At 44.1% G+C, this 461,373-nt stretch carries 423 protein-coding genes, 14 tRNA genes, 3 rRNA genes, 3 pseudogenes, 6 riboswitches and 1 other annotated feature (2 of these 450 only partly in view); of the genes and pseudogenes, 338 read left to right on the forward strand and 105 right to left on the reverse strand.

Annotated elements, in window-relative coordinates; all coding sequences use genetic code 11:
- The 13 genes and pseudogenes from ACXADE_RS01850 to ACXADE_RS01910 all read left to right on the forward strand — a co-directional run.
- Positions 1-533 carry the 3' portion of a LolA family protein gene (locus tag ACXADE_RS01850; RefSeq protein WP_474978826.1) on the forward strand. The gene continues 490 nt to the left of window position 1, outside the view, so the window shows 533 of its 1,023 coding nt (coding positions 491-1,023); its start codon lies beyond the left edge, outside the window; the stop codon is at positions 531-533.
- Between the two features lie 124 nt (positions 534-657).
- Positions 658-1,818: an alanine racemase gene (alr, locus tag ACXADE_RS01855; protein ID WP_474978827.1), complete on the forward strand. Its 1,161-nt coding sequence runs from the start codon at positions 658-660 to the stop codon at positions 1,816-1,818.
- Positions 1,819-1,976: 158 nt separating this feature from the next.
- Positions 1,977-2,258, forward strand: a complete 282-nt coding sequence (locus ACXADE_RS01860) for a CopG family ribbon-helix-helix protein (RefSeq protein ID WP_027956786.1) — start codon at positions 1,977-1,979, stop codon at positions 2,256-2,258.
- Between the two features lie 5 nt (positions 2,259-2,263).
- Positions 2,264-2,614: a type II toxin-antitoxin system PemK/MazF family toxin gene (locus ACXADE_RS01865; RefSeq protein ID WP_035511328.1), complete on the forward strand. Its 351-nt coding sequence runs from the start codon at positions 2,264-2,266 to the stop codon at positions 2,612-2,614.
- A 315-nt stretch (positions 2,615-2,929) separates the two neighbouring features.
- A complete protein-coding gene (locus tag ACXADE_RS01870) occupies positions 2,930-3,799 on the forward strand; it encodes an RsbT co-antagonist protein RsbRA (RefSeq protein WP_474978828.1) in 870 nt (289 codons plus the stop codon).
- 4 nt (positions 3,800-3,803) lie between these two features.
- Positions 3,804-4,160 (forward strand): STAS domain-containing protein, encoded by a 357-nt coding sequence (locus ACXADE_RS01875; protein ID WP_027956783.1) that lies wholly within the window; start codon positions 3,804-3,806, stop codon positions 4,158-4,160.
- A 2-nt stretch (positions 4,161-4,162) separates the two neighbouring features.
- Positions 4,163-4,564: an anti-sigma regulatory factor gene (locus tag ACXADE_RS01880; RefSeq protein WP_474978829.1), complete on the forward strand. Its 402-nt coding sequence runs from the start codon at positions 4,163-4,165 to the stop codon at positions 4,562-4,564.
- Positions 4,565-4,581: 17 nt separating this feature from the next.
- Positions 4,582-5,593, forward strand: a pseudogene (locus tag ACXADE_RS01885) (SpoIIE family protein phosphatase).
- Between the two features lie 65 nt (positions 5,594-5,658).
- Complete coding sequence (locus ACXADE_RS01890) at positions 5,659-5,988, forward strand: STAS domain-containing protein (protein ID WP_474978830.1); 330 nt, start codon at positions 5,659-5,661, stop codon at positions 5,986-5,988.
- Between the two features lie 2 nt (positions 5,989-5,990).
- Complete coding sequence (rsbW, locus tag ACXADE_RS01895; protein WP_474978831.1) at positions 5,991-6,467, forward strand: anti-sigma B factor RsbW; 477 nt, start codon at positions 5,991-5,993, stop codon at positions 6,465-6,467.
- Entirely contained in the window at positions 6,439-7,218 is a 780-nt protein-coding gene (gene sigB, locus ACXADE_RS01900) for an RNA polymerase sigma factor SigB (protein WP_474978832.1), read from the forward strand. Before rsbW ends, sigB begins: the two co-directional genes overlap by 29 nt.
- Before the next feature lie 20 nt (positions 7,219-7,238).
- Positions 7,239-7,814 (forward strand): PP2C family serine/threonine-protein phosphatase, encoded by a 576-nt coding sequence (locus tag ACXADE_RS01905; RefSeq protein WP_474978833.1) that lies wholly within the window; start codon positions 7,239-7,241, stop codon positions 7,812-7,814.
- Between the two features lie 306 nt (positions 7,815-8,120).
- A complete protein-coding gene (locus ACXADE_RS01910) occupies positions 8,121-10,325 on the forward strand; it encodes a Tex family protein (RefSeq protein WP_474978834.1) in 2,205 nt (734 codons plus the stop codon).
- Positions 10,326-10,369: 44 nt separating this feature from the next.
- On the opposite strand, the gene cmpA is transcribed toward ACXADE_RS01910, so the two are convergent.
- A complete protein-coding gene (gene cmpA / locus ACXADE_RS01915) occupies positions 10,370-10,480 on the reverse strand; it encodes a cortex morphogenetic protein CmpA (RefSeq protein WP_474978835.1) in 111 nt (36 codons plus the stop codon).
- Positions 10,481-10,550: 70 nt separating this feature from the next.
- Here cmpA and ACXADE_RS01920 point away from each other — a divergent pair, with 70 nt between their 5' ends.
- The 23 genes from ACXADE_RS01920 to tsaD all read left to right on the forward strand — a co-directional run bounded on the left by ACXADE_RS01920 (position 10,551) and on the right by tsaD (position 21,502).
- Positions 10,551-10,994 (forward strand): SprT family protein, encoded by a 444-nt coding sequence (locus ACXADE_RS01920; protein WP_474978836.1) that lies wholly within the window; start codon positions 10,551-10,553, stop codon positions 10,992-10,994.
- Positions 10,995-11,169: 175 nt separating this feature from the next.
- Positions 11,170-11,244, forward strand: a tRNA-Asn gene (locus ACXADE_RS01925).
- Positions 11,245-11,248: 4 nt separating this feature from the next.
- Positions 11,249-11,339 (forward strand) — tRNA-Ser (locus tag ACXADE_RS01930).
- An 11-nt stretch (positions 11,340-11,350) separates the two neighbouring features.
- Positions 11,351-11,422: transfer RNA gene (locus ACXADE_RS01935), tRNA-Glu, on the forward strand.
- Between the two features lie 14 nt (positions 11,423-11,436).
- A tRNA-Asp gene (locus ACXADE_RS01940) sits at positions 11,437-11,514 on the forward strand.
- Between the two features lie 7 nt (positions 11,515-11,521).
- A tRNA-Gln gene (locus tag ACXADE_RS01945) sits at positions 11,522-11,596 on the forward strand.
- Between the two features lie 105 nt (positions 11,597-11,701).
- A tRNA-Lys gene (locus tag ACXADE_RS01950) sits at positions 11,702-11,777 on the forward strand.
- An 8-nt stretch (positions 11,778-11,785) separates the two neighbouring features.
- A tRNA-Leu gene (locus tag ACXADE_RS01955) sits at positions 11,786-11,867 on the forward strand.
- Between the two features lie 46 nt (positions 11,868-11,913).
- Positions 11,914-12,001, forward strand: a tRNA-Leu gene (locus ACXADE_RS01960).
- Between the two features lie 69 nt (positions 12,002-12,070).
- Positions 12,071-12,147: transfer RNA gene (locus ACXADE_RS01965), tRNA-Arg, on the forward strand.
- Between the two features lie 4 nt (positions 12,148-12,151).
- A tRNA-Pro gene (locus ACXADE_RS01970) sits at positions 12,152-12,228 on the forward strand.
- Between the two features lie 29 nt (positions 12,229-12,257).
- Positions 12,258-12,331: transfer RNA gene (locus ACXADE_RS01975), tRNA-Gly, on the forward strand.
- An 18-nt stretch (positions 12,332-12,349) separates the two neighbouring features.
- Positions 12,350-12,426 (forward strand) — tRNA-Ile (locus tag ACXADE_RS01980).
- Positions 12,427-12,549: 123 nt separating this feature from the next.
- Positions 12,550-14,114: ribosomal RNA gene (locus ACXADE_RS01985) — 16S ribosomal RNA — on the forward strand.
- Between the two features lie 170 nt (positions 14,115-14,284).
- Positions 14,285-17,200: ribosomal RNA gene (locus ACXADE_RS01990) — 23S ribosomal RNA — on the forward strand.
- An 85-nt stretch (positions 17,201-17,285) separates the two neighbouring features.
- Positions 17,286-17,399 (forward strand): 5S ribosomal RNA (gene rrf, locus ACXADE_RS01995).
- Together the 16S, 23S and 5S rRNA genes with 14 tRNA genes alongside form the textbook arrangement of a ribosomal RNA operon.
- Positions 17,400-17,440: 41 nt before the next feature.
- Positions 17,441-17,517, forward strand: a tRNA-Met gene (locus ACXADE_RS02000).
- A 167-nt stretch (positions 17,518-17,684) separates the two neighbouring features.
- Positions 17,685-17,761 (forward strand) — tRNA-Asp (locus ACXADE_RS02005).
- Positions 17,762-17,901: 140 nt separating this feature from the next.
- On the forward strand, positions 17,902-18,894 hold the full coding sequence (thiL, locus tag ACXADE_RS02010) for a thiamine-phosphate kinase (RefSeq protein ID WP_474978837.1): 993 nt from the start codon (positions 17,902-17,904) through the stop codon (positions 18,892-18,894).
- Positions 18,891-19,346, forward strand: coding sequence for a tRNA (adenosine(37)-N6)-threonylcarbamoyltransferase complex ATPase subunit type 1 TsaE (gene tsaE, locus ACXADE_RS02015; RefSeq protein WP_474978838.1), 456 nt, complete (start codon positions 18,891-18,893; stop codon positions 19,344-19,346). The genes thiL and tsaE overlap by 4 nt, the downstream gene beginning before the upstream one ends.
- Positions 19,343-20,029, forward strand: a complete 687-nt coding sequence (gene tsaB, locus ACXADE_RS02020) for a tRNA (adenosine(37)-N6)-threonylcarbamoyltransferase complex dimerization subunit type 1 TsaB (protein ID WP_474978839.1) — start codon at positions 19,343-19,345, stop codon at positions 20,027-20,029. The genes tsaE and tsaB overlap by 4 nt, the downstream gene beginning before the upstream one ends.
- A 1-nt stretch (position 20,030) precedes the next feature.
- Positions 20,031-20,474 carry a ribosomal protein S18-alanine N-acetyltransferase gene (rimI, locus tag ACXADE_RS02025; protein ID WP_474978840.1) on the forward strand — a complete coding sequence of 148 codons (444 nt, stop codon included), beginning with the start codon at positions 20,031-20,033 and terminating at the stop codon, positions 20,472-20,474.
- Positions 20,471-21,502: a tRNA (adenosine(37)-N6)-threonylcarbamoyltransferase complex transferase subunit TsaD gene (gene tsaD, locus ACXADE_RS02030; RefSeq protein ID WP_474978841.1), complete on the forward strand. Its 1,032-nt coding sequence runs from the start codon at positions 20,471-20,473 to the stop codon at positions 21,500-21,502. Before rimI ends, tsaD begins: the two co-directional genes overlap by 4 nt.
- A gap of 372 nt (positions 21,503-21,874) precedes the next feature.
- Here the strand turns inward: tsaD and ACXADE_RS02035 are convergent, their stop codons facing one another.
- Positions 21,875-23,812 (reverse strand): ABC-F family ATP-binding cassette domain-containing protein, encoded by a 1,938-nt coding sequence (locus tag ACXADE_RS02035; RefSeq protein ID WP_474978842.1) that lies wholly within the window; start codon positions 23,810-23,812, stop codon positions 21,875-21,877.
- A 171-nt stretch (positions 23,813-23,983) separates the two neighbouring features.
- Here ACXADE_RS02035 and moaC point away from each other — a divergent pair, with 171 nt between their 5' ends.
- The 4 genes from moaC to ACXADE_RS02055 all read left to right on the forward strand — a co-directional run bounded on the left by moaC (position 23,984) and on the right by ACXADE_RS02055 (position 27,331).
- Positions 23,984-24,466 carry a cyclic pyranopterin monophosphate synthase MoaC gene (gene moaC / locus ACXADE_RS02040; RefSeq protein ID WP_474978843.1) on the forward strand — a complete coding sequence of 161 codons (483 nt, stop codon included), beginning with the start codon at positions 23,984-23,986 and terminating at the stop codon, positions 24,464-24,466.
- A gap of 15 nt (positions 24,467-24,481) precedes the next feature.
- On the forward strand, positions 24,482-25,138 hold the full coding sequence (locus ACXADE_RS02045; protein ID WP_474978844.1) for a redox-sensing transcriptional repressor Rex: 657 nt from the start codon (positions 24,482-24,484) through the stop codon (positions 25,136-25,138).
- Between the two features lie 58 nt (positions 25,139-25,196).
- Positions 25,197-25,751 carry a GNAT family N-acetyltransferase gene (locus ACXADE_RS02050; RefSeq protein ID WP_474978845.1) on the forward strand — a complete coding sequence of 185 codons (555 nt, stop codon included), beginning with the start codon at positions 25,197-25,199 and terminating at the stop codon, positions 25,749-25,751.
- Positions 25,752-25,918: 167 nt separating this feature from the next.
- Positions 25,919-27,331 carry an MDR family MFS transporter gene (locus ACXADE_RS02055; protein ID WP_474978846.1) on the forward strand — a complete coding sequence of 471 codons (1,413 nt, stop codon included), beginning with the start codon at positions 25,919-25,921 and terminating at the stop codon, positions 27,329-27,331.
- A gap of 38 nt (positions 27,332-27,369) precedes the next feature.
- On the opposite strand, the gene ACXADE_RS02060 is transcribed toward ACXADE_RS02055, so the two are convergent.
- The gene (locus tag ACXADE_RS02060) at positions 27,370-27,570 is read right to left on the reverse strand and encodes a YdiK family protein (RefSeq protein ID WP_089654970.1); all 201 of its coding nucleotides are present in this window, start codon (positions 27,568-27,570) and stop codon (positions 27,370-27,372) included.
- Position 27,571: 1 nt separating this feature from the next.
- Complete coding sequence (locus tag ACXADE_RS02065) at positions 27,572-28,288, reverse strand: lysostaphin resistance A-like protein (protein ID WP_474978847.1); 717 nt, start codon at positions 28,286-28,288, stop codon at positions 27,572-27,574.
- A gap of 263 nt (positions 28,289-28,551) precedes the next feature.
- Here ACXADE_RS02065 and groES point away from each other — a divergent pair, with 263 nt between their 5' ends.
- The 3 genes from groES to ACXADE_RS02080 all read left to right on the forward strand — a co-directional run bounded on the left by groES (position 28,552) and on the right by ACXADE_RS02080 (position 31,355).
- Positions 28,552-28,836: a co-chaperone GroES gene (gene groES / locus ACXADE_RS02070; RefSeq protein ID WP_474978848.1), complete on the forward strand. Its 285-nt coding sequence runs from the start codon at positions 28,552-28,554 to the stop codon at positions 28,834-28,836.
- A gap of 50 nt (positions 28,837-28,886) precedes the next feature.
- Positions 28,887-30,521 carry a chaperonin GroEL gene (gene groL, locus ACXADE_RS02075; protein WP_474978849.1) on the forward strand — a complete coding sequence of 545 codons (1,635 nt, stop codon included), beginning with the start codon at positions 28,887-28,889 and terminating at the stop codon, positions 30,519-30,521.
- Between the two features lie 240 nt (positions 30,522-30,761).
- Positions 30,762-31,355: a hypothetical protein gene (locus tag ACXADE_RS02080; protein ID WP_474978850.1), complete on the forward strand. Its 594-nt coding sequence runs from the start codon at positions 30,762-30,764 to the stop codon at positions 31,353-31,355.
- A 35-nt stretch (positions 31,356-31,390) separates the two neighbouring features.
- Here the strand turns inward: ACXADE_RS02080 and ACXADE_RS02085 are convergent, their stop codons facing one another.
- Complete coding sequence (locus ACXADE_RS02085; RefSeq protein WP_474978851.1) at positions 31,391-32,563, reverse strand: tyrosine-type recombinase/integrase; 1,173 nt, start codon at positions 32,561-32,563, stop codon at positions 31,391-31,393.
- A gap of 27 nt (positions 32,564-32,590) precedes the next feature.
- Positions 32,591-33,091: an ImmA/IrrE family metallo-endopeptidase gene (locus tag ACXADE_RS02090; RefSeq protein WP_474978852.1), complete on the reverse strand. Its 501-nt coding sequence runs from the start codon at positions 33,089-33,091 to the stop codon at positions 32,591-32,593.
- 205 nt (positions 33,092-33,296) lie between these two features.
- On the opposite strand from ACXADE_RS02090, the gene ACXADE_RS02095 reads away from it, so the two are divergent.
- Together ACXADE_RS02095 and ACXADE_RS02100 are read left to right on the forward strand one after the other, a co-directional pair.
- Positions 33,297-35,306, forward strand: coding sequence for a DEAD/DEAH box helicase (locus ACXADE_RS02095; protein WP_474978853.1), 2,010 nt, complete (start codon positions 33,297-33,299; stop codon positions 35,304-35,306).
- An 11-nt stretch (positions 35,307-35,317) separates the two neighbouring features.
- Positions 35,318-35,971 (forward strand): hypothetical protein, encoded by a 654-nt coding sequence (locus tag ACXADE_RS02100; RefSeq protein ID WP_474978854.1) that lies wholly within the window; start codon positions 35,318-35,320, stop codon positions 35,969-35,971.
- 149 nt (positions 35,972-36,120) lie between these two features.
- On the opposite strand, the gene ACXADE_RS02105 is transcribed toward ACXADE_RS02100, so the two are convergent.
- Positions 36,121-36,543, reverse strand: a complete 423-nt coding sequence (locus ACXADE_RS02105; protein ID WP_474978855.1) for a helix-turn-helix domain-containing protein — start codon at positions 36,541-36,543, stop codon at positions 36,121-36,123.
- Positions 36,544-36,732: 189 nt separating this feature from the next.
- On the opposite strand from ACXADE_RS02105, the gene ACXADE_RS02110 reads away from it, so the two are divergent.
- The 27 genes from ACXADE_RS02110 to ACXADE_RS02240 all read left to right on the forward strand — a co-directional run bounded on the left by ACXADE_RS02110 (position 36,733) and on the right by ACXADE_RS02240 (position 58,748).
- Complete coding sequence (locus ACXADE_RS02110) at positions 36,733-36,963, forward strand: helix-turn-helix transcriptional regulator (protein WP_474978856.1); 231 nt, start codon at positions 36,733-36,735, stop codon at positions 36,961-36,963.
- Entirely contained in the window at positions 36,964-37,287 is a 324-nt protein-coding gene (locus ACXADE_RS02115; protein ID WP_008590613.1) for a hypothetical protein, read from the forward strand.
- A 99-nt stretch (positions 37,288-37,386) separates the two neighbouring features.
- Complete coding sequence (locus ACXADE_RS02120) at positions 37,387-37,878, forward strand: helix-turn-helix domain-containing protein (RefSeq protein WP_474978857.1); 492 nt, start codon at positions 37,387-37,389, stop codon at positions 37,876-37,878.
- An 11-nt stretch (positions 37,879-37,889) separates the two neighbouring features.
- The gene (locus ACXADE_RS02125; RefSeq protein WP_474978859.1) at positions 37,890-38,912 is read left to right on the forward strand and encodes a DnaD domain-containing protein; all 1,023 of its coding nucleotides are present in this window, start codon (positions 37,890-37,892) and stop codon (positions 38,910-38,912) included.
- 17 nt (positions 38,913-38,929) lie between these two features.
- The gene (locus tag ACXADE_RS02130; RefSeq protein ID WP_474978860.1) at positions 38,930-39,163 is read left to right on the forward strand and encodes a hypothetical protein; all 234 of its coding nucleotides are present in this window, start codon (positions 38,930-38,932) and stop codon (positions 39,161-39,163) included.
- Positions 39,164-39,573: 410 nt separating this feature from the next.
- Positions 39,574-40,014, forward strand: a complete 441-nt coding sequence (locus ACXADE_RS02135) for a hypothetical protein (RefSeq protein ID WP_474978861.1) — start codon at positions 39,574-39,576, stop codon at positions 40,012-40,014.
- Positions 40,015-40,083: 69 nt separating this feature from the next.
- A complete protein-coding gene (locus tag ACXADE_RS02140; RefSeq protein ID WP_160841183.1) occupies positions 40,084-40,278 on the forward strand; it encodes a hypothetical protein in 195 nt (64 codons plus the stop codon).
- A 15-nt stretch (positions 40,279-40,293) separates the two neighbouring features.
- Positions 40,294-40,557 (forward strand): hypothetical protein, encoded by a 264-nt coding sequence (locus ACXADE_RS02145; protein WP_035541924.1) that lies wholly within the window; start codon positions 40,294-40,296, stop codon positions 40,555-40,557.
- 14 nt (positions 40,558-40,571) lie between these two features.
- Positions 40,572-41,681 carry a hypothetical protein gene (locus tag ACXADE_RS02150; RefSeq protein ID WP_474978862.1) on the forward strand — a complete coding sequence of 370 codons (1,110 nt, stop codon included), beginning with the start codon at positions 40,572-40,574 and terminating at the stop codon, positions 41,679-41,681.
- A 13-nt stretch (positions 41,682-41,694) separates the two neighbouring features.
- On the forward strand, positions 41,695-44,184 hold the full coding sequence (locus tag ACXADE_RS02155; RefSeq protein ID WP_474978863.1) for a VirD4-like conjugal transfer protein, CD1115 family: 2,490 nt from the start codon (positions 41,695-41,697) through the stop codon (positions 44,182-44,184).
- Between the two features lie 31 nt (positions 44,185-44,215).
- The gene (locus tag ACXADE_RS02160) at positions 44,216-46,117 is read left to right on the forward strand and encodes a pLS20_p028 family conjugation system transmembrane protein (protein WP_474978864.1); all 1,902 of its coding nucleotides are present in this window, start codon (positions 44,216-44,218) and stop codon (positions 46,115-46,117) included.
- 35 nt (positions 46,118-46,152) lie between these two features.
- A complete protein-coding gene (locus ACXADE_RS02165) occupies positions 46,153-46,467 on the forward strand; it encodes a DUF5592 family protein (RefSeq protein ID WP_474978865.1) in 315 nt (104 codons plus the stop codon).
- Positions 46,451-46,657, forward strand: coding sequence for a hypothetical protein (locus tag ACXADE_RS02170; protein WP_474978866.1), 207 nt, complete (start codon positions 46,451-46,453; stop codon positions 46,655-46,657). The genes ACXADE_RS02165 and ACXADE_RS02170 overlap by 17 nt, the downstream gene beginning before the upstream one ends.
- Positions 46,658-47,317, forward strand: a complete 660-nt coding sequence (locus ACXADE_RS02175; RefSeq protein ID WP_474978868.1) for a hypothetical protein — start codon at positions 46,658-46,660, stop codon at positions 47,315-47,317.
- A 3-nt stretch (positions 47,318-47,320) separates the two neighbouring features.
- Positions 47,321-49,243, forward strand: coding sequence for a VirB4 family type IV secretion system protein (locus ACXADE_RS02180; RefSeq protein WP_474978869.1), 1,923 nt, complete (start codon positions 47,321-47,323; stop codon positions 49,241-49,243).
- A 2-nt stretch (positions 49,244-49,245) separates the two neighbouring features.
- Positions 49,246-50,346 (forward strand): lysozyme family protein, encoded by a 1,101-nt coding sequence (locus ACXADE_RS02185; RefSeq protein ID WP_474978870.1) that lies wholly within the window; start codon positions 49,246-49,248, stop codon positions 50,344-50,346.
- A gap of 15 nt (positions 50,347-50,361) precedes the next feature.
- A complete protein-coding gene (locus tag ACXADE_RS02190; RefSeq protein WP_474978871.1) occupies positions 50,362-50,937 on the forward strand; it encodes a hypothetical protein in 576 nt (191 codons plus the stop codon).
- The gene (locus tag ACXADE_RS02195) at positions 50,934-51,797 is read left to right on the forward strand and encodes a hypothetical protein (RefSeq protein WP_474978873.1); all 864 of its coding nucleotides are present in this window, start codon (positions 50,934-50,936) and stop codon (positions 51,795-51,797) included. The genes ACXADE_RS02190 and ACXADE_RS02195 overlap by 4 nt, the downstream gene beginning before the upstream one ends.
- Before the next feature lie 251 nt (positions 51,798-52,048).
- Positions 52,049-52,306: a hypothetical protein gene (locus ACXADE_RS02200; protein WP_474978874.1), complete on the forward strand. Its 258-nt coding sequence runs from the start codon at positions 52,049-52,051 to the stop codon at positions 52,304-52,306.
- On the forward strand, positions 52,303-53,466 hold the full coding sequence (mobP2, locus tag ACXADE_RS02205; protein WP_474978875.1) for a MobP2 family relaxase: 1,164 nt from the start codon (positions 52,303-52,305) through the stop codon (positions 53,464-53,466). Before ACXADE_RS02200 ends, mobP2 begins: the two co-directional genes overlap by 4 nt.
- Positions 53,467-53,476: 10 nt before the next feature.
- Positions 53,477-53,905 carry a hypothetical protein gene (locus tag ACXADE_RS02210; RefSeq protein WP_474978876.1) on the forward strand — a complete coding sequence of 143 codons (429 nt, stop codon included), beginning with the start codon at positions 53,477-53,479 and terminating at the stop codon, positions 53,903-53,905.
- A 40-nt stretch (positions 53,906-53,945) separates the two neighbouring features.
- Entirely contained in the window at positions 53,946-54,227 is a 282-nt protein-coding gene (locus ACXADE_RS02215) for a hypothetical protein (protein WP_474978877.1), read from the forward strand.
- Entirely contained in the window at positions 54,214-55,704 is a 1,491-nt protein-coding gene (locus tag ACXADE_RS02220; RefSeq protein WP_474978878.1) for an ImmA/IrrE family metallo-endopeptidase, read from the forward strand. The genes ACXADE_RS02215 and ACXADE_RS02220 overlap by 14 nt, the downstream gene beginning before the upstream one ends.
- A gap of 59 nt (positions 55,705-55,763) precedes the next feature.
- Positions 55,764-56,702, forward strand: coding sequence for a toprim domain-containing protein (locus ACXADE_RS02225; RefSeq protein WP_474978879.1), 939 nt, complete (start codon positions 55,764-55,766; stop codon positions 56,700-56,702).
- 152 nt (positions 56,703-56,854) lie between these two features.
- Positions 56,855-57,073 carry a plasmid partition protein ParG gene (locus ACXADE_RS02230; protein ID WP_474982176.1) on the forward strand — a complete coding sequence of 73 codons (219 nt, stop codon included), beginning with the start codon at positions 56,855-56,857 and terminating at the stop codon, positions 57,071-57,073.
- A complete protein-coding gene (locus tag ACXADE_RS02235) occupies positions 57,066-57,905 on the forward strand; it encodes a DNA-methyltransferase (protein ID WP_474978880.1) in 840 nt (279 codons plus the stop codon). The genes ACXADE_RS02230 and ACXADE_RS02235 overlap by 8 nt, the downstream gene beginning before the upstream one ends.
- Before the next feature lie 12 nt (positions 57,906-57,917).
- Entirely contained in the window at positions 57,918-58,748 is an 831-nt protein-coding gene (locus tag ACXADE_RS02240) for a DNA adenine methylase (RefSeq protein WP_474978881.1), read from the forward strand.
- On the opposite strand, the gene ACXADE_RS02245 is transcribed toward ACXADE_RS02240, so the two are convergent.
- The gene (locus ACXADE_RS02245) at positions 58,742-60,745 is read right to left on the reverse strand and encodes a hypothetical protein (RefSeq protein WP_474978882.1); all 2,004 of its coding nucleotides are present in this window, start codon (positions 60,743-60,745) and stop codon (positions 58,742-58,744) included. The genes ACXADE_RS02240 and ACXADE_RS02245 overlap by 7 nt on opposite strands.
- A 474-nt stretch (positions 60,746-61,219) precedes the next feature.
- Here ACXADE_RS02245 and ACXADE_RS02250 point away from each other — a divergent pair, with 474 nt between their 5' ends.
- On the forward strand, positions 61,220-61,834 hold the full coding sequence (locus ACXADE_RS02250) for a hypothetical protein (RefSeq protein WP_474978883.1): 615 nt from the start codon (positions 61,220-61,222) through the stop codon (positions 61,832-61,834).
- Between the two features lie 581 nt (positions 61,835-62,415).
- On the opposite strand, the gene ACXADE_RS02255 is transcribed toward ACXADE_RS02250, so the two are convergent.
- Positions 62,416-62,646, reverse strand: a complete 231-nt coding sequence (locus ACXADE_RS02255) for a hypothetical protein (protein WP_474978884.1) — start codon at positions 62,644-62,646, stop codon at positions 62,416-62,418.
- A gap of 401 nt (positions 62,647-63,047) precedes the next feature.
- Between ACXADE_RS02255 and ACXADE_RS02260 the strand changes: the two genes are divergently transcribed.
- The 4 genes from ACXADE_RS02260 to ACXADE_RS02275 all read left to right on the forward strand — a co-directional run bounded on the left by ACXADE_RS02260 (position 63,048) and on the right by ACXADE_RS02275 (position 66,802).
- Positions 63,048-63,275 carry a hypothetical protein gene (locus ACXADE_RS02260; RefSeq protein ID WP_474978885.1) on the forward strand — a complete coding sequence of 76 codons (228 nt, stop codon included), beginning with the start codon at positions 63,048-63,050 and terminating at the stop codon, positions 63,273-63,275.
- Complete coding sequence (locus tag ACXADE_RS02265) at positions 63,268-63,609, forward strand: YolD-like family protein (protein ID WP_474978886.1); 342 nt, start codon at positions 63,268-63,270, stop codon at positions 63,607-63,609. Before ACXADE_RS02260 ends, ACXADE_RS02265 begins: the two co-directional genes overlap by 8 nt.
- 74 nt (positions 63,610-63,683) lie before the next feature.
- On the forward strand, positions 63,684-65,285 hold the full coding sequence (locus ACXADE_RS02270) for an SIR2 family protein (RefSeq protein WP_474978887.1): 1,602 nt from the start codon (positions 63,684-63,686) through the stop codon (positions 65,283-65,285).
- Between the two features lie 317 nt (positions 65,286-65,602).
- Positions 65,603-66,802: a hypothetical protein gene (locus ACXADE_RS02275; protein ID WP_474978888.1), complete on the forward strand. Its 1,200-nt coding sequence runs from the start codon at positions 65,603-65,605 to the stop codon at positions 66,800-66,802.
- A gap of 698 nt (positions 66,803-67,500) precedes the next feature.
- On the opposite strand, the gene ACXADE_RS02280 is transcribed toward ACXADE_RS02275, so the two are convergent.
- Positions 67,501-67,731 carry a hypothetical protein gene (locus tag ACXADE_RS02280; RefSeq protein ID WP_474978889.1) on the reverse strand — a complete coding sequence of 77 codons (231 nt, stop codon included), beginning with the start codon at positions 67,729-67,731 and terminating at the stop codon, positions 67,501-67,503.
- 93 nt (positions 67,732-67,824) lie between these two features.
- A complete protein-coding gene (locus ACXADE_RS02285) occupies positions 67,825-68,037 on the reverse strand; it encodes a hypothetical protein (protein WP_474978891.1) in 213 nt (70 codons plus the stop codon).
- Positions 68,038-68,125: 88 nt separating this feature from the next.
- Between ACXADE_RS02285 and ACXADE_RS02290 the strand changes: the two genes are divergently transcribed.
- Entirely contained in the window at positions 68,126-68,350 is a 225-nt protein-coding gene (locus ACXADE_RS02290; protein WP_474978892.1) for a hypothetical protein, read from the forward strand.
- Positions 68,351-68,359: 9 nt separating this feature from the next.
- Here the strand turns inward: ACXADE_RS02290 and ACXADE_RS02295 are convergent, their stop codons facing one another.
- Entirely contained in the window at positions 68,360-68,752 is a 393-nt protein-coding gene (locus tag ACXADE_RS02295) for a (deoxy)nucleoside triphosphate pyrophosphohydrolase (protein WP_474978893.1), read from the reverse strand.
- Between the two features lie 52 nt (positions 68,753-68,804).
- The gene (locus ACXADE_RS02300; protein ID WP_474978894.1) at positions 68,805-69,683 is read right to left on the reverse strand and encodes an HNH endonuclease; all 879 of its coding nucleotides are present in this window, start codon (positions 69,681-69,683) and stop codon (positions 68,805-68,807) included.
- A 660-nt stretch (positions 69,684-70,343) separates the two neighbouring features.
- On the opposite strand from ACXADE_RS02300, the gene ACXADE_RS02305 reads away from it, so the two are divergent.
- Both ACXADE_RS02305 and ACXADE_RS02310 read left to right on the forward strand, forming a co-directional pair.
- Positions 70,344-70,523 (forward strand): carbon storage regulator, encoded by a 180-nt coding sequence (locus ACXADE_RS02305; RefSeq protein ID WP_474978895.1) that lies wholly within the window; start codon positions 70,344-70,346, stop codon positions 70,521-70,523.
- 70 nt (positions 70,524-70,593) lie between these two features.
- Entirely contained in the window at positions 70,594-71,796 is a 1,203-nt protein-coding gene (locus ACXADE_RS02310) for a flagellin N-terminal helical domain-containing protein (protein WP_474978896.1), read from the forward strand.
- An 851-nt stretch (positions 71,797-72,647) separates the two neighbouring features.
- On the opposite strand, the gene ACXADE_RS02315 is transcribed toward ACXADE_RS02310, so the two are convergent.
- The 6 genes from ACXADE_RS02315 to ACXADE_RS02340 form a co-directional block, all read right to left on the reverse strand.
- A complete protein-coding gene (locus ACXADE_RS02315; RefSeq protein ID WP_474978897.1) occupies positions 72,648-72,989 on the reverse strand; it encodes a hypothetical protein in 342 nt (113 codons plus the stop codon).
- Positions 72,990-73,206: 217 nt separating this feature from the next.
- Positions 73,207-74,139 carry a CobW family GTP-binding protein gene (locus ACXADE_RS02320; RefSeq protein WP_474978899.1) on the reverse strand — a complete coding sequence of 311 codons (933 nt, stop codon included), beginning with the start codon at positions 74,137-74,139 and terminating at the stop codon, positions 73,207-73,209.
- Between the two features lie 300 nt (positions 74,140-74,439).
- On the reverse strand, positions 74,440-75,219 hold the full coding sequence (locus ACXADE_RS02325) for an MBL fold metallo-hydrolase (protein ID WP_474978900.1): 780 nt from the start codon (positions 75,217-75,219) through the stop codon (positions 74,440-74,442).
- A 136-nt stretch (positions 75,220-75,355) separates the two neighbouring features.
- Complete coding sequence (locus ACXADE_RS02330) at positions 75,356-76,189, reverse strand: metal ABC transporter permease (RefSeq protein ID WP_474978902.1); 834 nt, start codon at positions 76,187-76,189, stop codon at positions 75,356-75,358.
- Positions 76,189-76,962 carry a metal ABC transporter ATP-binding protein gene (locus ACXADE_RS02335; protein WP_474978903.1) on the reverse strand — a complete coding sequence of 258 codons (774 nt, stop codon included), beginning with the start codon at positions 76,960-76,962 and terminating at the stop codon, positions 76,189-76,191. The genes ACXADE_RS02330 and ACXADE_RS02335 overlap by 1 nt, the downstream gene beginning before the upstream one ends.
- Entirely contained in the window at positions 76,959-77,906 is a 948-nt protein-coding gene (locus tag ACXADE_RS02340; RefSeq protein WP_474978904.1) for a metal ABC transporter solute-binding protein, Zn/Mn family, read from the reverse strand. The genes ACXADE_RS02335 and ACXADE_RS02340 overlap by 4 nt, the downstream gene beginning before the upstream one ends.
- A 517-nt stretch (positions 77,907-78,423) precedes the next feature.
- On the opposite strand from ACXADE_RS02340, the gene ACXADE_RS02345 reads away from it, so the two are divergent.
- From ACXADE_RS02345 to ACXADE_RS02410, 14 genes are all read left to right on the forward strand, one after another.
- Positions 78,424-79,395, forward strand: a complete 972-nt coding sequence (locus ACXADE_RS02345; RefSeq protein ID WP_474978905.1) for a CobW family GTP-binding protein — start codon at positions 78,424-78,426, stop codon at positions 79,393-79,395.
- 88 nt (positions 79,396-79,483) lie between these two features.
- Positions 79,484-80,497, forward strand: a complete 1,014-nt coding sequence (locus tag ACXADE_RS02350; protein WP_474978907.1) for a permease — start codon at positions 79,484-79,486, stop codon at positions 80,495-80,497.
- Between the two features lie 7 nt (positions 80,498-80,504).
- Complete coding sequence (locus ACXADE_RS02355) at positions 80,505-81,377, forward strand: TIGR03943 family putative permease subunit (RefSeq protein ID WP_474978908.1); 873 nt, start codon at positions 80,505-80,507, stop codon at positions 81,375-81,377.
- A gap of 479 nt (positions 81,378-81,856) precedes the next feature.
- Positions 81,857-82,234, forward strand: coding sequence for a hypothetical protein (locus ACXADE_RS02360; protein WP_474978909.1), 378 nt, complete (start codon positions 81,857-81,859; stop codon positions 82,232-82,234).
- Between the two features lie 109 nt (positions 82,235-82,343).
- Positions 82,344-82,784, forward strand: a complete 441-nt coding sequence (gene sufU / locus ACXADE_RS02365) for a Fe-S cluster assembly sulfur transfer protein SufU (protein WP_474978910.1) — start codon at positions 82,344-82,346, stop codon at positions 82,782-82,784.
- Positions 82,771-83,748 carry a CobW family GTP-binding protein gene (locus ACXADE_RS02370; protein ID WP_474978911.1) on the forward strand — a complete coding sequence of 326 codons (978 nt, stop codon included), beginning with the start codon at positions 82,771-82,773 and terminating at the stop codon, positions 83,746-83,748. Before sufU ends, ACXADE_RS02370 begins: the two co-directional genes overlap by 14 nt.
- Before the next feature lie 58 nt (positions 83,749-83,806).
- Entirely contained in the window at positions 83,807-84,919 is a 1,113-nt protein-coding gene (locus tag ACXADE_RS02375; protein WP_474978912.1) for an NAD(P)/FAD-dependent oxidoreductase, read from the forward strand.
- Positions 84,913-86,586 (forward strand): nucleoside recognition domain-containing protein, encoded by a 1,674-nt coding sequence (locus tag ACXADE_RS02380; RefSeq protein ID WP_474978913.1) that lies wholly within the window; start codon positions 84,913-84,915, stop codon positions 86,584-86,586. Before ACXADE_RS02375 ends, ACXADE_RS02380 begins: the two co-directional genes overlap by 7 nt.
- Positions 86,587-86,603: 17 nt before the next feature.
- Entirely contained in the window at positions 86,604-87,803 is a 1,200-nt protein-coding gene (locus tag ACXADE_RS02385; protein ID WP_474978915.1) for a GTP-binding protein, read from the forward strand.
- Positions 87,804-87,824: 21 nt separating this feature from the next.
- Positions 87,825-88,388: a dCTP deaminase gene (gene dcd, locus ACXADE_RS02390; protein ID WP_474978916.1), complete on the forward strand. Its 564-nt coding sequence runs from the start codon at positions 87,825-87,827 to the stop codon at positions 88,386-88,388.
- A gap of 30 nt (positions 88,389-88,418) precedes the next feature.
- Positions 88,419-88,688: a 30S ribosomal protein S14 gene (rpsN, locus tag ACXADE_RS02395; protein ID WP_474978917.1), complete on the forward strand. Its 270-nt coding sequence runs from the start codon at positions 88,419-88,421 to the stop codon at positions 88,686-88,688.
- Positions 88,689-88,709: 21 nt separating this feature from the next.
- Complete coding sequence (locus tag ACXADE_RS02400) at positions 88,710-89,591, forward strand: FAD/NAD(P)-binding protein (RefSeq protein ID WP_474978919.1); 882 nt, start codon at positions 88,710-88,712, stop codon at positions 89,589-89,591.
- On the forward strand, positions 89,588-89,857 hold the full coding sequence (locus ACXADE_RS02405; protein WP_474978920.1) for a hypothetical protein: 270 nt from the start codon (positions 89,588-89,590) through the stop codon (positions 89,855-89,857). Before ACXADE_RS02400 ends, ACXADE_RS02405 begins: the two co-directional genes overlap by 4 nt.
- 11 nt (positions 89,858-89,868) lie before the next feature.
- The gene (locus ACXADE_RS02410; protein ID WP_474978921.1) at positions 89,869-91,047 is read left to right on the forward strand and encodes a GTP-binding protein; all 1,179 of its coding nucleotides are present in this window, start codon (positions 89,869-89,871) and stop codon (positions 91,045-91,047) included.
- Between the two features lie 45 nt (positions 91,048-91,092).
- Here the strand turns inward: ACXADE_RS02410 and ACXADE_RS02415 are convergent, their stop codons facing one another.
- On the reverse strand, positions 91,093-92,019 hold the full coding sequence (locus ACXADE_RS02415; RefSeq protein WP_474978922.1) for a TIGR03943 family putative permease subunit: 927 nt from the start codon (positions 92,017-92,019) through the stop codon (positions 91,093-91,095).
- A gap of 15 nt (positions 92,020-92,034) precedes the next feature.
- On the reverse strand, positions 92,035-93,039 hold the full coding sequence (locus ACXADE_RS02420) for a permease (protein ID WP_474978923.1): 1,005 nt from the start codon (positions 93,037-93,039) through the stop codon (positions 92,035-92,037).
- 158 nt (positions 93,040-93,197) lie between these two features.
- Here ACXADE_RS02420 and ACXADE_RS02425 point away from each other — a divergent pair, with 158 nt between their 5' ends.
- The 8 genes from ACXADE_RS02425 to ACXADE_RS02460 all read left to right on the forward strand — a co-directional run bounded on the left by ACXADE_RS02425 (position 93,198) and on the right by ACXADE_RS02460 (position 100,464).
- Positions 93,198-93,971 (forward strand): metal ABC transporter ATP-binding protein, encoded by a 774-nt coding sequence (locus ACXADE_RS02425; protein WP_474978924.1) that lies wholly within the window; start codon positions 93,198-93,200, stop codon positions 93,969-93,971.
- Positions 93,971-94,828: a metal ABC transporter permease gene (locus tag ACXADE_RS02430; protein WP_474978925.1), complete on the forward strand. Its 858-nt coding sequence runs from the start codon at positions 93,971-93,973 to the stop codon at positions 94,826-94,828. The genes ACXADE_RS02425 and ACXADE_RS02430 overlap by 1 nt, the downstream gene beginning before the upstream one ends.
- The gene (locus ACXADE_RS02435; RefSeq protein ID WP_474978926.1) at positions 94,825-95,235 is read left to right on the forward strand and encodes a Fur family transcriptional regulator; all 411 of its coding nucleotides are present in this window, start codon (positions 94,825-94,827) and stop codon (positions 95,233-95,235) included. Before ACXADE_RS02430 ends, ACXADE_RS02435 begins: the two co-directional genes overlap by 4 nt.
- Before the next feature lie 110 nt (positions 95,236-95,345).
- Positions 95,346-97,136, forward strand: coding sequence for a metal ABC transporter solute-binding protein, Zn/Mn family (locus ACXADE_RS02440; protein WP_474978927.1), 1,791 nt, complete (start codon positions 95,346-95,348; stop codon positions 97,134-97,136).
- A 124-nt stretch (positions 97,137-97,260) separates the two neighbouring features.
- Entirely contained in the window at positions 97,261-97,560 is a 300-nt protein-coding gene (locus tag ACXADE_RS02445) for a hypothetical protein (protein ID WP_474978928.1), read from the forward strand.
- A 252-nt stretch (positions 97,561-97,812) separates the two neighbouring features.
- Positions 97,813-98,430 carry a dihydroxyacetone kinase subunit DhaL gene (dhaL, locus tag ACXADE_RS02450; RefSeq protein ID WP_474978929.1) on the forward strand — a complete coding sequence of 206 codons (618 nt, stop codon included), beginning with the start codon at positions 97,813-97,815 and terminating at the stop codon, positions 98,428-98,430.
- On the forward strand, positions 98,411-99,205 hold the full coding sequence (locus ACXADE_RS02455) for a triose-phosphate isomerase (protein WP_474978930.1): 795 nt from the start codon (positions 98,411-98,413) through the stop codon (positions 99,203-99,205). Before dhaL ends, ACXADE_RS02455 begins: the two co-directional genes overlap by 20 nt.
- Positions 99,206-99,546: 341 nt before the next feature.
- Positions 99,547-100,464 (forward strand): endonuclease I family protein, encoded by a 918-nt coding sequence (locus ACXADE_RS02460; protein WP_474978931.1) that lies wholly within the window; start codon positions 99,547-99,549, stop codon positions 100,462-100,464.
- Between the two features lie 53 nt (positions 100,465-100,517).
- Here ACXADE_RS02460 and ACXADE_RS02465 read toward each other — a convergent pair whose 3' ends face one another.
- Positions 100,518-102,032, reverse strand: coding sequence for a glycine betaine uptake BCCT transporter (locus ACXADE_RS02465; RefSeq protein WP_474978932.1), 1,515 nt, complete (start codon positions 102,030-102,032; stop codon positions 100,518-100,520).
- A 357-nt stretch (positions 102,033-102,389) separates the two neighbouring features.
- On the opposite strand from ACXADE_RS02465, the gene ACXADE_RS02470 reads away from it, so the two are divergent.
- From ACXADE_RS02470 to ACXADE_RS02480, 3 genes are all read left to right on the forward strand, one after another.
- Complete coding sequence (locus ACXADE_RS02470; protein ID WP_474978933.1) at positions 102,390-103,241, forward strand: DegV family protein; 852 nt, start codon at positions 102,390-102,392, stop codon at positions 103,239-103,241.
- A 39-nt stretch (positions 103,242-103,280) separates the two neighbouring features.
- Positions 103,281-103,940: a carboxylesterase family protein gene (locus ACXADE_RS02475; RefSeq protein WP_474978934.1), complete on the forward strand. Its 660-nt coding sequence runs from the start codon at positions 103,281-103,283 to the stop codon at positions 103,938-103,940.
- A 106-nt stretch (positions 103,941-104,046) separates the two neighbouring features.
- Positions 104,047-105,099, forward strand: a complete 1,053-nt coding sequence (locus ACXADE_RS02480; protein WP_474978935.1) for a bifunctional transcriptional activator/DNA repair enzyme AdaA — start codon at positions 104,047-104,049, stop codon at positions 105,097-105,099.
- 62 nt (positions 105,100-105,161) lie between these two features.
- Here the strand turns inward: ACXADE_RS02480 and ACXADE_RS02485 are convergent, their stop codons facing one another.
- From ACXADE_RS02485 to ACXADE_RS02495, 3 genes are read right to left on the reverse strand one after another with little or no spacing between them, the layout of a single operon-like run.
- Positions 105,162-106,679, reverse strand: coding sequence for a multicopper oxidase family protein (locus ACXADE_RS02485; RefSeq protein WP_474978936.1), 1,518 nt, complete (start codon positions 106,677-106,679; stop codon positions 105,162-105,164).
- A gap of 29 nt (positions 106,680-106,708) precedes the next feature.
- Positions 106,709-107,197, reverse strand: coding sequence for a CBO0543 family protein (locus ACXADE_RS02490; RefSeq protein ID WP_474978937.1), 489 nt, complete (start codon positions 107,195-107,197; stop codon positions 106,709-106,711).
- Positions 107,121-108,260, reverse strand: coding sequence for a DUF2515 family protein (locus ACXADE_RS02495; protein WP_474982177.1), 1,140 nt, complete (start codon positions 108,258-108,260; stop codon positions 107,121-107,123). The genes ACXADE_RS02490 and ACXADE_RS02495 overlap by 77 nt, the downstream gene beginning before the upstream one ends.
- 262 nt (positions 108,261-108,522) lie before the next feature.
- Between ACXADE_RS02495 and xylE the strand changes: the two genes are divergently transcribed.
- The 8 genes from xylE to betA all read left to right on the forward strand — a co-directional run bounded on the left by xylE (position 108,523) and on the right by betA (position 118,066).
- Positions 108,523-109,947: a D-xylose transporter XylE gene (xylE, locus tag ACXADE_RS02500; protein WP_474982178.1), complete on the forward strand. Its 1,425-nt coding sequence runs from the start codon at positions 108,523-108,525 to the stop codon at positions 109,945-109,947.
- A gap of 206 nt (positions 109,948-110,153) precedes the next feature.
- On the forward strand, positions 110,154-110,567 hold the full coding sequence (locus ACXADE_RS02505) for an RrF2 family transcriptional regulator (protein ID WP_474978938.1): 414 nt from the start codon (positions 110,154-110,156) through the stop codon (positions 110,565-110,567).
- A gap of 113 nt (positions 110,568-110,680) precedes the next feature.
- Positions 110,681-111,391: a nitroreductase family protein gene (locus ACXADE_RS02510; protein ID WP_474978939.1), complete on the forward strand. Its 711-nt coding sequence runs from the start codon at positions 110,681-110,683 to the stop codon at positions 111,389-111,391.
- 286 nt (positions 111,392-111,677) lie between these two features.
- Positions 111,678-111,923 carry a biotin/lipoyl-containing protein gene (locus ACXADE_RS02515; protein ID WP_474978940.1) on the forward strand — a complete coding sequence of 82 codons (246 nt, stop codon included), beginning with the start codon at positions 111,678-111,680 and terminating at the stop codon, positions 111,921-111,923.
- 186 nt (positions 111,924-112,109) lie between these two features.
- Positions 112,110-113,255: an MFS transporter gene (locus tag ACXADE_RS02520; protein ID WP_474978941.1), complete on the forward strand. Its 1,146-nt coding sequence runs from the start codon at positions 112,110-112,112 to the stop codon at positions 113,253-113,255.
- A gap of 187 nt (positions 113,256-113,442) precedes the next feature.
- Positions 113,443-114,549 (forward strand): GGDEF domain-containing protein, encoded by a 1,107-nt coding sequence (locus ACXADE_RS02525; RefSeq protein WP_474978942.1) that lies wholly within the window; start codon positions 113,443-113,445, stop codon positions 114,547-114,549.
- A gap of 232 nt (positions 114,550-114,781) precedes the next feature.
- Complete coding sequence (betB, locus tag ACXADE_RS02530) at positions 114,782-116,260, forward strand: betaine-aldehyde dehydrogenase (RefSeq protein ID WP_474978943.1); 1,479 nt, start codon at positions 114,782-114,784, stop codon at positions 116,258-116,260.
- A gap of 99 nt (positions 116,261-116,359) precedes the next feature.
- Positions 116,360-118,066 carry a choline dehydrogenase gene (gene betA, locus ACXADE_RS02535; protein ID WP_474982179.1) on the forward strand — a complete coding sequence of 569 codons (1,707 nt, stop codon included), beginning with the start codon at positions 116,360-116,362 and terminating at the stop codon, positions 118,064-118,066.
- 129 nt (positions 118,067-118,195) lie between these two features.
- On the opposite strand, the gene ppdK is transcribed toward betA, so the two are convergent.
- Positions 118,196-120,871, reverse strand: coding sequence for a pyruvate, phosphate dikinase (ppdK, locus tag ACXADE_RS02540; protein ID WP_474978944.1), 2,676 nt, complete (start codon positions 120,869-120,871; stop codon positions 118,196-118,198).
- A complete protein-coding gene (locus ACXADE_RS02545) occupies positions 120,871-121,689 on the reverse strand; it encodes a pyruvate, water dikinase regulatory protein (RefSeq protein WP_474978946.1) in 819 nt (272 codons plus the stop codon). The genes ppdK and ACXADE_RS02545 overlap by 1 nt, the downstream gene beginning before the upstream one ends.
- Before the next feature lie 499 nt (positions 121,690-122,188).
- Between ACXADE_RS02545 and ACXADE_RS02550 the strand changes: the two genes are divergently transcribed.
- Both ACXADE_RS02550 and rlmD (ACXADE_RS02555) read left to right on the forward strand, forming a co-directional pair.
- Positions 122,189-123,373, forward strand: a complete 1,185-nt coding sequence (locus tag ACXADE_RS02550) for an MFS transporter (protein WP_474978947.1) — start codon at positions 122,189-122,191, stop codon at positions 123,371-123,373.
- Between the two features lie 104 nt (positions 123,374-123,477).
- Positions 123,478-124,935, forward strand: a complete 1,458-nt coding sequence (gene rlmD / locus ACXADE_RS02555; RefSeq protein ID WP_474978949.1) for a 23S rRNA (uracil(1939)-C(5))-methyltransferase RlmD — start codon at positions 123,478-123,480, stop codon at positions 124,933-124,935.
- Positions 124,936-125,555: 620 nt separating this feature from the next.
- Here rlmD (ACXADE_RS02555) and ACXADE_RS02560 read toward each other — a convergent pair.
- Both ACXADE_RS02560 and ACXADE_RS02565 read right to left on the reverse strand, forming a co-directional pair.
- Entirely contained in the window at positions 125,556-126,386 is an 831-nt protein-coding gene (locus tag ACXADE_RS02560) for an alpha/beta fold hydrolase (RefSeq protein ID WP_474978950.1), read from the reverse strand.
- 188 nt (positions 126,387-126,574) lie between these two features.
- Complete coding sequence (locus ACXADE_RS02565) at positions 126,575-127,990, reverse strand: hypothetical protein (RefSeq protein WP_474978951.1); 1,416 nt, start codon at positions 127,988-127,990, stop codon at positions 126,575-126,577.
- A gap of 201 nt (positions 127,991-128,191) precedes the next feature.
- On the opposite strand from ACXADE_RS02565, the gene ACXADE_RS02570 reads away from it, so the two are divergent.
- From ACXADE_RS02570 to ACXADE_RS02590, 5 genes are all read left to right on the forward strand, one after another.
- A complete protein-coding gene (locus tag ACXADE_RS02570; protein ID WP_474978952.1) occupies positions 128,192-129,358 on the forward strand; it encodes an iron-containing alcohol dehydrogenase in 1,167 nt (388 codons plus the stop codon).
- 182 nt (positions 129,359-129,540) lie between these two features.
- Entirely contained in the window at positions 129,541-129,924 is a 384-nt protein-coding gene (locus tag ACXADE_RS02575; RefSeq protein ID WP_474982180.1) for a nuclease-related domain-containing protein, read from the forward strand.
- Between the two features lie 375 nt (positions 129,925-130,299).
- Positions 130,300-132,447 carry a type IA DNA topoisomerase gene (locus ACXADE_RS02580; RefSeq protein WP_474978953.1) on the forward strand — a complete coding sequence of 716 codons (2,148 nt, stop codon included), beginning with the start codon at positions 130,300-130,302 and terminating at the stop codon, positions 132,445-132,447.
- 234 nt (positions 132,448-132,681) lie between these two features.
- A complete protein-coding gene (locus ACXADE_RS02585) occupies positions 132,682-133,317 on the forward strand; it encodes a 2OG-Fe(II) oxygenase (protein ID WP_474978955.1) in 636 nt (211 codons plus the stop codon).
- Positions 133,318-133,444: 127 nt separating this feature from the next.
- Positions 133,445-134,407 carry an ATP-dependent 6-phosphofructokinase gene (locus tag ACXADE_RS02590; RefSeq protein ID WP_474982181.1) on the forward strand — a complete coding sequence of 321 codons (963 nt, stop codon included), beginning with the start codon at positions 133,445-133,447 and terminating at the stop codon, positions 134,405-134,407.
- A 56-nt stretch (positions 134,408-134,463) separates the two neighbouring features.
- Here the strand turns inward: ACXADE_RS02590 and ACXADE_RS02595 are convergent, their stop codons facing one another.
- Both ACXADE_RS02595 and ACXADE_RS02600 read right to left on the reverse strand, forming a co-directional pair.
- Positions 134,464-134,829, reverse strand: coding sequence for a hypothetical protein (locus ACXADE_RS02595; protein ID WP_474978956.1), 366 nt, complete (start codon positions 134,827-134,829; stop codon positions 134,464-134,466).
- Between the two features lie 155 nt (positions 134,830-134,984).
- Positions 134,985-136,499, reverse strand: a complete 1,515-nt coding sequence (locus ACXADE_RS02600) for a BCCT family transporter (RefSeq protein ID WP_474978957.1) — start codon at positions 136,497-136,499, stop codon at positions 134,985-134,987.
- A gap of 268 nt (positions 136,500-136,767) precedes the next feature.
- On the opposite strand from ACXADE_RS02600, the gene ACXADE_RS02605 reads away from it, so the two are divergent.
- Together ACXADE_RS02605 and ACXADE_RS02610 are read left to right on the forward strand one after the other, a co-directional pair.
- Positions 136,768-137,028 (forward strand): alanine--tRNA ligase-related protein, encoded by a 261-nt coding sequence (locus ACXADE_RS02605; protein ID WP_474978958.1) that lies wholly within the window; start codon positions 136,768-136,770, stop codon positions 137,026-137,028.
- Between the two features lie 19 nt (positions 137,029-137,047).
- Entirely contained in the window at positions 137,048-137,950 is a 903-nt protein-coding gene (locus ACXADE_RS02610) for an alanyl-tRNA editing protein (protein ID WP_474978959.1), read from the forward strand.
- A gap of 871 nt (positions 137,951-138,821) precedes the next feature.
- On the opposite strand, the gene ACXADE_RS02615 is transcribed toward ACXADE_RS02610, so the two are convergent.
- A complete protein-coding gene (locus ACXADE_RS02615; protein ID WP_474978960.1) occupies positions 138,822-140,012 on the reverse strand; it encodes an IS110 family RNA-guided transposase in 1,191 nt (396 codons plus the stop codon).
- Positions 140,013-140,560: 548 nt separating this feature from the next.
- Here ACXADE_RS02615 and ACXADE_RS02620 point away from each other — a divergent pair.
- From ACXADE_RS02620 to ACXADE_RS02665, 10 genes are all read left to right on the forward strand, one after another.
- The gene (locus ACXADE_RS02620; protein WP_474978961.1) at positions 140,561-142,615 is read left to right on the forward strand and encodes a BglG family transcription antiterminator; all 2,055 of its coding nucleotides are present in this window, start codon (positions 140,561-140,563) and stop codon (positions 142,613-142,615) included.
- Positions 142,612-143,130, forward strand: a complete 519-nt coding sequence (locus ACXADE_RS02625; protein ID WP_474978962.1) for a PTS sugar transporter subunit IIA — start codon at positions 142,612-142,614, stop codon at positions 143,128-143,130. Before ACXADE_RS02620 ends, ACXADE_RS02625 begins: the two co-directional genes overlap by 4 nt.
- A 2-nt stretch (positions 143,131-143,132) precedes the next feature.
- Positions 143,133-143,417, forward strand: a complete 285-nt coding sequence (locus ACXADE_RS02630) for a PTS sugar transporter subunit IIB (protein ID WP_474978963.1) — start codon at positions 143,133-143,135, stop codon at positions 143,415-143,417.
- Positions 143,418-143,447: 30 nt separating this feature from the next.
- Positions 143,448-143,732 (forward strand): PTS sugar transporter subunit IIB, encoded by a 285-nt coding sequence (locus tag ACXADE_RS02635; protein WP_474978964.1) that lies wholly within the window; start codon positions 143,448-143,450, stop codon positions 143,730-143,732.
- A 42-nt stretch (positions 143,733-143,774) separates the two neighbouring features.
- A complete protein-coding gene (locus tag ACXADE_RS02640; RefSeq protein WP_474978965.1) occupies positions 143,775-145,034 on the forward strand; it encodes a galactitol-specific PTS transporter subunit IIC in 1,260 nt (419 codons plus the stop codon).
- Positions 145,035-145,048: 14 nt separating this feature from the next.
- Complete coding sequence (locus ACXADE_RS02645) at positions 145,049-146,080, forward strand: zinc-binding dehydrogenase (RefSeq protein WP_474978966.1); 1,032 nt, start codon at positions 145,049-145,051, stop codon at positions 146,078-146,080.
- 24 nt (positions 146,081-146,104) lie between these two features.
- Positions 146,105-146,275, forward strand: a complete 171-nt coding sequence (locus ACXADE_RS02650; protein ID WP_474978967.1) for a hypothetical protein — start codon at positions 146,105-146,107, stop codon at positions 146,273-146,275.
- An 18-nt stretch (positions 146,276-146,293) separates the two neighbouring features.
- Positions 146,294-147,349: a galactitol-1-phosphate 5-dehydrogenase gene (locus tag ACXADE_RS02655; protein WP_474978968.1), complete on the forward strand. Its 1,056-nt coding sequence runs from the start codon at positions 146,294-146,296 to the stop codon at positions 147,347-147,349.
- Positions 147,350-147,515: 166 nt separating this feature from the next.
- Positions 147,516-149,084: a metal ABC transporter solute-binding protein, Zn/Mn family gene (locus ACXADE_RS02660; RefSeq protein WP_474978969.1), complete on the forward strand. Its 1,569-nt coding sequence runs from the start codon at positions 147,516-147,518 to the stop codon at positions 149,082-149,084.
- 135 nt (positions 149,085-149,219) lie between these two features.
- The gene (locus ACXADE_RS02665) at positions 149,220-149,735 is read left to right on the forward strand and encodes a YehS family protein (protein WP_474978970.1); all 516 of its coding nucleotides are present in this window, start codon (positions 149,220-149,222) and stop codon (positions 149,733-149,735) included.
- 160 nt (positions 149,736-149,895) lie between these two features.
- Here the strand turns inward: ACXADE_RS02665 and ACXADE_RS02670 are convergent, their stop codons facing one another.
- From ACXADE_RS02670 to mmgD, 4 genes and pseudogenes are all read right to left on the reverse strand, one after another.
- A complete protein-coding gene (locus ACXADE_RS02670) occupies positions 149,896-150,093 on the reverse strand; it encodes a hypothetical protein (protein ID WP_474978971.1) in 198 nt (65 codons plus the stop codon).
- A 261-nt stretch (positions 150,094-150,354) separates the two neighbouring features.
- A complete protein-coding gene (gene prpB / locus ACXADE_RS02675; RefSeq protein WP_474978972.1) occupies positions 150,355-151,275 on the reverse strand; it encodes a methylisocitrate lyase in 921 nt (306 codons plus the stop codon).
- Positions 151,276-151,300: 25 nt separating this feature from the next.
- Positions 151,301-152,744: pseudogene (locus ACXADE_RS02680) on the reverse strand (bifunctional 2-methylcitrate dehydratase/aconitate hydratase).
- 75 nt (positions 152,745-152,819) lie between these two features.
- Positions 152,820-153,935: a citrate synthase gene (gene mmgD, locus ACXADE_RS02685; protein ID WP_474978973.1), complete on the reverse strand. Its 1,116-nt coding sequence runs from the start codon at positions 153,933-153,935 to the stop codon at positions 152,820-152,822.
- 420 nt (positions 153,936-154,355) lie between these two features.
- Positions 154,356-154,556, reverse strand: a riboswitch (cobalamin riboswitch).
- A 210-nt stretch (positions 154,557-154,766) separates the two neighbouring features.
- Between mmgD and ACXADE_RS02690 the strand changes: the two genes are divergently transcribed.
- On the forward strand, positions 154,767-155,156 hold the full coding sequence (locus tag ACXADE_RS02690; RefSeq protein WP_474978974.1) for a YbaN family protein: 390 nt from the start codon (positions 154,767-154,769) through the stop codon (positions 155,154-155,156).
- Positions 155,157-156,104: 948 nt separating this feature from the next.
- On the opposite strand, the gene ACXADE_RS02695 is transcribed toward ACXADE_RS02690, so the two are convergent.
- On the reverse strand, positions 156,105-156,866 hold the full coding sequence (locus ACXADE_RS02695) for a sporulation protein (RefSeq protein WP_474978975.1): 762 nt from the start codon (positions 156,864-156,866) through the stop codon (positions 156,105-156,107).
- A 190-nt stretch (positions 156,867-157,056) separates the two neighbouring features.
- Here ACXADE_RS02695 and ACXADE_RS02700 point away from each other — a divergent pair, with 190 nt between their 5' ends.
- The 4 genes from ACXADE_RS02700 to ACXADE_RS02715 all read left to right on the forward strand — a co-directional run bounded on the left by ACXADE_RS02700 (position 157,057) and on the right by ACXADE_RS02715 (position 162,392).
- A complete protein-coding gene (locus ACXADE_RS02700) occupies positions 157,057-157,707 on the forward strand; it encodes an SDR family oxidoreductase (RefSeq protein WP_474978976.1) in 651 nt (216 codons plus the stop codon).
- 188 nt (positions 157,708-157,895) lie between these two features.
- Positions 157,896-159,515: an FAD-dependent monooxygenase gene (locus ACXADE_RS02705; RefSeq protein WP_474978977.1), complete on the forward strand. Its 1,620-nt coding sequence runs from the start codon at positions 157,896-157,898 to the stop codon at positions 159,513-159,515.
- Between the two features lie 294 nt (positions 159,516-159,809).
- Positions 159,810-161,726 carry an LTA synthase family protein gene (locus ACXADE_RS02710; protein WP_474978978.1) on the forward strand — a complete coding sequence of 639 codons (1,917 nt, stop codon included), beginning with the start codon at positions 159,810-159,812 and terminating at the stop codon, positions 161,724-161,726.
- 270 nt (positions 161,727-161,996) lie between these two features.
- Positions 161,997-162,392, forward strand: coding sequence for a VOC family protein (locus ACXADE_RS02715; protein WP_474978979.1), 396 nt, complete (start codon positions 161,997-161,999; stop codon positions 162,390-162,392).
- A 52-nt stretch (positions 162,393-162,444) separates the two neighbouring features.
- On the opposite strand, the gene ACXADE_RS02720 is transcribed toward ACXADE_RS02715, so the two are convergent.
- Complete coding sequence (locus ACXADE_RS02720; RefSeq protein ID WP_474978980.1) at positions 162,445-162,906, reverse strand: GNAT family N-acetyltransferase; 462 nt, start codon at positions 162,904-162,906, stop codon at positions 162,445-162,447.
- A gap of 139 nt (positions 162,907-163,045) precedes the next feature.
- Here ACXADE_RS02720 and ACXADE_RS02725 point away from each other — a divergent pair, with 139 nt between their 5' ends.
- The 3 genes from ACXADE_RS02725 (at position 163,046) to ACXADE_RS02735 (ending at position 165,930) form a co-directional block, all read left to right on the forward strand.
- Positions 163,046-163,396, forward strand: a complete 351-nt coding sequence (locus tag ACXADE_RS02725) for a hypothetical protein (protein ID WP_474978981.1) — start codon at positions 163,046-163,048, stop codon at positions 163,394-163,396.
- Between the two features lie 158 nt (positions 163,397-163,554).
- Positions 163,555-164,886: a copper amine oxidase gene (locus ACXADE_RS02730; protein WP_474978983.1), complete on the forward strand. Its 1,332-nt coding sequence runs from the start codon at positions 163,555-163,557 to the stop codon at positions 164,884-164,886.
- 60 nt (positions 164,887-164,946) lie between these two features.
- The gene (locus ACXADE_RS02735; RefSeq protein ID WP_474978984.1) at positions 164,947-165,930 is read left to right on the forward strand and encodes a class F sortase; all 984 of its coding nucleotides are present in this window, start codon (positions 164,947-164,949) and stop codon (positions 165,928-165,930) included.
- A gap of 59 nt (positions 165,931-165,989) precedes the next feature.
- On the opposite strand, the gene ACXADE_RS02740 is transcribed toward ACXADE_RS02735, so the two are convergent.
- The 6 genes from ACXADE_RS02740 to ACXADE_RS02765 form a co-directional block, all read right to left on the reverse strand.
- Complete coding sequence (locus ACXADE_RS02740) at positions 165,990-166,748, reverse strand: DUF1129 family protein (RefSeq protein ID WP_474978985.1); 759 nt, start codon at positions 166,746-166,748, stop codon at positions 165,990-165,992.
- A complete protein-coding gene (locus ACXADE_RS02745) occupies positions 166,741-167,073 on the reverse strand; it encodes a PadR family transcriptional regulator (RefSeq protein WP_474978986.1) in 333 nt (110 codons plus the stop codon). The genes ACXADE_RS02740 and ACXADE_RS02745 overlap by 8 nt, the downstream gene beginning before the upstream one ends.
- 1,193 nt (positions 167,074-168,266) lie before the next feature.
- On the reverse strand, positions 168,267-169,202 hold the full coding sequence (locus ACXADE_RS02750) for a metal ABC transporter substrate-binding protein (RefSeq protein ID WP_474978987.1): 936 nt from the start codon (positions 169,200-169,202) through the stop codon (positions 168,267-168,269).
- Between the two features lie 36 nt (positions 169,203-169,238).
- On the reverse strand, positions 169,239-170,096 hold the full coding sequence (locus ACXADE_RS02755) for a metal ABC transporter permease (RefSeq protein ID WP_474978988.1): 858 nt from the start codon (positions 170,094-170,096) through the stop codon (positions 169,239-169,241).
- A 3-nt stretch (positions 170,097-170,099) separates the two neighbouring features.
- Positions 170,100-170,840 carry a metal ABC transporter ATP-binding protein gene (locus tag ACXADE_RS02760; RefSeq protein ID WP_474978989.1) on the reverse strand — a complete coding sequence of 247 codons (741 nt, stop codon included), beginning with the start codon at positions 170,838-170,840 and terminating at the stop codon, positions 170,100-170,102.
- Between the two features lie 319 nt (positions 170,841-171,159).
- A complete protein-coding gene (locus ACXADE_RS02765) occupies positions 171,160-171,726 on the reverse strand; it encodes a TetR/AcrR family transcriptional regulator (protein ID WP_474978990.1) in 567 nt (188 codons plus the stop codon).
- A gap of 272 nt (positions 171,727-171,998) precedes the next feature.
- On the opposite strand from ACXADE_RS02765, the gene ACXADE_RS02770 reads away from it, so the two are divergent.
- The 4 genes from ACXADE_RS02770 to ACXADE_RS02785 all read left to right on the forward strand — a co-directional run bounded on the left by ACXADE_RS02770 (position 171,999) and on the right by ACXADE_RS02785 (position 178,907).
- Entirely contained in the window at positions 171,999-173,942 is a 1,944-nt protein-coding gene (locus tag ACXADE_RS02770) for an efflux RND transporter permease subunit (protein ID WP_474982182.1), read from the forward strand.
- Between the two features lie 2 nt (positions 173,943-173,944).
- The gene (locus ACXADE_RS02775) at positions 173,945-175,750 is read left to right on the forward strand and encodes a YhgE/Pip domain-containing protein (protein WP_474978991.1); all 1,806 of its coding nucleotides are present in this window, start codon (positions 173,945-173,947) and stop codon (positions 175,748-175,750) included.
- A gap of 196 nt (positions 175,751-175,946) precedes the next feature.
- The gene (locus ACXADE_RS02780) at positions 175,947-176,318 is read left to right on the forward strand and encodes an ArsR/SmtB family transcription factor (RefSeq protein ID WP_474978992.1); all 372 of its coding nucleotides are present in this window, start codon (positions 175,947-175,949) and stop codon (positions 176,316-176,318) included.
- 27 nt (positions 176,319-176,345) lie between these two features.
- Positions 176,346-178,907, forward strand: coding sequence for a heavy metal translocating P-type ATPase (locus ACXADE_RS02785; protein WP_474982183.1), 2,562 nt, complete (start codon positions 176,346-176,348; stop codon positions 178,905-178,907).
- A gap of 40 nt (positions 178,908-178,947) precedes the next feature.
- Here the strand turns inward: ACXADE_RS02785 and ACXADE_RS02790 are convergent, their stop codons facing one another.
- Positions 178,948-179,838 (reverse strand): fructose bisphosphate aldolase, encoded by an 891-nt coding sequence (locus ACXADE_RS02790; protein WP_474978993.1) that lies wholly within the window; start codon positions 179,836-179,838, stop codon positions 178,948-178,950.
- 147 nt (positions 179,839-179,985) lie between these two features.
- Between ACXADE_RS02790 and ACXADE_RS02795 the strand changes: the two genes are divergently transcribed.
- Positions 179,986-180,723, forward strand: coding sequence for a TspO/MBR family protein (locus ACXADE_RS02795; RefSeq protein ID WP_474978994.1), 738 nt, complete (start codon positions 179,986-179,988; stop codon positions 180,721-180,723).
- A gap of 25 nt (positions 180,724-180,748) precedes the next feature.
- Here the strand turns inward: ACXADE_RS02795 and ACXADE_RS02800 are convergent, their stop codons facing one another.
- The gene (locus ACXADE_RS02800; protein ID WP_474978995.1) at positions 180,749-181,945 is read right to left on the reverse strand and encodes a cytochrome P450 family protein; all 1,197 of its coding nucleotides are present in this window, start codon (positions 181,943-181,945) and stop codon (positions 180,749-180,751) included.
- Between the two features lie 204 nt (positions 181,946-182,149).
- Here ACXADE_RS02800 and ACXADE_RS02805 point away from each other — a divergent pair, with 204 nt between their 5' ends.
- The 4 genes from ACXADE_RS02805 (at position 182,150) to ACXADE_RS02820 (ending at position 185,737) form a co-directional block, all read left to right on the forward strand.
- Positions 182,150-183,067 carry an aldo/keto reductase gene (locus tag ACXADE_RS02805; RefSeq protein ID WP_474978996.1) on the forward strand — a complete coding sequence of 306 codons (918 nt, stop codon included), beginning with the start codon at positions 182,150-182,152 and terminating at the stop codon, positions 183,065-183,067.
- Positions 183,068-183,386: 319 nt separating this feature from the next.
- Positions 183,387-183,815: a helical membrane plugin domain-containing protein gene (locus ACXADE_RS02810; RefSeq protein WP_474978997.1), complete on the forward strand. Its 429-nt coding sequence runs from the start codon at positions 183,387-183,389 to the stop codon at positions 183,813-183,815.
- 18 nt (positions 183,816-183,833) lie between these two features.
- The gene (locus ACXADE_RS02815) at positions 183,834-185,015 is read left to right on the forward strand and encodes an NAD(P)/FAD-dependent oxidoreductase (protein ID WP_474978998.1); all 1,182 of its coding nucleotides are present in this window, start codon (positions 183,834-183,836) and stop codon (positions 185,013-185,015) included.
- A gap of 206 nt (positions 185,016-185,221) precedes the next feature.
- Positions 185,222-185,737 (forward strand): CBO0543 family protein, encoded by a 516-nt coding sequence (locus ACXADE_RS02820; protein WP_474978999.1) that lies wholly within the window; start codon positions 185,222-185,224, stop codon positions 185,735-185,737.
- 161 nt (positions 185,738-185,898) lie between these two features.
- On the opposite strand, the gene ACXADE_RS02825 is transcribed toward ACXADE_RS02820, so the two are convergent.
- Both ACXADE_RS02825 and ACXADE_RS02830 read right to left on the reverse strand, forming a co-directional pair.
- Complete coding sequence (locus ACXADE_RS02825) at positions 185,899-186,396, reverse strand: hypothetical protein (RefSeq protein ID WP_474979000.1); 498 nt, start codon at positions 186,394-186,396, stop codon at positions 185,899-185,901.
- A 114-nt stretch (positions 186,397-186,510) separates the two neighbouring features.
- Positions 186,511-186,936: a hypothetical protein gene (locus tag ACXADE_RS02830; protein WP_474979001.1), complete on the reverse strand. Its 426-nt coding sequence runs from the start codon at positions 186,934-186,936 to the stop codon at positions 186,511-186,513.
- Positions 186,937-187,156: 220 nt separating this feature from the next.
- Between ACXADE_RS02830 and ACXADE_RS02835 the strand changes: the two genes are divergently transcribed.
- Complete coding sequence (locus ACXADE_RS02835) at positions 187,157-187,714, forward strand: CotY/CotZ family spore coat protein (protein ID WP_474979002.1); 558 nt, start codon at positions 187,157-187,159, stop codon at positions 187,712-187,714.
- A 75-nt stretch (positions 187,715-187,789) separates the two neighbouring features.
- Here ACXADE_RS02835 and ACXADE_RS02840 read toward each other — a convergent pair whose 3' ends face one another.
- Entirely contained in the window at positions 187,790-188,158 is a 369-nt protein-coding gene (locus tag ACXADE_RS02840) for a hypothetical protein (protein ID WP_474979003.1), read from the reverse strand.
- Between the two features lie 12 nt (positions 188,159-188,170).
- A complete protein-coding gene (locus tag ACXADE_RS02845; RefSeq protein ID WP_474979004.1) occupies positions 188,171-189,361 on the reverse strand; it encodes a ParM/StbA family protein in 1,191 nt (396 codons plus the stop codon).
- A gap of 278 nt (positions 189,362-189,639) precedes the next feature.
- Here ACXADE_RS02845 and ACXADE_RS02850 point away from each other — a divergent pair, with 278 nt between their 5' ends.
- The 3 genes from ACXADE_RS02850 (at position 189,640) to ACXADE_RS02860 (ending at position 192,712) form a co-directional block, all read left to right on the forward strand.
- Positions 189,640-190,401, forward strand: coding sequence for a CsxC family protein (locus ACXADE_RS02850; protein ID WP_474979005.1), 762 nt, complete (start codon positions 189,640-189,642; stop codon positions 190,399-190,401).
- 168 nt (positions 190,402-190,569) lie between these two features.
- The gene (locus ACXADE_RS02855; RefSeq protein WP_474979006.1) at positions 190,570-191,304 is read left to right on the forward strand and encodes a CsxC family protein; all 735 of its coding nucleotides are present in this window, start codon (positions 190,570-190,572) and stop codon (positions 191,302-191,304) included.
- Between the two features lie 67 nt (positions 191,305-191,371).
- Complete coding sequence (locus ACXADE_RS02860) at positions 191,372-192,712, forward strand: hypothetical protein (protein WP_474979007.1); 1,341 nt, start codon at positions 191,372-191,374, stop codon at positions 192,710-192,712.
- 44 nt (positions 192,713-192,756) lie between these two features.
- On the opposite strand, the gene ACXADE_RS02865 is transcribed toward ACXADE_RS02860, so the two are convergent.
- Entirely contained in the window at positions 192,757-193,527 is a 771-nt protein-coding gene (locus ACXADE_RS02865) for a CsxC family protein (protein ID WP_474979008.1), read from the reverse strand.
- A 286-nt stretch (positions 193,528-193,813) separates the two neighbouring features.
- Between ACXADE_RS02865 and ACXADE_RS02870 the strand changes: the two genes are divergently transcribed.
- From ACXADE_RS02870 to ACXADE_RS02975, 22 genes are all read left to right on the forward strand, one after another.
- Entirely contained in the window at positions 193,814-194,545 is a 732-nt protein-coding gene (locus ACXADE_RS02870; protein WP_474979009.1) for a ZIP family metal transporter, read from the forward strand.
- A gap of 54 nt (positions 194,546-194,599) precedes the next feature.
- A complete protein-coding gene (locus ACXADE_RS02875) occupies positions 194,600-194,971 on the forward strand; it encodes a VOC family protein (protein ID WP_474979010.1) in 372 nt (123 codons plus the stop codon).
- A gap of 127 nt (positions 194,972-195,098) precedes the next feature.
- Positions 195,099-196,631, forward strand: a complete 1,533-nt coding sequence (locus ACXADE_RS02880) for a BCCT family transporter (protein ID WP_474979011.1) — start codon at positions 195,099-195,101, stop codon at positions 196,629-196,631.
- A gap of 135 nt (positions 196,632-196,766) precedes the next feature.
- Positions 196,767-198,131 (forward strand): NTF2-like N-terminal transpeptidase domain-containing protein, encoded by a 1,365-nt coding sequence (locus ACXADE_RS02885; protein ID WP_474979012.1) that lies wholly within the window; start codon positions 196,767-196,769, stop codon positions 198,129-198,131.
- A gap of 4 nt (positions 198,132-198,135) precedes the next feature.
- Complete coding sequence (locus ACXADE_RS02890) at positions 198,136-198,759, forward strand: penicillin-binding transpeptidase domain-containing protein (protein ID WP_474979013.1); 624 nt, start codon at positions 198,136-198,138, stop codon at positions 198,757-198,759.
- Positions 198,760-198,972: 213 nt separating this feature from the next.
- On the forward strand, positions 198,973-200,481 hold the full coding sequence (locus tag ACXADE_RS02895) for a tagaturonate reductase (RefSeq protein ID WP_474979014.1): 1,509 nt from the start codon (positions 198,973-198,975) through the stop codon (positions 200,479-200,481).
- An 18-nt stretch (positions 200,482-200,499) separates the two neighbouring features.
- Positions 200,500-201,924 (forward strand): glucuronate isomerase, encoded by a 1,425-nt coding sequence (gene uxaC, locus ACXADE_RS02900; protein WP_474979015.1) that lies wholly within the window; start codon positions 200,500-200,502, stop codon positions 201,922-201,924.
- A 3-nt stretch (positions 201,925-201,927) separates the two neighbouring features.
- Positions 201,928-203,433: a UxaA family hydrolase gene (locus tag ACXADE_RS02905; RefSeq protein WP_474979016.1), complete on the forward strand. Its 1,506-nt coding sequence runs from the start codon at positions 201,928-201,930 to the stop codon at positions 203,431-203,433.
- A gap of 16 nt (positions 203,434-203,449) precedes the next feature.
- The gene (locus tag ACXADE_RS02910) at positions 203,450-204,097 is read left to right on the forward strand and encodes a bifunctional 4-hydroxy-2-oxoglutarate aldolase/2-dehydro-3-deoxy-phosphogluconate aldolase (protein WP_474979017.1); all 648 of its coding nucleotides are present in this window, start codon (positions 203,450-203,452) and stop codon (positions 204,095-204,097) included.
- Entirely contained in the window at positions 204,090-205,070 is a 981-nt protein-coding gene (locus tag ACXADE_RS02915) for a sugar kinase (protein WP_474979018.1), read from the forward strand. The genes ACXADE_RS02910 and ACXADE_RS02915 overlap by 8 nt, the downstream gene beginning before the upstream one ends.
- A gap of 12 nt (positions 205,071-205,082) precedes the next feature.
- A complete protein-coding gene (locus tag ACXADE_RS02920; RefSeq protein ID WP_474979019.1) occupies positions 205,083-205,934 on the forward strand; it encodes a sugar phosphate isomerase/epimerase family protein in 852 nt (283 codons plus the stop codon).
- 100 nt (positions 205,935-206,034) lie between these two features.
- Positions 206,035-207,039: a hypothetical protein gene (locus ACXADE_RS02925; RefSeq protein WP_474979020.1), complete on the forward strand. Its 1,005-nt coding sequence runs from the start codon at positions 206,035-206,037 to the stop codon at positions 207,037-207,039.
- Positions 207,017-207,358 carry a hypothetical protein gene (locus ACXADE_RS02930; protein WP_474979021.1) on the forward strand — a complete coding sequence of 114 codons (342 nt, stop codon included), beginning with the start codon at positions 207,017-207,019 and terminating at the stop codon, positions 207,356-207,358. Before ACXADE_RS02925 ends, ACXADE_RS02930 begins: the two co-directional genes overlap by 23 nt.
- Before the next feature lie 78 nt (positions 207,359-207,436).
- On the forward strand, positions 207,437-209,152 hold the full coding sequence (locus tag ACXADE_RS02935; RefSeq protein WP_474979022.1) for a cache domain-containing sensor histidine kinase: 1,716 nt from the start codon (positions 207,437-207,439) through the stop codon (positions 209,150-209,152).
- A gap of 6 nt (positions 209,153-209,158) precedes the next feature.
- The gene (locus ACXADE_RS02940) at positions 209,159-210,712 is read left to right on the forward strand and encodes a response regulator transcription factor (RefSeq protein ID WP_474979023.1); all 1,554 of its coding nucleotides are present in this window, start codon (positions 209,159-209,161) and stop codon (positions 210,710-210,712) included.
- A gap of 237 nt (positions 210,713-210,949) precedes the next feature.
- Positions 210,950-212,242, forward strand: coding sequence for an ABC transporter substrate-binding protein (locus tag ACXADE_RS02945; RefSeq protein WP_474979024.1), 1,293 nt, complete (start codon positions 210,950-210,952; stop codon positions 212,240-212,242).
- Positions 212,243-212,440: 198 nt separating this feature from the next.
- Positions 212,441-213,352, forward strand: a complete 912-nt coding sequence (locus ACXADE_RS02950) for a carbohydrate ABC transporter permease (protein WP_474982184.1) — start codon at positions 212,441-212,443, stop codon at positions 213,350-213,352.
- 17 nt (positions 213,353-213,369) lie between these two features.
- Complete coding sequence (locus tag ACXADE_RS02955; RefSeq protein WP_474979025.1) at positions 213,370-214,212, forward strand: carbohydrate ABC transporter permease; 843 nt, start codon at positions 213,370-213,372, stop codon at positions 214,210-214,212.
- 25 nt (positions 214,213-214,237) lie between these two features.
- The gene (locus ACXADE_RS02960; protein ID WP_474979026.1) at positions 214,238-215,368 is read left to right on the forward strand and encodes a glycoside hydrolase family 88/105 protein; all 1,131 of its coding nucleotides are present in this window, start codon (positions 214,238-214,240) and stop codon (positions 215,366-215,368) included.
- Between the two features lie 29 nt (positions 215,369-215,397).
- On the forward strand, positions 215,398-216,690 hold the full coding sequence (locus tag ACXADE_RS02965; RefSeq protein ID WP_474979027.1) for a Gfo/Idh/MocA family protein: 1,293 nt from the start codon (positions 215,398-215,400) through the stop codon (positions 216,688-216,690).
- Between the two features lie 55 nt (positions 216,691-216,745).
- Positions 216,746-217,381: a YesL family protein gene (locus ACXADE_RS02970; protein ID WP_474979028.1), complete on the forward strand. Its 636-nt coding sequence runs from the start codon at positions 216,746-216,748 to the stop codon at positions 217,379-217,381.
- Between the two features lie 66 nt (positions 217,382-217,447).
- Positions 217,448-218,368, forward strand: a complete 921-nt coding sequence (locus ACXADE_RS02975; protein WP_474979029.1) for an AEC family transporter — start codon at positions 217,448-217,450, stop codon at positions 218,366-218,368.
- Between the two features lies 1 nt (position 218,369).
- Here the strand turns inward: ACXADE_RS02975 and ACXADE_RS02980 are convergent, their stop codons facing one another.
- Entirely contained in the window at positions 218,370-219,050 is a 681-nt protein-coding gene (locus tag ACXADE_RS02980; protein WP_474979030.1) for a rhamnogalacturonan acetylesterase, read from the reverse strand.
- Positions 219,051-220,034 carry a LacI family DNA-binding transcriptional regulator gene (locus ACXADE_RS02985; protein ID WP_474979031.1) on the reverse strand — a complete coding sequence of 328 codons (984 nt, stop codon included), beginning with the start codon at positions 220,032-220,034 and terminating at the stop codon, positions 219,051-219,053.
- 204 nt (positions 220,035-220,238) lie between these two features.
- On the opposite strand from ACXADE_RS02985, the gene kduD reads away from it, so the two are divergent.
- From kduD to ACXADE_RS03020, 7 genes are all read left to right on the forward strand, one after another.
- The gene (kduD, locus tag ACXADE_RS02990; RefSeq protein WP_474979032.1) at positions 220,239-220,994 is read left to right on the forward strand and encodes a 2-dehydro-3-deoxy-D-gluconate 5-dehydrogenase KduD; all 756 of its coding nucleotides are present in this window, start codon (positions 220,239-220,241) and stop codon (positions 220,992-220,994) included.
- 50 nt (positions 220,995-221,044) lie between these two features.
- Complete coding sequence (kduI, locus tag ACXADE_RS02995) at positions 221,045-221,878, forward strand: 5-dehydro-4-deoxy-D-glucuronate isomerase (protein ID WP_474979033.1); 834 nt, start codon at positions 221,045-221,047, stop codon at positions 221,876-221,878.
- 92 nt (positions 221,879-221,970) lie between these two features.
- Complete coding sequence (locus tag ACXADE_RS03000; protein WP_474979034.1) at positions 221,971-222,939, forward strand: dienelactone hydrolase family protein; 969 nt, start codon at positions 221,971-221,973, stop codon at positions 222,937-222,939.
- 280 nt (positions 222,940-223,219) lie between these two features.
- Positions 223,220-224,461: a poly-gamma-glutamate synthase PgsB gene (pgsB, locus tag ACXADE_RS03005; protein WP_474982185.1), complete on the forward strand. Its 1,242-nt coding sequence runs from the start codon at positions 223,220-223,222 to the stop codon at positions 224,459-224,461.
- Between the two features lie 21 nt (positions 224,462-224,482).
- On the forward strand, positions 224,483-224,932 hold the full coding sequence (pgsC, locus tag ACXADE_RS03010; protein WP_474979035.1) for a poly-gamma-glutamate biosynthesis protein PgsC: 450 nt from the start codon (positions 224,483-224,485) through the stop codon (positions 224,930-224,932).
- 13 nt (positions 224,933-224,945) lie between these two features.
- Positions 224,946-226,202: a CapA family protein gene (locus tag ACXADE_RS03015; protein ID WP_474979036.1), complete on the forward strand. Its 1,257-nt coding sequence runs from the start codon at positions 224,946-224,948 to the stop codon at positions 226,200-226,202.
- A gap of 13 nt (positions 226,203-226,215) precedes the next feature.
- Positions 226,216-228,063 (forward strand): gamma-glutamyltransferase family protein, encoded by a 1,848-nt coding sequence (locus ACXADE_RS03020; protein ID WP_474979037.1) that lies wholly within the window; start codon positions 226,216-226,218, stop codon positions 228,061-228,063.
- A 40-nt stretch (positions 228,064-228,103) separates the two neighbouring features.
- On the opposite strand, the gene ACXADE_RS03025 is transcribed toward ACXADE_RS03020, so the two are convergent.
- Complete coding sequence (locus ACXADE_RS03025) at positions 228,104-229,498, reverse strand: L-cystine transporter (protein WP_474979038.1); 1,395 nt, start codon at positions 229,496-229,498, stop codon at positions 228,104-228,106.
- Positions 229,499-229,683: 185 nt separating this feature from the next.
- Here ACXADE_RS03025 and ACXADE_RS03030 point away from each other — a divergent pair, with 185 nt between their 5' ends.
- The 19 genes from ACXADE_RS03030 to ACXADE_RS03120 all read left to right on the forward strand — a co-directional run bounded on the left by ACXADE_RS03030 (position 229,684) and on the right by ACXADE_RS03120 (position 254,015).
- Positions 229,684-230,667, forward strand: coding sequence for a ring-cleaving dioxygenase (locus ACXADE_RS03030; RefSeq protein ID WP_474979039.1), 984 nt, complete (start codon positions 229,684-229,686; stop codon positions 230,665-230,667).
- Positions 230,668-231,629: 962 nt separating this feature from the next.
- Positions 231,630-233,015: a hypothetical protein gene (locus ACXADE_RS03035; protein ID WP_474979040.1), complete on the forward strand. Its 1,386-nt coding sequence runs from the start codon at positions 231,630-231,632 to the stop codon at positions 233,013-233,015.
- Positions 233,016-233,025: 10 nt separating this feature from the next.
- Positions 233,026-234,465: a CDP-glycerol glycerophosphotransferase family protein gene (locus ACXADE_RS03040; protein WP_474979041.1), complete on the forward strand. Its 1,440-nt coding sequence runs from the start codon at positions 233,026-233,028 to the stop codon at positions 234,463-234,465.
- 18 nt (positions 234,466-234,483) lie between these two features.
- Positions 234,484-235,734 carry a surface carbohydrate biosynthesis protein gene (locus ACXADE_RS03045; protein WP_474979042.1) on the forward strand — a complete coding sequence of 417 codons (1,251 nt, stop codon included), beginning with the start codon at positions 234,484-234,486 and terminating at the stop codon, positions 235,732-235,734.
- Positions 235,735-236,275: 541 nt separating this feature from the next.
- The gene (locus tag ACXADE_RS03050; RefSeq protein WP_474979043.1) at positions 236,276-237,067 is read left to right on the forward strand and encodes a hypothetical protein; all 792 of its coding nucleotides are present in this window, start codon (positions 236,276-236,278) and stop codon (positions 237,065-237,067) included.
- Between the two features lie 184 nt (positions 237,068-237,251).
- Positions 237,252-238,256: a UDP-N-acetylglucosamine 4,6-dehydratase family protein gene (locus tag ACXADE_RS03055; RefSeq protein ID WP_474982186.1), complete on the forward strand. Its 1,005-nt coding sequence runs from the start codon at positions 237,252-237,254 to the stop codon at positions 238,254-238,256.
- A 238-nt stretch (positions 238,257-238,494) separates the two neighbouring features.
- Positions 238,495-239,439: a dTDP-glucose 4,6-dehydratase gene (locus tag ACXADE_RS03060; protein ID WP_474979044.1), complete on the forward strand. Its 945-nt coding sequence runs from the start codon at positions 238,495-238,497 to the stop codon at positions 239,437-239,439.
- Positions 239,440-239,453: 14 nt separating this feature from the next.
- Positions 239,454-240,662: a UDP-4-amino-4,6-dideoxy-N-acetyl-beta-L-altrosamine transaminase gene (gene pseC / locus ACXADE_RS03065; RefSeq protein WP_474979045.1), complete on the forward strand. Its 1,209-nt coding sequence runs from the start codon at positions 239,454-239,456 to the stop codon at positions 240,660-240,662.
- Positions 240,659-241,702, forward strand: coding sequence for a UDP-2,4-diacetamido-2,4,6-trideoxy-beta-L-altropyranose hydrolase (pseG, locus tag ACXADE_RS03070; RefSeq protein WP_474979046.1), 1,044 nt, complete (start codon positions 240,659-240,661; stop codon positions 241,700-241,702). Before pseC ends, pseG begins: the two co-directional genes overlap by 4 nt.
- Complete coding sequence (gene pseH, locus ACXADE_RS03075; RefSeq protein WP_474979047.1) at positions 241,695-242,255, forward strand: UDP-4-amino-4,6-dideoxy-N-acetyl-beta-L-altrosamine N-acetyltransferase; 561 nt, start codon at positions 241,695-241,697, stop codon at positions 242,253-242,255. Before pseG ends, pseH begins: the two co-directional genes overlap by 8 nt.
- A complete protein-coding gene (gene pseI / locus ACXADE_RS03080) occupies positions 242,230-243,279 on the forward strand; it encodes a pseudaminic acid synthase (protein WP_474979048.1) in 1,050 nt (349 codons plus the stop codon). The genes pseH and pseI overlap by 26 nt, the downstream gene beginning before the upstream one ends.
- A gap of 16 nt (positions 243,280-243,295) precedes the next feature.
- Complete coding sequence (locus tag ACXADE_RS03085) at positions 243,296-244,030, forward strand: cytidylyltransferase domain-containing protein (protein ID WP_474979049.1); 735 nt, start codon at positions 243,296-243,298, stop codon at positions 244,028-244,030.
- A gap of 44 nt (positions 244,031-244,074) precedes the next feature.
- On the forward strand, positions 244,075-244,818 hold the full coding sequence (locus tag ACXADE_RS03090; RefSeq protein WP_474979050.1) for a hypothetical protein: 744 nt from the start codon (positions 244,075-244,077) through the stop codon (positions 244,816-244,818).
- A gap of 65 nt (positions 244,819-244,883) precedes the next feature.
- Positions 244,884-245,450, forward strand: coding sequence for a methyltransferase domain-containing protein (locus ACXADE_RS03095; RefSeq protein ID WP_474979051.1), 567 nt, complete (start codon positions 244,884-244,886; stop codon positions 245,448-245,450).
- A 517-nt stretch (positions 245,451-245,967) separates the two neighbouring features.
- A complete protein-coding gene (locus ACXADE_RS03100) occupies positions 245,968-246,933 on the forward strand; it encodes an AAA family ATPase (RefSeq protein ID WP_474979052.1) in 966 nt (321 codons plus the stop codon).
- Complete coding sequence (locus ACXADE_RS03105) at positions 246,930-248,195, forward strand: DUF58 domain-containing protein (protein ID WP_474979053.1); 1,266 nt, start codon at positions 246,930-246,932, stop codon at positions 248,193-248,195. The genes ACXADE_RS03100 and ACXADE_RS03105 overlap by 4 nt, the downstream gene beginning before the upstream one ends.
- Entirely contained in the window at positions 248,195-250,393 is a 2,199-nt protein-coding gene (locus tag ACXADE_RS03110) for a transglutaminase TgpA family protein (protein WP_474979054.1), read from the forward strand. The genes ACXADE_RS03105 and ACXADE_RS03110 overlap by 1 nt, the downstream gene beginning before the upstream one ends.
- A 34-nt stretch (positions 250,394-250,427) precedes the next feature.
- Positions 250,428-250,529: riboswitch (purine riboswitch) on the forward strand.
- 107 nt (positions 250,530-250,636) lie between these two features.
- Positions 250,637-252,175, forward strand: coding sequence for a glutamine-hydrolyzing GMP synthase (gene guaA, locus ACXADE_RS03115; protein WP_474979055.1), 1,539 nt, complete (start codon positions 250,637-250,639; stop codon positions 252,173-252,175).
- Between the two features lie 79 nt (positions 252,176-252,254).
- Positions 252,255-252,357: riboswitch (purine riboswitch) on the forward strand.
- A gap of 323 nt (positions 252,358-252,680) precedes the next feature.
- Positions 252,681-254,015: an NCS2 family permease gene (locus ACXADE_RS03120; RefSeq protein ID WP_474979056.1), complete on the forward strand. Its 1,335-nt coding sequence runs from the start codon at positions 252,681-252,683 to the stop codon at positions 254,013-254,015.
- A 176-nt stretch (positions 254,016-254,191) separates the two neighbouring features.
- Here the strand turns inward: ACXADE_RS03120 and ACXADE_RS03125 are convergent, their stop codons facing one another.
- Positions 254,192-254,617, reverse strand: a complete 426-nt coding sequence (locus tag ACXADE_RS03125; RefSeq protein ID WP_474979057.1) for an Hsp20/alpha crystallin family protein — start codon at positions 254,615-254,617, stop codon at positions 254,192-254,194.
- 142 nt (positions 254,618-254,759) lie between these two features.
- Here ACXADE_RS03125 and ACXADE_RS03130 point away from each other — a divergent pair, with 142 nt between their 5' ends.
- The 14 genes from ACXADE_RS03130 (at position 254,760) to purD (ending at position 268,440) form a co-directional block, all read left to right on the forward strand.
- On the forward strand, positions 254,760-255,329 hold the full coding sequence (locus tag ACXADE_RS03130) for a DUF2179 domain-containing protein (protein WP_474979058.1): 570 nt from the start codon (positions 254,760-254,762) through the stop codon (positions 255,327-255,329).
- Positions 255,298-255,498, forward strand: a complete 201-nt coding sequence (locus tag ACXADE_RS03135; protein WP_474979059.1) for an NETI motif-containing protein — start codon at positions 255,298-255,300, stop codon at positions 255,496-255,498. The genes ACXADE_RS03130 and ACXADE_RS03135 overlap by 32 nt, the downstream gene beginning before the upstream one ends.
- Positions 255,499-255,579: 81 nt before the next feature.
- Positions 255,580-255,680: riboswitch (purine riboswitch) on the forward strand.
- A 103-nt stretch (positions 255,681-255,783) separates the two neighbouring features.
- Complete coding sequence (gene purE / locus ACXADE_RS03140) at positions 255,784-256,275, forward strand: 5-(carboxyamino)imidazole ribonucleotide mutase (protein WP_474979060.1); 492 nt, start codon at positions 255,784-255,786, stop codon at positions 256,273-256,275.
- Positions 256,265-257,392 (forward strand): 5-(carboxyamino)imidazole ribonucleotide synthase, encoded by a 1,128-nt coding sequence (gene purK / locus ACXADE_RS03145; RefSeq protein WP_474979061.1) that lies wholly within the window; start codon positions 256,265-256,267, stop codon positions 257,390-257,392. Before purE ends, purK begins: the two co-directional genes overlap by 11 nt.
- A 10-nt stretch (positions 257,393-257,402) precedes the next feature.
- Positions 257,403-258,695: an adenylosuccinate lyase gene (purB, locus tag ACXADE_RS03150; RefSeq protein WP_474979062.1), complete on the forward strand. Its 1,293-nt coding sequence runs from the start codon at positions 257,403-257,405 to the stop codon at positions 258,693-258,695.
- An 88-nt stretch (positions 258,696-258,783) separates the two neighbouring features.
- Positions 258,784-259,506 (forward strand): phosphoribosylaminoimidazolesuccinocarboxamide synthase, encoded by a 723-nt coding sequence (purC, locus tag ACXADE_RS03155; RefSeq protein WP_474979063.1) that lies wholly within the window; start codon positions 258,784-258,786, stop codon positions 259,504-259,506.
- Positions 259,494-259,739 (forward strand): phosphoribosylformylglycinamidine synthase subunit PurS, encoded by a 246-nt coding sequence (purS, locus tag ACXADE_RS03160; RefSeq protein WP_474979064.1) that lies wholly within the window; start codon positions 259,494-259,496, stop codon positions 259,737-259,739. Before purC ends, purS begins: the two co-directional genes overlap by 13 nt.
- A gap of 1 nt (position 259,740) precedes the next feature.
- Entirely contained in the window at positions 259,741-260,424 is a 684-nt protein-coding gene (gene purQ, locus ACXADE_RS03165; RefSeq protein WP_474979065.1) for a phosphoribosylformylglycinamidine synthase subunit PurQ, read from the forward strand.
- Positions 260,408-262,633: a phosphoribosylformylglycinamidine synthase subunit PurL gene (gene purL, locus ACXADE_RS03170; RefSeq protein WP_474979066.1), complete on the forward strand. Its 2,226-nt coding sequence runs from the start codon at positions 260,408-260,410 to the stop codon at positions 262,631-262,633. The genes purQ and purL overlap by 17 nt, the downstream gene beginning before the upstream one ends.
- On the forward strand, positions 262,609-264,021 hold the full coding sequence (gene purF / locus ACXADE_RS03175) for an amidophosphoribosyltransferase (protein WP_474979067.1): 1,413 nt from the start codon (positions 262,609-262,611) through the stop codon (positions 264,019-264,021). Before purL ends, purF begins: the two co-directional genes overlap by 25 nt.
- A gap of 12 nt (positions 264,022-264,033) precedes the next feature.
- Positions 264,034-265,038, forward strand: a complete 1,005-nt coding sequence (gene purM, locus ACXADE_RS03180) for a phosphoribosylformylglycinamidine cyclo-ligase (RefSeq protein WP_474979068.1) — start codon at positions 264,034-264,036, stop codon at positions 265,036-265,038.
- Positions 265,035-265,613: a phosphoribosylglycinamide formyltransferase gene (gene purN / locus ACXADE_RS03185; RefSeq protein ID WP_474979069.1), complete on the forward strand. Its 579-nt coding sequence runs from the start codon at positions 265,035-265,037 to the stop codon at positions 265,611-265,613. The genes purM and purN overlap by 4 nt, the downstream gene beginning before the upstream one ends.
- Positions 265,610-267,142, forward strand: coding sequence for a bifunctional phosphoribosylaminoimidazolecarboxamide formyltransferase/IMP cyclohydrolase (purH, locus tag ACXADE_RS03190; protein ID WP_474979070.1), 1,533 nt, complete (start codon positions 265,610-265,612; stop codon positions 267,140-267,142). The genes purN and purH overlap by 4 nt, the downstream gene beginning before the upstream one ends.
- Before the next feature lie 17 nt (positions 267,143-267,159).
- Positions 267,160-268,440, forward strand: a complete 1,281-nt coding sequence (purD, locus tag ACXADE_RS03195) for a phosphoribosylamine--glycine ligase (RefSeq protein ID WP_474979071.1) — start codon at positions 267,160-267,162, stop codon at positions 268,438-268,440.
- Here purD and ACXADE_RS03200 read toward each other — a convergent pair.
- Both ACXADE_RS03200 and ACXADE_RS03205 read right to left on the reverse strand, forming a co-directional pair.
- Positions 268,402-268,518 carry an EYxxD motif small membrane protein gene (locus tag ACXADE_RS03200; RefSeq protein ID WP_474979072.1) on the reverse strand — a complete coding sequence of 39 codons (117 nt, stop codon included), beginning with the start codon at positions 268,516-268,518 and terminating at the stop codon, positions 268,402-268,404. The genes purD and ACXADE_RS03200 overlap by 39 nt on opposite strands.
- Positions 268,519-268,668: 150 nt before the next feature.
- Positions 268,669-268,923 (reverse strand): YgaP family membrane protein, encoded by a 255-nt coding sequence (locus ACXADE_RS03205; protein ID WP_474979073.1) that lies wholly within the window; start codon positions 268,921-268,923, stop codon positions 268,669-268,671.
- Positions 268,924-268,995: 72 nt separating this feature from the next.
- On the opposite strand from ACXADE_RS03205, the gene ACXADE_RS03210 reads away from it, so the two are divergent.
- The 18 genes from ACXADE_RS03210 to ACXADE_RS03295 all read left to right on the forward strand — a co-directional run bounded on the left by ACXADE_RS03210 (position 268,996) and on the right by ACXADE_RS03295 (position 293,448).
- Positions 268,996-270,741 carry an adenine deaminase C-terminal domain-containing protein gene (locus ACXADE_RS03210; RefSeq protein WP_474979074.1) on the forward strand — a complete coding sequence of 582 codons (1,746 nt, stop codon included), beginning with the start codon at positions 268,996-268,998 and terminating at the stop codon, positions 270,739-270,741.
- Between the two features lie 37 nt (positions 270,742-270,778).
- Positions 270,779-271,828, forward strand: coding sequence for a DUF3048 domain-containing protein (locus ACXADE_RS03215; protein WP_474979075.1), 1,050 nt, complete (start codon positions 270,779-270,781; stop codon positions 271,826-271,828).
- A gap of 13 nt (positions 271,829-271,841) precedes the next feature.
- Positions 271,842-272,144, forward strand: a complete 303-nt coding sequence (locus ACXADE_RS03220; RefSeq protein WP_474979076.1) for a YerC/YecD family TrpR-related protein — start codon at positions 271,842-271,844, stop codon at positions 272,142-272,144.
- Positions 272,145-272,275: 131 nt separating this feature from the next.
- On the forward strand, positions 272,276-272,863 hold the full coding sequence (locus tag ACXADE_RS03225) for a YitT family protein (protein WP_474982187.1): 588 nt from the start codon (positions 272,276-272,278) through the stop codon (positions 272,861-272,863).
- A 275-nt stretch (positions 272,864-273,138) separates the two neighbouring features.
- Complete coding sequence (gene pcrB / locus ACXADE_RS03230) at positions 273,139-273,849, forward strand: heptaprenylglyceryl phosphate synthase (RefSeq protein ID WP_474979077.1); 711 nt, start codon at positions 273,139-273,141, stop codon at positions 273,847-273,849.
- Positions 273,846-276,083, forward strand: a complete 2,238-nt coding sequence (gene pcrA / locus ACXADE_RS03235) for a DNA helicase PcrA (RefSeq protein WP_474979078.1) — start codon at positions 273,846-273,848, stop codon at positions 276,081-276,083. The genes pcrB and pcrA overlap by 4 nt, the downstream gene beginning before the upstream one ends.
- 14 nt (positions 276,084-276,097) lie before the next feature.
- Complete coding sequence (ligA, locus tag ACXADE_RS03240; RefSeq protein ID WP_474979079.1) at positions 276,098-278,098, forward strand: NAD-dependent DNA ligase LigA; 2,001 nt, start codon at positions 276,098-276,100, stop codon at positions 278,096-278,098.
- A 74-nt stretch (positions 278,099-278,172) separates the two neighbouring features.
- Positions 278,173-279,318: a CamS family sex pheromone protein gene (locus ACXADE_RS03245; RefSeq protein WP_474979080.1), complete on the forward strand. Its 1,146-nt coding sequence runs from the start codon at positions 278,173-278,175 to the stop codon at positions 279,316-279,318.
- Between the two features lie 627 nt (positions 279,319-279,945).
- Complete coding sequence (gene pruA / locus ACXADE_RS03250) at positions 279,946-281,496, forward strand: L-glutamate gamma-semialdehyde dehydrogenase (RefSeq protein ID WP_474979081.1); 1,551 nt, start codon at positions 279,946-279,948, stop codon at positions 281,494-281,496.
- Positions 281,497-281,992: 496 nt separating this feature from the next.
- Entirely contained in the window at positions 281,993-283,504 is a 1,512-nt protein-coding gene (putP, locus tag ACXADE_RS03255; protein WP_474979082.1) for a sodium/proline symporter PutP, read from the forward strand.
- Positions 283,505-284,090: 586 nt separating this feature from the next.
- Positions 284,091-284,381: an Asp-tRNA(Asn)/Glu-tRNA(Gln) amidotransferase subunit GatC gene (gatC, locus tag ACXADE_RS03260; RefSeq protein ID WP_089651494.1), complete on the forward strand. Its 291-nt coding sequence runs from the start codon at positions 284,091-284,093 to the stop codon at positions 284,379-284,381.
- Positions 284,382-284,393: 12 nt separating this feature from the next.
- Positions 284,394-285,866, forward strand: coding sequence for an Asp-tRNA(Asn)/Glu-tRNA(Gln) amidotransferase subunit GatA (gatA, locus tag ACXADE_RS03265; protein ID WP_474979083.1), 1,473 nt, complete (start codon positions 284,394-284,396; stop codon positions 285,864-285,866).
- Positions 285,863-287,293 (forward strand): Asp-tRNA(Asn)/Glu-tRNA(Gln) amidotransferase subunit GatB, encoded by a 1,431-nt coding sequence (gatB, locus tag ACXADE_RS03270; protein WP_474979084.1) that lies wholly within the window; start codon positions 285,863-285,865, stop codon positions 287,291-287,293. Before gatA ends, gatB begins: the two co-directional genes overlap by 4 nt.
- 153 nt (positions 287,294-287,446) lie before the next feature.
- Positions 287,447-288,367, forward strand: a complete 921-nt coding sequence (locus ACXADE_RS03275; RefSeq protein WP_474979085.1) for a diacylglycerol kinase — start codon at positions 287,447-287,449, stop codon at positions 288,365-288,367.
- Between the two features lie 264 nt (positions 288,368-288,631).
- Positions 288,632-290,014 (forward strand): 23S rRNA (uracil(1939)-C(5))-methyltransferase RlmD, encoded by a 1,383-nt coding sequence (gene rlmD / locus ACXADE_RS03280; protein ID WP_474979086.1) that lies wholly within the window; start codon positions 288,632-288,634, stop codon positions 290,012-290,014.
- Positions 290,015-290,393: 379 nt separating this feature from the next.
- Positions 290,394-291,626: an IS21 family transposase gene (istA, locus tag ACXADE_RS03285; RefSeq protein ID WP_474982188.1), complete on the forward strand. Its 1,233-nt coding sequence runs from the start codon at positions 290,394-290,396 to the stop codon at positions 291,624-291,626.
- The gene (istB, locus tag ACXADE_RS03290) at positions 291,623-292,384 is read left to right on the forward strand and encodes an IS21-like element helper ATPase IstB (RefSeq protein ID WP_474979087.1); all 762 of its coding nucleotides are present in this window, start codon (positions 291,623-291,625) and stop codon (positions 292,382-292,384) included. The genes istA and istB overlap by 4 nt, the downstream gene beginning before the upstream one ends.
- 776 nt (positions 292,385-293,160) lie before the next feature.
- Complete coding sequence (locus ACXADE_RS03295; RefSeq protein ID WP_474979088.1) at positions 293,161-293,448, forward strand: YkvS family protein; 288 nt, start codon at positions 293,161-293,163, stop codon at positions 293,446-293,448.
- Positions 293,449-293,601: 153 nt separating this feature from the next.
- On the opposite strand, the gene ACXADE_RS03300 is transcribed toward ACXADE_RS03295, so the two are convergent.
- The 7 genes from ACXADE_RS03300 to ACXADE_RS03330 form a co-directional block, all read right to left on the reverse strand.
- A complete protein-coding gene (locus ACXADE_RS03300; RefSeq protein WP_474979089.1) occupies positions 293,602-293,901 on the reverse strand; it encodes a hypothetical protein in 300 nt (99 codons plus the stop codon).
- Positions 293,902-294,062: 161 nt separating this feature from the next.
- Complete coding sequence (locus tag ACXADE_RS03305) at positions 294,063-294,218, reverse strand: hypothetical protein (RefSeq protein WP_474979090.1); 156 nt, start codon at positions 294,216-294,218, stop codon at positions 294,063-294,065.
- A gap of 201 nt (positions 294,219-294,419) precedes the next feature.
- Positions 294,420-295,241: an alpha/beta hydrolase gene (locus tag ACXADE_RS03310; protein WP_474979091.1), complete on the reverse strand. Its 822-nt coding sequence runs from the start codon at positions 295,239-295,241 to the stop codon at positions 294,420-294,422.
- Between the two features lie 20 nt (positions 295,242-295,261).
- The gene (locus tag ACXADE_RS03315) at positions 295,262-296,077 is read right to left on the reverse strand and encodes an ABC transporter ATP-binding protein (protein WP_474979092.1); all 816 of its coding nucleotides are present in this window, start codon (positions 296,075-296,077) and stop codon (positions 295,262-295,264) included.
- Positions 296,078-296,115: 38 nt separating this feature from the next.
- Entirely contained in the window at positions 296,116-297,135 is a 1,020-nt protein-coding gene (locus ACXADE_RS03320; protein ID WP_474979093.1) for a FecCD family ABC transporter permease, read from the reverse strand.
- Positions 297,128-298,132 (reverse strand): FecCD family ABC transporter permease, encoded by a 1,005-nt coding sequence (locus ACXADE_RS03325; RefSeq protein WP_474979094.1) that lies wholly within the window; start codon positions 298,130-298,132, stop codon positions 297,128-297,130. Before ACXADE_RS03325 ends, ACXADE_RS03320 begins: the two co-directional genes overlap by 8 nt.
- A gap of 20 nt (positions 298,133-298,152) precedes the next feature.
- Positions 298,153-299,130, reverse strand: coding sequence for an iron-hydroxamate ABC transporter substrate-binding protein (locus ACXADE_RS03330; RefSeq protein ID WP_474979095.1), 978 nt, complete (start codon positions 299,128-299,130; stop codon positions 298,153-298,155).
- Between the two features lie 402 nt (positions 299,131-299,532).
- Here ACXADE_RS03330 and dhbA point away from each other — a divergent pair, with 402 nt between their 5' ends.
- The 9 genes from dhbA (at position 299,533) to ACXADE_RS03375 (ending at position 314,931) form a co-directional block, all read left to right on the forward strand.
- Positions 299,533-300,288, forward strand: coding sequence for a 2,3-dihydro-2,3-dihydroxybenzoate dehydrogenase (gene dhbA, locus ACXADE_RS03335; protein ID WP_474979096.1), 756 nt, complete (start codon positions 299,533-299,535; stop codon positions 300,286-300,288).
- Between the two features lie 22 nt (positions 300,289-300,310).
- Positions 300,311-301,471 (forward strand): isochorismate synthase DhbC, encoded by a 1,161-nt coding sequence (gene dhbC / locus ACXADE_RS03340; protein ID WP_474982189.1) that lies wholly within the window; start codon positions 300,311-300,313, stop codon positions 301,469-301,471.
- Between the two features lie 15 nt (positions 301,472-301,486).
- Positions 301,487-303,103 (forward strand): (2,3-dihydroxybenzoyl)adenylate synthase, encoded by a 1,617-nt coding sequence (locus ACXADE_RS03345; RefSeq protein ID WP_474979097.1) that lies wholly within the window; start codon positions 301,487-301,489, stop codon positions 303,101-303,103.
- Positions 303,104-303,130: 27 nt separating this feature from the next.
- Positions 303,131-304,000 (forward strand): isochorismatase, encoded by an 870-nt coding sequence (locus ACXADE_RS03350; RefSeq protein ID WP_474979098.1) that lies wholly within the window; start codon positions 303,131-303,133, stop codon positions 303,998-304,000.
- A gap of 23 nt (positions 304,001-304,023) precedes the next feature.
- Positions 304,024-311,166 carry an amino acid adenylation domain-containing protein gene (locus ACXADE_RS03355; protein WP_474979099.1) on the forward strand — a complete coding sequence of 2,381 codons (7,143 nt, stop codon included), beginning with the start codon at positions 304,024-304,026 and terminating at the stop codon, positions 311,164-311,166.
- A gap of 284 nt (positions 311,167-311,450) precedes the next feature.
- Complete coding sequence (locus tag ACXADE_RS03360) at positions 311,451-311,657, forward strand: MbtH family protein (protein WP_474979100.1); 207 nt, start codon at positions 311,451-311,453, stop codon at positions 311,655-311,657.
- Position 311,658: 1 nt separating this feature from the next.
- Complete coding sequence (locus ACXADE_RS03365) at positions 311,659-313,062, forward strand: DHA2 family efflux MFS transporter permease subunit (RefSeq protein WP_474979101.1); 1,404 nt, start codon at positions 311,659-311,661, stop codon at positions 313,060-313,062.
- A 4-nt stretch (positions 313,063-313,066) separates the two neighbouring features.
- On the forward strand, positions 313,067-313,789 hold the full coding sequence (locus ACXADE_RS03370; protein ID WP_474979102.1) for a 4'-phosphopantetheinyl transferase family protein: 723 nt from the start codon (positions 313,067-313,069) through the stop codon (positions 313,787-313,789).
- Complete coding sequence (locus tag ACXADE_RS03375; protein ID WP_474979103.1) at positions 313,774-314,931, forward strand: bifunctional 3-deoxy-7-phosphoheptulonate synthase/chorismate mutase; 1,158 nt, start codon at positions 313,774-313,776, stop codon at positions 314,929-314,931. Before ACXADE_RS03370 ends, ACXADE_RS03375 begins: the two co-directional genes overlap by 16 nt.
- Before the next feature lie 46 nt (positions 314,932-314,977).
- On the opposite strand, the gene katG is transcribed toward ACXADE_RS03375, so the two are convergent.
- Positions 314,978-317,215, reverse strand: a complete 2,238-nt coding sequence (gene katG / locus ACXADE_RS03380; protein ID WP_474979104.1) for a catalase/peroxidase HPI — start codon at positions 317,213-317,215, stop codon at positions 314,978-314,980.
- Positions 317,216-317,546: 331 nt separating this feature from the next.
- Between katG and ACXADE_RS03385 the strand changes: the two genes are divergently transcribed.
- On the forward strand, positions 317,547-318,920 hold the full coding sequence (locus tag ACXADE_RS03385; RefSeq protein ID WP_474979105.1) for a hypothetical protein: 1,374 nt from the start codon (positions 317,547-317,549) through the stop codon (positions 318,918-318,920).
- 109 nt (positions 318,921-319,029) lie between these two features.
- On the opposite strand, the gene ACXADE_RS03390 is transcribed toward ACXADE_RS03385, so the two are convergent.
- The 3 genes from ACXADE_RS03390 to ACXADE_RS03400 form a co-directional block, all read right to left on the reverse strand.
- On the reverse strand, positions 319,030-320,217 hold the full coding sequence (locus ACXADE_RS03390; protein ID WP_474979106.1) for a cation:proton antiporter: 1,188 nt from the start codon (positions 320,215-320,217) through the stop codon (positions 319,030-319,032).
- Positions 320,218-320,507: 290 nt separating this feature from the next.
- Positions 320,508-321,674, reverse strand: a complete 1,167-nt coding sequence (locus ACXADE_RS03395; RefSeq protein ID WP_474979107.1) for a DUF4317 domain-containing protein — start codon at positions 321,672-321,674, stop codon at positions 320,508-320,510.
- A gap of 197 nt (positions 321,675-321,871) precedes the next feature.
- Positions 321,872-322,048 (reverse strand): hypothetical protein, encoded by a 177-nt coding sequence (locus tag ACXADE_RS03400; protein ID WP_474979108.1) that lies wholly within the window; start codon positions 322,046-322,048, stop codon positions 321,872-321,874.
- A 201-nt stretch (positions 322,049-322,249) separates the two neighbouring features.
- Here ACXADE_RS03400 and ACXADE_RS03405 point away from each other — a divergent pair, with 201 nt between their 5' ends.
- The 3 genes from ACXADE_RS03405 to ACXADE_RS03415 all read left to right on the forward strand — a co-directional run bounded on the left by ACXADE_RS03405 (position 322,250) and on the right by ACXADE_RS03415 (position 326,770).
- Complete coding sequence (locus tag ACXADE_RS03405) at positions 322,250-324,454, forward strand: ATP-dependent helicase (protein ID WP_474979109.1); 2,205 nt, start codon at positions 322,250-322,252, stop codon at positions 324,452-324,454.
- A 177-nt stretch (positions 324,455-324,631) separates the two neighbouring features.
- Entirely contained in the window at positions 324,632-326,128 is a 1,497-nt protein-coding gene (locus tag ACXADE_RS03410; RefSeq protein WP_474982190.1) for an alkaline phosphatase, read from the forward strand.
- Positions 326,129-326,161: 33 nt separating this feature from the next.
- The gene (locus ACXADE_RS03415) at positions 326,162-326,770 is read left to right on the forward strand and encodes a sortase (RefSeq protein ID WP_474979110.1); all 609 of its coding nucleotides are present in this window, start codon (positions 326,162-326,164) and stop codon (positions 326,768-326,770) included.
- Between the two features lie 83 nt (positions 326,771-326,853).
- Here ACXADE_RS03415 and ACXADE_RS03420 read toward each other — a convergent pair whose 3' ends face one another.
- The gene (locus tag ACXADE_RS03420; protein WP_474979111.1) at positions 326,854-328,665 is read right to left on the reverse strand and encodes a S9 family peptidase; all 1,812 of its coding nucleotides are present in this window, start codon (positions 328,663-328,665) and stop codon (positions 326,854-326,856) included.
- Between the two features lie 195 nt (positions 328,666-328,860).
- Between ACXADE_RS03420 and ACXADE_RS03425 the strand changes: the two genes are divergently transcribed.
- Both ACXADE_RS03425 and ACXADE_RS03430 read left to right on the forward strand, forming a co-directional pair.
- On the forward strand, positions 328,861-329,256 hold the full coding sequence (locus ACXADE_RS03425; RefSeq protein WP_474979112.1) for a hypothetical protein: 396 nt from the start codon (positions 328,861-328,863) through the stop codon (positions 329,254-329,256).
- On the forward strand, positions 329,253-329,705 hold the full coding sequence (locus ACXADE_RS03430; protein WP_474979113.1) for a flavodoxin: 453 nt from the start codon (positions 329,253-329,255) through the stop codon (positions 329,703-329,705). Before ACXADE_RS03425 ends, ACXADE_RS03430 begins: the two co-directional genes overlap by 4 nt.
- Positions 329,706-329,750: 45 nt before the next feature.
- On the opposite strand, the gene ACXADE_RS03435 is transcribed toward ACXADE_RS03430, so the two are convergent.
- Complete coding sequence (locus tag ACXADE_RS03435; RefSeq protein ID WP_474979114.1) at positions 329,751-330,635, reverse strand: SDR family oxidoreductase; 885 nt, start codon at positions 330,633-330,635, stop codon at positions 329,751-329,753.
- Complete coding sequence (locus ACXADE_RS03440) at positions 330,580-330,804, reverse strand: SDR family NAD(P)-dependent oxidoreductase (protein ID WP_474979115.1); 225 nt, start codon at positions 330,802-330,804, stop codon at positions 330,580-330,582. Before ACXADE_RS03440 ends, ACXADE_RS03435 begins: the two co-directional genes overlap by 56 nt.
- Positions 330,805-331,093: 289 nt before the next feature.
- Between ACXADE_RS03440 and ACXADE_RS03445 the strand changes: the two genes are divergently transcribed.
- The 4 genes from ACXADE_RS03445 (at position 331,094) to ACXADE_RS03460 (ending at position 333,596) form a co-directional block, all read left to right on the forward strand.
- On the forward strand, positions 331,094-332,149 hold the full coding sequence (locus ACXADE_RS03445; RefSeq protein WP_474979116.1) for a M14 family metallopeptidase: 1,056 nt from the start codon (positions 331,094-331,096) through the stop codon (positions 332,147-332,149).
- A gap of 137 nt (positions 332,150-332,286) precedes the next feature.
- Positions 332,287-332,715: a cell wall hydrolase gene (locus ACXADE_RS03450; RefSeq protein ID WP_474979117.1), complete on the forward strand. Its 429-nt coding sequence runs from the start codon at positions 332,287-332,289 to the stop codon at positions 332,713-332,715.
- A gap of 233 nt (positions 332,716-332,948) precedes the next feature.
- Positions 332,949-333,413 carry a divergent PAP2 family protein gene (locus tag ACXADE_RS03455; RefSeq protein ID WP_474979118.1) on the forward strand — a complete coding sequence of 155 codons (465 nt, stop codon included), beginning with the start codon at positions 332,949-332,951 and terminating at the stop codon, positions 333,411-333,413.
- Positions 333,414-333,455: 42 nt separating this feature from the next.
- A complete protein-coding gene (locus tag ACXADE_RS03460; protein ID WP_474979119.1) occupies positions 333,456-333,596 on the forward strand; it encodes a hypothetical protein in 141 nt (46 codons plus the stop codon).
- Positions 333,597-333,629: 33 nt separating this feature from the next.
- Here the strand turns inward: ACXADE_RS03460 and ACXADE_RS03465 are convergent, their stop codons facing one another.
- Complete coding sequence (locus ACXADE_RS03465; RefSeq protein ID WP_474979120.1) at positions 333,630-333,800, reverse strand: hypothetical protein; 171 nt, start codon at positions 333,798-333,800, stop codon at positions 333,630-333,632.
- A gap of 171 nt (positions 333,801-333,971) precedes the next feature.
- On the opposite strand from ACXADE_RS03465, the gene ACXADE_RS03470 reads away from it, so the two are divergent.
- The 12 genes from ACXADE_RS03470 (at position 333,972) to ACXADE_RS03525 (ending at position 346,533) form a co-directional block, all read left to right on the forward strand.
- Entirely contained in the window at positions 333,972-334,958 is a 987-nt protein-coding gene (locus tag ACXADE_RS03470) for a DUF3231 family protein (RefSeq protein ID WP_474979121.1), read from the forward strand.
- Positions 334,959-335,096: 138 nt separating this feature from the next.
- Positions 335,097-335,924: an amino acid ABC transporter substrate-binding protein gene (locus ACXADE_RS03475; protein ID WP_474979122.1), complete on the forward strand. Its 828-nt coding sequence runs from the start codon at positions 335,097-335,099 to the stop codon at positions 335,922-335,924.
- A complete protein-coding gene (locus ACXADE_RS03480; RefSeq protein ID WP_474979123.1) occupies positions 335,911-336,609 on the forward strand; it encodes an amino acid ABC transporter permease in 699 nt (232 codons plus the stop codon). Before ACXADE_RS03475 ends, ACXADE_RS03480 begins: the two co-directional genes overlap by 14 nt.
- 9 nt (positions 336,610-336,618) lie before the next feature.
- Positions 336,619-337,356 (forward strand): amino acid ABC transporter ATP-binding protein, encoded by a 738-nt coding sequence (locus ACXADE_RS03485; RefSeq protein ID WP_474979124.1) that lies wholly within the window; start codon positions 336,619-336,621, stop codon positions 337,354-337,356.
- A gap of 128 nt (positions 337,357-337,484) precedes the next feature.
- The gene (locus ACXADE_RS03490; RefSeq protein ID WP_474979125.1) at positions 337,485-340,577 is read left to right on the forward strand and encodes a GNAT family N-acetyltransferase; all 3,093 of its coding nucleotides are present in this window, start codon (positions 337,485-337,487) and stop codon (positions 340,575-340,577) included.
- Positions 340,564-341,412 carry an amidohydrolase family protein gene (locus ACXADE_RS03495; protein WP_474979126.1) on the forward strand — a complete coding sequence of 283 codons (849 nt, stop codon included), beginning with the start codon at positions 340,564-340,566 and terminating at the stop codon, positions 341,410-341,412. The genes ACXADE_RS03490 and ACXADE_RS03495 overlap by 14 nt, the downstream gene beginning before the upstream one ends.
- Before the next feature lie 181 nt (positions 341,413-341,593).
- On the forward strand, positions 341,594-343,039 hold the full coding sequence (locus ACXADE_RS03500; protein ID WP_474979127.1) for a protein adenylyltransferase SelO: 1,446 nt from the start codon (positions 341,594-341,596) through the stop codon (positions 343,037-343,039).
- Positions 343,040-343,126: 87 nt separating this feature from the next.
- Complete coding sequence (locus ACXADE_RS03505; RefSeq protein WP_474979128.1) at positions 343,127-343,555, forward strand: MarR family winged helix-turn-helix transcriptional regulator; 429 nt, start codon at positions 343,127-343,129, stop codon at positions 343,553-343,555.
- A 47-nt stretch (positions 343,556-343,602) separates the two neighbouring features.
- Positions 343,603-344,466, forward strand: coding sequence for a pirin family protein (locus ACXADE_RS03510; RefSeq protein ID WP_474979129.1), 864 nt, complete (start codon positions 343,603-343,605; stop codon positions 344,464-344,466).
- A gap of 121 nt (positions 344,467-344,587) precedes the next feature.
- Complete coding sequence (locus tag ACXADE_RS03515) at positions 344,588-345,799, forward strand: GNAT family N-acetyltransferase (protein WP_474979130.1); 1,212 nt, start codon at positions 344,588-344,590, stop codon at positions 345,797-345,799.
- Between the two features lie 48 nt (positions 345,800-345,847).
- Positions 345,848-346,159 carry a hypothetical protein gene (locus ACXADE_RS03520; protein WP_474979131.1) on the forward strand — a complete coding sequence of 104 codons (312 nt, stop codon included), beginning with the start codon at positions 345,848-345,850 and terminating at the stop codon, positions 346,157-346,159.
- 176 nt (positions 346,160-346,335) lie between these two features.
- Complete coding sequence (locus tag ACXADE_RS03525) at positions 346,336-346,533, forward strand: cold-shock protein (protein WP_226584662.1); 198 nt, start codon at positions 346,336-346,338, stop codon at positions 346,531-346,533.
- A gap of 191 nt (positions 346,534-346,724) precedes the next feature.
- On the opposite strand, the gene ACXADE_RS03530 is transcribed toward ACXADE_RS03525, so the two are convergent.
- On the reverse strand, positions 346,725-348,686 hold the full coding sequence (locus ACXADE_RS03530) for a hypothetical protein (protein ID WP_474979132.1): 1,962 nt from the start codon (positions 348,684-348,686) through the stop codon (positions 346,725-346,727).
- Between the two features lie 29 nt (positions 348,687-348,715).
- A complete protein-coding gene (locus ACXADE_RS03535) occupies positions 348,716-349,975 on the reverse strand; it encodes an ATP-grasp domain-containing protein (RefSeq protein WP_474979133.1) in 1,260 nt (419 codons plus the stop codon).
- 254 nt (positions 349,976-350,229) lie between these two features.
- On the opposite strand from ACXADE_RS03535, the gene ACXADE_RS03540 reads away from it, so the two are divergent.
- The 3 genes from ACXADE_RS03540 (at position 350,230) to ACXADE_RS03550 (ending at position 355,492) form a co-directional block, all read left to right on the forward strand.
- A complete protein-coding gene (locus ACXADE_RS03540; RefSeq protein WP_474979134.1) occupies positions 350,230-350,667 on the forward strand; it encodes a YkvA family protein in 438 nt (145 codons plus the stop codon).
- A gap of 90 nt (positions 350,668-350,757) precedes the next feature.
- Complete coding sequence (locus ACXADE_RS03545; protein ID WP_474979135.1) at positions 350,758-352,950, forward strand: Z1 domain-containing protein; 2,193 nt, start codon at positions 350,758-350,760, stop codon at positions 352,948-352,950.
- A 103-nt stretch (positions 352,951-353,053) separates the two neighbouring features.
- Positions 353,054-355,492, forward strand: coding sequence for an EAL domain-containing protein (locus tag ACXADE_RS03550; RefSeq protein ID WP_474979136.1), 2,439 nt, complete (start codon positions 353,054-353,056; stop codon positions 355,490-355,492).
- An 86-nt stretch (positions 355,493-355,578) separates the two neighbouring features.
- Here the strand turns inward: ACXADE_RS03550 and ACXADE_RS03555 are convergent, their stop codons facing one another.
- The gene (locus tag ACXADE_RS03555; protein WP_474979137.1) at positions 355,579-355,836 is read right to left on the reverse strand and encodes a hypothetical protein; all 258 of its coding nucleotides are present in this window, start codon (positions 355,834-355,836) and stop codon (positions 355,579-355,581) included.
- A 308-nt stretch (positions 355,837-356,144) separates the two neighbouring features.
- Here ACXADE_RS03555 and ACXADE_RS03560 point away from each other — a divergent pair, with 308 nt between their 5' ends.
- Both ACXADE_RS03560 and ACXADE_RS03565 read left to right on the forward strand, forming a co-directional pair.
- Positions 356,145-357,182 (forward strand): MerR family transcriptional regulator, encoded by a 1,038-nt coding sequence (locus ACXADE_RS03560; RefSeq protein WP_474979138.1) that lies wholly within the window; start codon positions 356,145-356,147, stop codon positions 357,180-357,182.
- Positions 357,183-357,561: 379 nt separating this feature from the next.
- Entirely contained in the window at positions 357,562-358,335 is a 774-nt protein-coding gene (locus ACXADE_RS03565; RefSeq protein ID WP_474982191.1) for a SurA N-terminal domain-containing protein, read from the forward strand.
- A gap of 127 nt (positions 358,336-358,462) precedes the next feature.
- On the opposite strand, the gene ACXADE_RS03570 is transcribed toward ACXADE_RS03565, so the two are convergent.
- From ACXADE_RS03570 to ACXADE_RS03595, 6 genes are all read right to left on the reverse strand, one after another.
- Entirely contained in the window at positions 358,463-359,653 is a 1,191-nt protein-coding gene (locus ACXADE_RS03570) for a NupC/NupG family nucleoside CNT transporter (protein WP_474979139.1), read from the reverse strand.
- Between the two features lie 129 nt (positions 359,654-359,782).
- Positions 359,783-359,884: riboswitch (purine riboswitch) on the reverse strand.
- A gap of 168 nt (positions 359,885-360,052) precedes the next feature.
- Positions 360,053-361,702 carry a DUF2207 domain-containing protein gene (locus ACXADE_RS03575; protein WP_474979140.1) on the reverse strand — a complete coding sequence of 550 codons (1,650 nt, stop codon included), beginning with the start codon at positions 361,700-361,702 and terminating at the stop codon, positions 360,053-360,055.
- Between the two features lie 111 nt (positions 361,703-361,813).
- The gene (locus ACXADE_RS03580) at positions 361,814-362,914 is read right to left on the reverse strand and encodes an oxidoreductase (RefSeq protein WP_474979141.1); all 1,101 of its coding nucleotides are present in this window, start codon (positions 362,912-362,914) and stop codon (positions 361,814-361,816) included.
- A gap of 203 nt (positions 362,915-363,117) precedes the next feature.
- Positions 363,118-363,381 (reverse strand): hypothetical protein, encoded by a 264-nt coding sequence (locus ACXADE_RS03585; protein ID WP_474979142.1) that lies wholly within the window; start codon positions 363,379-363,381, stop codon positions 363,118-363,120.
- A 197-nt stretch (positions 363,382-363,578) separates the two neighbouring features.
- On the reverse strand, positions 363,579-364,379 hold the full coding sequence (locus ACXADE_RS03590) for a CAP domain-containing protein (protein ID WP_474979143.1): 801 nt from the start codon (positions 364,377-364,379) through the stop codon (positions 363,579-363,581).
- A 304-nt stretch (positions 364,380-364,683) separates the two neighbouring features.
- A complete protein-coding gene (locus ACXADE_RS03595) occupies positions 364,684-367,101 on the reverse strand; it encodes a putative bifunctional diguanylate cyclase/phosphodiesterase (RefSeq protein ID WP_474979144.1) in 2,418 nt (805 codons plus the stop codon).
- A gap of 126 nt (positions 367,102-367,227) precedes the next feature.
- On the opposite strand from ACXADE_RS03595, the gene ACXADE_RS03600 reads away from it, so the two are divergent.
- Positions 367,228-368,580: a hypothetical protein gene (locus ACXADE_RS03600; RefSeq protein WP_474979145.1), complete on the forward strand. Its 1,353-nt coding sequence runs from the start codon at positions 367,228-367,230 to the stop codon at positions 368,578-368,580.
- Between the two features lie 585 nt (positions 368,581-369,165).
- Here the strand turns inward: ACXADE_RS03600 and ACXADE_RS03605 are convergent.
- Positions 369,166-370,500, reverse strand: coding sequence for a short-chain fatty acid transporter (locus tag ACXADE_RS03605; RefSeq protein ID WP_474979146.1), 1,335 nt, complete (start codon positions 370,498-370,500; stop codon positions 369,166-369,168).
- Between the two features lie 169 nt (positions 370,501-370,669).
- Here ACXADE_RS03605 and ACXADE_RS03610 point away from each other — a divergent pair, with 169 nt between their 5' ends.
- From ACXADE_RS03610 to ACXADE_RS03680, 15 genes and pseudogenes are all read left to right on the forward strand, one after another.
- Positions 370,670-371,047: a GntR family transcriptional regulator gene (locus tag ACXADE_RS03610; protein WP_474979147.1), complete on the forward strand. Its 378-nt coding sequence runs from the start codon at positions 370,670-370,672 to the stop codon at positions 371,045-371,047.
- Positions 371,044-371,961, forward strand: a complete 918-nt coding sequence (locus ACXADE_RS03615; protein WP_474979148.1) for an ATP-binding cassette domain-containing protein — start codon at positions 371,044-371,046, stop codon at positions 371,959-371,961. The genes ACXADE_RS03610 and ACXADE_RS03615 overlap by 4 nt, the downstream gene beginning before the upstream one ends.
- Positions 371,933-372,679 carry a hypothetical protein gene (locus ACXADE_RS03620; protein WP_474979149.1) on the forward strand — a complete coding sequence of 249 codons (747 nt, stop codon included), beginning with the start codon at positions 371,933-371,935 and terminating at the stop codon, positions 372,677-372,679. The genes ACXADE_RS03615 and ACXADE_RS03620 overlap by 29 nt, the downstream gene beginning before the upstream one ends.
- The gene (locus ACXADE_RS03625; RefSeq protein ID WP_474979150.1) at positions 372,676-373,398 is read left to right on the forward strand and encodes a hypothetical protein; all 723 of its coding nucleotides are present in this window, start codon (positions 372,676-372,678) and stop codon (positions 373,396-373,398) included. Before ACXADE_RS03620 ends, ACXADE_RS03625 begins: the two co-directional genes overlap by 4 nt.
- A 172-nt stretch (positions 373,399-373,570) precedes the next feature.
- Positions 373,571-374,392: an ABC transporter permease gene (locus ACXADE_RS03630; protein ID WP_474979151.1), complete on the forward strand. Its 822-nt coding sequence runs from the start codon at positions 373,571-373,573 to the stop codon at positions 374,390-374,392.
- A gap of 21 nt (positions 374,393-374,413) precedes the next feature.
- Positions 374,414-375,190, forward strand: coding sequence for an ABC transporter ATP-binding protein (locus ACXADE_RS03635; RefSeq protein WP_474979152.1), 777 nt, complete (start codon positions 374,414-374,416; stop codon positions 375,188-375,190).
- A gap of 24 nt (positions 375,191-375,214) precedes the next feature.
- A pseudogene (locus ACXADE_RS03640) lies at positions 375,215-376,284 on the forward strand (ABC transporter substrate-binding protein).
- Between the two features lie 303 nt (positions 376,285-376,587).
- Positions 376,588-378,696, forward strand: coding sequence for a glycoside hydrolase family 3 protein (locus ACXADE_RS03645; RefSeq protein WP_474979153.1), 2,109 nt, complete (start codon positions 376,588-376,590; stop codon positions 378,694-378,696).
- Between the two features lie 64 nt (positions 378,697-378,760).
- Entirely contained in the window at positions 378,761-380,041 is a 1,281-nt protein-coding gene (locus ACXADE_RS03650; protein WP_474979154.1) for an exo-beta-N-acetylmuramidase NamZ family protein, read from the forward strand.
- A gap of 192 nt (positions 380,042-380,233) precedes the next feature.
- On the forward strand, positions 380,234-381,880 hold the full coding sequence (locus ACXADE_RS03655) for an SLC13 family permease (RefSeq protein WP_474979155.1): 1,647 nt from the start codon (positions 380,234-380,236) through the stop codon (positions 381,878-381,880).
- Positions 381,881-381,895: 15 nt separating this feature from the next.
- Positions 381,896-383,089, forward strand: a complete 1,194-nt coding sequence (locus ACXADE_RS03660; RefSeq protein ID WP_474979156.1) for an MFS transporter — start codon at positions 381,896-381,898, stop codon at positions 383,087-383,089.
- Positions 383,090-383,211: 122 nt separating this feature from the next.
- On the forward strand, positions 383,212-383,535 hold the full coding sequence (locus ACXADE_RS03665; protein ID WP_474979157.1) for a CHY zinc finger protein: 324 nt from the start codon (positions 383,212-383,214) through the stop codon (positions 383,533-383,535).
- Positions 383,536-383,708: 173 nt separating this feature from the next.
- The gene (locus tag ACXADE_RS03670; protein WP_474979158.1) at positions 383,709-383,987 is read left to right on the forward strand and encodes a sigma factor; all 279 of its coding nucleotides are present in this window, start codon (positions 383,709-383,711) and stop codon (positions 383,985-383,987) included.
- A complete protein-coding gene (locus ACXADE_RS03675) occupies positions 383,988-384,215 on the forward strand; it encodes an RNA polymerase sigma factor (RefSeq protein WP_474982192.1) in 228 nt (75 codons plus the stop codon).
- Positions 384,208-385,512, forward strand: a complete 1,305-nt coding sequence (locus ACXADE_RS03680; protein WP_474979159.1) for a DUF4179 domain-containing protein — start codon at positions 384,208-384,210, stop codon at positions 385,510-385,512. The genes ACXADE_RS03675 and ACXADE_RS03680 overlap by 8 nt, the downstream gene beginning before the upstream one ends.
- Before the next feature lie 60 nt (positions 385,513-385,572).
- Here ACXADE_RS03680 and ACXADE_RS03685 read toward each other — a convergent pair whose 3' ends face one another.
- From ACXADE_RS03685 to ACXADE_RS03695, 3 genes are all read right to left on the reverse strand, one after another.
- On the reverse strand, positions 385,573-386,103 hold the full coding sequence (locus ACXADE_RS03685) for a YceI family protein (protein WP_474979160.1): 531 nt from the start codon (positions 386,101-386,103) through the stop codon (positions 385,573-385,575).
- A 553-nt stretch (positions 386,104-386,656) separates the two neighbouring features.
- Positions 386,657-386,959, reverse strand: coding sequence for a MerR family transcriptional regulator (locus tag ACXADE_RS03690; RefSeq protein WP_474979161.1), 303 nt, complete (start codon positions 386,957-386,959; stop codon positions 386,657-386,659).
- Positions 386,960-386,987: 28 nt separating this feature from the next.
- Positions 386,988-387,143: a Fur-regulated basic protein FbpA gene (locus tag ACXADE_RS03695; RefSeq protein WP_474979162.1), complete on the reverse strand. Its 156-nt coding sequence runs from the start codon at positions 387,141-387,143 to the stop codon at positions 386,988-386,990.
- A gap of 274 nt (positions 387,144-387,417) precedes the next feature.
- Here ACXADE_RS03695 and ACXADE_RS03700 point away from each other — a divergent pair, with 274 nt between their 5' ends.
- The 3 genes from ACXADE_RS03700 (at position 387,418) to ACXADE_RS03710 (ending at position 389,400) form a co-directional block, all read left to right on the forward strand.
- Positions 387,418-387,837: a hypothetical protein gene (locus tag ACXADE_RS03700; protein ID WP_474979163.1), complete on the forward strand. Its 420-nt coding sequence runs from the start codon at positions 387,418-387,420 to the stop codon at positions 387,835-387,837.
- 2 nt (positions 387,838-387,839) lie between these two features.
- Positions 387,840-388,166 carry an STAS domain-containing protein gene (locus ACXADE_RS03705; RefSeq protein WP_474979164.1) on the forward strand — a complete coding sequence of 109 codons (327 nt, stop codon included), beginning with the start codon at positions 387,840-387,842 and terminating at the stop codon, positions 388,164-388,166.
- Between the two features lie 163 nt (positions 388,167-388,329).
- A complete protein-coding gene (locus ACXADE_RS03710; protein ID WP_474979165.1) occupies positions 388,330-389,400 on the forward strand; it encodes an AI-2E family transporter in 1,071 nt (356 codons plus the stop codon).
- A gap of 38 nt (positions 389,401-389,438) precedes the next feature.
- Here the strand turns inward: ACXADE_RS03710 and ACXADE_RS03715 are convergent, their stop codons facing one another.
- Positions 389,439-390,689 carry a cytochrome P450 gene (locus tag ACXADE_RS03715; protein ID WP_474979166.1) on the reverse strand — a complete coding sequence of 417 codons (1,251 nt, stop codon included), beginning with the start codon at positions 390,687-390,689 and terminating at the stop codon, positions 389,439-389,441.
- A 187-nt stretch (positions 390,690-390,876) separates the two neighbouring features.
- Here ACXADE_RS03715 and ACXADE_RS03720 point away from each other — a divergent pair, with 187 nt between their 5' ends.
- The 3 genes from ACXADE_RS03720 (at position 390,877) to ACXADE_RS03730 (ending at position 394,498) form a co-directional block, all read left to right on the forward strand.
- Entirely contained in the window at positions 390,877-392,259 is a 1,383-nt protein-coding gene (locus ACXADE_RS03720; RefSeq protein WP_474979167.1) for a YjiH family protein, read from the forward strand.
- Between the two features lie 354 nt (positions 392,260-392,613).
- Positions 392,614-393,915, forward strand: coding sequence for a Na+/H+ antiporter NhaC family protein (locus ACXADE_RS03725; protein ID WP_474979168.1), 1,302 nt, complete (start codon positions 392,614-392,616; stop codon positions 393,913-393,915).
- A gap of 100 nt (positions 393,916-394,015) precedes the next feature.
- Positions 394,016-394,498, forward strand: a complete 483-nt coding sequence (locus ACXADE_RS03730) for a GNAT family N-acetyltransferase (RefSeq protein WP_474979169.1) — start codon at positions 394,016-394,018, stop codon at positions 394,496-394,498.
- Positions 394,499-394,532: 34 nt separating this feature from the next.
- Here ACXADE_RS03730 and ACXADE_RS03735 read toward each other — a convergent pair whose 3' ends face one another.
- The 5 genes from ACXADE_RS03735 to ACXADE_RS03755 form a co-directional block, all read right to left on the reverse strand.
- Positions 394,533-395,525 (reverse strand): Gfo/Idh/MocA family protein, encoded by a 993-nt coding sequence (locus tag ACXADE_RS03735; RefSeq protein WP_474979170.1) that lies wholly within the window; start codon positions 395,523-395,525, stop codon positions 394,533-394,535.
- 12 nt (positions 395,526-395,537) lie between these two features.
- Positions 395,538-396,359 carry an STAS domain-containing protein gene (locus ACXADE_RS03740; protein ID WP_474979171.1) on the reverse strand — a complete coding sequence of 274 codons (822 nt, stop codon included), beginning with the start codon at positions 396,357-396,359 and terminating at the stop codon, positions 395,538-395,540.
- A 247-nt stretch (positions 396,360-396,606) separates the two neighbouring features.
- Positions 396,607-397,350: a VCBS repeat-containing protein gene (locus ACXADE_RS03745; protein ID WP_474979172.1), complete on the reverse strand. Its 744-nt coding sequence runs from the start codon at positions 397,348-397,350 to the stop codon at positions 396,607-396,609.
- Positions 397,351-397,447: 97 nt separating this feature from the next.
- Entirely contained in the window at positions 397,448-397,903 is a 456-nt protein-coding gene (locus ACXADE_RS03750) for a hypothetical protein (RefSeq protein WP_474979173.1), read from the reverse strand.
- A 224-nt stretch (positions 397,904-398,127) separates the two neighbouring features.
- On the reverse strand, positions 398,128-398,976 hold the full coding sequence (locus ACXADE_RS03755; RefSeq protein ID WP_474979174.1) for a DUF1206 domain-containing protein: 849 nt from the start codon (positions 398,974-398,976) through the stop codon (positions 398,128-398,130).
- A 123-nt stretch (positions 398,977-399,099) separates the two neighbouring features.
- Here ACXADE_RS03755 and ACXADE_RS03760 point away from each other — a divergent pair, with 123 nt between their 5' ends.
- Positions 399,100-399,330, forward strand: coding sequence for an excisionase family DNA-binding protein (locus ACXADE_RS03760; protein ID WP_474979175.1), 231 nt, complete (start codon positions 399,100-399,102; stop codon positions 399,328-399,330).
- A 94-nt stretch (positions 399,331-399,424) separates the two neighbouring features.
- Here the strand turns inward: ACXADE_RS03760 and ACXADE_RS03765 are convergent, their stop codons facing one another.
- Positions 399,425-399,805, reverse strand: a complete 381-nt coding sequence (locus ACXADE_RS03765; protein WP_474979176.1) for a RidA family protein — start codon at positions 399,803-399,805, stop codon at positions 399,425-399,427.
- Between the two features lie 266 nt (positions 399,806-400,071).
- On the opposite strand from ACXADE_RS03765, the gene ACXADE_RS03770 reads away from it, so the two are divergent.
- The 3 genes from ACXADE_RS03770 (at position 400,072) to ACXADE_RS03780 (ending at position 403,149) form a co-directional block, all read left to right on the forward strand.
- Positions 400,072-400,239, forward strand: a complete 168-nt coding sequence (locus ACXADE_RS03770) for a Spo0E family sporulation regulatory protein-aspartic acid phosphatase (RefSeq protein WP_474979177.1) — start codon at positions 400,072-400,074, stop codon at positions 400,237-400,239.
- Between the two features lie 309 nt (positions 400,240-400,548).
- Positions 400,549-401,994 (forward strand): carbon starvation CstA family protein, encoded by a 1,446-nt coding sequence (locus ACXADE_RS03775; protein ID WP_474979178.1) that lies wholly within the window; start codon positions 400,549-400,551, stop codon positions 401,992-401,994.
- Positions 401,995-402,216: 222 nt separating this feature from the next.
- Positions 402,217-403,149, forward strand: coding sequence for an ATP-grasp domain-containing protein (locus ACXADE_RS03780; RefSeq protein WP_474979179.1), 933 nt, complete (start codon positions 402,217-402,219; stop codon positions 403,147-403,149).
- A 39-nt stretch (positions 403,150-403,188) separates the two neighbouring features.
- Here the strand turns inward: ACXADE_RS03780 and ACXADE_RS03785 are convergent, their stop codons facing one another.
- Positions 403,189-404,247 carry an NAD(P)/FAD-dependent oxidoreductase gene (locus ACXADE_RS03785; RefSeq protein ID WP_474979180.1) on the reverse strand — a complete coding sequence of 353 codons (1,059 nt, stop codon included), beginning with the start codon at positions 404,245-404,247 and terminating at the stop codon, positions 403,189-403,191.
- Positions 404,248-404,560: 313 nt separating this feature from the next.
- On the opposite strand from ACXADE_RS03785, the gene ACXADE_RS03790 reads away from it, so the two are divergent.
- The 6 genes from ACXADE_RS03790 to ACXADE_RS03815 all read left to right on the forward strand — a co-directional run bounded on the left by ACXADE_RS03790 (position 404,561) and on the right by ACXADE_RS03815 (position 410,044).
- On the forward strand, positions 404,561-405,628 hold the full coding sequence (locus tag ACXADE_RS03790; protein WP_474979181.1) for a C45 family autoproteolytic acyltransferase/hydolase: 1,068 nt from the start codon (positions 404,561-404,563) through the stop codon (positions 405,626-405,628).
- The gene (locus ACXADE_RS03795) at positions 405,625-406,128 is read left to right on the forward strand and encodes an N-acetyltransferase family protein (protein WP_474979182.1); all 504 of its coding nucleotides are present in this window, start codon (positions 405,625-405,627) and stop codon (positions 406,126-406,128) included. The genes ACXADE_RS03790 and ACXADE_RS03795 overlap by 4 nt, the downstream gene beginning before the upstream one ends.
- A gap of 20 nt (positions 406,129-406,148) precedes the next feature.
- Positions 406,149-406,823 carry a Dph6-related ATP pyrophosphatase gene (locus ACXADE_RS03800; RefSeq protein ID WP_474979183.1) on the forward strand — a complete coding sequence of 225 codons (675 nt, stop codon included), beginning with the start codon at positions 406,149-406,151 and terminating at the stop codon, positions 406,821-406,823.
- A gap of 55 nt (positions 406,824-406,878) precedes the next feature.
- On the forward strand, positions 406,879-407,658 hold the full coding sequence (gene fabI / locus ACXADE_RS03805) for an enoyl-ACP reductase FabI (RefSeq protein WP_474979184.1): 780 nt from the start codon (positions 406,879-406,881) through the stop codon (positions 407,656-407,658).
- A 131-nt stretch (positions 407,659-407,789) separates the two neighbouring features.
- Positions 407,790-409,166 carry a Glu/Leu/Phe/Val family dehydrogenase gene (locus ACXADE_RS03810; protein WP_474979185.1) on the forward strand — a complete coding sequence of 459 codons (1,377 nt, stop codon included), beginning with the start codon at positions 407,790-407,792 and terminating at the stop codon, positions 409,164-409,166.
- 101 nt (positions 409,167-409,267) lie between these two features.
- Positions 409,268-410,044 carry a 3-hydroxybutyrate dehydrogenase gene (locus ACXADE_RS03815; protein WP_474979186.1) on the forward strand — a complete coding sequence of 259 codons (777 nt, stop codon included), beginning with the start codon at positions 409,268-409,270 and terminating at the stop codon, positions 410,042-410,044.
- A gap of 103 nt (positions 410,045-410,147) precedes the next feature.
- Here ACXADE_RS03815 and ACXADE_RS03820 read toward each other — a convergent pair whose 3' ends face one another.
- From ACXADE_RS03820 to ACXADE_RS03830, 3 genes are all read right to left on the reverse strand, one after another.
- Positions 410,148-411,434 carry a GntP family permease gene (locus tag ACXADE_RS03820; RefSeq protein WP_474979187.1) on the reverse strand — a complete coding sequence of 429 codons (1,287 nt, stop codon included), beginning with the start codon at positions 411,432-411,434 and terminating at the stop codon, positions 410,148-410,150.
- 416 nt (positions 411,435-411,850) lie between these two features.
- Entirely contained in the window at positions 411,851-414,607 is a 2,757-nt protein-coding gene (ppc, locus tag ACXADE_RS03825) for a phosphoenolpyruvate carboxylase (protein WP_474979188.1), read from the reverse strand.
- 389 nt (positions 414,608-414,996) lie between these two features.
- A complete protein-coding gene (locus ACXADE_RS03830; RefSeq protein ID WP_474979189.1) occupies positions 414,997-415,500 on the reverse strand; it encodes a GNAT family N-acetyltransferase in 504 nt (167 codons plus the stop codon).
- A 135-nt stretch (positions 415,501-415,635) separates the two neighbouring features.
- Between ACXADE_RS03830 and ACXADE_RS03835 the strand changes: the two genes are divergently transcribed.
- Positions 415,636-417,138: a Na+/H+ antiporter NhaC family protein gene (locus tag ACXADE_RS03835; protein WP_474979190.1), complete on the forward strand. Its 1,503-nt coding sequence runs from the start codon at positions 415,636-415,638 to the stop codon at positions 417,136-417,138.
- Positions 417,139-417,178: 40 nt separating this feature from the next.
- Here ACXADE_RS03835 and ACXADE_RS03840 read toward each other — a convergent pair whose 3' ends face one another.
- Positions 417,179-417,667, reverse strand: a complete 489-nt coding sequence (locus tag ACXADE_RS03840; RefSeq protein ID WP_474979191.1) for a DinB family protein — start codon at positions 417,665-417,667, stop codon at positions 417,179-417,181.
- A gap of 197 nt (positions 417,668-417,864) precedes the next feature.
- On the opposite strand from ACXADE_RS03840, the gene ACXADE_RS03845 reads away from it, so the two are divergent.
- Both ACXADE_RS03845 and msrA read left to right on the forward strand, forming a co-directional pair.
- On the forward strand, positions 417,865-418,557 hold the full coding sequence (locus tag ACXADE_RS03845; RefSeq protein ID WP_474979192.1) for an AIM24 family protein: 693 nt from the start codon (positions 417,865-417,867) through the stop codon (positions 418,555-418,557).
- A gap of 162 nt (positions 418,558-418,719) precedes the next feature.
- A riboswitch (SAM riboswitch) is annotated at positions 418,720-418,841 on the forward strand.
- Positions 418,842-418,961: 120 nt separating this feature from the next.
- Positions 418,962-419,435: a peptide-methionine (S)-S-oxide reductase MsrA gene (msrA, locus tag ACXADE_RS03850; protein WP_474979193.1), complete on the forward strand. Its 474-nt coding sequence runs from the start codon at positions 418,962-418,964 to the stop codon at positions 419,433-419,435.
- 73 nt (positions 419,436-419,508) lie between these two features.
- On the opposite strand, the gene ACXADE_RS03855 is transcribed toward msrA, so the two are convergent.
- Positions 419,509-419,913: an ion channel gene (locus ACXADE_RS03855; protein WP_474979194.1), complete on the reverse strand. Its 405-nt coding sequence runs from the start codon at positions 419,911-419,913 to the stop codon at positions 419,509-419,511.
- A gap of 129 nt (positions 419,914-420,042) precedes the next feature.
- On the opposite strand from ACXADE_RS03855, the gene eutH reads away from it, so the two are divergent.
- Positions 420,043-421,131, forward strand: coding sequence for an ethanolamine utilization protein EutH (gene eutH, locus ACXADE_RS03860; RefSeq protein ID WP_474979195.1), 1,089 nt, complete (start codon positions 420,043-420,045; stop codon positions 421,129-421,131).
- Between the two features lie 53 nt (positions 421,132-421,184).
- Positions 421,185-421,838 carry a peroxiredoxin-like family protein gene (locus tag ACXADE_RS03865; protein ID WP_474979196.1) on the forward strand — a complete coding sequence of 218 codons (654 nt, stop codon included), beginning with the start codon at positions 421,185-421,187 and terminating at the stop codon, positions 421,836-421,838.
- Between the two features lie 295 nt (positions 421,839-422,133).
- Here ACXADE_RS03865 and ACXADE_RS03870 read toward each other — a convergent pair whose 3' ends face one another.
- Positions 422,134-422,391 carry a DUF4190 domain-containing protein gene (locus ACXADE_RS03870; protein ID WP_474979197.1) on the reverse strand — a complete coding sequence of 86 codons (258 nt, stop codon included), beginning with the start codon at positions 422,389-422,391 and terminating at the stop codon, positions 422,134-422,136.
- A gap of 13 nt (positions 422,392-422,404) precedes the next feature.
- Positions 422,405-422,887, reverse strand: coding sequence for a ribonuclease H-like YkuK family protein (locus ACXADE_RS03875; protein WP_474982193.1), 483 nt, complete (start codon positions 422,885-422,887; stop codon positions 422,405-422,407).
- A 283-nt stretch (positions 422,888-423,170) separates the two neighbouring features.
- Between ACXADE_RS03875 and ACXADE_RS03880 the strand changes: the two genes are divergently transcribed.
- Positions 423,171-423,689, forward strand: a complete 519-nt coding sequence (locus ACXADE_RS03880; protein WP_474979198.1) for an AAA family ATPase — start codon at positions 423,171-423,173, stop codon at positions 423,687-423,689.
- A 43-nt stretch (positions 423,690-423,732) separates the two neighbouring features.
- Here ACXADE_RS03880 and ACXADE_RS03885 read toward each other — a convergent pair whose 3' ends face one another.
- Positions 423,733-423,963, reverse strand: a complete 231-nt coding sequence (locus ACXADE_RS03885) for a hypothetical protein (protein ID WP_474979199.1) — start codon at positions 423,961-423,963, stop codon at positions 423,733-423,735.
- A gap of 75 nt (positions 423,964-424,038) precedes the next feature.
- Positions 424,039-425,721 carry an arginine--tRNA ligase gene (argS, locus tag ACXADE_RS03890; protein WP_474979200.1) on the reverse strand — a complete coding sequence of 561 codons (1,683 nt, stop codon included), beginning with the start codon at positions 425,719-425,721 and terminating at the stop codon, positions 424,039-424,041.
- A gap of 37 nt (positions 425,722-425,758) precedes the next feature.
- Positions 425,759-425,973, reverse strand: a binding site (T-box leader).
- A 661-nt stretch (positions 425,974-426,634) separates the two neighbouring features.
- Between argS and ACXADE_RS03895 the strand changes: the two genes are divergently transcribed.
- The 4 genes from ACXADE_RS03895 (at position 426,635) to ACXADE_RS03910 (ending at position 430,847) form a co-directional block, all read left to right on the forward strand.
- On the forward strand, positions 426,635-427,573 hold the full coding sequence (locus ACXADE_RS03895; RefSeq protein WP_474979201.1) for a polyprenyl synthetase family protein: 939 nt from the start codon (positions 426,635-426,637) through the stop codon (positions 427,571-427,573).
- 32 nt (positions 427,574-427,605) lie between these two features.
- The gene (comX, locus tag ACXADE_RS03900) at positions 427,606-427,779 is read left to right on the forward strand and encodes a competence pheromone ComX (protein ID WP_474979202.1); all 174 of its coding nucleotides are present in this window, start codon (positions 427,606-427,608) and stop codon (positions 427,777-427,779) included.
- A gap of 220 nt (positions 427,780-427,999) precedes the next feature.
- Entirely contained in the window at positions 428,000-430,162 is a 2,163-nt protein-coding gene (locus ACXADE_RS03905) for an ATP-binding protein (RefSeq protein ID WP_474979203.1), read from the forward strand.
- Positions 430,163-430,187: 25 nt separating this feature from the next.
- Positions 430,188-430,847 (forward strand): response regulator, encoded by a 660-nt coding sequence (locus tag ACXADE_RS03910; protein ID WP_474979204.1) that lies wholly within the window; start codon positions 430,188-430,190, stop codon positions 430,845-430,847.
- A 102-nt stretch (positions 430,848-430,949) separates the two neighbouring features.
- On the opposite strand, the gene ACXADE_RS03915 is transcribed toward ACXADE_RS03910, so the two are convergent.
- Positions 430,950-432,629, reverse strand: coding sequence for a hypothetical protein (locus ACXADE_RS03915; protein ID WP_474979205.1), 1,680 nt, complete (start codon positions 432,627-432,629; stop codon positions 430,950-430,952).
- Between the two features lie 383 nt (positions 432,630-433,012).
- Between ACXADE_RS03915 and ACXADE_RS03920 the strand changes: the two genes are divergently transcribed.
- The 16 genes from ACXADE_RS03920 (at position 433,013) to ACXADE_RS03995 (ending at position 450,589) form a co-directional block, all read left to right on the forward strand.
- Positions 433,013-435,163, forward strand: coding sequence for a hypothetical protein (locus ACXADE_RS03920; protein ID WP_474979206.1), 2,151 nt, complete (start codon positions 433,013-433,015; stop codon positions 435,161-435,163).
- Between the two features lie 15 nt (positions 435,164-435,178).
- Positions 435,179-436,345 carry a HEAT repeat domain-containing protein gene (locus tag ACXADE_RS03925; RefSeq protein ID WP_474979207.1) on the forward strand — a complete coding sequence of 389 codons (1,167 nt, stop codon included), beginning with the start codon at positions 435,179-435,181 and terminating at the stop codon, positions 436,343-436,345.
- 18 nt (positions 436,346-436,363) lie between these two features.
- On the forward strand, positions 436,364-437,791 hold the full coding sequence (locus ACXADE_RS03930; protein WP_474979208.1) for a glycosyltransferase family 2 protein: 1,428 nt from the start codon (positions 436,364-436,366) through the stop codon (positions 437,789-437,791).
- A gap of 30 nt (positions 437,792-437,821) precedes the next feature.
- Entirely contained in the window at positions 437,822-438,640 is an 819-nt protein-coding gene (locus ACXADE_RS03935; protein ID WP_474979209.1) for a response regulator transcription factor, read from the forward strand.
- A 26-nt stretch (positions 438,641-438,666) separates the two neighbouring features.
- The gene (locus ACXADE_RS03940; RefSeq protein ID WP_474979210.1) at positions 438,667-440,025 is read left to right on the forward strand and encodes a nucleotide sugar dehydrogenase; all 1,359 of its coding nucleotides are present in this window, start codon (positions 438,667-438,669) and stop codon (positions 440,023-440,025) included.
- Positions 440,026-440,075: 50 nt separating this feature from the next.
- Complete coding sequence (gene glmS, locus ACXADE_RS03945; protein WP_474979211.1) at positions 440,076-441,908, forward strand: glutamine--fructose-6-phosphate transaminase (isomerizing); 1,833 nt, start codon at positions 440,076-440,078, stop codon at positions 441,906-441,908.
- Between the two features lie 10 nt (positions 441,909-441,918).
- The gene (locus tag ACXADE_RS03950) at positions 441,919-442,089 is read left to right on the forward strand and encodes a hypothetical protein (RefSeq protein WP_474979212.1); all 171 of its coding nucleotides are present in this window, start codon (positions 441,919-441,921) and stop codon (positions 442,087-442,089) included.
- Positions 442,090-442,109: 20 nt separating this feature from the next.
- The gene (gene glmU / locus ACXADE_RS03955; RefSeq protein WP_474979213.1) at positions 442,110-443,090 is read left to right on the forward strand and encodes a bifunctional UDP-N-acetylglucosamine diphosphorylase/glucosamine-1-phosphate N-acetyltransferase GlmU; all 981 of its coding nucleotides are present in this window, start codon (positions 442,110-442,112) and stop codon (positions 443,088-443,090) included.
- Between the two features lie 121 nt (positions 443,091-443,211).
- Positions 443,212-444,042, forward strand: a complete 831-nt coding sequence (locus ACXADE_RS03960) for a hypothetical protein (protein WP_474979214.1) — start codon at positions 443,212-443,214, stop codon at positions 444,040-444,042.
- A gap of 391 nt (positions 444,043-444,433) precedes the next feature.
- Positions 444,434-444,742, forward strand: coding sequence for a DUF421 domain-containing protein (locus ACXADE_RS03965; RefSeq protein WP_474979215.1), 309 nt, complete (start codon positions 444,434-444,436; stop codon positions 444,740-444,742).
- Between the two features lie 3 nt (positions 444,743-444,745).
- The gene (locus ACXADE_RS03970; RefSeq protein ID WP_474982194.1) at positions 444,746-445,048 is read left to right on the forward strand and encodes a YetF domain-containing protein; all 303 of its coding nucleotides are present in this window, start codon (positions 444,746-444,748) and stop codon (positions 445,046-445,048) included.
- Between the two features lie 57 nt (positions 445,049-445,105).
- The gene (locus tag ACXADE_RS03975; RefSeq protein WP_474979216.1) at positions 445,106-445,435 is read left to right on the forward strand and encodes a thioredoxin family protein; all 330 of its coding nucleotides are present in this window, start codon (positions 445,106-445,108) and stop codon (positions 445,433-445,435) included.
- A 316-nt stretch (positions 445,436-445,751) separates the two neighbouring features.
- Positions 445,752-446,594 carry a pyrroline-5-carboxylate reductase gene (gene proC, locus ACXADE_RS03980; protein WP_474979217.1) on the forward strand — a complete coding sequence of 281 codons (843 nt, stop codon included), beginning with the start codon at positions 445,752-445,754 and terminating at the stop codon, positions 446,592-446,594.
- Positions 446,595-446,633: 39 nt separating this feature from the next.
- The gene (gene proB, locus ACXADE_RS03985; RefSeq protein WP_474979218.1) at positions 446,634-447,764 is read left to right on the forward strand and encodes a glutamate 5-kinase; all 1,131 of its coding nucleotides are present in this window, start codon (positions 446,634-446,636) and stop codon (positions 447,762-447,764) included.
- 20 nt (positions 447,765-447,784) lie between these two features.
- Entirely contained in the window at positions 447,785-449,044 is a 1,260-nt protein-coding gene (locus ACXADE_RS03990; protein ID WP_474979219.1) for a glutamate-5-semialdehyde dehydrogenase, read from the forward strand.
- Positions 449,045-449,809: 765 nt separating this feature from the next.
- Complete coding sequence (locus ACXADE_RS03995; RefSeq protein WP_474979220.1) at positions 449,810-450,589, forward strand: nucleotidyltransferase domain-containing protein; 780 nt, start codon at positions 449,810-449,812, stop codon at positions 450,587-450,589.
- Positions 450,590-450,603: 14 nt separating this feature from the next.
- Here the strand turns inward: ACXADE_RS03995 and ACXADE_RS04000 are convergent, their stop codons facing one another.
- Complete coding sequence (locus tag ACXADE_RS04000) at positions 450,604-451,440, reverse strand: STAS domain-containing protein (protein WP_474979221.1); 837 nt, start codon at positions 451,438-451,440, stop codon at positions 450,604-450,606.
- A 152-nt stretch (positions 451,441-451,592) separates the two neighbouring features.
- Here ACXADE_RS04000 and ACXADE_RS04005 point away from each other — a divergent pair, with 152 nt between their 5' ends.
- On the forward strand, positions 451,593-452,054 hold the full coding sequence (locus tag ACXADE_RS04005) for a DinB family protein (protein ID WP_474979222.1): 462 nt from the start codon (positions 451,593-451,595) through the stop codon (positions 452,052-452,054).
- A 90-nt stretch (positions 452,055-452,144) separates the two neighbouring features.
- Here ACXADE_RS04005 and ACXADE_RS04010 read toward each other — a convergent pair whose 3' ends face one another.
- Positions 452,145-452,705: a CotY/CotZ family spore coat protein gene (locus ACXADE_RS04010; RefSeq protein ID WP_474979223.1), complete on the reverse strand. Its 561-nt coding sequence runs from the start codon at positions 452,703-452,705 to the stop codon at positions 452,145-452,147.
- Positions 452,706-453,112: 407 nt separating this feature from the next.
- On the opposite strand from ACXADE_RS04010, the gene ACXADE_RS04015 reads away from it, so the two are divergent.
- The 10 genes in view from ACXADE_RS04015 to ACXADE_RS04060 are tightly spaced (at most 30 nt apart) and all read left to right on the forward strand, a layout consistent with a single transcriptional unit that may run on beyond the window.
- Complete coding sequence (locus ACXADE_RS04015) at positions 453,113-454,324, forward strand: acyl-CoA dehydrogenase family protein (RefSeq protein WP_474979224.1); 1,212 nt, start codon at positions 453,113-453,115, stop codon at positions 454,322-454,324.
- A 4-nt stretch (positions 454,325-454,328) separates the two neighbouring features.
- On the forward strand, positions 454,329-455,108 hold the full coding sequence (locus ACXADE_RS04020) for an SDR family oxidoreductase (RefSeq protein ID WP_474979225.1): 780 nt from the start codon (positions 454,329-454,331) through the stop codon (positions 455,106-455,108).
- A 30-nt stretch (positions 455,109-455,138) separates the two neighbouring features.
- A complete protein-coding gene (locus tag ACXADE_RS04025; protein ID WP_474979226.1) occupies positions 455,139-455,717 on the forward strand; it encodes a TetR/AcrR family transcriptional regulator in 579 nt (192 codons plus the stop codon).
- On the forward strand, positions 455,714-456,586 hold the full coding sequence (locus tag ACXADE_RS04030; RefSeq protein WP_474979227.1) for a 3-hydroxyacyl-CoA dehydrogenase family protein: 873 nt from the start codon (positions 455,714-455,716) through the stop codon (positions 456,584-456,586). Before ACXADE_RS04025 ends, ACXADE_RS04030 begins: the two co-directional genes overlap by 4 nt.
- Positions 456,587-456,598: 12 nt before the next feature.
- Complete coding sequence (locus tag ACXADE_RS04035) at positions 456,599-456,997, forward strand: acyl-CoA thioesterase (RefSeq protein ID WP_474979228.1); 399 nt, start codon at positions 456,599-456,601, stop codon at positions 456,995-456,997.
- A gap of 11 nt (positions 456,998-457,008) precedes the next feature.
- Positions 457,009-458,067, forward strand: a complete 1,059-nt coding sequence (locus tag ACXADE_RS04040) for a phosphotransferase family protein (protein WP_474979229.1) — start codon at positions 457,009-457,011, stop codon at positions 458,065-458,067.
- Position 458,068: 1 nt separating this feature from the next.
- Complete coding sequence (locus ACXADE_RS04045) at positions 458,069-458,794, forward strand: 2-phosphosulfolactate phosphatase (RefSeq protein ID WP_474979230.1); 726 nt, start codon at positions 458,069-458,071, stop codon at positions 458,792-458,794.
- 1 nt (position 458,795) lies between these two features.
- Positions 458,796-460,553, forward strand: a complete 1,758-nt coding sequence (locus ACXADE_RS04050; protein WP_474979231.1) for an acyl-CoA dehydrogenase family protein — start codon at positions 458,796-458,798, stop codon at positions 460,551-460,553.
- A gap of 15 nt (positions 460,554-460,568) precedes the next feature.
- Complete coding sequence (locus tag ACXADE_RS04055; RefSeq protein ID WP_474979232.1) at positions 460,569-461,354, forward strand: enoyl-CoA hydratase/isomerase family protein; 786 nt, start codon at positions 460,569-460,571, stop codon at positions 461,352-461,354.
- A gap of 11 nt (positions 461,355-461,365) precedes the next feature.
- Positions 461,366-461,373, forward strand: the 5' portion of a protein-coding gene (locus ACXADE_RS04060; RefSeq protein ID WP_474979233.1) for a quinone oxidoreductase family protein. Its footprint extends 967 nt past the window's final position; 8 of the gene's 975 nt are visible here — the first part of the coding sequence; the start codon lies at positions 461,366-461,368; its stop codon lies off the right edge, out of view.

Genomic DNA, 461,373 nt, shown 5'->3' on the forward strand with positions numbered 1-461,373 from the left:
ATTTTGATAAGAAAACTTACCATCCAGTTATGGTAAAAGTGTTCGATCAGGATATGAACGCGCTTGTCGAAGTTCAATTCGCCAACTTCTCGAAAGATGATTCGATGAAGAAGGAAGACTTTGATGTCGATAAGAACATGGCGATGGCTCCAACAGAAGCGCCTGTTGCGAACATGGAAGGGGAAGAACTTGAAGAAGTCCTCTATCCTCAGGAAACGTTCGGTGCGGAACTCGCAGACGAGCGCGAAGTGAAAACAGAAGACGGCAAACGATTCATTATGACATATGCTGGAGACAAAGACTTTACTTTGGTCCAGGAAAAAGCGGAAATTCAAGCTGCTAGTGCCCAATATTCTGTTCAGGTGAATGGTGAACCTGTCCAGCTTTGGGACGGGGTGTTTGCAGCTTTTGAACACAACCGCCTGGAGTGGAACCATAATGGGACGACATATCAGCTTGCGAGTAATGAATTGACACAGGATGAAATGGTTGCTGTCGCAAGTTCGATCAACACCGCTTCCATGGTGAAATAAGATTGAAAGGAGCAGGCTTAACGGTCTGCTTTATTTTTTGTGTTTGACAATTTTCTGCAGTAGTTGACACTCCCATCTTAATCATTCAATAATAAAAAGATATAGATAGAGAGGAGCGGTCAAAGTGGTACGGAATACATATTACAGAGATTCAATCGCAGAGATTGATTTGTCGGCGATTGGGTATAATATAAAACAATTAAAACAGCGCTTGGACAGACGGACAGAGGTATGTGCAGTCGTGAAAGCGGATGCCTACGGCCATGGAGATGTACAAGTAGCGGAATCCGCTCTGAAGGCGGGAGCGAAGGGTCTCGCCGTCGCCCTTCTTGATGAAGCCTTGAAGTTGAGGGGAGCCGGGATTGATGCCCCTATTCTGGTTATGGGGTGGACACGCCCTTCAGATGCTAAAGTTGCAGCCGAGCATGATATTGCTTTGACAGTCTTCCAAAAAGAATGGCTGGAGGAAGCGGAAGGACTTTCGAATTCTTACCCATTGAAACTCCATTTGAAAATCGATACGGGGATGGGGCGGATCGGAGTCCGGTCACAAGGAGAGTTAGCAGAAGTTCTCTCTGTCCTGACTGAGAACCCTGCCTTTCAACTGCAGGCGCTGTTTACCCACTTTGCTACCGCTGATGATGACGACACCAAGTATTTTGATAGACAGCAGAAGCGTTGGGACGAAATGTTTTCCTATTTTAAAAGGAATTGGGCGGAAGATGTCGAAATTCATACGAGTAACAGTGCGACAAGTATGAGAGTACCGGAGCGGATGGATCACTTCGTTCGTTTTGGAATCAGCATGTACGGACTTTATCCATCTCCTGTTGTCAAAAAGGAGCGTCCGATCGACTTGAAACCTGCATTTTCTTTGTCGAGCCGTCTTGTTCATGTCAAAAAGGTAGAGGCTGGAGAGTCTATCAGCTACGGAGCGACCTATACGACGACGAAAGAGGAGTGGATCGGAACGATTCCTCTCGGGTATGCGGATGGTTGGATCCGTAAACTTCAAGGGGCTGACGTGCTTGTCGACGGGAAACGCCACCCGATTGTCGGAAGAATTTGCATGGATCAATTCATGATTCGGCTGGATCAGGAATATCCTATAGGGACAAAGGTTACCTTAATTGGTAAACAAGGGGATCAGGAAATTTCAGCCGATGAGACAGCAGAGCATCTTGAAACGATCAATTATGAGATTCCCTGCATGATCAGCCAGAGGGTGCCGAGAGTTTTTCAGGAAAATGGGAGGACCGTAGACGTGAGGAATTCCTTGTTGTAAGTGATTTCCCGGTTTAGGACAATTCTCCCGATCTAAGGATAAAAGCTTTCATAATTCACGAAAAAATTCCAACACTCCTTTGCAATGGACACTCCCGTTTGATAAGATTAGAGTGGACTAATTGACTGGTTTCTTTTGAGAGAAGATGGTGGAGGTGTATGGTTTTGTCCGATAGCATGCAGGAGATTGTCATCCGGATTCCGGATAACCTACTCAATGAAGTGGATGGCTTCATTCAACTCGATAACAGTGATCGGAGCGATTTCATGTGTCAAGCAACGAAAATGTATTTGCGTGAGAAGAAACAACGTCATATCAGGGAATCCATGCGTAGAGGCTACATGGAAATGGCGAAAATCAATTTAAATATCGCTTCAGAAGCGTTTCAAGCTGAAGAGGAGGCCGAACACACCCTGGAGCAACTAGTGAGCGGGGTGTGAAGCCAGTGATAGTCAAACGAGGTGACGTTTATTTCGCTGATTTGTCCCCGGTTGTGGGATCTGAACAAGGCGGGGTCCGTCCTGTACTCGTCCTTCAAAATGATATTGGTAATCGTTTTAGCCCTACCGTAATCGTTGCCGCGATTACAGCGCAAATACAAAAAGCCAAACTTCCAACACATGTCGAAATCAATGCAGAAAAATATGGGTTCGAGCGAAACTCTGTAATCCTACTGGAACAAATCAGAACGATTGACAAGCAGCGTTTGACCGATAAGATTACTCAACTTGATGAACCGATGATGCAGCAGGTCAACAAAGCCCTGCAGATCAGCCTCGGTTTGATCGACTTTTAATCGGAAATCACGTCGTAACCGGATCGTAAAGTTACCTTTTTAAGGTAACTTTATTTTTTTTGGTTTTTTTAGTTTATAATGAAGGCAAAGAGGGTATTGATGATGGCGTGTTTTTTATATTTTTTTATAAAGGCGATGCACTTTTCATTTTAATAAGGGGACAGAGAGAAAGCTGTCCGTATGAAAGAACGGCCTGAACTCCTCCAGTGCAGGGCTCAGTCCCCAATGGTGTAAATAAAAGCATTTTTTTGATAAAATTATATCTAAATAGTATGTGGACGACTAATAGAGGGTTAGAAGGCGGAGGTTTAGATAATGGATGAACGATTGAAAAATGTAGTGTTAGAGCATAGTGATGACATTGTCAAAATGTGGTTGGAGGAAGTCAATACACATAAGAAGAATGATTATACATCGACGATTTCTGACGAGATGTTCGAAAGCACCAACCGTGAATTTGTTAATGTGATATTCTCCAGCATTGAAAAGCAGGGGTTATCTTCGGATTTGGATGATTTCTCCGAACGCTTGATCAATCTGGGGTGGCCGTTGAGCTATTTGACGGACGGCATGCAGGTATTCCGCCGTGTAGTTACGGATTTCATCCTCAAACAATCGGACAAAATCGACTCGGACTATTTTTCTGAAGTTTTACGGAAAGTGGATGGCTGGGTTGACCCGATTATCAACCGACTTGTCAATGAGTATTCCGGAAGCTGGGAACATATTGTTTCCTTGCAGAGAGTAGCTTTGCAGGAGCTTTCCGCTCCGTTGATCCCTGTCATGGAAAACATTACGATTATGCCGCTGATCGGCACCATCGATACAGAGCGGGCTAAGCTCATTATGGAGAACCTGCTGGATGGAGTGATCAAGCACAATGCAGAGGTTGTCCTGATCGATATTACTGGTGTTCCTGTCGTTGATACGATGGTGGCTCATCATATCATCCAGGCTGCGGAAGCGGTCCGCCTGGTGGGGTCGAGGTGTATCCTCGTGGGAATTCGTCCTGAAATTGCTCAGACGATCGTGAATCTGGGAATCGATTTAGGAAAATTCCCAACGAAGAGTTCCTTGCGAAAAGGGTTCCAAACAGCATTGGAATTGACGAACCGTCGAATCGAAGAAACCCAGAACAACGATGAAGACATCGAAAAACTAATTGATTCACTAGATAGGGAGTGAAAACATGAGGATACCTATTTTAAAGCTTCATAACTATTTACTCATCTCCATACAAATCGATTTGGATGATCAGACAGCCATCCAATTCCAGGAAGATCTCTTGAAAAAAATTCACGAAAGCGGAGCTACAGGTGTCGTCATAGATTTGACATCCGTTGATATCATCGATTCTTTCATTGCCAAAGTACTTGGTGATGTAGTGACGATGTCGGATTTGATGGGGGCTAAGGTCGTTTTGACCGGTATACAGCCGGCGGTTGCTATGACTCTGATTGACTTAGGTATACACATGCAGGATGTCCCGACCGCGTTAGATCTAGAACAAGGGTTGATCAAACTTCGCCAGGAATTGGAGGAGTGAATATGGACTTCCAATCCTGTGTCAACATAAAGAAGGAGTGGGACATTGTCGGAGCCAGACAGCTTGGACGCGATATATCCAGAAAGATCGGCTTCGGGACCGTCGATCAAGCCAGGATAGCCACAGCCATTTCTGAATTGGCACGGAACATCTATTTGTATGCAGGAACAGGAAAAGTCTGTTTCGAAGCACTCGAAGATATGAATAAAAAGGGAATTCGGATCGTAGCTACAGATGAGGGCCCGGGCATTAAAGATATCAGCCAGGTCATGGAGGACGGATTCACTACATCCGGAGGGCTCGGAGCAGGGCTTCCAGGTGTGAAGCGGTTGATGGACGATTTTGATATCGTATCAGGAGAGGGTAAAGGTACGGAAATCACTGTTGTCAAATGGCTCCGTTAAAGGAGGTAGAAAAAGCGATGGATACATTGAAACTCGATTTGGAAAATTATAAAGAATTATTGCAGGAGTATATAAAGACGAAGGATGAGCAAGCTCTCTATCAGGCGGAACAATTCAGCAAACACTCGATGCAGCAGAATATATCCCCTGAAGAGATCATCAATGTTCACATCCAATCCTTACAGGAAATATACCCGGATATGCCTGAGTATATTCAGTCATCTATGAATTTCCTTTTGGAAACGATGATTTCCTATGGACTGGCCTATCAGGAGTATCAGACATTGCGTGAGAAACAGCTGGAACTCAAATCAGAAATATCCGTAGCTGCAAACATGCAGAAAACACTTCTGTCGACCGTTAAGCCTGATTTGGCTGATATCGATGTAGGGGCATTGAGTGTCCCGGCCAAACAGATGAACGGGGACTACCATCACTTTGTTCATGATGGAAAAGGGAGCCTTGGCATCGCTGTTGCCGATGTCATTGGTAAAGGTGTACCCGCCGCTCTTTGTATGTCCATGATCAAATATTCGATGGATAGCTTTTCAGGAAATGCGCACGGATTCAAGTGTCATTCTTGGCAGTCTGAACAGAGTGGTCGAACGTAATGTGGATGCAAGTATGTTCATAACGATGTTTTACGGCTTGTATAATTCGAACGAGCATACGTTCACGTTTTCTTCAGCAGGTCATGAACCAGGGTATTATTACCATAAAGATCGTGATGAATTTGAGGAAATTGATGTTCCAGGGCTTGTTCTCGGGGTATCTCCTGAAGTTACGTATAAGCAGTATGAGAAGAAAGTGGAAAAAGGGGACATGATTATTCTTCTTACAGACGGTGTCACCGAATGCAGACAGGGAGACCGTTTTATTGATCAGGAAGAAATTCTGCATGTCATCAAACAATATTCTCATCTGCCGGCACAAGGGATTGTGGATCAAGTGTACAAGCATTTCGAGCGATTGCAGGATTTCCAATTGAGAGACGACTTCACATTAATTATTTTACGAAGAAATGTTTAATGGATGTAAGAGAAGGGTAAATAAACCTGCGCTCTATTTTTCAACAATCATTAGGAGGGATTACGATGAATTTATCTATAGATGTTACGAACAATGATACGGTTTCGAATGTCGTCCTTACCGGTGAGGTCGATGCATTCACCGCCCCTAAATTAAAAGATACGTTATTACCGCTTACGAAAGAACAAGGCCATGTTGTAGAAGTGGACTTTCAGGATGTGAATTATATGGACTCCACGGGCCTCGGTGTTTTCATCAGTGCCTTGAAGTCTACGAAGGAACATGATTCCAAGATGCGCCTTGTCCATATGCAGGACCGCGTATATCGTCTCTTCAAAATTACCGGTTTGACAGAAATCATGAACATCGAGTCTACAGTACAAGGTGGAATGTAAAGATGGAACCATTTGATTTTGTTGAAGTGAAGGTACCTGCCAAAGCAGAATATATCGGGGTTGTACGTCTGAGTACATCAGGAATCGCCAATCGGATGGGATTCACTTACGAAGACATTGAAGATTTGAAAGTAGCGATATCAGAAGCGATCACCAATGCAGTGAAGCATGCGTATAAAGAAACAGGTGAGGGAGAGATCACCATCGGTTTTGGTGTGTATCAGGACAGGCTGGAAGTCATGGTCGCTGATCATGGAGGAAGCTTTAACCTTGGTGAAATCAAAGAAGACATTGGCCCCTACAAACAGGACGATGACATTGAAGAACTGCGAGAAGGAGGCTTTGGCCTGTTTCTTATCGACGCACTCATGGATAAAGTTGAAATCAACAGCAAATATGGAGTCATTGTCCTTATGACAAAATATCTCCATGAAACCGGGGTGGGGCAAGATGGCGACCAAATCACAACATCACAATGAGGAAGTTTACGAATGGATTGCCCACCTGCAAGAAAACCCTAGAGATGAAGCGGTACAGGAAAAAGTTGTGCTCGTTTATAAGGATCTTGTAGAATCCATTGCTCGTAAATATTCGAAAAACAGCACCATCCATGAGGACTTGGTTCAAGTCGGCATGCTTGGGCTGTTAGCGGCTATTCGGAGGTATGACGCTGAATTCGGCAAGTCTTTCGAATCGTTCGCAATTCCTACGATCATAGGGGAAATTAAACGCTTCATCCGTGACAAAACGTGGAGTGTCCATGTTCCCCGCAGAATTAAGGAACTCGGACCGAAAATCAAAAAAGTCTCTGAAGAACTGACGAACACTCTGCAACGTTCACCATCTGTCAAAGAAATTGCGGATGAGCTTGAGGTATCTGAGGAAGATGTTCTGGAGACGATGGAAATGGGTAAAAGCTATAAGGCGTTGTCGGTGGATCGTAAAATCGAAGCCGACTCGGACGGAAGCACCGTGACCATCCTTGATTTGATTGGAAATCAGGAAGACGGTTATTCCAATATCGACCAGCGGATGCTCCTTGAAAAAATCCTCCCGATTCTTAGCGAGAGGGAACAGGAAATTCTTCAGTGTACCTATTTTGAAAACATGAGTCAGAAAGATACGGGCGAACGCCTCGGGATTTCCCAAATGCATGTCTCCCGTTTACAGAGACGGGCGTTAAGAAAGCTGAGAGAAGCTCTGCAGTCGGAATCTGTTGAGGTATTCTAGTGAAAAAGGAGACCAAACGGGTGGATTTATCTATTTTCCAAAAAGCCAAAAAAGGGAACTATTTTTGCGGTGACAGCTATTTCTATAAGGAAACGGAAGGTGCGTTTTTATGTGCTTTAGCCGATGGACTCGGTAGTGGTGAAATGGCGATGGAATCATCCAAGGCAGTGATGGAAGTGATAGAGGAACATCCAGATTCGACTGTAGAAACGCTCGTTAAAAGATGCAATGAAGCGCTGGCAGGAAAGCGCGGGGTCGTTCTCGGGATTTTGAGAATCGATTATAACGCTCAAACTTATTCCTATTCATCCATCGGAAATATCGGGATCATTACGATCGACCCGGGTGGGGAGCGGAAACGGAACATTCCGTTAGCCGGTTATCTCTCAGGGTTCCCACGCTCACTTCGAGTGACCCATGGGACAGTACAAAAAGGGATGATATTCCTTATGTTCTCAGACGGGGTCAATGATCGACGCTTATCTTCAAAGCTTACCCAATCCAAAGATGTTGAGCAGATCACCCAGGATTACAAGCAAATGTACGGCGATACCCGTGATGATGATACGACATTAATTGCTATGGCCTATAATTAAAACCCTCCATTCAAGCCGTAAGGTGGAATGGGGGGTTTTATTGTTACTCGTACTTGGCCCCCTTTGATCGTATTCGGTACCACGTACCTTTTGTGAATTTCTCGTACCTGGTACCGCATTCCGGAAATCTGGTGTCAGGTTTAAAAAGGTTTGTTTATGGATCGCCCCTTATACCAGGTATTTAAGCATTAGGTAATGGTACCGGGTACAATACTTTTTTTACGTACCAGCTACCAAGCGGGACTATTTCTGTACCGGACGGGCAAGGGGAGAGGCCCCGAGTATTCTTGTCTATAATTTGATACAATGAACAAGACGTCATTGAAGGAGGTCATTTTTTTGAGTGAAACCAATCAAAAGAACGAGTTGATGAAACTCGTAGCTAAACAGACAAAAGTGAAAGATCAGACGGTCAAACAAGTGATCGACCTGCTTGAAGAAGGGAATACTGTTCCTTTTATCGCCCGTTATCGGAAAGAGATGACTGGCGGATTAGATGAAGTACAAATCAAAGATGTCGAAGACCAATGGAATTATGTCACAAACCTCGTGCAGCGGAAGGAAGAAGTCATCCGCCTCATCGAAGAACAAGGCAAACTGACAGACGACCTGCGTCGCGAGATTGAATCGGCAGAAAAACTGCAGCGGGTGGAGGACTTGTATCGTCCGTATAAACAAAAGCGGCGAACACGTGCGACAGTAGCCAAAGAAAAAGGTTTAGAACCTCTCGCCGTACAGGTTTGGGAACAGCGAAATATTAACTTCAGTAAGGAAGCGGAGCGTTACTTTTCCGAAGAATACGAGCTGAAGGCTGAGGAAGATGTAAAAGCTGGAGTCAATGATATTATCGCTGAATGGATATCCGATGATCCTACATACAGAGAGAAAATTAGGAAGCAGACCCATGACAAAGGGGTCATTGTCTCTTCAACAAAGAAAGCGGACCAAGACGAAAAAGGTATTTTCGAAATGTATTATGATTATCAGGAACCTGTCCGTTCAATCGCATCCCACCGGGTCCTGGCCTTGAACCGGGGTGAAAAAGAAGAGGTGCTTAAAGTCGGTGTACAGCCTCCTGAAGATGCTATCGTGCAATACTTGGAGCGGAGCGTGATCAACCGTCAAACGACAGGCAAGCTCCGTGCCATTCTTGAAGAGGCTATTCAGGATAGTTACAAACGATTGATCCAGCCTTCTGTGGAAAGAGAAATCCGTGGTTCCTTATCAGAACAGGCGGAGGAACAGGCCATTGAAGTGTTCTCCAGCAACCTCCGGAACCTCCTCCTGCAGCCCCCACTAAAAGGAAAAGTGGTGCTTGGGGTGGATCCCGCTTACCGTACGGGATGTAAACTTGCGGTAGTAGATGAAACGGGGAAGGTCCTTGATATCGGGGTCATATACCCAACGGCCCCTCGAAATGATACAGCGGGAGCCGAAAAGAAAATTCTTTCCTTTATGAAAAAGTATGACATTGAACTGATGGCGATCGGAAACGGGACGGCATCAAGAGAAACGGAACAATTTATAGCTGATATGATTCAAAAACATCAATTGGATGCTTCTTACATGATCGTCAATGAAGCGGGAGCCAGTGTTTACTCTGCTTCAAAATTAGCGCGTGAAGAGTTTCCTGATTTTCAAGTGGAAGAACGTAGTGCGGTTTCCATTGCCCGCCGGGTTCAAGATCCATTGGCAGAACTGGTGAAAATCGACCCTAAATCTATCGGAGTGGGGCAATACCAGCATGATGTCACGCAGAAAAAGCTGAACGGCTCCCTCTCCTTTGTCGTGGAGACTACTGTAAACCAAGTCGGTGTCAATGTGAACACAGCTTCGTCCTCACTGCTGCAATATGTATCGGGACTTAGCAAAACCGTTGCGAACAATGTGGTGAAAAAAAGGGAGGAGTTAGGGAAATTCACTAAACGAACTGAACTTAAAGACATCCCGCGACTGGGGGCGAAAACGTTCGAACAAAGTATCGGCTTCCTTCGGATTTTAGACGGGAAGGAGCCACTCGACCGGACTCCGATCCACCCGGAAACATATAAAGCAACCCGGGAGCTGTTGAAGATGCTTGGGTTTACGACTTCGGACATCGGGACGGAGCGTTTAGCTGAGGAACTGAAGACGAAGGATGTCTCTTCTGTAGCCGAACAATTGGGAATAGGAGAATTGACGCTTCAGGACATTATGAAATCATTGGCTCAGCCCGGAAGAGACCCAAGGGATGATTTGCCGAAGCCATTATTGAAAACCAATGTTCTTTCAATGGAAGATCTTGAACAGGGAATGGAGTTGGAAGGGACGGTTCGGAATGTTGTAGATTTTGGAGCGTTTGTAGATATTGGCGTGAAGCAGGATGGGCTTGTTCATATTTCGAAGCTTGCAAATAAATACGTGAAACATCCAATGGACGTAGTGTCTGTTGGGGATGTGGTGACCGTTTGGGTAGATCAAGTAGATGTACAGAAGCAGAGAATTGCCTTGACTATGGTTAACAATGGATAAGAAAAAAAGCAACTGCCTGGAGAGCCTATCTTTCCGGGTGGTTTTTATTTATGCAGGTGTTGATAATAGTACCAGCATTGGTTCAGCATTTTGATTTGATATTTGTCTTTGTTCAAGAATGCTCGTGTCATTTGTTTCATTAACCATGATGGCATGAAAGTTCAGCTCCTTTATATTCAAGTCATACTTGTGGTAGAGTATGCACAGGACAAGGGAGGTGTTCCTATGACAGATGAAGAATTGCAGCAATGGACTCATAAACTCTCAGAAGAATATTTTGACAAACCATTTGTACATGATGTATACTTCAACTCTCGTCTAAGGACGACAGGAGGCCGATACATTCCTTCTAAAAAAGTGATTGAAATCAATCCGAAATATAGTGTAGAATTAAATGGTGTCGAATTGGAAGGCATCATTAAACATGAGCTTTGCCACTATCACCTTCATATAGAAGGAAAAGGTTTTGGGCACCGCGATCCTGAATTCAAAGCACTAATGAAAAAGACAGGATCTCCGAGACATTGCTCACCACTTCCTTCCACCTCACAAGAAAAGTTTCACCATTATGTTTGTACAAAATGCGGGCAGACATACAAAAGGAAAAGGAAAGTGGATACTAGAAAATTCGGCTGTGGAAAATGTAAAGGGAAGATTAAAAAGAAGTAAATTTTCCATTGACGAAAGATTATGCACATGTTAAATTAGTTAAGTCCTCAAAAAAACAAGCCATTCACTCATGAATTACATTGAAATTTCATTGAAAAAAAGGTTTGACATTGAATGCAGGATGTTATAAGATATAAAACGTCGCTGATAAACAACAGCAGACAATATACATTATTCCAACGTAGCTCAGTGGTAGAGCAATCGGCTGTTAACCGATCGGTCGTAGGTTCGAATCCTACCGTTGGAGCCATTATGGAGAAGTACTCAAGTGGCTGAAGAGGCGCCCCTGCTAAGGGTGTAGGTCGCGTAAGCGGCGCGAGGGTTCAAATCCCTCCTTCTCCGCCATTCTCTTTATTGGCCCGTTGGTCAAGTGGTTAAGACACCGCCCTTTCACGGCGGTAACACGGGTTCGAATCCCGTACGGGTCACTTTTCAATACATAGGTCCGGTAGTTCAGTTGGTTAGAGATGCCTGCCTGTCACGCAGGAGGTCGCGGGTTCGAGTCCCGTCCGGACCGCCACTCTTTTTGGGCCATAGCCAAGCGGTAAGGCAACGGTTTTTGGTACCGTCATGCGCTGGTTCGAATCCAGCTGGCCCAGCCATTTTTCTTTGAAAAAAAGGTTGACAAAAAGATGAATACATTATATGATGTTTCTTGTGCTTTTAAAAAACATCACGATCATTGAGTGTTACAGATTCCTTTTAAGGAGCCATTAGCTCAGCTGGTAGAGCATCTGACTTTTAATCAGAGGGTCGAAGGTTCGAATCCTTCATGGCTCACCATTTATTATGCGGGTGTGGTGGAATTGGCAGACACGCTAGATTTAGGATCTAGTGCTTCACGGCGTGGGGGTTCAAGTCCCTCCACCCGCATTATCCAATTATCATGATCAGCATCCCATTGTTATTTAGCAATTTTGCGGTCGTGGCGGAATCGGCAGACGCGCTAGGTTGAGGGCCTAGTGGGAGGTAATCCCGTGGAGGTTCAAGTCCTCTCGGCCGCACCAAACTTTTTCAAAAAAGTTCTTGCGTCAAAACACAATAAATGATAAGATAATCAATGTCGCTTTTTTAATGCGCCCGTAGCTCAATTGGATAGAGCGTCTGACTACGGATCAGAAGGTTAGGGGTTCGACTCCTCTCGGGCGCGCCATCAACGGGAAGTAGCTCAGCTTGGTAGAGCACTTGGTTTGGGACCAAGGGGTCGCAGGTTCGAATCCTGTCTTCCCGACCATCGAAATGCTAAAACAACATGATACACTTGCGGGTGTAGTTTAGTGGTAAAACCTCAGCCTTCCAAGCTGATGATGAGGGTTCGATTCCCTTCACCCGCTCCATTTTATTGAATGTCATCGGGGCCTGTAGCTCAGTTGGTTAGAGCGCACGCCTGATAAGCGTGAGGTCGGTGGTTCAAGTCCACTCAGGCCCACCATGATTCACTTTTGATCTTTGAAAACTGAACGAACCAACCAGTACGTCAAAACATTTCTTCTTTTATAGAAGAGATTTGAAACAAAGCACATTCGGTGTGCAAATGAGCAAGTCAAACTTAACTTTTATGGAGAGTTTGATCCTGGCTCAGGACGAACGCTGGCGGCGTGCCTAATACATGCAAGTCGAGCGCGGGAAGCGAGCGGATCCCTCCGGGGTGAAGCTCGTGGAACGAGCGGCGGACGGGTGAGTAACACGTGGGCAACCTGCCTGTAAGATCGGAATAACCCCGGGAAACCGGGGCTAATGCCGGGTAATACTTTCTTTCGCATGAAGGAAAGTTGAAAGATGGCTTCTCGCTATCACTTACAGATGGGCCCGCGGCGCATTAGCTAGTTGGTGAGGTAACGGCTCACCAAGGCGACGATGCGTAGCCGACCTGAGAGGGTGATCGGCCACACTGGGACTGAGACACGGCCCAGACTCCTACGGGAGGCAGCAGTAGGGAATCTTCCGCAATGGACGAAAGTCTGACGGAGCAACGCCGCGTGAACGATGAAGGTCTTCGGATCGTAAAGTTCTGTTGTTAGGGAAGAACAAGTACCGTGCGAATAGAGCGGTACCTTGACGGTACCTAACGAGGAAGCCCCGGCTAACTACGTGCCAGCAGCCGCGGTAATACGTAGGGGGCAAGCGTTGTCCGGAATTATTGGGCGTAAAGCGCGCGCAGGCGGTTCCTTAAGTCTGATGTGAAAGCCCACGGCTCAACCGTGGAGGGTCATTGGAAACTGGGGAACTTGAGGACAGAAGAGGAGAGTGGAATTCCACGTGTAGCGGTGAAATGCGTAGATATGTGGAGGAACACCAGTGGCGAAGGCGACTCTCTGGTCTGTTTCTGACGCTGAGGTGCGAAAGCGTGGGTAGCAAACAGGATTAGATACCCTGGTAGTCCACGCCGTAAACGATGAGTGCTAGGTGTTAGGGGGCTTCCACCCCTTAGTGCTGAAGTTAACGCATTAAGCACTCCGCCTGGGGAGTACGGCCGCAAGGCTGAAACTCAAAGGAATTGACGGGGGCCCGCACAAGCGGTGGAGCATGTGGTTTAATTCGAAGCAACGCGAAGAACCTTACCAGGTCTTGACATCCTTGGACCTCCCTAGAGATAGGGATTTCCCTTCGGGGACCAAGTGACAGGTGGTGCATGGTTGTCGTCAGCTCGTGTCGTGAGATGTTGGGTTAAGTCCCGCAACGAGCGCAACCCCTAATCTTAGTTGCCAGCATTCAGTTGGGCACTCTAAGGTGACTGCCGGTGACAAACCGGAGGAAGGCGGGGATGACGTCAAATCATCATGCCCCTTATGACCTGGGCTACACACGTGCTACAATGGATGGTACAAAGGGCAGCGAAGCCGCGAGGTGTAGCAAATCCCATAAAACCATTCTCAGTTCGGATTGCAGGCTGCAACTCGCCTGCATGAAGCCGGAATCGCTAGTAATCGCGGATCAGCATGCCGCGGTGAATACGTTCCCGGGCCTTGTACACACCGCCCGTCACACCACGAGAGTTGGCAACACCCGAAGTCGGTGAGGTAACCTTTATGGAGCCAGCCGCCGAAGGTGGGGCCAATGATTGGGGTGAAGTCGTAACAAGGTAGCCGTATCGGAAGGTGCGGCTGGATCACCTCCTTTCTAAGGATATTACGGAAACGTACTGTGTTGGTTGTTCAGTTTTGAGAGATCAAACGATCTTTCAACTTGTGAACCTTGAAAACTGGATAAGGAATCATTGTTTCATCTAACGATGAGGCAATTGATGACAAGACATCTAATTGAAATTGTAAACGTCTTTTCACGAAGATAGTTAAGTGAATAAGGGCGCACGGTGGATGCCTTGGTACTAGGAGCCGATGAAGGACGGGACTAACACCGATATGCTCCGGCGAGCCGTAAGTAGGCTTTGACCCGGAGATTTCCGAATGGGGAAACCCGCTGTTCGTAATGGGACAGCATCCTATACTGAATACATAGGTATAGGAAGGCACACCCGGGGAACTGAAACATCTAAGTACCCGGAGGAAGAGAAAGCAAACGCGATTTCCCAAGTAGCGGCGAGCGAAACGGAATCAGCCCAAACCAGAAAGCTTGCTTTCTGGGGTTGTAGGACACTCCATTGGAGTTACCAAAGAGGAAGATAGATGAATCGATCTGGAACGATCAGCCAGAGCAGGTAACAGCCCTGTAGTCGAAATCTTTCTCTCTCCGGAGTGGATCCTGAGTACGGCGGAACACGAGGAATTCCGTCGGAATCCGGGAGGACCATCTCCCAAGGCTAAATACTCCCTAGTGACCGATAGTGAACCAGTACCGTGAGGGAAAGGTGAAAAGCACCCCGGAAGGGGAGTGAAAGAGAACCTGAAACCGTGTGCCTACAAGTAGTCGGAGCCCGTTAATGGGTGACGGCGTGCCTTTTGTAGAATGAACCGGCGAGTTACGACCGTATGCGAGGTTAAGCAGCAGAAGCGGAGCCGCAGCGAAAGCGAGTCTGAATAGGGCGAGTGAGTATGCGGTCGTAGACCCGAAACCGTGTGATCTACCCATGTCCAGGGTGAAGGTCAGGTAACACTGACTGGAGGCCCGAACCCACGTAAGTTGAAAATTACGGGGATGAGGTGTGGGTAGGGGTGAAATGCCAATCGAACACGGAGATAGCTGGTTCTCTCCGAAATAGCTTTAGGGCTAGCCTCAGAATAGAAAGTCATGGAGGTAGAGCACTGATTGGACGAGGGGCCCCTATCGGGTTACCGAATTCAGTCAAACTCCGAATGCCATCGACTTTGTTCTGGGAGTCAGACCGTGGGTGATAAGGTTCATGGTCGAGAGGGAAACAGCCCAGACCGCCAGCTAAGGTCCCAAAGTGTGTGTTAAGTGGAAAAGGATGTGGAGTTGCTTAGACAACCAGGATGTTGGCTTAGAAGCAGCCATCATTCAAAGAGTGCGTAATAGCTCACTGGTCGAGTGACTCTGCGCCGAAAATGTACCGGGGCTAAACACACCACCGAAGCTGCGGATTGATCTTATGATCAGTGGTAGGAGAGCGTTCTAAGGGCCGTGAAGTCAGACCGTAAGGACTGGTGGAGCGCTTAGAAGTGAGAATGCCGGTATGAGTAGCGAAAAAAGAGTGAGAATCTCTTTCACCGAATGCCTAAGGTTTCCTGAGGAAGGCTCGTCCTCTCAGGGTTAGTCGGGACCTAAGCCGAGGCCGAAAGGCGTAGGCGATGGACAACAGGTTGATATTCCTGTACCACCTCCTTTCCGTTTGAACGACGGGGGGACGCAGGAGGATAAGGAGAGCGCGCCACTGGATGTGCGCGTCCAAGCAGTGAGACGGTCGGATAGGCAAATCCGTCCGGCAACGTTGAGCTGTGATGGGGAGGGAAATAAAGTACCGAAGCTCCTGAGTTCACACTGCCAAGAAAATCCTCTAGTGAGGAAAGAGGTGCCCGTACCGCAAACCGACACAGGTAGGCGAGGAGAGGATCCTAAGGTGAGCGGGAGAACTCTCGTTAAGGAACTCGGCAAAATGACCCCGTAACTTCGGGAGAAGGGGTGCTCCTCTGCCGAGGAGCCGCAGTGAAAAGGCCCAAGCGACTGTTTACCAAAAACACAGGTCTCTGCGAAGCCGTAAGGCGAAGTATAGGGGCTGACACCTGCCCGGTGCTGGAAGGTTAAGGGGATGCGTTAGCTTATGCGAAGCGTTGAACCGAAGCCCCAGTAAACGGCGGCCGTAACTATAACGGTCCTAAGGTAGCGAAATTCCTTGTCGGGTAAGTTCCGACCCGCACGAAAGGTGCAACGACTTGGGCACTGTCTCAACGAGAGACCCGGTGAAATTATACTATGTGTGAAGATGCACATTACCCGCGACAGGACGGAAAGACCCCGTGGAGCTTTACTGTAGCCTGATATTGAATGTTGGTACAGCTTGTACAGGATAGGTAGGAGCCTTGGAAGCCGGAGCGCTAGCTTCGGTGGAGGCGCTGGTGGGATACTACCCTGGCTGTACGGACATTCTAACCCAGGACCGTGATCCGGTCCGGAGACAGTGTCAGGTGGGCAGTTTGACTGGGGCGGTCGCCTCCCAAAAGGTAACGGAGGCGCCCAAAGGTTCCCTCAGAATGGTTGGAAATCATTCGCAGAGTGTAAAGGCACAAGGGAGCTTGACTGCGAGACCTACAAGTCGAGCAGGGACGAAAGTCGGGCTTAGTGATCCGGCGGTTCCGCATGGAAGGGCCGTCGCTCAACGGATAAAAGCTACCCCGGGGATAACAGGCTTATCTCCCCCAAGAGTCCACATCGACGGGGAGGTTTGGCACCTCGATGTCGGCTCATCGCATCCTGGGGCTGTAGTCGGTCCCAAGGGTTGGGCTGTTCGCCCATTAAAGCGGTACGCGAGCTGGGTTCAGAACGTCGTGAGACAGTTCGGTCCCTATCCGTCGTGGGCGTTGGAAATTTGAAAGGAGCTGTCCTTAGTACGAGAGGACCGGGATGGACACACCGCTGGTGTACCAGTTGTTCCGCCAGGAGCATCGCTGGGTAGCTACGTGTGGTCGGGATAAGTGCTGAAAGCATCTAAGCATGAAGCCCCCCTTGAGATGAGATTTCCCTTTGCTTTAAGCAAATAAGATCCCTCAGAGACGATGAGGTTGATAGGTCCGAGGTGGAAGCGTGGTGACACGTGGAGCTGACGGATACTAATGGATCGATGACTTATCTATCGAAATGATAGCTTTCGTGAAAAGCGTTTCTTCAAAAGATGTTTCCTTATCCAGTTTTGAGGGTTCACCTCAAACTTTATATTGATGTGGTGGTGAAGGCGAAGAGGTCACACCTGTTCCCATGCCGAACACAGCAGTTAAGCTCTTCAGCGCCGATGGTAGTCGGGTTTACCCCCGTGAGAGTAGGACGCCGCCACATTGATATACCTATAATGGGATTCCAGTAAATTCCCACAATATCGCGGGGTAGAGCAGTCTGGTAGCTCGTCGGGCTCATAACCCGGAGGTCACAGGTTCAAATCCTGTCCCCGCAACCATTTTTCATTTAACTACGTTGAGTAATCACCATTGTAAAATGAAAATCGTAGTACTATAAAGTGCAACCATTTTTCATTTAACTACGTTGGGTAAATGAAGCGTAGTATAAATATGAGGAACATCTTCATTTAAGTCATTGTGACTTTCTTTTTTTATGAAAAATTTTGGTCCGGTAGTTCAGTTGGTTAAAATGCCTGCCTGTCACGCAGGAGGTCGCGGGTTCGAGTCCCGTCCGGACCGCCATTATCTAAAATTAAACGTTCAGCCTTAGGATGCTTTCCTAAGGCTTTTATTATGGATTTTTTTATATCTGTCTCTTCCTTGGTATAATAGGAATACTACGTTAATCATATCGAGGGTCCTGTAAAAGAAGGAGACATAGCATGGATGAGTTTTCATTTATAAAAACAATTAAACCTGATAAACATAACCAGTCCGCTTTGATCAAAGGAATTGATGATGATGCCGCCGTTTTTCGGCCTACCGGGGAGGATATCGTCACCGCGGTAGATACAATGGTAGAAGGTGTCCATTTTACGAAAAAGACAATGGCCCCCCATCAAATCGGCTATCGGGTGCTGGCTGCAAATATTAGCGACCTTGCTGCGATGGGAAGTGTCCCTGTCTTTTATATGGTGTCGATCTCTATCCCGTCCAGTTGGACACAAGAAGAATTGGAAGGGATTTATAAAGGAATGAAATCACTCGGGGATTCCTATAAGATGGACTTGATTGGAGGAGACACTGTTTCAGGAAGCGAGCTTTCCCTGACGGTTACGGTTCTTGGTATGGTGAAAAAGGGGAAAGCGAGATACCGCTCATCTGCGAAGCCCGGGGACGTTTTGTTCGTCACGGGTACGCTGGGAGATTCCAGGGCAGGACTGGAATGGTTGTTGAATCCTGTAGGAGAGAAAACAGAGGATCTTACATATCTGATTAACCGTCATCAGACTCCTGAACCGAGGGTAGCGTTCGCATCGGCTTTAATATCTTTGGAACGCATGGCCTTAAATGATGTGAGTGATGGTATTGCCAATGAAGCGAATGAAATAGCAGAAGCTTCTGATGTGGATCTGTGGATGGAGTTGAGTCGTCTACCTTTTTCCCAAGCGATCCAGCAGGCGTATCCTGATTCTTATTTGGAATGGGGATTAGCGGGTGGAGAAGATTTCGAACTGCTTGGAGCTGTTCCAGTAAGAGATTGGAAAGAAGTAAAAAAAGCGGCGACAAATTCAGGAATTTCTGTAACGAAAATTGGTGAGATACAGGAGAAAGAGGAAACAGTCCCTGTGGTTAATGTATACAGGGGAAACCAATGGGAACGGTTATCCTCTTCCGGATACACTCACTTGAAGGAAAAGGGTGATGAAGCATGACGACATTTGAGTGGAAAAGCTCTTCTACAGAGGAGACTCAGCAGATGGCAGAAAAACTCGGTTCCCGGCTGCAGCCGGGAGATCTCCTGACGCTTGAAGGAGATCTGGGGGCTGGGAAAACGACGTTCACAAAAGGTGTCGGAAAAGGGCTTGGAGTGAAACGTACGATCAACAGTCCGACGTTTACAATCATGAAAGAATATCAGGGGCGCATTCCTTTTTATCATATGGATGTGTATCGGCTTGAAGAGAGTGATGAGGATCTCGGTTTCGAAGAGTATTTTGAAGGGGATGGGGTAACTGTTGTCGAGTGGGCCCAGTTCATTGAGGAGTTCCTTCCTGCTGAGCGCCTTGATCTTACGATTCGTTATTTGGATGACTCTACACGATTGTTCACTTTAGAAGCCAAATCTGATCATTTTGAAGCGATATGTAAGGAGATATTAGAATGAATGTACTGGCGATAGATACTTCGAATTATGTCATGGGCGTAGCTGTTCTTAGGGATGGGGCTGTAGCTGGTGAATATGTAACGAATATAAAGAAAAACCATTCAGTCCGGCTGATGCCTGCCATTGATCAACTGATGAAAGAAACAGGGGTAGAGCCTGGAGAGCTGGATCGGATTGCAGTGGCTCATGGCCCAGGATCGTACACCGGTGTACGAATCGGCTTAACTACGGCCAAAACGATGGCCTGGTCTCTTAATATTCCGGTCGTGGGGATCTCAAGCCTTGAGGCTGTAGCAAGACAGGGAGCCTTTTTTGAAGGATATATCAGTCCCTTCTTTGATGCACGACGGGGACTTGTGTATACAGGTCTCTACCGTTCAGATTTTTCTCTGAAACAGGAAGAGACGAACGTGTTGATGGAAGACTGGCTTCATAATTTGAAGGATCTCGATCAAAAGGTTCTTTTTCTTAGTCAGGACCTGTCTGTACACCGTGAGAAAATCATAGAGATTTTAGGGGATCAGGCCGTACTGACGGGCGCTCCCTATCAATATGCACGTCCATCCATTATTGCTTCGATCGCTGAAGAGAAGGAACCTGGCCCATTGCACGAGCTTGTTCCAAACTATCTGCGTATTCCAGAGGCAGAAGCAAAATGGCTGGAGCAGCAGGGGAACAAGTAGGATGGCGTCGATCAGGAAAATGACAAAGTATGACGTGGCAGGTGTCATGGATGTTGAGCAGGCTTCTTTTGCCGTCCCGTGGTCCGAAGATACGTTTGCAAAAGAAGTGACTGATAACCCTTATGCTCACTATTATGTCGTGGAAGATAGGAAAGAAATCATCGGTTATTGTGGGTTATGGTTGATCATTGATGAGGCGCATATCACGAATATCGCTATACATCCGGACCATAGAGGAAAAAAGTATGGGGAGCAATTGTTCCGCCATACATGTAACGAAGCGATTGAGCATGGAGCCATCCAGCTGTCGCTTGAAGTGAGAGTTTCAAATACAGCCGCGCAGCACATGTACCGGAAGTTCGGAATGGTACCTGGAGGTATACGCAAAAGGTATTATTCGGACAATGGTGAAGATGCGTTAGTCATGTGGGTGGGATTAAAATGAAGGAAGACCAATACATTTTAGCAATTGAGACGAGCTGTGATGAAACGGCCGTCGCTATTGTGAAAAACGAAACAGAACTGATCACGAACATTGTCGCTTCACAAATTGAAAGTCATAAGCGTTTTGGCGGTGTTGTCCCCGAAATTGCTTCAAGACACCATATCGAGCAGATGACAATCACTCTGGAAGAAGCGCTGGAGGATGCAGGAATGACGATTGAGGAAATGGATGCCATTGCCGTAACAGAAGGACCGGGACTTGTAGGCGCGTTGCTTGTCGGCGTAAATGCAGCCAAGTCCATCGCTTTTGCGAAACAAAAGCCGCTCGTCGGTGTCCACCATATTGCGGGTCACATTTATGCGAACCGATTGGAAAAGGAATTTGAATTTCCACTGCTTTCCCTTGTCGTTTCAGGCGGACACACAGAGCTTGTGGTGATGCGTGAGCACGGATCGTATGAAATCATTGGAGAAACACGGGACGATGCTGCTGGGGAAGCGTATGACAAAGTCGCTCGTACTCTGAAGCTTCCATACCCTGGCGGACCCGAAATTGACCGCTTAGCACAGGAAGGGGAAGAGACGATCGATTTCCCTCGTGCCTGGCTTGAGGACCATTCGTATGATTTCAGTTTCAGCGGACTGAAATCAGCCGTCATCAATCGCCTTCATAAAGCGAAGCAGCGGGAAGAATACTTGAAACCGGAAGATGTGGCCGCAAGTTTTCAGGCAAGTGTTGTGGACGTGTTATCCACAAAGGCTTACCGTGCGGCGGAAGCATACGGTGTGAAACAGCTGATTGTCGCAGGTGGAGTAGCGGCCAATAAAGGGTTGCGTGCAGCTCTTGAGGAGAAGTTTCAGGATAGTAAAACCGAGTTGCTCATCCCTCCGCTTCATTTGTGTACAGATAATGCGGCGATGATCGCAGCAGCTGGCGCGGTAGCCTACAATCAAGGGCACCGTTCCGGCTGGGATTTGAACGCGAATCCAGGTCTGGATCTCGAACTATTCGGCTCCAGAAAAAAATAAGATCGCCTTAACAGCGATCAAAGCTCTCCTATTTGAAAGGGGAGCTTTTCTATTTTACAGGTTGTGAATAAGTGAATATTAAAATGGTTCGTGCACATTTATCCACATGTTTATAAATATACAGTGGACAAATTATTAGTGGATAAGTCTTTACAAGAAAGAAAACGGTACCAAAAATGTGGATAAAAGGGATTGTTTTTGTGGATAATGTGCATAAGTCTGTTGAAAACTGTTAATTAAGACATTCTTCTGTTGAAAACTATGTGGATAGTGAATCGCCATTCATACATTTCTATACAAGAATAACTGTGGAAAAAAATGGTGTACCAGGTCATCCAAAATATGGATGACCTGGTACACCTGATATTTCCATCATGAGTCATGGAGGGTTTCCCATTCTTCCATGAGCGCCTCAAGTTTGGTTTGGAGTTCTTTGTTGCTCTCCGTGAGCTCCAGGGACTTCTCGTGGTCCTGATAAATGTCAGGGTCACAGAGGAGTTCTTCATTTTCTTCAAGGTGTGCTTCCAACTGTTCAATTTCTTGTTCAATTTCAGCGATCCGCCTGTTTTTCTTCCGTTCTTCACGCTTCACAGCTTTATCTTCTTCAAAGCTGTTTTTCTGCTGAACTTCCTGCTGTTGAGGCTCGTTTTGAAGACGTTCAGCTTCCTCAATTTGCTGGAGTTCATACTCTTCCTGTTTTTTCCCTACATAGTAATCGTAATCTCCAAGGAACATTCGGGTCTCGTCCGGGTTCATTTCCACAACTTGTGTCGCAATCTTGTTGATGAAGTAACGATCGTGGGAGACGAATAACAACGTCCCTGGGTAATCCACAAGAGCGGCTTCGAGTACTTCTTTACTATCGAGGTCCAAGTGGTTGGTCGGTTCATCGAGAATGAGGAAGTTTGCTTCCTGCATCATCAGTTTCGCGAGGGAAAGTCTGGCTTTTTCTCCGCCGCTGAGCGCTGATACAGGCTTCAGAACATCTTCCCCTGAGAAAAGAAAATTGCCGAGGATGGTACGGATGTCCTTTTCATTCTTCATCGGGTAATCATCCCAAAGCTCGTTCAGAACGGCCTTCGTCGAGTTCAGCTTCGTCTGCTCCTGATCATAGTAACCGATTTGGACGTTTGTACCTAACAGCTTTTCACCTTTCGACTGTTCCAGATCCCCAATGAGCGTCTTCAATAACGTCGTTTTTCCGACGCCGTTCGGTCCGACCAGGGCTACAGAATCTCCGCGGTTCAAGTCGAGGGATACATGATCGAAAAGGTAGTCATCACTGTCTGGATAGCGGAAGGCGTAGTCCCTAAGTTTCAGCACATCATTGCCGCTACGCTTGGCGGTCTGAAAACTGAATTTCGCAGAATGGCTGTCCTCTTTCGGTTTTTCCAGCTTGTCCATCTTTTCCAGCTGTTTGCGACGGCTTTGTGCCCGCTTACTCGTCGTGGCACGAACGATATTCTTCTGAATAAAGTCTTCCATCCGTTTGATTTCTTCCTGCTGTTTTTCAAAGCGTTTCATTTCCTGCTCGTAGTCCGCTTCTTTCTTTTTCAAATAGTCGCTGTAATTGCCGTGATACCTTTTGGATGATTGAAAAGCGATTTCGTACACGGTATTGACGATTTTGTCCAAAAAGTAACGGTCGTGGGAGACGATGACTACGGCACCTTGATAGCCCTGAAGGTAATTTTCCAGCCAGCTGAGCGTATCAATGTCCAGGTGGTTCGTCGGTTCATCGAGAACAAGCACATCAGGGCTTGTGAGCAGCAGTTTGCCGAGCGCAAGCCGTGTTTTCTGACCGCCGCTTAAGGAATTGATCGGCGTGTCCCAGCTGAAGTTTTTGAAGTTCAATCCATTCAGCACGGCACGGATGTCGGCTTCATACTGATAGCCACCAGCCGTTTTGAAATATTCCTGTTTACGGTCATAGTCCGTTAACAGCTGTTGATAACGCTTCTGATCGTCGAGCAGGTCCGGGTCTGCCATTTGGACTTCCATGGAGCGGAGTTCCTTCTCCAAGTCCTTCAGATGAGTAAACACCTTTTCCATTTCATTCCAAATAGTCTCCTCAGACTGCAGGCCAGTATTCTGGGCCAGATAGCCCAGGGTCGTTTCTTTTGGTTTGAAAATGTCGCCTTCATCATGGCTCATTTCTCCTGCCATCATTTTGAGCAAGGTCGATTTCCCTGCCCCGTTTCGACCGACGATAGCAATCCGGTCGTTCATCTGCACTTCCAATTTGATATTCGATAAAATCAACTCGGCGCCGAAACGCTTCGTCAATTGGTTCAATTGCATGAGAATCATGTCGTTTCACCTCAATAAAATCAGTGTATCTCAACAGCAGGTCCCCTAGCAACACAAGGCTATCCAAGTTTGTGAAATCTTTAACGACTATCGTTTGATTTTTTGGTAGAATAAGAGTAATGTTTCAATCAGTACTGTTAACGATTTTTGGACAAAAAGGGGTAGGAGAAAATGACCGAATTCAGTCATTTCAACGACCAGGGCCGGGCCCGTATGGTGGATATCTCTGAGAAAGAGGATTCTGTACGGACGGCGGTCGCCGCAACGAGTATACAAGTGAACGAAGAGATTCATCATAAAATCACCAACCATGAAATTGGAAAAGGGGACGTTCTTTCCGTGGCACAGGTCGCAGGGATCATGGCCGCTAAAAATACGTCCGACTGGATTCCGATGTGTCATCCTCTTTCATTGAAAGGAATCGATGTGTCTTTCGAGTGGGAGACTGGATCACAGCCCGTCCTTCACATCGAAGTTTCTGTGAAGACGAAGGGGAGTACAGGGGTGGAAATGGAAGCGCTAACGGCAGCTTCAGCAACAGCCTTGACGGTTTACGATATGTGCAAAGCCCTAGATAAAGGGATGGTCATCGGCCCGACCTATCTGAAGGAAAAAACAGGCGGGAAAAACGGCGACTACACGAGAAACAGATAAAGGAGTCCGGTGCTAATGGATATCGAACAAACGAAGATTCCACAAGCGACAGCCAAGCGGCTGCCGCTCTATTATCGCTTTTTGAACAACCTTCATACCCAGGGCAAATTGCGGGTTTCTTCGAAAGAACTGAGTGATGCGGTCAAAGTCGATTCAGCGACGATCCGCCGCGATTTCTCCTATTTCGGAGCGCTCGGGAAGAAAGGGTACGGATACAATGTCGAGTATCTGCTTTCCTTTTTCAGAAAAACGCTCGACCAGGATGAAACGACGCGCGTCGCTCTGATCGGTGTCGGGAACCTGGGGACGGCCTTTTTGAACTATAATTTTACGAAGAACAACAATACGAAAATCGAAATCGCTTTTGACGCTAATGAGGAGCGGGTCGGTTCTGAGGTCGGCGGGGTGAGCGTCGAGCACATCGACGATTTGGAAAAGAATCTCGGCGATATTTCAGTGGCCATCCTTACGGTTCCATCATCTGCTGCTCAAGGGATTGCAGACAGGCTTGTTCAGGCAGGTATTTCCGGGATTCTGAACTTTACCCCTGCGAGGATCAGCGTGCCATCTGATGTGAGGGTTCATCATATCGACCTTGCGATTGAACTTCAGGCGCTAGTCTATTTCCTGAAGCATTACCCATTGAATGAAGAAGGAACTGAGGAAGAATAATAAAAGAGCGGAGTGTAAATCCTTTTGGTTTTACACTCTTTTTTTAGGAGGCAGAAGTTTGGGAACATCTACGATCGGTGCTAGAACAGAACGGTTGATCATTAAGCCTTTGGAAACCGGTGACTACGAAAGCTGGCTGCAAGGGTTCAAAAGCAGGCTTCCGTCCAGGCATCGCCACGACGAAGGCCGTGTGGATATGGGGGAGTGTACAGAAGAATGGTTTGCAGGCCTCATCGATAAACACCGCCAATTAGCAGCGGACGATACGGCTTACGTCTACGGAATCTTTTTAAAGGAAAACCATGAGAACGTGGGGATGATTGATTTTTCCACACTTGCACGCCATGATTTTCAATGGGGAAGGATCGGCTATACGATTCACAATCAACATTGGAAGAATGGATATGGGAAGGAATCTGTCTCCGAAGCGCTGAAAATTGGTGCTCAAGACTTGAATTACCACCGGATTGAGGCACACATCAACGTGGATAACCTTCCATCTCAAACGCTAGCGGAGCGTGTCGGGATGGAGTTTGAATGCACCCGTAAAGGGTTCATTTATGAATTTGGAGAGTGGACGGATAACATGATCTATTATAAGAATGACGAATAAACAAGAGCTCAGCCTAAGGCTGGGCCTTTTTTGTAACAGGTGAGCATGAAAATCGTTTACCGGCGATCTGTCGCATCCAGTCGAAACGTGCAGGATCATGGTTAAAGAACGGTACAGGTGGTATAGTATAAGATAGTTCGAGTATCGAAGGAAAGCGGGTGAGAGAATTGAGTAAACTGCCTCATAAATGGCTCGTGGTCGTGTCCGTCCTGTTCGGGACATTTACGGTCATACTTAACAACAGCATGCTGAACCCGATTCTGCCCCGGTTTATCGAGATCTTCGATTCCGATGCGGTCGCCGTCGGCTGGATTTTGACGATCTTCATGGTTTCCATGGGGATGACGATGCCGCTGACCGGCTATTTCGGAGACCGGTTTGGGAAAAAGAAAGTGTATCTGACGGGCCTTTGTATTTTCATCGCAGGGTCTATGCTCGGATTCTTTTCCTCCACGCTAGGAATGGTCATTCTATCCCGGGCTATCCAGGGAGCGGCAGGTGGATTGATGATGCCGATTGCCATGGCCCTTATCTTCAATTCGTTCCCGCGCTATGAGCGGGGGCTCGCCGTCGGGGTGTACGGAGTTGCCGCGATGGTTGCACCGGCAGTTGGTCCAACCATCGGCGGGTTTCTTATCCAATATGTCGATTGGCCGTGGCTGTTTGCTTTCAACATTCCATTTGGCTTGACGGGTCTGATCCTGTCTTCGAGATTTCTTGAGCGGACGGAAACAGATCCAGCGAAGCGTTTCGATCTGATCGGCTTTATCATAATCGCGACCGGAATCGGTTCTGTCCTGTTCGCCCTCGGCCGGGGGCGGACGCTTGAGACGTTGTTCGACCCGTTGAACATCGCCCTCATCGCGGGAGGACTAGCAGCGATCGTCCTGTTTGTCTTTTACGAAAACCGTCAGGAAGATCCCCTGTTGAACTTGTCTGTGTTCAAAGTGCCGACGTATTCGGTGTCGATCGTTGTTACATCGGCGGCTTCCATCGGGCTGTTCTCAGGTATTTTCCTGCTGCCATTATTGATCCAGAACGTTTATGGTTTGAATGAAGTCATGACCGGACTATTGTTCCTGCCGGCAGCGGCAGCGAGCGGAGTGTTCATGTCCATTGGTGGACGAATTCTAGATAAAAAAGGACCGAAGTATGTCGTCCCTCCTGGTCTGACCATCATGGCGCTTGCTACGCTCGGTTTGAGCTTCCTGCAACTGTCGACGCCGTATTGGCTGATTCTGTTACTGAATACGGTCAGGGGACTCGGGATGGGGATGGGGAACATGCCGGCGACGACGTCCGGGATGAACAGCATTCCCGAACACCTCGTGGCTCAAGGATCAGCGATGAACAACATCATCCGTCAGATTTCCTCGTCCCTCGGTATCGTCTTTTTCTCGATCTATTATGAAGTGAGACGTGCGCAGGTATCGGCGAATCCTGATATGGATATGCAGGCGGCGACCTTGCAGACTTTGAACGAAGCCTTTCTCGTGTCAGCGATTGTGCTGATCATCGCCATCCCGTTTTCTTTCATATTGAAAGGAGTACAGGATGACAAGGAAGAACAGCAGGCATAGAAAAAAAGCAGGTCCATCAGCGGGCCTGCTTTTTTGCATCATTTTTTCTTGGCATTCTTAATTTTGTTGTGAAGATTGAATAGGCGGATGGCTACCGCAATATTGAACGTCGCAACAATGGCAAGAATGATGGTCATCGCATTCCATACGGTTTCTTCTGCCGACTGGGCGGCGATGTAAGTGAATGCGACACCCATCATCATATAAAGAAAAGCCATGAATAAGGGAGATGTTCTCATATTATAAAAAGCCTCCAATAAAGATGGTCTCCAACTGTTCCTGCATGCGTCGGATATCCTCTTCAGTCAGGAAATACTGAGAAGCGACAACAAACGAGTTCATCGCCATATGAGCCACGATTGGTGTAATAATCCGTTTTGTTTTGACATAAAGGAAGGCGAAGACGACTCCCATGGAGAAGTACACTAACATGTGGCTGAAATCGAAATGGAACGCTCCGAACACGAGCGCGGAAACAAGGACAGCCAGCCAGAAATTCGTCCGTTTATAGATGGAACCGAAGATGATTTTCCTGAAAATGATTTCTTCCGTAATCGGTGCGAACACGACGGGAAGAAGGATGAACAATGGAGATTCACGAGCGATTTCCATCAACCCCATCGTATTTTCGGATCCTGGCGATACACCGAACAATTCACGTTCAATCGTTGCGGCAATGGCCTGGGCGAACAAAGCTAAGAAAACACCGGCAATTGACCAGAGGATGACTTTCCCGGGCCCCGCTTTTTCCTCGCTCCGGGCAAGCGCATCCATGTTGTCCTTGCGGAGCAGGAGAAGGATGATAATGGTCGCTATGGTGAAACTGAACACAGACCAAACGGCAATGGCGTCGAAGCGGGCCATACCCGCCGCCTGCACCATAACAGGGACAGCGATAATGGCTGACACCTGTGTAATGAGATAGGTTACGATAATGTACCAATAATGTTTCGGCATAAAGGCACGACTCCTTTTATAAATACCTTTTGATTAGCTTCAATATACATACTTTATGTATTCTATCACAGTTTCAAAACCAGACGTAAGGAATAAGGGTCACTGTAAGAATTTTGTCGATAAAGAAGTGCAAAATTTCTATAGTTTCTACTTGAAAAACGAGAGGGAATTGCTTATTATAATAATTGTGTTAGCACTCAACCACAACGAGTGCTAATAAACGACAAAAATTTGAAACAACCATATCAAGGAGGGTGTCCTAATTGTTAAAGCCACTTGGTGATCGTATTGTTATTGAACTAGTTGAAGAAGAACAGACTACTGCGAGCGGAATCGTACTTCCGGACTCTGCGAAAGAAAAGCCTCTTGAAGGTAAAGTTGTTGCCGTCGGCGCAGGCCGCGTAACAGACAACGGTGAAAAAGTAGCCCTGGAAGTCGCCCAAGGCGACCGCGTCATCTACTCTAAATTCGCAGGTACAGAAGTGAAGTATGAAGGCAGCGAGTACTTGATTCTGCGCGAATCTGATGTACTGGCCGTCATCCAGTAATGCTTCTATAAAAATACTTAGATACGATATTAATGAGGAGGGCATTTTAAATGGCTAAAGAAATCAAATTTAGTGAAGACGCACGCCGTTCTATGCTGCGTGGTGTAGATACATTAGCAAATGCTGTTAAAGTTACACTTGGACCAAAAGGACGTAACGTCGTATTAGATAAGAAATTCGGTTCTCCACTGATCACAAACGATGGTGTGACGATTGCGAAAGAAATCGAATTGGAAGACCACTTCGAAAACATGGGGGCACAACTCGTTTCTGAAGTTGCTTCCAAAACAAACGATGTTGCGGGTGACGGTACAACAACTGCAACAGTCCTTGCACAGGCAATGATCCGTGAAGGTCTTAAGAACGTAACGTCCGGTGCAAACCCAGTCGGTATTCGTAAAGGGATTGAGAAAGCGACAGCCGTAGCAACAGAAGAGCTTCGCAAAATCTCTAAACCTATCGAAGGCCGTGACTCTATCGCGCAGGTTGCTAGCATCTCTGCTGCTGACAATGAAGTCGGCCAATTGATCGCTGAAGCGATGGAACGCGTTGGTAACGACGGTGTTATTACTATTGAAGAATCCAAAGGTTTCAACACAGAACTAGAAGTGGTTGAAGGTATGCAGTTCGACCGCGGCTATGCTTCTCCTTACATGGTCACTGACCAGGATAAGATGGAAGCGGTTCTTGAAGATCCTTACATTCTCATTACAGATAAGAAGATCAACAACATTCAGGAAGTCCTTCCTGTACTTGAGCAAGTAGTCCAGCAGTCCAAGCCACTACTATTAATCTCTGAAGATGTTGAAGGCGAAGCGCTTGCCACTCTAGTGGTCAACAAACTTCGCGGTACATTCAACGCCGTAGCCGTTAAGGCTCCAGGATTCGGTGACCGTCGTAAATCAATGCTTGAAGATATCGCGACACTTACAGGCGGCCAAGTGATCACAGAAGATCTTGGACTGGAATTGAAGAATACAACAATCGACCAGCTTGGACGCGCGTCTAAAGCTGTCATCACAAAAGAAAACACAACCATCGTCGAAGGTGCCGGAAACCCTGAGCAGATCTCTTCCCGTGTCGCTCAAATCCGTGCACAGGCAGAAGAAACTACTTCTGAATTCGACAAAGAAAAACTACAAGAGCGCCTGGCTAAACTTTCCGGCGGTGTAGCTGTCATTAAAGTCGGTGCAGCAACAGAAACAGAATTGAAAGAGCGTAAACTACGCATCGAAGACGCCCTGAACTCTACTCGAGCAGCTGTAGAAGAAGGCATCGTTGCCGGTGGTGGTACAGCTCTAGTTAACATCATCAACTCTGTCGAAGGCCTTGGCCTTGTAGACGACGAAGCGACAGGTGCAAGCATCGTCCTGCGTGCGCTTGAAGAGCCGGTTCGCCAAATCGTTCACAACGCAGGTCTTGAAGGATCCATCATTGTTGAGCGTTTGAAAGCAGAAGAAGTCGGCGTAGGCTTCAACGCTGCAACAGGCGAGTGGGTAAACATGGTTGAACAAGGAATTGTTGACCCAACAAAAGTTACACGTTCTGCGCTTCAAAACGCAGCGTCCGTAGCCGCTATGTTCTTGACGACTGAAGCGGTAGTAGCCGATCACCCAGAAGAAGATAATGCTGCCGGCGGTATGCCAGATATGGGTGGCATGGGTGGAATGGGCGGCATGATGTAAGCTGTCCTCAAACCCTTTGCTGCGCAAGGATTTGAAACCCTATAATTAAATATTGACTGGATTTTGACTGGATTCCTTTGAAATTCATGTTTTAATCTAAAAAGCCTCTCATTAGTTCATTGAACTTTTGAGAGGTTTTTTTATATGAAAAGAAACAATATGAATTAAATGGTATTATTAAAAAAGAAAACAAAACTGTCGATTTCCAAGGACAAATATAAAAATTTAAGAAGGTGGATTATGGAGATCATTAATAAGGATAATTATCCCTATTTATACAGCGATTTAAAAATAATTAAAAAGAGAATGAATTTAAAGGATGTGCCTATCAAAATCTATAAAGATAAAACTAGATATAATGGGAAAGCAAAGATTGGAGGTATCTATCTTTCAGAAGCTTTGGTTTTAGATTATAAAAAGCATCCACATGTAGTGAAATTTCTAGCAGCACATGAATTAGTCCATTACAAAAACAAAGAATACGGAATTAATACGCTGCACCACCTACTTGGTTTAATCAGTAATCACTATAAAGCTGTGAGATTATTGGAAGAAATGAGAGCTAATTTAAATGGCTTTTATTATGCAGGTTTAACTACTTCTGAAAAAATTGAATCTCAAGAAATTATTCAAAATAAAAATGATAGTTCTCAGAGAACTTCTTCATATAAAGTAGGTTATCCAGACAGAGAATTAATTAAGCAAATGGGACAACAGTTCAATTGCTTTAACAAAACAGCAGCTGAAATTATAGTTGGTGATTTTTGTGAAGAAATGAAAATACAAGATCCAGAAAATTTCAACTATAATGTAGTAAGTAGGTTTTTTAAGTAGAATGTTATTTTAAGGCTGCCCCTTTTTAGAAGCATTCAATCTAATGCACCTTTCATAAGTTGACTGAACTTATCTGACGCCTTTTGTTCCATATTTTTGGTTATATGGGCATATATATTCATGGTAGTATTGATATCTCCATGGCCTAATCTTTGCTGAATCTCTTTGGCTCCTACTCCTGCTTCAATTAAGAGTGATGTGTGGGTATGCCTGAAGGAGTGAGGTGTCACATTCTTACCAAGGCCACTGATCTTCAATAAACGTCTCATCCGGTTCTCTACTGTTTTTATAAAATCAGGATATCCGGGGTTTTTCACTTCTTTGGCAAAGACAAATCCAAAATCATTGTACAGATTTCCAAGAGCCATTTTTATTTCTTTTTGGTAAGTTAAATGCTTCTTAAACTCACTCATCACTTGCTTGTCCATTTTTATTGTCCGTATCGACCCTTTTGTTTTAGGAGTGAGCAGCTGATAATCCTTTGTATTATTGTTCGGGTTGTAATAGGTTTTTGTAATGCGGATAGTGTCATTATTAAAGTTCACATCGTTCCATTTGAGTGCCAGCATTTCTCCTACCCGTAAGCCACTGTAAGCAAGGGTGAGGAACATAATGAAATCTCTATCTAATCCCTTTTCCTTAGCTGTTTTTAAAAAAGTTATTAGCTCATTCTTCTCTAAAAATTTTATTACCTCATCTTTCTGCTCAATTTCCTCTACCGTTTCAATTTTCTTTGGGATTTTTGCGAATTCACTTGGATTTGTTTTAAGTAGGTTATATTCTAGCGCCTTCTTAAATAACATTCGGCCAGTAGTATGGATCCCATCCATAGTATTATGGGCGTATCCTTTTTCGTGTAGGTCATCAAGAAATGTTTGATAGTGTTTTCTTGTAATATCAGATAGCTTCATTTTTGAAAAATATCTTCTGAAATGCTTTAATTCTTTAGTACGTCCACGATGCGAGCTAACCTTAGAATTTTTCGCGTAGAAATTTAGCCAATCATCTGCGAATTCGTTGAAAGTGATATTGTTTTCTTCCACAAAGGAACCTTCTCTTAACTCCCTTTCTATTTCCTCTGCTTCGACTCTTGCGTCTGATTTTCTTGTGAAACCACCCTTAGACTTTGTTCTTCTTGTTCCGGTGACTGGATCTAACCATTCTACTTGATAGGACCACTTGTTACCTCTTTTTCTTAGATATGCCATAGTATTACCTCCTATCTAAACTGTAAGTTATAAAATGGTTTTGACTGGTACAATAGGACGCCGCTTTATTTTTTCCAGTCGTTCCTGGCATACATCTAACGGAATATTAAAATCTTGAGACCATACATCAATGATTTCAGGATCATTCAACGTGTATTCTTTAATCATGTGGTAGGGTAGCGAGGCGTAAAGAGTGAAGTGCCTTGCATCTCTTTCCTGAAGTTCATAAAAATCTTTAGGCATTATTAACTGTCGGCCAGCATGCCTTAATGCATGGCAGAGCTCATGGAAGAATTGCTCACGTTGGTTTATATCGGGAAGGCGACTATCTAAAACAATTTCTTGAAATTTCCCTACTTTCATATAACTAGCTTGAGTTGGTCTAAAGTTGACAAATATTTGGTTTTTATATCCAATGTTATAAACACTTAAATCAGTTGGTTCTGTAAAATTGTGAGTTTTATACCACTCAGTTATAAGGTCTTCAAGAGTTGTGGTTGTGTAGCAAGGAAATTTCAAACTAATCACCATCCTTACAAGTATTATACGAACGCATGTTCTTATACGCAACAGCTAAGTTGAAAATAATGGAATTTGGATTGGCGGTGTTAATCGACAATAGTGAAATTCGTAATAGTAACTAATTTGTGCTTTATGAATGTAACGAAAGCATGGAACAATTTGTGATACAATTTATACAACTATATTTGTTTTTAGTAGAGGGTGAGAATGAATGGCTAATAGTTATTATTTTCAAAATTTAGATGAAGAAACGTTAAAGGATATAAGGGTTAGTGAGGTATTAGAAGAATTAGCAAGTTATGCTGAAGAAGAGAGGAAACAAGTCTATGTCATTGATAAACCAGTAAGTGAAAAAAAGTATCAATATTCGTATAATAAAGCGATTGTAGTTCTTGTACCAAAAGTAAAAATTTTAATTATCGATTTAGGGGAAGAATCAGAAGATTTCGAGGATTATTTTCACGATTTCATTGAAGACCTAGGATATATTTCTGATAAATACGAATATAAGAGCTTTTTAGGAAGACCAAGAAAATGGAAAGATGAGCTAATTGAATCAATTAACTTGTCAAACGATGATGACATTCGATCAATTATTGAGGAGAATGGAATATCTGGTATGGAGGCACGCAAAGGGGAACTTTTGATTTCCTTATTAACTGGAAGTATAAATGATATAGATCGGGTAGATGGTGATGTACCCACAAGCACATTAGAGCAAATCAAAAAAAACATCGTTTTATTTGATGGAGAACAAACTAGATTTATTTTCCAACATAAGAATAAAGAGAGGGTAACAATTCAAGGTTTAGCAGGGACAGGTAAAACTGAATTGCTCTTACATAAATTAAAAAACATTTATGTAAATGAAGAGGATACAAAAATCTTTTTCACCTGTTTTAATAAGATACTAGCACAAAATTTGAAGGACCGTATACCTGAGTTTTTTGATTTTATGAAAGTTGAAGAGCAAATTAAATGGAATGAAAGGCTATGGGTTGAAAGAAGTTGGGGATCACAGGCTAATAGAAATTCTGGAGTCTACAGCTTTATTTGCAACCATTATGGGATACCTTTCCAAAGATATAGATGGGGTTTGACATTCGAAGCTGTTTGTAAAAATGCACTAGAAAAACTCAATCAACTTGAAAAAGAGGGAAGTTTTGAACCTTTTTTTGACTATATGCTAATTGACGAAAGTCAAGATTTCAACGAGGCTTTTTTTCAACTTTGTGAAAAAGTGACTAAAAAGCAAGTCTATATAGCAGGAGATATATTTCAGAATATTTATGATTATAATTCCATTACTGAAAATAAACCCGATTTTCTTTTGAACAAAGTTTATAGGACTGATCCTAAAACTTTAATGTTTGCACATACAGTCGGTTTTGGACTGTTAGAGAGACCAGTGGTTAGATGGTTAAGCGATGAGGAATGGGAAGCATGTGGTTATAATATTGAAAAAGAAGGAGAACATTATACCTTTTCAAGGGAACCGCTAAAGAGGTTTGAGAATTTAGATGAAGACATTGTTAGTTTGAACCTTTCTACTGCTGAAAGTGATAAGTATTTAGATCAAGTACTCTGGTCTATTAGGGATATCCAAGATAAAAATCCTACTGTTGAAGCTGGAGATATTGGCATTGTTTTCCTGGAAAATCATGATAAAAACTATGCACTTGCAGAAGAACTAAGTATAAAAATAGACCAGGAGTTTGGTTGGTCATCTGTTAAGGGGTATGAGGTGAAAACAAAAGGTAAAGATTCCTTGTTTATTAGTAATAGAAACAATATAAAAGGCTTAGAGTTTCCTTTCATAATTTGTATAACAACAACGCCTCTAAATACTCATACTTCAATTAGAAATTCACTATACATGATGCTTACTCGATCGTTCATTACTAGTTACTTAATTCTTTCTGAAGGCAATGGTAATCTAAACTCAAAACTTGAGGGTGCAGTAGAAACAATTATGAGGACTGGAAAACTTGAGGTTAAAGAGCCAAAACCATCTGAAATAATGGATAAATCTAAGCTTATGTTGGAAGCAAGTGGAGATAAATCACAATATGAAATTGTAGAAGATATATTGCTCTCCTTTGATATACAAGATTCTAAAACTAAACAAAAAATGCACAGGATAGTCAATGTAATGTTAAAGGATAGTGTTGATCCAGATAAGATTTACACACTAATTAATCAAAATATTGATTTTGTTTAGGATGTTTTATTATGAAAGAGCTCAAAGTTGAAATGACCAAACGATTAGTTGAGTTAGCCTCAAATCCAATTAGAACTAAAAATGACCTTATAATGCTACTGCTTGAAGCTATTCCGTTACTTACATATGGTGAAGCTTCAAGCAGACCAGTAAAGGCACACGTAATTTTAAGAATTGATAAAATGCAGCGTCTATTCTTTGTATTAGACGATAAATATTTTTCTTTTAATTTCCCCTTTAATATTGATATTAGAGAAGAACCAATCAATCCTGTTATCTATGATCCTGTTACAGGACTTGAAATAACCGGGAAAAATATTGCTGCAATTAAATCAGCGTTCGAAGAAATTTTTGTGGAAACAGAAAACCAAGGGATTTTAGAGTTAGATTCAGAATTACTTCATATAATGGAAATATTTGAAATGAAGCCTAATAAGGATCATGTGTGGGTAATACTTAAGAATTTATTGAAATTTGAATCAGGTTACTTACGATATGATTATGATGAAAAACATGAGAATGGAAGACTTCATCCATTAAACCATCTAGATATAAATTATTCGTCCGGAAATACATTTAAAATAGGGGTTAATTATAGAATTAGTTCTGATATGTTTATTGATATTTTGAATATCAATACGAATAGTTATTACATTTCTGAATAATATAGACCTACTTAAAAATTATACTCTAAATAGTGAAAATAAATTTTTAGATGGCCACAGTCGTTCTGGGTTATGAATTCTCGAACATCATTTTATTTTCTTGAATAACCAAAAAAGCAGGGAATTCCTTTAAGTGAAATTTCCTGCTTTTATTTATTTTCTTTTTCTTCGAGTTGCTTAGATTTTTTTACTAAATATTGAAAGTAACTTTCCAATTCCCTTATTTGCTCTGGACTCATTGATTTCCACTTTTCCAAATCAAAAAAAGCTGCATCTTCGATTCCGTATTGGTCCATCAATTTATTCACTTCTTTTATTGAATCAAATTCATTGCTTTTATCCACTTGATAATCTGAAATATCTGATCGGCCTAAAAGGTAATCGGTGGATACATCAAAAAGGTCAGCGATCTTGTTCACAGTATCTAAAGTAGGAATTTTGGTACCTCTCTCGTATGCTGTGTAAGTTGTTCGAGCTACGCCGATTTGCCTCGCAATATAATCTTGGGTCCAATTTGGATTTTCCTCTTTTTTTATTTGTCGGCATCTTTTCAGCCTGTCTGAAAAATTCATGTTAATACCACCATGCTTTTCACTAGATTATAGTGTGTTATGTATCCATTATAAATGTTTCTCAAAGTAACTTAAAGAAAAGTTCCTAAAAGTGTAAAAAAATATATGGATATTGTTGACAATGTTACCTAAAGGAACTTATAATACATTGTAAGATGTTCCTTAAAGGAACTTTAGGAGGTGAATAAATTGAGGATGTGGTTAAAAGAGATTCGACTTCAGAAGGATTTAACGCAAGAACAAACAGCTATTAAATCAAACATATCGAGAAGCTATTATACCCATATTGAATCAGGAGTTAAAAATCCTACAGTAGAAACAGCGAAGGACATAGCTTTTGCCCTAGAGTTCAAGTGGACAAATTTTTTTGAAAACCAATGTTCCTTAAAGGAACAAAAAACTTATAAGGAGATGTTGTAGATGTTTGAAGCTAAACTGCAACCCGAATCTGATTTTAATAACAAGGTCTATGATATTTTTTATGATATTGCTAAAAAAGCACAAGAAGATGTTCAGAAAGAAATGGAATTACCCTATTTACTTGATCGAACAAAATTAGCTGAGCGTGTGTTTAATGTCAGTGTACAATCTCTTGATGCTCACGTATTAAAGCGCAAGGACTTTCCAAAAGTTCATGTAGGTGGCCGGACACTTTACCCCAAGGATTTAGTCATTACATGGATTAGAAATCATGTTGATGTATCTGATGATATTGCTCCGGAAAGAAACTTTGGTGTTGTTTGACTCTATGAATCTAGTATATACCTCTGAGAAAGCAATCAATGGTACAAATCCATATGTATGGAGGGGGAAACTATTAATAAAAGCAAATCAGCGCAGTTAATGAAGGATTTAAGGAAAAACAAAAATAAAACCCAGCAACAGTTAGCTGTAGATATGTTTCAGTCAAGAGAGTATATCTCTAAACAGGAAGGGGGAGAACGGAAGATTCCTCCTGTATCCACTAAATATTTTATTGAGAAGTATAACAATCCTTGGTTAGCACTTGAAGCTGTTAATGAATATGTTGGGTGGGGGATCTCTCGCTTAGAGGGATCGGAAGTAGAAGAGGATAATTTTCTCTTACAACTTCTATTAGAGGAAGAACTACAGAAGGCTATTAATGTATTAGCTAATGTAAATTTAACTGCAAAATTACACGATAAGCACTCTATTAAGATTCATGACATACGGAAATCAGCTGAAATTATGACTGGTGTTATTCATTTCTCTACCCTGTATTTAGCTACTGTTTGTGAAAGATATGAAATCAATTGGCTAAAGCTTTGGAAGGATCATCACCAAACTCTATATTCTAAGAGATTATTAAATTAGGAGGTGAGGTTGTGCAGGGGTGGTTAAAGCTGCATCGTAAAATTCTTCATAGTGAAATTTTCGAAAATGAGAAGTTGTTAAAAGTGTTCATTTATTGTCTGACGAAGGCAAGCCATAAAAGTACAGAATCGAGAGTAGGGAGGCAAAAGGTTACTCTTAAACCTGGACAATTTATATTTGGCCGTAAAAAAGCTGCTTCTGAATTAAGTATGAATGAATCCACCGTTCGTGACTATATAAAAATACTTCAGGATGACAGTGTCATTAGTATAAATACCACCAACAAATATAGTGTAATAACCGTTGAAAACTGGGGGATTTATCAATCTAACGATGAAGAATACGACAACAAATCAACAGCAGAAAAACAGCAAGACGACAACTCCTCGTCACCAGAGAGACAGCAGAAAGACACATACAAGAATGGCAGAGAACTTAAAGAAGTTAAGAATGTAAAAGAATTCATTACTACAACAACTTCTGAACGATTGGATTGTGACAGCATTCAATTTTACCAAAACAACTTTGGGATTATACGTCCTCAAATCTCAGAAGAAATAGTGAAATGGGTTGAAGATCTTGGGGATCCATTAATTGTGGAGGCTATGAAGCGTTCCTTGGACCGAAATAAACCGACATGGGGCTACGTTAAGAGCATCCTTCAATCCTGGATAAATAAAGGGATACGAACAGTAGAACAGGCGGATGCTGAAGAAATTGAATATAAGAACAAGCAGGCTAATAAAGCTCCGTATTCCAAACAATCACAAAGTCAGGAGGTATTACCGGAATGGTTTAAAAATCGTGAAGAACAAGAAAAGCATCATATAAATAAAAAACCTAGCATCGAAGATACAGCTCGAACCATTGAGTTATCGATAAAGCTAAAAAGATCGAGAGAGAACATTCTTGATTCTATTGATGATCGATATAACATTTCTGAAGAAGATATAGCTTCTATTCGGGAAGGGAAACGCTCAGCTATTGACGTTTTATTAGAACAATCGAATCTTAGTGTGGCGGGAGAACCATAATTGGGAGGTAAGAAAAGGTGAAATCAAATAAAAAGCACTTTGCTTATTATGACATTGCTTCACAAGCTGACAATGTAAAAACCTTTGAAGGAAAAAGATATGATGTGCTTGGTATTTGGGCGGTTGATCGTCATGGTACTACTGAAAAGCTGGCCAGTATCTATTATCGAATTCGAACCGTAAAAGATGATCAATTCAGAACCATTGCTAAACGCAAAAATCCTATGAGTGAGCTGAAACCTATCAAGTAAATATAACGATTTTAACACGTGCTTAAATAGCACACATTGAACATTGAAAACTATATATCTATGTTAGGAAATTGAAAGGTCATAAAACTTTCCTAACAGTCGATGACCGTTTGGTGCGTGTTACGTGAAACGCATCTTGTGACCGGGTAAGCGTTGTATCTATTATGGATTACTTATATAAAGTGAGGTATAAACTGATGAAGCTTTATGTAGTTTATCCTAGATACATAAAGTTCTTCGTATAGGCTAGAAACGATGTGCATTGTAGAAAAATAATCATTCTACATAGGGTTGATTGTATCTCGCCATAAACAATCATCAATAATAAAGATCTATCTTCCATAATGTGGATTTATATTTTAGTAGGTGTTAGAATCGTTATACAAATCACTTGAGAGGAGATTGATCTGATGGCAAAGCGTTGGGTCGGTGGTTTGGCTGGATTTGTTATAGTTTTAATCCTAGTTGGTTGCGGATTTCAAGGAGCCACAGGTCAAGTCAAGTCATTATCACCAGGTGACATGAAAGAAACTCTGCAAGACAGTGACAATGTTTATATTTTAGTAACTGATGCGTCTGAGGAAGAAAAAAGAGATGAATATATCAAGGTAGTGGAAGAAAATATTGAAGAAATTAATGTGAAAGAAATTAATGCTCAGAATCAAAAGATTCTTGATGGGGATATGGATCTGAATGATATAGGTTTGGAAGGTAGTGAACTGTTCCAATCTCTAAGTTATTATCAGGATGGAAAATTACAGGATCGTATCTCCTTAAAAACACAGAAATACAAAACCCTTGAAGATAGGGATAAAGCCATACAAAAATTCATCAACGAAACATCATCCTAATGGAAGTGATCCTTAATAGATCGCTTCTTTTTTTTATGGATAAAAAACCTTGAAAGGGGGTGAAGGTGAATGGGCGTTACTAATCGTGAACTTAAGCAATCAAAAGACTTAGTTCAAACACTGCTAACCATCCAAGACATTTCTTACAATGAGTGGCTTCATGATAAGCACCAAGACTACATTCAACAAAACCAAGATGTCGTTATGAAGTCATTGCTCCATTACAAAGGGGTGGATGAAGAAAACAACAACAAAAATATTTAATAAGGGGAGATATTAATGAAGTACTTTGCAGATCATTCCATGCTTGCTGCCATTAGTAATTTACAATCTACTGGGGCATCAATTTTAACCGCCATGCAGCTTTTGGGTATTATCTCGGCTGCCATTGCTTTTGGTATAGGAGCCTACCATCTTATATGGGGTGGAGTTAGAGGTCGCCAAAGCTCTATCGTGTGGTTCATTGGTGGTGCCGTTGGACTTGTCGTTCTAATGGGAGCTACAGCTATCGCTGAATACATTGACAGTCAGGTGATCTTTTAAAGGAGTGTAGGTTCATGAGGGTATTATTCACATCAAAAATGGATGGTGAAATTTCGAGCTTTCACCCTTATTCCTTCCAGGAAATTGTCGTTCTAACAGCAAAATTGGATGCTAAATTAAAGAAGAAAAATGCCAAGCCAATTCTGCTAGATTTCATGATATTTAATGAAGAAGGAGACAAGCTGTACAACGGCTCATATGAAATGGGAGCAGAAGGAACATCAAATATTTATGACCATGTTTGTCAAAAGCTTTTAGAGTTACCCATGCAAAATAAAAATGAAGAAACAAAAAGGGATGTCTTTCTTCAACAATTAACTTCTAATACACCAGCATCTTATCAAATTGATATGACAGGAGTATTGAAAGAAAAGGAAGAACAAAAATCGAGTTGGAAGCAACTTGGTAAGCGTGGCAAATTTTTTGTGAGTATGATCAGTACCACATTAGTGGTAGCCATAGTTACATCCATCACTCTTTTTATACTTCTAAGCAATCAAGGCAAAGATCTAAGAGCCACAACACAAGAGCTGGAAAAAACGGAGAATGTAAAAACGGCTTATGAAGGTTATTGGACAGGTCAGCAGAAAAAAGCTGTTGATCAGTTACAAGGAATGGAAACCTTAACGGAATCGGAGCGCAAAACATTGCTTCATTTTCTGGTGGAACTTAAAAAGTATGATCAAGCTTTGCAATATGTGGGCAAGAAAAACTCTTCTTCACTGGCTGAGCAAGTCATGAAAGTTCATGGTCTGGAAGAATTGATTTCCTTTCAAGAAGCTTATCCAAGTCCTTTGGGTGAATTTAAAATAGCTTTTCATAATGGGGAATACAAACAGGCGGTGGATATTCAAGATATGGCGATGTCTCCTGAGCTGTATAAACAAAAGGGGATCGCTTATTTGAGGCTTGGTCAATTGGAAGATGCAAAAAAGATGGCCAGTGAAGCGAAAAATGATGAACTGAATAAAAAGATTAATGAGTATCAAGAAATTGAGGAACAGTTGACGAAGATAAACAGCCAAATAGAAACAGAGAAAAAGTCGGAAGATCAAAATCAATCTAAAATCGATTCGCTTAAGGAACAACAAGATGAGCTGGAGGGCCAAAAGAACAATATATAAGAGGGTGATTCATTTGAAATCAGTCATTGCTAAAAAACAGGTGCTTATTCTCCTAAGCATCTGTTTTTTTATATCCACGATGCTGGTCAGTACTTTCGTATGGAATTTGGGATATGCCATGTGGTCAACCTTAAAGACTTTCCCAGAATTCAGTAAACCAATAGAAATTAAAGCTTCATTTTTGACAGATTTTCATATGCAAGAACAACCTCTCTACTATGGAATAGCGGCCTTAATCGGCTTAGTCGGTATAGCCCACATGATTTACAAACTTAGAAGTAACTTTAAACCCGTAGGCACGGACGAAAAAGGTTCCCAGAGATTTGCAACGAGAAAAGAAATTCAACAACAGTACAGGGCCATTCCTGATCGAAAACAACCATTTAAAGGTAAAGGAGGCCCTGTGTTATCTAGAAAAGGGGACAAAGCTTTTATTGATCCGTCACCTGTCAATAATCTAATTATAGGTACGACAAGGAGTGGTAAGGGCCAAACCTATGTTATTCCAACCATAGATGCCTACTCTCGTGCTGAATATCAGCCCTCTTTAGTCATCAATGACCCTAAAGGCGAGTTATTTGCTTCTAGCCGGGAGACGCTGGAGAGAAGAGGTTATGAGGTTGAGGTCTTAAACTTAATGAATCCCATGCAAAGCATGAGCTTCAATTTGCTAGAGTTGGTAAAACAATCTTATAAGGATGGGGATTATTCTACAGCTCAAACTCTTTGCGAAACCATTACTCATATGCTTTACCACAATCCGAATGCTAAAGAACCTATGTGGGATGATTCAGCTAAATCACTTGTGAATGCTATGATCCTTGCGGTTACAGAGAAAAGCATAACCGAAGGGATGGAAGAGAAAATTACGATGTACACGGTCGCCAACATGCTCTCAGAGTTAGGGACTAGAAATGAAATGGATGAAGATGGCCAAGAATACAATGCATTGGATCAATTCTTCCAAGAACTACCCCAATCCCATGTAGCGAAAGGTCAATATGCAACGAGTAATTTTTCCAAAGGAAATACTCGATCAAGCATTTTTACGACAGCGATGAATGGATTGACGAAATTCACAATGAGTGAAACAGCTAAAATGACAGCAAAAAACTCTTTAGATTTAAAAAGAGTGGGCTTCGGTCAAAGTATTAAGGGGCGAGGTCGCCCTTTTTCCAAAGTAATGGTTTCATTCCCGGATGGAACCACTGAAATCAATCAATCAGGAGAGAGTGGGACATGGACCATTAACTTTAAAACCTCATTAGAGGTCGGAGATTATTTAGTTATTTCTCAAGACTTGGCTCCTGGATCTTCAAAAGTTAAAGAAGTTCAAAAGGATAGCTCGACGATTCGGATTGACAAAGTAGAGAAGGAAACGGGCAAGGTTTCCTTCTCTTATATTTCTGCTAGTAGCACTATGGAAGTAAAAAAAATTATTAACTCCAATAAGCCTATTGCTGTGTTTATGGTTACACCCGATTATGATACGTCTACTCATGCTATACCGTCTATTTTCGTTAGCCAATTGTATTATGTGTTATCAAAAAATGCAGCCATTGCCAAAGGACAAAAATGCTTACGAGAAGTGGTCTTTATGTTAGATGAGTTCGGAAATATGCCTGCGATAGCAGATATGGAAAATAAAATCACAGTATGTTTGGGAAGAAACATTCGTTTTCACTTAGTTGTTCAATCCTATGCTCAATTAAAAGATCTGTATGGAGAAGATGGGCAAGCCACCATTCGTGGTAACTGTGGAAATGAAATTTATATATTGAGTGCTGACTATGATTCTGCTTCCTATTTTTCTTCCAAGTTAGGAAAGCAAACGTTAAATACTCAAACACGGTCTGGATCTACCTTTTCCCTGGATAAGTCGAAAACGGAAAGTACGGAAGGAAGAGACCTTCTAACGGCCAATGAACTGCAGGAATTGGAGGAAGGAGATACGGTAGTGCGACGTGTGCTATTACGTCGTAATAAGAAAGGAAGAAAGATTCGTGCCTTTCCTATTTATAATACAGGAAAATACAGTATGAAATATGCTCACACGTATCTTAGTTCAGAATTCCGTCCAGGTAGATCAATTACGGAAGAAGAGATTTCTACCCCACACCGCTATGTTCATCCAGCAGACTTAGTTATTGATTTTCAAACTGGCTATTCTAATAAAGCACAGACAGACGAGGCGGTAGAGGATATGGAAAATCACTCACAAAATGGACCATTCAGTGATTCAGAACAACCTATGGAATGGTGGAGGAAGGAAAAAGTCGGTGAGTTCTTTGATAAAAGCACATTCTCCCTGATCCACCAACAAATTGCTCCTCATTTAGAACACAGTGAGGAGGAAATGAATGATGAACCTATGGAAGCTTTTCTTTATAACTTAAAGCTTTTAGGCGATCACCAAGAAATTAACCGACAAGTGTATAGTCACATTCGCAAACAAATAGATAAGTTAATTGAAGAACAGGAAACACCAGTAGAGCAGGGATGAAAAAGGGAAAAATAATAAAGGTGGTGATGGAGTGTCCGATGAAGAACTGTTAGAGATATTGTTAAGGTTTTCCGAAGTCTTATCAACGAATAATATCTTTACATCTGGGTTAAGGATCGTAGGGTGGGGAACGATATTATTCTTGAAAATGATTGTTGATGGTCTGGAAGGAATGGTTGATCAGGTCTTAACCTTAACGGATTTCTTTTCGAGCGATCCCGTGACTAACTTTCTCGAAACCATCCAGCCTGCTCTCTACATTATGTTGGCCATCTCATTGGGAATGATCGGCTTTCGATTAATATTTAATAAAGAAAAGAATCGATCTGACATTCCAATGAACCTATTTATATCGATCATGACGATTACTCTGTTGTCTTTTGGAATCGGGAAAGTGAATGACTTTACTGGAGATGCGATGGACGTAGCGAAAGTACAAACAGATTCTTTTACCACCTCCGATCGAGTAATGGGAGACCATATTACAGACATAGTCATTTATGAAGAAACAGACTGGACAGATCCAGATGTAGAAGAACAACATCATATAAGCCCAGACTCAATTGATAAAATATCCATTAATGAAACGATTGACGATAGTTTTGAAAAATCTAATGGCGATAGCCTATCAAATAAAGGACAAAAGCTTGTAATGAACAAAGTAGGGTTGGAATCAAATGGCGAAGAAGGGCTTGTTGAGTTAGGAAAAAGTGGTCTGTTTGATTTCCTTCCAGAAAATTATTACAGGTGGCATGTGGATTGGTTTACTGCCATCGTAACTCTTTCCGTTATGGCTTTTACCATGATATTAATATCGATTAAAGTAGCCAAGCTCTGTTTTGAGCTTGGCTTTAATCATATCGTGGCCTTAATCATGGCCTATGCGGATATTTCGACGGGCCAGCGATTGAAAGCGATCATTAAGAATATTGGAAGCATTTTTGCTTCGCTTATCATGATTTTCTTAAGTCTACGTGTGTATATGTATTACACAACTTTTATAAATAATAATCTTGAAGGACTAGGGTATCTGATTGCTTTAATTGCAGGAAGTTTGGCTGTCATTGATGGTCCTAATATCGTGCAAAAACTCTTTGGAATTGATGCTGGATTGAAAAATGCCTGGCATGTGGCGATGGGTGGTTACCTAGCTTCTAAAACACTCGGACCTCCCGTGAAGAAAGCTGCAGGAGCTATTACAAGTGGTGGTGTATCAGCCTTGATGAATACAGGTGCCGGGACAGCTGGTGCGGTCGCTGGTATCTATGGACGCAAAGATGAGAGGAAATCTAAGACAAATGGAAAAAGTGATTCATCATCAACTGAAGGAAATAGAAGTCAAGGAAATAGAAGAAAACAAGAGCCAAGTCCAATGACATTCAATCAGGAAGGGCAAAAAGGTTCGTTGGGAGGAAAAGAAGTTAGAAGTCCGGAGGCAGGAAATCGTTCATCCAGCTATGAAACTCAGGGTCAGTCCCATCCTTCTTCTCAGAAAGGGCCCTCTATGAACACTACAAAAGAAGATTCCCCAGGAGGATTGGACGTACCGTCATCGAACCAAAGCAATGAGCAACCTATATATACTCAACCTAAGAAAGATAAAAAACAAGAGAAAGATATAGGTAGTAGTGAAAAAGGAAGCGCACGTTTAGATGCAAACAATAATGAACCTAAGGAAGAGACAAACCAAATAGCTGCAAGCGCCGAATTAGAAACACCAGACGTAAAATCTCCAAAAAGTACAGATGATATTCCTATGCCTAATCAATATAGAACAGAGCAGCGAACTGTAGGAGGATATATGAAAGATCGGTTGGGTGAGCGATTTACTAATAATCCTAAGGTTCAAAGTGCAAAACGGACGTATAACTTATCTCGAAACACTACGGAGAACTGGATAAATAAAATTAAGAAACGCGGGCCTGAGTCTTAACTTGGTTCGCGTTTTTTTATGAAGGAGGGTTTTTATTGCAATACAAGATACCATCCGAAATTGGAAGTGAGTTGAAGATCAACCGTCTATTTTATCTTACAGACTTACTTGTGGTACTCATCTTAGGCGGCATAGGCTTTACATTCCGATATGTCGTTCATTCTTCATTCGTTTGGTACTATGCGATTTTTTGGATACTATTGATGGTTGCTTGGTTGATCCGACCCAAAACGAACCCTAAACTTCGTATGGTCAAAGCCTTATTCTTAGCTGTCACAAGGGACCGAATTGCTTATTGTGCCATTGATAAAAAAGAAAGGGAGGATGGTAGGGATGGTGATCAAATTTGAAGAGTTAAATGATGAAGAATATGCGTTTCAAAAGTTTAAGGCACTTCTTGAAGAACAGCTTGTGCGAGACTTAACAAAAATAGAAGCACGGAAGATTCGTTGGTTGTCTGGATGGGAGCATGAGACGGTCGGCGTATTTTTTGACCTGATTCATGAAGTAGCAGGAAAGAAAAGTGAGGGAGGACTTTAAATGAAGAAGAATAAGAAAGGCCACCCTTTCTTTAAAGAAGACAGTTCCGAAAAAATGGCTCTTTTTGATGAACGAAAAACTACTGAGAAAAACAAGAAGCTGCAAAGGTCGAACGCTAAAAAGAAAAAGAGAGAGATGGCCATTCCATCCATAGCTGAGATTCTTCCCATTCAGGACATGACCGAAGAAGGATCCTTTCAATTAAAAGGAGAGACGGGCTATATGGACGTGATGCAACTTCAGAGTAAAGATATTTATTCTCCATCTACCCAGGAAACGGAGTACGACATCATGAAGATGGCTAAGTTCTTTCAATCATACGCGCCGGATATCAAGATCGTATCTATGAATTTTCCGGTTAATATGAAAAAACAACTGGATGCGATTAATTACAAGATTGCTCAAAACAAAGCGCCTCTCTATGAGCGCTTTTTAATTAGAAAAAGAGAGGAGCTGCATTTTTTAGAGACCTACCGGACGAATAGAGAATTTTATTTATATATTTACGCGACTAGCCTTAAGCAGCTTGCTGAGTATAGAAACAATTGTCGGCGTTATCTTGGACGAGTCGCTCCGGTCATTGAGTTAACCGATGAAAAGAAGATTGATTTGCTCTATAAGCTATACAATCAAAATTCTAAATTAGAAAAGAGGGGTTAAGGAATGTTTTCATTTCTAAAAAAGAAAAGTGATGCCGAAGAAACACAAGAAAAAGGATATAACCCTTTCTTACTGGCCCATATCCAACCGCAAGGAGGAATTAAATTTCACGAAACCTTTACCCGGAAAGGAGACGGTTATGAAGTTTGTGTCCATGTCTATTCCTTCCCTAAAAATGTTTCAGACTTTTGGTTAGAGCCTATTTTCAATATGGAGAATGTCATTACTACGATGGATATTGTCTCTGACGATCGTTACAAAGTCCGAGATGGATTAAACAAAGGGATGGCTGAACAGAGTTCCAGAATGATTAATGAAAAAGATAATGCAGGCATTATTGAAGCGCAAAATAACTACGATGATTTGCGGCAGCTATATAATCAGGTCTCTGAAGAAGGAGAAATCATAAAGCGTGTTCATCTTAGGCATTATGTAAGTGCACAAACAAAAGAAGAGCTGGAAGACAAAGTGAAAGTCGTCTTATCGACGTTACAGGACGAGAATTTTCGAGGGTCCATCTTCTTAAACGAACAGGAATTTGAGTGGAAATCAATCCTCACGAATTATACAGAACAATCCACTTATCGAAACAAGAGGGAAGGTCATCCGATACCCGCACTAGGGTTGGCAGGTGGCTTTCCTTTTCATTTTACTAGCTTAAACGATCCTTACGGTACATTCTATGGCACGACACTCACCGGAGGAAACGTCGTCTTTGATCTTTTTCATAGAGATCAGCAGCGTAAGAGTTATAACGGAGTCATGGTCGGAGCGATGGGGGCAGGAAAGTCTACGACACTTAAGAAAATTATGCTGGATAATGCTATTAAAGGATATAAGGTCCGGACGTTTGATGTCACAGGAGAATTTGTGGAGTTAACGGAAGCTTTAGGTGGGAAGCAGATTGCTCTCGATGGTTCAGATGGGGTCATCAACCCTTTGCAGGTGTATCGAACGGCAGAGGACGAATATACGTCCTTTACTCAGCATTTATCCAAATTGACGACATTCTATAAATTCTTAGCACCTGAAGCGAATGATAGTGAATTGAAAGAATATGAAAATCTATTAAGAAAGCTCTATGAAAAGCTTGGCTTATGGAACGATGATTCAAACTCAAATATAACCAAACTTTCTGTCCATGAGTACCCTATATTCACCGATTTTCTTGCCTTTATCGAAGAACAACTCTATGAAAATTCCAAGGAAGGGAAGCAAAAGGAGAAGTTGAGTCAGGAAAGGAAACGACGCCTGGAAAGCATCGAATTAAACATTCGTAACCTTGTAGAGACTTACGCGCATCTCTTCAATGGAGTATCAACCATCGAACACTTTGATGAGCAACAGGTCGTTACTTTTACCCTGAGGGGCCTATCGCAAATGAGGGCAGAGGTTTTCCAAGCGCAATTGTTTAATGTACTCAACCTCTTATGGGACTCCATGCTAACGAACGGCTCACCTCAGTTTGATGCTTATAATCGGGGAGAATTAGCTTTTGAAGACGCTGTACGATATCTCATTTTGATGGATGAAGCTCACCACATCATTAATACAAAGAAGAAAAGTGAGAGTGCTCTTGATTTTCTTACAAAGTTTAGCCGAGAGGCCAGGAAGTATTTTGGTGCTCTTCTCTATGCCAGTCACACCATTCGTGATTTTGTTCCTGAGGGTTCGGATCAGAGTATGGTAGAGGAAATAAAGAAGCTTTTTGAACTGACCCAATACAAAATTATTATGCAGCAGGATAGTAACAACTTAGAGATGATGCAGCAAATATTCATGGGACAATTAAGCCAAAGTGAATTAAAAGATATCCCTTACCTACAAACTGGGGAGACGATGTTAAGCATCCGTGCGGTTGAAAACATTCGTTTCAAGGTGGAGGTATCGGACGAAGAATTAGCCTTGTTTGGAGGAGGTGCATAAGGATGCCTTGGTCCCTTCTCCTGGGGTTAGTCCCTCGGAAAGTATGGCTATGGTTAATTGGTGTTCTGGTAGCTCTTTTCCTTCTACAAATGCTCTTATATGCTTCTGTCATTACAGGGCTGATCGGTTATCAAAAGTCTTCCTCCAGTGAGGATGTGAGGTCCGTTGATGTGGTAAATGGAACTGCGCAAGTTTCAGCTGCACTAGAAGAGTACCGCCCTCTGTTTGAAGAATATGCCGAAAAGTATGGGGTGTCCAAGTATGTGGAGCTTCTCTTGGCCAAAACGATGCAGGAATCTGGTGGACGTTTGGATGATGTGATGCAAGCAAGTGAGTCTCTCGGTCTACCTCCAAACACGATAGAGGACCCTGAAAGAAGTATTAATGTCGGAATCCGATACTTCTCTGAAATGCTGGAGAAAGCAGGGGGAGATATTAAGCTAACACTCCAAGCTTATAACTTCGGTGGAGGGTTCATTGATTACGCAAACGAACACAATAATGGAGAATACAGCAAAGAGTTAGCGATCGAATTTTCAATAATGAAGTACCAGGAATTGAAGCATACAGGCATGTATTCCTGCATTAGACCTGAGTCGGCAGAAACAGGAGCTTGTTATGGGGATATAGGTTATGTTGAGGCCGTTTTAAGTTACCTTAAAGGAGGAGTTATTGAAGCAGATTTACAACCAACGGGAGATTGGGTTATGCCCGTTGAAGGAGCACTCACACAAACATCTGATTACGGCATGCGCTCAGATCCTTTTGATGGAACACCGGACATGCATAGAGGTATTGATTTTGCTTGTACGAACGCCGTAACGCCTATTCAAAGCGTAGATAACGGTCAAGTGGTTGATGTGGTAAGAAAAAACTCTGGTTATGGAAATAACGTACTTGTGAAACATGAAGAGGGACTTTATAGTCACTATGCTCATTTGTACACGATAAGTGTACAAAACGGGGAGATGATTCAAAAAGGAACAAAAGTAGGCAAGTGTGGTTCGACAGGAAACTCTACAGGTCCCCATCTACATTTCGAAGTTCGGACCAAAAAACAGTATCGTTCTGATGTAAATCCTGCCCCATATCTTGGACTTTAAGAAAGGGGGAAGTTGATGAATAGACGTGTTCTTTTTGGCCTGTTTGTCGTTCTGTTAATCGTTCTCACATTGGTTAATATATATGCTGCACGCACAGCATCGAGTGATGATCTACAGGAAAGCTTGCATCAATTAAAAGTGAAAAACGAAAAGACTATGGAAGAAAAAACTGAATTAAAAGAGATGTTACAACAACAGGAACCTGCTGACATTCAAGCGAGATATGACGCTTTAGTGAAGCAGGTTTCTACGTTTATAGAGGTTGCTTTTAAACAGGATAAAGAGACCTATCAAGAAAGGAAAAAAGAAGCTCACAAGGTGATGAGCAACGATTTAGCTTCAACCTTCTTTCCTACAGAGACCTATAAAGGAGACAGGAAAACGGAGGTGGATGAAGTAGAAATATTCATCAAAACAGGTCATCTCACAAACAATCAAGCTAGCGTATTAGTTAAGTTTAAACACACGCTCTATTCTTTACAGAGCAAACAAAAACAGGTGTCTCCTGTGTTCCTCAGAATAAATGCTCATAGAGAAGAGCACTGGATAATAACAGATTTTCAAGACGTCGAAGAGGAGGGCTATTCATGAAGAAACAAACGAAACACATCACGGAAGGAACCTCAAAAAAATATCTTATTGGACTAAGCGTCATGGCTATGGCGCTTCTTTTTTTCTTGTTTTCTGGTTTTATATTTGGTGATGAAAATCAGAGTAAAGTTCAACAAACGCCTGTCAATGAACCTCTGAACTTACAAGGATCAGGTGAACTTACCATTAAGGACTGGGTTTATAATCCAACGAAAAAGCTGATGGTTGTCACCATAAACATCAAAAAATCAACAGCTTTATTAGATGTATCCTTGAGCTTTACGGCTCAGGAAAAAGAGCATCCAAAACGCGATCTTCCAACGCACGTAGAGTACAACGATGAAAGCAGATATGTCATTAGTATCCACCAGGTAAGTCCTTCCTTTGATGTCATGGCACTCGATGTTATTAAGGAAGAAAACGCCATGCTATTTCCTGAAAAGAATGATCAAAATTCCCTGAAAGGGGGTGAGGAAAAGAAAGAGCTGGCACGTATTTATACAGATCAACGTAAAGTGGAAATGGACAAACAATTAAACATTTTAACGGAGCAAGAATATGAAGTTGCTGCTGTATCTGAAGAGATCGAAGAGGCTAAAGAAACAATAAAAGAGAAGAAGGCAAGTATTCAAACCATCGATGAACGAATCAAAGAAGTTGATCAAAAAATCGTTGAATTAGAATCAGAGCTTCTTTACGAAACGGAGGAAGAGAAAAAGAATACAGAGGCTAGAATTAATCACCTAGAAAATGAAAAAGATCAGATCAATCAAGAGGCAGCTGAACATGAACTAACCATCCAAACCATCGTTGAAAAGATTGGGATGTTAGAAGAAAAACGAGAGATGATTTCGAACTAAAAAGGGGCGTAGGTTGTGGTAGAGGTCAACACAGGGTCCACACATCTCCTGTGCAGGGACCACACTCCAAGGTGAAAACACGAATGGATGTTCCTGCTTTAGCCGCACAGCGATCGCACATCTGGAGATTTTCTTGTTCCCTCGTTTTGCCCGGCTCTGCCGGGATTCACACGCCAAGTGGGAACAAAAACCCCTTATGCTCTTCTCTTTATTCACTAGTCTTAGGGACTTCATCAAAAGGAGTGATTGTAATGGAAGTAAGGATTCGTTATATGGATCCGAAAACGGTTCAACGAATTGACGAACTTGCGGAAGAAAAAGGTTTAAGTCGGCAAGAGTTTTTACATGCCCAGTTGCAACAGTTAGCTGTCTTTCGAGAAGAAAACAATCGTGAACAAAGACTCCAGCAATTAGTCGATCGCAACATTCAAACGATGGCTCATTGTTATACAGCGATTCGAGAAATGAATGATCTCTTGCGGATAGAAGAACCAGGTGAAGAATCATGAGTGAAACCGTAACGCCTGGCGTGGTTTTAAAAACAAAATTCGTGACAGCGAATAAGAAAGGATTTCAAGATTATGTGCAATACGTGGACCGTGAAGAAGCGAAAGGAAAAGGGGAAGCTCATCGGTCCATGTTTAGTTTATACAATCACTATATGGACGATCCAGATAAAACATCTGCTTTGTTTACTCAGCAATCGGATCGTTTATCAGTGGAAGGAAAGCAGGGCATTAAATCTTTGTTTGAACAGGCTCAAAAGAAGAACAGTATCATGTGGCAAGATGTCATTACATTTGATAATGATTGGCTTCAAAACCGAGACGTTTATGATTCAAAGACACACACCTTAGATGAAGATGCTTTGAAGCAAGTAACAAGGAAATCTATGCAATCGATGATGAAAAAAGAGGGATTACAAGAGAGTGCTGTTTGGTCGGCGGCCATTCACTATAACACCGATAACATTCATATTCATGTGGCCACAGTCGAACCAAACCCGACTCGTGAGCGAGGAAAGCGAAAGCCGAAAACTCTAGACGCGATGAAAAGTGAAGTCGTGAATGGATTAATGGATCGAACGCAACAACGGAATCAAATCAACTCATTGATCCGTGACCATATGGTGAATGCAAAGAAAGAGAACAGCAGCATGAAATGGAGCAATAGAGAGATGAAACCTTTGTTTCTTGAAGTATATAATCACTTACCAGAGGATAAGCGACAGTGGCACTATGGCTATCAAACGTTGAACCCAATTCGACCAAAAATTGATGAACTAACGACAAGGTATTTAGATAAGTATCATGGCAAAAATATGAAGCAGCTGCATGATAAATTGGATCAAGAAGTAAACGAATTAAAACAGGCCTACGGGGATGGCCCTAAGGATAAGAAGCGATACCAACATTACAAACAAAACAAGTTGGATGATCTCTATAAACGAATGGGGAATACTTTCTTACAAGAAATGAAACGGTACGATCACCAACAGTATCCTAGACAAACTATCAATACAAATGCCGCTTATAAGTCCATGCCCTCAGCGATTCAATTACAACGTTCCTTAAAAAGCATTCAACGATCATTGGGACAAACATATGATCAGTTTATCAATGATTTGGATCATCAGAAGTTAGAACGAGAAATCGAAAGAGAAAGGTAGGGGATTATGAATGGGAAGGCGTCAAAATGTCACGCTACACGAAGAGACGATAGCGTTAATCAAAGAATATCAGGAACAGCATCATATTCGTTACCCTGGTGAAGCTTTGGACCGTATGGTTAATGAATGGGAAGCGCAGAAGACAACCGACCACTCTCAGGAATATATACTGAGTTTGATGGCTCAACGTTTCCAAGAAGTGTTTTCTGAAGAGATGAAACGGTTGCGGTTAGCAGCCAATCGAAGCGATAAAAATACGCAGGTACTCCTTGAATTAATGAACGGTTTTGCGATGGATCAAAACTTAGAAAATTGTGTTACGACACCAATCTTTGAAAGTCCAGCGATGAAAGATGCGAGAGAAGCGGTCGATGAAAGAATCAGTCATCAGCGTCAGAAGAGAATAAGTGCCGGAGAGACTCAACCAGCATCAAGCTAATGGTATGAATGAGTAATTATCCAACAAAGGAGTGAAAGGAATGCTTTTGTTTAATAGCAATTATGAAGTAGGCGTGTTTAAGCGTTTAGATGAAAATAATGAGCTTGTGATGGACGTAGGACAGGAGGAATATACCTTAACGTTAAGTGATGAGGAAATGGATGATCTTGAGCAGCATTTAGTGAATCAAGAGAACCTACTCATTCCCTTTCATAAGAAAACAAAGGAACTAATATTAAATACAGAACCCAATTACGATGAGGAAGAAATGGAAGAACTCATGAACATGAGTGTGGGAGCTGGGGATCATGGCGAAGACTAAGCGATCCTATAAACAGAAATCACCGGAAAAGGTTAAAGAGGAGATCAATCGACTGACAGAGGGAATGGAAGAAAGTATTTCGAATCACTTTCATTCACCTGAACAAATGAAAGAATATCTAGACTTTATGGGAAAGTTTCACCGATATTCTCCGCGGAATACCGCACTCATTGATTCACAGTTTCCAGGAGCTGAAGCTGTAGGTTCCTACGCCTTCTGGAAAGACAAAGGTTTTTCAGTGAACAAAGGAGAGAAAAGTCTAAAGGTTCTCGTGCCCAATCGTTTAGGCCAGCAGTTCCAAGGTGAAGAGGGCGAATGGAAGCCTTTGAAATATGCGACGAAAACAGAAAAGCAACAAGTTAAAGACGGTCAACTCGACAAACGAGATGGCCGTCTTGTTTATTCTACCGGAAGTGTGTTCGATGTCTCGCAGACAACAGCCACTCAAAAAGATCTGCCTCAAATCTTTCCAAACAAATGGATCGATGGGGAGGTTCAAAATTACACTCAGCTTCGACAAGGGATGGAGGCTATAGCTGATAACAATAACATTCAAATTGTAGAGCCTTATGAAGAGTTAGGGGCAGCTAAAGGTGTAAGTTACACAGGAAGAGGAGAAGTCGCTCTGAATCCGCGTAACTCTGAACGACAAGATACAAAGACTCTTTTACATGAACTGACTCATGCCAAGCTTCATACTAAGGAAAACATGAATGACTATACCAAGCCGGAGAAAGAATTTCAGGCGGAAATGACAGCTTATACCGTTGCCTCTTATTTCAATATTGATACTAGTGACTACTCATTAGACTATTTGCATCACTGGACCAAAGATCATGAATTTAAAGAACACGAAAACTTGTTACAAGAAGTTCAGTCAACAGCTAAAGAATTTATTACGACTATTGAGAAATCTATGGGCCAAGAAAAGGAAGGGGAGAAAGATATGAGTGTTAAAGAACCAAAACATGAAATGGAAGAGGAGAAACAAGAAAGAGAGATATTACCTTCAGAAAAGCTTCGAGAGATGTACCGAAGCCAAGTGAGCAAGGGGGAGAAGGATAGCGGGCCTTTTGTTAAGGAAGAAAAGGCAGAAGAAGAATATTCACATCAAGACTTCAAAGATGCTTATAAAAAAGAGCTCATGAACTTTATTGAACCAACCGTCGGAAAAGAATTGGATAAAGAAGAAAACAATGACCGGCAAGAACGCTTAAAACAGATGCGTTCTTTTCAAGAGACCCACAGTAAAGAAGAGGTCTATCAAATAAAAAAGGAATCTCTTCAAGAATTAAAAGAGCTGCCTTTAACGGATCGTGGAGAGCAGCGACTATCTCAAATCGAAAACAAGCTGGACCGAGAATTCAATGAAGAGAAAGAAAAAGAAAGCACCACTTCAGAAATGAAAAATGGAGGGAATAAAGAGGCTTCTCAGCAAAATGAAAAGCAAAAAGAAAAAGTAGAGATTGAACGCTAGACAGGGAGTTATCTCCCTGTCTTTTTTTATATCTAATTTTAGAGAGGAGGAAGTGCTGCATGGCCAAACATGTAAGCGCGGACCAAGTGGAGGTTGCTCGTAATGTAGATCTCATAGACTATCTTGAGCGTAAAGGGGAGCCATTGAAGAAAGAGGGAAGATATTACCGACATCAAGTGCATGACAGCTTAGTGATTAAAGACCAAATGTATGCTTGGAACTCCAGGGATGAAAAAGGAGCTGGAGTCATTAACTTTGCCAAAATGTTTTATGGAATGAGCTTTCCGGAAGTTGTTCTGGATCTAAATGCACAAGGTTATAAAGTGAAAGACAATTCCCAAGAGCAAAAGTCTAAGGAGCCTTATCAATATCCTGCTCACTATGAAGTGAACGATAGGACCAAGGCTAGAGATTACCTTACGAATGAACGGAAGATTCATCCTAAGATTGTAGAGTGGTTAGACAGTAAAGACTTAATAGCTCAAGACAAGCTCGGGAATGTGGTGTTTAAGTGGAGTCAGCAAGGAAAAATTGTAGGAGCTGATCGGCAAGGAACTTCTCCAATGAAAGATGGTCGTATGTTTAAAGGCATTGATAGGAACAGCTATGGATCGGGTGGGTTTGCTGTAGATATTGGTAAGCCAAATTCTATTTATCTTTTTGAGAGCCCAATTGATGCACTTTCATATTGGAGTATTAAGAAAGAAAAGCTGCGGAATACTCGACTAGTTTCCATGTCTGGGCTTAAGCGACAGACCATGATTGATGAGATTAAAAGAATGGTGAAGGATGGCCATTCTTTTAATAAAATAATTTTCTGTACGGATAATGATATGGCTGGGAGAAAATTTGCGAACAAATATCAAAATTTATTGCCAAGAAATTTTTCAAGAGTTTATTTTTCGAAGGAAAAAGACTGGAATAAGGAACTTCAACAAAAATATGAGGGAAACATTAATATTAACCATAATACCGAAAATATAGAAAAGGATATCTAGGGGCAATATTTAAATGCTCTTGATTTGTAAACGACTATCCAATAACCTTGTTTGAGGTCGTTGATTATATACCTACACCATAAATAGAACTAAGAAGGGTTATATAGTTTGATTTTTTAGGTGTTACTATGTTATATTTATAACAATATAACATAGTAACAAAAAGCGTTTTTCATTGTAACACAAGGTTAAGGAGGATCCACATGGAGCCTGAATCTAAGAAAAAGAAAATGGTACATGTTCGTTTATCAGAAGAAGAGCATAAAAGAATTAGAGTACTCGTAGCTGAAAAAGGAACTACTATGCAAGAGTGGTTATATGACATTATCGTTGATAAAATAAAGGAAGAAGAGAGAGATACTCATGAGTAATACTTACAAGGATGAAGTCGGTGGATACCAATTAGATAAGATTTATAATAAGGATTGTATTGAAGGCATGAAAGGGATGCCGGATAACAGCATTGACTTAGCTATTGCTGATCCTCCATACAACCTTAGTAAGGGTGGAAATTGGAGCTGGGATAATTCAACTAAGTTACCTGGATTCGGTGGTAATTGGAACAAAGTGATGGCCGAATGGGATGACATGCCTTTATCTGAGTATCTAAACTTTACTATTCAGTGGATAGCTGAACTTAAGAGAGTAGTTAAACCAACAGGATCAATATGGATTCATGGTACGTATCATAATATAGGGATTATTAATTTTGCGCTTCAAATGTTGGAAACAGAGATAGTAAATGAGGTTATTTGGTATAAAAGAAATAGCTTTCCTAACCTTTCTGGAAGAAGACTAACTGCTAGTCATGAAACTATTATTTGGGCTCACACTGGAAACGAAAAAGGAAGAGAATATTATTTTAACTATGACTACTCAAAGGAATCTGAGTTCCCTGAAGATAATTTAAAAAAACAAGGTAAACAGATGAGAACCGTTTGGGATATACCTAATAATAAGAAAAAAGAAGAGTTGAAATTTGGTAAACATCCCACACAAAAGCCAATTAGGTTAATAGAAAGAATGATTAGGTTATCGGCTAAAGAGGGAGACATTTGTCTTTCCCCATTTAGCGGTTCGGGTACAGAATGTGTGGCATCCCAAAACTGCGGGTTGCATTTTATTGGTTTTGAAACAGATGAAAATTATGTAAACCTTAGTAATGAAAGACTTTCGGGTAATATGGATTTATTTAATATATAAGGGATGAGTTTAATGACAAAGGTAAGTATAGCACCAAGTATAAAAATACCTTCTTTAATGAAATGGACTGGGAGCAAAAGAGGACAGGCAAATGAAATTTACAAACACTTCCCTTCGTACAACAGGTATTATGAACCATTTTTAGGCGGTGGGTCTTTGCTTTATTTAGCTGCTAAAAACGGTTCGGTCGGAGGAGATATGTATCAGCCCCTGATAGATTTTTGGAAATTAGTTCAAAATGATGTGGATTTAGTTTTAGAGGATTACACTCGGCAATGGAATATGCTTCAAGAAAACTTACCAGAATATTATTATGAAGTAAGAGATAGATTTAATAATAACCCTAATGGATTAGACTTGTCCTTTTTAATGAGAACATGCGTAAATGGAATTGTAAGATTCAATAAGGATGGGAAGTTTAACAACTCTTTTCACTTATCTAGAAAAGGTATGACACCGGCTAACTTTGAAAAAATTGTTACCTCTTGGCATGAAAAAATTCAAGGAGTCGACTTTGTCTGTGGTGATTATAAGGATACTATTTCCACAGCTGTGAAAGGAGATTTTGTTTACTTAGACCCTCCTTACGCAGGAAGTAAAAATAGGTATATAAATAACTTAGATAAAGAAAAACTATTTACAGTTTTAGAAGACTTGAATGTTAAAGGGGTTAAGTGGGCTCTTTCATTTGATGGGTCTAGAGGAGATGAAAACCTTACCTACCCTGTTCCAGAGGAATTGTACAAACGTCAGTTAATGCAAACAAGTGGAAATTCAGCGGTAGGTAAAGTATTAAACAAATCTTTAAGTGATGTTAAAGAATCTTTATATTTAAATTATTGAGTAGTTTCACGTGAAATTACATTAATTCTAGGATCTTGGTCGGTAATCTGGATTATAAATTCTTCTATATGTTTTCCATGAATACTAGTAGAATTTATAAATAAATCCAACTTATCACCTTTAAAATCTAATCCAAACAAAATGTCACATTTTGTATTTGAGGAAATATCAATTAAAGAATCCAGATTTTTCACTTTGCATGCTGCAGCAGAGGTGAAATTATAATTTTCTATATCGATACTTTCTTGAGAATGGGACCAATCATTGGTCCCAATGCTTTTTTCAACACTTGCATTTTGTTGGACTAGGTTCTCTACATAGTTTTTAAGCCGGACCCCAATGTCTCCTTCCTTCTTAACAGAAGCTATAGTTTCTTTAGATTCTATAATTAATAGTGTATCCTTTTCTTCATTTGAAATTTGAAATAGATGATCTGGTCTTTTTGAATTCTCTCCACTAATCCTTGGAAGCGATAACCATCTTAACTCTTTATTTGTTTCTTTACTTAGAATAGAAATACCACTCCAGTCCCCGCCAGGTGGATTACACATACCTTCAAACACATTATCACTTCCTAGATGATAAAAAAGAAGGTGGAGAAATGTATCTACGTCATGTTCAGAATAATTTTTCGGTTTAGGTGTAACGTATATACTTTCTTTTTCTATTTGTGGTAGTTCTTCCTTCCAATGCTCTGAAAGAAACCCTTTGCTTGTGAACGAAGCTGTCCTTGAATCTACTAAAACTGCGTCACTTAAGCCTAATATTGATTGCCAGAGTCCATTGTTTTCAATTAATACACCAGGTTCTTCTTTTAATGTTTTCCAAGTATTTTTGTATGCAGGTCCATAAACCACTGTTAACATATCTACGGATTCACCTACTAACATTCTTAGCAAGGGAGGGAGTCCTCGATCTGGTCGAGAATCATCACCTTTTGGTTTAAAGCCTGTAATACAACAAATAACTAAATCCTCGTCTTTGGATAACCAACTTTTGAAATCCTCATCTAACTCTTGATAGATATTTATGATCTCCGAAGCGAGTTTCTTTCTGTTTTCTTTTGGTATTAAACAAAAGGGAAGGTTCTTGGCTGTAATTCCGAGAGCGTATTTTGAAGCAACGCGTAATAGGGTAGGTAATGTTTTTGGAACAGTTGGAATGCTAATTTTCTTTTTCCAATCAAGTTTTCTACTCGTGCTTATATAATCAACCACCTTATGTTTATTTATTAGGTAATCGTGTAATTTCTCCCATTCATCAGATGAGAGAGAATCTTTATTTTTCTTTTTTTCAGCTATTTTTTGAGTAGCAATCAATGCTTTTTGTTTTAATATTTCAACTTCATTGTCTATAGGCGTATTTATTAGGGTGTTTCTAATAATTGAGATCAGTTCATGTTCACCAAAAGCTCCGTCATATGCTTCACTTACCTCTTTACTAGTACCATAATTCTTTAAATAAATTGGTAGAGTGAGAGTAGAATTTTCTATAGAATTACTTAAATAACTGAAGGGTACTGCGGGATTCGGTAATCTTGGTGCTTTTCTGTTTCGGTGCTTATCTAATTCAAATCCTCCTAAGTCAGCTACATATAAGAAGGGAATCTTTGCTCTCCCATAAGAATATGCTCTACCACTGCGCTGCCAAGCTTGATTACCAGCTGGTAGTGCCCCGCAAAATTCAATTGCTAGAACTGGCTTTTCAGTTTTGCCTTCTACCTCTGTGATAATTACATCGGTAATCTCTCTAAGCATACCACCACTATATTTCACCAAAGATAAAATATCCTCATGCCATCTGTTAAAGCCTGGATAGAAAACGAATTTAAAGTCAACATCTGGAGATTTCATTCTAAATTCCGGGCAAGCAAAAGTTCCCAGAGGACCATCTACTTTAACCTTATCATCACCATCACTGAACCCTTGTTTTATTAAATCAAGAGTTCTTTCGCATTCGACTATATTATCACCGTGAATATGAAAAGTTTTCATCATTTACTTAAATTCCCTCCTATTACATATTATTTACATTCTACTATAAAAGTACTAATTAGTGGGCATATGTAATTGGATTACTCAAATTTAATAGTGTTAAATGGTAATAATATGATGAAAAAGTCCGTAATCTTCTATTCCTTCCAATGGAATTATATTCTTTTTCAAAGAGAAAATTTTGATTTTACGAGCTATTAATGTCATAAAAAATCATAACCAATAAGAGAGTTTATACTATGTCAAAATTAACTTTGGATATTAGTTAGCTTTAGCGATACAAATTTAAAGTATTGTGAACGTCAACATTTTTTTGTTTGTTGGTGTGGTCTAGATTTATGAACTCCATATAATATTTTTCATGGTCATTCGATTCGTTAGGATTCCTTACGGTTTTTGACGGTTGACATTTAGTTGAGAACGCTATATGATCTATTTATAAACGTCACGGATCGTGACGAATACGGAGGGATTAAGGTGGATATATTTCAAATCAAGACGAAACCCCATGGTAAAGAAAGGTTAAATGAATTTATTCAGGGAGAATTTATTGCAATTGGTTGGCCTGGCATTGGAGATTTTACATCGGTATCGAAAGAAGAAGTGAGAAAAAGGCTAGAAAAAAAGTATTCATATGATAACTCAAGAAGTTTAGGGAATGATTTAGGGAATGTGTGGTCATTTGCTCACACGATGCATGAAGGAGATATTGTCCTTTTCAACGGACATCAGGATACAGTATATATTGTAAAAGTTGGTCCATACAGATATGTGGAAAAGTATGATAATAAGGAAGGAATGGCTCACCAGCGTGACTTTGAATTATTGCAAGTTGCAGAAAAAGAAGATCTTAATCCTAAAATCCAAGAACTACTTCGTAACCGAAGTGCGGTAACAAAGTTTAAATACCCCGTCGAAGCAGCTGAACTAGAAGTATTAAATACTGACTTTTCACTGAAAAAAGTTTCATCTGGAAAAGTTGAAGAAAGTACTATCGAAGAAGCATTAGAAATAATGTATGCTGCTTTAAAATCTGATGATTTTGATTATCGTCTTAAAGCGGCAACTGAACTCCTCAGGTATGCAAAGTAAGATATAAAAGCAAAGAAGCTGACATGAAATTTTGATCAGTTTTTTGTGTGAATGACCTCAATAATATAGGGAGAAGACTTGAAGAAATTCACAAACATACAACATGTAAGTTTGTGAAGTGATTTTCTTGCAGTTCATATCGACTATACGTATTGTGCGGAAATGGTTTTTTATGAAATTACTATGGCTGTAAGGAGCTACTTGACTCTTAATCTATTTGCTATAACATTCGATTTCCACTGCTGAAAAACTACTATTATGACTGGATTCTGACTGGATATGGTTCATGAATACTTATATCTTATTTCACCTAATTAATATACTTTCGCCTTGAAAAACCTATGAAATATGCATCTTAATTCTTATAATAAGGTATTTGTTATGCTCAGGGAATATGGGCGGGATACCGTTTTACCATGAGCATTGGTCGTTAATGGAAGTAGGGAGCCAAATTCCTAAAAAGGTAAGGTTGTTAATCTATCTGGATAACGTATAGGAATGATCTTTGAAAGTTTATAATTAATTTGCTTGGTCTGAAAATACACCTGGCCCGACGGTCTGTTGGGACCAGGTGTATAAAATTAGTGTTTATCCTCTTCTAAATAAAGCTCATCCATTATTAAATCTCCTTGTCCCAAGCCTTCTAAGTAACCCTCGTAAGTAAGAGCTTTAACCTTCAAGCGATTAATTTCATAATCAAGATCCCCAAAATACATATGCATTTCTTTCAAAACTCGTCTTAACTCTTCGTTTAACTCCTGTTTCCCTAGCATTTCTTGCCACTGGTCAATTTTTCGCATAGTTTTATTCATTTATTTTCGCCTCCTTACTTTATTATCGTTAGTTAGGAGGCTTTTGGTGTCATGTTTTGCTAAATTTGTTTTGTGAATTTTATGTAAGCTTGTTTATTCTTTACTCTTAAGCTCAAAATCTTCAACGTCCTCTGTAAATTCTACAGGTATCCCCATAAAATTCATAGACATCATGAGTGGATCTCCTTGTGCATCGAGAACAGGTCTGTTCCTTATTTGTTCTCCCAGCCATTCCTCATTCATCTTTATCTTTTTAGGGTCATCATTAAAAAAATGCTATCTCTAAATCCCTAAATAACTCCATTTATAAGACCTCCATTTTCCAGTTTATTTCACAGCAGATTGTGATATCATAATATAATAACAGAACAAACGTTCGTATTAAAGAGAGGTGAAGACTAATGAACGTAATATTGAATCGTGTTGCAGGTACTAAAGTTAGTCTTGAAGTGATCTATATCGATGGAAAAGGGAATATGAGCCAGAGAAGAATTCGTTTCGTTGAAGATCGAGGAAGTCATATTCTTGTTTATTGCTACAATCGTAAAAAAGTGCGTTCATTTAGAAAGGACGGCATCCTATCGGTGTACCCTTTCAGAGAAAGGAAAGGTGTACCTCTAAATGGATAATCGAAATCGGGATCGAGGGACGATCAAGTGGACGTCTTTGATGCTACCGGAGCATGTAGAGATGGTAAAGCAAGTATGGAAAGAGGACGAACGTGTCGATAAGCCAATTCTGGATGAGCAACAGATGGAGGAAATAAGCTTTGCTTTGCAAAGGGCTATCCATGATGACTTAACCGTAGAAATTAAATACTACAATGGTTTTAACTTTAGTTATACAGTAGTGAAAGTTTATTCCATAGATACAGTAAGTCAAGGTGTACGGTGCATAAATATGACGGATAAACTCAATGTAACGATCCAAATCCAAGACATATCTGACGTAAAGATAGTATAAATTATCCATGTGAACTGTATTTCTATTTTTCTTTATTCTATAATAAGTGTAAATACTTATATTGGAGAGGTTCTATGTCGGATATACAGTCTTTGAACGCAATGGTGGAGAATAATGAATATCCAATTCTCTTTTTTGGTTCTGGGATATCCAAGAGATATAATCAAAAATTCCCTAGCTGGGAAGAGTTGTTAGAAGAATATTGGAACATTATACATCCGGATAAAGATTTTTATGCGGCTCTAAATGCATTATCTAGTGATATTAAAGGCAGTCACCCCGAATATAGTGAAGAAGATGCAGATTACCTTGTTAACATCCAAATTGGAACCCAGATTGCTAAGAAGTTCAACGAGAAATTTGTAAATGAAGAAATAGAAATAGAAGGATTCACCCAAAAAGATGCGTATAAAACTAAAATTTCACCATTCAAAAAGGCATTATCTAATAGGTTTGCTCAAAATCAAATCAAGCAAGAAATGACTAATGAGTTTGAGTTTTTTAAAAAGATCCTCAATAAAACACAAATAATAATAACTACCAACTATGATCAGCTTGTAGAGTATGCTTATAACGATGTAAGCGATGAAAATTTAAACATTTATGTGGGGCAGCGTGGCTTCTTTGAACAGACATTTGGCTGGGCTGAATTATATAAAATACATGGCTGTATTAGCGAGCCAGGATCTATAATTATTGATGAAGATGATTATGCGGCATTTGATAATAATTCTGTGCTCATTAGTGCAAAAATAATTTCTATGCTATTACACTCTCCAATTATCTTCATGGGTTATTCTCTTTCTGATAAGAATATTCGTAAGATTATTAAGGATTTTTCTTCATCTATGACCCCTCACGACATTAAAACCATGAGTTCACGAATTATCATCGTAGAGTGGGACGAAAATGAGGAAGGCATATCTGAACAAATTATTCACGATAGAGACTTAGAGTGCGAATACACATTAATTTCAGTAGCTGATTTTACCTTAGTATATGAATATTTGATAAAGGTAGATCAAGGGGTCCATCCTGCAGAAGTAAGGAAATACCAAAATATAATTAAGCAGCTAATCGTTGATAGTGGACAGAAGGGAAGCTTGAATACCTTACTGTTATCACCTCAGGAGTTAGATGATATAGAGAAGATCATCGGGAATGACCAGCTTGTAGTAGCATTAGGAGATAAAGCCTACATTTTTGCGATGCCTGATTTGATGACTTACACTTTAGATTATTTCTATGGAAAAAAAGAAATTCATACAGATATAGCATTGCGGTTTTTAGCAACTCAACAGCCAAAATCACGTATACCATTCTTAAAACACGTACAAGAAATAGAATTGGACAGAACAAATTTAAATGCAGATGAGAAGGAAAAAGTACGGCAAAGAATTGAAAACTTTAGTGATTTAGAAGGCACGATCAACACTGTTCCAAAACCGTATAGAATAGATATGGAATCTTTGGATGAAATACTAGAAGAAGATTTCAGGAGAGAGAAAGAGATAGAATTAATTTGTTACAATTTCTTATCTCTTGGTTTTTCCGAAGTTGAGGCATATATTGAAAAGCATTTGATGAGACTTAAAGAAGTTTCTGTAAACAAATTCAGTACTGCATTCAGAAGGTTGTTATTAATATATGACCTTTATAAAAACAAAAAAGACTGACGCCTAACCGTATTGGTTGCCATCAGTCTTTTCTTAAAATCTAATTCGATTTTAATTCTATATTACCCATAAGTCAATGAAAATATGTCACTTTTCATTTGTTAATTTTTGGTATTTACCATCTACCTCCTATCCAAGGAGGTTTTTTATTTCAAACGAATTGCTGGATAAATACTTGTTAAATAGTTCATGTTCAATGGACACACTTATCTTCATACCTTTTAGGATTCTACTCCACTTGTTTATGGAGCGAGATTGATAGTCATAAGGTATAGTATAATTTGAAGAACATTAAGAAAAAGGAGTGATGTTAAGTTATGTCAGATGAATTTGAAATAACTAACGATATCGCTAAGAGGAAAAGCAAAGTTGTAAAAGCAAAGACAGACGTTGAATGTTACCCTGCCATTATAAAAGAACAGCTCTGTGTAGCTAAATACACAAAACTGCCTTTATCGCGAGTTTCAACCCTCGGTACAGCCTTTGAGCCATTGACTGCGGCATTTCAAAATGTCATAAATGATGGTGGAACTACAAGTGGATTATATCAAGTAACGATACCACAAGGTACACACCTAGCAAAATTCAAAAATGGTTCAGGATACTTAGGAAGTGTTTTGAAGGGAAATGGTGCAGTAGGTGGCGGACAGGCTGTGTTGAATCCTCTTGTCTTTAATCCAACAATGCTGTTTATGGCTACGACTTTAGCCAACATTGACAAAAAACTCGACAATATCCAAGAAATGCAGCGAGAACTCCTTGATTTTCTTGTACAAAAAGAGAGGTCCGATATAAAAGGTGATCTCAATTTTTTGACGGATGTTCTTCATAGATATAAATACTATTGGAACAACGAAAAATATATAGATAGCAATTATAATATTGTACTGGGTATCAAGCAGGGTGCAGAAAGAAAGATTGAGTTATACAGAGATCAGATAACTACTAAATTAAATAAAAAGTATTTTTTTCATGGGAATCAATGGGTGAAAAAGCAACTTAAAGAAATTTACTATGGTTTTAATGACTACCAACTTGCTTTATATTTGTATTCCTTTTCTTCATTCCTTGAAGTAATTCTTTTAAAAAACTTTAAGTCAGAAGATCTTGGTGGTATTTCTAAAAAAATAGAAGATTATTCACTCAAGTTTTCTGAACTCTCCACTAAGTGCCAGGACAAAATTAAAAAATATGCTCAGTCCTCATTACAGTCCAAAATGTATAAGAGATCAATAACCGCTAGTAGAGGGATAGGAGATACTTTAGCAAATGAGCACCATGACATAAAAAAAATAATTGGCACAACCACAGTATTGGTTAGCAACAAACTGGAAAGGGAACGTTCAGAGAAAACAGAGCAGACTATAAAAAAATTCAAACAAATTACTGAAAAGCAGAACGATTACATTCGACCTTTCGTTGAAAATATTAATACAATAAATAAACTGAATAATCAGTCAATTGAACTCATTTTTGATAAAGAAAACATATACATTGGAACGACAGAAGAACAATAACGATTGTTTTGTATTTAATATGGACAATGAAATTATTAAGAGTACAAGATTACTGTTCAACAGATAATGTTCTGTTCTACGCACAGTCACATTGGTAATGATCAAAAGCCTAATTCTTCAGTGAAAAATAAGAGGAATTAGGCTTTTTCCTTTAAATTACGTTTTTCTATTGGTAAACGCATAGACACCAAATATAACTCACGAAAATCTCACAAAACGAAAATGAAATTAGGAAGGTAACGAAGGTATGTTCGGTGAATCAAGCCCTGAATTTTAAAAAGTGCTTCAGAAACGTTTATTCAAAAAGTTTAGCACATGTTATTTGTAATACTTTCCAATTTGGATATCCAGATATCATTTACTAGATTGGTGCCATCATAAAAATGGCATACTTTTTGACATACTTTCTCTCACCTTGGTTTATTTCCTTTCATCAAGGATAATGGTAATACGTCTAATTCTGCTTATAATTACAGATAATTTGGACTTTATTTTACTTTATTTACCTCAAAGACCCTATGGGCGGCATTATGTTATAAAGTGAAAAACAAACGAAGTGATTCCAAAAAAAAACAGTTCTTTCATCTATTTGGAATATCTGATGAAGAAAACAACTTTAGAAGTCTATAATTAATTTGATTTGGTATAAAAATAAACCTAGCCCCGACAGATTTGCCAGGGCTAGGTTTATTCTTAAATTAGTGTTTGTCCTCTTCCGAATAAAGCTCATCCATAATTAAATCTCCCTGCCCCAATCCTTCTAAGTAACCCTCGTAAGTAAGAGCTTTAACCTTCAAGCGATTAATTTCATAATCAAGATCTCCAAAATACATGTGCATCTCTTTCAAAACTCGTCTTAACTCTTCGTTTAACTCCTGTTTCACTAGAACTTCTTGCCATTTGTCAATTTTTCGCATAGTTTTATTCATTTTTTTTCGCCTCCTTACTTTATAATCGTTAGTTAAGAGGCTTTTGGTGTCATGTTTTGCTGAATTTGTTTTGTGAATTTTATGTAAGCATGGTTACTCTTCAGTTTTAAGCTCGAAATCCTCAACTTCTTCACTAAATTCTACGGGTATCTCCATAAAATTCATCGATATCATGAGTGGATCCCCTTGAGCATCAAGAACAGGCCTATTTCGTATTTGCTTCCCGAGCCAATTTTCGTTCATTTTTATCTTTGTAGCTGTATAATCGTAAAAGATGGCCGTCTCTAAATCCTTGAATTCTCTCATTATTAGCCCTTCATTTTCCAGTTTCCTTCTTATTTAGATGTGATATTATATATAATAACAGAACAAACGTTCGTGTTAAAGGGGGGATATGGAAGAGTTATTGAATCGTGCTACAGGAACTAAGGAAAGCCTTGAAATGATTTATATCGATGGAAAGGGGAACGTGAGCCAGAGAAAAATTCGGGTTGTAGAAGTCCGAAAAAATCATGTCCTTGCTTATTGCTACAACCGAATGAAAGTTCGTTCATTTAGGAAGAGCGGAATTCTATCTGTTTATCCTTATAAAGATAAAAGGAAATTGGTCAATGTATAAAATACTATTTCACATTTCATACATTATACGAGTAACAGTGGGAATGTCTGCAGGTGTCCACTTAAGATTTCTAAGTTCTATAATATTCACCCACCGTAATTCTTCATGTTCAGTGGCCTCAGGGACCCCAGCAATAATTTCAGCTTTATATGTAGAAAGGTTTATAATGTGGGAGTTACTCTCCTGAGTGGTTTCTTCAACTCTAGACTGGACAACTATGTCACAATTAAGTTCTTCTTTTATTTCTCTCTTAAGTGCTTCCTCTGATGTTTCGTTTTCTTTAATTTTGCCTCCTGGAAACTCCCAATGGAGACCAAGTGACATATTCGCACTTCTTAATGCGCAAAGGATATAACCATTACTCATAATGACAGCTCCCACAACATTAATTATTGGCTTCAATACTAATTCCTCCTAGTAACTCTCCTCAATATGCATTTTTTAGAGCTTGAATTTATTCACCCATTTTATTAGTTAGAGTATTTTCTTTCTCTGAGATTAATTCAACAATATACTTGTTGAATTCTTTGGCATCCTTACTGTAATGAGCTTTTCGATGGCAATTAGGACAGATCGCAGCTACGTTTTTAGGGTGATCAGGGCCGCCATCCGAAAGTCTTTGCAAATGATGTACTTCAAGAAAGGGACTTCCATCTTGTGTTTCAAAGGGAGCGTCTTCTTTACATGCTTCGCAAATTCGGTTAGCCCTTTTTAGAGCATATTTTTTAATTGCTGCTGCTCGCTTACGGATAATTGTTTTGCGTTGTTGGTAGGTTGAACTCTGGTAATCATTCACATTTTTTAGAGCAATGTTACGCAAGTCACTTAGATCGTTTGAATCTGTTGAGGGTTCTGTGCTATTGCTATCATTATTTATTTTCTGCGTGGTCTCAAACTCAAAGACAATCATCTTTCTGTGATTTCCTTCTTTATCGTTACCTGTAATATAATGATATCCAATGTTAATAAGTTGGTCTTTAAATTCATACATTCCAGAAGGTGCTTTATCTAGCTTCTCGAATAAATAAACATCTTTCCCGTTCTTAATATGTTCTCTTAGTGCTTTGTTTCCCTCTTTAAAAACTTGGTCTCCAGATTGTCCTTCACCTGTATAAAAGAATGTACTGGCATCTTGCCAGCCATCTTTATAACCGTAATCTTCTCCAGATTTGCCAGAAAAGATGAATATAATTGGGTGATTCCTGCAGGCTGATATTCCTCTCTGTCTATTACCTCCGAATTCATCATGAATGTCAGAGCGTTTATATACTTGTCCTTTAACAAAAGGATAAATGCTTTTTGGCTTCTTCTTCCATTTATTTTGTTGTGACATGATTCTCTCTCCTTTCTATTATCTAGCATTACGTAAATTGTATGGGTAAGTGATAGGATATGACAATAATATATGAGAAAACTCGATTCATGTTAATAAAAATGGGGCAGAAAATGGGGCAGATTTTCTGCCCCATTTTTATTAGTCTACTTCTTCATTAATCATAAAGAACGTTGATTTAAGAGTGTTCTGTCAGGCCTCATCGAATCCAATCATACCCACACCCACAGCCTTCTAAGCTGTAGGTCGTTTTGAACCATTTTTAGGTGCTACTTGCGACTGGATATTGACTGGATTTTCATTATTAATATTGATATCTTATTTAATCTCATACTATTCTGGTTAAGATGGGAAACCGATTCTATAGGGGTTTTAATATCATATATATTATTTAGTTGATACAGTGAATGGTCGGCACGAGTGATGTGTTTTATTCTTAAACTTCATTTATGGATAGATCATCAAGATATACTTATAGAGTTGATATTCTCAGTAAATATGTAAGCATTATTGATGAAAATATAGAATGTCATTATGTAAAGAGCTCTCAAAAGGTGGAGGGCTTTTTTATATAAATAGAAAACCTTTTCTGTCTTTTTCCTAAACATATAGACACATGATCCGATACTATTATTGAAAGCATCAAGGAGGATGATTTTAATGGCTTTAGTATTGGGCAGGAAGCCTGGAGAAAAATTAATTATTGAACATAATGAAGAGCTCTGTGAGATTGAAGTAGTAAAATCTCCAGAAGGACACTTACGATTGAAGCTTTCAGGAGATAAAACCTTTAACTTCTATCGTGAGGAAATATTCAATGGTAATGACTCTATAAAGTAGAGTGATTATAGATTATGTAGCCAAATGGATGTGGCTATGTAGAAAAACAAATTACATGGAGGTTTTTTTAATGAGAATTAATCACAACATCGCGGCGCTAAATACGCACCGTCAATTAGGTCAAGCAAACAATGCTCAACAAAATTCAATGGAGAAGCTGTCTTCTGGACTCCGTATTAACAATGCCTCAGATGATGCAGCTGGTCTAGCAATTTCAGAGAAAATGCGTGGCCAAATCCGTGGTCTGGATCAGGCACAAAAAAATGCTCAAGACGGTATTTCAATGACCCAAACTGCAGAAGGGGCATTAAATGAGACCCATGATATTCTGCAAAAAATGCGTGAACTCGCAACACAAGCTGCAAATGATACTAACACAGAAACAGATCGTGGGGAAATTCAAAAAGAGGTTAACCAGTTAACATCAGAGATTAATCGAATTGGTAATACTACTGAATTTAACACTCAAAAATTGTTGGATGGGGGAAGTAACCCAGAAGTTACTACAGTTACCGCTGGTGTAACTGGAGAAACAGGACCTCCAGTAGTAGCCGCAGTAGCAGGGGTATATGAATTCGATTTAGATGTTTCTAGTCTTGAAGATGGTCAAAGTATAACGATTGAATCAAATGAATACACGTATCAAGCTGATGGTTCTGGTGATTTTAGTAATGTTTCTCAATTAACTACAGCTATTGGTAATGATACAAATTATACAGCTACTGAAAGTAATGGAACATTCACTTTGACTCAAACTGCGGGGAATGAATCACCAACTGGCCCTGAAGTAAGTGCCAAACTTGGTTTTACTGCTAGCTTTCAAGTAGGCGCTAACGAAGGACAAAGCATGTCTATCGAAATAGACGATATGCGGGCAAATGCATTGGGATTAACAGGAGATGCTGGAACTGGAAATTTTGCTGCTACTAACAATGTTACCGATGGTACTAATAACCAGAATGTTGAAGCTTCTCTTGATGTTTCTACTCACGAGAAAGCATCAAATGCTATTACTCAAATTAATGAAGCAATTGAGCAAGTATCAGCTCAACGTTCTGACCTTGGTGCATACCAAAACCGCTTGGATCACACTATTAATAACCTTGGTACTTCGTCTGAAAATTTAACTGCTGCTGAATCTCGTATTCGTGATGTAGATATGGCTAAGGAAATGATGAATCAGACGAAATCTTCTATTTTGTCTCAAGCTTCTCAAGCGATGCTTGCAAAAGCAAACCAGCAGCCACAAGGTGTTCTTCAACTTCTACGGTAATTAATACTAAGAGAACCCGCTCATTCTATGAGTGGGTTTTTTCGTAGTTTCATTTATTATATACTGCAGATCTTAATGAAGAAACTCTTCATAACTAAAGGGGGCAGAAATGGGGTAGGATAATATAATTTTTACCCCAATTGTATTAGAAAAGGGAGTGATTAATACTGTAAAAGATTGATTTATAGAGTGTAACCCAACAATATTGCTATGAATAATGTGTGCTCCAACACATTTCTTAGATATAGGTCGTTTTATGGCTGGTTTGAAGTGGCACTCCTGACTGGATATTGACTGGATTTTCTTTATTTATATTGATATTTTATTTAATCTCATACCAATATTGTAAAGTTAGATAGCCGATTATATAGGCTTTTTCACATCTTATTCTTTAATATTTAGTTAGTACAGAGAATGGGCGGCATGATGTAATAACGCCCAAAACCTTATTATGAAGGCGATCATAGCCTTATTTAATCCTTAATTGACATACTTTTTGTCATTCTTGGAGATAAAAAACTTTTTAAATGAAGCCTCTCATAAGTTCTTTGAACTTATGAGAGGCTTTTTCTTTTTGAAATAAATCTACAATTCAGGGAAAATAATTTTATTGAAAAATATTTTTGTAATAGACAGAATATTTTGTTATATTCAGTTTCTAATAAAGAATTAAGATTTTTTAGTGCACTAAAAATGAAGAAGGCCTTATGAATGGTTACGAATTTTCATGAGGTGTGATTCCCCCAATTCCTACCTCTTTGTATAAGTACGAGACATTAAACCGAGTAGGAATGGGGAATCTAATAGATTTCTTAATTGATGCTGAAGTAGATGGTGTGTAGAGAGATAACCTATTTAAGGGTAACTAATTCTACAGGTCCGTGGTCATCACAATGATCACCGTGGACATGGTGTAGACGTCCATTTACCAAGTAGTCCATATGATCCCCATGTGGAACTAATTCATGCCCGCAGTCACTATCATGATTACATCCACAATTCATGGGAGCACACTGATCGGGGTTGGTTTCTGTAACTGGAATCTTACATTCATCCCAGTGACCATTATGCTCATGATGAAGGTGACCGTTATGCACATAATCAATGTGATCATCGTGCTTTATTTTTGTGTGACCACATGAAAGACTATGCTTGTGAGGGTGGTGCTCATGTACTTCGTGTCCATTTTCCATAAATAAACCTCCTTTGTAGTATTCTTAACGTTACAATTATAAAATCTCCTGAACACACGTTTATTAAACATAAAATGATGATTCAATCCAGATGAAAAAATCATACATATTCTAGTGGTTACACATTTAAGAGGTTGCACCTAAGCATGAATTGGCAATCATGCTTAGGTGCAACCTCTTATTTAAATGAGTATCCTATATTTTTATTTTCGATTCTTTACTTAATAGCAGAAGATTCTTTCTCGACTTCAATTAGTTTCTTTTTTAAATCAAAGTGATCAAGATTTTCACCAATAAACACCAGATTATTTTCTAAGTTTAAAGGGGAGGGGGTAAAACTCGGCATGCCATAAGAATATTGAAAAAGAAACGTTCCTCGATGATCTTTTAGACGTATATACCCCTTGATACGGTATATATTTTCAGGCATTGACTTCAAGAACTCTTCGAAAAATTTCTTATGGACTGGAGAAGAAAATGTATGAACATATGTCTTAATGTGCAGGTGATCTATAGTACTTTCTTTTTCACGTTCCCTTCGTTGTTTATCTTCTCTATTTAAAAATGTCTCCCAAGGAACTTGGGCATACTTTGTTGCATGTACCTTTCGGGTGGGATTTATTTCCATTAATTCCCTGATCAGTTTCTCTTTATTTCGTTTAGTGAGCTGATCTGACTTGTTGAGTATTACAATATCCGCATGTTTTACCTGTTCTGTGATGAGTTTCCTAAGCGGTACACTTAGGTTATGTCTTCCTGCCCAACTGTATGGATCCACCATGGTGATTATTGAATGGACCTTGATTTTATTAGATAGAAGAGGGGTTAAACAAGCATCTAATACTTCAACAGGGTGTGCAACCCCAGTGGTTTCAATGTATATGACGTCTAAATCATAATGAAGTAAAATATCAGAAATTTGGGTCTCTAACTTATCTGAAAGGGTGCAACAGACACATCCGTTTAGAAGTTCTTTCAAAGGTGTGTTTTCAGGCAATGCATGAGTGTCAATGGGTAGTTCGCCAGATTCATTCATGATCACCCCGACTTTTCGCCTCTGTTGATGTTCTTCTTCAAGAATTCGTTGTAAGAGGGTCGTTTTACCTGAACCTAAAAATCCAGAAAGGATATGGACTTCGGTGTGTTTCATGATTAACACTCCTGTACAATTAGTCGTTGCATTAAATCGGGTTCCACATAGTCAAAGCTCCATTAAAGTGGCGGGGGCAGTTGTATTATACCCCCATTTTCATGTAGGACATGAGGATCGATACATTATTGTATCTGTTCTTCAGAAGTTTTTGTAACCATTACTGGTACACTTCTTTAAAATATCTTGATAGTACCGAAAGTGAACACCGTTTGAAATGAGACACTTCCTGTTTGCATGTATTGCTAACTCATCGAGCAGGTTGTTTACTCAATTAAATTTCTCTTTACTGTTTTTATATTAATCGAGCAGGGAGTTCCACTTATAAGTACCATTATGTTGTTGAATATACCCCAGACCTGGAAATGGGTAATGACAAACAAATAACATGATGCCTTGCTGTTCGGCAAAATCTATGATGGTTTTTCTGGTTTGACGCCCTTTTTCTGGTGATATCTCCAACCCGATATGAGAGGAGAGGTGGTTAAGTGTACATGGATCACTTAATATATCAGACACCACGAGTAGTTTTTGATTTTGTGAATTTACCATTACTGCCAGGTGTCCGTTAGTGTGCCCTGGGGTATGGAGAAGCTTAATTCCCGGAACTATTTCTGTGTCATCTTTAATAAGGGTGGTACAGTTTTCTAAGTTAGACAGAATTTCGTATTCTTTCGAAGATTGTTTTGCCGCCCACATTTCCCATTCTGCTGCATGAAGATAATAGCTTGCATTAGGAAAGGCAGGCTCCCCCTTAATCACAGATCCTCCAATATGATCTAAATGTCCATGGGTTAGAATGACATGATCGATGTCAGACCTGTTTATTCCATGATTATTTAACGCTTGTATTAATAGACCAGCGTCTTCGCACTCCTTGCCAAACCCTGTGTCTATTAAAATATTTTCATTATCTATTTTAAGGTGAATAAAATTTAGAGGAGCATGGAATTCTTTCGGGAATTGTTGAGTGATATGATCAGGTGTATTGGCGAGGAAAAACTCTCTAGTAACAGGCATCTCCCCATCAGACATCACCAAAGCACTGTAGTTACCTATGGTAAAAGAAAAAGTATTCATAAATTAACCTCCTAGGTATTGGGATAAAAATAAGAAGCAAACTTCATGGAGAGACCGTTTAACAGCTTCTAATTTCTTTTGGTCTTAATAGTAAATATCAGGTCGTAGTAATCCAAATCAGAGTGATGCTATTGTATTACATTACAGCTTTTTTTAGCCTAAAACTCTTTTTCAGCAAATTAAAGCTGTAGCATAGAAAATAAGACAATCCGGATAGCAAAATAATGGTAGCCCCTGAAGGTATATTAAATGAATAAGAAATCCAAAGGCCTCCCACGGTAAATATCAAGCAAAAACCTGTGGCGAGCGTAATCATATGACCTAACTTTTTAGTGAAGAATTTTGCGGAAGAAGGCGGAGATGTTACTAGTGCAAATATTAACAAAAACCCTACAACTTGAATCAGTACCACGATTGCTAGTCCTAACAGGATAAATAATATTAATTCCAACCAGTTCGATTTTATACCTTGAACTTTTGCGAACTCTTCATCTAATAAAAAGATTTTATAGGCGTTATAGAAGAGTAGGAAGGTCCCGGTGACCAATATGGTAATAAGGACCATAGCTCTTATTTCAGAACTAGGAACAGTTAATATGTTACCAAAAAGATACGTTGTTAAATCAGGTGGATATCCATCCATGAAAGCTATAAATAGAATTCCGAGCGCCATACCCATTGACCATAATAGTCCAATCAGAACGTCGGTATTCCCTTTCGAATACCGATTAATCCTGCCTATTCCTACTGAAGAACTAACAGAAAACAGTAAAGCACCTAACATGGGAGAGAAACCTGCCAGATAGGATAAGCCGATACCACCAAAAGCTGCGTGAGCTACTCCACCACTTAACATGATCATTTTTTTCTCCATCACAATAGTGCCAATAAATCCACAGACAATACTGGTTAATATAGCAGCTATTAGTGCATGTTGAAGATACGCATATTCAGTAAGTGCCGTCCACATTATTCTACCTCCTCGTGATTTTCCAACACTCGATGCCTGCCCTTTTTAGCGTGTGATATAATATCGACATTTGTCCCATACGTTTCATAAATGACGTCCTCTGGTAACTCGAATCCTCCATGGTAATGCAATTTCTGGTTTAAACACGCAACTGTTTCGGTAAAGTAGGAAACCACCGTTGTATCATGAGAAACTACGATAATCGTCCTATCTTTCTTTAATTCCGATAAGAGGTGATAGATATCTTCACTTGAGGATTTATCCACACTGGCTGTGGGTTCATCTAACATGAGTACATCGGGATTGGAGACGAGAGCTCGGGCTACTAGAACCCTTTGGAATTGTCCTCCTGATAACTCCCCGATTTGTCTATTTAGTAAGTCTTCTAACCCCAATTGGTTTAATGTTTCCCTAGCTGCTTTTTTATCTCTTTTTGTATAGCGATGGAGAGGGCCGATTTTTTTATAAAATCGACCCATAAGTACTAAGTCATATACTGTAATAGGAAAGCTCTTATCAAAATTAGAAAATTGAGGTACATAGCCAATACGAGCTTTACGATTTGTTTCGCTGGACTTATTTATATTAACCGTCCCACTTGAAGGTGAAATCAATCCCAGCATCGCCTTTAATAATGTGGTCTTTCCACCACCGTTAGGACCTATAATCGTTAAGAACTCTTTCTCTTTTATACTGAGATTGACATTAGATAGTGCCTTGACACTTCCATAATTCACATTAAGGTTGTTCACCTCAATAATCGTTTGTTTCATGAAGATTCCAAAACTTTCTTAAATGTTTCCGTCATATTTTTTATGTTATTAATATAAGCTGGATTTAATGGCGAAATCTCTTTTGTCTCTCCATTAATTGCTTCTGCCACGGAATTTGCTTGTTCAGAACTAATTTCTTTTTGATAAAAAATTGCTTTGATGTTTTTCTTTTCGGCTAAATCGATGATCTCTTCCAGTCGTTCCGGAGCTGCCTCTTTGCCACCTTTCTGAAGAGCGACCATTTCTAAATTATAATCCTTAGCATAATATCCAAAGGCTGGGTGGTATACGATGAATGTTCTATTTTCTATTGGTTCAAGCGTATCTTCAATTTCAGTATCTAATTGTTCTAGTTTTTGGTTGTATTGCTCCGCATTTTCTTCATACAATTCTTTGTTACCAGGGTCAGCTTCTCCTAGTACTTCCGCAATTTTATCCACCATTACTTGCACACGTTTTGGGGACATCCATACGTGGGAATCTCTTCCTCCAGAAGGAAATTGTCTTTCCTCATACTTTTCAGCAGCTGCATTTGCCAGGTTCACAATGTTGATATCCTCATTTAAATCTTTTTGCGATAGTATATTAGCTTTTTCAGTAGGAACGCCAATGGAGAAATAGATATCAGAATTACTAAATTTATTCATTAGCTTTGGAGTCGGTTCATAATTCGCCGGGCTATTACCAGGGGGAATCATTGTGACAATATTCACTTTATCACCTGCCACTTTTTCCACAAACGTCGCTTGAGGTACTACTGAAACAGCTATTGTAAGATTCCCATCTTCATTATTGCTTTTTTCATTTTCTGAAGTTTCCTTTTCAGAAACACTTTCTTCGTCTGTTGAGTCCTCAGTGGAATTTTCTTCTCCTTGTCCACTGCAAGCTGTGAAAACCCCTACAATCAGAATTAGGAAGATACCTAAGTATATTTTTTTGTTCATTTCATAGTTCCCCTTTCTTGATTTTTTGATCAAAACGTAACAGTTACGAATTGTAAAGCAATAAAAAAAGATAGTCAATAAATAGCATTAAGAAAAAGTATGGCTTTGGCTGAGAATCAGACAACAGATGTGAGCCCCGGTAGTGTTTAACATTAAAGGTAGAACATATAGGCGATGAAAAAACAGTTATGAAATTGTAAGAAGAGGTCTATACAATGCATAAAGCATAATTCAATGTTCAAGTATTTTATATGAAATAATCTCAAGTTTAGTAGACACATGATCATTATGGTTTTATGTTTTTTCTTTTGATCTTATACATACCTGTCCACGAATGCCGATTATTATTGTGCTTACTCTATTTACACCGCCATATCTAATATGGAGTACTCCAATCGAGTGAGTCATTTTTCTTAATTTATGTGAAAAGCCATGGTCATCAGGTATATTTCTTCTTTTCAAATAGTAGAGTGTAGTAAATAGTAACAATTACCATTTATTAGAGGGGATGTTAATGATGACTATACCGATTTATACCATTAGTGGATTCTTAGGAAGTGGAAAAACGACAGTTTTATTGAAGATGATAGAGGAATGTGAAAAGAATAATCTTCGGGTGGGCGTGATTTTAAACGAACTGGGAGAAGTAAATATAGAAAAACCTCTATTTAAAGAACAAAACGTGAAAGAACTATTAAACGGTTGCATATGCTGTACTATAAAAGAAGATTTAAAAACAACGTTAGATGAATTGATTATGGAGATGCAATTCAATAAATTGGACCTGCTATTAATTGAAGGAACAGGCGTTTCCAATCCTCTGGAAGTGAAGAAAGTATTAGAAGATCCTAGTTACGCTTCTCTTTTCGAATTATACTCTATGATTAGCTTGATTGACTCTAGTACTTTTATAGAGTATCAAAGTGTTTTTTCAAGTACTGCCGATATAAGGAAACTGTTGGAAGAACAGATTACCAGTGCCACTATCATTTTGTTAAATAAACTAGACCTTTCTAAAGGGAAAATGTTAAATAAAGCCATCAAGAAAATTAAAGGTCTCGTTGGAGAATCCGTCCCCATCTTTCAGACGTCCTATGGGAATGTCCCTCTGTCAGAGTTATTCAAGAAGCGGATAGATCACCTTCCCATTTCTATTCATTCAGAAATTAGAGAAGAGGTCCCTCATTCTCATCATCACCACCATAACCATTCTGGGTTACATGCAGTGAAGATTGATCCTGTACCAATAATCAAGAGACGTGAACTGGAAAATTGGTTGGGTCACTTACCTGAAGCTATATTAAGAGGAAAAGGGGTCGTGAATCTTGAAGGCCACGAAGGGCTTTATTCCTTTCAGCTTTCTTCCAACACTCTTACATTTGAAAAAATTCAACATCCGGCTCGGATGCGTCCTGCTATAATCTTGATCGGTAATCAGCTCCAGCGAACAGAACTATTGAATAGCTTCAACCGGTTAGTAAAAAAATAAAATGATTAAAACACTTAATCTTATAAGCTGGCTGTAGATCCTTGACGTTGGTTCGTTAAAAGGGAAGAGCATAGGATAGGAGGAGCGTATGACTTTTAGGATTTACGGAACATTGTTGGATGTTACGGCAGTTTTGGCTTTCGTCATGGTTGCTTATTTTGTTACCTACAGTCAATGGGTTGGAGAGAGTTCTTTTTTAATCCTTCCCGATTCCTTCAAACAGCTGAATACGATCTTCCTTAGTCTAATCATTGAGGCTATTCCTTTTGTACTCATAGGTGTTCTTATTGCAGGGTGTATTCAAATGTTTGTTACAGAAGAGCATGTAAAGCGATGGATTCCCCAAAATAAGTATCGGGCCATTATGATGGGGTGTTTGGTAGGGGCTGTATTTCCAGCTTGTGAATGTGGAATTGTACCAATCGTCCGGCGATTAGTAGCAAAAGGGGTGCCGTTGCATGCAAGCATTGGATTTCTGCTGACTGGACCCTTGATTAACCCTATTGTAATTTTATCGACCTATATGGCCTTTGGAAATGATTTAAGAATGGCAGGTTTACGGATGGGGGGAGGATTTGTTGCGGCGCTGCTGATCTCCCTCTTGATCAGTTCTTTTTTTAAGTCAAACCAGCTCAAGCACTCTGTTTCCAATTTGTATGGATCTGAAAGTGGTCCTCGGGTAGAGGTTTCCTTCATGGAAAAGCTTAAGGGTATGTGTGTACATTCCATTGATGAATTCTTTGACATGGGGAAGTACTTAATTATTGGAGCTTTCGTTGCTGCCTTTGTTCAAACGTATGTACAAGCCCAGTCCCTCTTTTTGTTTGGGGAAGGGTTGATGGGGTCAACGGTTGTCATGATGGGAATGGCTTTCTTTCTATCCTTATGTTCGGAAGCAGACGCTTTCATTGGAGCTTCCTTTAGTAGTTTGTTTCCTTCCGGCGCTGTTTTAGCCTTTTTAATCTATGGACCTATGATTGATTTGAAAAATACCATTATGCTGTTGAGTGTGTTTAAATCCAGGTTTGTTTTGACATTATTCTTGTCAATTACTGTCATTGTCTTCCTATGTACAATCACTATTTCTCTGGTGGGCAGGTGAGTGGATGATGCGCTTTCACTTTTATCAATTTTTAAAGCTGATCCTATTGGCCGCCTTTGCTTTTTTTCTTATACAATTGCATCACACCGGGGATATTGTGAAATTAGTCAACCCCAAATATGTTCTGATGAGTCAGGTGGCCGCTGGAGTTACCCTCCTCTTGTTTTTCGTCCAGTTGGGAAGAGTATGGGATGGGAAATCCAACGAACATGCATTCTGTCATCCTGGTTGTACGGAGGACCATGATAACAAGCAATCGTATCTCAAGAGGTGCGTGAGCTATTTGGTTCTCCTTTTTCCTTTATTCACAGGGTTTGGACTAGAGCTGACATCCCTGGACGCAACAATCGCTAAAAATAAAGGCTCCCTTTTGCCTCAAGAAGAAAATTCTTATCAAAGGGAACAATTATCCAATCCACCGACTCTTGATGAGAACAAGCCGATCCCAAATACCAACTATTTAACAGATGAAGAATATGAACAAAGGATGGATCGTTTGAACAATGATCTGATTCAGATGAACGAGGATATTTACGCTTCTTATTACCAAGAAATACAGACCAACCCCCATAAGTTCATAGGGAAAACGATTCAAATGAAAGGCTTTGTGTTCAAGGAGGAGGGGTTAGATACTAATCAGCTGGTAGTGGCAAGGTTTCTGATCACCCATTGTGTTGCCGATGCCAGTGTCATTGGATTGTTGAGTGAGACTAACCAGGCAACCAATCTTAGTGAAAATACATGGGTGGAAGTAAACGGAATGATAGATGTACAAGATTACAACGGTGTAGAAATCCCATTCATACGGATAAAAGAAGTCATCCAAATTCCTGAACCAGCAAACCCATACATTTTCCCTATATTAACGAAAGTCCTTTAGACAAAAGCACCTGCCTCACTCCGTACCATGATTGTAGAAGGGGGGAGGGGGCAACAGGGTGCTTTTTAAAGGGTTATCAATGATCTTCCTTCAGGTTGCAACGATACATCCATTTACTTTATATAAGAAAACCAGCTGCATATTATAAGACTGACCTGCTCTGTGATGTTTTTAATCTTGACTTTAATGGCAGGTATACAATTGTTGCCGAATCAAAAATATAGGATAACGAAAGTTGCCGTGGTTATTTGAAGTGTATATCCTAATGATTTATTTGTTTTTTATAAAAATGAATGCAGAAGTGGATTGCAAAATATTTAAATATGTGATTTAATACCCTTATTCGCTAATAGTAATGATTACTGTTTTTTTTTTAATTCACTCCTAAGAGGTGAATAGGTAGAGTATGGATGGAAGGGACAAAATGTTAGCAATGACCTGTCTGACCGATATGGCTCGGAATATATAGAGGTGAAACGATGAGTGAATATCTACTTAAAATACTAACGGAGAACATAATTAGGGCTCTACCTGAACAACAGAAAGAAATATATCATTATGTCATGAAGATGGAAGATGATATAGCAGAGGAAGTCGGTTCTCAAGCAGAGTTTATGAGTCATCTCAGAAATATTTCGCCGCATAAGCATGCAGCGGAACATTTTAATATGACGTTGTTTGAACTTTTGCACATGATGAAGCAGGTAGAGGAAAAGATTAGTCGTCAGCTAATACCTATGATGGACGCTGTTAAATGGAAAGATTGCACGGAATTCGTTCGATCCAGGTCGCAATTAAAAGAAAATCAAAGGGTGTTTTTTGTATCCATTCCTGGAGTCGATCGTTTACAGGAATAATTTTTTTGTTTAAAATAAAACGTAATGATTACATTTTAAGCGAGAATTAAGTTTTTTGAGGCCGTTTACGGTTTTTAAATAACAATCAATACTTATAGGGGTGGAATATATGCTGGACGATTTATACCGTCAAGTTGTTATGGACCACGCAAAATATAAACGGAACTATGGAACGATGGACGGAGAACGAGGAATCTATAAAGTTCATTATAAAAATCCTACCTGCGGGGATGTGATGGTTCTATATGTAAGCGAAGGAGAGGAAAGAATTGAGGATTTATCCTTCGAAGGCGAAGGCTGTAGTATTAGTATGGCTTCATGCTCAATGATGACGGAGCTTTTAAAAAACAATACCTTGGAGGAATGCCTGATTAAGAGGGAGGCCTTTGAACGTTTAATCAGGGAAGGTGAACGTGAGGATGAGGTTGACTTAGGCGATGCACCTTCTCTGGAGGGAGTACACAAATTACGAGCAAGACATAATTGCGCACTTATGCCTTGGCAAGCTCTTGATAAATGGTTGGAGGAACAAGGTTATGTTAGAAAATGATTCAAGAATTCCTGTAACAATAGTGACGGGTTATTTAGGCGCAGGGAAAACCACTTTTCTTAATCAAGTTCTCAAGCAAACGGAAGAAAAAGTAGCTGTTATTGTGAATGAGTTTGGAGGTATAGGGATTGACGACCAGCTTATTGAACAGACCAATGAAGAAATTATTGAAATTAATAGTGGGTGTATTTGCTGTAATGTCCGTAAAGATTTAATCGATACGTTATCCATGCTTGCTATATCAAAGAAAGAAAAGATGGTTGAGTTTGATCGGATTATTATTGAAACTACAGGTCTTGCTGATCCTGCTCCAGTGGTACAAACGTTCTTAATGGATAAGGAAATGATTGAAGGTTATTTTATCGACGGGGTTTGTACACTGGTAGATGCTAAGCATATTTCCAGGCACTTAGATCAACAAGGGGAAGCTATCAACCAAATAGCTTTTGCGGATATTATTCTCGTCAACAAAATTGATTTGGTAACAAAAAATCAGCTTACTGATTTACAGAAAAGACTGGAAGGAATAAATCCCACTGCGTCTCATCAACTTTGTGAGAATAGCCACATTCAATTGGATAAGGTTCTGGGAATTTGCTCATTTGACTTACAGGAAAAACTTAAGGTGAATCCAGATTTTTTAAACAACCACCACCATCACCACGATGATGAAATATCTTCCTTAGCTCTGAAAGAAGAGAAACCCTTGAATTTAAGAAAACTAAATCTATGGTTATCTTTTCTAGTTCAAATTCAAGGGGAGCGTTTATATCGTTACAAAGGTGTATTGAACATAAAAGGAAAAGATAAACGCTTTGTCTTTCAGGGTGTTCATATGCTTTTTGCTGGTGAGGAAGGTAGCTCGTGGGGAGATGATGAACGGATCAGTGAGCTAGTATTTATCGGAAAGAACTTAGATAAACAAAGGCTTGCTGAACAGTTTCAACAGTGTGTGATAACCTAGTTGGATTTTGTTATTTTTTAATCGTAACAATTACTATTAAACAGAAAGGAGGATTTCCATGAAACATTACGATGTCGTTATTGTAGGTGCAGGTGCTTCAGGAATTGGAGTAGGAATTTTGATGAAGCAAATGGGGTGTGAAAATTTCTGTATTATTGATCGTGGAGAGATTGGAGAAACATTTCGGAGATGGCCGAAAGAAATGAGATTTATTACCCCATCGTTTCCTTCTCAAGGATTTGGTCAAACAGACCTAAATGCGGTAGCACCTAAAACATCACCAGGTTATACGTTGAATGAAGAACATCCTACAGGAGAAGATTATGCGGAATATTTAGAGTTGCTTGTGAACCACTATGAATTACCTGTCAAAACAGGAGTAGAAGTGAAAGAAGTAAATAGATTGGAGAGTAGGTTGTTTGAGATTAACACATCCCAAGGATCATTCTCTAGTACGTTTGTTGTATGGGCAGCCGGGGAGTATCAATATCCAAATCAAGAGGTTTTTCCTGGTGCAGAACTATGCATTCATAACAGTCATGTTCATTCTTGGGAGGATATGAAAGAAGATGAGTATCTTGTTATAGGTGGGTATGAAAGTGGACTTGATGCAGCGTACCAGTTGAATAAAAGGAAAAAAAACACCCGTCTTTTGGCAAAGACCCCGACCTGGAAAATTGATAGTAGTGATCCTAGCACTATATTATCTCCCTATACATTTAACCGGATGAGAGAAGCTATAACTGAAGGAAGAATCAAAATTTATGAGCATCAAACGGTTGTTTCCGTAGCTAAGGAAAATGACGTTTACTATGTGAATACGGCAGAAGGACAGCAATTTACGAATCATTCTCCACCGATTTTAGCTACAGGTTTCAAAGGCAGCACCTCTTTGATTTCTCATTTATTTGAAAATGGAAAGCATGGAAAGCCCTTAGTAAATGATCAAGATGAATCTACGAAGTGTGAAGGCTTGTTTCTGTGTGGACCCGAGTTACGTCACGACAGTCATGTGTTCTGCTTCATATATAAGTTTCGTCAACGCTACCCGGTCGTTGCCAAGGCCATTGGCTCGCAATTGAATCTTAATATGGAGATTCTTGATTTATATAAAAAAGAAAGTTTTTATTTAGATGATCTTTCAGATTGTGGAGAGCGTTGCGAATGCTGACGGAACAGAGGAAGGAATCGGTAGGAGCAGTAGCTTTAGCAGGACTTGAATCTGTGGGGAAAACGGCTTTGTTCAGGCATCTGACAGGCCATCAAACGGGAGTAGAAACCAATGTTAAAGGATCTACTGTAACCATATCAAGCGGTGCGATGAAGAAAGATTCTTCGGTAAAAGTATTCGATACTCCAGGTATTCGGTACAAAGATGATAGCGTTACGACTCAAATGGCGTTGAATCAATTGAAAGATTTGGAAGAGGTTATTTTAGTTGTAAAAGCCCCGAGTCTAAAAGATGATTTGCTCCTTTTAGAAGAACAATTGGGATTACGCGGGAAGAACGTTGTGGTTATAGCTACTCACAGCGATAAATATCAACCAGGTGAAGAAGAAAAACAGTACACCCGAAATTTGTTAAATGTCCCTGTCGTATGGTGCAATAGTCGTTCACTTAGTCAGGAAAAACAAAACGAAATATGGGAGGCCATTCAGACTGCCTCTATTTGGGAATTGAACAACAATCTATTATCGTTTTTACCCTCTGGTGTAGAAGAAGTAAACGCAAGGTGGCTAGAAAGAATACTTGCTAAACGGTTGATCGGACCTATCTTTGCTTTATTCATAGTTATAGGCATGTTTGCAGGACCGGTTTTTGCAGCGTATTTATTTTCTAGTTATATTCAGCCTATATCAGAAGAGGCACTGTTAACCCCTTTGAAAGAAAGCCTTGTAAATTCTCCAGATCTTATTCAAGCCTTTTTAGTAGGGAGCTATGGTGCATTAACTCTTGGATGGTACTCTTTTTTATGGGCGTTTCCAGTGGTTTTTCTCATCGGTTTAAGTGTGGCAATAACAGAAGAGACAGGTGTCCAGGAACATATCACCTATGCGTTGAACCCATGGCTGATGAAAATTGGCTTATCAGGAAGAGACCTGATTCCTGTTCTCACTGGTTTTGGATGTAACGTTGTAGCTGTTATGCAGAGTAGGAGCTGTAGCAGCTGTACAAGAGAGGCTTGTATTTCTATGATTTCTTTCGGTTCGGCTTGCAGCTATCAAATCGGTGCATCTCTTTCATTATTTGGTTCAGCTGGTCACCCGCTTTTGTTTATTCCTTATATATTCCTATTATTTATGGTAGGGGCTATGCACACTAGAATCTGGGAGAAGAGTTCTTCCTCTCTAGCTCCTGTTCCTTCTCTCCCATATTTGCAGTCTGTTACATGGAGAGGGGTTAAGTTTCGCTTAACGGGTATATTGAAGCAATTTTTAATTCAAGCAATGCCTATTTTTATTATCATCTGTATCGTGGCTTCTCTACTCCAATACTTGGATATTATTAAAACCATGGCAGCACTCCTTTCCCCTTTATTAACATTGTTTTCGTTACCTGCGGATGTAGCTCCAGGGGTGGTGTTTTCTATATTCCGTAAAGATGGAATGATGGTATTAAATGAAGGACAAGGGTCTCTGCTTCAAACGCTGGAAATATGGCAGGTGTTTGTGGTTGTATATTTAGCTTCTACACTGTCTTCTTGCCTTGTCACCTTGTTTTCCATATCCAAGGAAATGGGAGTCATACACGCCATGAGAGTCTTAGGTAAACAAATGGCCACTTCAATTATTAGTACTTTAATTCTAGCGGTCACCTTGTCTACATTATTCAATTAAAAGATAGGAGGTACTTTATGAAAAAGAAAATACCGGTTACAGTCTTAAGTGGTTACTTAGGCTCAGGGAAAACCACGTTGCTTAACCATATACTAAACAACCGGGAAGGACGTAAAATCGCTGTCATCGTTAATGACATGAGTGAAATTAATATCGATGCAGACTTAGTAGAAAAAGGGGGACATTTCTCAAGGGTAGATGAGAATTTAGTGGAGATGTCCAATGGCTGCATTTGCTGTACCTTGAGAGAAGATTTACTGATTGAAGTGGAGAAAATTGCAAAGGCCGGTGACATTGATTATATCGTTATTGAGTCAACGGGAATCAGCGAGCCTGTACCAGTTGCTCAAACATTTTCTTATATCGATGAGGAAATGGGCATCGATCTTACCCAGTTCTGTCGTATAGATACGATGGTTACGGTCGTGGATGCTTATCGGTTTTGGCATGATTATGAATCTGGGGATCGCCTATTGGATAGAAAGCAGGCCGTAGGGGAAGAAGACGAACGGAATTTGGCGGATCTGCTTATCGACCAAATTGAATTTTGTGATGTCCTTCTATTAAATAAATGTGACATGGTGACGAAGGAGCAATTGGATTCATTGACAAAAGTTGTGCAGACATTACAGCCTGATGCTGAAATTATCCCAACAACGTTTAGTGAAATCGACTCAGAGAAGATTTTAAATACACACCGTTTTAATTTTGAGAAGGCGAGTCAATCGGCTGGCTGGCTCAAGGAATTAATGGCAGGTCCCGAGGATCATACCCCAGAAACTGAAGAGTATGGTATTCAATCGTTTGTGTATAAGAGAAGGCTCCCCTTTCATTCTATGCGCTTCTACGATTGGATCAGCCGAATGCCAACTTCTATCGTACGAGCAAAAGGAATTGCCTGGTGTGCCACAAGGAATGATTTAGCGCTTCTTTTATCCCAAGCAGGCCCATCTGTTTCCATAGAGCCTGTCTCGTACTGGGTAGCTGCACTGCCAAAAGAACAAAAAGATCGTACGATTATGCAAAACCCTGATGTCTTGAACGATTGGGATGTGGAATTTGGAGATCGAATGACCAACCTCGTTTTTATTGGAGTTGATCTTGATCAAAAGACGATTACCAATGAGTTGGACGAGTGCTTGTTAACTCCTGAAGAGACGAATGAGGATTGGTCCGAGATGAAAGATCCCTTTAATTGGGAAGTGAGATCATCCTAATCTAACAAAGAAGGTGCTGAAATGATATTATCCAGTGAGTCAATATTGAATAAGGTAGAGGAGGACGAGTTGGGAATTGATCCATTCAACTCGGAGCATCTTCAGCCTGCTTCTATTGACTTGACGCTAGGCAGTCATTTTATGACAGTAGATGAGCACAGTACAGGTGAAATTTCTGTAAGACAAAAAGCTCCCTATCGCGACATTTATATCGGCCATCGTGAATCTATTATTATACCTCCTCATTCGTTTATGCTTGCGACTACGAAGGAATGGGTGAAATTACCTAATGATCTTACAGCATTCGTGGAAGGCAGAAGTTCAATTGGAAGGTTAGGGTTGTTTGTTCAGAATGCTGGCTGGGTGGATCCAGGTTTTGAAGGGCGTATCACTTTAGAATTATTTAATTCAAACCGTTCCCCGATTGAACTGATTGAGGGATGGAGAATCTGTCAACTAGTGCTCGCGCACATGGATCAACCAACAAAAGCTTATAAAGGAAAATATTTTGGTCAATCGAGTACAAAGGCGAGTGCCATCTATGAAGATAAAGAGAATCAATTTTTCCGTTTTTTTAAATCGTAATTATTACTTATAAAGGATAGGTGACTACAAATGGCTAAAAAATCAAAAGTAGCTAAAGAAAAAAAGAGACAAGAAATGGTGGCGAAATACGCTGACCTTCGAAGGGAACTAAAAGAAAAAGGAGATTATGAAGCTCTTAGAAAGCTTCCACGTGACTCTTCTCCCACTCGTTTAAATGGAAGATGTGAAGTAACCGGGAGACCGCGTGGATATATGAGAAAGTTCAAAATGTCTCGCATTGCCTTTAGAGAATATGCCCATAAAGGCCAAATTCCAGGTGTGAAAAAATCAAGCTGGTAAGGAAAAAGGGGACCTGTATTTATGTTTAAGTGGATCATCATTGGTGGTGGTATTCAAGGATGCTGTGTAGCAAGACGGCTTCTTGAAGAAAAAGTGGATGTAGAAGAGCTTTTAGTTATTGATCCCTATCCAGAACCCATGACAATGTGGCGAACATTAACCGAAAGAATAGGTATGCCTTATTTAAGGTCTCCTTCCGTTCATCATCTGGACACTGATCCTTATAGTTTAAAGAAGTACTCAAAAACAAAGGACTACGCTCAGCCTTTTAGAGGAAAATACGCTAGACCGCTTTTGGAAATGTTTAATCGGCATAGCTTAGATGCAATGGATCGTGCTGGAGTGAATCAGTGTTGGAGACAAGGGACTGTGAATGGGATTTGCAAAAAACAAGGCTTTTGGAATGTAACCACTTCTGATGGTTGTATGGTTCAAGGGGAAAGAGTGGTGCTTGCTATGGGTGTGAATCATACACCACTATACCCTGATTGGGCACACAACGAGACCATCGGTTTGAGTCATGTGTTTGATATGGATAAACCTCTCCCCGGTGAAGGAAATGTGGTCATTGTAGGAGGAGGGATGACAGCTGCTCATCTGGCTTATACTCTATCAAATTCAAGCTCCATTGATTCAACGACCTTAGTGAAGCGTCATCCTTTTAGAATAGAGGATTTTGACAGTGACCCTGGGTGGCTTGGTCCGAAATATTTAACAAGCTACGACCAGGTGGACTGTTATGAAAAACGACGCTCACTTATCAAACAGGCAAGGCATAAAGGGTCCATTACAAGGGATCTCCATGTGAAATTAAACCAACAGGTGAGTGCAGGGAAACTTACGATCTATACAGACGATATAGTAAAAGCTCACAGTATAGGGGGGGAGCTGAACTTCAAATGAAAAATGGATATACAGTTTCCGGGCAGTCTCTAGTGCTGGCTACAGGATCAGAATCAACTATGCCAGGAATGGAATGGATTCAGCCAATGGTTGATCAACACAATCTACCTTGTGCCCCGTGTGGCTTCCCCATTGTTCAATCTTCCCTGGAATGGAAGGATGGGTTATTTGTCGCTGGGGCTCTTGCTGAATTAGAAATTGGGCCGGTAGCAAGAAATATTTCAGGTGCTAGAAAAGCTGCGGAACGAATTGTGCAATCCGCATAGGAGGAGTTAAATTGTCAGACAAGGTACCAGTAACCGTTTTGAGCGGTTATTTAGGATCTGGAAAAACGACGTTATTAAATCACTTGTTACACAACAGAGAGGATCGTAAAATTGCTGTTATTGTAAATGATATGAGCGAAGTAAACATCGATGCAGACATGGTAAAGCAAGGTGGATTCAGCAGAACAGAAGAGAAATTGGTTGAATTACAGAATGGCTGCATTTGCTGTACTTTGAGAGAAGATTTAATTAAAGAGGTAGAAAAGCTCTCAGAACTGGACATCGATTATATCGTTATTGAGTCAACGGGGATTTCAGAACCAATCCCGGTTGCCCAGAGCTTCACTTATGAAGATGAAGAACTTGGAATCAATCTTGGAAATCACTGTCGATTGGACACGATGGTAACCGTAGTAGACGCCAATCGTTTTTGGGAGGATTATGGATCAGGAGAAAACTTGCTCGACCGTAATCAAGGGGCAGATGATAACGATGCTAGAGAAATTATTGATCTATTAATCGACCAGATTGAATTTGCGAATGTTATTCTTTTAAACAAGATAGATTTAGTGGAAGAAATCGATCGAGAGGAATTAAAGGGAGTCTTAAAACAATTAAATCCTGATGCTAAAGTGATTGATACGAGTTACAGTCAAGTGCCTCTCGATGAAGTTTTGAATACGGGTTTATTTAATTTTGAACAAGCAAGTCAGGGAGCTGGGTGGATTAAAGAACTAAATGAAGAACATGTCCCGGAAAGTGAAGAATATGGGATTGGCTCTTTTGTTTATCGGAGAAAGAAGCCGTTCCACCCTGAGCGATGGAAGAATTGGTTAGAGGATTGGCCGGCAGGGATTGTTCGAGCCAAAGGATTTTTTTGGCTAGCTTCGAGAAATGACATGTCTGGGTTATTATCCCAAGCTGGAACTTCTCTTGCTATCCAAGGAGTCGGAGAATGGATCGCTACGTACCCAGAACAAGAACGTGAAGATATTTTGAAAGAAGAACCAGAGTTAGCTGAGCGATGGGATGGTACGTATGGGGATCGTATGACGGAATTAGTATTTATCGGTATAGAGATGAATAAAGAGGATATCATAAAGGGGCTCGATCAGTGTTTGCTGACATCTGAAGAGATGGAAACGGACTGGAATGAATTCCATGATCCATTGCCAGCCTTTACAGAGTGAGGTCATAAAAAAAGTCATAGCCTTGGGAGGCTATGACTTTTTGCTTTACCCAGAAAATTCCAAGTCTTCATACACATAGGGCTCTGCCGGTGTCTCTATGGGCTCTATCGATTGGGGCTCAATTAAAGGAAGCTCCCATCCATTATACTCTATCTTTTTTAGTGTTCCAGTTACTTCAATCCAGGTGTCATTCTTATATTGTCCAAGATTTTCTCCTTGGACAAGGATTCCATATATGCCTGCATCGGCTACACAGCAGCTAATACCGAATCGCCCGACGACGATTTGGTTGTCTGGAAGTTTATCCTCTCGAAAAACAAATCCATGAGTCGTAATTTTTTTTCCGACGTAGGCATCCATTCCATTTTCCATTAACGTTATGGTGCCTATATAGTTATCCTCATTCATGATGATTTCGTCCGTTTGCTGTAACTCCTTATATAACTCAGGGTGTCTTTTTTGTGGTGTTAGAACCCCTGGACTGTCCGTCAGTTGATCATCAGTATTTGAATCCTCTAATGCTTTGTTATCCTCTAGATCTAAATCTTTTTCTTTGTTTTCATCTCCAGAGTCAGGGGGGGCGTTGATGTCAGACTTCGTAGAAGCTGAACGCATTTCATATTTGAAACCTTTATTAGAAGCGGCAGAACTTCCAATGACATGGTCAGAAAACATCATTCCCGTCATGACGGGCACGATGAATAAGAGATAGATAAACACGGAGCGTAACTTGGAGCTGGAATAATCATGATCGTGCCCGCACCCGCAATCATGGGTTTCCTCCTCAAATCCGCTCCTGAAATATTGGATACCTCCAAGAATACCAAGGACAACCAGGGTGAAATACATGTAGGGCATCATCCTTGGGGCAATGAACTTTTGGATGTCTCCTGAGAGAATAAGTTTGGTCAGGAACAGTACAAAGCCGAATAATATAATACTTCTAAGGAATTGGTGCGACAGTCGATTCAACTTATCCTTCCTCCTTTATAAATAGAATAGGTCGTACATGACTGTAATCGTGTAAACAACGAAGGTTACAATGACAATAAAAGTTAAAACGAATCGTTTTCTGAAGTAAGCCATCATCAAAATCGTATTCTTTAAATCGGTCATAGGGCCATAAACGAGAAAAGCGAGAATGGAGCTTGAAGAAAACAAACCTTTAAATGAAGACGCAACGAATGCATCGGCCTCTGAACATAAAGATAAGATGTAAGCGAGCCCCATCATTACTGCAGGTCCGGCTAATACTCCAGTGCCAATGTCCAATAACGTTTCTCTGGCAACGTATGTTTGTACAACACTAGCAAACAAAGCTCCTAATATGAGGAATTTCCCCATATCAAAAAATTCATCGCTTGCATGTTGAAAGGTTTCTGCAATCTTTCCTACACGGTCGTTGTCATGATTATGGTTGTGGGTCATGCCGAGAGTCGCTTTCTTATTTAATTGCCAGCTGTTACCAAAATACAAATAAATTAAACTGCCGATGACGAGTGATACAATCAAAGCAAGACCCATTCTCATCCATGCAATGGAAAGATCTGTTTGGAAAGCGTAGAACGTCGATAAAAATACAATCGGATTAAGTACGGGTGCCGAAACGAGGATGACTATACCTACGTGGAGGGGCATTCCTTTTTGAATTAATCTTCTAACAATCGGGACAATTGCACATTCACACACAGGAAAAATGGCACCGATAGCAACAGCAGGAAACAGTGCGAGGACAGGGTTTTGTGGTATGTACTTTTTCAGTGTCTCTTCTTTCAAAAATGTTTGAATGATGGCTGAAATAAATACGCCCAGCAGGACAAAAGGAACGGCCTCTAATACAATACTGATGAACATCGTGTTTAAATCTAAAAGAGAGGAAGGAATTGAGAGCATATTTTCAAAGGGAAGTGTATCCCCGAATAAAAAAAGAGCGAAAAAGATTACCAATAAAAGATAGCTTATTCTAGATGAAGAAGAATGTTCTTGATTCAATTGGAATCCTCCTTTACAATTACAATTAAGATGAATTAAATCGTAATGACTTTGGATTTCTGACAACTACTATTAACTAAGATTTATTAGTGGTTGTCAATAGAAAAAGTGTAATTCAATATAATTCGTAATGATTTTTATTTTGTGAGGGATATAGCATGAATGATGGAAAAATAGTAGAAATGAAAAATGTTTCTTTTAGATATGATAAAGAGTGGGTCGTAGAAAATGTGAATTTTTCTATTCATAAGGGACAGTTTCTCGGATTAGTCGGACCAAATGGTTCAGGTAAATCTACTTTAGTGAAATTGCTTCTCGGTCTCGTGAAGCCTAACAAGGGTAATATCCACGTATTTAACCAGCCGATTAAACAGTTTAATAATTGGAAAGAAATCGGGTATGTTTCCCAAAAGTCCAACAGCTTTAACTCGGGGTTTCCCGCGAATGTATTAGAAGTAGTGAAGTCAGGGCTTGTTTCCAGATTGGGAGCATTCCGGTTCTTTAAACGTCAACACACTCAAAAAGCTTTGGAAGCTTTAAAAGTTGTTGAAATGGAAGACTATGCAACTTCTAATATCGGAGAGTTGTCAGGTGGCCAGCAACAGCGTGTATTTATTGCCAGGGCTCTTGTTAGTGAACCGTCGCTCCTTATCCTGGATGAGCCGACAGTCGGTGTGGATGCCAAACATGTTACGGAGTTTTACAATCTTTTAGGGAAACTAAATAAGGAAAATGGCATCACTTTGCTTATGATTTCTCATGATATAGGAACCATCACCGAGCATGCGACACATGTAGCATGCATGAATAAAACCATTCATTTTCATGGTGCTTCCGATGAATATGATCAGTTTAGTGACCAGGATTTGAATCGTCTGTATGGACATACCGTACAGCAGCTGACCCATAACCATGGGGAGGTGACCTCGTAATGTTCGAAAGCTTTATTCAGTATGAATTTTTACAAAATGCAGCGATTACTGGTCTATTAATTGGACTGGTTGCCCCATTACTTGGTGTCTTTATTGTTGTTCGCAGGCTTTCCTTAATTGCAGATGCTCTTTCTCATATTACATTAACAGGAATTGCAGCAAGTCTGTTGTTAGAAAAAAGAGTATCCGGGATCAATGATTGGAATCCGGTTTATATGGGAATGGCCTTCTCGGTAATAGGGGCTGTATTAATTGAACGCTTAAGAAAGGTGTACAAGCATTATGAAGAGTTAGCCATTCCTATTATCCTCTCGGGGGGGATTGGACTAGGAGTGATCTTAATCTCTCTAGCAGATGGATTCAATACAGACTTATTCAGTTATCTATTCGGAAGCGTAACAGCTGTGAGTCGTTCGAATATGTGGACCGTTTTCATCATAACTTCTATAGTCATCTTAATTGTCTTTCTGTTTTACAAAGAATTATTTATCTTATCATTTGATGAGGAACACGCCTCTATTTCAGGGGTGAATGGGCGATGGGTTCATCTATTGTTTATTTTAATGGTAGCCCTGGTTATTGCTTCTTCGATGCAAGTGGTAGGAATCTTGCTCGTATCAGCTTTGATGACATTACCTGTAGCTTCAGCTTTACGGATTTCAACGAGTTTTAAACAAACGATTGGACTATCGGTTCTGTTTGGTGAAACTTCTGTTATTATCGGTTTGTTCTCCGCTTATCACTTGAGCGTACCTCCGGGTGGAACGATTGTTATGACAGCGATTCTTATTCTAATTTTGACCATGGCTTATAAAAAGGTGAGCACACAATTCTGGGTAAGGGGTGAAGCATTATGAATTTGAATACAGCCATCCAAATGTTAAAGGAAAAAGGATATAAACACACAAAGCAAAGAGAACGTATGCTGGAGATTTTTGTGAATCAGGATCAATATATTGCGGCAAAAGAAATTTTAAGAATCATTCAAGAGGATTTTCCAAGTGTGAGTTATGATACAATTTATAGAAACTTATATCTTTTAACGGATGAGGAATTGTTAGAAGCGACAGTGCTTCATGGAGAGAAACATTTTAGGCTGGCATGCAATTCTAACGGGCATCACCACCACTTTATTTGTACTATTTGCGGGAGTACTAAAGCGGTTGAGTTCTGTCCAATGAATACAATGGATGACAAACTGGAAGGTTACCAAATAGAAAATCATAAATTTGAAATTTACGGAGCATGCCCTGAATGTCATTAAGCCGGTTTAAATGAACCGGCTTATCTTTTGTGAATGGGGAGTAATGATTACTATTTACAATAAGTAATGATTACGATAGAATAGTTTGTGGAAAAAAAGGAGGAAAAGTAATGTTAAAAAAATTCGTAGGCGTTCTTAGTCTATTAGCTTTAATTTTTGTAGTTACTGCTTGTGGAGAAGAAGAATCAAGCAACAGTGAAGAAGGTAAAGAATCAGAGAGTTCGAATGAAGAATTGAAAATCTATACAACGGTTTATCCTCTTCAGTTTTTTGCAGAGCAGATCGCGGGGGATCAAGCAACTGTAGAATCAATCCTGCCTCCAGGATCAGACCCTCACACATATGAACCAACTTCAAAAGAAATGGTAGAAATTGCAGAAGCTGATGCTTTCATTTATAACGGAGCTGGTTTAGAGTCCTATGCCAAGCAAATCTCAGAATCTATTCAATCTGAAGATGTCAAAATACTAGAAGCATCAAAAGGGATCGATTTAAAAGAGCATGTCCATGCTCATGAGGGAGAAGAAGGAACACATGAGGACGAACATGCTCATGAAGGAGAAGAAGGAACACATGAGGACGAACATGCTCATGAAGGAGAAGAAGGAACACATGAGGATGAACATGCTCATGAGGGAGAAGAAGGAACGCATGAGGACGAACATGCTCATGAAGGAGAAGAAGGAACACATGAGGACGAACATGCTCATGAGGGAGAAGAAGGAACGCATGAAGATGGACATGCTGGACATGATCACGGTGACCAGGACCCCCACGTCTGGCTAGACCCTATCAAGTCTATTCAGTTAGCTGAGAACATTAAAGATACACTAATTGAGCTAAATCCTGAGCAAGAAAAAGCCTTTAATGAGAACTTTGAAGAATTAAAAAGTAATCTTGAGAGTCTAGATCAAGAATTTCACGAACAACTGGAAAATGCACCAAAGAATAAATTCATTGTTTCTCATGCTGCTTATGGATACTGGGAACAAGCCTACGGCGTTGAACAAATTTCTGTTTCTGGATTAAGTCCTACCAATGAACCTTCACAAAAAGAGTTGGAAACCATTATTGAGACGGCTGAACAGCATAACTTGAATCATGTCTTTTTTGAACAAAATGTTACTCCTAAAGTTGCGGATGTCGTTAGAAAAGAAATAGGAGCAGAATCCCTGCGTCTTCATAATTTATCAGTATTGACGGAAGAAGATATTAAAAACGAAGAGGATTATTTCACTCTAATGCACCACAATTTAGAAGTATTAACAGAAGGTTTATCCGAATCATCCACCGGATCAGAGGACTCTTCTAAATCAGAAGAACAAAGCGATCACAACCATAACCATGCTGATGATGAAGAAGCACAACAGATTTATGAGGGATACTTTAAAGATGATCAAGTGAAGGATCGTCAGTTATCTGACTGGGAAGGAGAGTGGCAATCTGTGTATCCATATCTTCAGGATGGGACACTTGATGAAGTGTTTTCTCATAAGGCGGAGCATGACAATGAAATGACAGCTGAAGAATATAAAGAGTATTATAAGAAAGGTTACCAAACAGATGTGGAACGTATAGTAATTGAAGATAATAAAGTAACGTTCTTCAAAAATGGAGAAAAGTCTACTGGGAAGTATAGCTACGATGGTTATGAAATCCTTACTTATGAAGCGGGAAATAGAGGGGTCCGTTACATTTTTAAACTAAATGAAGAGTCTGGGGATCTTCCTCAATATATCCAATTTAGTGATCACAGTATCGCTCCAACTGATGCAGGTCACTATCACCTCTATTGGGGAGATGATCGTGAAGCTCTATTGGATGAAGTCAAGAACTGGCCTACCTATTATCCGTCAGAAATGGATGGTCATGATATTGCTCATGAAATGATGGAGCATTAATCATCACTGATCATAATAATTAATGATTTTATCTAATTTATAAGCTGAGGACCGATTTTATGGTCTTCAGCTTATTTTGGAATTATGTGATTCTTGAATATACAAAGTATTGAGAGGAAAAAGCATGATATCAACTCAAAAAATTATAGATCTTACTAAGAAAAGTGATTTCACCATTCCAGTTAAATGGAAAAGAAAATTATATATAGAAGAAGGACTTATAGTATCACTAAGAGTGAATAATAATAATGTTGTTATTAAGCTCGCTTCAAATAATACCCTTGATGTAATAAGTACTATAGGAAGAAAAGGCCGTATCTATGTTCCTAAAGAAATCAGGAACTATTTGGAGAGAAAGAAGACCAATAAGTTGCATATCTATATAGAAGAAAGTGAGCTGTCTATTATATTAGTACCTTCTTAAATAGACTACTTTCCATAATATATTGCGGAGCAGTTTCTAGTGACAGCTCTTATCTTTTTTACTTCTAAGTGTTGTTATGCGAAATCTAAGTATTAAAAATCCTCGTTCAAAAATACAAATGGAACGCTTAGAAAAATTAAGAGTCAAACGAGCCTAATTCCTTTTTTTCAGCCGTTATTGCTTTGACTAACGTAAAATTTATAATATTTCTAAAGCCTAAGGAGAAATAAAAATGTCAGTCAGGTTAAAGACATGTTTTTATACGTTGGAGAAAAAGTAAGGGAAAACAAGTCATATTTAACTAAAATCGATAGCGCAATCGGTGATGGCGATCACGGCACAGGGATGTCTATTGGATTCAAAGCTGCTGCTGAAAATTTAAGTGAAAAAGAATTCTCAACGATCAATGAAGTATTTAAGACAATCGGGATGTCGATGGTTCAGTCAATGGGAGGAGCATCGGGGGTAATATTTGGCACTATGTTTATGGGAGGAGTTAAAGGACTCGACGCTTATAAAGAAATGAATGCGGATACATTAGCTGGAATCTTCGAGAAATCTTTAGAAGCGATTAAAATAAGAGGTAAAGCAAGCCTTGGTGATAAGACATTAATTGATGCTCTGGAGCCTGCCGTAGAAGGGCTGAAAGAAAGTGCTGGTAAGTCTGATCTTTTAGTAGATGCTTTGGAACATGCTGAATATCTAGCTGAAAAAGGTGTTGAAGATACTAAGGAATATGTTGCGAAATTTGGGCGAGCAAAATCATTAGGCGAACGATCTATTGGTTATCAGGATGCTGGTGCTACCACAGTTTTTATTATCTTCAAGTCAATGAAAGAATGGGTGAAAGATGAAGCAACAAATGAATAAAAATTGGATTGGAACAAACTGGAAAATGACGAAGAGTATTGAAGAGGGATTAACCTATACAGAAAATCTGATACCGGTCTCTGAAAAAATCTCTTCGCGTATAGAGATGTTTTTTATTCCTTCTTTCACTTCTTTAATACCTTTGCAAGACTCCCTTGTGCAAACCCGAATCCATCTTGGAGCACAAAATATGCACTGGGAAAATGAGGGGGCGTACACAGGCGAAATTTCACCTAAAATGCTTCAGGAGATAGGTGTTGATATAGTAGAACTTGGTCATTCAGAGCGTAGACAGTACTATAACGAAAATGATCAGGATATCAACAAAAAGGTACATGCAGCCTTAAATTCTGGATTTTCACCTCTGGTTTGTATAGGAGAGAATATTGAACAAAAAAATTTTGCTATTTCACGAGAAACGATAGCTATGCAATTAAAAACTTGTTTAAAAGGTATATCTAAAGAACAAGCCGAGAAAGTATTGGTAGCTTATGAACCTGTTTGGGCTATTGGGGAGAAAGGTGTCCCTGCTGATCCAGCCTATGTTTCATACATCCATCACTTTATCCGCGAAGTACTAGAAGAAATGTTCGAAGAAAGTAGTTTTAATATCCCTCTATTGTTTGGAGGGAGTGTCAACCAGAATAATTTTTTAGATTATATTCATAGCCCTAACGTAAATGGATTGTTTATTGGTAGAGCTGCATGGAACGCTCAAAGCTTTGAAAATATCCTGACGGTACTTGACGAACAAATAGCCAATAATATTTTATAATTACATGAACATTTACTGGAACTTTTTGTGTTTTCCTGAATTCTGGTTGTTTTACTTCCTCTCCTTTATAAAAAGATGACGAGCAAATACTCGTCATCTTTTTAATTTTATTTTCTAATAAACCATTATTATCATCATGGGTTGTGGCTGTCATTGTCATTTCATAATAGTAGAATATACCTTTCTTAAGGATGTAACTAAAACTCGTTTGATTTCTTTGAACCCTTTCTTGTTTTTTTGCTCTCTTTAAAAGGGGATTTTATCGAATGAATGGAATGCATAGAGTAAGAGGGGGAAGAAGAAGGTAACACCTTGTAGAAATTATTAGAGGAGGGATCAAAGTGGATAAAATAATCAGCCAGGCGATTTCCGTATCACCGGACTCCGAAAGAATAGACCAACTCATTAAACAAGTAAAGAGTAATAAAGCAGCGATAGAAAAAGATCAAAAGGTCTACTTTGATGAAAGTAAAAACAATCAAACGAAACAAGAATATTATGCTTCCGTTGACTTTTCGAATACTGATGTCAGCACGGTGTTGGAGCAAGTGAAGGGATTAATCCAAGGGACACATGAGAATTACTTACGCTATGACCCGAGCTCACACGTTTATCCTTGGGTAGATCTGCGACCTGACGGGAAGCTGCAGAGCATCTATTCAGGAGAGGTGAGGGAGCCGGAGGATGTCATCCAGGAAGATTGTGTGGCTTCCCGGAAACGTGAGCAGAAAATTAGATCAGGCAATGAGGGAGAGGATCTGCTGCATGTGATGGCAGAGGCTGTTAGCGCTTTTAAATACAATTGTGAACATGCCGTTCCTCAATCCTGGTATGACGCGCAGGAGCCTATGCGGGGGGATCTGCATCAGTTATTTACATGTGAACCTCTCTGTAATTCTATTAGAAGTAATTATCCTTATCATGATTTTCTGGATTATCCAGCTGGACAAGAGGCGGGGGTTCTTCGAATCGAAGATCAATGCGGGAAAGCAGAGGATGAATTATTTGAACCGGAATTCGCTAAAGGCACGGTGGCTCGAGCAATGCTTTATTTTTTATTGAGATATCCGGGTGGTATGGAACGAAATCATAGAGGGGAAATAGATGTGGATCTCATGCTGGAGTGGCACAGGAATGAACCTCCTGAACTCTATGAGCTTCACCGGAACCAGGCGATTTATGAGCTTCAGGGAAATCGGAACCCGTTCATTGATTATCCGGAAGAAATGGTTGTGTTGTTCGAAAATGAGCAAGGATAAAAAGCGCCTGCAGCTACTTCACTAATGTTTAAGTGAGCGGCTGCAGGCTTTTTTCAGGCTGATTGATCTGTAGTATTCTCGTCGCTCTTTTGAAGTGCTGCTCGATCAGCACGCAGGGCCTTGAACAGCGAGTAGACCATCAGCAGCATAATGAACGAGAAAGGGAAGGCGGCAGCGATCAAAGCATTCTGTAAGGCTGTCAGCCCTCCTGTGTATAAAAGAACAGCAGCGATGGTTGACTGCGCAATCCCCCAGACGAATTTCACTGTTTTCGGTGGGTTAAGCGATCCATTAGTCGTCTGCATACCGAGAACGAAGGTGGCTGAATCGGCAGACGTGATGAAAAAGGTCCCGATCAACATCATAGCTATGATGGATAAGAATACGCTGAGAGGAAACTGCTCAAAGACGCCGAACAGTACCTGTTCGTCCGGAAGACTAGCGATATCCGCGCCATCTTGCTGGGTTTGAATGCCTGTGGCTCCAAAGGCTGTCATCCAAAGAAAGCTGACGACAGAAGGGACTAAAAGAACCCCGGATAAAAATTCGCGAATGGAACGACCTTTGGATACACGCGCAATAAATATCCCTACAAAAGGGGCCCAGGCGATCCACCATGCCCAGAAGAAGACGGTCCAATCCATCACCCATTGACGCTCTTCTTCACTGTTTGGATTGAGACGTAAGCTCTCGGTTGCAAGCGTTTGAATATAGGATCCAAGGGTATCTGTGAAAGTATTGGCGATATAAACGGTGGGTCCGATCACGAGCATCGTAATAAATAAAATAGCAGCAAGTCCCATATTGGCGTTACTCAAATACTTAATTCCTTTACTGAGACCCGTATAGGCGGAAAGCATAAACAAGCCGGTCACTACGACAATAATCACGAGCTGAACCCAGAACTGTTTTTCGATATCCAATAGGTAAGTGAGTCCGCCGTTAATTTGAGCAGCACCGAAGCCAAGCGTTGTGGCGACACCGACAATGGTAGCGAATACGGCGATTACATCAATGGCTTTCCCCCAGGGACCTTTCATTTTATCCCCGAAGACAGGCTCTAAAGTAGCACTGATTAATCCAGGTTTTCCATGGCGGAATTTAAAATAGGCGAGGATTAATGCGACGATCGCATATATGGCCCAAGCATGAACACCGTAGTGAAAAAAGGTGATCCGCATAGAGTCACGGATCGCTTCCGTCGTTCCTGGTTCTGCAAGTGGAGGAGTTTTTATAAAGTGGGAGACGGGGGAAGCGGCACCATAAAATACCAGACCTATACCCATGCCGGCGCTGAATAACATGGCAAACCATGTAGAATAACTGTAGTCAGGTTTGTCGTTTGGTTTTCCGAGTTTTATCTTTCCGTACGGGCTGAAAATTAAGTATAAACATACGATGACGAACAGAGATACGATCAGTAAGTAGTACCATCCAAAGTGAATGGAGATGTAGTTCTTTACGCTTGCTGATATGGTTTCGAAGTTCGCAGGTGCAAGGGATCCCCACACCGATGCAAACAATGTAATAGCAAGCGTGATCCAGAATACAGATGTCAGCTTCTTCATTTTTCTCTCCTTTCAGAACTCTACCTCATTTGAAAAAATAGGTAAAATTCAGTGCTATGTATCATCTATACCCCTGGAAATTGAATGTAAACAAGGAATGGTTCACCCTGAGTTATGGAGTGATTGTTATTGAAAGCTGTATCCAGTACGACCTTTTGAAGACTGGGTGTTGGTAAATCATCAAGATTCTCTACCATTCTAATTCCTACTAAAGAGATAATCTCAGACATAGTCTCACCTGTTTGGTGGCGGTGATGGATAAGTGATCACAAGGAGAATGAGAGGGTTTCGTGTATAGTGAAATATAGACGAGGAACAGGGAACATAGACTAAAACGATAACCAAGGGGGAAACAGCATGCGAAGAATCATTTTATCGACTGAAAGCGGGGCTGACTTACCAGCTGAACTAGCCGAAAGGTATGATGTTCAAGTCGTCCCTATGCACATTATCATGGACGGTAAGGATTATTTAGATGGTTCCTTGCCAGTCGAGCAAATCTATGATTATTACAGAAGCACGAAGAAAATACCCTCTACAACCTCCACCAATGCTCATGAGTACCAAGAGTTTTTTTCTACCATAAAAGATAAATTCCCGGACTGTATCATTGTTCATATTGGATATACTTCAAAAGCGTCCTCTTCTTTTCAAAATGCTGTCCTAGCTGCTGAGGAATTTGAAGACATTTTTCTTATTGATGCTCTGAATGTTACGGGGGGATTAGCTGCGATTGTAGGGTATGCTGCGGAGTTATTAGAGAAAGAACCGGATATTGTCCCGGCACGGCTCGTTGAGCAAATAGAGGCCATCGTTCCTAAAACAAGGCTTGCATTCATCCCTGGCAGCCTGGAGTTCCTCAAAGCTGGAGGTAGGGTCAGTAATATGGCTTCTCTCATAGGGGCTGTACTGAAAATAAAGCCTTGCATCGAGTTGAAAGATGGGAAGCTTATGTCTACAAAGAAGTACCGGGGGAACATGAGTGGAGCAACGGTGAAACTCTTGAACGATTACTTGAGTGAATTCAATTTGGATCGTGAGCAACTCTATTTGATCTACTCTATTGGACTAGACGAAAAAATCAAGCAGAGACTCGAGAAAGCTGCCAAAGATCACGGTTTCCAGAATGTGAGATGGATCCAGGCAGGCGGTATGATTTCGACCCATTCTGGACCCGGGGGATTCGGGGTGGCAGGAATAGAGAAATAGTACATCCGGTCAATGAATCGCATAAAGGAGGAATGAATCTTGCAAAAACATGGCCAAGTAAAAGGACAATACCAGGGAGAAACCCCTCTGAAGTATCTATTGCATTTACCTGAAAACTATCGCCTGGAGAGTGATGAAAAATGGCCGCTCATTCTCTTTTTACATGGAAGAGACGAAAGTGGTTCTGACTTAGAGCGTGTAAAGACCCAGGGTATTCCTAAAGAAATAGAAGCGATAGGAGATTTTCCCTTCATCGTTGTTTCTCCCCAGTGCTCCGAGAATTCCTACTGGACGGAGGAACTTGAGCCTTTAAACAACCTGCTGAATGAAATCCAATCGGAACACCATGTAGATCCGTCGCGCATATACCTCACGGGTTTAAGTATGGGAGGATTCGGTACGTGGCATCTAGCCGCTAAGTCTCCCGAACGTTTTGCAGCGATTGCCCCTGTTTGTGGGGGAGGGGATGTAGGAATGGCAGAACGCTTAAAGAATATTCCTATTTGGGCCTTTCATGGTGATGAGGATCATGTTGTACCTTTAAGACGGTCGCTCGAGATGGTGGAAGCGGTAGAAGAGCAGGGAGGACAGGTTCTTTTGACGATCTATGAAGGGGTAGGGCATGATTCCTGGACGGACACTTTTGAAAATCCAAAGTTGTATGAGTGGTTCCTCCAGCATTCGAAAGATGGAGGATGAACGCATACAAGAAAAAATCAATGCCTGATTATCGGCGGCGGAAATTCAAAACCCTACTATACTATAGAAGTAGCCGATCTTTGAAAACTGGTAGAGAGGTGTTCTGATGATCGACGAGCTTAAGAAAAAAGAATTCTATCAAGCATTACTGGAGAGAAACACCGAATATGAAGGTTCTTTTTTTGTAGGGGTGAAGAGTACGGGCGTTTTTTGCCGTCCGACATGTCCGGCTAGGAAACCTAAATTTGAGAACTGTGAATTTTTCATGACTCCTCAGGAAGCGCTGCTCTCCTCGTTTCGTCCTTGTAAACGATGCACGCCTCTTTCTCACCCGAACCAGGTCTCCGAACTTGTTCAAAAGCTTGTGCAGGCCGTTGAAGAAAACCCGGAGAAAAAATGGCGGGAGAAAGATTTCCGGGAACTGTCTGTCGACGAATCAACGGCCCGCCGGCAATTTAAAAAGCGTTTTGGGATGACATTTGTCCAGTACGCCCGTGCAAGAAGAATGGGGCTTGCGATGAAACAAATCAGATCGGGGCAGGCTGTTATTGATGCACAATTAGACACAGGCTATGAATCCAGCAGTGGGTTCAGGGATGCTTTCTCCCGCATTATGGGAGATGCCCCGACGTCGGTTCAGGAAAATCGCATCCTTAAAGTCTCTTGGGTGGATACAAGGATGGGGCCGATGATTGCGATCGCAGATGACGCCGATCTTTATCTTCTCGAATTTGTGGACCGTCGTGGGTTGGAACGGGAGGTTGAGGTTCTCAGGAAGAAAACGAAGGCAGCGATCATCCCAGGGAAAACCGAGCCTATCCAATCCATTGAACGGGAGTTGGATCTTTATTTTAGTGGACAGTTGACAGAATTCAAAACATCCATCAAATGGCTGGGAACTCCTTTTCAAAAAACGGTGTGGGCAAAATTGCGAGCGATTCCTTTTGGTGAAACCCGTACGTATGCTGACATTGCCTGCGAACTGGGGAAGCCTACGGCTACGCGTGCGGTGGCTGGCGCCAATGGGGCAAATCAGATAGCTCTTGTGGTTCCCTGCCACCGGGTCATTCGCAGTGACGGAACCTTAGGGGGGTATGGCGGAGGAATCGCACGAAAGAAAAGGTTGATCGACATAGAGTCCCAAAGGACGATAACTTAATAAAGGTTTTACTCTTCTAATAAAGATGACGAGCGTGGAGCCCGTCATCTTTTTTCATGGACCTATTTGATGACGACATATGGACGCATCATCTCATAATCTTCATGCTCTAAAATATGGCAGTGCCAAACGAACAATCCAGGGTAAGGGCCGAAGGGAATGATGAGGCGTGTGATTTCTCCAGGTCGTGCCCGTACGGTGTCTTTCCACCCTCTTTCGTTCAGATCTGGTGGGGCTTGTGGTCCTGTGGGGACGATCCGTCCTGTTTGGTTGAACAGGGCACGGTCAAAAGGTTGCCGGTCGATTATTTGGAAGCGGACGAGGTGTAGATGGATGGGGTGGATGGCTTCTGTGTCATTGACCAGGTTCCATACTTCTGTCTGGCCAAGTTTTGGGGTTTCGGAAACCGGGTCCGACCACAGCCTGTCATTCAACAAGTGAATGTTCCGCCCGTAGGAATCCTTCCGCATGTTGAGGCGTAATGTCCGAACCTGCTGATAATGGGTGAGCTTCGGTACGGGCACGAGCTGTGTTGGTACCGAACTATAATCCCGAGAGCTCAGCGGATGGACGACGCGGAACTGCATGATCGTTCCTGTCGTCTCAGGGTCCGGTATTTCCCCTTCGGTTTCAAAATCGTTCCGCATTACGATAGATTCGCCGTACCCTTTAGAAAAATCGACGATTACATCCGCTCGTTCTGCCGGAGCTAATACAAGATCATGGACAAGGACCGGCGTTTCGAGTAATCCTTGATCTGTTCCGATTTGGATGAAAGGCGCGCCGTTGGAAAGCGAATATCGATAGATGCGGGCATTGGATCCGTTCAGAATACGGAAACGGTAGCGCCTGGGCTCTACGTTCAAATACGGCCACACTTTGCCATTGACCAGAATCGTATCTCCATAAAAGTCAGGAATAACGGAAGGATTGGGAGTTTTCAATGGCGGATCGGGTTGAGAGGGGTAGAAGAGACTCCCATTTTCGTGAAAGGTTCGGTCCTGGATAACAAGCGGAATGTCGAAGGGTCCGCATGGAAGATTTAACCGTGCTTCCTCCTCGTCATGGATGATGTACATGCCGGCAAGCCCGGCGTAAATATTAAGGCGCGTGATTCCCATGGCATGGTCGTGGTACCACAAGTTTGCTGCGTGCTGATGATTAGGGTACGTATAGAGCTTATTTGTAAAGAAGGGCCCCGTTTGATGAAAATTTCGGGTGAACCAGGCTTCTGGATATCCGTCACTCGTATCCGGCGTCACCCCTCCGTGGAGGTGCACGACTGTCCGTACTTCCGGTTTGTCTTTCTCGGCCCCATGAACCGTCGTATCAATGGGGAGGAAATGCTTCTCAGGTAGTTCATTTTTCCATAAGACGTGGATCGGCTGGTGTCTCCACACGTGAAATGTCGGACCTGGATACTGTCCATTGTAGCCCCACACTTTCGTTGGCGGCAGATCCCTGTGCAGTTGCTGTACGGTTTCTTTCATGGTCACTTCAAAAAAAGGTGCGTTCTGGATCATCCTCTCCGGGTGTATCGTTTCCATGACAGGAAGGGGGTCTACGAATTTCTTCAGCATGCTCATCGCTCCTTTTGACCGTCAAATATCTAATCGAAGTCCTCACTTTTCTTGTATGGACCACCCGCCCACCTATGCATCCATCTGATCAACAATAGGAAAGCGGCATATCCAAAAAAGGAGTAGACGTGTTTCCACTCAGAATGGAAAACCACCCAGCCCGCTTTTGCCATAAGCGGTTCCGAAAGCATCGCAAGAAGACCGCCGCCCAGTATGAAAACCATTCGCCCAAAACGGTTCATCGCATTCATCATCCATAAAGCGAAGAAGGTGAGAGCTGGGATGACGAGTAAGGCGAATCTAAGATCGATGGGGAATATCGCGGGGTAAGGTCGTGCGAGAAACGTGTAGTAGCCGCGGGCCGTAAACCATAATTCGCTGTACGTGGTCAGGAGGGAGGCGGCCAGCATTGGGAAAAGGTAAGGCAGAAGTGTTCGGTTACTACTGCTGCCGTTGGAAAAGGATTTTTTTGGTGAAGGCCGTCCATTCGAGTTTTTCAATGGCTTCACAATAGTCATGTTTGATCTCTCCATGTATGTTTTCGGAATGTGGTTCTAGCCAATCGATTCCGCTCCATTCGGTGAACCAGTCTCCGGTTTCAGGCGTCATTTGGCGGCTGTTTTTCCAAGCGTGCTCTAAACGTGGGCTGAAGATATGGCGGGCACCTTTGCTTAGCGTACAGTTCTTCGTTTGGGGAATGTACAACTCCCCGGGTATCGTCTCTTTTACGTCATTGAACAGGTGGGGCCAGTAATCTTTACGTGACCCTGTATGAGGAGTAGCTGCTGCCCAGCTTTGAAATTGAAGCAGCCAATTTTGGTCTGAAAAAAGCAGCGTGTATAAACGCTTTCCTAGTTCAATGCGCTTTTCTAAAGAAGAAAACTGCTTCAAGGTTTGGCCGGTGAGCCTATTTTTTGTGAACGGCTTTTGAGTATAAGGAAATAAGATGTGGCTCATGTTCAGCAGATCCTGCAGTTTAAACATGATCGTATCTAGAACGGTATGTTTGTAGGCGGGGTTTTGAATCACCCGCTTTTCCAAATAGCTCTGCTCGTTGATAATCATCGCGGTCGCAAGCGTCTGCCGGTCCATGCTTTTCCAAAAATAGGACCAGACGACTTCCATAAACGTTGATACCTGGAAATGGGGCAGTAAATCAAAAAGAGGGCGCCGTTTTTTCTTACTCTCCTCATAGAGAAGGAATTGAGGATAGACATCCTGAAAGATCAGCCAATTCCCCCTTTCTAAAAAGGAGAAAAACTGGAACTGCTCCTGTTCGCTCAGCAGCTTTGAGAGGAACTCACCTTTCAGATCGGTCATGTTCCAACCGCCATTACGTGATACCATATGGCCGAGGAACGCCCATTCTATTTCTGGGTGACGCTGATAAAAGGTCAAATAAGCCTGGGTACGTGTCACGTTATTTATATTGAATTTTTTCGTCCGGTCTTGAATCGATGCGATCAGATCCTGATGCTTTGATGATGGGGATGGTGGAGGAGTGGACGTTTCTTCTTTGAACCTTTTCTTCAGCTGCTTTTTTAATTTTGCTAGGGAATGAAATCTTCCTTGATCGTTCATCAAAAAGGGGGGTCACTCCTCTCCTTGGATATATTCTTCTGATGCTCCTGGGAATTTCTATATATGTCCATTTTATTAAGGGTACGTGATAATCATGAGGAGAAGTTGAGGGAGATCCATTTGAAAGAATCTCTATCTTAAGAATTCAGGTAAACTTAGTTTATCCACTGGACAAACTAAGTCAGAGTTGATACGATACATTCATGAAAACGATTACAAAGGAGGGGTGGAAGGAGTAGGTGCAGTTGCTGCTCCAACGCATATGAAAAAGCATAAGAATGTTTATATCGTCATGATTACACTTGTAGCTACACTCGGAGGACTGCTTTTTGGTTATGATACGGCTGTTATTTCCGGGGCAGAAGGTTCATTACAGACGTACTTTGCTGATGGGTTGAATTTAAGTTCGCTTGCCCATGGTCTCACCGTTTCCAGTGCATTGATCGGTTGTATTATCGGTGGGTTGCTATCCGGGATTTTTGCTTCTAAGTTTGGCAGAAAGAAGACCTTAATTCTGGCGGCTGTATTATTTTTAGTTTCCGCTTTAGGATCGGCCTATCCAGAGGTTTTGTTTTTTAATAAGGGAGAGCCTACATATGGTCTGCTTTTAACGTTTAACCTGTATAGAATCATCGGTGGAATCGGTGTAGGGCTGGCGTCAGCGGTCGCTCCGATGTACATCGGGGAAGTTGCGCCCTCCCACATCCGGGGTACCCTGGTGTCTCTGAACCAATTCGCGATTATTTTCGGGATGCTGGTGGTCTACTTCGTCAACTGGGGAATCGCCAAAGGACAAACAGAACTATGGGTCAATGAAACAGGCTGGCGCCTCATGTTCGCTTCCGAAGCCATACCTGCTTTACTATTTTTACTTCTATTATTTACGGTTCCGGAAACGCCTCGCTATCTAGCTTCCCAGCAGAAGCAGGAGGAGGCACTGAAGATTTTGAAAAGAATTTACGATGCGACGATGGCCAAGGCGACGCTCTATGAAATTAATCAAACGTTTGATACAAAAAAGGGGAAACTGTTCTCCTTCGGGGTTTCCATCGTGGTGGTGGGGGTTCTTTTGTCCGTATTCCAGCAGTTTGTAGGGATCAATGTCGCTTTATATTATGCTCCCCGTATTTTTGAAAGCATGGGAGCAGCCCGTGATGCTTCCATGTTCCAGACAATCATCATGGGGCTTGTCAACGTGGTCTTCACGATCATCGCTATAATGACCGTTGATAAATTCGGTAGAAAACCTTTATTGATCATTGGCTCTACGGGGATGGCGCTCGGGATGTTCGGTGTAGCAGGGCTCGCATATGCTAACGCCATCGGTGTAGCGACGCTCGTTTTCATCATAATTTACACCGCCTCATTCATGATGTCATGGGGACCGATCGTCTGGGTACTCATCTCAGAAATCTTCCCGAATAAAATCAGAGGAAAAGCGGTCGCCATTGCTGTTGCTGCTCAATGGGCGGCGAACTACTTCATATCTTCCACGTATCCGATGATGATGGAATTCAGCGGCGGCTTTACGTACAGCTTTTACGGGATCATGAGTATCTTATCCGGTTTGTTTGTATGGAAATTTGTACCGGAGACGAAAGGGTTATCCTTGGAACAGCTTGAAATGAGGTTACGGAAAAATCATCCGGCTGATTCTGGTTCTTATACTGAAACGAAAGAAGGATAATATTGCAGTCCTGCTTTCAACTTTATTGAAGTTGAAAGCGGACTTTTATATGAAAGGATGACCAACAACCTTCGAAGTTGTTGGTCATCGTTTTTTTTGAGAATTACCTCTTTCATCTACCTTCCAATCCTGTGATCATCGTGTCATTGCTTTGACTTTTCGTACGGCATCCATCAAAATATACCTAGGATAAAAGAGGTGAAACGATGTCAGATAAAATGAATAATGTGCGTTGGTTCAGTATGGCGCTCAAAGCCTTGATTGTTTTAGCTGAAAACGAGGGACGCTGTCCGAGTGGAAAGCTTGCAGAGAAGCTGGAATCTCAGTCGGTTTACCTGCGTAAAATATTGACGCATCTGGTCAAGTCGGGAATTATCAGTGCCAAAGAGGGCCGTGACGGAGGATATTCCCTTAGTAAGCAGGCAGAAGAGATCAAGCTTTCTGAAGTATATGAAGCCATCAGCGCGGAAACGGTGATCAAGGATCATTTTGAGACCGAAGGGAAGCATTGTTTTTCCGGAACGTCTCAGCAATCGCTCTGTGATTTGCAGATGGAAATGGAATCGTGGATATTGGAAGGTTTGCGGTCGAAATCCTTATCGGATCTAATTGAACAGTAAAAACGAAGCGGCAGTCGTTTCGTTTTCTTTTTATAAGTAACTGTAATTGACAAAGTAACAGTTATAGTTCTATACTGTATTTGTTAAAGATACAGTTAAAGGAGTGCACGAACATGTCTAATAAAACAATGACCAAAGAAGAATACCTCAATAAAGTGAAAGAAATCGATACGACGAAGGAAGCACCGAAAGTCCTTAAGAATACGGATTTCCTAACGGTAGCCAAAGAGCGCCGTTCTGTACGCCAGTATGACCCGGAATATAAAATCGATCGTAAAGAAATCGAGGAGCTTCTGGAAACCGCAACGTTGGCTCCATCATCGTCGAACTTACAATCCTGGCGCTTCCTTGTCATTGACGACCAGGAAGAGAAAGAACGTTTGCTTCCGATCGCCAACAATCAGCAGCAAATCACAGATGCATCTGCTGTCATTGCAGTGCTTGGGGATAAAGAAGCGTATAAAAAGGCGGATGAAATCTATTCCCAAATTGCGGAAAAGGGGAACATGCCTGAAGACGTGAAGGATATGTACGTCAACAGCATCTTTGATAACTATGGAAACTTCCCGGAGGAGAGATTAGCGAAAATCGCCCATATCGATGGTGGAATCGTGGCAATGCAGTTGATGCTTGCGGCTAAAGCGAAAGGGTTTGATACGGTGCCGATGGGTGGATACGATGAAGAGCAGTTCTTGAATGCCTTTAATGTACCAGAGGAGTACACATCCGTGATGTTGATTTCACTAGGTAAAGGAGTTAAAGCCGGCTTCCAAAAAACACGTCTGCCATTAGACAGTGTCGTGAGCTGGAACCGTTACGAGTAATAGTAAAAGCTAAGGGTCATCTTTCTGTCCCCCTTCTGAGTGGTAACTTAGAAGGGGGTTTTTATGTAGGAAACGCAAGGATACCTCACGATTGAAGCTGATGTCTTGCAACCAAAGGAATGCTTTTCTGTACTTATCGACTCTGCCGTGTCATTTTGTCCAACACCGGTTCATATGCTTTATCAAATGATGGGGACTAAGTGTTATGGTTTTGCTCCGTTTTTAGCCTAGCAGAGGTCAACGACACAGCCTCAAACCATTAACCTGAGAATGAAGGGGTGTAGACATGTACGCGGAAAAAGTCATCTCTCTTAACTATGGAGAAGTCAAGGAAGTGTTCGTCGAAAGAGGGGATTACCTTTATGAATGGGAGACGATGTTCATCATAAAGGATAGAGGGACAGAATCTGAAATCTCTGTAGGGGTCAGTGGAAACGTCAAGCAATTGTATGTGAAAAGAGGGGACAAAGTGGCCCCGGAGATGGTTTTAGCTGAGCTTGAGGATGACATGGTCATCTCGGGAAGTGATTGAGAAATTTTGAGAATAAGGGATATAACCACAAAAAAGGTGACGGGTATGACTCGTCATCTTTTTTGTTGGGTGGAATTTGGAAAATGTATAACTGAAAATTCAAAGTTATCCTCATCAAGTTTTGTCTTATATAGGAGGGGGTAAATCTACCTCACGAAACTCAAAGGACACCAAGGGGATGATTTTGTGATCAAGCGACCGGAAATACCGATGATATCGGTCATCGGCTTATTATCTTTAACCATCATATTCGGCTGGTTCAGGTACGGGTATGGATTGTTGTTTACGGAATTCAGGAATACGTTCGATCTTTCCGCTTCCATTTTAGGCGTGATTTCAAGTTTGACGTTCATCACATTTTTGGCAGGAGCACTTATCGTCATCCTCTTCGTATCGAAAGCAGGTTCTCGACCAATTATTCTCGGGGGAATTTTAACAGCTTCTACAGGGTTATTGATTGCCTCCTTAACAGATAGCTGGCTCCTATTCGCTGCCTCTTGTTTACTGGCCGGATTCAGCCCGGGGTTGACGTGGTCTTCTTTTTCAAAAAATGTAATCCATAACGTGAATGAGCGCCTTCAACAAAGGTCGCTTGCTATCATTAGCACCGGATCGACGGTAGGATTGATTCTTATATCGGTTTTATATTTGGTGCTGGACGGGGAGTGGAGATTAATCTGGGGCGGTGGCGGAGTCGCCGGATACCTCATTTCTCTGTGGGCGTATAAATCTATTCCGTATGAAGAAAAAGGGGCGAGAGGGGTGCCGATTAAAATGGCCGACCTCCGTCCGCTGCTCACGAAAGAATCTAAGCCGTTCTACATCGCTTCGCTGCTCTTCGGATTGACGGAAGCGACATACTGGACCTATGCTGCGGACTTTGTCGGAGATAACTTCTCCATCACGAACGCGAATGCGATCTTCTTTCTGATCACAGGTGTAGCAGGCTTGGCTGGATTGTGTGCAGGAGATTTAATAAGTAAGCTCGGGATGAGGTTTACTTTTATCCTTACAATCCTTCTGTACGCCATCAGCATTGGTTTATTGTACTTTTCCCAAAGCTGGCTCATCGTTTGTTTCTCCGGGGTGATCTTCGGCGCTTCTTTCATGCTTTATGCGGCCTACCTGCCGATCTGGAGTGCGCAGGTCTTTCCGAACATTCCCGCGCAAGGGTTCAGCATCTGCATTATCATTTTGAATATAGGAGCGATAATCGGTCCTGCGGTTTTCGGCTGGATTTTAGCTTACTCCGCCTATAAATTGATTTTCTTGATTTTAGGGATCATTGCTAGTTTGAAAGTGTTCGCTTTACCTGTATCCAACCATAGTTGATCGGAAGTCCGCCTTTGGGCGGTCTTTTTTTGGTGGGCAGGTTTATTGGCAAGAAAATGGAGTTTGGAAGAGCTTGTTTTTTAATTATTCCGAAAACCCTTTGACTAGGATAAAAGAATTAGAGTAAAATTTATGTAATAGAATCCGTTTACTTGTCATTTCATAACGAAAATAAGGGGCGGAAGCCATGGAATATTTTGTGCAATTTCAACTGAACATCTTCGCCATTCTCATTCTTGTCGTGCTGTATATGATGATGAGGGTGAAGGCGCGAGTGAAAAGCTTCAGCAAAAACCTCCTGAAAATGATCATGGCAGCTGCTACCGTCGCCATCATCTTTGAACCTCTTACCTGGATCTTTGACCGCAAGCTCTTCCCTGGGGCTTATGAACTTGAGTACTCTACCAATTTTGTCCTCTTTTTGATCGGTCCTGTTTTAGGGGGGCTCATGCTTTCCTACGTCGATTACCACTTGTATAAAAATCCTTCCCGTCTTTATAAACGGGGGTTTTACCAACATTTAAGTTTTCTTACGCTCCTGATTCTCCTGCTCAACATTTTTTACCCGGTCTATTTTGATGTAGACCCAAATGTGAACCGATACAGCAGTGCTGCTTTTAAAGAGATCCATTATGGGGTCCTTGCCAGTCAGTATGCAGGGATGCTGTTCATGATTTTGCGGAACCGGCAGAAGGTTGCATCATCTGTCCTTCTTATTTTTATCGTTTTCTTCGCTCTGCCTATTGTAGGAATGGTAGTCCAATTGTTCGACTCCCAACTGTATTTCTCCTGGACCTCCGTTGTTCTTGTAATCCTCGTCGGGTATACGTTTCTGGAAACGACGACGACCGAACAGGATTACTTGACCAAGCTCTACAACCGGCAAAGCTATGAACTTTACCTTAAGCATTTATTAGAAATGAAGCGTTCGTTCGGTATTCTTCTTATCGATTTGAATGACTTTAAACAGATCAATGATGAACACGGTCATCATGAAGGAGACTTTGTGTTGATTGAATTCGGAAAAATTTTAAAGGGATCGAAACCTGAAAAATTCCTCCCGGCGAGGCTTGGAGGAGATGAATTCATCGTGATTGTAGAAGGTCATGAATCTTTAGAGTCTTATTTGTCTGCTGTCCACAGGACGCTACAGGAACATGACCATCCACTGCTCCAAGGACTTAGATTCAGTTATGGATACCAGGCTTATGAGCCGGGCATGTCTATGGAGAAGTTGTATACGTCAGCTGATCAAAAGATGTATACCGATAAACGGGCGAAGCGGTCAATATGAAGGTTTTATCGCTTCCATTAGTAAAGCCGTCAGAGATTCGATACTCTGACGGCTTTTTATGTTTGGGGACTAATTAGACTTCTTCCAGTAAGCCACTTCTTTGTTCGAGCTAAAAAATAAAGCAATTTTTTATCAGAGAGTGTTTTGACAGGACAAAAATGACGTGTTAGTGTTAAAAACGTTAAATAAATTCTTAACAAACTTAATTCACTTCAGAATTGGAGTTGATCGAATGAACGTAAATTTAAACCTTAACCAATACATCAATGGGAAATGGGTGGATGCGAACTCAGAGAAGACGCGTGCCATTATCAACCCTTACAATCAGGAAACAATCGCTATTGTTCCGGAAGGCGATGAAACCGATGCAAGAGCAGCTATTGCTGCAGCAAGAGAAGCTTTCGACTATGGCGAATGGCCGACGACACCGGCAACAGAACGTGGGGCTGTTGTCCGTAAGATTGCTGAGTTAATAGAGAGAGATAAAGAGGAACTAGCGAATCTAGAATCCTTGGATACTGGTAAAACAGTAGAAGAAAGCCGTGGAGACATGGACGATATCGCTGGAGTCTTCCGTTACTATGCAGAGATTGCGGATAAGAATGGCGGCGAAATCATCGATTCTCCAGTGCCGAACTCCATCAGTAAAGTCGTTCACGAGCCGGTAGGAGTCTGTGGGCAGATCACTCCATGGAATTATCCTCTTCTTCAAGCATCCTGGAAACTCGCTCCAGCGCTTGCTACGGGTAATACATTAGTCATGAAGCCGAGTGAAATCACACCGCTGACGCATATTAAAGTCTTTGAACTGATGGAAGAAGCGGGAGTACCTGCTGGTGTAGCGAATCTCGTTCTTGGTGCCGGTGCTTCAGTAGGGGCAGAGCTGTCCAGCAATGAAGATGTCGATCTTATCTCTTTCACCGGTGGTATTGTGACCGGAAAGAAAATCATGCAGGCCGCAAGCTCCAACGTGAAGAAACTTGCGCTTGAGCTCGGAGGAAAAAACCCGAATGTTATTTTCGCAGATGCTGACTTTGATCTGGCCGTCGATCAGGCGATGAACGGGGTGTTTTTCCATGCCGGACAGATTTGTTCTGCAGGGACAAGATTGATTGTTGAAGAGAGCATTCATGATGAATTCGTAAGCGCGCTTGTCGAGCGGGTGAAAAAATTCAAGCTGGGAAGCGGATTTGATGAAGGCACGCAAATGGGACCACTCATCTCGGCTGAACATTTAGCGAAAGTTGAAAAGTATGTAGAAGCAGGAATTGAAGAAGGGGCTACATTAGCCGTGGGCGGTAAACGGCCGGAAGACCCTGAACTACAAAACGGCTTCTTCTTCCTGCCGACGATTTTCACCGATTGTACGACTGACATGACGGTTGTTCAGGAGGAAGGTTTCGGCCCTGTCATTACTGTAGAGAAATTCACGGAAGAAAAAGAGGCTGTGAACCTTGCCAATGACTCCATTTACGGCCTTGCCGGGGGAGTCTTTACAAGTGATATCGCAAAAGCAGAGCGTTGTGCCGCGAAGATGCGTATGGGAACGGTTTGGATCAATGAATTCAACTTGTATTTCCCGCACGCACCGTGGGGTGGATACAAGCAGTCGGGAATCGGTCGTGAGCTAGGTAAATTAGGAATTGAAGAATATACAGAAACGAAGCATATTTTCCAAAACCTTAAACCAGAACAAATCAACTGGTTCTAAGCTGACCATTGGGTCATTCATAAACTAAAACAGATAAAGGGAGGGAAGGTTTATGACCTTCTTCCCGGATCGAACATCAAGGAGGAACAGTGTATGGCTATGATTGAATCATATGATTACGTAATCGTTGGAGGCGGAAGTGCAGGGTCTGTAATGGGAAACCGATTAAGTGCAGATGGGAAGAAAAGCGTGCTTGTCCTGGAAGCAGGGCGCAGTGACTATTCTTGGGATTTACTCATTCAAATGCCTGCGGCTCTTCCGTTCCCTTCCGGCAAAAACTTATATGACTGGCAGTATGAGTCAGATCCAGAACCTTATATGAATGGGCGCCGCATTCCGCATGCTCGAGGAAAGGTACTGGGAGGTTCCAGCTCTATTAACGGGATGATCTACCAGCGCGGAAACCCTAAGGATTATGAACGTTGGGGAGCCGATGAAGGCATGACGAACTGGGATTGGGCCCATTGCCTACCCTATTTCAAGCGTTTGGAAAATGCTTTGGAATCCCCGGACGATGACCTTCGTGGCCACGATGGACCTATCAAATTGGAACGTGGCCCCGCTCGAAATCCTTTGTTCCAAGCCTTTTTTGATGCAGGGGTAGAAGCAGGTTATTCCCGCACTCCTGATGTGAACGGTTTTCGTCAGGAGGGTTTCGGACCTTTTGATAAGCATGTGTACAAAGGTCAGCGTCTGTCTGCCTCACGTGCTTACCTTCACCCTGTCACGGATCGTGAAAATCTGACAGTGAAGACGCGTGCTTTCGTAACGAGCATCGACTTTGATGGCAAGAAAGCCAAAGGATTAACTTATAAACGAAACGGAAAAATGCATCAAGTGGAAGCAGGGGAAGTTGTCCTTGCGGGTGGTGCGATCAATACGCCACAACTGCTTCAACTGTCTGGTGTAGGTGATGCTAAACATCTCCGTTCTCTTGGCATCGATCCAGTCGTCGATCTGCCGGGTGTCGGTGAAAACTTGCAAGATCACCTGGAAGTGTATGTCCAGCATGCATGCCCGGTTCCTGTTTCCGAACAGCCGAACCTCCAGAAACGACGCATGCCCTGGATCGGCCTGCAGTGGATGCTCGGACGTACAGGTCCAGCAGCGACGAACCACTTTGAAGGGGGAGGTTTCGTCCGTTCCAACGATGAGGTCGACTATCCGAACTTGATGTTCCACTTCCTGCCGGTAGCGGTTCGTTATGATGGTCAGAAAGCTCCTACGGATCACGGATTCCAAGTACACATCGGACCGATGTACTCCGATGCGCGAGGCTCCTTGAAGATCAAATCGAAAGATCCGAAAGAGCATCCAAGCATGGTTTATAACTATCTTTCCACAGAGCAGGACAAGCGTGAGTGGGTGGAAGCCATCCGCATTACACGTGAGATCATGTCCCAACCAGCATTGAAACCTTACAATGCCGGTGAAATTTCACCTGGACCTACCGTTCAAACAGATGAAGAAATTTTGGAATGGGTGAGAGAAGATGCAGAAACGGCCCTTCACCCGTCCTGCACGGCGAAAATGGGACCAGAATCCGATCCGATGTCGGTCGTAGATCCGGAGTCTATGAAAGTACACGGACTTGAAAATGTTCGAGTGGTCGATGCTTCTGCCATGCCTTACGTAACCAACGGCAACATCCACGCCCCTGTATTAATGCTGGCAGAAAAAGCAGCCGACCTCATCCTTGGTCGTAAACCACTGGATCCGATTGATGCTGATTACTACCAGCACGGGGTGCACGCGCCTGATGCAGGAACCGTGTCCAAATCGAACGCGAAAGCTGTAACGAAATAAAAGGTTCATGAAGAAGGTCTTTTGTAAAATGTATAGCTTATGAAGCATATGCAGTCCTTTATGATCATAATAAAGAAGCGTTCCATCCTCTGTCTGGATGGAACGCTTCTTTTGTGAAAAATATGAAAATCAGTTGTGCTGGGGTTCTTGACGTGACTTTTTACGTTCGCTGCGAATGGTAGACTGAGCCGCTGCCAGTCGTGCGGACGGAACACGGAAAGGAGAGCAGCTGACATATTCCAATCCTCTATCAAAGCAGAATTGAATGGATTCTTTTTCTCCTCCATGTTCGCCACAAATTCCCGTTTTGAGTGCGGGGTTCGTTCCTTTGCCCAGTTTGACCCCGGTTTCCACAAGTTTTCCGACGCCGTCCTGATCCAGGGAAACAAAAGGATTTCGGTGCAGGACATCGCTGTCAACATAGTGTTGAAGAAACTTTCCTTCTGCATCGTCCCGGCTGAATCCGAACGTCGTTTGCGTCAAATCATTGGTTCCGAAAGAGAAAAAGTCTGCTTCTTCAGCGATCTGATGGGCTGTGAGTGCTGCGCGCGGGGTTTCGATCATCGTCCCGATCAGGTAATCGAAGGTCTGGCCTGTTTCTTTCTGAACTTGTTGGTCGATTCGAACTACCAACTGTCGCATTTCCTTCAGTTCATTCACATGACTGACCAGTGGGATCATAATTTCCGGATGAACGGTGATTCCTTTTTCCATTACGTTAGCCATGGCTTGGAAAATGGCCATGATCTGCATTTCGTATATTTCCGGATGGATCATGCCTAAGCGACAGCCACGCAAGCCTAACATAGGGTTTGATTCTTCCAGTAGTCGTACTTTTCGTAACAGGTTTTGTTTTTCCTGCAACTTGTTCGAATCAGGCTTAGTGAGTTGCAGCTTCGTCACCTCAACGAGCAGCTCTTCTTTATCCGGCATAAATTCATGAAGCGGCGGGTCCAACAAACGGATTGTGATGGGATGCCCCTGCATCGTTTCGAAAATGTGTTCAAAATCCTGTTGCTGGATTGGCAGGAGTTGCTCAAGGGATTCCTTCCGTTCCTGGGTCGTTTCCGAAAGGATCATTTCCTGGACGATAGGGATACGGGCAGCATCCATGAACATATGCTCGGTCCGGCAAAGTCCAATTCCTCCAGCTCCAAATTCAAGGGCTTTCGCTGCATCTGCCGGATTGTCGGCATTCGCCCGGACGCCCAGCTTTCGCTCTTTGTCAGCCCAGTGAAGCAGCTGCTGGAAATCATCCGAAAGTTCGGGTTCAATCATCGGGATTTCACCGAGGAAAATTTCCCCTGTAGAGCCGTCAATCGTGATCGTCTCTCCATGCTTCACAACGGTCTCTCCTACAGTAAATTGTTTGGAGTCCAAATGAATTTTCAAAGAATCACAGCCGCAGATGCAGGCTTTCCCCATACCTCTGGCTACTACGGCGGCATGGCTCGTCATCCCGCCCCTGCTCGTAACGGTAGCCTGTGAGGCTATAATGCCGTGAATATCATCAGGGGTTGTCTCAGGGCGAACGAGGATGACCTTTATCCCTTCTTTAGACAGTTGATCGGCTTCATCCGCATCAAAGACGACTCGGCCTGTTGCCGCTCCCGGTGAAGCGGGTAATCCTGTAGCCAATGACTTCCTCTTGTGATCAGGATCAATACGGTGATGGAGAAGTTGATTGAGCTGATCGGGATCCACGCGCAACAGAGCTTCCCGCTGATTCATAATTTTTTCTTTCACCATTTCAACAGCGATTCGGATGGCTGCCTGAGCGGTCCGTTTTCCTGTCCGTGTTTGGAGAATGAACAGTTTCCCGCATTCAACGGTAAATTCTATATCCTGCATATCTTTGTAATGGTCTTCTAATAATTGACAGGTATCCACTAATTGTTGGAAAACATCAGGCATATCATCCTTGAGACTGGAAATCGGTTGAGGCGTCCGGATTCCTGCAACGACGTCTTCTCCCTGGGCATTGATTAAATATTCCCCATAGAGCTTAGACTCGCCGGTAGAAGGGTTACGTGTGAACGCGACACCTGTGCCGGAATCCTCACCCATATTTCCGAAGACCATGCTTTGAACGTTGACAGCTGTACCGAGGTGGCCCGGGATTTGATGAAGCCTGCGGTAAAGAATGGCGCGCTGGTTGTTCCATGAGTCAAACACCGCGTTAATTGTCAGGAAGAGCTGTTCTTTTGGCTCCTGAGGAAAACGACGCTTCGTATTTTGGAGCACAATCGATTTGAACTCTTCAATCACCTGCTTCCAATCTTCGGCGGTTAACTCTGGATCAGAATGGTAGCCTTTCGCTTCGCGGATCTCTTCTAACCGTTGTTCAAAAAGGTAGTGAGGGACATCCAGGACCACATTGCTGAACATTTGAATGAACCTGCGATAGGAATCATAAGCAAAACGAGGATTCCCTGTAAGTTCTGCCATGCCTCTGACCGTGTCATCATTCATTCCAAGGTTTAAGACGGTATCCATCATTCCTGGCATCGAATGGACGGCACCGGATCGCACAGAAACAAGAAGTGGATTGGTTGGGTCCCCTAATTTTTTCTCTGTTTTTTCTTCAAGCAATTGAAGGGATTTCAATACTTGGGCCTCTACTTCTGAGGAGATGACCCTTTCCGCATCGTAGTAAGCATTGCAAGCAGCTGTTGTAATGGTGAAACCATAAGGGACAGGTAAACCGATCCGCGTCATTTCAGCTAAGTTTGCGCCTTTTCCACCGAGGAGTTCCTTCTTGTTTTCTCCAGACTGATCAAACATGAATACAAAATTGTTTTCCATTATGCATAGTTCCCCCTTTTATTAAACATGGCCAGAATGATATCAGCTGTTTCTTCAATCGCTTTATTGGAGACATCAATTACGGGGCACCCGATTTTTTTCATGATGTCTTCCGCACACGTTAACTCTTCGAAAATCCGATTTAATGAGGCATAGCTTGCGGAATTTGTTAATCCGAGTCTTTTTAACCGTTCTTTACGGATGTCATTTAATTTATCAGGCGAAATAATTAATCCGACGCATTTTTTTCTTGGGACATTAAAAAGTTCTTCAGGTGGTGGAACTTCCGGGATGAGAGGTACATTGGCGACTTTGAATTGTTTATTGGCTAAATACATGGATAGGGGAGTCTTTGAGGTTCGAGATACTCCAATGAGGACAATGTCTGCTTGCTTTAAACCTCTTACTTCCTGCCCGTCATCGTATTTCACCGCAAACTCAATCGCTTCTACTCGCTTGAAATAGTCCTCATCCAGTTTTCTCATTTGTCCAGGTTGACGATTGGGCTGTTTATTAAATTTTTGAGAGAACGCATGCATCAAGGGATACATCAGATCGACAGCAATGATTTGTTCCTCTTCAGCTTTGAGGTCCAGGAATTCCTTAAGGTTTGGCAGGACGATGGTGTACGCAATAATGGATGGTCGATACTTTGCAACTGTGATGACATTCTGTATATCTTGTTCGTCCTCCACAAAGGAGAAGTGCTGAATCTCCACATCTTGACCGAAAAATTGACTGGCGACCGCTTTTACCATTAATTCAGCTGTTTCCCCGACTGAATCTGACACGATATAAACCATTTCTTTATGAGTCACAATCCCTCTCCCTTACTTTGAGTCATCCTTGGAAGTGGTTTATGTAGAGCTTTCTACTTTAGGACACTCCCCATAACATTATGTCACACTAATAACGCTTTTATGGTTAATTGTGTCATACTATATTACTGAATAGTATAGTATCATTGTTTTCACATGGATACAACAAAAAAATGATGGATGGTGGGAGACATTTTTGAACGTGTGGTTGATGTGAAGGATGTTGTCTAACGTTCTGAAACGATTTATAATAGGTAGTAATCTTATGCATTAAAGGAGGGAAAATCATGGTTACATTCACGTTAGGCATCAAAAGTGAGAGTCAGCATCTGCTTCATATGATGTCTATTTTTGGAATTTCTGCTGTTCTGGGGACAAGTGTGTCCTTTTTTAGCTGAAATTTCATAACTGTGAGTGTATCCATGATTTCCTGAAACGATAACGAAAGCCGCACGGGAATCTCGTGCGGTTTTTTTATGTATAAGAGAGGACGTTCATCATGTTTAAAACAAAACGTAACATTTATATATTGTATCTTTATATTTTTTTCGCCCAGTTGTTTTTTGACAGGGCTTTGTGGGTCATCTATTTAGGGGATAAAGGAATGACGTTCAGCCAGATTGGTGTTCTGGAGGCTTTCCTCCATTTAGCGATTGTACTGTTCGAGGTTCCTACAGGGATGATCGCAGATTTGTATGGCAGAAAAGCGAGTCTTCTGTTCGGTAATATTTTCAGTATATTATACGGATTATTCATGCTGATCAGTGGCACTTTTTCCGTTTTCACGCTCGCCTTTTTATCCATGGGGCTGATGGTCACGTTCCACTCTGGCGCGGAGCAGGCGTTTGCGTATGATACATTGAAAAATGAGAAACGAGAGAAGGACTATACGAAAGTCATCGGAAATATGACAGCTCTTGCGTTATTATCGTTAAGCCTTGCCAAATTCCTGGGTGGTTTCATGGCGGAGATCAGCTGGGTGGGGGTGTATGGAACAACCATTTTCACCCATGTGCTCGCTCTCGTTCCCTTATTCCTGTTGGAAGAGCCGTCCCGGGAAAAACCAGCGTCGATCAGTGGACGGTGGTACTATCAGTGGGTTCATCAATTCAAGGCAGGGGTGAATGTATGGAAAAGAAACCCTGTGATTCATCCGCCTGTCGTCTTGTTTACATTGGCAGGTGCGGTTATGGTCATTCTTGTCTTTTACGGACAGGAATACTTCATCCAGTTAGGCTATTCTTCCGTGGTTGTCGGTGCGGTGTTTACCGTGGAGGGTCTTCTCGGCGTCATCATGGCGAAAATGGCCTATAAAGTAGAAGAGCGATTTGAGTTCTTCAAGCTGTTGTACTATGGTTTAGGACTTTTCCTTGTCTTTTTCCTGTTATTCATTTTTGCGACAGACTGGGCGATCCTGCTTTCATTCCTGTTCCTGGCCCAGCTCCTAAGTCTGTTTGAACCGATCTTCAGTTCCTTTGTCCAGAACGTACTAGAGAGTGACGTGAGGTCCACCTTCTTTTCATTAATCGGGTTGGTGGAGAGCTTTCTCATCATGATCAGCTTCCCGCTTTTCGGATATGTAACGGAACGCACCGGTTTTACCTTCGCTTTGACAGGCTTACTGTTCATTTTCATCACCACAGCCGGAAGTTACCTTCTCATCCGCAGGAGAGTGTCCCGGTAAAGGAAAGAGCTTCCCGTTTGAGCGGGGAGTTCTTTTTCACCTATTTTACCCCCGCCGTCCGGTAGTTTATAATGAGGGCAAATAAGCAAAGACAGGAAGTGCCTATGAGTAAACGAAAGAATCAAGGATATAAAAAAACCAAGAAAAAGCCGAATCGTTCACGAATGCCGGCGGGTAACCCATCCTCCCCTCGAAAAGGTCCAGCTAAAGGGAAGGCTCCTCGCGGACAGAAAGCGATCACGGCTGAAGTCAACTGCACCGGCTTAACGGACGAAGGCAGAGGCATAGCCCAGTGGAATGGTCAGCGTCTGGAAGTTCCTTTATTGCTGCCAGGTGAAAGGGCTGAGGTAAAGGTGATCCAGAAAGGAAAGTTTGTGGACGCCGAGTTGAAGCGTGTCCTAACCCCTGCTGAAGAGCGGGTGGAACCTCCTTGTCCCTATTATTATGAGTGCGGTGGATGTCAACTGCAGCATATGAGCAATGAAGCACAGGGACTCTTCAAGCAAAAAACCATCAATTCGCTGATGAAGCCGTACGTAAAACCTTATCCGATCATGACGATGGATCACCCTTATGATTACCGGAATAAGAGCCATACGACATTCGGCTTGAATCATAAGCGCCAGGTCATCGGAGGGTTATATGCCCAGAATACGCATGAAATCATTCCGATGGACCGCTGTCTCATCCATGATCCAAAGGCGGACGAAATTGTCGGGTCGATTAAGGACTATATGAAAAATACAAAACTGCAGCCGTATAACGAAGATACAGGACGCGGATTTCTACGTCACGTGCTGATCAAAGTGGGGAAGGTCAGTGGAGAAGTGATGGTGGTGCTTGTTGCTGCTTCTTCTGAGTTCAAAGGGAAAAATAATTTTGTCAAAGCGATGAGAAAAGCTCATCCTGAGATTACGACGATGCTTCTTAACGTGAACAAGAGAGATACAAGTGTCGTTCTTGGCGATCAGGAGAAAGTGCTGTTCGGCAAAGGGACGATTACGGACACCTTGTGTGGGCTGGAGTTCGAAATCTCTGCGAAATCATTTTACCAAATCAACCCGGTTCAGACTGAGAAACTGTACGGAAAAGCAATTGAAATGGCTGACCTTGATGGAAATGAAACCGTCATTGACGCCTACTGTGGCATCGGTACTATCGGCCTCGTAGCGAGTCGGAAAGCGGGGAAAGTCATTGGGGTGGAAGTGAATAAAGATGCTGTAAAGGACGCCATCCGAAACTCGAAGCGGAACGGTGTAAAAAACGCCCGTTTCTACCAAGGAGACGCCGGTGAATTCATGGTGGATATGGCTGCCCGTGGAGAGAAAGCAGACGTGGTCATCATGGACCCGCCGAGAAGCGGCAGCGATGAAGCCTTTTTATCCAGTGTCGTGAAGCTTAAACCGAAGCGTGTCGTCTATGTTTCCTGTAATCCGGAAACGCAGGCGCGTGATTTGGATTACTTGGTGAAGAATGGATACGAGGTGGAAGGGATTCAGCCTGTTGATATGTTCCCGCAAACGTATCATGTGGAAACGGTAGCGAAGCTCGTTCGCAAATAGAAAGGCTCTGTTAAAGTTCAGTGTTGATATTTGCATCAACGGAAATGGCAGGATTGTTGAAGCCTCCGTTTCGAGAGGGTTCGGGGTTCGTTATTGTGTTGAGTGCCAGGGGTGGCTGGGAAGCTACTCGCTTTCCTGTGGGGGAGTGCCGAGCTTCCTCGGGCTTATCGCCCTGCGGGATCTCGCCGATCTCCTTTCTCCCACGGGAGTCTCGCAGCTTCCCAACCACCCCATTCGATCATGCGAGAAACGAACCCCTTTACCAACGTTGGATGGTCTCCCATTACCCCGGTTGTTGTAAGCATAAAACGCTATGTATCAAGATTTCCAGGTTCGAGCCCCTCGGTTAGGGCGTATGATCCTTAGTATCTCACCAACTAGAATAGCTGATGATTCATGAAAGGGTTTCGAGACCCTGATCTAGCCCTTAACTCCCACACAAACATCTCGAAGCTGAGTCTTCAAGAAAAGGGAGCTTTAGTTGAATAAGCCAACTATATAAAAAAGAGAAACTTCCATAAAATTAGAAGTTCCTCTTTGCAGTAATATCAACACTAAACTTTAACAGAGCCAATAGAAAAAAGAGGCGCTTTCCTCGTGAAAGGAAGGCGCCTCTTTTTTCAGGAATCAGGGGTTCCTTCCAAGAACTTCTGAACCATTTGGTTAAACGTTTGACTATGCTCCCAGAACATGAGATGGCCGCCAAGCGTCTTAACAAAAGCGCGTGGGGCCAACTTTTTAAGATAAGGGGATGCTGTCTCCGACCAGTGTTCTGCAATCACATAAAGCGTAGGAATCCCATCACTGATTTGGCCAGCTTCTTTTCGATAATCCGAAAACAAACCGGAAGAGAATAAGTTGGCTGCGATATAGTATGGGGTTTTCAAGGATTGTTCAACGATCCAGGTCAACTCTTCCTCTGTTAATTCACGTTGAACCATCACTCCTTTGGCATAGGCGGCTATGAATTCCCGTTGACCTTGAGGGTGACAGAGGTAGTTCGTGTAGGCAGCGGCCATATCATCGAGCGGTCCTTCCACCCAATCATTTTCCTGATTCAAGGATAGGGATTTCGGTGGCATATCAACCAGGATGAGGGACTTGATGTCATCTGTTCCAAATTGGCGGATGTATTCCCACACAGTCAAACATCCGAAGGACCAGCCGGCGAGAATCGGGTTCTCAACGTTCAGGGCTTCGAGGACTTTCTTTAAGTCCAGCCCGTGGGTGACATAATCATTCCCGTGGACCGTCATAGTTGAACGGCCATGGCTCCTCGGGTCGATCACGATCGTGCGATATGTTTTCGAGAAGTGACGGACTTGTTCAGTAAAAACTTCGGTCGTAAACGTAAAGCCCGGGATGAACACAAGCGGGGTGCCGGTTCCAGATTCTTCAACGAAAATCTCAATGCCTGGATCCACCTCAATGTACGTTTGTTTCGTTTTCATCGATTCCCTCCTCATTGATCATGAATTCCACGTATCTTCTTCATCTTATTCAATACACCTAGGTTCATATCCTTTCTGTGGAAGGATTCGTTTGTGAGAGAGAAAAGGTGTGCCTGCATCCAGGCACACCTTCTCATATGAAGATTAACCTAGGATGACGGTAAATGGCGTGTCGGAACCTTATCGATTTATAAAAACAACAGTACAAAAAGCTGGAGGTATATTTGGACCATCACATAAAAAGCCAGGGCGTATTTATAGTTGAATAAGAGACCGTTCTTGATGATACTTAAACGATTCACAGAACTCAGGATGATCGAGGGCAGGATGAGTGGAGATACCATGATTGATATGACACTACCTGATGTGATTCCAAGGACAACGATTTCCGGCGGATAGGGAAGGTCCACTCCCTGCAGAATTCCAGAGACAAGTACGATGACTGTCAATGGTCCGAGTCCGATGAATCCAAGGATAATGACGACAAAAGGAAGCACCCATAAAAAGTTCAGGAACGGTACGGCGTCTGTGACATAGAAGAGTCCATCGATAATATATTCTCCATATCCCGACTCATTCACCGCGTGGATCAGGTAACCTGCTGAGAGCAGGATGGAAAACTGCTGGGCTTTGTTTGGAATGCTTTCCATAACATAGGCTTTGCCGTTTTCCGTAATGGCACTGCTTCTTTTGCGGATGATGAAATAGAGAATCACCCAGGCTACGATGACGATCGGGATGATGAGCAGCAGCTGGACGTCCCAAAAGGCATTGAGCAGGAAGATGGAACCGAACAGTGTCACAAAAAGGAGGACGAATTCCAGGGCATCTTTATTCCCTTTGGTTTCCTGCTTTTTCTGCTCAGCGATTTTCGCCAGCTGATCCTGAATTCCTGCCGTAAGATCAACACCATAATGGCGCTCTTGGTAATGAGAGAACAGCACGGATAATAAGATTCCGGCGAAAGATAAGAAGAAACCTTGCAGAATCGATAAGCCTAAAGACGCGCCGAGGGCATCGACAGCGAAAATGAAGCTGGGGATGCTTACCACCCACATCGTCGTTAAAGAAAACGCCCGCAGTAAAGCGGTCCCTTTGTAGTTCTCCCAGGCTTCTCCTTTTTGATCGCTCAAAAAGTCGTTGATCATTCCGTAAACCATCGGAATCGAACCGAATAGTAAAAAGTAGGAAATGATTTGTGTGATCACCATCATTCCAAAGTAAAACTTCCGACTCGTATTGAGCAGGTTTTGAGCGAAGTTGATGACGGATTCAATGTACGGTTTTTCTTCCAGTACCCAGCTGATGGTCGGGACGATCAGCAACAGGGAGATCAGTCCGCTCATAACGGTAAAGCCGGAAGCCGTCCCCTCTATAATTGAAGTCCCCGACGAGAGGTGAACCACGATAGCAATGGCGAGCAGGAGGAGCGATATGGCTGCCTGCTTCATTGGCAGGAAGAAATATCCCAGTACAAACGCCGCCAGCCCTGCCAGTGAAAGGGTCGTGGAAAGCACGTTTCCACCTATGAAGTAAACAATAAAGTGCATAATGACATATAAACTTATGAACAGGGTGTATCCTCTTTTTGCAAGTTGTACCATAAAGGATGCTCCATTCTTGATTGATAGTGCTGACCTACATATCTTACCATAAGACCTATTCTGGAGCTCATCTCCTGCACGAGACAGATGGGTTACGAAAGGACTGGATTTGTAGGAGGAGCCCATCAGGGAGTTTTGATGATGTTCATAGCGGATATATTCCCGAATGTAACCAAAAATCATCAGAAGGAGATCATTGTTATGAACCGTTTTACAATTCCGCGCGACATTTATTTTAGTGAAAATGCTCTTGATATATTGAAATCTGTAGAAGGAAAAAAAGCTTTGCTTGTAATTGGTGGAGGTTCTGTTAAGGAAAATGGGAATCTCGATATCATCGAAAAAAATCTTGCAGAAGCGAATATCGAAACGAAGCTGATTGAAGGTATCACAGAAGAGCCTTCCACAAATCTTGTGAAGGAACACTTGGATACAGTGAATGAGTTTGAACCGGATTGGATCATCGGAATCGGTGGAGGTTCTCCGATGGATGCTGCCAAAGCCTTCTGGCTGTTCTATGAACATCCGAATCTCTCATTTGAAGAGGCAACCCAACCGTTTGAACTTCCTGAACTTCGTTCGAAAGCAAGATTTATCGGTATTCCAACGACAAGTGGTACGGCCTCTGAAATCTCGAACCTTTCTGTTATCACGGATTCAGAGACAGGCGTGAAATACCCGCTGGCCACCTTCGAGCTGACGCCGGACATGGCGATCATCGATCCAGTCATGGTTGAATCCATGCCGAAGAGCGTGACAGCCTATAGCGGGATGGACGCCGTCACACACAGCATCGAAGCCTATGTAGCCAAACCACGAACGACGTTCACGGATGCTCTTGCGAAAGAAGCAGCTGAACTCTTAAGAGAACACCTTCTTTCTTCGTATCAAGGAGATCAAGACAGTCGTGAAAAAGTTCACTACGCCCAAGCAATGGCAGGCATGGCATTCTCTAATGCCGTCCTTGGTAATGTGCACAGCCTGGCACATAAAAGCGGACCGACCTTCGGAGTACCGCATGGCTGCGCCAATGGAATTTACCTTCCTTACGTCATACAATTCAACCGCCATGTAGTCGAAGACCGTTTTGCTGCCCTTGCTAAAAGAATTGGTCTTGAAGGGAAGAACGATGAAGAATTAGTAGACGCGCTCATTGAGTGGGTCCGTGAGTTGAACCGCAAAATGGAAGTACCAAATACCTTGAAAGATTTTGGTGTTTCTGAAGAATTGTTCAACGAACACGTCGATACGATGGCGAAAAACGCAGTGGAAGATCCGTGTACGGGAACGAACCCACGTGAAACATCTGTGGAAGAAATGAAGAAACTATTTGTTGCGGCATACTATGGTCAAGACGTCGACTTTTAAATAGTGGAAGCCAAGAGACCCGTTCTGGGTCTCTTTTTTTCTGGACATTAAAGGGGCTGGCGTTTTTAATAAGGGAGGAAAGAGCAAACACATGATAATAAACCCCCGCGTCGTCCCACCTGATATTACCCATTCAGAAATGCTGCTGCACTGCAATCTCTCCATTAGAAGAAATTCTATCGATTAAGCGAGCCGGATGGTCAGGCGAGCAATCTCTTGATTTTTATCTTCATTATTTGAAAGGTCCTCATTCCATGCTTCAAGACCTCTGTATCCATGATGACCACCACTTTTTCCAAATGGACACGGTGATGATATTCCCGTCCTTTAAATTGATCATTGAAGCTGAAAATAGGATCGGCCAGATTTACATCCATAGACAAATGAAAGAAATGCGCCGCGGCACAGAAGAATTCCAGGACCCTATCGAGCAGGCCGAACGCCAAAAGCAGCTGCTGGCGGAATGGGTGAAACAGCACATTGGATTTCAGATTCCCATCGACTTTGACACGATTTACTATTCATCCATCCGATCTGCAAAAAGGCGTCAGATGCCCAGCGTGTGAAAGGTATTCAATGAAGAGAGCCCAAATGAAATGGGCCTGTCCCGCTTGTTCTCATACCTCGCTGGATGCTCATGAACGAGCCTTACCTGAGTATGCCGCGCTGATCGTAAAAAGTCATAAGCGCGGGACTTTCTGAACGTGAACTCCCGTCATGTGGTGTACCGACTATTAAGCGCTTATAGTAAGGGAACGAGAGGTTCAACTAAGAAAGCGGAATTTATACTGGATGAATGAATGCTATGCTCGTTAAAGATTGAGTGAGTCGCGTGAAAGACTCAGCACAGCGCGCCAACGAACAAAAGTACGGCGTCAACCTCTTGCTTTACGCTTCTGTGCATAGTACTCTTGGGGTTCAACGAAGGGAGTGGGGAGACCATGACGAAAGTGGTCATCTTAGCGGAAAAACCCTCTCAGGCAAAAGCATATGCAGAGGCTTTTAAAGTACAGGAAAAAACGAAAACGTATATAGTATTGAAACCGGATGATACGTTCCCGGCTGGGGCGACGATTACGTGGGGCGTTGGTCATCTGGTGGAATTGAAAGAACCGCATGATTACAAGCCGGAATGGAAGAAGTGGAAGCTGGATCAGCTCCCGATTGTTCCGGATCGCTTTCTGGAAAAGGTATCGAAAGGAAAGTGGGAGCAGTTTAAAGAGGTCAAGCGCTTGTTCCAGCAAGCAGACGTCCTCATCAATGCTGCTGATGTGGACAGGGAAGGATCGAATATCTTCTACAGTATCCTCCGGTTGACTGGTGTGAAGGGGAAGCCGGTCCAGCGCTTGTGGATCAATTCTCTGGAAAAAGACGAAGTGCGTAAAGGCTTTAAAAATCTACAAAACAATGAAAAAGATTTGCGTATGTTTGATGAAGCGAAAGCCCGTCAGATCAGTGATTGGATGGTAGGGATCAATGCCAGCCGCCTATTTACTCTCCATTTGCAGAAAAAAGGTTTCGGGAGTTACTTATCAATCGGGCGTGTGCAGTCGCCGACGGTTTATTTAATATACCAGCGACATAAGGAGATTGAAGACTTTGTCTCCGAGCCTTTCTATCAGATCGAGGGCCTTTTCCAATCGGAGGCGGGTTCCTATAAGGGTCTGGCTGAAATTAAAGAGAAGGATAAAGCGAAAGTACAGGCGCTGATGGATCAGCATGGACTGAAAGAAAAGGTAGATGACGAGGGGACGATCCAGCGTGTAGACAAAAAGACGAAACATCAAAAATCACCGAAGCTGCACTCCCTGTCCACGTTGCAAAGTGTCGCGAACCGTCGTTGGAAATACACGCCATCGCAGGTGTTGAAGACGATGCAGAAGCTTTATGAGAAGAAACTGGTTTCCTATCCGAGAACCGACTGTAATTACATTACAGAGAGTGAATTCTCTTATTTGGTGAACAACTTGAAGTCTTATCAGGATACACTGAATGTGTCGTTTACTCCAATCACTTTAAAACCCAGAAAACGGTATGTCGACAGTAAGAAAGTTCAGGAACACTATGCGATCATCCCGACGAAGACGGTCCCTACAGAAAAGAAGCTCAACGGGTTGAGTCGTGAAGAACATAATATTTATTCCGAAGTGATGGCCACCACGCTTGCGATGTTCCATAGCGACTACGTCTATGAAGAAACGACGATATTCACTCATGTGCACGAGCTTCCTTTCAAATCGACGGGGCGGAGAGAGGTGCATCGAGGATGGAAAGAACTTTTTCCGAAGCCTTCGAAAGCGAAGCAGGAGAAAGATGCACTGCTTCCAAATGTCGAAAAAGGGGAAGAGGTAGGCGCTCGCCTTCATATCAAAGAAAGTATGACGCAGCCCCCGAAACCGTATACGGAAGGCCAACTGATCAACATGATGAAAACGTGCGGAAAACTGATGGATGATGAAGAAGATGTAGAAATCCTCAAGGAAGTCGAAGGTCTCGGAACGGAAGCGACCCGGTCGAGCATCATCGAAACAATTAAGGCGCAAAAGTACATCGAAGTGAAAAAGAACAATGTTTATGTCACAGCTAAAGGGATTACACTGTGCGAGGCTATCGAAGGAACGCTGTTGTCCAGTCCCTCCATGACAGCTAAGTGGGAATCCTATTTGAAGAAAATCGGAAGCGGAGAAGGATCGAAACAGATGTTCATTAAGCAGACGAGCCAGTTTATTGAAAAACTAATTCAGGAAACTCCAGATTCCATCCAACAAGTTCAAATCCGAGATACCGGTGAAAAGAAGAAATGGAATACACCAATTGCCAAATGCCCGGCATGCGGAACAGGCTCCATCATGGACCGGTACAAATTCTATGCATGCTCTGAATACAAAAAGGGGTGCAAGGTGAGTTTTCCGAAAAGACTCGCCGGAAAAACGCTCACAGCCAATATGATCAAAACGTTGTGTGAGAAAAAGCGAACGAAAGTTTTGAAAGGATTCAAAGGGAAGAAAACGTTCAGCACAGCCCTGATGCTGGATGAAGAATACAAGATTAAATTCGACTTTAAAAACAAAACAGAAAAAAGCCGCTAACCCGATCATTTCGAGCATCACCGCCTCTATTCAAGGTGGTGGTGCTTCTTTATATGGGGGTCTGAAGAAATGTTTTGGACTTTTTTCTATCATATGTGAACAAATATGGAATTTTTATCAAAAATAAAGAATAAAAAGTAAAAAGGTGATATGATATCTCATATCCTATCATTCCGGACAGGATATATGTTTTATGAAAGCGTTTTATCAAAATAAGAAGAGGTTGATGAAAAGTTGACATTAACAGTGAAAGAAACTTCCATTTTCGATCATACAGGAAGCAGGATTGTTACATCAGATCGTGAAGTCGCCATTATTGCAAAAATGGAAGATCCAAAGATTGCTATATTGGGAAACGTCGTCAGTGATGCGGAATGCGAGCAGTTGATCCGTCGGTCTAAAAGTCGGATGAACCGGTCGAAAATCGGTTCCAAGCATGAAGTGAACGATATCCGGACAAGCAGCAGCACGTTTCTGCCGGACGATGATATTACGAGCCGCATTGAAAACCGATTGGCGCAAATCATGAATGTTCCTGTCGAACATGGAGAAGGTCTTCACATCCTGAACTATCAACCAGGGCAAGAATATAAAGCACACTATGATTATTTTAAGGCTAAAGCAAAGCCTGTCAGTAATCCGAGGATTAGTACACTCGTCCTGTATTTGAACGATGTGGAGGAGGGCGGCGAAACTTATTTCCCTCACATGAACTTATCTGTATCTCCACAAAAAGGCATGGGCGTCTACTTTGAATATTTCTATTCCGACTCTGCCATCAATGAACGGACGCTGCACGGTGGTTCACCGGTTGTTACTGGAGAAAAATGGGCAGCTACGATGTGGGTGCGTAGAAAACAATATCGTTGAGGATGAAGGAGTGCTGGAGGCTGCAATGATGAGGCAGCTTCCAGCACTTTTTGAGTTTCTGCCAGTTATTGCTACAATAGTAGAGAATGTACAACGTAGAATTACATAAGGAAAGTGAGTGGTGATGGTGAAAAGAATCGCAGTTCTGACGAGTGGAGAAGATGCTCCAGGAATGAATGCCGCCCTGCGTGCCGTCGTAAGGTCAGGGTTGTATTTTGAGAGAGAGATGATCGGTATCAAGTACGGTTTCCAAGGTGTATTTGATGAAGAACTTGAAGAGATGGATGCTGCTTCCGTAGGCGCGATTATCCAACGTGGAGGAACCATTCTTCAGTCGTACAAAAGTGAGGAAATTATGACCGATGCTGGTCAGGAGCAAGCGATTCAAATCTTAAAGAGACACGAAGTAGATGCCCTCGTCGTCATTGGTGGAAGAGATGCCTTGCGCGTAGCTGCCTCTATTAGTGACAAAGAGTTTCCGTGCATTGGAGTGCCTGCTACCATCGACAATGACATTCCGCTTGTTCATGAGACGATTGGTTTTGATACGAGTTTGAATACAATTATTGAATACATCGACCGCCTGCGTGATACGGCGTCCTCTCATGAAAAGTCATCCATCATTGAAGTAATGGGAAGGGACACCGGCAATTTGGCGTTATGGTCCGGTCTTGCCGGCGGTGCTGAAAATATACTGATCCCTGAGAAGAAAGAGGATCTTCCTGCTATCATTGAGCAGATCAAAAGTGGTCCTTCAAGGGAAAAAAGGTACAGCATCATCATCGTAGCCGAGGGTAGCGGTGTGAGTGGAATCGATCTCAATGATAAGTTGAAACAAGAAACGGGGATGGAGTCAAGGGTGACCGTCTTGGGACACACCCAGCGCGGAGGAGCTCCAACAGCGAGAGACCGGGTGCTGGCCAGCCGTTTAGGAGGTCATGCCATCGATTTGTTGTTGAATAAGGAATTTGGAAAAATCGTAGGTTTGAAAGACAATAAGCCGGTGAGTCATCCGTTCGGAGATGTGTTCTCGCAAAAAATGGGCATAGATAACAGTATGTACGACCTATCCGGCCGCTTGTCTATATAATTTTTAAGCTTGGGAACCTTCCCAAGCTTTTTCTTTATGCAGGGGAGGTGGGCAGCTTAAGTTAGGACAATCCATAAGCTTAAGATAAACATCACCCCAGAAAGAGGGGTCATCACTCGTTTTTCTTTTTGACTTGGTGAGATCAAATTTGCAATGGTATTCAGGCCTAAAAAAACAGTAATGATCCAGATCCATAGGGTTGTAGGGATGAAGTCGAATCGTACATAACCAAATGTATGCTGCAAAAACACAAAACTCATAAGTGTAAGCACGATCGCGTTCCCTGCACTCAAAATCCGGAGCTTTACAGGCAATACTTTATGAGAACCCCCTAAGGCAAATTCGCCTAAAGGAAAGCCAAGGGAGAGCAGGACCTGGAAACCGGCAACTGTCAAAAGCAGTCCCGTCATTATGAACGCCATATCTTCACTCCTTCAATTGATTGTAAAGGATTCAATGACGACTTTATCGTACCATATATATGTAGCAGACCATTGAGGTAGGAGTGAGGAGTAAAAAGAAAAACAGCCCCTCATGGATGAGCAGGCTGTGTAGATGGTTTTAGCGGCCGGAACATTCAGCTGGCCTTGTATTGTTTCTTTTTGCGTCGTTTTGACCATATTTCTGCATTGGCTGATTTATAAAACGAGAAGCCCATAAGCAGGATAATCGCCGAAAATGGCAGGGCTGCAATAATCAACACATTTTGCAGTCCTTGGGTGCCGCCAAAATAGACGATGATGGCAGCGGTGGCCGATAGACATAGCCCCCATAGGATTTTAACCGCACCGGAAGGGTGGATGGAACCATCTGTTGATAACATCCCCAGGACGAAAGTGGCGGAGTCTGCCGATGTTATGAAAAAGATAGCGATGACAAAGAGGGTGATGAAGGTCATCAGTGTGCCTAACGGATATTGTTCCAACATCGCAAAGGTGGCTGTTTCCATCGGATATTCTGAAATGGCGGCCAGCCCTTGCTGTTCGAGGTCGAGAGCGGATACACCGAAGACCGCGAAAAAGACGAAACATACAATGGCTGGAACAAACAACACTCCAAGCATGAATTCTTTGATTGTCCGTCCTCGTGAGATACGGGCGATAAAGATTCCGACAAAAGGGGACCAGGACATCCACCATGCCCAGTAAAAGATCGTCCAATTGTTGATCCAGGTCCGGTTCTCTTCTTCAATGGGGGCGATACGGAAACTCATGTTGAAGAAATTTTGAATGTACCCTCCGATCGATTCCGTGAACATATTCAAAATGAAAAGAGATGGACCGACGATCAACAGCATAATCATCAGGACGAAACCGAGAGCCAGGTTAATATTACTCAAATATTTAATCCCTTTGCTTATGCCTGACCAGGCGGAAATGATGAACAGTATTGTAGAAATGACCAGAATCGTCAGTTGAACCCCATAATTGCTTGGCGTGTCGAAGAGGAAGGCGAGTCCTTCATTAATCTGAGCAGATCCGAAGCCTAGTGTTGCCGCGACACCGACAACGGTAGCAACAACAGATAGGACATCAATCATTTTCCCAAGAGGACCTTCCATCCGTTCTTTTCCGAAAATGGGGATGAGTGTAGCACTGATCAATCCCGGATACCCTTTGTGGAATTTGAAATAGGCGAGCACCAAAGCTACGAGAGCATAAACCGCCCAAGCATGGATCCCCCAGTGGAAAAAGGAAAACTGAAGCGATTCTTTAATCGCCTGCGTACTTCCAATCTCTGCATTCGGACTGCTTTTGAAAGCATGGGAGATGGGTTCGGCCGTTGTCCAAAAGACAAGTCCCATGCCCATACCGGCGCTGAACAGCATGGCAAACCAGGAGATGAGGTTGAACTCTGGTTTTTCATCTTCTTTGCCGAGTTTGATCTGATTGAATCTTGAAAAGATCAAATACACACAAAAGGCGAGCATCATCATGATGATCAATAAGTAATACCAGCCGAAAGTCGTCGATATGAAACTAGTGGCTGATGAGGTTACGCTTTTTAAGTGATCTGGTCCTACGACTCCCCATAGGACAAAAAGTATACATATGGCCAGACCATACCAAAAAACCAAAGAAACATTTTTCATTCGTTCGCTCTCCTTATGTAAGGTTTTGTAGAAATATGTAAAATATGCCAACTTATATGTTACCTGCAGCACCTTCTTGATTGCAAATGAATTCCGTGCTGAAAAAGGGGCTGCACGTCCACACTGTGACTTAGTTACCCCTTGGAAGTAACGCTCAAACCTTGAAGAATCGCATGATTTCAAGAAATGAAGAAGGGCCTTTATAGCCACCCCATATGCTTTCCATACGTGTTACGATACTTTTAGACATGCAGAGGAGGAACGTAGAATGACGAGAAAACTTTACTACGAAGATGTATATAAAATGGAATTCTTTTCTCAGGTAGTGAAAACTGGGGAAGATGAACGAGGTCCGTATGTGGTCCTTGAGGCGACTGCCTTTTACCCGGAAGGAGGCGGACAGCCTCATGATGAAGGGACAATCGCGGATATTCCTGTGAATGATGTGCAGGAAGTGGACGGGGAGGTCCGTCATTACATAACAGGAGTAATCCCTGGATCAGCAGCAAGTCCGCGGGGCAGTCAATGAAGAAAGGCGTCTGGACCACATGCAGCAGCACAGTGGCCAGCATATCCTTTCGGCTGTATTTGATGATCAGTTCGACATGAAAACGACGAGCTTCCATTTAGGGAGTGAGACAGTGACCATTGATTTGGATGCAGAAGAATTATCGGAAGAAGTGTTGGCGCAAGCTGAGAAGCGGGTGAATGAAATCATCCGCATGAACCATCCGGTAGAAACAAAGTGGATGTCTGCTTCAGAAGCAGGTAACTATCCCCTTCGTAAATCACTTGCTGTTGAAGAAGAAGCGCGGTTAGTCATCATTCCAGGGGTCGATTACAACGGGTGCGGGGGGACCCATCCGCAAACCACGGGAGAAGTAATGGCCGCTAAGTTATTAGGGTGGACGAAGAACAAAAAGCAGGTACGAGTAGAGTTTGCCTGTGGTCACCGGGTTCTCAAGAAACTCGGGGAAAAGCATCGAGTGGTGACAGATTTGAAGCGCATCGTTCCAAAGCCTGAGCACCAGCTTGTCGGAGAAATCGAAGAATGGATGAGAGCGGGCAAGGAGAAAGATAAAAAAATCGCTGGACTGGAAGAACAACTTCTCGGTTATGAAGCACAGGAAATCCTCTCTCGTGCAAATGGGAAACAGGTCATCCAACATGTTTTCCAAAATCGAGCAATCAAGGCCTTGCAGACTTTGGGGAAAGCCATCATAAGTGAATCGCCCGACAGCTATATGATCCTGGTTAGTGAGCAGGAGGACCAGCTGCAGTTCGTCCTTGCCTGTGGAGAAGCGGTCGAGCGCAACATGAATGAAGTCGCTAAACAAGCTATGGTTCTCATTGATGGAAAAGGCGGAGGTAAACCGAATTTTGTCCAGGGAGGCGGGAAGAGAACATTAGCCGGCGAGGACTTTGCCGCTCACATTCGTAACTTATTGTAATGATGAAGGATAGGAACAAAATGAAAGACAATCTGTCATTCATACAGATTGTCTTTTTTATATCCACCGTTGATAGAAGAAGGAGGGCTTTTTCTTCGGAAATGATCGAATATTTAAAAGTAGGCTCTGTTAAAGTTTAGTGTTGATATTTGCATCAACAGATTGAAGTGACAATGAATGACAGGATAATAAAAGGGAATTTATTCCAGTTATTGAAACCTCTAGATGATCTCCTTTCACGATGTAACCAATGAATCTTGTTGGATTATTATTTCGAAACGGAGTCTTTAACTAAATGGCAGGATTGTTGAAGACTTGATTTCGAGACTTCTGTGTTGTGAATAGGGGCTTCGGGGAATAGCTCGCTTTCCGCGGGAGCGCGGTGAGCCTCCTCAGGCTAACGCCTTGCGGGGTCTCACCCTGCACTTTTTTCCCGCAGGAGTCTCGCCATCCCCCTCCGCCCCTTAGCCATGGCAGATTCTCTAAATCACTACTGAAACAATCAGCTTGAATGACTGAGGAAAGTAGATCATATACCCTCTCCACAGCAGGCATTCAGAATTTATAAGCTTGATACAGAGCACTTTATGCCTGCCTTAATATGGGGAAGGAACAATTCCTCTAGGTATAGGGGTCGTTTCTCCTTACTATGAAAGGGGTGGTTGGGAAGCTGCGAGACTCCCGTGGGAGAAAGGAGATCGGCGAGATCCCGCAGGGCGGTAGCCCGAGGAAGCTCGCCACTCCCCCACAGGAAAGACCAGCTATAAAAAGTCAAGGTTGTAAAGTGAAATTTCATTATCCTTTATGAAGCATTTTTGCCTCCACTCTTGGAAGAGGCATTTAAAAGCTTTTAGCTCTTTACTGTATGGCTTTATTTCGGGCGAGACTCGTAAGGCTTCTTATCCCTTAATATCGCAAAGATAATGTGGGTCAGCTTACGGGCTACAGCTCCCACGGCTGTTCCGTGGGCTTTCCCTCGTTTTCTTAGCTTTTTATAGTGCTGAGACAAAGCAGGATCTTGAAAGCTAGCGACAAAAGCGGCTTGCCATATGGCACGACGGAGGTAAGGAGACCCTCTCTTCGACATCTTCATCCTGTTTCCTTGGAAGTTGCCTGATTGGTGTACAGAAGCATCTAATCCTGCGAAGGCAACGAGTTGTTCAGGACGTTCAAAACGGTCGATGGAACCGATCTCCCCTAATATGGCTGCCGCAAGAACATCGCTAATACCGATAATTGTAGTTAAGTAGTGCTCCTGGCGATTTGAAAGCTCTATGAGCGATGCTTCTATCTCGCTAATTTGTCGGTCCAAGAGGGATAGTTGTTCAAGGAGAATGTGAATCTGCACCCGAAATGCTTCTCCTCCTATGGATATGCCGAAGCTTTCCTGTGCTTTTTCTTTCAATTGATCTGCCTTTTCCTGAGCACGCCGCTCGCCGTATCTCCCTTTACTAGCTTGATTTAGGAGCTCAGCGAGTTTTTTTGTATCAATAGATAGAAGGTCTTCAGGTAAAGGATAATGAAGGAGAACTTCGGTAGAAGATACACCAAAAGTATCGGAAAACAAACGTTCATATTCCGGAAACACTTGATCGAGAAGAGAAATAATCTTTCGTTTGATATCTGAACTTTGGTCCACTAAAGAATAGCGAAGGCGCTCCAAGTTCTTTAACTGAAGGAGGTCATCTTCAATAAATGGGGTAGCCTCCGGGTTATCAATCCGGATAACCTGAGCGATGAGGTACGCATCTCGTTCATCTGTTTTCGTCTTACGAATATAAAAATTCCGTAAGGCATCGGATTGTAGAGGATTGAACGAGGTTACTTTAAATCCAAGCTTATGTAGAAATGAAAAGACGGATAACCAGTAATGACCTGTGGCCTCAAGTCCACATGCGCAATTATCTGGTGTAATCTCGTGTTGATTTAAAAAATTTAGAAGTTTGTCGCTCCCTGATTTGGAATTAGAGAAACGTACGGTTTTACCTATCGGTTGTCCATGTTCATCAATTAAACCAGCCTCATGGTTCTGTTTCCCAATATCAATGCCGAGATAATACAAGAAAATCCACCTGCCCTGTAATAATTACCAGATGGGAGGGTTCCTCCGAATCTTTACAAGTATCCAGGCTCGTTAGATATACGACAACGACGTGTCATCCAGCTTATACGGATTATCCTGTAAAGAGGGAGGTGTCATTCTTTCCTACGAAGACATGGCTTCAAGCGAGGCGTCGACACCTCCATCTGATTGCCCTCATTATACCTCGGAAGAAGGTAGTGAGGTCCACCAGAAATGATCTGGTAACTATAATATACGAGCGAGTGGCTTCCCAACCACCCCTGACGCTCAACCAGGCAATGAATCCATGGAACATCTCGAAATAAAGTCTTCAAGAAAAGGGAGCTTTCGTTGAATAAGACCAATATAATAATGAACTTCCATAAAAATGGGAATTTATTATTTGCAGTAATATCAACACTAAACTTTAACAGAGCCAAAAAGTAAATCCCTATGATGTACAATCTCTATTCATTAACTTGTGATGAAAGCGTATACATAGTCGCTTTCATGGGTGCTACAATGAAAACACGGAAGGGGGACAGGGTGTGGAACTCAATGAAAGAAGCAATAAAATCCTTCACGAATTGGTTGTCAATCCGAGAATTACGAGTACAACTCTCGAGAAGAAATACGAATTAACCCGGCGCCAGCTTGGCTACAGTTTCAATAAAATCAACGATTGGCTGGTGTCTCATAACCTCCCTGAAATCGAGCGGACGAGACAGGGGCAGTTCATTATTGACCAGTCTATTTTCGCCCAAGTCAATGGCGAACCGAGTCCTTCGATGGAGCCCGTCGTATTGTCTGAAAAACAAAGGGTACACTTTATTATTTTAATGCTTCTCAGCCGGGAAGAATTGTCTTTGAACCATTTTACTTTCGAATTGGATTTCAGCAAAAATACAATCCTTAATGATTTAAAACAAGCACAATCCATTTTGGAATCGTATGGAGTGAAGATTACATACTCCAGAAAGAACGGCTACATGCTGGAAGGAAGAGAGTTCCAAATCCGCAGGGTCCTTATTAAAGTGATCTATGATCTGCTTAATCAGAGCGGAGCGGTGATAGTGAGGGAAATGGCTCACCTGTCTACCGACTATTTAAAAAGGTTTACACAGAAGATTGAGAAGTTTGAAGACTTGCTCAACATTCAATTTACGGATGAAAAAATGGAGTCGTTGCCTTACATTCTTGCCTTGAATTTAAGAAGAATGGAGCGAGGATTTCTGATCACTTCTTTTCCAGCGCAACACCGGGATATTACTGGTACGAATGAATACAGCGTCATAGGAGAGATGTTCGAATCCCTTCACATTCCGGAAGAAGAGCGTTTGTTTATGACTCTCCACTTATTGACGACGAATGTGTATCGCTCAGAGAAACTCGCGGATGAGGATATATCAGCGGAGTTGAAAGACAAGATCGAACAGATGCTACAACTTTTTGAGAAAAGTGCCTGCATCTACTTCCAGGACCGGGACCACCTGGTGGATAAACTATTTCAGCATATTCGTCCAGCTTACTACCGGATCAAATATGGACTTACAGAAACACAAGTCATCCACTCCTCGATGGCCGATGAATTGAAAGAAGTCCATCACCTTGTGAAGCGGTCCATCAAACCTTTGGAAGATTTTATTGGCACCCATATTCCTGACAATGAAATCTCTTATGTCACGATGCTTGTCGGAGGGTGGATGACCAGGCAGGGAGAAAGCATCGAGAAGAAAGTGAAAGCTATTGTCGTCTGCCCTCAAGGTGTATCCGTCTCCCGATTGTTATTTAATCAGCTGACAGAACTTTTTCCTGAATTCATTTTTTTGGATTCCTTATCCGTTCGGGAATTCGGAGACTATGAATTGGATTACGACTTTGTATTTTCCACGACTTCGTTGGACTCAGAGGAAAAAGTGTTTACTTGTAAGGCCTATTTGAATAAAGAGGATCGGCTCCGGTTAAGGAAACAGGTGATGATGGAAGTTCAGGGATATCTCCTTGATGACATTCATGTAGACCATCTCATGGATATTATCAGAAGTCACGCTACAGTCCACGATGAAAAAGCATTGGTCGAAGAACTGAATTCTTACGTGCATCGTGAAGAAGAGGCATCTATTAAACAAAACATGGGAAGCAAAGATCTTTATTTGGAAGATTTCCTACCATTGGATCACATCAAAGTCAGGAAATCAGTAAGTTCCTGGGAAGAAGCCTTGAAACTCGCTTCACGACCTTTGGTGAAGAAAGGGTACATTGAAGACCGATATGTGGAGACGATGATGTTCCATATGGAGAGGGACCCTTATATTATTATTTCCCCCCACTTTGCTATTCCTCATGCAGCTCCTGAAGACGGAGTGAACCAAGTAGGGATGAGTTTATTGAAGGTGGAGGACGGGGTGGCCTTTAATTCAGAGGAAATCGTCCACATCGTCGTTGTTATTGCCGCAGAAGATAAGAAAAAACATATGCGCGGGTTGATGCAACTCATGAAATTAGCGGGTTCTGAAAAGGATCGGGACCGTCTCATACAAATGAAAGATGCAGAAGAGATTCATGAAGTAATACAAAGATACTCCATTGATGAAAACGAGTGAAAAATCTGATAGATCATATGGTGAAGAAGGTGAAGGATATCTATTTTAACGAATCTGTCATTCTATTAAATATAGAAGAACCATCCAAAGAGGCTGTATTAGAGAAAATGGGAAGAAATCTCGTAGATTTGAATTTAGTCAAAGAAAGCTTCATCCCTGCCATTATTGATAGGGAGAAAGAATATGCGACTGGGCTGCCGACTTCCGGAGTGGCTGTGGCTATCCCGCACACGGATGTCGAGCATGTCCATAGGAAGACAGTGAGCGTAGGAGTATTGGAAGAGGCGGTCGAGTTCGGCGTCATGGGTGATGATAAGGAAACGATTCCAGTCCGCATCGTCTTTTTACTGGCGATGGATGAAGCCCATTCGCAATTATCTCTACTGCAGCAGTTGATGGCTGTTTTCCAAAATGAAGAGGTTTTGTTAACGATTCTTGAAGAAGAAAATAAAACGAGCATTCGAAAGCTTTTGGAAGAAAAATTGGATTTCGGTGCTCTTGAAGAGGAGAAATAAACATGGCGAAAAAGCAAGTGTTAGTGGCATGTGGAGCAGGAATTGCAACATCTACAGTAGTAAATGGAGCGATTGAAGAGATGGCGAAAGAGAACAATCTGAATGTCGATCTCGTTCAAATTAAAATTGCAGAAGTAGGAAGTTATGAAGATACGGCGGACTTGCTTGTGACGACCGCCATGACTCAGAAGGAGTATCCGTTTCCTGTCATTAATGCACGTTCCTTTTTAACAGGGATCGGAACGGATGAGACGAAGAAAGAAATTTTGACAGCGCTTCAAAAATAGGAATCTATCAAAAAAAGGAGGGGGTTTATGATGGCAAAAAAACAAGTGTTGGTCGCATGTGGAGCAGGAATTGCAACATCTACGGTTGTTAACGGAGCGATTGAAGAGATGGCGAAAGAAAACAATTTGGACGTTGATCTTGTCCAGATCAAAATTGCAGAAGTAGGTAGTTATGAAGATACGGCGGACTTGCTTGTGACGACCGCCATGACACAGAAAGATTATCGCTTTCCAGTCATCAATGCGCGATCCTTTTTGACCGGTATTGGAACAGAGGAGACGAAAAAAGACATTTTACAAGAGCTGAAAAAATAAACGGATGACTGGTTAGCTGAAAGAACGAGGGAGGATGATTTCATGCAGGGTTTCGTCGACATCGTACAAGGATTTTTAGATTTAGGGGCAACGGTTATTCTGCCCGTCGCTATTTTCTTATTAGGGCTGCTGTTCGGACAGAAACCGGGGAAAGCATTTCGGTCAGGTTTGACAATAGGAGTCGCATTTGTAGGTATTTTTCTAGTCGTAGATTTATTGGTTAACAACTTGGGACCGGCAGCACAGGGGATGGTGGATCGTCTAGGTGTGGAATTGAATGTCATTGATGTAGGTTGGCCGGCCTCTTCCTCTATCGCTTGGGCATCTGTCGTCGCTGCCTTCATTATCCCGTTAGGTCTTGTCGTCAATGTCATCATGCTTGTGACAAAAACAACGAAAACAATGAACGTGGATATTTGGAATTTCTGGCATTACACCTTTATGGCTGCCATGGTGTATGCCGTTTCCGGAAGTATTGTCCAAGGGTTGATTGCGGCGGTCATTTTCCAAGTGGTCTGTCTCAAAGTCGCAGACTGGACAGCCCCGATGGTGAGTAAGTTCTTCGATCTTCCGGGGGTTTCCATCGCCACAGGAAGTACGATCTCTTATGCTCCCGGTATTTTCCTTGTGCAATTGTTGAATAAAGTGCCGGTAGTGAAGAATTGGAATGCGGATCCGGAGACGATCCAGAAGCGTTTTGGCATCTTTGGAGAATCGATCTTCATTGGCTTATTCCTAGGGGCGGCTATCGGAATTCTTGCTGGATACAGTGTCGGGGACGTCATTGAAATCGGCATGGCGATGGCGGCGGTTATGGTTCTGATGCCACGAATGGTCAAAATTCTTATGGAAGGTTTGATGCCGGTATCCGAGTCGGCCCGTGAATGGTTATCCAAACGTTTCGGAGATCGGGAAATTTATATTGGGCTGGATGCAGCTGTTGCTCTTGGGCACCCTGCGGTCATTTCCACGGCTTTGATTTTAGTACCGGTTACCGTCGTTCTCGCAGTCATTCTCCCTGGAAATGCGCTGCTTCCGTTTGGAGATTTAGCAACCATTCCATTCGTCGTTGCCTTTATTGTCGGAGCTGCAAGAGGAAACATCGTCCATTCCGTCATTGTAGGCACATTGATGATCGCTGTGTCGCTGTACATGGCCACGGATGTTGCTCCTATTTTCACAGAAATGGCTGTGAATGCGGACTTCGATATGCCTGAGGGCTCTGCCAAAATTTCTAGCATCGACCAGGGGGGCAACATCGTCAACTGGGTTATCTTCAAAGTCTTTAACTTGTTTAATTAAAGGGAGGCATTAGGTTGAAAGCACTTGTGAAAAAAGAGCTTGGATTTGGAAATTTAGAAGTACAGGATAAACAGGAGCCAGCCGTAGCCAGAGACCAGGTGAAAATCGAAGTGAAATATACAGGCATATGCGGATCGGACATTCACACCTATGAGGGCCATTATAAAGTGAAAGTACCTGTCACTCTGGGGCATGAATTCTCCGGGGTCATCGTCGAAGTAGGAGAAGGGGTTACAGAGTTTCAAATCGGTGATCGTGTCACTTCTGAAACGACCTTCTATGTATGTGGAGAATGTGATTACTGTCAGAACGGTGATTACAACCTGTGCAATCACCGTAAAGGGCTTGGTACCCAGCAGGACGGAGGTTTTGCGAAATACTTGATTGCACGGAAGGAAAGTGTTCATCATCTTCCATCTGACGTCGACTTTCGTTCAGGGGCGATGACGGAGCCACTGGCTTGTACGTACCATGCTGTTGAAAAAACGATCATCCATCCGGGAGATTTGGTGGTCGTCATTGGACCTGGGCCGATCGGTTTGTTTACCGCTCAAGTTGCCAAGAGCCGGGGGGCAACCGTCATCATCGCCGGCTTGTCTCACGACCAGATCCGGCTGAACAAGGCTGAAGAATTGGGAGTCGATTATGCGGTCGACATCCAAAAGAGAGATTTAAAAGAATTTGTCCATGGACTGACGGATGGCTATGGGGCAGATGTTGTGTATGAATGCTCGGGAGCTGTCCCAGCGGCGGATCTTGGACTGGACTTGTTGAAGAAGAAAGGACAGTACGGCCAAGTGGGTATTTTCGCCCAACCTGAGATCCCGTTCAATTTAGAAAAAATCATTCAAAAAGAGATCAAGGTAGTCGGAAGCCGTAGTCAAAAATCAGCGGACTGGGAGCCGTCATTGGAACTGATGAACAGTGGTCGAGTGAACGCTCGATCAATGGTGACTCACGAATTTCCGATCACAAAATGGGACGAAGCGTATCAGGCCATCAAGAAAGGCGATGCCATCAAAGTGTTATTGACGCCTGTCGATTAAAAGGTAAGAAAAGAGGGTTGGACTATGATCGATGCATTTTTAGAATTCATGCTTGGGCCGATGCGGTCCATCGGAGATGTCTATTTTGATCACCAGATGATCTTCAACTCTATCATTGTAGGTGGAGCTTGTTGGAAACTCATGAATCAGCGATCTTCCCGCTCCCAGGCTGTGGAGGAAACGGAAAATAGATAGGAAGCAAAGGTGAGACATATGAAGACCTTGAACCTTTATGGAACACAGGATATTCGGTATGAAGATATGCCGGATCCTGTGGTGAACAGGAAAGACGAAGTGGTCATTGAAGTGAAAGCCGTTGGAATTTGCGGATCTGATGTGTCCAGGTATAAAAAGCTGGGTCCTTATATAGAAGGAATGACGTTCGGACATGAATTTTCCGGAAAAGTGGTCCAAACCGGGGCGGACGTTCAACACCTGAAAGTTGGAGATCGCGTCGCAGGTTGTCCGACGTTCTATTGCGGGAGGTGCCATAGTTGTTTAAAAGGAGATCTCGCTCAATGTGAAAATCTGACCTTAATAGGGGCGCGGCATCCGGGGGCGTATGCGGAATATGTCACGCTTCCTGCCACTCACGTCCTCCCCCTGCCGGAAAATGTGGATTATGATACAGCGGCGATGGTGGAACCTTCATCCGTTGTGGCCCATGGATTTTACAGGACCAGCATCCAGCCGGGAGCTACGGTTGCGGTCATGGGGTGTGGGAGTATTGGACTGTTAGCCGTCCAATGGGCGAAAATTTTTGGCGCTGAACAAGTGATTGCCATTGACATAGACGATCAAAAACTGAAAATCGCCGGAAAAGTCGGTGCAGATGTGCAGATCAACCCTAAAGTGGACCTTCCTCACGAAAAGGTAGCGGAAATCACCGGACAGTTGGGAGTGGATGTTGCTGTCGAATGTGCCGGTTCCCCCATCACTTCCGAGCAGGTGCTTGCGCTTCCGAAAAAAGGCGGCGAGGTCCTTTATATGGGGATTCCCTATGCAGATGTGGAGATCGAAAGGTTCTACTTCGAAAGGATTGTCCGTAATGAATTGAGAGTGATCGGATCATGGAATGCGATTTCCGCTCCTTTTCCCGGGAAGGAGTGGAGTTCCACCCTGCATTACATGAGTACGGGACAGCTGGATGTCCGGCCTTTGATTTCCCATCGTTTATCATTGGAAGAAGGCCCTTTAACTTTTCATCAATTAATCAGTCAACAGGGTTCATTCCTGAAGGTGATGTTTTACCCTAATCTAGAAAAATAGCTGACGAAAAGACTGCTTTCTGCGGTCTTTTTTTATGTCTCATTTACCTACCAGCAGGAGGAATTTCCTTCATCCTTCCGTGAATAATCCAATTATCGTAATGATTACTATTTACAAACAGTAATCATTACGATAATATGGTTTTTGAAACAAAGGAGGAGAAAGTATGAAAAAAATAGTAGCTCGTATCATTGTTCCCGCTCTCGTTGTATTGGGATTAGTGGGATGTGGGGGAGAAGAAGCCGCCACTGACAGTGAGGGGAAAACAGAACCAGAGAATGAAGAACTCAAAGTGTTCACGACAGTATATCCCCTTCAGTTTTTTACTGAAGAAATCGCAGGAGATGCGGCAGCAGTGGAATCGATTCTGCCCCCGGGGTCCGACCCGCACACCTATGAACCCACCACTAAAGAAATGATTGCTCTTGCGGATGCTGACGCTTTTATTTATAACGGTGCTGGTCTTGAGCCCTATGCCGCTAAAATATCTGAATCGATCGAGGCGGAGGACGTTCAGATCGTGGAGGCATCAAAAGGGATCGATTTGACCGAACATGTACATACGGAGGAAAAGGAAGAAGGTGAGGGACACGAAGGCCATCACCATGGAGATGAGGACCCTCACGTGTGGCTTGACCCGATGCGATCGGTTGAAATGGCTGAGAATGTGAAAGAAACGTTGGTAGAATTAATGCCGGCACAGGAAGAGACGTTCAATGAAAACTTTGAGAACCTGAAAGGGAAGTTGGAAGATCTAGATCAGGACTTTCGCGATGGAATCAGTGACTTACCCGGAAACAAAATCATCGTCTCTCATGCCGCCTACGGGTATTGGGAGCAGGCCTATGGCATCCAACAGCTTGCGATTTCCGGCTTGAGCCCGACGAATGAACCTTCACAAAAAGAAGTTCAAACCATCATTGATTTGGCAGAAAAGTACGGATTGGAGCATGTTTTCTTTGAACAGAATGTCACACCGAAGATTGGGGAGATTGTAAGGGAGGAAATTGGTGCGGAAGCTCTAAGACTGCACAATTTATCTGTCCTTACAGAAGATGATATTAACAGTGAAGAGGATTATTTCACTCTGATGGAACGGAATTTGGAAACTTTGAAGAAAGCCTTGTCTGCTGCGAAAAAGAGTCCCGATGCAGAAGAGGAACACGCTCATGATCATGCTCATTCCCATGATGAGGAAGCGGAAAAGATTTACGAGGGATATTTTGAAGATGAGCAAGTGAAAGACCGTTCTTTATCTGATTGGGAAGGTGACTGGCAATCCGTTTATCCGTACCTCAAGGATGGGACGTTGAATGAAGTATTTGCTCATAAAGCGGAAGAAGGAGACAAAACAGCCGAAGAATATAAAGACTATTATACAATAGGGTATCAAACAGATGTCGAACGAATCGTGATCGAAGAGAACACAGTTACTTTTTATGAAAATGGCGATAAGGTATCAGGAAACTATCGTTATGATGGATATGAAATCCTGACTTATGAAGCGGGGAATAGAGGGGTTCGTTATATTTTCAAGCGGGAAGATGAAAAGGAAGGACTCCCTGTCTATATCCAATTTAGTGATCACAGCATTGATCCGACAAAAGCGGACCACTATCACCTGTACTGGGGATCTGACCGCGAAGAGTTGCTTGAGGAGCTGACAAACTGGCCGACTTATTACCCTTCCCACATGGATGGGGAAGAGATTGCTGACGAAATGATGAAACATTGAGTTTATGTATACCGGCTTAAAACTTTCCCCATTCGGTTAGACTATCCTATACTTGAACATGTTATGATTAGAACTTAATCATTCTACTGAATCCACTTCAGTGGGAGAAGGAAACAGGATGGGAGGCTCTGATCGATGGATAATAATGATATCTTGATTCGATTAAGATATGCCGTTGATATAAAAGATCATGAAATGGTGGATATCTTTAAACTTGGCGGCGTTGATCTGACGAAAGAGGAAGTCCAGAAAGTCCTCACGAAATTAGAGGATGCGGATGAGATGGATGACGAGGAATATGAAGATGAGGATCATATCAAGTGTACGAACAGTATGCTCGAATCCTTTCTGAACGGGTTCATCACATTTAAACGAGGACCTCAGGAAACGAAACCGGGGCAATCAAACAAACCGGATCGATCCATCAAAAATTACTCCAGTGTGAACAATGTCATGCTGAAAAAAGTGAAAATCGCGTTGAAACTGACGAACGAGGACGTCATCGACATATTAGACGCGGCAGGTGTGAAGATCACGAAAGGGGAGTTGAGTGGTTTATTGAGAAAAGAAGGCCACAAAAACTACCGGCAATTCGGCGATCAATATGCTAGAAACTTTTTGAAGGGTTTAGCGATCAAGTATCGCGGATAAGAAAAAGAGGCCGGACGAAGTGTCCGGCCTCTTTTTATGTATTTAATTAACGAACGCTCCCTTGTATGGAAAGGTATTTTCAATGTGTGCGTTTCGAGGCTCCGGGAAAAGGATCGCTTTCCATGGGGCGGAAATATTCGTAGAGCCTTTACACATGCTATTAAAATTTGCGGACGTGAACAGGATCGATCGTGCTGGAAAGGGGATACTTCACCCTGAATTTTTGATTGATGGCATGGATCAAGGCATGTTTGGCCTCTTCGGTGGCGATTTCTCCTTCTTTAATATCCTGATGGTTCAACTTCACTTCAAAGTCGATGTGGTGATGTTTATAATGAATTTTCCCATGAACGACCATGGCGGCCCCCTCCTTACTAACCAAGAATCTCCTGACCCTTTTCCCCTGCCATTCCATCCCTAAACTAAACGAAGCTTAAGCAGGCTCTAAAGAAAAAACAGTTCGGTACGTCCTGGATGAAGCATCCCCCCTTCTTATGTGGTCCTGCGGAAAGTGGCCGATTTTCTTTTCTCTCACGTCTTTTCATAAACTAAGCGAACATCGTTAAAGGGTCATAGCCTCCCTAAGAAAAAGAGAAGGGGGGACCCTTCTCTTGATAGACTACTTGTTTTCTTTTCCGATTTCCGGCAGAACCGTTTTGGCTACTTTTTCATCCAGCGCTTCATAGTCATAATATTTAATCGTGTTATATAATTCTTCTCGTGTTTGCATATCTTGAAGCTTATCGACCTGCGTGTCTTTCTCCATGATTTCTGCAAAGACCCGCTCATAAGCTTTCGCCGCGGCGCGTAAGGAGGTTACGGGGTAGATGACCATGTCCATCCCGAAGGACTGGAAGTCTTTACCTGTGAAGTAAGGGGTTTTCCCGAACTCGGTCATGTTGGCAAGCAAAGGTGCTTCTATGGAGGAGGAGGCAAAACGGAAATCTTCCTCATTCGTGAGGGCCTCCGGGAAAATGGCATCAGCCCCTGCTTCCACATAAAGGTTCGCCCGCTCGATGGCTTTTTCCATGCCTTCCACTGATTTAGCATCTGTTCTGGCCACAACGACAAGAGTTGGAGCGACTTCTTTGATGGTGCGGATCTTCTGCATCATTTCTTCCTGCACGACCAACTTTTTCCCGTTTAAATGGCCGCATTTTTTAGGCAGGAGCTGATCTTCAATCTGTACTGCTGCTACACCTGCTTCCACCATTTCCCTTGCTGCCCGGGCAACATTTATGACCCCTCCGTATCCTGTATCAATATCAACGAGAAGAGGAAGATCAGAAGCTCGTATAAGCTCGGTGGCTTTTTCGGCCATTTCGTTTGAATAGATGAGTCCGAGGTCTGGGAGGGAGCGGCTTGCTGTGTACGCGGCCCCTGATAAATAGAGGGCTTGGAAACCGGCATCCCTTGCTACCTTGGCAGACATTCCATCATGAGCTCCAGGTATCTTCAATAATTCCGTTTGTTTCATCAAACGTTGAAACGTTTCGGCTCTCTCAGCTTGAGTGGATTTGGGTTCAACAATCCATGACATGGGTTCGTCCTCCTTTTGTATTCATCTAAATTCGGAACATTTCCATGAATCTTGGTACAGACGTATCGGCCAGTTCCTCATAATCCTCACACAGGTTAAGAATTTTGTTCACCTGATGGAATGGAAAACGGGTTTTTAAGTTTTCCTGGAATTTATTTAAGAGAAGAGGAATCCCTTCATCACGACGGCGTCTGTGACCAATGGGATACTCGACCGCTACTTGTTCCGAATGGGTGCCGTCATTGAAGAACACTTGGACGGCGTTGGCGATCGACCGTTTTTCGGGATCCAAATAGTCCTTGCTGTACTGTTCATTTTCTTCTGTCACCATCAAATCCCGCAGACGGTCAATCTCCGGATTGCGGGCAGTTTCATCTTCGTAATGATCGGCATTCAGCGATCCAAAAAGAAGGCCGATCGCTGTAATGTACTGCAGGCAGTGATCACGGTCGGCCGGGTTATGAAGGGGGCCGGTCTTATCTATGATTCGGATGGCCGATTCGTGGGTTGTAATCGTAATTTTCTCTATATCGTGTAATCGGTCTTTGATTTTATCGTGTAAATGGATGGCCGCCTCCGCAGCGGTTTGCGCATGGAACTCAGCAGGATAAGAGATTTTGAACAATATGTTCTCCATCACGTAGGAATCGAAAGGCCGGGCCAAAGTCAGTTCTTTGCCACCGAAAAGGACATCCTGAAATCCCCACTCAGGAGCGGTAAGAGCTGTTTTATAGCCCATTTCACCTTTCATCGTCATTAACGCCAGCCTCACACCACGACTGGTCGCATCCCCGGCTGCCCATGATTTGCGCGAGCCTGTGTTCGGGGCATGTCGGTAGGTGCGGAGACTCGAATTATCGATCCACGCCTGGGATAGAGCATTCTCAACGTCTTCTGTATTTCCACCAAGCATAGCCGTCACCACTGCCGTCGTTGCGATTTTTACATAGAGCACATGGTCGAGTCCTTCACGGTTCAGACTGTTATCCAACGCCAGTACACCTTGAATTTCGTGGGCTTTGACGATGTATTCAAGGACGGTTTCCATTTGCATAGGCTTTCCTCCATCAGCCACCTGTTTTCTGCTGATGAAATCGGCCGCAGCGAGAGATGCCGCCCAAGTTATCGGATGGATGCCCCCATTCGGCAGCAAGCCATGTATCGTTATAATCCAGCCAGCGAATCATACATCCAATATTAAATGCTGCATGTACAGGGTCCAGCTCGTAAGATGTCCCGGGAACACGTGATCCGTTAGGAACAACAGTGCCAGGTACAATCGGTCCTAAATGTTTTGTACACTCTGGATATCTGAGGGCTAAGAAGCCGCAGCCTAATGTATCCATTAAGACATACTGCGCCGTTTCCAACGCTTCTGCACTGGTGATCTCCCCGTGTACGGCATAATGAGAAATGTGTTCCAACAACTCGTCCGTTCCTTGTGTTTTGTCGACTTTAACGTTTGTCATGTTCTTTTCCACCTTTCCTGTTTTTATGTAAGAAGTAATGAACCACCGACCGGGGCAGACCCCGGTCCTTGGCTGTTAAGGATGCAATCCCCTCGGCCCCCTGTAAAGGACTCTTGGCCGGAATAACTTGTTGTTTGCATACTGTTCTGAGATATGAGCACACAACCCGAGGGTGCGTGCAGAGAAAAAGATGGGGGTGTAAAGATCGATCGGTATACCCAGCAGGTAATAGACAGGCGCTGCATAATAATCAAGGTTCGGATACAATCCCTTTTCTTCTTTCATGAGCTGTTCTCCTGCTTCACACATGGCGTACAAATCTTCACGTTTTTTGTCTCGGGCAAGTTCCTGAAGCGCTTGCTTCATTAATGCAGCTCTAGGATCCATCTTCTCCATATAGACGCGGTGTCCAAATCCCATGATTTTTTCTTTGTTCTGCAGTTTCTCATAGAGAAGATGTTGGAACCCGTCCGTTGTTTTTGCATCGAGAAGCATATGCATAACCGCCTCATTTGCACCACCGTGAAGGTTGCCTTTTAAAGAGGCGACAGCGCCAGTCAGGGCGCCGTAAATGTCTGCGTTGGTAGAGGCGATTACCCGCGCAGTGAATGTCGAGTTCGGCATTTCATGTTCACTGTAAACCATCAGCGATTGATCGAAATACCTGGCTTCAGCGGGTGTCGGTTCTTTTCCGGTCATCATGTATAAAAAGTTTGCACTGTAGGAAAGATCCTGTTTTGGTTCAATGACTGGGTGATCGTGAAGGATATGATAACTGTTGGCAACAATGTTCGGGATTTTCGCTAACAGTTTGATCGCAATGTGAGAGATGGCTCTTTCGTGACGTTCGTTCAAATGTTTTTCATGCCCGGCAAGAGCGGATATTCCAGTCCTTAAGGCATCCATCGGGTGGGTTTCCTTTGGAAGCTGATGGAATAGGGAGAAGAAGCCTTCTGGAAGCTGGTAGTCTTTCTTTAAATCCTGCTCAATGATCTCTCGCTGATCTCCATTCGGAAGCGTTCCTTGTAATAAAAGGTGAATGAAATCTAAATACTGTTTCTGTTCTGCAAGCTCGATTAGTTCATATCCACGGAGAACGATTTCCTCCGCCTCTACATCCAAAAAAGAAAGGTGGGTCTCTGAAGCAATGATTCCTTCTAAACCGGGTTTGTAGCTGGTCTGATCTTGCATATGACTCCTCCTTATCGCTTATAGAGTAAACGCTTACAAAAATAGTCGCGCGAGATTCGCACGCTACTTTCCTGAAATCTCCTCCCGGACAAGCAGATAAGCTTCCTCCAGGTGATCCAAACTCTCTTTATGCTGCACGGCCTCAGACTTCAAGCGCTCATAAGACGCTTCAAGAGGACAGGGATCAGAAGAATGCAGGTGTATCATAATATAGGACTTAAGCTCATTGACGTAATTTTCGGTAAAGGACATATGAAGCACCTCTGGTTTATTCGAATTAAGTGCATGAAAAAAACAACTTCCAAAAGAAGTTGTTAAGTTGAGTTGATCGTTACAGAGATGGAGCACGGATCTGGCATACGAATGCACCTGTCCATACTCTTACCACTCGCACTTAACACCTCCTATCCTCGTAGGGAATGATGTTGGCTGAATCAGGCAGGTCTCCTGGCTTAAGATCATCGCTTCCTGGATCCTTCCCATTCTCGTTCCTGACGAGAACAGTGGTCTTCCAGTTCGCTCCCAAATACAGTTGCGGGACAGCATCGGCTTTTTACCGATTTCCCTTTTAAGCAGGTGAACAAAAAAGTGTTCATCTGCACCTGATTCTGACGCATATTCAGTTTTAACTTCTTCAATATAACAAAAATTTTGAAAATAAACAATCTTTCATCCGCGGAGCTTCCTCTTCCTTCTATTAGGAAAGTGACCTTTTCGTGAAATTTCATTAGAATCAGTTGAAGCGGGGGAGGAATCTAAAGTAAGCTGAAAAAAGGAAGACCGCCTAGTGTATGGTGGTTGTAGTAGTAACGATGCATTGAGGAGTCCACTATGAAGCAAATCGTTAAAATAATTTTGATTATCGTTGGTAGTATATCGCTTGTGCTCGGAATCCTGGGAATTGTCCTCCCTCTTGTTCCTACCACTCCTTTTCTACTCTTGACAGGCGCTTGTTACGTCCGAAGCTCGGATCGGTTATACAACTGGCTGATGACGAACAAGTGGTTCGGTTCTTATATTAAAAATTACAAAGCAGGACGCGGAATTCCTGTACGTGCCAAAGTGTCGATGTTGATTATGATCTGGTTTTCTTTCTTGTTTTCTGCTTTTGTAATCACCTCTGATCTTTTATTGAGAATTGGGTTTATCTTCGGCGGGTTTTTTTTCACAGTTCTCATCCTTTGGACTAAGACATACAGGGAAGAACAGAATTCTTCCTAAGGGATTGAAAAAAGAGTCCTCTCCAAACATGGAGAGGACTCTTTTTTTATATTTGGCTTATTCAACGAAAGCTCCCTTTTCTTGAAGACTCAGCTTCGAGATGTTCTGGGGGTTCATTGCCTGGTTGAGCGTTAGGGGCGGCTGGGAAGCCACTCGCTTTCCTGCGGGGATGGCGGCAAGCCTCCTCGGACTTCGTCCTGTGGGGTCTCGCCAGCCCATCCATTCCCGCGGGAGTCTCGCAGCTTCCCAACCACCCCTTTCATAGTAAAGAGAAACGACCCCTATACCTAGAGAAATTGTTCCCTCTTCCCCATTTTAAGGCAGGCATAAAGTGCTCTGTATCAAGCTTATAAATTCTGAATGCCTGCTGTGGAGAGGTTATATGATCTACTTTCCTCAGTCATTCAAGCTGATTGTTCCAGTAGTGATTTAGAGAATCTGCCATGGCAAAGGGGCGGAGGGGAATGGCGAGACTCCTATCTTAAGTGTGCAGGCGCCTCGTTCGGCGGCGTATGGACTGGACTGAGCTGGAGGAGATAAAGGAAACACGAAGAACGAAGAGATTCGATGTTGACTTATCGTACAGAAGTGAGGGAAGTCTCACTAGCCGCTAGGCGCAGAAACCGGATATCTACGAGGAAAAAAGTGCAGGGTGAGACCCCGCAAGGCGTTAGCCTGAGGAGGCTCACCGCGCTCCCGCGGAAAGCGAGCTATTCCGCGCAGCCCCATCCACTCAAAAAACATCTCGAAACGTAGCCTTCAACAATCCTCCCTTTAGCTAAAGACTCAGTTTCGAAATTATAATCCAACAAGATTCAATGGTTGGATCATGAAAGTAGATCATCTAAAGGTTGCGACACTTGGAAATAAATTCTCTTTTACCACCCTATCATTCATGGTCACTTCGATCCGTTGATGCAAATATCAACACTGAACTTTAATAGAGCCTTATTTTTTATATTGGTCGATGGTGTGCTGAAGCTTTTGGGCGACATTTTCTAATGGACCGTTCAATTCCTGGTCACTGAAAGTGATTTGCGCTCGGCTTTCGTCCATTTCTAATGCTTCTGCGAACAACCCACCGAGCCCGCGCGCGCGACGGTCGACTTCAAGCATAAGATCAAGGGAGCCTTCACGTAAGAAGAAGACCGCTTCCAGTTCATCTAAGTATGACCGGTAATCTCCACCTGGCGTGAATTCGAATTCCTGAACATAACCATAATGCTTGGAGTACTCCATTTCCACTTTGCGTAAATGAAAGTGAAGATGGCTTTCCAAAGCTTCTAATACGGTGTGGATGTAAGGGTGCGGCGCGATTTTGACTGGGTCGCGATCCTCAGGATCAAGAGCCATTGGGATATCGAGACCTGTCTCAAACCAAATCGGAAGTCTTCCGTGAGAGGCTGGGATGTTATAAGGAAGCTGGATGGAGAAAGGAATCTCTTTGGTTTCTCCTTCGCTGATCGTCTCCTGTTGGGCGATCGGGTATTTCTGAAGGGCCACTTTTTCTCTCACTTTCTTATCATCCACTTCACGGATGGCTTCTGTCATTAGGAAGATATGGATAGAGTCGATGGATTGATCAACCTCTCCCCCTTGAATGACCACCTTGCCATGGACGGTCTCTCCCGGAATGAATTGGTCCTTTTCCAATTGGGTATCGACTTTCGCAGCGCCCACACCTACACTTGCTAGTAACTTTTTGAACATGTGAACTCCTCCTTTTCCTACATATACGGGTGACCGGGAGGAAAGGGTTCAAAAATCTGGAGAGGTCTTCTTAAGAGATTGTACTGCTTTCGATCAACCGATCCGTCGGTTTTGTTTTAGTGGATTAGGGTAACATTTAGGGTAGAACATAAAATGAATCAATGGAATGGATAGAGAAAGGATGAATCACATGAAAGTGCTCGTTGTCGGTGCCAATGGTCAAGTAGGTAAACACCTCGTCAAGTTCATTCAAGAGGCGGATGGTATGGAAGCGAAGGCGATGATTCGTAAGGAAGAGCAGGCTTCCTACTTCAAAGATCTCGGAGCCGATACAGCGGTGGTCGATCTCGAGGATGACCCCGAAAAGATCGCGGCAGCTTTTGACGGAGTGGATGCCGTAGTTTTCACAGCAGGTTCCGGACCGAATACGGGTCCTGATAAGACGATGTTGATCGATTTGGATGCAGCCGTGAAAACGATTGAGGCTGCGAAGCAGAAAGGCGTGCACCGTTACGTCATGATCAGTTCATTTGATACGACTCGTGAAGCCATTCAGGGAGCCCCTTCTTCCTTCGCTCCGTACGTCGCTGCAAAACATTACGCAGATGACTGGCTGCGGAGAACGGACTTGAACTATACAATCATTCATCCAGGATTGCTGACAAACGACGGTGGAACCGGACAAGTCGAAGCAGCGGAGACTGTGGAGAGAGGCGAGATCTCACGGGAAGATGTCGCGCGCGTGATTTTAGCTACCTTGCAGGATGATTCTACGATCGGGAAGGAATTCCAAGTTGTCGGTGGATCATCATCGGTGAAAGATGCCGTCGGGTCTTTGTAAAACTAAAACGTGAGAACAAGCAGCCTGCTGATCAGCAGGCTGCTTTTTTTGCCGGTTTCGTTTGTAAAGAGGGAGAGGGCGGATGTGGTACACGATGGTTGAAGAGGAGGGAGAAGGGTAAAAGGTAATTAGGGTATATCGGTCCAGGAGATTCACTTCCTGAACATTGATCAAAAGGAGTGTGTGTCATGACGTCCGTAATCGAAACAGATGTATTGATCATAGGGGCAGGTCCCGCCGGCTTGATGGCTGCTAATGAGTTGAAAAAAAGGGACATGGACTTTATCTGCTTAGAGAAGCGTTCCGGTCCTTCCGAATTATCAAAGGCACTGGGGATTCAGGCGCGGACGCTCGAAATGTTCGAGCTGCTGGGGATTCACGAAGAATTTTTAAAAAAGGGTTACCCTGGTCCCGGATCCAAGCTTCACCTGGGTGGTGAAAATCCTTCTGTCGTCGACCTTTATCATATTGAAAGTCAATATCCCTATTTATTGATCATTCCTCAGAGTGAAACGGAACAGATTCTTGAAGAAAACCTTATATCCTCAGGAGGCGGCGTGAGCAGGGAACATGAAGTCGTAGAAGTGATGGAGGCGAGAGGAGGGGTATATGTTACAGCCAAGCATGACGGGGGACTGAAGAGGTATTTTGCGAAATATCTTCTAGCCTGTGATGGCGCTCACAGTAAGGTTCGGAGAGATTTGAATGTCCCTTTTGATGGAGAGGACGAGGGGTATACGTTTTTCCTTGGGGACGTCGATGTTCCTTCCTTAAAAGAACTTTATATTAACATGCACTTAAATGACCGCGGGGCGGTCGCATTCTTTCCTTATAAAGACGGCAGTTACCGGGTTGTAGGCATGGACCGTGCCAAGCAGGGCCAGCCTCATCAGGATGAACTGACTATGGAAGATCTGCAGGAAAGCTTGGACACTATTTTGACAGATTCCTATCAAGTGAAAAATCCTAAATGGCTGTCTTATTTCGGCACGGCTCATCGGCAGGTCCCCAACTACAGAAGAGGTCCTGTGTTTTTTGTCGGGGATGCGGCTCATATCCATAATCCGATCGGTGGACAGGGGATGAATCTGGGTTTACAGGATGCCTCAAACATCGTCTGGAAACTCGATGCCGTCCTTAAAGGATACGCAGAAGAGTCTTTTTTGGAGAGTTATCATGACGAACGGGCGCCTAACGGGTTGGATGTATTGAAAGAGACATCCCGCATGCTGAAAATCATAGATCTGCAAGGAGTTCAGGGGAAAGTGCGAAACTGGACAGGGAAAGCAGCTCTTACCCAGAACTGGGTTCAGAAGAAAATCGCGAACCACCTTTCTAATATTTACAATGAATATGAAGACACCGCCAAAAACAAAGAGCTGCAGGACGCTTCTCTTCCTAAAGGTTCGATCCTTTCTGGGGAGCGGGTTCCCGATCATTTGCTTTTCTTCGATGGTTCCAACGATAAAAGTGTGTATCCGTTGATTCGAAGGTATGGTTATGTCTGCTTCATTTATATAGACGCGCAGGATGAAGCCTTGATCGACAGGGCTTATGCATTTTCCCGGAAGGTTAACGAGACTTATCCAGACCTGATTAAAGTTTTCCTCGTCGCCAAGGGAGGAACGGTGAAAACCGAAGAGAAGGAGCTTTCCATCATCTATGATGTGCATAGGCATCTCGGCAAAAAGCTCGGGATGAAGAAGGGACATACGCTTCTATTACGTCCGGATGGCCATGTGGCTTATCATGATTCAACATTTGAGGTAGAGAAGGTTCTTGAGAAATTGAAACTCTTCTTTAAATGACCCTTCGCTGTTGTTATTATATTTAAAAAATCAGATTCGAAGATATAGGCATATAAAATCCCACTCGCTGCCGGCACACCATGAAGTGGGATTTTTTGTCTGCTCTTTAACGTCTATGTAACAGTTATGTCATCTCTTTAAATACGTTTAACAGTTTTATGATAATGGAATATAATCAGCATTCGTATGTTATGATGAGTTTCGTCGTCAATAACAACCAAAACAACGAATGAATGTATAAGAAATGTGAAGCTGAAAAGATGAGTGAAGAGTTAATTCAACGGAGGTTTTATCATGTTTTCCAAGTTAAAAACGAAAATGAAAGACCCCGCGTTTAAGAAGAAATGTATGATTTATGCTGCTGTGATGGCCATCTTCTGGTTGAAGATGTATATCATCCAGGGTGGTATATTCACGCTTGATATTGAAAACGCCAATGAAGCGGCGATTTTAGCGTTCAACCCATTAAGCAGTATTTTCCTCTTATTCGGTGTGGGGATTATGCTGGCAGGTCGTAAAGGGATGCTTGCCACCTATATAATTGGATCCCTTCTATTGTACGTGAACGTTCTGTTTTACAGGGAATATAGTGACTTCCTGACGATTCCGATGTTAGGTCAAGCGGCGAACCTGGCTGGTATGGGTGGAAGTATCACAAAAATCCTATCGGTGACGGATATCTTCTTGTTCGTCGATGTTTTCATTGCTGCGTTCCTGCTTTTCTATTTAAAACCAGAGCGTTTCCAAAGCTTTATGCCGAAACGAAAAGAAGGCTTGATTTTGGCAGTCATCGCCATTCCCCTATTCCTTGTAAACTTGGGGTGGGCGACCACTGAACGCACAGAGCTGCTGGAAAGAGCATTCGACCGCAACATGCTTGTGAAGTATATCGGAGTCTTGAACTTCCATGCGTATGATATTGTCCTTCAAGGTCAGACTGAAGCGAAGAAGACGTTTGCCGACAGTAACGAACTGTCTCCTGTCCTGAACTATATCAATGAACAGAAAACCGAACCGAATGAGGACATGACAGGCGTAGCGGAAGGTAAGAACGTCATTGCCATCTCTCTTGAAAGTACGCAGACCTTTGTCGTAGGTAACTCGGTAAATGGAAAAGAACTGACACCATACTTCAACGATTTGAAAGAAGAAGGGGCCTACTTCAGTAACTTCTACCACCAAGTGAAACAGGGGCGTACGTCCGATTCTGAGTTTCTATTGGACAACTCATTGTATGGATTGAATCGTGGGGCCGCGTTCTTTACCCACTCAGGAAATGAATATCAAGCGACCCCGGAAGTGCTTGGGGAAGAAGGTTACTTCTCTTCAACGATGCACGCCAATGATGAAACATTCTGGAACCGTAATGTCATGTATGATTCTCTTGGTTATGATGAGTATTACTCCAAGAAAGATTACGAAGTGACAGAAGAGAAGTCCTATGGCTGGGGTTACCTTGATGAGTATTTCTTCAGTGATTCGATCGATAAAATGGAGCAGATGGAACAGCCATTCTACAACAAGATGATTACGCTGACGAACCATCACCCGTTTACACTGCCTGAAGATAAGAAATTCATTGAAGAAGGAAATACGTCCAGTGAAACATTGAACCGTTACTTCCAGACGATCCGCTACCAGGATGAAGCATTGAAACAGTTTGTGGAGAAATTCAAAAAGTCCGATCTATATGATGATACGATCCTTGTCATTTACGGGGACCACTTCGGAATTTCAGAAAACCACCAGCAGGCGATGGGAGAGTATCTCGATAAAGAAATCAACGATTATGAACAGTTCCAACTGCAGCGAGTGCCACTTCTCATCCTTGGTGAAGGCATTGAATCTCAAGAAAACGATACGGTCGGCGGCCAGGTGGACTTGCGTCCGACATTGATGAACCTTCTCGGCGTCGATGATCCAAACCCTGTCCAGTTCGGTCAGGACCTCTTCAGTGAAGACCGCCGTGAAATGATGATTACAAGAGATGGAAACTTTGCTAATGAAGAGTACGTGGGTGTGAACGGAAACTGTTACGACCGTGAAACAGGAGAACCCGTTGAAGGAGAATCCTGCACGCCAGGATTCAAACAGGCCGAAGAAGAACTTGCCTTATCCGATTCTGTCGTCTACGGCGACCTCCTGCGTTACCTTGATGAAATTGAAATGATTGAAGAAAAAGACCAAAACGCATCCAAAGATGATCAATAAATAACAAGCATGCAGAGATTCAATCTCTGCATGCTTGTTTATATTTAGCTCTGTTTATGTTTGTTGTTGATCATGAATATACATAAAGAGCTTTCCGTCCTTTACCTAGTACGAATTTCGAAATATCGACACTCATCCGTAACCCCTGCTCGATCCCGGGGAAGCGAAACTTAGCTTTCTCTCCATAAACAAGCAGGACTAGGAGTTTCTTGAGAGAAATAGTAAGGGTAGATGGTTTTAACCAAAATCCTTAAAAAGCAGGTGGATCAGATGGGAAGGGTTGTACATTTTGAAATCCATGTGGATGACATGGAGAGAGCCAAGAAGTTCTATGGAGACGTTTTTGGGTGGAAGTTCGAAGACTGGAGTGATTATGCAGGCATGCCATACTATGGTGCTGTCACAGGAAGCGAAGACGATATGGGGATCAACGGGGCTTTAGTTGAGCGCAAGGGTGCTCCACCAGAATTGAAGCAGGCCTTAAACGCTTATGCCTGTACCATAGGAGTCGGCGATTACGATGCGACCGAGGCTGCAATATTGGAACATGGCGGCACTATAGCATTACCGAAATATGCACTGCCGGGGATGGCATGGCAGGGATATTATCATGATACGGAAGGCAATATCTTCGGAGTCCACCAACCTGATGAAAATGCCGGCTGACCAAAAAAGAACCCTCTCATGAGGGTTCTTTTCTATGTAGATTCGCTTTTTATCATTCCAGTTCTTTTTCCATAACGATGTTCGTGGGCTGATAGCCTAGATTCTCATATAAACGTCTGGCAATCTTGTTATGAGCGAAAACGTGGAGGCCGATCTTTTGAACACCGATTTTCTGTCCTTCCTTTTCTGCAAGGATCATCGTTTCTTTCCCGTAAGCTCTTCCCTGATGGTCATCTGAAATACGTATATCATAAATAAACGCTTTATCCTTGGTTTGTTTGCAAATCCATAAACTTCCGACCTTTTCATCATGATCATTCAAAACGGTGTAGAGATAGTGATCGGTCGTGTTTCTACCATCGGGAAGCAGATCTTGATAGGAAGCTCTCGCGTTCTCCAAAGCTTCTTCTTCGTCCCAATTTCCTGCGGCGACCTTTTCTTTCGCGTAGTTGGTGATGGAAAATTGCTGATAGGCTTCAAATTCATCTTCGGACATCTTCTGTAGATTAATCATCCTATTCCTCCTGTTTCGTATTGCTATCTATACGCATGAAAACGCATTAGGTTTCATAGGGACACAGGCAGGGGTAGGGTATACTGTTTTATGTAAGAAATCCATATCCATGGATAGCAATAATGGGAGGTTATATAACGTGGAACTAGTCGATGTTTACCGTGTCAAAACTTATGTCATACCGGAACATGTGGATGCTGTAGCTGGTGGCATATTAGCGATCGATGAACTGAATGTAGGAAATTATAAAAACGTCATGTGGAAATCACAGGCGGGTATGGAACAGTTCGTTCCAGGGGAAAATGCAGTGCCGGCGGAAGGGGAATCCGGTGAGAAAATGAAAGTTTCTTCGATCCGTCTTGAATTTTCCATCCCCAGGGATGAAGCGCTGCTCCAACGTGTGATTGTAGAGGGAATTTATCCTAATCACCCTTGGGATGAACCTGTTGTGCAAGTGTCAGCGGAACGGGAAGCAAGGAAACAGCTGTAAATCACCGCCGCTCAATTTTTTGATTGGTGATTATATTAAGATATCTAGCTGATCCAGGAGAAAAAATAAAAAAGTGCTAAACATAGTGATCCATCTTCCTCTTCTTTTCGTTAGCTTGTTGAATAAAAAATAACAGGTTACAAAGGAGAGAAGAAAAAATGAAGCATTTGAAAAAAGCATTCGTTTTAATGATGGCGCTCTTTTTACTTATCCCCTCTGTTGCTATGGCAGACAGTAGTCCAACAGTGAAGACACCAGCTGGAGATTTAAGGTCCAGTTTGGATCAGTTGCTCTCTGAACACTTTGTCCTTGCGACAACATACATGATGAAATCCTATGAAGATGCGCCTGATGCCGATCAGGTATGGGAGAAACTCGATCAAAACGCAAAGGATATGACCCCTGCGATCGCTTCTGTTTATGGTGAAGAAGCAGCAGCGAAATTCGAAGAAATTTTCCGTGGACATAATGATTATTCAGATGGCTTTGTAGAAGCTGCGAAGAATGATGATCCCGAAGCACGTCAGATGGCAGAGAAAGAAGTGGATGAATTCGTTCAGGAATTCGGCAGCTTCCTTTCCACGGCTACAGAAGGGAATCTTTCTGAAAATGCAGCTAAAGAAGCACTTGCTGCTCATGAACAAGATGTATTGAACGTGTTTGATCACTATGTAAATGAAGAATACAAAGAAGCCTATGCTGTGTATCGGGAAGGTTTCCACCGCATGTTCGATATCAGTAAAGCTCTTTCTTCAGCTATTACTACACAAATGCCAGATCAATTCGAACAGACGAAAGCAGATGCACCTGCAGCAGATCTTCGTTCCGATCTGAATGCTCTTGCTTCTGAACACTTCGCATTAGCTGTTCTGGAAATGCAAAAAGGGTTCAACCAAGCACCTGACTATGATTTTGTCACGTGGGCAGAAAACGAACATACACAAGATTTCAAGGCAGCCATCCAGTCGATTTATGGACAAGAAGGCGCCGGTCAATTTGAACAAGTATGGCAGCAGGATCATATCAACGCCCAATCCGATATCGTAACAGCTGCTCTTGAAGAGGATGAAGAAGCCAGAAAAATGGCTGAAGAAAGCCTGCACATGTTTGCTGAAGATTTCGGTGCTTTCCTAGGTACTGCTACGGAAGGTAACCTTCCAGCAGAAGCGGCAACAGAAGCGGTATGGATGCACGAAGAACAAGTGCTTAAAACATTTGATGCTTATGTAGAAGAAGATTATGATAGTGCTTATACTTCATTCCGTGAAGGGTACGGTTTCATGTTTGGAATTGGAGAAACCCTTGGTGATGCCATCGTGAAACAAATGCCGGATCAGTTTCAGCAGGAAATGATGCCGGAAGAGATGCCTGATACTGGATTTGGCGGTATGAGTGAACAGGGAGTTCCAGCATGGGTATGGGCAGCTTTCGGTGTATTGGCTGCAGCTTCTGCTCGTTTCCTTTATGTAAGAAAAGTGAATCAACAATAAAGAAGGCTGGGAGGGGAGGATCACCTTCCCTTCCTTTTATCCTATTGAGGTGAGGGTACTATGAAAATCGGATGGAGGTTCTACTTTACAGTCGTCGGGCTAGTTGCGGCACTCATGGTTACCTATGAAATGAATGTATGGACCTTGGGGGCTGAGACAGAAAAGAACCCTGAGATTGTAAGGGTCGAGAACGCTTCTCAGAGTTTGGAAGATCAAGAAGGTTCTTCAGATGATAAAAGAGAAATATTAGATGGCGAATTCACGGTATTGAATAAAGACAAGGACCTCAATGATCAAACGGTCGTCAAAAATGAAAAACAACCAGAAACAGGGATTGAACCTGTTCAGATTCAGATCTCTTCCATCGGGGTGGATGCATCGGTTGAGGATGTCGGGGTCCTGGATAATGGCCAGATGGGGGTTCCTGAGGACCCGCAGGCAGCTGGCTGGTTCGAACCGGGTACGCAGCCGGGAAATCGGGGGAATGCCGTCATTGCAGGGCACGTGGATAGTCGTACAGGACCTGCTGTCTTTTATGATTTGAAGAAGCTTAAAAAAGGGGACGAAATCAAAATCCTGAATGAAAAGGGCGAAGAAAAGGTTTATGTCGTGGAAAGGTTGGAAAGTTACCCGATGGACGATTCTCCGATTCAGCAGATTTTTGGCAGTACCGGGGAAAAACGCCTGAACCTGATTACGTGTACGGGTGAATTCGTAAGTGACCTCGGCGGGCATCAGGACCGTCTCGTCGTCTATTCCAAGTTAAAAGAACCGGAGATGGATCGAAAAGAGATCACACCTCCAGCTAATGTCCAGGTTCAAGGGACGTTTGTAACATGGCACGCGGTTCGTGAAGATTATGTAGCTGGATATAGAGTCTATAAAAGCAAGGACGGAGAAAACTTTGATAAGGTAGCCAGTATCTCTAAACATGAACGGAAAACATTCGTCGATTCAGAAGCTGGGGATCACCAGTATTATGTGACGACGGTAACTGCGGAGGGGCAGGAATCTTCTCCTTCAGAGATTGCTGGAAACCAATAAGTAAGAGAAAAGCTCCACACTTTTAAGAAGTGTGGAGCTTTTTGGTGGTTGTGAAAAGATCAAGGTGTGGCGTGTGATTCTTCATTGCGGATGATAAGCCAAAAGTAAAGAAACAATCCTCCGAAAATGAGAATGCTCTTTGTGACAAGTGCTGTTGATTCATTCAATGAAAGAACTTGAACCAGTAATTCGGGGATGACCATGATCAGAATCGTTCCAATCGCCATCCACGTTTTTGCCCATAACGAAATAATAATGAGAAAGACGGTGATGAACAAGAGGGCACATATATTTCCGACTGTATTGAATACGATGGTGGGAGAAGCGATGCTTTGATCAATCCATACGATTCCGATGAACAAAATCAATTGGAAAGACGCAAATATTGCGATCCATGTATTTTCCTTCTTTTTATCGTATTGATATCTCGCTAAATGACGGAAGAGGGCCGTAAGTGCAAAAAGATAGACAACCACCAGGGACGGATAGCCGATCATTTGGGTCACAGACACCTCTGCGCCTCCGTTGACGATATCCACTAACAGAAGGTAGGACAAGGTTCCGAAAAGAAGTACGCTGAAAATCCCGAGTAAGGATCTGAAATCAAAAGGCATTTCTTTGGATACTTGTTCGAAATACTCTCTTGGGGACTGCCCGACGATATCTTCCACATCTTTTCCTTCTTTTTCAGCTTGAGTTAAATGATCTCTGAGTTCATCGACCACTTCATTCGCTTCTGTTTCCTTTTTTCCACTTGAAATTAAATACAGATGTAAACTTTCTAAGAACCGCTCACTTTTTTTGGACAGATTATTCATCGAATTCCTCCTTCATCATATGATTGACACTGTTGGATACAGCTTTCCAGTTTCTTTTGAATACCAGCAATTCGCTGCGACCTTTTTCTGTGATCGAGTAATACTTTCGTTGAGGACCGCCGGAAGGGAGAGGTTTCCTGCATGTTTCCACCAGTCCCTGCTTTTTCATCCTGAGGAGGAGAGGGTAGATGCTCCCTTCCTTCACCATGGAGAATCCATACTGATCGAGCTTCTCCATCATTTCATATCCGTATGTTTCTCCCTTTGAAATGATGGAGAGGAGGCAGCCTTCCAATATGCCTTTTAGGATTTGGGTAGAGGACAAGGTTTCACCACTTTCGCTATCACTATATTGTATTGCAAGGTAAAGGGTGTAACTATATGGCAATACCGGATAGTACCACTATACCAATTTATTCCATAATCATCCATAAAATGATTGGGGTTTTTATAAAGCTTTACTAAAGGTCATATCCTGAGTTTTTAAGAAAGGCTCTGTTAAAGTTTAGTGTTGATATTACTGCAAAAAAGGAAATTCCATTTTTATATTTGGCTTAATCAACTAAAGCTCTCTTTTCTTAAGATTCGGTTTCGAGATGTTTGTGTGATTCTAGGGGCTCCGGGAAAAGGTTCGCTTTCCATGGGGCGGGCGGTGAGCCTCCTCAGGCTACGCCTTCCGGGGTCTCACCTGTCCCACACGTCTCATAGGAGTCTCACCGTTTCCCTCCGCCCCTTGACTTTATAAGTGTCTCGAAACCACTTTAAATAGGGTGAGCTTGAATGATTGAGGTTAGAACATCTGTATTCTGTATGGATTCGTAAGTTTCCAATTCTTCTCCCATAGGCGGGCAAATCGTGCGTAGTATCAAGCATTTGCGTATGCTAAACGTTCATGGGGTAGAGATTATATCATTCACTTCTCTTACCCATACAAGCTGATTTTTCAAGTAGTGGTTTCGAGACACTTATATGGCAAAGGGGCGGAAGGGAATGGCGAGACTCCTATCTTAAGTGTGCAGGCGCCTCGTACAGAAGCGAGGGAAGTCTCACTATCCGCTAGGCGCAGAAACCGGATATCTACGAGGAAGAGAGTGCTTGGTGAGACCCCGCAGGACGTAGTCCGAGGAGGCTCACCGCGCTCCCGCGGAAAGCGAGCGATTCCCCGTAGCCCCCATCCACTCAACAAAAGTCTCGAAACGGAGTCTTAAACAATCCTGCGCTTTAGTGAAAGGCTCCGTTTCGAAATCATAATCCAACAAGATTCAATGGCTGGATCGTGAAAGTAGATCATCTAAAGGTTTCGGTACTTGGAAATAAATCCCTTTTTACCGTCCTATCATTCATTGTCCTTTCCATCCGTTGATGCAAATATCAACACTGAACTTTAAAAGAGCCTTAAGAAAAAGAGGATGGTTTGAAACTTAAGTTGGAGATTGATCGTTGAATAAGTCAATAGAAAAAGAGGAACTTCATTTAAATGGGAAGTTCCTCTTTTTCTGGAAATAGATACAATGAACGTTATTTGCTTAATCCTTCTTTAATCGTGTTAATGTTTGATTCCATCATAGAGATGTACGTATCGCCTTTTTCCCCGGGTTCTGCCAGGGAGTCCGTGAACACGTCTCCCATAATGGGCACGCCGGTTTCTTCGGACACAGCTTCCATACTGCGTGCATCGATACTTGTTTCCAAGAACAATCCTGTAATTTGTTTATCATTAATAATATCTACAATTCTGGTGATCTGCGAAGGTGTTCCCTGGTTCTCCTGGTTGATTTCCCAAATGTATTCGGCTTGGAACCCATAGGCATCACTGAAATATTTGAACGCACCTTCACTTGTTACGAGGACACGTTCTTCCTCAGGGATTTCGTTGAACTGTTCCACCGCCTGCTCATGAAGCTCCTGGAGTTTAGCGATGTATTCTTTTGCGTTTTTCTCGTAAACTTCTTTGTTCTCTGGATCGACTTCAATCAAACCGTCTCTGGCATTTTCAGCGTATTTGATTCCATTACGGACATCCAGCCAAGCGTGAGGGTCTTCTTCACCTTCGTTTCCTTCTGAGGTAAGGTACATCGCTTCGACACCTTCACTCATTAGGAAAACGGGTGCCTCTTCCCCCTTTTTCCCTGCGGTTTCCATCAACTTATTGAACCAGGAGTTTCCGGCCTCAAGATTTAATCCATTATAGAAAACAGCATCGGCATCGGTAGCTTTTTTTACATCCTCCGGGAGCGGATCATACTCGTGAGGGTTAGATCCGATAGGGGCCAGGCTGTGGATATCGACCTGGTCACCACCCACGTTTTTGACGATGTCATAGACGATTGAATAGGTCGTCACCACTTGGATTTTTCCGTTATCTTCTGTACTGCCGTCTGCTTCATTCCCACATGCTGCGAGAAGCAGGGTGAAGAGCATGATACCAAATAGAATCAATTTTTTCTTAAACATGAATATTCCTCCTTATAAATTTATCCTTTAGTTTAGTTATACAAGTGATGCTTTCTTCTTTCTGGACTTTAACATGTTCCACATCCATCCATGTTTTGGAGAGAAGAGGAAAACCAGAACGAATATAGCTGTTGCTGCCATGACAATGGTGGCACCGGAAGCCAGGTTATACGTGAAGCTGAAATACAGCCCGATGACAGATGAAAGGATTCCAATACCGGAAGCAAGGAAAATCATCACCCATAAACGGTCCGTTAATAAATAAGCAGCCGCTGCCGGTGTGATCAGCATCGCGACGACGAGGACAATGCCGACCGTTTGCAGAGATGCGACAGTTCCCATTGTGAGCAGAGTCATCAGGAAATAGTGAATCAGTCTGACCGGGAGTCCGTAAGCAGCACCCATCGTTTCATCGAACGATGTGACCAGCAGCTCTTTGTAGAAAAGGTAGACGGCTGTAAGGATGATGATTCCGATTCCGAGGGTGATCCACATGTCGGAAGCTCTGACTGCAAGGACATTCCCGAACAGAATGTGATAAAGGTCTGTGCTGCTTTTTAACATCGTAATGATGATGATTCCAGCAGCAAATGCCGCGGTAAACATAATGCCGATTGATGTATCGTGTTTAATTCTGCTGTTTTGACTGACAAATCCGATGGCGATGGCTGTTAATACGCCACTGAACACGGCTCCGAAGAAGAAGTTGATGCCGAACAGATAAGAGAGGGCAACACCTGGTAAGACCGCATGGGAAATGGCATCTCCCATAAGAGCCATTCCTCTAAGAATGATGAAGCATCCGATGACCCCGCAGATGATTCCTACCATGATCGAGGTAAGCAGTGCTTTCTGTAAAAATCCATATTGCATGATCGCTTCAATAAAGGCCATGGTTTACACTCCTATCTCTTTCATGAACGCAAACTGTCCCTGATAGGCTTTTGCGATAATCTCTGTCTGGAATACATCTCGAACCGGTCCGAAGCCAATCAACTCTTTATTCAATAGAATTAATTGGTCAAAGTAATCGTTGGCTTTGCTCAAATCGTGATGCACAACGATGACCGTTTTTCCTTGGGCGCACAGCTCTTTCAATATCGTGACAATCGTTTCTTCGCTTGATACATCCACCCCTACAAAAGGTTCATCAAGGAAGAACAATTCTGCTTTTTGGGCAAGGGCTCTTGCTAGAAAGACACGCTGCTGCTGTCCACCTGATAATTCACCGATCTGTCTTTTGCTGAATCCGGCCATCCCGACACGTGCCAGGCATTGCATCGCCCAATCTCTATCTTCTTTCTTTGGTCGTCTGAACAATTTTAATTTAGGATATGTTCCAATTAAGACGGCATCAAGGACAGTGATCGGAAAATCCCAGTCGATATCATTCCGCTGAGGAACATAAGCAATTTTCTTCCGGACTTCTTTCAACGTCTTGCCGAGTATGGTGATATCCCCCTTATCACGTGGGATCAGGCCCAGGGCCGCTTTGATAAAGGTGGATTTTCCCGCCCCGTTGGGTCCGATAATTCCTACGAGGTTACCTTTCTCAACGGCCAGACTGACTTTTTTTACCGCTTCACTCCCATAATAAGAAACATGTAAATCTTCGATGGTTATAGCTGTATCTTTCATCATAATCCTCCTTTGCTAACATTAGATCGTGGCATGTTTTTGTCGTTTTATCATAAAAATTTGTCCTATTCATTTAATTTTCCTTTGCGCAACTTTTTAGGTAAAAAAATATTCCTTTTACTATATGGGCGGTTCAAGCGATTGTTGACTAAAAATTGAAGATTACTTAAAAAGTTTCCTTAGTGCAAAATATATAGATGAACACAATAAAAGTCAACCCTTTTGTTTAATGTTTTCTGAAAATAAAAAAGACCTCGGCATGGCCAAGGTCCGATGTATCCAGTGGAAGCTCATAGCTGAAGAAGGCTTTTTTTGGAAACTACTCCAAGTAGGAGAAACCATAATTGATGAAGTTATTAATCATGTAGGCCATTTCTTCTGGCGACTGGTCCATATCTTTTTCAATCCAGTCTTTAATAACATGGATCGCTCCGCTGATTACAAACGAGCTCAAATAGGCGGATTCTTTTTTGTCTGTGATTTGACTATCCATCAAATTGTTCATCATATAATTACGGGTCAGGTCCATCAGACGTTTTTCGAAAGTAGGGGCGCTTTCGTTGTTCAGTAAGGTCTGAAACATACGCCGGTTGTCGATGATATATTCTAAGATCTTCACGGTCAGCTGGATAGACTCATCTTCACGCTCATACTGGTAGCTACTTAAATAACGGTTCATATCTTCGGTGATTTCTTCTTCTATTTTTGTAAGCAGGTCATAGTGGTCGGAATAATGGGTGTAAAAAGTGGAGCGATTGATGTCGGCAAGTACACAAATTTCCTTCACCGTGATTTCAGAAATCCGCTTTTCTGCTAATAAGTGAATCAAACTATCTTTTAGAACTTTACGGGTGTATTTTTTTCTGCGATCGAGTTTCTCGCTCATCATCGAAGGCTCCTTTTGTTAAATTTTTATGACAAACCAACACTATGTAACATTGTGTTGGAAAACTGACGATATTTAAGAAACTGTTTGTTGAATATCCAACACAGTGTTAATAAAATATTAGAATGTATGAACGTTATTTGCAAGAGAGGTGAAGCCTTATCGGCTGGACGTCAAAGATTATAAAACATAAGAAAAGTATTGTTATCATTTTTACATTATTGACCATTCTTAGTACGGTGGCCCAGTTCGGCGTATCTGTCAATTACAATATGGTCGACTACCTTCCGGGGAATTCCCCATCTCTTCAGGCGGTTGATTTGATGGAAGAAGAGTTCGATGAACCTGTGGAAAATGCACGGGTGATGATCCGGGATGTATCTGTCACAGAGGCCCTTGCATATAAAAAAGATCTCGAAGCGGTTGAAGGGGTCGCTCATGTCATGTGGCTGGATGATGTCGTTGACTTGAAAGTGCCGCTTGAAATGGCGGAGTCCGATACGGTCGATACGTATTACCAAGAGGAGTCGGCTCTGTTTTCTGTCACGATTGAAGAAGGCTCCGAAGTGGAAGCGACCGATGCGATTTATGAATTGATCGGCGAAGATAACGCTATTGCTGGGGAAGCGGTCAACACGGCGACCTCCCAGAAGATGGCGGGGAGCGAGTCGATGTATGCCGGAGCGCTGTTAGTGCCGATCATTATCCTGATTTTGATTTTATCTACGACGTCGTGGATGGAACCGGTGTTTTTCCTGACGGCGATTGGCGTTTCTGTCCTGATCAATTTAGGGACGAATATTTTTATCGGGGAAGTATCGTTTGTTACACAGTCGGTCGCCCCGATTTTGCAATTGGCGGTTTCGCTTGATTATGCGATCTTTTTGCTGCATAGCTTTTCCGACTTCCGTAAGCAGGTATCGGATCCTAAAGAAGCTATGCAGCTTGCGATGAAGCGATCGTTTCCGGCGATTGTCGCCAGTGCATCCACGACATTCTTTGGTTTTACAGCCCTTACATTCATGGACTTCGGTATCGGTGCCGATTTAGGTCTGAACCTGTTGAAGGGTATTCTATTAAGTTTCATCAGTGTCATGGTGTTCCTGCCTGCCTTGACGTTGATGTTCTACCATTGGATCGACCGCACCCAGCACCGGCCATTTGTCCCGGATTTTAAAGGAGTAGGCAAACGAGTGATGAAGTTCCGCATTCCGAGCTTCATTTTCGTCCTTCTTATTATTGTTCCTGCTTTCCTCGCCCAAGGAGAAACATCGTTCATTTATGGAACCGGAGAGCATCCGGATAATACTCGAGCGGGTCATGACGTAGCAGCCATCCAGGAGGAATTCGGGAAAAACATGCCGATGGTACTGCTCGTACCAGAAGGGGACCGGGCTAAAGAAGAGGAGCTTGTCAGGGAGCTGGAGAATCTCCCGCATGTGTCCAGTGTGATTTCTTACGTCAATATGGTCAGTCCTGCCATTCCTCCTGCTTATTTGGATGAATCGGTGACCGAATCGTTTTACTCGGAAAACTATGCACGAATCACGATGTACACAGAAACGGATGCAGAAGGGGAAAAAGCTTTCGCTCTCATAGAGGAAATTCAGACAACTGCCGGCAGTTATTATGATGATACCCATCTGCTCGGTGAAAGTGTCACATTGTATGATATGAAAAACATCGTTCAGGACGACAACAAGCTTGTGAATATCCTGACGGTCGTGACCGTAGCGCTCGTGCTTCTGCTCACGTTCCGTTCCATTTCAATTCCTGTCGTTCTATTAGTAACGATTCAGACATCCGTGTGGATCAACTTATCATTCCCTTACTTTACGGACACCCCGCTCGTTTATGTCGGGTATTTATTGATCAGCACGATCCAGTTGGCGGCTACAGTTGATTATGCCATCTTATTTACGGAAAACTACAACTATTTGAGAAAAGAGATGACAGCACTCGAGGCGATCAAGAAGACAATTGATGATAAGATCTTCGCCATCTTCGTTTCAGCCGCTATTTTGTCGAGTGTCGGGTTCATTTTATGGATCACGTCATCTAATCCGATTGTATCGTCGATCGGATTATTGCTCGGGCGGGGAGCCCTGCTCGCCTTTCTCATGGTCGTCTTTGTCCTTCCAGCCATGCTTGTGCTGTTCGATGGGGTCATTAGAAAAACGACATGGAAAGCAAACTTCTATAAAGGGGAGAAATGAGAATGAGATACAAACGTTCAACAGCGTTGTTCACAGCTTTACTTCTCGTCCTGCCAACGATTCCTGTATCTGCAGAAGAGGATGGGAAAGGAGAAGAAACGACAGGCTCGTATTCTGAAAAGCATGAAGTCGTATATGCCACTCTTGACGCTGATGGAGACCAGGAAGAAATGTATGTCGTCAACAATTTTACGATCGAAGAGCAAGGGGAAATTGTTGATTATGGTTCCTATACAGATGTTCAGAATCTGACGGATGTTACCGATATTACCCAGCAGGAAGAAAAAGTGGCGTTCAGGGCGGAAGAAGAAGAATATTATTATCAAGGAAATTTAGACGGAAAGCCGCTTCCATGGAACATTGATGTTTCTTATGAATTAGATGGAGAAACGTTGAAGCCTGAGGAACTGGTCGGAAAAGATGGCAAGTTGAAAGTTTCCATCGATACGACGAAAAACAAAAAAGCAGAGGAAAGCTTTTTTAACAATTACCTCATGCAGATCACGATGAAGCTTGACAGCGGAATTTATGAAAACATCCAGGCTCCTGAAGGAACGGTAGCGAACGCCGGTAAAGACAGACAGGTGACATTCACGGTCATGCCTGAAAAAGAAGGAAGTTTCACCATGACTGCAGACGTCAAGTCCCTTGAAATGGAAAGCATTGAATTCGCAGCGATCCCTTCTTCCATGTCCATCGATGCGCCGGACATCGGGGGCATGAAAAACGATATGAGTTCGTTATCCAATGCCACCGCTGAAATCAATCAGGGAGTGGGCGAGCTTAAGCAGGGTATTTCAGAACTAGATCAAGGGGTGGCGGGTCTTTATGATGGTTCAGAACAATACTACAGCGGCATCCAAGAATTGAGTAACGGTTCTTCGGAGCTCGTCAGTGGATCATCATCTATTCAGCAGGCGCTTCAGCAATTGAGTGATTCCGTTTCTTCAGGATCTGGTGATGTGAACATTGGAGAAATCGCTAAAATGGAGGATGGCCTGCGTCAATTAGCCGGCGGCCTTGTTGAAGTGGACAAAGGCCTTGTGAACTTAAAAGAGCAGTATACACAGGCCCATGAGGCAATGGATCAATCCATGGGAGCCATTCCTGGTGATCAAATCACAGATCAGCAAATCCAAGCGTTAAAAGAAAGTGAAGCGGATCAAGAGGTCGTTCATAAACTTGTTGAAACCTATCAAGCTGCTCAAAAGGCAAAAGGGACATATACCAATGTCAAAGAAGCCTATCAATCGGTCGGTCCTGCATTGGAGCAAAGTGCAGGTTCGTTGAGGGAGATGAGTTCAAATCTTCACACGATGGCAGATCAGGTGGGAAGCAGCATGGAAAGCATGAATATCATGGAATCCATGGAACAGCTCCAGGAAGGACTTCAGACCCTCTCATCGAAATACGGGGATTTTCATTCTGGACTGAAGGAGTATACAGGAGGGGTCGATCGTCTTGCAGGTTCCTATTCCGATATTCACAGTGGCATTGCTGGTTTGACGAACGGAACATCTGAGTTGGAAAATGGTGCCGCACAACTGCATGAAGGTACGGCCGAACTAGCTTCCAGTACCAGTGACCTTCCTGGTCAGATGGATTCCGAGATTGACCAGATGGTGGAAGAATACGATAAATCTGATTTTGAACCGACCTCTTTCGTTTCTGATAAGAACGAAAAAGTAGGATCGGTGCAGTTCGTGATTAAGACAGAAAGTATAAAAGAAGAGGAGCAAGAAGACGAGGTTCCGGAAGAGGAAGAGGAAAAAAGCTTCTGGGATCGTTTGATGGACTTGTTCAAATAAAAAGGAAAGGCTTCCTTCACTATATGGGTGAGGGAAGCTTTTTTGTGTGCAACCTTTAAATGATTTGAAGTGATTTGGAGTGAAGCTATGATTTATAATCAAACAATTATTTGAATATTAGTGTTGACGGATTTGAAACGTAGAGCATACACTATAATTACATATTAAAACGAATATTTGAATGAAGGTGAATAGAATGAATGAAAAAGTTATAAAAAAAGCGCCGAAACATACATGTGACACTTTTTGTTATGATGAAGAGCTTGTCCAAAGGATTCAGCCGAAGATGGATGAAGTACTCGGTGTGGAACTGATTTTCAAAGCCCTCTCTGATGCCACACGTTTGAAAATTGCTTACGCGTTGACAATGGAAGATGAACTTTGTGTATGTGATGTGGCCAATATCATCGGATCCACGACAGCGACGGCTTCCCACCATTTGCGACTGTTGAGAAATATGAAGCTCGCAAAGTATAGAAAAGAAGGAAAACTCGTCTTTTATTCGTTGGCGGATGAACACGTCCATCAATTGGTTTCCATTGCAATGGAGCATGCGAAAGAATCCTGATTCCAGGAGTGGGGGGTGAGAGAAATGATGGAAGAGAATAAAGAGAGCTGCTGTGCAGGAGAGGCTATGGAACAGGAAGAGAGTTCCTGCTGCTCAAGCCCCGTTGAGGAGACATCCGAGACGTCGTGTTGTTCCAGCAGTCAGGAAAAAAAAGACGACGAAACGACCTGCTGTTCGAGTGGGCAAATGGAGGAAGATGTTTCGACCTGCTGTACGAAAGAACCTCAAAAAGAAGAAGGTTCTTGCTGCCGTGCAAATCCAAATGAAAAAACATCCGCTGATCAAGGAGTTAAATTTAAGGTTAAAGGGATGGATTGTCCATCTTGTGCGGAGACGATTGAAAAAGGTTTGCGGAAAGTCAAAGGCGTCCAATCGGTCAGCGTTCAATACGGGACTGGGAAAATGACCGTGGCTGCAGAGGATGCGGCCGTTTATGATCAAATTTCCAGTCATATTCGAAAGCTGGGATTTGAAGCAGAACCGGTCATCCAGCCCAAGGGTGCACAAACCTATAAAATCGAAGGGATGGATTGTGGGTCTTGTGCGATGACGATTGAAAAGCACTTGAACAAAAATCCTGCTGTCCAGGATGTGCAGGTTCAATTTTCAACAGGGAAGATGCAGATCCAACACACGACGAATGTGGAAACGATTATTAAAGAAGTGGGGAAATCGGGGTTCCAGGCTTTCCTTGAAGGTAAAGAAAAGGACCACGGGGAGGAAAATAAAAACAGGAGGGGAATTTCTACTACTACTCTGTCCGGTCTGTTCCTCGGCCTGGGTTTTATCAGTTCTTTTATCAATGTCCCTGTTGAATTTATTACAGCCTTTTATGCAGCGGCTATTTTCATTGGTGGATTTAAACCTGCCACAAGTGCCTTTTACGCTGTCAAAAGCGGCTCTCTGGATATGAATGTGCTGATGGCTTCAGCTGCCATCGGAGCCGCTTTGATCGGGGAATGGTTTGAAGGGGCCATGGTCGTCTGGTTATTCGCGTTAGGAAACACATTGCAGAACCGTTCCCTTGAAAAGACGAGAGACTCGATCAGAAGTCTGATCAACCTTACGCCAAAAGAAGCTACAGTCAAATCGGGCTCACAATGGGTACAGAAAGCTGTGGAAGATGTAGGTATCGGTGAAATCATCATCGTAAAGCCCGGCGAAAAAATTCCTTTAGATGGTGCGGTGGCTACCGGAACTTCAAGTGTTAATCAGGCACCAATTACCGGTGAATCGCTTCCCGTGGATAAAACGACAGGGGACGTCGTCTATGCTGGTACTGTAAATGAAAGTGGTTCACTTGAAATTGAAGTCACAAAACACGTGGAAGATACGACCATCGCGAAAATCATCCACCTTGTAGAAGAGGCTCAAGAGCAAAAGGCTCCGACACAGGCATTCGTCGATCGTTTTGCTCGTGTTTATACACCGATTGTTTTTATTTCAGCTTTGCTCGTCATGATTATTCCTCCATTGTTCGGCTTCGGTTCGTGGGGGGAATGGTTATATAAAGGCTTAGCCTTGCTGGTGGTCGCTTGTCCATGTGCGCTTGTAATCTCAACGCCGGTGGCCATTGTGTCTGCCATTGGAAATGCTGCCAAGAATGGAGTCCTGATCAAAGGGGGGACATTCTTAGAGAAGGCAGGGACGATCAAAGCGATCGCGTTTGATAAGACAGGAACGCTGACAGAAGGGCGTCCAAAAGTTTCACATGTCGAATCCTTTGATGGAGATGTTGATCTTCTCATTCAGGTTACCCGCACGATTGAAGAGCATTCGACCCACCCTATTGCGCAGGCGATTCTGACGTATGCAGACGAACGGAACTTATCTGCAAAAGATGGAGGAAACTATCAATCCATTGCGGGTAAAGGGGCAAAAGCGACGATCGAAGGCACCGAATATTTTGCCGGAAGCCCTAAATGGTTTGAAGAAATGCAGGTACCTCTTTCTGATCGGAAGGAAAAGATCGATCAGTTGCAAAAAGAAGGCAATACCATCGTCGTCGTAGGCACATCCACTGAAGTCCTCGGGCTAATGGCTGTAGCAGATACGATACGGGAAATCACCGTACAATCCATTCAGAAGCTGAAACAGGCGGGTATGAAAGAAATGGTGATGCTGACCGGTGATAATGAAGGCACAGCCGATAAAATTGCAAAAGAAACAGGTGTCGACCGTTATTTTGCTGAGCTTTTGCCGGAAGATAAAGTGGCAGCGGTTAAAAAACTGCAGGAAGAAGGGAATGTAGTGGCGATGGTGGGGGATGGTATCAATGATGCTCCCGCTCTAGCTACTTCAGATCTTGGAATTGCGATGGGAGGAGCAGGTACAGATACAGCTATGGAAACGGCGGATATCGTCCTGATGGCTGATAATTTGGAGAAACTTCCCCATACGATTCGGTTGAGCAGAAGAGCATTGAAGATTATCAAGCAAAATGTCTGGTTCTCTCTCGTGACAAAACTTGCCGCACTACTGCTTATTTTTCCAGGGGTCCTGACCTTATGGATGGCTGTACTAAGTGATACAGGGGCAGCTTTACTTGTGATCTTGAACAGTATGAGACTGCTTAGGAATAAAGAATAAGAAAAGGGTGCGATATTAGTTCGCACCCTTTTTCTGTTCCTTATTTTTTATTAACAGAAGCATCATAAATGGAATCAACGGCTTTCTTCAATTCGGCATCGAAGGCCTCATCGGACTGATCCGCATTTAAATCAGCGGCCAGTGCACGGGAAAAGCTGGCGATAAGTCCGTCATTTTCTTTCAGCTTCTCGTTGGCCTCTTCACGGGAATACCCACCGGATAGTGCAACCACCCGGACGACGCGGGGATGGTCGATCAGCGGTTTATACGTGTTCGCCTGTGATGGAATGGTAAGTTTCAGCATGACATTTTCGTCTTCTGCCAAACCGTTCAAATGTGTAAGAATTTCTTCCTTAAGGATATCTTCACATGCTTCTTTATCCTCGCTGTGAATATTGACTTCCGGTTCAATGATCGGTACGAGCCCAGCCTCTATTATCTTTTTACCGATATCAAACTGCTGGTTGACCACTTCTTTGATGCCGTCAGGATTTGGTTCGTGGATGACGGATCGCATCTTCGTACCGAAGATATTGCGTTCATTCGCTCGCTTAAGCGTTTCATCCAAATCATGGATCGGCTTCATCAACTGGACACCGTTCTCTTTTTCAGCGAGTCCTTTGTCCACTTTCAAGAAAGGGACGACGCCTTTTGAGGCTAAGTAATCTCCGGTGTACTGCCCCTCGATTTCTCTGTCCATCGTCTGTTCAAAAAGAATCGCTCCAAGAATATGGTCCGCATTGAACGAAGGGGAGGTGATGATTCTAGTCCTCATTTGATGGACGAGATCGAACATTTCATCTTCCCCTGAATAAGAATCTTCAGGAACTCCATAGGCTGCGAGCGCTTTCGGTGTGCTCCCGCCGCTCTGGTCGAGGGCAGCAATGAATCCATTTCCGTTCTTCACCTTTTCAAATTGACTGTTGTTCATGCATTCCACTCCTTTTCTAGTGTGAAAATTACCCTTACTACTCTTCCCTAAAATTCAGTTTGCCTAACATGAAATTAGGTGAGAACGTTTTATCCGAGTTTGAAAAGGAATACTATGTATCAATCACGGTATGAAGGAGGAGGTCGAATGGGGAAATGGATCATAAATGTTCTTGCATTGATTATGGTCGTCACGGTGAATGGACTTGCTAATGCCCTGCCATTGAACGGACAAACGACAGGGGAAATATCCAACCGGTTGAACGTGTTGTTCACTCCCGCGGGTTATGTGTTCAGCATATGGGGATTGATCTACATGTTATTAGGAATATGGGTGTTCCGGCAGTTTCCTGCAAGCAGAAGGAACCTTCCTATCTATCAAGAGACGAGCAAATGGTTTGTCTTTAGTTGTGTGTTGAATAGTCTTTGGATTTTCATGTGGCATTATGAATATTTTGGACTTTCTGTGCTCGTGATGATCGGTCTGCTGCTTACGTTGATTCGTTTGTATTCCACATTACAGGTGAATGATGCCTCCTTTTTTGACCGTCTTCCGTTTTCTGTATATTTGGGGTGGGTCAGTGTAGCTACGATTGCCAACATTAGCTACTATCTCACCTCTATCGGATGGGGTGGGTTCGGGATTTCTGCTTCTGTCTGGACGATTCTAATGATGCTCATCGGCTTTGTGCTTGCTGTATCGTTCATGCAAACCCAGGAAGACTGGGTGTATCCACTCGTTTTTGTTTGGGCCTATGTCGGGATTGGCGTGAAAAATCAGGGGAATGATGTTCCTTTTGTTGTCCTATCAGCCTTTATTCTTGCAGGGGCGCTCCTTGTGATTACGATCTGGTTTGGGTTTCGTAGTAAGCAAACAGCCGCTTGATGTTCCGGTCAAGCGGCTCGTTTTGTTATAAAGTTACAGGTAGAGTTTCCAGACCTCTTAACAGAAAGACAGAGCGCCATTCAGGAGGAGCTGCGTTTGAGTCTAATTCGAGGTCGGGAAAAGTTTGAATAAGCTTCTCCAGTGCGATTTTTCCTTCCAGACGGGCAAGGGGAGCCCCGAGACAGAAGTGGATGCCGAATCCAAAGGCCACATGAGCGTTACGCTCGCGCGTTATATCAAATACAGAAGCATCTTTAAACTTTTCTTCATCTCTGTTCGCAGAGCTTAGAGAAGCAGTTACGAAATCGCCACGTCGGATCAGCTGGCCGTGGAAGTCAATGTCTTCTTCGGCCCATCTCGCTGTGGAGAAGTCAACGGGACTATAATAGCGGAGACCTTCCTCCATCGCCCCTGGTATGATACGGGGGTCTTTTTTTAATTGATTCAATTGTTCCGGATGCTCCATTAAAGCAAGCATCGTGTTTCCGATCAAATTGACGGTCGTTTCGTGCCCCGCAATGATCAAAAGGACAATCATCGAATACAGTTCATTCTTCGTCAGAACGTCACCACTTTCCTCGGTTTGGAGCAATTGGGAGACGAGGTCATCCTGTGGATCTTTCTTTCGCTGCTCAAAGAGTTCCGTCAAGTATGTAGTAAAGGCTTCTACATCCTTCATGAAATCCTGCTCCATTTCATTGGAAGCGGATACGATGGTGTTGGACCATTGTCTGAAGGAATTCCTGTCTTCAGCAGGAACTCCAAGCATTTCACTGATGACGATGATCGGAAGTGGAAAAGCATAATCATCAATTAAGTCGATAGGTTCTTTCTTTGCCTGCATTTCCTTTAATAGCTCATCAGCAATTTCCCGGATTCTTGGTTCAAGCTTCTTTATCGTCTTAGGATTGAAGTAGGGCTGGACAAGTTTACGCAGACGAGTATGGTCAGGCGGATCGGCATCCAGCATCATGTTTTGGAAAATGTTGAAATTACCTTGACCGGATCCTTGATCAGCAGATGAAAACAATCGACTCTGATCTTTGATGAAACTTTGAGATTTGAGAAGTTCTTTTACATGGTCGTATTTTGTTACCATCCATGAATGGTTCATCCCATCACTGTTCATCGGAAAAATCGGCTGCTGCGACCGTGCTTTTTCATAAAAAGCATACGCACCATTTTTGAAGTTTGATCGATAAAGTTCCTCTATATTATCCATCGATATTTCTCCTCCCTCATCATAGATAGAATCTTCCTTATTTGAATTATATAAGGAGGGTGGAGGAAATGGAAATAAAAGGGGGACCAGGTCATCCAGATTCTGGATGACCTGGTCCCCCTTTTATTGGTAAGCGTTATTTGTTAAGTCTTTACGGGAAAATGATAGGATGAGGGTAGGCTTATTAGGAAAGGTGGATGCCATGTGAAGAAAATCCAGTTAGGTAATAGTGATGTGGAAGTCGGAGAAGTTTCGCTTGGATGCATGAGAATGGACGGGCTCAGCAGCCAGGAAGCAGCAACAGTTATATCGAATGCGTTTGAGAACGGCGTCGATTTATTTGACCATGCGGATATTTATGGAAAAGGAGAATCAGAGGCTGTATTCTCAGAAGCATTCAAAGAGACAAGCATTCAGCGGGGGGACGTCAAGATTCAAACCAAATGCGGCATACGCAAAGGCTTTTTTGATTTTTCCAAAGAGCATATCCTCGAATCGGTGGATGGGAGTCTGAAGCGATTAGGGACCGAATATATAGATAGTTTATTGCTCCATCGTCCGGACGCGTTGATGGAACCGGAAGAAGTAGCGGAAGCGTTCAACACTTTACGGGAGAGTGGTAAGGTGCGGCACTTTGGCGTGAGCAATCAGAACCCAATGCAGATGGAGCTGCTGAGCAAGCATCTTGATGAGCCGCTGATCGTCAATCAGCTGCAACTGAGTCTCGTTCATACCCCGATGATTGATGCAGGTTTCAATGTAAACATGCAGAATGACTCGGCTGTCGTAAGGGATAGCAGTGTGCTGGACTACTGCCGACTGCATGATATTACTGTGCAGGCCTGGTCTCCATTCCAGCATGGAATGATCGAAGGTCCTTTTGTAGGCAATGAGGCATTCCCTGAAGTGAACGCTAAATTACAAGAACTTGCTGAAAAGTATGACGTAACCGACTCCGCTATTGCAATCGCCTGGCTTCTGCGTCATCCTGCAAAAATCCAGCCTGTCGTCGGATCGATGAACATTCAGCGTATGAGAGATATAGCGAAAGCCTCTCACATCATTTTGTCCAGGGAAGAATGGTATGAACTCTATCGGGCAGCGGGGAATGACCTGCCTTAATTTCCAAGGGACCGGTAAGCTGATAAAGCTTTACGATCATCCGGAATGAGAAAAAAACTTTGGCGAATGATAAAAAGAAGATGATCATCGTTTTTTTCTTGAAGATGCTGTAAAAATTCCACTTTTATAGAAAAAAACTTCGTTGAAAGCGTTTATTTTGTCAGAATGTGTTGTACTTCACAAGATTATATTTTACTCTAGTAACGGTAGATATAAAATGGCACTTTTACTGTTTTATACAAGCAGGCTTTTCTTTGCTTGAACGATTGATTTTACTTATAAAAAATGGGGCTCCGGCTCTAAAAAAGGAGAAGTGGATATGGCAGATTCATTCACTACAGAAAAAGAAGAGCAGAACGTTGCTCGCGACGAGCGTGAACTGCTCGATCAATTACTGCAACCAGAAGTACAGGAATCTTTGACTGTTCTTGTGAAAGAACTTCCGAAGCTGACCGAATTGGTGAAGATTCTTTCCAGCTCTTATGATACGGTTCAATCGCTTGCAACAGATGAAATTCTGAAGCAAGACACGGTTGAGTTCATGTCAGAAGTGGCTGAACCGCTGAAGCATTCTGTTAAAGAATTAGCGCAGAACGCCATCGAAGCAAAAGATCACGCGGAAAGCAGTTCAGAAGTTATTGGACTATTCGGGTTGATGAAAATGTTGAAAGACCCTCAAGCACAAAAATTGTTCCGTTTCGTCAATGCATACTTGAAAGTATCCGCTGAACGCAATCATAAAGAGTAGGAAATGGAGGAATCTCACATGTCAAAAGAAATCGTCATTTTAGGCGGCGGTTACGGTGGACTTCTTGCCGCATTGTCTGTACGCCAATACATGGACGCTTCAGAAGCGAACGTTACCATTATTAATAAAACCCCTACCCACCAGATCATTACAGAACTGCACCGTCTAGCTGCTGGTAATATCTCAGAAGAGGCAGCAGCACTTCCGCTTGAGAAGCTGCTGAAAGGAAAAGACATCAACCTTAAAGTTGCAACCATCGATTCCTTCTCTGTGAATGACAAAAAAGTCACGCTTGAAGACGGTTCAGAACTATTTTACGACGCGATGGTCGTTGCTCTTGGTAGTGTAACCAACTATTTCGGCATTCCTGGGTTGAAAGAACACAGTATGGTGCTGAAATCCGCAGAGGATGCGAACAAAATCCGCAACCATGTGGAAGACCGTATTCGTGACTATGCGAAGACGAACAACGAAGCGGATGCCCACATCGTCATTGGCGGAGGTGGCTTGACCGGTGTTGAGCTTGTCGGTGAACTGGCGGATGAAACACCAGCGATGGCTAAGAAATACGGCGTCAACCCTGATGACATCAAGTTGACCCTCGTAGAAGCGATGCCGAAGATTCTTCCGATGCTTCCTGATCACTTGATTGAGAGAGCAACGAAGAGCCTTGAAAAACGCGGCGTTGAATTCCTGACTGAACTTCCGGTTACCAATGTGGAAGGAAACGTGATCGAGCTGAAAGATGGACGTAAGCTTGAAGCGAATACATTCGTATGGACAGGTGGAGTTGCAGGAAACCCACTAGTCGGAGAATCCGGCATTGAAGTGAACCGCGGACGTGCGTCTGTGAACAACTACCTTCAATCTGTTTCTCATAATGATGTATTTGTCGTAGGTGACAGTGCGGTTTACTTCAAACCGGGTGATGAGCGTCCACAACCACCAACAGCCCAAATCGCTTGGCAGATGGGGGAAACGGTCGGTTATAACCTTTATGCATTCCTTGAAGACAAGAGCTTCGAAGAGTTCGAACCTGTGAACTCCGGTACGCTTGCAAGTCTTGGACGTAAGGATGCGGTGGCTTTCATCGGTGCCAACCAGACACCATTAAAAGGTCTCCCAGCTTCTGTCATGAAAGAAGCTAGTAACGTGCGTTACCTTTCCCATATCAAAGGACTATTTGCACTCGCTTATTAATATAAAACCAACAACCGCCTGCTTCCAACCTCCACAAAGAGGAAGCAGGTGGTTTTTTGTCTGTGTTTTACATTTTCTGCCACACCAGGTCATCCAGATATTGGATGACCTGGTGTGGCTTTTTTTGGTGATTCCAGGCGGGTGTATAAAGAAGAGGAGCGGGGTGAAGAATGGGATTAATAGATTAACAGGTAGGTGATCGGAAAGTGTATTTATTATTGGTCATTGTGGTGTGGTCTCTTTTTGCTTACCGATTCGTCGATTGGAAACAGGTGGGGAAACAGTACCCGACGCTATTGTTTTTTATCGTAGTCAACATGACGTACAACTTTTTCTATTATCAACACACCTTGTGGGCTTTCCGGGGTGTAACGATGGATTGGATCAATCATTCGATCATTAATACGGCCTTCACTTTTTTTATCTGTCCGATTGGATTGATCATTTATTTGCAGCGTTTCCCTCAAACACGTACAAAACAATGGATGTATATAACGGTATGGGTAGTGTTTTACACCGTGTTGGAATGGTTGTTTTCTATGAAAGGGATGTACGTGTATGATCATGGCTGGAACAACTGGTTCAACATCCCATTGAATGCCATTCTTTTTGTAGTGCTGTATATTCACGATCGAAACCCTGTCCGGGCCTTACTCATCTCTCTTCCTATCGCTGTCCTTTTCTATGTATTTTTCCCATTTCCCTTGGACAGTTTAAAATAGAAAGGATGACGCAAAATCTTGCTTATACGTGATGTATTGTCTGTTCCCTTATTTTTAATCCTTTTGTTTGCTACCTATACGACGATGTGGGCCTATATCGGTAAGAAAAAAATGAACAAAAAATGACCTGCCCTGTTATGGAAGAGGGCAGGTCATTTTTTTTATTTAATTTGCGTTTTTTTTGAGGAAGCAGGTCCTTCTTCGAACTTTTTGAAAGAGGCTTCCGGTTTAAGCGCAATCGTTTCTTCACCCGTCTGTTTTGAAATAGATTTATACTTGAGCTGGAATTCATCCAATTCAGGGGGCTCTTCTATAGAAGGTGATATTTTCATGCCCGCAATCCAAGTGTCGAAATCATACATGCCACGGTCGATAATCAATCCCAGGTCTTCCAGGGACTGCGTCAATTCATTCAGGCAGTCCAGTCCATTTCGAAGGATAATGCCTTTTTCCTTGGCTTTATCAACGGAATGTTCCAGGCGGTAGCTTTCCCCCTGGTATGTAAACTCCACAAAACAACTCTTACGATCCCAGTTAAAATTGAAATTCTCTACCTTTAAGCGTTTGACAACCTTGACCAATCTTTTCTCACAAATGCTTTGCTCTTTATGTGGCATCCATCGGAATAGAACATTCTTGAATAATCGATTCTTGAACATGCCATTCACCTTCCTTTTTTTATAAGCCTAATCCTGTAGTGACTGTTAACTATTTCTACAAAATCTATGAAATGACCTTCCCATTTCAAGGATAATTTGTAGAATCAAGGAAATTTATTTCAATCCTTGCAAAAGCATTTCGTCTTTTTCACGGACGAGATCATAGGAGGAAATAAGATGGTCAGGTACGAGCGAACGTCCATAATTCCATGCGTTCGTTTCGATGACGGCTTTCAGCGCTTCGACTTCTTCGTCTTCCCCGTACATTAGTGTCCGTAAATCGTGTCTATGTTTTTTGAATGTCAGATAATAGCCGATTTCATGATAGAGGATGATTTTAACGAAATTTTCTTCTGTTTCATCTACCTTTATTTTACTCATATATCCATTGATTTGTAGATAGTTAAAATTCACTGTATTTGTAGATACGTTATAACTCATTGGCGCTGGAAGTTTATTATTAATTTCATAATTGATATCCAGTTGATGGTCGTCCAGCGTGTTCTTTATAATTTCTTCAATTTTCCATATGTAAAGCATAGGGGGATCACTGACCTTTCCTTTCTATTATTTCCAGTATAAGTGAAGGAGAGAGGCGAACCAAGGTACGATTCGCTCATAATGATAAAGTCCTACACCGGGAGTTTGGTAGGGGGCAGAGGAAGCCGGAATAAAATTTCCCTCATGGTGGGCGCACATATCAAACGAAAACCCGCAGTTGACGTATAATACTTTATCCGGATCATGAAGGAGTGAAAACATGAGTTACCAAGCCTATGATCATGATTATGATCATCACCATAAAGGTGGCTGCTGTGGGAAAAAAGCCAGCCATCATAAGGGTAAACACTATAAAAACTGCGTAGAGGAAGTACTGGAAGCAATCCTTTATGCCCAGAAGAAAGCGAAAAATGATAACTGCCATACCTCCTGCCAGCAATCAATCGATGAGTTGTTAGGAGAAAAGCGGGTGAAGAAAAATACGATTCCATTTCTATTATATTGTGGATGTGAACCTTTCAAAGGAACAGGTGTAACCACTTATTCCTGCCCTTCCAAAAAAGAAAGGATCAAATGTGTGCATACCCACGTCTTTAAAATCAAAGAATTGACCAAAAATTGTGCAGTTCTTGAGCTGCTTGATTTTAAATCTGATGGGAAAGAAAAGCATCCTAAGTCCTGCCACAGCAAACATGGGTCTGCCTGTCATCAGTTGGATCACAAGTGTCTGGATGATCTCAAAGGTACAGGCATTTGCATCAGTGTGGATTTATCTTGTTTTTGTGCCATTACATGTCTGCCAGCTGTTTATTTGTAAAAGCAACGTTTATTTCCCTTTCAAGTGCATCGACAAGAAAAAGGCAGCCTGTTAAGGCTGCCCTACGTACATACATCATCCTCCGAAAGCTTCCAGCATATCCTCGATCTCCTGAAAATCCATTTCTTTAGTTGGAGCATGGTGTGATTGGTAAGTTGATGGCGGGACTCTTTGGGGAGCTCCGTCCGAAAGCATTCGCTTAATTTCCATCAATTCCGCTAATACTTCATTTGTCCCCCATTGACGAGAACCGGCATCTTTTTTAAGGTAATCGTTCAGCGCAGAGAATATCAAATGAGCGAGGGTATTGTTTTCCGCGTGATAAGCAATTTCGTCTTTAATTTTTGGTGGAACAGTGTGTTTGTCACCTGTCCTTATATCAATGAAGGAATCAGGAATCGTAAGCACGGTTTGTTTAAAATAATCGTGGAATACGTTTGACATGTCCTTCACCCTCTAGCTTTTGGAATAGGCGTATTCGTCCGTATACTCTTTGTTCTTGCTGATCCATTGCATCTTGGCGAGGATCATCAACCCCTGCACATTTAATTTCGACATGTTTTCCGGGAAGAGCAGATCGATCGGACGGCCGCGTTCATTCCACTTTACTGCAGCTTCCTTGATCTGTTTTTCAGCGATTTCGGCTGCGCCGCCGACAGCAATGTAACGGGCGGCTCCTTTGATTTCATTCGAACGGCTCCTCACCCTGTCAAAATGTTCGAGGTATTTGATGGCCATCAAGCGCAGCTGCGGGGTGATGTACTTACTAATATCCTTTCGTACGCCTGCAAAAGGTTCGACATACCATTCAGATTGACCCGCGACCAGTTTTTCTTCCAATTCCGAGCGGGAGTTGAAGCTGTACATTTCATTTTTGCTGACTTTTTGTATGATATGGTCAAGGTATGGATTGATGCCGAACGGCTCCCCTTCGACGGAAGCGACCGGTTTATTCTTTTTAATGCCGACAAAGTCCACCGAATCCCCACCGAGATCCCCAATCAAAATTCCTTTCGATGAATCTTTGACGAGCGTATCATCCATGATCATTAGTGAATCCTGATCCCTTGTTAAAGCTAAGTAGGCCAGGGCCCCTTCTGCACCTACGATGACATCTTCAATCTGAATTTTGACGCAGACTTCTTTCGGCTCCCTTACCCCGGGTACTTTATGGAAAATAACCGTATGGTTACCAATGAGACGCTGCTTGAATATGTCTTTCTTTTCCTTGTATTGAGTCGTAGGCAGCGAAACCGCGAGTTGATCGATGGTGAAGTGGACGTCTTCCTCTGAGGAATTGGTCATGTATGCGTGATAAGCGGCCGTTGCAAACAGCAGAAGATATGTGCGTTCTTCGTCTACTTTTTGATTGTTAAAAGAGGTGAGGCTCACATTCTTCTGGTGCATGGCTGACTTGCCGATATAAAAAATCTCCCGTCGATCCTGAATGGCAGGGCTTTTCACCTCCACAATCAAATGTTCTTCGAACTCTACATCATCTTCATCATAAGGCTGTTCATAAAATTCTTCATCAAACAATGCGATCGCGTTCGGAATTTGATAATCAAAGACTTCCCCTTGATCAGACACCATGGCTTTGTACCAGCTGTTGCCCACATCTACAGCAAGAAAATTATTCTTGTTCATCTTCAACCTCCTCATTTTAACAACGTATGTCAGAGGGGAAGTCCCTGTGCGAATACCCATTTCCAGGTCCAGCGGGTTTTTTAATGACCTGGTGCTTATATTCACTTATGGTAAAAACTAGTAAGTGGAAAGGGGGGGAGCCCATAATTGATAGAGTAGAATCTATCAATTTTGAGAACTTGTTCAAACTTCCACGTTTATACTCCTTCATCTGACTATGCTTCATAGAGTAGATTGCATAGAATACAGTGAGGTTAATATAAAGGAGGAAAATAGTGATGAAAAAAGATAATTGTCACGATAAATGTGTAAACCTTAATGAGTCAGCCTCAATCGGCAATTGTGAAAATGATCCGGTCATGGAAGTTCCGGTAAGTGATGGTCCATGGACGGTCAAAGTTCCTGTAGAACTTGGAACTTTTGATGTAACTACACATGCTGTAGCGAACATCAAATTTCCTTTTCCAGTGTTGGAGATCAAGGATATCAAAAAAAGAGTGGTAATCACTCAATGCCGTCTGATGACTCCAACTTCTACGGATGGAAACTTATTCGATACCGGTGATTTTCCATTGTTTATCAAAGGGTATGTCCGCAAAAACATTCAATATGCAAGCCCGGTATATGGTGCTCACGGTGAATGTGTCTCTTCGGACATGAAATCACTCACAACGAATGTTCCGTTTGAGTGTATGACCACTGTAACTCTAACAAGAGAGGTCCAACTTCCAGTAACGAACACGCGAAGTGAGTTTGACTTCTTCCGTGCTCAGGATCTTGGCAAAGGATTCCCGGAAAAAGATCAATATCTATCCAGCGACCTTTCCCAGTTCCATCAGGAGAGCACGCAGGCGTACAATGAGCTTCCGTACTGTGAGCTTGTGGCGAGCAGTATCATTGAGTGGGACGAAGCGACAGACCGCGAATCTTACAGCCCGGTAGATGAAGGATACTTCCAGCACATCGTTGAGAAGATGATGATCCGATTCCGTGTGACAGTTTTGCAAAAGCAGAATGTTCCCGTTAGTAATGATGAATAATCGAGGCAAAAACACGATTCCATATTAGGAATCGTGTTTTTTATTTCCCTGACGTCTATAAGACGATCTCAGAGAAGCCTGCACGTATCTCAGCATCGAGATAAGCGCCCAGACATCACAAGGGCTCCTACATACGATGGGGATATCTTTCGTTTAGGAGGGCATCGAATGTCAGAACAACATAACGATTCCTATGAGTGTGAAAAAGGGTTCTGTAAGCCGTGCAAACCTCAGGTGAGCATCGGTAAGATCGTCACGAAAGTTCCGGTCGTCCTTGCTGAACTCAATGTCCAGTTGAACATCAATGAAATCATCACCTTCCCTGAACCTGTGCTTGAAATTAAAGATATTAAGAAGAGGGTTGCCTTAACTCAGTGTCGTCTTCTGCTCCCGACGAATAAATTGTTCATCAAAGGTTTTGTTCGTAAAAATATTCAATATGCCAGTCCTTCGAATGAAATCGAGATGAGTACGGATACGACGGTCGCATCGGATCTCCATTCTTTTACGGTAGATGTCCCGTTCGATACAGTGATCGAAATCAAAGAATTTCTATCCACGCCTGTGCAGCCGAAAAATAATCACAGAGAAGAATTCGACTTTGCTGTGTCCCAACCGCTACCTTCCGGGTACCCGGAAAAGGATGAATACATGAGCAGCGATTTATCCCAGTTCCATCAGGAGAGCAGTCAATATTATAATGCCCTTCCTTATTGTGAATTGCTGTCCAGTAAAATTATTGAGTGGGATGAAGCTCTTGATCGGCAACCAATCCCCGGGTCCGCTCCATTCCAAGAAGGTTACTTTACACAGGTCGAAGAGAAAATGGTGCTGGATATTTGTTTGAAAGTTCTCCAGGACCAGCAGATCCGTGTAGCTTCTGCTTCCAATGACGATTGTTAAGCAGCAAATCAAGTATTGAAAGGAGGGGAAGAAAGGATGCTGAAGGGGAAGCGCCTTTCTGAGGAACATGAAGAAAGATGAAATCCGTTTCAATCAAAAGCGTTGGACGAAGCGGGTGAAAACAGAAACGCCTGGCAGCACTCGTAAGCATCGCTACCAGGAGGAGGAAGCGATTCATGAACGTTTCTTTGACGAAAGCCTGGACGTTTCTTCGTACCGCGATGACCATGAAGATCTGCCCCGTCCAGTCCTGCCCCCGCCTCCAGTCGTAATGGAAAAAAAAGAAGAGAGAAATCATGAGTTAGCTGAAAACCGAAAGAGAATGACGTCCGAAAGAAAACAGTCTCCCTCTATGTTCGAACTTCCCATTATAAAGGATAATCCTGATGAGGAAAGTTATGATCGGACGGATAAAGACAAAAAAGAGGAGGATAATCCGTTTTTACCGGAAATTTTAGCTTTATTAAAAAGTGACCCTGCCCCGGCATGGGATGAATCCCATGACACTTATCAATTTGAGCAAGACTTAGAAGAGTCCTCCATTCTTACAGATATCATTGCGTCGATGGAAGAATCCTTAGATGAGCGACAAGGGTTTAAGGAACATTACAAAGCTCAAAAAGATCTTGAGGTTCTTGATGGTTTTGATCCTATAATGGAGGAAAAGGCATTCGGGGCAAAAGATGACCTAAAGGCCGAAATCTGCTCGATGCTGGATGAATCAAGTTCCTGGGAGGAAAAAATCGAATGGTCGTGTGAGGAAGAGGAGTCATTGATGTTGGAGTCCTCTTTTTATGAAAGTCCAGATTGTGATGAAGGTGAGGAGTCCGGCGATTGTGAGAATTGGGAAGAGAGCACTTCGGCCATAGCGTCGAGCATAGAAGAAATGGTGTGTCTCCATCCCGCTGTGGGTAAAACAGTGAAGGTGCCGGTATTATTAGCTTCCCGTGAGATCGAAGTAGATGTGATGGAGGCACTGAAGGGTCCTCCAGATGGATGTGAAATCATTGATGTTCAATTATCGGTTCATTCCCAAAAAGAATCCATCCCCCTTCCTTCATCGTTTGTATTTTTGAGCGGGGTGCTAAATGCAAATATCACGTATAACCAAGGAGGGAAGCTGCAGAGAATCACGCAGACGATTCCGTGGGAGAAAGTAATCGAACTTCAATGGAAAACACCCCCTCAGGTGTCGCACGCAAGCAGAAAAGAATATACCTTTACAGGTGGTTTGGATGGAGATGTGCATTATGAATTCGCCCAATCCTTTGCTGCCCCTGTGGAAGCAGAGGTATCCTGTGTCCGTTTGATCAGTCACACTGATTGGGTGGGAGACGGTCAAATGTCCATACAAGGCGTTGCTGTTATCCATTATAATTTTTTGCAGAATCAATATGTATGCTTGTAGATGCTTTCACAAAAAAGAGATGCCCTTTATAGGCATCTCTTTTTTTATTGGTCAATCGCTCTTCGGAAACGGTCGTAGACGGTTTCTACTTCTTCTCCGCTATCTTCACCATCAGTTGGTGGCAATGGAAGCAAAGGTCGTTTTTGCGACAGTTGGACCGCTAGGATGATGTCCATTTTTTCTGTCACTTTATTGAAGCGTCCCCAGTTATCAAAATGGTGCACGATGTCCCACTGGTTCACAGCAGAAGCCAAAAGCTTGCATTCAACCGGTTCGTTGTTGATTTCGAACGTCAAAGAACCGAATTCACAGCGTTTCGCCCCCATGCCGTCTTTGGCAATTTCGCGTCGTTGAAGGACATTTTCTTTCACACTGTAATCGATACCGAACGGTGAAGCCGTATTACCAGTAATCCGAACTTCGTCGTACGCTTTAAAGGGGATATCGATGCTGTAGTCTTTCACATACCCATATCCGTCCTCTACATACTGAATGTTTTTGTGTACGATTCCTTCCACAAACAATTTTACATACCCAGGCCTTCCTACAGCAGGGATTGCTTTACACTGCGTCAAGGAAATGTTTTTCTCAATGTTCTTAATCGCCCGCGCGTATGAAGGCAGGTGAAAGTCCGCTTCAGTAAGAGACTGGATCAATATTTCACCGAGAATGACGTTAGATTCTACGTTACCAATTCGGCTGAGATTGTCAGTTGAGGTGAAAAGACTTCTCGCTTTAGCTACATCACTGGAGAGAGGGGGACAAGCTTTGTGACCGTGTCCATAGCCGCTTCCACATCCTGTGTTTTTCTTCATATTGTTCACTCCTTATCTATTTTTGTCAAAAGTCTACGAGCTTCTCTTAGACAAGTTCCTTTTGACTCATTATTACTATATGTCTCTATGAGGGGAGTTGAATGGACGAGTGACGATAGGCTTGAAAAATAGGTTGATGGCCTCTTAAATAATGCGGAAAATGATAGAATTCATCAGTCACTTGAAGACGCTGGAAGACAGCTCATAGATTATTCGGTGTTCCGTCTATTTTGGACGACTTGTTCATATGGTGAAAAAAGAAGAGCTCTGGTATAGGGGGTATGCTATGGAATGGAGTTTATCGGTCATCGTCCTGTCTGCTTTTGCCACGAGTGTGGGGGCGCTGCCTGTTTTATTCATCCGTAATATTTCCCACAGGAGGATGGACTGCATCCTTGCCTATACGGCGGGCATTATGGTTGCAGCATCGACGTATGGATTGATCCCGGCCTCACTGAAGCTGACCAATCTGTATGTGTTATGTTTCGGGGTTATGGCGGGAGCGTTGTTATTGAGTCTTTTGGAGTTTTTCATTCCTCATATCGACCTCGATCATGCACGCACAGATGTGAAGCTGCCTCAGCAGGCGTTGATGTTTGTGGCAGCGATGACGCTCCACAATATACCGGAAGGATTGTCTGTCGGTGCAAGTCTTGCGAGCGAAGTGGAGAACCTTGGACTCGTAGTGGCCCTGGCCATGGGCCTTCAGAATGCGCCGGAAGGTTTTTTGGTGGCCCTGTTTTTGTTCAACCAGGGCGTCCGGAAGTCATTGGGAGTAGCCATGGCCTTTTTAACGGGTGGTATTGAATGTCTTGCTGGTATTCTCGGTTATTATATGGTTCACCTTGCGTTGTTCCTCGTTCCATATGGTCTCGCTTTCGCCGCTGGTGCGATGCTGTTCATTGTTTACAAAGAACTGATCCCGGAAACCCATGGGCATGGATATGAAAGACTGGCTACGTTTTCTTTCCTGCTTGGTCTGCTCAGTATGATTGCACTTGTCGAGTGGTTCAGGTAGCCGTCTGCCTTCTCATCCATTACACTGATAGAAAAGGAACAAGGAGTGGGATTGATGTACAAAGGGATCCATCACGTATCCGTGGCTGTTACGGATATTGAAAAGTCCAAGCATTTTTATGGAGAGGTGTTAGGTTTTGAAGAAAGTCCGGAGCGCCCGGCTTTTGATTTTCCCGGCGCCTGGTATCAGGTCGGTGCGACACAAATCCACCTGATCGTACATAACGGAAGCAAGACCTTCCGGGGAACGCGGGAGATTGACTCACGAGATGGTCATTTTGCGATAAGAGTAACTGATATAGAAGCGTTTCTAAGCCGGATGGAAACCCATGGGGTGGAAGTGTTAAACAAACCTGTTAACAAAACAGACTGGCATCAAATATTCGTCAGCGACCCCGACGGGAATATCATTGAATTCAATCAATGAAATGTTCCATAGATTGTAACTGAAAAATTCCAGTCGATTATTATACTGAAATTGTATTTCTTAGGTTATGTAGGAGGAACCACCGGGTATACGTGGAGGAGAATCTTACATAACTTAGGAGGATTGGATGAGAAAGAAGAAGTTGATTGACTATCAGATTTTTGTTCCATCAATTATTTTGATGATCGGCATCAGCATTCCATTCGCCATGTATGAGGCAGAATCATTGGAATTGTTGAATGCTATTTTTGATTCGATTGTAGATAAGTTCAGTTGGGGATATCTCTGGTACGGAGTTATTCTTGTCGCAGCGGGGTTGTATTTATCCTTTTCTAAATATGGACAAGTGGTACTCGGTGACCCTAACGAAAAACCACGTTTTTCTTTATTTGAATATGCTTCCATCCTAATCGCAATGGGAGTCGGCTCCACAATCATGCGGACAGGGATGCTCCAGTGGACCTCAGTTGCCAATGATCCACCGGCAGGCGTGGAAGCAGGATCGGCTGAAGCATTGCTGTGGGGAAATGCGTACAGCATGTTTCTGTGGGGATTTCAGGTGTTCGCCATTTTCGTCATGATTGCCCCGGCTATGGGGTATATTCTGCATGTGCGTAAACGACCGTTGATGAGAATTTCAGAGGCCTGCCGGGTATTGTTCGGAGATAAGTTCACCGATGGCATCGGCGGCCGGGCGCTGGATGTTCTATTTTTGATCAGTATTCTTGCAGGAGCCTCTGTAACCTTAGGGCTCGGAGCACCGATCATTACACAGAACCTGTCTCACTTGTTCGGAATTGAAGTGAATTTCACGTTGACGATTACAGTGACGATCATCTGGGTGCTGTTATTTTCTATGAGTGCCTATCTTGGAATTGAGCGTGGCATCAAACGACTGAGTACGTGGAACATGTATATTGCAGGTTTCTTTGCTCTGTTCATTTTAATTGGAGGACCTGGTGTTTTCATTCTCAATTACTTCTCGGACAGTGTATCGTTTTTATTATCCAACTATTTGAATATGTCTTTAAATACAGATTCGGTTCACCAGGAAACGGCCTCCCATGTTCAAAGCAATACCGTGTTCTGGTTCGCCTATAGTGCAACTTGGGCGATGCTGCACAGTGTGTTCGCTGCGAAAATTTCCAGAGGACGCACGATCAAGGAAATGATCCTCACCTACCTGCTGGCGCCGACTTTGATCTCCTGGATCGCTACAGGTGTTCTTGGAGGACTCGGCGTCCATCGTTACCTGTCAGGAGATTTATCTGTCCTGAATCTCGTTGAGGAAAATGAGCGTATGGCAGCGATCCCGGATATTTTATCCACGCTGCCTTTTGGCGAGATAGCGATTGTCATTTTCATGGTCGTAGCCCTTATATTTCTTACAACGACGCTTGATTCTACCACCTATACCGTGGCAGCCTATACGAGTACACGGGATATGAGTAAGTTCGAACCCCCAAAACTGTTGAGAATCATTATTGCAGCCATCATCACTGGTTTTGCTCTTGTTTTAATGAGAATTGGAGGATTGGCCCCACTGGAAGTCATATCTGGAATGATGGGGCTGCCAGTCATTATTATTCAGTTCATCCTTATTTATGCCGCCAAACGGATGATGGATGAAGACAAGGCTTGGAGCCATAACATCAGATGATAGACGCCCTTCTTCATGCTTTATGAAGAAGGGTTTTTTCTATGAGGAAGGTGCCTTTCTGTTCATTTTCCGAAGATTGTACTATGATAAAATTACAATAATTTTGTCTATTTATGTAAAAAAGGAGAGGTGAACATGAAGGGATGGAGGATGATCTGGCTGTTCTTCGGTTTGATTTATCTTACGGCCTGCTCGGACCAGCCAAGACCGGAAGATGCTTTTCAAGCTTATATGGAAGACTGGGAAAAGGGTGAATACCAGGAAATGTACGAAGCGCTCAGTGAAAATTCAAAGCAGGTGATAAACGAAGGAGAATTCGTCGAACGGTATACCAATATATATAAAGGCATCGGCATGAAGGATTTAACCTTTACATACGAGCTTCCAGAAGATGCAGAATATGAGCAGGATGATACTCCTTCTTTTGATTTTGAAGCGAAGATGGATTCATTAGGTGGAGTCATCGAATTTTCACACTCGGCGACACTCGTCCTTGAAGAAGGAGAAGAACAAGACCGGTGGGCTGTGCAGTGGAATTCTTCGATGATCTTCCCTCAAATGGAGGAAGGAGACGAAGTCAGGGCCTGGACACTCGATCCTGCAAGGGGTGAAATATTTGATGCCGATGGCGAGCCCCTTGCTGTCAACGGAGGAGTCCTTAAAGTCGGACTCGTACCCGGGTGGATGGAAGAACATAGCGATGAAGAGAAAAACTTATTAAAAGAAGCAGTTGCAGAAATATTGGAAACGACTGTCGAAGACATTGAAGAGCAGCTGAATCAATCCTGGGTGACGGCAGACACGTTTGTTCCTGTAGGTGCGGTATCTGAGCAGGATGAGGAAACGATCGAAGCCTTGAAAAACAAAGAAATCCCGCGCGGTGTCAAGTTTCAAAAGGATGAACAGGCTAGAAGTTATCCGCTGGGAGCTGCAGGCGCACATCTTACAGGCTATGTCGGACCGGTGCAGGCAGATGAATTGGAAGAATTGAAAAAAGAAGGATATACCGCTGGCGATCATATAGGGAAGACAGGCCTTGAAAGCGTGCTGGAGAAACAGCTCAGAGGAAAGGCAGGCGGAAAGGTCGTCATTCAGAATGATGCACGGGAAACGAAAACAGAGTTGGTAGAAACACCAGCAGAGGATGGAGAAGATTTTACGCTGACCATTTCATCGGACGTGCAGAAAGCTCTTCATGAACAACTGGCAGGAGCCTCCGGGTCTGCTACAGCGATCAATCCGACAACCGGGGATGTGCTCGCACTCGTCAGCGCTCCTGCGTACGACCCGAACGCTATAGTCCTCGGACGAAATGAAAAACCGACCTTGAACAAATTCAACCGTACGTATTCCCCGGGGTCGACCTTCAAGCCGATCACAGCTGCCATCGGTCTTGAACAAGGAATCATCACCCCTGAAGAAGAGCTCTCCATCACTGGGACGACCTATGAACAAAATGGTTACAAAGTGACTAGAGTTCCAGGGGGCTGCACAAGATGAACAAGTGAACCTGAAGGACGCACTCGTACGTTCAGACAATATTTATTTTGCCCGTAAAGCGCTTGAGATCGGAGGAGACTCTTTCCTAGAAGCGTCCCGGGAGTTTGGTTTTGGTGAGGATCTTCCAATGACCTATCCGATTGAGCCTTCTCAACTATTGAACGAAGAATCGTTTACAAGGGAGGCACTACTTGGAGATACCGGGTTTGGTCAGGGAGAAGTTCAAATGAGCAGCCTTCACTTGACGCTCACCTATACACCTTTCGTGACAGGGGGGAACTTGATGGAACCCCGGTTGATGACTTCTGAAGAATCTGAACAAATCTGGCAGGAAGGAATCATCAGTGAAAATACAGCTTCCATCATCGAGGAAGATTTGAGAGCGGTCGTCCGTGACCCAACGGGAACCGCTCATGAGCCGGTTTTTGATGGACAGAATCTTGCTGGTAAAACAGGGAGCGCAGAATTGAAGCAATCACAGGAAGAGGACGGGCAAGTGAACGGTTGGTTTATCGCCTGGGATACAGAGAGCCGTGACCTGATGGTGTCTATGATGGTTGAGGATGCAGAAGAAGGGAGTCATTCGGTCGTTCCGAGAGTGAAAGAAGTTTTTCAAGATTTAAAATGATCGAAACCGGAGGAGGCATTTATAGGTCTTCCTCCGGGTATAAATAAGATTAAATATTCAGAAAAAAACAAACTTCCCGTTGACAAGTGACACAAGCACCCATAAACTAAATAGTAACAACGTTGTTAATTAGATTGATATATGGGTTCATCATATTTTTTTCACCTGAAATAACAACGTTGTTATTTAATTAGAAGGAGAGTGATCCGGTTCATGGAATCATTGAATCGTGTATCAGCAGCCCATTTATCTTCCATTGATGAAGCGAATAAATCTATGATCTATAAAGACCTGCCTGTGCGGGCCATTCAATTCGGCGAAGGCAACTTTCTTCGTGCTTATTTAAATTGGATGCTCGAGAGGATGAACAGAAAGCAATTATTCAATGGGAGGACCATTGCTGTCCAGCCGACCCCCCATGGAAAAGTCGTTCCAAAACTTAAAAAGCAGGATCATTTGTACACAACGATTTTACAAGGAGTGGAAAAGGGGCGGGAAGTCGAGCATGTGGAAGTGAATTCTACCATCGCGGAAAGCATCAATCCTTATGAAGACTGGACCGGGCTTCTTAAGCTTGCAGAACAAGATTCTATAGAATTTATTTTCTCAAATACGACTGAAGCCGGTCTGGTTTATGTAGAGGAGCCGTATCCAGAAGTGGAATCCCCCCTTTCATTTCCAGCCAAATTAGCAGCTCTCATGTACCGTCGCTTTGTTCATTCAAATGGAAATGCCCAATCAGGTTTTACGATTGTCCCCTGTGAACTTGTGGAGAGGAATGGTGAACGACTGAAATCTATCGTTCTTCGGTTAGCTGAAGAATGGAGGCTGCCCCAGTCTTTCTTAGATTGGGTAGAGGATTGCAATGTCTTTTGCAACACCCTTGTAGACAGAATTGTACCTGGATTTCCTAATGAGAATGTTGAGGAGTGGCATGCAAAACTCGGTTATGATGATTCTTTGATGGCCGTAGGAGAACCGTTTCATCTTTTTGTCATTGAATCACCTTCTCCATTAGAGCATAAACTTCCGTTCCAAAGAGCCGGTCTTCACGTGAAATGGGCAGAGGTTCAGTCATACCGGGACTTGAAGGTGGGGCTGTTGAATGCGCCTCATACACTCTTGTTCTCTTTAGGATTCATGGCGGGTCTTCGCACGGTGAGAGAAGTTATGGAAGATGAGATGGGATTTTCCTATGTGCGTCACCTGGTAGATCACATTTTTCTCCCTCGTCTGTCTTTCGATGATAAAGAAAAGAGGCAGTTTGCAGATTCAGTTATCGAACGTTTTCAAAATCCATTTGTGAAACATAGGCTTTCAGATTTAGGTCAAAACGCCGTGCAAAAGTTGAAAAGTCGGGTGTTTCCATTGTTTTGTGAGAAGGAGAAGTTGCCGGATTCCATTGCCTTATCCATAGCTTCTCTTATCCATTATTACAAACCTCATTCCATACATGATGGACATTTCATGGGAAGGCACAACGGGGAAGCGTACAAAGTCCGTGATGATGCAACGGTTTTGGAGACCTTCATTGATTTCTGGAAAATGGGAGAACAAGGAAAGACAGAAGTAGAAGCGCTTTTGAGAAATCAGAAGCTTTGGGGCAGGGATCTCTCTCCTCAAACAGAGGTGATTTTTAAATTTTTCAAACGAATGAAACAGGTGGGGACCAGGAAGACAGCTGATGGAATGCTTGAAGGAATCATTACAAAACTCCAATAGTGGAAAGGATGGATAATCTTGAAAAACTTTATGGATGATACATTTTTACTGAACAGTGACACGGCCGTGCGTTTGTATAACAATTATGCCAAAGACATGCCGATCATCGATTATCACTGCCACCTTAGTCCGAAAGAGATCTATGAAAACAAAACCTATAAGACGATAACGGATGTTTGGCTTGACGGGGACCATTACAAATGGCGGTTGATGAGGACCAATGGAATTGATGAGCAACTAATTACAGGAGAATCTGCTCCTTATGAGAAGTTTCTGGCTTGGGCGAAAACCGTCCCGAAATCCATTGGAAATCCGGTCTATACGTGGACACACTTAGAATTACAACGATACTTTAACGTATACAATGCATTGAATGAAGACTCTGCCCCGGAAATTTGGGAACGTGTCAATGAACAGTTAAATCAGAAGGATTACGGCGTACAGGATTTGATCCGGTCTTCAAATGTCGCAGTTATATGTACGACGGACGACCCGGTAGATGATTTGGCTTACCATAAAAAACTGCAGGAAACAGATTTTGATACACAGGTGCTGCCAAGTTTTCGCCCGGACAAGGGATTGGAGTTGAACCATAGCGGATACCAAGAGTGGCTGAATCAATTAGAGAAATCCTCCCAAATGTCCATTCAGACGTATGGAGATTTTCTATCGGCCCTTGAATCACGGGTTCGCTATTTCCATGAAGTTGGAGGGAGAGTCTCCGATCATGCTCTTGATGAAGTCGTCTATGAAGAGACCACGATGGCAGAGGTTGAAAAGGTTTTTGAAAAAGCGAAAAACGGGGAGAAAGTCACTCCTGTAGAGGAAGCGAAATATAAATCCTTTACCCTCATTTACTTAGGCAGGCTGTATAGTGAGCATGGGTGGATCATGCAGTATCACATCAGTGCACAACGGAACAATAATACGAGAATGTTCGATCGTTTAGGTCCTGATACCGGTTTTGACAGTATGAATGATGGAGAAATTGCGAAGCCTCTTTGTCAATTGCTCGATTCTCTTGATCGGGAGTCGGCCTTACCGAAGACCGTATTATATTCATTGAATCCGAAAGACAACCCGGTGCTGGCTACGATTGCAGGAAGTTTCCAAGAAGGAGGCGTCCCGGGGAAAATACAGTTTGGTACAGCATGGTGGTTCAACGATACAAAAGAAGGCATGCGCTCACAAATGAAAACGCTTGCAGACATGGGGGTGCTCAGTCAATTTATTGGCATGCTGACGGACTCAAGAAGCTTTCTCTCCTATACTCGTCATGAATATTTCCGACGTGTTTTGTGTGATTTGCTTGCTGAATGGGTGGAGAATGGAGAAGTCCCAAATGATGACGAGTTGCTCGAACCCATCATTAAGGATATTTCTTACAGGAATGCAGCGGTATACATCGGCGTTGAAACCCCCGCGAAAAGTTTGGAGGTGTAAGGGGTGAAAGAATCAACTTTAGAGAGAATCCTTAAGATTCATGAACATGATAATGTAGCGGTAGCACTTAAAGATTTAAGGACTGGGACGGAAGTGGAAGTAGCAGGGGAGAGAATCACGTTACGTTCTGATATCCCAAGCGGGCATAAGATCGCTTTATCTCCGATGAACGAAGGTGTCGATATTATTAAGTATGGGTTTCCCATCGGACATTTAAAAGTAGCAGTGAAAGAAGGAGACTGGGTTCATACGGAGAACACGAAGACCAACCTGGATGGTGTGCAGGAATATCACTATGAGCCTAAGTTCACTGAAAATCCATACTCTAAAGAAAATCTGACATTCAAGGGGTTTAAGCGTTCGGATGGACGCGTAGGAATACGGAATGAACTGTGGATTGTTCCGACGGTCGGGTGTGTGAATGGCATTGCTGAACGGATTATTAAAATATTTGAATCCGAAGTAGGGGATATCGCGCCCTTTGACAATATTCAAGTCCTTACTCACAACTATGGATGCTCTCAACTGGGGGATGACCACATCAATACCCGGACGATTCTAGGCAATGCAGTCAAGCATCCTAATGCGGGTGGAGTGCTTGTTCTTGGGCTGGGCTGTGAGAATAATAATGTCGATGAATTAAAAGAGTCACTTGGAGACTACGATGAGGGGAGAATCAAATTCCTCACATCACAAGATGTGTCCGATGAAATTGAGGAAGGAGTCAATTGTCTGCACAAAATCTACCAGGCGGCGAAAAACGATGCACGTGAAGAAGCTCCACTGTCCGAACTTAAAATTGGTTTGAAGTGTGGAGGGTCTGATGGATTTTCAGGCATTACAGCCAATCCTCTTCTCGGACAAATATCGGATTATATCTCTGCTCAAGGCGGAACGACGGTCTTAACGGAAGTCCCTGAGATGTTCGGAGCTGAAAAGCTCCTCATGGAACGCGCGGTCAATGAACAGGTGTTTCATAAAACCGTAGATTTAATCAATGATTTCAAGCAGTATTTTATGAAGCATGACCAGCCTATCTATGAAAATCCTTCTCCGGGAAACAAAGACGGGGGGATTACGACACTTGAAGATAAATCACTCGGATGCACACAAAAAGCCGGGACTTCAGTTGTCATGGATGTGTTGAAGTATGGAGAGACGTTGAAAACAAAGGGACTTAACCTATTGTCCTCCCCAGGTAATGATTTAGTCGCTTCAACGGCTCTTGCAGCAGCTGGGTGTCAGGTCGTCTTGTTTACGACCGGCAGAGGTACGCCATTTGGATCGTTTGTACCAACCATGAAAATCTCTACGAATACCCCGCTTTATGAGAAGAAAAAGCATTGGATCGATTTCAATGCCGGCAGTTTACTGGAAGGGGCGCGTTCAGAACAAGTACTGGAAAACTTCCGTGACTATATCATTAATGTTGCCAGCGGGGAACTCGTGAACAACGAAAAAAATGACTTTAGAGAAATAGCGATTTTTAAATCTGGCGTTACGCTCTAGATGAGGAGGAGAAAAAATGAGTTCAAACCTGTTAGAACAATTAGAGACAAATAAAATCATTGCCATTCTCCGTGGGATTCCTGAAGGGACAGGTGAGAAGGTGACGGAAGCTTTGTATGAAGGGGGCATACGTTTCCTGGAAGTCACACTTGATACGGTGGGGGCTTTGGAGATGATCCAGAATGTCAAAGCGGCATATGGTGAAAATTTGAGAATCGGTGCTGGTACTGTACTCCATGTAGCGGATGCCGAAGCAGCTCTTGAAGCGGGTGCTGAATACATTGTATCTCCTCATTTCGATGAAGAAATCGTAACCTACTGCTTATCCCAAGATGTACCCGTACTGCCAGGGACAATGACACCTTCAGAAATGGTCAGAGCGACAAACCTTGGAGCACCTGCAGTGAAAGTTTTTCCAGCGGGGGCATTGGGGCTATCATACATCAAAGATCTCCGTGGGCCGCTCGGGCATATCCCGATGATTGCGACAGGGGGCGTTACCCTTGAAAATATTGAAGAAGTTCTTCGGTGCGGGGTCAAGGCCGTAGGGATTGGAGGAAATCTTGTCGATCATCAGTTGATCTTTGATGAGCAGTACGAAGAGATTACGAAGAAGGCCAAAGCTTACGTCTCCAAAATAGAAAGGAGGGTTGTTCATGGCTGATGTTGTTACAATCGGTGAAAGTATGGTTCTATTCCAACCGTATACGGGAGGAGGAATTAAATATACGCCTCTTCTAACAAAGTCCGTAGGTGGAGCTGAATCTAATGTAGCTTTTGGCCTGACGAGGCTTGGTAGGAAAGTGAGGTGGATCAGCCGTGTCGGGGCTGATCCTTTCGGTGAATTGATTCTTTCCACGCTGGCTGGAGAAGGAGTAGATGTGACACACGTCATCAAAGACCCTGATCATCCGACGGCTCTTTATTTCAAAGAGGCGAAAGTCCCCGGGGACCCAAGTGTCTATTATTATCGTAAACAATCAGCGGCGAGTCGTTTTGCCCCTGAACACCTTCGGTCAGAATGGTTCAAAGAGGTACGTCACCTGCATGTCACAGGAATTACTCCTGCCCTGGGGGCGGAATCTGCTGCATTCACAAAAGAATCTATGATTCTAGCGCGAGAACATGGACTCACCATCTCATTCGATCCTAATTTAAGAAGGAAGCTTTGGGATGGTGGCACGGCGAGGGAAGTTCTGCTTGATTTGATTCCTCATTGTGATGTCTTTCTACCTGGGGTTGAAGAGGCGGAATTTCTTATAGGGAAGAAGTCTACTTACGCTTATGGAGAAGCATTCCTGAACATGGGTCCGTCTATTGTAGCTATGAAGTTAGGGGAAGAAGGATCCGTAGGCTTCAGCGAAGGAAATGTCTTTGAAGCACCTGGTCACAAAGTTAAACAGGTCGTGGACACGGTAGGAGCAGGAGACGCATTTGCATCAGGTTTACTTGATATCTTGCTGAAGGAGGATTCAATCCTAAATGAAGAAGCGATAGGTAAAGCCTTACCGAAAGCATTGAAACAAGCTAATATTACAGGGGCGTTGGCAACGCAATTTACTGGTGATTGGGAAGGTGCGCCTACGAAAGAGGAAGTTTGTCAATATATGTATCCTGAAAAAGTGGTTACACGATAGGAGGATATGAAAATGAGTGTTGGTGTGCTGGCTCATTTATTTGGAAAGATGTCTTATCAGGAACTGGCCGCAAAAGTAGGGGAGAAGGGGTTTACCCATGTCCAGCTCGCATTGTGGAAAGCATTGGATAACTATGATTTCAGTAAACCCGGGCTGCTAAGTCCCGGGTTGGCAAAGGATATCTGTAAAGAATTTGACAAACATGGGGTATCCATTTCTGTTCTTGCCTGCTACTTGCATTTTTTTCATGAAGATGCGGATATAAGGCGTGAAAACACCGAACGATTTAAGGAATTGATTCGTCATGCTCGTTTTTTTGGAGCTTCGATGGTTGCCGCTGAAGTTGGCAAGGTACACACGCAGGAGCTGACAGGTGATGAATGGTTGATTTTGAAAACAGAACTTGAAGAGCTTGTGAAAGAGGCAGAAAGATGGGGGGTCTACATTGGGATTGAACCGGCGAATGACCATTTGATCGGCACATCCGAATCGTTGAAACGTATGTTGGATGAAATCCCGTCATCCCATATTGGTGTTGTATTGGATCCAGGTAACCTTGTTCATGAGGGGAACTTTGGTGAGCAGGATGAAGTCATACAGGAAGCTTTTCGTCTGCTTGGTTCCCGGATTATTGCTGCACATGCAAAAGACAGGATCATCAATGAGAATGGAGAAATGGAAACCGTTGTTCCTGGAAAAGGCCATTTGAATTACGAGCTGTACATGACGTTGCTGGAACAATATAAACCCCAAGTGCAAATCATTATGGAGAAAGCTAAAGAACATCAAATGACAGAGTCGAAGAACTACATTGAGAAAGTAAGAGAAAAAGCCCGTATGAGAGCCATCATGACCTCCCTTTGATGAGGAAAGCTGTAAGGGCTTAATTATCTAAGGGATATGTATAGAAAAGAAGAAGAGGGATACCCTCTTCTTCTTTATTATGATAAATAGGAAAGAAGGAATGGTATTGAAGGCAAATGAACGGCATTTATCATATAAGCGAGTCAGTGTATTTTTTATTCCTTTAGGTCTTTCAGCAAGTTTAACATCTATTACACACGTGATTATTAACGGGACGCTCAGCCGAGGGGAAAATGCAGCTTTCATTATCGCTTGTTATGCGGTTGCCTTCGCATTATTCGGTATTATTGAGCGCCCCATCATTGTTTTCAGACAGACGTGTTCAGCTTTGGTGAAGGATGTCCATTCGTTTAAAGTACTTTCTTTGTTTATGGTGTTCCCAATGCTCCTGGTTATCGTTATCAGCCTGTCGTTAGCTTTTACCCCTTTTGGAGATTGGGTATATATGAACCTTTTCAATGCGGACTCGGATATGGTTGATACAATTTCTAATACGTTTGGAATTATTTTGTTTGTGATTATTTTTTCAGGGATCCGCGGCCTTTACCAGGGAGTAATCATTAATCATCTAGAGACGAAATGGCTGACAATCATGGTTGTTATCCGTTTGGTCGTCATGTTTCTTGTTTCATATGCGTTCGTATATTTTGACTATATTACAAGTTTAAGCGGAGCTATTTTATTTCTTGTCGGTATGTTCATTGAATGTGCGATCAGTGTGTGGAAAGGACATGGAATTTTGAAATACTCCTACAGGAAGAAAGAAACAAATTTGCGGAATTATGAAATTGCGAAGTTTTACCTTCCGCTAGTCTTATATTTTGTTATTCAAACAATTTTAGTGCCCGTCATCTATGTTTTTTTAGCCCAGACAAATAACATAGAATTGGGAATCGCATCCTTTGCTCTGGCTTTCAGTATTACTCAGATGTTGTTGAGTTTCTTTATGTACACTCATCAGCTTGTCTTGCAGTTGTATGAAGTAAATAAACAAAAAGTAGTACGGTTCATTATTTTTATCAGCATCTCTTCCAACCCTTGCTTTAGTTTTTTTATGTTTTACTCCTATAGGTGGATGGTTTATGAAAGAAGTGATGGGTGCTAATGAAGAGTTAGCTTTAACTACAATCCTCGTGTTGAAATTTTTTATTGTCAAAACATTAGTATTTCCCTGGGTTGATTTTTTGAATGGTTATTTGATGCTATACAAACGAACAAAAAGAATGGCTATCGCTCAAATGGTGAGTTTCTTAACAGTAGTGGTTACCGTTTCTCTTCTTGTAACGTTCTTCCCATCATGGAATGGGGTGATTGGTTCCATAGCTGCCTCGTTGGGAGAACTGGTCGCTTTAATTATTGTTATTACAATGGTTATGAAAATGATTGGAAGGGAGCGTGAGGAAGTGTGGCAAACAAATGAGTAAAATTGAATGGTAGAGATTAATATTTAAATTTTTCTGAATTATGATATAATTCGAGTAAAAAAATGAAAGGGGACGGATATGAGACCATTCTATAGAAATTTCGGTATAAAAAACAAAATATTTTCCGTCTCTCTTTTACTATTGACGATATTCGGCCTTTTAGGCATCGTTACTTTTCAATATTTTACTTCTTTATATGAAAAAAGAATATACGAGGAATCTGCGGATATGCTTCAGTTGTCCTCTTCCATTGTGGATAAGGAATTGAATTTGATTGAAGAGCTTTCTTTCCAGGTGAGTACGGATACATTTGTTCAAAACTACCTACAAAAAATCAATGAAAACCGTTTTAGCTTTGAATCATATGACACCAAAACCAGGCTGTTGGAACGACTACTTCACTATGCATCGACGAGAAAGTATATAGCATCTATGCAAATTATCGACCTTCATGGTGAAAAGCATACAACGGGATTTGATACATCACTTGAAAATAATGCAGGGAAGGTCAGAAGGGTGTTGTCCGAATCGAATGGATCGAATGTGTGGACCAAAGTCGATGGGAAGAATGGAATTTCGGCTGCAAGGACGATAAGGAGTAAGGAGAATCTAAGTCTTAACAATATTGGTACGTTGATTATTACAATTGATATGGAAATATTCGTCGAAGAAACCCTTAATTTCTCACCGGAAAATAAAGATATGGTCATAACCAACCATCATGAAATTTTCTATCAAAAAGGTGATAGCACTTGGGAAATGGAAGACTTGGCTATTGATCAAGATGGTAGCGGTTACATAACGACCCCAGTTGACGGGAAGGAATATCTTCTTACTTATGCTCATTCAGGATTTTCTCAACTGACGTATCACCATCTGCTCCCCTATGATGACGTCAAAAAACAGACGACGGCTATAAAAATAATCATGATCATCTGTTTTATTTTGATGCTTACACTGACTGTGTTACTAAGCAGACGTGCCGCTCAGAATATATCAAAACCGTTGGAAGCTTTGACTTCTCAGATGAAGCGGGTCCAGGAAGGGGACTTTAGTGAATCGCTTCCACGTAAATATCACAACGATGAAATCGGTCAGCTTCATGATAATTTTCAGCTGATGTTGAATCGCATCAATGAGCTCATCAAAGAAAACTATACAAAACAACTAATGATTCAAGAAACAGAATATAAAGCACTGCAAGCACAAATCAATCCTCATTTTTTATATAACACACTTGATTCCATCAACTGGCTTGCAAAAATGCACAAGCAGGAAAAAATATCGGTCATGGCGGATGCCCTTGGGAATATGATGCGGAATATTATCAGTAAAAAGGATCCGATGATCACAGTTAAAGAAGAGTTAGATATTGTCCGTAATTACATTACGATACAAAAATACAGGTATGATTACAGGTTGAATTTCACACTTGCCCTATCTGATGAACTTGAAATGGCAAAAATCCCGAAATTGTCCATCCAGCCTATTGTTGAAAATGCCATTCAGCATGGTTTGGAAGAGATGATCGATGAATGTCGCATCAATGTAGATATATCTGAACGAGAAGGTGATTTGGAAATCCAAGTTCAGGACAATGGCCCCGGTATAGAAAAAGAACTTTTGGATGGGATCTATCATGGAAATGTTCGATCGAAAGGTTCTGGCATTGGTTTGAATAACATCAATGAACGAATCAAAATGATGTTTGGTGAGAAGTATGGGGTTACGATTGATAGTGAAGTGGAAGTAGGTACAACAGTCAAAATTCGAATACCTCATGGAAAGGGGTGAGGAATCGTGTATAAAGTTTTATTGGTTGATGATGAAATAAACATTCTTGAGGGAATTGCTATGATTGTTGATTGGGATGGATGCGGAACGAAGCTCTCCTCAAAAGCGCACCATGGGCAGATGGCTTTGGATATCATTTTACAAGATAAGCCGGATATCGTTGTTACCGATATTAAAATGCCCGGTTTGAACGGAGTAGAATTGATTAGGAAAGTTCATAATATCTATCCGGATATTCGTTTTATTGTGTTATCAGGACATGATGAATTTGAATTTGCAAAAACAGCAATGGAATGCAACGTTAAGCACTATCTATTAAAACCGAGCAATGAGCAGAAAATTGAGAAGGCTTTGAAGGAAGTGGTTGCAGATCTTGCTGAGAAAGGAGAAAAAGAGGCTTTTCTTGAGAGGATGGAGAACCATCTGAAGAAGGTCATGCCGAAAGCTAAAGAACAGTTCTTAAAAGAATTCATTACAAATAAAAAGTACGGCATACAGGATTGGGAATACTACAGTCGTTTGTTTGAACTTGATACGGATAAACAAGGTTTTTTTCTGCTAGTGGTAGAAATGGACCCTCCCTATGAATACGAACATGTCCTTGCATTGAAGAGAGTTTTAGTGGAAGAAATCGGGACCGGCTATATACCGCTTGAGACTACAATCGGGGATAGGGTTGTTATTCTTATTGAAGAGAACTCACGAGGCCTCGTAATAGAGAAGGTAAAAGAAGCAAGGCAGTCTTTTGTCGACTTTTATCCTAAAGATTATACAGTGGCTATTAGCGATTTGGGGAACATCAGCCAGTTGAGACAGTTATATAATGATGCACTCTATTGTTTGACACAGCGATTTTATGTTTCCGGCGGGAGCATTATTACAATGCAGGACATTAAGAAAGATCGCGCAGGTATTCAGGAACTACAATACGACCATGAAAATTTAATCTTTGCGATTAGAAGTGGGAATGGAGCACTTGTCCAACAGAATCTGGAGGAGTTTTTCCATGAAGTTTGGCAGGAAAAGTATGAAGTTAGTCTATTGAAATCTCATTGTCTTGAATTGTTCATGTCCATTATTCGTCAGGCTGAATCAGAAAAGATGAACGAGTATTTTAAGCAAATTCTTAAGTTTCAGGAATATGAAAAATTCCATGAGTTGAAAGATTATATAGAGAAGGCTGCTTTTGAAATTGCCCATCACCACTATGAAAGAACAAAGCAGACGCAGAGCAATATCATTAATCGGGTCATTGAATATGTTGAAAAGCATTTATCTGAAGAAGACCTCACTTTATCATCAATCGCTTCAGAAGTCCTTTATATGAATTCAGACTATTTAGGAAAGCTGTTTAAGAAAGAAAAAGGAGAGAGATTTTCAAGCTTTCTTGTTCATAAACGAATGGAAAAAGCAGTGGAGCTGATTCAGGAGGAAAAGTATGTGAAAATTTCGGATGTGGCTGATGCTGTTGGTTTTGGAAATAATCCTAGGTATTTCGGTCAAGTTTTCAAGAAGTATACAGGCATGACGCCTACATCCTATATCCAAGAAAGGCAATAGGAGAAACTTATAGATATTGATCTATAAGTTTTTTTGTTTCTAGCATTGTTCCACGAAAATCTATTATGAAGACTGCTAGAAGTTTTTTAGAGAATGTGACAAGATGATTCTTGTTCTTAGTACAAGTCTGTTTTTTCTACATAAATATCTGAATATTTTATTTATTATAAAAACCATCAGTCTTATGATGGATATATGAAAAGGAAAGCGCTTTCAAAAAATAGGGGGGTTAAGTTGATGAAAAAATTTCTGATTTTTAGTTTGATGGCTGTGATGCTTGGCAGTTTTTTAGTGGCGTGTTCAAACTCGGATGAGGCATCCGGGGAAGGTGAGGATAGTGATGTAACAACATTGCGAATGACCTGGTGGGGGTCACAAAGCCGGCATGACCAAACACAGGAGATCATTAAAGTGTTTGAAGAAGAAAATCCTGATATCAAAATTGAAGCGGAGTTCACAGGTTTTGATGGGTATTTTGAGAAAATGGCCGCGCAAGCATCGGGAAATAACCTCCCGGATATCATGCAACAAAACTTTGGGGAATATTTGAATCAGTATGCGGATAAGGAACTGCTCGCTGATTTGACTCCTTTTGTAGAAGACGGTTCGATTGATGTGGAAGGTGTCAGTGACACGATTATGGAATCCGGTAAAAAGGATGGAAAGCAGCTTGGAATCCCTACAGGAACAAATGCACTGACCGCTTTTTATAATAAAGATATGTTGGATGCTGCTGGTGTCGATATTTCAGATGGCCAGTGGACGTGGGAAGATTATGAAGAGTATGCGACCTCGATTAGCGAAGCGACCGGAGAATATGGCGCCCGCCTTATGGAGCCTAAAAATTTATTCGAATACTATCTGAGGGAACAAGGAAAAACGTTATTCAATGAAGATGGTACAACACTTGGTTATGAAGATGACCAGCTCCTCGTTGATTACTTTAAGAGAAATTTAGAGCTTGAAGAAAAAGGCGCGATTCCTAATTACGATACGATTCAACAAATTAAAGGGGTAGAAGATGAACTGATTGTGCGTGGAGAAGCAGCTTTTGACTTTAGGTGGTCCAATCAGGCAACAGCTCTAGATAGTGCAGCGGGTGATAAACCAATTGGAATGACCCTTCTTCCGGGTGAGAATAACAGTCAGGGGATGTATTTGAAACCTGCGATGCTTTGGGCGATCAGTGAGAACTCTGAGCATAAAGAAGAAGCGGCTCGGTTTATTAATTTCTTTGTAAACAATATTAAAGTTTACGAAATTGGTGGGTCTGACCGTGGTGTACCGATTAAGGAAGAAATTCGTAATGAACTTTCTGCTGACTTGAGTGAGACAGATCAGAAAGTGTTTGATTACATTGAAATGGTAACTGAAAACAGTTCTCCAATCGATTCGAATTTCCCTCCGGAGTCTTCCGAAATTTTAGCGGAGTTGACCAAAATTGATGAGCTTGTCATGTATGGGGAGCTTTCTCCTGAAGAAGGTGCAGAACAATTCAGATCTACTGTAGAAAGGATTATGAACAGGTAAATTAAACATGGAAGGTGGCCTTGAACCTTTTCTCATTAGGTCATCTTCTTCCTTTTAAGAGGCTATATGTGAATGAATTTGAGGTAGCGTAATCTATGAAATTGAAAGAGGTGAGTTCAATTGATTCCTAAGAAAAAAGAAGAAATTCATGAAACGGTAGAGCCTCAACATCCTGCGAAAAAGCCAAAAAGGAAAAAAATGAAGGCCGTACCACCAAATAAAAAGCTTAATACAGGAAATCAAAATGTGACGGGCTATGCCTTTATATCCCCGTTTTTGATCGGTCTATTTTCATTGACTCTGTTCCCGATTTTATACTCTTTGTATCTATCATTTACAGATTTTGATCTGATGGGAACGCCGAATTGGATTGGTCTCGACAACTACCGGAGGATGTTCACAGAAGATCCTACGTTCTGGAAGTCTATGAAAGTTACTTTTTTCTATGCGGGTGTTGCGGTTCCTATCCGATTAATCTTCGCCCTCCTTGTGGCATTGGCTTTAAATAAAGTAGTTGAAATGGTGGGGTTATATCGGACCCTCCTCTATCTGCCGTCGGTAGTGGGAGGAAGTATAGCGGTGTCCATCATGTGGCGTCAATTGTTTGGAAACGATGGGGCATTCAACTCTATCCTATCATCGGTTGGTCTCCCTACACATTCCTGGTTAGGTGATCCCGATACAGCGATTTGGACGCTTATAGTGTTGTATGGTTGGCAGTTTGGCTCGTCGATGCTGATTTTCCTTGCAGGACTTAGGAATATTCCAAAAACGTTCTATGAAGCCTCCAGTGTCGATGGTGCAGGTCCGATTCGTCAGTTTTTTATCATTACAATTCCTTTGTTAACTCCGGTTATCTTATTTAACACAATTATGCAGGTCATACAAGGCTTCATGGCTTTTACTCCGAGCTTTGTCGTAACAAATGGTGGACCAGTGAACAGTACATTACTGTATGTCCTTTATATGTACCAGAGGGCATTTGAATACTTTGATATGGGATATGCCTCAGCAATGGCTTGGGTGATGCTGGTTATTATCGCTATATTCACAGCTCTGATTTTCAAAAGTTCTGAACACTGGGTACACTACGAATCGGATGCGAAATAAAGAAGGGAGGAAGCATGATGAAAAAAAAGAGAATGACCAAAAAGACTATACAGCACTTGCTGATGGGGAGCTTCGCTTTAATTATGATTTACCCGCTCGTTTGGATGGTCAGTAGTTCTTTGAAAAAGAGTGAAAATGTTTTTATCAACTCGCACTCACTGATTCCAAATGAATGGCATTTCGCCAATTACATTGATGGATGGAGTGGATTTGCGGGCATTACTTTTGGGACGTTCTTTTGGAACTCCACCATCATTACCGTTATTGCAACTGTAGGGAGTATCATTTCTTCAACGTTTATAGCTTATGGATTTGCCCGGATCAAGTTTGCCGGTAAAAAGATCTGGTTTGTTGCCATGATGCTTACGATGATGCTTCCTTTCGAAATGGTCATGATTCCTCAATATATCATGTTTAACAAGTTCGGATGGATTGATACTTACCTGCCGCTCATTTTACCGACCTTTTTCGGGATTCCATTCTTTATATTTTTGATCATGCAGTTTATCCGAACGATTCCTATGGAGCTGGATGAAGCGGCGAAAATTGATGGTTGTAATACATTTGATATCTTTTTCAGAATCATCGTGCCACTTATTGTACCCGCAATGATGACTTCAGCAATTTTCTCATTTTACTGGAGGTGGGATGATTTCATGGGTCCGCTCATTTATTTGTCTACACCAGAAAAATACCCTGTATCCCTAGCATTAAAACTATTTTCAGATCCGAACTCTGTGACGAACTGGGGAGCTATGTTTGCAATGTCCACCTTAAGTATTCTACCAATTTTCATCATTTTCTTTGTTTTTCAGCGTTATATCGTCGATGGGATTAGTTCTACAGGTATGAAAGCTTAAAACCATTTTGAAGGAGAGATTTTTAATGGGAACCAATCAACAAATTACAGCTGCACGGCAAGAATTGAAGACTCCGCTTGAATGGGGAAAAGCGGCATGTGATTCGCTTATGGCTACGTTCTCCCCTTCAGAACTTCCGCCGGATGGAAGGTGGCATTATCATCAAGGAGTTTTTCTTGAAAGTATGCGTCAGCTTAAGGAGATCATAGGTGGTGAAGAGTACCTGGCATACATCAAAGGCTATGTGGATCATAATATTGATGAGAATGGAAACTTCTTGTGGAACCGTAAAGAACTGGATGCAATACAGGCTGGATTGTTGTTATTTGAACTAGATGAGAAATATAAAGATGAAGACACTCGCTACAGAGCGGCGGCAAAAAAATTGCGAAATATGTTCCCAACATTGAACAGAACTTCTGATGGAGGGTTTTGGCACAAGGATGGTTATCCCTACCAAATGTGGCTCGATGGTCTGTACATGGGGGGAGTGTTTGCAATGAATTATGCAAAAGCTTACAACGAACCTGAACTTCTAGATATGGTGATTGAACAGGAGAGGTTAATGAGAAGGCATACTTTGGACAATGAAACTGGACTTTATCATCACGCATGGGACGAAAGCAAAGTCCAACCCTGGGCGGATTCTGAAACGGGGAAATCGCCGGAATTCTGGGGGAGAGCTATTGGCTGGTACGGGATTACTTATAATGAAATGTTAGATTTTTTACCCGAGAAACATGAATCAGAAAAAGAGCTGAAAAGTTCACTTAAGAACCTGGTAGAAAGTCTAGTTCAATACCAGGATGAAGAGACAGGTCTATGGTATCAAATAGTGGACAAATCCGATCGAAGTGATAATTGGATTGAAACCTCTTGCTCAGCATTGTTCATTTATACGATTGCCCGGGGTATTCGAACGGGTTATTTGGATGAAAAGTATAAAGAACAGGCAGTTAAGGGATATCGAGGTCTGTTGGAAAGAATGACATTTAATGATAAAGGTCATTTTGTCATGCCGGAGATTTGTATAGGTACAGGAGTAGGGGACTATGAGCACTATATCAACCGACCTAAAACAGCGAATGATCTCCATGGGGTTGGATCATTTGTCCTTTGCAGCATCGAAATGCAGCATTTAGTCCCTGAATTATAAAAAATATGATTAAAAATGGAGTGGAAATCATGAGGAAATTTGCTGTTTGCGGGGTGAGCAAAAGGGCGAATGATATGTTTATACGTCCAATGACCAATACTTTCTCCACCACCAGTGAACTTGTTGGTCTTCTGGATAACGATCCGAAACGCTTTGCTGTTTGCAAATCTTCGTTTCAGGATATTGCTGAAGTCCCGGAGTATGGGGCCGAAGAGTTCGATCGCATGATAATGGAAACAAACCCTGATACGATCATCGTCGCAAGCCGAGACGATACTCACGTGGACTACATTTTAAAAGCATTAGAAAATGATATTGATGTTATTACAGAAAAACCGATGACCACAACTGCTCATGACAGCCATCGGGTCATGGAAGCAGAAAAGAAAAGTAAAGGAAAAGTCATTGTTACTTTTAACTACCGGTACAGCCCTTATCACATGAAAATTAAAGAACTAATTTTATCGGGGAAAATCGGACGCGTCACTTCTGTAGATTTAAACTGGTATATCGATACGTACCATGGGTCAAGTTATTTTCAACGGTGGAATCGGAAAAGAGAGTATTCAGGCGGGTTGTCTATCCATAAATCTTCCCATCATTTCGACCTTGTGAACTGGTGGCTGGATCAAAAACCTGTGGAGGTATTCGCTTTTGGTGCGCTCAACTATTATGGGTCTGAGAGTGTACACAATCCAGTCAAGGAAGATGGAAGACATTGTAAAACGTGTGAGGTCAAACAAGAATGCTCCTATTATAAGAGGTGGAATTCTAGAAGCCATCATGCAGTTGTAAAGGATGACCATATTGATTCTGATGAAGCGAGAAAGGATGGATATACCAACTATCGACCCGATCAGTGCGTCTTTGATTCTGATATTGAAATTGAAGATACGTACACAGCGACCGTACGCTATGATCATGGAGCATTGTTAAGTTACTCCATCAATTTTTCTCTTCCTTATGAAGGATACAGACTGGCTATAAATGGTACCGAGGGGCGTATTGAGACGACCGAATGGCATGCACCTGCACGGGTACCCTTTCCTGTTCCTGAACAGGTGATTGAATATTTCCCTCTTTTTGGATCAAAAGAGACCATTCATGTTGTTCAGCAGGAAGGTGGTCATGGAGGAGGGGACCCGGTTATTCAGGAAGATATTTTCATGGGAGAAGACCCAGCGCGTCCATACAAAGTTCTTTCTGGAAGTGTAGACGGGGCTTATGCGGTCACAACTGGGGAGGCTGTCTGGAAATCCGTGAGAGAAAAGCAGCCGGTTAAGATTGAAGATTTGTTTCATCAGCCATCCTTAAGCAGCTAGAGATCGAGTGAACAAAAGGTAATTGGATCAATAAAATATCCGGGAGGTTTTGACTATGAACGGGGGTCGTTTACTTACAGGGGTTCTTTCTTTATGTAACTGGGTGACACATTTCGCTCTACTGAATTTATTGTGGATTGGTTGCACGCTGCTTGGAGGCATTGCTTTTGGCATCGCTCCTAGTTCAGTTGCGCTTTACAGTGTGACTAGGAAAGCAGCCCTTGGTGAGAGCGATATTAAAATCGTCAAAATCTTCTGGGGTGTGTATAAGAGGGAGTTCTTTCGTGCGAACGGATTAACTCTGCTACTTACTGTAATTGGCGGCGTCTGCTTTTATGATTTACACTTTTTTCGTCAGTTTAATGGAATGTTTTATGAGGTCCTTGCGACCATTTCACTCATGAGTTGTTTGACATTTATCATTTTACTTATGTACATTTTCCCCGTTTTCGTTCATTACAATTTGAAAATGTTAGCGTCTATCAAGCAAGCATTTCTTATCGCGTTCTTGAAACCTGGTAATCTGATGTTAATGATCGTAACGGGAATATCGACTTATTACTTTTTCATTTCTTTCCCCGGATTCATCCCGATTTTCGGGTTCACTATTTTCGCACATTTGAACATGTGGATTGGACTGAAGTGCTTTGAAGACATTGAAGAAATTAAAGTAGAAAGTCAGGTTGCTTGATAAGTCAAAACTTTTGCCCCCTTTGTTCAAGGGGGCATGTTTATTTTTGAGGGTGGAGGTGATGCAATGGAAATCCTTTTTATATTTGTAAATGTCATCGTCCCTGTTTTTATTCTAGTAGGTATTGGTGCAGGATTGCATAAAGCCTTTAATCTTGATTTGTTTACTTTGGCGAAGTTGAATATCTATTTCCTTAGCCCAGGGTTCGTCCTTATTAGTCTCTATGAATCCTCTTTTTCTATCAAGCTGTTAGGGGAAGTGGTTCTCTTTTTCACATTATTCATAAGTTTGTTGTATATGGTGGTTCAACTTATTTCAAAAGTACTTAAATTTAATAAAGGGGTCCGGGGTGTATTTACGAATAGTGTCGTTCTTTATAATTCCGGTAATTACGGAATACCTGTGAACGATTTGGCATTTAAACAAGATCCTTATGCTGCAACAATCCAAGTGATTGTTATGACGCTGCAAAATGTCTTTTCCTACACGTTCGGAATTTTTTCATTGAGGGCAGTAGAGGAAGGACGTCTTCAAGCTTTAGTAGGCTTATTGAAAATGCCGGCGATTTACGCTATGACGCTGGGAGTCCTTTTGAATATTAATAATGTGCAGGTCCCTGATTTCTTAATGAAACCAGGAGCATATGTAGCTGATGCCATGATAGGAATTGCTTTGATTACTCTTGGAGCGCAAGTGGCGCAGTTGACCTTTAAATTTAAACTTTTAGTCGTATACATAAGTATGGTGATCCGGCTCCTCTTAGGACCGGTCCTGGCTCTCTTCATTATATGGGGATTAGATTTTGGAGGTTTACTTGCCCAGGCTTTATTGATTTCTTCAGGTATGCCAAGCTCTGTGAACAGTGCCATTATTGCTCAAGAATATCGCAATGAACCAGAGCTGGCTGCACAAATTGTTATGTCATCCACCATTTTCAGTATGTTTACAGTGACTCTTACCATTTATTTTTCTCAGGTGCTTTTTTAAGTTATTGACATATCCAGGGGGAGAGGGGAGATTTCATTTCAAAGAGTGAATGAGCCACAGATCCGGCGATTAAGAGTGCTCCGTTCTCATTCAAATGTGTATCATCCTGGGCCCCTTTTGGATAATTCACAGAATCTCCAGGAGCCAGGTGCATGAAAAGTTCTTTAGAACGGTCATAACCAAGATCAAGAAGGAAGGATGTTGTTATTATCGTTAAATCAATCAACATGACAGAATTAACTTCTGCTACTTCTCTCATCGCTTCCGGGAATTGCCCGTGAGTATGTTTCAAGGTCTCCAGGTCCAAGAACTTTCTCCGCTGGATTGGAGAGAGGAGAATAGGGGTCACTCCTTTGGACCGTGCTGTTTCAATATAGAGGCGCAAATTTTCTTGAAATGTGGTGAATGGATCAGTTTTACGAACCAGGTCAGACTTATTGTCGTTGTGACCAAATTGGATGAAAAGGAAATCGCCATTGGAAAAGGAAGGGGTTATTTCCTGGAGTCTTCCTTCTGTTAGAAAGCTTTTCGAGCTCCTTCCATTTACGGCATTGTTAATAATAGTGACTTCATCCTTAAAGTAGACAGACAGTTTTTGTCCCCACCCCATTTGAGGATGAGATTCAAGTGGATAATCTGCCATCGTCGAATCCCCGACTAAATGAATAGTAGGTGCCTTCAATTATAATTCCTCCCGCTTTTGGCATGATTCCGTAATTTTCAGTTCCGGCTCTAGAAAAATACTATGTTCTACGTCTTCGTCATTGATTAATCGAATTAACACTTCTGTAAGCTTTTCAGTAATGACCTGCAGAGGCACGCCAACAGTTGAGAGGGGCACTTCGAAACTTTCTGTCGCGGGGATGTTGTCATAACTTATGATAGACAGATCAGCTGGAATAGACAAACCTTTTTCATAAACAGCTCTCAATATTCCTTTCGACAAATCATGACTTCCACTAATGACTGCAGAAGGAAGATTTCCATTTTCTAATACGCGTTTCATAGCTTCATAACCATCATAAGATTCTAAATCTTCAACAGAAATGACAGATGAGGTGATGGATATTCCGTTACTCTGAACACCTTCAAGGAAACCATTCACTTTTTCTTCCTGAAGATGGTCTGTCTTTTTAGCTCCACCAATATAGGTAATCGTTTTATGATGATTTTCTGCCAAATAATCAACAGCTGCTCTTACTGCCTGTTTACGATTAACATCCACCGTTGGAAAAGGCGAAGCTTCATGAGCCGTTCCATAAGTGAGAATAGGAACAGTGGAATTAGCAGGCTCCTGCGAGTTTTTCTCATTGAAGGCGACTATGGCATCTACTTGATATCTGTTAAACGTGTTAATGGCATGGTCCATATCATTGATAGAAATCAGAGTCGTATAAGACATCTCTTCTAATCGTTTATTCAATCCTGTAATTAATGCTGAGTGTGTGACACGTTCGATCGTTGGCCAGATGACCCCAATGGTCTGAGATTTCTTAGAGACGAGACTCCTTGCAGCCACGTTGGGCTGGTATCCAAGTTGTTTGGCAATCGTAATGATTTTTTGTTTTGTTGGTTCTTTGACGAGAGGACTGTTTCTAAGGGCTTTAGAAACGGTTGAATAGCTGACATCAGCAGCTTTGGCAATATCTTTGATAGTAACTCCCATGGATGGACCTCCAATTCTGAATAACTGTGATAATTATAAGTAAATATTGAATACAAGACAATTTCCTATTGTTTTGTATTTTGATGAATTTTGAATTTACTGAATGTTCATTGACAAAGAAAGCCTTTACATTTAGAATAATAACAACGTTGTTATTATAGTGCAAGTAAGCAGGATATGAACTTAAGGAGGTCTTTCATTCTTATGAACTCATTGTTTTCTTTGAACGGAAAAATTGCTCTCGTTACTGGTGCGAGCCGTGGGTTGGGCAGGGGGATTGCTGTGGGCCTTGCCAAAGCCGGAGCAGAAATAATCGGTGTTGGGACCAAGACACTGGAAGCTACGAAAAAAGAGGTGGAAGATGCCGGCGGGGTATTTCATGGGTTGTTTTATGACTTAGGTGAAGACGGGGCTCCTGAAAAGCTGGCAGCAGATGCGTTATCCATTCATGGACGTGTGGATATTCTCGTAAATAATGCCGGGATCATCCGGAGGTCTGATGCGAAAAACTTCTCCAACGAAGATTGGTTCGATGTCATCGATGTCAACCAGCATGCGGTATTTCAATTGTGCCGAGAAATCGGTAATCACATGCTTGAAAATAAATCAGGAAAAATCATTAATATTGCTTCCATGCTTTCTTATCAAGGCGGTCTCAAAGTACCTGCATACACCGCCAGTAAACATGCCGTAGCGGGTTTAACCAAATCGTTTGCAAACGAATGGGGAAGCCAGGGGGTCCACGTGAACGCTATTGCTCCCGGTTATATGGCAACAGACAACACAGCACCGATCCGGGAAAATGAAGAAAGGAATGCCTATATTACTTCAAGAATACCTCAGGGGCGCTGGGGGACGCCGGAAGACATACAAGGAGCAGCTGTTTTTCTGGCATCAGAAGCTTCCAATTATGTGAATGGACATATTTTAAATGTAGACGGGGGATGGATGAGCTCATAGTCTATTACACTATTTTGAATAAACGATGATAAATGAGGAGGAGATTAAAAATGGAAGTACGTTATGCGACAAACCCAACAGATTTCAAAGATTACAATGGAGAGCGGTTAAGAAGTGATTTTTTAGTAGAGTCGTTATTTGTTAAAGGGGAAATCAATATGGTGTATTCCCATTATGATCGAGTGATTACAGGAGGAGCTGTCCCTGCAGGCAAGCCTCTTAAACTCGAAGATACGGAAACGCTCCGTACTGAATTTTTTCTCGAACGGAGAGAGGTTGGCATCATCAATATATCTGACGGAAAAGGAATCGTTACCGTTGATGGTGAAAGTTATGAATTAAATAAAAGAGATTGTTTGTATGTCGGTCGTGGGAACGAAGACGTTCAATTGGAGAGTGCAGATTTATCACACCCCGCACGCTTTTACCTTGCTTCTGCAACCGCACACCAAGAATACCCTACAAAAAAATTACCGATTGAAGAAGCGACACCTACGAACCTTGGCTCTGATGCTGAATCAAATAACCGGACAATCTATAAATACATTCATGAAGATGGGTTGCAAAGCTGTCAATTGATGATGGGGATGACTCTGCTTGCACCTAATAACATGTGGAATACCATGCCACCTCATGTCCATGACCGCAGAATGGAAGCCTATTTGTATTTTGATATGGATGATGATTCAAGGGTGTTCCATTTCATGGGTAAACCAGATGATACACGACACTTGGTCGTGAAAAATGAACAAGTTGTCCTTTCGCCACCGTGGTCGATTCATTCCGGGGTGGGAACGAATAATTATACCTTTATCTGGGCTATGGCAGGAGAAAACTATACATTCACCGATATGGATCATGTGAAAATGAATGAATTGAAATGAATCGATCCGCCACATTCAATGCCAAGTTGAGTGTGGCGGTTTTACATTCCAGACTTTTCTGTCTGAAAATTAACCAGGGAAGGTGGATGCTTGTGGAAATCGAGCAATATCTTGATGAAATTTATGAAAAAGCTCTTTCGAAAGGGGGAGAGCATAAAAAACAATGGAAAGCATCATTAGGGAATATTCTGGGCGACTTTCCCCCTCCGAAAGATTATACGGTTGAATGGATAGAGCAACCCGTCGAGCTTGAGGGGTACACCAGGGAGAAGATTCAGTTTCAGTCTACGTCGGGGCTTATAGTTCCTGTGTATGTTTTAACTCCAGCGAATAGTTCAAAAAGCTCACCGTGTGTATTGGCCTTGCATGGTCATGGGAGAGGGAGTGTAGATGTTATTGGTCTAGATAGCGAATCTACGAACATCCATCATCACTTTGGCGTCCATCTAGTTCGGAAAGGTTTGATTGTTTTTGCACCAGATATGATTGGCTTTGGCACAAGGCGCTTAGCAGAAGACAGGGACAATGGGGAAGAAAACTCCTGTTATGCATTAGCTTCTCGTCTTTTATTGACAGGAAGTACTTTAGCCGGGCTGCGTGTGTTTGAGTCTAGAAGAGTGATAGATGTCATTTGTTACCTTTTCAATGGAAGAAAAATAGGGGTGATGGGTTTTTCAGGGGGCGGTTGGATTGCTGCATTAACTGCTTTGATGGATGACAGGGTTGCAGCTGTTGTTTTAACTGGATTTGCAGGGACGTTTAAGAAGGGTTTATACACATATAAACACTGCTTGGATAATTATTTACCCGGCGTTTTGAATATAGGTGAACTCCCGGATTTAATAGGGGGGCTTGCTCCCAAACCACTTTTCGTGGAACATGGTTTAAAAGATGATTGTTTTCCATGGAATACCGCTTTAGAAGGAATAGAAGAGATAAGAGAAGTTTATCAAAACTCTCAAGGTGAAGGATGTTTTGAAAGTTACTTTTTTAATGGGGGACATGAGGTGGATGGTCGTAGAAGTAGTGATTGGCTGAAAGGTCAATTGACTACAAATTGAATCGTTTCTTGGAAGAAAGTCTGTCTTTTATTTAAGACAGACTTTTTTAGACTCAAAAAGAGAGAGGATTACGAAAGTTTTGAGGTGAAGAATCTTCCAGTTAAAAGAATCTGAGAAAATTTAAATGATTCATCACAGATTAGGGTATAGGATAATATTAGGAATTTTTGCGAGTGGTGGCGGATGCTGTTATAATCTGTTAGTTTTAGAGAGAGTAGGTTCCTTGAATCTTTGGAACTAGATAAGGATGTGAACGTTAGTGGATGAGTTAGTCTACCTGATGATCTTCTTCACGTTTGTGCTGGTTGTAGGTCTTTGGGAGAAATATAAGCTTGACCGTCGGCTGAAAAAAATCCCGACTAGGATTCTCGTAAATGGAATCCGGGGGAAATCGACGGTCACGCGTCTTGTCATGGGAATTTTGAAGCAGGATGGTCAAAAAGTGATTGGAAAAACGACTGGTACATCGGCGCGGATGTTCTATTGGGATAAGGAAGAAGAAGAACCCATTGTTCGGGGACTGCAGGGGCCGAACATTAATGAGCAAATCAGGATTACAGAAAAAGTGGTCAAGCGCCGGGCGGATGCTTTCGTCAGTGAGTGCATGGCTGTGAACCCTGAGTATCAGCAGGTGTTCCAGGAGCGGTTGGTCAAGTCGAATATTACAATCATTGCGAATGTCATCGAAGACCATATGGACGTTATGGGCCCGACCCTTGATGATATAGCTGAAGCTTTCAGCTCAACAATCCCGGAGAATGGGTATGTCATCATTCCTGAGACGCCTTATCAAAAGTATTTTGAGAAAGTGGCGCGGAGGAAGAATTCCAAAGTTGTGGTAGCAGATGAGAGCTGGATTGATGAAGCGTACTTGCAGAAATTCCCGTTTATGATCTTTCCTCAGAATGCGGCGCTTGCCATGGCGGTCGCTGAAATTTTGGATATCGATCGGGAAGTAGCTTTAGAAGGGATGTTGCAGGCGCCTGTCGATCCAGGTGCGATGCGTGTCCACAGATTTGGCAGGGAGGAAGCGCCTAAGTATTTCTTCAATGGATTTGCTGCGAACGATACGACGTCTACACTGAATATTTGGGAAAGAATCCAACAGTTGGACTACCCCGGCCAGGAAAGGACCGTTGTCATGAGTTGTCGTAGTGACAGGGTGGAGCGGACGATTGATTTCGCGGAGAATGTCCTTCCCTATATCGAAATGGAACGTCTCATCGTGATGGGCGAGAGTGTATGGCCGATCACGAAAGCTTATGAAGAAGGTAAAATCAGGCCTCTCAATCTGATTAACCTGGAAAAAGCATCGACAACCACAATAGTCGATCATTTGAAAGAACTTCCTGATCATAGTGTTATCTATGGTATCGGTAACATTGTCGGAGCTGGTGAAAAAGTAGCAGCAGCTGTAGAGGAACTTGAGTTCCATCCGGTATCAAAGGAAGAAACAGGTTGGGATGTACTGGAGGAAGAGCGGTCTTTTCGACAAAGAAGAGTACTGCAAACGAACAAATAATGGTAGGGAGTTGGAGTCCACGTGTTCGGTACTGATTTATATATAGCGATTGTCATTGGTGTGTTATTAAGTTTGTTGTATGCGGAGAAAACAGGGATCGTGCCCGCGGGTCTGGTAGTCCCGGGCTACATAGCTTTGATTTTTGATCAAGTGATGTACGTATTGGCGGTCGGTTTGATCAGTCTGATCACCTATCTGCTTGTTTCCCAGGTGCTTGCAAAGTTTACGGTTCTTTATGGACGACGGAAGTTCGCGGCGATGCTGACCGTCGGGGTGCTGATGAAGATGGCGATGGACTATTTATATCCTCTCACCCCTTTCCCGGTCATGGAACTGCGTGGAATCGGAGTCATCGTCCCCGGTTTGATCGCTAATTCGATACAAAAGCAGGGGGTGCTGCCGACGTTCAGCGCCACTTTCCTGATCGCGTTCGCGACGTTCGTATTGATTACGGCGTACCATTTGATTTAGAGGAGATTTATCAATGGAAGAAAAAGATCTTAAATATAAGATGAAAGTATGGACGAAAAAGCATAAGAAGAGAGCGCCTTTTCATTCGATGGTGCTCGCTGCACTGTTAGCTGTCCCTTTTTTCGGGCACCAGTGGATTGATCAGCCCGATATGCCACAGGATACGCGCCCGGAGGATGTCGATTATCGAATTTCCATGGTGGGAGATATGATGCTCGGCCGCCATGTCCGCGATGCAGCCGTCAGAAGTGGAGAGCCGATCGGACGTGTCTTTGATTATGTGACACCGTTTTTTGAACAGTCGGATTATGTGACGGGAAACTTTGAGAATCCAGTCATCGATGCAGAAAATCCTGAAGTGAAAGCAGTTATGGAAGATTTTGAGCTTCGAAACAAGGATATTCATTTGTATGCTGAAAAAGGAGCTGAAAAAGCACTCGTCGATGCCGGCTTCGATTCTGTCAATCTTGCGAATAACCATATGATGGATTATGGGAATCTATCGTTGGAAGAAACGTTGGAACATATGGGGAAGGTAGACCTTGATCTCCTGGGAATCGGGCGTGCGCTCGATCCTGCGGAGGGAATGTTCGAGGAAGAAGAAACGATGACGGATGCCGGTACCGTCCATTACTTCGATGCTAATGGGAAAAAGGTAGCGATTCTTGGTTTTACCGACGTGTTCGTCCAGGGGTACAGTGCCAGTGAATATGTAGGGGGAGTTTTGACCAATGCGGGACTTGGCGTTCTGCAAAGCCGGATTCGTGAAGCGGATGAACAAGCGGATATCGTTATGGTCCATACCCATTGGGGCGATGAATATCAGGTCGGTTCGAATGATACTCAAGAGACGCTTGCTTATTTGATGACAGATATGGGAGCCGATGTGATTATCGGTCATCACTCCCATGTGCTGGAACCTGTGACTCGAGTACATATCGAAAAGGATCCGGAAGACCCTGAAAGCGAAGATAAGACGTCCATCGTCATGAATAGTCTCGGAAATTTCGTTTTTGATCAAGGGTGGTCCCGAACGAAAGACTCAACACTCGCTCAGCTCGATTTCCTGAACGATGGTGGTGCGGAACTCTCCTTTGTTCCCATGCAGATCTCTGACACGAGGCCGAGGGAGACGGACGGGATCCTGAAACCATTCAGGGATTACCGTATTTTCCGGACACTCCGTAAACAGCTCGACAATGAGCTGTGGCGGATGGAAGACGGCCGGCTGGTCATCGATCTGAAAAAAGCTGGCGTCATTGAAGGATAGGAGGTCCACAGGTTTGAATGATTTGAAAGTGACCTACATACTGGCCGGCATCATATTCGTCGGTTTGGTAGGATGGAATGTATATTTTGAAGAAGAGTTCGACCAGTTTCGCGAACCCTATGAAGTTCAAGGACGTGAAGAGACTGTTGAAGTAGACACCTCAACAGAAGAAGATGCTTTTGTCTACGGAGTCAGTGCCGTCCATCCGCTCGCCGTGGAAGCGGGGATGAAAGTTCTCAATGAAGGCGGGAATGCTGCCGAAGCCGCTATCGCTGTCTCTTTCGTGTTGAATGTGGTAGAACCTTATGGATCCGGGATCGGTGGCGGAGGTCAGATGATCGTCCATGAACCTGGGGAGGAGGCCGTGACGTACGATTACCGGGAAGCAGCTCCCGTCAGCGGTGCCCGTCCTCAACGAGGAATTGCAGTCCCTGGTTTTGTAAAAGGAATGGGAGCCGTCTATGAGGATTATGGAGATCAAATGAAGTGGGAAAACCTGCTTGAAGATGCCGTCACGCATAGTGAAGAAGGCATTCAGGTCGGGAGGATTTTCAATGAGCAGCTGCAAAACTCGAGACGCTTCATTCAATCAGGGAATGAAGATCCGGCGGTTTATGACATGTTCTATCCTCAGGACCGTCCGCTGCAGATCAATGACACCCTTGTACAAGGGGAATTGGCCCAAACATTGAAAACTCTCCAGACAGACGGGCCTCAATCGTTTTATGAAGGAGAAATTGCCGATTCTCTAACCTCCAGGCTCGGGTTCCAACCCGGCGACCTTGCCGCGTATGAAGTCGGGAAACGTCCGGCTCCTCAAGGGGAGTTCAAAGGCCAGACCCTTTATGCGGGGTCATCACCTACTTCAGGCATCATCGTCATTCAGGCCTTAAAAATGCTTGAGCATTTGGAGGCGAATTTGGATGAGGTGCTGGAAAAAGAATACGGACTGTCTGGTGGTGGATGGCCTGCTTTTCTAGATGGAAATCTACCTGAAAACTTGGAGCAGATCGTCAATGATCAGCAATACGAAGATATTTATATCCATCTCGTCAACAAAATCGTAAACAGGGTCTACACGGACCGGGTGTATACACTCGGGGACCCTGAGTTTGAGGAGATTGAACAGGAAAAGCTGACATCGCCTGAATATACGAAAGAGTTATTCGAAGAGGAATTTTCCGTGGGGTCCAACGGTTTGACAAGCTTTGCTGACCTTTACCCTGCGCCTGGGGAAAAAGCGGACCACCGGAACACCACTCACTTCGTTGTCGTCGATAAAAACGGGATGATGGTTTCGACGACCAATTCCCTTGGGAAGTTCTTCGGTTCGGGGTTGTATGTGGACGGTTTCTTCCTGAATCACCAGATGAACAATTTCGATACAGCGGAAGATTCCATGAATGCCTATGCCCCAGGGAAGCGTCCACGGTCATTCGTTTCACCGCTTATTTTCGAAAAAGATGGGCGGGCGGTTCTTGGCATCGGTTCACCCGGAGGAAAGCGGATCCCGGCTATGCTGATCCAAACCTTGATTCAATATGAATATGGACAAAGTGAGGATACGGGTGATCCGTTGACTTTACAGGAAGCCATCAGCCGCAGCCGCTTCTATACAGAAGATAACGTCGTCCATGTTGAAAACCTGATTGAGCAGCAGCCGATCGCCCGGTTGAGGGATTTGAAAGGTTACTCTGTCATTGAACATGACTCCCCTGTCTTTTACGGTGGAATTCAAGGGCTAGGCATCCGCACGAACGGTGATGTTATTCAGATGTTCGGTGGAGGAGATCCACGTCGTTTAGGGACATGGCAGATCGGAAATCAGGATGGTATGAATGATGTGAATACTGCACAGTAGATGAAAAGGCCTCCCCTTAGTTGGGCAGGCCTTTTTTGGATTATAAAGCGATATCTTTTTCGACTGCTTTTTTATCGTTAAACCGTTCGATGTTCAATGTCTTCATGACACGTGAGGTCAATGTTCCTGAGGTCATTGCACCATTCACATTCAAGGCTGTCCGTCCCATGTCAATCAAGGGTTCTACGGATATAAGCAATCCGGCTAGAGCTACAGGGAGGTTCATGGATGAAAGAACGATTAATGCTGCGAACGTTGCTCCTCCTCCGACACCGGCGACTCCAAACGAGCTGATGGCCACAATCAGTACAAGTTGGATCAGGAAACCGGGGCTTAACGGGTCGATACCTACAGAAGGGGCAATCATGACCGCGAGCATGGCCGGGTAGATGCCGGCACATCCGTTCTGACCGATGGTGGCACCGAAAGAAGCCGACATGTTTGCGACTCCTTCTTCAACTCCGAGGCTGTTTTTCTGGGCAGAAATATTCAACGGGATCGTTCCTGCACTGGACCTTGAAGTGAAAGCAAAGCTGAGAACGGGCAGTACCTTACGTAAATAGGTGAAAGGATTCAAGCCGAATACTCCGATCAAGACAAGGTGTAGGATAAACATGACACCTAAGGCAACATAAGATGCGAGAACAAATTTACCTAGTTCAAGGATTCCGGCTACATCGGTTTTAGCTACGGTGACCGCCATCAGTCCCAGAATGCCGATAGGGGTAAGGCGGAGGACGATGGTGACGATGCGCATGACGATTGTGTAAAAGGAGTGGACGATTTTGACGAACATTTCCGCTTGTTCCGGCTGTTTACGACGCACGCCAAGCACAGCCATGCCGATGATTGCAGAGAAGATGACCACAGCAATGGTAGATGTGGCACGATCGCCTGTCATATCAAGGAATGGGTTCGCAGGGATGAATTCGAGAATTTTTTGCGGGGTGGACATATCCTGAACATCGGTCAGACGTTCTTCTAAATAGATCCCCCGACTTTCTTCTGCTTGACCGGCTTCGATTTCCGTGGCATTCAAATCAAAAATAAAGGAGCTGCCGATCCCCACAAGCGCGGCGATGGCTGTTGTACCGACGAGGATACCGATGATCCAGACAGAGATTTTTCCAACTTGCGAGGTTTTTTCGAGATTGATGATGGATTGGATGATCGACACCATGATTAAAGGGATGACAATCATCATAAGCAGGCGTACATATCCACGCCCTGCTATGTTGTACCAATCTGTTGTCTGCTGAGTGACCGTGGACTCCGTTCCAAAAGCGAGTTGCAAGTACACACCTAACAGCACCCCAAGCCCAAGTCCAGCAAAGACACGCTTACTGAATGACACATGTTTTTGCTGCATACGGATGAGGAAGAAAATAAGAGCAAAAATAAGAACCATGTTGAAGATCACGAAGAATGTTTCCATGTTCCTACTACCTCCTTTGTTATGGAAGAGCCTGCCCAAAAGACGGCTTCCCTCTACAGAAAAGTATGAGCCAAGCAGCGTTTGTATGAACTCAATAAATTGACAAGACATAGGAGATGTATTATATTTATCTTGAAACTGAGATAAATATACGGACAGAAAATAGATAGGGAGGCAGCAAACAGATGAATGAACTGAAGGGGATTCACCACGTAACCGCTATAACAAGCAGTGCAGAGAAAAACTATGATTTTTTCACTTATGTCCTTGGGATGCGCCTGGTCAAAAAGACGGTCAATCAGGATGATATCGAAACGTATCATTTGTTCTTTGCGGATGATGAAGGAAATCCAGGAACCGATATGACTTTCTTTGATTTTCCCGGAATTCCAAAGGGTTCTCATGGAACGAATGAAATTGCAAAAACATCATTCCGCGTTCCGAGTGATAAAGCTCTGGATTACTGGGTAAAAAGATTCGACCGATTGGAAGTCAGCCATAAAGGAATCCAGCAGCGGTTGGGCAAAAAGGTTCTTCCTTTCGTCGACTTCGATGACCAATCGTATGAGCTTGTATCTGATGAAGGGGATGATGGAGTAGCTGCCGGCACCCCATGGCAGAAAGGGCCGGTTCCTTTAGAGTATGCCATCAGGGGTCTTGGTCCTTTGCATGTGAGAGTCGACAATAAACAATACTTCAAGGAAATGCTTGAGAAAGTCATGAACTTCAAGGAAGTGAAGGAAGAGGGAGCCTTCACACTCTTCGAAGTCGGGGAAGGGGGAAACGGTGCTTCTGTCATCGTTGAATATAATGCCATTCTGCCGCCTGCCCGCCAAGGATATGGTACAGTGCACCATGCGGCATTCAGGGTAGAAGATCAAGAATCGCTAAATGCGTGGATCGACCGGTTAACGAAGGTTGGACTACGGAATTCAGGGTTGGTCGACCGCCATTATTTCGCTTCCCTGTATGCAAAAGTAGCTCCTCAAATTTTGTTTGAGTGGGCAACAGACGGTCCTGGATTCATGGGGGATGAGCCATACGAAACCCTTGGGGAAAAATTGGCTCTGCCTCCGAAGCTTGAACCGAAACGTAAAGAAATTGAGAATTATGTCCGGCCGATCGATACGGTCAGGAGTACGAGGGAGATAGAAAAAGAATACGAATAAAGGAAAAAGCCAGGGAGACAATCCCTGGCTTTTTCCTTTAGGCTCTGTTAAAGTTCAGTGTTGATATTTGCATCCACGGATGGAAGTGACAATGAATGGTAGGATGGTAAAAGCGAATTTATTTCAAAGTGTCAAAACCTTTAGATGATCTCCTTTCACGATCCAACCATTGAATCTTGTTGGATTATTATTTCGAAACGGAGTCTTAAGCTAAATGGCAGGATTGTTGAAGACTTGATTTCGAGACTTCTGTGTGGTGAATAGGGGCTGCGGGGAATGACTCGCTTTCCGCGGGAGCGCGGTGAGCCTCCTCGGACTACGTCCTGCGGGGTCTCACCAAGCACTCTCTTCCCGCAGGAGTCTCGCCATTCCCCTCCGCCCCTTTGCCATATAAGTGTCTCGAAACCACTACTTAAAAAATCAGCTTGTATGGGTAAGAGAAGTGAATGATATAATCTCTATCCCATGAACGTTTAGCATACGCAAATGCTTGATACTACGCACGATCTGCCTGCCTAGGGGAGAAGAATTGTAAACTTACGAATCCATACTGATGTTCGAACCTCAACCATTCAAGCTCACCCTTTTTAAAGTGGCTTCGAGACACTTATAAGGGAAAGGGGGTGGAGGGAAATGGTGAGACTCCTATGGGACGTGTGGGACAGGTGAGACCCCGGAAGGCGTAGCCTGAGGAGGCTCACCGCCCGCCCCATGGAAAGCGAACCTTTTCCCGGAGCCCCCTAGAATCACACAAACATCTCGAAGCTGAGTCTTCCACAAACGGGAGCTTTAGTTGAATAAGCCAAATATAAAAAAAGGAACTTCCATAATATTGGAAGTTCCTTTTTTGCAGTAATATCAACACTAAACTTTAACAAAGCCTTCCTTTTATTAATTTTCTGGGGGCGGATGACATAATATGGTTGGGAATGAGATTTCGTGATTGGGAGGTCAGTGATTGAATGAACACATACGAAAAACATTATTGGGAATCCTGCCTGGACTTTATGCACGACTTTCAAAATCTTTCCTATCTCGGTGTCCCGTTCCCTTTCATTTGTCCTTATTATCTCCTAATCAATGAAAATAAAGAACTCGAAAAAGTCTTAGAGAACCCGGAAACACAATTGAAGGCGAAACTCACCGCAGAGAAGAATCTGCAAATTAAATTCGACCGCCTCTTTTCCAGGTTCAAGGGTGAAAAAAAATATACAGGAGGAAAGGTCGTCTTTTATGATACGGTTCTCCGCTACCCGAATGCATTGTTGAAAGCTGACTTTGGTGTGGAAAATACACTGCTTCTGAAATGGAAAACCACGGAAACTTCAGTGGAGTCGATTTCTGTAGACAGTCTCGAAAAATATCAGAGCATCCAACAGCGTTCAACGCAGGCTTATCAAAGGAAAGCGACGAAGTATTTTCAATCATTTAAACAACATCCGATCTTTAGCAACAAATCCTTCCAAAACCATTTCGTTGATCAAATCCCTAGAATGATGAGACAAATTCTTGCGGCGAAAAATTTTTTTGAAAAGAATGCTGTCTCCTGTCTGGTTCTTGGTACGACCAACAGCAGTGATACGAGAGTGATGTCGCTCATCGCTTCTTTACATGGAGTTCCCACCATATGTCTCCAGCATGGAGTGATTATGCTTGAGTTCGGCTATCTGCCTAAAGTGTCTTCAAGGCAGGCTGTCTATGGACAGTGGGAAGTTGACTGGTATAAGAAGAGAGGAGTCCCGGAAGCACTGGTAAATGCAGTCGGTCATCCACGCTTCGATGAAATGATTCAAAAGAAATCTTTCAATCGATCGAAGTTGTGCAGTCATTTCGGCCTTGATAAAAATAAGAAATGCGTGTTAGTGGTCATCCATCACTTAGAGACATCATTCACTGAAAGAGTATTGAGTTTACTTACTAAAAGAGAAGATGTGAACATTATCATCAAGGAGCGAAATGGGAAGCAGAAAAACAGTCCAAAAACGCTGGCCTTGAAAGAGAAGTTTCCGCAATTGAAGTCTGCTGACGGTTTGCATTTGTATGAGTTGTTAAACAATGTTGATGCTGTCGTCAGTTATGAATCGACCCTCGCATTAGAAGCTATGATTGCAGGGAAACCTGTCTACTTATGGCCGCTTGAAAGTCTTAAACCAAGTTCAACCGGTTATTTTAAAGACATTGAACGGAATTTTCATATGGATCCAGTGACATTGGTTCATCAGGTTATGGAGGGATTGAACTCAGGCTGGGAGAAAGAACGAGAGGCTTTTTTAAAAGGCCACTATATACACCCAACGAGCATCAGCAGTAAAAAGTTGAGGGCGTTGGTAGACTCGATTAAAAACTGAGGAGGATGTTATGAATAGACAGTCGCAAAACTTCTGGTCCCTCTACTATGATTTCATTCATATGTTCAAAGATCTGAAGTATTATGGCATCTCTCTTCCTTATTTATGTCACTTCAGAAGTCTGTTCAGGGAAAATAAAGCCCTTTTGGAAGGATTGGGTACAAGGAGATTTTCGAAACAATTGTATTCTAAAGTGAAGGATAAGGGGGAATTTCAACATCTCTTCACGACTTTTAAATCTTTGCATTCCATTCAGAATCAGAATAAAGATCGAAGAAAGGGAAAAATTGCTTTATATAATGCTGCGAATCTTCTTCGTTTTCCACCGGATGTCATACAAACGCATTTCCCTCCAGGAGATGCGGTTCTTATACAAGATGGAATACGTGACGAAAATGGGCCTGGAGCAGAGAAGGTTTTGAAAGGAAAGAAAGGGTCAGGGCCATTCAGCAGTCAAGTAGTCATCCTCAGTGATTATAGTAAAGATATACAGGAAGACGTCGCTTCCCTTCAGGCTGAAGCGGACGCTTTGATCAAGAAACACATGAATCACCCTTTGGTTTCTGATCCTTCCTTTCCATCATTTTTCAATCATCAAATCAGTGAAATCTGCCACCGGATTGTTGAATCTCATCATTTGTTCAAACAGGTGGAAATCGGCTGCATTATTTTTTCATCCACTCATTATTTCCAAAGCAGGACGATGGCGATCGTAGCTGCAGAATGGAATATCCCAACGATTTGTATGCAGCATGGAATCATAGGCAGTGAACATGGCTATATGCCGAAAGTCGCGGATGTCGACGCCGTGTACGGGACGTTGGACGTCGAATGGTTTAAGAATATCGGTGTTTCTGAAAGTAGTGTTGAAATTGTTGGCCACCCAAGGTTTGATCCGGGGTCTCAATCTACTACGTTCACCCGCGAAGAAGTGGAGAAACGTTTAGGATTCGATTTTACCAAGAAGACTATTTTACTGATTGTCAGAGGTACGACCAATATCAAGGACTGGAGAAAGCTGTTGAGCCAGCTGGAGAAAGATGGTGAATATCAAGTCATCATCAAGGACTTTCCGTTGAGGGTTGATCACCCGCTAAGCGAACAGTTTTTATCAGCCCGCTCGTCGCCATATCATTTATACGAGCTGCTTCCTCATGTGGATGTGGTCGTTTCTTATTTCTCCACAGTCGGACTGGAAGCTATGCTGGCGGGGAAACCGGTCTTCTTTTTAGATACTTCCACAGACTTTTATTCCGGCTACTATGACTCGTTGGCAGCTATGACTCATAAAGACGCCACGGGATTAGCGCGATTGGTCCACAATTATTTTAATGATGGCGATTATGAAGCGAAAGTGTTACGAAAGACGAATAAATTCCTTGCGCAAGCCTACCCTTACCGCAACTCGATCCAGAGATTAATGAATTTGATTGAGAAGATGACAAAGTAGAACCCTGGGGTGATTCATTTGTGTTTGTATATTCCAATCGAAGTTAAGTCGAGGGAACTGGAAGGGAAAATGTTGTTGGCTCATTATGCACTTCAGAGAGGGTATACCGTGATTATTGGGGAGCACAGTAAAGTAGAAGAAGCGGCGAATGTATATCCCAAAGGTGCTTTCTTATGCAAAGGTTATCCGAGAGGGGCGATGAAGCGGGTGGTCGTTCCTGTGAAGCAGAACGGGCATTATATTGTAAATCTTGATGAGGAAGGTTTTATATACGCTAATGCCGAACTCTATTTGCGCACACGGATGAATCGGCAGCTTCTTTCTTCCATCGACCATGTATATTGCTGGGGAAACACTCAGGCAGAGCACATCAGAATGACATATCCGGAAATGAGAGGAAAGTATTCGGTCACTGGGAACCCCAGATTCGATCTTCTAACGGAAAAATACCGGGAATTGTATCGCGAACAAACGGATCGCCTGGTGAGAGCATACGGACGATACATCCTTGTTAATACGCGTTTCTCCATCTACAACACAATCAAAGGAAAAAAGGAAGATGGATTGTCTCCGAACGGTGAATACATTCGTAAGCTCTACCATGCATTCATTCATATGATCCGGGAATTAGCCGGTGAATTTCCTGATGTGACGATCATCGTCCGTCCCCATCCGGCCGAGAGAGACAGGAGTTATTATGAAGATCTAAAAGGGATAAAGGGTGTGGTGGTGAAGAAGGAGGGAGCCGTCATTCCCTGGCTTCTCGGGTCAGAAGCGCTGATTCATAACGGATGTACGACAGGAATAGAGGCCTACCTTTTGGACCGTCCGGTGTTTTCGTATGAACCAACGAGCTCTCGTGCATTTGATGTCCCCGTAACGCAGGAAGTGAGTACACGGACCGGTCACATCGATGAACTGAAGGGGAAGTTAAACCATCAGCTTCAGCAATCCTGCTGTCAGAAGGAACCTTCTCCACTGCTGGAATCCTGGTATGCCATGGGTGCAGGAGCAAATGCCTGTGAGCGGATTTTGGCCCACTTGGAAGAAAAGGGTATCTTAGAAGGAACGAAAGTCTCAGTCGTCTCTCACCGGTACCCAAAAGACCGGAGGAAAAAGATCCGTCATCTATTTCCTGGTTTGACGAAGGGAGAAGTGCTCTCTTTTTTTAAGCAAGTGGGTGAAATAGAAGGGAAAGAAGTGGTGGTGAAAGTAAACGAGCTTGCTGATCGTTTATATCTTCTTTCACCGGAAGAGAGAAAAACATGAACAGCTTCGAAAGAATTTTTTGGTTGCTGTATTTTGAGTTTCTGGAGGCTCATAAAGATTGGGTGTACCGCGGAATTCCTATAGCTTTATGCGTTCCCTTCTATACATTTGTTCAAAAAAGGCTGGAGATAGACTGTAAAGGAAACGGTTCTTCTTATCCTTTGCTCGAAGCGGACAAGGTTCAGTCGCAGTTTGAAGGTTATTTACCTACCTATGAGCCGGTTCGGCATCAGGGTGATGTCGTGTTTTATGATAAGTTTTTAAGAATTCCCTATGCTACGTTTCGTAATCTCGTTGCTCCTTCACATATGATTCTGCTGATCAGCGATAAGAAAAACGTAAAGCAGACGTTGATCCCAGGGGCGGTTACTGAGGGACTGGATCAATATTTAGGAATAAGAAAACGGAAAGAGAGGAGTAGAGGAGGGGGGATCAGCTGTCCCGGAGCGCCCCTTTTACGGGGGAACTCAAAAAACAGCTGCCTGCCATCATGCAGTATATCGATGCTTTTGAGGATTTTTTTAGCGGGAAGAATTTATCGTTGGCTGTGTTGGGAGAAACGAACAGCATGGATACCCGGGTGATGGCGCTGGTCGCAAGACAGAGGGGCATCCCTACGCTCTGTCTCCAGCACGGGTCAATCATTTCTCCATTCGGCTATGTACCCAAAATTGCTAATTACCAAGCGGTGTATGGGAGGTATGAACAACTCTTTTATGAACGCAGGGGCGTTGAGCATACGGCCGTTCCTATTATTGGTCATCCTCGTTTTGATGAATGGAATCGATACAAGCGACTCGCTCATTCAACATCCAGCGGTGATAGAAGAGCGACAGATCATAGGCGAAAAGTGATGGTCATCGATCACCATACAGATAAAGCAACAACGATGAAAATCCTCGACCATTTAATAGAGAAAGCCCCGGATCTTGATGTGTATGTCAGAACCCAGAAGGGGATTAAATTTTTTAAGAAGTATGAAGACTGTGAAAGGATCCATCTATTACGGAGGCAGTCCCTTTATGAGACGCTGTCCCATGTGGATGCGGTGGTCACATACGAATCGACGGTCGTGCTTGAAGCTCTTCTGGCAGAAAAAAAACCGTTTGTGTGGAAACTCTCTCAATCAGGTTTAACGGATTATATATCGAAACTGCCGGTAGATGTCTTTTCTACAGCGGAATCCCTTGTTGAAGAACTCTTACGATATGTCAGAGGCAGGTCTTCCGTTGAAAAGAAAAGCACCGCCGTCCGTTCCTCCTTCTATATAGGAAAGGAAGTGTCATCCACTCCCTTACTGAAAGCTTTGATTCAATCCATCCGCCAGCAATAAGGATGGGTTAATCAAGGCTTTTTCTATTGTAGAGCGCTTAAAAAAGGCTTTTATAGGTACCTATCTATTATTTTCACCCTATGTTCATTTCTGAATATATATATTAGACAGCTTGTTAAATAGATGGCCTATCTATGATTGGTAGGCGGAAGACAAGATTAAAAGAAGGAAGGAAAGAGTGGGCGTGTATTTTAAGGATAGGAAAATTTTAGTCATCGGAGGTACAGGGACAATCGGTGAGAGTATTGTTGAAACCCTGCTTAGGGAATCACCGAAGCTTATCCGAGTGTTCAGCAGAGATGAACATAAGCAGCATGAAATGCAGCACCGATTGGGAGGAAGAGAGGATGTCCAATATTTTATTGGCGATGTCAGAGACTATGATCGGGTTCAGACGGCCATGCACGGCATCGATTATGTTTTCCATCTGGCGGCGATGAAACATGTCCCTTCCTGTGAATATAATCCCTTTGAAGCGGTTCTCACGAACATCTACGGGACCAATAATGTCGTCCGTGCGGCTTTTGCTCAAAAAGTGAAGAAAGTCGTTTTTACGAGTACGGACAAAGCGATATCTCCTACGAATACGTATGGTGCGACGAAACTGGCGGGGGAGCGGTTGATCTCAGCAGCCGAACTGACTAAGACCCAGGGGGAGACTGTATTTGCAAGTGTCCGCTTTGGTAACGTCATGGGATCTCGCGGTTCCGTCATTCCCCTATTTAAGAAGCAAATCATGGAGCATGAAAAAATCACCGTCACGGATCGGGGGATGACCCGTTTTATGATGACATTGGAACAGGCGACCTCTCTCACAATTCAAGCATTGAAAGAAGCGAAGGGCGGCGAAGTCTTTGTGTTGAAGATGCCGATTATTTCTTTGGATGACCTTGCCCAGGTGGTTATTCAGGAGACGTGTCAGCAGGAAAATAAAAACCCACAGGATATCAGGATTGAGGAAATCGGCTTGCGACCAGGGGAGAAAATGTATGAAGAACTCATGACTCATGAGGAGTCTTTGACCGCATGGGAAATGCCGGATATGTATGTCATTCCTTTTTACTCCAATCCAACAGTTACCTATCAAAATGCCAGGAAGGCATCACCTGGAACCTACAGTTCTTCAGGCTTACATCCAATCTCTAAACAGGATCTATTTGAATTACTGAGAAGCCAAAACTTGATTTAACCGAGTGTGAAGGGGGATTCCTAAGGGAGTCCCGTGCCCTGGTTCTTCGACAGAAGAGGGTAAAGTGATTCTTGGAATTCATTTTACTGAATATGATGGATAAGGATGCAGATGGAGAATTTGGCAGAACCCTTGAAACATCGGTTATCCAAAATCGGAAGGTGTTGGCAGATCGCGAAAAAAGAATATTCGCTTCTGAAGGAAAATAAGTATGGGAATAAAAGGGAGGCCTATGTCTGTGAATATTCTTGTAACCGGAGGCGCCGGCTTTATCGGGCGCTGGGTCGTGAAGAAACTATTAGATGAGCAGCACAATGTATGGGTGCTCGACGACCTGTCGAATGGAAGAATTGAAAACATCGATGAACTTTTGGTTCACAAAAATTTCAAAGCGTTCATTCATGGTGATATCAAAGATGAAAAAACAGTAGAAAGCTTGTTCTATCCGGGGATAGACCTTTGTTATCACCTGGCTGCAAGTATCAATGTCCAGGACAGCATCGATGATCCGGAAACGACGTTCAACAATGATACAGTGGGGACGTTTTACCTGCTCGAGCAGTGTCGGAAGCACCGTGTCAAAATGGTGTTCATGAGTACGTGCATGGTGTATGACCGGGCGGAAGATGAAGCAGGGATATCAGAAAAGGATCCTATCAAACCGGCATCACCATATGCGGGGGCGAAGATCGCTGCGGAAAATATGGTTTTGTCATACTTTTATGCATACGGTCTGCCTGTCACTGTAATTCGTCCATTCAATACGTATGGTCCGTTCCAAAAAACGGGCGGGGAAGGCGGGGTTGTTGCGATTTTCATTAAAAATAAACTCAACGGGCTTCCTTTACAAATCTATGGGGATGGAAAGCAGACGCGGGACCTATTATATGTTGAGGATTGTGCCCGCTTCGTCATTCAGGCTGGCTATCAGGATGAGGTGAATGGAGAAATCGTCAATGCTGGTTTAGGCAGGGACATTTCCATTAATGAACTGGCGGAACAGATCGCAGGAGATCCAAGCCGGATTACTCACGTCGAACATATTCATCCGCAAAGTGAGATTCCGAAGCTGCTTTGTGATTATCGCAAGGCCAAACGGCTGCTTGGCTGGGAACCGGCGACATCCTTGGAAGAGGGCATTCGCAAAACGGAAGAATGGATCGATCAAACGAAATTAATATAAAGGAGTCACAGCGTGTGGGGAAAAAGTTAGCGATTTTCGGAGGGGATCCTGTACGAGATTCGCTGCTTCCGTATGGGAAGCAGTCCATTGATGATCAGGATGTCAAAGCCGTGATCGATACATTGAAGAGCGACTATTTGACGACAGGTCCGGCGATCCAAGCGTTTGAAAAAGGAGTCGCTGATTATGTAGGCGCTGCTTATGCGGTGGCGTTCTCAAATGGAACGGCGGCTTTACACGCGGCCTGTTTTGCAGCGGGGATCGGAAAGGGAGATGAAGTGATCACAACACCGCTGACATTTGTCGCCAGCGCAAACTGTGTATGGTATGCAGGCGGTAAGCCGGTGTTTGCGGATGTGGATCCGGAAACGTACAACATTGATCCGGCCTCGGTTGAAACTTTAGTGACATCGAAAACGAAAGCGATTATTCCCGTCGACTTTACCGGTCAACCGGCCGATTATGAAAAGATCCAGGCGATTGCTGACAAGCATGGACTCGTAGTAATCGAAGATGCAGCTCATGCCATCGGGGCGGAATACAAAGGGGAACGAACAGGTTCTTACAGTGATATGACGATGTTCAGCTTTCATCCGGTTAAACATATGACCACAGGGGAAGGCGGTGTGATCACAACAAACAACCGCACCTATTATGAACAGTTGATGATGTTCCGCACCCATGGCATTACCCGGGATCCTGCTCAGCTTTTCGAAAAACGTCATCCATGGGAATATGAAATGCAATTTCTTGGCTACAACTACCGGATGACGGATATCCAGGCTGCTCTAGGCGTGAGTCAGCTTCAAAAGCTGGATCGATTTATTTTGAAACGGCGGGAATATGTGAATCTCTATAACAAGGCCTTCCAGGGGATGGACCATGTAGAAATCCCTAAACAACTCCCTGGTTCAGACTCCTCTTATCACTTATATGTCCTCCGGCTGGAAGGGCGACTCAAGACGAAGAGGAAAGAAGTATTTGAAGCGCTCCGGGCTGAAAATATCGGTGTGAATGTCCATTATATGCCTGTGCATACACAGCCCTATTACAAGGAGCGTGGATATACGAGGGGCATGTGCCCGGTGGCTGAACAGGTCTATGAGAAAATCATCAGTCTTCCGCTGTTTTCTAGCATGACAAAAAAGGATGTGACGGACGTTACTCACGCTGTCCAAAAAGTGACGTCATATTATGCTGCCCATTCAGGTGATCAAGGATGAAGGTCGGATTCAGAGTAGACGCTTCATCTGAATGGGGCACAGGCCATGTAATGAGATGCCTCACCCTCGCTGATGAATTGCAGGAACTCGGGGCGGCTTCTTTTTTTATTTGTAGAAAAAGGCCCGGTGACCTCATCTCATTCATCCGAAAACAAGGCTACCCCGTATATGAAATACAAGAAGAAGTTTTTGACTGGAAAAATGAGGTTGACCAGGTCATACAGATATTGGAAGAAAACACCGTGATCGATTGGATGGTGGTTGATCATTATGGTTTGGATGCCCGGTGGGAACGGGCAGTCGCACCTTTTGTGCGCAAATTGATGGTGATCGATGACCTGGCTGATCGTCCGCATGCTTGTGATGTACTGCTGGATCAGAATTTGTACCGGGATATGGAACAAAGGTATGGGGGACTTCTTTCGAAACAGACGAAGCTCTTGCTCGGACCGCGTTACACTCTTCTAAGAAGTGAGTTTATCCAGAAGCAGAAAAAAGACGTTTGGGACGGATCGGTTCATCGAATTCTTGTCTCGTTCGGGGGGAGTGATCCTACGAATGAAACGATGAAAGCGTTAAAAGCAATCGAGAGCCTAAAAGCTCCACTCCAAGTAGATGCTGTCATCGGAAATTCCAACCCTCATAAAGATGAGGTTCGAACCTTCTGTCAGGGGAAAAAGTGGGTGGATTTGCATATACAAACGAAAGATATCGCGACCCTCATGGAAAAAGGAGACCTGGCAATTGGAGCGGGTGGCAGCTCGATTTGGGAGCGGTGCTACATGCATCTTCCATCCGTCATCATTGAAACAGCACCCAATCAGACGGAGATCATATCATCTTTGATCGAGGAACAAGCCATCTACTATGTGGGTAAAAGCAGAGATGTCCGTACGGAAAATCTATATCATGATCTCGATAAGCTTATGCAGGATCGACAACGTTTATTGAATGTTTGGAGTGCTGTTAAGAGTATTATGAAAAATCATCAACCATTATTGGTTTCTAAGTATATGTTGGGTGGAGATGTACATGACTGACTTTCGCTTGCGTACGATAGAAAAGGAAGATCTGCCAGTCATTTGGAAATGGCGTAATGCCGAACACATTCGTAAGCATATGTATAACGAAAAGGTCATTCCATGGGAAGATCATGTGGATTGGTTTGAACATGATCAGAAGAATCCTTCTTCTGTTTCCAAACTGTTCCTTCACAAAGACCGTCCATTGGGAGTCGTTCGTTTTACGAACATTAACGAGGAGAATGGGACGTGTGAGTGGGGGTTCTACATCGGCGATCCGGACGCTCCCAAAGGTTCAGGAACGACAATGGGAAGATTGGCTCTCGATTATATTTTTGAAAACTATGACCTTAGAAAAGTTTGTGCAGAAGTGCTGTCCGTAAATGAAGCGAGCGTTCGCTATCATAGGAAACTCGGTTTTGTTCAGGAGGGGTGTCTCCGGCACCAGTTGAAAAGAGAAGAAGAGCTGGTTGATGTCATTCTGATGGGGTTGTTCAAGAAAAAGTGGATGGCGGCAAGAGACGCCTTAGCCCGGAGGTGGGGAAATGGAAATCAAAGTCCAGGAGCATAAAATCGGACCTGCTCATCACCCGTTCATCATTGCAGAGATGTCCGGCAATCATAATCAATCGTTGGAAAGGGCACTTGAAATTGTTGATAAAGCGGCGGAAACAGGAGCTCATGCTTTGAAAATACAAACCTACACGGCTGATACGATGACGTTGGATCATAAGGGAGAGGAATTCCAAATCTCCGATTCTAAAAGTCTCTGGAAAGGGAAGAATCTCTATGATTTATACAAAGAGGCCCACACCCCGTGGGAATGGCATGCGCAGATTTTTAAACGCTGCCGCGAGCTTGGAATGATCGGCTTCAGCACACCTTTCGATGAAACCTCTGTAGACTTTTTAGAAAGTCTTCACGTTCCCCTTTATAAAATCGCTTCTTTTGAAAATACTGACCTTCCCTTGATTCGTAAAGTGGCTAAAACAGGAAAGCCCGTCATTATTTCGACCGGGATGGCGACGGCCGGAGAAATGACGGAAATGGTGGAGGCCTTCAGGGAAGCTGGAGGAAAGGACCTGATCCTGCTGAAGTGCACGAGCAGCTACCCGGCCACTCCTGAGAATTCGAACATTGCAACAATCCCGCACATGCGCGACCTTTTTAATTGCCAGGTGGGATTGTCTGATCATACCCTCGGAACAGGTGTCGCTGTAGCAAGTGTGGCCTTGGGAGCGACATTGGTGGAAAAACACTTTACCTTGTCGCGGGCGGATGGAGGGGTGGACGCCCAGTTCTCGTTGGAACCTGAAGAAATGAAACGATTAGTTGAAGAAACAGAGCGAGCTTGGCAGGCTCTTGGAAAGGTGAAGTACGGCCCGACCAAAAATGAAAAAGCGTCTGGTCAATACCGGCGTTCCTTATACATTACGGAGAACTTAAAGGCAGGGGACACTTTGACGGAAGATAACCTGCGATCCATACGGCCCGGATATGGCTTGCCACCTAAGTATTATGAAAAATTTCTTGGAAAAAAAGTGAATCAGGATGTGCGAAGAGGTACACCGATGTCATGGGACCTTATTGGATAATGAATGAGGTGGAAACATGAAAGTCATGGCCATTGTTCAAGCACGAATGGGGTCGACAAGGCTCCCGGGAAAAGTACTGAAACAAGTCAATGGAAAACCCTTGTTAGAGTACCAATTGGAAAGGATGAAGCGTTCAAAAAAAATCGACCAGCTTGTAGTCAGTACTTCAAGGAAGGGATTGGATGATCCGATCATTGACCTTTGTAAAAGACTGCAGATAGATACATTCCGTGGCTCTGAGAACGATGTACTCGGTCGTTTCTATGAGACGTGTGAGCATTATAAGGCAGATGTTGTGGTTAGACTGACCGCGGATTGTCCACTCATTGATCCAGAGGTCATTGATAAGGTGATCACACATTTTCTGGATCATTACCCCCAATACTTGTATGTGTCGAACACAAGAACCAGATCGTATCCAAGGGGGCTGGATACGGAAGTTTTCACTTATGAAGTTTTAAAAGATGCCTACATGAATGCCAATTCTCCGCATGACCTGGAGCATGTGACCCCTTTTATTGTGAAAAGGGTCGGACCGGCAGCGGTTGCACAGGTTTTGCACGATAAGGACGAAAGCCAACATCGGTGGACGGTGGATACACCGGAGGATTTCCAGTTAGTCTCCAAAATACTCGAGAGTCTGTATCCAGTGAATCCAACGTTTACCTTTCAAGATTTGCTGGAAGTTTTTAAACGGCATCCGCAATGGGTGGAGATCAACCGACAAGTCAAGCAGAAAGGGGAACCTTAAGCGGATTCTCTTAAAAAGATGAGTGCGCAGAAGGGGGGATGGATGTGACTGTTCCTACGGGAATGAATGGATTAGAGAGTTTTTCGGAGATTGTGAATGTTCCTTTGAACAAGTGCTGCGACTGGCAGGGGTTCACTTATACAAAAGAAGGGTGGCATTATTTCTGCGCCCTGTTAAGAGAATACAGGAGAAACCCTGACCTCGAATACTCCAGCTCTATTTTAAAGGAGTATTATGACAAATATCAGCCGCGTTCCACATTTGAATGTTTCTTGTGTGAAGAAGAATATAAACCCAAGCAGCACTCGACACCATGGCTGCCCCTTCCCTGGAACCATTCGCTTAAAGTGAGGTTATTGCATAATCAGCACTTCGGCCCCAACTCTGACACATACATTAAAAAGGAGTTTGAAAGAATCCTGTCTCTTTATCATAAGATGCTTGATTGTGGGTATCAGCCAATGGATCACAAGGATGGATATATTCGGGGGCATTTTCTGAGAAATGGAGAGGATTACCGCTTTACAGTCACAGGCGGACAGCATCGACTTGCTGCCTTAGGCGTCCTCGGTCAGACCCATTTGAATGTCAAACTGCAGCCCGAATGGGAACGGGTGATTGATATTCGTCATATTGATCAATGGGAGCAAGTGAAAAATGGCACATATAGTCTGCAAGCAGCTCGCAAGGTGTTTCGTTATTATTTCGAAGCAACTGGGAGAGAGAAAGCAGAGAAATATGGCATCCTACCAAAATCAGGAGAATCTGGGAGTGATGATGCCGAATGAAGGTTGATTGTATGGTTTGAGTAACTCAGGAAAAAATGGATGAATTTATTAGGGGGAATGTAAGTATGTACCAAGATTTATGGGTGAAAGGAAAGCTTGTCAAAAAGGGTCAAAGAGAGTGTTCGCATAGATATGAAAAAGTAAAGGAAAAGATGAAGGAATGGGAAGCACCTTTTACAGTCCTTGACCTCGGGGCGAACAATGGCTACTTTTCCTACCGGATAGCAGAAGATTTTAACGTCCCTGTAACAATGATTGAAGAGAAAGAAGAAGCCAGGAAGATTTGGGAGCTGAATGAAAATCAAAAGGTAACCCTCATGAACAGGCGTGTGGAGGTAGACGAATTAAAGGAATTGTGTAAGGAGAAAACGTTTGATGTCGTTCTGGCATTGAGTGTCCTACATCATTTCGATCAATATGAGGAAGTTATTGAAATTTTATTCGAACATTCCAATCATCTTTTTATTGAATCATCAGCGGTTGAGGAAGAAAGTGGAGGATTTAGAAATCACACGGTCAAAGGGATTAACGATCTATTGCAAGCCAGAAACCCTGAGATATTGACCTACTCGGATAATCTCAGAGGGCTTGGAAAGCGCCCGCTTATGTACTTTAATAACGAAAAAGCATAAACACGTCTCCCCTTTTGCCCGGTCTATTCCGAGTGAAAGGGTTTTTTTGTTCTGTTGTGTTTTCTGGTAGCCATTTTTCTGGTACCAGGTACAGAAAACGGTAAACCCGTACCTGGTACCACCGGAAAGTATTTCAATGCCAGGTTTGCTGTTCAAGCTTTCACAAATTTCTACATAATTAAGGCCCCAGCTCAACGCTGAGGCCCCCTGCCACCTATACCTATACAAACTTTCGTCTCTTTTTAATTCTTATATCTTTAATTAAGATGGCTCAAATTGAAGATACCATAAAAAGGCCTGAAAGTTAACTGTTTTTTAAAAAAACATGAATTTTATGAAAATACTATTCCGCTTCTATCGACAAATTTTTTTAGCGTCTGCAAAAGCTTTAGTGGAGCTATTTCCTTTAATATCCAATGGTTCACAACCTTTGTTCATGCCTATCCGATGTAGTATAGTTAAAATGAGCTTGATTTTTCAGAAAAAATAGTATTTTAGGGAGAAAGGGGTACACCAAATGACTCAGCAGACATTTATGTATCAACCGAAAATATCGGAAGTACTTAAAAATATGAGGAAGGTCATGATCGGTAAGGAAGAGGCTGCGATGTTGAGCCTTGTCGCCCTGCTGGCGAAGGGACATGTCCTTTTAGAAGACGTTCCTGGTGTCGGTAAGACGATGCTTGTGAAAACATTAGCGAAATCTCTGGATTGTGACTTTAAACGGATTCAATTCACCCCGGATTTGCTTCCTTCTGATGTGACGGGTGTATCTATATATAATCCGAAAAACATGGAGTTCGAATTCAGACCGGGTCCAGTACTTGGGAATATCGTCCTGGCCGATGAAATTAACCGGACTTCACCAAAGACCCAGTCCGCGCTGCTGGAAGGGATGGAAGAGACCAGCATTACAGTGGATGGGAATACGGTGCCGCTCAGCGACCCTTTTTTCGTTATGGCTACGCAGAACCCGATCGAGTACGAAGGGACGTATCCGCTCCCGGAAGCCCAGCTTGACCGTTTCCTCATTAAGATGAAGATGGGCTACCCGACGGCAAAACAGGAAATGGAGATGCTTTCCAGGACATCGAATGGACATCCGATTGAGGAGATTTCTGCTGTACTGACAAGGGACGAGCTTGTGAATCTGCAGAAAGAAGTAGCAGAGGTCTATGTCGATCGGACGGTCAACCGTTATATCATCGACCTTGTTACAGGAACACGAGATCATGAAGGTATCTACCTTGGCGTCAGCCCCCGTGGTTCGATTGCCTTAATGAAAGCGGCTAAAGCCTATGCCTTCATTCATGATCGTGACTATATCGTACCTGACGATGTTCAGTTTATGGCTCCTTTTGTACTTTCCCACCGGATGATTCTAACATCAGAAGCAAGGTTCGAAGGGATGACTGCCGAATTGATCATCGACAATCTGCTTTCTTCCACTTCCATTCCAGTCAAGAGGAACATTAGTGAATGAGGCGGAAACTTGGAATCATTGGTAGGAGCCTTGTCGTAGCCCTGTTATTTGTAATCCTGTTTTCTTATGCCATGTTTCAGGGTGGTTTTGTCAGCTGGTTCCTCTTCTATGCGTTCCTTCCATTCTTATTGTATATGGCGGCGGTCCTTATTTATCCGATCCATCATTGGAAAATGGAACGGAAGCTGTCGAAACGAATGGCCATGGGGAGTGAGACCATCGAGGTAGAAGTGAATTTGAAAAGGAAATTTCCTTTTCCGATCTACTACTGCATTATCGAAGAACATTTCCCTGACTCCCTGAAGAAAGTGGACGAACACTTGGATAAATATAAAGATATGGCGAAAACGACTTCTTTTTATGAATCACGTAAAGTGAAAAAAGTCATTTTTCCATGGTTCAGCAAGACGATTACCTACCGCTATCGTCTGGAAAAAGTCCCTCGGGGGGACCATAAGCTGAAGGCTTTGAGGATCAAAACCGGGGATTTTTTCGGTTTTGTAAAGAAAGAGCACGTCTATCATGAAGAGAGCAAGCTTCTCGTCTTTCCTTATGTCAGACCTGTGAAAATGAAGGACCGGGTCTACAGTTTTGAACAGGGGGCGAGCCCTTCCTTCAAGTTGAACGAAAAAAATACGAACATCGTCACAGGTGTGCGTGAATACATGCCGGGAGACCGGTTCGCCTGGGTGGATTGGAAAACGACGGCGAAGAAGAATGAAATGATGACAAAGGAATTTGAACAGGAAAAAAGTGTCGACATGATGCTGCTTCTGAACGGTGTCTATCATCCGGAAATGAGTGAGTTGAGTTTTGAAGGCGCCGTTGAATTCACGGCCTCTTTAATGAGAGAGTTTCATAAAAACTCCTCGCCGCTTTCTTTCATGTCCCTTGGAGATGGGAGACAGTACTTCCCATTCCATCAGGACCATGCTCACCAACAACGGATGCAGGGACACCTCGCGAGCATCCGCCCCGTGGGGCGCATTCCTTTTGCCCAGCAGCTGGAGCGTGAAAAGTCATTGATTCCAAGCGGGGTTCTCCTCATGATTGTGAGTCATTATTTGGATAAGGATATTCAGGTGGCTCTCAGTAAACTGGCCAAACGAAGCAAGCGTGTCGTCTTTTTCTATGTCCGCCCTCATAAACAGATGGCGTTCCAGGATCATCAGGCGGTCAAGCAGTTGAAGAGTCAGGGCGTCATCGTCAATGTCCTGAATGAGGAGCAGCTGACGCACCAACAATTCGAGGTGAACACATGATGGAAGAACGCCAATCGTTCATCTATAAGTTAGTACTCTATATCATTGGATTTCTCTTATTCTGTGAATGGATGCGCCCGATGGAACAGATTTCCGATACGAATGATGTGCGCGTATTTTTCATCTATGCGACGTTCTGTTTCTTCGTGTCTTTTCTGCAGGTTCCATGGTACCTCTCCATTCCGTTGAAGGGGCTTGGGCTTGCTTTCATCATTGATGGACTGTATGTCGCAGAACGTATTTTTTCACGCGATTGGTTCACCGTAGTTTATGAGCAGATCCTTTTCAACATTCAAATGATTCAGGCGCAGGAGTGGTGGCAGATGACGCCGCTCTTTCGCAGTCTATTGTTCTTGATTCTTTTATGGTTGATGAGCTATCTGTTGTACTACTGGTTCGTGGTTGCCCGCCGGATGTTCTTTTTCGTTGTATTGACCTTGATCTATGTCACGGTCGTTGATACCTTTACGATGTATGACGGAAAGTGGGCGATCGTAAGGACATTTGTGCTCGGAATGGCTGCCCTTGGCTTGTCGAGCTTCGCCAAAGTATTGGATCAAGAGTCCATATCTTTCAAAGGTTTGCAGAAAGCACAGGCATGGGCTCTTCCCCTTCTGGCCATCATCCTGTTCTCTTCAGCAGCTGCCTATGCCTCCCCAAAGCTGGACCCTCAATGGCCGGACCCTGTGCCATACATTGAGAGTGCTGCAGGAGGTGCAGGTCCTGGAGGAAACGGTGGCGGGGAAGCCGTTCAAAAAGTAGGGTATGGGGAAAACGACAGCCGTCTTGGTGGCTCTTTCATTCAGGATGATACCCCTGTGTTCACGGCGACAGCAGATGGCGAGCGCTACTGGAGGATTGAATCGAAGGATACGTATACAGGGAAAGGCTGGCAGGATACATTGGAAAATCCGGTGACCACGATGGATCCTGAAAATATCACGTACGAAACGTTTTCAGACGAAGTGGAGGTCGAGGAACAAACGGTCATGATCGAAATGACCAGCCAGGCCTCCTTCCGTAAGCTTGTCTATCCTTATGGGTTGTCCTCTCTTGTCAGATTTCCGAATGATTACGAACTGCGGGTCCATGAAAATACAGGGGAGATGGATACAATAAAAGGAGATTCACCTGCAAAGGTTAACCAGTATATCGCCAATTATGAATACCCATCCTTTGAGTATGAGCAGTTAAGACAAGCGGGGGACGATGATCCGGCGGAAATCCGTGAGAAGTACCTTCAGCTTCCCGACAGTCTGCCAGACCGGGTGAGAAATCTTGCCGGTCAGATTGTGGCTGGAGAGGAAAATCGATATGATCGTGCCAAAGCGATCGAATCTTATTTTTCTGCCAACGGTTTCGAATATTCTACGACCGATGTTCCGGTTCCGGGAGAAAATGAGGATTACGTCGACCAGTTCCTCTTCGAATCCCAACTGGGGTATTGCGATAACTTTTCTACATCCATGGTCGTCCTGCTCCGCTCTGAAGGTATCCCGGCCCGTTGGGTGAAAGGATTTACAGGTGGGGAGCGGATGGATACCCGAGAAACAGGTCTAAGCGATGATCTGCAAAATGTGTATGAAGTCACGAGTGGAAATGCCCACTCCTGGGTGGAGGTGTACTTCCCTGAAATCGGTTGGGTTCCTTTTGAACCGACCCAGGGCTTTACGAATAACACGGATTTCTATACAGATGTGGAAACAGAGGATGGAGAAGACCCTGCAGCGGGTGCTGACAATGAAAACTCTGAAGATCAAATGGGAAACCCTCAGCAGATGGAAGAAGAGGAAAGTTCCGATTCTGCCGGTGCTGCAGGGGCGTCGGATCGCAGCTATACATGGGTATGGGTCCTTGCCTCTGTAGCTGCCGGTGCCGCGGTCGTCCTTTATTTCACGAGATACCGCTGGATGTCAGCCTTCCTCATCCGTAAGTACAAAAAGAATAAGGATGAGCATACGTATGAAAAAGCGTATCACTATCTTCTGAAGGTCCTTGATCATAAAGGGTTTAAGCGGAAACCTGAACAGACGCTCCGTGACTTTGCGGTGGCCGTGGATCGCCATTACCAGTCTAATGACATGCGGCGCTTAACGAACGACTATGAGCGTGTCGTTTATCGAAATGAGCCTCAAAGCACGCAGTGGCCTGAAGTCACTGAATTATGGGAAAATTTAATCAAAAAGACATTGTCTTGATTCCTTTTCATGCGGTTGATAAAATGAATGAAAATTATCAGATGCATTCTTCCTTCGTATATCCTCGGGAATAGGGCCCGAGAGTCTCTACCGGGGCACCGTAAACGTCCTGACTATGAAGGTGGGAATCACGTGACATGTATGTACATGGATGGATTTCTGCCTTCGTCGTTGTTGATTCGAGGCAGGAAGTCCATCCATTTTTTATGAGAATAAAAGTCTATGAACCAAGGAGTGGAACAGATGGAACAAGTACAAGGCATGATCCTCGTACTGGACTTCGGGAGCCAGTATAACCAGTTAATTACACGTAGAATTCGTGAGTTCGGGGTGTATAGTGAACTTCATTCCCACAAAATGAGTATTGAAGAAATCAAAGACCTGAACCCGAGCGGTATCATCCTTTCTGGTGGACCGAACAGTGTTTATGGAGAGGACAGCTTCCGTTGTGATGAGCAAATCTTTGAACTCGGTATTCCGGTCCTTGGCATCTGCTATGGCATGCAGCTGATGACCCATCATTTTAATGGGAAAGTCGAGCGTGCCCAGCAGCGTGAATATGGAAAAGCAGACATCAATGTGGCGAAGGATCCGGTCATTTTTACCAAGACTCCAAGAGAGCAGACCGTTTGGATGAGCCACAGCGATAAAGTCATCGAAGCCCCTGAAGGTTTCCAAGTGGATGCGACCAGCCCGTCCTGTCCGGTGGCAGCCATCAGTAATGATGAAACTCGTATGTATGGCGTCCAGTTCCACCCGGAAGTCCGCCACTCTGAATACGGGAATGACATCCTTCGCAGTTTCGTGTTTGATGTGTGTGAAGCGACCGATGACTGGACGATGGAACATGTTGTCGAGATGGAAGTGGAAAAAATCCGTGAACAAGTCGGAGACCGCAAAGTATTGTGCGCCTTGAGCGGTGGAGTCGATTCCTCCGTTGTCGCTGCTTTGATCCACCGTGCAATCGGTGATCAGCTGACTTGTATTTTTGTGGATCACGGTCTGCTCCGCAAAAATGAAGCAGATGACGTTATGCGTACACTTGGAGACGGGTTTAACATGAACATCGTTAAGATTGATGCGAAAGACCGCTTCATGAGTAAATTGGCAGGCGTATCAGATCCTGAGAAAAAGCGTAAAATTATCGGCAATGAATTCATTTACGTCTTTGATGATGAAGCAGAGAAGTTGAAGGAGATTGATTTCCTGGCCCAGGGGACGCTTTATACCGATATCATTGAGAGTGGTACAGAAACAGCGCAGACCATCAAATCTCACCATAATGTGGGCGGCCTTCCTGAAGACATGCAATTCGATTTGATTGAGCCACTGAACACGTTGTTTAAAGATGAAGTGCGTGCACTTGGAACAGAGCTTGGTGTGCCTGAACATATCGTTTGGCGTCAGCCTTTCCCAGGACCGGGACTTGCGATCCGAGTGCTTGGAGAAGTGACAGAAGAAAAGCTTGAAATCGTCCGCGAATCCGACTTCGTCCTTCGTGATGAAATCAAAAAGGCCGGACTTGACCGCGATATTTGGCAGTACTTCACCGTGCTTCCGGACATTCGCTCTGTTGGAGTCATGGGCGATGAGCGTACGTATGATTACACGATTGGGATCCGTGCGGTCACATCCATTGATGGCATGACGTCCGATTGGGCGCGGATTCCGTGGGATGTTCTTGAGAAGATCTCCACTCGGATCGTCAATGAGGTGGATCATATAAATCGCGTCGTTTACGATGTGACGAGCAAGCCGCCTGCAACCATCGAGTGGGAATAATCGAACATTAAGTTTGTGTTTTTGGTAAATGTTCGGATTTGCTGTTGACGAAACTTGTCGAACACAGTAAGATGTAAGTAATTCAATAAAGCAACACCGTCGTATAATTTTGGGGATAAGGCCCATGAGTTTCTACCAGACTACCGTAAATCGGTCTGACTACGTTGGTGAATAGACGAGAGGGGACCAGGATGCTGGTATCTCCTTTCGTCCATTTCCTTCGTATAGATGTAGACACTCTTGGAACTTCCGAGAGTGTCTTTTTATGTTCCATCATATTCAGTACCGTTTTTAGGTGCTGCGTTTGTTGGTACCACGTTTGTTGGTACCAGGTACACCGTCATCAGGCGCGGGTACCCGGTACCGGACGAGTGGTATTATGTACCGGGTACGCAAAAAAGAGAAAGCGTACCTGGAACCAGCCTGCGTGATCCTGGTGCCAGGTTTCGAAAATGAGCATGGCGTATGGGTGAGAGGAATAGAGGAAAAGGGGAGGAAATGTTTTATGAGTAAGTTTTTTAAGTTTAAAGAGTTTGGAACGAATTATCGCAGAGAGTTCATGGCAGGGTTGACCACCTTCCTGGCGATGGCTTACATTTTGTTCGTTAATCCGTCTACATTGGCGCTTGATGGGATTGAGCAGCTTCCGGATGGTGTCACGAGAATCGATAAAGGGGCGGTCTTCACAGCGACTGCAATAGCAGCAGCAGTCGGAACGCTCATTATGGGGTTATTTGCAAGATATCCGATCGCCCTTGCACCTGGTATGGGGTTGAACGCATTTTTCGCCTACACGGTCGTGCTTGGTTTCGGAATCCCTTGGGAAACAGCGCTTGCAGGCGTGTTAGCTTCTGGACTTATTTTTATTGTATTAACGGTTACAGGCCTGCGAACGATGATCATTGATGCGATTCCTGCGAACTTGAAGCTTGCCGTCGGTGCAGGGATCGGATTATTCATTGCATTCATCGGGTTCCAAAATTCAGGGATTGTCCAAAATAGTGATGCAACTTTAGTGCAGATTGGTGATTTGACGGCAGGTCCGACGTTGCTTGCGATTTTCGGAATTATTGTGAGTGTCATGCTGATGGCGATTGGGTTGAAAGGCGGGATCTTCTATGGAATGGTTCTTACGTCCATCGCGGGTATGGTGACAGGTTTGATTGCACCACCGACATCGTTTAATGACGTGGTAAGCACGGCACCGAGTGTCGCGCCTACGTTCGGTGCCGCCCTGACTCACTTTGGTGATATTTTTACAATTGAAATGCTTGTCGTCATTTTAACGTTTTTGTTCGTCGACTTTTTCGATACGGCTGGAACCCTTGTCGCTGTAGCGACGCAAGCCGGATTTATGAAGGACAACAAGCTTCCGCGCGCTAACCGTGCATTGTTTTCCGATTCTGCTGCGACGGTCGTAGGTGCCGTCGTCGGTACATCCACGACGACTTCTTACATTGAATCCACCGCTGGTGTCGGAGCGGGAGGACGCACAGGTTTTACGTCGGTCGTTACAGCCGGGTTCTTCATTCTGGCTTTATTCTTCTCACCGTTATTGTCGGTCGTCACTGCAGAAGTGACGGCGCCTGCGCTGATCATCGTAGGTGTTCTGATGGCCTCCACGTTGAAAAATATTGATTGGGACCAGTTCGAAATTGCCGTTCCTGCTTTCTTCACGATTGCAGCGATGCCGATGACCTACAGCATTGCGACAGGGATTGCGATTGGATTTATTTTCTATCCGATTACGATGCTGTTGAAAGGTCGAAGAAAAGAAATCCATCCGATCATGTACTTCCTGTTTGTAATCTTTGTGCTGTACTTTATTTTCCTGGCTTAAGCAGGGATCGCTAATAAGATGGGGAAACCCGCGAATATATGGACGGAAGTCGCTAATATCATCGATGAACGTGCGAATAAAGCAGCCGAAACCGCTAATATAAGCTTCCAAACCGCGAATATCTCCCCTTTAAAAGCATAGAGAAAAACCGGCAGGCCGTATGACGGCTGCCGGTTTTATTCATCTTCCAGGTGGCGGATCGTAATGGGGCGCTGCTTCGTTGAATCTGAAATGTAGCGGTGAAGCTGGACCACGAGCAAGCCGTGTTTATAGGTCGCTTCGACTTTGTCATGCCTTACAGGGAAAGGCAGGTCGATACTCCTTTCAAAAGCTCCGTCGGCAATTTCGGATTTGATCTGATGGCCCCCTCGGTTGTTGATTTCAATTTTTCCGGTCAAGGTCAGCGTAGAATGGTCGACAAGAACATCGACATTTTTCGGGTGGTTCATACCGGGAATATTGACGAAGCAAAGCAGTTCATTGTCGTACTGGTACATGTTGATTGCTGGAACGGCGGGCTTCATCATGCCGTCGAAGTCTCCCCAGAAGTCCTGGCCGAAGAAGCGGTCGAGGTTGGATTTCCAATCTTTGAATTGATTCATGTCATCGCCCTCCAAAAAATGTCATAGTTTGCGTTGAAAAGCTATTGTGCACGTCTCTTCTCATGGTTTATAGTGTATGCAAAGAACAACGTCTAGGTGAATGTCATGGTTTGTGGAAATCCTAGAGTGGGAGGCTTGTGGAATGTTTGAAAACCCGTTATTGATCGTCGGAATCATTTTAGCTGTCAACGTCGTCTATGTATCCTTTTTTACGCTCCGTATGATTTTTACATTGAAGGGGCAGCGCTACTTTGCTGCATTTATCAGCATGTTCGAAATCGTTACCTATATTTATGGACTCGGTCTCGTGCTCGACCGCCTCGATCAAATTGAGAATGTCATTGCCTATGCGGTCGGTTATGGCCTTGGGGTAATCGTCGGAATGAAGATTGAAGAAAAGCTTGCTCTCGGGTATATTACAGTTAATGTGATATCTTCAGACCCAGACATCGAATTCACCCGCAGACTTCGGGAAAAAGGTTACGGTGTGACGAGCTGGTATGCTTACGGAATGGAAGGGGATCGCCTCGCGATGCAGATCTTGACACCGCGTAAATATGAACTCGCTCTTTATGAGACGATTCGCTACATCGATCCGAAAGCATTTATCGTGGCCTATGAACCTAAGCAGATCCATGGTGGATTCTGGGCGAAATCTGTAAAGAGAGGAAAGATCCGGGATGCCCAAAAAGAGCAGCAAGAAGCGCTTTGAAGTCGGTGAAAATGAATCGATCAGCGATTGCCTCGATCGCATGAAGAAAGAAGGATACACCCCTGTCCGCCGTGCAGAGGAGCCGATTTTCAGAGAAGAAGTACGCAATGGGGAAAAAGTTATGGAACCTGTAGGGAAAACGATCGTTTTTCAAGCAGTTAAGCAATAAAACCGAACGATCAAATGTAACGTTTTTATTAATGTTCGACATTGACGTTGACATGAACAAAGAGAAATTGATATGATGAAGGCAGAATTGCATAGACGACCTCATATATGACGGGGATATGGCCCGTACGTCTCTACCTGGGAACCGTAAATTTCCGGACTATGAGGGGAGTTTGAGCCCGAATGCTTTCATAGACCGGACACACGTGTGCCTGTTCGACTCCTCTCATTTTTTTGAGGGGCGTCGAGCAGGCTTTTTTAATGCTACGAAGGAGAGAGGGATTCGATGGCAAGTGTAGGCGTGATCATGGGCAGCATTTCAGATTGGGAAACAATGAAAGAAGCGTGCAGCGTTCTGGATGATCTATCCATTCCATATGAGAAGGAAATCATTTCAGCACACCGTACGCCTGAGGATATGTTCACATATGCGGAAACGGCCCGGGACAAAGGGTTAAAAGTCATAATTGCCGGTGCAGGCGGTGCCGCCCACCTGCCGGGGATGGTCGCTTCGAAGACCACCCTTCCGGTCATCGGCGTTCCGGTGGAGTCGAAGGCGCTGCAGGGGATGGATTCGCTCTTATCCATCGTCCAAATGCCGGGGGGCGTCCCGGTTGCGACAGTAGCGATCGGTAAAGCGGGAGCAAAGAATGCGGGTCTTCTGGCGGCCGAAATGATCGGAGCCTTCGATTCTGAGACGGCTGTAAAACTGGCAGACTACCGCCGGCAGATGGTCGAAAAAGTCGATGGCATGAGGAGGGATCTTCTTGAAACCTGAAGTGATACGACCAGGAAGGACAATCGGAATTCTGGGAGGCGGTCAGCTGGGGCGTATGATGGCTGTAGCGGCAAGACATATGGGATACCGGATTGCTGTCCTTGACCCCGCAGAGAACTGCCCGTGCGCTTCCATTGCTGAAGAGCATATCGTTGCCGCTTATGATGATCTGGAAGCAGCCGAGCGTCTGAGCGCAGCGAGCGACGTCATCACTTATGAGTTCGAGAACGTCGACCTTGAAGTGGCCCGCCTTTTTGAAAAACAAGGAAAGCTTCCACAAGGATCATTTGCTCTGGAAGTGACGCAAAACCGCGCGAAAGAAAAGGAGATCGCGGTTGAATCCGGGCTGTCCGTTCCGGAGTACCGGATCGTCACGACGTTCGACGAAGTGGAAAATGCCCTTGAAGCCACCGGTTATCCTGCTGTTATTAAGACGGTCAGCGGTGGATATGACGGAAAAGGACAGTTGAAAATCGAAGCGGAATCCGATTTGGAAGATGTCCGTTCTTTTGTAAAAGAAGGCGGGACTTATATTGTGGAACAATGGCTGTCGTTTGATTTGGAAATCTCCCAGGTGTTTACGAGAGGGGTTGACGGTCAGCTTCTGCCATTTCCAATCGCTGAAAACATTCATAAAAATCATATCCTGCATGAATCAAGAGTTCCGGCATCCATTCCTGGAAAAGTGGAGGATCGGGCCCGCGAAGCTGTCGAAGTTCTGGCGGAACGAATCGGAGTGGTCGGTACTTTCGCGGTAGAAATGTTCGTCAAAGGAACAGACGTTTATATTAATGAAATGGCGCCGCGTCCGCACAATTCCGGACACTATACGATTGAAGCGTGCAGCGTCTCCCAATTTGAGCAGCATGTCCGTGCCATCTGCGGACTGCCACTACTGCCTGTTCATTCTTTCGGGGCAGCCGTCATGGTGAACGTGCTAGGGAAACACCACGGGATTTTATTAGATCGACTCGAATTTTACGAAGGATTTCATTTCCATGATTATGGAAAAACCGAAGTCCGTCAGAGCCGCAAGATGGGCCATATCACATTTGTTGGTGAGAAATTAAAAGAAATCGATCAGCGCATTACAGAAAATCAGATCCATTTATGGTAGGAGGAAGACAATGATTGAACGTTATACACGCCCGGAAATGGGTGCGATTTGGACAGAAGAAAATAGATACCAGGCATGGCTTGAGGTAGAACTTTTAGCGTGTGAAGCGTGGAGTGAACTTGGCGTCATTCCTAAAGAAGATGTGAAGAAGCTGCGCGAAGGAGCTTCCTTCTCCATTGACCGCATCCACGAAATTGAAGCAGAAACACGTCACGATGTGGTAGCCTTCACCCGTGCCGTTTCTGAAACGGTTGGAGAAGAACGCAAGTGGGTCCATTACGGACTGACTTCGACAGACGTTGTGGACACGGCGCTCTCCTATCAATTGAAGCAGGCGAATGAAATCATCCGCAGAGACCTCGTCAACTTCATCGAAATCCTTGCGGAAAAGGCGAAGGAACACAAGCACACGGTCATGATGGGACGTACCCACGGCGTTCATGCCGAGCCGACGACGTTCGGATTGAAGCTTGCGCTTTATTATGAAGAAATGAAGCGTAACCTGGAACGTTTGGACCTTGCAATGGAGCATATCCAGTTCGGAAAGCTTTCCGGCGCTGTTGGAACCTATGCCAACATTGATCCTTTCGTTGAAGAATATGTGTGTGAAAAGCTTGGCCTGAAACCGGCGCCTGTATCGACACAGACGTTGCAGCGTGATCGTCATGCTCATTATGTATCTACACTTGCACTGGTTGCGACTTCGATTGAGAAAATTGCGGTCGAGATTCGTGGTTTGCAGAAGACGGAAACTCGTGAAGTGGAAGAGTTTTTCGCGAAAGGTCAAAAAGGATCTTCTGCGATGCCGCATAAACGGAATCCGATCGGTTCTGAGAACATGACCGGCATGGCTCGCGTCCTGCGTGGGAATATGCTGACGGCTTATGAAAATGTTCCGCTTTGGCATGAACGTGATATTTCCCATTCTTCTGCTGAGCGAATCATTCTTCCTGACGCGACGATCGCCCTGAACTATATGTTGAACCGCTTCGGGAACATCGTGAAGAACTTGACCGTATTCCCTGAACGGATGCAGGAAAACATGGAGAAAACGTATGGCTTGATCTTCTCCCAGCGCGTGCTGCTGACATTGATCGATGAAGGGCTGGTGCGTGAAGAAGCGTACGACCTCGTTCAGCCGAAAGCAATGGAAGCTTGGGAGCGCGGCATCCCATTCCGTGAGCTGATCGAAGCTGACGACAAGATTACATCCACACTGTCCCAAGAACAGCTGGATGCCTGCTTCGACTACAAGCACCACCTGAAACAAGTCGACCGCATCTTCGACCGCATCGGACTGTAATATGGAAGAAACTGTATGACCTGGTACACCAGAATCTGGTGTACCAGGTCATACAAAAAATCCCAATTCCTTAGCGAGGTGTTTCTGTATGAAGGGTTCATTATTGTACGAAGGAAAAGCCAAACGGGTATATGAGACGACGGCTGCGCCGGATCAGCTCGTTTTATCTTATAAAGATGACGCCACAGCATTTAACGGAAAGAAAAAAGATGAGTTCGCGGGCAAAGGACGCCTCAACAACTTGATTACCTCGAAAGTATTCCAATATTTACACCAGCACAATTTAACGACCCACTTTATCAAAGCTCTGAATGATACCGAGCAGCTGGTCAGACGTACGTCCATCATTCCTTTGGAAGTCGTCGTCCGCAACCAGGCGGCCGGCAGCATTACCCGCCGGCTCGGCATCGAAGAAAAAACGAGCTTCACCCCACCGATCATTGAATTGTTTTACAAGAAAGATGAATTGAATGACCCGCTCATTAATGATGTCCATGCTTATCACCTGACGGACATCACCGAACAAGAACTCATGTTTATTAAACAACAGGCACTCGACATTAATATAGAATTGCAGAAGCTTTTCACATCCGTTGGACTGACCCTCATCGACTTTAAATTGGAATTCGGACGCCTTGATGACGGCACGATCGTCCTGTCGGATGAAATCTCACCGGATACGTGCAGGCTCTGGGACCGACAGACCGGCGAAAAAATGGATAAAGATGTTTTCCGTGAAGGTACGGGCGATTTGATCGATACGTATACAAAAATTCTACAGCGACTGGAGGAGAGCATATGCGCAAAGTAAAGATCCATATCACGTTAAAAGAAGGGGTGCTTGACCCCCAGGGGAAAGCTGTCCAGAATTCCCTGCAATCCCTTGAGTACAACAATGTTCAGGATGTACGGGTTGGAAAATATATGGAAGTGATGATTGAGGACAGTGCCAACCTGGAAGCAGAGGTCGACCGGATGTGCGACCAATTGCTGGCCAACCCTGTCATTGAAAATTACAGCTACACGATCGAGGAGGCGGGCTGACGTGAAATTTGCAGTCATCGTTTTTCCAGGATCGAATTGTGACCGTGATATGTATTTTGCAGTGAAGGATCAACTTGGAGCAGAAGCAGACCTTGTCTGGTATAAGGAGGCAAATCTAGCAAACTATGATGCCATCCTCCTGCCGGGCGGTTTCTCCTACGGGGATTATTTACGTTCAGGTGCAATCGCCTCAACCTCAGACGTGATTGCACAGATCAGGAAAGCAGCAGAAGCTGGGAAACCGGTGCTCGGTGTTTGCAACGGGTTTCAAATCCTTCTCGAAATGGGCCTTCTACCAGGAGCGATGCTTCCGAACGAAAATCTCAAATTCATGTGCCATTACGAAACATTAAAGGTCGAAAATGACGAGACGATGTTCACCCGTCATTACGATGAGAAGGAACACATTCAAATTCCAATTGCTCACGGAGACGGCAATTATTACTGTGATGAACAGACGCTCCAAGAGCTGAAAGCCAAGAACCAAATCGTTTTCACCTATGACCAGAATCCAAACGGTTCCGTCGGAGATATCGCCGGCATTGTCAATGAGAGAGGCAACGTGCTTGGTATGATGCCACACCCGGAACGTGCCGTTGAAGAACTGCTCGGTCATGCGGACGGTCTCCGTCTATTTCAATCGATTTTGACACACTGGAGGGAACACCATGCCATCAATGCTTGAGATCAGTCCAGAACAAATCGAAGAACAGCATGTGTACAGAGAGATGGGGCTTAAGGATGACGAATATGCATCCATCCGTTCGATTCTCGGACGCCGCCCGAATTACACAGAAACGGGATTATTCTCGGTCATGTGGTCGGAACACTGCAGCTATAAGAACTCCAAGCCCCTTTTGAAAAAATTTCCGACCGAAGGCCCTCACGTTCTACAAGGACCCGGGGAAGGTGCAGGAATCATTGATATCGGGGATGATCAGGCGGTCGTTTTCAAAATCGAAAGCCATAACCACCCGTCAGCGGTGGAACCGTATCAAGGGGCGGCGACTGGTGTCGGCGGCATCCTGCGTGATGTGTTCTCCATGGGGGCGCGTCCGATTGCGTTGTTGAATTCGCTCCGTTTCGGTTCTCTGCAGCAGCCACGCGTGAAGTATTTGTTCGAAGAAGTCGTCCGCGGCATCGCCGGTTACGGCAACTGTGTCGGTGTTCCGACGGTCGGCGGGGAAGTCCAGTTCGATAATGCTTACAATGGAAATCCGCTCGTCAATGCAATGTGTGTCGGATTGATCGATCATAAAGACATTCAAAAAGGAATCGCAGCCGGTGTCGGCAATACCGTGATGTATGTTGGAGCTAAGACCGGGCGGGACGGGATCCACGGAGCGACCTTCGCATCCGAAGAGTTGTCGGAAGAGTCCGAAGAAAAGCGCCCATCTGTTCAGGTCGGCGACCCGTTCATGGAAAAACTCCTCATCGAAGCCTGCCTGGATGTCATCCAGCATGACGCTCTTGTCGGTATTCAGGATATGGGAGCCGCAGGCCTTACGTCATCAGCCAGTGAAATGGCAAGTAAAGCGGGAACGGGGATGACGATGAATCTCGATCACATCCCACAACGCGAAGACCAGATGACCGCCTATGAAATGATGCTCTCTGAATCTCAGGAACGGATGCTTCTCGTCGTAGAAAAAGGACGGGAAGAGGAGATTGCTGACGTCTTTCGTAAATATAACTTGGAGGCAGTAGCGGTGGGAGAAGTGACGGACACGAAACGTTTCCGTCTGGAGCACCATGGAGAAGTCGTAGCTGAAGTCCCTGTGGATTCGCTTGCTGAGGATGCACCGGTTTACCATCAGCCTTCCCATATCCCAGCCTATTATGAAGAGTTTCAGCGTATGGAAAACTATGTACCTGAAATAACAGACTTCAGGGGAACACTTGTGAATCTATTAAAGCAGCCGACGATCGCAAGTAAAGAGTGGGTGTACGATCAGTATGATTCTATGGTCCAGACGAATACCGTTGTCACGCCTGGCTCGGATGCAGCGGTTCTCCGTGTGCGCGGCACGAACAAAGCGCTCGCGATGACGACGGACTGCAACTCCCGCTACCTTTATGTCGATCCTGAGGCCGGCGGTAAAATCGCAGTGGCGGAAGCGGCGCGAAATATCGTCTGCTCCGGCGGACGACCACTCGGTATCACAGATGGACTCAACTTCGGCTCTCCCGAAAATCCAGAAATTTTCTGGCAGATGGAAAAAAGCGTCGACGGTATGAGTGAAGCGTGCCGTGACTTGGAAACGCCGGTGATTGGTGGGAATGTGAGTCTGTACAATGAATCGTTCGGCGGACAGGCGATTTATCCGACACCCATCGTCGGGATGGTTGGTCTGATTGAAGATGTTGCCCATATCACCCGCTCTCATGCTAAGAATGCCGGAGATCTCATTTATGTAATTGGTGAAACACAATCGGAATTCGGAGGCAGTGAACTGCAGGGACTTCTTGAAGGAAAACATTTCGGAAAAGCACCTGCCATCGACCTTGAGACTGAATATAATCGTCAAAAACAACTATTGACCGCGATCCGTGCCGGTCTTGTCTCATCAGCCCATGATGTCGCAGAAGGGGGACTTGCCGTCGCTCTTGCAGAGAAGCTGTTTGAACATGGGTTTGGTTGTGACGTTACGGTTGATGAGGATGTCCTGAGCGAACTTTTTGCAGAAACGCAATCCCGCTTCATCGTCACCGTTTCTGCTGAACAAAAAGAAGCATTTGAACGAACGGTCACAGATGCCCGTCACATCGGAAATGTTACGGAAGATGGGGTGTATCGGATCAGGCAGGAGGAAGTCGTTCTGGAAGAAAAGACATCAGTGCTGAAAGAAGCTTGGAAAGGAGCGATTGAATGCTTGCTGAAATCAAAGGGTTGAACGAAGAATGTGGCATTTTTGGAGTATGGGGTCACCCGGATTCAGCGCAGCTGACTTATTACGGCCTGCATGCCCTGCAGCACCGCGGACAGGAAGGGGCCGGGATCATTACGACCGACGGGGAACAGCTTAAACTTGCGAAAGGGCATGGCCTGATCAATGAAGTGTTTTCCGAAAATCAATTGAGTGATTTGAATGGTCATGCCTCCATCGGCCATGTCCGCTATGCGACAGCCGGAGACGGCGGCTATGAAAACATCCAGCCGCTCCTTTTCCGCTCCCAGACGGGCGGGCTTGCCCTTGCTCACAATGGAAACCTGGTAAACGCTCAAGCTTTAAAGAACCAACTGGAAGGACAGGGGAGCATTTTGCAGACAACGTCGGATACGGAAGTGGTCGCTCATTTAATTAAACGTGCCCGCCATCTGCCCCTGGAGCAGGCGATTATGGAAGCTTTGTCTATGATCAAAGGGGCGTATGCTTTCCTCATCATGACCGAAGACCGGATGTTCGTTGCCAATGATCCTCGGGGATTACGGCCATTGAGCCTCGGCCATCTTGGCGGATCCTGGGTCGTCTCTTCTGAAACCTGTGCTTTTGACGTCATCGGTGCGGAGTATGACAGAGAAATCGATCCTGGAGAGATGCTGATCATCTCAGATGAGGGTGTGGAGTCGAAACGGTTCTCCGCTCCGATTCAGCGGACACTCTGTTCCATGGAATATGTGTATTTTTCAAGGCCGGACAGCAATCTCGATGGGAAAAATGTGCACGCTTCCCGCAAACGGATGGGCAAGGCGCTCGCCGAAGAAGCTCCAATAGATGCAGACGTTGTAACAGGAGTTCCAGACTCGAGCATATCTGCTGCGATCGGATATGCCGAAGCGTCCGGAATTCCCTATGAGCTCGGCTTAATCAAGAACCGTTACGTCGGCCGGACATTCATCCAGCCGTCTCAGGAGCTCCGCGAACAGGGAGTGAAAATGAAGCTTTCTGCTGTTCGGGGCATTGTCGACGGAAAAAAAGTCGTCATGGTCGATGATTCGATCGTAAGAGGGACGACCAGCCGCCGGATTGTGAAGATGCTGAAGGAAGCAGGAGCGAAAGAAGTACATGTGCGGATTGCCTCTCCACCGATTAAGAACCCGTGCTATTACGGCATTGATACTTCGAACAGTGGAGAACTGATTGCAGCGAACCATTCCGTAGAGGAAATCGAAGCCCAGATCGGCGCAGACAGTCTTGCTTTTTTATCACCTGAAGGATTGAACCACAGCATTTATCAAGGGGATGAATCGTTGAAACACGGGGGATGTATGGCCTGTTTCACCGGCAAATACCCGACGGAAATTTATCCGAACACGATGCATCCATATGAAAAAGCCTAGGAGGGAAGCAGGATGAGCCAATCATATAAACAAGCAGGGGTCGATGTGGAAGCGGGATACGAAGCCGTCGAACGTATGAAAAAGCATGTCGGCCGGACGATGCGGAAAGAAGTACTGGGAGGTCTTGGTTCCTTTGCCGGCCTGTTTGATATCAGCGGGATGAGCTATGAACAGCCGGTCCTCGTCACAGGAACGGACGGTGTCGGTACGAAGCTGAAGCTCGCTTTTGAAATGGACCGCCATGATACGATCGGGGTCGATGTCGTCGCCATGTGTGTGAACGATATTGCTGCCCAGGGGGCTGATCCGCTGTTGTTTTTAGATTATATTGCCTGTGGAAAAAATGAGCCTGCCCGAATCGAGCAGATCGTCAAAGGCATCGCTGACGGCTGCGAGCAGGCAGGGGCTGCTTTAATCGGTGGGGAGACGGCTGAGATGCCGGGGATGTATGAGGAAGAAGAATACGATCTTGCCGGCTTTGTCGTCGGTATGGCGGATAAAGAGAAAATTATTACAGGCGCGCATATTAAAAATGGTGACGTTCTGGTCGGCCTGCCATCTTCAGGTGTCCATTCGAACGGTTTTTCCCTTGTCAGAAAACTGATCGCAGATCTTGATCTCGCCACTATACCAAACGGATGGACACGTCCGCTTGGGGATACCCTTCTGAGTCCGACCCGCATTTACGTTCCAGAAGTTCAGGCGTTGAAAAAACATGTGACAATCAAAGGCATCGCCCATATTACCGGAGGCGGATTTTATGAGAACCTTCCGAGGACTTTGCCGGAAGGAATGGGCTGTGAGATCGATCCTGGCAGCTGGCAGGTGCCTGAAGTCTTTCATTTTCTTCAGGAAAAAGGTGGACTCAGTGATGACGAGATGTTCGGCGTGTTCAACATGGGAATCGGGATGGTCGTTATTCTTGATCCATCTGATGTGAACGCTGCGTTCGGCGCCTGTGATGATGCGGTCGTCATCGGCCGTGTGACGGAGCAGGAAGGAGTGCAGGGGATATGATCAATATCGCTGTCTTTGCATCCGGAACCGGTTCGAATTTCGATGCTATTGTCAACGAGGTGGAAGCGGGGGATTTAGATGTAAACATCGCACTTCTAGTCTGTGACCGCATGGGGGCACCTGTCATTGAAAAGGCGCAGCAGCATGAAATCGATACCGTCGTTTATCGTCCGAAAAGTTTCGCGGATAAGGCGGCGTATGAACAAGCGGTGCTTGATGACTGCCGGGAACGGGGGATAGAATTCATCGTGCTTGCCGGGTATATGCGGTTGATCGGCCCGACACTTCTTCAGCCGTACGAACGGAGAATCATCAACATTCACCCTTCGCTGCTGCCGGCTTTTCCCGGGAAGGATGCCATCGGTCAGGCGCTTGAAAAACGAGTGAAAGTGACTGGCGTTACGGTCCATTATGTGGACGATGGCATGGATACGGGCCCGATCATCGCACAGGAAGCGATTAAGATCGAAGATCAGGATACAGCAGATGATGTAAAACATAAAATCCAGGCGGTGGAGCACCGTCTATACCCACAAGTGATCCAAGCATTATTCATCAAGGAGGAATCTTTATGACTAAACGAGCGCTGCTGAGCGTTTCCAATAAACAAGGACTGGCTGATTTTGCAAAGAAACTGCATGAGCTTAATTATGAGCTCATTTCTACAGGTGGTACGAAACGGGCGATTGAAGAAGCTGGAGTCCCGGTGCGATCCATTTCCGAGGTGACTGACTTTCCGGAAATCATGGACGGACGTGTGAAGACCCTTCATCCTTCGGTCCATGGAGGACTTTTGGCGAAGCGCTCGAACGAGGACCACATGAAGCAGCTTAATGAATTGGAAATCGAGACGATCGATCTTGTCGCCGTCAATTTGTATCCGTTCAAAGAGACGATTGCCAAAGAGGGCGTCACAGAAGCCGATGCGATTGAAAACATCGACATCGGAGGACCTACGATGCTGCGTTCGGCTGCAAAAAGCTTTGAGGATGTCGCTGTCGTCGTAGACCCAACGGATTACGATGAGGTGGTGGAAGGGTTGCAGCAGGGTTCCCTTTCCTATGAAACCAGGCGCAGACTGGCGGCTAAGGTGTTCCGCCATACCGCTAATTACGATGCGATGATCGCTGAATATTTCTCTACTCTGACAGAAGAGCCTTTTCCAGAAACGTACTCGGTCACGTATGAAAAGGTCCAATCCTTGCGCTATGGTGAAAACCCTCATCAGAAGGCGGCCTTTTATAAAAAAGCGAACGTTGAAGGGACGTCGCTTGCAGAAGCGGAACAGTTGAACGGTAAAGAGCTCTCTTACAACAACATCCAGGATGCCAATGCGGCCCTTGAGGTGGTGCTCGAGTTCAACCAGCCGGCTGCTGTGGCGGTCAAACACATGAACCCGTGCGGAGTAGGTGTTGGTGAAAACTTGTATGATGCTTACGTGAAAGCCTATGAAGGAGATCCTGTCTCTATTTTCGGGGGGATTGTCGCTTTGAACAGGGAAGTGGATGCTGATACAGCGGCGAAGCTGAAAGAGATTTTCCTGGAGATCATTATCGCCCCTGCCTTCAGTCAGGAAGCGCTTGATCTTCTTACGACGAAAAAGAACCTGCGTCTATTGAAAGTGGACATGAAAAAAGCGGACCGTCCCGCTCATAAACTGGTAACCGTCAACGGCGGTCTGCTTGTCCAGGATTCGGACGAAGGCTCCCTAGAAAATGTAGAGCTTGAAATTGCAACGGAACGTGAACCGTCAGAGCAGGAGCTTGAAGACTTGAAGCTCGGATGGAAAGTCGTGAAGCACGTGAAGTCGAATGCCATCGTAGTAGCGAAAGGTGATCGTACGTTAGGTGTAGGCGCCGGTCAGATGAATCGGGTCGGTGCAGCAAAGATTGCTTTTGAGCAGGCAGGAGAGAAAGCTGAAGGCAGCATCATGGCTTCTGATGCCTTTTTCCCAATGCCGGATACCGTAGAGGCAGCAGCAGAAGCAGGAGTCACAGCCATTATTCAGCCGGGTGGTTCGAAGCGTGATCAGGATTCGATTGATGCGTGTAACAAGCACGGCATTGCCATGGTCTTTACGAAAATGCGTCATTTCAAACACTAATCGAAAGGGTGGCTATTATGAACGTATTGGTCGTCGGCCGCGGGGGCCGCGAACACAGTCTTGTTCAGAAGTTCGCAGAAAGTGAGCAGGTGGAACGGATCTTTGCGGCTCCTGGCAATGCAGGGATTTCAAAAAGCGCTGAATGCGTCGATGTGGAGGAACAGGATTTCGGCGGGCTGGTTGCTTTTGCCCGGGAAAACGGGGTGGGACTCACCGTGATCGGTCCTGAAAATCCGCTTCTTGATGGGATTGTCGATGCATTCGAAGAAGCAGACCTTCCGGTTTTCGGACCGACGAAGGCTGCTGCTCTCATTGAAGGCAGTAAACATTTCGCCAAACAGCTGCTCCACAACTACCAAATTCCAACCGCTGCCTATGAAGCTTTCACAAACGCGGAAGAAGCAAAGGCATATATTAAGGAAAAAGGTGCGCCGATCGTCGTGAAGGCGGATGGACTGGCGGCGGGAAAAGGCGTCGTCGTTGCCGAAACCGTGGATGAAGCTGTGCAGGCTGTGGAAGACATGCTTGAAAACAGCCGTTTCGGAGAGGCGAGTGAGGAAATTGTAGTTGAAGAGTTTTTATCAGGCGATGAATTTTCTCTGATGGCGTTTGTCAACGGCACCGATGTTTATCCAATGATTCCTGCAAAGGACCATAAGCGCGCATTTGAAGGAGATGAAGGACCGAACACGGGTGGCATGGGTGCTTTCGCGCCGGTCCCACAGTTGAAAGACTCTTCTTACACTTTCGCGGTCGAATCCATCGTCCGACCGGCAGCAGAAGCGATGGTGAAAGAAGGACGTCCATTTACAGGCATTTTATATGCCGGACTGATTGAAACGAATGAAGGTCCAAAGGTGATTGAATTTAATGCGCGCTTCGGAGATCCAGAGACGCAGGTTGTGCTGCCTTTGTTGGAAAATGATCTTGCTCAAGTGATGATGGATGTTTTAGATGGAAAAGACCCAACGTTAAAGTGGACAGAAGAAGTGTGCGCAGGAGTTGTCGTCGCTTCTGAAGGGTACCCGGGTGCTTATGAAAAAGGGCGGCCATTACCTGAGGTGCATGCGGGGGATGGATTCGTCGTGCACGCAGGGACTGCCTGGGAAGACGGCCGTTATGTATCCAGTGGCGGCCGCGTTCTCCTGATCGGAAATAAAGGGGAGAACTTGGCACAGGCACTGGATCGTACGTATCTGTCGCTCCGTCCGTTTGATGATCAGAGCGACTTCTTCTTTCGGCGTGACATCGGGCGTTCATCAGTCTCTTCGACGGCTTCGCATGCCGACATAGAATAGCGCGGCAATTGAACCGATGACGGTGACGATGACGAAACCGACATCTGTGAAGTATTCCATAAACTCCATATGATTCATCCTTTTGAAAAAAGAGCGGGGCTGCCCGCTCTTTTTTGTTCATCATCCATTCAGGTCCACTGTGGAAGCTTTCTTTTTCTCAGCAGCGTTTTTGAAATATCGTCGGAACAGAAAAATCATCGGCAGAAACATACCGGACACCTCCACCATTTATGAATCCTGCGGAAGGTTTTGCTGCCAGCTCTGTTCTATGCCGTCGGTTTCCGTCGACATTTCTTCATAGACAGCTGTCAAAGGACAGAAGCGTACAATTCCCTCCGCAACCTTCAGGGAAGCAAGCATGATGAGGAGCGGATGGGAAGAATCGGACGCCTTGCGCGTGCCGCGGATCGTCAAAAAGGACAAGAGGCTGAGACCTGCGGCTATACGGATCATACTGTTGATGATTCCGATATTCGGCTTCATTGTGCTTCCTCCTTACCAGAATGGAATATCCTGTGTTACGATAGAACATAATGATCTCAGGGAGGTACCTCCATGAACGAAACTCGCTTTCGTTGGCGCAACCGCCAGCTGCGTGAACATGCCGCTGTGCTGGATGGTAAGGCCGCGCCTACGAAATTAATCAAAAATACAACGTACTTGAATGTTTACTTAAAGAAATGGATGCACGGCCACATTTGGCTGTATGAAGACCGCATCATCTATACGGGGCAGGAGCTCCCTTCCGATACGCAAGGTACGGAAATCATCGATGGGACGGACAGTTATATCGTCCCGGGATATGTGGAGCCGCATGCCCATCCATTTCAGTTATATAATCCCCAGAGCTTTGCAGATTATGCGGCACGTACGGGGACGACTACGCTCGTCAATGATAACTTGATGTGGCTTTTTTTAGCTGAAAAAGAGAAAGCGTTTTCTTTGTTGGAAGAGTTCATGAATCTGCCGGCCAGCATGTACTGGTGGGCCCGCTTTGATCCTCAGTCCGTGCTGCAGGATGAGGAGCGGTATGCGTTCGATTCACAGATTCCAGACTGGATCGCCCACGATGCAGTCATTCAGGGCGGAGAGCTTACGGCCTGGCCGGATGTTCTCCATCATGGAGACGAACAGATTCTGCACTTCATGCAGGAGACGAAGCGCTCCAGAAAACCGTTGGAAGCCCATCTGCCCGGAGCTTCTGAAAAAACACTTGTGAAAATGCGGCTGCTCGGCATGGATTCGGAGCATGAATCGATGACGGCGGACGATGTGTTGAAACGGATCGAAATCGGTTATCATACAGGCCTTCGCTATTCATCCATCCGCCCGGACCTTCCGGATATTTTAACCGGAATTGTCGAACAGGGGCATCATCACTTCGATCACATGATGTATACGACTGATGGATCGACGCCCGGCTTTTATCGTGAAGGACTGATCAATCCATGCATCAAGATTGCTCTCGATGCGGGTGTTCCCGCTATCGATGCTTATATGATGGCGACTTACCATGCCGCCCGTCACTTCGGGATTGAAAACCGCGTCGGTAGTCTGAATGCCGGACGAGTAGCCCATCTTAACTTTTTAAACGATCCAGAAGATCCTCTGCCGCATTCAGTCATTGCGAAAGGGGAATGGACGAAGCGGGACGGGGAAGTCCTGAAAGAAGAGACCGAAATTCAATGGAAGAAAAACGGGATCGCGCCGCTCGATCTGGACTGGGAAGTGACAGATCATGATATGCAGTTCTCCATGCCGATCGGACTTGAAATGGTGAATGATGTGATCATGAAACCATACGCCATCGATACAGATGTATCCACTGATCGGTTAAGTGAAGAGAATGACGAGTCTTATCTGATGTTAATGGACCGTGAAGGGGAATGGATGGTCAACACACTGCTGAAAGGCTTCACGAAGACGCTCGGCGGTCTCGTCAGCTCCTACAGCAATACAGGCGATATCATATTGACCGGAAAGTCGCGTACAGATATGAAAACGGCCTTTCAACGCATGAAGGAAATCGGCGGTGGGATTGTACTCGTCCATAAAGGGGAAATTCTTTATGAGCTGCCATTGGCCCTCGGGGGGATTATGGCTGACATGCCAATGGAAAAATTGATGGAGGAAGAGGCAGAATTGAAGAAATGCTTATTTCAGCATGGCTTTTCATTCAATGATCCTGTTTATACGCTACTTTTCTTCTCCTCGATGCATCTACCGTTCATCCGGATCACACCTCTTGGAATCATGGATGTGAAGAAGAAAGAGGTACTCTTTCCTTCGATAATGCGTTAAAATAGAAGAGGGAATACACATAAGGGAAGTGCTAACCTTGAGAAAGCTTACATTCTTCAGCTTGCTGGCCGTCCTTCTTCTCAGTGCGTGTAATGATGAAGCAGGAGCCGCCCAACCTGAAGAACCGAAAGAGAAAGATACAGCGGTCGAAGAAAACGTAGAGAAAGAGGCCGTTGATGAAAAGGAAACAGAAGAAAAGGAATACACAGAGATCTCTCCACTTACAGGAGAACCAGTGGCTGAGCCACTTGGAAACCGTGCATTGTCCGTCATGGTCAACAACCATCCAAAAGCACGGCCGCAGTCCGGGTTGAGCCAGGCTGATGTCGTTTATGAAATTTTAGCAGAGGGGCAGATCACACGCTTCCTCGCTTTGTTCCATAGTGACATTCCTGATACAATAGGTCCGGTGAGAAGTGCACGACCGTACTATTTTGAAATCGCTGATGGTTTTGATGCCCTTTATACGTACCACGGGGCCTCGACTGCGATCAATCAGCAAGTCAGGAACAGTGGTGTTGCCTATCTGGATGGGGCGATGTATGACAACAATGGCTGGTTATTTGAACGGTCCCCTGATCGTTCAGCGCCTCACAACTCCTACCTTTTGACAGATGGAGTTGAGCAGGCCGTCGCAGCTAAAGGGTATGAGCCGGGCGGGGGACCTGACGCTCTTCCATTTTCAGAGGAAGGCACATTGGATGGAACACCTGTTGATGAAGTGTCCATCACTTATGGAAGCCGGACGAATGTAAGTTTCACGTACGATGCTGCAAGCGGGCAGTTTTTACGTTCAAGTGATGGGGAGCCGACCATCGACCGCTCAAATGATGAACGCGTTGCCGTAGAAAATGTATGGATCATGGAAACGGACCACCGTGTCATTGACAGCGCCGGCCGCCGTTCGATTGATCTCACTTCAGGCGGGAACGGGTACCTTTTACAAGAAGGACAAATGAAAGAAGTGCAATGGAAGAACGTCGATGGACGTCTGCTTCCTTATAAAGACGGCCGTCCTCTGGCATTTACACCAGGGAAGACCTGGGTGAACATCATCCCGGGCAGTGCCGGAGTAGAAACAGAGTAGGGAGGGAAAAGGCATGCAGATCGATAAATTGAGAGGCAAGACGCTCGACCAGCTTTTTGAAGCGGTTTTATCATTGCAGAGTGTAGAAGAATGTTATGAGTTCTTCGACGATCTTGCTACGATGAATGAAGTCCAGTCGCTCGCTCAGCGATTGGAAGTTGCGCGCATGCTGCGTGAAGGCTTCACTTATCATAAAATCGAAACAGAAACAGGCGCATCCACGGCGACGATTTCCCGTGTGAAGCGGTGCTTGAATTATGGCAATGACGCGTATACGCAAGCACTCGACCGTGTTCAGGAGAAACGGACCGAATAGGACTAGAAAGACTGCCTTCCAATGAAAGGCGGTCTTTTTTTTATGTCCGTCCCTGATTCCTAGCTGTACTTCTAAGAGAATCCGGACAAACATAGGCTAGTACAAGGGAGGGGGACTGTCCGATGAAAACGATGATGAAAAAAGGTGCAATGATCATTCTCGGCAGTTTGATACTTTCACTCGGAATCAATTTTTTTCTCATTCCGGATCACGTCCTTGATGGAGGAATCATCGGAATCGGAATGATTGCCAATTACATTTGGGGGCTTGAGGTCGGGTTGACGATTATCTGCTTCAGCATTCCCATTTTTACGCTCGCCTGGTTTTTTTACCGTTCTTACTTCTATAACAGTCTGCACGGGCTGCTTATATCCTCATTTTCCATCGACGTTCTTCAAGGGCTGCGCGCCCATCACCTTCCCCTTGAACCGGCTATCAGCTCAATGATTGGCGGGGTGCTTGTCGGAGGTGGGATCGGTCTGATGCTCCGCGTGCATACGAGCACAGGCGGGACTGATCTCCTCGCTCAGATGATCGCTGACTGGTGCAAAGTGAACGTGGGATTCGTCATCCTCGCCATCGACGCCGTCGTCATTGGCGCAAGCGGCTACCTGTTCTCGCTTGAGACCCTGCTGTTATCCGCTATCACCATCCTAAGCGTCGGCCTCGTCACCATGACCTTCACCTCCGCCCGCCTCCTCCCCGAACCCCCGTCTTGATGGTTGGGTGGAAATATCTGTATGACCTCGTCATTTAAATTGGAAATTCCTGCAAGACCTGGTCGCCCATATTCTTACAATCCAAAAGTCTGGCTCTGATTGGAGAGTCGGACTTTTTTTGTGTGCTTCCATTTTATGTAGGACGAGGTCATACAGGAATTACCAAATCAACCTTCCTATCAAAAGACATAGAATTGTTAGGCTGTGCCCCTCAACCCGGGGATGAAAATTTGCTATAATGGGTAGATGGATAATGGTTGTTTTGGAGGACGGAAATGTACAAGATAAGCAAGTGGGATCATGTGTTCAAGCTTGATCCGAATAAAACGATCACAGATCGAGATTTAGAGAAGGTATGCACGTCAGGGACAGACGCCCTCATCATCGGTGGTACGGATGGTGTGACATTTGAAAACGTCACGGAACTGCAGGAGCGCGTGGAGGTGTATGATCTTCCATGTGTGCTTGAAGTGTCCGATGCCGAAGCCATTGCGCCCGGCTTTGATGCTTACTTCATTCCGCTTGTCCTCAACAGCGGTCACAAAAAATGGATGATCGATATCCAGCATCATGCGATCAAGGAATATGCCGATATGATCGAATGGGAGGACATGCTGACCGAAGGATATTGTGTGCTCAATCCGGAAGCGAAGGTGTTTCGACGCACCGACTGTTCGATGCCCGATCAGGAAGATGTCCTTGCGTATGCTCGGATGGCTGAACACATTTTCCGCCTGCCGGTTTTTTATATGGAATACAGTGGAACTTACGGAGACCCGGCGTTAGTCGAATCCGTCTCCCAGCAGTTAGAAAAGACATCCCTCGTCTACGGCGGAGGCATCCGCTCCGAAAAACAGGCGGCCGAAATGGCGGCTCATGCAGATGTCATCGTTGTCGGCGATGTGATTTATGATAATCTAGAGATTGCTCTTCAAACGGTCGAAGCCGTAAAATCAATAAAGGTGAAGGATGGTGGACCCTCATGACACAGGCAATGAATGCATTGATTCAAGGCTTGAATACAGAACAACGAGAAGCGGTAACCCATACAGAAGGACCGCTGCTCATCATGGCAGGTGCCGGAAGTGGAAAGACTCGTGTACTGACACACCGCATCGCCTACCTACTTAGTGAAAAAGATGTCGCCCCGAGAAATATTCTGGCGATCACATTTACCAATAAAGCAGCACGCGAAATGAAAGAGCGTGTCGAATCCCTCGTCGGAAGCGATGGTGAAAAAATCTGGATGTCCACGTTCCACTCGATGTGTGTACGTATTTTGAGGCGTGACATCGACCGCATCGGGTATGATCGCAACTTTTCCATTCTGGATTCGAGTGACCAGCTTTCCGTCATTAAACAGGTGCTGAAAGAAATCAACCTCGACCCGAAAAAATGGGACCCGCGCGCCATGCTTGGTGCTATCAGTAATTCCAAGAATGAATTGATGACCGCTGAGGATTATGAAAAACAAGCGGACAACATGCATGAAGAACAGATCGCTCAGATTTACAAAGGCTATCAGAAAAAGCTCCGCAAAAACCAGTCACTCGATTTTGACGACTTGATTATGCAGACGCTGAGACTTTTCGATGAAGTACCGGAAGTGCTGGAATTTTACCAGCGCCGTTTCCAATACATCCACGTCGATGAGTACCAGGATACGAACCACGCACAATACCAACTTGTGAAACATTTGGCGAGCCGCTATCAGAACTTGTGCGTCGTTGGTGATTCCGATCAGTCTATCTATGCATGGCGCGGAGCAGACATTCAGAACATCCTGAACTTTGAAAGCGACTACCCGAATGCACGGACAATTCTGCTTGAGCAGAATTACCGATCCACCGAATTGATTCTGGATGCGGCAAACAACGTCATTGATAAAAACAGCGGACGGAAGCCGAAGCGTCTTTGGACGGATAACAAAGGCGGCGAGAAAATCAACTACCATCAGGCTGGTACCGAGCGTGAGGAAGCTTTGTTTGTCACAGACAAGATTGAGGACCTCGTCCGCCAAGGCAGGTTCCGCTACCAGGATGTCGCGATCTTATACCGTACGAACGCCCAGTCCCGTACGATTGAAGAAACGTTTGTCAAAGCCGGCGTTCCGTATCAGATGATAGGAGGCACGAAGTTCTACGATCGTAAAGAAATCAAGGATCTGCTTGCGTACTTGCGCCTGATAGCCAATCCGAATGACGACCTCAGCTTCCAGCGTGTCGTCAACGAACCAAAACGCGGCGTCGGTAAAACGAGCATGGATAAAATGCTTGCCCATGCGGCAGACCACGACATTTCCTTATATGAGGCTGCAGCGGAAGTTGACTTTGTCGGTGTTAGTGCCAAGGCAGCAAAAGCGATCATGAGCTTCCGTAAGATGATCCAAAACTGGGCGGAGCAGCAGGAGTTCCTGTCTGCAACTGATATGGTGCAGGAAGTCATTGATAAGACGGGTTATGAAGAGATGCTCATGAACGAAAAGAGCATCGAAGCTCAAAGCCGTCTTGAGAACATCGAAGAATTCAAATCGGTGACAAAGAACTTTGAGGAGAATGCTGAAGACAAAACGCTGGTCGCGTTTCTGACCGACCTTGCGTTGATCGCGGATATTGATTCCATGAATGAAGACCCTAGTAATGACGATACGGTCACATTGATGACCTTGCACTCAGCGAAAGGGCTTGAATTCCCGGTCGTCTTCCTCATCGGCATGGAGGAGAATGTTTTCCCGCACAGCCGTGCCCTCATGGATGAAGAAGAAATGGAAGAAGAACGCCGTCTGGCGTATGTCGGGATTACCCGTGCGGAAAAAGAATTGTTCATTTCCCACGCGAAAATGCGGACGCTATACGGGCGCACGAACATGAACCCGATCAGCCGTTTCATTAATGAAATTCCTGAAGAACTGATTCAAGGAAAAGAACAAAAAGAAGAGTTGCCATTCTTCAATAAAAAGCGGGAAGCTTCCCCATTCGGAACGAAGCCTCAGCCTGCTCCGAAAAAACGGGCCGCGAAGAAACCGGAGAAAACAGGATCAACCGGCGGCGAGAAAATCGGCTGGCAGCCTGGAGATAAAGCCAAGCATAAAAAGTGGGGCGAAGGGACGGTCGTCAAAGTGCAGGGTGAAGGAGATGCGATGGAACTCGACATCGCCTTCCCGGCACCGACAGGCATCAAGCGCCTGCTTGCCCGTTTTGCACCGATTACGAAATCGTAAGGAAGTGGATGGATATGAACGAAGCGGAAGCGAAGCAAAAAATTGATACGCTCAGGCAGGAGCTTGAGAAATACAGCTACGAATACCATACGCTCGATGACCCGAGTGTATCGGATTACGAATATGATAAAAAACTGCAGGAACTGCTTAACCTGGAAGAAAAGTTCCCAGAACTGCAGACGCCGGACTCGCCATCCCTGCGGGTCGGCGGCAAGCCTTTGGACGCTTTTGTTAAAGTGCAGCACGACCTTCCGATGCTCAGTCTTGGCAATGCCTTTAACGACGAAGAGCTTCGGGATTTCGACCGCCGAGTCAAAAACGGCACCGATACTGAGGTCCAGTATGTGTGTGAGTTGAAAATCGACGGCCTTGCGGTTTCTTTGAAATATGAGGACGGCATCTTCGTACGTGGAGCGACGCGCGGAGACGGGACGACTGGAGAAGACATTACGAAAAACCTGCGGACGATCCGTAACATTCCACTTCGTTTGAAAGAACCGGTGACACTTGAGGTCCGCGGGGAAGCGTATATGCCGAAAAAATCGTTCCTCGCTCTTAACGAAGCGAAAGAGGAGAATGGGGAAGAACCTTTTGCCAATCCAAGAAACGCAGCGGCCGGTTCTCTAAGGCAGCTGGACCCGAAAATTGCCGCTAAACGTAATTTGGACATTTTTTTATATGGGATCGGAGTTTGGGAAAACGACCCGACCGATGCTCACAGTGAGCGTCTTGAGAAAATGAAAGACCTTGGCTTGAAAACCAATCCGGAATGGAAAAAGTGTAACGATATCGAAGAGGTTATCGACTATGTAAATAGCTGGGTCGAGCACCGGGCCGATCTCGATTATGAAATCGATGGAATCGTCATTAAAGTCGACAGCCTCGATCAGCAGGAAGACTTAGGCTTCACAGCTAAAAGTCCTCGATGGGCCACCGCTTACAAGTTCCCGGCGGAAGAAGCGATTACGAAACTTCAAGACATTGAACTCAGTGTCGGCCGTACAGGAGCGGTAACGCCCACTGCGATTCTCGATCCTGTCAAAGTCGCAGGAACGACCGTGCAACGCGCGTCCCTGCACAATGAAGACTTGATCATCGAAAAAGATATCCGCATTGGGGATACCGTCGTCATTAAGAAAGCCGGCGATATCATCCCGGAAGTTGTACGTGTTCTGGAAGATCAGCGCACAGGGGAGGAAGAGCCGTATCGTATGCCTGGAGAATGCCCGGAGTGTGGCAGCGAGCTCGTCCGTCTAGAAGAAGAAGTCGCCCTGCGCTGTGTGAATCCGAACTGTCCAGCACAGCTTCGCGAAGGTCTCATCCACTTTGTATCGAGAAATGCGATGGATATCGAAGGTCTCGGAGAAAAAGTCATCGCCCAATTGTTCCAGGAAAACTTGATCCATAACATCGCAGACTTGTACAAGCTCGACCGCGATGAGCTGCTGCAGCTCGATCGTATGGGAGAGAAGTCTGTTGAGAATTTGTTGAAGGCCATAGAGGCATCCAAAGAAAATTCTCTTGAGCGTCTGTTGTTCGGTCTAGGTGTGCGTTACGTGGGTTCAAAAGCGGCCAGCACCCTTGCCCAGCACTTTGGACATATGGATGCCCTCATCGAAGCGGATGCCGCAGCACTTGAGGCTATTCCTGAAATCGGAAGCAAGATGGCCGAATCGATCGCCAGCTATTTCGCTGAAGACCAGGTCATACAGTTATTGGAAGAATTGAAGCAGCTGGGTCTTCATATGGAGTATAAGGGCGCGAAGAAGAGTGATCAGCCTGTAGATTCTCCGTTCAGCGATAAGACCGTGGTCCTTACAGGGAAAATGGAAGACTACAGCCGTTCAGATATGAAGAAGATTGTGGAAGAGCTTGGCGGAAAAGTGACAGGAAGCGTCAGTAAGAAAACCGACCTTCTGATCGCCGGGGAAGACGCCGGGTCCAAATATACGAAAGCAGCAGATCTCGGAATAGAAATATGGGATGAAGAGCAGTTCAAGAACGCTTTATCCTGATCCATCCGTTTTTTGGCTAGACAGGATGAGCCGGAGTCACCCCTCCGGCTGGTCCCATTAAGGGAGTGGAAAGCATGAGGAAGATGCACGCACTATTGCTCAGTTCATTGCTCGTCGTCAGCGCGTGTACACCTGTTTTTGACAATAGAGAAGAAGTCATACAGGAAACGAAAGATGAAAAGAATAACCAGTCCGCCATCATCCCGAACTACAACATGTCAGAGCAGGATTACCGGATGATTCTGACTGAAGGGAGCCCTAAAGTGTCCACCGCCCGGTCGGTCACAACGAATCAGATGGGAAACCGAATGGATATCGATGAATTCGAAAGCGGCCTCCGCCGTCATTCGAAAGAATACTTCGACCCGGAAGAATACTTCTTCCAACCGGGCCAATATTTCAGCAGCGAAACGCTCCTGAACTGGTTAGGCCGGGAGAGCGGCGGGAACGAAGAAGGGTTGAATCCAGAGCTTGACGAAGATGAAGCGACTGAAGAGGAATTCCGTGAAAGCCCGCGATACATCTCGAACATTATTGAACAAAATTACTTAGTAAGAAAAGATGAAAACAAAGTAGAATTGAGCGGCCTCACCATCGGAATCTCATTGAGGACCGTCTACAACTTCACGGCTGACGATAAAAGCCTTTCCGAAGATCATTCGACAGAAGAACTTCTGAAAAAAGGGAAGGAGTACGCCGGCGAAGTTTTGAAGCGGATCCGCGAGAGGGAAGAACTGAACAATGTTCCGGTCGTCTTCGCTTTGTTTGAGGAAGAAGAAGCGAGTTCCAAAGTGCCGGGCAAATTCCTGAGTAAATCCTACGTGAAAGGGTCCGACCTTACGATCAATGGCTGGGATAATATCAATGAAAAACATGTCCTGTTCCCATCCAGTGAAGCGGAAGAAGATCATTTCGACGACTCACAGATTTTCTCTGACTTCAGAAAAGAAGTATCCGACTATTTCCCGAACTTCGTAGGCATGATCGCAAACGGTTTTTACGTCAACGATGAACTTCGCGAAGTCTCCATTGAAATTCCGATCCAGTTCCAGTCTGAATCGGAAGTGGTCGGTTTTACACAGTATGTGTACAGTCTTGTAAACGAAATGTTTGCAGATCACTACAACGTCCAAGTGAATATCCACAGCATGGATGAACCAGAAAGCCTGATCGTCAGAAGAGCCGGCGAGCAGGAACCTTTTGTTCATGTGTACGAATAACAAAAAGACCGCCCGGGCTTGTCCCGTGCGGTCTTTGTTATTAAAGAAAATGGCAGGGTTCTTGAAGACTTAATTTCGGGTTTGTGCGTGGGTTTCGGAGCTCCGAGAGAAACAGGTTGCTTTCTGTGGGCGGGCGCTGAGCCTTTTCAGCTAACGCTCGCCAGGGTTCTCACCTGTCCCTCTGCTCCCACAGGAGTCTCGTCATTCCCCTCCGTACCTTTGCCATGTAAAGCTTTCGAAACCACTTCTTTGACGTCACCATGAAATGGATTATAAGAACCTCAATGAAGGATGTGAAAAATTGATTCAGACCACTTTGCCTACAACAATTGGATAGTGGAAGCAACAAAATCCGAAAGCGTCTTTAAACTTAATTCTCAAGAAAAGGGAAACGGGTTGAAGGATGAAGGGGATTTCGACAAAAACAGAAAAATAACGAGGATTTTTGATGAAACACGCAAATGTTTGAACTCACTTTTACACAGTAGAATATTTGCGTCGAAATCAGTCTCAATCGATTGAACTAGATTAACCATTACGATAGAATAGTTATGGAAACGATTAATGTGGTAATTTTCAAATAATTACATAGCGTCACCCATTTTACTCTTCAAGGAGGCGGTTTTAATGGTAGTCCCTTACAAACACGAACCATTTACTGATTTTACAGTGGAAGAAAATCGGAAAGCGATGCAGGCTGCGATCAAGCAGGTGGAAGCGGACCTTGGAAAAGAGTATCCCCTCATCATTGGCGGGGAGCGGATCATGACGGATGATAAAATCGAAGTCGTCAATCCGGCCAATAAAAAAGAAGTGATCGGATACGTGGCGAAGGCGAATCAGGATCTGGCGGAAAAAGCCCATCAGGTCGCTGACGAAACGTTCGAGTGGTGGCGGAAGACGAAAGCGCAGTTCCGTGCGGACATTCTGTTCCGTGCCGCGGCTATTGTACGTCGGCGCAAGCATGAATTCACGGCCCATCTCATTAAAGAAGGCGGAAAGCCGTGGAAAGAAGCGGATGCGGATACAGCTGAAGCGATCGACTTCCTGGAGTTTTATGGGCGGCAGATGCTTGAAATCGATAAAGGCGTGGAAATCAACTCCCGTCCGATTGAAAACAACAGATTCCACTATATCCCACTGGGCGTTGGGGTCGTTATTTCCCCGTGGAACTTCCTTTTTGCCATCATGTGCGGAACGACGGTGGCTGCGATGGTTTCCGGAAACACTGTTCTTCTGAAACCAGCGAGCGCGACGCCGATCATTGCCTATAAGATGATGGAAGTGTTGGAGGAAGCGGGCATGCCGAAAGGGGTCGTCAACTACATCCCGGGCAGCGGAAAAGAAGTTGGTGATTATCTTGTCGATCACCCGCGTACACGCTTCATCAGCTTTACGGGCTCCCGCGAAGTCGGAACTCGTTTGTTCGAGCGGGCAGCGAAAGTTCACGAAGGTCAAAAGTGGCTGAAGCGTACGATCATTGAAATGGGCGGAAAAGATACCATTGTCGTCGACAAGGAGTCCGATCTTGAGCTTGCGGCCGATGCGATTACGTATTCCGCGTTTGGTTTCTCCGGTCAGAAGTGTTCGGCGTGCTCACGTGTCATCGCTCATGAAGATGTCTATGACGAACTCCTCGACCGTGTCGTTCAAAAGACGAAGGAACAGGTGAACTACGGGGATCCGACGGACAACAGTCATTACATGGGTCCTGTGATTGATCAGGGCGCTTACGACAAGATCATGGATTATATTGACATCGGAAAAGAAGAAGGCAGGCTGATGGCCGGTGGTAAAGGAGACGACAGCAAAGGCTGGTTCGTCGCCCCGACAGTTTTTGCTGATCTAGATCCAGAAGCCCGTCTCATGCAGGAGGAAATCTTCGGACCTGTGGTCGGATTCAGTAAAGCGAAATCCTTCGATGAGGCGATTGAATTCGCGAACAACACGGAGTACGGCCTGACGGGAGCCGTCATATCCAACAACCGTGACCACATTGAAAAGGCCCGGGAGGATTTCCATGTTGGTAACTTGTACTTCAACCGCGGCTGTACGGCAGCGATCGTCGGTTACCATCCATTTGGCGGATTCAATATGTCAGGGACGGATTCCAAGGCCGGCGGACCTGATTACCTTATTCATCATATGCAGGGCAAAACGACCTCTGAAATGCTATAAAAATAAGACCCATAAAATCCCTTTTCCACATGAAAGTGGAAAGGGATTTTTCATGAAAAAAGGAACATACTAACGACGACAAGAAAAGGGGCGATATCCCCATTTTTTTGGACCCCTTGAAAATTAATTAAAATAAATTTTGTGAATGTTTATCATAAAAATGACACATATGTGTATTTTTATACGAATTTAACGAATAAAAATTCAATTATGACTTATTCACACAATTTTTGCAATGTTCGTACAAAAGTTATATGATATAGTTGTACCTGTATTTGGTTTTTTCAAGTCTTTGAGACTTAAGAACCATGCGTCGGTACGATTTGCATAGGATTGTATAAACCAACATCTGGGAGGTGGAAATGTGTTTGAACTCGCTACTGCAACATCAGCAACCATCGCTGGAGCAACATGGTTCTGGTTATTTGTACCAATGCCAATTTTAATTATTCTATCTATCATTACACTATTCACTGAGAGGAGCGAATAACAAAACATGAGTACTGCAACGTTAATAACGTTTATTGTCTATTTAATCGGTATGCTTGGAATTGGTTTTGCTGCATACCGTCTAACAAGTGATTTATCTGACTATGTCTTAGGTGGTCGTCGTTTAGGTCCAGGAGTTGCCGCACTATCTGCCGGTGCATCCGATATGAGTGGTTGGTTGCTGCTAGGTCTGCCTGGTGCGATTTATGCGGGAGGATTATCCGCAGCTTGGATCGGTGTCGGTCTTGCTATTGGTGCATACTTAAACTGGCAGTTCGTCGCACGCCGACTTCGTGTATTTACGGAGATTGCGAATGACTCGATTACTGTTCCAGACTATCTTGAGAACCGCTTCCGTGATCATTCCCACGTATTACGTGTCATTTCTGCATTTGTCATTCTTTTATTCTTCACCTTCTATACATCTTCCGGTATGGTTGCCGGTGCGAAGCTGTTTGAAGCTTCCTTTGCATTAAGCTATACACAGGCTTTATGGTTAGGCGCAATTGTTACTATTTCCTATACTTTCCTAGGTGGCTTCCTAGCCGTAAGCTGGACAGACTTTGTTCAAGGTATCTTGATGTTCTTCGCATTGATCGCGGTGCCGATCGTTGCGATTACTGAACTAGGTGGCTGGAGTGCTGCAACAGACGCTGTCGCTCAAATCGATCCATCCCACTTGAACATGGTTCAAGGTGTCGGTGCTCTTGCGATCCTGTCTTCTCTAGCATGGGGACTTGGCTACTTCGGTCAGCCGCACATCCTTGTACGTTTCATGGCTCTTAGGTCTCCTAAGGACGTACCAAAAGCACGTCTGATCGGTATTGGCTGGATGGTTCTTGGTCTTTACGGTGCCATCTTCACAGGTCTATTCGGACTTGCTTACATCAACACTGCGGATGTAGCAGATCTTTCTACATTCAATGCTGAAGTCATGACTGAGGGCGGCATTCAGATGCTTGTCGACTCGGAGAAGATCTTCATCACATTCTCCCAGATTCTGTTCCATCCAGTCATTGCAGGTATTCTGTTGGCAGCGATCTTGTCTGCAATCATGAGTACCATTGACTCTCAGCTGCTTGTATCTTCTTCTGCACTAGCGGAAGACTTCTACAAAGCGATTTTCCGTAAGAACGCTTCTGAAAAAGAATTGGTATGGGTGGGTCGTGCTGCCGTTGCCGGTATCGCATTGATCGCCGTGCTTCTTGCAGGTAACCCGGACAGTACCGTTCTTGGTCTTGTTTCTTACGCTTGGGCAGGTTTCGGTGCCGCATTCGGTCCCGTTATCATCCTGTCCCTATTCTGGAAAGGCATCACACGTAACGGTGCCCTTGCCGGAATCATCGTCGGAGCCGTTACCGTTGTAATTTGGGGAGACTTCCTAAGCGGCGGATTCTTCGACCTTTATGAAATCGTACCTGGTTTCATCCTTGCAGGTCTTGTATCCATCCTTGTGAGTCTTTCTGGTCAACCACCGAAAGATATCGCTGAAGAATTTGATAAAGTTACGAAAATGTAAGAGGTTCTTCACTACAGAATCCCCGGTCCTATGACCGGGGATTTTTTTAATATCAAGACCTTTTGAATGAAAGGGGAATGCGCTTTCAAGGAGAGGTTGATGATTCTCTATCAATCCAATCACCTGTTGTAAACAAGGTATGAGAAATTCAGGAATAGATTATTCCTGAACCTTTTTTCTTTTCCAATGATGAGCCTAGTCTCTGGTGTGGTTTCGGTACTTAAATAAATTGGAGAGTGTTATAAGTCTGAAGAGCATTTTGCTTAAAGCATGACCTTTCAAGTTTTCCGTTCTACCCATCAACGCAAGGGAATTGCGAGACACCTATGGGAATAGAGTGCATGGTCATATCCCGCATGGCTTTAGCCTGAGGAAGCTCACCGTACGCCCATGGAAAGCGAGTGGTTCCCCGGACCTTCAAGCACGATTGAGATTAACGGAAACACTCTCAGCAAGAGGAAACTTTCGTGATAAGACAGCGCCCTTCTGATGTGTTAAACTAAGAAAGGTGTATCCGTACGTTGAAAATGGATTCTGATATTTGGTATGATCATATATTATGTGAGATCGAAATGGAGGTCGCATTATGTCCAGAATTAGCAAAGAGGAAGTGAAGCACGTCGCGAATCTAGCGCGCCTTGCGATCACGGAAGAAGAAGCAACGACATTCACGAAGCAGCTTGATGATATCATCACGTATGCAGAACAGTTGAATGAATTAGATACAACAGGCGTCGAGCCTACGACCCACGTTCTTGACCTGAAGAACGTCATGCGTAAGGACGAGCCTAAGAAATGGATTTCTCAGGATGATGCACTGAAAAATGCACCGGACAAGCAGGATGGACAGTTCAAAGTGCCATCCGTATTGGAATAAGGAGGTTCGACGATGTCTTTATTTGACTATACATTACGTGAGCTTCAAGAGAAGCTACATAACAAAGAGATTTCCGTCACGGACTTAGTGGAGGAGTCTTACAAGCGAATCGAAGAAGTGGACGAAGAAGTCCAGGCCTTCATCACGCTGAACAAAGAAGCAGCGAAGAAGCAGGCGGCAGAACTTGATCAGGAGCGGGGCAACGACGATGCGAAGCTCTTTGGTCTGCCTATCGGTGTGAAAGACAACATCGTAACCAAAGGACTGCGTACGACAGCAGGAAGCCAGATTCTTTCTAACCTGGATGATCCATTGTATGACGCGACCGTTGTCAACAAACTGAATGACGCCAAGTCCGTGACGATCGGAAAATTGAACATGGACGAATTCGCGATGGGTTCTTCCAACGAAAACTCCAGCTACGCAGCCGCTCGTAACCCTTGGAATACCGATTACGTTCCAGGTGGATCCAGTGGTGGTTCTGCAGCAGCTGTAGCGGCAGGGGAAGTTCCTTATTCTCTAGGTTCTGATACAGGTGGTTCGATCCGTCAGCCAGCCGCTTATTGTGGTGTGGTCGGATTGAAGCCGACATACGGCCGCGTGTCCCGTTTCGGACTGATCGCGTTCGCCTCTTCTCTTGATCAGATCGGCCCAATCACTCGCAGCGTCGAAGACAACGCGTTCCTGCTTGAGACAATTGCTGGTCACGACAAGATGGATTCGACTTCTGCCAACGTTGAAGTGCCGAAGTACACGGAGTCTCTGACTGGTGATGTGAAAGGCATGAAGATCGGTGTACCGAAAGAATACCTTTCTGAAGGGGTTTCTGAAGAAGTGAAAGAAGCGGTCAAAGCTGCTCTTAACGAATACGAAAAAATGGGCGCGACGTGGGAAGAAGTTTCCCTTCCTCACTCCAAGTATGCGCTATCCACGTACTACCTGATTTCATCTTCGGAAGCATCTGCGAACCTGGCCCGTTTTGACGGTGTCCGTTATGGTAAGCGTGCCGATGATGCGAAAAACATGCTCGACATGTTCATGCGGTCCCGCGCCGAAGGTTTCGGTGACGAAGTGAAGCGCCGGATCATGCTTGGAACATTCGCGCTAAGTTCTGGTTACTACGATGCATATTACAAGAAAGCCCAGCAGGTCCGTACATTGATCAAGAACGATTTTGAAAAAGTGTTCGAAGACTATGATGTCATTATCGGGCCGACAACACCGACACCTGCCTTCAAAGTAGGGGACAAAGTCGACGACCCAATGACGATGTACGCGAATGATATTTTGACGATTCCGGTTAACCTTGCAGGCGTACCAGGAATCTCCATCCCATGCGGTTTCTCTGGAGACGGTCTTCCGATCGGCCTTCAGATCATCGGAAAACACTTTGATGAAAGTACGGTTTACCGTGCCGCTCATGCCTTCGAACAGGCGACTGATTATCATAAACAACGCCCGTCCCTTGGAGGTGCGCGCTCATGAACTTTGAAACGATTATCGGACTTGAAGTCCACGTAGAATTGAAAACAGACTCGAAAATCTTCAGCCCGTCTCCGAACATGTTCGGAGATGATCCGAATACGAACGTAAACCCGATCGACCTTGGTTATCCTGGTGTGCTGCCGGTGTTGAACGAAGAAGCCGTCAACTTTGCGATGAAAGCATCGATGGCTTTGAACTGTGACATCGCGACGGACACAAAGTTCGACCGTAAAAACTACTTCTATCCGGACAACCCGAAAGCTTACCAAATCTCCCAGTTTGATCAGCCGATCGGGGAGAATGGATACATTGACATCGAAGTCGATGGCAAGAAGAAGCGTATCGGCATTACGCGTCTTCACATGGAAGAAGATGCTGGTAAGCTGACCCACAGCGATGACGGCTACTCTCTTGTCGACTATAACCGTCAAGGAACGCCGCTCGTTGAAATCGTATCTGAGCCGGACATCCGTTCACCGAAAGAAGCGTACGCGTACTTGGAAGCCTTGAAAAACATCATCCAGTATACAGGCGTTTCCGACTGTAAGATGGAAGAAGGTTCCCTACGTTGTGACGCTAACCTTTCCATCCGCCCGATCGGTCAGGAAGAGTTCGGAACGAAGACAGAGCTTAAGAACTTGAACTCCTTCTCCTTTGTCCAAAAAGGCTTGGAATTCGAAGAGAAGCGTCAGCAGAAAGAATTGTTATCCGGAGGAGAAATCCTTCAGGAGACTCGTCGTTACGATGAGCAGACGAAAGAAACGATTCTGATGCGTGTCAAAGAAGGTTCTGACGACTATCGTTACTTCCCAGAGCCGGATCTTGTCCCGCTACACATCGATGAAGCTTGGAAAGAGCGCATCCGTGCCGAAATTCCTGAGCTTCCAGATGCCCGTAAGAAGCGGTACATCGAAGAGCTGAAACTTCCAGAGTACGATGCGATGGTTCTAACTAACAACAAAGAGCTTTCCGACTTCTTCGAAGAAACAATCGCTGAAGGAGCGGACATCAAGCAGGCATCCAACTGGTTGATGGGTGAAGTATCAGCTTACATGAACAAGCACTACAAAGAACTTCATGAGCTTGAGCTGACACCAGCTTCTCTTGCGAAGATGATCCAGCTGATCGAAGACGGAACGATCAGTTCCAAGATCGCGAAGAAAGTCTTCACAGAGCTAGTAGAAAAAGGCGGCGATCCTGAGAAGATCGTTAAGGATAAAGGACTTGTGCAGATTTCCGACGAGGGCCAGCTGACGGAAATCGTCGTCGGCATCATGGACAACAACCCACAGTCCATCGAAGACTTCAAGAATGGAAAAGATAAAGCCCTTGGATTCCTTGTCGGTCAAGTAATGAAAGAGACTAAAGGACAAGCGAACCCGCCGATGGTCAATAAGATCATCCTTGCAGAAATGGAAAAGCGCTAAACGCTCGAATATAACGAAAGCACGCACTTGTCGGTGCGTGCTTTCGTATGGTTTAGGACTTGCCATCATATACTATAAAAATGGTTTGCAATTCCAGGAAAACACGCTATGATGTAGAATGGAACGCTTGGATAGAAAAGGGGGTCATACACGATGAAACGTGCCCGAATAATATATAACCCGACCTCTGGAAGAGAAGTCATCCGCAAGGTTCTCCCGGATATACTGCAGCGATTCGAACAGTCCGGGTATGAAACCTCTACGCATGCAACAACTTGTGCTGGTGATGCCGTCAAAGCTGCTGAATATGCTGTCGAACGAGAATTCGACCTCGTAGTCGCAGCCGGGGGAGACGGAACCATCAACGAAGTGATCAACGGACTTGCCGAAAAAACGCATAAACCGAAAGTCGGCATCATTCCAGTCGGGACAACGAACGATTTCGCCCGTGCTTTGCACGTACCGAGAAACATCCATAAGGCGGTGGATATCATCCTGGAAGGCTACAGCCATCCGCTCGATATCGGCCGTGTCAACGACCAATACTTTATGAACATCGCCGGTGGCGGTAAAATAACCGAAATCTCTTACGAAGTACCAAGTAAGCTGAAGACGATGATCGGGCAGCTTGCCTACTACTTAAAAGGCATTGAGATGCTGCCATCCATCCGTCCGACACACGTCGAGATGGAGTATGACGGCAAATGGTATGAAGGTGAGATCATGCTGTTCCTCGTCAGCAATACCAACTCTGTCGGCGGCCTCGAAAAACTGGCGCCATCCGCCCGTATGGATGACGGACTTTTCGACCTGATGATCATTGAAAAAATGAACATCGCAGAATTCGTCCGTTTAGCGACACTAGCCATCCAGGGTAACCATTTGAATCATCCGAAATTCATCCACACGACCGCAAGCCGTGTGAAAGTGAAGACAGATGAAAAGATGCAGTTGAATATCGACGGGGAATTCGGTGGATTATTGCCCGGGGAATTTGTCAATTTATACAGACATCTGGAGTTTTTTGTTCCGGAAGATAAATTTAAAGAAGAAGAAACGGACGAAGAAGAATAATGGGGAGCGCTGCTGTTTGAGACAGTGGCGTTCTTTTGTTTTGTTTGTGAGTGGTTGCTGTCTAACTACTCAGGGCGACTCCGCATTTAGATATATCCGGCTGCGTCGCCCAGCTGCTCGAGGTCATAAGGCTACCGGCTCTGAAAAGGAAGATCACTTTTCAGTTCCGTTGTCCTTATGCTTGTCGCAGCTACCCGGGGCGACTCCGCACTAAATGTTATGATAAACTACGGTTAGAGTATATAGATAAAGGACGGATGAACAATGGCGAAACCGAAACCGCCGGTACAGAAGAACGAGACGATTGAACTCAGCTTTGAAGATTTGACCCACGAAGGCAATGGGGTAGGGAAAGTCGATGGTTATCCACTTTTCGTACCGTATGGCCTTCCAGGTGAAAAGGCCGAAGTGAAAGTCGTCAAAGTGAAAAAGAACTTCGGCTTTGGCAAGCTGGTGAACGTGACAGAAGCAAGTGAAGACCGTGTCGAGCCGCCATGTGATGTGTTCTATCAGTGCGGCGGCTGCCAGCTTCAGCATATGAGCTACCAAATGCAGCTCGATATGAAACAGAAGCAAGTAAAAGACAACATGAAGAAAATCGGACATCTCGAGCATGTTCCTGTCCACCCGACAGTCGGTATGGAGGACCCGTGGCGTTACCGGAACAAAGTCCAGATTCCTGTCGGGCAGAAAGAAGACGGCGAATTGATGACTGGTTTCTACCAGAAACGAAGCCACAACATCATCGACATGGACACATGTCTGATCCAGGACGAAATGAACGATCGCATGGTTGAAACCGTCCGCCGCATCGCATCCAAGCACGGAATTGATGCCTATGACGAACAGACTCACCGTGGCGTTCTGAGACACATCATGGTCCGTACCGGTCAGAATACGAAGGACATTATGATTGTACTCGTCACAAAAACGAAAAAGCTTCCGCACAAAGACAAAATGATCGATGAGATCCGCGATGCGTTTCCAAACGTGAAATCGATCGTCCATAACGTCAACAGTGCAAAAACGAATGTCATCCTTGGTAAAGAGACGAACATCATCTGGGGCGATGAGTACATTTATGACACGATCGGCGATATCCGATTCATGATCTCACCGAAGTCGTTCTACCAGGTCAACCCGACCCAGACGAAGAAACTTTATGACCAGGCGCTAGACTATGCCGATTTAAGAGGTGGGGAGACCGTCATTGACGCGTACTGCGGTATTGGAACCATTTCCTTGTTCCTCGCTCAAAAAGCGAAGAAAGTGTACGGCGTTGAAATCGTACCTGAAGCTGTAACCGATGCGAAGAAAAATGCGCGTCTAAACAAGATGGAGAACGCAGAGTTCTATGTTGGACAAGCGGAAGAGCTTATGCCATGGTGGCGCAACCAGGGACTGCGTCCCGATGTCATCGTTGTCGATCCACCGCGTAAGGGTTGTGATGAAGAGCTGTTGAAGGCGATGCTTGATATGGAACCGGAGCGCATCGTTTATGTATCCTGTAATCCGTCGACACTTGCTCGTGACTTGCGTATTCTTGAAGATGGCGGGTATGAGACGAAGGAAGTTCAGCCTGTTGATATGTTCCCGCAGACGAGCCATGTGGAGTGTGTGACGTGGTTGGAGAAGAAAGAAAAGTAAACCATTGAACCTATTTAGAGTCTGTATTTACGTTGGACGTTGCACCGAGTGAAAATGGGTCCGTGGATTTCCATAGTTGATATCGAAAGCATTAGGTGAACACCTAATGCTTTTTTATAGTTTTAAAAAGAAGAGAATTAAATAAAAAAATGAAGGAGGTATCAACAGAAAAAAAGTAAGCGTTTGCAAATTTGGCACAACTTCCCCCTCCCCAATTAAAAAAGGGTGATATAATAAAAGTGTAAAGAAGATAAATATAAACAACTTAGGTGGCTCTGTAAGCAACGGTGGTAAAATCCCTAATAACAACGGTTCCAAATTCCCCAATAATAACAGATAATCATTTCTATACTAGATAAAGATATGGAGTGTAGAAGTGATGATCAAGATTGGGGAATTCATAATGATTAGAGAATTATTTCAAAAAGGGTGGTCAATCACAGCTATCTCTAACGAGACTGGCTTTGACCCAAAAACTATTAGGAAGTACATAAAATCTGAAGAATTACCAAAGATGAAGAAAGTACCTAGAAAAGGTAGTAAGCTAGATCCCTTCAAAGGTTACTTAGAGAAACGCATGAAGGAGGGCACCACTAACTGCACCGTATTATTAGAAGAGATTACATCTATGGGGTACGATGGCAAAATGACAATCCTCCGGGATTTCATTCGACCATACAGGGTGCGACCAAAAAAGCAAGCTACTATCAGATACGAGACTCCTCCTGGGAAACAAGCTCAGATGGATTGGGGACACATTGGTAAATTCGAAGTTGATGGTGAAATAAAGGATATTTATGCTTTTGTGATTTTACTAAGTTATTCGAGGCTTAAATATGTAGAGTTTACAGACAGCATGGATTTAGAAACGTTAATGAAGTGCCATATGAATGCCTTTGCTTATTTCAATGGAGTTCCTGAGCAAATTTTATATGACAATATGAAAACTGCTGTTATCAGGCATAGCCCAATCGAAATCAGATTCAATCGGAAGTTCGAAGAATTTTTAGCTTACTATGGAATTGTTCCAAAGGCATGTAAACCACACCGACCACAAACAAAGGGAAAGGTAGAAAATGTTGTTGGATACTTAAAGAAGAACTTTCTGCAGCGCAAGCATGAACCTACGTTAAAAGCATTAAATGAAAATGTAAGAGTGTGGTTAGATCAAGTAGCAAACCGTAAGGTTCATCAGACAACGCTTGAATCACCTCATACTCGTTTCCAGCATGAACAAAAGCATTTAATGACTTCAAATACGAAACCATTATTCCCTATTCATCATTGGGAAATTAGAAAAGTGAGTAAGGATTGCTTTATTTCTTATCTCGGTAAGAGGTATTCAGTACCCTTTCGGTACGTTGGACAAGAATTGAAGATAAAAGAAACATTAGATCATCATTTAGAAATTTATGACCATTATGAATGTGTAGCTAAACACCCTATTATGACTGGAAAGGTAAGAGATCATATAAATCTTGAACATTATAAAGGACTGCAACCGACTACTGATGGTTTGCCGACCCACAGCCGTTTACAGTCCCCTGATATTGAAGTAGAACAACGTTCCCTTCAAATTTATGAGCAACTAGAAGGATGTGATCAATCATGACCACAGACCTTTTAGTTGAACGCTTAGAAGAAATCGGTTGGCATTACACCGCCGATCAAATAGATGGTCTGCTTGAAGACGCATCTAAAAATAATGTACCATATTCGGACTTCTTAATCACGCTATTATCCCAGGAAATTGAACAAAAGGAAAAAGCAGCTTTAGATAAGCGTCTAAAGAAAGCGAAGCTTCCTTACATCAAGAGTATTCATGACTTCGACTTCAGTTTTCAACCTAGTATTGACGAACGAAGAGTGAAAGAAGTCTTATCGGGTAGATACATCCATAATGGAGATAACATCCTACTTCTAGGACCACCTGGAGTAGGGAAAACACATTTAGCCATTTCCATGGCTTTTGAAGCTATCACGAATGGACACCAAGCACTTTTTATCACAGCCAATGATTTTATAGCTGAGTGTCAAAAGGCAGAGAAACAAGGGTTAATCCAACGGATTATTAAAAGATATAGTCGACCAGAATTACTAATTATTGATGAATTAGGTTACTTCAGTTTCGATGAGCTAAGCGCGCACACACTTTTCCAAATCATATCAAGAAGATACGAACATGGAGCGATGATTATCACTTCAAATAAATCGTACGTTGAATGGGGTAAGATCTTTGGAGATGAAGTTTTAGCAACGGCCATACTGGATCGTCTAATCCATCATTCCACGACCTTTAATATTAAAGGAGACTCTTATCGTCTGAGGGAAAAGAAAAAGGCTGGCATACAGCCAGCCAAAATCCACTGATAATAGGGAATTTGTATCCGTTGAAAACAGGGAATTTTAAACCGTTGTTGACAGCTCAACCATCGCGAGTTCGTTTCCTAACGAACAAAGACCCCAGCCGGTCAAAGAATGTCTAAGATGAACAACGGTTTTTAAAGCGACAGATAATACAACCAGCCTAAGGATCCTGGACAGGTGGGGAAGTGTAGGAAAAGTGATTTCCCTGGCAATATTGGGTCGAAGGTTGAGTAAGTAAGGAAAAGATGAGAATTCCCTTGATAAAAGCTTCAACTCCTTTACGGAAGAGAAATGGAAGGGAAGTTGGAATTCACTGGATAGGAAACGAATTCTCACAAGAATTGTCCTGCGAGAAAGTCTCAATTTAGAAAAATTTCCAATCAAGGATAATTCTATCTGGTTGGGTCACCTAAGTTGTTTAGTTTTCCCTGGCACATTTTAGTGCCAGGGGTTTTTTGATGGTAACCTATTGAACATCAGTGAATTCCTGATAAAGTGTGGTGGGGGTCTGGTACTTTTATCATTGAATGTATCCTTAGGAAAAAATGCGATTTAGGCAAAAGGAACGTTAACGGGGAAAAAGTTATATTCTTTGAAAGGCAGGGTACTTGAGGTAAGGTGCGTTGCCCTGTTCTTCCCAAAAAAGAATCGTGTACGAGTAATACTTAAATGGGAATGACGGGACTTGATGAAGGGTATAGATAAGCAAATCCTTGGCCAAAATCGTAACACCAACCCAAGCGTAACTACATTACATTCACTAGGAAGGGGAATTTCTTATGGCAGATGAAAATGTGAGCAAAAATTTAGTTGATGCTGCGTTTAAAAAGAAAAACTCAGAAGAAGAACAGAAAGTAAAAGAAGAGGAAAAAGCAACGATAGGCGATATCATCACTTTCCAAAAAGACGGCCAACAGGTTGAAGCTGTCGTAACTTCTGTTAATTTACAAAACTCTGTGGTTTGCGATATGACGATTATGGATGATTTCGACGAGCGCAACTTTGATTTCGAAAAAACAGTCGTTGCTCATACAAACTACAGCATTAAAAAACGTCGTGACAAGTAAGTTCAGCACATAAAAAAATCATCATACTTATGAAGTATGATGATTTTTTTGTGGGTTCTGTGATTCTCTATAATATTGTGCCGGAGACTTTAACACTAATCGGTTTTCCTCAATCTCACAGATGGTTTAACGATTGATTAGGAGAAACAGGGCTTACTTCAATTTCTTGCGATTGATCAACTCAGCAGCAACAAAAGCAAGATCGTCGTTCCCATAAAGAGACAGCACCTCAAGCAGCGTTTCAGAATCAATAGGGTCGGACTCCTGCTTCGGGACGGTCAGCTCCAGGGCATCGACCAATTCTTTGTTTTTCTCCTGGTGGGGATAGGCTTCTTGATAAATCGCTAGAGAATCCAGGTCATGGTTGATACACCACTGGGCAAAAAGGAGAATCATCATTTTTTCACCTTTTTGATAGTTACGAATCACTTCTTCTTCCCGGCTTCGATCCATGCAGCATTCCTCCTTCGTATACAGGGGGAATGGCCCTCCCTGAAGAGTATTTCTTTCACTTTATCACGTTAGAAGAGCACGTTAAAAGCATGCTCACTTGCTGAACGGAATAAGAACCTTAAGGGGTGGCCCTTAAGGTTCCTGGATTCTATTGGTCTCGGTTAAATCCAGAAGAGACCGATCAGTGCTGTAATGGCAATGGCTGCACCGGAAATGATAGCGGTCATTTCCGTTTTTGTTTTGTCATTTTTGGTTTGTCTCAACTGCTCGACTTCTCTTTTTAACCGTTCAAATTCTTCACGAGTGGGATGATCCATAGGACTCGCCTCCTGTTTGTTTAAGCCGGTGGCCGGTTCTTTATTTTCCTATCTACTATAAAATATACAGGATATTGAACAAATAAAATAGAGGGAAGGGTCACAGGGCCGTGCCGTTTTCAGTTTATGGCAAGAGGATGGGAAAAAGAAGGGTGCATTCATGAAAAGACAAGCAGGGGAGAGCTCCCCTGCTTGTTTGGTTTAGATCGCATCATTCACAAACCGGAGGGCGCGGCTTAACGTTGTGGGGACAACGGAAAGGTGGTTCTCCCCCTCTGCTTCCCGGTAATCCATTTGAAACTGCTCGTGAGAAACGGTGGAGAGCTCCTGGGAAAGTTGCCGGGCATCTGCTACCATGTGTCCTCTCTCATCAGAGCCGACCGTCATGAACAGACGCTTTACGCTGGAGTAGTTTCCGAGATTTTCAACGAAGCCAGCGCGATACGCTAATACTTCTTTTTCATCCCACCAGATGGATGGACTGGTAGCGATGTATCCTTGAAAGGCATCCGGGTTCTGGAAGAGGGTGTACAACGTGTACAAACCACCGAGGGAGTGGCCGAAAAGGATTTGTTTTTCTGCGTTGACCGGGTATTGCTCCTGGATGAACGGTTGAAGTTCTTCCACGATGAATTGATGAAAGAGGTCGCCTCCGCCGTGTTCCGGCCAAGGTTTTCCGTCTGGTTTGGTCAATGGCTCCGCACCTTCCTGAGAGGGTGGAGTCAAGTCTTTGAATCTACGGTCCATGACAAAGTCGGTATCTGATGGATAACCGATGCCAACGGTAATAGCAGGCAGGACGCCGGTTTTATCAGACCTTCTGGACTGAAGGCGTACCATGTCCTGGACCGGCTGGAAAAAGGCATTGCCGTCCAAGACATAAATGACGGGATAGCCTTCTTCCGGTGCTTCGCCTTGAGGTTTGGAGACGAAAATATGATAGGGGAGGTCGTTGTTTTTGGAATGGGTCTCCCAATGGTCGGTGTTCGTGCTGCTGCGTGGCTTGGTTGCTTTGAAATGCATGAGCGAGTGGCCTCCTTCTGTTATACGTAAGCTTTTATTTTTTCTTCCTGAATCTGGGCGCTCTCGTAACCGAAACAGACGGGCGCGCCGTTATGGGGATCGATCATGATCCGGGCATCAATTTGGAAGACCTCCCGGAGAATGTCCTCGGTAATGATGTCTTTCGGTGCACCGGTCATGGCCACCTCCCCTTGTTTCATAGCGACGATCTCATCAGAAAATCGAGCCGCATGGTTGATATCGTGAAGCACCATGACAACGGTGCACGCATGATACTGGTTCAGTTCTTCGACGATTTTCAATACTTCATACTGGTGAGCCATATCCAGGTAAGTCGTGGGCTCATCAAGTAACAGGACATCGGTTCGCTGGGCAAGAGCCATGGCGAGCCATACCTTTTGTTTCTGACCACCGGATAACGTGCCTAGGTCGCGTTCTCGGAACGGAGTGGTGCGGGTAATATCCATCGCCCACTCGATCGTTTCTTTATCCTCGGGTGACAGCTTGTTCAAGTTTTTCCGGTGAGGGAAGCGGCCGTAAGAGATCAGTTCTTCGACCGTAAGCTCGCCGGGAGCGACCGGGTGTTGAGGGAGCAGCGATAAGTGCTTCGCTATTTTTTTCGTCGACAGTTGGTTCAGGTTTTGCTCCTGAAGGAAAATGGAGCCTTTTTTCTGCTTGAGAATCCGCCCCATCGTTTTCAACAGGGTCGATTTCCCACAGCCGTTCGGACCGATGATCGTTGTGATCTTTCCTTCTTCGATCGTGAGGTCCAAATCTTTCAGGACGGTGTGGTTTTCATAGCGCGTCTCGATCTGTTCTGCTCGTAAAATCGTCATCGTTGACGTCCTCCTTTTTAGGTTCCCAACAGAAAGGGTCATCTCATTTTTAACAGCAAGTAGAGGAAATAAGGGACCCCGATGATGGATATGACGATCCCTACTGGAATTTCTACAGGTGCAAAGGCATTTTTAGCGATAAAGTCTGAAATCATGACCAGCAGCATGCCGAGGGCTCCGCAGATCGGGATCATCCGTTTATGATGGATGCCGACGAGGCGTCTGGCGATATGGGGAGCCATCAATCCGATAAAGCCGATACTTCCGGACACGGAAACACAAGCACTGACGAGGCCGATGCTGCTGAGCAGCAGGATGCCTTTTTCACGCTCAACAGAAAAGCCGAGGCTCTTCATGCTCGATTCTTCCAGCTGGAAGTAATCCAGGATCGGCGCTTTTTTAATAATGACGGGCACTAAAAACATCATCCACGGCAGCATAGACAGGATGAATATCCAATTTGCGCTGTAAATACTTCCGGAAAGCCATACCGTCGCCATTTCAAAATCGGCTGCGTTCATTTTTAACGAAAGGAACAGAGTGAAGGCTCCGAAACCTGATCCGATCGCAATCCCCGTCAGAAGTAGTCGCTGCGGGTCCAGTGTGCCGTTTTTCAACGCAAAGGTGTAGATGATGAAAGCGGCCAGCAAACCTCCGATGAGTCCGAATATCGGCTGGATCATGACCGCTTTCCAGCCTGTAAGGTCCCATTGATTTTGGAAGAAGAACATGAAGAGCACTATGAAAGCGCCCGCTCCTGCATTGATTCCTAAAATTCCGGGATCGGCAAGGCCGTTTTTCGTAATCCCTTGGAGGACAGCACCGGCGATTCCCAGTCCGAATCCGACAAGTCCGGCAATGACGATCCGGGGCAGCCGGAAATCGAAAATGACGAGATCATGTTCAGCCACTGGATCGATTCGTAACAGGGACCGTGCGATATCCTGGATGTTGAGTTCGTAGGTGCCGTATCCGATACTGATGAATACCATAGCGATGGTCAGAATCAGAAGGACGGATAAGACGAGACCAAACGTCGTTTTCGATGATTTAGACATAGCTTTTTCCTCCTCTCGTGCGGATGAGGTAGAGGAAGAATGGAACCCCGATCAAGGCGGTTACGACACCGATCGGGGTTTCGAAAGGGTCGTTGATGAAGCGGCTGATCACGTCGCTCCACGCGAGAAATAGCGCCCCGATGATGGTAGTGCACGGAATGACCCATTTGTAGTCGATGCCCACGATATACCTTGTGATATGGGGGATGATCAGACCGACGAAGCCGACTTTTCCGACCAATGCGACAGAAGTTCCTGTTAAGAGCACGACTGAAATCATGACGAGGGCTTTTACAAGGAGCGTTCGCTGTCCTAATGTCGTGGATACCTCATCTCCAAGGGACAGGATCGTAATCGATTTGGAAATGAGCAGCGCCATCAGAAATCCGACGGCTCCAAGCGGCACAGCCAGCTTCAACACTTCGATATCGACTTGATGCAGCCTTGCGTTATACCAGAAACTGATATTCTGGGAGATTTCAAAATAAGAAGCGATGGCTGCAGATACGCTGCTTAAGAATGTACCGATAACGGTACCGATGATGGCTAGTCGTACGGGGGACAGGCCGTTCCTGATCAGGGAACCGAACCCGAAAACGATGGCTGTGCCGAGGGCGGACCCCAGCATAGAAAAGATGACTAATTGATAAGGGGTCAGCGCTGGTGCGAACACCATGCACAAGGTTATGACAAAAGCTGAACCATCCGATACCCCCATGATGGAAGGGGAAGCCAGGTAGTTCCTGGTCATCCCCTGCATAAGGGCGCCGGAAATGGCAAGGAACGCCCCGACGAGAAGAGCCCCGATCACCCGGGGGAAACGAGAGGTCATGATGATCGTATGATTGATATTGGACGGATCATAATGAAAAAGCGCTTCAAAAACGGTGGCTGCGCTGATCTCTTTCGCCCCGAGAATGATGGATAAAAGAACGGTCCCCAAAATGAGGACCGGAGCCGCGTATAAAATAATAGAGGGGACAAGTTTTTTTCTCATCTGGGAACGCACCTTTACATTTACTTAGTCAGTTTTTCTTTCGCAACTTCCAGGAATGCCGTCTTGCTCCATGCTGTACCACCTTGAGCCATCGGGTCCACAGCGTTTACAAATACTTGATCGTTTTTGGAAGCGTTCATACTCTGCCAAATCGGGTTGTTCTGCAGATCTTCCAAGGCTTGTGGTGTATCAGGGTTTTCGTTGTCCGCAAATTGGACGAAAAGAATGTCAGGATTGACTTCGGCCAATTTTTCAATCGTGATCATTTCCTGTGCTTCGACGGCACCTAGTTCTTCAGGTACAGAAATGCCGAGGTCACTATAAAGGACAGGGTTGAAGTACGTATCTTCCGGATACACGTAGATGCTGCCGCCACGAATGCGGACCATCATGATCTTCTTGCCTTCCACGTTCGACTTGATTTCTTCCTGTAAGGCAGCTGCATCATCTTTGTAAGTCTTGATGACATCCTCGGCTTGATCTTCTTTCCCTGTCAATTTACCCATCAGCTTCAAGTTTTCTTCCCAGTTCGAAGAGATATGGGAAACAGGGAACATCGGAGCTACTTTGTTCAAGTTCTCAGCCACTTCCGGCTGGAATTTCGATGTACCGAGAATGACGTCCGGCTGCAGTTCCAATAGTTTTTCATGGCTTGGCTGACGCTTGGAGCCGATGTCTTCCGCACCTTCCAGTTCTTTCGATACATACTCAGGAATCTCTCCGCCGTAGGTGATCGTCGCCATCGGCTTCACACCAAGTACTGCAGCATCTTCCATCGATTCAAGACTCGCTGTTGCAATATCTTCTACGTTAGCTGGCACTTCATAATCTTCTTCTAAGTATGTGATCGTTTGAGTACCTTCTTCAGATGCTGTTGTTTCTGTCTTTTCTTCTTTGTCTTCCTTATCATTCTCACCTGAAGCACTATCTGTGCTGTTGCAGGCCGTTATAAATAGAGACAGGATGGCAATCATCCCGATCAGCCAAATTTTCTTCATATCATTTCCTCCTAATTGGTTTCGTTTATATTCTCACCCTTCTGCTGACAAGTGGCGCCTTTCTATGTAACAGAAAGAGAGTGCATAAACAAACGATAGTGATAATCATTTTCAACTATAACTTTATTGAGAATGGTTTTCAACCGTCTTTTTTCAAAAAATTCAATGGGAGAGAAGCTGTTGAAGAGATTAACCCCTGTGGTGACAAGGGTTTTAAATGGTAGAACTATCATTTACCACTTGGAAAATTAATGCTTTAGGTATAGGTCTTTTCTTCCAATTCACAAAAACTTTGCGAAAATTGGTTGATTTCCTTCGGTGAGAATGGTTATCATTTGGAACATACGTTGATGAAACTGATAATCATTCTCAAAATGATTTGGAAAGGTATGAGATACACACATGGATGAATTTCTTGGAAAAGTCGCTCTTGTTACAGGAGCGGCCGGTGGGATCGGAAAGCAGATCATCGGTGAACTGGCCCGGGCTGGAGTCATCGTTGCGGCTGTGGACCGGGAACCGGATAGCATCATGCAACATGAAAATATACAGCCTTACTCTATGGATATTACCGATGAAGAGGCGGTGGAGGCCGTCGTTTCTCAAGTAGAAGAGGAAGTGGGGGCCATTGATACCCTCGTTAATGTCGCTGGTAAGCTTCATTTAAATAAAGTGGAAACGATGAGTAAGCAGGAGTGGGACGAGACATTCGCTGTGAATACGACAGGTGTTTTCCTCGTTTCGCGGGCAGTCAGTAACCGGATGATCTCAAGGAACCAGGGATCGATTGTCACTGTCAGTTCGAATGCGGGCCGTATGCCGAGGGTTTCGATGGCCGCTTACGCCGCATCGAAATCAGCGGCCACTCAGTTTACGAAATGCCTCGGCTTAGAACTAGCCGCCCATAATATCCGCTGCAATGTCGTATCACCGGGTTCTACTGATACCGATATGCTCAGACAGTTGTGGAAGGATGAATCAGGAGCAGAAGCAACGATCGCAGGATCGATGGATGATTATAAAGTTGGGATTCCGCTGCAGAAAATCGGGCAGCCCAAGGACGTTACAGGGATTGTCCTGTTTCTGATGTCGGATCTTGCTTCTCATATAACCATGCAGGATATCTGCGTCGATGGAGGAGCTACTTTAGGTGTTTAAAGACGAAGGGAAGGTGCATGACATGTATCAATCACTAAAAGTAAAGCAGGAAAAGAAAGCACTGATCGAAGACGTTGAAAAGGGAGACTTCTTCCTGTCGTCTCCGGATCAGACCTACCTGGGAAAAGGAATCTATACAAAAGTTGATGAGGAACCGGAACAGTCGTTGGCAGAAAATGTCCGCAGGACGCTGGAACGTGTGAAAGGAGAAGGCCATCCTTCCCCTGTTGTCGTTGGAGTCGTTCCGTTCCATCCTGATCATTCGCACAGGTTGAGAATCCCCGAAGAATGGCAGCAAAGCAGCGATTCCAACGAGCAGGTCGAAGAAGCAGCGCCATTCATGAACTACGAACTCCGTCCGCATCCAGCTCCTGAAAAGTATGAAGACGGTGTCCGTCAAGGCCTGGAGGCTATTGAAAGAGGGGACCTGAGCAAAATCGTACTGGCAAGGTCGCTGTCCCTTACTTCGCAAGAGGATATTAACCGTACCCAGTTACTGAAGAATCTCGAAAAACATAATCTTCGAGGGTACACTTTCGCAGCACCATTAGAGGGGCAGGAGGACAGCACCCTCATCGGAGCAAGCCCTGAACTCTTGTTATCGAAAAAAGGAAATGCCGTGTTTTCAAACCCTCTCGCAGGTTCCCGGCCGCGAAGTGAAGATCCAGTCGAAGACCAGCGCAGGGCTGAAGAACTGATGGAATCTGCCAAGGATCTGCACGAGCATGCCGTCGTCGTTGAATCCGTCCGTCGAGCCCTTGAGCCTTACTGCTCTACATTGGATGTCCCGGAACGCCCGTCTTTGATTCAAACCGAGACGATGTGGCATTTGTCCACACTTGTCGTTGGAGTAGTGAAAGATGAAGGCACGAGCTCCGTGGAAATGGCCGCTTCTCTACATCCGACCCCGGCGGTCTGTGGACAGCCTACCCTTGAGGCCCGGAACAAGATCGAGGAGATCGAACCTTTTTCCCGCGGATTTTTCACAGGAATGGTCGGTTGGAATGACTGGAAGGGCGATGGAGAATGGATCGTTACCATCCGTTGTGCGGAAGTGAGTGATCATAAGGTCGACCTTTATGCAGGAGCAGGAGTCGTCAAAGGGTCTGTACCGGAGGATGAGTTGAAAGAAACGACGGCAAAATTCCAAACCATGCTTCGAGCCATGGGCGTTGAAAGCTGAAAAGGAGGAGATCAAATGTTAGAAGGATGTCCAGCCTGGCCGGAAGATGCAGCTGCTTTTTACCGGGACCAGGGCTGTTGGGAAGGAAGAACATTCGGAGAACTATTACGTGATCGAGCCAGGAGTTTCCCTGATCGGACGGTCGTGACCGAAGGGGAGGTTTCTATTACATATCTGGAACTCGATCAGCGTGTCGACCGGTTAGCGGCAGGATTTCTGAACATCGGTATTCAAAAGCAGGACCGGGTCGTTGTCCAGCTCCCGAACCGGATCGAATTTTTCGAGGTCATCTTCGCTTTATTCCGGATCGGAGCTCTGCCGGTATTTGCACTGCCTTCTCATCGGAAGAGCGAAATCGATTATTTCTGCGAATTCTCAGAGGCGGTTGCTTACATTGTGCCTTCTGAGCATGAAGGGTTCTCTTACCTTTCCATGGCGGAAGAAGTGAAAGCGAACATTCCGACTATGAAAGAAGTCATTGTGGTCGGGGAGAGCCGTTCGTTGCTGAGCCTGGATGATTTATATCAAAATCCTTCTGCCGGCTTTCCTGCGGTTCATGCTGAAGAGGTGGCTTTCCTGCAGCTGTCCGGTGGAAGTACAGGGTTACCCAAGTTGATTCCACGGACCCATGATGATTACATGTACAGCCTGCGTAAGAGTGTGGAAGTTTGTGAGTTGGATGCGGAGAGTGTGTATTTAGCTGTTCTTCCTATTGCCCATAACTTTCCGCTCAGTTCACCAGGCATTCTGGGAGTCATATATGCCGGAGGAAGGGTCGTGCTTGCTCCTCATTCAAGTCCGGATGTGGCCTTCCCTCTTCTGGAAAAAGAGAAGGTGACCATCACAGCTCTCGTTCCACCGATTGCCATGATCTGGCTGCAGGCTGTCAAACATCGTTCCTACGATTTTTCCTCACTGGAAGTGATTCAGGTAGGGGGAGCGAAGTTCAGTGCAGAAAGTGCCCAACGAATCCAGCCAGCCTTTGGCTGCAAGCTGCAGCAAGTGTTCGGAATGGCGGAAGGACTGGTTAATTATACGCGATTGGATGACCCGGAAGAAACCATCATCCATACCCAGGGACGCCCGATGTCCGAGTATGATCAGATCCGTGTCGTCGATGAAGAAGATAAGGAAGTGGCTCCAGGAGAATTGGGGCAGTTGTTAACGAAGGGTCCTTATACGATCCAGGGCTACTACAAAGCAGCGGAACATAATGAGAAATCGTTCACATCTGATGGGTTTTACAGAACCGGTGACCTGGTACGCATCGATGCTGCTGGGAATATCCAAGTGGAAGGCCGGGCTAAAGATCAGATCAACCGCGGAGGCGAGAAAATTGCAGCCGAAGAAGTGGAAAACCATCTACTCGCTCACCCGCATGTATTGGATGCTGCGATTGTGGCGATGCCCGATCCATTCTTAGGGGAACGTTCCTGTGCGTTCATCATTCCTTTGGAACAGGAACCATCCATGGACGAAATCCGTTCGTTTTTACATGAGCGCGGATTGGCTGCGTATAAAATTCCAGATCGCATGGAGCATGTCGAGGCTTTCCCGGAGACGGCCCTTGGCAAAGTAAGTAAAAAAGCGCTCCGCCAAATCATTACTGAAAAACTGACGAGTACGACCTGAATAATACTTAGAAAGGACGTGTTGAACATGGGACTACCATCCATTACGCCATACAAAATGCCAGAAAAAGAAGAGGTGAAGAACAACCGAGCCGACTGGAACATCGATCCGGACCGTGCTGTTCTTCTCATTCACGACATGCAGCAATATTTCATCAATGCTTATGATGCTTCCCAATCACCGGTAAAAGAGATGATGGATCATATTGGAGAAATCAGAGAGGCTTGCAAAACGAAACAGATCCCTGTCGTCTATACAGCCCAGCCAGGAGACCAGGACCCTGAGGACCGTGCATTGTTGACCGATTTTTGGGGGGAGGGTCTTGCGGATGATGAATCCGTCACGAAGATCATGGATGAGTTAAAACCGGAGGAATCGGATCTTGTGCTCACGAAGTGGCGTTATAGTGCTTTCAAACGCTCGGACTTGCTTGAACGGATGCAGAAGGAAGGACGTGATCAGCTGATCATCTGCGGGGTATATGCCCACATTGGTTGTTTAATGACAGCGGCCGAAGCATTCATGAGTGATATTCAATCGTTCTTCGTAGCAGACGCCGTGGCTGACTTCTCTGAAGCAGACCACCGGATGTCGATGAATTATGTGGCGACCCGCTGCGGGATGACCGTCTGGAAAGAGGAGGTTTTGGAAGCTTTAACCGCGGCCGATGATTATTCCATGGTTCATAAGAAAGTCGCCGAATCCCTGAATCTTCCGCCATCAGAGGTGTCAGCCGATGAATCACTCTTGTATAAAGGGCTTGATTCGATTCGAATGATGAGTCTCGTAGAAGAGCTGAGAGGGATGGGAATAGATATTGACTTCATGACGATGGCCGAAAATCCGACGATCGGTGCATGGGAACAACTCATCGATCAGCAGACACAACAAGGATAAAGACAGGAGAGGAGGAGCACATGATGTTGGATGTGGAAGTCGCCCGCTGGCCGTTGACCGGCGCACAGACGGGGATTTGGTATGCACAGCAATTGGAACCGGAAAACCCTGTTTATAACACAGGAGAATATGTGGAAATCACAGGTCACTTGAATATCCGTCATTTCGAGCAGGCCTTAGAGCGAACGATTTTGGATGCCGGTCTTCTTCATATGAGGTTTTTTGAAGATCACGAGGGACCTTGGCAGACGGAAGAAAAGAAGGATGAAATCAACCTTCCTGTCTTCGATTTGAGGGAAGAGGAAGATCCGGATCAGTCCGCTCTGCATTGGATGAAGGACGATTTAGGCCAGGCGATAGATCTTGAACGTGATGCGTTATTCTCTCACGCTTTATTCCGTTTGGAGGAAGACCGCTACTATTGGTATCAAAAAATCCATCATATTGCAGCGGATGCTTATGGATTCTCGCTGATCACTCAGCGGACCGCTAAGCAGTACACCCGTCTTGAAAAAGGGGAGGGGCTGGAAGATAACGTATTCGGATCATGGAAAGAAGTCATGGAGGAAGATCAGAACTATCGTCGATCCAGTTCCTTTGAAAAGGACCGGGAGTTTTGGCTGGAGAAATTCTCAGATGCCCCGGATGTGGTTAGTCTTGGAGACCGTTCTTCTGAACTTCCAAAAAAGACAATCACCCACTCCGGTCAATTGGAGATAGAGGCTCTGGAGGATTTGAAGCACAGAGCCAGACTCCAATCGTTCAGCTGGCATGAAGTCGTTTCGGCGGCTATGGCTCTTTATATCCATCGAATGACGCAGGCAGAGGATGTCATCATGAGCGTTCCGATGATGAACAGGATCGGTAGTGCTTCCCTTAAGGTACCCAGCATGGTGATGAATCTGGTGCCCCTCCGATTGCAGGTGCGCCCCGGCATGAGTTTCCAAGAGCTGGTGCAGCAGGTGAAGGATGAAATTCAAGCGGTCCGCCTCCATCAGAAGTATCGGCATGAAGAACTGCGCCGTGATCTTCATATGGTTGGGGATCAGCAGCGGCTATTTGGCCCTCAGCTCAATATTATGCCCTTTGATTATGGAGTGGCGTTCGGGGACGCAAAAGGAAAGACTCACAAACTTGCGACCGGCCCTGTGGATGATCTATCGCTGAACCTTTACGACCGTATGGGGGAGGGAGGACTTCGGTTCGATCTGGATGCCAACCCTGATGTCTATTCGGAAGAAGGTGTCGCTCTCCATCTGAAGCGGCTGGTCGGCCTCGTCAGGGACATAGCATCTACTGATTTTGATCAACCGATTGGACGTTTTTCTCTACTCCAACCCGAAGAGAAACTTCAAGTGATGGAGACGTTTAACGAAACGCAGAAGTCTTGGAAACAGGAAAGTCTGCTCCAATGGTTCGATACGAAGGCGGAGGAAATTCCAAACCATCAGGCGCTTGTCTGCCAGGAGAAGTCATTGACTTACGGGGCTTTGAAGAGCAAGGTCGATGGTCTTGCCCATCTTCTGGAAGCGAGAGGAGCAAGGCGTGGTCAGTTTGTCGCCCTCGTCCTTCCGCGTTCGGAAAAGATGACCGCCGCGATGCTTGCCGTCATGAAGACGGGAGCGGCTTATCTGCCGATCGATCCTGATTTCCCGAAGGAACGAATCGCCTACATGTTGGAGGATGCAGCTCCATCCCTCATCCTCACCACCCGTTCGGAACAGGAGCTGTTAGAAGGTGTGGAGGTCCCGCAGATGGTGATTGACGACCCATCGATTGAAAAAGAATGGGCAAATAAATGTCATTGGCCGTATCAGACTTGTCATGTGACCCTTGATGACCCTGTTTATATGATCTATACATCCGGGTCGACAGGAAGGCCGAAAGGAGTCGTTGTCTCCCACCAGGGGCTGCGCAACTTCATCCACTCAATGGTAGAAGAAATTCCACTAGACCCCTCCGACCGTTTTCTTGCGGTGACTACGATCGCTTTCGACATTTCTGTATTGGAACTTTGGCTTCCCTTACTGAATGGAGCAGCGGTTATCGTAGCAGACAAGGCGACAGTTAAGAACCCTGCTGATTTAGCTGCCCTCATTCGTGCAGAGCAGGTGAGCGTGATGCAGGCTACTCCTACGTTATGGCAGATGCTGATCATGGACGATTCGTCTATCGTCAAAGGTCTTCACATTTTAACAGGTGGAGAGCCGCTTCCCCTTCCGCTGATGAAAGACCTTCAGAGTCATGGAAGGAAAGTGACGAACTTGTATGGTCCGACCGAGACCACCATTTGGTCGACGATGCGCACGTTCGAAGGACAGGGAGAAAAGGAGCCAACGATCGGAGAGCCGATTGCGAATACGCAGATTTACGTATTGGATCACAACCTTGAACCTTTGCCAGCCGGAGTTGATGGAGATTTGTACATAGCTGGGGACGGTCTTGCTCTCGGCTACCACGGCCGCGAAGCTTTGACGGCCGAACGGTTTATTGCTAACCCTTTCCATGGTTTTGGATCCCGGATGTACCGCACGGGAGATATCGTCAGCTGGAACACGGACGGTTCGCTTTCGTATAAAAGCCGGGCAGATCATCAGGTGAAAATCCGCGGTTTTAGAATCGAACCTGGGGAGATCGAAGCCATTCTTGCAGAGAATCCTGACATTGATCGTGCAGCGGTTTTAGTTCGGGAAGATAACCCGGGCGATAAAAAAATCGTCGCCTACTATACGGCAGGTACACAGATCGAGCTTCAGAAGCTTCGTGAATATATGGGGGAAACTCTTCCTGACTATATGGTTCCATCCGTATTCATCAAACTTGATGAATGGCCAAAGACCCCTAATGGCAAACTGGACCGGAAAGCATTGCCGGCGCCGGATCTGTCCGGAGCCGCCACGGTCCAAGAGCCGCGCACACCTAAAGAAGAAATTCTTTGTGAGCTTTTCTCAGAGGTGCTCGGCGTTCATACCATTGGAATTGATGACAGCTTCTTCGATTTCGGGGGTCACTCCTTATCGGCTGGCCGTTTGATGAACCGCATCAAGGACATTTTCCAAGTAGAGCTAGGGATTGGAAAGTTATTTGAAAACCCGACCGTGGAAGGTCTTGTGAAGAAGATGGATGAAGGAAAGCCTGTGCGTCCTCCGGTAAAACGTGTGGAGAATAAAGCAGACATTCCTCTTTCCTTTGCCCAGAAGCGCCTGTGGTTCCTTCATCGACTGGAAGGTCCGAGTCCGACTTATAACATTCCAGTGGTCATCCGGCTCCAAGGGGAGATGGATTTCCATTCGCTTGAGACTGCTCTATATGATCTGATTGAAAGACATGAACCGCTCCGGACGATTTTCCCTGAAGAAGGGGGCACTTCCAGGCAGCTCATCCTGGATACAAAACAGGCGGTCCCGGAATTGACTACTTCCTTTATGGATGAAGATCAGGTGGAGGACGCTCTGAAACAGGACGTTCGCTATTCGTTCGATCTTGCCGAAGAGCCATCATTTAAAGTGAAGCACTATGACCTTGGCGGTGACTCCCACGTGCTGCTGCTTCTGATTCATCATATCGTCGGTGATGGATGGTCGATCCATCCGATGATCAAGGATTTGGAGAAAGCCTATAAAGCACGCGTGGAAGGATGTGCCCCGGACTGGGACGAACTCCCTGTTCAGTATGCGGACTATGCTTTTTGGCAGGAGCGATTACTGAATGAAGAAGATGAAGAAGGTCTTGTAGCCGAACAAATCGATTATTGGAAAGAGAACCTGGAAGATCTGCCTGAGCAGTTGGAATGGTCGACGGATTACACCCGCCCGGCCGAATCGAGCTATGAAGGGGAGACTCTTACGTTCCACATGGAAGGTGGACTTTTGGACCGTCTGGAAGCTGCTGCCCGCGAAAACGGAACAAGTCTATTTATGGTCCTTCAATCCGGCCTTTCTTCTTTATTGACGAGAATGGGGGCAGGAGAGGATCTTCCATTAGGAAGTCCTGTGGCAGGGAGAAGTGATGAAGCCCTTGGCGATCTTGTCGGGTTGTTTATTAATACGTTGGTGCTTCGTACGGATACTTCAGGGGATCCGACTTTCCGTGAACTTTTGGATCGGGTTCGTCGTGTGAATATCGATGCTTACGAACATCAGGACCTTCCATTTGAACGCTTGGTGGAAGTCATGAATCCGCCGCGATCAAGAGCGAAGCATCCGCTGTTCCAGGTGATGCTTGCCTTGCAGAATACGGAAGATCCTCATCTGGATCTTCCGGAGGTGGATGCGGATGTCGAGATTCGCAGTGTCGGAGCTTCCAAGTTTGATCTGACTTTCGAGTTCCAGGAAATGAAGGATGAAGCAGGAGAACCGTCCGGTTTGAAAGGGATGGTGGAATTCAGCACTGATCTCTTTGAGCGGGACACGGTCGAAACAATGATTGAACGCTTTGTCCTTTTCCTTGAAGGAGCTGTCGCAGACCCGGATCAGCCCATCGGGTCGATCGATCTATTAACTTCTGAAGAGAAAGATCGTCTGCTTGAAGAGTGGAGCGGCCCTACGGTCAGCATCGAACAGGATCGTTTGACAGACCGTTTTGAAAGACAGGTCGAGAAAACGCCGCATCAGCTTGCGGTGACGTATGAACGAGAGTCCCTGAGTTATGAAGCTTTCAACCGAAAAGCGAACCAGGTTGCTCATCTTTTGATTGAACAAGGGGTAGGCCCTGGAGACTTCGTTGCTTTAGCGCTGCCGCGGTCCATTCATATGATGGTCGGTCTGGTAGGAATTCTGAAGGCGGGAGCCGCTTATGTGCCTCTCGATCCAAACTACCCGAGTGCGCGTCTGGATTATATGATGAATGATTCAAAGCCTGCCTGTATCATTACAAACTTGGAAAGTTATGAAAATATGCAAGAAGGGATAGAAGAAGGGGTCCTTCTGATGGATGATGCCACGACAGTGAAGGAATTGGATCGCCAGCCGGTCACAAATCCGACAGATGCTGATCGAAGCGTACCTCTGACCCCTGAGCATCCAGCCTACATCATTTATACGTCCGGTTCGACAGGAAATCCTAAAGGAGTCGTCATCCCTCATCAGAATGTGATCCGTCTATTTGGAGCGACCGATCATTGGTTCAGTTTTAATGCTGAGGATGTTTGGACGTTGTTCCACTCGTATGCGTTCGACTTTTCGGTTTGGGAAATGTGGGGACCTCTCCTGCACGGGGGAAGGCTTGTGGTCGTACCACATACAATTACCCGCTCTCCAAAGGATTTCCTGCAGCTTCTTGTTGATGAAGGAGTAACGGTCCTTAATCAGACACCTTCTGCTTTTTATACGTTGATGCAGGCGGACCGGGAAGAACCCGGGATCGGGTCCGGACTTTCTCTCCGTTACGTCGTGTTCGGGGGAGAAGCCCTCGACCTTACACGGTTGGAGGATTGGTATGAACGTCATGAAATGGATGCCCCTCTTTTGATCAATATGTACGGCATTACAGAGACGACGGTCCACGTCAGTTACATTGAATTGGATCCGTCGATGATCAGACTTTCTGCCAACAGTGTGATTGGAGAGAACATCCCGGACCTCGGGGTTTATATCCTGGATGAGTATTTACAGCCTGTCCCACCCGGGGTGACGGGTGAAATGTATGTATCTGGTGACGGACTTGCACTCGGATACCTCGGTCGTCCTGACCTTACAGCCGATCGTTTTATCGCCAATCCTTTCAGTGAGGAAGGGGCGAGGATGTATCGTACCGGAGACCTGGCCCGTTTCACGAAGGATGGAGCCCTTGATTACATTGGACGGGCAGACCATCAGGTGAAAATCCGCGGCTTCCGAATTGAGCTTGGCGAAATCGAGAGTGTTCTGGCGAAACAGTCCGGGGTCGATCAGGCAGCTGTCGTCGTCAGGGAGGACCAACCGGGAGACAAACGCCTTGCCGCCTATTATGTATCCGACGAAGAGATAGAAATTCAGGATGTGAAAAATCATCTTTCTATCCACCTGCCGGACTACATGGTTCCTTCTGCTTTTGTCCAAATGGATGAACTCCCATTGACGGCGAATGGAAAGCTCGATAAAAAGGCGCTGCCCGCTCCGGATCTGACAGCTGTTCTGTCTGGACGGGCTCCACGGAATCCGCAGGAAGAAATGCTTTGTGAGTTATATATGGAAGTTCTCGATCTGCCACGCGTGGGTATCGATGATGGGTTCTTTGATCTTGGAGGCCACTCGTTATTAGCCGTTCAGTTGATGACGAAAGTGAAAGAAGCGCTTGGTGTGGAATTGAGCATCGGCATGCTATTTGAATCACCGACTGTCGCGGGGTTGTCGGAGCAGCTTGAAGAAGGAGGAAGCGGAAGCGCATTGGATGTGCTCCTGCCGCTCCGCAAGAACGGGGAAAAACCACCAGTGTTCTGTGTTCATCCAGCTGGAGGATTGAGTTGGTGTTACGCAGGGCTCATGAAAGCTCTTGGCGAGGAATACCCGATTTATGGGTTACAGGCGCGTGGCATTTCAGAAAAAGGAGTACTCCCGTCTTCGATCGATGCCATGGCCGCTGATTATATTCAGCACATGAAGACAGTTCAGCCTGAAGGGCCTTACCATCTGCTTGGATGGTCGCTCGGCGGGAATGTCATTCATGCGATGGCCACACAGCTGGAGAGAGAAGGGGAAGAAGTTTCCCTTGTAGCGATGCTTGATGCTTATCCAAGCCATTTCCTTCCAATTAAGGAAGCTCCGGATGATGAGGAGGCTTTAATTGCGCTGCTTGCTTTAGGAGGGTATGACCCGGATAGCCTGGGAGATAAGAAACTGGATTTTGAGAATGCGATTGAACTGCTTCGAAGTGATGGGAGTGCTCTGGCGAGTCTTGATGATGACACGATCCGGAATTTGAAAGAGACGTATGTCAATTCTGTCGGAATCCTGGGTGAGTATGACCCGGCTCCATACAAAGGAGATCTTCTTTTCTTCCGATCGACGATCATCCCGGATTGGTTCACACCGATTTATACGGACTCCTGGCATCCTTATATCCATGGTGAAATCGAACAATATGACGTCGAATGCCGCCATAAAGATATGTGCCAGCCACAGCCTATCGCAGAAATCGGAGCCATTCTCCTAAGAAAGCTGGATCAATTGAACAACAAACAATCATAAAAAAATAGATGGCAAGAGTGAGAAGTGGAGAAGGAATGGCCTGCTTTCCTTGGAAAATGTTGAATTGGAAGCAGTCTCGTCATTTCCTCTCACCTTGCAAGATGTAACCTCACCCATGTCCTGGGAGAAGGAGAGCTTAGTCCTCTCATCAGGGATGGGTGCTGAGAAACCTTCCTCTGGCTGGAAGCGGACGGTTTCCCAGCACCCATCCATTCTAAGGACATTATGAAACTCGAATTTTTATAACCGAACAGATATACAAAATGGAAAGGAGAGGTTCGGAAATGGCACATCCTTTTGATGATCCGAACGGAAGTTTTAAAGTCTTAAAAAATGAGAAGGGAGAGTATTCCTTATGGCCTGCTTTCCTTGATGTCCCTGGAGGATGGGAAGTTGTCTTTGGAGAAGCGGATCGTACAGCATGCACGGAATATATTGAGACCCACTGGCAGAGCATCGTACCTGCTCCCGAAACGATGGGTGTTGAATAGAGTGGCCAAGCGCACGCCTTATCAAAAAGCAGTCATCATCGTTTACGTTGTTTCCATGTTTCTGGTAGCAATGGATGCAACGATTTTGAACGTCGCTCTTCCCGCCATCGGCGAAGAGTACGGTGTACCGGCATCTGCAACAGGGACGGTGAATATCGGATATCTGATCAGCCTCGCGATGGTTTTACCGGCTGCCGGGTGGCTCGGGGACCGATTCGGAACTAAACGAATGTTCATGGTTGCCCTCAGCCTTTTTACCGTGGCGTCTGTCGGTTGCGGTTTATCCGGATCCCTGCTGACGCTGAATATTTTCCGTGTCATTCAGGGGGCAGGCGCAGGAATGATTACTCCTGTGGCCATGGCCATCCTGTTCCGTACATTCACACCCGAAGAAAGACCAAAACTTTCCCGGATGCTGGTCGTACCGATTGCTTTAGCACCCGCATTGGGCCCTGTACTCGGCGGGTTTCTCGTCGAAGGACTGTCCTGGCATTGGATTTTCTTCATCAATGCCCCTATCGGCGTGATGGCGCTCTTCCTTTGCAGCAAGTGGCTGGAAGAATATCATTCGCCTGATGCTGGAGCCTTCGATAAGAAAGGGTTCTTCCTGTCTCTTCCGGCCTTTTCGTTTCTCGTTTATGCCTTCACAGAGGGACCTTCTGCTGGATGGTCTTCACCTGGGATTCTAATCATCGGAGGTGCAGGACTCCTTTTACTCGGGACCTTCCTCAGGCAGGAATCGAAAGTGGAAGCACCAATGCTTGATGTTCATTTGATGAAAGATCAGGAGTTCCGGACGATGAGTCTGGTCGGTCTAGGATCAGCGGCAGGACTTTTCGGTATGTTGTTCGTATTCCCGTTGATGTACCAGCGCGCTCTTGGTGTGTCAGCTTTGGAAACGGGGTTGACCACTTTCCCTGAAGCGCTCGGTCTCATGACAGCTTCTCAGCTGCTTCCTTGGTCGATGAAGAAATTCGGCGTCCGCCGCCTTGTGACGTGGTCGTTGTTCGCCTCGTTCATTATTTTTACGTTGATCTCATTAACAGTCGAAGCGAATCCATGGATTATTCGTATACTCATGTTCAGCGTGGGAATTTTCCTCGGTCATGCGGTGACGGCTGCTCAGATAACAGCCTTTCAAAATATACCGAAAGCTTCAATGGCAAGGGCGACGACGTTTTACAACGTCCAGAAACGCTTTGGAGCAATTGTCGGAGTTTCAGCTTTAGCTAGTGTTCTCGGGACATCGGAAGCCGTCGAATTGTCGGTATTCCAAGTGGCTTTGTTTGGTGCGGCAGTTTTCCTTCTGCTCTGTTTCTTCGTCATGTTGACTTACAGGGCAACGACGGACAGCCCAGCAGAATCCAAGCAGGAATCAAAGCCTGCGAAAGCTGTGAATGGATAGGGGGATGAAAGTGAAAGTGGTCGTCTGCCGTCTGCCAGGACAAGTGAAAGAAGAAAATCTACACCCCTTGCTCCCCTATATAGGGCAAGAAAGAAGGAAAAGAATCGAACGTTTTTATCATATCAACGATGCGTTTCGTTCCCTGATCGGAGATCTGCTCGTCATCCACATGTCCGATGGATTTCCTGGAACGACGGAAAAGAAGAGAAGCATCCAGAAGAATCGTTATGGAAAGCCTTACTTCCCGGATCTCCCTAATCTTCAATTCAATGTCTCCCACTCCGGAGAGTGGGTGGCGTGTACCATCCATGAATCTGAGGTTGGCATTGATATCGAGGAACATAAGGACATGGATGTTCGTCTTGGAGAGCAGTTGTTTCCGGAAGAAGAATGGGAGAGAATCTATGAATCTGAACATTCTTTGCAGGCCTTCTATGATTTATGGACGAGGAAAGAAAGTTATGTCAAAGCTGTCGGTAAAGGACTGAACATTCCTTTGGATTCTTTCTGTTTGGATAACGGAAAGCCCTTGTCCGTGGAAACAAAAGAAGTAGTGGATGAGTTTGAATGTTTTTCAGTCCCTTTTGCTGAAGGGTATTCGTTAGCAGTTTGTGTCAAGAACGCCTCTGGTTCAGAAAAAGACATACATGTTCAGGAAACGACGTTTGACGCGCTCGTTCAATCCATTCGAAAGAGAGAGGAAGATCCGATATGTTCGTACAAATGAGAAAAGCCATCGTTACTGAAGGAAGCTCGGAAAAAATGGTGGAACGGTTCAAGAAAAAGACGACCGTCCGAAAACAGGAAGGGTTCGTCGATTTGTCCGTGATGGTTAAGAAAAGCAGGAAAGATGAAGAAGAAGTCATCATTATGATTCGCTGGGAATCCGAAGAGCTGTGGAAGAAATGGGAAACGAGCGAGGCTCACCTCGCTGGACACCGGGAAAGAAAAAATCATCCGAAGCCGGATTACATCCTTCGTTCGGAAAATGCTTATTACCACGTGGAAGCTTTAAATGAAAAGCTTGATGAAGAGAAGGAAACAACACCTCCGTTCCTTCATTCGAGGGACGTTCAGAAGGACGATACCATCATTGATGTGCAAGGGACGCAAGTGGGAGGGGAGAAACCGTCCATGATTGCGGGCCCATGTGCCGTAGAAAGTTATGAGCAGATCTCCCAAGTAGCTGATGAAATGAAGGGACACGGATTACACCTGTTGAGAGGGGGAGCTTTCAAACCGCGTACGTCCCCATATGACTTTCAGGGTCTCGGCATGGAGGGGCTTATGCAGATGTCCAAGGCTGCCAAAGAGCGTGGTCTTTCGGTCGTGACAGAGATCATGAGCACCGATCGCCTGGAAGAAGCGTTGCCGTTTGTGGATGTCATCCAAATCGGTTCCCGTAACATGCACAATTTCGATCTATTGAAAGCGGTAGGGCGAACGAATAAGCCGGTCTTGTTGAAGCGGGGACTTGCGGCGACCATTAAAGAATTCAAGCTTGCTGCTGAATACATCCTGGCTGAAGGAAACAGCAAAGTCATTCTTTGTGAGCGTGGGATCCGGACGTATGAAAATGCGACCCGGAATACTCTTGATATTTCAGCCGTCCCGATCTTGAAACAGGAAACCCACCTTCCAGTGATTGTCGACGTTTCCCACTCTACGGGCAGAAAAGAACTGCTTACCGCTGCATCGAAGGCTGCGCTTGCTGCTGGTGCAGACGGGGTGATGACAGAAATTCATCCCGATCCGAAAAATGCGCGGTCTGATGCCGCACAGCAAATGGACTTCCATGAATTCCGCACATTCATGGATGAATGGAATTCATATGTTGAACGCCATACAAGAGAGCTTTCCTACCAATAGATAAAAAATCCCCTTACCGTATGTACGGCAAGGGGATTTTTCTAAGTTACGCGTGATAAGCTAAATCTTTTTTCTTCTTCAGATCGAAACGATCGGCATTCATCACTTTCACCCAGGCAGCGATGAAGTCATGGACAAATTTCTCTTTGTTGTCCTGTTGAGCATAAACTTCAGCCAGGGCACGAAGCACAGAGTTTGAACCAAAGACGAGGTCGACACGTGTGGCTTTTCTGACGAGCTCTCCGGTCTGTCGGTCACGTCCTTCGTATTCGTTGTAGTCACTAGGCTTCCATTCGATGCCCATATCCAGCAGGTTCACGAAAAAGTCATTGGTCAGCGTGCCGACGTTGTCGGTGAATACACCGTAATCCGTGTCTTGATAATTGGCACCAAGGACACGCATTCCACCGATGAGTACAGTCATTTCCGGTGCAGAAAGACTAAGGAGCTGGGCTTTGTCTACAAGCAGTTCTTCAGGGCTTAACGTATATTTCTTCTTCTCATAGTTTCGGAAGCCATCAGCCATCGGCTCAAGCACTTCGAAACTCTCTTCGTCCGTCTGCTCCTGCGTCGCGTCTCCGCGGCCGGAAGCGAAAGGGACCGTTACATCGACGCCGGCATCTTTGGCGGCTTTTTCAACGGCAGCACTTCCTCCCAGAACAATGAGATCAGCAAGGCTGACTTCCTTATCGAATTGTTTTTGGATGCCTTCATAGACCGCAAGTACTTTAGAAAGTTTCTCAGGTTCATTTACTTCCCAGTCTTTTTGCGGAGAAAGTCGGATACGCCCGCCGTTAGCGCCGCCGCGCATATCGGATCCACGGTAGGTGCTTGCTGCTGCCCATGCGGTTTTCACAAGGTCACTGACAGCAAGGCCGGAATCAAGGATTTTCGCTTTCAAATCAGCGACTTCCTCATCAGTCAATTCATAATTGACTTCTGGAATGGGATCCTGCCAGATCAAATCTTCCTCAGGAACTTCTGGTCCGAGATATCTTGCTTTTGGTCCCATATCACGGTGAAGCAGTTTGAACCAGGCCCGGGCAAACGCATCAGCGAATTCATCCGGGTTCTGATGGAAGCGTCGGGAAATCTTCTCATAATCAGGATCCATACGCAGAGCCATATCAGCTGTCGTCATGAAGGTTGGAACTTTTACAGATGGATCTTCAGCATCTGGAGCCATATCTTTTTCTTTAGGGTTGACCGGCGCCCACTGGTTGGCACCCGCTGCACTCTTCGTCAATTCCCATTCATAACCGAATAAAAGGTCGTAGTAGCCGTTGTCCCAAACGGTCGGGTTCGCGGTCCATGCCCCATCGACACCACTTGTGATCGTGTCACGGCCTTTTCCGCTTCCGTGCGAGCTCATCCAGCCTAAGCCCTGGTCTTCAATATCGGCAGCTTCCGGGGAGGCTCCAACTTGATCAGGATCGCCTGCTCCGTGAGCTTTACCGAACGTATGCCCACCAGCGACTAATGCCACGGTCTCTTCATCATTCATTCCCATGCGTCCGAATGTATCCCGAATATCACGAGCACTGGCCAGCGGATCCGGGTTTCCGTTTGGTCCTTCAGGGTTTACATAGATCAGTCCCATCTGCACGGCAGCAAGTGGACTTTCAAGTTCACGGTCACCGGAATAGCGGTTATCTCCAAGCCATTCTGTTTCATTTCCCCAATAGACATCTTCTTCCGGGTGCCAAACGTCTTCGCGTCCTGCACCGAATCCGAATGTCTTCAAGCCCATGGACTCAAGCGCCACGTTTCCAGTAAGTACAAGCAGGTCCGCCCATGAAATTTTGTTGCCGTATTTCTGCTTGATCGGCCACAACAGACGGCGTGCCTTGTCAAGGTTTGCGTTATCCGGCCAGCTGTTCAATGGAGCAAATCGCTGAGTTCCGGTCGCTCCACCACCGCGTCCATCTCCTGTACGGTACGTACCGGCTGCGTGCCAGGACATACGGATGAAGAGGGGACCATAGTGTCCATAATCGGCCGGCCACCATTCCTGACTGTCCGTCATGAGTTCGTGAAGGTCCTGCTTGAGAGCGTAGTAGTCGAGGTTATTGAAGGCTTCTTCATAATTGAAATCTTCACCCATCGGATTGCTCTTCCTATCATGCTGCCTTAAAATGTCCAGGTTCAACTGGTTCGGCCACCAATCTTTGTTCTTGGTTCCGACTTTTGTCGTCGTTACAGCTGATTCTTCTTTCGTTTTTGCGTGGGTTACGGGGCACTGCCCAGCGCCAGCTTTGCTGTCATGCATTTCATTCTTATCCATTCAATTTCCCTCCTATATTTGTGAAAAAATTATAATCGGTCTTAGATTATAATTATAATAAAAAAGGAGGGTGATTGAAAGCGAGAACACTCTATTTTCATAAAAAAATTTATTTCATGAATGATAGATTCATATGGGTAATTTTTTAGTAGGAAAGCCTTCACACCAACCTTGTTAACTGGGGGATCAGCTGGGAGAACACGGTGGTGGCGCGGGATTTCAACATCTGTAACCATTGAAAAATCTTCCTTTTGTGTATAGGATGGAAGCATTGATTCTATGAAACGATGCTCCCGAACACCCATAGAAATCCAGCTTGTCAGATAGGGGAATGATTGTGCGCCGCGTAACCGACCACTTATATATCTTTTATTCATTTGTCTTTGTTTTGAATATCATCCATGTGTTCTGGAATAACTCCACGCTATATTCCATCATAGGAGTTCTTGGGCTCGTCATGCTGGCGGTCAGTTTTCCGCTTTCTGATCGTGTCTTTAAAGTTCTCGGAATCATTCTTTTATCAGCGGGATCTTTTTTCTTTTTGTCGAGCGATGCGTCCTTCATGGAGATCCCATCATTCATCGCAGGGAACATCGGACTTTTGTTCTTAATATCCATGCTTCCATGGATGAATAGTGTTGTGAAAGCAGGCAGATATAATAAACTCCTGCAATCGCTGCTTGGAAGCAATGTGAAAGGGCTTGGGTCCTTATACGTCAGAAGTGAGATCACCATGGTGTCTCTTGCTGCGTTTCTGAATTTATCTTCAGCGACGATTTCACAGGATCTGCTGAAAGAACAATTGAAAAACGTAACAACGAAAGTGAAGAACAGTTTTGTTTTAATGGCGACCCTGCGGGGATATTCACTTGCCTTACTTTGGAGTCCTCTTGAGATTCTGCTGGCTACATCTATTTTCATCACAGGAGCGAATTATTTAGAGGTGCTTCCATGGATGCTTTTAATCGCCGTCCTCGGGATGTCCGTCGATGGAACGATGGGAAGGCTGATGTTCCGAAAGCATAAGGTTGAAGACACGGTTTCTTCCGTGAAAAGTACAGGAAAGAGTCGAAAAAAACTGATTCAGTTCATTTCCGCTCTTGCTACGTTTTTGACACTTGTCGTATTTTTAGGGAATGTCCTTAAGCTCGACTTTCTCTTTGCCGTGACTGTATCCATCTTCCCCTTCGCTTTCGTATGGGCGCTGCTCGTGAAGCGGAAAAGAAGCTTTCTGCACGTCGGATGGCCGACATGGAAATGGAAAACGAATCATTTGAGCAATTTCATCGTTCTCCTGCTTTCCCTTTCGTTCTTGACGAAAACGCTGAATGCTTCTCCTTATTTGAAGTACTTGCAGGATCCGATTGTCGCTCTCGGAGAAAGTCCGCTGCTCATCATGCTGTTCATTCAGGCTGCTTTTCTCATCATGACGTTATTAGGTGTGCACCCGGTGGCAACGATGGGAATCTTCGGTGGAGTCAGTGAACTGTTGATGGGAACGTTCCCGGAGGTGACTTTGACCATTCTGCTCGCTTCCTGTGCGATTGCTACTGTTCCTTCAGCACCTTATGGATTGATTGTCACCATCACTTCAGTAGCCTTACGAATGAACCCATACCAAATCGTACTCAGGAACCTTCCTTACAGCATTATGCTGGGATTTCTCGGAATTGGGGTCGCTCTTCTTACGCTGCTTGTCTATTAATGATTCATACAAAAAAACGGACCAGAAAGAGGGTCCGTTTTTTTGTATGCTCGTTTATGCTCCATCCCCTGTTTTCCTGCACAGATCTACCATGAACATTTAAAGTGTCTTATTGTAAAAGCTTTTTGGACAAGGGATAGACACCTAAGCTCTGGAGGACAAGTGATAGGAGTACCGTTGCAAAAGCTGTAGAGAGGAAGAGAGGATGTTCCTCCGTCTGCTGAATTTGGAAACTTAAAATGAGAAAGACAGACATCGTTCCTTTGAGACCTGCCCATGAAATCATCGCGGCTTCCCGCCACGACATTCGGTTTCGCCATTGTGGAAACAGCTGGGTGCTTCCAGCAATGATGATAAAACGGACGGTGATGGACAAGAAAAAAATTAGGAGCGCAAACCCCCATACATCGATATTCAAATAGGGAGCCGTCTGGATCCCGATGGCTAAAAAGAGCAAGGAAAGGGCTGATATTTCGATGATCCCCCAGAAACCATCCAGTGTTTTCTTGAAGTCCTTCTCTTTGATGGTCCGACCGTATTCAAAAGAGAGCATAAGTCCCGCAGAAACTGTTGCGAGGACACCCGACACTTCCAATGCTTCTGCGAGATTGAAAACCCCGTAGGCGAGGATGATGCTCAGCATGACCTGATATTCGCGGTTTTGCATGTAGTGGACGCCCTTACTTACTGCCCAACCCCACACGATTCCCAAGCCGGCACCACCGAGGGATACAACGAGAAAGTCACGCGTGAAAGACAGGATGGAAACTTCCTGTTGACTCGTATAAACTCCTAAGAGCACAGAAAACAGGACGATGCTTGTACCATCGTTCAATAGGGATTCGCCTTCGACGACATCCGCGATCTTTTCATCCCCTGTGGATTTTTTTAATATGGACACCACAGAAACGGGGTCGGTAGGAGTCAAAATAGACGCAAGGAGCAGCCCGCCAATTAAGCTGATAGAAAGGAACGGACCGCTCACGGCATATATAAGACTTCCTAGCAGACCTACTGTCAAGAGAAGTCCGAGAGTGGCAAGAAAAAGAATGAACCCCATCTGCTTTTTAAACGCATCCGCCGGGAATCGATAGGCAGAAACAAACAGAAGGGCAGGTAGGAAGATGTGATAGATCATGTATTCAGTCACTTCAATGGAGGCGAAGAATGGGATGAATGATAGACCGACCCCTGAAAACACAAGGACGGTAGGGACAGGAAGATTCTCTTGTTTTTTATCGATGGTAAAAATGAAGAAGCCGATGGATAGCAGAATAATTCCTTGTGTCATGGACATGGACTTTCCTCCTTTTCGATCGTTCTGTTCTGCCCATATCCTAAAGGGCTTAGAATGAAACTTCTTATCCTGAAGGTTGGCCATTGTGATCTTCATCTGGGACGTTTATGCGACTTAAGGCTCCTCTGCAAATAAAGAAAAAGACCTGTGCACATACCGTACACGGGCCTCTTGTCTATCCCTTTAATCGAATTTTTTCTTACACGACATATAAGTCCGTTTGTCTGAGGTGGAGGTGCGGGAGTTCTTCTCGACGCGTGTAAATCCCACCACGGACGATAAAGCCGGGGTTACTCTCCGAATGCTTCTGGAAGCATTTTGAATCCATCGATTTCAGCGTCTTCTTCCACTTCGATCATAATGCAGCGTTTGCCTTTGTAATTGACTTGTCTTACATACTGCAAGTCCTGAGGGCTGATCGAGATGTTGGCGATTTTTGTGTTGATCTTAATCGATTTGGATTTGTATTTCGGAACTATGCTGCTCGCTTTCAGTTCATACCCTTCATCGTCCGTAATTTGAGCAAAGGCATGCTTCACTTTATCAGAATCCACTTGTTCACCGCTTGAGGTCAACACACGTTCCACATCCCTGTAGTCTAGCTTTGGAGGGGTGTCATCCTCATTCTCTTCTACGGTACGGTTGATTTCTCCGTACACATTCGCAAGCGTGGACGGGCTCAACTGGTCGCCCACGACATCCCGGATGACTTCTTCAAATATGGCTTTGTCTTCTTTAGCTGTCATGATTTCTTCACCGTTCAACACATCTTCGATGAAACGGTAGTCCGGTTCATTGGCTTTACCGGCAGAGTAGAGGATATGGTTCACATCGGACGCCCCATCCGTAATGACAGGGAAAAGAAATCCTGTCATCGGGTTTTTTAAGTCGATCACTGGATCGACTTCGATTTTATATTTGAATTCTTTTTCGACATAGTCGAATTGAATTTCTTTTTTCGGATCCTCCGTTTTATTGATACTGCAGAGAATAAAGGGATTGGAATAAACAGCGTCACGGTTGCTTTCTTCCGATTCTTCGCTGCGGCCTCTCGTCGGTTTCAAGTACTCGGCGCGGATGAAGGAGATGACAACATCCTTTTCATACGGGTGGTCGCGGATGACTTTCTCTGTCATTTGAAGCATTTGTTCTTTCCAATCATCGACGTGGTTGCTTAAGAGTCCTTTATGTAAAATGAGCTGACTATTGTCTTCAGCTTCGCGCTGGAATTTCAGCTCGAACAATTTCTCGTCGAGCTGTCCAGTCAGTAATTTTTTGAAGTTGTTCATATAAAGTTCCTGCTGGTCTTTATCCAGCATTTCAAATGGCTGGCTCTGGTGGTGGTAAATTTCGGTGGTTTCTTTCATAATGTAGACGTTGAAGATGTTTTTGATCTTCAGAAGGTCATTGTCTACTTTGAGCTGCCTGCGGATGCCGGCGATGTCTTTTTTGTCCATCCATCGTTCACTCCTAATTTGTTCTTTCGTTCCATGATTCTCTCATTTTAACATAGAGAAATCGATGTGGCGGAGGAAGTTTTCAGACCCCTTATAGAGAAGAGAATTATGAAATGGCAACAGGGGTGGGCAGCCATTTCAAAGGGCGTGTCCATGAAATAAGAGAAGGTCCCTTCTGGAGGAAGGAACCTTTTAGGTTATTGATTATCTTGTTTTGCTTTTTTGGATTTGCGTGCTTTTTTAGCTTCCTGCTTCTGAGCTTCGTTTGCTGCTTCACTTCCAAATTCCTGGGAGAATTCAGCGTCAGCTTGTGCAGGATCAAATCCTTTTTTGTTCTTTTGTTCAGCCTCTTGTTTCTTCGTTCTTTTCGCCATGGGATGTTCACCTCCGTTTCATGTTTTAGTATGGGACGGAAGAGGGATTCTCATGTAAAGAAAGAAGGAAATTCATCTAGAATCGATAGGGAATCCAAGTTATAATAGGTGAGGTTGGAAAAAATAGATGGAAGAAGCTTTCGGGCCTTCTTCCATCTATTTTTTCGTTGATGACGAATGAATAAAAGGAGGAGGGCTCTCATGGATTTTTTTGAACGGATGGAGCGGGAGACGGGCGTCCTTCTGAACGATGTGCAGCAGCAGGCGGTGAAGTATACAGATGGCCCGCTGCTTCTGCTTGCTTCTCCGGGTTCGGGGAAAACGACGACTCTGAATATGAAGATCGGCTATTTGCTAATGGAAAAGAAGGTGGATCCGAAACGGATCATGGCCGTCACCTTCAGTAAAGCTTCTGCCCGGGACATGTCGGAGAGGTTCGACCGGTTTTTTTCCGGTGTGACCGAGGAAAAGGTACACTTTTCAACCATCCACAGCTTTGCTTTTCAGGTGGTGCGTGAATCGTTGCGGAAGCACGGTCAGAGTTTTCAGCTGATCGAAGGAAACATAAGCGATGAAGAATTAAAAAAAGGGTGGGACGGACCTGATGTTCCACTTCATAAGAAGTTCATTCTGAAGAAGCTTTATGAAGAACTTCATGGGGCGCAGATGACAGAGGATGAAATGGATGAACTGTTGCGGTATATCAGTTTTGTAAAGAACAGGATGATTGAAGGTAGAGAGCTCGAAAAAGTAACGTGCCAGGTGAAAAAAGCGTCGGACATTTACCTTTCTTATGAATCGTTCAAGAAAAAGGATGAGGGAAGGCTGCTGCTTGATTTTGATGATATGCTCACTTACTGCCATCAAATTTTAATAAATGATGGACGGATCTTATCTAAATACCAGCAGCAGTTCGAGTATATACTAACAGACGAAAGTCAGGATAATTCCCTTGTTCAGCATGAAATCATCGAGATGCTCGCCAAACCGCAGAACAACCTGTGTGTTGTGGCGGACGATGATCAGTCGATCTTCATGTGGCGTGGGTCTGATGTGATGAAGCTGCTTGATTTTGAAGGAACTTATCCACAAGGGAAAGTACTGACAATGGCCCAGAATTTCCGGTCGACACAGGATATCGTAAATGTGGCAAACCAATTCATTAAACGGAATAAACAAAGATATGATAAAGAAATGTTCACCGAAAATGGGGAAAAGACTCCCATAGCAGTGAAAAACCTGAGTGACTATGAGAAGCAGTTGAAGTATTTGACAGAGCAGCTGCAAAAAAGGCAGCCGGGGGAGGAAGTGGCGGTGCTTTACCGCAATAACGCTTCTGCTGTACCAATTGCCGACCAGCTTGATAAAGCAGGGGTCGACTTTTATATGAAAGATATCGACCCGAAGTTCTTCAAGCACTGGGTCGTGGAAGATGTTCTGAACTTCATGCGTTTTTCCTATAATGACCGACGTGTCGATGTGCTTGAAAGGATCCATACAAAATTTAATGCGTATATTTCGAAAAAGCAGATCTTCTTTTTGAAAAAGAAAAAGGACCAGAGTTCCGTATTCGAATCGTTGCTGGAACAGGACCTTCCGGATTACCAAACGAGGAACATCAAAAAAGCGGACAAGCTCTTCAAAGAAATCAACGAAATGGAACCGGCAAGGGCGATTCGTACCATCCGCGAAAAGCTGGGGTATGATCATGCGCTCCAAAAGATGTCCGATAAATTCGGGTTCAATGCTGAACATCTCATGAACATTTTGAACACCCTGGAGAAGATCGCGGAAGGCCTTGGTTCATTGAAAGGTTTTGCTCATCGCTTGAAGGAGTTGGAGGACCTTCTGCAGACTTCCAAATTCAATAAAAACAAGAGCTCTCTGACGCTTACAACATTCCACAGCGCTAAAGGACTTGAATACGACAAAGTGTATATGATTGACCTTGTCAATGGGGTCATCCCTTCAAAAGATGATATGGAAACGTATCGTAATAAGGAAGTGGGTCCAATGGAAGAGGCCGTTCGTCTTTTTTACGTTGGGATGACGCGTGCCCGGAGTGAACTCGAGCTCCTGACGTACAATTATAAAGGCAATGAACGAGTGACTGAATCCATTTTTGTGATGAATGTGCGCAAAATTCTACATCCTGCTGGAGAAAAACCGTTGAAAAAAAGAAAGCGCCCTGCTAAGGACCTTTCGGATGAACGCTTGCTCCGGATGGAGGAAGTTGAAATTGGAAGAGAAGTCGAGCACCGAAAGTTTGGTTCTGGCATCATCAAAGAATATGATCAGAATCAGATTGCCATTCAGTTCGGGGAAGACGGCTACAAAGAGCTTCTGCTGGATGTTTGTCTGGAGAACGGACTGCTCAGAAAAACGGAAGCTGACATGACCAAATGATGGACACAGCAAGGATCCTCACCCTAAGAAGGTGGGGATCCTTTTTTGTAGTTATAAAAAACATTTTTTTACACAGCTGTTATTCAATGTTATCACTCTGTTAACAAAGCTGTCTTACCATGGATCTTGAGAAAAATTTTCGGAGGGATTGAAGTGAACAAGCATCGAACGAAAAAAATGCTGTCCATGACGGCTTTATCATGTCTTATCGCAGGAACATTCGCTGGAGGAGGTATGGGTACCCCTGTCAGTGCTTCAGAACATAAAGAGGAAGTGAAAAATGTCATTTTTCTTATCGGAGATGGCATGGGACCTTCCTATACGACCGCCTATCGATACTTAAAGGATGACCCAAGCACAATGGAGATGGAAGATACAGCTTTGGATCCTCATTTGGCCGGGATGCAGTCGGTCTATTCCGCCGATCCTCATTTTGATGGAGGGGAAGAGGATGAAAAGGAGAACATTCCTGATTCGGCTGCGACGGCAACTTCCATGAGTTCAGGTGTGAAGACTTATAATGGAGCAATCGCCGTCGACCTGGAACAGAAGGATACGAAGACAATTTTAGAAGCAGCGAAGGAAAAAGGGATGTCGACAGGTCTTGTCGCTACTTCACAAGTCAATCACGCTACCCCTGCCGCTTTTGGGACACACGATAAGTCCCGCAACAACTACGATGCCATTGCGGATGATTATTTTGATGACCGCATTGAAGGTGAACATAAAGTGGATGTGCTGCTCGGCGGAGGGACCGACTTTTTTGATAGGGAAGACCGTGATCTGACAAAGGAATTTCAGGAAGACGGGTATGATTACGTAACCACTTCAAGAGAGCTTGAAACGGTGGATACGGACCAGATTCTCGGATTGTTCGCTCCTGTAGGGTTGGATAAAGCCATCGACAGGCCGGAAGAACAGCCTTCATTGGAAAAAATGACGACCTCAGCTCTGGATGCATTGAAAGAAAACGAGGAAGGATTTTTCTTAATGGTGGAAGGCAGTCAAATCGACTGGGCTGGACATGATAATGACGTCGTTGCAGCCATGAGCGAAATGGAGGATTTTGAAAAAGCTTATCAGAAAGCGATCGAGTTTGCTGAGAAGGATGGAGAAACACTGGTCGTTGCTACCGCCGATCACTCTACGGGAGGGCTCACGATTGGAGAAGGCGGACCATATAAATGGGATCCATCCGTTATCGAGGCTGCCAACCATACGCCTGACTATATGGCGCAGCAGATCGTGGAAAAAGGAGCAGACGTAGAGAAAACATTGAAGAAAAACATCGGTTTCGAGCTGACGGAAGAAGAATTGACTGCGGTACAGGAAGCTGTGAAAGAGGCATCCGAGGATGAAAAGCTGACCGAGGTCGACAATGCTATTGAAGCTATCTTTAATGAAAGATCCGGCACAGGATGGACGACCGATGGACATACAGGTGTTGATGTTCCGGTTTATGCTTACGGTCCGGGTTCATCGATGTTCGAAGGTTTTATTGATAATACAGACCAGGCAGAAAACATTTCCAAGCTTCTAGGGCTTTGGGAAACAGAAGAAGGGGCACCGCTTGCCGATACGAGCACAACTTATCCCATCGGACTTCTTCTCGGTACGATTGCAGCAGGCACAGGAGGTTTTCTATTAGTCCGAAGGAAACGGTTGAACAACTGAGCATAGATCCGAGGGCAAAGGAGATGAGGACGGATGATTCGAAAGCTTGGGGTTCTTCTACTGGGGATGGGAGTCATCATCGTGGTTTGGAATAGTTACCAATGGTGGGTGGAAAGTCAAGTCGTATCTTATGATCCAGCCTTGCAGGTGGAAGACACGGCATCTTATTCGACACATGACACGCATGGGGCGGGTCATGTGTCGGCTCAGTCGATGACGGACTTTGAAGCAGGGGAAGGAGTGGAAGAACTGACCATTCCGAAACTGGGAAAGCGATACCCTGTCTATTATGGGTCTGATCAAGAGACGCTGGAAAAAGGGATCGGAATGTATGATACGCCTTACACGACTCGTCCCTCAGAAGGCGGTCATACTGCTCTTGCCGGTCATAGAGAAACGACGTTCACAGGTCTTGACGGTTTAGTAGAAGGGGATTTCCTTTATCTCACCGAAGGAAACATCGAATATGAGTACCAAATTAATAAAATTTGGGTAACGGATCCAGGGGATACTTCTGTAATCGTCCCAAAATCCTCTCGAACATTGACGTTGACCACATGCTATCCTTTCGACTTTATCGGTTCTGCTCCTGAGCGCTACATCGTACAGGCGGTATTTGTAAAACAACAGAAATTCAAATGAGAAAAACCCCTTCCGATGTTGGAAGGGGTTTTGTCCTTTTACTTCTTCCAAAAGCCATTCTTTTTAAAGAGGGAGGGCTTCCTTTATGACGGAACGGATGTTTGATTCTCCTTGATTCTATGGCCTTCAAAAAATTCGAGAACTTTTTTGTACACCAGAATTTCGTTTTCCTTCTTCGAAAATCCATGACCTTCATCTTCCAGGACTATATATTCCACTTCCCGCCCTTTATCTTTCAACGCTTCCACCAGTTGATCGGATTCTTCTTTTACGACGCGCGGGTCCGTCACGCCCTGAATGACGAGCATCGGTTTCGTCATCGCGTCTAAATAATTGATCGGTGAGTCTCTTTTTAGCTTTTCTTTATCTTCAATAGGATCGCCGACGAACTGAGCCATTACTGGTTTCCAGTGGTCTGGAACGGATTCTATAAAACTGAACAGATTGGATGGCCCGAAGATATCGACAACCGCTTTAAAATATTCCGGATGCCGTCCGTGGAGAAGGAGTGCCATATATCCTCCATAGCTTCCACCCATTAAAAGGATGTTTTCTTTAGTAGCATATCCCTGATCAATCAACCAGTCGATGCCGGAGATATTGTCGAGCCGAGGGGCATGTCCCCAGTCGCCTTCCACCATTTTTTCAAACGTTTGTCCGTATCCTGTCGATCCCCTGAAATTAGGAGCGAACAGGCTGTAACCTTCATGGGCGAGAAAAAGGAAAAGGGAACGGAAAGAATCCCGCTCGGCTGCTTGAGGACCTCCGTGCGGCCAAAGAATCGTGTGTCCATTATCTTTTTCCGGGTCTGGACGATACAGGAGCGCTTCGATCTCAAGTCCATCAAACGAGTCATAGGTGACGATTTCAGGGTGAATCAAATCTTCGTTTTTTACGCCAGGGACACTATAGTTGGTCAGCTGCTCCCAACTTTTTTCCGTTTGTTTGTAAATGTTGGCAGGTACAGTGGCTGAATCTCCACGGAGGTATACGGTTCCTGAATCCGCTACGATAAGCTGGTCGATGACACCGACCGGCGATTGGATCGGAGTCAGGTCTGCACCCTCGAGGTCATAGCGGTAAAAGGAGTCGCGGACGCCTTTTTCGCTGACGATGTATAAGGACTTCGTCACTTTGTCATATTTCATCTGGTTGAATTCTTCACCTTTGACCTCTGTCACTTTTTCAAAGGCTTTCGTCTTCAAGTTGAATTTTGCTAGATAGGAAAATTCACTTCCGTAATTGGTCAGCAGGTAAATCTCTTGTTGAGAAACAAAAACAGCTTCAGAAACAGTGTGCTCATGCTCTGTTGGTGGAGTGATGAGGAAGTCGTCGCCATTTTCTTTTACATAGAACAAGCGGGAGGTATTCGAGAATCCTTTCATATAAAGGAGACGATCCTCCTCAGGGCTCTGATCGATGAGGATGGTCATGGCATCTTTGCCGTGGACGACGACCTCTTCATCTCCTGTCTCCAAATCATAGCGATAGCCTTTCATGAACGTTCCGTCATCTTTGGTGGAAGTGTAGTACAGATGCTTCCCGTCTTTTGATAAAAAAGGATGGATATGCCTGGCCTCTTCTGTCTTTCTAATGGGATGAAGCCGTCCTCCTTCCGGCGGGAGAGCATAAATCTGTCCGTTTTCATCACCGTCTTCATCAAAGACAGCGAGAACATGCCTGCCCTCAGGATCATAAATGAGGTCCTGGCAGCTTTGGTTGTGGAAGGTTAAAGGGTATGGGAACGTCCCAGGCAGGTCCATAGCCCACAAATTGTATGCTCCATTTAAATTCGTACTGAAGATCAACTGTGATTCATCTGGACTTACTGCGAAGGTCTCGATTCCATAGGTTTGAAAAAATTGTTCTACATCCGGTGGTGTGAATTTTAACATGAATTTAACTCCCATCTTTTTGAAATGATTCTATACTTCCATTTCTATAAAAGGAGGTCGTTCCCCTTTCCTTTCTCTATGAATGAAGAGAAAAAGATTGTAAGTTACTTTCTCATAGAATGCAAAATAACAATTGACAATGATAATCGTTATCAATTAGTATGGTTATATACTTATTAAGGGAGTGACCCAAGGATGGGACATTGCTTATACGCTATGAGGTCTTTCCGGTATGAAAGAAGGAATAATGGTTGTGGATGTAAACGAACGGTTCAATTTGTCAGAGGTCAGCGCTTGCATGTGCTGAACGATCCTTTCTATATAGAAAACCAAGGATGGTATGTGATCATCCAGATTGAAAACGAAGAGCCATTTAAAATGGGTGCCCGTTTCATAGAGGAGTTGTATGAAAAGAAGGTGCTGAGAACATGGATGGATCTGGAACTTCAGTTGAATTATCACGAATTCAAAATAGATCAAGCGCTTCGTGACAAAAATGAAGAAGATTTTCATTACTACTTCGGTACGTTGAAACGTTTGAAGGAAGTTTATTCCAGGTATGCTGAAACAGAAGGGAGTTTGTCCGGATGAAGCTCTTGATAGGCTTTGCCAGCATGTCCGGAAACACGGAGGATATAGCTGATCAGATCAAATCTCACCTGGATGAGGAGCACGAAGTGGACATGCTGGAATTAGAGGACTTGGAACCTTCTGATTTACAGGATTATGATGGGGTCCTTATTGGCTCCTATACATGGAATGATGGGGACCTCCCATATGAGGTGGAAGACTTCTATGATGAATTGGAAGAGGTTGATTTAACAGGGAAACCAGCGGCGGTGTTTGGCTCAGGGGACAGGATTTATCCCCGTTTTTGTGAAGCTGTCCACATGTTGGAGAATCAACTGGAAGCTTCGGGTGCTCATCTCATATCAGATGGATTGAAAATTGAAATGAATCCAGATACAGAAGAAGAACTTGAAGCATGCGCTCGATTTGCTGAACGGATGAATCAGCATTTTTTTAGCTTGAAGGCATAAAAAACACGCAGAGGAGATCACGAATCTCTTCCGCGTGTTTTTGGTTTAAGCAAGCGTCCTGTTACCGTATAAAATTCGTTCCAGCATGGATTTATCCATTTCGAGGGGAAGAATTCCGTTCATTGCAAGAAGTTCTTGAGTGTTCGAATCGTCGAAGTGAAGGTTTTTGTTCCAATAAGGCCGGAAAACGTCCATCGGAGCATTGAACATCTGCTCTTCCTTGGTAAGTTCCCCGTCATAATCGGATGGAACCATTTCAATATTCGGGAAGTCCAGTTTATCCTTAATCATTTCAAACAGAAGACCGTTTGTCGGCGGGTGAGGGTTCGTGATGTGGTAAATGGACTTCGGGTGTTCTGTATTCAGAGCTGCCGTCAGAACATTTACAACATAATCGACAGGTACGAAATTTTGACTCGTATCTGCGGTGCAAAGGAATTTAAACGTCTGCTTCTGTAGGTTTTGTTTACGGGAAGTCCGCTTCTTCAATAATTCGAGACTGCGGATCACTCCATACAAGGCAAAACTGGTATCTGCTTCCCCAGTCTCTGAATCACCAATAATGATAGAAGGGCGGAAAATTTTAATTTGGAAGGACGGTTCATAACTTAGGACTAAGTGTTCCGCGTGACATTTGCTTTCTTCATAGGCATTCACGAACGTCTGGTCTTTTTCATGCAGCTCTTCAAATGCCTTGCGTTTCATTCCAAGCGTGTACGCTGTACTCACATAGAAAAAGCGCTCGGCACCAATGGCTTTCGATAATTCAAGGACATTCTCCGTTCCGTCCACATTGACTTTAAAGGTCTTTTCCCGCTCGTTTTCGTCAAAAGAAAGGAATGCGGCACTATGATAAACCGTATCGACAGTTTCTCTAAGGTGAAGGAGCAGATCTTCCGTTGATTCCTGCGTGAATCTGTGAAAGGTCACCTTCCAGGATGTGAAGATTCTCCTTTTTTTCAGAAGGGGATTCCTGCTTCAGCTTGTCTCCTTTACGCCTGTTTCTTACTAAGGCGTGAACAGTATGTCCTTCTTCCAGTAACTTTAATGTCAGCTGTTTTCCTAAGAAGCCTGTCGCTCCTGTAACTAAAATGTTCATGTTGTCTAGCTCCTCCGATGATTCATAATCTATAAATGGCGTTTTCAGCTTTCGCTGCTCGTGGCTACAAGGATAACATACTGAAGGGCGGAATGGTGTGGGAAAAGTATGGGAACCGAATAATCATCCGTTGATGGAAGAGAGGCGGGAGGTCCTAGTTCGTTATATGTATATTTTTCCAACAGGGACAAAATCAGGTAGTCACTTTTGTTCATTCTCCATAGTTTGAAAGGTTTTTGTCGATAAAGTGAAGTAATTGGTAAATAACGAATGAATGAGGAGGGATTGGATGAAGAAGAAAATGTTAACGGCTGCATTAACAGGAGCCCTGATCACCACAGGTGGTTTTCTGCCTGGAAGCGGGGGTGTGTTAGCAGGGGAAAGTGGCCCGAATGGACCTGATTACAATGGGAATGAAACCATTAAAAATGAGCGGCTGCACTCTTATGAAGAGATGAGTGATTTTCTACATAAGCTCGATCAGCGTTCAGAAGCACTGGACCTCGAAGTATATGGACAATCCGTGAAAGGAAGAGACTTGTATTTAGCGAAGTTTGGTGAAATGAACGAAGATCAGCCGACCGTTCTTTTCCTTACGCAGCAGCATGGCAATGAAACATTGACGACAGAAGGTGCGCTGCAGGTCATCAAGCATTTAACCTCTAATGGGAAAAATGTTCGGGACATTCTGGAAAATGTAAATGTTCTGATTGCCCCACGGTTGAATGTGGATGGCGCGGAAGGAGATGTGAATTTCTCCCTGGATGATTATGTTTCGGGCATTCATACCCGCTATAATGCCAATGGAGTAGATTTGAACCGCGATCACGTCGAGCGTGAACAGCCGGAAACAAAAGCCCTGCATGAAAATGTTCTACAAAAATACAGCCCGGATTATATGATCGATTTGCATCACCAGGGCACACAGGTCACCCTTGGAGATACAGGTGAACTTGTATCCGGTTCTATCTTGTATCCGACGAATGCTGAAGTGAATCCGGAAGTACGTGAAAAGTCGAAGAAGCTTGGAGCTGTTGTGTACGATGCGGTGGATTCAAAAGGTTACGGCCTTCTTTCTAAGTATCCAGGTGGAACAGCCAAGACCATCAGCCGGAACGGCCTTGCTGTGGAGTATGGAATTTCAACTCTGTTGTTTGAAATGAGAGGCATGGCTGACCATTACCGTGAGGACTATGTCCTCGGACAGAAGAGCAATGGTTATTTGATCCAACAGGCGGTAACAGCTATGGAGGCAACATTGGAAGCGCTGGCGGATGGATCGATCGAGTCGGCCGACGATTCATTCTGGGAAACGCTCCCGGAGAGCAATTACAACGGTGAATAATTATGAAGGAACTTCCTTGATCAGGAGGTTCCTTTTTTAATGGCTGTGAGGGGGCCGGGGGTGTTCATCCTTCTTTTTTCATGAGCAGGTATCTTGTGAATATACTTAGAAGAATGATGAAAAAAGGGGGCGGACGCATGGGGGTAATCAAAGCTCCAAGCAGGCATATCGACATGTTGGCCCGGCTGCTCAGGGCAGAAGCCGTGGGGGAAGGTAAGCAGGGTATGCTTCATGTAGGATCAGTCGCCGTAAACCGTGCGCGGGTCAATTGTTCCGACTTTAAAGGTGTGAATACAATTCCAGAAGTCATCAATCAACCGAAGGCATTTGAAGCCCTACAGCACGGGATGTATTATCAGCGGGCGCGTGAAAGTGAAAAGCGCCTGGCCCGTAAAAATGTGAAAGGCTACAGAACTTGGCCGGCGAAATACAGCCTTTGGTACTTCAAACCTTCCGGCGACTGCCCGCCGACATGGTATGGGCAAAGCCAGGTTGGCAGATATAAATCCCACTGTTTTTATGAGCCTGTCGCCGGTGAGTGCGATGCCATCTATAATACGTACTGACCCACCTGGAAGCGGAAGGGATCCTGCCAACCGCTTCTTCTTATTGACTCTGGCACTTTATAGGTCAGCATCGACCGAATGGATTCGTGATATAGGATAGGGGGAAATGAGAACGATCTGTTTTTAAACGGAACTTATCTATTTTACATAGCGATGGGTGGAAGGATTGGTTGAATAAAACGATCCATAAAGGGTATGAACAAACTATATGTTCATGAACTGGAGGGTCAAAGATGGATAAAATGAATCGCGGCGTCATTACCGCCCTGTCTGCCATTGGAATTGCGCAGGCGTTGAAAATCATCACCCATAAAAAGGTATCGGGAGAATGGGATGTGAAGCAGGTAGCTACAACAGGGGGAATGCCGAGCTCGCACTCAGCAGGCGTGTCCGCTCTTGCTACTTATATCGCCGCAAACAAAGGATCGAGGCATACAGAGACAGCGCTGGCGGCAATTTTTGGAGTGATCGTCATGTATGATGCACAAGGGATCCGACGTCATACAGGTGAGATTGCTCAATTGGTCAATGACCTGGAAGATAACTTCGCAGCCATATCGAGCGATTTCCCGAGTTCCGAATTTGTGGAGCGTGACAAAGAATTGAAAGAGCTTCTTGGGCATCAGCCAATTGAAGTGCTCGGAGGCGCGGTTCTCGGGGCAGCCTTCGGCTATTTCTCCGCCAAACTTGAGGGATAAAGAAAGATGAGCTGCAAAAAGTAAGTCCGGGAGGTGATTCAAGTGACGGGATTCAACCATCCTGGAAAAGATGTAATGGCTAAATCCGGAACGAATATAAGTGACGTGAAACGTAGGAACGAACGCTCAGGACTTTCCTATAATGAAGTGAAGCAAGTCCTTGCTGATCAAAGGAAATTGTAAAAAAAGCCTGCCGGATGCGGCAGGCTTTTTTTATTAATCTTCAGTTACATCAACGGCTGCGGTGTTGTTGTTCATATAAGCTGCAGACAGATGGTCATCTTCCTTGTTCCGTCCTTCGAGAGCATCCTGCAGCTGTCGATTTGCTGAACCACGGTCTCTTCCTTTAGGGTTGTTTTTCTTCCGGCTTTCTTTATTCTTACTCATCAGAATTCCTCCTCTATTGGGATACGTTTTTATTTTCTCCTGCCATCTCTTCTCTATGTCTTACTTTTTAATTCAAACAGTGAATGATTCAGGCGAGGTTGAAAAGACTAAGGAAAAAGCACGGATTTTGCAGTGATTGATGAATGCAATCCAGAACTGGAGGCGTTTGAAATGCCGGAAAACCCTCGTCTATCCTCATCTGAAATTGGTACTTTATGGATGACTTATCAACAGAAGACGATGCTCATTACAATGCTTGAGCACTTCATAGAAACCGCAGACGACCCGGAAGCAAGACAGATCATGACGAACTTGACGTCGGCCATTCAACCTTATGTGAAGAAAATCGAATCCATGTTCATCCAGGAAGACCTGCCTGTACCGAAGGGTTTTACAAAAGAGGATGTTAATAAAGGGGTTCCAAAGCTGTTTGATAATGGATTTGATATCATGTTCCTTCGTTTGGAGAAAGAAATCAGCATGGGGATCCACACGTTGAATTTAACGATGTCCTATCGTCCTGACGTCACATTGATGTACCAAGAACTGACCAGAATCACTCAAAAATGTTACGACGACTGTACACAATTCCTTTTGAACAAAGGATATCTTCCTAAATCTCCTTACGTAGCTGTCCAAAAGCAGGTGGAACATGCGAAAGGGAGGAATTATCTAGGGATGTTCAACCCGTTGAAAGGAAAGCGTTCATTAAATACGGTGGAAATCGCTCATATCCATCATTCCATTGAGTCCAATATTACCGGCATGCAGATGATTTATGGGTTTGCTCAAACCGCATCTAATAAAGCGGCAAGAAACTACCTTTATAAAGGTGGAGAATTGGCTAAAGGACTCGTCAAAGAGATGACAGAAGTTTTTCTTGAGGATGATTTGCAAGTACCTTCTACAGCAGGGGGGAACTGTACAACATCCAAGATCCCTCCATTTTCGGATAAGCTCATGATGTACTGTGTCAGCTTGTTCTGCAGTTTCTCCCTGGGAGGAAATTCCTTAGGTACGGCTTTCAGTCTTCGTAATGATCTGCCTGCGAAGCTCACGGTTTTCATGAAGGATATCTTTGAATATGCCCATGAAGGGGCTAAGATCATGATTGAGCATGGCTGGATGGAAGAGCCTCCTCAAACGATTAAACATTAAGAGAGAGGAGCCTGACGACGGTCTGTCAGGTTTTTCCTTGTGATGAAGTTTTAATGTTGACATCCCACCCTTTATCCTTTAATATCATAAAAGTCATTAAAACATATCAATTTACTTGGTTTTAAGGAGGTTTCTTTAATGAAAAAGTTCTTATTGCTATTATCCATAGGTTTTGCTGCACTGGTGCTTGCTGCTTGCGGAAGCACTGAAGAAGGTGACCAGGCCTCAACAGACGAAGGAAACGGTTCGGACGCTTCTGAACAGACACTGCTTGAACAAATTCAGGAGAGTGGGGAACTCGTCATCGGTACAGAAGGTACGTACCGCCCTTATACTTTTCACGATGAAAACGATGAATTGACCGGGTTTGACGTCGAGATTGCCCGTGAAGTGGCTGAGCGTCTAGGCGTCAAGCCAGTCTTCAATGAAACAAAATGGGACTCCATGTTCGCAGGTCTGAATGCCGAGCGTTTCGATATGGTGGCAAACCAGGTCGGAATTACGGAAGAACGTCAGGAGGAATATGCCTTCTCAGATCCATATATTCAGTCATCTGCTGTCGTCGTCACCCATAAGGATGACGATTCTATTCAAAGTTTCGAAGACCTGGAAGGTGTGAACACGGCCCAGTCCATGACCAGTAATTATGCAGATATCGCCCGTGAAAATGGAGCAGAAATCACAAGTGTAGAAGGATTTAATGAATCTATGCAGCTGATTGCTACAAATCGAGTGGAAGCAACGGTCAACGATCGCCTATCCGTGCTTGACTATTTGAACAGCCGTGAAGATGCTCCGGTTAAAATTGCCGCACGCAAGGATGAAGCCTCTCAAAGTGGTCTGCTTTTCCGTCAGGGGAATGAAGATCTGGTGAAAGCAGCTAATGAAGCTCTTCAGGCAATGAAAGATGACGGCACATACCTTGAGATTTCTGAGAAGTGGTTTGGTGAAGATGTATCTAAGTAATATTTTTTCAAATCCTGAAATGGAAAAGTATATCGACATACTAGTGAGCTCTTTTCTCCCTTTGGTGAAAGGGGCTTTCTATTATACAATCCCGCTTACGCTGATCACCTTTGCCATCGGTTTGGTACTTGCTGTCCTTACGGCTCTCATGAGGTTATCGAACATGAAAGTTCTCCAGTGGATAGCGCGGGTTTATGTTTCCATCATCCGCGGAACGCCATTGCTTGTACAGTTGTTCATCATTTTCTTCGGTCTTCCTTCGGTCGGCGTGACGATCAACCCGTTTTACTCAGCCATCATTGGGTTTTCGTTGAATATGGGGGCTTACAACTCTGAAATCATCCGGGCCGCGATTCTATCGATACCGAAAGGACAGTGGGAAGCCGCCCATTCCATTGGGATGACGAACATGCAGGCGCTTCGTCGCGTCGTTCTACCGCAGGCGACGAGAGTGTCTATTCCACCGTTGTCGAACTCTTTTATAGGTTTGATCAAGGATACCTCTCTTGCATCCACGATCACCTATACGGAAATGTTCCGGAAAGCGCAGGAAATCGCGGCCACCAACTACCACTTCCTGCTTGTATACACGGAAGCGGCTGTGATCTACTGGATCATTTGTATCGCGCTTTCTTTCGTACAGGATCGTGTGGAAAACAGGCTGGATCAATATGTTGCAAAATAGGAGGCTGCTATGATTACCGTCAAAGACCTCAATAAATACTTTGGAGATCTACATGTTCTTAAAGACATCGATATGAATGTCGATCGAGGGGAAGTGGTCGTCGTTATCGGACCTTCGGGTTCCGGGAAAACGACGCTGCTCCGTTCTTTGAACATTTTGGAAACCCCGGAGCAGGGGGAGATTACCATCGGAGAGCGTACGATGGATTTCTCCAAACCATTAAAGAAAAAGCAAGTGGTCGATTTTAGAAAACAGACCGGAATGGTGTTCCAGAACCATAATTTATTCCCGCACTTCACAGCTCTTGAAAATGTGATGGAAGGACCTGTGACAGTGCAGAGAGTTTCGAAAGCGAAGGCACGTGAACGGGCCGCTGATATTTTGACTAAAGTCGGTCTGGGGGAGAAGCTGGATGCGTATCCTCACCAATTATCAGGAGGCCAGCAGCAGCGCGTGGGCATTGCCCGGGCACTCGCTACCGGGGTGGAAGTCATTCTTTTCGATGAACCGACTTCAGCTTTGGACCCTGAGCTCGTCGGGGATGTTCTTGACGTTATGAAGGAGCTTGCAGAAGAAGGGATGACCATGGTGGTCGTCACTCATGAAATGAGTTTCGCTGAAGAAGTCGCTGACCGTGTCTTGTTTATGGACCAAGGGAAAGTGGTTGAAGAAGGGACCCCGGAGCAGATTTTCCAGCAGACGCAGGAACCGAGAACGCAGCAGTTTTTGAATCGCATTCGAAAGTAAAGCCAGGCATAACAGCCTGGTTTTTTTGTGTTGATTTTATTTTTTTGAATATTCTTTACTTCCTATATATAAACTCATACACTGTGAATGAACAAGTATTTTCCATTACATAACTTGGAGGAAATGCTATGAAAACTGTAGAGCATGTGAAAATTGTGGAGTATGAAGACAAATATGCAGCAGGTGTAGCTGAAATGTGGAATGAAAGCCGTGACAATTGGGGAGGAGATGCGGTTGTCGTAACGGCCGAGGATGTCGTAGAAAAGGAAGCGGAGTCGACCAATCTTCACTTATTTCTTGCTGTGACTGAAGGAGAAGTTGTGGGCTACTGCGGGCTTTCTGAATACAAAGAAGATACCGGATCCCTCTATATCCCACTCTTGAATGTGCACCCCGGGTATCAAGGGTTGAAAATCGGAAAAAAATTGCTGCTTCAAGCCATTGAAAAGACGGTGGAATACAAGTGGCCGCGACTGGACCTTTTTACATGGCCGGGAAATACGAAAGCGGTACCGCTGTATAAAAAGTGCGGTTTTTTCTGGGAGGACAGAGAGGACACGACCCATTTGATGAATTTCATGCCTCAGGTGCTGCAGATCGACGCATTGCGGCCGTTTTTTGAACGGCATGACTGGTACGAATCTAGCGTGAATCCGGTGGAAATTAAACCGGACGGTGTGAAAGAAAACGGCTTTACTTTTTACGAATACTGCTGGGAGGCAGACGCCGAATTTGTCCGGATACAAGTGGAACGGACCGGGCGCGGCATTCGTCTAATAGAGACGAATGACTGGCGTGTGGAGATGGAAGTTCCTGATTTCAAGCTGTTAGAAGATCATGATTATACAGTGAACTACAAAATAGATCATTATGCGAACGATGTACTTGAGGTTTCTTTGACAGGAAATTCTTCCCCACATGTAACGGAGGATCTAGATGAAAAAGCTGTGGTGGAGAAAGAATGGTCCACAGCTGCGTCCATCCGTGTCTCTGCTCCGGATACAGAACCGAGTCCTTGGAAAACCCACCCGGTCATAGGGGCGGACCTTGCTATTAATGGCAGTGTTATCCCGCTGAGAACAGGGATCTTACCTCAGAAAGCAGGAAAAATAGACATCCGCACTACAAAGAAATTCTGGCGTCCGAACCAAAGAGGGACCCTTTATCTTGATGTGGAAAGCCGGATGGGTGAGGCTGTGAAATGGAAAATTCAATGGCCGGAACAGCCTGTCATATCATGGGATGCACCTACGGTGGAAATCGAGATGGAGGAAAAAGGGCGCGCCACGATGCCTGTTCCGGTGGAATTGTTGAAAAATGGGTTTTTGAATGAAGAAGTGGAGGTGCAAGGGAGGACGAAGGATGGTCGCTCCTTTTCTTTCCAGACAAGGTTGGCTGTCGCCTTCCCTGGTTTTGGAGGGAAATTCGGCGGAACAACGGATACCGACTGGTACGGGTATAACGGGCCTTATTTCGTGAAAATCGAAAAAAGGAACCACATGGTCTCTATAGGGTCCGTCCGATCGGATGAAGATCCACTTCTTCTTCTGACACCGAAACTCGGTTATCCATTCAGTGATGAGCTATCAAAGAAGATGGCATCAAATGTTGAATATATTGAGCTTGCTGAAGCCTTTGTTATCAAAACCACACTGGAATCGGATGCTTTTCCAGGGCTTCTCTTGAACAGCTATTACAAAATTTATGGAGACGGGCTTGTGGACATTCATCACGAATTGTTCAATGACGGGACTCGCACTTTTGATGACCTTCATCTGCTGCAGCCTGTTTTTCCGAAATACAAAGCTCTCGCTTTTCCTGAAAAAGATGGGGTTCTTATCGGGTCAGAAGCGTTGATCCCCTATACCGAGTATCTGCGTGATAAAAATCTGGCCGAACGATGGCTGTTCACGAAGAATCGGACAGGAGATTCGTTCGGCATGGCGTGGCCGGAAGAAGCGAAGGGAAAGAAAGACGACTGGCGCTTCGCGTTTGAATATACTCTATCATCCCTTCCTTCTGGTACGAAACGGTGCCTTGGGCCGATTCAAGTCGGCGTGAATATGACTGACCATTGGTCTGAGTGGAGAGAATTGGTCCTCGGGGAAACGGCCCCGCTTTCTGAAAAACCGATGTTTGAAATCGTTTCAAAACAAGGTCCAGTATCCACCGTTGGAAGGGAAGTGACCCATTCGTTCCGTTCGTTGCTGACCCCGTATGTATATGGGGATTTGACGGTCGATTCCAGCGGTCATACTTTTAGGAAGGAAGTGAAAAGGGAAGCAGGCGTGACGGCCATCGATGTCCCTATCGTCCACGAGCGTCCAGGACTTGTGAAATTGTCCGGGTTCTTCCGGTCTGAGGGCAGGGCCGCTGATTTCAACGCCTACCAGCTTGTTCAAGGCAAACAGGAGGTGACCATCAGTCAAAAGGATGATTGTTGGACAGTAGATAACGGGGTCCTTTCCTTTACAGCTTGCCCTTCCTATTTTCCTTCCATCTATTCTCTCTCCCATGAAGGGAAGGAATTCCTTCATCATCAGTACCCGGAAGCGGGCCCGAGAAGCTGGTGGAATCCGTGGGGCGGAGGACTACGATACGCTCTTGATGGAGTGAGTCCTTTTTCTATGATGAAGGAAGCGACAGAAGTTGAAACCGTATCTAAAGTGGATGGAGAAGGGAACGACTGGACGGGGATTTGTTTATCGACTACCTTCCAAGAACATGAAAAAATGAATGGGGTGACGTTGAAACAATATGCGCTTACCTTACCTCAAGCACCTGTGGTGGCCGTTTTTGCCCAAGTGGATCAGCAGGCGCCCCGGACATTTTCCGCGGAGAAAATCACCTTGGAAAGCTTCATGAAACCAGGAGTGAACTTATCTGATAGCTATGCCCGGGTGTCGACCGAAGGACTTTTCCATACGTATTACGCAGGTGTCGAAGAGTATGAGCTTGAATCGGGTCCTTCTGTCATTATCGGAGCAGAAGGAGAAAAGAATCTCATGATGATGGTCCACCCGCAGAAGAAAAAGCAGACGGAATTGTATATGAATCAAGATGTGTTCTTTGTAGAAACGATCCAGGAGTGGTCAGCAGCATCTAAAGGCACGCATACCATTGACCCGACGTTCTTTTTCTTTGGAGAGCATGAAGAACCCTGGAAACAGCACCCTTTCCACAGGATTTCATTTAAAGGAAGTTCCAATGAAAATCATTGATGCTCATATCCACTTTTCAAATATTCAAAGCTTCAGAGACACGGGAGAAAACTTGTCCGGTGTTCAGTATACGAAAGAGGGTCTGGAGCAGGAAATGAGGGATGGTCATATTGTTGCCGCCATTGGTATGGGTGTAACGGAAGGCCGCGAAGGATTTCCAGACAGCAAGGTAGAAACACCGATGGGGCTGGATTTGGATGATCACCTGCCGCGTGGTGTAGGTGTCTGTCCAGGAATTAATCCGTTCCAATTGGATCAGAAAGCCTTGGAGCGGTTGGAACGACAACTTCAAAAGGCTGAAGTTGTCGGAATTAAAATCTACCTTGGCTATTATCCTTTTTATGCGAATGATGAAATTTATCATCCTGTCTATGATCTGGCCGCCCGTTATGGTGTTCCCATTGTTTTTCATACGGGTGATACGTATTCAGAGAGAGGATTGTTGAAGTATTCCCATCCTCTCACCCTAGATGAAGTGGCCGTATCTAGACGTGATGTTACCTTCATCATGGCTCATCTCGGTGATCCATGGGTTTTGACGGGAGCAGAAGTGGTTTATAAAAACCGGAACATGTTTGCTGATCTATCCGGCTGGCTTGTCGGTACAAAAAAAGACCTGGCCGCCCGTCTTGTGGACAACCATTTCGACCATGTGCGCCATGCGTTGACGTATTGCGATCATTATGAAAAGCTGTTGTTCGGCTCGGATTGGCCTCTCGTTCCGATCAACGATTATGCAGCTTTTATAGGCGCACTCATTCCTTCAAAACATGTGGAGAATGTATTTTACCGGAATGCCCTTCGCGTATTTCCGAAAATCGAAGGGCTTATATAGAATAAACCCGTCCCTGAAATCTCCGGGGCGGGTCTCTTTATTTTTATAATCGAATGTGTGTAGGTCAAAAAGAGATTGGCTGGTATTCTCATTCTCAAATTTAATAGCCTGGGGGTTAGGAATTTTGGGGAAGACTTGTGATATGGTGAAGGTAACGAATAGAGCGGGAAAGGAGATACTTATGAATACAGAGACAGGTTGGAAATTGCAGCAAAGTTATTTGGAGTTACCGGATGACTTTTATACAAAAACGTCTCCCTCCGGGGTCGAAAATCCTGATGTTGTCCTATACAACCAAAAGCTTGCGGAAAAGCTTGGGCTTCTTGCGGAGCCGCAGGCATCCATATTTGGGGGAGTTACCGTTCCTGAAGGAGCAGAACCGATCGCACAAGCTTATGCAGGTCACCAGTTTGGTCACTTCACGATGCTTGGAGATGGCCGAGCGGTGTTGCTTGGGGAGCAGGTGACTCCTGAAGGGGAAAAAGTGGATATACAGTTGAAAGGCTCAGGACGTACGCCTTTTTCTCGTGGAGGAGATGGCCGGGCTTCGCTTGGACCTATGCTTAGGGAGTATATCATCAGTGAGGCCATGCACGGTTTAGGAATACCGACGAATCGGAGTCTTGCCGTTGCAACGACTGGAGAGTTTATACAACGGGAAGATCTTCTTCCCGGGGCTGTGTTGACACGATCGGCATCGAGCCACCTTCGTATCGGTACGTTTCAATATGCCGCCGGCCTGCAGGACAACGATAAATTGAAAGCTTTAGCCGATTATGCAATTGATCGTCATGATCCTGAAATTTCGGATGACGATACCCCTTATCTGACCCTGTTTGAAAAGGTGGTGGACCGACAGGCGTATTTGATTGCCCAGTGGCAGCTCGTCGGTTTCATCCACGGCGTTATGAACACAGATAACATGACCATCAGTGGAGAAACGATTGATTACGGACCATGTGCGTTCATGGATACCTACAATCCGCAAACCGTCTTCAGTTCGATTGATCGTCAAGGACGGTATGCTTATATGAATCAACCACCGATCGGGGCATGGAATTTGGCGCGCTTTGCTGAAACGCTCTTACCTCTTTTCCATGACGATGAAGAGGAAGCGGTGAAGCTGGCCCAGGACGCCCATGGTCAATATGAACAGCTGTATCATACGTACTGGCTCGATGGTATGCGTTCGAAATTAGGAATGACAACAAAAGAAGCACAAGATCGGCCGCTAATCGAAGATTTACTGGAAATGATGGAGAAGAAAGAAGCGGATTATACCAACACGTTCCGTTCCCTGACCCTCGGTCGCCCTGAGGAAACCGTTTTGTATGGGACAACGTCGTTTACGAACTGGTACAAGCAGTGGCAGGATCGCCTAGATCGCCAGGAAAGTTCAAAACCAGAAATCCGCCAGTTCATGCAGAAGTCGAATCCTTCTATCATTCCACGTAACCATCGTGTCGAAGAAGCGTTGGATGCCGCTGTCGAAGATGGGGATTTCCGCCTGCTGGAACGTCTCCTTTCTGTATTAGCAGAGCCATACGCCTATACAGAAGAGCAGGAAGCCTATACAGGCGTCCCAGATTCCGGTGACGGGCCTTATCAGACGTTTTGCGGAACTTAACCCAGGACATGATCAGCCCCATCTTTTGACACGGATATTGCGTCGGAATATAATAGTATGCATAGCAACTATTTAGGGAGATTAGTAATGAATTTAAGTTTTCAAGATTACATCAGTATTAAGTTACATCAGACGGATTTGAAGTTGACTAGTAATATTAAATCCCGGCTTCAACCATTCAATCTTGCGCCGGAACAGAACTTGATCATGATGCTGCTTTGGGAAAAGGATGGCATGACGCAGAACCAGCTTGCACATCACTTAGGGAAAGATAAGACGAACATTGCCCGTATGGCTTCGAACCTTGAGAAGAAAGGTTTCATCAAAAGGAATTTCTGTACCGAAGATCGCCGTTCCCTAGAGCTTTATTTGACGGAAGAAGGACGGAAATTGAAAGAGAGGGTTGTCCCTGTTGCAGAAGCGTTCAATGCTGATGTGACACACGGGATAACAGAAGATGAATTGATAGAATTGGACAGGCTCCTTACGAAGATGCAGACAAACATTGAAGGGTGAGGAGCCCTTATTTTAACCGATAGTAGATATAGCAACTAATTGAAAGGATGATAGAAGTGACTAATTTTCAAAGGGAAGTCAAAGATCATTGGTATGTGAATTATCAGGAAATGGGATTTCCGGCGATTCAAAAAGGATGGGTGCTTCCAGCAGACCGTTGGCGTGACTTTGATCCGTTCATCCTGATGGCTGAAGACTGGTTTAAAAAAGGGACGTTTCCAGATCATCCTCACCGGGGCTTTCAGACCGTTACGTATGTTGTCGACGGACGACTGGAGCACATTGATAATGCAGGGGGACGGGATATCCTTGAGCCGGGTGACGTCCAATATATGAACGCCGGATGGGCGGCAAGACATGCGGAAGACGGTGTGGAAGATGATGTCGCGCATACACTGCAATTGTGGTTGAACCTTCCGAAAGATAAGAAGAACTCTGAAACCATTTATCAAAATGTGTATGGGGAAGAGGCACCCGTCGTGCCCTTTGAAGGAGGGTCGGTCAAAGTATTCTCAGGAAGCGTCGCCGGAGTGGAAGGACCTCTGAACTCTATCGTCCCAATTACTCTCAGTGAAGTCACGTTGGCGGAAGGAGCTTCCTGCACGGTGGATCTGCCCGAAAATCATAATGCCTTTCTATATGTACTGGCAGGCGATGTGGTAGCTGGGGATAACGAGGTGAACCTGAGAAAACACGGCGTAGGTACCCTCACCTTTAATGAAGAAGGAGAGGGCACGAGTGATCTTACTCTGGTCTCGAAAAAGCGGCAGACCAAAGTGCTTATCTATTCTGGGGCTCCGATCCGCGAGGAAATCGTCCCGCACGGACCTTTTGTAATGAACTCAATGGAAGAAATCAAACAGGCCTACAGTGACTTCCGACAAGGGAAATTTGGACCTCCAGCTGAATAAAAGATTTTAATGACTCCTGGTTCCCAGGGTCTTATTTTTTGGTGTCAGTCCTTTTTATAGATGAAAGATTATGGAAGTGGTAGGCTTGAAAGAGAAGGAGTTCATGAAGGAGGAGAGGTACTTGTTTTTTTCAATGATCGAAGATTTTGATGCATTCACAGATCTGTCCCGCCGTTGTTATCCTGGAATGAATTTGAAAACACAGGAAGACCGGGAAAGATATACCGACCATCGCAGAAAAATGGCGCAGAAGGAAGATATTCATACGATCGGGCTGTTTGATGATCAACAATTAGCGGGAGCGTATATTGCTTATGACCATCAGATGCAGGTTTATGACCAGCAAGTGGAGGCGGCAGGGATTGGGACGGTCGCTGTGGATCTTCCTTATAAAAAACAAGGGCTTGCGAAGTGGATTGTCAAAAACTTCCTTGCTGACGCCAGGAAGAAGGGACAGGTCATCGCCCATCTGTATCCGTTCCACCCTTCCTTTTATAAGCGGATGGGATTTGGCCTGGGTCCCAGAATGTCGACGTATACCTTTCACCCTTCTCAACTGCCAGCTTTTAAAGAAGCAGGAGTTCTGGAAGAGCTTCGTGTAACTCATTGGAACGAAGTGAAGGCGTGTTACGACAAGTGGGCTGCAGAAACTCATGGATCAACGAATATCCCACATTATGGATTCTCTTTTCTTGAAAAAGAGGAATTTCATACATTCGGCTTCAGAGAACATGGGGAATTGACGGGGTATGTCACTTTCGAATTCAAAGGGGCTGGTCATTTTCTTCAAAACGATTTGACCGTCAGGAACTTTTTTTACACGACCACTGAAGCGTATCAAGCACTGCTTCATTTTCTACATAATCAGAAAGATCAGGTGTGTTCGGTATTGTTTCCGACCTTTGATCATGATTTTGCATACGTGCTGAACGACCCCGTCCACGTGGATGAACAGCTGATTTTCTCTATCTATCATAAAGTTAGTGAAGAAGGACGTGGGCTGATGTACCGGATTATCGATATCCCTGCTTTTCTTGAGAGTGTGAAGGAAAACGCCTTCGGTACGGATACGGTGAAGGTCGGATGGAAGGTGAGGGATTCTTTGCTGGATGAAAATTACGAATCTGTGTGGCAGTTTGTGAATGGAAAGCCACAAGTCACTGATAAGGCACCTGAAGTGTGGATCGATATCGACATCGGTCATTTCTCTTCGTTATTGATGGGCTGTGTGTCATTACCAAGTCTGCTCAGAGGCGGGGCTGCTGTCCTCAATGGCCGTGACATAGAGCTTTTTCAATATCCTCTTCAACCGAAAAGCTGGACATTTTTCTGATGTTCACCATACCTATATAAAAGAGGTCAGGAAAAAGGGGAGCAATCCATGAGAAAAAACGTAGCTACGGCTGTGAAATTTTTTGAAAGAGGTCCATTTGATCATTTGCTTCGAGCTTTTCAAGTAAGGTATGAAAGAACAGGGGAAGCAGCGGGGACCATTTATACGCTGCCGCTTTCCCATGATGAAATCACCGCCCTTGCCGAATTTATGGAAACGAATGTCTATGCATTGGAATTACAGCGGAAGCTTTCTTTGAAAGATTTTGATCGTCAGTTACAGGCGAAATATCCCGGAGTGGGCCTCGAACAGCTGTTGTCTACTTATTTCGAGGTTGTTGAAGTGGGCGTAGGTGAATGATTTATGCGGGAAGGGTTGACTTCGCTGTATGAAGGATATATAATAAAGTTAATTATTCTTGTTCGGTTAGGAATGAAAGCTAAAGGAACGTGAAAGTGACTTTCGTCTTGAATGAATAGGCAGAGCAATTATAGTAATACAATGTGGATCTCTAGGTTCACGCAGGAGGTAACAACATGTTACAAGGTACAGTTAAATGGTTCAACGCAGAAAAAGGTTTCGGTTTTATTGAAGTAGAAGGTCAAGACGACGTATTCGTACACTTCTCTGCTATTCAAGGCGAAGGGTTCAAAACTCTAGAAGAAAACCAAGAAGTTTCTTTCGAAATCGTTGAAGGCGACCGTGGCCCACAAGCGGCTAACGTTCAAAAATAAGTAAGATAAAAGACTTCCGACGCGTTCGGGAGTCTTTTTTTTATGTGTGAATCTCGTAATGATTCCTATCATTTATTACGGACAAGAGCTGGATTAGGCAATAGCGGAAAGCTGGCGGGAGGTGCGAATATCTGCCCTTTCTGTCAAACACAGCAAAAAAGCCGGCCGCTTATAAAGCGGCCGGCTTTTTCTTATACCCACGTATAATCTTTACCCCAGCTCTCAAGTGCAAGCTGGCGGATGCCTTCGACAATGGAGTTTTCCACAGCGTATGCATCTCCTTGTTCATAAGGGTTGTAGTGGAAGGCGTACAGTCGGGAGACAAATTCATGGAAAGGAAGTGAGCTTTCCCCTTCCATTTCCCCGTTTCCGATGACGCTTGGCTCAATGTTCTGGCCCCAATTTTGAGAACCGTCGTTGTTCGGGTTGTAAAAATAAATTCTTTCTTCCCCGCCAGGGTCTTTCGTAATTCTTGTAATCGAAACAGCATGCAGCCCCAGCAATTTCCCGTGAACATTCGTAATGAAAATACCGACAGGGTTCGGGTAGATCAATTCATAATCATCATTGTATTCAGGGTGGTGGGTGGCATAGAAAAGTTTGATAAACCCAGGGTAATCAAGCACATATCCCGTAATAGGATCGAAAACGGAGCTGAACCCTTTCTGTACCCAGTTTCCGTAGAAGGCTGGGTTGACCCAGCGGTGTCCATCTTCTCCTCTTAAGGCGACCCGTGTCATCATTTCACTGTAGATTTTGTCCAAATGAGGCACAAGGACGAGCGAAACGGGGTCCAGTTCTTTGTCCAAGTCTGGAGCAAGTCCGCCTTTTAGCTCTTTAGAGTGAATCGGTGTTCCCTCAAAAGTAAAGTCCAAGTCTCCGTCTCTGGCCGCTCTTGGAATGATTTCAAGTAAAAACCCAGGTGCGTGCTGAGCCCATAGACTGATTCCTCTTGCCGCCTGGCATGTAGGATTGAATCCTTGCCCAACCCCTAGTGGTTGTCCCAGTACTTGAATGGTACCGGCGACGAGAATACTGTTTGCTGTGACCCCTTCCCCTGTGTTTGTTGTCGTATACAGGGCGTTGCGGACATCTGGACGGATATCAAGCTCGACCAGTCGCCTAAGTCCAGGCACCACAGGCGAGTGGGACAAAACGCCGCGTTCGAGTAGCATGGACAGGCCGTAAATTGCCTGGCGCGTTCCAGGAAATATGGATGCCCGGATGAGCTGGATGACAAGTTCTCTATGTTCTTCGAGGTTGGCGCTTCCTTTACTGTTCAAGTTCAGAGCATAAGCGAGCAGCCCCGGATTCCTTTTACTCAAAAAGCGAATGAGTGTCGCATGGTGTGGCGCGACAAGCCCCGTTTCACGCATGGATTGAGCAAGCGCGACACTTTCAGAGATGAGATCTGTCCGGGTTAAGGTTTTTAACTGGGAACGATAGGCATGGACATCATTGAACTGGGCACTCAGCTTGGACGGACCCTCAATTGCAGCGATGAACTGTTTCAATTCAGTCTGCTCCTGTTCCTCTGAATCCTGAGCCACCATCTCTTTGGCCATTTTGATCATGGAAACGATCCGCTTTACCATAATTGGACGCTGGGCCGTCAGCCGCTTGATCTCATAAATGAGTGTTTGGATCAGTGCGCTGGAAGAAAGGTGTGTGGATAGGAACTGAAACATTTTTCCGGCTTTTTCATCATTTTCATGCTTTTCAATACGGGAACTTTCACTCGCATCAGGAAATAGCAAGTTTAAATTAAGGACCATCACTTCATTTAAAAATTCTTCTGCCATTTCTGGGGAGACGTTCGGATTTGACCATTTTCCCTCGGCGATCGCAAGCATACGAAGCTCGCTTAAGATTTCGATGATCATCGGCAGGCCTTTAGCTTTCAAGGATCCCGCTACGAGCGGGGGCTGAAGTTTTTCAGCAGATTCCCAAGGACCATCTTGAAACACACCTGCTTCTTCAAAACGGCCGGAATGCTGATATAAATTTTCCAAGCCATCCTCCGCTTCAATTAAGCGATTGGCTTCCTGGTACACGTCTGTCTGGTACTTGGATTTCGCGAAGGATGGTGCACGATCCAATTCGTCTAAAGCATAGATGAAACGTTCGACAAGAGCACTCGTCGTTTGAGGCATAAAACCTCTCCTTTCTCTATCGCTAGCGCTTATACATAGAAATTGTATTGCTCATATGTTTTCAGAAGATCGGTCATTTCTTCACTATCGCGTCCATAGAAAAAGATCGTTCCATAATGATTGCCGAAACCGACACGCTCGGCAACTTTTCCTTGAGGAGGTGTAAACATGTCGTGTTTTTCAAAGTATGGATGATCCTCCAATTCTTCAGGAATTTTGAGGTCCTCTACATAATCTACGTTTGGATGGACCATTAAGCATCCCGCGTAGTTCTGGTAATCGTAAGGATCCGGGAAGAAATCTCGGATTTCCTCATCGGTCGTGTTCGGATCACTGCAAAGGATCTGGGCTTCATAGGCGCTGAATCCATAAGCGCGCTCGATCAACTCGAAAATATGCCCTCCAGGAACGCGAGCCGCCACTTCTCCGAAATGAAGGGTTCCGTCCTGTGTGATGAAGTATTCCGGATGGATCACACCGTATTCAATCTCAAAAGCATCGACCAGTTGCTGGACAGCGCGTTCAATTAACGGTCGTTTTTCCTCTAAGCTTGGAGAAGCAGGCACGAAATTGGAATAACCGAGCTTTACATACTCTGTAATGTTAAGGAAGCGGACTTTTCCATTATGAATGAATGCTTCACAGGAAAATTCCTGACCATCCAGATGACTTTCCATTAATAAAGGAAAGTCCATGTCCTGGATCTGTTCAATGTCCTCATTGTTATAAATGGCCAGGTGACCGACAGAACCTGCTTTATCCAATGGTTTGACATGGATCGGGTCATAGTGGTCCCCTTCAAGTTTAAGCAGGGCTTCGTTGACGCGTTTCAAGAAACGTTTGATATCATCCTTGTCGTGAGCCTCCTCAAATACACCGACTTTGATTCCGGAAATTTGAGCTTTTCTTTTCATCATCCCTTTGTCCCTCAGAAGGAGGGAGCGGTTGAATACGCGTGGGTCTTCCCGGAAGCGTGCATTCAAAGCTCCGGCCCATTCCACACATTCTTCATATAAAGGTACAGCAAGCTCGACACCCATGTCCTTCAATTGTTTATACAAATGATCAGAACTTTCATTAAGCTTATTAAAGTCCCATCCTACAAAAGGAATTTCGTGCTTTTCTGCATAGCTTTCAAATTCTGCAGGTCCGACAACGACGAATGGACGATTCATGCGGGCGGCAGCCTCAATGGCCTGCACACTCCAACCGACTAAAGCGGTATAATACGGTTTGGTTTTAATCGCTTCATCTACAGTCGCATTCAATTCAAGTTGATCTAGATCCATTTCGAACCTCTCCTTTGTCAGTGAAAATATAAGTATAGGAAACTTTGACACTGTTACTCTTAAAGTATCAGAACACGCCAAAAACTGTAAGCGCTAAACATGCATTCGACAAAACTAGTGTTGTTTCTACAAGCTTTAAGAACATAAGTAGGGAAATGTCGATTTCCCGGGAAATAAAGACGATAGCCAGGGGAAACGGGTTTAAAAAGGGGGGATTTCGTCAAAAGTATAGTACTGTGAAAAGGAAGGTGCCTATGCAGAAACAAAAGACCTATCAGGACCGTTTGAAAAACTTAAATCCCCGGAAAGCAGTAGAGAGAGGCCGGGCCTACTTTTCTGAAAGGGAATATGGGGATAAGATCCGTACCCACAGCAGCAGGATTGGAAGTAAGCTTGTCTATTATAGTCTGTTGCTGTACTATGCTTTCAAAAGCCCTGATACACCGAAGAAAGCGAAGTTAACGATCGCCGGTGCGCTTGGTTATTTGATCTTACCCGTCGACGTCATCCCCGACTTCATTCCGGTCGTCGGGTTCACTGACGATAGTGCGGTCATTGTGTATGCTGTCTATCAAGTCATTTCTCATATTGACGACCGGGTGAAAGAGCAGGCCAAGGCAAGGCTGTTGAAGGTCTTTAATGGCCAGGTGGATATAGAAATGATTGAGGACCCCGATGTGAAACAGGATTAAGCAAGGAAACCATTTCCCAGGTTTCCTTGCTTTTTTCATGCTCCTTAATCATGTATAATAACCGTGTTTTGTAAAAGGGAGAAGATGATGATGACTTCGACATTTCAACACTTGAAAACAGATGGAGCCTTTTTCAAGTATTTAAATAAAAAAAATCAATATAAACAGCCGGTACGTGAATGTATGCTGCGTACTTTATCTAAACTGCAGGAGATGGAAACGACTGAACACCGTCCCGGGATGCTGCTTGGGAACATTCAATCTGGAAAGACACGGACGTTTATCGGTGTGATGGGGCTTGCCTTCGACCATGGATTTGATATGGTGATCCTTTTGACCAAAGGGACGAATGCCCTTGTCAAACAGACTTATGCGAGACTTCATGAGGAATTCGAGGGGGCCATCGATCATGACGCTCTACGTGTTTTTGATATCATGAACATGCCCGATAATCTGCGAAATTACGAATTGTCCCAAAAGTTGGCGCTTATTGTGAAAAAGGAGACGCATAACCTTGACCGCCTTCAGGAAGCAGTTTTACAGAAGTACCCGGCTCTTAAAAATAAACGGGTCCTGTTCATTGATGATGAAGCGGACTTTGCAAGTGTGGCATATGAATACAAGAGGGAGCAAAACGTGACACATATGCGTGTCATAGCCTCTAAGATAAACAGTCTGAGAGAACAACTGGATCGGCCGGCCTTTCTACAAGTGACGGCCACACCATATTCCTTGTATTTGCAACCGGAAGAATTGAAAGTTCATGAGGGAAAAGTCTTTGAACCTATACGTCCTGCATTTACTGAGCTTGTACCTGTCCATGACCGTTATATCGGTGGCAGTGTATATTTCGATAAAAGTGAAAAAGAAGGACACCTGGCTTCTTATCTTTACCATGAGGTGGAGGAGAAAGAGCTTGAAGTCATGAAGAAGATGGATGGTCGTCGGGTGAAAATGGAGCGTCTGCTGAGTCAGAAAAATATTACGAACATACGGAGGGCGGTCGTCAATTTCATAGTCGGCGCGACTATCCGTCGGTACCAACAGAGGATGAAAGGGCGGCGTGAACAGAAGTATTCCTTCGTCATCCATACAGAACGGGGGAAAAATGCACATTCCTGGCAGGCCCAATTGATCCAGGGGTTTGAAGAGCTCCTCATTGATGCTGCACGGAAGGAATCTGAGGAGTTTCAAACCCTTGTACGCGATTCCTATGACGACCTGATTCGCTCGGTGAAAACGTTGAAGAAGAACCCCGCCCCTTCATTTGCTAAAGTGTATGAAGAAGTGCGCCATTCTCTTGATGCTGAGTATATTCTGAGCAGTGTCGTCAACTCAGAAAAAGATGTGACAGAGCTTCTCGATCACAAGGGGGAGCTGAAGCTGCGCGCGCCGATGAATATTTTTATCGGTGGGCAGATTTTGGATCGGGGCGTGACGATTCACAACTTGATCGGTTTCTTTTATGGAAGAAACCCGAAATCTTTTCAGCAGGATACCGTTTTGCAACATTCGCGGATGTATGGAGCAAGGCCGGTGGCGGATCTTGCAGTCACCCGGTTTTATACGACAAAAAAGATATATTCTGTTATGAAGCGGATTCATGAATTCGACCAGGGCTTAAGAGATGCGTTTGAACGTGGCGGTCATCGCCAGGGGGTCGTCTTCATACAAAGAGACTTGAAGGATACGATTATGCCTTGCAATCCGAACAAAATTCTTTTATCCAGCCTCACGATGATCAAACCTCACAAAAGGATGCTGCCGGTCGGATTTCAAACAGGGTATAAAACGTATATCGATAAAACGGTGAAACGTCTGGATCAGCTTGTGGAAAAAGCGGAAACAAAAGCCCTGGTTTCTTTACACGGGGCGTTCCTAATACCTGTATCGACAGCTAAGGAAATGCTCCGTCTCGTTCATGATACATTGGATATGGAAGCGGGATGTGATTTTCATATGGATGAATATGAAGGGATTCTTGATTACCTAAGCTCGGAGGCTGATGAGGAAGCATGTGTCTGGCTGGTGACTAAAAGAAACAGACAAATCCGCCGTTTCAAGCAGGATGGGAAATTTGAAAATTCCCCGGATACTCCAGGGAAAGGAGAGGGCGAATTGGCGCAGGCAAGAAAACTTGCTCAGCAACACCCTGCGCTGATTATGCTTCGTCAGGAAGGGAAGAAAGAACAAGGATGGCGCGGATCCCCTTTCTGGTGGCCGGTACTGATCGCTCCAGCACAAACAGCTCCGACGGTATTTGCGAATAAGACCATCCAATAGTAGGGCCCGGTCGATGTGGAACAGGCTTTTTCTCTTGCATTCTAGGTCAGTAAGTTATAATCGGAAAGGCAACCATTTCTAATGAAGGGTGGAGGTGGAAGGTGTGGAAGTGAGTGGAGTTTACAATGGATGGTTGGTCGGATTGTCGATTCTTGTATCCATCTTTTCATCCTACACAGCTTTACAAATTGTAAATCGAATGTATTCTGTACAGCAGATGAGATATAAATGGTTGACCCTCGGAAGCTTGACTTTCGGCGGAGGGATTTGGGCGATGCACTTTATTGCTATGCTTGCCTATGATATGGGAATGCCTGTCCTCTATGATGTCGTATTGGTCATTCTCAGTATTATCGCTGCTTTTGTTTCAAGTTTCATCGCATTCTTCATCATCAGTAAAGGATGGGATAAGACCTTGTGGCACATTGCGGGAGCAGCGTTGATTGCCCTGAGTATCGTGTCTATGCATTACATAGGTATGGATGCCATGAAAATGAATGCATCCATGGAATACAGCCCCCTCCTTGTTTCAGCTTCCGCAGGGATTGCTTTAGCCGTCTCATTTGCAGGGCTGCGTCTGTTTTCCTTATACGCCAGTAAAAAGAAAGCTGGAGGTAGGACGAAAGACCGCTTGAAAATGTGGGGGAGCTCGACTTTTATGGGGGTCGCTATATCCGGTATGCACTATACGGGCATGGAGTCGGCCACTTTTTTCATGGAAGAAAATAATTCTTCACCGATCGGTGGACCTGTCGTGGAACCAACGGTGCTCGGCTGGTTTATTGCTGGAGGAGTGCTATTGACCATCGCTTTTCTAATCGCATTGGTCAAGTTCGATACAGAAATGGAAACGACACACACGAGGCTTGAAGTGGCGAACCAAATGTATCGTTCTATCCTGGAATCGGCTCATGATGCAGTCGTGACTTCTGATGAGCAGGGGGTAGTTCTTGCTTGGAACAAGTCAGCGGAGCGCACGTTCGGGTACACGGCGGATGAAATGATCGGAGAGCCGTTGAATAACGTGATGCCGGATCGCTACTGGAAGGACCACTATCATGAAAACAAACGGGATTACCTGTCAGAAGCCCCTTTGGTGATCGGAAAGAGAACAGAACTTGTAGGCCTTCATAAAGATGGATCGACTTTTCCGATGGAGCTTTCTTTATCGACAGTCGAGGACGAAGGGAAGTATTATATTACCGGCATCATTCGGGATATTACGGAACGGCTCGAAAATGAAGAGCGCATCCGTGAGCTGGTCTATAAAGACGAACTCACCCAACTGCCCAACCGCCGTGCTCTTTATGAACATCTGAGTGGATACATGGAAGAATACGATTATCTCAGTGTTATGTTTCTTGATTTTGATCGTTTCAAACAGGTTAATGATGTATACGGCCACCGTATGGGGGATCTGCTGTTGAATGAGGGGGCGGACCGATTGAAATCCCGTCTTATGTCAGGGGATTTTCTTGCCAGACAGAGCGGAGATGAATTTATTATCGTTTTGCCTGATACGAGAGCATCAGGAGCTGAATGGATGGCCCAGAAGCTTATAGATGAGATTGCTGCTCCATTCGATATCGAATCCAGGGATTTATACATATCAGGTTCGATTGGAATCAGTTTATATCCAGAGGATGGAAAGTCCGCCGATTTATTAATCAAGCAGGCGGATACGTCCATGTATCAGGCGAAGCAGAGCGGTGGCGGACAGTATTGTTTTTATACAGAGGAAATGGATCAGCATCTTATGAGGAAGCTTCAGCTTGAGAATGGACTGAGAAAGGCTGTGGAACAAGGGGGGATCGATGTATATTATCAACCTCAGGTGGATGTTTCCACGGGAGAAATCGTCGGTTTTGAAGCTCTTGCCCGCTGGCATCACCCGCAATTAGGTTTTATTCCACCGGATGAGTTTATTCCATTGGCGGAAGAAACGAAATTGATTGTTCCACTGGGGGAAATGATACTTCTGGAAGCCTGTCGGCAATACAAAGAATGGATGGAGGAAGGGTATGGATTGAAAAGAATCAGTGTTAATTTATCCGCTATTCAGTTTATGGACGCCGGCATTATTCATACCGTCGAACATGCCCTCCAACAGGCGGAAGTCCCAGCAGAACATTTAGAGATCGAGCTGACAGAGAGTATCGTCCAAGACTCCACCAGGGCTCTTCCAGTCATGGATCAGTTGAAAACAATGGGGGTTAAGCTCGCTCTTGACGATTTTGGTACAGGCTTCTCTTCCCTCAGTTATTTGAAGGACTTCCCACTGGACACCCTTAAAGTGGATCGTTCATTCATCAAGGCCCTCCAGGATAATGAGAAAGACAGTGCTGTAGTGGAGATTGTCATTGAACTGGCGGATCGTCTAGGGATCCGTGTCATAGCAGAAGGGGTTGAAACGGAAGAACAACTGCATTTTCTAAACAGGCGAGGATGTGCGGAATATCAAGGCTATTTATTTAGTAAACCTGTAAATCCGCGAGAGGCTCGGGAACTTATGGACCCAGTGGCTTCCGGTGAAAAAATTTGAGAATTGTCCTATCGTCCGCAAGATATACCCCTTCGTCATTCTTTTCAACTAAAAAAAGACCCAGTCACTGGGTCTTTTTTTGCTTGTTATTTTTCAATGGGTTCATCAAATAAATCCGTGAATTTGGCGACGTTTTCGTAGCTGAACTCGAACGCCATCCGTACTTCCCCAAATCCAGGCTGATAGAAATACCCCTGAACTTCATAACTGCCTTGGTTTTCTCTGACTTTAGTAAGGTGGAAGTACCTTTGGATGAACTGGGCCATTTCCTCCAGTTTCTTATTCCGTACCTTGATCCACTGGTCTCTTAATTCTACTGTTGGAAAGTCAGATTCTTTTAACATTTGCTCACTCCTCTACGGAAATCAAAGCTATGAAACTGTCTGTTACCATTATACTATAAAAGCTCAGTGTGATTTTCAACTGCTTTCCGAAAATTACGAAACTTACTCTCTTAACCTATTAAAGCTTATGAGTTGGGAGGGGAGAACATTCGTCTTTCATTTACCTGCTTTTCTCATGTTGGGAAAAGAGGCAGCTTTCCGCCTTAACAACGTCCCTCTTTTCCAAAGCCTGTTAAGAAATTTGAATTTCTCTTTACCTTTACGTAACGTTACCCTTTATAGTGGGAGTTGAAAAGGGGGAATGTTTGATGAGAATTACAGAAGTCGCGAGGGAATGGGGGACTACCCCAAGGACGATTCGCTTTTATGAAGAAAAGGGATTGATGGCACCGGAGAAATCGAACAATGGATACCGGTCATATAAAGATGAGGATGTTCGAGCATTGGCTACCATCCTGTCTCTTAGAGAAGTCGGGTTAACAACAGCAGAAATAAAAAAAGCCATGGACCAGAATGATGACTTTGGAGATTATTTACATACTCAACGTTCTGTATTGTACGAAGAAATGCTGAAGATCAGAGATATGATTTCTACCTTGGACCGCATGATTGAGAAAAGCGGAAGGAATGAAGATTTGAAAGAGATGAGGGAGATGGCACGTGAATTAAAAGGATTTAAAGAAAAAAGATCCGGGTGGGAGGATCGCTGGAATTTTGATGGTCAAGCGGAAACCTATGATGAGAACATCAAAATCTCGGGGAATCGTTTTAATGTACATGAGAAGTATCATGAAGCCCTTCAGAAAGTAGAAGAATGGGTGGAAGCTTCTCATGAAGAGCGAGGAGTAGATGTTGGCGCCGGTACAGGGAATCTGACGGAACATTTTCTAAGGCAGGATATATCCATGATCGCTGTGGACCCATCCAAGGAAATGTTGAAAATGTTCGCGAGGAAACATCCGCATACAGAAAGTCGCGTCGGCCATTTCCTCTCCCTGCCGTTGAAGGATAAAGAAACGGACTTCGTCGTATCGAGCTATGCACTTCACCATCTGAAAGATGAAGATAAGGAGCTTGCCCTAAAAGAAATCGATCGTATCTTAGTAAATGAGGGACGCGTTGTCATCGCTGATTTGATGTTCACCGATGAAACAGCAAGAGAGGCTACGCTCCGCGCTTACCGGGAGGCGGGGAATGAAGAAGCGGTCGAAGCCATTGAAGATGAGTATTATGCCGATCGTTCCCGGCTTCTGCGGTGGTGGACAGATCATGGATATGAAGTAGAAACGTATACATTCAATCCATACCTACACGTCGTCTACGCTCAAAAAGGAAAGTCTAAATGATCGATTATCTTGATGTGTTAAGACCGTGTTCCAGTGCGACCGGTGGGAGGGTGATTTTTGGGAAAGATGTGGACAGGGGGACTTTGATTATAAGGCGTCTGATTTTGTTAAATGCCTGCTGAATCCCCGTCAATCGGCTTTAATAGAAGGTTGGATAGTAGGGGGCAAGCTACCATTAATCCCGTTAAATGCCATCTTTCAGCTTTCCACAAAATTTCCACATTTGTAGCAAAGACAAAATATTCCTTACTAAAACCTTGTCACGACAGTGTTTAGTTAATCTCTTATATGGGTATATGTTGTCGTTGGACATTCAGCCTGGGTTTACAGGAGGTCGTTCCGTGTTACAATGGCTAACACAACGATGAATAAAGGAGAAATGACATTGAATAAAAAGTGGTTATTAAGTTTACTATTTGCAGCGTTCGTTTCTTTACTAGCTGCCTGTGGCAGCGATGAAGGAGCTTCTGAAAATAAGGAAGAACAAAACCAAGAGGAAACCGAGCAGTCTGAATCCGGTGAAGGTGAACAAGCGGAAGCCCCTGAACCTGATCTTGAAGGAGTACCGGATGTTGTCGCTGAAGTAAATGGTACAGAAATTAAAAAAGAAGAATTTGAAACGACTTATAAAGGTCAATTCCAGCAAATGGCTATGCAGTCTCAAATGACAGGTCAGGAACTGGATCAGGATCAATTGAAGAAGCAGGTTGCTGAAACTCTAGTTGGACAAGAGCTTCTAATGCAGGAAGCAGACAATCGTGAATATTCAGCGTCTGAAGAAGAAGTGAGTACGAAGTTGGATGAATTGGCTAAGCAGCGTCAAATCGAATCCGGCGATAAGTTCCTTGCTCAGTTGAAAGAACAGGGAATGAGTGAAAAAGAAGTTAAATCACAAGTCAAAACTCAAGTTAAAATTGAAAAATTGATTGCTGAAGAAGCAGGCGATGTGAAGCCTTCTGAAGAAGAAATCAAAGAAGCTTATGACAAAATGAAAGAACAGCAGGAAAGCATGGATTCTGAGCAGGAAGTTCCATCTTACGAAGAAGCAAAATCTACAATTGAACAGCAGCTGACTCGTCAAAAAGAGGGAGAAGCGACTCAAAAAATAGTCGATAATCTGCGTGAAGAGGCAGATGTGACAGTAAACCTCTAAGATGAACCCAAAAAACCAGACCTTAAAAGGTCTGGTTTTTTTTATTGGGGAGAGATGTCATTTACTGTAAGACCTGGTCAGCCAGTTTCTGGCTGACCAGGTCTTACATATTTTTACAAATCGCAAATTAGATGAACATGGATACGAAGATGGCGGTGATGAAACTTGCGAGTGTTCCTCCGATAATGGCTTTCAGTCCCAGCTTCGCCACTTGTGACTGTTTGTTCGGGGCTAGTGAGCCGAGGCCGACGATTAGCTGACCGATGGAAGAAAGGTTGGCAAAGTTACATAGTGCCACTGACATAATGGCTATCGTTTTCGGAGAAAGCTGCTCCATCATTTCTTTCAGTTGGTTATAGGCCAGAAATTCATTGGAGGCCAATTTTGTTCCAATCAAGGAAGCCGCTTGGAATGCGTCTGCTAGTGGAATCCCTATCAATACAGCGAAAGGATAGAAGAGAAAACCGAATATGGTCGATAGATCCGTGTTTACAAAACCGAGCAGTCCGTTGACTAGAGCAATCATGCTGATGAATGCGATTAGTAGGCCACCGATATTCAAGGCGAGCTTCACACCGTTAACAGCTCCATCAGAAATCGCCTCAAAAACATTCACATGGCCGGAATCGGCCATCTGCACATTCTCATTAAGCTGGGATTCTTCTACTTCCGGCTCGAGCAGTTTGGCGGTGACGAGGGAAACAAATGGGACGCTGAAGATGGAAATCAAGAGATATTTCAAGTCGATTCCCATTTCTACATACCCGACTAAAATGGCTCCACTGGCAGATGCTGTTCCTCCAACCATGATAGCGAAAGTTTCTGAGCGCGTCATTTTCGCTAAATATGGTTTGACGAGCAAGGGGGCTTCTGCGACTCCTAGGAACGTATTCCCTACCGCACTGAAAGACTCTACTTTAGAGGTTTTCAGCAGTTTTCCGACGATGGTACCTAAGATCTTCACTACAAAAGGAAGAATGCGGATATGATAGAGTGCTGAAATTAGAGAAGATATAAAAATTAAAGCTCCCAGCACATTGATCGCGAATAAAAATTGGATGTCCGTCTGAGCGAATAACGGGCCGAACACAAACTCAATCCCGGCAGAACTAAAATCAATAACACTCTGGATAAAAAGAGCGGCTTTTTTCAAGAGCGCCTGACCGAATGGGACATTAAGCATGGTATAGACAAAGACACCTTCAAGAATCAACCCCGCAAAGATGGTGTGCCATTTGACCATTTTTCTATGGCTGCTTAAGAGCCAAGCCAATGCAAGGATGACAACTAATGAAAGAAGTCCAGTAAGAATAGACATAATATTTCCTCCTTGGAATAGTGTACGGATTCCTAAATTATAGAGGTAGGATGTCAGACAACATTGAATAAATAAAAAACCTCTTTCCATGTAAAAAAGGAAAGAGGTCGTTCAGGCCATTGAGTAGACTCCTGAATATTCTTTCCTTATAGTCCGGCGATTTACGGTAGCCAGGTAGAGACTTGTGGACCTTATTTCCACATGTATATAAGGAATCCGTATCATTTTGATATTCTGAAATTCTAGCAGACCCATCAAAGGGTGACAAGGTCACAGGCGAATGTTGTAATTTAAACAATATTCTAAAAAGGAAAAATGAAGGGGAAAACTTCATTGCTATATTTATAATCTTTCATTCATAGAAAAACGTCTCTACCGTTTAAGTAGAGACGTTTCTGTTTAAAAGGCGCCTGATCCGCCACCACCGCCTCCGACTCCGGCACCACCACCGGCGTCACCAGGGAAGCCACCGGATGCAGCATGAACGGAGGTGTGTTCATCTGCTGATTCAAACGATGCTTGAACGGCTGCGCTGAGTGCCAGGAACATCACCCAGTCATCGCTTGTGGAAGCAGCAAAGGAGTGGTTCGAAGCGCTTTGTTTACCAACACCGATCTGGTACAGGAGGGCAGGGACCCGGTCTTTTTCTTCCCATTCCTTCCACCGATCACTGTAGTGCAATGATTTCAATTCATTTTTTAGTTTGCGACCTTCTGCATTTAATGGTCGGTAGCCAATACTGAACGTTGTGAAGAAGAGGAATAGAAGGATAGATACACTCATCCAAAGGAAGAGGTTGTGAAATGGAAACAAAATGATGAACGGAAAGCTTACAAGAGCGGCGCCAGCGGAAATCCAGCGTGGCCCTGAGACAGGTTCTCTCCATTCATATTGTTGAAGCTCCATTTTCACCCGTTCTTTCCATCCATTGATGCCGATCCGATATTTCTCGTGATTATCTTCTTCCTTTATAAATGCTTCGAAATCGTCCAGGTGCAGGTGATCAGAGTGAGCAATGTCTTCAAAAAGGAGTTCCATCAGGCGTTCTTCATGAGCAAAATCGACTGTTCGATCTGTTCTTTTGAATTCACGTTCTGATATCTGTTCAATGTTCCCTTTGTGCACAAGTTCCATCAAGGCGGCTGTCAAAGCTGTAGAGGAGAGATGTCCATAATTTGTGAACAGCATGAGAGCTGGAAGGCTCATTTTCGTTTCAGGAAAGTTGCCTGTACTGCTTTTCTGCCTTTCTGCTTCCCGTCCGATCTCCATTCGTTTTCGAATCGCAGAAATGATGAGGAGGGCAGCAAGTAAGCTCAGCCCGCTGCTGAGATAGATCGCAAAGTTCCTCCACCAGGCTTCGGATCTTTTTTCTGAAGCAATCGTTTCGTCGAGTTGGGATTGATCCGCTAGAATTTCGTTCAGCATCGGTTCGAAACTTGTAACAGAAGCATTAGGGAAGAGCGATGCGTCATATGCGACGCGAATGTCTCCATTCGTTCCTTCGCTGACTTTTCCTATATCAAACACGGCGTTGCCTTCCTTTGTTGTTGTAACCGTCTGATAGGCAGCCTCATACCCATATGCAGCCTTGATCTCTCCTTGTACGGGAGGTTCGATGGTGATTGTCAGGTTCTCATAAGTAGCCTCACTATTTTCATCAAAGAAGGGCCAATAAAATTGAGCGACATCCTCGAAAACTTCCACACCATTTTCGATCGTATAGGAAAGGTCGATTGTTACGTTTTCATCTGATCCTCCTCTGAAAATCTTATAGAGATTTCCTTCTTGTTCAACTTTAAGAGCAGCTCCTTCTTCTTCAGCTGTAAGCTTTGTAATAGAAGTCCGTTGTTTTGGAATCAGCGTCCGGGTGATCCCATTAAAATCATCGCTGAAGTCATACGTATGTGTTTCTTTTACCTGTACAGAGCCGTCTGCTTTTAATTGGGCATGGATGTTCGTTTCTTCGATTGTGAATTCCACGGCTGTCACTTGAGTTGGAATTAATAAAAGAAGAGCGACCAGAAAAAAGCTCGATATTAATTTTTTCATATCCGTCACCTGCTTTCCTCTATCCTTACGTAAGAAAGTGGTGAAAGGTTTCAAATGCCTGGGGTGATAAAAAGCCCCGGTCCACCTATACAGATGACCGGGGCTTTTCACTTATGATCTTCTAATCGATGCTTCTAGTTCATGGTCTTTCACTTCTGCCTGTGGGAGGAGTGTTTTTTCAAAATCAAAGGCATCGAGTTTGATTCCATTATTCACTTTGTTTGGAAGGTCCGGGTTAGCAAGGGCCCCTGTTCCAATAGATACAAGGTCAGCTTGTCCTGATTCGATCATGCCTTCAGCCTTTTCTTTTTCCTGCAGCTGTCCGTTCGCGATGACGGTGATCTTTCCATAAGCCTTGGCAGCTCCAGCAAGGGTGAGGGAGCTTTCCCCGAAGGAGGCGGCAGTCGCATCTCCGTCGGTCACATGGATATAGTCAAGCCCGGTTTTTCCTAAAGCTCCGAAAATCTGCTCCGCTTCTTTTTCACCACCAGCCCATTTATGGGTTTGATCGGCTATTTTTGCTTGAGAAATACGGATACCAATAATAAAATCTTCCCCGACTTCTGCCACGATTTCATCCACGACCTCGAGCACAAACCGGAGCCTGTTCTCTACAGAACCACCGTACTCATCTTCGCGTTTATTTAAGTAATCAGTCAGGAACTGATCGAGAAGGTAACCGTTGGCCCCGTGGATTTCCACGCCATCAAAACCAGCGTCTTTGGCACGTTTTGCAGCGGCTGCAAAGTCTTTTTTCACTTCTAAAAAGTCTTGTTCATCCATCTTACGAGGGGTTTGGAATGGACCGGATCCACCGTAAAAACCTAGTTGTTCCCCTTTTGGAGCAATAGCAGATGGTGCGATGGTTTTATCAGTGTAAGCATTCCCTTGACTCTGTCCACCGGCATGCATAAGTTGGGCGATTATCAAGCTGCCTTCCTCATGGACCGTTTCCACGATTGGCTTCCATGTATCTGTCTGGACATCTGTTGCAAGTCCTGGTTGATTGTTGTAGCCCTGGCTGAATGTGGCGTCTGGGTAGATTCCTTCCGTAATGATGGCCCCGAATCCACCTTCAGCGAAGCGCCGGTAATATGCCTTCATCCGGTCATTCGCGCGGCCGTCAGCTTCGGCACTGATCCTGGTCATCGGTGCCACTACATAACGGTTGTTCAGTTGTTTACGATTCATTTGATAGGGTTCAAATAACATGAGTGTATCCACCTTTCCTGATGTAGAGGTCACCTTCAAGGGTACGATGAAGCTATCTCAGTTTCAAAGTAAATGCTCATCAAAAGCATAGTGAGGATTCTCTGCCTTCCTGTTTCCTATAGAAGTCATATTGAAAAAAGGGGGGTCTCTTTACGAAGGAAAGGTCAAAAAAAGATCATCTCTATTGAAGAGATGATCTTTTTTTATGCAAACTGTTTTAAAGCGCGATACATCTGTTCGCCTTCATCATTTAATACGTGACCATTTCCATGACAGCGTCCGCATTTCGTATGGTAACTGGTTTCCTCGACGGCCAATTTCCAAGCTGTCTTTTCACTGGCGTGGTTCACGCGACTGTAGTGGTCCATAATCATGTTCGCCTTGCTGTCATCGTATTCCTGATAGGTACCGGTCCCGTGGCAGAGAGGGCAGACATTGTAAAGATGGCTCACTGTTTTTGTATTCAAATGAACACTTCCTTCTGATTTGATATAGTTAAATTATGATTGATTTTATGGAATATTCAGATTAATTGCAATAGATTTTGAACATATAAAAAAGAAAAAAAGTCTTCTGTTCACAGATCTGTTGAAAATGGCCAAAAAATTAAGAGGGAGCAAGGAATAAAAAAGTCACCGGTACACCGGTGACTTTTCAGCTGCTGTTATTTTCCGATAAACATTTGTGTCCAATAATTTCCATCTTCGGCATGCCCTACACCAATGTGAGTGAAGTCAGGGTTCATGATGTTTTCGCGGTGACCTTGACTGTTCATCCATCCTTCAACGACTTGTTCCGGAGACGTTTGTCCCATTGCGATGTTCTCACCCGCGGTGCGGTAGTCGATGCCATAAGACTGCATCATGTCGAACGGAGAACCATAATTCGGGCTGTTGTGAGAGAAATAGTTATTTTGCTGCATATCTAGTGATTTGTCTTTGGCTACAGCACTTAGTTCTGTGTCCAGTTCCAACGGTTCCAGGCCTTGTTTTTCACGTTCCTGGTTCGTCAATTCAACGACTTCTTTTTCAAAAGCAGATACTTCGGATCCTGTTTCATCCTGTGTGTTTTCTTCTTTTTGTACGTCTTCTTCAGCCGGCTGTTCAGGGGCTGGAGTTGCTTCTGTTTCTTCCTCTTTTGATGGCACTTCCTGTTTAGAATCTTCTTCTACTGGAGTTTCCGCTTTCGGCTGCTCCTGATTGGGTTGGTCTGCTGGAGATTTCTGATATTTCTGTGCGAATTGCTCAATGAAAGATTGGAAATCTACTTGTTGAAAGTTTTGGTTTTTAAGGGCCTTTTCATTCTCATTGACCCAATCATTCAATTGACCGGAATCTATTTGAACTGTCTTTGTTTCTACATGAACGTTTTCTTGTACTTCACCCGTGGATGCTAGGGAAGTAGCTGGAGATGCAAGTAAAGATAGAGCGAGTGCTCCTGATACAATCAGTGATTTTTTCATCATGCTGAAAATCCTCCTTGAAACTTTAGTTTTTTTGGAACGACTCTATCGTACCATTCAACTTTTGTAACATAATAGGATGATATTTCCATAACATGATAGAAATCGAGGGAGGAAAAGAAAAGATGGATTTCCTTCCTTGAAGTGCAGGGATTTATCATAATGTAAGGAGGAATGATGTTTTTGGTATTTAATTCCTTGTCATAGATTTTTTACTAGTTTAGACGGGTTGACAGACTTTTGAGAAAGGTCTGTTTTTTACGAGTGTGACATCCGTTTTACAAAAGTTATCGGAACATGAAGGTTTTCAGCTATATATGGATTCTCTCTTCAATACGTCCTGCATAAGTTGAGCCGATAACGGGCGGCTGTAAAGGAATCCTTGAGCTTCTTCACAATTCCAGCTTTTTAACAGGCGGGCTTGTTCCTCGGTTTCTACACCTTCTGCTGTGACAACGATGCCGAGGTTTTTGGCTACGAATATGATGGATTGGACGATAACCGCATGATTACGATTGCTCGATAGACTGCTGATGAAGGAACGGTCAATTTTAATTCGGTCGAGAGCGAACATAGAAAGATAGCTGAGTGAGGTATAGCCGGTTCCGAAGTCATCCATCGTGATTTGTAGCCCGATTTCTCTTAGGACGCGGATTTTATCAATCGTTGCTTCTGTATTTTCAATGGCCAGCGTTTCGGTAATTTCCAGGTCAAGATTATGTGGCGACATTCCAGTTTTCTTCAGTGTTGTCATTACCATCTGAGTGAAATCAGGGTGTAGGAACTGTTTGGGTGAGATGTTAACCGACAAATGGAACTTCAAGGAATACTGCTTCTCCCATTGTACATACTGGCGGCAGGCTTCTTGTAAGACCCAACAGCCGAGCGGAACGATCAAGTCGCTTCGTTCGGCAAGAGGAATAAAGGAAGCAGGACTGACCGGACCTTTTTCCGGATGTTCCCAACGGATCAATGCTTCTAATCCCTGGATCTTTCCGGTTTGTAAGTGAACCTTGGGTTGATAATGAAGTTGAAAGGCTTCTTGATCGATGGCTGTTTTCAGTTCTTCCAACCATACGATTTCAGCCACACTTTTTTCTTCAAAGGATGATGAATATTCCATATAACTATTACGACCGCTACGCTTCACTTCATACATAGCCATATCCGCATGTTTAATGAGCGTATGAAAGTCTTTTCCATCCTCTGGGAAGTAGGAGACTCCGACGCTTAGGGTGACGTCTTTATAATAGTCACCGATCGTAAAGATTTCCTTCATGGCGGTGTGGATCTCCTGGATGACCTGGCGTACTTCCAGCCGATTCTCAATATCGGGAAAACATATTAAAAATTCATCTCCGCCAATGCGCGCAATCAAATCTTTCTTCCTGACAACGGACTGAAGCCTGATAGAAACCAGCTGAAGAAGTTCATCTCCCGCCATATGGCCAAGGTGGTCATTGATGTGTTTGAAAAGATCGATGTCGATAAGGACGGTGGCTAAAGGTTTTTGTTCCACCGTGGTCAACGTTTCAATCTCTTTTTTTATTCCCCGGCGGTTTAACAGGGACGTCAATTCATCGTGATAAGCGAGGAAATTGATTTTTTCCTGAGCCATCTTTTCTTCTGTCATGTCTTTGACAATTCCATAAACGCCCGAAATTTGTCCTTGTACCTTGATAGGGATCCCCGAGACGAGAATATATCGTCGCTCGCCCTTTTTGGTGATTAAAGAAGACTCAAATTCCGCTGGCTCTCCTGTTTTAACCCGTTCGTAAAAGTTCACGACGCGTTCTGCTTCCTCTGGAACAATCAGGTCAGGGATGCTGAGGTGGATCAATTCATCATGAGAGAACCCTGTCAACTCATAAGCGAAATGGTTGAAGGAGGTGAACCTACCTTCCATATCCAGGTGAAAAATTGCACCTGGATTAAAGTCATGCAGGGACCGATACTTCTGTTCTTGTTCCTGCAGTTCTTCGTGCTTTTTTTGCAGCTGGTGTTGCTGATGGGTGAATTGCTGTTCCACATACGTAATAGTTATCGTGAATAAGGTGAGGACACTTGTCCACTCGATGCTTGTAATCAGAAATCCAGCGTCTGAGAAAAGACGTTCAATAAAAGCATAGAGGACAGAACAGAGAGCGATGGCGATCAGCCCTAAAAGTCCATGTACACTTACAGAAGATCTTGTTCTACGCAAAACAGCTTCTTCAATATGCAGGTGTTCAAAAATCCTCGTAGCTGTATAAATGGTCCCGAGCATCAGGAGAAAAGACGAAATCACATTTTCCGGCTGGAGTACGATCGATCCTGTATAAAAGTTTGTTAAAACATATGTATAGAGTAATAGGAACAGGCTGATAGCAGAGCTTAAAAAAAGGTGAGTCTGAACATTCTTTTGCTGCAGAGGATCAGCTTTCAATTTTTTATTCCCTATAAAGCTCATGATGAGGAAAGAGATAAAAAAGAAGGCTGAGAAAATAACGGTGTTTTGGATAAAGAGGTAAAAAGAGTTTGCAGTCAAAGGTATGGTTTGTTGAAAAGCCATGGCAAGGAACGGAATCCATGTGAGTATGAACCCGCATAGGAATGCTAGGATTAGCGATAGACCGACTTCATTCAATTTATGACTGATCGGGCCTCTGGTCACATTCATGATTAATTTCATCAGAGAAATGCAACTGATGATTCCTACTATTAAAAACAATAAGGGTGCGCCCATGCAGTGTCACTTCCTTCGGACTTTAGTACTATTATAATCATATCTTTGATTATATTCTACAATAATACTAGTTTTAACAAAAAGAGACGGGTGTGGTATATTGAAGGAAAGAAGGAGGCGGATGTGATGAAACCGATGACTGTTCATGTAAAGCAGGGGAATATAGATCAAGCGCTCTCTCCATCGCGTGTTGTCTTCTACGAGCAGATGCAGCTTGTGGAAACATTCGATGATCAATCACAGTGTTATATGCTGTTCTTTTATAAACAGAAATATCTTACCTCCGTCCGAATGAAACGGGTAAAACTGAATACTTACGTGGCCCGTGCGTTTAAAAAAGGGACCGTGTATGAAGACCCCAGCCCTCATTTGCAAGCTTTAATCGAATGGAACGCCCCTCTTCAAAAAATCAGCTATCCTCAGCTGAAAAAGCAGATTGCCCGCTTGTATACCCGTCAGGAACAAGCAAAAATCCTCACTTTCTTTGAATCCTTTATTCCGAAGAAACAATTATTTCAGGACATAAAATCATTTTATTATGAATATAGACGTGAAGGAAACATGTCAGGAGCGTATCGCGTCATCCGTATAATGGCGGAATTTGCTCCAAATCACCGGTTTGTTAAAGAAACGGCCAATGACCTCATTTACCGTGACCTGGCTGATTTATATTTAGAAAAATCACCGGAATTATCGAAGCGCGATCCGTTATTCAAGGAAACGAACGCTTCATTCGAAAGCCACCAGCAGTTATTATTGGAGGAAAGCCGCTGGATCGAAGCTTCCGCCCATTTGTTATCTTCTTTTTATCAACACCCCACTCCTGAGAGCTATCAATCTTGTTTAAATTCTTTCCAACAACATTTCGATCAGGAGAGCAGGATCTGCCTGCTTGAGCAAATCACCCGCTTCCTGCCTGCTTTTCATCCAGCCGGTGAAGATCTATTCCAACATTATTTAGACAATGAAAATATCGATCAGGCTGCGCTCCTCTATACTGAGAAGGAACTGCAGTTGAGTGAAAATCAAAGGAATCTTATGAAGGATTTGCTTAACCAATACTTCTTGGAACGTCCATCCGAACAGCTTCTTCCTTTTCTGGAACGTTACATGAATGAGCAGCCGGATGATGCCGGTGAACTTCTGGACCGATATATTCTTAAGTTGTTGGAAACGATGGAACTTGACCAAGTGCATCAAGCCCTCATTGTATTCCCGAATAAAAGTTCGACGATGAGGAAGGTGGAGCGGATGAATGAAATTCAGGAAGATCTTGATTGTATGCAGGAATTGGGGGAGCTGTACTATGGTTTGAATCAGCTCGAAAAGTCCATTGAATGTTTCCAGATGGAAATGGAACTCAAACCAGAAGCTCCTGAACCCCTCCGGTGGCTTGCAAAAGTGTATGCAGACAAACAAATGATGGAAGAATCAAGAGCTTATCAACAATTGTGTGTAAATGTCCAAAAGTGGGCATGACTTCCTGTCATAATGAAGATAAACACGTGTCATAGAAAACTCCCTGCCGATTTGGCAGGGAGTTTTCTATGATTTTTGTTAATTGAAGGCTCTGTTAAAGTTTAGGGTTGATATTACTGCAAAAAGGAACTTCCAATATTATGGAAGTTCCTCATTTTTATAGTTGGCTTATTCAACGAAAGCTCCCTTTTCTTGAAGACTCAGCTTCGAGATGTTTGTGTGGGAGTTAGGGGCTGCGGGGGATGACTCGCTTTCAGCGGGAGCGCGGTGAGCCTCCTCAGGCTTACGCCTTGCGGGGTCTCACCCAGCACTCTCCCACAGGAAAGCGAGTAGTTTCCCAGCCACCCCTGGCACTCCACACGATAACGAACCCCGAACCATCTCGAAATCAAGTCTTCAACAATCCTGCCATTTATCTTAAGACTCCGTTTCGAAATCATAATCCAACAAGATTCAATGGTTGGATCGTGGAAGTAGATCATCTAAAGGTTTTGATACTTGGAAATGAATTCTCTTTTACTATCTTATCATTCATTGTCCCTTCCATCCGTTGATGCAAATATCAACACTGACCTTTATCAGAGCTTAATTGAAAAATAAGAGAGCAATTGAGATAGGGATGAAACTCCAAAACAAGATGATGACACAAAAGCCCATGATGTCTTTGACCTTTAGCCCTGCAATCGCCAGGAGCGGCAACGCCCAAAATGGTTGAATCATATTCGTCCAGGCATCTCCCCAGGCGACAGCCATCGCTGTCTTCGCCGTACTTACCCCCAGGTCCATAGCTGCAGGGATCATGATCGGAGCCTGGACGGCCCATTGTCCCCCTCCAGAAGGGACGAAAAAGTTGACGATGCCGGCACTGATAAATGCGAAAACAGGAAATGTGAATTCTGTAGATACGCTCACGAACCAGTTCGACATCTGCTCGGATAATCCTGAAGCGACCATCATGCCCATGATGCCGGCATAGAATGGGAATTGAATGATAATTCCTCCAGCGTTTTTCACGGCATCATTCGCGCTGTTCAAAAACCTGCGAGGGGTCTGGTGGAATAAAATACCGAGGAATAAGAATATAAAATTCACGATATTGATATTCAAATCGAATCCGTTCCGACCAAAATGGTAGACAATGAATGCAAGACCTAGTGCCCCAATCAACAAGGAAATTACTTTACTGTTTTCCAAATGTTCCGCCGGTGTCATGTCTCTGGTTGATGCCGCCATTTGCTGCTCGGCTTTCTCTTCATCTTCTAAGAACTCAAGATTGTTTTTGCTGAGGTCCCCACTGGATTTCAGTAACCATAAGTTCAGCAGAGGAAGGGTGAGAAGTAATGTCAGGACAATAAAAATATTCATTCCGCTGAATAGCGTGTCGGTAATGGCAATAGAGCCGATGGAGTCGGCGAGAAAGTGGTCTTCCGTGGCAATGGTCAAGGGGATCGATCCTGAGAGTCCACCATGCCATAAGAGGAATCCGCTGTAAGCACTGGCCATCAACAGTCGATAATCAACATTCGGTACCCGTTTAGCAACATGAATCGCAAGAAGGGCACCAGCGACCAACCCAAAACCATAGTTGATCAGACAAGCGAGTCCTGCTACAAACGAAACGAGTAAAATCGCCTGCCCCGGCGTCTTCGCAAGCGTGCTTAATTTTGAAAGGGCTGCCTTGACCACAGGGGTGTTGGCAAGTATGTATCCGGTTACTACGATCAGGGACATCTGCATGGCAAAAGCGAGAAGGTTCCAAAAGCCATCGCCCCAAAATTGGACCATCTCTCCAGCAGAGCTTCCTGTGAAGAAGGTTCCTAAACCAAAAACAATGATGGTCAGGATAATGGCGAACAAAAAGGCATCTGGTAAAAAACGCTGCACCATCCGATCAAAAAAATGGGTAATTCCTCTAAGCATTACGAACAACCTCCTAATGAATTGAAATCGCTTACAACTACATATTTCAGTGTCCCTGAATATAAAATGAATTTCAAGACTTTTCTGTATATTTTTCTTGTCAAAAGTTAGAAAATGCCATATACTACATTGCAACACTAATGCACCCATTCAGAGAAGAGGCGATCGCTTGAATCTTGATACTGACGGTTTAAAGCCTATCTATATCCAAATTGCCGAATGGCTGGAAAGTGAAATTCTTTATGGGAACTTTACTCCTGATGAAAAAGTCTATTCACAGTATAAACTGGCCGATTTATATAACATCAATCCTGCTACGGCAGCCAAAGGACTGACAAAGCTTGCCGAAGAAGGCATTCTTTATGATAGGCGCGGTCTTGGGAAATTTGTCTCTCAGGATGCCAAGCAAATCATTGTTGATAAACGGAAAAACCAAACGTTGAAACATTTCATTCATGACCTTGTAACAGAGGCCGGACGTTTGGAACTAACTGAGCAAGAACTCCTGAAGCTGGTCAGGGATGCCTGGAAAGGGGAAAAAAGATGAAGGCCATCAAATGTATGAACTTGAACAAACGCTATTATCGGAAAAGCGCAATCGATAATCTATCATTTTCAATAGAAGAAAATAAGATTGTTGGAGTAATTGGAAGGAACGGGGCTGGGAAAACGACACTTCTTAAAATCCTTTCAGGTTTAGTAAAAGAGAAATCCGGGATGGTGGAAGTGTTCGGTAGGAGACCTTTCAATAACTTATTTGTCTCAGCCAACACTATCTATATAGATGATCGAATGAATTTTCCAGAAGCATTGACGTTGCAGGAAATTTTATCAGAGGGACAGCGTTTTTATCCTCACTGGGATCATGATTTGGCTCAGCGTTTGTTCGACTATTTCGGTTTTGAAGGTAGACAGCATCACAATGAACTTTCGAAAGGAAAAGAGAGTACGTTCAATATGATTGTCGGTCTCGCCTCAAGGGCAGCGCTGACGATCTTTGATGAACCGACGATCGGCATGGATGCAGCTGTTCGTAAGGACTTTTACCGTGCTTTATTAAAGGATTATTTGATTCATCCAAGGACGATTCTATTATCCACCCATCATCTCGAGGAAATGGAGGATCTGCTGGAAGAAGTGGTCGTCCTGCATCAGGGAAGGTTAGCGCTTCAAATGTCGATGGATGATTTGAAAGAGTATGGGATAGGGATCACGGGGGAGCGAGCTCTTATAGAATCGTTTCTTGAAGGCAGACAAACGCTATGGTTCAGCGAGCAGGCGTTTGATACTTGTTATGCGGTGATCAAAAATGAGCTGAACACTGACGATTTTCAACAAATGAAAGAGGCAGGAATGAAAGTATCCCCTGTTAAAGCGAGCGATCTATGGATCTATTTGACAGAATCTCCAACCAGGAAGGGGAGTGTGGATGATGTCTTTGACCGAAGTGCAGAAGTCTGATGTCATCAAAAAACAGATCGGCTATAAATGGAGAGCCTACACGGGGGTTTTCACTTCACTCGTTGTCATCCAACTTATTGGACTCTTATTTTCTTTAAATGGGGCAGGACAAATGGGGAGCGGGAGAACAGGCTATGATATCAATATAACCTATTATACAGCTGATATTATTATAGGTTTTACGATTTTCTGGGGATTTCTAACCGCATTTCTTTTGACGACAAAAGCGTATCGGGAAGATGATTTCGCTTTTGTGACGACCCGGATGACGAGCACATTCTCTACGATCGTCTTTCTGTTCATCCTTTGTGTCATCGCTGCACTAACCTCTTTATTGGCCGGGTACGCATTAAAACTGCTGGCCTATATAATGATGCCGGGAGAGGATGTACTTCTCCATCAAAGTGTAGGGGACGCTGGTTTGTGGCTTTCGGGGACCGGGGCAACCATCCTGTTAATCTTCCTGTTCAGCAGTATGGGATATCTGGCAGGCATGATTATGCAGATGAACAAAATGTTGATTATTCTTTTTCCTGTGGTCATCGTCGGGGCTATGATTCTATTGACGAAAGGTGGCTACCCGGTGCCAGAGAAATTCTTTCAATTCTACTTTGACGAAAGTAATGGACTGTTATTCTTATTGAAGACACTCGCAACTTCTGTCTTGTTCTTCGGAGCAGCGGTGATGGTGTCCAATCATCTGGAGGTGAAACAATGACGGGAATCGTTGTCCTTCCACTGTTCATGCTACTAATCGTTATCATTTATGTGAGCTGGTTCATGAAGAGAGGTTCACAGAAAGGATTTGGAAGAGGAAAAAACGGTCTTTGGATGTTCATCGGTTATTCCGTTTTTCTGCTCCTATCCACAATGATTTTCTTCATGATTCCTTTGAAAGGATCCGAATTGCAAGGGTCGGAAAAGAATGAAGCAATGGAACAGCGCGCTCAAGATTTCTATACATGGGCTCAGAAAGGGGAGACAGACCAACTGGAAGACTGGCGCGTACAAGAATGGTCTTTCCCCTTTATTGATGATTCATTGGTTCTGCAAAATTCAGAAGAGGTTTTCCATAGCGGAATTAATATCTTTTTGGAACGGACAGACGATGTTTCAGAAACGATAGAAGTCGTTTATTATCAAACACCGATGACGATCAATGGATATCCAATTGAAGAAACTTATGCACCTGAAGTGAGTCTTCACATGGAAACCCTGTCGCTTCGGGAGGGAAGCGTGCAGGAATTACGGTATAAGATGTTCGGCTATGAATTTCCCTTCGGGCTTTTCGAAGAAGAAGGAAGGGAGATGTGGGGAGAGACGACGGTTTCTCACTGGAATTCGTCTGTTCTATACATCCGTGTGCCGGCGGACATAGAGATAGTTGGAGATGAACAGACTTATACGGAAGTGTCTCCTGTTGATGATAAAGAATAAAGAGTATTTTACGGCAGCCATCCGCGATACCAGAGTTTTTATGATAATAGCAGGGTCCTTTATAGGGATCCTGCTTTTTGTGTGGGTTATTATTTCCTCAATGTTCTTAGGAGCACGGGGTTTTTCACACAATTGGGCGGGCGCACATAATTTAGCACTAGAGGTGGTGAGAATGAAGGATGTCAAAAGGGAATCTGTGAACGACCCTTTACAACAGGAGAAACAGGAGTGGAAAAAGCGTCAAGTTCAACATCGTCTGAAACAGGTACTGACGATATCATCACCAATCTTCATTGTATTGCTCTGGGAATTTTTATCGAGGACGGGGTTGATTGATGCCCGTTTCTTTCCGCCACCGACAGAGATTGTCGGAACATTTTGGGCGATGGGAATGAGCGGGGAATTATTCCATCATGTCGGGATCTCTTTATTCCGCATCTTTGCAGGTTTTCTGCTCGGGGTTATACCAGCTATCGTGATTGGTCTGCTTATGGGGCTTTATGGACCTGTTCGTCACTTTCTATCCCCTCTTATCATGGCATTGATGCCGATTCCCACACTTGCCCTGCTGCCGATCATCATTATCTTATTCGGTGTGGGTGAGGTTTCTAAAGTGGTTACGATCGCAGGGAGTGTTTTTTTTCCTGTCGTGATTAATACGGTGGCTGGTGTCGTGAATATCGATCGTATTTATTTGGATGTTGCTAAAAATTATGGGGCCGATTCAAAGCAATTCTTTTTCAAAATTGCACTTCCAGGATCTCTTCCTGTCATGCTTGAGGGGATCCAGATGGGGCAGGCGATTGCCCTATTGACGATTGTGGCGGCAGAAATGATGGGAGCGAACTCAGGGATTGGTTATTTGATTTGGACGTCTTACAAAGCTTTTCTCCTGAAAGAAATGTTTGTCGGTCTTGTGCTCATTTCGTTCTTTGGCTACTTATTTTCGATTCTTCTCCGTGCTCTGCAGGCGAAACTGCTGCCGTGGCGATAACTGATGAAAGGAGCGCCAGGGATGGAAGCTAAAATATCGATTAAAGATTTGACCAAAGTGTTCTATAAGAAAGAAAGCCGGGTGACGGCTCTTGAACGTTTATCCCTTGATATTAAGGACGGAGAGTTCGTTTGTCTTGTTGGTCCGAGCGGGTGTGGAAAGACGACCCTTTTAAGAATTTTGGCCGATCTTGAAAAGCCGAGCGGGGGAACCTTCACCATTGCAAAAAGCGAAAAAGAACGTCCACTCCAATCGATGGTCTTTCAGGAGCGTGGCGTTATCCCATGGTTGACTGTGGAAGGTAATGTGAGTTTTGGATTGAAAATGAGGCATTTACCTGAGCAAGTGATCAAGGAAAGAACCGAATATTATTTGAAGAAGGTAGGACTTTGGAAGTTTGCTAAGCTGTACCCGAAAGAGCTGTCGGGTGGTATGAAACAGCGGGTAAGTATCGCCAGAGCGTTTGCCAATGATCCAGAAATACTGTTAATGGATGAACCGTTCGCAGCTCTTGATGAGCAGAACAAATTCATCCTGCAGGAAGAGCTGTTGAATATTTGGTCGGAAACGAAGAAGACCGTCTTATTTATCACTCACAGTATAGATGAAGCCCTTCTCCTTAGCGACCGGATTCTTCTAATGAGCTCACAACCAGGCACCATCATCGGAGAAAAGCGAATCGATCTTCCAAGGCCACGAAATATGGAGCAAGTACGGGCAGATTCACAGATGGCTGAGTACTTTGTAGAAATATGGACCCATCTACAGGAAGAGGTCCAACGTTCCCGCAAATCGTGAAGGAAAGGGGATTGGAATCCCATGATGAAAAAAGTATGTCATTTATTGTCTTTTTTGTTCCTCATATTTGTCTTATTCGGATGTGCCTCCAGTGAGGAAGGGGGAGGAGGGAACACAGAGAATCCTTCCGGGGATTTTGCTCCTTTGGAGAAGAAGACGACAGTTGTCATCGCTGAAGACGGGGCTGCATCTGGTGCAGGTTTTTATATAGCCGAAGAAAAAGGATATTTTGAAGATTATAATATCGATATCAAATTCACCACGTTCGCCAATAGTGACGATATGTTGCCGGCTCTTGCCGCGGGTGAAGTGGATATTGCCGGAGGGGTATCAACGGCATCCTTCTTCAACGCCATCGCACAGGGAATCGACGTCAAAATCATCGCAGATAAGGGACACTATTTTGATGGAAGTTCTTACTTCAGTTTCGTGATTCGGGAATACTTCAAGGTGAAATCAAAGCGTACAAAGATTTGAAAGGAAAAAGGATTGCCGTCTCTTCAAGGAATGCGGTGGATGACTACATCTTCCAGCGCATGCTTGATCATGCTGGGCTGACAGAGGATGATGTTGAATTTGTTCTTATGTCTGACTTTGGAAATATGCTGGCAGCCATGGGCAGTAAGTCCATTGATGCCGCTCTTCAAATTGAACCCTTAATTACGCAGGGAGAAACTCAGAACCTGCATGTTCGTTTCGGTGATGCCACGGACTTTGCACCAGATGCACAGATTGCCATGGTCCTCGGGTCTCCTGATTTTATTGAAAAAGAAACGGACGTCTCTGTAAGGTTCATGGCGGCGTATTTGAAGGGTGTTCGGGATTATAACGACGCGTTCCTTTACGATGAAGGTCTGGATGAAGTCATTGAAATTATGACGAAACATACCGCACTGAAAGATCCAGGTGTGTGGGAAAAGGTTGGCGTGACTGGTCTGGACCCTAATGGTGCCATGTTTATTGAGGATATTAAAAAACAATTTGAGATGTATGACCAAAACGGGGCAATCAGTGGCGACATCGATTTTAATCAGGCTATAGACACTTCCCTGACAGAGGAAGCCATCGAACAAATCGGCCCGTATGAGCGATAACCTTATAAAGGAAAGGCATCCGTTGGGGATGCCTTTTTATGTACTAATATTTCGGGATAAATTTTTGAATTTGACTTGATATTTCAAAATGAGTCCTAAGAAGTGGTAGGAAAGTTTTGGCATTCAGGGGGGGCGAATCATGAATGGGGCCTTAAGTGGTATAGACGACTATATCTATATTCGTTACGCTTTTATTATATATTGTAAGCGTTTACATAAATGAGCATGTTGTGGTTTACAAAAGAGGTCTTCCTGGATAGGAAAACGTCTTTTACAAATAGATAAATGAAGGAGGAATGTGTAATGAAAGTGGCTGGAAAATGGGTGTTGGTCCTCACAATCGCTTTCGGTCTGATGCTCCCATCCTGGTTTATGAGCACACAAGTAGAAGCCAGGGGGAGTGGTGGGCACCATGGTTTGATCATCTTCGAGAACGTTCCACAGTCTGACGTTTCTGTAGAAGGGAATTCTATTCAATTATCTGCCTTGAACGTTCATGAAGACGGTCATTTTACTAAAGTGGAGAAAGGAGTGCGGTGGAAATCCAAAAACCCGAGAGTGGCCAAGGTGGAGAAGGATGGTACGGTCACTTTTACCGGTAAGCCAGGAAGGACTTGGATCGTTGCATCCAACGGTCGTTCATATGATCGTATTGCTGCTGCCTATAAACCTTCCCGTTCTAAGGAAGGGAAACATGATTTTCAACCGATTATCCAGAAGCAGCGTGGGGAGCGTTACCAAGTGGTTGAACATGCCCTTGCCAACATGACGATGGAAGAAAAGGTCGGTCAAATGCTTATGCCGGATTTCAGGACATGGGAAGGGGAAAACGTCACAGACATGCTTCCTGAAATTAAGGAAATGGTTCAAAAATATCACCTCGGAGGTGTCATTCTTTTCCGGGAAAATGTTGTAACCACAGAACAAACCATCAAACTTGTTTCGGATTACCAGGACGCTTCAGAAAAATACGGGCTGCTGATGACTATCGACCAGGAAGGAGGCATTGTTACGCGCCTTCAGTCCGGAACGGATATGCCTGGAAACATGGCGTTAGGGGCAGCGCGGTCGGAAGAATTGGCCCAGGATGCAGGGGCGGTCAACGGAGCTGAATTAGCTTCTCTCGGGATCAATATGAATTTTGCCCCTGTCATGGATGTGAACAACAACCCGGATAATCCTGTGATCGGTGTCCGCTCTTTCGGAGAAGACCCTCTCCTCGTTGGAAAATTGGGGACGGCGTATACAAAAGGGGTGCAGCAGCAAGGAGTAGCTGCAACCGCAAAGCACTTCCCCGGCCACGGTGACACAGCGACAGATTCGCACATTGGTTTACCCGAGGTACCATATGACCTGGAGCGGTTGGAAGAGGTTGAACTTCTGCCTTTCCAACAAGCGATGGATGCAGGGATTGATGCCGTTATGACCGCTCATATCACGTTTCCAAAGATAGATGCCACCAAAGTGACCTCAAAAAAAGACGGGTCTGAAATCGCTCTTCCAGCTACCCTATCAGAAAAAGTTCTCACAGGTTTGATGCGGGAAGAAATGGATTATAACGGAGTTGTAGTTACAGACGCCTTGAATATGAAAGCAATTGCCGATCATTTCGGCCCTGTAGATGCAGTCATTCGTGCAATCAATGCGGGGACAGATATTGCGCTTATGCCTGTAGGTCTGCAGGAAGTTGTTCCAGGCGTTTATGAAGCCGTGGAATCCGGACGTATTCCCATTGAAACTGTTGATGATTCTGTGAAAAGGATCCTCAGTCTGAAGGTGAAACGTGGGATCTTGAAGGAAGAAACGCCTCAACCTTTGGAGAATAAAATCCAAGAAGCAGCTAAAATAGTGGGATCAGAGGAACATCAAATAATTGAAAAAGAAGCATCAGAGCGATCCGTAACACTTGTGAAGAATGAAGGGGTTCTTCCTTTGACACCTTCTGAAGAGGAACACCTCGTGTTCATTGGAAATACATTCGTTAACGCCCTCGGTGATGCTGTTTCCTCACGTCATTCAAATACCGAAGTGCTTCAGCTGGATGGAAGTGGATGGACGGAAGAACAAAGCAGGGCGCTGAGTGAAGCGGATTATGTCATCGTTGGAACCTACACCTATAATGTATCCACACGTTCGGAAGATCACCCACAAATGCAGATCGTGCAAGATGTCATGACAAAGACGGATGTACCCGTCATTGGTGTTGGGATCCGCAATCCTTATGACATCATGGCGTATCCCGAAATCGATGCCTACCTCGCCCAATATGGTTTTAGAGAAGCAAGCTTTAAAGCGACTGCAGATACCTTGTTTGGTGTCAATCATCCGACAGGCCAGCTGCCTGTAACGATTCCGGATGGCGACGGAGGAGTGTTGTTTGAATATGGGACAGGTCTCACGTATAGAGAGTAATATTTCATAAGTGGAAACTGGCGGTTATGTCTTTTGACGATCAAACAAAAGGGAGAGGATAGTTTTGAAAAAATGGTTCATTCTTACGGTCGTTTTCATCATGGCATTGTCGACATTCACGGTTGTTTTCGCTGATCATAATGGACACCCGGGAAAGAGAAAGGGGCATCATAAAAAAGGCGAACCTTTCAAACTCGGGGTGGAAGTGCTTATGGATGAGGAGAAGGAAAGGATTGAAGGGAAAAACGTAGGGCTGATTACGAATCCGACCGGGGTCGATCAAGAAATGAACAGCATCGTCGACCGCCTCCATAAAGATGAAGATATCAATCTGACCGCTTTGTATGGTCCGGAACACGGGGTGCGCGGAAGTGCCCAAGCGGGTGAATATGTAGAATTTTATACGGATGAAGAAACTGGACTTCCTGTCTACAGTTTGTATGGCACGACACGAAAACCAACGCCCGAAATGCTTGAGGACATCGATGTTCTGCTGTTTGACATCCAGGATGTCGGGACACGATTCTACACGTACATTTATACAATGGCCTATGCAATGGAAGCCGCGAAGGAAAATGATATCCCATTTATCGTTCTGGACCGTCCGAATCCACTCGGTGGAAAGAAAGTAGAGGGGCCGGTCCTAAATGAGGCGTACCAGTCGTTTGTCGGAAATTATCCAATCCCCCTCAGGCACGGCATGACGGTAGGAGAGTTAGCTAAGTTATTTAATGAAGAATTTGAGATTGGCGCAGATTTGCAAGTCGTGGAAATGCAAGGATGGAAGCGCAGTACGGATTATGAAGAGACAGGTCTCGAATTTGTCGCACCTTCCCCGAACATGCCGACTGTAAATACGGCCTTTGTGTACCCGGGAACTGCTCTGATCGAAGGAACCAATGTTTCCGAAGGTCGTGGAACAACCCGCCCGTTCGAATTGATCGGTGCCCCTTACATCAACAGTACAGACCTTGCGGCAGCGATGAATGATCACAACCTTCCAGGAGTAAGATTCAGGGCCGCTTCCTTTACCCCGTCCTTCTCCAAACACGCCGGGGAATTGACTCACGGTGTGCAGATCCATGTTACAGATAGAGAGGAATTCAACGCCGTTGAGACCGGGGTCTACTTAGTGAAAACTATTCATGATCTGTATCCCGAGGACTTCAAGTTCAGAGCAGAAAACTCAGAAGGCATCTCCTTCTTCGATTATCTGATCGGAAACGGATGGGTCCGTGAAGAAATAGAAAACGGGACAGATGTGGAAGTAATAAAAGACCGCTGGGAAGAAGACCTTAAGACATTCCAAAAAGTAAGAAAACATTACCTTCTGTATAGAAAATAAAAGTGGTAAAATTTGACACACCAGGTCATCCATTTTATGGATGACCTGGTGTGTATATTTTTTCCATTAAACGGCAGATGTTGAGCTGCTTGTCTTAAGTGATGGATGATTTATGACAGAAGAGGCCAGGGTGTGATAAAATTTGTAAATATTCATACATATTTGACAAAAACAGAAAGGGAGGATATTGATATGGGATCACAAACGTTTTTGCATAATACATGGAATCGGCTCTGGGAAATGCACGACCAGGCGAAGGATTTATTGACGTTTATGGTAGCAGGTAAAGGCGGGGGGCCTTCGGCTTCCGCTCATCCAAACGAGTCGTCTGAAGATCAGGAGCCGGGAAGGTCTTTTGATACGCGCCAAAAAGTTGGACTTTTTTTAGGGCCATTATTGTTTGCGCTTACACTGCTTTTTTTGGAGGCTGAAGGATTATCACAGAGTGCCGTCGCTGTATTAGCCAGCACTATCTGGATTGCGACATGGTGGATTACGGAAGCGATTCCGATTCCCGCCACATCTTTGCTTCCGCTTATCCTTTTCCCTCTGACCGGTGGTTTGGATGGAGGGTTGACTGCTTCTTCCTATGGGGATAACACGATCTTTCTATTTATGGGCGGGTTTCTGATTGCTTTGGCGATGCAGAAATGGAATTTACATAAACGGATGGCGTTATTTATCATTGCTTCCGTCGGTACAAGTACGGAACAAATCGTGCTCGGCTTCATGGTTGCGACAGGAACGCTTTCCATGTGGATCTCCAACACAGCAACGGCCATGATGATGGTTCCGATTGGAATGGCCGTGATTTACCAGGCTTCTGAACAATTGAAGAAAAAAGGAGAAACGGTTGATCATGAGAATTTCCACTTCGGAAAAGCAGTCATGCTCGGGGTTGCCTACAGTGCTTCAATTGGCGGGCTTGCAACCCTTATCGGTACGCCACCGAACACTATTTTCAAAGCTGTCGTTGAACAAACGTACGGAATAGAAATCAGCTTTGCCGGCTGGATGGCCTTCGGTGTACCGCTGACCATTCTTTTTCTAGCCATTGCGTGGTTTTATTTAGTGAAGGTAGCTTATCCTATGAAAATTAAAGAGCTGCCGGGTGGAAAAAAAGTGATCGGAGATGAAAGGCGTTCGCTTGGGGCCATGAGCGTGGAAGAGAAAATCGTTATGACCGTGTTTACGGTTACTGCAGCCGCTTGGATTTCCAGGTCGTTTTTACTCGTACATCTAAATGAAAACATTAACGACACGATGATTGCGATGAGTGCATCTATTCTTCTTTTCCTCATTCCATCTAAAAATAAGAAAGGGGATTATCTGTTGGATTGGGAGACAGCAAAAGGACTTCCTTGGGGGATTCTTCTTTTATTTGGAGCGGGACTTGCGATTGCCGCCGGTTTCCAGGAAACAGGGCTTGCTGAATGGATCGGTACGCAGTTGACCATCTTAGAAGGAGTTCATCTCATCTTAATCGTTGTCATCGTTGCTGCTCTTGTGATTTTCTTGACGGAGATTACTTCGAATACGGCGACTGCGACGATGATGTTTCCGATTATGGCGTCTCTTGCCAGTGCGATTTCGGTTCATCCCTATAGTTTGATGATTGCTGCCGGAGTTGCAGCGAGCTGTGCCTTTATGCTGCCTGTTGCAACACCGCCAAACGCCGTCGTTTTCGGCAGTGGGTATTTGAGGATTCCCGACATGGCCAAGGCAGGGCTCTGGCTCAACATCGCAGCTGTTGTGTTAATTACAGTCGCTATTTATTTTTACCTGCCATTTGTATGGGGCATTGATTTAACGACATTTCCGACTCGCTTCAATTCTTGATAGAGGATGATAGACATGGAAGCCATACCAAGAAATAAACAACCTTACACCCCCAGACAAAGTGAATTTTGGCGGGTGACCATTGCTCTGATGCTGGCTTCCTTATCGATTTTTTCTACACTGTATGTGTTTCAGCCGTTGCTTCCTGTTTTTACCGAAGCGTTCAATGTGTCAGCGACGGAATCTAGTTTTCTCATGTCTGCCTGTGTCATTGCCATGGTTCTTGGGTTATTCATCCTTGGTTTCTGTGCCGATCGGTATGGGCGAATAACGGTCATGAGGGTTTCCTTGTTCATTACAGCAGGGACGCTTATCCTTTTGCCAGTTACTCAGACGTTTGGGTGGATGGTCGTTTTGAGGTTTATCCAAGGCTTCTTTTTGGCGGGCATCCCGGCTGCTGCGATGGGGTACTTAGGAGAGGAAATCGCTCATAAACATTTAGGTCTTGCGATGACATTATACATCTCCAGTAATGCTTTAGGAGGAATGGGTGGTAGAGTCGTAGGCGGTTATATGACTGATCTCTTAAGCTGGCAGTTGACTTTGTATTCTTTTGCTGGATTCGGGCTGGTTTCTACTGTCCTATTCATCTTTCTCTTTCCTAAAGAACGCTTTTTCGAAAAAACAGATCAAGCTATCGGTGATGATTTGAAAGGGATGCTCTTCCACTTGAAAAGCCGCTCCATGCTGGTGCTTTTCCTGATGGGAGTACTGCTGCAAATCGTTTTCACGGCAATATGGACATACATCCCCTTTCACTTACAGGAAGACCCGTTTAACTGGTCTTTAAAGTGGATTGCCTTCACTTACTTTGCGTACGTGTTCGGGGTTCTGGCCCCACCGATCGCCGGTCGGTTTTCTGATTGGCTGGGATTGAAAAAAGTGATGTTTACAGGTGTGAGCATCCTGATCGCCGGGGCGATGCTGACCGCTTTTCCATCGGGGACAGCTGTACTTGCAGGTTTGTCTCTTATCTGCATGGGGTTTTTCGTGGCCCATTCTATGGCGGCTGCACTGGTCAGCAAGTCGGCAACTCATCATAAGAGCGGTGCCTCCGGTTTTTACTTGATCAGCTATTATCTTGGGGTCGCTATAGGAAGTACAGCGATCGGCACGCTGTGGGAGAACTTTGAGTGGATGGGTGTCCTCAGCGTCACTGGCCTGCTCGCCCTGCTTTTCATCTTCTCACCGATTTACAAGGATGAGTGAGGGTAATTATCCAAAATATGGATGACCTGGTACACCTTTTTTTGGCAATTCTACATGATATAATGTCAGTGGGGTTGAATAAAGCGTCTCTAAAGAATGTATGGATTTAAGGAGAGAGAAACATGGAGAAAACGCCTCTCGTTAAAGGCAGCCAAGTCGATGGGGAAACGCGGTGTGCTCATTATCACAGCAGAGTCGACATCATCGCCATTCGTTTTTATTGCTGTGGGGAGTTCTATGCCTGCTTTTCCTGTCATCAGGAACAGGCGGATCACGAACCGACCCGTTGGCCGAAGAGCATGCATGGAGAACAGGCTGTCCTCTGCGGAAGTTGTAAAAGTCGGCTGACGATTCGACAATATATGAAAGCGGAGCGGTGTCCGTATTGTCAGCATGGATTCAATGGAGGCTGCCGTCTGCATTACCCGCTTTATTTTGAGGTATGACCGTCCATTTTATGGGCGGTTTTTTTATGGGACGTGTGTTTGTACGATCTGAAAAAGCTTGATCATAATTTTTTAAGAATCATCCAAACTATTTATCGATTACATAGTCTAATAACTAGAAAGATCATAGCGGTTTAGTACAGATCTGGAAGGAAGAGCAGGAGGGAGACCCATTGGAAGTTTCCATCATAGAAAAAGCGATTGAAGGGGATGATGAATCATTTATCATCATGATGAAGACCTTTAAACAAGACATATACAAAACAGCACTCGCTTTTCTGAAAAATAAAGAAGAGGCTTTGGAGGCGGTGCAGGAAGTAACCGTGCGAGCCTATCAGAAAAGGCATCAACTGAGGAAGCCACAGTACTCCAAAACATGGTTGATCAGAATTACGATCCATTACTGCCAAGATACTTTGAAACAAATGAGCCAAGTCCACCCTCGGGAATAAATAGAAAAGGCCGGGGAGGATGAGGCGGATCGGATTGCGCTCGAAGATGCTATTGCTTCTCTTGATCCGAAAGATCAGGAACTGGTTTATTTGAAATATTTTCATGGAATTACGTTCCGGGAATTATCGAAAATGATGAAGGTGAAAGAGAACACATTAAAAACGCGTCTCTATACAGCACTTGGCAAATTGAAGAAAGAAATAGAAGAGGAGGGGCGACATGAGTAAACGGGATGAAGATTTGAAAGAATGGAAAAAAATGTATGACCAGGTACATGTGGATGAGTGCGAGTTAGATGATGCAATCGAGCATGGCTTTCATAAGGCGTCCTCTCCCTCAAAGGTAAGGTTTCCGAAGGTGATATGGCCGATGCTGGCTGCTGTTGTTGCGTTGTTGGTGATGGCTGGAGGCGTTCGTGTGTCTCATGTGTTCGCTGAGAAGATTTCACAAATTCCAGGCATGGAGAAAATGGTGACCCTTATTCAGGGGGATCATAGTAAGAGGGCGGCTGTGGAAGCTGACCATTTTCAACCGCTTGATATAACAGAGGAAAAAGGGGAGCTAAGGCTGACGTTGGAAGGAGTCATTCGTGATGACTATGGGATCGTTATTTTTTATAACTTGGAAGCGGACGGGAACCATAGGAACCTTCGTTTAGGCACCCCGGAACTGATGACAGGGGATGGGAAAGACCTGCCGCCGAGGTCTTTGTCTTATAAAGGTGATGGATTAGGAAAAGGCAGCTCGATGCAGATGATGGAGGTTTATACCCAGGAGTCGATGGAAGATATAGAGGAGTTCGAACTCGCCATGTCAGGTAGTGGGATTGTGGATGGCTCATTCGTGAAAGAAAACTTCAGGGTAAGTTTCCAAGCAGATTCTTCTGCTTCATCGAGAGAGTACCCCGTTCATGAACAGGTATCCATCGAAGGGGAACGGTTTATCATTGATCATGTGATCATCCATCCCTTAAGAACGGAGATAAAAGTGAGTGAGCATCCGAATAACCGAACGGAGCTGCTTTCGATTGATGATCTTTCATTAATAGGGGAAGACGGAAAGGTATGGTCTGGAATTAACAATGGAATAACCACGTCTGGGGGTCCAGGGGATGATGAATTGACGTTTTATATAGAAAGCAACTATTTTGAGGACCCTGAATCCTTATCGCTTCATTTTTCAAAAGTGATGGTTGTGGATCCTGAAACAGAATATATGACCATTGACGTGGAAAGTGAAGAAATTATCTATCAGCCTTCTGATCTAGCAACACTGCTTCACTCATCCCCTTCCCATTTCGAAATAGAATTCCACGAAGATGTAGCCCGGGATATCGGTTTTTCGAGTTTGACGGATGCGGAAGGGAACAGCTTGTACCCATCCAGTAAACAGATTGAATCCAGGATGGAAGGGCCGAAGACTGTCGAAACATTTCTGGCAGAGGAAGTGAAAGGCCCCCTCCGAATTGATTTCTCCTCCTACCCTCATTGGCTGGAGAAGGAAATAGACATTCCATTAAAGTGAAAAAAAGCTGAGTCTATACAAAGACTCAGCTTTTTTGTGAAAATGAACGAGATGATCACATTATTCCTCTACTATAAATTCGAAATTCCCTTCGAATTTAACGTCTTTACCTAAAAGGACACCGCCTGTTTCAAGGGCTGCATTGTACGTCAATCCATAAGCTTCACGGTCGAGTTTTCCACGGACATCAAAGCCTGCAATCGTGCTGCCATCCATCGGGCTCTTGGATGTTCCATTGTATTCAACTTCAAACGTTTCCTCTCGGGTTACTTCTTTAATCGTGAAGTTCCCTGTCACTTCAAATTCGTCGTCCGTAATTTTTTTGATGGAGGTGCTGCGGAAGACGAGATTTGGATATTGATCCGCTTCGAAAAAGTCGCCTGAACGCAGATGACCGTCACGTTGCTCATTACCTGTGTTGATGGAAGTTACAGGAATGGAAACCGTGACTTGGGAAGACGGGAGGTCATTTAAATCACCCGAGAATTCGAAGTCGAACGTTTCGAATTCTCCTTTCGCTTTGGATACCATCATATGTTTGATTTGAAAATTAAGGCTACTGTGTACTTGATCCAACGTCAATTTTGTCATTTTGTATTCCCCTTTAAGAAATAGTTTGAATTCTAAATAAAAGATTACTCTCTATTTACTTTGAAGTCAAGATATTTTATTCCGAAATATTTAAAGTGTGAAAAAAAGCCCCGGACCTAGGGATATCCGGGGCTGTCATATTACCTGCGTACGAACTAAAAAGAATTCCTTTCCTTCGTGAAACTGGGGAAGTGATTGTGAGATGACCGGCTTTCTGTGGGAGTCCCGTGAACCTCCTCAGGCTTCCGAGGTCTCACGATGCAGCTGGTTTCCTCAGGAGTCTCGCATTTACTGGACCACCTTTTCAGTATTGTAGGGAAAGAATTCAGTTCAATCCCGGATAAAGAAGCCGGGTTCTTACCGGGTGAAGTCCGTAATCTTTTTTAGGAAAGGGATGGAAGGGCAGATCGGAAGACACCTCCAAGGTGAGACCCCAGAAAACGAAGTTTGAGGAGGCTCAGCATTCCCCGCGGAAAGTGGGCGGTTTGCCCTTCCATCCCATGCTCTCATAAAGCGAACGGACGACCATCTCCCGAGAACTTATGATAACCCCTTATTTATTCATTCGGAAATGGGCATTTAACTGGCCGCGTAGCATTCGTTCCATCACTTTACCTCTGGGTGAAGATTGCAAATCTTTCCGTATTTCGTATGTTTGTACACCTTCTTCCCGTTTATCGGCGATTTGCAGGAGAGTTTCTACATCAGAAAATGAATACTTCCGGGTACCTCTTTTCGTACGTTCAGGAAAAATCAGTTCTCTTTCTTCATAGTAACGGATCTGTCTTACCGAAAGTCCAGTCAGCTCATTGACCGTACCAATCGAGATGACTTTTTTATGCTTGTACGATGACATCCCTTCTCCTCCTCCGTGTTGGGCTTCCTTAGGGGCGATCCACCCGGGAAGCCAGAGCTTCGAGCTCTGTCAATGTCAACGATTGGAGCCCTTCATCAGAGGCTTGGTACATTCCGGCCTCTACGAGTTTTTGAATGTAGTGTTCTTTCATACTTTCAACGGCTGTCCTCAAGTGATTTTTCATTATGGTTCACTCCTATAAAATTGATAAAGAAGTTCAGTGAGCACAACAACAGCTGGAAGATATAGAAACCTTCATATACTCCTCCCATTCTTATTGATTGTTAATAGAATATCGGAAATAAGATATATTGTCACTCTTCATGTTAGAAAATCTAACATGAAATATACTTTTCGTGATAAAAGCTAACAAAACACATTCGACATCTTTCACTCTATCTATATTTAGCAGGATGGTTATATAATAAATAGAAATAATTGGATAGGGTGGGTTGTGGATGGTTGTGAAAACGAAGGGTCTGTCGATGATGGATGCTCTGAACAGTATAAAAGAATATATATTGTTGGCGGATGTCAATGATCGCCTCGTGTGGATGAATGAAGAAGCAGCAGCCCTTTTGAAAAAGCTTGCTCCTTTATTGGGATACGAGAGTGTAGAAGAAGTGGTCGGGGAGCATGTGGAAAAGTTATTGACCGGGACGCATAGCCCTCAGGTGAGGGAGGGGAAGGAGCGTCTTCTGAGAATCGATATAAAAGGTGAATTTATCGCTGATGCCATCATCACTCCGCTAAAGGGCGGAGAGAAGGAAATGGGCTATCTTATCATGTTGAAGGATAGAACGGGGAGAGAAGAAGAAGAGCAGAAGAAGAGCAGCGGAAAGATTCGATCATCGCTTCCCTCTCTATCCCTATTTTGAAAGTGTGGGATCATGCTGTTGCAGTCCCGCTCATCGGCGACCTTGACGAAAAGAGAGTGGATACCCTCATGTCATCTCTATTGAAAGAATGCACAGAAAAAGATATTCAATACGCGTTAATCGATTTGAGCGGGATTCATACTTTTAATGATCAGTTCAGTAGCCACTTGAAACTATTGGATCAATCCCTGCAATTGGTAGGAACCGAGTGTCTGATCGTGGGAATTACGCCGAAACTGGCTCTTTCTTTCCAGCACTTCGATAAACGATTGAAAACGTTTAAAGATACGTATTCAGGTCTCCGGTATATCATTGAACACGATTGCTGAACCGTGTTTGCTTTTACGCAGGTCTGATTTTCTGTGAGATTAATAAATGTCTGCTTTTATTAAAAGATAGATAAAAAAGTAAATGCAAGCAGCAACGATCGATCTTTAGTGTTTATTGTCCATCTATTTAGTGAATGAATGAGATAGAAGGGCGGTGAGGAACATGTGGATCAGAAAGCCATTTTTCAAATATATATCTGCAGCTATCCTTATTCTCATTCTCTATTATTTCTTAGAGAAACTAGAATTGCTGGACCCTGTTAAAACAATCTTCGGAACATTATTCTATCCGATGCTGATTGCGGGGTTCCTTTTCTACATTTTGCGGCCGGTGGTCCATTTTATCGCAAAATCGAAATATATCCCACTGCCTGCAGCCATCCTGCTAGTCTTTGCTTTTATCGGTGGTCTGATATTTACTGGTGTCTGGTTTTTGGCAGATACGATTCAAAAACAGATTACAGATATATCCAAGCTTCCTGATAAAATCAAGGAAACGGCAGAAGAAGCAGGGAAGAAGCTTGAGGAAAGTGATATGGGCATGGTATCAGGTGCCTCAATCCAACAAAAAGTTACGGAGTACTTCGGCGGTTTGACCCAGCAAATCGGGGAACATATGATGAGTGTCTTCTCCACGATTGCAGGGGCAACCACCATTTTGATCATTGTTCCGTTCGTTTTGTTCTTTTTTCTGAAGGATGGACACCGATTGATTCCATTCTTACAAAGAGCTTTGCCTGAAAAACATAAACCGCGTGGGGAGAAGATCCTTGGAGATTTAGATTACACGGTTTCTTCTTATATTATTGGACAAGTGACGATTGCTGCGGTTGATGGCGTTCTTACCTATATCGGCTACGTCATTATCGGTCTTGATTACGCGTTGATTTTAGGGCTTTTTGTCATTTTCACGTGCGTTATTCCTTTTGTAGGTCCTGTGATTGGTGCTATTCCGGCAATCGTCGTTGCTCTTATGCAGGAACCTTCCATGGCCGTTTATGTAATCATCACATTCATCGTTGTTCAGCAATTAGAAAGTAATCTCGTCGCCCCATTCGTTTTTGGGGAACGGTTGAACATCCATCCTTTGACAGTCATTCTCCTGCTTGTTGTTGCTGCGCCGTTATACGGGGTGGTGGGAATGATTATCGCTGTACCTACTTATTCTGTATTGAAAGTTTTATTAAAACACGGGTACGATTTTTATCGTCTCTATCATCCGAGACATGAATGACGTTCAGGAAAATTCCTGAACGTCATTTTTACTTTAGTTCAATTTTTGAAATCAACATCATCAATCACGAACCCGCTCTTCGGAAGAGACGGCATTTTCCTTAAGCTATAGCTGTAGTCTTGGTCGGGGACATTATATTTCAGATACTTGGTCATGTACCGAAAACTGGCCTGGAGCACTTCGATGGTCGGCCATTCCCCTGGACAGCGGTGCCCCTTGTAGTATCCGCCTCCGCCTTGTGGGATCAAATCGAACAATCCCCCGTCCCAATCGATGAAACGGTCAGGGTCGAAATGATCCGGTCTTTTCCACACTTTAGGGTCGTGATTGATGCCGTAAATATCGATTAATACGAGCTGATCTTTCTTGAAAGGGTACTGTTGCCATATAAAATCATGGTCAACCCTCGCTCCTAAAAATGGGACAAAGGGGAAAAAGCGGCGGACTTCCTGGGCGAACCGGAACAAATATTCATCATTTACTGCTATTGGTTTCTGCGTTTCGGGATGTTCATGTAAAGCGACAGCTCCGAATGTTATGAACTTAGATATGGCTACAAGGGGACGGATAACATTCAATACTTCAATGGCCGCCATTCGTGCATCCAATGGTTGCCCGTTAATGTCCCTGTGCATAGCCATTTCATAAATCGCTTTGCCTTTTTCTGCGTTCATATGCCCTTCCCGGACCTTTACAATCATTCTTTCTATCCAGTCTTCTGAACGTTTTCGTGCTTTTCTGCTTTTGATATGTTCAGGGCCCATAGCACTGAATCCATCAATCATCAGACTCAAGTCTCTTGTTCTTTTTTCCACTTCCTCTTCTGCAAGTGGAACTCCTGCCCAGGCACAAGCGGTACGGCAGAGTAATTCCCGAGACTCATCGTAGAGGTTCACCTTTTTCATTTGGCTCCACTTCTTAGTAAACTGTGCCCAGTTTTGTATAGTACGCTCAAACAACTCTTGAACTGATTCTGGGGTCATCAATGACATGAACAACAGTTTGCGGTGAGTATGGGCATTCCCATCCATAGTTTGTATGGCGTCTTCCCCGAATAAAGTTTTCAACACCCTTTTTGGAAGGGCACCCTTTCGGTTCATTCTGTTTGTATCATAAAAGAGCTTTGCCCCTTCGAGACCGCTGATAAGAGCTGTTTTCTCTCCAAGTATAATCGTTTCATAAACATCCAGATGGTGATTCTGCAAGCGGTTGGGTATAAAGTTATATCCATCTTTAAAAATAGCCAGTGTGCGATCTACGCCTTTGTCTTTGGGGACGTGGGTTTTCATTATGTCCATCCTCCTCCTGACATTCTTTTAACTTTGTGCATTCCTTTTTCTTCCTAATCATAAACCGGCTTCAAAAATTTATCGAAAATCTATTGAATTTTCATGCATGAAAATGTATAGTTACTAACTATTAAGAGTTGTTTAATTATACTGATTCATGCATAAAAATGATGGAGGGGGAGCAATCATGGCTATACAACATTCAAAAGTGGAGACCATCCAAGAATCTACATCCTATACAACTAAACAGTGGATGAAGTTTCTCCTGCCTTCTTTCGTAGGCGTTCTGTTATTTCTCGTTCCTATTTCTGTGGACGGGCGAGTGACAATAGGTCTCGGATTAATGGCTGATGGTCTGCAGGCAGCAATCGGACCGTGGATACCTTTATTTATGACCATCGTCATATCTCTTGCTGCAATTGGGAGTTTGGTAGTGAAAGGTTCTGGAGAAAAGGTGAGAAGCCATCCTTTTATAGGGAATGTTTTCGATGTGGGACCTTTATGGATCGTTCTGCGATTCCTGGGAGCAGCTTTTGCTGTCATGACCTTGACCGAAGTGGGGCCATCATTTATCGGTTCTGAACTGACAGGCGGAGTCGTCCTTTATGACTTGATTCCGGTGCTTATGGTTTGGTTTTTATTTGCCAGTTTATTCATGCCCTTACTATTGGAGTTCGGTTTGATGGACTTGATCGGTACGGTTGTTAGAAAAGTGATGCATCCGTTGTTCAAGCTTCCTGGTCGTTCTTCGGTGGATGCAATGGCCTCATGGATGGGAAGTGGAACTGTAGGAGTATTGCTGACAACACAGCAATATGAAAACGGGTATTACTCCAAGCGTGAAGCGGCAGTCGTTGCCAGTAACTTTTCAATTGCGTCCATAGCATTCAGTTTAGTTATTGCTAAATTCCTGGCCATTGATCATATGTTTGTATCTTTCTATTTCACAGTAGTGGTCTGCGGAATCGTTGCCGCTGTCATTTGTCCTCGTATACCGCCGCTATCCATGAAGAAAGAAACTTACCATGAACCGGTAGGTAAACAAATTGATGAAATTGTCCCTGAAGGAAAATCCACTTTCAAATTTGGACTGGAACAGGCTGTAGCTAAAGCTGACCAAGTGAAAAGTGCAGGTACTGTCGTGAGAAAAGGTATTTTCAATGTTGTGGACATTTGGTTCGGTCTCATTCCTTTGGTAATGGCGCTTGGGACAATCGCGCTTGTGGTCGCTGAATTTACACCAGTGTTTACGTGGCTCTCTTATCCATTCATTCCGTTTTTGAATCTCCTACAAATACCAGAAGCAGCAGATGCAGCGCCGGCTATGATCGTCGGGTTTGCAGACATGTTTCTGCCTGCAGTGGTAGGGAGCGGTATAGACTCAGAATTGACCCGTTTCATTATCGGCGTCATGTCTTTGACTCAGTTGATTTACATGTCTGAGATTGGAATATTGTTAATCAAATCGAAGATACCGATTAACTTTTTTGAACTGTTTGTGATTTTCCTTCAGCGTACAGTCATTACACTACCGATTGCCGCGCTGCTTGCTCACCTCTTATTCTTTTAAATCGGCATATTGAATACAAAAAAAGGCGTAGCTGAATTTTCAGCTACGCCTCATTTATTTACAATAGGGGAGGTCATTACATGTATAGGTTTCGCCAGTGTATTATGATTTTTGGGGGTTTTACGCTGGGAATGAATAAAGCTCCTTTTCATAATCGCAGGAAGGGCTTTCTCTTCGTAGGTTATGGTGCGTCCCAGTAGTGGTGGTCTTTTTGCAACAACTACAGACCTATTTTTTCTAATTGAATGGAAAACCCCTCAGAACTTGCGATTACATCTTTCAGTGGTGTAGAGTATGAAAGAGCTTGTTAAGAGCGAAAAGACTAGGAACGAATCCTGAAAGAGGAGGATGATTATGGGAACGAATGATTTTAACAAAGGGAACGGATGGGCGTTGCTACCATTTGGGGTATTCATACTTTTATTCATCGGCTCCGGTGTATTGACCGGTGACTTTTATCAAATGCCCGTTCTGGTGGCTGTCTTTGCGGCTGTGCTCGTAGCCCTTTTCATGAATAGAAAAACAGCGTTTCAGACGAAACTGCAGCAGCTGACGGAGGGGGGAGGACATTCCAATATTATATTGATGGTGATCATCTTTTTGTTGGCGGGTGCCTTTTCCACTGTGGCAGAAGGTATGGGTGCTGTTGATTCAACCGTAAACTTAGGATTAAGTGTTCTACCGGGGAATCTTCTCATTGTCGGATTGTTTGTCATCGCCTGCTTTATTTCCATTTCCATGGGGACTTCTGTCGGGACGATTGTTGCCCTTGCCCCTGTAGGTATGGGAATTGCCGAGCAGACGGATGTAGCCGTTGCATTGACGATGGGGGCGATTGTCAGTGGGGCGATGTTTGGAGATAACCTTTCCATCATATCTGATACAACCATTGCAGCGGTACGAACGCAAGGAACGGAAATGAAGGATAAATTCAAGGCGAACTTCTTCATTGTACTGCCGGCAGCTATTGTAACGGCTATCCTGTTTGGAGTCCTTACCGCTGATGCCGCTTCAACGCTTCAGGATGATCATCCATTCAATATCATCAAAGTACTTCCTTATTTAGGGGTGCTGATTTTTGCTGTATTGGGAATTAACGTGATTTATGTGCTTATGGGTGGAATCGGATTCGCTGGGCTAATTGGTCTTCTTATGGGCGATTTCTCCATGATGGAATTCGTATCCCTTTTAGGTGATGGATTTGCCGGTATGCAGGAATTAGCGCTGCTTGTCATTTTACTTGGTGGATTAGTGGAGTTGATTCGTCAAAACGGTGGGATTGATTTCATCCTCCGCAAAATAAGCCGGGGAGCCAGCTCAAATCGAGGAGGCGAATTCAGTATCGCCGGATTGGTGAGTGCAGTAAACGTATCTACGGCTAACAATACGATATCGATCATGACAGCCGGTCCTCTTGCTAAGCAGATTTCTGAACGGTTTCAAATCGATTCGAAAAGGTCAGCAAGTATCCTGGATATCTTTTCGAGTTCTGTGCAGGGATTGCTTCCGTACGGGGCGCAAATATTGTCGGTGGCAGGCGTCGCAAGTGTTTCTCCCGTCAGTATAGTTCCGTTCTGCTTCTATCCGATTTTGCTTGCTTTGTCAGGAGTTCTAGCTATCCTGTTTCGTTTTCCAAAGTTCACCCTTGGTAAATGAAGAGATTCAAAAATATCACAGAGGGAATAAGCTCAGTATCAGGCGTTATGTCTGATGCTGAGAGTATATCGTGGTTGATAGGTAATGGGGAGATAGAATCATGAAAGTTTCCATCCAAGATATAAATAAAGATCATATCAAAGACTTCCACGAGTGGGAAATGGATGAAAAATTACAAGTGAAAACAGGTGTCGATGTTCCACGCACATTTGAGCAGTTCCATAACGCGTACGAATCTTATTTCAGTGGTGAAAAGCCAAATCTTTATTTGAAAGCGGTGATGTTGGATCATCGATTGATTGGAAAAATCGAGCTGTTCCGCACGACTGAGAAAGATTTTATTGGCATGGTCATTGCAGAAAAGAGGAGCTGCGGAGTAGGGACGGAGGCGCTTCGTTTGTTCTTGCAAGAAATCCATGACCAGTTCGGAATCCGTAATGTCTATGCTGAAGTCTACAAAGACAACCAGGGTAGCCTGCGTTTCTTTGAGAAAAACGGATTTGTTTCAACAGGAGAAGTTACAGACGAATGGTTCAGGGGTCAATTGCGGCCATTAGTAACATTGCGGAAAGAACTTAAATAGCCTGTCCATCAAGTGAATGATGGACAGGCTGTTTTTATTCGATCCTAATCCTTTTTTCGAGTTTATGGGAATGAGCCGCCGCCTCATTTACGACGGTCAGCAAATGGGCGTCCTTTTTCGTGATGGATGTTGCTTCGTTACGGATGATATCGTTTACCCACTGTTCAAGAGGCGAGGCAATGACGGGAGGAAGGTCCGGAATTGTCCATTCAGTTATTCCGTGCGCATGGCTCTTAATCCTTGCTTCTTTTCCTTCGATCAACAAAGTGCCCTCTGTTCCATAGATCTCCAATTGAAAAGGGCTTCCTGAAGAAAGGAAACTCGACTCCAACACCGCCAGAATTCCCGATTCATATTCGACAGTAGCTACGGAATGATCGTCCACGCCTCTCTGCATATAAGAATTGAGACGTGCAGAAACAGCTGTCGGATTTCCGGCCAGACGGTTCGTTAAATAAACTGGATGAGCACCGAGGTCGATCAATGAGCCACCACCGCACTGCTTTTTATTGAAAAAACGATCAGGGAGCCATCCGCCTGGGTGTTCCTGCGTAGGGACTGCTCCGTTATGGGCCACACGGCAGCGAATCATAGTGACCGTACCAAGCATCTTCTTATCCATAACATCTTGGGCATATAGGTAGTAGGAGGAAGTCAGTCGCGGTAAAGAAATCATAAATTTGATGCCTGACTCCTCGACAGCAGCTAAAATTTCTTCATCGTCATTCTTGCTGAGAGAAAGCACTTTCTCTGTGAATATATGTTTTCCCTGCCTGGCAGCCTCTACCATAATTTCTTTATGCAACTCGGTCGGACTCGTTACAATCACCCCGTCAATTTCAGGGTCGGTAAGTACGGTGTCCAACTGTGGTTCAAACGGTACTTCAAGTTCTTCGGCCCATTCTTGTCCACGCTCAAGGTCTTCATCCCAAACTTTGGCGATCTTTATCTCAGGATGATCAGCAGCCTCCCGTGCATAATCGACGGCATGCACGTGCCATTTGCTTACTAAAGCTACACGAATCATCGATTCAGCTCCTTACTTCGTATCATTGATGGTAATCAATGCCTGTTTGAGGTCATTGAATGTTTCCAGTTCTTCAAAGTTCATTTCGGATTGGATAGCCGCAATGGCCATTTCGGTTCGGATGCCAGTCAGCACTGTTCTAGTTCCAAGCAGCTTAATCGTTTTCGTCAAATTGAACAAATCATTGATAAATACTTCATCGAACGTTGCGATTCCTGAAAAGTCAATGAATAACAGCCGCAGTCCATGTTCTTTGACCTTATGTAATGTATGATCTTTGACAACTTCAAAACGTTCCGGTGAAAACTCACCGACCAGGGGAAGAACCGCCTGAAACTCATCAATGAGAACGACAGGGGTGGAAACCGCATTCAAATGCTTTTCCATTTCATCATGTTCTTTTTCCTTCGTCTGGTTATAACTCTCTGTGGTCGCACGAATCGCTGCATCAAAAGCGGCGACAACTTCTTCTGTAACAATGAACCCTTCCTGGATATCTGCCTCCTGGATCATGTCCGAATGTCGCATGTGTTTCATAAGAGAAAGACGGAAGACACTTAAAACGTCTACGGTCTGCTTTAATAGGACCCCTTTTGAGTAAAGGTAATTCTCCGTATCATAACCGATCTCTGCAGCACTTGTTTCATCCGGATGCTGTAAAAGACTCTTCGCTACACGATCAAGAAGTAAACGCAGCATCTCAAAATGATAGGTCAAATCCTGATTGGTGTAGTTGATCTGCAGTTCATCCAATGTTTTGGGAAGCAGTTCATTCACTAGTTTTGTTTGGTTGTCGTTAAAATATTGCGCTAATCGTTCATTTAATTTATCCATATCCTTTTGCCCCTTCCTTCATCTACCTGTTCCATTACCCCTATTTTATACTAGTATAACGAATGATCAGAGATTTTCAGCATAATTTTATGTTTTCGTGGACTGTTCTTGTGTACCAGGTACACAATCGTCAAATTCCGTACCTGGTACCGTCTCTCTTCTTTCCGGTACCAGGTACGGGGAAAGAAAAATTCGGTACCAGGTACCGAAAAAGAAAAAGGCGGTGCCAGGTTTGGAAAGGGGGAATTTATTGATTTGTTTCTATGCCGAGGACCGCAACATATTGGTTATCGAATAAAGGGACAAAGCCGGTGGATGGGTTCCAGGTAAGCGGTGTTTGTACCAATCCGAGTCCATCCGCATTGTATTGGCCGATGATTCGTTGGAATGCGAACAAATTATAGACTCCGTCTCCATCGAAATCGATGGGATAAAGGGTGTTCAATCCAGAGACGGATCCTTGTAAAGGTGCTTTCAATGTTCCGTCCGTATTGTATATCTGAGATAAGTACTCTGAATCTCTGTTGCTGAGGTCAATCAAAAAAGAAAGGGAGAGCGTTTTGTTGAGTATTTCTACAACATAATGGTCTTGATAATTGACATCATAGTCATAGGTCTGGTCGAAGAGTTCATAATCGAAGAGGAGGGAGGGGTGATTGTTTATAAATGAATACAAGTAGTAGTAACCGTAACCTCCGCTTCCCCCAGAATCCATGCTGATTAAGATGTCATCGATACCGTCACCTGTGAAGTCTCCAAGAAAAAGGCGGGGTTGATAGCCCATGTTCGTTTTTAATGGAACACTGTAGAAGAGGTTCGTTTGACCATCCTGCACGACGAGGGTGATATTGGTAATGTAGGGGCTGTCGGAACTTTTTTCGCCTATGAGAAACACTTGGTCTTCAATGTAATCACCATTCACGTCGCCTCTGGCATAAGAGAGGATATTTGAAGTTGACTGTTCTCTGAAGGAATAAGGGAAAGGATACATATGATAACGCCACCTTTTTTCAATACCTTATGCTGAAATTAACAAGGTGACAATCTTATGCTCATAAAAAAAGAGCCGAAATCTACGGCTCTTTGACTTATAAGCGGCTGAAGCCTTCCTGTTCAAGAAAATTGACGGCTTCTTCATAAGAATTGAAGGTGCCTTCCAACTGTTCTTCTGCATACACGTGAAAACCATCTTCTTCACGCATGAGCACAAGCGCTTGGTCGTTATCATTCATCCATTCTTCCATGACTGGATTTTTTTCAGCTGGGGATAAAGACAATGATTCGATCGCTTCCCGAACCAGTGTCCGGAGTTCATCCGCATGAATATCTTTAATGTTAACCATGCCTTTGTCGTCTGTAGGATAGTCTTCCAGTTCACCTGCATAAATGAAGCCATTACCGTTCGGATGCAGTCGGTACACGACGATTTTTTTATCATAAACGCTTTCTTCATAATGGAAATTAACTCTTCCAAGCGAAATTTCTCTTTTTTCAAGTTCAGGAAATTCTTCAATGATGTTTAGTTTCTCTTCAAATGTAAGCATATGCCCCTCCTGAGGTTTTTTAGTAGTCCAAGTATAGCATATGGTTTCAGCCAGCGCTTCCTTGCTTTTTGTTTAAAAAGGTGATATATTTATTGGGCGATGAGCTGTTTGTGTAAGACGAAGTACATGCTTTTTAAAAGCTAAACGGCGAATGTGGTCGCCGGTATATTCGCGACAAAAGTCGAAGCCTTTCCTCCACGGAGGAAAGGCTTTTTTATTTAGAGTTATTTTTTTCCGAAGTTCATATGGGTGTAACGTCCGCGTACGATTTGATAGATGCCGTATAAAATCAAGCCGATCGCGGCAATACCTAACAATATTTGACCGAAAGGCTGCTTGGCGATTTCGGATAATGCTCCATCCAGTCCTTTGGCTTCTTCAGGGTTTGCAGTCCAAGCGGTTTGAATAAAGAAAAATCCGATAAGTCCAAGAACAACGCCTCTTGCAGATAGTCCGTAGGTGCCCGATTTTTCGGCTGCCTTTTTTTCATGGCTGTCCATTTCCCCTGTCCGCATTTTGTTCATAAACCGGCGGGTACTTCCTTGATAAAGTTCATATAAGCCGTACCCGATAATGATCGCTCCTATCAATCCGACGATCCATTGTCCAAAAGGCTGAGATAGAAGCTTTGCGGAAAGCGTCTGTTTGGAGTTTCCGCTCCCTGATCCGGCATGAATAGCGATTCTCATGGCATTGAAGGCAAGTGATCCATAAATGACGGCTCCGACAATATAACCGATCCGGGTGATTAAGCCCTTGCCATCCGTTCCTTTATTACCTGGATCCATAATCGCTTTGATGGCAAGCCAAAAGATATAACCGACCAAACCGATGCCGATGATCCAAAGCAGAATCTCACCAAATGCGACACCGGCAAGTGAGCTGAACATCCCTGATGTTCCTGTCGTTTTCCCTCCGACTCCGATGGCGGCCATAAATGTTAAAATACCGACGAGAGCATAGACGACTCCCTTGGCCATAAATCCGAACCTACCGAAACGCCGGACCCATGGTTTGATTTCTTCCTTGGCTTCTGTCTGGGTGTTTTTGTCTGGTGTGATTGCATTCGCCATACGATCCCTCTCTCGTTCATTGAGTTATTTTTCCCCATCCTATTTCCCGCTTTCCTTACGAAAGAAACCCTCCTACAAGATGGGCGTGATATAATAGATAGTAAAGAAAGGTGGCGGCGGACTATGTATTTGACAGTTGAACAAACCGCAGAGTATCTGGAGCTGCCTGTAGACTATTTGGAACATTTGATTTTGAACCATAAAATCAAGGTGATTCATGATGGACACCAGTATCTGATTAATAAAAATCAATTTCATAATCATTTAGAGCAAATGGAAAAATACAGGGAAATGATTCAGGAGTATTTGAGTGAGCCTCTGCCCGAAGATCCTGATGTGAAAGATGAGGATTAAGGAATGGAAAAGGAAGCAGAGCCGGAGAGGCTCTGCTTCCTTTTCTGAGGTAGACATAAAAACATCAAGTCTTACGAATGATTTGGAAAGACTATCAACTTCTTGCAGCGATGGCTTCAATTTCCACTTTCGACCCTTTTGGAAGTTTGCTAACTTCGACAGCTGCCCGTGCAGGATAGGGTTCACTCAAATAACTCGCATAAACTTCATTGACAACAGAAAAATTATCCATGGAGTCCAGGTAGATGTTCATTTTTACGACATTCTCAAAAGACAGGCCAGCCTCTTCAAGAATCGCCTGTATATTTTTCATTACTTGTTCGGTTTGTTCTTTCACATCATTGGAGACGAACTCCATGGTAGAAGGGTCCAAAGGAATTTGGCCTGAAATGAACACGAGGTTTCCAAGGTCTGTGGCCTGAGAGTAGGGCCCAATCGCACTTGGCGCTTGATTTGTAGAAATGGTAGTAAACATGCGGGCACTCCTTTTTTGTGAATTTTGTTCATCCTATCATGATTTTTAAAATAGTGGAATAGAGTCAAGGACTGTTAAATATTCGACAATAGATTTTTTATCTCGTTTTAGAAGGTAGAAAAAACAAGGAGAAAGGCTTATTTTGGTGCAAATTCTTCCGATATAAAGGATAGTGGACAATGAGAGATATTTATTTGGAAATTATCTCAAAATAATAGTTTAAAATCTGTTTTATAGGGTAAGGTACGAATGAAGGAGATGACAAAATGCCTTATAAAGAGCGATTGGAACAACAAATAGAAGAATTGAGAACGCGGATGTATGAAATTTACAATAATAATCCGAAAGACGAAGAATTACTAAGAATCTCTCAAGAGCTTGATGATTTGTTAAACCGTTTTAGTGAGCATAAACAGTTTCAGTATACCAATTAAAAACAATCCTAATTTGAATATCAGGAAGCACTATGGTATTTTAGTATCAATGCCATCCTTGCATTCGATACGACTGCGGGAAACTTAACCATTTCTATAGGATGGCAGGTTACATACATAATCAAAAACCTCCGGCGCTGCCGGAGGTTTTTTTGATGGAAATAGAAAAAGCAGCGATCTCCTTCTTGGAATCGCTTTATTTTTGAGAAAAAAAAGATAAAAAAATAAATATTCAGAAAATGGGTTGTGGTTCGACAAAATCATCGCTAGAATACACCTTATCATTCAATTTTGAGAGGAGGCTCAGCGATGATCACTTTTATCGCATCAATAGTTTTACTAATCGTCGGATATCTTTTCTATGCAAAGGTGGTTGAACGAATTTTTGGGATCAATGATCAGCAGAAAACACCTGCTTATGAAAAGAACGACGGCTTTGATTATGTGCCGATGAGCTGGTGGAAAGCAAGTCTTATCCAGCTGTTAAATATCGCTGGGCTTGGACCTATATTCGGTGCGGTAATGGGAGCGTTATATGGGCCGGTAGCCTTCATCTGGATCGTTATCGGGTCTATCTTTGCAGGCGCCGTCCATGATTACTTCTCAGGGATGCTTTCACTCAGGCACGGGGGAGCTCAATACCCGAGCCTCGTAGGGAAGTATTTGGGAGGACCTGCCCGATCGGTCATCAATGTATTATCAATAGGGCTGATGGTCCTGGTAGCGGCCGCTTTTACTGCAGGGCCGGCACAACTGATGGCTGAAATCACGCCGCTTGGCTTCTTTACATCTGTTCTTATCATTTTTGCCTATTTCCTTGTGGCGACACTTCTGCCTATCAATAAAATCATCGGAAAAGTGTATCCCATATTTGGAGCTATTCTCATATTCATGGCTGTATCCATTGGCGTAGGGATGTTCTTTTTCGAAGAATCGATTCCGAACTTGACGGTCAGCAACCTTCACCCAGATGAACTGCCGGTTTGGCCGATGCTCATGGTAACCATTTCTTGCGGGGCCATTTCTGGTTTTCATAGTACTCAAAGTCCGATCCTTGCCCGGACTTTGAAAAAAGAAAGTGAAGGAAGAAAAGTATTTTACGGGGCTATGATCGCTGAAGGAATCATAGCTTTGATCTGGGCAGCAGCCGGTATGACGTTCTTTGGTAGTACAGGAGGACTGCAAACGGCTCTGGCAGAAGGCGGACCGGCAGGAGTAGTGAATGAAATCAGCAGTACGACACTGGGCACGCTTGGAGGTATTCTTGCTGTCCTTGGCGTCATCATCCTTCCGATTACAACGGGGGATACGGCTCTCCGTTCTTCGCGCATGATGCTAGTTGATTTCGCTCGTCAAATAACAAAAAAAGAGTTTCAGGGAAAATGGACACCACTGCTTTTTGCTGTTCCCGTTGCTGTTCCGGCGTTTATGCTTACCCAAATGGATTACAGCTTCCTTTGGAGGTATGTGGGCTGGTCTAACCAGGTGGTTGCGACCGTTATGTTGTGGACCGCAGCGATGTACTTGCTGAAGAATCATAAATTCCACTGGATCTGCAGTATACCCGCCTTGTTCATGACAGCTGTCGTGAGTTCCTATATCTTTTATGCTCCTGAAGGGTTTGGTTTGGGATATTCCACATCCATGGTACTTGGAGGAGTTGTTTGGATCGCAGTTGTCACATGGTTTGTATGGCAGGTGATCAAACAGAAAACAGGAAGAGAAGATACCATCATTACAACTAAAGCAGGGTAGTATGAAAGCCGCTCATCCTTAGGATCGAGTGGCTTTTTCTTCTTCTGGAAAACAAGTTGTCCCTCTTCTCCATTTCCTTAACAACCCCCTCGAAACTGCACGTCCCTAAAAAAGGGCGTACGCACAGATAGGTAACGGAAGGTAGGTTTATTCCTAGTAACCTTATCGGTTTTTTGTGATATAATAATGGAAAAGCAAGGAACAGGGAAAGGAGTCGGTTCGATGAGCAGAATATATGTCCTCCATGAGAATGATGAATGGACCGATCATTTGACGGAACGTTTAGAGGAGCTTGATCTTCCTTATGACCTTTGGCATTTGGATGAAGGAACGCTTGACTTAACAAGTGAGCCTCCGGAAGGTGTCTTTTATAACCGAATCAGTGCATCTTCTCACACCAGGGGACACCGGTATGCGCCCGAGTTCGCAGAAGCTGTACTTGCCTGGCTTGAGCGTCATGGCCGGGTTGTTGTTAATGGCAGTCGTGCCCTCAGGCTTGAGGTCAGTAAGGTGAACCAATATATGGCCTTGAACCAGACTGGGATTCGTACCCCTCAAACCGTGACGGCTTCAGGAAAAGGGAACATTGCAGAAGCTGCACGCAAGCTTGACCGTAAGCCGTTCATCACGAAACACAACCGAGCGGGTAAAGGGCAGGGCGTCCAGCTCTTCCATTCCTCAGAGGCATTACAGGAATACTTGGAAAGTGATTCATTTGAAGAACCGGTCGATGGTATGACGCTTATTCAGCAGTATATAGAAGCACCACAGCCTTTCATCATCCGTCATGAGTTCGTAGGCGGAAAATTCGTATATGGTGTTAGAGTGGATACATCCGATGGGTTTGAATTATGCCCCGCAGATGCATGCTCGATTGACGAAAGCCTTGAAAGGGTGCAGCAGCCTAAGGCGGAATTTGAAATCCTTGAAGACTACCGGCCGGCAATTGTGGAGGATTATGAAAGATTCTTGCAGGAAAATGAGATTCAAGTCGCAGGGATTGAAGCAATTGAGGATCAGGATGGGCGGTTATATACGTATGATGTGAATACGAATACCAATTATAACTCAGAGGCAGAGACGGTGGCCGGGACGTATGGTATGTTGGAACTTGCCAAGTATCTTGGAGGTCTTCTGCAACAATCGGTCGTATAGTATAGAAAAGATCGATCACAGAAGTGTGATCGATCTTTTTTAGTGACGCTTGCTTAACCAAAGAACCCCTGATTTGGCGAGGCGGGGAAGAACACCGGTCATCGGTTTTTGCAGCATATTGCCGAATCCATCGTTTTTTCCAAGAGAGCCGAGAGATCCTTTCAACTTCACTTCTGAAGGGCGTTCAGGAACTCGGTCTTTCAGAACAGCATTGAGGACTTCTGCTACCTTTTCTCCTTGTTGACCTGCCAGCTGAGCGCTCGGGGAATGTTCTGAGGAAGCGCAGTCTCCAACGATATAAACGTTCTGGTGGCTCGGCACCTGGTAAAAATCATTGATGATGACTTTTTCCTGATCGTCTTTTTCAAAAGGAAGTTCTCTGACCAGGTAGTTTGGACGCACTCCCGCCGTCCATACAGTGACATCGTTCAAATAACAAACACCGTTATTGCAGACACCGTCTTTTTCGACATATTCTACATTCGCCCCGTGAATAACTTCTACATCGTTATCCTCGAACCATTTTTCTACATAATTTTGTATCTTTGAATCGAAGGCCTTTAGCACGGTTTCTCCACGGTCGAGTAAGCGAATGTTCAAGTCCGGTCGGCTTTCTCTTACTTCTGAAGCGACTTCGATCCCGCTTAATCCTGCTCCGACAACTGTCACCTTTCCGTAGGCTCCCAGGTTATTGATGGCGAACCCTGCACTTCTCGCTTTGGAGAATGTCTGGACACTTTCTGTGAACTCCCGGGCCCCTTCAATTCCGTGATAGTTATCCTCACAGCCGAGTCCGATCAATAGATAATCATAGGGAAGGCTTTTTTCGCCTCCTTTGATCAGAATGACTTCCTTCTCTGTATCAATTTTTTCCACTTCATCAAATACATACGTGACCTGGTCATGTTCTGGAAAATCGACACGCGCATGGCGGTCTGACTCTGTGCCTGCCGCGATCGTATAAAATTCGGTTTTTAAAGAATGATAAGGATTCCTGTCGACGACAGTGATATGTACATCTTCCTGGATTTGATCGAGCAACCCGTGCAAGGTGTTCATACCGCCGTAGCCGCCCCCCAAAATAACGACTTCTTTCATCTTTGTTCCACCACCTTTTCCTTAATCCCTGTTCGAAAACGCTTTCTGAATACTACAACTTTTAGAGTACCAAAATTACAGGGGAAAAACTACAATGATTAAGCAAATTCTCTCATCTTTCCTTATTATTCGATACCCTGTCTAGAAATATTTAAAAGTCCTAATCGGTACTTTGGAACGGTGTGGGTGTGTTAACTTTTTTTAAATCCATTCATGGGTCGAAACCTGTGGAAAAGGGAAGGAGTAGAGGGAGTTCATTTTCGCCGGATAATCTGGTAAATTTAAGGCAGAAATGGTTAGAAAGGAATCGATGATGAAAAACATACATAGCGAAATTTTGCAGTTCAGAGGTACGCACTATGACTTTGGAAAATACCAGGGGCATTTATTGAAAGACTCCTGGACGGTTCTGAACCGGGAAAAGCAATGGCGCGTAAGAAAGCCACGGTTCAGCGTAGAGGAACGGGAAGTGAAAGAAGCGATTACCCGGTACGCTCCAGGCGTATGGGACGAACTCCTCGGATTAAGGGACGCCTTGGAGTGGCCGATGAAGAAGGTGATGATGGAGTTTGGAGGATACCGTATCGATTATAAACGGAGTGGATGTTCCATCATGACCGGGGATGGGTATTTCATCCGGAATTATGATTACATGCCGAAGACTTATGAGGGGCGGTACAGCCTCTTTCAACCGACTGATCAAGGATACAGCATCATCGGCCCGACGCAGCGGATCACAGGGAGAATGGATGGGATGAATGAGAAAGGCCTTGTGCTCGGTTATAATTTCATGCACCGAAAGCAACCGGGGGATGGGTTCATTTGTTGTATGATCGGTCGGATGGTTCTTGAATCGTGTGCGGATGTTCAAGAAGCGGCGCACATGCTTCAGGAAATTCCACATCGCCATTCATTCAGCTATGTAGTTTTCGACAAAAGCAACAGCACCTATATCGTGGAAGCTTCCCCACGTGGCGTGGAAGTCAGACAGGCGGATGTCTGTACCAACCACTTTGAAATAATGAAAAAGGAAAACCGTAATCATCTGGTCGACTCCATGAAGCGCATGGATGCCATCCAGACGAATCGTGGACGGATAAATAATGCTAATGATGCGTTCCGGTTGATGAATGATACCGACGGTGGAGTCTTTTCCAAGTTGTATGCGAACTGGGCTGGAACGATTCACACCTCAGGGTACCTTCCGAACGAAAGCAAGGCCTGGTTTGCCTTAGGAGGCGATCGAGAGCCTGAAGTGTTTGATTTTTCCCGTTGGCTGCAGGGAGAAGATGATAATAAGGACAGAGTATACGGGGAAGTGGATACTGATCTTCCTTTTGCGCATATGGAAGATGGCGCCTATTGGAGTGGGAAAAAATGAAAGCATGCACCATCAGGACAGGCCAGCCTGAAGATGCTCCATTCACATTGGAAATTGCGAGAGAAGCACTGTCTGAAGGTTACGGCATCAAAAACCTCCAGGAATTTCATGGATCCCTGGAAAAAGAAAAAGCATGGATCACCCGTTATGAGCCGCCTGCTTTCTTTCTGGTTGCCGAGGTTCAGGGCGAAGTCGTAGGATTTCTCAACTTCGATGTGTCCCTTTTTTCTGCAACGAGGCACCAAGGGACATTCGGTCTGAACATTAAAAGAAGATATAGAAATATAGGGATCGGGAGGCAGATCGTGGGGACCATGATCGACCGTTGCCGTCATTCCCAGATCGATATCATTCGATTGAACGTCATGGAATCCAATGAACCTGCCATCCATCTGTACGAATCCTTAGGCTTTCAAAGAGAAGGGGTGTTTCAGGATTATATCCGCAGGGACGGACGGTCTGAAAGTTTGATCCATATGGCTTTGCATATCCGCTCATAAAAGGAGAGGAGGTTGAGTAAATGATGGCAAAAAAAGTAATGGTCTCGTGGAGCGGTGGGAAAGATTCTGCGCTGGCGTTAAAAAAAGTGATGGAAGATGAAGAGTTTATCGTTGAGGGCCTTTTTTCTACAGTTTCTAAACAGACCTCACGTCTTCCTGTCCATGAAGTGGAGGGAACGCTGCTTCAAAAACAAGGGGAAGCCCTTGGACTTCCAGTGGAAATCATCCCTCTTGAAGATCAGGCATCTAATGAGGTTTTCGATCGCAGGATGGGCAGTTTATTTCAAAGCTTCAAAGAGCGTGGGGTTCATAAGGTTGTGTATGCAGACCTTTTCATCGAAGAAATCCGGTCGTTCCGTGACGAGCTTTTAGAGAGGCATGCGATGTCAGGGGTTTACCCGTTATGGGGGAAATCTTCTCGCGAAGTGGCGGATGAGTTGATTCACGAAGGTTTCAAGGCAGTGGTAACGACAGTTGATAGGGACAGAATGGATATGGAAGAGTGTGGGCGAATTTATGATTATCTATTCCTGCGGGATTTACCGGGAAATGTAGATCTTTGCGGTGAAAACGGAGAGTTTCACACTTTCGTGTATGATGGACCGATCTTCCATCATCCTTTATCTATTGTACACGGAGCGCGTTTTGAAACATATCACGGGAGGTTTTCACATTTGCAGATCAAGGGTGAGTAGACAATCCTCTTTGTGATAAGGTATAACTAAGGAAACGGATTTTTTGGAGGTTATTATGGAAGATATACTACAGATGAAAGATAAAAACATCGTTGTCATGGGAGTGGCAAATCAGCGGAGTCTCGCCTGGGGAGTCGCGAAATCCCTTTATCAGGCAGGGGCAAACGTTATTTTTACATATCGAAAAGAAAGAAGTTATAAAAAACTTGAAAAGCTTCTGGCTGAAGGTGGTCTGGAGGCAAAAGCCATCGTTCAATGTGATGTAAATAGTGATGACAGTATACAGGAAGCATTTACGGAAATTGGTGAGAAGGTCGGCGTCATACATGGAGTCTGTCATTCCATCGCCTTTGCTCATGCAGAAGATTTAAAAGGTGAATTTCTTGAAACATCCCGTGATGGCTTCGCCTTTGCTCAAGATACGAGTGCTTACTCACTCATCGCAGTAGCTAAGGCCAGTCAGCCTTATATGACAGAAGGTGGATCGATGATTGCCATGAGTTACCTTGGGGCAGAGCGTGTGGTTGAAGGCTATAACGTTATGGGTGTTGCGAAAGCATCCCTGGAGGCGACCGTTCGCTATCTTGCCAATGACTTAGGGAAAAATAGAATCCGAGTGAATGCTATTTCAGCAGGTGCGATTCGTACCCTTGCTGCCAAAGGTGTGCCAAGCTTCAATGAGATTCTCCACAAAATTGAAGAAATCTCTCCGTTGAAGAAAAATGTCACCCAGGAAGAAGTCGGGGATATGACGCTTGCGATGATGAGTCATCTATCACGAGGAGTCACAGGTGAAATCGTTTATGTAGACTCTGGTTATAATATTTTAGGGTAAGGTAAGGAAAGTCTCTTCTCAGAAGAGGCTTTTTCTTTTTGGAAACGTTTCACAGTTTCTTTTTGGGGAATGGACTTCTAGATAAGGAAATACACACAGGACCAATTCATTAGAACGGAGGCTATTGGATTATGCAAAGACAACAAACCATTATTGAAGAGTCATTAAAAGCGATTATGGAGGATAAAGACTTTCTTCCGGATTTAAAAGCTCAAACAAGGGAACAAGCTTACAATTCTCTTGTTGCTCTTTTATCTACCCCGAACCATATCCACAAATCTTTCCTGCGGATTACAACCGAGAACGGGACCATTGTTCGTATCCCGGCATTCCGTGTCCAGCACAGTGATACTGTAGGACCTTATAAGGGCGGGATTCGTTTCCATGAGTCGGTCGATGAAGATGAAGTTTCCAATTTAGCGAAGTTGATGACCTTGAAAAACGCGCTTCATGAACTTCCTTTTGGGGGAGGAAAAGGCGGTGTCGTCATTAACCCGAAAGAATACAGCGTGAAGGAACTCAATTTGATTTGTAAAAAATATGTGCAATATTTCAATGATATTCTAGGTCCGGATAAGGATATTCCAGCTCCTGATGTCGGTACAGGCGAACGGGAAATGGATTGGATGATGGGAGAATTCAAAAACATCCACCCGGGCGAGCCATACCGGAACAGCTTTACAGGTAAAAGTATTGTGAATGGTGGATCTCTTGGCAGAAGGGAATCAACCGGGAAAGGCGTCTATTTCACGTTCCGTTATATGATGCACAATTTCGTCAACGAGCATCGAAAGTGGCTTGGGGATACAGAGAACATATTCGCACACACAGCCCTTGACCATGCGGAGCAGAAGCTTAAAATCGCAGTCCAGGGTTTCGGTAATCTCGGTTCGGTTGCTGCATTGGAGGCTTACCAGTGTAACTACCTGCAAAATCGGGTAGTGGCGGTAAGTGACGCTAATGTCATGTTGTACAACTCTGATGGTCTGGATATCCCCGGTCTTGTCCAATACGCCAAAGAGAATGACGGGGATCTTCCTTCAACAGATCAGGAGCTTAAAGAAAACGAGCTTGTGGCAGAAATTAAAGAAAGAGACGATTTATTGGAAATGGACGTCGATGTACTTATTTTGGCTGCATTGGAAGACCAAATCCATAAAGACAATATGAAAAACATCCAGGCCAAAATCATTGTTGAAGGAGCGAATGGCCCGATCACAGAAGAAGCGGATCGTTACTTAGCGGACAAAGGCGTTCTCATCATCCCTGACATTTTAGCTAACGCTGGCGGTGTGATCGTTTCATATTATGAATGGGTGCAGGGAAGAGAAGCACAATTCATGACTGAAGATCAGGTTTATGAAAGGCTTTTTGAAAAGTTAAGAGGGACGATGGATACGATCCTTCCGCAATTCTTTGGAGACCCATTCCCACTGCGTCAGAATTGCTATATCCACTCCGTTACAAAACTGTCGACGATCATGTATCGTCAAGGGAAACTTTATTAATAATAAGACACTCAGCCTGCTCCGGGCTGAGTTTTTTTGTACATATTTTCTTAGAAAAGGGAAGATTAAGGGGAGAGTGCATATATAAAGGAGGAGTTTCCATGCTTGAAGGAAGATCAGCTTTAATCACTGGTTCCGGGCAGGGTATCGGACTTGAAATCGCCACAGAATTCGCAAAAGCAGGCGCTAAAGTAATGCTCAATGATATTAATGAAGAGACCCTCAATCAATCAGTCGAGCAGCTGCGATCAGAGGGGCATACCGTTGAGGGAGTCGTTGCGAACGTTGCGAAAGAAGAAGATGTAAAAAATGCGATTGAAGAAACGGTTCGGAAGTTCGGTAAAATCGATATTCTCGTCAACAATGCAGGTATCCAGCATGTCGCACCTGTGGAAGAGTTTCCAAGTGAAAAATTCGAATTGATTTTGGACATTATGCTGAAAGGGCCATTTTACGGTACGAAATATGCCTTCCCTCATATGAAAGAACAAGGGTATGGACGTATTTTGAATATGGCTTCCATCAATGGGCTCATCGGATTTGCAGGTAAAGCAGGATACAACAGCGCCAAGCATGGTGTCATTGGGTTAACGAAAGTTACAGCGCTCGAAGGGGCAGATCATGGGATCACAGTCAATGCTATTTGTCCGGGCTATGTGGATACCCCGCTCGTCCAAAATCAGTTGGAAGACCTTGCGAAAACGAGAAACATCGATAAGGAAAAGGCACTGGAAGAGGTCATTTATCCCCTGGTTCCTCAAAAACGGTTGCTTCAGGTACAGGAAATTGCCGATTATTCCATCTACTTAGTCAGTGATAAAGCGAAGAGCATCACCGGTCAAGCGGCTGTCATTGATGGCGGATATACGGTTCAATAACGGTGAGAAACACGTCCCCTCGGGTAAGGACGTGTTTTTTAATTTAACCGTTGATATTACGTAAAAAGCTCCCCTCACGTTGAAGAGGGAAGCTTTTTTACATTTAGTTGATGCCCATCATGGCCAGTAAAATGATGGCAACTGTTGCAACCATCGGAATTAGAAGACCGACGACAAACACGTCTTTGTAAGAGTCTTTGTGGGTCAATCCGGTAACCGTGAACAAGGTCAGTAACGCTCCATTATGAGGAAGGATGGATGCTCCTGATGCTACCGAAGTGATCCGGTGAAAGGCTTCAAGGCTCATTCCTTGGTTGACGGCAATGTTGTAGTATTCCTGGCCGAGAGCTTCAAGAGCAATCCCCATACCACCGGAAGCGGATCCTGTAATCATCGCCAGCAGACTGACAGCGAAAGCCTCGGAAAAGAATGGACTCAGGGGAATACTGAAGATGATTTCTTTGACTGAATCAAAACCGGGCGAGGCTGTCACTACTGTACCAAAACCTACGGCGGCACTTGTATTGATGGTAGCCATAACTGACCCGGAAGCACCACCATTAATGGCTTTAATGAAATCTTTATAATCTTGCCAATTGAAGATCATAATTAACAGAATCCCGATGAGCAAGGCTGCTAATATACTGATGTCAAAAACATTCAACGTTAGAACGACAGCAACAAGAGGTATAGTCGAAAGTATCCAGTTCGGAAGTTCTTCTGCGTTCACACTTTTCACCTGGTTATCTCCTTCAGGCTCAGTGAACTTCTCATCTTTTGAAGTCAACTGTCTTTCACGGAATTTCAGGTAGAAGTAACCGCCGACCGCCATGATCAATCCGGCAACGATTCCGAGGATGGGAGCAGCCATCGTGTCGGTTTTGAACGTGTTGATCGGAATGATGTTCTGGATTTGCGGAGTTCCAGGAAGTGCAGTCATTGTGAAAGTGAAGGCCCCTAATACGAAAGTTGATGGGATCAATTTTCTAGAGACATTTGCCTCACGGAACATAGCAACCGCTAAAGGATAAACGGCAAAAACCACCACGAAGAGGCTGACACCTCCATACGTGAGAATCGCTGCCGACAAAAGCATACCAAGAACCGCTCGTTTTTTACCGATTACACTTGAGATTTTATGGGCTACCGATTGAGCGGCACCTGTGTCTTCCATCAACTTTCCAAAAATCGCCCCGAAGAGAAAAATCGGAAAGTAATCTTTGGCAAAATCGACAAAGCCCTGCATGTAAGTATCTGTATAGGCAGGAAGAATATCCATCCCACTTAAAATCGCAACGATACCAGATACGAGCGGCGCAATCCAGATGATGGACCATCCAAGATAAGCCAACAGCATAAGTAGTACAAGTCCAATAAGGATACTGATCATGATGAATCCCTCACTTTATTTAATATCAGTTTTACTTTGTCCAAAACTTAAAAATACATGAGGGAAATCCATTGGAACACATTTTGAAGCATGTCCAAAGTGCTTTATGGAATAGGTGAAAAACATTCATCATGCTGAAGTAGCTTGTCTAGGGAGGTTTTCTTCTGCATGGGGCTTTTCGGAATGCATCTGTTGAAAGAATTAAATATCCGCACTCTCATTAATTCTACAGGTTGGAAATGGTGGGCCAGTTTTTTATTGTAAGGGTGCCTTGTTTAGCGTATGGACTAAGCGGAGGAGAAATAAGGAAGGCGAAAAGCGAAAGGTTAAATGATGACTCATCGTTTAACGGACACTTTAAATGAAAAAAACCGGGCATAACCTTGGAAGGTTATGCCCGGGTTCATGTATCGTGATCAGCCTGTATTACGAAGGCCGGCTGCGATTCCACTGATGGTAAGAAGAACTTCTGTCAAGGTATCTTCATGGTCGTCCACTTGACGTAGTTCTTTAATCAGCTCCACTTGTAGGAAATTCAATGGATCCACATAAGGATTACGCAGCCTTACCGATTCCTTGATCGTCGGCTGGTGATCAAGAAGTTCTGCATCTCCTGTGATCTGCAGAAGGATGTCCTTCGTTCGGTCGTATTCATCCACAATATTTTGGAAGATACGTTCTCCGAGTTCTTGATCGTTGACAAGTGCTTTATACTCTTTTGCCGTTTGGATATCCGCTTTTGTCAGAGCCATTTGTAGGTTGTTGACAACGGAACGGAAGAACGGCCAGTTTTCATACATCTGTTGAAGCACAGCAAGGTTACCTGCATCTTTTTCGATGTAACTTGCAAGTCCTGTGCCTGAAGCGTACCATGCCGGAATGAGCTGTCGGTTTTGAGTCCAGGCAAATACCCATGGAATAGCTCTCAAGTTTTCAAATTTGGAGCTGTCTTTCCGTTTCATTGGACGAGAACCGATGTTCAACTCACTGATTTCCTGTAATGGTGTGGCTTCATTGAAGTAAGTCAGGAAGTCTGAATCACCGAACACGAGGGATTGGTACTTTTTCAAGGACACATCAGAAATTTCCTCAAGAGCTTGTTCCCACACTTGTTCACGGTGGTGCCCCTGTTCTGATTCCTTGGAAATGTTCATAGCACCTTCCAGAAGGGTAGACGCTCCCTGTTCAAGGCTTCGGTAAGCAATATCTCTAAGCAGGTAACGGGAAGAGAGGACCTCACCTTGTTCTGTAATTTTCACCCCTTCACCAAGCGTTTCCACCGGCTGGGAAAGCAGGCTGCGGTTTAGCGGACCACCCCCACGACCGAGGGAACCTCCACGTCCATGGAAGAACTTCAAGCCTACATTGTATTCATGCGCCATATCATGGATTTCCTGCTGAGCTTTGTACAGTCTCCAATTGGCTGTCAATGTCCCGCCATCTTTACTTCCATCAGAATAACCAAGCATGATTTCCTGGTGGTTTCCATGTTTTTCTAAATGTTTGCTGTATACATCCATTTCGAATAGAGTTTTCAAAATATCAGGACCGGCCACAAGGTCATCCACCGTCTCAAGAAGTGGGGCTACATTCAAATGGCTTTCCACAGTTCCATCTGCATGCAGACGATAAATTCCCGCTTCTTTTGCGAGGACGAGAACTTCCAGAAGGTCACTTGCAGATTCAGTCATGCTGATCAAATAAACTTCGATGGAGCGATCACCGAACTCTTTATGAGCCTGGCGGATCATCTGAAAGACATTCAGCATCTTTTGTGTGGATTCGGAATAGTCTTCGTTCAGCAGGGAAATGGGACGAGGGTCCTCCAATACATCCTGCAGTACATTCATCTTTTCTTTCTCTGCAAGGGAAGAGTAATCCTCGACAATCCCGACTTTTTGCAACAGTTCTGTAATGGCTGATTCATGTTCTCCGCTGTGATTCCGGATATCCAACGTAGCGAGATGGAATCCGAAGAGTTCAACTTGGCGGATCAGTTTACGCAGCTTTTTCAACTCTTGTTTGTTCGGCTGGTGGGTCTGTGCACTATCTCGAATTTGACGAAGGTCTTCCAGAAGCTCGTCCGCATAGTCATAACCGATCTCCGATTGTCCGACATTACGGAGTCGTTCGAGAATGATGGCAAATTTACGACGGTAAATTTCACGATCCACACGCCATTTTTTCCCTTTAGGGAGCATAGGTTCTTCTTTTTCGATCGCATTTTTCAATTCATCCGTCACGGTAACCTGTGAAGAAGAATGGCTGAAACGCTTCATTAATTCAACAAGGACTTCATCATATTTCTTAAGGACGAGTTTCCGCTGTTTTTGAAGGGTTTCCCACGTAATGTCAGGGGTTACATTTGGGTTTCCGTCACGGTCACCACCAATCCATGAACCAAAGCGCAGGAAGTTGGGCACGTTCCATTTTTCATCAGGATAATGATCTTCCAATCTTGCTTCTAACTCCTGATGGATATCCGGAAGCACATCAAACAATGTTTCATCAAAGTAATAAAGGCCGTTCCGCACTTCATCCATGACCGTCGGTTTTCGTTCACGCAATTCATCGGTCTGCCATAGAACCGTTACTTCATTCTGCAGGCTGTCCTGCAGGCTTTTGCGTTCGCTTTTCGTTAATTGAGGATGGTCCAGCTTCTTAAGAATTGTCGCAATTCTCTTCTGGATTTCCAGGACGGTCCGCTTCGTTGCTTCTGTTGGGTGTGCGGTAATAATCAATTCCAGAGAGAGTTTATTTAAAACTTCTTGGATAGCATCTTTTGAAAACTCATTGTTTTTCAAATTCTGTACAGCACTCTCAAGAGAGAACGGCTGAGCCCCGTGGTCTTCGCGCAGCTGGTATTCACGGCGTCTGCGGATGCGGTGATTTTGTTCAGCGATGTTTACGAGGTGGAAATAAATTGAGAATGCGCGGATGACTTGGGAGCGCATCGGTGGTTCGAGGTTTTGAATCTCTTTCTTCAGTTGGTTGTATGTTGAGGGGTCTGGGTTATTCCTCAGGTCTTTCGTCAGTTGTCGGATGGTTTCTACTTTGTTCAGTAGTTCCTCTCCGCCGTGGTGGACGAGAATGTCACCAAGCATTTTTCCTAATGCATGAATATCCCTTCGTAAGGGAGTTGTATGATCGTTTGTGTTTTTGACAGTAGTCATACTTTCACCTTCCTGTTAGATCATTTAAGTAAAATTTCGTTTGCCTATGTGTTTCATAATGTTATCAGAATAATTTGCATAGTCAAACACTTCGAACCGTGTTATCATCTATGGTTGCCCTGTTTTTACTTGAGTCAATGTTCAGAGAAACTAAAGCTGACAGTGAATGTAAGCGTTAACTTATAACCATGCATAAACATACTTTTTCTATTTTAAATTTTTTCATCCTAAAATACAAAATGTAAATCTTAGGTGTTGTGTTTTGGAATAATTTGTATGACCTGGCCACCCAGTTATTTCCAATTTGGGTGGGAGGTGTTTTATTGGGGTGGAGTATAGAATTTGGATGGGAATGAAAAAGTAAAGGGAGGACCATGAGTGGCCTCCCTTTATAGTGGGGTCAGTTTTTCGAGACTCATTTCATACAGGTTCCATTTTTCGTTTCCGAACGAGCGGTGGTTTTTCAAATGACGATCAATGGTGAATCCTGCTTTTTTATAACAATGAATCGCTTTTGTATTAAAATCGAAAACGCCTAAGGTTAATCTTTCAAGGCCCAGAGTTTGGAAAGCGTAGGTGGAGAAGGCCTCCATCATTTTGATTCCATATCCTTTTTTTCTAAACTGAGGAAATACGAGCACTTTTCCGATTCTCCCTTGGTTTTTGTGAAGATCGATGCGACCAATTGAAATATGTCCAATCACCCTTCCCTCATTGGCATCATAAACTTGGAAAGCCTTTCGATCCGGGGCCTTTTTGTACTCCAGAAGTTGTTGATGTGTTAATGGGTAATGAAACATCGGGCCGCCCCACTGAAGAAGAAACCTTGGGGATTGGATACAGTCGATTACTACTTGAAAGTCTTTTTCTTGAAAGGGAATGAATTGCAGCATATGTGCACTCCTTTTTACTTCTTTTTTTGAGGATCTATCATTTTTGAAAAATTGGGAAAAAAATCGTGACATTACATCTATACACATGTAATGATAAACTATTGTACAGTTAACGTTGATAGAGGAGGGAATTTTGTGCCGGATAAAGACAAAGAAAAAGAAAAAGAACAAATTGTAGATGAAGCCTTAGGAGAAAAAGACATACGAAGGTTGGAGTTCCGCGGTGGCGTCTTCACAGCAACTGTACCTTTAGTATTCTTCATTATCTGGGCCATTGTCTTGAGTGTCACAGGCCTTGTGACTGAGCAAGCGCTCGTCCTCGGCATGGTGATCGGGATTGCTATTGGACTGTTTTTATGTAAATCCAAATGGTCAGATTATGCCCAAAGTTTAATTTCAGGAATGGCTCAGCCTGTCGGGGTGGTCGCCATTATCGCCTGGTTTTGGGCAGGGATGTTTGCCAACATGTTATCAGCTGGTGGATTAGTGGATGGTCTCATTTGGTTCGGTTTCCAATCCGGACTAGAGGGAGGAGCTTTTGTAGGAATCACCTTCCTGTTGGCTGGGTTATTTTCCACAGCTGTTGGTACAGGTTATGGTACAGTGGCGACCTTTGGTGTGCTCATGTATCCTGCAGGGGTTATCCTGGGAGCAGATCCAGTCATCCTTCTTGCAGCAATTTTAAGTGGTGCCGTGTTTGGGGATAACTTAGCTCCTGTATCGGACACGACGATTGTCTCTGCCACGACCCAGGATGCGGATGTACCAGGTGTGGTACGTTCACGTTTCAAATATTCCATCACTGCTGCTATTCCAGCTCTTATTTTATTCGTGATTTTCGGTGGTGGCGGAGAAATGGGAAGTCAGCAGGTCGTCAATCAATTACAGAATGAAGTCTCACCGGAAGGATTACTTATGCTCGCTCCGTTTGCTTTGGTTTTATACTTAGCTTTGAGCGGTCATCATCTTTTAACCTCTCTTTCATACGGAATCCTGGCAGCAGGAGTGTTTATTCTCTTATCCGGGAAATCGTTGACAGAGGTCCTGCATATTCATAAGAATGATGCTGGTGAAGCGGTAGTTGAGGGCGCATTGATCGATGGGATCAGTGGTTACTTTAACATGGCTATCCTCATCTTGTTCATTTTGGCAGCCGCCTATCTATTGGATGTTGCCGGCACGATGGATGTGATCAAGAACTTCTTCCTGAAGTTGATCAACAATGTTGTGCGCAGAGCTGAACTTTCAATTTTCGGAATAGTGGCTTTCTTGAATGTATTCATTACAATCAATACGGCTGCTGAAATAGCAGCTGCTCCGTTTGTCCGTAAGCTTGGTAGAGAAATGAACATCCATCCTTACAGAAGAGCTAACTTTCTGGATACAGTTACTTCTTCGCTGGGATATATTTTTCCATGGAGTGGTGGTGTACTGCTCGCATGGGCAACCGTCCAGGGAGCAGCCGATCAATACGATTTCCTGCCTGTCGTCGGGCCGGGAGAAGTCTTTCCATTTGTATTTCAAGGATGGCTATTGTTAATCGTCATGTTTATTGCCGCATGGACTGGCTGGGGACTTCGTTATACTGGAAAGAATGGTGAAGAAGTAAAGCCGGAGGATTTTGAAAAACAAGAATAATAAAGGAGCCTCCTGAGTGATGACTCAGGAGGCTTTTGATTTATGCATGTATATGTGCTTTGATTTCCTTCATTTGGTCCAGGTGGCGCAGTTCGTGCCAGCCGATAAATTCCACCCATTGGACTAAGTTCATATCTCCGAAAGAGGGATGTGGAAAGACTCTGTTTTTTAAAGTTTCTTCATCTTTATTATGGATGAGGAACCAAGTAGCTTCACGGGACTTTTTCAAACCTTCCTTGGCATCTTCTAGGGATTGGAATTCTCCTTTTGGCTGGACGGCCTCTGGAGCTTCCACTTTGTAATCACGGTTGGTCGTCTTATGGATTGGTTTTTCGGTCGCCTGTTGAGTGTCTCCTTGTTTAAGGGCTTGATTAATTTGATAAACAATCAGTTGTTCCATCAAGTAAAGATGTTCTAAAACTTCTAGAATGGACCAACGGTTTTCTTCCGGCTTGACGTCAGCTTCCTGTGTAGAAACTTGTTCAACGAAATTCAGGAGTTCCTCTCTTTTGTCTTCTAAGCCATACATACAAATTCTCCCTTTCAAGTGAAGTTACCTCGAGTTTATCACAACTACTATCAATGAATCTTTCCCGAGCCCTCCACATAATGAAACCTTTCCCCGACTCCATCGTATATACATTATGTGAAGAAGGGATTTATTGTATGACCAGGTCATACATATATTTCCATTATACGACTAGACAATTTGGAGGGGGCAAAGGTATGAGTGAATATTCCATTGAAGAGTTTATTCGGAAAACGAAGCAGGATGAATCGGAGAATGATTATTTTGAGTTGGAGACGCCGAGAATTCTGGAAGTGAATCTTCTTGATCAAGTCTGGGCCAAGGCGGGTGCGATGATATCCTATAATGGAAACATTAAGTTTGAGAGAGAAGGTATTCTTGAACATGGGGTTGGGAAATTGTTCAAAAAAGCGATGACAGGAGAAGGTAGTTCCTTAATGAAGGCGACAGGGAGGGGGCGTTTGTACCTTGCCGATCAGGGAAAGAAAATAACCATCTTTGACTTGGACAATGAGACGCTTACCGTTAATGGCAATGATCTGCTGGCCTTCGAACCGAGCATTGACTGGGATATTAAACTGATGAAAAAGGTAGCCGGTATGGTTTCCGGAGGGTTATTTAATGTGACGCTGAGCGGAAGCGGCCGGGTTGCAGTTACTTCCCATTATGAACCGCTGACGCTTTTGGTACGCCCGGGTGAACCGGTGATCACAGATCCACATGCTACGGTGGCATGGTCAGGTCACTTGGAGCCGAATTTCAAAACAGACATCAGCTTCAAGACGTTGATCGGACGGGGAAGCGGAGAGTCGATCCAAATGCAGTTCGAGGGGGATGGGTTCGTCATCGTCCAGCCTTTCGAAGAAGTATATACGACGGGCCAAAGCTGAAGCTGAATTTTTTACAGACAGGCATGTGCGTGTTATCCTTTGAATACAATAAATACAAGAGAGAACTTGAAGCCCATCGAAATTAATTTTTCAGTCTGTTATCCTTTACTTCTTTACACAAACGTAGTACTATGGGTACTAACAAAAATAAATAACGGAAACTTCTTATCCAGAGAGGCGGAGGGACTGGCCCTTTGATGCCCGGCAACCATCGAATCAATCCAAGGATTGACGAGAACGGTGCCAATTCCTGTAGAATGGATGACCATTCTAAGAGATGAGAGGATCGTGCGGATATTAGCGACCCCTTTTCTTACTGGATAAGAAAAGGGGTCTTTTTGTGGAACAACACGCCCGTCAAGGCTCTCGATAGAAGTTGCGTTAAGGGAAAGGAAAGATGTTATATGGCAACAGCTATTTTTGGTGCAGGATGTTTCTGGGGAGTAGAAGCATTCTTTGAAAAATTCGAAGGAGTTACTCAAACGAAAGTCGGTTATATCGGCGGCCATTTGGAGAATCCGACCTATGAACAAGTGAAAGCAGGGGAAAGCGGACATGCTGAGTCCGTTAAAGTGGAGTATGATCCAACGGTCATCACATATGCAGAACTTGTGAATATATTCTTTGAAGCTCACGATCCTACCTCCCGGAACAAGCAGGGAATTGATGTCGGGCATCAATACCGTTCTGTCATTTTTTATTCCGATGCAAGTCAACGCTACATTGCTGACGAAAAAATTAAGGAATGGGAAGAAAAAGGAATCTTTAAACGCCCAATCGTTACCGAAGTTGAACAGGCAACGACTTTTTACGAAGCAGAAGAACATCATCAGAAATATCTGCAAAAGCATGGCTCAGCGGCATGCTCCATCGGATAAAGCGAAAGGACCCTAGAAGGGTCCTTTTTTTATGGATGATAACCAAAGTTGGTCCTGAAGTTTCGTTGCTTTTTCATTCTTTATGATGCCGGGATCCATCCATTGCTTTAAGAAAGTACGCAGTTGGAAGAAGGATGCCGATCCCGGACTCAAGCAAGGCAAAGAAGCGTGTGATCCCGACGGGCAGCATATCTCCATAACCTACGCTTAATAATGTTTCACCACTAAAATAAACCAAATCCAAAAAGGAAGGGTCTACAGCATCTCGTGATGATAAACTGGTAACAAGGATGACTCCATTCGTGGAAAGTACGTAATAGATGATCGCAAATCCGATCAATACACCTGTAAGGACAAAGAATAATTGAAAGAAAAGGGCTGTGCTGAAATAGCTTTTCTTATAATGTTTGTTTGTGAAAAAATAAACCAGGTTGGCTGCGATGAAAATGATGGTCACGATGAATAAGGCTTGTACCATTTCGTTTCCTCCCTTCTCCTGAGATGAGTTAGCTGTCCGTTGCCGAGGAGAAACGGACGTTATGCAGAAACAACTACCCGAATGGCAAGTTATTATAAACATGGATGACATAAGGAAGGGGATGACTGTATGTGGATGAATGATGCGATTCTTATCATCATGTGTTTGTTCATGGTGCTTGGAGCGCTTGATTATTATGTCCTGAATCATAAGCTTTCTCTCGGATGGCGGTTTTATGAAGCCTTTATGATGATGGGTCCGCTCGCTCTGTCAATGGTCGGGATTATTTCTTTAGCCCCGGTGCTCTCACAATGGCTTGCCCCTGTCATCCGTCCCGTATTTTTATGGCTCGGGGCAGATCCTGCAATGTTTGCATCCATGATGCTGGCTATTGATATGGGGGCCTATCCGTTAGCAGAGTCTCTCGCTATAGAAAAGGAGGCAGCTACGTTTTCGTGGGCACTTCTCGGGACTATGATGGGGCCTACGCTCGTTTTCACCATTCCTGTAGCCTTGACGATTGTAAAAAAAGAAGACCGCCCATTCTTTTCCAAAGGAATCTTAGCTGGTCTGGTCACTGTTCCAATCGGATGCTTTATCGGAGGTGGACTGGCTGGTTATGAAGCAGGGTGGATGCTTCGTAACCTGACTCCTGCTCTTTTACTTTCTATAGGCATTGGTGCCGGATTATGGTTGTTTACAGATGTGACCATTCGTTTATTTTCTTATTTTGGAAAAACGATTGAAATAATAATCATCACAGGCCTTGTTCTTATCATTATTGAAACACTTACAGATATTGTTCTCCTCCAAGGTATGGCTCCGTTATCGGAAGGGATGATCATTGTAGGTAGAATTACGGTCACTTTAGCCGGGGCTTATCCTCTTGTCGCATTTATTAATCGCAAGGGGGAGAAGGTCATTGGTAAGCTTGGGAAGAAATTTGGGATGAATGCTACTTCTCTCACAGGGTTGATTGCCTCCACGGCTCACCATTTACCGATGCTTGCAACGATGAAAGATATGGATGATCGAGGAAAAACGGTCAATGCTGCTTTTGCTGTCAGTGGGGCGTTCGTTATTGGCAGTCATTTTGCATTTGTAGCGAGTGTTGAAAAAGGGATGATCTTTCCAGTATTAGCAGGAAAGTTATCAGCAGGATTACTCGCAGTCATTCTGGCTCTATGGATGACGAGGGAAAGCAAATCAGTTTCCTAACAAACCCACACGCTTTATAATAAGGACTGAATCCACAAAAAAGGAGTTTTTTCATGAAATCGCAAATGAAACAGCAGTATGATGAGTATATTGAGAAATTCAAGAAATCGGCTCCTCAAGAAACACAGGATAAAATGAAGAAAGCCATTGATGAACTGGAATCTTCCGATGAGGGCAAAGGTCTGCCTGCAGGTGAAAAAGCCCCTAATTTCAATCTTCCAGACGCCAAAGGCGAGACTGTTGAGTTGAATGAGCAGTTGAAAAACGGCCCGGTTATCCTGACTTTCTATCGTGGAGGATGGTGCCCTTACTGTAATATGGAATTGAGGGCCTATCAGGAAATTCTTGATGAGATTCATGGAGAGGGAGCGGAATTGATTGCCATCAGCCCGCAGACTCCGGACCATTCATTGAGTACTCAGGAGAAAAATGAACTGAATTTCCATGTATTAAGTGATGTGGGGAATGAAGTGGCGAACCAATATAATCTTGTTTACCAGCTGCCGGAGTATCTTGCGGAGGTCTACAAAGAGAAAGGTTTGAATGTAGATCAACATAACGGGGATGAGACGTGGACACTGCCTGTCTCTTCTACTTATATTATCGATAAAGACGGAACGATTGCCTATGAATATACGAAATCGGATTATAAAGATCGTGCAGAACCATCAGATGTTCTGGATGAATTGAAGAAGTTGAACAAGTAAACAGCAAAAGCGTCCTCTACAAGAGAGGACGCTTTATTTTTTAGGCTCTGTTAAAGTTCAGTGTTGATATTTGCAGCAACGGATGGAAGTGACAATGAATGATAGGATGGCGAAAAAGGTATTTATTTCCAAGTGCCGAAACCTTTAGATGATCTACTTTCACGATGTAACCATTGAATCTTGTTGGATTATTATATCGAAACGGATCCTTTCGCTAAATGGAAGGATTCTTGAAGACTCCGTTTCGAGATGGTTCGGGGTTCGTTATCGTGTTGGGTGCCAGGGGTGGCTGGGATTACATAAAAAGACTGACGTTCTTAAAGAAAAAATAAGCAGCAAGGATGAAAATAATGAGACCGCATTGCAGGCAGAGCCCTAGGATGCTGCACACTTTGCCTCCTAAAGCGAAACGGAAGCCTGGCTCATCAGTGGAAAGCTCCCGGAGAGCCTGATTAGCGAAAACAATCCCGGTCCACCCAAGAATCATACCTATGAATGGCAGGAAGAGGGAGATAATGCCTAAAACGCAGGATGTAACGGCCTTTTGGTACACCGGAGATCCCCTCCTATTTTGTATAGCGGTTCGCATAGCTGCTGGCTACAATCGAGTCCGGCTTGATTTTCGGTTCCATACCAAGCGACTCAATCCTTGCCATCATTTCATTGACGTAGACTCTTGTCCTGTTTCGGTCTCCACTTCCGATATCGATATGGCCCTCAATTGTAAACGTCGCTCCTTTGTAGATGTGAGGGAGGACTACCTCGATGAGAGCATTCTTTTTTTCTTCCGAAAAGAGAGTGGCTACTTGTTCTGTAAGGGAGGTTTCATAGGAAATCCGTTCATGTAAAGTCGTCATTTGCCGGTGGACGATTTCTTTGCGAAAGCATGCCCATGCGCCTTTTCCTACACGCTGGATGACGATGCCGGTAATGAAAAGGGTGTGGGAGGGATGCACTTGAGAATCCGTCCCCATCATGAGTTTGTAATTTCCGAGTGGGTCGTGCTTCATGAAGGTAATAATGTGGGAAAACACATCTTCGAATTTCATCTTTTTATGGGTAAGGTTTTGAAAATTATGGGATGGGTTCACAGTAGCCAACTCCTTTAATTTTTCGAAAGAAAGGGATTGTACGTCAATGAGCTAGTGACCATTCTGTTATTAAGATATTCATAGACCTACTCGAAAGATAACATGAATTTATCGAGAGTATGTGTATAGGATGAAAAAATTATGTGTTCAATCGAAAAGGAGAGGAGGATTTCCCTATCTGCAGCTTTTTTTGTTCATTCATTTCTTGAAATGATCGTTAGAATGGGGGAGGGGGATGTTTATGGATGTAAATGAAATGCTGCAGCAACTTCCTTGCCTAAGGGAAGGAGAAACCTTCATTTTAGGGATTGATGGCCTCAGCCGTTCGGGTAAAACGACGGTCACGAAAGCATTGGAAGGAGAACTTAAGAACAGGTCGATTCCAGTGGTGGTTTATCACATCGATGACTATATTGTGGAAGCCAATAAGCGGTACAACACCGGATATGAACCCTGGTACGAGTATTATTTCCTTCAATGGGATGTGGCAGTGTTAAAGGAGAAGCTGTTCAAAGACTTGGAAAAAGAAAAAAAGCTGGTCATTCTCGAAGGAGTATTTCTTCAACGGGAGGAATGGCGAGGATATTTTAATAGAATGATCTATTTGAAATGTTCGAGGGAGGAAAGATATTTAAGGGAAGAACCGGAAACAAGAAAAAAAGTCGATAAGTTTAAGGAGCGCTATTGGAAAGCTGAAGATTACTACTTAACCATGGTCGATCCGGAGGGGCGAGCGGATGTCGTAATCGTTTCTTCTTAATGAAAGGAGAAGAGGCACGGCCTCTTCTCCTTGAAACATTGAGCTAGAAGATAAATATCCAAAACAAGATAGCGGTTAGGACAAATGTGATGGCGTAAATAGTCGTAAGCAATGGGATGCTTCCCGTGTCGCTTCCTGCATTTTTTAATTGGACGGCATCGTCTTCAGGAGATGTTTTATTCTCCGCTTTATTTACATTCTTAGCAATGACGAGTGTCCCGATTAGAGCTGCAATGGAGACGATGGCGATCAGGCCATAGTAGATCGGATACATTGGATGTGCTCCTCTCCCATTTGTTACCTCTATTATAATAGAAGAAACGGAAATGTGCGAAACTCTGTTTGTTGATCACATATTCTCCGGGGCTTGGATGCCAAGCAGGGCCAGTCCTTCTTTCAATTGATAATTGACCATATAAATTAAAGAAAGAAGGGGTTGTTCTTCTTCACTGCCAATTATTTTTGTTTGGGCGTAGCATTTATTAAAATGACGGGCGGTTTCCAACAAGTGTTTAGCAAGTATGGAAGGATCATACTCTTTATAAGATTTTTTAATCACCTCCGGATAAAGTTGGATGGTTTTTATCAATGACCAGGTGGATGCTTTATGGATTTTTGTTTGGTAATTGATCGGGTTAAATTTCCCTTTTTCAAGCAGTGATAGCGTTCTTGCGTAAGTATATTGCAGATAAGGAGCTGTATTCCCTTCAAAGGTCAGCATATCTTCCAATGAGAACTCTACATCGTGTCGACGGTCATGTTTCAGGTCATGGAAGATGACTGCCCCCACGCCTACTTGTTCGGCGACCTCTTTTGCATTCTTTAGATTTGGATTTTTTTCCTTGATATTTTTAAGGGCCTGAGTAATACCTTCTTCAAGGGCCTGTTCCAGTAAGACGGTTTTTCCTTGGCGGGTGGACATTTTTTTGCCGTCTTGAAGCATCATACCAAAAGAGATATGCTTCAATTGGTCCGCCCAGGAATACCCGGCTTTTTTAAGTACATGTTTGATCTGTTGAAAATGGAGCGTCTGCTCACTACCGACTACATACAGCAACTCATCGAACCCGTGCGTGTTCCATCGGTCAATAGCGGCTGTTAAATCTCTTGTCGCATAAATTGTTGTTCCATTGCTTTTTTGAATGAGGCATGGTGGGAGTTCTTCTTGATCCAATCGTACAACCTGAGCACCTTGTGATTCTTCCAACAATCCTTTTTGTTGCAGCATTTGAAGGGTTGTATCCATTTTATTATTATAATAGGCTTCCCCCTGGGTTAAGTGGAATGAGATCCCGAGCAGGTGATAGATTTTTTCGAATTCTTCTAAAGAAACTTCTTTGAACCATTCCCATAAAGAAAGAGCTTGTTCATCGTTGTTTTCCAGTTTCTTAAACCATTCTCTTCCTTCTTCGATGAGGGAGGAATCTTCTTTGGAAGCCTCATGGAATTTTACATACACACGCGTCAATTCCTGAATAGGGTTCTCTTTAATTCCATCTTCTCGGCCCCATTTTAAGTAGGCAGCTAATAGTTTTCCAAACTGGGTGCCGTAGTCTCCGATATAGTTAATTTTCACAGGAGTATACCCGCATTTATGAGCCAGGTTGGACAGCGCATTTCCTATAACGGTGGATCTTAAGTGTCCCATGGAAAAAGGTTTGGCGATATTCGGAGCAGACATGTCCAGCACAACCGTTTTCCCATTTCCAAAAGAATGAGAGCCATAAGTATCAGGGTTTTGATAGAACTGCTGAAGGACATGGTCAGTCACGAACATCTGGTCAAGGAAAATGTTAATGTATCCACTGGCCGTCTGCACTTCTTTGAAAAGCGGATGTTTTAAACCTTTCGAGATTTCTTCTGCAATCATCGCCGGATTCTTTTTTAACGATTTCGCCAAAGAGAAGCATGGAAAAGCTAAATCACCGACGTCCGATCGTTTAGGAACTTCAATGTTATCCTCTACCCATTCCTTTGGGTAACTTTCCCCGAGAATATGAGAAATTTGTAGCGAGAGTATTTGTTTTTCCATCCAGGACACCTCCAAAAATTAAAAAACCCCGTCTCTTAGAAGAGACGAGGTTTGTGCTCGTGGTACCACTCTTATAGCTGTTATCCAGCCACTCGATGTTGTTAACGGGGAATTCCCCGGCTTATCCCTACTCCTGTTTTCAGGTAAGCTCCTCAAAAGTCCGTTTCACTATCAGGAATCTGCTCAGGCTTCCACCGTCCCTGAGTCGCTGTTCTATTCCTGTACAGTTACTCTCTTTTTCCTAGAATTTTTATATGGTTGAAAAGAGTATAGCGGAAAGATTTCCTGTTTGCAATCCCTTTTCTTTTCATTAATGAATCTTCATCTCCTCTAGGATATTATTTGTAATGATATTTTTCGTACAGATGATGAAGATTATTTTTTGAAAACCGCTCCTGGAAATGAGTCTTTACTCCCTTTTATTTTCCATATATTTAAAATGGACCTTTCCATTCAAAGAAACCTGTGTAAAAAGACACATGATAATGATAGCGGTTACATAGGTGTGTCTATACTTTGGATATTACCGTGTAATATTACTCTTAAGTAAAACAGATATGGATTCATGTTTACAAAAAACAAGAAACTCCACTTGATAAATAAGAAAAGAAAGGATAGAGGTGTACAACACATGCCGTTTTAAGAAGTATTTGAAAAGCATCTTTTGAGAAGGACCATCGAATCATTCTATGACAATAAGGTTACAGGGAGGTTACGAAGGAAATGTTTACCTTTTGAAATTTTGTGTGTGCTTGTAAGACTTGTGGAAAAATATGATGTTTCTTGTATTCCGATGATGTGAAATTTTCTTACTATTTACATGATACTTTACTACCTTTTTCCGTTTGTCCAGTTTGTGATAGTGTTGTCATGCATTCAAGGTTCGACATTTTATTGGAAAGTGAGGTGGCTTATGGCAAGGATTCCAAGTTATTCATCTGAGCATTTATATAAGACAATGCTTCATGCAGTGAATAGCAATTTGGAGGACCAAAGCCTGAAAGATCTGGCCGTACAATTTATTTCTTATAAGAAAACTGAGGGTTTTTCTTTTTCCACGATTACTCAGCTTCATTTTCACATGGATTCCAGGGAGAAACACGAGGGCATGTACGTCCTATCAGCGGCTGTTGAGTTCTTGATCCTGGCTCTTGATATTTTGGATGATCTGCAGGACGAAGATGCTGATGATAAACCTTGGGCCCAGTCTTCTAAGGCTACATCGATGAATTTGTCTACCGGCTTTTTAGTGATGAGCATGAAGCTGATTCAAGAGGCTCCTTTCCAAAAGGGCGTTTCCACTGGCGCCTTAAACTCCTTGCATCATCAAGTCATACAAGCCGTAAATGGTCAACATAGAGACTTACTTTCAACACCTTCTACTGAAGAAGAGTTTTTGGATATGATGAAGCATAAATCAGGGGCATTAATGGCATGTGCATGTATGCTCGGGGCATCTATTCATGATGCCAGCAACCTCTCCATCATACAACGATATGGGGAGAGCTTTGGTATAGGAGCGCAACTAGTTAATGACTTGCAGGACTTGGTTCGTTTTGACTCTAAAAATGATTTGCTCAATAAAAAGTGGACATTACCTGTATTTATGCTCATGAAACAAAATGCCCCGGAGGCAGAATGGATGAAAGATTACTATGAGGGACGCGTAGATCGTTCGTTCATCACGGATCGGAAGCAGGTTTTATTTGACTGGGTTTCCCGATCCACGGTCATCCCATACATCCAGGTTCTCGTTCGCAAGTATCAGCGCAAAGCTGTGCAGGAGATGGAATTATTGCAGGTAAACCCGGAATGGAAGAAACGGATGGAGAAGGTTATTGAGGACTTATAAAATGATGGATCTTTACTAAGGAGGAAACAACGATGCTATTTGAGATGGTTGAAAAGTTGGTGCAGAATCCAAAGCTTATTGATCAGGTGAAAGAAGGTACAATCGACTTTCCTGGTGTTTCTGAGATTGAAAAAGAAGCTATAATCGATGTATTTACATCAGAAGATCCACAGGGAATCGATGTGAGAATGTGTTATTGGAAGTAATCGTTATAGAGTCTTAAAAGCCAGAGATGCTCTGGCTTTTTTTGGCTTCATTAAAGAGAGGGAAGGAGATCGGGATGGTATTCTTAAGAAATCATAAACACGTTTTTTTTTTAGTCTTATATTAATAACTGCGATTTATCTCGTTTTCGTGACGATTACCAAAACGTATGTTGGTATTGATGTGAAAGAAAATGAGGAGGGTTCTTGGGAGGTCTCAAGCGTGGATTCTATTGGCTGGGCTGCCCATCGAAAGATAAAAGTGGGAGATGTTGTTAAAGAAGTCAATCATCAATCGGCCGATACCTATCATTCCATTCAGAATTATGGTGTAATCGGAAATCTTGATCAAATGAAAATAATGAGAAGCGGGACCGAGTTGGAGTATGAGGTTCAGGATCCGATCAATTATAATACGCTTCTTTACCATACGATTCTCCCAACCATCGTGTTTCTCGTCCTGTATTTGTTTTCTTTACAGGTTTTTATAAAAAAACGGAGAGACCCCGTGGCCATATATTTGATAGCCTTTCTTCTGGCAGTAGGGATCGGATACTTAAGCGCCGGGGCATCTGCCAGAACGGACAGCCTGGCTAGAATCATGAACAGTTTGTCCTTAATGATGGTACCTGTTCTGTTTTTGCATTTTCATTATCAATATTTTTTAAAATACCAGATTCAATTGGTAACCAAGCGGTTATTAGCAGCCATTTACCTGCTTAATTTAGGCGTCGTTTTTTTAGATGGCTTATCCATCTTCCGGTTGGCTATGGGGAGTTATGAAGTCATCCGCAATACACAGCTGATCTTGTTTTCGTTGGAGATTCTTTTTGGTTTGAGCGTTCTCGTCTATTATTATATGACCTTTCGGAAAACTATACATAAGTCGATTTTTCAAAATACTATCTTCGGAATCATCGTTTCATTCTTCCCATTTATCTTTTTAACGGCTTTACCTAATGCTGTGTTTGGAGTCGAACTTATACCAGCTCCCGTGACAGCTCTGTTTTTAATATTTTTGCCAGCTTTTTTTCTCTATCTTGTGCTGACAGAGCGGGTATTCGATATTGACTTCATTAACAGTCGACTACGCTATTATGCCATTATTTCCATGATCCTGACTGCATGCATCATCGTGTTGCTCATCTTCTTTACGAATCTCAATTATTTACAGTGGATCAGACTGTCCATTCTAACCTATGGTCTATTGATCTTGTTTTTCTATCTAGAAGAAAGATTCTCTCTTCGTTCAAAACTGTTTGGGGACAAGTTTAATTTTCAAGTGAGCCTCGACAGGTTTTCCTATGACCTGGCGAAAATCTTCAAAAAAGAAGAACTTGATGACAGACTTCTTCGTGAAGTTAAAGACGTCCTTCCCGTGTGGCATGCGGCACTTCTGTCGTATGACAAAGTGGAAAATGAACTAACGTTAATAGCAGGGGATGAAAAAGTGATTTTTCATTCAATGAAGACGTATGTGGCCTATTACAGACGCTCGTTAAGGATTGGTCTGCCGTTCTTACTCGAAGATGGCTTAGGCTATGTCATTAGTGACAGACATGATACAGCTGATATATTGTGGATTGAACAAAAAGTGAATCATACGCCATTCAACCAGGATGAGCAGCGGTGGTTGAAAACCATCGTCCAGTATACAAGCATCGTATACGAAAATTTTCAATTGATCGAAGGGGTTACGGAAGATTTGAAAAATTCGATCCAAGAAGATCAATCCGTCCCTTCATGGATGTTGAGGCTTATGTTTAAGCTATCGGAAGAGGAGAGAGCAAGGCTGTCATCTGATCTACACGACTCAGCTCTTCAGGAGCAGCTGGTATGGTATCGGAAGGTGGAAGAATTATCGGCTTCGAAGGATATGGATGAGCCTGTAAGAGAAGAACTGTTACAGGTCAGAGAAGGTTTATTAGGGGTCGTCGGACAAATCCGGGAAACTTGCACGTTCCTGCGTCCTCCTTTCCTGAAAGAAACTGGGATTGTGGAAGCTCTCTCCTATTTAATCGAGCATTATCGCAAGCGTGAGAACTATCGTATTGATTATCATTATGAAGATTTTACAATCGAGCTTGATCATGAACAATCCTTAACATTTTATCGGATTGCTCAAGAGCTATTGAATAATGCTTCTAAACATTCAGAGGCTTCTTTAGTTGAATTCGAATTGAAGAACGACGGGAATATGGTTATGTTATCGTACAAGGATGATGGTGTGGGAATGAAGCACAGTCAAAAAACGAATGCTTTCACTCAAAGTATGGGGTTAACTGGGATTAGACAGAGAGTGAACAGTCTTGGAGGAAGCATGGAGATTTTTTCGCCTGAAGGATCGGGTGTTGAAGCCGCTATTTTAATAAATGCAGATGGATGAAGTGATGAAATAGAGGAGGGGTATGATGGTTTCTATATTATTGGTGGATGATCATCCTGCTATTGGAGAAGGTTCTAAGTTAATGATTGAAAGGGAAGAGGGGATGGTTGTAACCATTGCAGACAGCCCGGGGAAGGCAATGGAAATCTTACAGGACCAGAGTTTTACCATCCTGTTGTTCGATCTACGCATGAAAGGAATGAACGGTATAGAGCTGACGAAACAAGTACGCAGCGCGGGGCATTCTTCGCCTGTACTCATTTATACGGGTCATGACGTAGGGCCATATTTCAATACATTGGTTGAAGCGGGAGTGTCCGGTTTTATTAGTAAGACAGCTCCCAGGGAAGAATTAATAGACGCCATTAGATATGGGGTGAAAGGAAAAGCCATCGTTCCTGTTTCGCTCTTCGAACAACTGAGAAAAAATGAAGTTCGAGTAGATGAATCAGAGGAGCATGAAATCCCTGAACGGGAAATATCCGTCACGCCGAAAGAGCAGGAAATATTGAAGGAAGTGGCCAAAGGAAAAAGCAATAAGGAAATAGCCCAACTCTATTTTAAGAGTCCGCGGACCATTGAGTACAACTTAACGGAAATTTTCAAAAAGCTGCAGGTGAAGACAAGAGCAGAAGCTGTGTTAAAGTCAAAGCAGTGGGGGATCATTACAGAAGAAATCGATTGAAAAAGGTCTAAGGTATGATTTTCTTACTATCGAGAGAGAATGATTGTAACAGAGATCAAAAAAGTCCGAACGATATTTTACATATCGTTCGGACTTTTTTAGTTATTCTTTAGCCTTGTCCCAATAGCGATAGGCATGTACCGTATACCCGCGATAAGAGGAATAAGAGTTGAATTCTTCATCAACTTTCGAAAGCTGGTTCTCCATTTCTTCTTTTCCTTCCTCATGGAAGGAGATATGCGGGTGGGAAGGGTTCTCTTTCATCTCTACTGAAATGAGGATGTCTTTTCCAAGTTCCTCGGAATAGTTGACCTCATTTTTAGCGGCATCAATAATACCGGCCGCTTCATCACGGAAGGCCATAACTGATGTGTGATCCATTTTGCTGATCACCCATTCATTAAAAGGCGTGTCCGGGTGCCCTGGTGTTTGGGTATCATCAAACCACATGGCTAAATCCATACTTGCTTCCAAGTCCGTTCCGCTTTTTGTTTCTTCGACAAAACGTTCTAAATTACCCATCCATTGTTTTAATACAGACTCTTGGTCGGTTGACCAGGAGGGTTCTACATACGGCTCAATATCAAGATGGATGCCGTCAAATGACTGGTTTTCTGTAACATTTTGATTGTAGGACTTTACATAATTCACCAGATCTAAGATCCGATCTTCTTCTTCTTTTAAGGCCCAGGAAGGATGTCCGCCCATGGCATGTACTTCAATCCCTGCCTGATTGGCAGCTTCGACGAAACTCGAATATGCGCTGTAGGGCTGCGTTAAATCAAGACGTGTGTAGAGAAGGTTGATGTTATTCTCTTTGGCGAATTCCAGTATTTTGTCTTTTTCATTAATAAGTGTCTCTGCTTCCCATATATATGTGCCTCGTTTTTGTTGTTCCTCCTGTTTGGGAGAACCTTCTTCCAGTTGTTTCAAGTTTGTATAATTGTCGATGGCGTATCCAACATAGGAGTTGTGTTCACCGAGGTGTTTATCGATCAGACCAAGGTGCATATTCATACTCGCCAAACCTTCTTCATAAAACGTGGTCGAATTCTGATCGGTTTGTGCCGTAGTAACACCAACCATAATTTGTTTACCGGCTTTGTCTGCTGCTTCAAACTCATCTTGGGTCAGCGCTACAATTCCGTTGTCCGTTTCTAAAGTATCTCGATAAGCCAAGATAGTTGTATGGTCAAATTGTTGAATCAACCACGTGTTAAAAGGGATATCCGGTTGACCGGGTGTCTTTAGTTCATCCAGCCAGAAAGGAATGGAACTGCTTATTTCGAGCGTGCTGTCCCCTTCAATCGATTGCATGGTAGCGGTGATATTATCTTTCCATTCACGAAGGACACGAGGCTGGTCCTCGTACCATTCCACCAGGTATTGAGGCTGGATTTTAAAATGGATACCCGCAAATTGTTCTTCCGTATCTACTGATTGATTATACTCTTTCACCCAATTCACAAAGTCTAAGCTTTGCTGTTTATTTTCTTCTAAAGCCCACGAGGGTTTACCGCCAAGGGCGTGGACTTGAATACCTTCGTTTCCAGCTTGTTGAATGAAATCTGCATACACTTGAGAATCTTCTTCGGTATTCACTTTTACATATAGAACATTGATTTGATTTTCTTGGGCCCGTTCCAGAATGGCACTTACTTCTCCGCTTATGTCTTCCATCTCCAGCCACATAGCTTTCTTGTATTCATCCGTACTTGAAAAACCATAAAGTGGGAGAGAAAGTACGGCAATCATTACGAGCAACCATAATTTTCGCTTCATTGTGTACCTCCAATTAATAAGTCATTGTTCTTTCGTTCGGCATTTACTGACCACAAATCCATCCATTTCTGCTTTTCATTTTCCGGGGGTCCGCAATCATTGTGCTGCGTATTTTTGAAAGCGGTTCACCTATCATCATTCCTGTACCTTGGTTTTTTCCCCTTTATTCGACCGGGTAATTTTTTGTCGAATTTTTGTGGGGGTACCGAAATAGAAATTCGTCGTTCCGAACCCTTGTTTTCGATGAAGAGTCCTAACCCCCGTGTTAGCGTAATAAACGTAGCGAGGAAACACACTAACAATCTAACGGTTCCAAACAGAGTTTGCAATACCTAAAAAGTTTTTCTTTTGTGCAATAAAATGGAAAGAGGAGGGTGAGCGAGATGAAATGGAAGGGCTTGGGGCTCATGGTTATCTTTTTTATGACTTTGGCCGGCAGCTATTTTTTAATTAGTTCTACGCAGGTGACGGAAAGTAAACAGCTTCAAGATGGAAGCCAAGTGAAGTTCCGCACCAAAGGCGATCAAATAGAAATCTATCAAGATGAAAGCTGGTCTCCGTATTTTATTAAAGGAGTGAACATGGGAGCCTCTTTGCCCGGCCATTTTCCAGGAGAACTTCCGATGAATAAAGAGGACTATCTCCGCTGGTTTAAGAGGATAGACGAGATGGGAGTGAACACGATTCGGATTTATACCATCCATGAGCCAGTTTTCTATGAGGCCCTGGTGGAGTATAACGAAGACTCGGAAGAAGACCCCCTTTACTTTATGCAGGGAGTCTGGTCACCTGTCAGTTTGATGCATGAAACGGAAGATGCTTTATCATCACGGGTGATCGATGAATTCAAGCAGGAGATCGATCATGCAGTAGGTGCCGTTTATGGAGATATTGAAATACCAGAACAGAAAGGAAAAGCGAGTGGTGACTATACCGCCGATGCAAGTCCTTACTTAGCTGCCTGGCATATCGGGACGGAATGGGACCCGGATATCGTTCAGGAAACGAATGATAAGCACAGCGATGATCCAGCTTTCAGTGGCTCTTATTTTAAACCCACAGAAGATGCCTCCCCCTTTGAAAGCTGGTTAGCTGAACTTTTGAATTATACAGCAAAACAGGAAAATAAAAGAGGATGGCAGCATCCGATGACCTTTACGAATTGGATTACGACGGATCCATTAGAACATCCGCAGGAACCTCAAAAGAAGGAAGATTTCGTCAGTGTCGATCCCACTAACATTAAAGAAAAGAATTGGGATGCTGGATATTTTGCTTCCTATCACGCTTATCCGTACTATCCAGACTTTTTAAGGTTCACCGATCGGTACGATGAGGTGAAGAATGAAGACGGAAATACAGATACTTATAAGGGCTACCTTCAGGATTTGAAAAATTATCACAGCCGCATGCCTGTCATGATCAGTGAATTCGGTGTCCCATCATCGAGAGGGAATGCTCATAATGGACCGCTGAATCGCGACCAGGGTGGACATAGTGAAAAAGAACAAGGAAAGCATGCGGCGGATCAGCTTCAGCATATTTACAAGGAAGAATTTGCAGGGGCGGTTTTATTCACGTGGCAGGATGAATGGTTTAAAAAAACCTGGAACGTCATGCCAATGAGTATGGATCATAGAGAGGCCTATTGGTATAATCCGTTATCTGCCGAAGAGTCCTATGGCGTATTGGGGATGTATCCCGGTAAGTGGGATGATCTAACGATCGATGGGAAAAAGAACGATTGGGAGGATTTAGACCAAAAAGAAGTAAAGGATATTTCCACACCGTTAACCGATTTGAGCGTTACACATGATGAGGGATATGTTTATATTTCTGCTCATTTACCAAAAGGGATTGATTTAGAGAATCAATCGTTATATGTAGGTGTGGATAGTCTCAAAGGAGGGGCCACATCTCCACAACTTCTAAAAGGGGTTCAACTGGAAGACGGACTTGAAACAGTCGTTCGCCTGAGTGAATGGGAAAAGAGTGAAGTACTGATTGGATCTTCTTACGATTTCCATAAGCGTCTTTATGAAGAAGCTTCAGGCAGTGATCAAGAAGGTGGCTTTCATTCATGGAAGCTTGGGGTCAGTTTACCGATGAGACACCCATTAACAAACGATGAAATCCCTTTTGAAGAAGTAGAAGTCGGACAGCTGAAACGAGCTTCTTCTTCTCCGCGGAAGGAGGGGGACTGGGAAATTGAAGGGGACGTTATAGAAATAAAAGTCCCATGGTCATTATTAGGCTTTTCAGATCCGAGTACGAAGCAAGTGATTGGTTATCCGTCCGCTGATGATAGCGAAGAAACACTTAAGAAGCAATCTATAGAAGGTATCCGTTTCCTTCCATGGATCTATGATGAAAAAACAGGAGATATACAAGGGCTCCCTGGAGGGGCTGCCCCGGTTCCCATGGAGGAGTTCCCGATGTACGAATGGAAGGATTGGCAGGGGGTCACTTTTACAGAAAAAAGAAAAGACAGCTATTACATGATAAAAGAAGCCTTTCAAAGCTTGGAAGATTAAGAGAGGAGGTTGTCTGTGTTTATAAATATCCAAATTGCTTATTACATGATTGGACTTTTGCTTATTCTTATGACCATCTTCATGGCCGTGACGTTAAGTTTGAAATGGAATAAAAAGCGGTTGGAGAAACGAAAGAAGGAATGTCTGACCCGATTTAAGGATTATTTAGATTATTTACAGACTCAGATAGGAGAAGAGGAACGGTTACGCCCCCCCAAAAGCGAACTGAAAACGTTTGAAAGAAAAGTTCTGCAGTCAGAGTTGGTCCATTGGATCAATCGACTGGATGGGGTATACCGGCAGCGGCTGTTAACGTTGTGCGAAGATCTGGGTTTGGTTGAATATAATTTGAAACGTTTGACTAGTTATCGTCCATTGGTTCGAATTGATGCCGCGTATCATCTCGGGGCGTTGAGAGCATCCGAGGCAACATCGTGTCTGATCTCTATTTTATTCAAAAAGCGGGTGGACTCTTCTTCCTACATTTATGCCCGTGCGGTTGCTCAGACAGCGGAACAAGTAAGTGAAGTTGCCGACCTCTTACATTTTCTCATCGAGAATGGAAAGCAGGATGTACACTTAGCAGCGGATATTACAAGAGAGTCCGACCTTGATTTAACGGATTTATTTACGATGTTTCTGCAAGAAGAAAACCCAAAATATATTAAGGTGGGGCTTATCGGTTTACAGAACAGCCTGAAGCCTGATTTGCCGGATCGGATACAGGAGTTGACAAAGTCGGACGATAAAGAAATCCGTTTGAATGCAGCCAAGCTATTAATTGATTCCGGAGATTTATCAGAAGAGGATGTCCGTTTTTATATGAATTTCCCTGATTGGGAGATTCGTAAACTATTTGCTGAGTGGATTGGAAGAGCCGACCTTATTCAATACGTCCATCTGTTATCCGCAAGGGTTGATGATACAAATTGGATGGTATCGCGCGCAAGTGCAGGAAGCTTAATCCTAATGGGAGAAGAAGGTTTCGAAGCGCTTTGTAAGTTGGCTTCTGGAGACGGAAGCGAACATGGGAAAGCCATAGCGAGAGAATTCATTGAAGAAGAATTGAAACATTCAATGGAACAAACACCGCTCGTGAATGATATCCAGATTCACAACAAGAAAGAGTTCCTTTATCAGAAGTACTTTGGGAACACCCAGCCTTTAACAAATGTCATGTAAGGAAAGGAGGAAGAATATATGAGAGAGATTCTGTTATTCTACGGAATTTTTGCAATGTATTACGTGGTCACCATTAATACGATCTACTTCGGAATTATCTTATTTTCTTTCCGAAGAATACTTGGAATCATGAAAGAAACCTTCTATTCAAAATACGAGGCACTATCCGGGTCTAAACATGTGCCTGCCATATCCATTCTTGTTCCAGCTTTTAATGAAGAGTTGACCATTAAGGAAAACGTCCGCTCTTTATTAGCGCTTCATTATCCTCAATTCGAAGTCATTGTGGTCAATGATGGATCCGGAGACGGGACCTTAAATACTTTGATTGAAGAGTTCGAATTGAAGTATCACCCACCCAATATGATCAAAGATACGATAGCGACAGCTAAAGTCAAAGGAGTTTATTACAACCCAGCGTATCCTACTCTTTATATAGTAGATAAAGAGAATGGCGGAAAAGCGGACTCCTTAAATGCGGGCATCAATCTATCTAATTACTCACTGATCTCATCCATCGATGCTGATTCCTTACTGGAAGAAGATGCACTGATTAGAATTGCTAGAAAATATATGGAAAACCCTGAAGAGAATGTGGCAATTGGCGGAAATGTGAGAATCGCCAATGGCTGCCGAATTAAAAACGGGATGGTGAAACAGGTCAATCTTCCAAAGAAATTACTGCCGATGTTCCAAACAGTGGAATACTTAAAAGCTTTCCTTGGTGGTCGAATTGGTTGGAGTGATGTGAATGGACTCATCATCGTGTCCGGTGCTTTCGGTGTATTCAAAAAAGAATATGTGGTGAAAGTAGGGGGTTATCGTGGTGGTTATCCTGGCGAAGACATGAATATCATCATTAAGCTCCACCGATATATGCTGGATCATAAGCTTCCATATAAAATCGACTTTTGTCCGGACGCTGTCTGTTGGACACAGGCACCGGATACGTTCAAGATTCTCGGCAGTCAGCGTAAACGCTGGGGGCGTGGGAACTTAAAAAACATGATTGAAGAAGGACGGTACATGTTCATGCGTCCGAAGTACAAGATCATGGGTATGTTAACGATTCCATATAACATCATTTTTGAGACATTGAGTCCTTACTTCAGAATTACTGGATTCCTTGCTATCCTCGGGTACAGTTTTATGGATATGACTGGATGGAAGCTTATGGGCGTTTTCATGTTGATCAATGTCCTTTACGGGACCCTGCTTGGATTAGGGTCATTGCTTCTGGAAGAGATGGCTTTCCAGCGCTATCCAAAAGTCCGTGATTATTTCAAGATGGTTTTGTATACGGTACTGATGTTCTTCGGATATCGGCAGTTGGGGATTTTATGGAGATTCCTCGGCCACATCGATTTTATGCGTAAGAACAACTCCTGGGGAACGATGGTGAGAACCAGTTGGAATGAAGATGATGATAAAGAAAAGGCGGCTTAGTCTTTGGATAGATAAAAGGGAGGAAGAAAAATGGCAGATGTACATGTAGGCTCCAGAATTATTCAATCGTTCAACCACTTTCTTCAATACTATGAAAGTAGTCAATTGTCTTGTGGGATTATTCTCGCTCATGCGGATTTAAATCAAGCAGGGGTGAGGGATATGGAGTCGTATTTGGAGGAAGAAGAACCGGATACAGCCTTTCAAATGAGTTATGATCCAAATGAAAAGATTCTGGGAATCCTGCTCGATGGTTGTCAACTGGCTTATACACACTTCTTATCCCTTCACGTCAAAGATGTATTAGAACAGCGTCATCAGCTTGTAGGGGATGTATGGGTAGGAAGTTTTCCGGAAAACAGTGACCATGCTGAACAAATGATGTTCGATATGTTATGGCAGATCATTGAAGGAGATCAGCAATCAAAGGAGATTCATCTTTATCAAGCAGAAAAGAAAGTAGAAAAACAAACGAAATCCGTGCTGCTTGTCGATAGTGATCAGAGCCTCGTTCAGCTGCTGACGAAATACTTTCAGCGAAAGGGCTATTTAGTCTATACAGCCGAAGATGGAAAAGAGGGAGTGGATGTCTATCAAAACGTCCTGCCGGATCTCGTCATTACAGAGATTAACCTTTCCGCTTTGGGAGGCTATCAGTTCATCAATCAAATCAAAAACATTGAAGAGAATTCCAAAGGGTCTACAGAAATTATCGTCCTTACGAATAAACAGCTGGAAGAGGATGTAAGACGTACATTCGATTATGGTGTTTCTGACTATATGACTAAGCCTTTTTCACTCGTTGAGCTTGAAGCACGAATGAAAAGACTCGTCAGTGTTTCTAAATAAATTTTACAAAAAGAGAGGGATCAGGAATGGGATATTTTGAACAGCTTTGTCAGAAGATTGAAAAGAAGAAAGCGAACATCGGAGTCGTCGGTATGGGGTATGTCGGGTTGCCACTTGCTGTGGAAATGGTGAAATCAGGATTTACGGTTTGTGGAATAGACTTAGATGACAACAAAATCCAATCCCTTCGTAACGGTGAATCCTATATCAATGATATCTCCAATGAGGATTTACAAAATAGCCTGGCATCGGATCGCTTCTTCCCAACAAGTGACTATGAAGTGGTGAAAGACCTTGATGCTGTCAGTATTTGTGTACCGACACCACTAAGTGAGAACCAGGATCCGGATACCTCTTATATTACAGGCGTGATCAACAGTATGAAGCCTTATATGAAAAAGGGTATGCTCGTCACACTGGAAAGTACGACTTACCCGGGGACGACAGAAGAATTGATTTTGAAGGAATTTAACCGAATGGGATTTGTAGAGGGGGAAGATATATTCCTCTGCTATTCACCAGAACGAGTCGATCCAGGGAACCAGTCTTACAATACGCATAACATGCCTAAGGTTATGGGCGGAATGACTGAGAAGTGTAATACAGTCGGAGGTCTTCTTTATAGAAATTACATTCCGGACGTCGTTCCCGTTACGTCACCGAAAGTAGCCGAGATGTCCAAGCTCCTTGAAAATACATTCCGTAGTATCAACATTGCTTTTGTGAATGAGATTGCAATGATGTGTGAACGCATGGATATCGATGTTTGGGAAGTCATTGATGCAGCCGCGACGAAACCATTCGGCTTTATGAAGTTTCAGCCGGGACCAGGAATCGGAGGACATTGCATTCCGCTTGATCCTATGTACTTGTCCTGGAAAGCGAAAGGATTCCGTTTCTACAGTAAATTCATTGATCTCGCTCAATCTATTAACAGCAACATGCCGGATGTAGTCGTTGGAAAAACGTCTCAAGTATTGAACATTCACGGAAAGTCCATCAATAGTTCCAAAATACTTATCTTAGGGATGGCTTATAAACCAAATATTAGCGATCTCCGTGAATCGCCAGGGCTTTACCTCTACGAGTTATATAAAGAAAATGGTGCGAATGTTGAATATCATGATCCACATGCTCATAGTTTTCTTGATGATGATGGAGAAGTTGTCCACTCAGTCCCTTATGATAAGGAACAATTAAAAGAATACGATTGTCTGGTTATGGTCACCAACCACAGCGACTTCGATTATCAAGAACTGGCAGAATTAGGAGTACCGATCGTGGATACAAGGAACGCTTTCCAGGAATTCGATCAATCGAATATTCATAAGCTTGGTACAGCTTCTAAAGTCAACAAGAAACACCATCCATCTATTGCTCTATAACTGAAATCTGTGTCTAAATCAATCACTCATTATGAAGGAGATGAATAAATATGTGCGGAATCATGGGGTATATTGGAGATAAAGAAACACAGCGTGTATTAACCGAAGGACTGCGTAAACTCGAATATCGAGGCTATGACTCAGTAGGGATTGCTATGAATAATGGAGATACACTGGAACATGAAAAATCAGAAGGTCGACTTGGGACGTTAGAAGAAAAACTGGAGCAGTCTCCTCTTTCCGGTTCAATGGGAATAGGGCATACGAGGTGGGCGACACATGGTCGTCCTTCGGATGAAAACTCCCATCCGCATCTGGATGCGAAATCAGAATTTGCGGTGGTTCACAACGGGATTATTGAAAACTACATGGAAATCAAACGAGAATTGAAGCAGGAAGGCTACACGTTTATATCCGAAACAGATTCTGAAGTGATTTCCCATTTGTTCTCTCATCTATATGACGGAGAGATGGTGTCCACAATCCAGAAAGTGGTTCGCAGACTCGAAGGCGCTTATGCACTGGGGATTGTTTCCCAGCATGATCCGAATCGTCTTTATGCTGTCCGGGAAGCGAGTCCACTTATCATCGGAGCTGGAGATGGAGAATCCTTGATCAGTTCAGATATCCCAGCTTTACTTGAACATACACGCGACATTTATATTTTAGAAGACGGGGAAATGGCGATTCTTTCAAAAGAAAATGTTACGTTGTTGGAAACGGAGACAGGGAAAGAGTTGAACCGTGATATTTTCCGAGTGGATTGGGATATGGAACAAGCAGAAAAAAATGGCTACGATCATTTCATGCTGAAAGAGATCTTTGAACAGCCAAAAGCTCTGGAAAAAACAATGACTGGTCGTCTTGATCAAGAGACGAAGCGCGTAGACTTCGATGAATTACAGTGGTCGGATGAAACGATTCAGCAATGGAACAAAATTACGATCGTAGCCTGTGGGACGGCTTACCATGCAGGATTGATCGGCAAACATGTTATAGAAGAACTTACGCGGATTCCCGTCGATGTAGAGGTAGCGTCAGAGTTTCGTTATCGTCGTCCAATTATTGATGAAAAGACATTGGTCATCGTTGTCAGTCAATCTGGAGAAACAGCCGATACTCTGGCTGCGCTGCGTCAAAGTCAACACCTTGGAGCGAATGTTCTGGCGATTACAAACGTCGTTGGAAGTTCCATTGCACGGGAAGCAGATGAGGTCATTTTGACAATGGCTGGCCCGGAAATTGCCGTCGCATCTACAAAAGCGTATACGACACAAGTATTGTCTTTCTACTTGTTAGCTCTTCACCTAGCTGAAAGGAAACAGACGATCACAGAAGAAGCCCATCATCAGCTGATCGATTCTATTTTGGATCTGCCAGGTAAAATAGAGGAAATGTTGGAGCACTCTCAAGGTATTCGCTGGTATAGTGACTCCATTAAGGATGCTAAAAGTGTCTTTTTCCTTGGAAGAGGATTGGATCATGCCGTTGCTTTGGAAGGTTCCTTGAAATTGAAGGAAATTTCATATATCCACTCTGAAGCCTATGCTGCTGGAGAGCTGAAGCATGGAACACTTGCTCTGATCGAAGAAGGGACGCCTGTCGTTGCCCTCATTACTCAAGATGAGGTAAGCGAAAAGATGATGGGAAATGTTAAAGAAGTCAAAGCACGAGGAGCCCAGGTGCTGGGTGTAGCAGAAGAAGGGAACTTAGATGTGTGGGAGTATGTAGATGAAACATGCTACATTCCGAATACTCCTTCCATTCTAACTCCACTGCTTACTGTCGTTCCATTACAATTGATTGCTTATTATACCTCTCTTGCTCTTGGCAATGATGTGGACAAGCCAAGAAACCTTGCGAAAAGTGTAACGGTCGAATAGGTGCCTAATCATGATGGAAGTGATGGAGCGTCAACAGACGAATCTTAAAACGAAAGATTTAAAAAGTTTAATGGTTGGGGTTTATGAAAAGGTTGAAAACGAGGAAATCCAAACCGATCGACAGATCATCGATGAGGTCATGGAGCAATTAAGACCATTCGTCCAGCCCATACAAGAATAGATAGAAATGGAGGAAATGAGATGAGCCAAACGTTTGCTGTTGTACTAGCTGCAGGTAAAGGAACGAGGATGAAATCAGATCTCCCGAAAGTTCTTCACCAGGTTTGTGGAAAACCGATGGTCGAACACGTCATCGATCAACTCAATCGTCTTTCCATCGATCAGATTGTAACCGTCGTCGGTCATCAGAGTGAGCGAGTGAAAGAGCAATTGGGTTCCTCCGTGGATTATGCATTCCAAGCTGAGCAGTTGGGTACAGCCCATGCTGTGAAAATGTGTCGTGAACAATTGGGTCACCTTGAAGGATCGACCCTTATAATCACTGGAGATACACCGCTCATTTCCAGTGGCACCCTATCGAAGTGTTTAGATCTTCATCGTGAAACGAAAGCCGGTGCTACAATTTTGACGATGCAACCGGAAGACCCATCAGGATATGGTCGTATTATTCGCAAGGAAGATGGACAGGTGGAACGAATCGTTGAAGAAAAAGACGCTTCGGAACAGGAACGAAAGGTGAATGAAGTCAATTCAGGAATCTTCTGTTTTGATAACCGTCTTTTATTTGAGGCCCTGGAACTTGTATCGACCGATAATGAGCAAGGGGAATATTATTTACCGGATGTGATCGAGCTTCTTCAACACAAAGGGGAACAGATTTCAGCAGCAAGCATTCAGGATGTCGAGGAAGGACTGGGCATCAATGACCGCTCACAGCTGGCAAAAGCGGAAAAAATTCTACAAAGGCGAATTATTGATGATCATATGGAAAACGGTGTTACCATCATTGATCCTGTTTCCACTTATATCGGAGCAGATGTAACAATAGGCGTAGATACCGTTATAGAGCCGAGAACCCATTTAAGAGGGAAGACTCAAATTGGTGAAAATTGTATCATTGGACCGGACGTCGACCTCGAAGATTACCGTGCGAAGGATCGTACCAAGATACAAAACTTCTCCAGAACAAATGATATCAGTGCCATGCCTTATGTTAAATAAAATAAGTAAAGAAAGGCCTTTCCAACGTGAAAGGTCTTTCTTTAAACAAAAATTATTCCGTGGAAAAAGCATCCTCGTGTTGGTAGTAATGCTTCTTCTAACTATTGGGGTTGGAGTCTATATGAGTCAGGAATCACAAGTAAAGGCAACTTGGATCTGGGATTTGAGTGAAATGGAAGGCGGCATCGAAGAGAATATAGAATTCGCTAAAGAACAGGATGTCAATTTGATTTATCTGCATGTCAGTAGAGAAGGATTAGATGAGAAGAAAGTGCAGGCGTTTATAGAAGAAGCCTCGGATCAAGATATAAAAGTGTTTGCCCTTGGAGGAGACCCCAATTGGGCCTTGAAAAAGAATCAGGACAGTCTTGCTTCCTTTATGGCTGTCGTTAAGGGTTACAACCAAGGAGTGACTGAAGAAGCGAGGTTTCAAGGAGTGCATATGGACATTGAACCTTACCTGCTGACAGAGTGGAAAAGCAATAAGGATAAAGTCATTACCCAATGGATGGATAATATCACTTTTCTGAGAAAGGAAGCTAAAAAAGGAGAGCAGAAGCTCCAATTAAGCGGAGATTTTCCATTTTGGGTCAATGATTTAAATGTACCAGGGAAAAGTCAATCCCTGAGTGAATGGATGCTGGCTCAACTTGATTCCATGACCATCATGGCTTACCGTGATTACCTGGAAGGGAAGAATGGAATTAAACATATTGCCTCACCCATTGTGGAAGAAGCGGCCAATCAAGGGAAGTCAGTAGTCATAGCTGTAAATGTTATTAAAACGGATGAAGGCAGCTATACGACTTTCTATGATAGTCCACCTATGCGCATGGAACAGGAATTAACCGGTCTAAACCAGAGCTTCTCCGGTCATCCAGGTTATGGCGGGGTGGCTGTTCATGATTATAGTTATTGGAAGCTTTATAAGAACAAACAAATGGAAGGGTAAAGAACTGACGGATGTCAGTTCTTTTTCTTTGTGTCTCCTTCTATGGACCGCTCTGCTTGCCTGAGAGGTTATAGAGGGAAGGATGACTGGGATATCAAGAAGGTGTTTTATAAATAGGAAAAGGGGTTAAACAAAAGCAGGACTGAAAATCGAAGGAACGACTTCTGATATTATTATGGATATTCTTCAAAGAATCAGGAGAGATTATCCATGATGGATGATTCATTTTAAGCCATGGCTTTTTATCCTTTAGCAGAAACGAATACATAAATAGTCTTGGAAAGAAAGCAACGGGGGAGGCACCCCATCACAGATATCCCTCCCTTATTTGTTGTTTTTTCAAAGTTTCACGTGGATCTTCCTATTCTTATCGATTGAAGAGGTGGCTAGTATGGACTGGGTATGGAAATCAGTTCTTATCATTATCATAGGTACAATCATTCTCCGGGTTGCCGGTAGGAAGTCGATCTCGCAGATGACATTGTCACAAACGGTGATCATGATCGCTATTGGCTCCCTGTTGATTCAACCAGTAGCCGGGAAAAATATATGGGTGACTTTTGGTGTGGGTGGCGTTCTTGTCGTTACTTTGATTCTGATGGAATTTACACAGGTAAAATTCGACTTTATGGAACGGTTCCTGACCGGGCGTGCTGTCTCTGTTATTGAAAATGGACAGATGAATGAAAGGAATATATAGAAGCTGCGATTTACTGTAGATCAGTTGGAAATGAAGCTGAGACAAAGCAGTATCTCTTCCATAGCCGATGTAAAGTCAGCGACATTAGAGCCGAATGGCCAGGTAGGGTTTGAATTGAAGGATCATATGAAACCTGCAACAAAACAGGACATAGATGAGCTCAGAGATCAAATTCTGTCGCTGAAGCGGATGTTGAATCCGAACCAGGCCACTCAAACCCCCTTGCCACAATCAGCAAGGGAAGACCTTTTCAAAGAAGTTGAAACGAAAAATCATCGGGAAGTCCATCCTGATCGTTTGAATTGAGCGTCATGACAGGCAATTCGTTCTATTCCTTGCTATAATGTAAGAGAGGTGAGAAAAGTGGAATTTGTAAACACCATCGAAGAATTAAACACATTCGTTCACGACCATTCTCTATCAATTGTATACGTTTCACGACCGGGATGCTCCGTATGTCATGGTCTACGTCCTCAAGTAGAGAACTTATTGAAAGATTATCCTAGAATTGAAGCCAGGCAGGTAAATGCGGATGAAATCCCTCAGGTAGCAGGAGAATATTCTGTCATGACTGTGCCTGCTGTTCTCATTTACTCGGAAGGGAAAGAATTATTCCGAAAAGCCCGTTTTGTACCCATTGGTGAATTGAACCAACAGCTTGTAAAGCTAAATCATTTTATCCATGAAGGTTAACCATCTGTTGAGATATTCAACAGATGGTTTTTTATATGGCTTTTTAAGGACTTTATTAGTCAGATAATTCCCTCAATTTAGGTTTCTCCGGCTATTCTTAAAAATTCAATGCGCAAATATAGGTATGAGACGAGATTATTTGCGATGAGAAGCGATGAAATGGAAATACCTCGCGGTGAAACCGTTTACACTAACTAATTGGCTTATATAAACCCGACTTGCCAAAAACCCCTTGAATAAGTTTTGCCCAATGTTATGATGAAAAACGTCTTAAATAAAGCGAACAAAAAATGCGAACGGGAGAGATTAACCCAATATGATTAAACAAACGATTGCTTTTCTAGGTGCAGGCTCAATGGCTGAAGCGATGATTTCAGGCATGGTGGAATCCGGTAATATTCCAGCTGAGAACATCATCGTGACCAATAGAAGTAATCAAGAACGTTTAAACGAGATCAATCATCAATATGGCGTACGTACAGTATTAAAAGCAGATTTAAATTTCGCAGAAGTTGACCAGTTCATTCTGGCAATGAAACCGAAAGATATCGATGCTGTACTCGATGACTTAAAAGATAAATTGACACCAAATCAAGTGCTTGTTTCAGTACTTGCGGGAATCTCAACATCATATATGGAAGAAAGATTGAATGAAGGACAACAAGTGATTCGTGTTATGCCTAACACATCAAGCATGCTGCGTGAATCAGCAACAGCTATTACACCAGGGCGTTTTGCAGACATGGACAATGTCCTTGTAGCTAAAGATCTATTGAAATCCATTGGCGAAGTATTCGTTATCGAAGAAGATAAAATGGATGTATTTACAGGAATAGCAGGAAGCGGCCCCGCTTACTTCTATTACCTTATGGAGCATATAGAAGAAACAGGTCGTGCGGAAGGCATGGATCGTGAAACTCTACGTGAAATTGGAGCTCAAACTTTGCTGGGAGCAGCAAAAATGATGCTTGAACGTGATGAGAGTCCGACAGAACTACGTGAAAATGTGACATCTCCGAATGGAACGACAGCTGCAGGTCTTGATGCGCTTAATCAGGCGGGTGGAGGCCACGCGATTTCTGAAGCAGTACGTGGAGCAGCCAGCCGTTCAAAAGAATTGAGCAAAGAACTTGAAGGATTACTTGTAGGTAGTAAGTAACGATAGATGACAGACGCGAAAAAGTTAAACAGGAGTGATATGTTGAGTCAAGATAAAAAAAGGGTAGTAATTAAAATAGGGAGTAGTTCCCTCACCAGCATGCACGGTGAAGTAAGCCGCCGTAAATTAGAAAAATTAGTAGATGAAGTCGTTCAACTGAAAGACGACGGCCACGAAGTTCTACTCGTATCCTCAGGTGCCGTAGCTGCAGGTTATCGTAAACTCGGATGCCTTGAGCGCCCGAGCGCCTTGCCTGAAAAGCAAGCGGCCGCATCCATCGGTCAGGGATTGTTGATGGAATCTTATTCCGATCTTTTCCTATCCCATGGCTATATGGGTTCTCAAATCCTCATTACTCGCAGTGACTTTTCTGATGAAGACCGCTACAACAACGCAAGAAACACCATCAATGTCCTACTGGAACGCGGAATCATACCAATCGTCAACGAAAACGACACTATTACAATCGACCGTTTGAAGTTCGGTGATAATGATACACTCTCTGCTAAAGTTGCAGGTCTAGTGGACGCCGACCAATTGATCATTCTATCTGATATTGATGGCCTTTATGATGCAGACCCTAGAAAAGATGAGAATGCAAAACTACTCGACAAAGTCCACGAAATTACTCCAGAAATCGAAGCCGCAGCTGGTGATCCAGGCAGTGCAGTTGGAACAGGCGGTATGAAATCCAAAATTGATGCCTTTAAGATTTCCATGGCATCCGGCATTGCTTCCTTCTTAGGAAAAGCCAACACGCCGAATATCGTTTATGATGCTGTATACGGTAATGCAACAGGAACGTACTTTGAAACGACGACAGACTCTGAAAACCTTGATCAGAAGAAACAGTGGATTGCCTTCAATTCCGGACCAGAAGGGGAAGTCATTATCGATCATCGGGCGAAAGAATCGATGGTTGAAATGAAGAGCAGCCTTCTACCAATGAATGTTCATCATGTGAAAGGCCGCTTTGAAAAAGGAGCCGTTGTTCACATCTATGATCTTGACGGAGATGAAATTGGTCTTGGAGTCGTAAATTATTCTTCTGAAGAAATGGAAGAAATGATCAGCTTGACTGAACCTGAACTTGAATCCTATGAACAAGCAGCCATTGAACGGAAAGATTTTGTCTGCCATTTAGAAGTTGCCCTGCCCGTAGGCGTTTAAAATACTCAAGGAGGTCTTTGATGACACTTACAACAAATGTGAATGTTGAAGCACAAGCAATAGAAGCAAAAAAAGCTTCGAAAAAACTGATGATTCTTTCAGAAGAAGAGAAAAACCAGGCGTTGAACCATTTAGCAGATGTTCTTGAACGCGAATATGAAACGATTCTGAATGCCAATGAAAAAGATTTAACAAATGGCCGTGAAAAAGGCTTCACGGAAGCATTTATGGATCGTTTGTCTCTATCCAAAGAGCGTATCGCTGAATTTGCTCAAGGATTGCGTGATGTTTCCAAACTTGAAGATCCGACCGGTAAAGTGCTGACGGACTGGACACTTGAAAATGGATTGCAAGTGGAAAAAGTCACCGCCCCCCTTGGCGTCATTGGTATGATATATGAAGCTCGTCCGAATGTTACCGTTGATGCGACAGGACTGGCGTTGAAATCCGGAAATGCGATCGTTCTGAAAGGTGGATCTTCTGCCATCCATTCGAACCAGGCCATTGTTGAAGTAATGCACCGTGGTTTGGAAGAAACAAAGATTCCTAAAGAAGCTGTACAATTCATCGCATCTACAGACCGTGCAGCAACAAATGAACTCTTCAAAATGAAAGAACACATTGACGTTCTCATTCCTCGTGGAGGTGGCAAGTTAATTCAAGCTGTTGTTGAGAACGCAACCGTGCCTGTACTTGAAACAGGCGTTGGAAATTGCCACATCTATGTGGATAAGCATGCAGATGTTGAAAAAGCGATTAATATCCTTGTGAATGCTAAAACAGACCGCCCGGCGGTGTGTAACGCTGCCGAAACACTTGTAGTTCATAAAGAGTGGTTGAATGACAACAAAGATGCGCTTATCGCAGCATTGAAAGAAAACAATATTTCTGTACACGGTGATGAGCATATCCTTAATATCATTCCGGGGGCTGTACTTGCCGGCGAAGAAGACTGGGCGAATGAATACTTGAGCACAGATATTGCCGTAAAAGCTGTCGATGATCTGACGGATGCGATCTCCCATATTGAAACGTATGGTACGAAGCACTCTGAGGCTATCGTGACGGATGATCAGGAAGCAGCAGATAAGTTCTTTGCTCTTGTCGATGCAGCAGCGCTTTATCACAATGCATCCACACGTTTTACTGACGGTGGTGCGCTTGGATTCGGAGCAGAAATCGGCATTTCCACACAAAAATTGCATGCCCGGGGACCAATGGGGCTTCCAGCTCTGACTACTGTGAAGTTTCTCATGAAGGGAACCGGTCAAATCAGATAATCATTAACGAAAGAGGAACTCTCAGGAGTTCCTCTTTTTATATGGGACAACACAAGGAATGCGCTTCCTTTCTCGCAAAGGGACGGCTTCTGGAATCCTTATGCTAGAAGCGTCTTCTTCTATCTATCTTTAGAATCAAATACAAAGGCTCTGTTAAAGTTTAGTGTTGATATTACTGCAAAAAAGGAACTTCCGATTTTATGGAGGTTCCTCATTTTTATAGTTGGCTTATTCAACGAAAGCTCCCTTTTCTTGAAGACTCAGTTTGAGATGTTCCGGGGGTTCATTGCCTGGTTGAGCGTCAGGGGTGGCTGGGAAGCCACTCGCTCTCCTGTGGGGGAGTGACGAGCTTCCTCGGGCTACCGCCCGGCGGGATCTCGCCGATCTTCTTTCTCCCACGGGAGTCTCGCAGCTTCCCAACCACCCCATTCAATCATGCGAGAAACGACCCCCTACACCAAGAAGGAGCACCTTCCTCTATTACTATCTATAGTAAGAAAGTGCTCTATAACAAGCGGTTATGAGCTCCATCCATACGATGGAGATAAGGGATACAGCTCTCCATTCGTATAGAGAGTGCCTACTTCTGAAAGTAGTTTCGAGACACTCCCTTCGCAAAGGAGTGGAGAAATCGAAAAAAAGCTATGGGACGTGTGGATAGGTGAGCCCATGGAAGGCGTGGCCTGAGGAGACTGAGCTCCCTTCTTTTACAAAAAATTCAAACTGTTATATGATAGTGTAATCTTTATCTTTAGGAGGGATATGATGAGACAGACAGATGCTGTAGCAGCAATTACAGACAGTTTGAAGGAAGACCCCCTTGTAAAAGCTGTCTTTCTCAAAGGTTCGATGGGACGCGGGGAAGAAGATGTGCACTCAGATGTAGATATATATGTGATGGTTGATGAAGGAGATCAGTCTTTGTTCCTGAAGAAGCGACGGCGACATTTAGAAAGCTATGCGTCCTTCATTTTTTATGATGATATTTATATCATCGCGCCTCAAATCATTGCGGTATATGAAAACTTATTGCATGTCGACCTTTTTACCGTGACTGAAGATACATTGATACATAAAGATTACTTTCACGTGCTGTATGATCCTGAAGACCGTATGGAGAAACATAGAAGACACCAGAACCTTTGGTTGGCAGACGAAGATTTTCTGTATGCAGTCGACGATGTGGCATTCTTTTTCTTGCAGTATAAGAAAGCGGCAGACCGGGGGAATGAGCTATGGGCTGTTAAAGTCGCTCATGATATAGCGTTGAATCTGGCTAAAATTCTTTTGAGGAAATACACACCGGAGAGAGCACAGCTTGGAATGAAATCGGCTTGGCGCGACCTTCCTTCTTCTGCATTGCAGGAATTTGAAGAGGTATATCGCCGAATTGATTTAGAAGGCCATGTAGAAGCTGTATGTGGTATGGCCGGATTGATGGAGAGCCACCTTGAATGGCTGGAAGAGTGCTGGGGGGAGGAGATGTACACCCTTCCATTCTTAAAGAGAATGATCAAAGAAATAAAAGATAGAACTCCCGTCTAAGAGAGTTCTATCTTTTAATAGGATTGACCAGCCATCGCCTGGGACAGGGTGGCTGTAGTCGTTATGTTTTTAAAATCAACACCGAGCTGGACAGCTGTCTGGGCGATTTCCGGTCGGATGCCCACCAATGTGGAAGAAACACCGATCAGCTGGAGGCTGTCGATCAATTGGAAGATTTGTTGGGCAACCATCGTGTCTACAAGGTAAACCCCTGATAAATCAATATAGAGAACATCGATATGTTCTTCCGTACAATTTCTTAATGTGTTTTCAAGGATTGCTGCTGCTCGCTCGGTATCAATATTGCCAACGAGGGGCAGCAGTGCTCGTTCATGGGACAGATGAATAAGTGGAGAACTCAATTCATTGATGACCGTTTGCTGGTGGTCAATCTTTTTGTTCAGTTGTTTGGATTTTTCTTCTGTCACTTTGAACACGATTTCATCAAACACTTCGATTAAGAGCCGTTTCCATTTATTTTCCTGAGCTCGGGGCACTTCTGTCTCCTGTTGGGCAATGAATTCTTCGAGAAAGTCCAGGTATTGTTCCCTCACACGCATGAATTCTCGGATGATTTCGTGAGTCGGGGTTTCTAAATGGTGAGGATCACGGCCAATCTCAATAATCCACCCTTGAATGCTGCTGAAAAATTCATCCCGTTCCAAAATGAAAAGTTGACGCATGTATTTATGAAATTCATAATTCTGGGCTTTTAAATGATTGATGGTCGTATCATCTCTGGATGCATAGACCCCTGATACATCATGCTGGTTTAACGAATCATACCATTCCTCTGTTAGAACATCTGCTTTCTGTAAGAGAAAGTCATGTAATGCTTGATTCGATTCCATCTGCAAGCTCCTCTCTATATGAATGATCCTCTAAGTGGAGCTGTCGGAGAGGTCATTAGTTACCCCCATTATAAATGGTAAATCTATTCATTTCCAATAGGATTGACTGAAGATTATCAAAAAAGGGAAAACAGCAAAGAGGAGGTGGTAAAATGGCTTTAAGAGAGGTGTTACTAGAACAGTTGAAAGCTGTTCATGAGGAAAATAGCTGGTTTGTCTGCTTCAATTATGCTGTTAGAGAATTGGAAGAACCACAAGCTATGGAAAAAGCACATGATCAAACCCACTCGATTGCGGAAATCGTCCATCATCTCTATTTTTACAATGAAAGGTACCTCAGTCGTTTTCGTGGGGAAGAAGTAGTTGTCCGACCGCGTCACTATGACACATTTCAAAATCACGGAAGCGTGGATTGGCATAGCCGCGTGGCAGATTTTCAAATGGTCATGGCGCTGTTCAGACAGGAAATCGCTGCCTGCAGTCAAGAAAAACTTGAGATGTGGGGAGAAACGCTTTCGAATTTATTCATGCACAATGCATACCATATCGGTCAGATTGTAACCATAAGAAAACGTCATGGCTGGTGGGGGATCAATCCGGTAGTGAACGGGTAATGGTCCGCCGTCCTCGTTTTAATCCCCTGAGAGTTCCCCCGATTCGTTATGTAAAAAAGTGCAGGAAGTCACATCCCGCACTTTTCCTACTTACTCTCCAGCCTGATCCATTGCGTCGTCCATTTCTTTGCGTGTAGCCATAAGTGGTGTTGTTGGCTCAAGGCAGGAAATGCTGCAGAAACAGTCAAGATCTACAGTAATACAGACGCCTGTAGCACGAAATTCGCCGACCAGTCTTGAAGGGAAGTAGTCACAAATATCTTTTTTGCCACAGTTTCGGACTAGTTCAGCGCCGGATGCAGTCACAGGGATCAACAGCTCAAGCTTAACGCATTTGCCATCATCCGTGAACTTCTTCGCTCTGAAAATAGGAGAGCTCACGCAATCAAGGTAGCTGCCGTCAAGTAATCTTCTTTGCTTACGGATGACTCCGCTGCCGATGAATGGTTTACAGTCTTTGCAGTACAAAATAAATGGAATCGTCGTGTTTTGCGGAAGCTCAGCTGCAGGTGAGAGCAAATCGCGGATTGAACGCTCACAGCTGACATCACAACATCCATTATCCATCAAACCTGCTACTTCATCTTGAGCTTTGATGATTTCTTTGATGACGTCGCGTACGCAGCTGTTGTCTTTTCCTTTACAACTCATAAAAACATCTCCTTCTTTGTTTTTTCTCTACATTCTATGACTTTTCATAGAGAGTGCTTGTATAAGTGCCTATTATTCTAAGAATCTTCATAGTTTGTAATATTGTGGGTGATAGCCAAGGCAATGAGAGGAACATAACATACCTTATAGTACTGAGGGCTTATGAAAGCTTGAAGTTCATGGTATTTACCACACCATGGAAAATTTCCCTACGGTCTGATGCCAGCGTACACTGGCATCTTTTTTATTGGAGATTTTTACTGTTTCTTATCCGCTCCCTATGGATTGAGCGGTAGATAGGATGTTAAGTTATGAATAGTCATTCATTATTTGTTGAAGTTTCAGAAAATTGTGTATAGAATAGAAGATACTAACCGTTTGGTATGTTATGGAAAGGAGGAAAAGGAATGGACTTTGATTATTCCGATCACGTAAAAAGTTACCTTGATAAACTCCGTTCGTTTATGGAGGAACAGGTTTATCCAAGTGAGCGGGTGTTTGAAGAGCAATTGGCTGCCCAGGACGACCGGTTTTCGCAGGTACCTCCTGTTTTGGAAGAGTTAAAAGCGAAAGCAAAGAAAGCAGGACTTTGGAATTTATTCTTTCCTGATAATACATATGGTGCGGGGTTAACGAATTTAGAATATGCACCTCTTTGCGAAGAAATGGGACGCTCTCTAATCGGTCCCGAAGTCTTCAACTGCAATGCTCCGGATACGGGAAACATGGAAGTTCTTGCACGTTATGGGAGTGAGGATCAAAAGGAACGGTGGCTGCTGCCGCTGCTCAATGGGGAAATCCGGTCCTGCTTTTCCATGACAGAGCCGGATGTTGCTTCCTCTGATGCCACCAATATCGAGGCAAGCATTACGAGGGATGGAGATGAATACGTTCTACATGGACGAAAATGGTGGTCTTCAGGAGCCGGCGATCCGAGGTGCGCATTTGCCATTTTCATGGGGAAGACCAGTCCTGATGCTCCACGCCATGAACAGCAGTCGATGGTTCTCGTTCCGTTGAATACGCCTGGCGTTCAAATCAAACGGATGCTCCCTGTGTTCGGATATGATCACGCGCCTCATGGCCATGCAGAAATCGATTTCCAGAGTGTTCGTGTCCCCGCAGAAAACATGATTTGGGGAGAAGGGAAGGGATTCGCTATTGCCCAGGGACGTCTCGGTCCTGGAAGAATTCATCATTGCATGCGGTTAATCGGAGCTGGAGAACGTGCCCTTGAGGAATTATGTAAGCGCGTTCAAAAGAGGGAGGCTTTCCATCGTCCGCTGGCTGATCAAGGAGTGATCAGGGAATGGGTCGCAGACTCCCGCATTGAACTTGAACAAGCCAGGCTTCTTACGTTGAAGGCAGCTTATATGATGGATACGGTCGGAAATAAAGAAGCAAAAACGGAGATTGCGATGATTAAGGTCGTGGCTCCGAATATGGCATTAAAAGTCATCGACAGGGCGATTCAAGCTCATGGTGCTGCAGGTGTGAGCAATGATTTTACACTGGCTGCCCAATGGGCGAATTCTCGAACGTTAAGGCTTGCAGATGGTCCGGACGAAGTACATCGGAGGCAGATAGCCAAACTGGAATTATCCAAGTATAAGGAGTGAGACTATGCATGTGAAGGATCTTTTCGATTTGAAAGGTAAAACGGCTCTCGTAACAGGGGGTGGTCGAGGCCTTGGGGAGCAGATTGCCGAGGGGCTTGCTGAAGCTGGAGCTGATCTAGTTATCTGTTCACGTAAAAAAGAAGCCTGTGAACAAACGGCTCTCAGGTTGGAAGATGAGTGTGGTGGGAAGGTCGTCGCTCTTGAGTGTGATGTCACAATCCCATCCCATGTCGATCGAGTCGTCGAGGAGGCAATAGCTGAGTTCGGAACGATCGATATTTTAGTCAACAACAGTGGAGCCACGTGGGGAGCCCCTTCTTTAGAAATGCCACTAGAAGCATTCCAGAAGGTAATGAATGTGAATGTGACCGGAACATTCCTCATGTCTCAAAAGGTAGGGGAACATATGGTCAAACAAAAATCAGGCAAGATCATCAACATTGCTTCTGTTGCAGGTTTAGGTGGTGCCGATCCAAGATTCATGGAAACGGTGGGGTATAACGCAAGCAAAGGTGCTGTCATCACGTTTACAAAAGATCTTGCGGTTAAGTGGGGCATGCATAACATTCAGGTGAATGCCCTGGCGCCTGGCTTTTTTCCCACAAAAATGTCTAGAGGTGTACTCGAACAAGGAGGGGACTTCATTCTTGATCGTACCCCGCTTGGGCGGTTCGGATCAGAGGAAGATTTAAAGGGCGCAGCGCTATTCCTGGCTAGCCGGGCATCTGATTATGTAACAGGGGATGTGCTTGTAGTTGACGGGGGGATGCATGCCTCTTGTTGATTTTACTTTTTTAAAGGCAGGGAGATTGTAGTGAAAGAAAAAATGATGGACACCATGATCGAACTGTTCGGTAAGAAAGGGTTCCAGGGCACTTCGATTCAGGATATTGTCACAGCAAATGGAGTAACGAAAGGGACTTTTTACTATTATTTCAAAAGCAAAGAGGATGCGCTCGTTCAGATCCATGAAACATTTATCGATCATCTGTTAGAGGAGCAGGAGAGCGTTCTATACAACCACCATTTATCGAATCATGAAAAACTGCATCTATTTGTAGAATTGTTAATCCGAAATATCCGTACGAATGGCCATAGTGCGCTCGTATTTTTCCAGGAAATGAGGCACTTGAGTGAAGAGAAGACTGCTCTCATTCTACCGAAACGTCATCAGTTTCAAAAAAACATCCAAAAGGTGTTGGAAGAAGGGAAATGCATGGGAGAATTTAATAAAAGTATGCGTGCCGACATGATTTCCTATGCTGTGCTTGGTATGGCGAATTGGAGTTATTTTTGGTTTGATCCTGATGGTGAAGTGGATGAAAGGACACTGATTGATTTGTATATGAAGATGATTCTTAGTGGAATTGAAGAACGAGGAGGAAACGTATGACCATTGAAAAAATGACGGTGGTTGGAGCAGGAAGCATGGGGCATCAAATTGCCATGCTCGGAGCGTTGGCCGGGTTTAAAACCACCCTTCAGGATATCAGTGAGGATGCTCTAACTGCAGCGGAAGAGAAACTGTCAGTCATCATGGATAAATGGGTCAAAAAGAATAAACTTTCCAGTCTGGCTAAGAACGAGGCTTTTCAGCGACTCAAATTCACTACAGATCTCCATGAAGCGGTGGAGGACACGGACCTTGTTATTGAGGCCGTCGTTGAAAAGTTGGAAGTAAAAAGACAAGTATTCGCAGCCATGGACAAAGCTGCTCCTTCCCATACGATTTTTGCTACTAATTCTTCGACAATGGTGAGTTCCCTGATTGCAGATGCTACCTCAAGGCCTGAAAACATTTGCAACATGCACTTCTTTTTTCCACCACTCGTTATGGATTGTGTCGAAGTTGTCCAGGGAGAACATACGTCAAAAGAGACGGTTACAACGGCGATGAAAGTATGCGAAGCCATGGACCGCACGGCGGTTCTTCTGCAAAAAGAAATCTCGGGGTTTGTAGCTAACCGGATCCTGTTTGCTATCCAAAAAGAAGCGATGAACTTATATGAAGGTGGATATGCAGATTTTGAGGATATCGATAAAATTGTGAAAAAAGCTTTGAATCATCCGATCGGCCCTTTTGAATTAATGGATTTGTCAGGGATCGATGTAGGCTATTATGTGATGCAGCAGCAGTATCAGGAAACAGGGGACCCGAATGACCGGCCTTCTGCCACCCTGGAGGAAAAAATGAAAGCCGGCGATATTGGAAGGAAGACCGGAAAGGGATTTTATCGTTACGATTCCAAAGTGATGCGTTGAGGGGGAGAAAGAATGCATGAAATTGAAGTGAACGTCAGGTTTTGTGAAACGGATTTGCTGGGTCATGTGAACAATAATAATTTTTTTGTGTACATGGAAGATGCCAGGATTCGCTTTTTTAATGATTTAGCATTAGTGGGAGATGATTGGAATTTCATTCTCGCCTCTACGAAGTGTGACTTCATCAAACAAGTATATTTTAACCAGACCCTGGTCATTCGAAGTCATGTTGTGAAAATCGGCCGGTCAAGTTTTCATTTAGAGCAGGAGATGTTCGAAAAGGAGTCAGGCGAACGGGTGGCAACGGGGATGTCTGTCATTGTTCAATTCGATTTCGAGCAGCAGCAAAGCGTCGCTCTGACGGATGATATGAAATCGGTTTTGTCTTCTTATCAAATGGCAGCTCAATAAGGAGGTTCTTCATGGCTTATACACAAGATACTAGGCCCGTCCGTCGAGGAGAAGAGCTGAATATCGGAAAACTGGAACATTTTTTAAGACAAAAACTGGATATCCCGTCAGAAGAAATAGTGATCAGGCAGTTCGGCGCGGGACATTCTAATTTAACCTATGAACTGACAGCGGGAGAATGGAAAGCGGTATTAAGACGGCCGCCCATTGGTCCTGTTGCCCCGAAGGCTCACGACATGGAGCGTGAATTTAAGGTTCTGCAATCCTTATATCCTGTTTTTCCTTTGGCACCTGAACCTTACCTTTTTGAAGAAGGGGATGTGCTTGGCTGCCCATTTTTCCTCATGGAACGGCGGGCAGGGAACGTTTATGATCAAGCGCTTCCTGAAAGTGTGAAGGGTGAAGGTGTGATTGGGGAGAAAGTTTCTGCAGCAATGGTCGACCGGCTGGTGGAACTACATTCATTGGATTACCGTGAAACTTCCTTGATGGAAATGGTAAAGCCGGCTGGCTTTATGGAAAGACAGGTCCATGGATGGATCCAAAGGTATGATAAAGCCAGAACAGATGATGTTGTATCAGGAGCCCGCTTGAAGCAGTGGCTGATCGATCATCTTCCTGCATCTGTCGAGGCATCTATTATCCATTATGACTACAAATTGAATAATGCCATGTTCAGTTATGATGATCCATCAAAAATGATCGGATTGTTTGACTGGGAAATGACAACCGTGGGAGATCCTCTAGTGGATGTCGGTGCGGCTATGAGTTATTGGATTCAGGATGACGATCCGGACCTGTTGAAAACAGGATTGGGACATACGCCGGTCACTGTTCAAAAAGGTTTTTACACAAGAGATGAATTCATCCACAGCTATGCGGTGAAAAGCGGTCGTGATTTAGATGGCATTGACTTTTATTTGACCTTCGCATATTTCAAACTGGCGGGGATTGTCCAGCAGATCTACTACCGTTACAAACAGGGGCAGACAAAAGATCCAAGGTTCGCGAGTATGGATGTCTTTGTAAACGGATTGATCCGTCATGCGGAACAAACAGCAGGCCTCTAATATGGGAACAGTCGAAATCCTTTTTAAAAAAGAAGACATTAAGCCGGAAGAGCTCAAAGGGAAAGTAGTCGTTGTATTTGATATATTATTTGCGACTTCGACCATTACAGCAGCGATCGCTGATGGAGCTTTCAGTGTAATACCGGTTTACAATGCAGATGAAGCCCGCCGGAAGTCGAAGACCTTTCAATCGTCCTTCTTAATGGCGGGCGAAGATCAAGGGAGAAAAATTGATGGGTTCGAACCTCCATTGCGGACTTACTTAAAACCGGTCATAAAAAATAAACATCTCTTACTGACAACGACGAATGGAACGGTAGCTCTGCATCAATCGAGGAAGGCATCTGCTTTATATGCTTCCTCCCTTTTGAATAACCCTTACATGGCTGATCATATGATTTCCCGTCATCCAGGGGAGGAAGTCGTTCTCGTGTGTGCAGGTTCAAGTGGTAAATATTCTGTGGAAGACTTCTACGGGGCAGGGAGTCTTGTCTATTACATGCAAAAGCAACATGAATGGGAACTATCGGATGCTGCGATGACCGCTCTCGGTTTTTACAAATCCACAGATAGAGCTCAAGATTTACTGAGAAATTGCAGGGTAGGTAAAATGTTGTTGAAAGCCGGTCTTGATCCGAAGGAAATCGATTTTGCAGCACAGGAGGGGGCGTTCCCAACCGTGCTGACGTATGACCGGAAAACCGGTCAAATTAAGGAGGAAACATAAGATGGCAGTTCATCACGACGTTCGAGGTGGACAATTCCTGATTGGACAGACGACTGAGGGGGCTGTGTTCACGCCGGAAGATCGTAGCGATGAACAAAGGATGATAGGAGCCACTGCTCGACAATTTATTACCCGGGAAATTCACCCGAACATGAAGCAAATAGAGAACGGTGATTTTGATTTTGTTGCGGAAAAAATGAGGCTGGCCGGCGAGTTGGGTCTTCTTGGACATAGTATTCCTGAATGTTATGGAGGACTTGGTCTGGATAAAATCAGCAAAGGAATAGTTGGAGAAGCTCTGGGAAGTGGAGGTGGTTATAGTGTCGCTCATTCCAACCATACATGTATCGCCACCTTACCCATCACCTATTTCGGAACGGCTCGCCAAAAGGAGAAATATCTGCCGAAGCTTGCTTCTGGTGAATTCATAGGAGCATATTGTCTAACAGAACCTGAGGCTGGTTCCGATGCTCTTTCGGCAAGGACTACGGCAGTTTTGAATGATAGCGGCTCCCATTATCTACTGAATGGCACGAAGATCTATATTACTAATGCTGCATTTTCGGATACTTTTATCGTTTATGCGAAGGTGGACGGGCAGCATTTTTCCGCTTTTATTGTTGAGAAAGACTTTCCTGGTTTGTTCGTTGGACCGGAAGAACAGAAGATGGGGATTAAAGGTTCCTCGACCTGCTCCATCATTCTGGATCATTGCGAGGTCCCCGTGGAGAATTTGTTAGGGGATGTTGGAAAGGGGCATTTGATAGCTCTCAATGTTCTCAACTTAGGCAGGTTCAACTTGGGATTTGCCACATTAGGGGCTTCCAAATATGCTTTCCAGCAGGGAATCTCCCATATCAAGGAACGGAAACAATTTAACAGGAGGATTGCTGATTTTCCTGCGACGAAGGAAAAAATCACGGGCATGGCTGTCCAAATGTATGGTGTTGAGTCCTTGCTTTACCGCTCAGGTGGTCATATAGAGGCTTCCCTTTATAATCATGATGATACGGAGGAAACCAAATCGACAGCTAAGGCGATGAATGAACACCGAATAGAAGCAGCGATATGCAAAGTTACAGGTTCGGAAACCTTGGATAAAGTGGTGGATGACGTTCTTCAGCTCCATGGAGGAGCAGGGTTTATGAAAGATTATCCGATTGAACAGGCATACCGGGATTCAAGAATCAACAGGATTTTTGAAGGAACGAATGAAATTAACCGGCTCTTGATTCCATCTGCGTTTCTTCAAAAAGCAGCCAAAGGTGAGTTTTCTGCAGTCACCCTTATGGAAAGAGCAGAGTTTTCTTTAAAGAATGGTGGGTTCAAAAATTCTGACTCAGGGCTTGAAGCCGTTGCTTTATTTAAGGATTTATTTTTGGTGAGTGCTGGAACAGCCTTCAGGATATATGGGGAAAGCATCAAAGAAGAACAGGAAGTATTAATGAAATTAGCTGATGTTGCGATAGAAATATATAAGGTCGAGTCTGCTGTTATTCGTACGGGAAAAGCCGCGAGGGCACAGGATCCAGAGCTTGATTTAAAAGAGATGCTGACTACCGCTTTAATTGAACAGTCGGCATTGGACGTCCAAAAGTCCATGACCCAGCTGTTATCCGCATTGCTGAATGGAGAGGAGCGTGTTCAAACCCTTCGTCGTATGAGCCTACTATTCAGCGAATATCAAGAAGAAGGATCTATTGAGAGGAACCGCAGGGTAGCTGATCGAATGATTGAGGCAGGACAATATATATCGTAAAAAGGAGAGGGCAGGATGAAATTAGGAAATGAACATGTGACGGTTGATTTGAAAGGACCTGTATTAAGTTGTGTATTAAACAGACCGGAAGCTCTTAATGCATTCTCAGATCAAATGATTCTCGGACTTCAGGAAGCGGTCACGGAGGCTGAAAAAAACGATGAAGTGAAAGTTGTCGTTCTATCAGGGAGCGGGCGTTCTTTTTCTGCGGGAGGGGACGTGAAGTCCATGGGCTCTGGAGATGCGCAGCAATTGTATGACCATGTTGGCGAGCTGAATCGATTAATTTTAAAAATAAAAGATTTAGCTAAACCTGTGATCGCAGTTGTTCATGGGTACGCGGCCGGTGCCGGTTTCAATCTCGCTCTCGCCTGTGATCAAATCCTTGCAGGAGAAGAAAGTAAATTCGTTCTTAGTTTTGCACAGGTAGGGCTCGTAGCGGATGGAGGAGGCCATTACTTCCTGTCCAGACTGATCGGACCTTATCGTACAAAAGAGCTGTTATTCCGGGCAGAACCGATTCCTGTAGAGACAGCTGCTGAGTGGGGGCTGGTCAACCGGGTAATCCCACTTGCAGATTTAGAGGAAGAAGCTATGAATTACGCACTTACTCTTTCCAAAGGTCCGGGAAGAGCTATGGGGATGATGAAAAAAATCGTCGATCAGGCAGAGCAGTCTGATCTTGCTTCGATCCTTGAACAGGAAAGAATCACCCAGGCTATGATGGTATCGACGGAAGATCATAAAGAAGGTGTGCAGGCTTTCAAAGATAAAAGGAAACCTAATTTCGTAGGTAGATAAGGAGGGAGAAAATGAAGGC

The sequence above is a fragment of the Halobacillus sp. ABR2_026 genome, from assembly GCF_056158545.1.

Coding starts and splice junctions, on each gene's coding strand:
- ACXADE_RS02495 (WP_474982177.1), bottom strand. CDS start 108,260: ATGAACGATCAAGGAAGATTTCATTCCCTAGCAAAATTAAAAAAGCAG.
- ACXADE_RS02290 (WP_474978892.1), top strand. CDS start 68,126: ATGGAAGAGTTATTGAATCGTGCTACAGGAACTAAGGAAAGCCTTGAA.
- ACXADE_RS04035 (WP_474979228.1), top strand. CDS start 456,599: ATGCATGAAATTGAAGTGAACGTCAGGTTTTGTGAAACGGATTTGCTG.
- ACXADE_RS03100 (WP_474979052.1), top strand. CDS start 245,968: ATGACTCAGCAGACATTTATGTATCAACCGAAAATATCGGAAGTACTT.
- ACXADE_RS03915 (WP_474979205.1), bottom strand. CDS start 432,629: ATGAAGCGAAAATTATGGTTGCTCGTAATGATTGCCGTACTTTCTCTC.
- ACXADE_RS03555 (WP_474979137.1), bottom strand. CDS start 355,836: ATGTTAAAAGAATCTGACTTTCCAACAGTAGAATTAAGAGACCAGTGG.
- ACXADE_RS03210 (WP_474979074.1), top strand. CDS start 268,996: ATGAACGAAACTCGCTTTCGTTGGCGCAACCGCCAGCTGCGTGAACAT.
- ACXADE_RS03425 (WP_474979112.1), top strand. CDS start 328,861: ATGGGACATTGCTTATACGCTATGAGGTCTTTCCGGTATGAAAGAAGG.
- ACXADE_RS03410 (WP_474982190.1), top strand. CDS start 324,632: ATGCTGTCCATGACGGCTTTATCATGTCTTATCGCAGGAACATTCGCT.
- purN (WP_474979069.1), top strand. CDS start 265,035: ATGATCAATATCGCTGTCTTTGCATCCGGAACCGGTTCGAATTTCGAT.
- ACXADE_RS03520 (WP_474979131.1), top strand. CDS start 345,848: ATGAGAAAAAACGTAGCTACGGCTGTGAAATTTTTTGAAAGAGGTCCA.
- ACXADE_RS02355 (WP_474978908.1), top strand. CDS start 80,505: ATGCGCTTTCACTTTTATCAATTTTTAAAGCTGATCCTATTGGCCGCC.
- ACXADE_RS02780 (WP_474978992.1), top strand. CDS start 175,947: ATGAATGAAAAAGTTATAAAAAAAGCGCCGAAACATACATGTGACACT.
- mobP2 (WP_474978875.1), top strand. CDS start 52,303: ATGAGTGAAACCGTAACGCCTGGCGTGGTTTTAAAAACAAAATTCGTG.
- ppdK (WP_474978944.1), bottom strand. CDS start 120,871: ATGGAAAACAATTTTGTATTCATGTTTGATCAGTCTGGAGAAAACAAG.
- ACXADE_RS03130 (WP_474979058.1), top strand. CDS start 254,760: ATGTTTGAAAACCCGTTATTGATCGTCGGAATCATTTTAGCTGTCAAC.
- ACXADE_RS03950 (WP_474979212.1), top strand. CDS start 441,919: ATGATGGAAGTGATGGAGCGTCAACAGACGAATCTTAAAACGAAAGAT.
- ACXADE_RS02245 (WP_474978882.1), bottom strand. CDS start 60,745: ATGATGAAAACTTTTCATATTCACGGTGATAATATAGTCGAATGCGAA.
- ACXADE_RS02550 (WP_474978947.1), top strand. CDS start 122,189: ATGTTTAAAACAAAACGTAACATTTATATATTGTATCTTTATATTTTT.
- istB (WP_474979087.1), top strand. CDS start 291,623: ATGACCACAGACCTTTTAGTTGAACGCTTAGAAGAAATCGGTTGGCAT.
- istA (WP_474982188.1), top strand. CDS start 290,394: ATGATCAAGATTGGGGAATTCATAATGATTAGAGAATTATTTCAAAAA.
- ACXADE_RS02190 (WP_474978871.1), top strand. CDS start 50,362: ATGAATAGACGTGTTCTTTTTGGCCTGTTTGTCGTTCTGTTAATCGTT.
- ACXADE_RS02865 (WP_474979008.1), bottom strand. CDS start 193,527: ATGAAGAAAAACACAGGATGTGGAAGCGGCTATGGACACGGTCACAAA.
- proC (WP_474979217.1), top strand. CDS start 445,752: ATGATTAAACAAACGATTGCTTTTCTAGGTGCAGGCTCAATGGCTGAA.
- pcrB (WP_474979077.1), top strand. CDS start 273,139: ATGTACAAGATAAGCAAGTGGGATCATGTGTTCAAGCTTGATCCGAAT.
- ACXADE_RS02335 (WP_474978903.1), bottom strand. CDS start 76,962: ATGAAACAAACGATTATTGAGGTGAACAACCTTAATGTGAATTATGGA.
- ACXADE_RS03330 (WP_474979095.1), bottom strand. CDS start 299,130: ATGAAGAAAATTTGGCTGATCGGGATGATTGCCATCCTGTCTCTATTT.
- ACXADE_RS02875 (WP_474979010.1), top strand. CDS start 194,600: ATGTACAAAGGGATCCATCACGTATCCGTGGCTGTTACGGATATTGAA.
- ACXADE_RS03930 (WP_474979208.1), top strand. CDS start 436,364: ATGAGAGAGATTCTGTTATTCTACGGAATTTTTGCAATGTATTACGTG.
- ACXADE_RS03135 (WP_474979059.1), top strand. CDS start 255,298: ATGCCCAAAAAGAGCAGCAAGAAGCGCTTTGAAGTCGGTGAAAATGAA.
- ACXADE_RS03470 (WP_474979121.1), top strand. CDS start 333,972: ATGCCGGAAAACCCTCGTCTATCCTCATCTGAAATTGGTACTTTATGG.
- rlmD (WP_474978949.1), top strand. CDS start 123,478: ATGAGTAAACGAAAGAATCAAGGATATAAAAAAACCAAGAAAAAGCCG.
- ACXADE_RS02480 (WP_474978935.1), top strand. CDS start 104,047: ATGATCGACGAGCTTAAGAAAAAAGAATTCTATCAAGCATTACTGGAG.
- ACXADE_RS02315 (WP_474978897.1), bottom strand. CDS start 72,989: ATGGAAAATGGACACGAAGTACATGAGCACCACCCTCACAAGCATAGT.
- ACXADE_RS02795 (WP_474978994.1), top strand. CDS start 179,986: ATGGGGAAATGGATCATAAATGTTCTTGCATTGATTATGGTCGTCACG.
- ACXADE_RS02880 (WP_474979011.1), top strand. CDS start 195,099: ATGAGAAAGAAGAAGTTGATTGACTATCAGATTTTTGTTCCATCAATT.
- ACXADE_RS02975 (WP_474979029.1), top strand. CDS start 217,448: ATGGAAATCCTTTTTATATTTGTAAATGTCATCGTCCCTGTTTTTATT.
- ACXADE_RS02170 (WP_474978866.1), top strand. CDS start 46,451: ATGGTGATCAAATTTGAAGAGTTAAATGATGAAGAATATGCGTTTCAA.
- ACXADE_RS03575 (WP_474979140.1), bottom strand. CDS start 361,702: ATGAAAAAATTAATATCGAGCTTTTTTCTGGTCGCTCTTCTTTTATTA.
- ACXADE_RS02465 (WP_474978932.1), bottom strand. CDS start 102,032: ATGAAGAAGCTGACATCTGTATTCTGGATCACGCTTGCTATTACATTG.
- ACXADE_RS03245 (WP_474979080.1), top strand. CDS start 278,173: ATGAGGAAGATGCACGCACTATTGCTCAGTTCATTGCTCGTCGTCAGC.
- guaA (WP_474979055.1), top strand. CDS start 250,637: ATGGAACAAGTACAAGGCATGATCCTCGTACTGGACTTCGGGAGCCAG.
- ACXADE_RS02360 (WP_474978909.1), top strand. CDS start 81,857: ATGAGTGAATATCTACTTAAAATACTAACGGAGAACATAATTAGGGCT.
- ACXADE_RS03775 (WP_474979178.1), top strand. CDS start 400,549: ATGATCACTTTTATCGCATCAATAGTTTTACTAATCGTCGGATATCTT.
- ACXADE_RS02445 (WP_474978928.1), top strand. CDS start 97,261: ATGATATCAACTCAAAAAATTATAGATCTTACTAAGAAAAGTGATTTC.
- ACXADE_RS03800 (WP_474979183.1), top strand. CDS start 406,149: ATGATGGCAAAAAAAGTAATGGTCTCGTGGAGCGGTGGGAAAGATTCT.
- ACXADE_RS03320 (WP_474979093.1), bottom strand. CDS start 297,135: ATGTCTAAATCATCGAAAACGACGTTTGGTCTCGTCTTATCCGTCCTT.
- ACXADE_RS03375 (WP_474979103.1), top strand. CDS start 313,774: ATGTTCGTACAAATGAGAAAAGCCATCGTTACTGAAGGAAGCTCGGAA.
- ACXADE_RS02195 (WP_474978873.1), top strand. CDS start 50,934: ATGAAGAAACAAACGAAACACATCACGGAAGGAACCTCAAAAAAATAT.
- ACXADE_RS02405 (WP_474978920.1), top strand. CDS start 89,588: ATGAAAAATGGATATACAGTTTCCGGGCAGTCTCTAGTGCTGGCTACA.
- ACXADE_RS03620 (WP_474979149.1), top strand. CDS start 371,933: ATGTCTTTGACCGAAGTGCAGAAGTCTGATGTCATCAAAAAACAGATC.
- ACXADE_RS03220 (WP_474979076.1), top strand. CDS start 271,842: ATGCAGATCGATAAATTGAGAGGCAAGACGCTCGACCAGCTTTTTGAA.
- ACXADE_RS03590 (WP_474979143.1), bottom strand. CDS start 364,379: ATGATGAAAAAATCACTGATTGTATCAGGAGCACTCGCTCTATCTTTA.
- tsaD (WP_474978841.1), top strand. CDS start 20,471: ATGAAGGAAGACCAATACATTTTAGCAATTGAGACGAGCTGTGATGAA.
- ACXADE_RS02280 (WP_474978889.1), bottom strand. CDS start 67,731: ATGAATAAAACTATGCGAAAAATTGACAAATGGCAAGAAGTTCTAGTG.
- ACXADE_RS02845 (WP_474979004.1), bottom strand. CDS start 189,361: ATGAACAAGAATAATTTTCTTGCTGTAGATGTGGGCAACAGCTGGTAC.
- ACXADE_RS03995 (WP_474979220.1), top strand. CDS start 449,810: ATGAGACAGACAGATGCTGTAGCAGCAATTACAGACAGTTTGAAGGAA.
- ACXADE_RS02100 (WP_474978854.1), top strand. CDS start 35,318: ATGAAAGAGCTCAAAGTTGAAATGACCAAACGATTAGTTGAGTTAGCC.
- ACXADE_RS01890 (WP_474978830.1), top strand. CDS start 5,659: ATGAATTTATCTATAGATGTTACGAACAATGATACGGTTTCGAATGTC.
- ACXADE_RS03760 (WP_474979175.1), top strand. CDS start 399,100: ATGTATTTGACAGTTGAACAAACCGCAGAGTATCTGGAGCTGCCTGTA.
- ACXADE_RS02470 (WP_474978933.1), top strand. CDS start 102,390: ATGCGAAGAATCATTTTATCGACTGAAAGCGGGGCTGACTTACCAGCT.
- ACXADE_RS02635 (WP_474978964.1), top strand. CDS start 143,448: ATGGCAAAAAAACAAGTGTTGGTCGCATGTGGAGCAGGAATTGCAACA.
- ACXADE_RS03015 (WP_474979036.1), top strand. CDS start 224,946: ATGGAAGAAAAAGATCTTAAATATAAGATGAAAGTATGGACGAAAAAG.
- ACXADE_RS02695 (WP_474978975.1), bottom strand. CDS start 156,866: ATGTTCAAAAAGTTACTAGCAAGTGTAGGTGTGGGCGCTGCGAAAGTC.
- ACXADE_RS03315 (WP_474979092.1), bottom strand. CDS start 296,077: ATGACGATTTTACGAGCAGAACAGATCGAGACGCGCTATGAAAACCAC.
- ACXADE_RS02145 (WP_035541924.1), top strand. CDS start 40,294: ATGAAGTACTTTGCAGATCATTCCATGCTTGCTGCCATTAGTAATTTA.
- ACXADE_RS02655 (WP_474978968.1), top strand. CDS start 146,294: ATGAAGACCTTGAACCTTTATGGAACACAGGATATTCGGTATGAAGAT.
- ACXADE_RS02935 (WP_474979022.1), top strand. CDS start 207,437: ATGAGACCATTCTATAGAAATTTCGGTATAAAAAACAAAATATTTTCC.
- ACXADE_RS02485 (WP_474978936.1), bottom strand. CDS start 106,679: ATGCTGAAGAAATTCGTAGACCCCCTTCCTGTCATGGAAACGATACAC.
- ACXADE_RS02690 (WP_474978974.1), top strand. CDS start 154,767: ATGAAGCAAATCGTTAAAATAATTTTGATTATCGTTGGTAGTATATCG.
- ACXADE_RS03415 (WP_474979110.1), top strand. CDS start 326,162: ATGATTCGAAAGCTTGGGGTTCTTCTACTGGGGATGGGAGTCATCATC.
- ACXADE_RS03440 (WP_474979115.1), bottom strand. CDS start 330,804: ATGAACATTTTAGTTACAGGAGCGACAGGCTTCTTAGGAAAACAGCTG.
- ACXADE_RS02525 (WP_474978942.1), top strand. CDS start 113,443: ATGGAATATTTTGTGCAATTTCAACTGAACATCTTCGCCATTCTCATT.
- ACXADE_RS02770 (WP_474982182.1), top strand. CDS start 171,999: ATGGTCGACTACCTTCCGGGGAATTCCCCATCTCTTCAGGCGGTTGAT.
- ACXADE_RS03405 (WP_474979109.1), top strand. CDS start 322,250: ATGGATTTTTTTGAACGGATGGAGCGGGAGACGGGCGTCCTTCTGAAC.
- ACXADE_RS03455 (WP_474979118.1), top strand. CDS start 332,949: ATGGATAAAATGAATCGCGGCGTCATTACCGCCCTGTCTGCCATTGGA.
- ACXADE_RS03525 (WP_226584662.1), top strand. CDS start 346,336: ATGTTACAAGGTACAGTTAAATGGTTCAACGCAGAAAAAGGTTTCGGT.
- thiL (WP_474978837.1), top strand. CDS start 17,902: ATGGATGAGTTTTCATTTATAAAAACAATTAAACCTGATAAACATAAC.
- ACXADE_RS03500 (WP_474979127.1), top strand. CDS start 341,594: ATGAATACAGAGACAGGTTGGAAATTGCAGCAAAGTTATTTGGAGTTA.
- ACXADE_RS02840 (WP_474979003.1), bottom strand. CDS start 188,158: ATGTCAAACGTATTCCACGATTATTTTAAACAAACCGTGCTTACGATT.
- ACXADE_RS02755 (WP_474978988.1), bottom strand. CDS start 170,096: ATGGCCTTTATTGAAGCGATCATGCAATATGGATTTTTACAGAAAGCA.
- ACXADE_RS02855 (WP_474979006.1), top strand. CDS start 190,570: ATGTCAGAACAACATAACGATTCCTATGAGTGTGAAAAAGGGTTCTGT.
- ACXADE_RS01870 (WP_474978828.1), top strand. CDS start 2,930: ATGGATGAACGATTGAAAAATGTAGTGTTAGAGCATAGTGATGACATT.
- putP (WP_474979082.1), top strand. CDS start 281,993: ATGAGTACTGCAACGTTAATAACGTTTATTGTCTATTTAATCGGTATG.
- ACXADE_RS03965 (WP_474979215.1), top strand. CDS start 444,434: ATGGACTGGGTATGGAAATCAGTTCTTATCATTATCATAGGTACAATC.
- purD (WP_474979071.1), top strand. CDS start 267,160: ATGAACGTATTGGTCGTCGGCCGCGGGGGCCGCGAACACAGTCTTGTT.
- ACXADE_RS03110 (WP_474979054.1), top strand. CDS start 248,195: ATGGAAGAACGCCAATCGTTCATCTATAAGTTAGTACTCTATATCATT.
- ACXADE_RS03480 (WP_474979123.1), top strand. CDS start 335,911: ATGTATCTAAGTAATATTTTTTCAAATCCTGAAATGGAAAAGTATATC.
- ACXADE_RS02275 (WP_474978888.1), top strand. CDS start 65,603: ATGTCAGATGAATTTGAAATAACTAACGATATCGCTAAGAGGAAAAGC.
- ACXADE_RS03810 (WP_474979185.1), top strand. CDS start 407,790: ATGCAAAGACAACAAACCATTATTGAAGAGTCATTAAAAGCGATTATG.
- ACXADE_RS03935 (WP_474979209.1), top strand. CDS start 437,822: ATGGCAGATGTACATGTAGGCTCCAGAATTATTCAATCGTTCAACCAC.
- ACXADE_RS02775 (WP_474978991.1), top strand. CDS start 173,945: ATGAGATACAAACGTTCAACAGCGTTGTTCACAGCTTTACTTCTCGTC.
- ACXADE_RS02785 (WP_474982183.1), top strand. CDS start 176,346: ATGGAAGAGAATAAAGAGAGCTGCTGTGCAGGAGAGGCTATGGAACAG.
- ACXADE_RS02580 (WP_474978953.1), top strand. CDS start 130,300: ATGACGAAAGTGGTCATCTTAGCGGAAAAACCCTCTCAGGCAAAAGCA.
- dhbC (WP_474982189.1), top strand. CDS start 300,311: ATGTATCAATCACTAAAAGTAAAGCAGGAAAAGAAAGCACTGATCGAA.
- ACXADE_RS02950 (WP_474982184.1), top strand. CDS start 212,441: ATGAAGGCCGTACCACCAAATAAAAAGCTTAATACAGGAAATCAAAAT.
- ACXADE_RS03715 (WP_474979166.1), bottom strand. CDS start 390,689: ATGAAAACCCACGTCCCCAAAGACAAAGGCGTAGATCGCACACTGGCT.
- ACXADE_RS03325 (WP_474979094.1), bottom strand. CDS start 298,132: ATGAGAAAAAAACTTGTCCCCTCTATTATTTTATACGCGGCTCCGGTC.
- ACXADE_RS04030 (WP_474979227.1), top strand. CDS start 455,714: ATGACCATTGAAAAAATGACGGTGGTTGGAGCAGGAAGCATGGGGCAT.
- rpsN (WP_474978917.1), top strand. CDS start 88,419: ATGGCTAAAAAATCAAAAGTAGCTAAAGAAAAAAAGAGACAAGAAATG.
- argS (WP_474979200.1), bottom strand. CDS start 425,721: ATGGAAAAACAAATACTCTCGCTACAAATTTCTCATATTCTCGGGGAA.
- ACXADE_RS02605 (WP_474978958.1), top strand. CDS start 136,768: ATGACGAGAAAACTTTACTACGAAGATGTATATAAAATGGAATTCTTT.
- ACXADE_RS03940 (WP_474979210.1), top strand. CDS start 438,667: ATGGGATATTTTGAACAGCTTTGTCAGAAGATTGAAAAGAAGAAAGCG.
- ACXADE_RS04015 (WP_474979224.1), top strand. CDS start 453,113: ATGGACTTTGATTATTCCGATCACGTAAAAAGTTACCTTGATAAACTC.
- ACXADE_RS03580 (WP_474979141.1), bottom strand. CDS start 362,914: ATGTTATTTGAACCCTATCAAATGAATCGTAAACAACTGAACAACCGT.
- ACXADE_RS03485 (WP_474979124.1), top strand. CDS start 336,619: ATGATTACCGTCAAAGACCTCAATAAATACTTTGGAGATCTACATGTT.
- ACXADE_RS03490 (WP_474979125.1), top strand. CDS start 337,485: ATGAAAACTGTAGAGCATGTGAAAATTGTGGAGTATGAAGACAAATAT.
- ACXADE_RS03360 (WP_474979100.1), top strand. CDS start 311,451: ATGGCACATCCTTTTGATGATCCGAACGGAAGTTTTAAAGTCTTAAAA.
- ACXADE_RS02285 (WP_474978891.1), bottom strand. CDS start 68,037: ATGAGAGAATTCAAGGATTTAGAGACGGCCATCTTTTACGATTATACA.
- purH (WP_474979070.1), top strand. CDS start 265,610: ATGACTAAACGAGCGCTGCTGAGCGTTTCCAATAAACAAGGACTGGCT.
- ACXADE_RS02305 (WP_474978895.1), top strand. CDS start 70,344: ATGGCTTTAGTATTGGGCAGGAAGCCTGGAGAAAAATTAATTATTGAA.
- ACXADE_RS03645 (WP_474979153.1), top strand. CDS start 376,588: ATGAAAGTGGCTGGAAAATGGGTGTTGGTCCTCACAATCGCTTTCGGT.
- ACXADE_RS02085 (WP_474978851.1), bottom strand. CDS start 32,563: ATGGCATATCTAAGAAAAAGAGGTAACAAGTGGTCCTATCAAGTAGAA.
- ACXADE_RS03725 (WP_474979168.1), top strand. CDS start 392,614: ATGGGAACGAATGATTTTAACAAAGGGAACGGATGGGCGTTGCTACCA.
- ACXADE_RS03790 (WP_474979181.1), top strand. CDS start 404,561: ATGAAAAACATACATAGCGAAATTTTGCAGTTCAGAGGTACGCACTAT.
- ACXADE_RS03745 (WP_474979172.1), bottom strand. CDS start 397,350: ATGTATCCTTTCCCTTATTCCTTCAGAGAACAGTCAACTTCAAATATC.
- ACXADE_RS02925 (WP_474979020.1), top strand. CDS start 206,035: ATGGTATTGAAGGCAAATGAACGGCATTTATCATATAAGCGAGTCAGT.
- ACXADE_RS02135 (WP_474978861.1), top strand. CDS start 39,574: ATGGCAAAGCGTTGGGTCGGTGGTTTGGCTGGATTTGTTATAGTTTTA.
- ACXADE_RS02150 (WP_474978862.1), top strand. CDS start 40,572: ATGAGGGTATTATTCACATCAAAAATGGATGGTGAAATTTCGAGCTTT.
- ACXADE_RS04040 (WP_474979229.1), top strand. CDS start 457,009: ATGGCTTATACACAAGATACTAGGCCCGTCCGTCGAGGAGAAGAGCTG.
- ACXADE_RS03660 (WP_474979156.1), top strand. CDS start 381,896: ATGGAAGCCATACCAAGAAATAAACAACCTTACACCCCCAGACAAAGT.
- ACXADE_RS02035 (WP_474978842.1), bottom strand. CDS start 23,812: ATGATTCTCATGCAATTGAACCAATTGACGAAGCGTTTCGGCGCCGAG.
- ACXADE_RS01860 (WP_027956786.1), top strand. CDS start 1,977: ATGGTTTTGTCCGATAGCATGCAGGAGATTGTCATCCGGATTCCGGAT.
- ACXADE_RS02265 (WP_474978886.1), top strand. CDS start 63,268: ATGGATAATCGAAATCGGGATCGAGGGACGATCAAGTGGACGTCTTTG.
- ACXADE_RS03385 (WP_474979105.1), top strand. CDS start 317,547: ATGATTGTGCGCCGCGTAACCGACCACTTATATATCTTTTATTCATTT.
- ACXADE_RS02240 (WP_474978881.1), top strand. CDS start 57,918: ATGACAAAGGTAAGTATAGCACCAAGTATAAAAATACCTTCTTTAATG.
- ACXADE_RS02730 (WP_474978983.1), top strand. CDS start 163,555: ATGAAGCATTTGAAAAAAGCATTCGTTTTAATGATGGCGCTCTTTTTA.
- ACXADE_RS02955 (WP_474979025.1), top strand. CDS start 213,370: ATGAAAAAAAAGAGAATGACCAAAAAGACTATACAGCACTTGCTGATG.
- ACXADE_RS03990 (WP_474979219.1), top strand. CDS start 447,785: ATGACACTTACAACAAATGTGAATGTTGAAGCACAAGCAATAGAAGCA.
- ACXADE_RS02960 (WP_474979026.1), top strand. CDS start 214,238: ATGGGAACCAATCAACAAATTACAGCTGCACGGCAAGAATTGAAGACT.
- ACXADE_RS03350 (WP_474979098.1), top strand. CDS start 303,131: ATGGGACTACCATCCATTACGCCATACAAAATGCCAGAAAAAGAAGAG.
- ACXADE_RS03510 (WP_474979129.1), top strand. CDS start 343,603: ATGATAGAAGTGACTAATTTTCAAAGGGAAGTCAAAGATCATTGGTAT.
- ACXADE_RS03895 (WP_474979201.1), top strand. CDS start 426,635: ATGGCAAGGATTCCAAGTTATTCATCTGAGCATTTATATAAGACAATG.
- ACXADE_RS04000 (WP_474979221.1), bottom strand. CDS start 451,440: ATGGAATCGAATCAAGCATTACATGACTTTCTCTTACAGAAAGCAGAT.
- comX (WP_474979202.1), top strand. CDS start 427,606: ATGCTATTTGAGATGGTTGAAAAGTTGGTGCAGAATCCAAAGCTTATT.
- ACXADE_RS03295 (WP_474979088.1), top strand. CDS start 293,161: ATGGCAGATGAAAATGTGAGCAAAAATTTAGTTGATGCTGCGTTTAAA.
- rimI (WP_474978840.1), top strand. CDS start 20,031: ATGGCGTCGATCAGGAAAATGACAAAGTATGACGTGGCAGGTGTCATG.
- ACXADE_RS03370 (WP_474979102.1), top strand. CDS start 313,067: ATGAAAGTGAAAGTGGTCGTCTGCCGTCTGCCAGGACAAGTGAAAGAA.
- ACXADE_RS03430 (WP_474979113.1), top strand. CDS start 329,253: ATGAAGCTCTTGATAGGCTTTGCCAGCATGTCCGGAAACACGGAGGAT.
- ACXADE_RS02915 (WP_474979018.1), top strand. CDS start 204,090: ATGGCTGATGTTGTTACAATCGGTGAAAGTATGGTTCTATTCCAACCG.
- ACXADE_RS03040 (WP_474979041.1), top strand. CDS start 233,026: ATGAATAGACAGTCGCAAAACTTCTGGTCCCTCTACTATGATTTCATT.
- ACXADE_RS02370 (WP_474978911.1), top strand. CDS start 82,771: ATGTTAGAAAATGATTCAAGAATTCCTGTAACAATAGTGACGGGTTAT.
- ACXADE_RS03625 (WP_474979150.1), top strand. CDS start 372,676: ATGACGGGAATCGTTGTCCTTCCACTGTTCATGCTACTAATCGTTATC.
- ACXADE_RS03630 (WP_474979151.1), top strand. CDS start 373,571: ATGAAGGATGTCAAAAGGGAATCTGTGAACGACCCTTTACAACAGGAG.
- ACXADE_RS02375 (WP_474978912.1), top strand. CDS start 83,807: ATGAAACATTACGATGTCGTTATTGTAGGTGCAGGTGCTTCAGGAATT.
- ACXADE_RS01920 (WP_474978836.1), top strand. CDS start 10,551: ATGACAGATGAAGAATTGCAGCAATGGACTCATAAACTCTCAGAAGAA.
- ACXADE_RS03615 (WP_474979148.1), top strand. CDS start 371,044: ATGAAGGCCATCAAATGTATGAACTTGAACAAACGCTATTATCGGAAA.
- ACXADE_RS02600 (WP_474978957.1), bottom strand. CDS start 136,499: ATGAAAAATGTTTCTTTGGTTTTTTGGTATGGTCTGGCCATATGTATA.
- ACXADE_RS02640 (WP_474978965.1), top strand. CDS start 143,775: ATGCAGGGTTTCGTCGACATCGTACAAGGATTTTTAGATTTAGGGGCA.
- dhbA (WP_474979096.1), top strand. CDS start 299,533: ATGGATGAATTTCTTGGAAAAGTCGCTCTTGTTACAGGAGCGGCCGGT.
- ACXADE_RS02260 (WP_474978885.1), top strand. CDS start 63,048: ATGAACGTAATATTGAATCGTGTTGCAGGTACTAAAGTTAGTCTTGAA.
- ACXADE_RS02105 (WP_474978855.1), bottom strand. CDS start 36,543: ATGAATTTTTCAGACAGGCTGAAAAGATGCCGACAAATAAAAAAAGAG.
- gatA (WP_474979083.1), top strand. CDS start 284,394: ATGTCTTTATTTGACTATACATTACGTGAGCTTCAAGAGAAGCTACAT.
- ACXADE_RS03535 (WP_474979133.1), bottom strand. CDS start 349,975: ATGGATCTAGATCAACTTGAATTGAATGCGACTGTAGATGAAGCGATT.
- ACXADE_RS02340 (WP_474978904.1), bottom strand. CDS start 77,906: ATGAACAAAAAAATATACTTAGGTATCTTCCTAATTCTGATTGTAGGG.
- ACXADE_RS03530 (WP_474979132.1), bottom strand. CDS start 348,686: ATGCCTCAAACGACGAGTGCTCTTGTCGAACGTTTCATCTATGCTTTA.
- sigB (WP_474978832.1), top strand. CDS start 6,439: ATGGCGACCAAATCACAACATCACAATGAGGAAGTTTACGAATGGATT.
- ACXADE_RS02860 (WP_474979007.1), top strand. CDS start 191,372: ATGAAGAAAGATGAAATCCGTTTCAATCAAAAGCGTTGGACGAAGCGG.
- ACXADE_RS03635 (WP_474979152.1), top strand. CDS start 374,414: ATGGAAGCTAAAATATCGATTAAAGATTTGACCAAAGTGTTCTATAAG.
- cmpA (WP_474978835.1), bottom strand. CDS start 10,480: ATGCCATCATGGTTAATGAAACAAATGACACGAGCATTCTTGAACAAA.
- ACXADE_RS03755 (WP_474979174.1), bottom strand. CDS start 398,976: ATGGCGAATGCAATCACACCAGACAAAAACACCCAGACAGAAGCCAAG.
- ACXADE_RS03815 (WP_474979186.1), top strand. CDS start 409,268: ATGCTTGAAGGAAGATCAGCTTTAATCACTGGTTCCGGGCAGGGTATC.
- ACXADE_RS02200 (WP_474978874.1), top strand. CDS start 52,049: ATGGAAGTAAGGATTCGTTATATGGATCCGAAAACGGTTCAACGAATT.
- purB (WP_474979062.1), top strand. CDS start 257,403: ATGATTGAACGTTATACACGCCCGGAAATGGGTGCGATTTGGACAGAA.
- ACXADE_RS03820 (WP_474979187.1), bottom strand. CDS start 411,434: ATGATCAGTATCCTTATTGGACTTGTACTACTTATGCTGTTGGCTTAT.
- ACXADE_RS03690 (WP_474979161.1), bottom strand. CDS start 386,959: ATGTCATCGTACAAGCATAAAAAAGTCATCTCGATTGGTACGGTCAAT.
- ACXADE_RS01875 (WP_027956783.1), top strand. CDS start 3,804: ATGAGGATACCTATTTTAAAGCTTCATAACTATTTACTCATCTCCATA.
- ACXADE_RS02595 (WP_474978956.1), bottom strand. CDS start 134,829: ATGGCGTTCATAATGACGGGACTGCTTTTGACAGTTGCCGGTTTCCAG.
- ACXADE_RS03845 (WP_474979192.1), top strand. CDS start 417,865: ATGAGTGAATATTCCATTGAAGAGTTTATTCGGAAAACGAAGCAGGAT.
- ACXADE_RS03765 (WP_474979176.1), bottom strand. CDS start 399,805: ATGTTTACTACCATTTCTACAAATCAAGCGCCAAGTGCGATTGGGCCC.
- ACXADE_RS03540 (WP_474979134.1), top strand. CDS start 350,230: ATGCAGAAACAAAAGACCTATCAGGACCGTTTGAAAAACTTAAATCCC.
- gatB (WP_474979084.1), top strand. CDS start 285,863: ATGAACTTTGAAACGATTATCGGACTTGAAGTCCACGTAGAATTGAAA.
- ACXADE_RS03795 (WP_474979182.1), top strand. CDS start 405,625: ATGAAAGCATGCACCATCAGGACAGGCCAGCCTGAAGATGCTCCATTC.
- ACXADE_RS03680 (WP_474979159.1), top strand. CDS start 384,208: ATGAGTAAACGGGATGAAGATTTGAAAGAATGGAAAAAAATGTATGAC.
- betA (WP_474982179.1), top strand. CDS start 116,360: ATGATTGAATCATATGATTACGTAATCGTTGGAGGCGGAAGTGCAGGG.
- ACXADE_RS02455 (WP_474978930.1), top strand. CDS start 98,411: ATGAAGCAACAAATGAATAAAAATTGGATTGGAACAAACTGGAAAATG.
- ACXADE_RS03565 (WP_474982191.1), top strand. CDS start 357,562: ATGACATTGAATAAAAAGTGGTTATTAAGTTTACTATTTGCAGCGTTC.
- dcd (WP_474978916.1), top strand. CDS start 87,825: ATGATATTATCCAGTGAGTCAATATTGAATAAGGTAGAGGAGGACGAG.
- ACXADE_RS03025 (WP_474979038.1), bottom strand. CDS start 229,498: ATGGAAACATTCTTCGTGATCTTCAACATGGTTCTTATTTTTGCTCTT.
- mmgD (WP_474978973.1), bottom strand. CDS start 153,935: ATGCAAGATCAGACCAGCTACAAACCCGGTTTAGAAGGAATCATTGCT.
- ACXADE_RS02220 (WP_474978878.1), top strand. CDS start 54,214: ATGGCGAAGACTAAGCGATCCTATAAACAGAAATCACCGGAAAAGGTT.
- ACXADE_RS01910 (WP_474978834.1), top strand. CDS start 8,121: ATGAACAAGACGTCATTGAAGGAGGTCATTTTTTTGAGTGAAACCAAT.
- pseI (WP_474979048.1), top strand. CDS start 242,230: ATGGAAATCAAAGTCCAGGAGCATAAAATCGGACCTGCTCATCACCCG.
- ACXADE_RS02630 (WP_474978963.1), top strand. CDS start 143,133: ATGGCGAAAAAGCAAGTGTTAGTGGCATGTGGAGCAGGAATTGCAACA.
- ACXADE_RS03880 (WP_474979198.1), top strand. CDS start 423,171: ATGGATGTAAATGAAATGCTGCAGCAACTTCCTTGCCTAAGGGAAGGA.
- ACXADE_RS02665 (WP_474978970.1), top strand. CDS start 149,220: ATGGATAATAATGATATCTTGATTCGATTAAGATATGCCGTTGATATA.
- tsaB (WP_474978839.1), top strand. CDS start 19,343: ATGAATGTACTGGCGATAGATACTTCGAATTATGTCATGGGCGTAGCT.
- ACXADE_RS03655 (WP_474979155.1), top strand. CDS start 380,234: ATGGGATCACAAACGTTTTTGCATAATACATGGAATCGGCTCTGGGAA.
- ACXADE_RS02885 (WP_474979012.1), top strand. CDS start 196,767: ATGAAGGGATGGAGGATGATCTGGCTGTTCTTCGGTTTGATTTATCTT.
- ACXADE_RS03505 (WP_474979128.1), top strand. CDS start 343,127: ATGAATTTAAGTTTTCAAGATTACATCAGTATTAAGTTACATCAGACG.
- ACXADE_RS04005 (WP_474979222.1), top strand. CDS start 451,593: ATGGCTTTAAGAGAGGTGTTACTAGAACAGTTGAAAGCTGTTCATGAG.
- ACXADE_RS02225 (WP_474978879.1), top strand. CDS start 55,764: ATGGCCAAACATGTAAGCGCGGACCAAGTGGAGGTTGCTCGTAATGTA.
- ACXADE_RS03085 (WP_474979049.1), top strand. CDS start 243,296: ATGAAAGTCATGGCCATTGTTCAAGCACGAATGGGGTCGACAAGGCTC.
- ACXADE_RS02710 (WP_474978978.1), top strand. CDS start 159,810: ATGTTTTCCAAGTTAAAAACGAAAATGAAAGACCCCGCGTTTAAGAAG.
- eutH (WP_474979195.1), top strand. CDS start 420,043: ATGTGGATGAATGATGCGATTCTTATCATCATGTGTTTGTTCATGGTG.
- ACXADE_RS03780 (WP_474979179.1), top strand. CDS start 402,217: ATGAGCAGAATATATGTCCTCCATGAGAATGATGAATGGACCGATCAT.
- ACXADE_RS03685 (WP_474979160.1), bottom strand. CDS start 386,103: ATGACAAAATTGACGTTGGATCAAGTACACAGTAGCCTTAATTTTCAA.
- ACXADE_RS02815 (WP_474978998.1), top strand. CDS start 183,834: ATGTCAAAAGAAATCGTCATTTTAGGCGGCGGTTACGGTGGACTTCTT.
- ACXADE_RS03465 (WP_474979120.1), bottom strand. CDS start 333,800: ATGAGTAAGAATAAAGAAAGCCGGAAGAAAAACAACCCTAAAGGAAGA.
- pruA (WP_474979081.1), top strand. CDS start 279,946: ATGGTAGTCCCTTACAAACACGAACCATTTACTGATTTTACAGTGGAA.
- ACXADE_RS03750 (WP_474979173.1), bottom strand. CDS start 397,903: ATGCTTACATTTGAAGAGAAACTAAACATCATTGAAGAATTTCCTGAA.
- ACXADE_RS03205 (WP_474979073.1), bottom strand. CDS start 268,923: ATGAAGCCGAATATCGGAATCATCAACAGTATGATCCGTATAGCCGCA.
- ACXADE_RS03855 (WP_474979194.1), bottom strand. CDS start 419,913: ATGGTACAAGCCTTATTCATCGTGACCATCATTTTCATCGCAGCCAAC.
- ACXADE_RS03710 (WP_474979165.1), top strand. CDS start 388,330: ATGTGGATCAGAAAGCCATTTTTCAAATATATATCTGCAGCTATCCTT.
- ACXADE_RS03865 (WP_474979196.1), top strand. CDS start 421,185: ATGAAATCGCAAATGAAACAGCAGTATGATGAGTATATTGAGAAATTC.
- ACXADE_RS02185 (WP_474978870.1), top strand. CDS start 49,246: ATGCCTTGGTCCCTTCTCCTGGGGTTAGTCCCTCGGAAAGTATGGCTA.
- ACXADE_RS02330 (WP_474978902.1), bottom strand. CDS start 76,189: ATGTGGACGGCACTTACTGAATATGCGTATCTTCAACATGCACTAATA.
- ACXADE_RS03395 (WP_474979107.1), bottom strand. CDS start 321,674: ATGGACAAAAAAGACATCGCCGGCATCCGCAGGCAGCTCAAAGTAGAC.
- ppc (WP_474979188.1), bottom strand. CDS start 414,607: ATGACTACTGTCAAAAACACAAACGATCATACAACTCCCTTACGAAGG.
- ACXADE_RS02765 (WP_474978990.1), bottom strand. CDS start 171,726: ATGAGCGAGAAACTCGATCGCAGAAAAAAATACACCCGTAAAGTTCTA.
- ACXADE_RS02140 (WP_160841183.1), top strand. CDS start 40,084: ATGGGCGTTACTAATCGTGAACTTAAGCAATCAAAAGACTTAGTTCAA.
- ACXADE_RS02920 (WP_474979019.1), top strand. CDS start 205,083: ATGAGTGTTGGTGTGCTGGCTCATTTATTTGGAAAGATGTCTTATCAG.
- ACXADE_RS02930 (WP_474979021.1), top strand. CDS start 207,017: ATGAAAGAAGTGATGGGTGCTAATGAAGAGTTAGCTTTAACTACAATC.
- ACXADE_RS03125 (WP_474979057.1), bottom strand. CDS start 254,617: ATGAATCAATTCAAAGATTGGAAATCCAACCTCGACCGCTTCTTCGGC.
- ACXADE_RS02735 (WP_474978984.1), top strand. CDS start 164,947: ATGAAAATCGGATGGAGGTTCTACTTTACAGTCGTCGGGCTAGTTGCG.
- ACXADE_RS03495 (WP_474979126.1), top strand. CDS start 340,564: ATGAAAATCATTGATGCTCATATCCACTTTTCAAATATTCAAAGCTTC.
- ACXADE_RS02210 (WP_474978876.1), top strand. CDS start 53,477: ATGGGAAGGCGTCAAAATGTCACGCTACACGAAGAGACGATAGCGTTA.
- ACXADE_RS03345 (WP_474979097.1), top strand. CDS start 301,487: ATGTTAGAAGGATGTCCAGCCTGGCCGGAAGATGCAGCTGCTTTTTAC.
- ACXADE_RS02380 (WP_474978913.1), top strand. CDS start 84,913: ATGCTGACGGAACAGAGGAAGGAATCGGTAGGAGCAGTAGCTTTAGCA.
- ACXADE_RS03605 (WP_474979146.1), bottom strand. CDS start 370,500: ATGCTTAGAGGAATTACCCATTTTTTTGATCGGATGGTGCAGCGTTTT.
- ACXADE_RS03400 (WP_474979108.1), bottom strand. CDS start 322,048: ATGGCGAAAAGAACGAAGAAACAAGAGGCTGAACAAAAGAACAAAAAA.
- ACXADE_RS03475 (WP_474979122.1), top strand. CDS start 335,097: ATGAAAAAGTTCTTATTGCTATTATCCATAGGTTTTGCTGCACTGGTG.
- ACXADE_RS03030 (WP_474979039.1), top strand. CDS start 229,684: ATGAATGAACTGAAGGGGATTCACCACGTAACCGCTATAACAAGCAGT.
- ACXADE_RS02065 (WP_474978847.1), bottom strand. CDS start 28,288: ATGCCGAAACATTATTGGTACATTATCGTAACCTATCTCATTACACAG.
- purM (WP_474979068.1), top strand. CDS start 264,034: ATGAGCCAATCATATAAACAAGCAGGGGTCGATGTGGAAGCGGGATAC.
- betB (WP_474978943.1), top strand. CDS start 114,782: ATGAACGTAAATTTAAACCTTAACCAATACATCAATGGGAAATGGGTG.
- ACXADE_RS03200 (WP_474979072.1), bottom strand. CDS start 268,518: ATGAATCATATGGAGTTTATGGAATACTTCACAGATGTCGGTTTCGTC.
- ACXADE_RS02715 (WP_474978979.1), top strand. CDS start 161,997: ATGGGAAGGGTTGTACATTTTGAAATCCATGTGGATGACATGGAGAGA.
- rsbW (WP_474978831.1), top strand. CDS start 5,991: ATGGAACCATTTGATTTTGTTGAAGTGAAGGTACCTGCCAAAGCAGAA.
- ACXADE_RS02270 (WP_474978887.1), top strand. CDS start 63,684: ATGTCGGATATACAGTCTTTGAACGCAATGGTGGAGAATAATGAATAT.
- ACXADE_RS03355 (WP_474979099.1), top strand. CDS start 304,024: ATGTTGGATGTGGAAGTCGCCCGCTGGCCGTTGACCGGCGCACAGACG.
- ACXADE_RS02080 (WP_474978850.1), top strand. CDS start 30,762: ATGGAGATCATTAATAAGGATAATTATCCCTATTTATACAGCGATTTA.
- ACXADE_RS03910 (WP_474979204.1), top strand. CDS start 430,188: ATGGTTTCTATATTATTGGTGGATGATCATCCTGCTATTGGAGAAGGT.
- ACXADE_RS02095 (WP_474978853.1), top strand. CDS start 33,297: ATGGCTAATAGTTATTATTTTCAAAATTTAGATGAAGAAACGTTAAAG.
- ACXADE_RS02660 (WP_474978969.1), top strand. CDS start 147,516: ATGAAAAAAATAGTAGCTCGTATCATTGTTCCCGCTCTCGTTGTATTG.
- ACXADE_RS03390 (WP_474979106.1), bottom strand. CDS start 320,217: ATGTCCATGACACAAGGAATTATTCTGCTATCCATCGGCTTCTTCATT.
- ACXADE_RS03225 (WP_474982187.1), top strand. CDS start 272,276: ATGATGAAAAAAGGTGCAATGATCATTCTCGGCAGTTTGATACTTTCA.
- purE (WP_474979060.1), top strand. CDS start 255,784: ATGGCAAGTGTAGGCGTGATCATGGGCAGCATTTCAGATTGGGAAACA.
- ACXADE_RS02060 (WP_089654970.1), bottom strand. CDS start 27,570: ATGAGAACATCTCCCTTATTCATGGCTTTTCTTTATATGATGATGGGT.
- ACXADE_RS02850 (WP_474979005.1), top strand. CDS start 189,640: ATGAAAAAAGATAATTGTCACGATAAATGTGTAAACCTTAATGAGTCA.
- ACXADE_RS03035 (WP_474979040.1), top strand. CDS start 231,630: ATGAACACATACGAAAAACATTATTGGGAATCCTGCCTGGACTTTATG.
- ACXADE_RS03305 (WP_474979090.1), bottom strand. CDS start 294,218: ATGGATCATCCCACTCGTGAAGAATTTGAACGGTTAAAAAGAGAAGTC.
- ACXADE_RS03120 (WP_474979056.1), top strand. CDS start 252,681: ATGAGTAAGTTTTTTAAGTTTAAAGAGTTTGGAACGAATTATCGCAGA.
- ACXADE_RS02325 (WP_474978900.1), bottom strand. CDS start 75,219: ATGAATACTTTTTCTTTTACCATAGGTAACTACAGTGCTTTGGTGATG.
- ACXADE_RS04010 (WP_474979223.1), bottom strand. CDS start 452,705: ATGAGTTGTAAAGGAAAAGACAACAGCTGCGTACGCGACGTCATCAAA.
- ACXADE_RS02830 (WP_474979001.1), bottom strand. CDS start 186,936: ATGCTTTACATATGGAAAATTGAAGAAATTATAAAGAACACGCTGGAC.
- ACXADE_RS01880 (WP_474978829.1), top strand. CDS start 4,163: ATGGACTTCCAATCCTGTGTCAACATAAAGAAGGAGTGGGACATTGTC.
- ACXADE_RS03875 (WP_474982193.1), bottom strand. CDS start 422,887: ATGAAATTCGAAGATGTGTTTTCCCACATTATTACCTTCATGAAGCAC.
- ACXADE_RS02970 (WP_474979028.1), top strand. CDS start 216,746: ATGAACGGGGGTCGTTTACTTACAGGGGTTCTTTCTTTATGTAACTGG.
- ACXADE_RS02870 (WP_474979009.1), top strand. CDS start 193,814: ATGGAATGGAGTTTATCGGTCATCGTCCTGTCTGCTTTTGCCACGAGT.
- ACXADE_RS02560 (WP_474978950.1), bottom strand. CDS start 126,386: ATGAAAACGAAACAAACGTACATTGAGGTGGATCCAGGCATTGAGATT.
- ACXADE_RS02800 (WP_474978995.1), bottom strand. CDS start 181,945: ATGGATAATATAGAGGAACTTTATCGATCAAACTTCAAAAATGGTGCG.
- glmS (WP_474979211.1), top strand. CDS start 440,076: ATGTGCGGAATCATGGGGTATATTGGAGATAAAGAAACACAGCGTGTA.
- ACXADE_RS03560 (WP_474979138.1), top strand. CDS start 356,145: ATGAGAATTACAGAAGTCGCGAGGGAATGGGGGACTACCCCAAGGACG.
- ACXADE_RS02650 (WP_474978967.1), top strand. CDS start 146,105: ATGATCGATGCATTTTTAGAATTCATGCTTGGGCCGATGCGGTCCATC.
- purC (WP_474979063.1), top strand. CDS start 258,784: ATGAAGGGTTCATTATTGTACGAAGGAAAAGCCAAACGGGTATATGAG.
- ACXADE_RS02440 (WP_474978927.1), top strand. CDS start 95,346: ATGTTAAAAAAATTCGTAGGCGTTCTTAGTCTATTAGCTTTAATTTTT.
- ACXADE_RS02385 (WP_474978915.1), top strand. CDS start 86,604: ATGAAAAAGAAAATACCGGTTACAGTCTTAAGTGGTTACTTAGGCTCA.
- ACXADE_RS02045 (WP_474978844.1), top strand. CDS start 24,482: ATGGATATCGAACAAACGAAGATTCCACAAGCGACAGCCAAGCGGCTG.
- ACXADE_RS02310 (WP_474978896.1), top strand. CDS start 70,594: ATGAGAATTAATCACAACATCGCGGCGCTAAATACGCACCGTCAATTA.
- ACXADE_RS02810 (WP_474978997.1), top strand. CDS start 183,387: ATGGCAGATTCATTCACTACAGAAAAAGAAGAGCAGAACGTTGCTCGC.
- ACXADE_RS03595 (WP_474979144.1), bottom strand. CDS start 367,101: ATGGGCGCACCCTTATTGTTTTTAATAGTAGGAATCATCAGTTGCATT.
- ACXADE_RS03600 (WP_474979145.1), top strand. CDS start 367,228: ATGAAACCGATGACTGTTCATGTAAAGCAGGGGAATATAGATCAAGCG.
- ACXADE_RS02510 (WP_474978939.1), top strand. CDS start 110,681: ATGTCTAATAAAACAATGACCAAAGAAGAATACCTCAATAAAGTGAAA.
- ACXADE_RS02945 (WP_474979024.1), top strand. CDS start 210,950: ATGAAAAAATTTCTGATTTTTAGTTTGATGGCTGTGATGCTTGGCAGT.
- ACXADE_RS04055 (WP_474979232.1), top strand. CDS start 460,569: ATGAAATTAGGAAATGAACATGTGACGGTTGATTTGAAAGGACCTGTA.
- ligA (WP_474979079.1), top strand. CDS start 276,098: ATGAACGAAGCGGAAGCGAAGCAAAAAATTGATACGCTCAGGCAGGAG.
- ACXADE_RS02705 (WP_474978977.1), top strand. CDS start 157,896: ATGACGTCCGTAATCGAAACAGATGTATTGATCATAGGGGCAGGTCCC.
- ACXADE_RS03720 (WP_474979167.1), top strand. CDS start 390,877: ATGGCTATACAACATTCAAAAGTGGAGACCATCCAAGAATCTACATCC.
- ACXADE_RS02740 (WP_474978985.1), bottom strand. CDS start 166,748: ATGAATAATCTGTCCAAAAAAAGTGAGCGGTTCTTAGAAAGTTTACAT.
- ACXADE_RS02835 (WP_474979002.1), top strand. CDS start 187,157: ATGAGTTACCAAGCCTATGATCATGATTATGATCATCACCATAAAGGT.
- ACXADE_RS02300 (WP_474978894.1), bottom strand. CDS start 69,683: ATGTCACAACAAAATAAATGGAAGAAGAAGCCAAAAAGCATTTATCCT.
- ACXADE_RS03960 (WP_474979214.1), top strand. CDS start 443,212: ATGAGTCAGGAATCACAAGTAAAGGCAACTTGGATCTGGGATTTGAGT.
- ACXADE_RS02425 (WP_474978924.1), top strand. CDS start 93,198: ATGAATGATGGAAAAATAGTAGAAATGAAAAATGTTTCTTTTAGATAT.
- ACXADE_RS03445 (WP_474979116.1), top strand. CDS start 331,094: ATGAAGAAGAAAATGTTAACGGCTGCATTAACAGGAGCCCTGATCACC.
- ACXADE_RS04050 (WP_474979231.1), top strand. CDS start 458,796: ATGGCAGTTCATCACGACGTTCGAGGTGGACAATTCCTGATTGGACAG.
- ACXADE_RS03770 (WP_474979177.1), top strand. CDS start 400,072: ATGCCTTATAAAGAGCGATTGGAACAACAAATAGAAGAATTGAGAACG.
- ACXADE_RS02435 (WP_474978926.1), top strand. CDS start 94,825: ATGAATTTGAATACAGCCATCCAAATGTTAAAGGAAAAAGGATATAAA.
- ACXADE_RS03450 (WP_474979117.1), top strand. CDS start 332,287: ATGGGGGTAATCAAAGCTCCAAGCAGGCATATCGACATGTTGGCCCGG.
- ACXADE_RS02720 (WP_474978980.1), bottom strand. CDS start 162,906: ATGATTAATCTACAGAAGATGTCCGAAGATGAATTTGAAGCCTATCAG.
- pseH (WP_474979047.1), top strand. CDS start 241,695: ATGACTGACTTTCGCTTGCGTACGATAGAAAAGGAAGATCTGCCAGTC.
- pseG (WP_474979046.1), top strand. CDS start 240,659: ATGAAGGTCGGATTCAGAGTAGACGCTTCATCTGAATGGGGCACAGGC.
- ACXADE_RS02215 (WP_474978877.1), top strand. CDS start 53,946: ATGCTTTTGTTTAATAGCAATTATGAAGTAGGCGTGTTTAAGCGTTTA.
- ACXADE_RS02490 (WP_474978937.1), bottom strand. CDS start 107,197: ATGACTATTGTGAAGCCATTGAAAAACTCGAATGGACGGCCTTCACCA.
- purS (WP_474979064.1), top strand. CDS start 259,494: ATGCGCAAAGTAAAGATCCATATCACGTTAAAAGAAGGGGTGCTTGAC.
- fabI (WP_474979184.1), top strand. CDS start 406,879: ATGGAAGATATACTACAGATGAAAGATAAAAACATCGTTGTCATGGGA.
- pgsB (WP_474982185.1), top strand. CDS start 223,220: ATGATCTTCTTCACGTTTGTGCTGGTTGTAGGTCTTTGGGAGAAATAT.
- ACXADE_RS03105 (WP_474979053.1), top strand. CDS start 246,930: ATGAGGCGGAAACTTGGAATCATTGGTAGGAGCCTTGTCGTAGCCCTG.
- gatC (WP_089651494.1), top strand. CDS start 284,091: ATGTCCAGAATTAGCAAAGAGGAAGTGAAGCACGTCGCGAATCTAGCG.
- ACXADE_RS03665 (WP_474979157.1), top strand. CDS start 383,212: ATGGAGAAAACGCCTCTCGTTAAAGGCAGCCAAGTCGATGGGGAAACG.
- ACXADE_RS02180 (WP_474978869.1), top strand. CDS start 47,321: ATGTTTTCATTTCTAAAAAAGAAAAGTGATGCCGAAGAAACACAAGAA.
- ACXADE_RS03275 (WP_474979085.1), top strand. CDS start 287,447: ATGAAACGTGCCCGAATAATATATAACCCGACCTCTGGAAGAGAAGTC.
- dhaL (WP_474978929.1), top strand. CDS start 97,813: ATGTTTTTATACGTTGGAGAAAAAGTAAGGGAAAACAAGTCATATTTA.
- prpB (WP_474978972.1), bottom strand. CDS start 151,275: ATGTCATGGATTGTTGAACCCAAATCCACTCAAGCTGAGAGAGCCGAA.
- ACXADE_RS02400 (WP_474978919.1), top strand. CDS start 88,710: ATGTTTAAGTGGATCATCATTGGTGGTGGTATTCAAGGATGCTGTGTA.
- ACXADE_RS02320 (WP_474978899.1), bottom strand. CDS start 74,139: ATGAAACACACCGAAGTCCATATCCTTTCTGGATTTTTAGGTTCAGGT.
- tsaE (WP_474978838.1), top strand. CDS start 18,891: ATGACGACATTTGAGTGGAAAAGCTCTTCTACAGAGGAGACTCAGCAG.
- pcrA (WP_474979078.1), top strand. CDS start 273,846: ATGACACAGGCAATGAATGCATTGATTCAAGGCTTGAATACAGAACAA.
- ACXADE_RS03695 (WP_474979162.1), bottom strand. CDS start 387,143: ATGAAAAATCACTTGAGGACAGCCGTTGAAAGTATGAAAGAACACTAC.
- purF (WP_474979067.1), top strand. CDS start 262,609: ATGCTTGCTGAAATCAAAGGGTTGAACGAAGAATGTGGCATTTTTGGA.
- ACXADE_RS02115 (WP_008590613.1), top strand. CDS start 36,964: ATGTTTGAAGCTAAACTGCAACCCGAATCTGATTTTAATAACAAGGTC.
- ACXADE_RS03310 (WP_474979091.1), bottom strand. CDS start 295,241: ATGCATTTCAAAGCAACCAAGCCACGCAGCAGCACGAACACCGACCAT.
- ACXADE_RS02760 (WP_474978989.1), bottom strand. CDS start 170,840: ATGAAAGATACAGCTATAACCATCGAAGATTTACATGTTTCTTATTAT.
- ACXADE_RS02350 (WP_474978907.1), top strand. CDS start 79,484: ATGACTTTTAGGATTTACGGAACATTGTTGGATGTTACGGCAGTTTTG.
- moaC (WP_474978843.1), top strand. CDS start 23,984: ATGACCGAATTCAGTCATTTCAACGACCAGGGCCGGGCCCGTATGGTG.
- ACXADE_RS02515 (WP_474978940.1), top strand. CDS start 111,678: ATGTACGCGGAAAAAGTCATCTCTCTTAACTATGGAGAAGTCAAGGAA.
- ACXADE_RS03885 (WP_474979199.1), bottom strand. CDS start 423,963: ATGTATCCGATCTACTATGGCCTGATCGCCATCGTCTCCATTGCAGCT.
- ACXADE_RS02965 (WP_474979027.1), top strand. CDS start 215,398: ATGAGGAAATTTGCTGTTTGCGGGGTGAGCAAAAGGGCGAATGATATG.
- ACXADE_RS03830 (WP_474979189.1), bottom strand. CDS start 415,500: ATGCTGCAATTCATTCCCTTTCAAGAAAAAGACTTTCAAGTAGTAATC.
- ACXADE_RS03785 (WP_474979180.1), bottom strand. CDS start 404,247: ATGAAAGAAGTCGTTATTTTGGGGGGCGGCTACGGCGGTATGAACACC.
- ACXADE_RS03420 (WP_474979111.1), bottom strand. CDS start 328,665: ATGTTAAAATTCACACCACCGGATGTAGAACAATTTTTTCAAACCTAT.
- ACXADE_RS03095 (WP_474979051.1), top strand. CDS start 244,884: ATGTACCAAGATTTATGGGTGAAAGGAAAGCTTGTCAAAAAGGGTCAA.
- ACXADE_RS03740 (WP_474979171.1), bottom strand. CDS start 396,359: ATGGATAAATTAAATGAACGATTAGCGCAATATTTTAACGACAACCAA.
- ACXADE_RS03735 (WP_474979170.1), bottom strand. CDS start 395,525: ATGATTCGTGTAGCTTTAGTAAGCAAATGGCACGTGCATGCCGTCGAT.
- ACXADE_RS02670 (WP_474978971.1), bottom strand. CDS start 150,093: ATGGTCGTTCATGGGAAAATTCATTATAAACATCACCACATCGACTTT.
- xylE (WP_474982178.1), top strand. CDS start 108,523: ATGAAAAAGCATAAGAATGTTTATATCGTCATGATTACACTTGTAGCT.
- ACXADE_RS02175 (WP_474978868.1), top strand. CDS start 46,658: ATGAAGAAGAATAAGAAAGGCCACCCTTTCTTTAAAGAAGACAGTTCC.
- msrA (WP_474979193.1), top strand. CDS start 418,962: ATGGCAACAGCTATTTTTGGTGCAGGATGTTTCTGGGGAGTAGAAGCA.
- ACXADE_RS03700 (WP_474979163.1), top strand. CDS start 387,418: ATGGTTGTGAAAACGAAGGGTCTGTCGATGATGGATGCTCTGAACAGT.
- kduD (WP_474979032.1), top strand. CDS start 220,239: ATGAACTCATTGTTTTCTTTGAACGGAAAAATTGCTCTCGTTACTGGT.
- ACXADE_RS02120 (WP_474978857.1), top strand. CDS start 37,387: ATGAAGGATTTAAGGAAAAACAAAAATAAAACCCAGCAACAGTTAGCT.
- ACXADE_RS02565 (WP_474978951.1), bottom strand. CDS start 127,990: ATGGTACAACTTGCAAAAAGAGGATACACCCTGTTCATAAGTTTATAT.
- ACXADE_RS03840 (WP_474979191.1), bottom strand. CDS start 417,667: ATGTATGGCTTAGAAGACAAAAGAGAGGAACTCCTGAATTTCGTTGAA.
- ACXADE_RS03730 (WP_474979169.1), top strand. CDS start 394,016: ATGAAAGTTTCCATCCAAGATATAAATAAAGATCATATCAAAGACTTC.
- proB (WP_474979218.1), top strand. CDS start 446,634: ATGTTGAGTCAAGATAAAAAAAGGGTAGTAATTAAAATAGGGAGTAGT.
- kduI (WP_474979033.1), top strand. CDS start 221,045: ATGGAAGTACGTTATGCGACAAACCCAACAGATTTCAAAGATTACAAT.
- ACXADE_RS04020 (WP_474979225.1), top strand. CDS start 454,329: ATGCATGTGAAGGATCTTTTCGATTTGAAAGGTAAAACGGCTCTCGTA.
- ACXADE_RS02255 (WP_474978884.1), bottom strand. CDS start 62,646: ATGAATAAAACTATGCGAAAAATTGACCAGTGGCAAGAAATGCTAGGG.
- ACXADE_RS02895 (WP_474979014.1), top strand. CDS start 198,973: ATGGAATCATTGAATCGTGTATCAGCAGCCCATTTATCTTCCATTGAT.
- ACXADE_RS02345 (WP_474978905.1), top strand. CDS start 78,424: ATGACTATACCGATTTATACCATTAGTGGATTCTTAGGAAGTGGAAAA.
- ACXADE_RS03570 (WP_474979139.1), bottom strand. CDS start 359,653: ATGTCTATTCTTACTGGACTTCTTTCATTAGTTGTCATCCTTGCATTG.
- ACXADE_RS02825 (WP_474979000.1), bottom strand. CDS start 186,396: ATGTTCAAGAATCGATTATTCAAGAATGTTCTATTCCGATGGATGCCA.
- ACXADE_RS02750 (WP_474978987.1), bottom strand. CDS start 169,202: ATGTTTAAGAAAAAATTGATTCTATTTGGTATCATGCTCTTCACCCTG.
- ACXADE_RS02430 (WP_474978925.1), top strand. CDS start 93,971: ATGTTCGAAAGCTTTATTCAGTATGAATTTTTACAAAATGCAGCGATT.
- ACXADE_RS02985 (WP_474979031.1), bottom strand. CDS start 220,034: ATGGGAGTTACTATCAAAGATATTGCCAAAGCTGCTGATGTCAGCTAT.
- ACXADE_RS02570 (WP_474978952.1), top strand. CDS start 128,192: ATGAACCGTTTTACAATTCCGCGCGACATTTATTTTAGTGAAAATGCT.
- ACXADE_RS02610 (WP_474978959.1), top strand. CDS start 137,048: ATGCAGCAGCACAGTGGCCAGCATATCCTTTCGGCTGTATTTGATGAT.
- sufU (WP_474978910.1), top strand. CDS start 82,344: ATGCTGGACGATTTATACCGTCAAGTTGTTATGGACCACGCAAAATAT.
- groL (WP_474978849.1), top strand. CDS start 28,887: ATGGCTAAAGAAATCAAATTTAGTGAAGACGCACGCCGTTCTATGCTG.
- glmU (WP_474979213.1), top strand. CDS start 442,110: ATGAGCCAAACGTTTGCTGTTGTACTAGCTGCAGGTAAAGGAACGAGG.
- katG (WP_474979104.1), bottom strand. CDS start 317,215: ATGGATAAGAATGAAATGCATGACAGCAAAGCTGGCGCTGGGCAGTGC.
- ACXADE_RS02700 (WP_474978976.1), top strand. CDS start 157,057: ATGAAAGTGCTCGTTGTCGGTGCCAATGGTCAAGTAGGTAAACACCTC.
- ACXADE_RS02910 (WP_474979017.1), top strand. CDS start 203,450: ATGAGTTCAAACCTGTTAGAACAATTAGAGACAAATAAAATCATTGCC.
- ACXADE_RS03300 (WP_474979089.1), bottom strand. CDS start 293,901: ATGGATCGAAGCCGGGAAGAAGAAGTGATTCGTAACTATCAAAAAGGT.
- purL (WP_474979066.1), top strand. CDS start 260,408: ATGCCATCAATGCTTGAGATCAGTCCAGAACAAATCGAAGAACAGCAT.
- ACXADE_RS02790 (WP_474978993.1), bottom strand. CDS start 179,838: ATGAACAACAGTCAATTTGAAAAGGTGAAGAACGGAAATGGATTCATT.
- ACXADE_RS03545 (WP_474979135.1), top strand. CDS start 350,758: ATGACTTCGACATTTCAACACTTGAAAACAGATGGAGCCTTTTTCAAG.
- ACXADE_RS03920 (WP_474979206.1), top strand. CDS start 433,013: ATGAAATGGAAGGGCTTGGGGCTCATGGTTATCTTTTTTATGACTTTG.
- ACXADE_RS04045 (WP_474979230.1), top strand. CDS start 458,069: ATGGGAACAGTCGAAATCCTTTTTAAAAAAGAAGACATTAAGCCGGAA.
- ACXADE_RS02235 (WP_474978880.1), top strand. CDS start 57,066: ATGAGTAATACTTACAAGGATGAAGTCGGTGGATACCAATTAGATAAG.
- ACXADE_RS02505 (WP_474978938.1), top strand. CDS start 110,154: ATGTCAGATAAAATGAATAATGTGCGTTGGTTCAGTATGGCGCTCAAA.
- rlmD (WP_474979086.1), top strand. CDS start 288,632: ATGGCGAAACCGAAACCGCCGGTACAGAAGAACGAGACGATTGAACTC.